Below are 461,373 nucleotides of genomic sequence, written 5' to 3'. Positions count from 1 at the left end.
CTGCTGCTCGCGAGCCTCGTCCCGCAGCGGCGCGTCATGCTGGTGATGCACGACATGCTCGACATCCCGGTCGTGGAGATCGCCCGGGAGCTCCAGATCAACGAGAACACGGCCCAGAACCGCCTCCGGCTGGCCCGGGAGGACTTCCGGGCGGCGGTGAAGCGGCTCGCGCCCGAGCAGCGGAGCGCGCTGCGCCTCGGCGACCGGCCGTTCGCCACCGAGGCGACGGCGCGGCGCCGGCCGGCCCCGCCGCGGCGCGAGTAGCGAGGTGCTCGGGCGCGGCGGCTGCTGGGGTCCCGAGCGAGGCGGAGCCTCGCGAGGTACAACTCCGTCTACCTGCGTGTCGTTCGTCGGTCGTGCTCGTCTCTCGTCACCCGTGCTCGTCTCTAGCGCAGTCCCTCGGTGCGCCTGACGAAGGCGCTCATCAACGCGGCGCATTCGGCCGGATGGGTCTCGAGCAGGAAATGCGGACCGTCGAGGATGTGCGCCTCCATACGCGGGAGCGCCTTCATCCAGGAGAGGGTCTCCTCGAGGCCGAAGAAGACATCGTGCCGGCCCCATATCATCAGCGCCGGGGGCTGCCAGCGAGCGAGATGATCGGCGATCTCCCCGAACCGCGCGAAATGGCTGCGATAGTCGAGTACCAGCGCGCGCTGCGTCTCGAGCCGGCCGGGGAGCGACATGATCCGCCAGTCCTCCTCCCACAGCCGGGCATCGATGCGCTCCGCGATGTCCCGGGGCACGCCGCCCACATATTGGTCGCGCGTCCCTTCGAGGGTCAGGTGCGCGGTCGCCTCAGCTTCCCGCTCCGGCGTGGGATCGTCCCAATAAGCTCTGGTCGGCGACCACTGCGGCCCCATCCCGCTCTCATGGGCATTGGCATTCTGGACGATGAGGCTGCGTATCCTGCGCGGCGCGCGCGTGGCGAGATGAAGCCCTACCGCCGCTCCAAAATCGTGGAGGTAGAGGTGGAAGGACTCGGCTCCGAGCCGCGCGAGCAATCCGTCGATGATGTCGGCGAAACGCGAGAATGAGGGCCGCTCGACCGGCTCGGAGCCTCCGAACCCCGGGAGGTCCGGAGCGATCACGAAGCAGTCCCGCGCGAGGGTGCCGATCACGCTCCGAAACGATTTCGAGGAGCTTGGAAAACCGTGGATCAGAAGAAGCGCCGGTTTCTCCCGATCGCCCGCGAGGCGGACCGCCACTTCGGTACCTTCAACCTCAAACCTCACCAGTTCCGGTTCTCTCATTGCCCCTGGCTCCTCCGGTCCCTTCAGATGCCCGACGCGCTTCACCGGCAGATTGTGACACGGCCTGCCGTGCATCCGCGAGTCGTGCGGCCGTCGCTGGATGCGACCACCAGCTCGATCGTCGACTCACACACGCTTCACCATGGCTCGCTCGCCCACTTCGCGAGACGGACCAACGTCGATGAATCCGTGGCGGATGTACAGCGAGATGGCGCTGAGATTGTGCTCCTTCACGTCGAGGCGGAGCTCGCGTGCGCCCTGCTCGCGTGCCCACCGCAGGATCTCCTCGACCAGCGCGTCTCCGACTCCGCGGCCGCGCACCTCCGGCGCTACCCACATGCTGATCAGCTCGTGGGTGCCTTTGAAAGGCGCGCCTGTCGCCATGCCGACCGGCTCGCCGTCAATGTAGGCCACGAGGTTGTGGGAACCAGGCAGCTCCAGGCGCGCGCGCCAGCGCTCCTCGGAAGCGTTTCCCCATTCCTCGAGCGTCGAGCCGAAAGCATGGGGAGCGTCCGCGAGCGCGCGCAGCCTGACGTCGCGCCAGGTGGCCCAATCGTCAGACGTCAAGGCCCGCAAGTGGATCACGTGAATCCCTCATGTGCTGGTGGCGAGCTGCCCAAGCCGAACAACTCGGCGACTTGCATCGGTCTGTACAACGATTCGTCGATGGGTCAACCGAAGCCGCCGGACCAGGTCGATCAGACCGCCGCATTGTGAGCTACACCACAGATTGGCTCTGCGCCGCAAGGCCCAGATGCTGTCCAGCGCCATAGGGGTCGAGCTCGGCCACCTCGTCGGCGAGCTGGGGTCGCGATGGCACCAGGACGAGGACCGTCGCCAAGGGCCGGCGTCGGGGGAGGCGAAGGGGAGGCGAGCTCGGCGCGGCCGCCGTTCGCTCGAGGCGATGCCGGTGACGAGGGGGCTCGACCAGGGCATCGGCTCCTCGCGACGGTTCTCGTCCCGTTGCCATCGCGACCCCTGATCGCGGCGCGGGCGGCGGGTGACCACGATAGGCTATCCTGGGCGGGATGACGGTCCAGGAGCTCCACGTCGCCGGGTATCGCTCGATCCGCGAGCTGACCCTCCCCCTCGCGCAGGTGAATATCATCGTCGGACCGAACGGCGTCGGCAAGACCAACCTCTATCGCACCATGGTGCTGCTCGGCGCCGCGGCGAGCGGGAGCTTTGCGCGCACCCTGGCCGAGGAGGGGGGGATGCCGTCTGTGCTCTGGGCCGGCCAGCGCAGCAAAGGCCCGGTGCGGATGACGCTGCGGGTGCGGCTGGATCAGCTCGTCTACGAGCTCCAGTGCGGGCTGACGCCGCCGCCTGCGGGGCCGTTCCAGCTCGACCCGGACATCAAGGAAGAGAACCTCTGGCTGCTCGACAAGCGCCGCCGCCTGCCGATGCTGGAGCGGGCCGCGGGCTCGGCCTTCGCGCGCGACGTGGACGGCCACCGCGTGACCTTTCCCTTCTCGCTCTGGGGCTCGGAGTCGGTGCTGTCGCAGGTGGTGGAGCCGCACCGCTTTCCGTTGCTCTCGGTGGTGCGGCAAAAGCTGATGAACTTCCGGTTCTATCACCACTTCCGCACCGACTCCGGCGCCCCGTTGCGGGTCGAGCAGGTCGGGGTGCGGACGCCGGTGCTCAGCACCGATGGCCACGATCTCGCCGCGGCGCTGGCGACGATCCTCGATATCGGCGACAGGGGCGCCTTGCGGGATGCCGTCTCCAGCGCGTTCCCGGGCGCGACGCTCGAGGTCTCGTCGACGCAGGGGCGGTTCCGCGTCGAGCTCGCGTTGCCAGGGATGTCGCGGCCGCTCGACGCCCGCGAGTTCTCGGACGGCACGGCGCGCTATCTCTGTCTCCTGGCGGCGCTCTTGAGCCCGAGGCCTCCGCTGCTCCTGGCGCTGAACGAGCCGGAGACGAGCCTGCATCCGGATCTGCTCGGGCCGCTCGGGGATCTCCTTGTGCACGCGGCATCCCGGAGTCAGCTGTGGATCACGACGCACTCGCGCCCGCTGGCAGAGCGGATCCGGAAGGCGACGCCCTGCCGGGTCATCGAGCTTGGCAAGAGCGGTGGAGAGACGGTGCTGGCAGGCGGCGCGGCGGAGGAGGAATGACGCCCTGCGCCGGGGAGCAGAGCCTGCGGCACATCGGCGGAGGCAGCTGCTCGGCAGCCGTTCGGACAGCCCGACGCAGGTCCCGCGGTCGAGGCTTGACATTTTGAATCAGCTTGGATTTTCTTCCCCTTCGGGTATATTTTGACGTCCAACATTTTGTCCAGACTGCGCCGCGTCTCGCTCGAGCCGACGCGCGTCGGTCTGTAAGCCTGGGAGCATGGATCTATTCCAAGTCTCGGCAGCGTTGCTCTCGCTCACCGCGATCTTCAGCTTCTTCAACCATCGGTTCCTCAGGCTGCCGACCACGATCGGGTTGATGCTGATCGCGATGACGACGTCCCTCGTCATGGTGGCCGTCGGAGAGCTGTTTCCGGCGGTGGAGGCCGAGGCGAAGGAGCACCTCTCGGGCATCGATTTCAACAAGACGTTGATGCAGGGGATGCTCGGCTTCCTGCTGTTTGCCGCCGCGTTGCACGTCAACCTGGCGGATCTGAAGAAGCAGCGGCTCGTCATCGGCGTCCTGGCCACCGGGGGTGTGCTCATGTCCACCGTGCTGGTGGGCGGCATGACCTACGCCCTCATGACGCTGATGGGCGTGCACATCCGGCCGGTTTACTGCTTGCTCTTCGGCGCGCTCATCTCCCCCACCGATCCCATCGCGGTGCTCGGGGTCCTCAAGCACGTGGGGGCGCCGAAGGAGCTCGAGATGAAGATAGCCGGGGAGTCGCTCTTCAACGACGGCGTGGCGGTGGTGGCGTTCATCGGGCTCCTGGAGATCGCGTCGGGGACGTCGGGCCTCGATCTGCAGCGGCTCTCGCTGCTGTTCGTCCAGGAGGCGATCGGCGGCGTGCTGTACGGCCTCGCGCTCGGCTTCGTGACGCTCGCCATGTTGCGAAAGGTCGACGACTACAAGGTCGAGGTCTTGCTCTCGCTGGCGACCGCGGCGGGCGGCTACGCCCTGGCGTACGCGCTCCATGTCTCCGGCCCCATCGCCATGGTGGTGGCCGGGCTCTTCATCGGGAACGAGGCGCGCGCCGGCGCGATGAGCGAGAAGACCCGCGAGCACCTGGACGACTTCTGGGAGCTGATGGACGAGATCCTGAACGCGGTGCTGTTCGTCTTGATCGGCCTCGAGCTCTTGATCGTCGCCTTCGACGCCCAGTCGTTGCTCGCGGGGCTCCTCGCGTTTCCGGTCGTGCTGCTCGCGCGGTTCATCGCGGTCGCGCTGCCGGTGAGCCTCATGAAGAGGCGCAGGGTCTTCACCCCGGGGGCGATCCGCATCCTCACCTGGGGCGGCCTTCGCGGAGGCGTCTCGGTGGCCCTCGCGCTCTCCGTCCCCGGGAAGCTCGCGGATGGCACGCTCGTTCCGGAGCGCGAGATGGTGCTGACCATCACCTATGTCGTGGTCGTCGTCTCCATCGTGGTGCAGGGCCTGACCATCGGCCCCTTGCTGCGCCGGACGATCGCCGCCGCCGCTGCCGCCGAGCCGGAGGAGGCGCCGATCGCCGTCGGCGGTGGCTAGCTCGCCGGCGGATCACGAAGCGCGGAGCGACCCACCGCCGGTGCGTTTACATGGGCCCACGCGCATGGTGTCATGACGGCGACGGGCCGCTCCCCAGGGCGACCCCTGGAAGGAGGCTCTCGTGGCCGAGCTGTTCCCGGGCGGCGGGGCGGAGCGCCGTATGCCCCGCTTCGCAGGGATCTGGACGACGACGTTCGGGACGCTGACCATCACGCAGAGCGGCAGCGCTGTCCGCGGCACGTACACGCACAAGGGCGGCCGCGTCGAGGGCGAGCTCGAGGACGGCGTGGCCCGGGGCCGGTGGTTCGAGCCCGAGCACGGCAAGGAGGGCTCGTTCGAGCTCACCATCGATGACAGCGACAATACGTTCGGTGGCTCGTGGAAATACGCGGGCTCGGCGGGCTGGGACGGGCCATGGAACGGCGTGCGGCTCGAGCTCCCCTCCGAGGCGGAGGGTGGCAATCCGGGCGGATGGAACAGCTATCCGGAAGGCCCGCTCCTCGCGGGCCCGATGGTCGGCGAGGTCTCCGAGACGGAGGCGCGCATCTGGATCCAGGCGAGGGACACCTCTCCGCTCTCGATCTCGTTGTTCTCCGACGACGGCGAGGAGATCGGCGCCGCGCTCTCGCCCGAGCGAGCCGAGTGGCTCTGCGCCGCCTTCCACGTCACGGGCCTGCGCCCTGGCCAGCGCTACCGCTACGAGATCTCGAGCGAGAACGGGCTCACCGATCGCCATGAGCTCCGCACCGCGCCCGAGGCGGGCGCGCGCAGGCTCAAGATCGCCTACGGCTCGTGCTTCTGGGACTATTCGAACGCGCGGCTCACCATCTTCGACGCCATCGCGCGCGAGGGCGCCGACGTCTTCTTGATGATCGGCGACACGTCCTACTGCGCCGATCTCGACGTCCGCTCCGAGCACACGCTGATGCTCACGCACCTCCGGAATCGCAATAGCGATGCGATCCGGAGGCTCTTGGCCGAGGTCCCTGTGCTCGGCATCTGGGACGACCACGACTTCGGCCCGAACGACGCGGACGGCCGCTACGAGGGCAAGGACACCTCGCTGCGCGCGTTTCAGCGCTGCTGGGCGCAGGCCCGCTTCGGGCTGCCCGACGTGCCCGGGGTCTTCTCCTCCGTCCGGATGGGCCCCGCCGAGATCTTCCTCCCAGACTCGCGCTACCACAAGCGCGTCTCCGGGGCGGAGATCCTCGGCCGCGCCCAGCTCGATTGGCTGCTCGCAGGCCTCGGCGAGAGCGCCGCGCCCGTGAAGATCATCGCCTCGCCCACGCAGGTGCTCCCCGAGCATCCCGTCAACAACGGCTGGGACAGCTTCCGCACCGACGCGCCCGGCGAGCTCGAAGAGATCCTCTCTTTCATCGAATCAAACGACATCCAGGGCGTGGTCTTCGTGAGCGGCGACCTCCACATGGCGAACCTCATCCACGTGCCCGGGCGCGACGTCGGCGGGCGCGCGGGGCCCGAGTTCTGGGAGCTCACGTCGAGCCCCCTCGCGAACGCGCCCTGGAACGAACCTCAGGTGGGCAGGGGCATCGATCGCTATCTCATCAGCGAGGTGTTCGACCGCACGAACTACGGCGTCGTAGACATCGATCTCGACCGGACCGGCGAGGAGATCGCGCTTGTCCTGAAGGGCGAGCACGGCGAGACGTTGCTTCGGCAGCCGATTGCGCTCGCGGATCTGCGCGTACGTTGAGCGCGGCCTTGACCCCCGGAGCCGTTCTCCCTCCCAGGGATGGAGCGCAGGGGCGATGAGGGTGACCGACTGGAGAACATCACGCGCCCGCCGCGATCGCATCCTGGAGGCGCGGGAACTCGGGCTTGAAGGGGTGCGGCGCGGTGGCCGTCTCCTTTAGCTCGGATCCCCTGGATTGGGTGTGGGCCTTCCGTCAGGCCCCTCTCACCGCGTGAGCGGCGGCCAGTGTGCGGGAAGTGGGCAGCTCCGCAGAGCGAGCCTCGAGCTAGAACGCTCGGAGGTCCAGAGAGGCGAGCACGGCGACGATCGTGGCGATGGCGAGCGCGAGCGACGCGATGACCGAGAAACAGCTCGCCGCCCAGACGCGCCCGGGGAGCGCTGGGTCCCATTCGCCCCGCGCATCCGGCCGCGGGGCGGAGGCGAAGTCGCAGTTCGCCAGGCCGCCGCCCGTCTCGGGATCGACGAGCACGACGCCGCGGAACGATGGCCCCGTACGCACCGTGACGTGCGTGATGTGTCCGCGCGGGGTCTGCACCGCGAGCGTCGTCGCCGAGCCGAGGCCCGAGTACGGGCGCAGCGTGATGTCCCAGCCGTTCGTCCAGAGCACGGGCCAGTTCCTGAGCCGCACGCCCGAGTACGCTTCGCTCTTCTGGAGCACGGTGCCGACCTCGCCGCGCGCGAGGAGCCGCAATCGCTTCGTCGCGACCGCCAACGACACGCCCCAGAGCGCGACGAGGAACGCAGCCATCGCTGCGGCGCCCGCGAGCGGCCCAGCGTACCACGGGAGGAGCAGGAACGGCGCGATCAGCATCGTGAAGGGAGGAAACAGGGCGATCTTGAAGAAGGACCATGCCCCGCGGGACAGCTCCGCGAAGACGTACGCGGCAGGCACGGCGCGCGGCCCCGGCCGGAGCGGCGCGACAGCGCGAGCGCGCTCGGCAAGCACCGACTCCATCGCGCGGAGGGCCTCGCCGAGACGAGCGGCTTCTCCGGCGTAGTACGCGCGCTGACCCTGGAGGAGATCCACGGAGGCCGGCACCCCCACCGCGGCGGGCGGCGGCGTGTACGTGGCGAGCGGAATCGGAGCCACCCCGCCTTCCACGAGGCGCGCATTGAGGGCCGCGACACGCGCCACAACCTGCACGAGCGCGGCGTAGCTCTCGAGCACCTGCGCCTCGGCCGTTCGCACGAGGACCGCATCGTCGGATGCACGATACATCGTCCAGCTTGAATATCGGGCGGGAGCGCCTGCCGCAAGAGCTCGGTTGGTACCATCGTCCCCGCCACCGGTGCGCGTCTCGCCGTGTCCGGTGCGGAGCGTGTCGCCAGGATGGTCCTCCCCCCGCTTCCGTCGACACCCCCGACGGCACCAGGAGGCAGGGATGGGACGGAGAAAGAGGAGGGCGTTCACGCCCGAGTTCAAGGCGGAGGCGGTACGGCTGGCGAAGGCGAGCGACCGGAGCATCGGCCAGGTGGCGAAGGACCTCGACCTGACCGAGACGGCGCTGCGCGACTGGATCAAGCGCGCGGACACCGACGCGGGCCACGGCCCGCCGGGGGCGCTGACGACGCCGGAGCGTGAGGAACTGCAGCGGCTGCGCCGCGACGTGAAGCGGCTGGAGATGGAGCGCGAGATCTTAAAAAAGCGGCGACCTTCTTCGCGAAGGAAAACGAGTGAGGTTAGAGTTCATCGACGCGGAGAAGGCGCACTACCCGGTGCTGGTGCTGTGCGCGGTGCTGCTGGTTCGCGCAGCGGCTACTACGCGTGGGCCAAGCGTCCGGAGTCCGCGCGGGCCAAGTCCGACGCTCAACTGAGCGTGCAGATCAGGGCCGTGCACCACAAGAGCCGTGGCCGCTACGGCAGTCCGCGCATCCACGCGGAGCTGCGTGCTCGCGGCACGCGTGTCGGCAAGAAACGGGTCGAGCGGCTGATGCGCGCTCAGAGGCTCGCGGCTCGGAGGAAGCGGCGTTTCCGCCGCACCACCGACTCGCGGCACAACGGCCCGATCGCCCCGAATGTGATCGAGCGGCAATTCGATGCTCGAGCGCCCAACCAAGTCTGGGTGACGGACGTGACGTACATTCCCACCGGCGAGGGCTGGCTGTACTTGGCCGTGATCCTGGACCTGTTCTCGCGCCGCGTGGTCGGCTGGGCCGCGAGCGCGTTCGACGATCGCGCCCTGGCGCTCACCGCGCTCGCGTTCGCCTTGGGAACGCGGCGGCCGGCGCCTGGGCTGGTGCACCACTCGGACCGCGGCAGCCCCTACGCCAGCGACGACTACCGGCTCGTGCTCGGGGCCCACGGGCTCATCCCGAGCATGAGCCGCGCCGGCGACTGCTGGGACAACGCCGTGGCCGAGAGCTTCTTCGCGACGCTGAAGACGGAGCTGGTCGAGCACGAGCGCTACCCGACGCGAGCGGCCGCCACCGCCTCTGTCAGAGACTACATCGACAACTTCTACAACCTGAAACGCCGGCACTCACGGCTCGCCTACATGAGCCCGATCGAGTTCGAATTGAAGACCTACGTGACCGCGCGCGCGGCATAGTGAGACTGTCCCCGGAAGCGGGGGAGGACCAGCGGACCCTGGCCGGCCTGGCGCGCGCGATGGCTACGGGCGACCGGTCCGGCCGGACGCTCCGAAGCACAGGCGGCGGTCGCCGCGCAGGCAGCTGCGCGCTGGCGCACGCTCTGGACGGTACGACCTACGCCATCGTGCTGTTCTCTCATAGATTCCGGTTGACGCCTAATCCTACCATCAGAAGGATGGGCCGCATCGCTACGTTGTCCGGGTGTTGCAGAGGGGGCAATGAGACGGTGATAACACTGGCCAGGCGGATCCCATCGGCGGCGCTGGCCGCTCTCGTGCTTGTTCCGACGCAGGTAGAAGCCTCCGAGCTGAGCGCCGGTGTGAGCCTCGGATGGGTCCAGGCCGGTACCGTTCCGCGCCTCGCGGTGGGGCCGCACGCGAGCATAGCGTGGCCCATCCAGCGAGACATCCTGTTCGCGGTGCACGACATGTGCATGATCCTACTCCTGACCCAGGAGGACGGGCCCGGGGTCTACAACCAGACCTCGGTTGACATCGGGTACGCGTGGGAGGACGGCAACGTCAACGCGGGGCCATCGGTCGCGTTCTACGTCTTGCCGGCCTGCGGCATCACCTTGTGCGGCCTCGTCGGTGGCTTGGCCGTAGGCGGCCACGCGCAGACCAACGCGTACGTTGCTGGACCGCTGGGGGTGTCGGTGAACGTCAACGTGGACTGGGTCGGTCGGGGCAGTCTGGTGCTGCCGGGCTACGTGTCCGTCGTCGTTGTTGCTGGTCCTGTGCTTCGATGGAGTGCTAAATGAACGCGAGAAAAGCGCTGTTATTGATCGTGGCCATCTCGGTTTGGTCGCTGGCGGCGTGCAACTGGACGATAGGAGACTGCTATCCTGTCGGGGAAAGAACTTCGGGTGCAGGTGCCGGTCCAGGCTCGGAGCCCCGCCCCATCTACACCTCCGCCGCATCCGGTGACTTCGGGGCGGAGCCGCCGGACGGCCCGTACGACGGCAGCGGGCGCAAGATCGCGTGCAACGAGTCGGACCTCGAAGACGAAGAGGAGAGGCCGAGCGACAGCTCGGAGACCACGACATACAGCCCAGAGAGCCCGCGAGACCCGTGCCCCGGATTCGGCGACGTAGCCGCAGACGGAGCGACCTTCTTGAGCTGTAGCGGTGCATGCAGCTCGAAGTGTCCGAAGCCTGGAATGGCCCACTTTGTATACGTAAATTTTGATCCGTCGGATTTTCCGTTTGTCACCATTGTCAATGATGACGGAAGGGGTAAAGGCGGAGGGTACCAGCAGGCCAAGGCAAACCTGAAATTCGAGCACAGATTTCCAGGCGGCACCACGGAGTGGTACTGCGTTATCACCATCAAAATGCCGCTCCGGACTGAGTTGATGGGGAAAATCGATCCACTCCGTGCGGCCAACCTCAGCGAAGAGATCACGGAGGAGGTCGCACAGCTCATGGACTACAACCTCCCGCCGGGAATCTTTTGCAAAAGGTTTGCCCTCCAGGCGGACGCTACGTTCAAGTCCAAGTATACGGGGCTCGGCGCCTCGGTGACAAGTCCATGAAGATAACTCGCTCCGAGCTGCTCGACGTCGTCTACCGCTTCTATCCGCGGGGGGTAGACAAAATCATGCGCATCTATGTGCCTCCGGGCGAGCCCGTCTACGAGGACACGGAGGAGCACCGCCGCCTGGTGGAAGCCGCAAACCGCGGGCGAGCGGAGTACCCAACGTGGGAATCGATGATCCACCGCATGTACGAACGATACGGCCTTCAAAACGAGTCGCTCAGCCTGGTGGCGGGGGGGAGCGACCCGGCGTACTCGGCCCGCATCTATCGCCCCAAGGACTTGGAGCCCGTCCCCTCGCCCAACAGCAGGGCTTCGCTCAGCTTCCACGTGAGCCTCCTCGGGCCCTACTATGGGATCCACGATACGGGCGAGCCCGACGAGATACCGGCGGCGGTCGCAGAAGAGATCGAGGCCACGTACCCCGGCTACCAGCCGATCCCGCCGGAGCTCGGGAACGAGGTGGTGCCGGATGTGGACATGGATGGGGTGATGATGGGCGAGGCGACGATCTACATGTGCCTCTTCTCGCCCAAGTGGACTTGGGTGGAGCCGTAGCTACTCCCCTGGGCGACCGCAGTCCACGTGGCCGAGCTGGGGCGCTTCGCCGTCGAGGAGTTCGAGGCGAATTCGGCCGCGCCCCATCCGTGGCAGCACGGCCGTGGCGGTACGCGCCGGGGGGGAGCTCGGGCGGATCGCTCCTCGGCAGGGATCATCTCCCCCAGGTAGAAGCGTTCACATCGCCGGCGGGCAATCTGGGCGAGGCCGAAGAGCGCGAGCTCGGCGCGATCGTTGTGCTCGTCACGCGGGCGCGGCCGCGGTTTACACCTCGCCGAGCTCGGGCGCGGCGTCGACGACGAGGACCGCGAGCGCTACTTCGGCCGCCTCCCCGTCGCAGTAAAGGTCTAAGTCCAGAACTATGGGGCGGTCCTAACGGTTGCAGCAGAGCACGTGCGTGTCACCGGGCTCCAGCTCGCCGCTCACAACCGTGGAATCGGTCGAAGGGGTGCAAGTCGGCTCGTCCTTCACGAAGATGGACCGCACCGCGCCGATCTGTCCGTCGATCGTATCCGTGCAGAGCGGCCTATCCAGCCCGGAAATAAGAACGGATCCGAGCTCTTCGGAGCAGTCTGCCTGATAATACAGCGTGGTCTGCACGCGGCACTTGTCGCGGCTCGGCTGGCTACAGGAGCACGGGCTGCACGTACGCGTGTCGTTGTAGAGGGGGAACTCCCGCCGCCTCCGGTAGGAGTCCCAGCATTCTCCGTTCGGCTGCGGGGGGTAACAGTAGAGGAACGACGTGGGGACGAAGTCCAAATCCGGCTCACACGCCCGGATGAAGTCCATGTTCGTTCGCCGCAGCGCAGGCACCGGAGAGACAGGCTCGCAGCGACTTACCGGCGGCGGCTCGATCGTCACAAAAGCGTAGGAATCGCTAGGAACGGGGTGGGTAAGAGGAAAGCATGTCCCATCCCAACTGTTGCCCGCATCGATCGTATCGACGAGGTCGCTACTGGAGCAACTGGACGAGGAGTGTAGGAGCACCCTCCGCGGGAGCACGCAGGAGGAGGGGCTACACTCGCAAGGTTCGCATTCGACCGGTCCAGGCGTCCCCGCCCACCCCTCCCACAAGACCTTGCCCTCGCATCGTGGAGCGTACTCCGGTGGGCCACCGTAGAGCAGGATGAGCTGCGTCGGATCTGGATCTGGCAGGTCGTCGGGCGTCGGCGAAGAGCAGCCGATGAGCACACATATGGCCAGCATGGAGGGTGCAGCCCAGCGCATCGCGGCTGCTACACCACGGCCTTGGTCAATCGTCAGCATTGCCATGAATCACCTCCACCACGTCCGCGCTGGAGCAGCAGAACGTTCGGGTCTCGCCGCTCTCGATCGTGCCGTCCACCACAGATACGGTAGTTGTTGGCGAGCACGTGCCCGGCTCGTCCCGTGCGAACACCACGCGCACGCCTGCCAGAGGCGAATCGGCAGGTGCGCCGTAGCAGATTCCCTCTTCTGTGCCGATTCCGTTGATCGAGATCAGCATGTCCGAGCAGCTCGCGTCGCTGAAAAGCATGACATCCGCCACGCAGTTTCCACCGACAGGGGCGCCGCACTCGCATGGCGTGCAGGTACGAGCGTCTCTGATCTTCTCATGAAACTCGAAGCGCGCGACGAAGCCCGGCCGGCACGAGCCGTCGGATTCGGGTGCGATACACACCAGCCCATCGAAGGAGGCAACGTACTCACCAGTCCACGGGCAAGCTCGTGCAAAGCGCCCGCTGAGGGGCGGCGGAGTGAGCTGCTTCGAGGGTTCGCAGCTGGGAGCCATCGTAGGCGGCTTGATGGTGACCGAGGCGAACGCGTCGCCAGGGACAAGGGGCGAGGGCTTGACGCAGTGCCCCGGCGGGTCGGCTGCACCAGCGAAGTGAACCTTGACCCCTTCGCCAGCGCAGAGAGGCGCCTCGTGCGTCGTCACGCTGTCCGGCAGCACGCACGCGGCAGGGCTGCACGCGCACGTCCCGCATTCGTTCTGGCGCTGAGGATCCGTGCGCAAAGCGGCCCATCCCTCCCAGTAGTCGAGCCGACCCCCAGGACAGATGGGAAAATCCGGCGTGTCGCCGACCCACAACAACACCGGGTTGTCGTCGGTCCGGGGCCTGGGGATGTCGATGTCCTCCCCGCAACCGAGCAGCGCAGCCATGCTGAAGGCAAAACAAGATGTCGACCGCATGGGAACCCCTCGCGCTGCTTAGTAAAAGACGTTCTGACAGGGGAGCAGACCGTCACAGAGATCGAGCTCCTGCGCCGGCGTCTTCCTGGTCTGCCGTGTGGGAGCGGAGGGCCGGCTCGTGCGCTGTCGCGCCGCGACGTGCGGGGGGGCGGCCTCTGGCGGCGGTTCTGGACACCGCTCGATCGGTCGGGCTGAGGGCGGCGGGGTGGCTCGACCCGCCGCGGCCTGGATCGCTGGTCCCAGGCGCGGCGCGGTGTGACGCGGGAGATCCCGCCACAGGACCGCGGCCGCGCTGCCCAGCACGAACGCCAGCGCAAGCACCGCGCCGAACCAGCGCGGGGGGAAACGCCGCCCTGGGGTGCGGCTTGAGCGCGGAGGGGTCGAGGGCACCTGCGGTACCGGCAGCACCGGAGAAGGCGGAGGGGTCGAGGGCACCGGCGGTACCGGCAGCATCGGCTCGAGGTCCGGTAGCTCGGGTGCAGGAGGCGACCGCAGCGCGACCGGAGGCGCGTGGGTGCCGTTGTCCCGCGCGTCACGTGGCGGGATCGCGCTCTTGAGGGTGGCGGGCGTCTCGGAAGGGCGCGGCGTGGCGACCGGAGACGCGTCGGTGAGGCTGTCCGCCGCGTCCCGCGGCGGCACGCTCTTGACCGTGGCGGGCACGTCCGAAGGGCGGGGCGTGGGGAGCTCGCCAGCTCGCCCTCCCTCTTCATCCGAGGCGAACGCGCTCGCCTCGTCCTCCACGCGGGTGGGCGCCGCCTCGTGCGGCTCGCGCCGAGCGCTGGCCGGCCCGGCGAAGATGTCCGCGTGGAGAGGGTCCGGCGGTGCGCCAAGCTCTTCCCACGCGCGGGCAAAGGGAGTCAGGACAGAGAGGATCTCGTCGATGCTCGGCTGCCGTCGATTGGGGTTCTCCTCAAGGGCCCTTTGCATCATCACCTGAAGCATCGGAGGGATCCCGCTGGGAAAGCTCGGGGGACGGGTCCACGGCGAGAGGGCGCGTTTGCACAAGAGCTCGTACATGATCGTACCGAAGCCGTACACGTCCGCGCGAGGTCCCAGCTGACCACCCGAGAAGAGCTCGGGCGGTGCGTACCCATACGGGTCTTGACGAGCGTCCTCCGGGCCGAGCTGAAAGAGACGGGCAAATCCGAATTGGGTGATCGCGTATCGGCCATCGGCCCCGACGAAGACCCGGTCCGGGCTGAGGGCGCCGTGGATGACGGAGCGCTCATGAGCACGCACGAGACAACGGCCGACGTCGATCAGCACCTTGAGATCCACCGGCCCGAGGTCATTCCCGCGCATGGCGTCGATGAGCGGGATCGCGTCGCCGAGCACAGGCGACGCTGCCCACGCGACGTCGCCGTTCACCCCTCCGTAGAGCACGGGGACGACCTCCGGGACCTCGCCTGCGAGGCGCTGCAGGCGCGCGATCTCCTCAGCGAACAGGCCCGCATCGAGGCGCGCGCCATCGCGGAGGTGCAACCAGACCAGCGCTCCCGTGTCGCCGACCTGCCGCGCGAGGAAGTGACGGAGCAAGCCGCGCTCCTCGTTGAGGAGCTCGTGGCCTTCCCAGACGTCGCCGGCGGCTACCATACGAGCTTGATCTCCGCGCCGGCGCCTCTCGTGCGGATCTCGGCCTTCCGCGGCCAGACGACGTACGCGACCGTTGCGGCGCCGAGCGCTGCCCCGACGACGAGCGCAGCCGAGCCGAAGCCATGGAACAGGCCCGCTCGTGTGTTCGTCGCGTGCGCTTCGTCGTAGGTCTTGCGGAATTGCGCGCTGCTCGGGAGCATCGAGCCGTCCGAGAGGCGCGACACCTTGGCGGCCGTTTCGCTCTCCGCGGCGTCGCCGGCCAGGTGAAGGCCGACGCCGGCGCCGAGCAGGGCCGCCGAGGCGGCCGCGCCGGCGCCGATGGTCCACGGGTTGCGCGCTTGTGCTGGAGCGCTGGCGGCCTTCGGGGCCTCGAAGGCGAGGGCGACGCGCCGCGACTGCCCCGCCGTCACCTTGACGAGCGCACGGGCTACCTGCCCCTGCTTGCCGGTCGCCGTGACCTCGTGCTGTCCAGGGGCGACGAAGACGGGGCGGCCCGCGCTCACGTCGCGACCGTCCACCAGGAGCCGCGCCGTGCCCGGCGGGGCGCTCACATGGAGCTCGGCCACGCGTTGCCGAACGGCCGCGAGATCGGCGCGTCGGACGTCGTAGCGGCGGCGCTCGATGTCGTTGGTCGGCGCGGGCATCCGCGCGACGCACGTGGTGAGCTCGGCCGCGGCCTCCTCGAGCCGGTCGAGGCGCAGGTCGAAGACGCCGAGCTGACACACGGCCATCGTCGAGGGCTCGAGCACGTTGACCCGCGCCCAGAGCTCGCGGGCGCGAGCGAGCTCGAGCCGCTTGGCGGCCTTCTCCGCCTCGTCGATGAGCTCTTGCACCTCGCGGGACCGGGGAGGAGGGGGCGCGGCCGCGGCCGCTACGGGGAACGCGGAGGCAAGGACGAGGGCCAGGGCCGCCGCTTGGTGCGGATAGAGCCGTGGAACAGAAGCACGCACGGTTCAGCTCGGGGCAAACGAGGGGGACCACAGCGCCGCGCTGGCCCATCCAGGGCGGCGCGGCTTTTCATACCACCGCGAGGAGGCGGTCGAGCGTGCAGAAGTGCCGCGTGTTCCGTGGAGAGCATTGTGATCGAGCGACGGAATTTCTCGTTTGCGACTTAGAAAAGCGCCGGGACCGGTGAGGACTCTCGCGGCGGTCCACGGTCGCGCGAGGGGCACTGCGCCGGACACGCGCCTCCACGCCGTCCGCCCGCGTCGTCTGGTACGCTCGACGCATGTGTCCCGCCCGCCGCCCCCGCTCCGCCGCGGAGATCCTCCGCTCCGTCCCGACGCAAGACCGCCGCTCAGCGAAGAGCGCCTCCAGCGACGGGCGCTTCCGGGGATTTCACGCGGCAGGCGAGCGACGAGCCCCTTTCCGTGGGGGCTTCACCCGCACCTCCTGCAATGCCTGCGGGGTGACCGCACGCCGGCGGACCGGTCTGCGGGCTGGACAGCGGACGTGCGGGGTGCCCGTCCCGAAGGCGGATCGGTTCCTTGGCCCGCCGGGGGCGTCAGCATACAACGGACATGTCGGACCTCGCCCTATCGGGATTCGGCCACGCCGCCCGGGGTGTCACCGTGTTACCAGTACCTGAGGGATGCGCTTTGTTTGTCCGGCGAGCTTACATGGCTAACGTGAGAAGAGCAATCTGGACCCATGCTCGGCCATGCCCCAATCGCACCGTACGGACTTTTGACAACGAGACGGTCGTCTCGTTGTCAAGCCCCGTGCGACACTTGACCCGATCGAGATTCTACTCCGATGAATGTCACATATCCCGTAGACGTTGCCAGGGCGCTCGCCCGCGAGTTGGGGGACGCTGCGCCACCCCAATTGGAGCGGCTAGTTGAGGTCCTCTTCTTCGCCTCGCTATTGCGCGAAGAGGGCCACGATCTCACATTTAACGTCGTTTATCCGGGCGTCTTTGACCCGACGCATCCCACACCTGATCGTGTCCATGGATGGGAACCGTGGGATGTTGTGGACTTCGAGACACCAGACGAATTCACGTCCGAAAAGGTGGCAAAGTATGCGCCTCTCGCTCAAGGCGACGACGAGTATCTGATCGTACATTGTGCGACTGACCAATTATTGATCACGGGGGTCGGCCACAAGAAAATGGGCTGGCCCGGCGACAAGCTCCTGACCGTTCGCGTGGTCGGGGCGGGTGCTCTTCGTTTCTTCTACCGGAGCGGAGAGATTGCGTCTTACGCGGGCGGAAAGAACGAGCCGCTTGTCAGCTGGCATTCTATGTATTCGGAGCCAGCGATAAATGACATTGTGGAGGCCATGGACAACATGAGCGAAGTTGTCGATGACAAGCGTGCACTCGCAAGCGCTGCGCTAAAAATGCTCATATCGGATGTTGTTCGTCGTAGACATGGAGGGATTATTGCAATTTTGAACAAAGATGACGCGACGTTGAGGCGCATCTTTGATGCTTCGAAGCTCAAGGCGCCGCTCAACTTTGGCAAAATGGTCGCCTCGCGTTGGGAGACATCGATTGTAGAGGGGCGTCGGATGGATCCCAGCGACGACGAGATCGCAGACGCGCAGAACGCGGCCGCCGAGTGCGATCGCGCTCTCAGCGTCATCGGGCGGATGAGCGCCGTCGATGGTGCCGTGATTGCCACGCCGGAACTTGCTATTGTAGGATTCCGAGCAAAGCTCCCAGCGCCGGATTCAACTCCGTTGGTCATGCGGGTCAACGCAGATGGACGGCGCGAAATATTCGATCTGAAGCTAAAAGGAACCCGCCATCGAAGCGCCGCCTGTTTCGTGGCCCAGTCGCCCCGCCGAATCGCCTTGATCGCATCGGCTGACGGTCCAGCGGCCGCGATATTTCAAGACGCCGATGGCTACGTGGTCTATCACCCTGTGCGCGATAGTTACGACGCCTTCGGAGTGTGAGGTCACGAAGACGACCGGACGTGAACCACGACGGGTTCCGTCCGACGAAACAGCGTTTGGCCGGCGGCGAAGCGGCACGCAACCAGCGCAAAAGCGCCGGATAAAAAAGTCCTCGGCATGCCCACGGCGCGGGCTGCGCTCCGGCGCGAGCTCGATCACCTCGCCCGCGTCCGCCTTAGGCATGCTAGACGTGCCGAGCAGGCGCCCGATGTGCGCGTGGGCGCAGCGCCGCCTCGACGTTGCCTGCGGGTAGCGCCGCTCCAGCCGGCGCTACCCGCCGCGACGGCTGCGCTCGACTGCGAGGTCGATGACGGCGCCCGTGTCCGCGCCAGGACCGCCGAGCAGGCGACCGATGGTCCCATGGGCGATGCGTGCCGCCTCCACGTCGCCCGCCGCGAGCGCGGGCCCAGCCGGGCTACCCGCCGCGCCGGGTGCGCTCGGCGGCGAGGTTGATGACGCCGGCCGCGTCGTAAGCGGCCGAGGTGTGGCGCCCCGTTCACGCGTCGCGTCTCGCGCCGCGATTCGGGCGGAAAATCCGCATGGATCGGGGAGGTACGAGCTTTGCTCCCACCGCCGTCATGAGGAACTACTTTCGTTCGCTGGTTCTCGTGGGGGCTCCTTTCATCTTCGTCGCGGGCTGCGGCGGATCGGACGGCGACACGATCGCCGAGCCCACCGCGGCGCCGGCCACCCCGTCGACTCCGGCGGAGGTAGACACCACCTATGAACAGATCGGGCGCGGCTGCGGCGACAACGGTTTCCTCGTTCGCTCGCTGACGCACGTCCCCGCGCTCACCACCAACAACCTCTGGATCGCCCCAAACAACGACGCCGCCGGCCTGGCCGCGTCCAAGAACGACAATGGCTGGGGAGCGAGCGTGGGCGTCTACGAACTCGGGTTCGAGTCGAGCGGGGACAACATGGAGAGCCGCTCCGCCGAGCAGGCCGCACGATGCGACGCGGTCAGCGAGATCTTCGACCCCGCCGGGGACGGCGCGCGGCAACGCTTCCTCAACGTCCTCGTCTACGCCGGCGATCACCCGCACGCCGAGGCGATGCCCGCCGAGGGGCTCCCCGCTGCGGTCGAGGCGCCGGTCCGCCTGAAGGGCTATCTGGACGTGGCCGCGGGCACGCGCGAGGAGATCAAAGACGGCGTCGTATACCGGGACGCGCAGCACCAGTACCTGCCCATCTACGTTCGCTGCGAGAAGCCCATGAAGATCACCTACGAGGAGCGCCTGTTTTCGCGCGAGGAGGTCGAGGCGCTGGAGATCGACACCCGCATCTGTCGCCCCGTCGCCGAGGATGGCTACGGCTGCCTCTTCGAGCGCCCGCAGCCGATCGAGGGTGCGTGCACGTTCGTGGCGGCCGACGCGAAGTACGTGGCGACGAGCGGCGAGGAGCACAACATATCGCTCGGTGGCCGCATCGAGCGCGGCGAACAACTCAGCTACAAGATCACGGTCGACCGCTTCGCCTTCCGCTGAACGAGGGTCCTCGGTCAGGGAGCATGACGTCGGAGCGCGTGCACGTGCACCGGGATGCGCTCGACGGCGCACCGAGCAGGCGCCCGATGGTCTCGTGGGCGATGCGCGCCGCCTCGACGTCGCCCGCGGCGAGCGCCGCCCGAGCCGGAGCTACCCGCCGCGCCGGGTGCGCTCGGCGGCGAGGTCGATGAGGCTGGCCACGTCGGCCCCTGGCGCGCCGAGCAGGCACCCGATGGTCTCGTGGGCGATGCGCGCCGTCTCGACGTATCCGCCCAGCCAACGCCGTCGTGATCGTCGGCCCGGCCCGCGCCCGCCCTACTCGTACTGCACCGATTCCGCCGCGTTGCTCCGCCCCGCGCTCCGCGCCGGATACAGCGACGCGACCAGCGCCACCGCCGTCGCCCCCAGCGCCGTCAGCACCCCGTACTCCGGCGGTATATGGAACTCGACCTCAAAGCTCGACACCGTCCGCAGCGCCCCCAGCGCCGCCGACCCGAGCGGCACCCCCAGCAGCACCGCCAGTGCCCCGCCCAGCGCCCCCACCAGCGCCCCCTCCATCAGCACCATTCGCCGGACCTGCCCCGCCGTCATCCCGAGCACCCGGTGCAGCGCGAGCTCCCGGCGTCGCGCGTGCAGCGCCAGCACCATCTGGTTTGCCACGCCGATCGCCGCGAGCACCGTCGTGAACCCCAAAATCATATCGAAGATCACGAAATCTCGCCCCGTCGCCTTCCGGCGCACCGCCTCGATCTCGACCCCCGTCTGCATCCGCACGTCTCTCGCCCGCGGCACGTCGGCCAGGAGCTCGCCCCAGGGCGGCGTCGCCGCGCCCCCCCGCGCCGCCTCGGCCCCGGTCACCGGATCCGCCAGCGCCACCGTGTGCCCGATCGCGAGCGCGTACGGCGAGATCACCGTGAAGTCCGCCGCCTCGATGACCGCATACGTCCGCAAATTCCGATACGCGCCGGGCGCAGGCACATACCCCAGATCGTCCGTGACCCCGACCACCTCGAACCGCCGCCCGCCCGCGCTGCCGCTCACCTCGAGCAGATCGCCCGCCCCCACGCCGAACCGCCGGGCCATCATCGTGGACACGATCGCCTTGCCCGGCCCGAAGCTTCGGGCGAGCGCGATCGACTCGGGCCGGCCGGTGGCCTCGGCGAGTGCCCGCAGCTCGTCGCCCGGCACCGCATAGACGACGTTGGGCCACGGCGTGCGGCTCGAGAACCGCGCCGCGACCAGGCGCGGCGGCAGGCTCGGCAAGAGCCTCTCGGCGTGCCCGAGCGGCTCGTCCGGATAGAGGAACGCGTACGGCGCGAGCGCCCGCCCGGCCCAGGCCGAGACCTCCTGCTTGAGCGCCGCCGTGGCGATGTGCAGCGCGAGCAGCAGGGCGAAGACCATCATCACGCCGCCGACGCTCCAGGCGAGCTCGTGGCCGCTGTGCTCGACCCGGCGCCGGAGCAGGAGCCGCTCCGCGGCCCAGCGGCGCGGCGCGAGCCGCACGGCGAGCGCGCCGAGCCGCGCGACGAGGTCCGGGACGAACACGATGGCCGCGAGGAACGCCGCGCACACGAGGCCCGCCTCGACGACGAAGAAGGCGAGCATCGGCACCGACTCCCGGAAGAAGGGGCGGAGCAGGCCGTAGACGAGCACCATGAACGGCAGCGCGAGCAGCGTGATCCCGCGCAGGCGGCGCCGCTGCTCGGCCCCGCCCTCGAGGAAGCGCGGGCGCAGCGCGCGCGCGATGTCGACGCGGAGCGCGTCGCGCACCGGGCGGAGCACGCCGAGCAGCGCGGTGAGGGCGCCGGTGCCGCTGACGAGCAGCATCGCGCTCCAGGGCAGGCGGATCGCGTAGAGCGGGATGCGCGCGCGGCCGGTCGTCGTGATGCCCGCCTTCGCCGCGAGGTACGCGAGCGGGATCGACCCGAGCAGGCCGAGCGCCGCGCCGCCCACGCCGAGCAGCAACGCCTCGAGGACGAACACCGCCGCGACCTGCGGGGGCAGCGCCCCGGCGCTGCGCAACAAGGCGATCTCGCGGCGGCGGCGCTCGACGGCGACGTTGAAGGTGAAGAACACGATGAGGGCGCCGACGAGGAACGCGGAGAGCGAGCCGAGGCGGATCGCGGACCGCATGATCTCGTAGTCCTCGTGCGTCTCCTCCTGCGCGTCGGCCGCGGCGATGACCTCGCCGTTCGGGCGGAGGCCGCGCAGGGCGACGGTCTGCTCGGTGAAGACGGGGAGATCCGGGTTTGTGACGAAGCTCCGCGCCTCGACGGCGCGCGTGCCGACGTCGAGGATGAGGACGACGTTGACCGTGGCCGTGCCGAGGGCGACGCCGAGCAGGGCGGCCATCGCGCCGAAGCGATCGGCGCGCAGGTTGCGCAGGGCGAGGATGCGGACGAGCGGCTGGAAGAGGGCGCGGAGGAGGAGGAGCATTCAGATGCCGAGCTCCTTCAGCCGATCGTGGACCGCCGCCGAGGTGACGGCGGGGCCCGCGAGGGCGGCGTCGTGCAAGAGGAGGCCGTCGCGCATGAACACGACGCGGTGCGCGCGGGCGGCGTCCTCGGCGTTGTGCGTGACGAGGAGCATGGCGCTGCCGGCCTCGCGGAGGGCGTCGGCGAGCAGCGCCATGATGCGCCGGCCGGTCGCGACGTTGACGTTGCCGGTCGGCTCGTCGGCCAGCACGAGCGCGGGGCGGCGGACCAGCGCGCGCGCGATCGAGATGAGCTGCATCTCGCCGCCCGACAGCTGCGAGGGCAGGTGCTCGGCGCGGGCGCGCATGCCGACGCGGTCGAGCATGCGCGAGGCGGCGTCGTGGTCCGGCGCGGCGCCGTCGATGAGGTAGGGCAGGACGATGTTCTCGTAACCGGTGAGGGTCGGGACCAGGTTGAAGAACTGGTAGACGATGCCGATGCGGCGGCGGCGCAGGAGGGTCCGCCCGTGCTCGTCGAGGGCCGCCATGTCCTCGCCGAGGACGTGGACCTCGCCGCGATCCGGCGACTCGAGGCCCGCGACGCACGAGAGCAGCGTGCTCTTGCCGACGCCGGAGGGGCCCATGATCGCGCACATCTCGCCGGCGTGGATGTCGAGATCGACGCCCCGGAGCACCTCGATCGGCGTCGCCCCGAGCGCGTGGGACTTGTGGAGGTTGCGGACGCGGAGGACGGGCTGATCGGAGCTCACGGGAGGATCGCTACCTTGTCTACAGCATCTGCGCGCGGCGTTCACCTTGCATCCCGCCACTGGCCGCATTCGCGCCAGCGGGTGACCGTCTTCGGCCATCGGCGTACGGCGCGGATCGATAGTGTCGTTCCCGGAGGAGCAAAGCCGATGGGACGAGACGCTTCACACGCGCTCATGCGCGCGGGATCGATCGCGGCGGTGGCCATTGGGGCCGCGGCGTGCGCGGGCGCCGGCGGAGACGAGGAGACGGGCGGGACGGCGGTGTCGCGGATGTACGAGGATCCGCCCGAGCTACAGCCGGGCGAGGACGGGGCCTACGAGCTCCGCTTCGGCCCGAGCGCGGTGGAGATCGGCGGACGGCGGTTCTGTCTCCGCGCCTACAACGGGATGACGAGCGGGCCCACGATCCGCGTCCCGAAGGGCGAGGACCGCAGGATCCACGTGAACCTCTACAACGACTTCACGAGGAGCGATTTCCGCGAGATCGCGAGCATGATGGGTCACGGGTCGAGATCGCGTCATGACTTCAACCTGACACTGCCACAAGCTGAACCACAAGGACGAGGGGATGATGGAGCTCGTGGAGATCTGCGATCCCGACGATCAGGAGTGCCTGTGTCTCGGGACGGACGCGGACGGCGCGTGCATCCCGCAGGGCGGGTGCCTGCCAGACGACCTGCAGTGCCAGTTCGCGAAGCGCGCCACGGACGCGTACCCGGCCCCGCCGGCGCCGGATCTCGAGCTGTGCGGGCCGTGAGCCGCTGAACGCCGCGTCAACGAAGCGACGCGCCCGGCGTCGCCTCGCTCTCTGCGCTGCCTCCCGTTCGGCGGTGGACGTGTGATCCGGCTTACAAAACTGTCTCCGAGGTGACGGGTGACCCGTCGTTCGGCGTGGAGGGCCGTGTCCGATCCGGCGGGTACGCCGTCGTCCCTTGCAGGAAGGCGATCCCGCAGCAGCTCATCTCGCTGCTCTTTCGGCGCCGCCTTCCCGCTCAGAACACGACCTTGAGGTGCCCGCCCACCGTCGTGAGCACCAGCGTGTACTCCCCGTTGCCGAGGTCGTAGTCCGACTCGGTCACCGTGCGCGGCAAGATGCCTTGCACGCGGACGTCGCCCGAGAGCGATACGCTGTCGCTCACCTTCAAGATGCCGCCCACGTCCCCGATCAGCCGGTGGTTGTCCGGCGACGCCACGTCGATCGTGCTGTCCGGCGAGGCCGGCGACTGATAGCCGACCGACGCGGTCCCGAGGAACGCCTCGCTGAAACGGTACTTGGCGCCAGCCTCCACCCACACCGTGTCGTTCCACCGGCGCGGCAGGGTCACGGCCACGCGATCGGTGATCCCGAGCTTCGGCTGGGCCAGGTCCGGCGAGGAGGCCGTGACAACGAACGCCTCGATGTCCGAATAGAGCACGTACGAGAGGAGACCATCGATGCTGAGCTTGTCGTTGACCCGGTAGCCGACCCCGGCCGTGAGCCGCTTGGGGAGCGTGAACGAGAGCTCCGCGTCGCCCTCCACGAGCGGCTTGTAGCGCAGGCCCTGCTCGGCCAGGTCCTGCGTGAAGAACGGGTGGTTCATGTCGATCGCGAACTTGCCCTTGTACCGCATCGCGGTGCTGTGCTGGTACGTCAGGCCGAAGCGCAGGTCCTTGTTCGGGTTGAACGCGAGCCCGACGTGGAACGAGGCGCCGTGCGAGAGCGCCTGCTTGAGCGCGATGGGGCGCGCGAGGACGTCGAGCTCGCGCAGCTCGGACGGCGTGCTCGGGCCGAAGTCGTTGTCCTGCTTGAGGTAGTCGAGGCCGTCGTGGAACTCCTTGAGGCTGGCGAAGTCCTGGACCTTCGAGAGCTCGGCCAGGCCGCCGACGTACGACAGGCCGGCGCCGAGCGAGAGCTGGTCGGTCAGCCGCAGCCCGGCGGCCGCCGTCAGCGAGCTCGCGACGATGAACGCCTGCTGGAGCTGCCAGCGCTGCGCGCCGTCCGGAAAGCTGAGCGCCGCGGCATACGGCACATACAGGCCGACGCCGACGGTGAGGCGCTTCGGGATGGCCGGGATCGCCAGGAAGGCGTTGCCCGTCGGCGCGACCGGCGTGGTCGAGACCTCCTCGGCCGGGCCGGTCTTGCCGGGGGCGACGTTCGCCGGATCGAGCGGGAGCTTGAACTGCAGGGTGTCCGGCGTCTGGTAGACGCCGCGCCGCTCGCGCTTGTAGGTGGCGCGGCCGACGATGAGGCCGGCGCCGAGGAGGAGCTCCGGCCGCTCGACGTCCGCGAGCGCGGCCGGGTTCCAGTAGACGGCGGCGGCGTCCGCGGTCGTGGGGCCCGAGGCGCCGCTCGTCACCCACGGCGCGTCGATGCCCGAGGCGCGCGCGTCGCCCGCCGTCCGGCAGACGAGGCCTGTCGCGAGCGCCAGCGCGGCGAGTTCACGTCCTGTCCGTCCACGGGCACGCGCGCGGCCGCGGGGCGGCGGGGTCGGCAGAGCTCCTGTCATGACACGGGTCCTCACGGTGGGGGGGCCGATCACTGGATCCGGGTGAGGGTGAGCGAGAGGCGATGGGCGCTCGGCTTGTCGCCGATCCTGATCTCGTAGCGGCGCCCCTCGTCGTCGGCGAAGTACAGCGTATCTCCTTGCTGGACCTCCACCTTCTCGTGGAGCGCGTCGCCGTCGATCGCCTCGGTCGTCGACACCTTCTTCGTGAGCGCGGCGTCGGCGAAGAAGCCCGGGCTCTCGTAAGCATAGTCGCGCACGCGCTCGCCCGCGTCGTCCTTGCGGATGTCGTCGGGCGCGACGAAGTAGAGGTAATCCCGCTGGCCGGCGACGCCGCTCTCGGTGCTCGGCTGGTAGAGGTAGAAGTCCGCGTCGCCAGCGGCGTTGTTGTTGAGCTCGATCGCCATGTCCTTGAGGACCGCCGGATCGTTCGCGAGGTTCTCCTTGATGCTCGCGACGAGATCCTCGGTCTTCACGCCGACCGGGACGTCGCGGAGGGTCACCTCGAGGTTGGCCTTCCCCTCGGCGAGGCCGCCGTCGTGGAGCCGCGCCTGGGCCACCTCGAGGAGGATGTCCCAGAAGTATGACGGCGGGGGCGGCGGGTCTTCGAGGACGATGCTGCTATCGACGCTGATCTCGGTCCATCCGGTGCCGTCGACGCAGACCTTCACCGGCTGGAACTCGCTCGTCGAGGTGCCCTGGGGCCCGTAGCTCGAGCAATGCTCCTCGATCTGCGCTGCCTTGAGCTCGCCGGCGCGGGCGAGGATGTGCTCGAACTCCCAGGGCGGCTGCTCCCACACGGGCGAGTCGCCGCGCGGCGCGGGCTCCCGGCTCGTGCCGCCCGGCAGGTACATCGCGCTCTCGGGGATGGCCAGGGTCAGCTCGCCGATGCTCAGGTTCCTGGCGAGGTTGGCGAGCTCGAGCCAGTCCGGCTCGCTGAAGTCGAACAGGGTGTCGATCTGGCCGGGCGTGCTGTTGATGCTCGCGACGTCGGCCATCGTCGCGTCGACCCCCTTGTAGGGGAGGGCGTTGACGTTGACCCGGACCGTCATCGTGAAGTCGTCGAGGGCCGCCTTCACCCCGGCGGCGGCCTTGATGAAGCCGGGGTGCTTCGCTCCTTCCGGGTCGTCCGGATCGAGCGGCGTCGGGCCGAACTGCTCGGCGAGGCCGGCGAAGTCGGTGACAACGTCGTAGAGCGTGACGGGGATGGAGTGCGGCGCGACGGGGTAGATGCCGTCCGGGTGCTCGTCGTCGGTCGGCCCTTTGCGGCGCTGGGTGTTCGGGTGGGTGCTGACGAGGTTCTCCAGGACGGCCTGCGACGTGATCTGGACGGGGATGAGCCGCTCGTTGCCGGCCACGCCCACGAGGTCCGAGAGGATCTTCGACGTCGGGAGCCCGACGGCGTTGCCGACGCCGAGCAGGCCCTCGAGGCTCGTACCGCGGAGATCGGCGTTCTCCGGCGTCATGTTCAGGAGCCCGACGAGGTTCTTCGACGCGGGCGAGAGCGCGTCGATGTCGGCGGGGGGCATGTACATGACCTTGAGCAGCGCGTTCTCGATGAGGGTCGCGATGTCGAGATCGAGCAGCCAGATCCCCTCGAGCGTGGGCCGCGGGATGGCCTTGAGCTCGTCGAGCGTCAGCGTCTTGGCGAAGCGCTTCGCGTCGAACCGCAGGAACTCGAGGGTGAGGGTGCGGCTCTCGTTCACGCCGAGCGCCGGCGGGGGCGGCGGCTGGTCGACGGTGACGGCGTCGACGCAGCCGGGCAGCGCGGCGGAGAGCGCGGCGGCGGCCAGGGGGCCGAGCCGGGAGGGCCGGCGGCGGGCGGGGGCGGCGGGGGGGGTGCTGTCTCGCGCTACCATGATCAGAGCCTCACCATGATCAGAGCCTCTCCACGTCGGCGGTGATCTGCACGGGATCGTCGCCGTCGGGCACGTGGAAGCGCACCTCGTAGACGGCGCCCTCGTCGTCCTGCATGTACAGCGTGGTATCGCCCGGCGGCAGCCGGTATTTCTCGTGCGCGGTGTCGGCGACACCCTCGAGCTCCTTCTTCGAGACCTTGCTCGCCTCGTCGAGATCCCGGCTCGTGAAGAAGCCGGGCTTTTCGTAGGTGTAGTCGCGCGGGGCCTCCGAGCTTTGATCCGAGGGCCGGAGGTCGTCCTCGGCCACGAAGAACAAGGTCGGGGCGCCGTCGGGCGCGGCGCGGCCGTAGAAGAAGTCGAGCGCGTCGTTGTTGACCCAGTACCGGCCGAGGATGATGTCGGCGATCTTCTTGGCCTGGCTCTGGAGCGTGGGGCGGAGATCGGCGAGGATCTCCTCGCCGGTGAGGCCGATGCCGACGTTGTGGAGCGCGAAGACCGGCTGGGCGGCGCCTTCGGGGATCTCGGGCATGCCGTCGCCGGTGGGGTCGTGGATGGCGACCTGGCCGACCTCGGTGAGCAGCTCCCAGAAGAACTGCGACGGCGGGATTGGGGGCGGTTGGTTGGAAACCAAGTCGGTGAAGGCCGTCCAACCGCGCGGGTCGCCGGCCTGGCCGATGGTCACGCCCACCCGGCATGTCCCGCTCAGGCGGAAGTAGCACCCCGTGAAGGGCACACGCTCGCCATATGTGAGGTAAGCCGCCTTGCCCACGATGTGCTCCATCATGAACGGAGGGGTGGACCATACCGTGCTGGAGCCGACCGGCATGTCTGGACGGTTCTCCTTGCAGGCCGGCGCCACGGCCTCGGTGCACGCCTCCACCTTGGTGGGGAGCTCGCGAAGCGCGATGCGCATATCGATCGTCGGCGTCGGGGCGATGCCGCTGATCTGGAGCTTCTCCGGGTCGGTGAAGTCGAACCGGAGCGGCGCGTCGCCGTCCCGGAGGAACATGTCGCCGCCCCCCTTCGAGAGGTCAATCCCCGTGACCCTGCGCAGGCCCGACTCGGCGACCACGCGCATCTTGAAGTCGGGCAGGAGGACGTTGCTCTTCGTGGTGAACGTGCTGTCGTCAGGGACCAGCACCCCGGGATGATCTCCGGATGGGCCGAGCTTCTCGGAGAGCGGCTGGAGATCGAAAAGGGCCTCGTAGAGGGTGACAGGCAACCTTGCCCCTTCCGGGTCGGAGACGGCCGGGTGCGTGCCGAGCAGCTGCTGCTGGAGGGCGAGGATGAGCTTGGGTATCGGTACGAACGGGGCTGTCCGCTTGTCGCGCGTGGCCGCCGGATCCGGCTGGACCGTCAGATCGAGGCTGATGCTGTCGGAGAGGACGTCGGCGAAGTCGAACGCGAAGGTGCCGGGGTTCTCCTCGAAGATCGCCTGCAGCCCCGCGAGCGATGTCCCTTTCACATTGGCGTTGGCGGGCGTCATGCTGAGCAGGCGCACGAGCGCGAACTCCGGCGACGTCCGCCACTCCTCCCCGAAGCTCCGGCCGAGCTCGGTGAGCGAGCAGTCGTGGCCGGGGTCCGCGCTGTCGTTCTTCCACGAGGTCCCGCACGCGTTCTGAATCTGATCGAGCGCGCTCTGGAGCAGGCCTGTGGTGTCGACGTCGAGGATCGTGATCTGCTTTGCGCCGTCTTCCCCGAAGACCTGGAGCGCCTTCTCCTTGTTGAGCTCCAGCACGACCGACGGGACCTCCGCGTCGTCGATGCGCAGCCGGAACCGGTTCGGCTCCTCGATGACGGGGCCGCCGCCCCCGCCTCCGCCCTCACCGCCGCCCCCGCCGCCGGCGGCCCCGCTGCCGCCGCCGCCTCCGCCGTCGCCGCACGCGGCGAGCGCGGCGAGCAGCAAGAGGGGAACGCGGCCGAAGGGCGCGGCGCCGCGCCGGGAGGGGAGAGCGAACGGGGAGTGCGTCATGAGGGCTCCTCGTCGAGGGACCTGCTCGAGATCCACAGGAAGAGACGCCCGATGCTACCGAACTTCGACGCGCCGGCGCGACAAAGAGATCGCGCCGCGACGACGCGGAGCGCGCGATCCGCGACGACGCCAAGAACGCTGGGACACGTCGTGGTGTCCCTCGGCGCGCTTTCGTCTTTTTCGCCGCCGGCCGCCGCTCCGTCCCGCGCCCTGCGCTACGCGCCCTCGCGATCGCCCGGGGCGTCCGTCGCCGCCACGGACGGCTCGTCCGTCACGGCCGTCGGGACGCTCACCGCCGCCGTGGACGGCTCGCCCGGCTCGCCCGGCGCGACCGCCTGGGCGCTCGCCGCCCCCACGGACGGCTCGCCCGTCGGGGTCGCGGGCGGCGGCCGGTTCGACGGCGGCGCGCCCACGAGCCCGCGCGTCCGGTCGAACAGCGCGCGCAGCAGGGTGAGGCTCGGCTTGCGCTTGCGCGCGGCGATCGCGAGCACCTCCTCGCGGACCGCGGCGTTGATCGGCGTCGGGATGTCGAGCGCCGCGCCGCGCTCGACGACCTCGCCGTTCAGGAAGTCGACCGCCGGCGGGCGGCCGCGCTCGATGGCCGCGAGCATCGAGGAGCGCATGCGGCGGTAGCGCGCGCCGACCGCGAGGAGCAGCGCGTGCTTCGCGAACAGGCCCGGCGAGCCCACCGCGGCGCGCTCGGCGTCCGTGAGCGCGATCCAGTCGAGGTCGAGCGTCCCGGCCACCTTCTCGAGGCGCACGCCGGACGCGCGCGAGACCTGCACGGTCTCGGTCATGACCTCCAGCGCGAGGCGGCGGACGAAGCGGTGCCGGAGGAGCGCGCCGAGGCGGTCGCCGCCGACGGTGCCGAGCGACGAGATGGCGCAGTTGATGGCGAGCTTCGACCAGCGCGCGCCGGCGAGGTTGTCGGTGACGGTGGTCGGGCCGATCGCCTCGAGGATGCGCGCGAGCTCGTCGAGGCGCCCGTCGCGCGCGCCGTCGAGCCGGCCGAGGACGAAGCCGCCGCTCGAGGTGCGGTCGTAGACGCCGGGCTCGACCATCGAGGCGCCCCACGCGACGATCGCGCCGAAGGTTCGCTCCGGGCCGGCGATGCGGGCGACGCGCTCCTCGCAGAGGCCGTTCTGGAGGCAGACCATCGCGCCCGTCGGGGCGAGGTGCGCGACCACGCTGCGCGCGGCCTCCTCGACCTGCGGCGGCTGCGTCGCGAGGAGGACGTAATCGAAGGGGCGGGTGTCCGGGCCGAGCTCGCGCATGGCGCGGCCGCGGACGGTGCCCGGGCTCGCCTCGCCGCGCACGCGGAAGCCGGCGGCGTTGATGGCGTCGGCGATGAGGGGGTTCGTGGTGAAGGCGGTGACGTCGTGGCTCTGCTCGAACAGGTGCGCGGCGGTGATGCCGCCGATGCCGCCGCAGCCGACGACCAGCAGGCGGGGAGCAGAGGAAGCGCGGGCAGCGGACGAGCTCGGGGCAAGCTCGCCGGGTGAATCGGTGAAGCTCATGCGAGATCCCTTACCACCACTGGGGCGCGGGCTCGACGGGCTCGAGGGGAGCGGGATGGGGGGACGGGAGGGTCGGACACGCTGCCGGGAGGGCGACCGCCGGGGGGTGGCAGCAGCGCGATGACGGGGCGCGTCGAATCGTGCCACCGCTGCCGGCGCTCGCGCTGGTGATGTCGCGCCGAGCGGCGTACAAACACGCCATGTCGACCGAGCGATCAGCGCCCGGACTGCGGCTCACGAGGCTGGACGTCCGCAACTTCCGCGGCATCGACGCGATCAGCCTCGATCTGCGCGATGCGCAGGGGACGGCGCTCGATCTCGTCGTGCTCGCCGGGGCCAACGGATCTGGCAAGACCGCGCTGCTGGAGGCGATCCTTCTGCTGCTGCACAGACCCGACAAGCTGCCGCGCGACGTGGCGCCCCTCCGGGAGCAGATCCGGTTCGGGACCGAGGCACTGGAGCTCCGGGGAGAGTTTCGTTTCCCGGACCGCAACGAGGTCGTGGACTTTCATACCGAGCTGCGTGTCGCACACGATACGCCGGCTTCATCGGGGAAATTCTTCAGACCTCGCGGCGACGAACCTCAACAAGAGGCCCTCCCGGGCTTCGGCTGGAGCACGTATGCTCGGCTCGACGCAAATGTGGAGTACTTCTCCGCCCGGCGTGAGCCCGAGGCGCTCGGCGAGATCGTCAACCCGGGCGGCGCGCGCTCCGACGTCGAGGGGCACCGGCTGCGCGAGCTGAAGCGGCGCTTGATCAGCGCATACTACCGCGATCTGCGCGCCCAGGCGCGGCGCGGTAAGCCCGTCGCTGGAGCGCCCGCCAATGGAGAAGCCGGAGCCGCCCTGGGCGACGGACCCTTCGCCCGCCTGCAGCGCCTGTGGGAGCGCTTCAACGGCGCCGGGCAGACGCTCGACGTGATCCCCGTGAGCAATGACCCCGGCTCCGGCGACGAGGTGGTGCTGCGAGACGACCGCCCCATCCCCGAGGACGTGACCAGCCTCGAGATGGCGCGCCGGCTCGCTCCCGCCCGGCCCGATATCCCGCGCATGGTGCCGCTGGATCGCCTGAGCTCCGGCCAAGTGGCCCTGTTCGCGTTCGCCGGTCCGCTCATCTTCCGGGACGCGCCGACCGACGTGATGCTGATCGACGAACCCGAGCAGCACATGCACGTTCAATGGCAGCGCCTCCTCATCCCTGCCTTGCGGGAGCTCTCCCCGACCACGCAGCTCATCGTCGCGACACACTCGGAGGCCATCCTGGACTCGGCCTTGAGCTATGAGCGCTTCATCCTCGTCGAGGACGAGGACCCGCGCGCGCACCTCGATGAGCGCGGGGAGTTGGAGGAAACAGAGCAGCCCGCGGCGAACCCGCCCGCATGAAGACGACCCTGCGCGACCTGTACCGGGGGCCGCTCACCGTCTGGGTGGAAGACCCCGTGACCCACGCGGTCCTCACCGACGTGTGGAGCGACCCGCAGATCAACGTGCTCATCAGCGAGGGCAAATCGGGCGTCATACACATGGTCAATGCGAGCCCGCGCGGGCCGCACGTCTACGGCGTGGTGGACCGCGACTTCGACGATGACAACCTGGTCAGCTGGACATCGCCGGGCTGCCGCGTGCTTCGCTTGCCGGCGCACGAGATCGAGAACCTGCTCCTCGACTTCGAGGTCCTGGCGTCGCTGTCCGGCAGCGAACCAGCCGCGCGCATCCAGGAGCGCGCTCACGACCATGCACAGAAGATGCGGTTCTGGATGGGCTGCTGCTCCGTGCTCTGGGACATGCAGCGGGACCTGGGCAAAGGCTTTCCCGAGCGCCCCGCCAATCCCGCGGGATTGCAGACCCTTGACGAGGTGAAGCGAACCCTGGACAGGAGCGCCTACTGGCCCGAACACGGCGCCGCCTGGCAGCGCTGGAGCCAGAGCAGCGCGCGCGCCCAGCGGATCGAGGCCGCTTGCGAGGTTTTCCAGAAGGAGCTGGAGGGCGATGGCTGGATCCGCTCGTTTTCGGGCAAGGAGATCTTCCGTTTCCTCCGGTCGAATGTCGCCGGCCTCGATCGCACGCCAGCGCGGCCTCCGCGGCCGAGCTCGTCGGAACGCGACCTCAACCTGGCCAAAGAGATCGCCCGCAAGATGCGGGAGCTCGGCCGAATCCCGCCGGTGCTGATCGAGCTCCGGCGCGTGCTGCGCGAGAAGGCCGGCCTTACCTGAGGGGACGTGGGCTCCCGTCCCGATCAACGGGCCTCCGCCCCCCTCAATCCGCCGGCGCCAGCACCTCGATCGCCTTCGGCTCCAGCGTGACCGTGATCGGCAGCCGCCCGAGCGGCTCGCCGTCCACGTCGAGCAGGAACGCGTGCTCCACGTCGCGGTTCAGGAGCGTGAGCTCGATGCGGTCGCACTGGAAGTGGCGGACGTCCGGGTGACGGATGTGCGCGCCCGTGTACATGCCGGTCGACACGGCCGCGAAGCGGACGTGGGGCGCGCCGCCCAGGTCGATGACCTCGAACACGCCGTCGTCGGCCCGCGCCATCGGCGCGACCTGCATCCCCGCGCCGAAGAAGCGGCCGTTGCAGATGGCCACGGTGCGCGTCGCGAGCTCCAGCTCGCGCCGCTCCCCGCGCAGCGTCGCCACGCAGCGCACCCGGCCGACGCGGCTGCGGACGAGGCCCCGGAACGACGCCATCGTGTACGCGAGCGTGTTGCCGAGCACCCGCGTCGTCTCGCTGACGATCTGATCCACGAGCCCGCTCATCCCCGCGGACAGGACGTTGACGAAGAACGCCTCGGCCTGCTTTCCGTCGTGCGTCTCGTACGAGAAGCGGCCCACATCCATGGGGCGCGCGTTGCCGCTCGCGATCGCCGTGCAGTAGTGATCGAGCCGGTGGTTCAGCTTCAGCGTCCTGCAGAGATCGCCGCCCGTGCCCGCGCCGATGATCCCGAGCCGGGTGCCCGAAGCGCCCCGGTCCTTCGCCTGCATGAGGCCGTTCACCACCTCGTTGACGCTGCCGTCCCCGCCGACCGCCACGACCGTCTCGCGGCCGCCGAGCGCGGCCTCGCGCGCGAGGTCGACGGCGTGGCGCGGGCGCTCCGTGCGCACGATGTCGACCTCGCCGAGGATGCGCTGGATGGGCTCCTGCATCCCGTCGAAGAGCTTGGCCGTCTTTCCGCCGCTGGACCGGGGATTCACGATGAGAAGGGGGCGCATGCGGGCCCCGATGCTAGATGCCGGAGGCCGCAGAGCGCGAGGTGTTTTTGTGGAGGGACCGGCGCGGGGCTGCCGGGGGCGCCGCGCGAGGCGCGCTCCTCGTCCGCGGGCCCCGGAGGCTCACCCCGGCTCACGGCTGCTTCCCGCGGCTCACGGCTGCTTCGTGCAGCCGCAGCCGCAATCGTCGCTGAAATAGCTCCAGCCGGGGTCGCAGACGAAGCGCATCCGGGCGCACTGGTCCGGGCTCTGGCCGACGTACTTGAGGAGCGGGCCGTCGGTGCAGCCCTGCTGGCCGCCCGTGTCCGGCGCGCCGCCGGCGCCGACAGCGTCCTCCTCCTGGCCCGCCGCGCCGCCGGGTTCCGCGCTCCTCGTGCCGTCGGCGGGCAGAGGGGTCATGGTCGCGCCGCCCTGGGCGCCCTGGCAGCCCGCGGCGAGCGAGCCGATCAACACGAGCAGCGATGTGGAAGCGAGGATTCTGTGTGACATGAGAGGGCTCCGGTGAACAGGTCAAGCGGATCGGTGCTCTAGGCCCTGCCTCCATGGAGCTCCGAGCGGTTCGAGCGAATGGGGTGGGGGAGCGCGATATCCCCGTCCGCGCTCCTCTCGCGCGGGGGGCGGCCGGCGCTGGCCGGGAGCGCGGACTCCTGCCCCTCCTCCTTCGCGGTCTTGGGCACGTCCACCCCGGTATCGTCCGAGTCCTTGGCGCCGGTGCGCTTCCCGTCCGGCGAGCGGTGCTCGATGATGGCGTTGATCTCGGCCCCGAGGAGCACCGCCATCGAGGAGATCCACATCCAGAGGAGGAGGATGATGACGCCGCCGAGCGCGCCGTAGCTCACCTCGTAGCTGCCGAAGCGGCTGACGTAGAAGGAAAACCCCAGCGAGGCGATCGCCCAGATCACGACCGCCACGACCGATCCGGGGGTGATGAACTTGAACTTCTGCTCGACGTCGGGGAGCACGTAATAGAGGGCCGCCAGGACGGTCATCACGAGGAGCATCGAGACCGGCACGCGCAACCAGAGGATCGGCGTCGCGAGGGGGCCGAGGTGCTCGGTGACCGCCGGCGTGGCCACCGCGAGCGCCGAGGCGACGGTCAGCAGGACGGCGCCGCCGAGCGTGACCAGGAGGGCGATCCCGCGGCGCTTGAGGAACGACCGGCTGTCCTCGACGCCGTAGGCGGCGTTGAGCGCGTCCATGAGCGCGATCACACCGCCCGAGGCGGCCCACACCGCGCCGAGCGCGCCGACCGTCAGGAGCGCCGGGCTCTGTCCCTCGGTGAGCGCCTGGAGGCGCTCGCCCAGGATGTTCGCCACGGCGGGCGGGGCCATCTGGTACAACTCGCCCATCAGCCGCGCGGCCTCGGCCGGATCGATGACCAGGCCGGCGAGGGCGACCGCGAAGAGCAGGAACGGGAAGATCGAGAGGACGCCGAAGAAGGTCAGCGCAGCAGCGACGGTGTCGACCTTGTCTTTGACCCATTCCTGCTTGATGTCGTTCAGAAAATCCTTCCAGGGGATTTCTTTTCCGGGCAGGTACATGACAGACCTTCACTGCAGGGGCGCGCGACGCGCCGTTGCGTTCTTCCTGGGCGGCCTCCGCCGCGGCGGCTGACTGGGAGAGAGCAACGCGAGTGCCAGGCCGGGCGCGGCGGCAGCGGGGCGGACAGGGGGGCTGCCGGCCTGCCCGCGTCGGCGCCGGGGGTCCCGCTCGCGCCGGGCGCTTGCTGGCGCCGTCGTCGCGCGTGGCGCGAATTGCCCCACGCGGCACAAAGGCCACATCACGGCGTGTGCGATCGTGGGCCGGCTGCCGCTCGCCGCTGCCTCGCTGGAATGCGTCGCGACCGGTGGCGCCGGGCGCTCCCGCGCGGTCAGGGGCGCGGCGCCTCTCCTGGTCGCGGAGCGCGGGGAGCGCGGGCATGGGCGCCGAGGGATCAGCTCCCCTGGGGGTCACGCCGGGCGCGCGCAGCCGAGGTGGGGGCAGCGGGCGCGGGCGTTGCGGGGCGCGTGCCTGGCCGGGCGAGGGCGTGGGCGATGCCGCTCTGCAGGGTGCTGCGGGTGGTGATGCCTGCGAGGTCGACCCCCAGCTCCACCAAGGTCTGCGCGGTGTCCGGGTTGATCCCGGTGAGCATGAGCTGGGCGCCCAGGAGGCGCGCGGCGCGCGCGATGCGCAGCAGGGCGTCGGCGGACTCGGCGTCGACGTTCCTGACGCCCGTGACGTCGACGATGGCGGTGTGAAACTGGTGCTGGACGATGCCGTCCAGGAGCTTCTCCATGGCTTGCTGGGCGCGGGCGCTGTCGAGGGTGCCGATGAGGGGCATGGCGACGACGCCCTCGGCCAGCGGGACGAGCGGCGTGGACAGCTCGCGCAGGGCGGCCTGCTGGGCCCGGATCACCTGTTCCTGGGAGTCGCGCAGCTCCGCCTGGGTGTGCGCCAGCTGCCGCTGCGCGGTGATGTCGTGCGCGACCCAGAGGACGGTGTCGTTCGTGAAGGGCTTGCAGGTGGCCTCGCACCACACCTCGTCCTCGCCCACCGTGATGGGGTACTCGACGCGCAGGATCGTTTGGGCCGCGAGCGACTCCTGGATGACCGCGATGCAGCGCTCGAGGTGGTCTTCTCGGACCACCGAGCCCATCCGGGTGTTGCTCCCCTGCCTGGCCATCTCGGCGGTGACGACGACCGTCGGGAGCGCCTCCTGGAGGATCCCGTCGCGATCGATGAAGGCGACGAACATCGGGATCACCGAGCAGAGCGCTTCCAGCTTCGCCCGGGCATCTTCCTGCTCGGCCACGCGCTGGCGCAGGGCCGCGTTCTCGCGTTCGAGCTCCGTCGAGGTCGGTCGTTCGTTCATCGCGTCAACATCGTGTCAAGATTCCAATGCTATTGTACTCCAGGAAGTCGGTCCGAGCGAGCGAAATCCAGCATGGGATCGCGGGATGAACCGATGTTGGGGGGCGTCATCGTAGGCGAAGCGGTCGGCGGGAGGGGAGGGAGCCCGCCGCGCGGCGCGGGGGCCCCGCCGGATACCTACCGACTACCTACCTACCGCGCAGCACCTTAGCTCATCGCCTTGCCGATGAACTCGTGCAGCGCCGGATCCACACCGTGCTGGTTCCTCATCGACGGCTCCTCCTGGTACATCCGGTTCAGCGATCTCTCGATCCCCGGATTCTTCCCCGTGAACGCGTCGATGAGCTCCCGCATGCGCTTCACGATCTGCTGCACCGGCTCGCTCTTCGGATCGGCGCCCTTCTGCATCTCCGCCCGCATGTCCTCGTAGATCTGCTTCCACGCCGACTCGGCCTCGCGCATCTTCTCCGGGCCGATCGCCTCCGCGCGCTGCTTGAGCTCCGCGAGCTGCTCTGGGGTGTAGTACTTCTCGATCATGGTCATCACCTCGATGGTTTGAAGGAGCTGCTCCACAGAGACGTCGTCCCCCGCGCGAAGCACGTTCGCCAGACCCTCGAGCCGCGCGCAGAGCTTCTGCTCCAGCGCGATCTGCTCGCGCAGCCGCGCGAGGTGCAGCTCGATGGTCCCCAGCGGAGAGAACCCCGGCCGGTCCAGACACCCCGTGATCTGCTCCAGGCTGAAGCCGAGCTCGCGCAACGACTTGATCTGCTGGAGCCGGGCGACGTCGCCTGCCGAGTACATCCGGTGCCCCGACGCCGTGCGGTGCGACGGAGACAGCAGCCCGATCTCCTCGTAATAGTGGAGCGTACGGACGGAGAGGCCGGTCTGCTTGGCGAGATCGCCGACTTTCAACGGTGCTGAACGCATGGTGCTTCCCCTGTTTCCAGGGCGGGGGAGGACGTCCATGCCCCGGAGGCTAGGTCCTCACGTAGCGTGAGGATCAAGGCCCGGCCCCCACTTTTTTTTCGCTGCCGCGCCGCACGGGCCGAGGGGCCTCTCCGGCGCGCTCAGGGCCTCAGGCGCTCGCCGTTCTCATCACGAAGGTCCCCCGCCAGGCGCGGGCGCCTCGATGACGCTCGCCCGGAGGAACACGCCCGCGAGCGCCGCCACCGCAGCCGCCGCCCAGAATGGCGCGCCCATGCCGGCCCGCGCGTAAAGCTGGGTGGCGACGAGCGGGACGATCACATAGCCCAGCTCCTGCAGCGCCTGATGGCCGCCTTGTACCTGCCCCTGCGCGGCCGGTCCGGCGGCCCGCGACAGGAGCGCGGAGAAGGAGGCCGTGAGCAGGCCCTCGCCGGCCGCGATCGCCACGATGGCCGCGACGAACGCCGGCGCCGAAGGGTGGGTCGCGACGAGGCCCATGGTCGCGAGGGCGACGACGACGAGGGCGAGGCCGAGCGCCAGCACGCGCGCGTCCCCGATCCGCCTGACCAGCCGCTCCAGCAGCACCCCCTGGACGCACACATCCGTGGCGCCGACCGCGATCACGGCGAAGCTCACCGCGTCGGCGCCCCACCCGAGCCGGTCCTTGGCCAGGAGCGCGAACGTCGCCTGGAGCGAGACGAAGGCCGTCGTGAAGAGCACGCCCACGGTCAGGAGCGGACGGAGGTGCCTCATGCGCAAGAGCCCCGAGAGCTGCGAGAACGGGTTGAGCCTCCGCCACGAAAGCGCGCGGGCCCGGTGCTCGGGGGCGAGGCTCTCCTCGAGGAACAGGTAGCTCCCCGCGGCGTTCAACGCGGTGAGGGCGGCCGCCAGGAAGAAGGGCGCCTTCAGGCCGAGCCTCAGGGCCAGAGCGCCGAGCGCCGGGCCGGCGATGAGCCCCGCCCCGAACATCGCGCCCACCCGCCCGAAGCTCCGGGCGCGCTGCTCGTCGGGCGCCGTGTCGCCCAGATACGCGAACACCGTGGCCACGTTTCCCGCCGTGAGGCCGTCGATCATGCGACCGAGGAGCAGGAGCGGGAGGGCGTCGGCGAGGCCGAACAGCGCGTAGCCGGCCGCGGAGCCCATGAGGCTGAGCAGGAGCACCGGGCGGCGGCCCGTCGCGTCGCTCAGCGCCCCGAGGGCCGGCGCGGAGAAGAAGGCACAGAGCGAATACGAAGCGCTCAGCAGGCCCACCGCCGACGCCGCCTGGGCAGCGTCGCCGGCAAAGCGCGCGGCGAGGAAGGGGACCACTGGGGCGGCCAGCCCGTTGCCGGCCGCGCTCAGGAAGGCCGTCGCCTGGAGGAGCAGGAGCGCCCGAGGGCGCAGGCCCGCGCCGGAGCGGCGCTCGACGGAGCTCGTCATGCGGCGACCGTAACGATCCCCACGCCGCCTCCGATTGAACAAACGCGACATCGGCGCGCGTTCGCGTGCAGCTCAACCGCGCGTGTCTTCTCCTCGATTGACGTCCCGCGCGCCCTCGCCGCGCGGCGAGAGGCTCCGCACCTCGCCGGCGTAGCTGCCGGGGCTCATGCCCGTGAAGGCGCGGAACTCCCGGATGAAGTGCGCCTGATCCGCATAGCCGAGCTCAAAGGCCAGCGCGGTGAGGCTCGCCTCCGGATCGCGCTCGAGCCGCTCGGTGGCCCGGGAGAAGCGAATGAGCCGCGCGAGCGCCTTGGGGGACAGGCCAGCAGCGCGCTTGAACTGCCGCTCGAGCTGCCGGACCGACAGCCCGAGTTGCCCGGCGAGCGCGCCGACGCGGGCGCCGCCGTGGCTCGCGCGCAGCTCGAGGCCCGCCGCCGCCACCGGGCCGGCGGGAGGGCGGGCCACGCGCTGCCGCGCGAGCAGCCACCCCTCGACGAGCCGCATCGCCGCGTCGCAGGCGCCCTGCTCGAGGAGCGGTCCGACGCGCTCGGAGAGCGCCCGCAGCCCAGCGCCCACCGTCGTGCAGGTCCCGCGGAGATCGGCCTCGCGCTCGAGCAAGAAGAGCGCGCTCCACGGGTGGAAGCGGACGCCCAGCACGCGGGCAAGGCCGCGGGACACCATCCGGGCAGGCTCGTCCCGGACGCCGATCACGAAGACGGGCGGCAAGGGGCGCAGGCGGCCATCGCGCCCCTCGATGCGCGCATCGCCGCAGTGGAACACGAGATCGATGTTGGCTTCCGGCAGGAGGCGGTGCTCCTCCGTGCTCACCGTGTGTCGCTCCTCGTACGAGGAGTAGCTCTGCACCGCACCGCCCAAGAGGGGGTGTGGTGCGCGCTCGCGGAAGCGGACGTCCTCGGACGCCATCGGGTCAGTCGACTCTGCAAGACGCAGGCGCAGCGCGCAAGCGCCGCGCTGGTCCTCGACGCCGCCGCGGCCGCCGCGCGCCGCCGCGCCGTCGCCGACGACGGGCGCCGGGTCACCGCATGCGGAGCGTGTACCCCGTGACCGACCGGTACTGAGACGGCCACTCCAGGTCGAACCCCTGCTCCGCGGCGGCGTGCCGCGTCCAGTACGGATCGTAGAGGTGCGCCCGCGCGAGCGCGCACAGGTCCGCCCTGCCGGCCGCGATGATGCTGTTCACGTCCGCGTAGCTCTGGATGTTGCCCACCGCGATCGTCGGCACCTTCGCTTCGAGCCGCACGAGCTCCGCGAGCGGCGTCTGGAACAACCGGCCGTGCTCCGGCTTGCCGGAAGGGTCCGTCTGCCCCGCCGAGACATGGATGATGTCGACGCCGTGCTCCCGCAGCATCGCCGCCAGCGCGACGAGATCGTCCGTCGTGAGCCCGCCAGGCGCCCAGTCGGTCGCCGAGATGCGGACGCTCATCGGCTTCTCCGCCGGCCACGCCGCCCGCACCGCGTCGAACACCTCGAGCGGATAGCGCATCCGGTTCTCGATGGAACCACCGTACGCGTCGTCGCGCCGGTTCGTGAGCGGCGAGATGAAGCTCGCCAGGAGGTAGCCGTGCGCGCAGTGCAGCTCGATGAGGTCGAAGCCGGCCTCGTCCGCCCACCGCGCCGCCTGCACGAAATCCGAGGTCACCTGATCCATGTCCCCGCGATCCATCGCCTTCGGGACCTGGCTCCCCGGGAGGTACGGAATGGCGGAGGCGCTGAGGAGCGGCCACGCGCCGCGCTCGAGCGGCACATCCATGCCCTCCCAGAGCCGCTTCGTCGCGCCCTTGCGCCCCGCGTGCGCGAGCTGGACGCCGATCCTGGCGCGGGAGCGCGCGTGGACGAAGTCGACCACGCGCCGCCACCCCTCGGCGTGGTCGGCGCGGTAGAGCCCGGCGCAGCCCGGCGTGATGCGCGCCTCCGCGCTCACGTCCGTCATCTCGGTGATCACGAGCCCCGCCCCGCCGAGCGCCCGGCTGCCCAGGTGCACGAGGTGCCAGTCGTCGATCCGCCCGTCCTCCGCCGAGTACTGGCACATCGGCGAGACCACGACCCGGTTCTCCAGCACGAGCGACCGCAGCCGGAACGGCGTGAACATCGGCGGCGGCGGGCCGCCGCCCCCGGCAGAGGCCCGCGCGCCCGACTGCGCCTCCGCCTTCCGCGCGACGTGCGCGTCCACCTCGCGCACGAACGCCGGATCGCGCGCCTTCAGCCCCTCGTGCGTCACCCGCAGGCTCCGCGTCAGCAGGCTGAACATGAACTCCACCGGGTCGAGCGCCATGTAGCGCTCGGTGTTCTCGAACCACTGGAGGCTCACCTGCGCGGCCCGCTGGAACGCGAGCACCTTGGGCTTGCGCTCGGCCTCGTAGGCGGCGAGCGCCTCCGGCACGCGCGGGCTCCGCCCCAGGCTGTCGACGAGCGCGATCGCGTCCTCGAGCGCGAGCTTCGTCCCCGAGCCGATCGAGAAATGCGCCGTGTGCGCCGCGTCCCCGAGCAGCACCACGTTCTCGAAGCTCCAGCGCTCGTTGTGCACCGTGGGGAAGCTCCGCCAGACGCTCCTGTTCTTGAGCAGCCGGTGCCCCTTCAGCTTGCCCTCGAAGAGCTCCTCGAAGTACGCGATCGTCTCGTCCTCGCTCGCCCGGTCGAGGCCCGCCCGCCGGAAGGTCTCCTCGCGGCACTCGACGATGAACGTGGAGCGGTCCGGCTCGTAGCGGTACGCGTGCACCCGGAAGAGGCCGTGGCGGTTCTCCTCGAAGTAGAACGTGAAGGCGTCGAAGGGGAACGTCGTGCCGAGCCACACGAACCGGTTGGGGCGCACGTCGATGCGCGGCCCGAACCGGTCGGCGAAGCGCTCGCGGATCCGGCTGTTCACCCCGTCGGCCGCGACGACGAGATCGCTCCCGGCGAGCGCCTCGGCCGGGTCCGTCACCTCCTCGTCGAAGCGCAGGGCGACGCCGAGCTCCCGCGCCCGGTCCTCTAGGATCGCGAGCAGCCTCCGGCGCGACAGGCCGCTGAAGCCGTGCCCCATCGAGACGAGGACGCGCCCGCCGAAGTGCGCGTGGAGCTCGTCCCAGTGGGCGAGGCTGCCCCGGATCGCGTCGTAGGTCGGGCGGTCCGCCTCGGCCAGGTTGTCGAGCGTCGCGTCCGAGAACACGACCCCGAAGCCGAAGGTGTCGTCGGGGCGGTTCCGCTCGATCACGACCACCTCTCGCCGCGGGTCCCGCTGCTTCGCGAGCAGCGCGGCGTAGAGGCCCGCCGGCCCGCCGCCCACGCACGTGATCCTCACCGCCCTGCCCCTCCGCTCCGGCGCCGCTGCATGCGCCGGAGCCTACACGAGAACGCCGGGTGCGGCGCCGCTCCGGAGGACTATAAGGTTGGACATGAGCGAGCAGCGAACCTTCCCGGACTGGCAAGAGCTGTATCGAAACACCCCGGCAGAGAGTCTGCCGTGGTACCACGCGGGCCTGGATCCCGATCTCGCGCAGGCGCTCGAGCGCATGCAGGTCGCGCGGGGGCGGGCGCTCGACCTCGGCACGGGCCCGGCCACGCAGGCGTTCGCGCTGGCCGAGCGCGGGTTCGACGTCACCGGCACCGACCTCTCGCACGCCGCCATCGAGCAGGCGGCGGCGCAGGCGGCGCAGCGGGGCGCCGCCGTGCGCTTCGTGCAGGACGACATCCTGGACAGCCGGCTCGACGGCCGGTTCGACGTCGTCTTCGACCGCGGCTGTTTCCACGTCCTCCCGCCGGACCGGAGGGGCGATTACGTGCGCGCGCTGAAGCGGCTGGTCGCGCCGGGCGGGCTCTTCTTCCTCAAGTGCTTCAGCGTGCGGGAGCCGTGGACCGAGGGCCCGTACCGGTTCACGCCCGAGGAGATCCGCGAGATCTTCGGGGCCGAGTTCGAGCTCCTCTCCAGCGAGGAGACGGTCTATCAGGGGACCCTGAATCCGCTGCCGCGCGCGCTGTTCTCCGTGCTCCGGCCTCGGTGAGGGCGATTCTCCTGGCTCTCGCGCTATACTCCCGCCGTGACGCACGACGCCTCCCTCGATCGGGCGCCGGCCGGCGGGATCGTCCTCCGGTGGCTCGTCGGCCTGCGCTGGGCCGTGTTCGCGCTGCTCGCCGCGACCCTGATCGTCGACGAGGCGCTCTTCGGCTACCACGTCCGGTACGGCGTCGCCGTGCCCATCCTCGCGCTGGCCGGCGGCCTCAATCTCGCCCTCGCCCGGCGGGTGCGGTCCCAGCAGGGCGCGCAGAGCGCCCTCGTCGCCGGCGTCGTCGCGCTCGACCTCGTCGCCATCGCCGGCGTCCTCGCCGCGTCGGGCGGCGCGGGCAACCCGTTCAGCGCCCTCTTCTTCGTGCACGTCGCGCTCGCCGCCGCGCTCCTGCCGGCGCGGACCACCTTCGCGCTCGCGGCGCTCGCGGCGTGCCTGTTCGCGGCGCTCTTCGCCCTCCCCGCCGGCGCGTGCTGCCCGAGCCACCCGGAGCACGGCGCCTTCTCGACCCACCTCTACGGGATGCTCCTCGCCTTCGTGCTGAGCTCGTCGCTCGTCGCCCACGTGCTCCTGAAGGTCCGCCGCGCCCTCGACGAGAGCGCGGCCGAGAACGCGGCGCTCCGCCGGCGCGCCGAGGAGGCCTCGCGCTTCCAGGCCCTCGGCGCGCTCGCCGCCGGCACCGCGCACGAGCTCGGCACCCCGCTCGGGACGATCGCGGTGCTCGCCGGCGAGACCCAGAGCGACCCGGCGGCGACCGACGCCGCGCGCCGCCGCGCCCGGACGATCGCGGAGCAGGTCGAGCGCTGCCGCGTCGTGATCGCGCGCATGCGGGCGGACGTCCGCGCGGACGAGCTGCGCGCCGGGGTCGAGGTCGGCGAGGCGGCCGTGCGCGGCGTGGCGGCGTGGCAGGCGGCGCACCCCGGCGTCGCCGTCGAGGTGCGCGGCGACCTCGCGCCGCGGCGCACGGTGCCGCTCGACGCGGCCGACATCGAGGCGGCGCTGTTCGCGCTGCTCGACAACGCGCTCGCGGCGCTCGGGCCGAGCCCCGCGGCCGCGGGGCCGATCGTGGTCACCGTGGGGGACGAGGGCGGCGCGCCGGTGATCAGCGTCGAGGACGGCGGGGCGGGCGTCCCGGCGGGCCTCACGGGGCGGCTCGGCGAGCCGTTCGTGACGACCAAGGCGCCCGGCGAGGGGATGGGCCTCGGGCTCTACCTCGTGCGGACGCTCATCGAGCAGGTCGGTGGCCGGCTCACGGTGTCGGCGAGGCAGCCGGCCGGCACGCGCGTCGCCCTGCGCCTGGCGCCGGTGGACCCATGAGCGCGGAGCCCACCGGCGAGCCGACGCTGCTCATCGTCGACGACGACGCGACGTTCCGGTCGGCGCTCGGGCAGGCGCTCGGCCAGCGCGGCTTCGCGGTGTTCCTCGCCGGCAGCGCGGAGGAGGCCGCGGCGATGGCGCGCGAGCACGTGTTCGAGTACGCGCTCGTCGACGTCCGGATGCCCGGGCAGAGCGGGATCGAGCTCGTCGGGGCGCTGCGGAGCATGGACGACGGCATCCGCATCGTGGTCTTCACGGGGTACGGCACGATCGCGAACGCGGTGGCGGCGATCCGGGCCGGGGCCGTCGATTACCTGACCAAGCCGGTGGACGCGGCCCGGTGCGCGCGCTCGCTGCTCGGCTTCGCCCCGGCCGCGGGCGGCGACGAGGACCTGCCGTCGCTCGAGCGCGTGGAGTGGGAGTACCTCCAGCGCGTGCTCGCGGACTGCGAGGGCAACATCTCCGAGGCCGCGCGCAAGCTCCGGATGCACCGGCGCTCGCTCCAGCGGAAGCTCTCGCGGCTGCCGCCGAGGTCATGAGGGCAGGCGCCGCGAAAGATCGGCGGGTGAGGTACCTCTCGGCCGGACGGGCGCTATGAACAGGTGATGCCCTACAAGCCCATCGAGTCCTACGGCGTCATCGGCGACATGCACTCCGTGGCGCTGGTCGGGATGGATGGATCCATCGACTGGTGCTGCTTGCCCCACTTCGACTCGCCGAGCGTGTTCGCGGCGATCCTGGACGACAAGCAGGGGGGCCGCTTCGCGCTCGCGGCGGCGCACGCCGCGTCGCGCAAGCAGATGTACATGCCCGACACAAACGTGCTCCTCACGCGCTTCCTCCACGCGGACGGGGTCGGCGAGGTCTGCGACTTCATGCCGATCCACCGGGACCCGTACGGCTCCTACCGCCGCGGGATGCACCAGATCGTCCGCGTCGCGCGCGCCGTCCGCGGCGCGGTGCGCTTCCAGCTCGCCTGCCGCCCCGCGATCGACTTCGCCCGCCGCCCCCACCGCCTCATCCTCGACGACCCGCGCGGCGCCGTCTTCGACTCGGATGGCCTCGATCTCGCGCTGATCAGCCCGGTCCCCCTGTCGAGCGACGGCGCCGGCGGGGTGACCGCCGACTTCGTGCTGCAGCCCGGCGAGTCGGCCACGTTCGCGCTGCGCCAGGTCGAGGACTGGACCGCGAGCGACGGCCTGCTCTCCACGCCGATCAACGGCGAGGACGCCCTCCGGCGCACGGTCGAGTTCTGGCGGAGGTGGCTCGGCAGGTCGCTCTACAAGGGGCGCTGGCGCGAGATGGTCGACCGGTCGGCCCTCGTCCTCAAGCTGCTCACGTTCGAGCCGACCGGCGCGATCGTCGCCGCGGCGACCACCAGCCTGCCCGAGGAGATCGGCGGGGTCCGCAACTGGGACTACCGCTATGTCTGGGTGCGCGACGCCGCGTTCACCCTCTACGCCTTCCTCCGGCTCGGCTACACCGAGGAGGCCGCGCGCTTCATGGAATGGCTGAGCGCCCGCGTCTCCGAGAGGGACGGCCCCACCGGGCCGCTCCAGCTCATGTACGGCATCGAGGGCCGCCACGAGCTGCCCGAGGTCGCGCTGACCCACCTCGACGGCTACCGCGGGTCGCGGCCGGTCCGGGTCGGCAACGGGGCGACGGCGCAGCTCCAGCTCGACATCTACGGCGAGCTCATCGACTCGGTGTACCTGTTCGACAAGTACGGATCGCCCATCCATTACGATTTCTGGCGCGAGCTCCGGCGCATGGCCTACTGGGTGTGCCAGAGCTGGGAGCAGCCGGACGAGAGCATCTGGGAGGTGCGCGGCGGCAAGCGGCAGTTCGTGTATTCGAAGCTCCAGTGCTGGGTCGCCCTCGACCGGACGCTGCGGCTCGCCGACAAGCGCTCGCTGCCGCTCGATCGCCCGCGCATCGCGCGCGCGCGCGACGACATCTACGAGGCGATCATGACGCACGGCTGGGACGCGGAGCGGAGGACGTTCGTGCAGTCCTTCGGCTCGTCGGCGCTCGACGCGAGCAACATGCTCATGTCGCTCATGCGCTTCATCTCCCCCACCGACCCTCGGATCGTCGGCACGATCGACCGCACGCTCGCGGAGCTCGCCAGCGACACGCTCGTCCACCGCTACGAGCTCGGCAAGGGCGCCGGCGACGGCCTGACCGGCAGGGAGGGCACCTTCAGCATCTGCACCTTCTGGCTCGTCGAGGCGCTGGCGCGCGCCGGCCGCCTCGAGGACGCGCGCTTCATCTTCGAGAAGATGCTCACCTACGCCAACCACCTCGGGCTGTACTCCGAGCAGATCGGGGCAAGCGGCGAGCTGCTCGGCAACTTCCCCCAGGCGTTCACGCACCTCGGGCTGGTCAGCGCGGCGTTCTACCTGGATCGCGCCCTCGGTCAGGGCGGCTGAGGGGATCGGGGGCTCGCGCTCCCCACCGGCGGGCGGTGGGGTGGGGCTCCTGCGCGAGCGGTGGAGGGAGAGAGAGGAGCTACCGGCGGCCTGGGAACTCCAACCCCAGGCCGCCGGCGCTCGAGAGCCCCAGCGATCGAGGAGGGCCGGCGCGGCGCCGCGGGATCCGGAGAGGCGGAGCCTCGGGCGCACGCCGGCGAGGTGCGATCAGATCGAGATCACCAGCCCCAGCCGCCGAAGCCGCCGCCGAAGCCGCCGAAGCCGCCGAAGCCGCAGCACGGGTTGATGAAGCCCGGGAAGAGGGTGGTGACCGTCGTCGAGATCGCCGTCAGACCGCAGCCGAAGCCGCCGAAGCCGCCGAAGCCGCCGAAGCCGCCGAAGCCGCCGCCGAAGCAGCGCTCGCCGTCACGTTGCCCGGTCTCCTGCCCCACCAGCGTGCCCGTCTGCCCGACGCCCACCTGGCCGATCTGCGACGGCACGCCGATCTGCGCCTGGCCGATCTGCGACGGCCCGCCGATCTGCGACGGCCCGCCGAGCTGCGACGGCACGCCGAGCTGCGCCGGCCCGCCGAGGCCCGCCTCCTGCCCGACCTGGCCGAGCTGCGCCGGGCCCTGCCCCGTGTACCCGCCCTTGGTCGGGAAGCCCTTGCTCGGGAGGCCGCCCTTGCTCGGGAACTCGCCCTTGCTGGGCAGCATACCCTTGCTGGGCATGAGCTCGCCCTTGCCGGGCAGCACGCCCTTCGAGGGCAGACCCTTGCTCGGGGGCAGACCCTTGCTCGGGGGCAGACCGAGCTTGCTGGGCCCCATCTGGCCGATCTGAGCCTGGGACTGGGCCGCGTACCCGCCGCGCTCCGCCTCTTCCAGCGCCCCGGTCGTCGAGTCGACGCTCTCGTCATCCGCGTCGAAGTCCTCATCCGAGCCGACCGCGCACCCGGCCCCGAGCGCCAGCAACATCGCGAGACCCATCATCTTGCCGTGAATCGAGATCATTGGTCCTCCCCGGTGTCCCTGATAGGCCTTGCGGCCCCCGAACACCTTGGCTCACCCAAGAGCAGGCTGTGTGCCTCGCGCTCCTGTGCAGAGGATGCCGCTTCGAGACCTCGTGAATTCGCGGAGAGCGTCCGCGAATTAGGCGCTCCTCGGATCTGCGCTCCCTTGGTATTTCTCCGCGATTCGATCGCGGTGGATCCGGGCGAGGCGCGGCGCGCGCGCGGCGGCGCCGCTTTCGCGCCGGGGGCGAGGGCCTCTGCCCCTCGCCGGGAGCTTTCGCGCGGCAAGAGCGCCGCGCGCCGAGGCCTCGCGCGCCGCGCGCCGCGCGGGACGCGCCGTGACGCGGTCGCGCGCCGCGGCCGCAGCGAGCAGCGGTGTTCTCACAATAGGTGGAACCTCCCTCAGGACCCAGAGAAACCCCGGCCTCCGCGCAGCGCCGACGCAATCGCTCGCGCCGTCCGAGGGAGACGCGCGCGCTGCGCCCTGCCTGCTCAGCGCCGGACGCTCCGATACGTTTGTGCATTCGCGCGCCCGCGAGAGCATAAATCTCGACTCCGGTCGGAACCGTCCGCCGCCGTCATCCTCGTTGCCTCCGCGACATGATCGCTCGGGCGCTGCGTCGACCCCCTCGGTTCGCGCCGTGCCGCGCGCGGCGCGCGCGACTTCCTCACAACCCCGCAGATAGCCTATGACGCGATGCGTTGCGAGCGCGCCGCCCGCGACGCTTGCGGCGCTGCTCTAGCCATGGCGCCGCTCCCCTCGGCGCGGGCGGAGCCGAAGCGGCCGTCATTCCCACTTGCGCAGGACGTTCTGTAAATGGTCCAGTGCTGGATGTCGGAGACGGGGAGGGAGCATCCGAACTTGTAGTCTGCCGCACGGCCCTTTTCGTTTCGACATCGGATTGTCTCATGTCGTCCGGGACGCTGGCTTGCCAGCGAGCTCGGCGCTGGCCGATCGGCGGGGGCGGAGCGCCGGATCGAGCCGTCTCGACCAGGTTTGCAGGATCGGCGGCCGCCGGCTGCGGGCGCTGAACAGAGCGGAAACATGCCTGAGTGCCGCATTACGGCCGTGGCGACCTATCTCCCCGAGCGCATCGTCACGAACCAGGAGCTCATCGCGAGCTATGGCCTCCCTTACTCCGCAGAGTGGTTGCAGCGGACCACCGGCGTCGTGGAGCGGCGCTTTGCCGACGCGGCGGAGACCACGCTGTCGATGGCCGCGGCGGTGCTGCGCCAGCTCATCGAGGCGGGGCGGCTCCGCGATCCGTTCGTCGATGTCCTCATCATGACGAGCTACGACCGCGGGCGAGGCGACGCCGGCGGGGCGGCGTTCGCCGCGTGCATGGCCGGCCTCTCGCCCGCGCTGACGCTCGATCTCTGGTCGGCTCAGGGCGGCTTCTCTGCGGCCCTCGACGTGGCGACTCGGCACCTCTACCGCGGCGCGCGGCGCGTGCTCGTCGTCGCGAGCGAGGTGCGGTCGTGGCGCCTGCGCGCGGGGCAGCCGTGGGTCGACGACCACATCACCGCGATCCTCGGCGACGGCGCCGCGGGGGTGCTGCTCGAGCGGGGCGACGGCCTCGGGGCCGAGGCGCCCGCGCGCGGCGCCGAGCCGTCCCTGCCTCGCGCCGCGGCCCCCTGCCTGTAGGCGGCTCAGGCGAGCCGCGGATAGACCGCCTCCTCGAACAGCGCCTTCACCTCGTCGAGGGGGGCGTCGGCCACGAAATCCTCGTAGTCCTCGCGCACCGGGACCTTGTATCCGACTCGCCACGGCAGCGCGGCGTTGAGCCACGCCGTGTGGAGGGTGAGCCCCGGCCGGAACGCCGGGTGCCCCAGCTTGCAGAGCGGCCCTCGGGCGAGGTTCGTCGCGTCGAAGATCCAGACCTCCGCGCGGTGCGCGGTCGTGACGAGCGCGACCACGTACCCGTCGGTGTCCGCCCCGCTGCCGCCGCGCCGGGGCACGAACTGCAGCGAGCTGAGCCAGCACCCCACGGCGCGCTGCGGGAACTCGTAGCGATCCTCGATCCGCATGGCGCGGTGGTTGAACCGGAACAGGCTGTCGGGGTGCCCGCCTTCCGCGCGCATCCGCCGGAGCGCCGAGAGGGGCAGCGACCTGTGCGGGTGCGCCGCGTAGAGCCGATCGATGAACTCGGTCGAGAGCTCGTCCCAGATCCCGGCGCCGCGCCAGTAGACGTTCTCGATGCGATCGGGCGGCATCCACGACGGGCCCGCCTCCCGGTGCGCGTAGAGGCCGACGCCGAGCGCCCGCGCCGGGTCGGCGAACACCGCCTGATCCACGACGCGCTCGGCCGCCGCGTCGATCGTATACCGGCCGATGCGGTTCACGTCCGCCTGCCCGAGCGGGGATAGCCCGCGGAGCCGGGCCGGCGCCGACGCCCTGTCGGCCGCGTGCCGATCGTAGGGCCGGAGCCACTCGGCGTGATCCGTGGCGCAGTTGTGCGCCGCATGCACGGTGATGCGGTCGCCCGCGTCCTCGTAATCGACGAGGAAATGGAGCGTCTCCAGGGGCACGACGACCTTCTTCACGACGACGGACCCGCCGCCCGGCCGGAGCGCGTCCCGCCGGACCAGGTAAAACGTCGTGCTCGGCTCGTGCGGCATCGTGAGCAGCGACCGGAGGAGGCGCTCGACCCCCGGGCTCTCCCCGGAGCCCCGGCAGGCCACGCTCTCCAGGCCGATCCGGAAGGCCGTGTCCGCGAGCACGACCCAGCGCCGCGTCAGGCCGAGCTGGTGCACGCTCTGCTCGACGCGCACCGGGGCGCCGCTCGGCAGGAGGAGCGCGTGCCGCTCCGGCTCGTTGTGGCCGTCCCACCGCAGGAGGTGCACGAAGTCGCCCGCCGCCTCGTCGAGCGGGACGCCGCCGAAGCGCGCCGCCTGCCGCGCGAGCAGGTCGCCCGGCCCGGGCGGCGCGCTCGGGCGGAAGCGCGCGGGCAGGCGCTCGAGCGCGCGCTTCGCCAGCAGCTCGAGCCGATCCGCGGTCGGCCGGAGCAGCTGCTGCTCGATCATCGACGCGGCCGCCGACGCGAGCCGGTCCCAGGAGCGCGGGAGGGCGGCGATCTCGTCGAGCCGCGGCAGCGACGCGGCGAACAGGTGGAGGAGCGAGCGGCCGTAGTTGACCGTGAGGAGCTCGCCCCGCTCCGCGTCGAAGCACGGGTGCGCCGTCGCCAGCGTCATGGGGAAGGGGTGGTCGACGGGCGCCGCCGGGTACCACGTGCTGTTGCGCCCGACCGGCGTGACGAGCTGGAGCGTCGCCGGATCGATCTCGTAGGGCCTCCCCGTGTCGCCCGTGACGAGGAGCCGCGCGGGCGCGCGCGGCGCGTGCATCGGCACGAAGGCGTGATTGAGGTGGTCCCGCAGGCCGAGGTGGGGCGAGAAGCGGAGGAGCCCGGCGTCGCGGAAGCCGAGCGCCTCGAAGCGCGTGCCGGGGCGCGAGGCGGCGTCCGCGTGATAACAGGGGGTGCGCGCGAGCCTCGAGGTCAACCGGACCGCGCCGCTGCCGCCGAAATCGAGCCGATAGATCATCCCATTGCCATTGAGGATCGGCGCGCCGTCCGCCCTGGGCAGCCCGCCGTCCACCGAGCCGACCGGGCCGATCGCGAACACATGGCCCGTGAGGTCCTTGGGCACGCCGCCGGAGAGCGAGGATTCCAGGACGGTGAGCTCGACCCTCGTGAGCTCTTCCGTGCTCGCTGCCATCAATGCATCGGGGACGCGCTGGCGCATGACGACCTCGGTCACACCAAGCTACGCCAATCTGCGGCCGGCGGGGGCACCGCGCTGCGCTGCGCGCCTCCGGAACGCGCGTCCTCGCGCCGGTTCCCGCCTAGGACGGACGCGCGCGCTGGGCGCGGGCGCGGGCGCGGGGCTGTGGGCGCCTCCTGCATTGCGCTCTGCATCTGCGCCGCTGCCCTGATTTTCCATGCATTGGCGCCGTCTCGGCGGCTTGCGAAGGTGCTTGTCGGCCCCATCTGTACCAGCGATCAGGAGGCACATGTTCGACCAGGGGCTGACAGTCCTGCGCATCCGAGGAATCCCGATCCGGCTGCACATCACGCTGCTGATTTTCCTGCCGTACCTCGCGTACGCGGCGGCGTCGCAGTTCTCGTTCATCGCGGCCTCGCTCGAGATTCCGCGCGAGGCGCTGCGCTTGCCGCCGCTCGCCTGGGGGGCGATCCTGGCGGTCGGGCTGTTCGTCGCCGTGCTGGCGCACGAGCTGGCCCACGCGCTCGTCGCGCTCAAGAACGGGATCCGGGTGCGCTCGATCACGCTGATGATGCTCGGCGGCGTCTCGCAGATAGAGCGCGACGATCCCGAGCACGAGGCGTGGATGGCGTTCGCCGGGCCGCTGATGAGCTTCGGTATCGCGCTCGGCAGCTACGCCGCCTATCGCCTGTTCCCCGCGCCGGCGGAGGTCGGCGTGGCGCTCCTGGCCTTCGCGATCACGAACGCGATCCTCGGCGCGTTCAACCTGCTCCCGGCGTTCCCCATGGATGGCGGCCGGGTGCTCCGGGGGCTGCTGCACCGCCGCCTCGGGCGGGCGCGCGCGACGCGCGTCGCGACCGCGACCGGCAAGGCGATGGCGGTGGCCTTCGGGCTCTTCGGCCTGCTCTCGTGGAACCTCATCCTGGTGCTGATCGCCGTGTTCGTCCACATGGGCGCCTCGGCCGAGCAGGCGCGCTCGAACACGCAAGATCTGCTCCGCGGCCTCCCGGTCGCGCGCTTGATGACCGATCGGCTCGGCGACGCGTATGCGGACGAGAGCCCTCGCGCGGTGGCCGAGCGGCTCCTCCGCCACAACCTGGTCGGCGCGCGGGTCATCGACGATCCTCGGGGCGGGGAGGGGCGCCGCGAGATCGGCGTCGTGACGGTCTGGGATCTCGCCCGCCAGCTCGCGCGCGGCGCCGAGCCGGCGACGGTCGGCGCGGTGATGCCGGCGGACGTGCCGAGGGCGCGCGCCGGCGACGACGCGTCCCGCTCGCTCGACGCGCTGGCGAGCGGCGAGGCGAGCGCGATCGCTGTGCTCGACGAGGGGGAGCACGTGATCGGCCTGGTGACGTCGGCGGAGATCCAGCGCGCGCTCGCGCTCGCCGGCGCGCTCGGCGCGGCCGGCGCGGGCCGCTGAGCGCCCGGTCACAGGAGATGTCGAGTCGCGCCGCCCCCGCGCTGGCATTCGCGTTGCTGAGCTCCGCTCCGAGGAGCAATGACGTGAAGCAGAGCAACAACGTGACTTCGCGCGAGCGAAGATGGCCCAGGTGTCTCTCGGCGATGAGGTCTGCGCTCGCGGCGGCTGCGCTCGCGGCCGGCGCCTCGCTGCTGGCCGGGTGTCTGGGCACGGTCGGGGCCGAGGGGTATGTCGTGTCCGGCTTCCCGGTGGTGCGCGCCGAGGTCGTCCCGATGGAGCTCGCGGCGTCTCCGCGCGTCTATTTCCACGGCACCTATGCGTACCTGGTCGACGGGCAGTGGTATTACCCGACGAACCGGGGCTGGGTCATCTTCGAGCGGGAGCCCGCGGAGCTCAGGCGTTACCGGCAGACGTACCGTGCGTCGCCGCGGTACGTGCCGGAGCGCGAGCTGAGCTTTCCCCGCGAGCGGGGGCGCGGTTACTACACGCCGCGTTGACAGTGGTGCGGCTGCGAAAGGACGGGTTCAAGGATGAATCAGGAGAAGAGCGTCATTCCCATCTGCGGCCTCGCTCTATCGAGCTTTCTGGCCCTGGGCTGCTTCTTCGAGGTGAAGGACGGCGATCGGCATCGGCCTCGGCCGTCGTCGATGGGGAGCCTGGTGATGGAGTGGACAGTCGACGACCGGCGCGAGTCGCGGGACTGCTCTCGCTTCAGCGGCGGCAGGGCCGATCTCGAGCTGATCGTCTACCGTGGCAGCGTCGAGGTGGCGAGGGAGTATGCGCGTTGCGAGGACTTCATCCTGACGGTGGATCTACCGCCCGACGAGTACAGGGTTATTGCGACGCTCGTGGGGCGCAGCGACGACCGACCTGTCACCACGTCGGCGAACCTCGAGGGGATCGACATCGTGCGTGGCTTCAACCTCCACCGGGAGGTGGATTTCCCGGCGACCTCGTTCCTCTTCTAGACCGCAGATCGCGTTGATCGAGCGAGAGCTCGACCGCCAAGGGCGCCGAGATGGGATTCTCTTCCTGGCGTCCTTAGCGGCTTGGCGGTTCGAGATTCTGCGCTTTTCAGGCGGCTTCAACCCGTCTGTCGCTCCAGACGAGGTCCCCGCGCCGCGCTCGGAACAGCGCCTCTCCGGGCCAGGCGGCCCGGAGCTACCCCGCCCTCGGGATCGTGAGCCGCACCCGCGTCTCCCCCCGCGGCCCGTCCTCGATCGCGATCCCGTAGTTCGTGTGCGCCGCGATCGCGTGCGCCGCGATGAGCGGCAGCGCCGGCGGCCTCCCCTGCGCGACCGCCTCGAAATCGCGGCTCAGCACCACGCTCCGCGCCGCCGCCGGCAGCGGCGGCCCCGCGTCGTCGAACGTGATCTCGACCCCGCCCGGCCCCTCGACGAGCGTCACGACGACCTCGCTGCCCGGCGGGGACGCGCTGATCGCGTGATCGAGCAACGCGTGCAGCAGCACCGTGAGCGCGCCCTGCGGCACCACCTCCTGCGCGGCCTCCGGCGCCTCGACCACCACGCGCACGTCGTGGCGCGCCGCGCGCGCGAGGTCGTCCTTCACGACGTCGCGCAGCACGTCGGCCACGTCGCAGTGGCGCGGGAACTCGTGGAGCGGGCACGCACCCAGCCTCGCGAGATCGCTCACGATTTCCGACGCCGCGGTCACGTGGCGCCCCACCGAGGCCGCCGTCTCCCCGGCGTCGCCGCCGTGCGACCGGAGCGGCGCGATGTCCCGCCCGATGGCCGACAGGATGCCGCGCAGCTGGGTCCCGAGCACCCGCACCGCCGCCACGAGCACCGCGAGGCTGTCGCCGCTCGGCGGCAGGTGCGACACCGGATCGCTGCCGCTCAGCCGCGACACGATGCCGGCCAGCGACCCGCGCTCGCGCTCGCCCTCGACCCGCGAGAAGACCGCGGCGAGCTCGCGCGCGTAGGCCTCGCCCTGCGCCTGCGCCGCGGCCAGCTCTTTCTTCAGGCTCTCGACCTCGAGGCGCTGGAGATCGACCTCGGCGGGCAAGGTCAGCGTCTGCATCAGCCCGTCGAGCTCCAGCCGGCCGCCGTAGCGCAGCGCCATCCGCGACAGCCACACCCGCTCGGTCTCGAAGTTCACCGGCGTCTCCGGCCCGAGGTTGACGCGCACGCTCACCTCGTCGCCGACGCGGTGGATGCTCACGTCGGGCGCCCCGCCCTGGCTCGTGGGATCGCCGCCCTGGGCGATGAGCACCTGGAGCATCCGCCGGAGCTCGGTCTCGTCGCCGAACACCGTCGTCCCTTCGCCCATCTCGATCTGCACGCGCGCCTCGGGGGCGACCTCCCAGAGCAGCGCCGTCAGGTCGACGCGGCCGCGCCGCCCGCGCGGCATGGGCCGGCCGTGGAGCGAGGCGAGCATGCTCACCGCCTCGTCGAGCCGGTTGAGCGTGCTCTCCACGCCGCCCGAGCCGTCGTCCGGCGACGGCACCGGCGGCGGCGTGGTCTCGGTCGCGATCATCCCCACGCCCTGGCGGAGCTTCTGGGCGGCGCTGCGCGCCTCCTGCGCCAGCAGCCACGTCAGCTCGGGTCGGGTCAATCTGTCGCTGGTCACCCTGTTTTTCCCTCTATCCGCCACGCTCCGCGGAATCGCGCGCCATGATGCCAGACGTGGCGGTGCCCTGCTACGCTCATTGCCGCTCACCTCGTTCGATGCGAACTCGCTCTTCTTCCTCCTTGACGCCTCTCGCTCTCCTCTGTGCCGCAGCCGCGACGGCGGCGCTCGCGGGCGCTGCCTGCGGCTCGAGCGCGCCGAGCCCCTTCCCGTCGACGGGCGGAGCAGGCGGGGCCGGCGGCGAAGGCGGCGCGGGCGGCGCAGGGGGCGAGCAGGCTCCGGCGGACCCGACGCTCGGCGGTCCGTGCGTCGACGACGATCAATGTGAGGACGGATTTCCCTGCACCTTCGATGCCTGCGACACAAACGCAGGCCGGTGCCGTTTCACGCCGGACGACAGCGCATGTCAGAACGACGTCTACTGCGACGGGGTCGAGCGGTGCAACCCGCGCCTCGGCTGCGTGCCCGGCGAGCCGATCGCGTGCGGCGACGGGAACACCTGCACGATCGACGCCTGCGACGAGCCGACCAGGACGTGCTCGAGCGTCCCGCGCGACGCCGACCTCGACGGCGATCCCGACGCGCGTTGCGGCGGGGGCGACTGCGACGACGCCGATCCCACGGTGTCGTCGCTGCAGCCCGAGATCTGCGGGAACGACCGGGACGACGACTGCGACGGGCGCACCGATGAGCCCGGCTGCATCTCGCCGGAGCACGACACGTGCGCCGACGCGCTGGAGATCTCGGCGCCGGGCTCGTACGCGATGAACACCGCGGGCGCGGGCTTCCACTACGCGAGCTCGTGCGGCCTGCCCCGCCCGATGAGCACGCGCGACGTGGTGGCCGCGGTGCTCCTGCCGCCAGGGCCGCCGGTCGACGTGCAGGTGACCGCGCGGACGGAGGGCACCGACGTCGCGGTGACGCTCGCCGGCCAGTGCGGCGACGCCGCGACCGAGCTCGCGTGCGGGCGCCCGCACCCCAGCGCGGACGGCGGCAGGCTCGCGAAGCTCCGGGGCCGCGGCCTCGGCGATCCGGAGCGGGCGACGGCGCTGCCGGTCTACGTGACCACCGCGGAGGGCGCGCCGGTCGTCGTCGACGTCGCGTTCCTGCCGCCCTCGCCGGCGCCCGAGAACGAGACGTGCGGCACCGCGGCGCCCCTCGAGCCGGGCGCGCCGGTCCTGGCGACGATCCTCGACGCCGCGCGGGATCTCGGGAGCGCGTGCGAGACCGACCTCGGGGAGCTCGTCTACACGTTCGAGCTCACCGAGCCGCGCGACGTCGACCTCTACGCGATCTCGACCGACGGCGACGGCGAGCCCTCGCTCTCGCTGCGGTCCGAGGGGTGCGCGCTGCCCGAGGACGAGCTCGCCTGCCAGACGGCGGCGGCGCCGCACCTCTTCCGGCGCGCGCTGCCCGCGGGGGTCTACGCCGTCGCCGTCTCTGCGACGGCGCCCACGTCGGTGCTCGTCACGCTGGAGCTCGCGCCGCCGACCGATCCGCCGCCGGACGAGGGCTGCGCCGAGGCGGCGCCGCTCGCGCCGAACCGGACGACCGCTGTCTCGCTGCTCGGCCACCAGGACGACGTCGACCTCGGCTGCGGCCCGCCTTCGGTCGACGCCGTGTACGCGCTCGATCTGGAGGTCGCGTCCGACGTGCTCCTGGTCGAGCGGCTGTCGGCCGGCGACACCGGCTCGATCGCGCTGTCCGCGCCGGCGTGCGCCGGCCCCGACGACCGGCTCGCGTGCGGCGAGGGCGACGTCAGCCCGCTCCGGAGCGCGCGGCGCGGGGTCCCCCCGGGCTCGTACCGCGTGGTGGCCGAGGCGCAGCTCGGCCAGCCCGTGAGCGTGACGGCCTTCGTGCGGCCGGCGGCGCCGCCGACGCTGGTGCCCTTCTCCGACGCGTGCGCGGGCGCGCTCGAGATCCCGGAGACCGGCGGGTTCTTCCAGGGCAACACGACCAACGCCGCCGCGGATTTCGACGCGGGGTGCGATCGCGCCGGCACGCAAGACCGCGGCGCCCGGGACCAGCTCCTGAAGCTCACGCTCACCGCGCGCCGCCGGGTGGTGCTCGACATGGCCGGCTCGGCCTACGAGACGCTCCTCTCGGTCCGACGCGGCCCGGGCTGCCCCGGCACCGAAATGCCGCTTTCCTGCACGATCGGTACGGGCCCCCAGCGCAGCTTCCTCGATCTCGTGCTCGATCCGGGCGTCTACTACGTCCAGATCGACGGCCACGCGATGGCGCACGGCCTGTGGTTCCTCGACGTGCGGGTCGTCGACGCCGTCGACGAGGTCGATCCCTGACCTGCGGCCCTTTGCAAGCGCCCCCCGTCCCTTGCTAACGTCGCCCCGATGTTCGGCCGCATCTCTGCGATCGCCCTCAACACCTACCGGGAATCGCTTCGGGCGCGCATCCTCATCGGCCTTGCGGGCGTGGCCTTCGCGGTCGCTTTCTACTCGATCATCGTCGGCGCCTACACGCTCCGCAACGGGGCGCGCGTGGTCAGCGATCTCGGCGTCGCGTCGATCTCGCTGTTCAGCATCGCGGTCGCGGTCATCATCGGCGCGACGTCGCTGTACCGCGAGCTCGAGCAGAAGACGATCTTCCCGATCCTGGCCCGCCCGGTCCGCCGCGGCGAGTACCTCGTCGGCAAGTACCTCGGCACGCTGCTCACGCTCGCGGTGTTCATCCTGGCCGACACCGGGCTCGTGCTGCTGATCAGCGCCGTCCTGTCCGGCCGCTCGCTCGCGCTCGTCGCTGGCGCCGGCGCCGCCTCGCTCGCGGCGCTCGGCCTCGCCGCGTGGCGCTCTCCGCTGCTGCGCACGTACGGGTTCATCCCGTGGTCGGCGGTCTTCCTGGTGCTCGGCGTCGTCCTCTCGGCCGGCGCCCCCACGGAGCAGCGCGTCGTCCTCGCCGGCAGCGCGCTCGCGTTCCTCGAGGTCGGCATCGTCGCGGCCGTGGCCACGCTGTTCTCCTCGTTCTCGACGCCGTTCCTGTCCGCGTTGCTCACGCTCGGCATCTTCCTCGTCGGGCGCAACGCCGACGCGCTCGCCCAGCTGCCGGTGAAGTACTTCGGCCCCCAGATCAGCGCCGCGGGGCGCGCCCTCTCCCGGGTCGTGCCCAACCTGCAGATTTACGTGCCGCCCCGCCCGCTGCTCGCGGGCGAGGTGGCCGACGCGAACCTCCTGGTCTACCTGGGGTGGGCGTCGATCACGTGCGCCGGCTGGGCGCTCGGGCTCCTTGCGGTGGCGGCGTTCGTCTTCAAGAAGCGCGATTTTCTGTGAAGCTCTCGGTCGTGCTCGGCGTCGTGCGCGGCATCGCGGTCGCCGGCTTCCTCCTCGGCGCGGCGTCGCTGCGCGTGGTGGTCGCCGGCGAGCGGGAGATCGCCGAGAGCACGGCCGCCCTGCTCGCCGGCGATCCGCACGCGGCGGCGCTCCACGCCCGGCGGGCGGCGGGCTGGTACGCTCCCGGCGCCCCGCACGTCCGCGTGGCCTACGAGCGGCTGATCGCGCTCGCGACGGCGGCGGAGGGCCTGGGCCAGGCCGACACGGCGCTCTTCGCCTGGCGCGCGGTGCGCACGGCCGCCCTCGAGACGCGGTGGCTCACGACGCCGCACGCCGAGGATCTGGAGCAGGCCAACGCGGCGATCGCCCGGCTCTCGGCGGCCGCGCCGCGCCCGCCGGGCACCCGGACCGAGCCTGCGGCCGTGGTCGCGCGGGAGCACCTCGCCGCGCTCGCGCGCGACGACGCGCCGCGGGTCGGCTGGGTCGTCGCGCTCGTGGCGGCCTTCGTGGCGTGGGTCGCGGGCGCCGTCTGGGTGGTGCGGCGCGCGGTCACGGTGACGGGCCAGTGGGTGTGGCCGCGCGCCGTGCCGGGGCTCGCGGTGTGCGCGGCCGGTATCGCGGTGTGGCTGCTGGCGATCTGGCAGGCCTGACAACGGAATACGTCTGCATGTGACCCGAGCGAACCCCGCTCCAGGGGATCGCGCGAACGGGGCAAAATGGGCCGATCGCGGCGAAATGGGGCGGCGAAACGGGGCGGCCACAACGGGAATCGACGGGGCATGACGCCTGCTGATCGGCTGGCACGCGGCATTGCAAAGCCGCGGTGCGCGACGCATCGATGATGAGGGAGCAGCGTTTGCAGCGCTCCGTTCCGTGGAGGTGACGAGTTTCATGAAGAATCAGATCAAGACGATCCTGTTGCTCGGCGTCATGTCGGCAATCCTGGTGTCCATCGGTGGGGCGCTCGGACCGGGGTACCTCGTCTTGTTCGGCGTGCTCGCGCTCGCGATGAACCTGGGCGCGTATTTCATGTCGGATCGCATCGTGCTCGCGGTGCACCGGGCCGCCGAGGTCTCGCCCGAGGAGGCGCCCGGCCTGCACCGGATGGTGGAGGAGCTCTCGCGGCGGGCGGAGATCCCGAAGCCGCGGGTCTATGTCATCCCGGACGCGCAGCCGAACGCCTTCGCCACCGGGCGCAACCCGGAGCACGGCGTGGTCGCGGTGACCGAAGGGATCATGCAGCTCCTGACCGAGCGCGAGCTGCGCGGCGTGCTGGCGCACGAGATCGCGCACATCAAGAACCGCGACATCCTGGTGTCGACCATCGCGGCGGCGTTCGCCTCGGGCATCACGTGGATCGCGCACGCCGTGAGCTTCGCCGGGCTGTTCGGCGGCTCATCGGACGACGAGGAGGGGGAGAGCCCGCTCGGCGGGCTGGCGCTCGCGATCGTCGCCCCCATCGCGGCCACGCTCGTTCAGCTCGGCATCTCGCGCTCGCGCGAGTACATGGCGGACGAGACCGGCGCGAAGCTGTGCGGCGACCCGGAGGCGCTCGCCAGCGCGCTCTCCAAGCTGGAGCACGGCGTGGCGCTCATCCCCGCCGAGTCCGCCCGTCCGGCCACGGCCAGCCTCTTCATCGTGAGCCCGCTCGCCGGGGCGAGCTCGGTGCTGAAGTGGTTCTCGACGCACCCGACGACCGAGGAGCGCGTCGACCGGCTGCTGTCGATGGCCGCCAGCGGCGGCCGCATGGCCTCCCCGAGGAGGGCAAGCGCGCTGGCGTGACGGCGGCGCGCCGCCGCGAGGGCGGCGTCGAGGGGAATAGCGTCGCTCGCTCCACGTCCCACGGGGCGAGCGCGCGGCGCCCTCGGCGCCCCGGCTCGTGACGCGACCTCAGTCTCGCACCGCACGGTGTCATCTCGAGAGGCAGGATGATGAACAAGCTCCCTCGCATCGCATCAACGCTCGCCGCGCTCGCCGTCCTCACGGCGGTCGCGGCCCCGGCCGCCGCCGCTGCCGAGGAGACCACCGCCGCGGCCGCAGAGGCGCCGCGCCATGGCCGGGGCAAGGGCGCGGCCCCGTTCCCGCAGGACGCCGCCCGCTTCAGCAAGCGGGTCGACGAGAAGATCGCGAAGCAGCGCGCGAAGGTCGAGGCGAGGATGCAGAAGGGCGGCGTCCCGGAGGCGCGCCGCGCCGAGGTCCGGAAGGTGCTGGACGAGGTCCAGGCCAAGGTCCGGGCGGCGGTCGACACGGCCGCCAGGGACGGGGTGATCACCCAGGAAGAGGCGAAGCAGGTCCGGAAGATCGCGCGCGAGGCGCGCAAGGCGATCGGGCAGCAGCTCGGGCTGGAGCAGAAGCCCGCGAAGAAGCAGAAGCCCGGGAAGGGCGCGAAGCGGATCGTCGTGCCCGAGACCGTGTAGCGCGACGCAGGGCGGGAGAGCCCGACGCCGCCGGCGGCGTCGGGCCGCCGGCCCCGCTCAGACCGCAGCGCGGGGCCGGGCCAGCGCATCCCAGGCGGCCATGGCGCAGTCGACGATCGCCTCCAGCGCCTCGCGCGAGGCGCCGTCGCGGGCCTGGATGGAGAGGCCCTGGAGCACGGTGGTGTAGAAGCCGGCGAGCGCCGCCGTGTCGGTGCCCGCCGGCAGGTCGCCCTCGGCGACGCCGCGATCCAGCCTCCGCTGGAGCTCATCGAGCGCGCCCCGCCGGCACGCGGCGAGGTGGCTGCGCACGCCCTCGCTCTCCGGCGTGCCGAGCGTCGCGGCGAGCACGATCATGCAGCCGCTCGGCTTCCCCGGGCTCGCGTAACCCTCCACGTTGCTGCGCAGCATCGCCTCGACCGCCCTGCGCGCCGTCGGCTCCTCGCGGAGCGCCCGGCTCGCCGCCGCGCCCTCGACCTGGCTGTAGAGCGCCACCGCCTCGCGAAACAGGGCCTCCTTGCAGCCGAACGCGGCGTAGAGGCTCGGCGAGTTGATGCCCATCGCGGCCGTGAGATCGCTGAGCGACGTGCCCTCGTAGCCCCGCTCCCAGAACACCTCCATCGCCCGCCGCAAGGCAGCGGCCCGGTCGAAGCCGCGTGGACGTCCCCGTCCGGCCATCACGACGACCTTTCTGTGCCGATCGGTAAATAAATCGGTTGACCCATCGCCACCCGGCAGAGTATACGTTCTGTGCTGGTCGACACAGAAATGAGGTAGACATGTCGGAGCTTGCTGGCAAGGTGGCGTTGGTGACCGGAGGCAGCCGCGGGATTGGCGCGGCGATCGTCAAGCGGCTGGCGCGGGACGGGGCGGATGTGGCGCTGACGTACGTGAGCGCCCCGGAGAAGGGGCGCGCGGTGGCCGCCGAGGTCGAGGCGGCGGGCCGGCGGGGGCTGGCGATCGCGTCGGACAGCGCGGATCCGGCGCAGGTCGTCGGCGCGGTCGAGCGGACCGTGGCCGAGCTCGGTCGGATCGACATCCTCGTCAACAACGCCGGTATCGCCATCATGGGGCCGCTCGAGGCCCTGACGCTCGAGCAGGTGGACCGGACGCTGGCGATCCACGTGCGGGCCTCGTTCCTCGCCGCCCAGGCCGCGGCGCGGCACATGGGCGCGGGCGGGCGCATCATCAACATCGGCAGCTGCCTCGCCGACCGGGTGCCGGGGCCGGGCATCACCCTGTATTCGATGAGCAAGGCGGCGCTGGCGGGCCTCACCAAGGGCCTCGCCCGCGACCTCGGGCCGCGCGGCATCACCGCCAACCTCGTCCACCCTGGCCCGATCGACACCGACATGAACCCGGCCGGCGGCCCGGGCGCGGCCGAGCAGCGGAGCCAGCTCGCCCTCGGCCACTACGGCACCGGCGACGATATCGCCGCCACGGTCGCTCACCTCGCCGGCGAGAGCGGACGCTTCATCACCGGCGCCTCGATCGTGGTCGACGGCGGTTTCTCGGCTTGAGCGCGCCGTGGCCTGGGCTCCGCGCATCGGCCGGCCTCCATCGTATGGGCCACCGCGCTGAAGTCCGCGGACGGCTTCACGCGGCTGTAGCCCAGCCTAGAACGGTTTTCGTCCGTCTCTGGTAGATGCGTTACAGAGCGGCGGTCACCCGCACAGGAGACGGGTCCAGCTCGGCGTTTTCGGCGCGGAGGCGCACTCCGGTGCGCTGAGCACCGAAAACGTCGAGATGGGCCCGTATCCGAAGCGGGTGCCCGCCGCTCTAGGACGCCGCGCGCGGCGCCTCGCCGAGCAGCTCTAGCCTCGCCAGGCTCGCGCAGGTCTCCGACAGGGCGCGCATCAGCCGCAGGCGGTTGTCGCGCACGGCTGCGTCGTCGGTCATCACGAACACGTCGATGAAGTACTGGTGCAGGAGCGGCGCGAAGTCCGCCACCGCCTTGAAGGCGGAGTCGTACGCGCCGCTCCGGACGTCCGACGCGATCTGCTCGCGCAGCTTGAGGTAGCCCGCGAAGAGCGCCGTCTCGCTCGCGTGCACGTCCTGGCCGAACGGCGCGACCGGCTCGCCGGCCGGCGCCTTGTCGGCGATGTTTGTCGCCCGCTTGAAGACCTCGCCGACCCGGGCGCGGACCTCGGGGCTGAGCGCGTCGATCGCGCGCACGCGGGCCCGGAGATCGAGCGGGCGATCGGCGGCGACGCGGAGGCACGCGAGGACCGCGTCCTGCGGGAGCCGATCCGAGAGCAGGCCGCGCAGCCGCTCGGCGAAGAACTCGCCGAGGCGCGCCGCGAGCTCCTCGCGCGAGGCGTCGAGCTTCACGCCGGCGTAGCCGTCGTACGCGGCGCTGAACGCGGCGCCGAGGCGCAGATCGAGGTCGCGATCCAGGAGCGTGCGCAGCACGCCGAGGCAGGCGCGGCGGAGCCCGTACGGATCGGCCGTGCTCGTGGGGATGAGCCCGATCGCGAAGCAGCCGACGAGCGTGTCGAGCCGATCGGCGATCGCGACCAGCGCGCCGGCGTGCGTCGGCGCGGTCGCGTCCGCGGCGCCCTTCGGCAGGTAGTGATCGCGGATCACGTCGGCGACCTCGGGGCTGACCCCCTGGGCCAGGGCGTAGGCGCGGCCCATCTCGCCCTGGAGCTCGGGGAACTCGCCGACCATCAGCGCGACGAGATCGCACTTCGCGAGGTGCGCCCCCGAGGCGGCCGCCACGAGCGTCGGCTCGGGCAGCATCAGCAGCAGGCCGAGCTCGCGGGCGAGCCGCTCGACGCGCTCGGCCTTCGCGAGCACGCTGCCGAGGCGCTTCTGGAACACGATGCCGCCGAGCTTCTCGCGCCGGCTGGCGAGCGGGAGCTTGACGTCCTCGCGGTAGAAGAACTGCGCGTCCGAGAGGCGCGCGCGCATCGTCTTGTCGTTGCCGCTCTTGATCTTCTCGGGCGCCTCCGCGGTGTTGACGACCGCGAGGTACTTCGGGAGCAGCGCGCCCGTCTTCGCGTCGCGGACGCCGAAGTAGCGCTGGTGCCCGCGCGCGACCTCGAGGATCACCCGCTCGGGCAGCTCGAGGAACCGCTCCTCGAAGCTGCCGACGATGACGTGCGGCTCCTCCACGAGGGACAGGTTCTCGCCGATGAGGAAGTCGTCCTCGATGAGCGCCCCGCCGGCGTCCCGCGCGGCGGCGAGCAGGCGCTCGCGCATCAGGCGCGCGCGCTCGCCCGGGTCGACGATCACGTGCGCCGCGCGCATCGCCTCGACGTAGTCCCTGGCCGCGCCGAGGGCGATCTCGCCCGGCGCGAGGAAGCGGTGGCCGCGGCTCGTGCGGCCGCTGCGGACGCCGGCGATCTCGACGGGGATGACGTCGGCGCCGGAGAGCGCGACGAGCCACTGGATGGGGCGGCCGAACGCGAACTCGCCCTTCCCCCAGCGCATCGACTTGCGGAAGGGGATGGCCGCGACGAGCGAGGCCAGGACCTCCGGGAGGAGCTCGGCCGCGGGCTTGCCGGCCTCGCGCCGCGTGCCCGCGAGGTACTCGCCCTTCGGGCCCTCGACGCGGCGCAGATCGGCGACCGCGCACCCGAGCTTCTGCGCGAACGCCTCGGCCGCCTTGGTGGGCGCGCCGTCCTTGAAGGCCGCCTTGACCGGCGGGCCGGTGACCTCCTCCTCGAGGTCGGGCTGGCGCGCCGCGACCCCGGAGACGAGCAGCGCGAGGCGCCGCGGGGTGCCGAGCGCGCGCATCGCGCCGTGGCGGAGCCTGAGCTCCGCGAGGCGCTTCGTTGCGAGATCCGGGAGCGCGCGGAGCGCGGCCTCGACAAACGACGAGGGGAGCTCCTCGACGCCGATTTCGAGCAGGAGATCGCTCGCTTCGTTGGACATGGGACCGCGGACGCTACCCCAGAACCGCCCGTCCGGCGAGGCGGTCGAGCGACCGGGCAGCGCTGCGCGCCGGGCCAGCCGCCGGCCGCCACCGCCGGCCAGCAGCCTGGCCACGCGCGACCCGCCCCCGCTGCGCGCGACCCGCCCCTGCTGCGCGCGGCCCGCCCCTGCTGCGCGCGGCCCGCCCCTGCTGCGCGCGGCTCAGCGGGCCTGTGCCGCTTGCCGGAGCGCGCGCGAGAGCACCTTCTTGAATGCGCTCGCCTCTCCTCCGTTCGGCTTGCTCTTGCGTCCGTACCAGGTCGCCGCGCCGACGCGCACGACGCATTCGGCTGTCCGCGTGTACCGGCGGGACGCCTTCGCGACGGCCCGATCGTCCGGCGCAGACGCGGACGCGACGGTCGCGCCGAGGTCGTTCAGCGCCTCGTCGAGCGGGAGGCAGCCCTCCGGCGCGCGGGGCAGCGCGAGGGGCGGCGGGGCGTGGCAGCAGCGGGCGCGCAGGGCGGCGAGCGCCGCCATGTCGTACCAGCCGAGCACGCCCCATTCCTTCGTCGCGTCCGAGATCCCCTCGGGCCCGGCGGCCCTGGCGAGGTGGCCCTTGAGCGCCGCGACGCCCTTCATCGGGTCGACCTCGGTGCAGAGGAACGCCAGCTGGCCCGCGGTCGCGGCGTCGACGCCCTTGCCCGGAAAGATCGGCATCGCGCAGGCGGCGAAGTCCGCCGTGGCCGCGGCGTCCGGCGCTGCGCTCGCGGCGCCGGCGTCCACCGGCGCAGCCGCGGCCGCGTCGCCCGTGACGCCGGCGTCGTCGGCGGGCGGGGCGCTCGGCGCCGCGGGGGCGGCGCAGGCGGCGGGAGCGGCGTCCGCGCCGGCAGGCAGGGCGGGGAGGGATGGCGGCGGTGGCGCGGAATCGCGGTGGCGGATCCAGAACCAGGCCGCCGCAGCGGCGCCCGCGAAGACCACGGCGTACAGGGCCAGCAGGGCCACCCGGCGCGCCGCGGAGGGCGCGCCGCGGCGTGCGTCCCGATCGGGCGCCGGGGTGCGCGGCGCATCGGGCACGCCGACGTGCGCGGCGGTGCCCTCGGTCGCCAGCGCGGACGGAGCCGGGGGCAGCTCGCCGTCGATGCGCGCGGGCCGAGCGCGGGGAGGCCGCCGGCTCGCCGGTTCGCTTGCGGGAGCGGGCGGCGCCGGCGCGGGCGGGAGGGGCGGCTGCTCCGCGGGCGCGGGCCAAAGGGGCGGCTGCTCCGCCGGCGTGTGGGCAAGGGGCGGCTCCTCCGCCGCGCTGGGCGGGACCGCCGCGCTGGGCGGGAGGGGCGGCTGCTCCGCCGGTGCGCGGGCAAGGGGCGGCTGCTCCGCCGGTGCGCGGGCAAGGGGCGGCTGCTCCGGCGGCGCGGCCGCAACGGCCGCCCCGGGCGGGCTGCTGGAGGCATCCGCCCTCGGGGCGTCGGCGTGCCCCGGCGGTGCGGCAGGCGAGACCGCCGGCGCCGTCGAGCGGCGCTCTGGCGCCTCGGGGACCGGGGTGGGCGGCGCGCCCGTCGACCGGAGACCAAGGGCCGCGAGCCCGTGGAGCGGCAACGGCGTCCGGCGCGCCGTGGCGCTCGCATTGCCGGGCGGCAGCGAGCTCGTGCGGCCGCGGGGCGGCGAGCTCCCGCCAGGCGGCTGCGAGCTGGAGCTCCCGCGCGGCGGCGAGCTCTCACGGGGCGGCGAGCTCCCGCGCGGCGGCGAGCTCTCACGGGGCGGCGAGCTCCCGCGCGGCGGCGAGCTCTCGCGCGGCGGTGAGCTCTCGCGCGGCGGCGAGCTCCTGCGCGGCGGCGGCTGCGAGCTCGACGCGCCCCGCAGGCCGCCGCTCGACGGGCGCGGCGCCGGCACGGTCCTCGCTGGCTCCACGACCGCGTGCTCGTCGAGCGGCGGCAGCTCCCCCAGGCCGTCGCTCGGCCGCGCCGCTTCCAGCGCGCGACGCAGCGCCGCCACCTCGACGATCCGTCGCTTCGCGTCGCGCGCGAGCGCCTGCTCGAGGACGCGCCACAGCGCGTCGCCCGCCGCCCCCGGCGGCGTCACCCGCGGCGCATCGCCGGCGCTCTGCTTGCGGCGGAGCTCCCCGTCGCTCTCGGCCGGGAAGGGGAGCGCCCCCGAGAGCGCCACGTACAGGGTGACCGCGAGCGCCCACGTGTCGTCCCGGCGCGACGGTCCCTCGCCCGCCGCGCGCTCCGGCGAGCGGTAGCCCACGAAGGCCGGCGTCGCGAGCGGATCGGAGAGCCACCCCTGCGACGTGCACCACTCGTCCTCGATGATCACGCACGCGGCCGACAGGCGGCCGTGCACGGTCCCGCGCCCGTGCAGGCTCTCGATCCGCTTCGCCAGACGGACGACCCAGCCCACCGCGTCCCTGTCCGGCAAAGGACCGGCACGTGCGACCCGCGCAGCGAGCGTCTCCATACGAGCGCGGCAGCCTAGTGCGGCGGCCCGCCGCTGACCACATCGTGCTGTGCGCGCGGCGCGCCGGATCCCGATCGCCGGTCCTTCGCCCGGCGGCGCCGCTCAGCCCCCGATCACGTCGGCCATCGTGTATCGGCCGGGCGGCTTGCCGTGCAGGTGCCACGCCGCGCGCAGCGCGCCGCGCGCGAAGAGATCGCGGCTCGTGGCGCGGTGCGTGAGCTCGAGGCGCTCGCCGGGGCCGAGCAGGTGGACCGTGTGGTCGCCGATGACGTCGCCGCCGCGCACGGCGAAGATCCCGAGCTCGCTCGCCTTGCGAGGGCCGACGTTGCCCTCGCGGCCGTGCACGTCGGCGAGCGCCGCGGCCCCTTCGCCGGCGCCGCCGCGGGCCTCGCGCAGCGCCTCGGCGAGCCGCACGGCCGTGCCGCTCGGGGCGTCCACCTTGGCGCGATGGTGCACCTCGACGATCTCGACGTCGTAGCCGGGCCCGAGCCGGCGCGCCGCGCTCGCCGCGATCTCCGCGAGCACGTGGATGCCGATGCTCGTGTTCGGCGACCAGAGCACCGGGACGTGCTGCGCCGCCTCGTCGAGCAGCCGCTCGCACGTGCCGTCGAGGCGGGTCGTGCCGCTGACCACCGCGACCTTGGCCCGCATCGCGAGGTGCAGGAGCCGGGGGAGCGCCTCGGGCCGCGAGAAATCGATGACCACGTCCGCGCCGAGCAGCCCGGCGCTGGTGTCGTCGCTCATCGCGACGCCGATGGTGCCGGTCCCCGCGAGCTCGCCGACGTCGCGGCCGATGCGGGAGGAGCCGCGCGACACGATCGCGCCCACGATCTGCGCGCGCTCGTTCGCGGCGAGCCGGACGATCGCCTGCCCCATCTTGCCGCTCGCGCCGTGGATCGCGACCTTCAGCAAGCGGGCCTCTTCTCCCTGGCCGGTTCCCAAGAGCGCGCCCATCGGTACGCCTCGATGATCGCCGTTCGACTTCACGCCGCCTCGCGCTTCGCCTCGAGCCGCTTCATCGCCTCGACGATCTGCTGCCGGGTCGCCTCGCCGGCCGGCGAGAGGGGCAGCCGGACGGCGGGGCTCATGCGGCCCAGGGCGGCCAGCGCCGCCTTCGCCGGGGAGGGGTTCGGCTCGACGAACATGAGCCCGTGGATCTCCAGCAGCGCGAGGTGGGCCGCCCGCGCGCCGGCGAGGTCGCCGGCCAAGAACCGCCGGGGCACCGCGCTCGTCTCGCGCGGCAGCACGTTCGACGTGACGCTGATGACGCCCTGCGCGCCGAGCGCCATCATCGCGAGCGTCAGCGCGTCGTCGCCGCACAGGACCGTGAGCCGATCGCCGAGGCGCCGCACCAGCTCCTGGCAGCGGAGCACGTTGCCCGTCGCGTCCTTGATGGCGACGACGTTGGGCGCGGCGGCGCAGATGCGCTCGGTCGTCTCGGCGGAGAGGTCGACCACCGTTCGTCCCGGGACGTTGTAGAGCACGACCGGCCCCGCGACCGCCTTGGCCACGGCGAGCGTGTGCTCGCGGAGCCCGTCCTGCGAGGGCTTGCTGTAGTACGGCATCACGATCATCACGCCCTCCGCGCCCGCCGCGAGCGCCGCGCGCGAGGCGTCGATCGTCTTCTTCGTCGAGAACGAGCCCGTCCCCGCGATCACCGGCACGCGGCCGCGCGCCGCCTCGACGACGCGCCGGATGACCGCGGTCGTCTCCGCTTCGCTCAGGGTCGGTGACTCGCCCGTGGTCCCGCACGGCACGAGCCCGCTGACGCCGCCCGCGACCTGGGCCTCGACGAGCGCGGTGAGCGCTTCGAAATCGACGGCTTCGCCATCAGGGGTGAACGGCGTGACCAGGGCGGTGAACGTTCCCGACAAGGGGAGCTGCGTCATTCGACGACCATGATCGCCACCCGGGGGGCGCGTCAACAGGAGAGGACAGGTCTGCCGCGGACTCCACGCTCTCGGCGGGTTCCCGACCCGCGCGGCGCCGATCGGCCGCAGCCGTGGGCGCCGCGCCGCGCCGGTCCGGCGTGAGCCCGGCGCGGGCGGCGGCGGCCCGGCCGTACGCGCGGACGCAATCGAGGAGGGGTCATCTGCTAGCCTGGTCGGTGTGGCGCCTCGCTCCTTCGGGGGGTATGCCCGAGCGCGTCAGGTCCCGGAGAGGCACCGGCCATGGATCTCGCCCAGTACATCAAGAGCATCTCCAGCGCGGCCAGCACCATCCTCGAAGGGATGGCCGTCACGTTCTCCCATCTGTTCCGGGAGCCCATCACCGTCCAGTATCCCGACAAGACGGACCGACCCGTGAGCGAGATGCTCCCGCCGCGGTACCGCGGCTTCCTCGAGGTGCAGATGGACATCTGCACCGGCTGCAAGCGCTGCGAGCGCGCGTGCCCCATCGAGTGCATCGCCATCGACCTGGAGAAGGATCCGGCGACGAAGAAGCAGGCGATGAGCCGCTTCGACATCGACATGGGCAAGTGCATGTACTGCGGCCTCTGCGTCGAGGCGTGCAAGACCGAGTCGACCGGCGCGATCCGCCACACGCGCGAGTTCGAGGGGGCGGCGCCGACGCTCGACCACCTCACCTTCCGCTTCATCCCGGAGGGGCTGGTCCCGCTGTACAAGGCGCCGAAGGACCTCGGCGAGGTGCCTGTCGGCGAGTACGGGCCTCACGCCCGCGAGGCCCGCGAGCGCGCCATGCGCGACAACCCCGCCGCGCTCGAGGAGCTGCGCGCCATCTGGCGCCGGGAGCACGCCCGGAAGCAGGGCGCCGAGGCCGCTGGAGCGGTGACTGGAGCGGTCGCCGGGGCCGCGGGCGGAGAGGCCGGAGCGGACGCCTGAGCGAGGGCATCGCCCGTCGCGGGGCGTCGCCCTTGATGAGCGATGGGCAGCGGTCTAACGTCGCGGCCCTCACCACATGCCCTCCCTGAGTGCACTCGCCTTCCTGGGGCTCGCCGCGCTGACGCTCGGCTCCGCCGGGCTCGTGGCGTTCTCCAGGAACATCATCCACTCCGCGCTGGCCCTGCTCGGCACGTTCCTCGGCATCGCGGGCCTCTACGTCACGCTGTCGGCCGATTTTCTCGCGGCCACCCAGGTGCTCGTCTACGTGGGCGGCACGCTCGTCCTGATCCTCTTCGCCGTGATGCTCACGAGCCGCATCGCGGAGATGAAGATCTCGAACCCGCGCGGCGGGCCCGCCGTGGCGTTCGTCCTGGTCACGGCGGTGCTCCTCGTGCTCGGCCGGGTGGCGACCCGGACGCCCTGGCCCGCCGAGGCCAAGCCGGCCATGCCGTCCACCGCCAAGCTCGGCCACGCGTTCCTCGGCGAGTACCTGCTCCCGTTCGAGCTCGGCTCGGTCGTCCTGCTCGGCGCCATGATCGGCGCGGTCGTGCTCGCGCGCCGCGCCGTCAGGCGCGCCTGGGAGAGGGAGTAGGCGATGGAGATCGGGCTCATCCATTACCTCAGCGTCGGCGCGGCGCTGTTCGGCCTCGGGCTGTTCACCGTCATGACGCGGAAGAACGCGGTGGGCATCCTCCTCGGCGTCGAGCTCATCCTCAACGCCGCCGCGCTCAACTTCGTCGCGTTCGAGCACTTCGTCGCGGGCGGCGTGTCTGGCCAGGTGTTCACGGTCTTCATCATCGTCCTCGCCGCGAGCGAGGCGGCGATCGCGCTGGCCATCGTGCTCCAGGTCTACCGCCACCACCGCAGCATCATGGCCGACGAGCTGACCTCCCTGAAGAACTGACGCGAGAGCGGTCATCCGTGCGGAGGAGCGCGAGGGACGCGAGGAGCGCGACGGGCGAGACGAGCGCGACGAGGCGCGAGGAACGCGACGGGCGCGACGATCGCAGTGAGCATGGCGTCCGGACCGGCGCGCACCGCGTCGCACGCCGTGCGTCGCACGCCGTGCGTCGCACGCCGTGCGTCGCGCGTCGCGCGTCCGCGGCCCGCGCCGCCGGCGGCGCTTGACGCGCACGCGTTTTGCCGCTTCAGGTGGAGCTCAATCCCACCGACAAGCAGGAAAAACCTGACCTTGCTAAGCCCCTGTGGACGACCCACGTTCGAACCATGCAGAACCTATCCAAGTCGGAGCTGGTGGGGTTCGTGGAGCTCGAGGTCGGCTCGCTTGCTGTGCAGGTGCCGATCCGCGCAGCGGAGGCGGCGAAGGAGCTCCCCCTCGCGTCGTTCGAGGCCGAAGGGGACAATTGCGCCATCCTCGTGCGCGGCGATACGTCCTCCAAGGCGGTTGAGGTCGCGCTGCGACATGCGGCGCAGGAGGCGGTCAAGCACCTGTCGAAGAAATTGCTGAACTAGCGCCATCCAGGAGAGCCGACATCATGCCGACCTCCTGGAACGGGCGGTGACACGCCGCCAATGTCGCTCGAAGCGACGGTGCATCTTGGCGGTCGGCCTGCGATGGGCTTCGCTGCTGGTTCGCCGCTGCGCAGACGTACGGCCTGCGCCTCCAGAGTTGCCGGCAATCGGTTTTATGCCCTTGATTCTGCTCTGCGGGCGCCCGCTCCGGGGCGCTGGCGACCACCAGGAGCCGTCGCGATTCGCTCGGTTCGTCGCCTCAGCGCTTCGTGGGGGCGGGTGGGATCCGGTAGAGATAGATGTGGTTGTTGATCTTCACGTCCGGCTCGCGATCGCGGAGCTTCTTGTAGCATTTCGCGGGCGACGTCTTGAGGGTCAGCGCGTGCAGCGCGACCCATGAGCCGGGTTTGGGCACCGTCTCGCAGCCGAAGCGCTGGTACGGAACGCGGAAGTACTCCCACTCGATCCGGCGCGTCTCGCTCTGGTAGTTGTAATAGAGCGGCTGGATGTCGTGCTCCTTCGCGTACTTCGCCAGCGCGGCGCGATCCTGCCCCCAGTCCTCGCCGTAGATGCTGATCTTGTAGCCGCCGAGCGCGCCGCCGACGAACAGGTTGAAGTAGCCGAGGAAGTGCGGGGCGGCGAGGAGCGCGCTCAGCGCCGTGCTCCCCACGAGGCCCGTGAGCGCGAGCTGGGCGAGGCGGCGCGAGGAGGCGAGCGCCCAGAGCCTGTCGAAGGCGCGCGCAGCGAGCACGGCGAGGAGCGGCATGATCGGCATGGCGTGCCGGATGCCCATGTTGAGGTTGGCCCGCATGAACGAGGCGAGGAGCAGCAGGGCCGTCCCCCCGGTGGCGATCACCTCGACGGGGACGGAGCGCATCGAGAACGCGCGGGCGCGCCGCAGCGCGAGCGCCGCCCCGGCGAGCAGCAGGAGCAACGTGGCGGGCGGGTTCTTGATGAGGAGCATCACCGGGAAATAGGCCCAGTGCCCGATCCGGACGACCTCGCCGAGGAAGTAGGACGTGAACCCGCCGGCGTTGAGCGCGGTCACCGCCGCCGTGCCGAAGAGATACGTGTACGGGAGGGGGATCCGCAGGCCCGCCGGCAGGAACCGGACGAGCGAGTGCTTCTCCATCAGCTGCTGCTTGTACCGCGCCGACACCGGATATTGCGGCTCGGGGGCGGCGAGGATGTCCCGCACCGACATGCCCGTATCGTCAAACTTGTAAACGGCGTTGATGACAAGGAGCAACCCCACGCCCGCCACGAGGACGTGGAGGCCGAGCTCTCCGAAGCGGCGGGCAGCGGGCTTCCCCTCGAACCGACCGCGGCCGGTCGCGGCCAGGAAGACCCCGATCGCGCCGAGGATCGGCACGAGGAGCAGGCCGCTGTACTTGGTGACGGCAGCCGCCCCAATGGCGAGCGTCATGGTGACGAGCGACCACCTGCCGGCTCGCCCGCTCGCATACCGGGCGAACTCGCCCACGGCGAGCATCGTCGCCAGCCCCGCCGGGAGATCGGTGGTGACGTACCGTCCCTGGGCGATGATCGTCGGGTTCAACGCGACGAGGACCAGCGCGACGAGCGCGGCCCGCTCGCCCCAGAACCAGCGGCTCCAGAACCATACGTAGGCGGCGAGGGCCGCGGCCATCAGCATGATCATGCGCCGAGCCCGGAAGAGCTGCTCGCGCGCCCGCGCGTAGTCCTGCTCGATGTAATCGAGGGCCACGCGCCCGATGTTCGCGTCCTTCCAGTGCCGGGACGACGTGACGTGCGCGTTGCCCGGCATGAGCGCGATGGGAATGGCAGCAATGGCGTTCCCGAGCGGCGGGTGGGCGTAGTTGAGCCGCATATCCGAGGTCTGCCACCAGGCGATGCCGCGCGTCGTGTGCGCCCACTCGTCCTCGGTGGGCGAGTCGTCGCGGTAGCCCCACTGGAGCAGGCCGAGCATCGCGATCAGGATGGCGAACGGCGCGAGGCGGGCAGTCCAGCTCGCCACGTTGCGGCGGAAGGCGGCGGGATCAGCGGGCGTTGCGGCGTCTTGCCCAATCATGGCGCGCACCCGTATCACGAAGCCATGGAGGCGTGGCCGCCGAATCCGTGCCGTGGGGGCCGCGCAGCAATGCGTCGCCCAGGCTCGTCCCTGGCCGCGCGGGAGGTCTTGCCGCGAACACCCTCCCTGGGGGCCTATCGTGGGCGCGCGACCACGGGACGAGCTCGTGGGCGGCGGTGCTCGTTCCGTGTGTCAGAAATCCCGCCAGGGATCGCGGCGGCGCGGCGATCCCGGGCCGCGGGAGGCCCGGGCGACCGCGGCCCGCCTCAGGCCGCCGTGCGCCTCGCCACGCAGAAGACCGACAGCCCGAAGCTCGGCCGGCGGCCGCGCGCGATGAGATCGACCTCCGCGCGGAGGACGGCTTCGAGCGCGGACGAAGCGAGGCCGGACTTCGGCGAAGGCTGCTTCATGCTGGTCTTGCCCGGGCGCAGCTTGCGCGCGGCGCTCCAGACGGCGCGCGAGCCGACCGCAGCGGGGAAGAGGAGCTGGTTGAAGTAAGCGCACGCCTCCACGTGGAAGTCGGCCGGCAGCGCGGCGCGGAAGCTGCCGGCGGTGTACCGGCGGAAATGCTGCAGCGCGCGGTCGTGATCGCTGAACAACCACGGATACGCCGGCACCGTGGCGACGAAGATCCCGCCGGGGCTCAGATGGTCGTGGATCCAGCGGAGCGCGGCGCGGTCGTCCTCGATGTGCTCGATGACGTCGAGCGCGCAGATCACGTCGTAGCGCCGGTCGAGCTCGAACGGGAGCGACGCGCTGTAGAGCGTCCTCGCCGTGCCGGCCTTCGCGATGGCCTCCTGGCCGAGGGGGCTCACCTCGTTCGCGTCGACGGCCCCGAACTCCGCGAGGACACCCAGGTTCTGCCCGACCCCGGCGCCGACCTCCAGCAGCTCGAGGGGCCGCCGTCCCGGGCCGAACTCGCGCACCAGGTGGGCCAGCAGTCGAGCCCTTCCCTTTCTCAACCAGTCGCCGGATTCCTCGGAGTACTGCTGGTATGCCGTCGTTTCCATCCGCTCTTCACTCTGCGTGCGGGGCCGGTTCTTCCTGGGGAGGCGACGCCGTTGGGGGCGACTCTCCGTGGGGCGAGGCCGGCTCTTCCCCGGCCGGCTCCGAGGGCGGGGTCGGGATCTCGATCGTCAGGTCGTCCACCTTGGCCGGCTCTTTGCGCTGCCTCTTCGGCGGAGGCGCCGGGCGCCGCTTCCGCGGCGGCGCCGTCGCGGAGGCGCTGGCCGACGGCTGCGCCGCGGGCGCGGCCGTCGGGGGGGCCGACGCCGTGGCGCTGGGCTCGGGCGCGGGCTCCTGCGGCGGCGCAGGCGCAGGCGCGGCGGCGGGCGGCGGGGTCTCGCTCTCGGCCGCCGGCGCGCTCTGCGGCAGGCGCTGCGAGCGGAGGACCTGCCAGGCGACGACGCCGGCGAGGGCCACCAGCGCGAGCGCTGCCCAGCGGACACGCCGGCGCCGGCGCGAGCCGGGGTCGAACTCCAGAAGCTCGCTTTCCTGCGCCAGCCCGCTCACGCTGGACGCCTTCATCCAGTGCTCCGGCGTCTCGCCGGAGGGCACGGCGCGAGCCGGTGGGGCGACGGCTGGCGCGACCGGCGGCTCGAGCGGCCGCGACGCGCGCAGCGAGGCGGGGGGCGGCGCGGCCACGGCCGCCGCGACGGCCGCTCGTCTGACGCTGTCGCGGGGCTCTTCCGGCAGCTCGTGGCTCGGCGGCTCGTCGTGCTCGCGCGCGGTCGCGCGCGGATCGGCCTCGTGCGGCGAGGGCTCGCGCGGCGTCTGCGCCGCGGGCGGCGGCTCGTCCGGCGCGCTCGGCGCGACGGGCGCGCCGCTGCTCGGCGCGACGGGCGCGCCGCTCTGGAGCGCCGGCATCGCGGGCTCGGCCGGCGCAGGACCTGCGGGCTCGGCCGGCGCGTGGGCGGCGGGCTCGCCGGAGGCGGGCGTCGCGTCGGCCCGCGGGGCGAGCGCCGCGGGCGCGGCCGGCGCCGCCCAGGGCTCGTCGACGTCGGTGTCGATCGCGTCGTCGTCGAACTCTTCGATGTCGACGTCGACGAGCGAGGGCGCGCTGTCGGCTTCCTTCCGCGGCGCCTTGCTGCGCGCCAGCGCCAGCGGCTCCGAGCCTGGCGGGGCCTCGACGCCGTCCGCCGTGGGCGACGTGCTGCTCGGCGGCCCGGAGAGCGGCGCCCCGGTGGCGAGCGGCGCACCCGCGGAGGGCGGCGCGCCCGCGGAGGGCGGCGTGCCCGCGGAGGGCGGCGCGCTGGGAGGGAGCGGCGTGCCCGCGGAGGGCGGCGCGCTCGGAGGGAGCGGCGCGCTCGGGGAGCGCGGCGTCCCGGTGGCGAGCGGCGCGCTCGTGGAGCGCGGCGCGCCCGCGGAGGGCGGCGAGCCCGTGGAGGGCGGCGAGCTGGGAGGGAGCGGCGTGCCCGCGGAGAGCGGCGCCCGCTGCGACGCCGACGCGCTGTCGTTGCGCCGCGGCGGGGCCAGCGGCCGATCCCCGAGCCGCGACGACGGCGGCGGACGCTCGCTGAGCGGCGGCCGCTCGATCCGCTGGGACGAGGCCGGCGGCTGCTCGCCGACCTGAGCCAGCGACGCCGCCGGAGGCCGCTCGGCGGCGCGCGGCGGCGCCGGGGGAGGCCGCTCGGTGGCGCGCGGCGGCGCCGGAGGTCGCTCGGTGGCGCGCGGCGGCGTCAGAGGCCGCTCGGTGGCGCGCGGCGGCGCCGGAGGTCGCTCGGTGGCGCGCGGCGGCATCGGAGGCCGCTCGCCGGACCTGGCCGACAGCGGCGAGCGCTCGGTGAGCGGCGGCCGCTCGGTGAGCCGCGGCGGCGCCGGCGGCCGCTCGCTCGGCCGCGCCGGGGCCCTCACGCTCGGCCTGGCCGACAGCGGAGCTGCCGCCGCGTCCGCGGCCTGCTCGCTCGGCCGCCGCTCGGGCGAGCGCGTCGAGATGGCGCCGGCGGGGTCGCCCACCTGGGGCAGCGGCGGCGCCTTGGGGATCGTCGAGCCCATCGCCGGCCGCGGCGGGGCCGCCGGCGGGCGCGTCGGCGCGGGGCGGGGCGGCATCGGCGGCGGCCGCGGCGAGCTCACGCTGCTCGCCGCCGTCTCGGTCGACAGCTCGGCGATGCGGGCGAGCGACTCCGCGAGGTCGCGCGCGCTGCTGAAGCGCTGCTCCGGATCGCGATCGCACGCGCGCGCGAACCACGCGTCGAAGCTCGGCGGCAGCTCCGGGTTCACCCGCGAGGGCACCGGGATCTCGCCGAGCGAGATCTTGATCAGCAGGTCGCCGACCCCCTCGCTGTCGAACGGGAGCTCGCCCGTCACGCACTGGTAGACGATCACGCCGAGCGCCCACAGGTCGGCGCGGAAGTCGACCTCCCGGAGCCCCTTCACCTGCTCCGGGCTCATGTAGTGCGGCGTGCCCATGAGCGTCCCGACCGTCGTGCGCTGGGCGGCCCGCTTCCCGTGGCCCACCTTGGCGATGCCGAAGTCGAGGATCTTGACGACCTCGTCGTCCTCGTTCGCGCAGAGGAAAAAATTCTCGGGCTTGAGGTCGCGATGCACGATGCCGGCCCCGTGCGCGCGGGTGAGCGCGCGCGCGACCTGCGTCACGATCTTCGACGTCTCCTGGAGCGTGAGGCGGCGCCTCCGCGCGAGCCGCTCGAAGAGGTCCTCGCCCTCGAGCAGCTCCATCACGATGAACGGCTGCTCGCCCTCGATGCCGTGATCGAGGATCTGCACGACGTGCGTGCTGCGCAGCTGCGCTGCAGCGGTCGCCTCACGGCGGAACCGCTCGCGGGCGTCCTCCTGCTTCGCGAGCTCGGGATCGATGAGCTTGACGGCGACCTGGGTGCCGAGCGCCAGGTGCTCGGCGACCCACACCGAGGCTTGCGCGCCCTGCCCCACGGGTCGGATGAGGCGGTAGCGCTCGCTCAGCACCTGACCAGCTGCGGTAGACACGGCGGCAAAAGCCTACGTCGAGGGGAACATCTGTGTCGAGTTCCTGCGCACCACCTCAGATCCCCTGACGAACGGTTTCCTTCATCAGCTCGCGCCACTCGTCGCGGGTGAGCTCCGGATAAATGTAGTCGCCCTCGAAATTTGTATGGTGCAGGAGCAGGCGGGCGACACTCACGATGCTCCCCGCGACGTCGTCGGCCTGCGCGACGTTCGCCAGCGCCTCGGTCGCCTCGCGCACGGCGGCGTGCTGCTTCAGCGCGACCTGGACCTCCTCGGCGAGCCCGCGGGCCTGGAAATGAGGAAAGATCGCGGCCTCCTCGTAGCGCATGTGCCGCTCCATCGGGCCGCGGAGGAACGCGAGCAGGCTCCCGCGCTCGGCGATGGCCTCGTCCGCGGAGCGCTGCGCCATCGCTATCAGCTTCCGCGCCATCTCGCGGGCGAGCTCCTCCTCCTCGAAGAGCTCGCTCACCATCCGGTCCAGTTCCATGACGCGCGGGCCGTCGTAGTCCAGATCCCGGACGAGGTCGAGGCCGGCGCGGCGCGATCCCGAGCGCGGGGTCAATCGGCGGAGGCGCGCGCGCGGACGATCGCGGCGAGCCGGCCGACGACGCCGCTCGCGACCATCGAGAGCACCTGCTTCTCCAGCGCCTGCCGCTCGGACGGCCTGCCGCCGAACGAGATGCGCGAGCGGGCGGTGGGGCCGCCGACGACGCGGCCGACGATGGTGCAGGTCACGCGGTGCACGTCGCCCCGCGTGACCGAGGTGAACTCGGCGACGCGCGCGCTCAAGACGACCGATTTCGCCTTGCCGAAATCCGCCTTCTTCGCGGCGCTCTTGAGCAGGCCGCGCAGGGCGCGCGCTCGCTGGGCCTGGCCTTCGCCCGCGGGCACGTCGACGCTCTTCCACTCGACCTTGGTCTCGCGGGCGAAGGTCGACGCTGGCAAGGCCGTGAGGGTGGTCAGGGCCATCACCGCCGAGAGCAACCATCGTGACGCGCGGCGCATGGGAGCAGGCTAGTGGGCCGCGAGCCCGGCGGCCAAATTCGCGCACGGCTTCACGCCGCGGGGCGGCCGCGCCGCGCGACCCGGCGCGATCGCCGCGCTCGCGCCGCGATCGGGCACGCGCTATGCCGTGGCCCGGAAGCGAGGATCGATGGAGCGGAGCTCGCCGGGGGAAGATCGAGGCGATCGACGAGGACGAGATCGGCGCGCGGGGCGCGCGGCGCGCCGGGGCGGATGCCTGGCGGCGCTGCTCGCGATCGCCGTCGCGCCCGCGGCGGGCAACGCGCAGGCGCCGCGCCCGGGCGGCGCCAAGGCGGACGCGGCCGCGCCGGCGGCGGGCGGCGCCGCGGCGGGCGGCGCGCCGGCGCGGCGTCCGAGCGGCGCGAAGGTGGATCCGCGCGCGCCCGCGGCGGGCGGCGCGCCGGCGGCCGAGAAGCGCGCGCATATCGCGATCGCGCCGCGGTGGACCGCCGCGACGCCCGACGACATGCTCGACGCCGCGCTGGCCCGGGCGCGGCGGGGCGGCGACGACGCGCTCGCGGGGCTCGTGATCGCGGCGGCGCTCTCCGATCGCGCCGCGCAGGGCCGCGCGCGCGACGGCCTCGCGCAGATCGCGGCGTCCACCTCGCCGCTCGCCGACGAGGCGCGCTGGCTCGCGGCCTCGCTCGCCCCCGAGCCGCCGGCGGCGACGTGGCCCGGCGCGCGCGCCGCCTCGTACGACGCGCCCCCGGACCCGTCGGGGCTCGTGAAGGCGTTCGCCATCCTCGGGCCGTTCCAGGACAACTCGGGCGGCGGGCTCGCGCGCCGCGAGGGGCCCGAGGCCGAAGGCCAGCGCTTCTCGGACATGAGCGCCCGCTACGCCTGGGGGGTCTACGACGTCGCGTGGCGCCGGGTGCTGCCCGCCGCGGCGACCGCGCGCGGCGTGCCGCTCGACCTCTACATCCATCCCCGCGCCGAGAGCTGCACCTACCTCGCCTCGCGCGTGACCGTCCCCGCCGCGCTCGATCGCAAGCCGATCCTCGCTCACGTCGCCGCGACCGGCGCCGTGCGGCTCGCGTGGGACGGCGCGGACGTCGCCTCCAGCGACGCGGCCCACCAGCGCCTCGCGCTCGATCGCATCGCCGCGCGGATCGAGGCGCCCGCGGGCGATCACCTGCTCGCCCTCAAGGTGTGCACCGGCGCCGTCGCCGACGAGGGGCGCGTCCGCGTGCGCTTCACCGACGAGCAGCGCCGTCCGGTGGCGCTCGCGACCTCGTCGGACCTCACGAGGCTCGCGCTGCCCCCGGCCGCGCCGTCGCGGTCGACCGCCGTCGCGACGGCGCTCGACAGGGCGCTCGGCGCGGGCGCGGCGCAGGCGCCGCAGCAGATCGAGCAGACCCTCACGGCCGTCGTGGCGCGCACGCTCGGCGGCGCGGACGACCAGCGATCGCCCCGCGCCCCCGGCCTGCTCGACCGCGTGACGCGGTCGCCGGGGATCTCCGCGGACGCGCTCGCCCTCGCCGGGTGGGTGTCGCCGTTCGGCGCGAACCGCAGCGGCTGGCTCGAGGCCGCGCGCGCCCGCGGCCTCGCCGAGAAGGACCGGGCCACCGCCTCGTTCGCGCAGCGCAGGCTCGTCGCGGCCCACCTCGCCTCGGACCGCGCCGACTGGGCGGCCGCCGTGCTGCGCGAGGAGCCGCTGCGCTCGGCGCGCGACCCCGAGGCGCGCGTCCTCCGCGGCCTCGTCGAGAAGAAGCTCGGGACCTCGGGGCTCGCGCGCGCCGGGCTCGAGGAGCTGCTCGCGGTCGAGCGCGAGCAGAAGGACCGGACCCCGGTCGTCGTCTGGCAGGAGATCGCGGCCGCGGCCCGGCTCGATCCGGCGCTCGCGCTGCGGGCCGCGCGGAGGCTCGCCGAGATCGCGCCCGAGTCGCGGGGCGCGGACTACGTGCTCGCGTTCGAGCCCGAGGGCGGCGCCGCGCTGGAGGTGGCCGCCGCCGGCGCGCTCGCGCAGCAGACGTCGGCCGAGGACGTCATCCGCATCGGCCGCGCGCTCCACGACGCGGGCCGCGTCGCGTGGGCGCGCGAGGTCCTGTCGTACGCGACGCAGGTCGCGCCGAACCAGCCCGCCGCGTTCCAGGCGCTCGCGGCGGTCCGGCAGGGCCAGGCGAGCGCCGCGGCGGCCGCGCTCGCGAACGGCGCGCTCGCGCGGGCGCGCGACCTCGCGCCGGGCGACCCGTTCCTCAAGGCCGAGCTCGCGCTCCGCCTCGGCGAGGGCGCGGCCGGCGCGCCGGGCCGGCGGCGCATGCGCGACGAGCAGTACCTCGTCGCGCCCGGCGTCTTCCTCGAGCGCGGGCGAAAGGAGCCGGCGAAGAAGGGCGAGGTGGCCGACCGGCAGCTCCACTGGGTGCGCGTCGTGACGTACCACCCGGACAAGCGCGTCTCGCAGCTCATGCACTACGCGCGCGAGATCGTCATCGAGCCGCGCACCGATCAGGACCTCTACGAGCGCGACATCCCCGCCGAGGCCGAGGACACCGAGCTCCTGTTCGCGCGCGTGCACCGCAAGGACGGCACGGTGGCGCCGCCGGACGAGCAGGGCGCGGGCGGGCAGCGGCCGTTCGTGCGCTGGCCCAAGCTCGCGGCCGGCGACGTGGTGGAGGTCGCGGTGCGCGCGTGGACCCCGGGCCCCGTCGGCCGCCGCGGCGACGCGCCGTTCTACTTCATCGACTACGTCGGCTCGACCGACACGCGACCGATCCTCTACAACGAGGTCGTCGTCGACTCGCCGACGAGCGACGGCCTGGCGATCGACGTGCTGAACGGCAAGGCGGAGCGGGTGCTCCGGTCCGAGAAGGACGGCCGCCAGGTGACGCGGTTCATCTGGGACGACCCGCCCGAGGTGCCCGAGGAGCCGCTCGCCCCGCACCTCGCCGAGGTGCTGCCGGTCGTCGTCGGCTCCACGTTCCACGGCTGGCACGACTTCCGGGAGTGGTACCGGGGCGCGGTCGCCGGCTTCACGGAGCCGGACGATCAGGTCCGCCGGCTCGCCGCCGAGCTCACGAAGGGCAAGACCACGCGCGAGGACAAGCTGAGGGCGCTCTTCGACTTCGTCGCCGACGACATCCGGTACGTGAACTTCGTCTCGGGCGAGTGGTGGCTGCCGAACCGCCCGCAGGAGCTCCTCGCGCGGCGCCAGGGCGACTGCGACGACAAGGCGATGCTGCTGATCACGCTGCTCAAGTCGATCGGCATCGACGCGACGGAGGTGCTGGTGCAGACGCGCTACACGGGCCAGCCCTCGCTGCTCCGGAGCGAGGTGGCGGCGATCCCGGTGTTCGATCACGGCATCGCGTACCTCCCGGGCGCGGGCGGCGCGCCGGGCCTGTGGCTCGACGCGACGAGCCCGCAGAGCCGGCTCGGGCCGCTGCCGGCGATGGACGCGCGCACGCTGGCGCTGTTCGTCGACGACGGGCCGCCGAAGATCGTGGAGACGCCGGCGAGCTCGCCGGCCGATCACGGCGTCGATGCCGAGTGGACCATCGCGCTGCAGCCGTCGGGCGCGGGCGAGCTCGCGGCGAGGGAGCGGCACATCGGCGACGCGGCGTTCGAGCTCCGGTCGAACCTGGCGGAGGCCGACGCGCGGGCGCAGTGGGTCGAGCAGTACCTCGCGTACGGCTGGTTCCCGACCGTCGACGTGAAGCCCAAGGTGGCGTTCCAGGCCGATCTGCCGCACGGGGCGGCGACGCTCGAGTTCGAGGCGCGCACCGAGGGGCTCGCGCGCCGCGAGGGCGCGGAGCTCGCGGTGCCGCTCTCGGGCACGTCCACGCTGACGTCGCAGCTCGCGCCGCTCGTGAAGCGCACGCTGCCCGTGGTCCTGCCGCCGAGCCTCGCGCCGCGGCACCACAACCGGACGATCACGATCGTCGCCCCCGCGGGGTACGCGTTCGCGGAGCTCCCGCCGGGCGGCGACGAGAACGGCGGCGACTTCGGCCGCGCGTCGATCTCGTTCGCCAAGGCGCCGGGCAGGAACGCGGTCGTGGTGAAGGAGCGCGTGGTCCTCGACCGGTCGACGATCCCGGTGGCCCAGTACGCCGCCTGGCGCGGCTGGCTGCAGCGGGTCGACGGGCTCCTGCACCGGATGGTGCGGCTCGTGCCCGTCGGGACGGCGGGCAAGCCCGCGGCGCCGGCGAGCGCCCCCGTCACGCCGGCGAGGCAGCAGGCGCGGTGACGGCGAAGGAATGATCGCTACCGGCGCCCCGGCGCGCGGGGAGCGGCGCGGCGACGTCGAAGGACCGCTCCCCGCCCGTCGGAGGAGGGCGCCTCGCCGCGGAAGGACCTGCCCCGGTGCTCCGGGGCGCCGCCGTTGGCGCTCGACCGCTCCTCTGCGCCGCCCGGACCCGCGCGTCGATGTTTCCTCCGATCGGCTCGGCGCGCCGCGGCCGCGGGGGCGAGCCTCGGCGATCGCTCCCCGGAGCGCGGGGGAGCCTCTTGTCGAGTCGGATCTGGCGGCGCGCGGTGCGGGGGAACGGTCGTCGAGCGTCGACGCGGCGTCCCCGGCATGCGGGGGAAGGATTGTCAAGCGTTGCGGCGGGTTCCCGGCGGTAGCGGCGGCGCCGCGCGCTCAGCGGCCGAGCTTGGCGCGCAGGGCGGTGACGCGGGCGGCGAGGGCCTCGGCCGCCTTCTCGGCCTCGGCGAGGGCGGCGGCGTCGGCCTCGCGCTGCGCCTTCTCGCGCGCCGAGACCTCCTCGGCGGCGAGGACCTCGGTGTAGCGCGTCTTCAGCGCGGCGAGCTGCTGCTCGACCTCGGCGATCTTGGCGGTGAGCTCGGCGGCCGTCGCCGGCTCCGGCTCCTCGGCCGCGGTCTTGCGGCGCGGCAGGCGCTTGAAGAAGAGATCGGCGAAGGTGTTGGGAAGGCGCTTGTCCGGGTGCTTGTGCGGCATCTCGGACAGCGCGCCGTAGGTGGACTTGCGCAGGGCGTTCTGAGCGTCGATGAACGCCTTGCGCTCGCCGACGGTGCGGAACTCGCGGTTCTTCTGCTTGGCGGCGGCGAGCGCCGCGGTCGCGGCGTCGGCCTTTTGAATCGCCGCGGCGAGCTGCTCGCCGAGCGCGCGGAGCGCCTGGCTTCCGCCGGTGAGGGAGGGCAGCCACGCGCGCATGGTCTCGAGCTGACCGCCGAGGACAGGCCGCTTGAGGTCGCTGGGGCGCTGGTTGCCGAAATAGAGAGTGTAGAGCGGCGCGCTGCGGTCGTTGCCGGCCTCGGCGAGGATGGTGTTGGCGATGGCATCGACGAGGGCGTCGAGCGCCTCGTCCGCGACGCTGACCTGCGTCGTCGCTTTGAGGATGTCCATCCAGAGGAGGATCTCCTGACGATCGACCGCCATCCACCGTTCTTGCTGCGCCTGGAACGGGGCGGCGAGACCCTGGGTGAAGGGATAGGCGAGCAGCCATGTCAGGGTATGGGTGTTCTGTTCGAGGACGCTCTCCAGCGAGGCGTCTTGTTCGATGATAGGTGCGGGCATGGCCGGACAGGCTATCGGGGCCGTCGCGAGCGCGTCAATGGAGGCTCGACGACGGAATGGTGCTGTCGCGGCGCGCGCCTAAGTCCGCCGCGCATGGAATGCAGCTGCGACGGTCGTGCCACGGCTGCATGAGCCAGCGCGCACGAAGGGCTCAGGGGGTTAGGCGGTCGCGGCCGGTGTCGAAGCGGCCGGCGTGGGGCTATCCTGGGCGGGATGACGGTCCAGGAGCTCCACGTCGCCGGGTATCGCTCGATCCGCGAGCTGACCCTCCCCCTCGCGCAGGTGAATATCATCGTCGGACCGAACGGCGTCGGCAAGACCAATCTCTATCGCACCATGGTGCTGCTCGGCGCCGCGGCGAGCGGGAGCTTCGCGCGCACGCTCGCCGAGGAGGGGGGGATGCCGTCTGTGCTCTGGGCCGGCCAGCGCAGCAAAGGCCCGGTGCGGATGACGCTGCGGGTGCGGCTGGATCAGCTCGTCTACGAGCTTCAGTGCGGGCTGACGCCGCCGCCTGGGGGGCCGTTCGAGCTGGACCCGGACATCAAGGAAGAGAGCCTCTGGCTGCTCGACAAGCGCCGCCGCCTGCCGATGCTGGAGCGGGCCGCGGGCTCCGCCTTCGTGCGTGACGTGGAGGGCCACCGCGTGACCTTCCCCTTCTCGCTCTGGGGCTCGGAGTCGGTGCTGTCGCAGGTGGTGGAGCCGCACCGCTTTCCGTTGCTCTCGGTCGTGCGGCAACAGCTGATGAACTTCCGGTTCTATCACCACTTCCGCACCGACTCCGGCGCGCCGTTGCGGGTCGAGCAGGTCGGGGTGACGCACTCGCGCCCGCTGACGGAGCGGATCCGGAAAGCGACGCCCTGCCGGGTCGTCGAGCTCGACAAGAGCGGTGGAGAGACGGTGCTGGCGGGCGGCGGAGGATGAACGACGTCCGCCCCCGCGTGAGCCCTGCGAGCGGGGCCGGCGCGGGGGAAGGCTGGGACCGTCGCCGGCGAGGTCTCGAGCGCGGGCTCGGCGCCGCGGCCTCGTCAACCGCAACGCGGCCGCGGGTGTCGAGCGCCGGTGTCGAGGAGGATGCCGGCGAGCGCGCGATTGGGCTGGCGTCGACCATGGCGCCGGGGCAGAGAGCGGGGTCGCGGCGTCGAGGAGCACCCCGGCGGGATACGCCCCCTCCGGCGGAGCGGAGGGGGCAGTCGATGGAAGGATGGGTTGCCAGATGAAAAGAACGTTGTCTCCCGGGTGCGGTGCGACGGCGGTCTCCTTTAGCTCGGATCCCTGGGATTGGGTGTGGGTCATCGTGGCCCTGCTCGTGCTCGTCGGCATGGGCGCCGCGCTCGTCCGCGGCATCCGGCGCCGTCGCTGACGTCGGAGGCCGGCTGGGCCTCCCTTGGAGGACTCGCCGCACAGGGCGATCCCGCCCCGACGACCGCCGCCGCCCTGGCTTGGCGTGCCCCAGGTCGCCTCGCCCCCGCGTCGCCCTCCGGTCCGCTCTGGGCGGTAGGACCCACGACCATCGGCGTGTCCCGGCCCCAATTCCGGTTGACGTCCAATTCCACGATCAGAAAGATGACCCGCGTCGCGACGTTGCTCGTCCGTTGCACAGAGGGGAGGAGGGGACGATGGGCACGAGAGGCCGGCGGATCCCCTGGGCGGGTCTGGTCGTCCTCCCAGTCCTCGTCCAGTCCTCGTCGGACCGGCGCAAGCGGGAGCGTCCGAGCTGAGCGCCGGCGTGAGCCTCGGGTGGCTCCAGGCCGGTACCGTGCCGCGCCTCGCGGTGGGGCCGCATGCCGGCATCTCGTGGCTCATCCAACGAGACATCCTGTTCTCGGTGCACGACCTGTGCACGTTCCTACCCCCGACCCAGGCGGACGGGCCCGGGGTCTACAACCAGACCTCGGTCGACCTCGGGTATGCGTGGAAGGACGTCAACGTCAGCGCGGGGCCCTCGGTCGCGCTCTACGTCATGCCGGCGTGCGGCACCACCTTGTGCGGCCGCGTCGGCGGCATGGCCGTGGGCGGCCACGGGCAGGCGAGCGCGTACGTCGTCGGACCGCTGGGGGTGTCCATGAGCGCCAATGTGAATTGGATCGGCGGGGGTAGTCTTGTGCTCCCGGGCTACGTGTCCGTCGTCGTTGTTGCTGGGCCTGTGCTTCGATGGAGTGCGACATGAACGCGAGAAGATTCCTGTTGTTGATCTTGGCCATCTCGGTTTGGACGCTGGCGGCGTGCAACTGGACGATAGGAGACTGCTATCCTGTCGAGGAACGAAGCTCGGGGGTAGGTGCAGGTCCAGGTTATGATCCCGTCCCCGTCTTCACCTCCGCCTCATCGGGGGACTTCGGGGCGGAGCCGCCGGACGGCCCGCACGACGGCAGCGAGCGCAAGATCGCCTGCAACGAGTGGGAGCTCGAAGACGAAGAGGAGAGACCGAGCGACAGCTCGGGGACCCCGACGACCTATAGCCCGGAGAGCCCGCGAGACCCGTGCCCCGGATTCGGAGATGTAGCCGGAGACGGGGCGACCTTCTGGAGCTGTGGCGGTGCATGCAGCTCGAAGTGTCCGAAACCTGGGATGGCAACATTTATATACGTAAATTTTGAACCGTCGGAGTTCCCTTTTGTTACGATTGTCAAGGATGACGGTAAGGGGAGTGCTGGCGGGTACCAACAGGCCAAGGCAAACCTGAGGTTCGAGCACAAATCTCGAGGAGGCATCAGAGAGTGGTACTGTCCTCTCACCATCAAGATGCCGCTCCGGACTGAGTTGATGGGGAAAATCGATCCGCTCCGTGCAGCTAACCTCAGCGAGGAGATCACGGAGGAAGTCGGAGAGCTCATGGACTATAATTGCCGCCGGGGATCTTCTGCGAAAGGTTTCGCAGCGCGGTGGACGCTGCGTTCAAATTCAAGTATAAGGGGCTCGGCGCGTCGGTGACAAAATGAGGGTGACAAACCGCTCGGAGTTGCTCGACGTCGTCTATCGCTTCTACCCGCGGGGCGTGCATAACTTCGACCGCATCCACGTGCCTCCCAACGAGCCTTTCTACGACGACACGGAAGAGCATCGCCGCCTGGTGGAAGCGGCAAACCGCGGGCGAGCGGAGTACCCAACGTGGGAAGTGATGATCTGTCGCATGTACAAACGCTACAGACTTCAAAACGAGTCGCTCAGCCTGGTGGCGGGGGGGAGCGACCCGGCGTACTCGGCCCGCATCTATCGCCCCCAGGACTTGGAGCCTGTTCCCTCGCCCAACAGCAGGGCTTCGCTCAGCTTCCACGTAAGCCTCCTCGGGCCTTATTATGGGATCCACGATACAGGCGGGCCCGACGAACTACCGGCGGCAGTTGCAGAAGAGATCGAGGCCACGTATCCCGGTTACCAGACGATCCCGCCGGAGCTCGGGAACGAGGTGGTTCCGGATGTGGCGATGGACGGGGCGTTGATGGGCGAGGCGACGATCTACGTGTGCCTCTTCTCGAAGGTCTGGACGTGGGTGGATCCGTAGCCGTTCTCCTGGGTGGCCGCTGTCCACTGGGCCGAGCTCGGGCGCGCGAGAAGGTGGAGGCTGTGCCCAAATCCAAGTACCCATGACTCGGCGCCGAGGTGACGAATCCATGGAGATAACTCGCTCCGAGCTTCTCGACGTTGTCTACCGCTTCTACCCTCGGGGTGTGCAGAAAATCATGCGCATTTGTGTGCCGCCGGGCGAGTCCGTCTACGAGGACACGGAGGAGCACCGCCGCTTGGTGGAAGCCGCTAGCCGCGGGCGAGCGGAGTACCCAACGTGGGAGGCCGTGATCGACAGACTGGGAGCTCGATACAGGCTTCAGAACGAGTCGCTTAACCTGTTTGCAGGGGGAATCGACCCGGCGTATCCGGCCCGCATCTGGCTCACCGACGAAACGGCGCTCAGCTTCCACGTGTCGCTGCTCGGGCCGTACTACGGGATCCACCTCCCCGGCATCCCCGAGGAGGAGCCGGTGGCGCTCGAGATCGCTCAGGAGATCGAGGCCACGTACCCAGGCTACCAGCCGATCCCGCCGGAGCTCGGGAACGAGGTGGTGCCAGATGTGGACATGGATGGGGTGTCGATGGGCGAGGCGACGATCTACGTGTGCCTCTTCTCGGTCGTGTGGACGTGGGTCGATCCGTAGCCATTCCCCTGGGCGGCCGCCGTCCACTTGGTGCTCGGCCCGCATCCATCGCCCCCAGGACTCGGGGCCCGTTCCCTCGCTCAGCGACAGGGCGGCACGGCGCCGGCGGCGAGGAGCTCGAGCGCGAGCTCGGCGCTGGCTTTCTCAGGTCGTGGTCAGGTCGGCTTCGGCTGGTAGGTTCTGCGCGAGGCTCGCGTCGTCCCGTGCTCACTCTCCACGCCCCTCGCGCGCGGCCCGTTCGCGTGCGCGGCCTTCGTCGATGCACAACTGGATGAGCAAGGCGATCCAGAGCGGGAACAGGGCGCGGATGACGTTCAGGCTCATCGGTTGCAGCGGCTCGTGATAGCTCGCCACCGTCGGAGCAGCCAGCAGCCCTCCGCACAGCAGAATCCCGAGGACTCTCAGCGGCCTGAGATCGGTCGTCATCGATGCGCCTCAGAAGAACCCGCACAGCACGCCGAGGCCGACGAATCCACCGCCTGTCCAGTAATCGCAGCGCTTCCTGGCTCGCTCCGTCCTCGCACGCGGGCACACACCAAACTGCGCAACGAGAGCTGATGCGCCCACGAAGACACCGCAGCCTATCGAGAACGGCGAGAGCTCCTGCTGCGCCACACCGATCGGCCCGCCGCGCTCAGCGTCGGCGAGCGCCGCGTTGGCCTCCCCGGTTCCCTCGCCGTCGAGCACCGCGGAGCACGTCACGTCCTCGTACGCGCCCAAGGCAAGCGGGTTGAATACGCGGATCAACGCTTCGGGGACCTCGGCACACGCGGCGGCGAGCTGAGGGCGCCCAGCGTTCAGGATCTGCGGGATCGCGTCCTCTGCCGTGATCGTCCGATCCAGGCTGAACACGAAGCTCGGCGGCGCGCCTTCGGCTTCCTCTGCTTCGCGGCCATCCGCTCCCGCTTTGCCAGGTTCCTCCGCCGCTTCGCAGGCCGTCATGCTCATGAGCGCGGCCGTTCCCAGGATGATCCTGCTGCCCATGTGCCCGTCCCCGCGGCGCCGACTCCGGCCCGCGATGACAGGTTTGCGAGCGGCATGCCACGCCTGGTGGGCGTCGTGGGATCGGCTCCCCTGGAGAGGGGGGCGCGGCGGGGGTGGCAGGGCCCTGAGCTCGCCGCCGGCCACCTGGCCGAGCTCGGCACGATGCCGGCGACGACGGGCGGGAGCGCGAGCTCGGCGCGGGCGCCGCTTGGGGGACGCGGGGGCGGAGGTCGAGGGGCACGTCGCCGAGCGCGGCGCGGCCGCCGTCGTGCCCGCCTGCAGCGCCTAGCGATCACAGCACAAAACGTGTGTGATCCCGCGTTCCAGGGAACCGCTCACGATCTTGGAGTCGGTCGACGGGGCGCACGTGCCAGGCTCGTTCACCGTGAACCGCGATCGCATCGACGCAAGCGGCGCATTCGTCGTCCTGGTGCAAATAGGTTCATCTTGATCGGCGATGACCTCCGCTGCGATCTCGCTGACGCAGTACGGATCCTGGTACAGCGTGGTCTTCACCGTGCAGCTTCCGCCGCTCGGCGCGCCGCAAGAGCATGGAGAGCATTTGCGGGTGTCGTTGAGCATGGGAAACTCACGCTTGTGCGTATATCCCTCCCAACACTCGCCGGTTTCCTGGGGAGGGTAGCACGTCGCGCTGAGGGTCGGCGCCCATCCGGGAGGATCGGATTTGCAGGCCCTGACAAACCGTAGACTGCCCATCGACGGCTTCGGTTCCGTCGACACAGGCGCGCACGGGGCGAGGGTCGGCGGCTCGAAGGTCACTGTAGCGAAGGCGTCGCTCGGGATCGGCTCCGCCGCCGCTGTACAGGAACCGTCCCATGATGCGCCTGCTTCGAGCGTGCCGACGGCGTCCTCGCCAGGACAAACCGACGCGTTGGCGGTCACCTTCGACGGCAGCGCGCACTCGGCCGGAGCACACTCGCAGGGCTCACACTCGTTCTCCGCGCTGAACCCCTCTGCTTCGAAGAAGCCTTCCCATGCAAGCTCCTCGTTGAACGCCTCGCATCGCTTGAATGCTCCGGCGCCTTCCATGAGGATAAATAATTGCTCGGCTAGATCGGGCTTCGGTAGCTCTGGTGGAAGATCTATCGAGGAGCACCCGAGCAGTGCGAACACTGCAAGGAGGGATGATGCATTCGACCGCATCGTGGGTACCGCCCTTCAGTTGAAGTTGTTGGAGCAGCAGAAGACGCGCCGTTCTCCGCTGACGAGATCGCCGACTACCTGGGAGACCGGCGACGTCGGCGCGCACGTGCCAGGCCTTTGACGGGTGAGTACCGCACGCATCGCCGCGATCGGAAGGGGATCGATGTCGGTGCACCGACTGTCGTTCTGGTCGACGCCGAACCCTCCTCCGATGATCTTGGTGGTGCAGGTGGTTTCGGCATACACGAGAAATTCAGCCTCGCAGCTCCCACCCACCGGAGCCTCGCAGGAACATGAGGTGCACGTGCGCGCGTCTGCGATTCGCTCCTTGAACTCCCATCGACTGTTGAACCCTGGCGGACACTGGCCGTCATTCTCGGGGGAGATGCACGCTTGCCAGTCACTCGACGCATGAATGCCTGGCCCCATCGGACAGGCCTTTGCAAAGCGCCCCGAGATCGGCGGCGGGTCGAACGACGGCGAGGCAACGCACTCGGCTGCGAGGGCCGGCGGCTCGAAGGTGACCGAGGCGAACACCTCGCTCGGCACAGGAGGGGCAGCCTTGCGGCACACGCCCGAGTGATCCTCGTCCGCATCTGGCTCATCGAAGACGATCTGGGCTCCGTGGTCGCCGCAGCGCAGCGACCTGTGCGCCGTCACGCTCGACGGCAACGTGCAGAGAGCTGGTCCGCACGTACACACGCCGCACTCCTCGAAGGCACCCACGTCACCCCAACCCTCCCAGAAATCCAGCCGGTGACCCGGACACGCCGGCGCATCGGGAATCTCGCCAGTCCAGAGCCACACGGCGTTGTCGTCCGTCCGCGGGGCAGCGACACCGTAGGCCTCGAGCCCGTCCCCACACGCCGTCAGCACGACGGCGACACTTACAAAGCAAGCGCTCGACCTCATGAGAACCCCTCCCGCTGCTCAGTAAATGACCTTCTGACAAGGGACGAAGCCATCGCAGAGATCGCGCCCCTGCGCCGGCGTCTCCATGGCCTGCCGCGGGGGAGCGGCAGGGCGGTTCGCGCGCGGCCGCGCCGCGACGGGCGGCAGGGCGGCGGCCCCCGGGAGCGGCTCAGGGCATCGATCGAGCGGCCGAGCCGATGGCGGCGGGATGGCTCGGACTGCTGCAGCCCGGACGATCGGCCCCAGACTCAGCACGGCCCGATGACGGGGCTCCCACCACAGGACCGCGGCCGCGCCGCCCAGCGCGAACGCCAGCGCGAGCACCGCGCCGAACCGGCGCGCGGAGGAGCGTCGCCCTGGGGGGCCGCTGGGGCGCGGAGGGGGCGGGGGCGCCGGCGCGCCGGGCAGCGCCGGGGAACGTGGAGAGGTCGAGGGCGCCGGCGCGACCGGCAGCATCGGAGCGAGGTCGGGAAGATCGGGGACTGGAGGCGACCGCGGAGCCACCGGAGGCGCGTGGGGGGCGTGGTCCCGCGCGTCCCGCGGCGGCACCGCGCTCTTGAGCGTGTCGGGCGTATCAGGAGGGCGCGGGGGAGCGACCGAAGGCGCGTGGGTGCCGTCGTCCCGCGCGTCCTGCGGCGGTATCACGCTCTCGACCGTGTCGGGCGCTTCGGAAGGGCGCGGCGTGGGGAGCGCGCTGGCGCGTCCCCCCGCTTCAGCCGGCGCGACCGGTTGGGCCTCGTCCTCCACCGGGAGCGGCGCTCCCTCGGCCGGCTTGCACCGAGCGCCGGACGGCTCCGCGAAGATGTTCGCGCAGGGAAGGTCCGGCGGTCGGCCGAGCTCTTCCCACTCGCGCGCAAAGGGAGTCAGGACAGAGAGCACCTTGCCGATGCTCGGCTGCCGCCGCTTGGGGTTCTCCTCAAGGGCCATCTGGATCACGGCCTGAAGCAGCGGAGGGAGCCCGCTGGGAAAGCTCGGCGGCGTGGTCCACGGCGAGAGGGCGCGCTTGCACAAGAGCTCGTACATGAGCGTGCCGAAACCGTAGACGTCCGCGCGAGGTCCCAGCCGACCCCCGGAGAGGAGCTCCGGCGGCGCGTACCCGTACGGGTCGTGACGCGCCTCTTCCGCGCCGAGCTGAAAGAGACGGACAAAGCCGAAGTGCGTGATCGCGGTGCGGCCATCGCTCACGACGAAGACCCGGTCCGGACTGAGGGCGCCGTGGAGGAAAGAGAGCTCATGAGCGCGCACGAGGCAGCGCCCGACGTCGATCAGCACCTGGAGAGCATCCGGCCCGAGCTCGCTCCCGCGCGCAGCGTCGAGGAGCGGGACCGCGTCGCCGAGCACGGGCGACGCTGCCCACGCCACGGAGCCGCTCACCCCGCCGTAGAGCACGGGGACGACCTCCGGGATCTCGCCTGCGAGGCGCTGCAGGCGCGCGATCTCCTCGGCGAACACGTCCTCGTCGAGGCGCGCGCCCTCGCGGAGGTGCAAACGGACGAGCGCCCTCGTGTCGCCGACCTGCCGCGCGAGGAAGTGACGGACCATGCCGCGCTCCTCGTTGAGCAGCTCGTGCCCTTCCCAGACGTCGCCGACGGCTACCATACGAGCCTCACCTCCGCGCCGGCGCCTCGCGGGCGGATCTCGGCCTTCCGTGGCCAGACGACGTAGACGATCGTCGCGGCGCCGAGCGCTGCGCCGGCGACGAGCGCAGCCGAGCCGAAGCCACGGAACAGGCTTGCTCGAGCGTCGGCCGCGTCCGCTTCGTCGTAGATTTGGCGATACTCGGCGCTGCTATGGAGCATCGAGCCGTCGTTCAGGCGGGTCACCTTGGCGACCGTTTCGCGCTCGGCGAAGCCGCCGGCGACGTGAAGCCCGATGCCAGCGCCGAGCAGGGCCGCGGAGACGGCCGCGCCGGCGCCGATGAACGAGGGGTTCGGCCTGGAGTGCGCCGGCGCTGGAGCGACCGGAGCCGGCACAGGGACCTTTGCGGCGGCAGCCTTCGGGACCTCGAAGGCGAGCGAGACGCGCCGCGACTCGCGCGCCGCCACCTTCACGAGCGCATGGGCGACCTGCCCCTGCTTGCCGATCGCCGTGACCTCGTGCTGTCCAGGCGTGACGAAGACCGGGCCGCCCGCGCTCACCTCGCGGCCATCCACGAGGAGCCGCGCCGCGCCCGGCGGGGAGCTGATGTGGAGCTCGGCCACGCGCTGCCGAACGGCCGCCAGAGCGGCATGCCTCACCTCGTAGCGGCGGCGCTCGATGTCGTTGGTCGGCGCGGGCATCTGCTCGACGCACTTCTCGAGCTCGGCCGCGGCCTCCTCGAGGCGGTCGAGGCCGAGATCGAACACGCCGAGCTGGCAGATGGCCATGGTCATGGGCTTGAGCGCGTTGACGCGCGCCCAGAGCTCGCGGGCGCGAGCGAGCTCGAGCCGCTTGGCGGCCTTCTCCGCCTCGTCGATGAGCTCCTGGACCTCGCGGTCCCGCGCAGCGGGGTCCGCGGCCACGGCCTGGAGGGGGACCATGGAGGCAAGGGCGACGGTCACGGCGGCCGCTCGCCGTAGATGGTCCCGTAGAAGAGGAGCACGCACGGTTCACCCGCCGGATCGAGGGGACCACGACGCCGCGCTGGCCCGCCCAGCGCGGCATCGACTTTCGTACCACCGCGACGACGCCGTCAAGCGCGCCGAAGCGCCGCGTGTTCCGTGCTGTGCATTGTGAGCGCGCGTCGAAATTTCTCGTCGGTGGCGGAGAAGATCGCCGTAACGGGTGACGCGCCGGACGGCTAGCGCCGCTCCCGCACCTCTCGAAGGGCACGACGCAGAGCGCGCCGCCGTGCCCAGCCGCGCAGGAGAGCCGCGCCTGCCGGACCGAGGCGACCTTCGCGCCGCCCTCGCGGTTGGTACCGTTCTGGCTAGCCGCTGTTCAACGCGCCAACGCCGCCCAGGGGAGGGATCTCGCCATGCCGCTAGAACAGTACCGACGCCCGCGAATGATCGTTCTGAGCCCGCGCTCGACCGCTTACGACGCGGTGAGGGCGATGGTCGACAACCACGTCGGCGCCGTCCTGGTCCACGACGGCCAGGGCCTCGCCGGCATCGTGACCGACCGCGACATCGCGCTCGAGGTCGTGGCAGGCGATCTCGACGCGCGCAGCACCGCGCTGCGCGACATCATGTCGGACGAGGTCGCGACGCTCGAGATCGACGCGTCGATCGACGACGCCGTGCGCATCATGCGCGATCATGCGTGTCGGCGCGTGCCGCTGACCGAGCAAGGGCGGCCTGTCGGCGTCGTGACCCTGGACGACCTGCTCGCCGACGGCGCCATCGACGCCGAGGCCGCCGGCTCCGTCGTGCGCGCGCAGCTCGAGGTGGCCGCCCGGTTCAAGCCGGGGGGCGCGCTGCACCCGGAGGGGATCGCGCGCCCCGAGCAGCGCTCGCGCGGCCCCGTCCGCGCCCTCACCCGGCGCAAGGCGCGCGCGGACAGCGCCTACGGCCGGCTGCTGCACGCGGTCGAGCGCCACAGCGGCCTCCAGCAGCGCGACCGCGCCGAGCTCGCGCTGCAGATCGTCCTCGGCAACCTCTGCCGCAGGGTGACGCCCCAGGAGGCGCGCCACCTCATCGCGCAGCTCCCCTCCAAGCTCCACCCGTCGCTCGATCCGTTCCTCGACGGGCCCGACAAGCGCATCACGACGGCGACCATCGAGGACGACGTCGCCCGCGAGCTGCGCATGGACCGCGAGGCCGCCGGCTTCGTGCTGCAGGCGATCTGCGAGGCGGTCGCGGACAGCGTGTCCGCCGGCGAGATCGAGGGGTTCCGCGGCCAGCTCCCGCTCGACATGAAGGACCTGTTCCCGCCGACCCCCCTGCGCCGGGCGATCTGAGCCGCCGGGGCGGCGCCTCAGGGCGCCGGCGCGGTCGCGGGCGCCGCGAGCAGCTTGCGGACCGTGCCGAGGAGCTTGTCGGCCGTGAACGGCTTCTTGAGGACGGCCTGCGCCCGGTCGCCGAGCTTCTGCAGCAGCTCGTGGCGCTGCTCCACCGCGCTCATGATGACGATCGGCATGCCGTCGAGCCGCCGCTCCGCGGAGACGGCCTGGACCAGGTCGAAGCCGCTCATGACCGGCATCATCAGGTCGACGAGGGCGAGATCCGGACGCGACCCCCGCAGGGCTTCGAGCGCCTGCTTGCCGTCGGCGCACGTCACGACCGAGTACCCCTCGTCCTCGAGCAGCCCCTCGATGCACGCGAGGAGGTCGAGCTCGTCGTCCACCACCAGCACCGTCGTCACGGCTCCCCCGCTTTCCGCGAAAGCCCGGCGAGGAGCCGGGCCTGCCCCGAGAGGATCTGCTCCGCCGACTCGAACGAGCGCGCCACCTCGATGCCGCGCTCGGAGATGACGAACTCGCGGATCGACCTGTCGTAGACGCTCTCTCGCATCTTCATGACCGAGATGAGCCGGTGGATCTGCGACCGGAGCTCGACGTAGCGGAGCAGGACGACGGTCTCGACCACGTTCCCGAGCTCTGGATTCGGCATCTTGATGAGGGGCGTGAACAGGTCGAGCTCCTCGGTCACCACCGTCGTCACGTCGAGCATCCTGAGCTGGTTGGTGAGCGCCGAGAGGAACCGCGGCATCCGGTCCGGGTAGACCGACGCGGCCCGGAAGCCCTCGATGCCGTCGATGAACAGCCGCCTCCGCGGCGTCGGGTCCTGGCGCAGGAGCTCGAGCAGCTGCTCCGCCAGCGCGTCCATCATGTGCTCCAGCGGCGGCTGCCAGATGAGCCGGATCGTCCCTCTCTTGATGTGGGTGTCGAGATCGATCCCCACCTTCCGGGCCTTCTCGCAGAGCCGCGGCGGAGGCTCGTAGAAGCCGAAGTAGATCCCCGCCTCGCCCCGCCTCGCCCCCTCGGCCAGGAACGAGAGCCCGAGGAGCGTCTTGCCGGTGCCGGGCGCCCCGAGGAGGGCGGTCGTCGAGCCCGAGGGCAAGCCGCCATCGAGCATCGCGTCGAAGCTCTCGATCCCGAAGCCCATCCGGCAGCGCTCCTCGGCCGCGCTCGCCGGCGGGCTGTCGAACTGGATCTCGGTGCGCGGGTGGATGACCATCCCGGACGCGTCGATCTCGACCTCATGCTTGCCGCGCAGGCAATCGCTCCCGCGGAACTTGTGCACCGTGAGCTCCCGGACGGCCCGCGGCCCGATCAGCTGATCGGTGAGCTCGATGACGCCGTCCACGAGCGCGTTCTCGGCGTGCGACGGCCCGCGCGTGCTCGACAGGAGGAACGTCGTGCAGTCGCTCAGGGCCGAGAGCCCCTGGATCTCGTGCACGAACTCGCGGAAGGCCAGCGCGCTCGGCGCGCGCTGCTCGACGCTCTCGATCCCGTCGATCACGAGCACGTCGGTGCCGCGGCGCTCGCGCAGGGTGCGGCGCAAGAGCTCCAGCAGCGCCGGCAGGCCCTGATCGCGGAGCGCCGGATAGCCGCTGATGTAATAGATGCGATCGGGGAGCATCCCCACATCGAAGAACTGCATCCCGCGCAGGTGGCGGATGATCTTGCTGTGCGACTCGACGAGGAGCGTCACATAGACGCACCGCGCGCTCGGGCTCCTCCGGATGTGCTCGAAGCAGAGCTGGTTGCCGAAGATCGTCTTTCCGCTCCCGGGCGGCCCCATCAGGGCGTAGGTGCCGTTCCGGAGGAAGCCGCCCTTCAGGATGTAATCGAGCCTCGGAATGCCGGTCTCCAGCCGCGGGATGTCTGCCCTGGGGCGGTCGCTCTCCCTGTCCTCGGTCGAGGGTGCCTGTGCGTCTCTCGGGTCTTCACGTTCTCGCGTCATAACGGTTTCGCTGCAGTCTCCGACGTCTGCTGCTCGATCGGCAGGCGCACGACGAACGCCGCGCCCCCGCCGTCGGGAGGTTCGATGACGATGCTGCCGCCGTGCGCCTGGACGATCTCGCGCACGATGTAGAGGCCGAGCCCGAGGCTCTGCGCCTTGTAGGTGGAGGCGATCCGCTGAAAGGGCTCGAAGACCCGGTCGCGGTTCTCCGCGGCGACGCCCGGCCCGTGGTCGCGGACCGTGAGCCTGGCCGTCGTCCCCTGGCGCGCGAGCGAGACCTCGACCGGGCCGCCGCCGCCGTACTTCAGCGCGTTCGTGAGCAAGTTCTGCACGACCTGCTCGATGCGCGCGCCGTCCCAGAGCCCGAAAATGGGCTCGCTGGCCACGATCTGGACCGGCGTCCCGGCCGTCCGAGCGTGCTCGGCGATCGCCTCCGCGGCGTCACGCACGATCTGGAGCAGATCCTTCGGCTCGAAATCGAGCTCGAGCCGGTGGGCGCGGATCCGGGTCACGTCGAGGAGGTTCTGGACCAGGCTGGTCAGGCGATCGATCTGGCGCTCCGACATGTCGACGAGCCTGTCGAGCTCGGGGAGCGATCCGTCCGGCGGGATGCGCAGCTTGATGCGATGAATGGTGAGGAGCAGGGCGTTGAGGGGCGACCGGAGCTCGTGCGCCGCGATGGACAGGAACTCGTCGCGGGCGGCGAGCGCGGCGCGCGTGTCTGCCGTCCAGCGCTGGAAGGCGGTCACGTCGATGAAGGTGAGCGCGGCGAGCTTGTCCTCGTGGTCGACGGCGTCGCACCGGACGAGGAGCGCGAAGTCGCCCTCGCGGGTCTTCCAGTGCGTCAGCAGGGGGCCGAACGACTCGCCCCGGAGGGCGCGGGACCGCGGCCGCTCGTCTGGCCCGAGCGGCTTCCCGTCGGCGTCGGTGACTTGCGGGGTGTGCCCGTCCAGGTCCTCGTAGGCAAACGAGATCTCGCGCGCCGACGGGTTGGCGAAGATGACCCGGCCACCCCGTCCGATCGTCATCAACACGAGGCCCGCCTGAATCGCGTCTGCGGCTTTGGGTTCGGTGGATAGATGCGGGTTCACCAAGCTGGCTCTCCTCGCTCTCGCGGAGGTTCCCAGCAGGCTCATCGTGCAAACGGCGGACCGCCCCGGGCTTTCGGCGAGGAGCGGCGCTCGCGCCGGCGCCGGAGGGCGGCTGTGGCGTAACGCCATTGCGCGGGGCAACTTGGCGCGTGCGCGGGTGATGCGGGGCCGCCAGTGACGCTGGCGTGGCGGGCTATTCTTGCCGGTCCAGCGCGCCTCGGCGCGCCGCGCGACCGCCGCCTACGCCGGCGGCCCGGCCGCGCCGCCTACGCCTGCGGCCAGACCACGCCGCGCGCGCGCAGGTCGGCGACGGTGTCCGCCAGCGTCTCGACCGGGTCGCGGGGCGTCCAGCCGAGCTCTCGCCGCGCCTTCGTCGCGTCGAGGTACCAGAAGTGCTGGCCCATCTCGGCCGACACCGGGTCGACCGGCACGTCGAACGGCAGCCGCTTCCGCGCCCGCTCGATGAGGTGCGCGCCCGCCTTGGCGAGCGCGATGCTCCGCGGCAGCCGCAGGGCCGGGGCCGGGACGCCCGAGATCCGCGAGAGGCGGTGGAAGAAGACGTCGAGGCTCATGTTGGCGGCGCCGAGCAGGTAGCGCTCGCCCGGGCGGCCCTTCTCCATCGCCAGCACCATCCCTTGCGCCGCGTCGCGGGCGTCGACGAAGGAGAGGCCACCCGCGGGGATGAAGGGCAGCCGGCGCTCGAGGAAGCTCACGACGTCGCCCGTCGACGCGCCGTGGACGTCGCCCGGGCCGAGCAGGATGCTCGGGTTGACGGCGACGACCTCGAAGCCGGGCCCATTGCGATCGAAGGCCGCGCGCTCGGCGTACAGCTTCGAGCGGTAGTAGGGCCAGCCGGCGATGAGGTCGATCGGCGGCGCCGCCGTCTCGTCGCGGATGTCGCCCGGATCGCGGCTCACCGCCACGACGCCGCTCGTGCTCGCGATCACCGCGCGCTTCACCCCCGCGTCGCGGCAGGCGTCGAGGGTGATCTTGGTCCCCTCGACGTGCGTCCGGTAGAGCGCCTCGGCGTCCTCGCGGCGCCGCGAGACGCGCCCGGCGCAGTGGAAGAGGCCCTCGCAGCCCTCGGCGGCGGCGCGGACCGACGCCGCGTCGAGGACGTCGCCGCGGCGGAGCGCGACGCCTTGCTCGGCGAGCGCGGGCGCCTCCGCCCGGCAGAGCGCCACGACGTCGTGGCCCGCCCCGCGCAGCGCCGAGACGAGGTGCGAGCCCAGAAAACCGGTCGCGCCGGTGACGAGGTAGCGGCTCATGCGAGATCGAAAACCTTCTGGAAGGTCTGGAGGAGGGAGATGTCGTTCGATTTCACGAGGCCCGTCATGAACTCCATCGGGCTCGGCGTGTAGGCCTCGCGCACGATCTTGGTGAAGATCTCCGGCGTCGTCTTGAGGACGCAGTCCGCCTGCTGGCTCGGCTTGCCGATCCGCGCCTCGCAGCTGGCCGGATCGATCCGCAGGGTCCACTTCGCCTCCTCCTCCGCCCCGAGCGTGACGTAGTAGGTGATCGGCTGGGTGACCCGCCCGGCCACGTACTTCGACTCGAGCTCGCGGAACAGGACCGTGAGCGGGTGCTCCTTCGTCGTGGCGGCCTGATCGATGCTCTCGACCCGGCGCAGGTCGAGGGCGCCGCCCTCCTTGAGCTTGATCACGGCGAGCTGCGTGAGCTCCGCGACCTTGCGGCAGGCCATCGCGTACTTCATCCCGGCGGTGAGCCGGCGGAGCTCGGCGATCTCGAGCGGCGGCCCGATGCGCGCCACCAGATCGCGGCGGATCGGGACGCTGCGCCCCTTGGGGAGCGCCTCGAAGGTCCCGCCCAGGTAGAGGGGCAGGATGTCGACGTTGTGCGTGAGCGCGAGGTGCCCGATCGCCGGCTTGAACTCCAGGATGCTGCCGTCGGGGCTGCGCGTGCCCTCGGGGAAGAGCAGCACGGTCCGCCCGCGGTCGAGGATCTCGCCGGTCTGGCGCAGCGCCGTGCGCAGGCCGCCCTTGCGGTCGAAGGGCGCCAGGTTCGTGAGGTTCTCGAAGTAGGCGCGCCGCCAGCGGTTGCCCTCGAAGAAGTAGTCCTGGGCGGCGAGCGAGACGATGCCGTCGCCGTAGCTGCCCAGCGCGAACTTCACGAGCCCCATGTCGAGGTGGCTCGCGTGGTTCGAGACGACGATCGTGTTGCGGTTGTGCGGGATGAACGCGCGCCCGTAGACCTTCGGGCGCATGACGTTCCCGTAGAAGCCGGACTGGACCTTGTTCATCCAGTGCTTCGCGAAGTCGGCCATCGGGCGGGGGACGTGGATCGGCTCCTCGCCCGGCTTGTGCGACGTCGGCTCCGCGGCCGCGGCGCTGGCGTCCGGCGCGAGCGCCGCCGCGCCCGCCTCGGCGGCCGAGGCGGCGAGGCGCTCGACGATCGCCTTCACCTCGGCGCGCTTCACCTGGCCGGACGCGGTGCGCGGCAGGTCGGCGTCGTGGAGGTGCAGGGCCATGGGGTGGCACGGCTTGGGCAGCGCCTGGATCGCCGTGCGGAGCGCGTCGAGCGCGCGCTCGTGCTGCGCCGCCCGCGCGAGCGCCGCGTCGCCGCCCTCGTCCTTCGCGCTCGGCGCCGCGGGGACGGCGAGGCAGGCGACCTGCTCGCCGCCGCGGCCGTTGTCGATCCCGACGATCGCGAGCTCCTTCACGTGCTCGACCTTGCCGAGCTGGCGCTCGACGTCGGCCGGGTACACGTTCTCGCCCTTCGCCGCGGTGATCACCTCGCTCTGCCGGCCGACGAGGACGAGCCGCCCCTGCTTGTCGAGCCTGCCGAGATCGCCCGTGTGGAGCCACCCGTCCGCGTCGAGCGCGGCCTCGGTCGCGCCGGCGCCCTCGGCGTAGCCCTTCATGACGTTGGGGCCGCGCGCGAGCACCTCGCCGACGCCGCTCGCGTCCGGGTTCGCGATCTTGATCTGCACGCCGGGGATCGGCTTGCCCACGTTCCCGGGGCTCACCGTCGGCGACGGCTTGGCGACGGTCAGGAGCGGCGCCGCCTCGGTCAGGCCGTAGCCTTCGGCGAGCGGCAGGCCGAGCCCCTTGAACACGGCGGCGGTGTCCTTGGGGAGCGCCGCGCCGCCGGAGATGAGGAAGCGGACGTTGCCGCCGAGCGCCTCGTGGACGCTCCCGAAGAAGAGCCGCCCCACGTTCAGCCCGAAGCGCTTGCCGAGCATGCGGTTCAGCTCCATCGCCCAGCTGAACGCGGCGGCCGCGGCGGGCCCCTGCTCCTTCACGCGGGCGACGATCTGGCGCTCCAGCATCTGCCAGAGCGCCGGCACGCCGACCATCGCCGTGACGCGGGCCCTCTTCAGCCCGTCGGTCACCCGGTCGGCCGAGACCTCGTCGAGGTAGATGATCCGCGCGCCCTGCGACAGCGGCAGGAGCAGGCCGCAGGTGACCTCGAAGGTCTGGTGGAGCGGCAGCACGCTGAGCACGCGATCGCTCGCCTTGAGCGGGAACAGCGGGGCGAGGGCGGCGAGCAGCGCGGTGAAGTTGCCGTGCGTGAGCAGCACGCCCTTCGGCTCCCCGGTCGTGCCGCTCGTGTAGACGACGCTCGCGACGTCCTCGCCGCCCACGCGCACGTCCGGCGGCGCGAGCCCCTCGCCGGACGCCGGCCCCAGGTCGGCCGCGCGGCCCTCGGCGAAGCCGCAGAGGTCGAAGGCGTACAGGTTCGGCAGCGCCGCGCGCACCTCGGCGCCGATCTTCTCCTCGACGCCGCTGTCCCAGAGCACGACCTTCGCCGTCGACGAGCGGACGATGCCCGCGAACGCCTCCGCGTCGAGCGCGGGATCGATCGGCACGGCGACGGCGCCCGCGCGGAGGATGCCGAAGTAGGCGATGGGCCACGACGGCTGGTTCGCGCCGGAGAGCGCCACGCGATCGCCGCGGCGGACGCCGAGGGCGGCGAGGCGCGCGGCCGTCTGGCAGGCCGCGTCGCGGAGCTCGCGGTAGCTCGTGCGCGAGAGCCCGTCCTGCTCGATCCGCTGGAGGGAGAGCGCGTGATCGAAGCGCTCGGCGACCTCGTCGAGCAGGTCGACCAGGCTGTCGTAGGGCCGGAGCGGCTTGATCTCCCGGCGGAGCATGTCCTCCATGAGCGGGAAGGCCCACTTCTCCAGGCCGGGGAGGTGGACGTTCCAGATGTAGTCGCGCCAGTCGATCGCCTCCGGCGCCCAGACGAAGCGCGCCCGCTCCTCGGGCGGCATGCGGGCCATGGCGGCGCGCGTGTTGGCGCAGGAGTAGACCCAGTCGGCCTCCGCGACGAACGGCATGAAGACCTCGAGGAGGGTGGCCGTCTTCTGCTCGGCCTTGGCGGCGCTCTCCAGCGCGGCGGCCGCCGGCTTGAGCAGGGCCGCGGCGGGGCCGACGCTCGCCGACTTGAGCAGGCCGCCGAGGCCGCGGAGCGCGCCCTCGATGGCGCGCGCGCCGTGCGCGCCGTACTGCTGCCGCGTGAGGCCGCGCGGCTCGAAGCGGGACGACACGACGTCGAAGAGCGCGGTCTTCTTCCCCTCGAAGACCTGCCGTCGCTTGTAGAGCCCGGCGAGCTCCAGGTAGCGCGTGACGCGGCAGCCGTTCGTGTCGGTCGTCCCGTACTGGTACACGGCGGGCGCGCGGCCCTCGATGAGCTCGCAGAGCGAGGCGATCATGCCGCTCGCGGTCATGTCGACCGGGATGAGGTCGAGCCGCACGTCGTGGTCGCCGGGGAACTGCACCTGCCCCTTCGACGCGAGGTAGAGGTAGGGCGCCGAGGTGTTGATCCCCTCGTTCCAGCCGCAGAACGGGAACTCGACGGCGGTCTCGACGACGGCGGGGCGGACGATGGTGAAGGGCAGCCCGGAGCTCGCGAGCACCTGCTCGCCGATGCTCTTCGTGTAGGTGTAGATGTTGGTCCACCCCCAGAAGAGCGCGCGCTCCTTGCCGGCCTCGACGAGCCGGTCCTTGATGAACTTGCGCTTCACCCTGGCGAGCTCGTTGTCGAGCGCGCTGCCGCGGCTCGGCTCGCCGCGGGCGGCCAGGTTGGCCTTGGCCTCGTCGAGGAAGGCGCTCTGCCGGAAGGCGTCCTCGCACCGCTGGCGCGCCTGCTTCACGAGGTCGAGGCACTCGCTGATCTCGCGCTGCGGGTCCCAGTGCGATCGATCGAGGGTGCGCTTCGGGCAGGCGGCGCCGAACCACGTCTCGCCCGCGGCGCGGGGGAAGGGGATCTCGGCCGGGTGGTTCTCCTCGATGAGCCCGGAGCGGTACCCCGCGACGAAGCAGGTGCTCGTGTGCATCACCTTGGCCCCGAGGGCCCGCGCGAGCTCGACCAGGTTGCTGATGCCGAACGCGTTGACCTCGAGCGCCTCGTCGAGCGGGGGGTTGAAGTCGACGACCCCGGCCACGTTCACGACGGCGGCGATCTTGCCCGTGAGCTCCCCCACGCGGCTGCCGAGCCCGAGCATCGGCTGGCCGACGTTGCCGTTCATGGGGGTGATCTTCCGCCGCAGGTACTCCTCGAAGGCGGGCCCCGGGTGCTGCTCGCGGATCGGGTCGAACACGGGCGAGGTCGCGATCTGCGACCAGAAGCGCTCCTCGGGCGACTGGCTCTCCTTGGCGCGGACGAGCAGGTAGATGTGGTCGATCTCCGGGAACCTGGTGAGCAGCATGGCCAGCCAGACCTTGCCGAGGAACCCGGTGCCTCCGACCACCACGAGCCGCTTGCCCGAGAGCACCTGAGACGGCACCAGCGGCGGGGCCGCCGCGGTTTCCTCGCCCTTGGCCGCACCCGGCGACCCCGGCTCCACCCCTCGGGCGCCGGCCCCGTTCGTAACACCCATATGGCTCATCGAGACTCCAGGAAGGCCGCTCAATTCGCGCCTGGGCCGGAACGCGTCAAGGGCGAGGTGCCGCGAACGGAGGTTCGCGCCGCCCCGGCATAGGGTTTGCTCGCGCGTTTGCTCGGGAATCGAGGTCGTCGCGGAGGATCGGACGGCGCGTTCCGGGGGTCGCGGTCGCGCGCGCGTCGCGGCGGCGTGGCAGATCCGTCGTGCTCGGAGGAATGGCTTGCCGGCGCGGGGGACGCGACCCAAGCAGTGCGGCCGATGATCTTCGGGGCACACGAGTCCGTGGCCGGCGGCCTCCACCGCGCGATCGCGCTGGCGGGTGAGGATCGCTGCGAGGCGCTGCAGGTCTTCACCAAGGTCTCGGGCCAGTGGCGGGAGCCTGCGCTGGGCGCGGATCAGATCGCCGCGTTCCGGGCCGCGCGCGCGGCGTGGGCGGGCGCGGGCCCGACGCTCGCGCACGCGAGCTACCTCATCAACCTGTGCGCCGACGACGCCTCGATCCTCGATCGCTCGCGGGAGGCGCTGTTCCAGGAGCTCGCGCGCTGCGACGCGCTCGGGATCGACTTCGTCGTGTTCCACCCGGGCGCGCACCGCGGCCTCGGCGAGGAGGCCGGCCTCGACCGCATCGGCGAGAGCCTCGCGATGGTGCTCTCGCGGGGGCAGGGGCTCCGCGCGCAGCTGTGCATCGAGAACATGGCCGGGCAGGGGTCGACGCTCGGCGATCGCCTCGATCAGATCGCCGCGATGATCGAGCGCGCCGGGCCGGAGGGGGCGCGGCTCGGGGTCTGCATCGACACGCAGCACGCGTTCGCGGCGGGGCACGATCTCCGGAGCGAGGCCGGCTACGCGCGGTTCTTCGGCGATTTCGACCGGCTGCTCGGCATGGATCGGCTGCGGTGCATGCACGTGAACGACTCGAAGGCGGCGCTCGGCCAGCGGGTCGATCGGCACGAGCGCATCGGCGACGGGGAGATGGGGCTCGCGCCGTTCTGGCGCCTCGCGAACGACGCGCGGCTCGCGCGCGTGCCGGCGGTGGTCGAGCTGCCGCCGCTCTCCAAGGAGCGGCGCGGCTACGCGGAGGAGATCGCGCGGCTGCGCGCGCTCCGGGGCGCGCCCGAGCCGGCGGCGCCGCCGCCGCGCGCCGAGGCGCCGCGCACGCCGAAGCGAAGGCCGCGCACCACGCGCGGGTGAGGCTTGCCGACGGCTCGTGAAACCCGCTCGTCGATCGTCGATTCGCCCGAGTTTTCGTCCATCGCTCGGGGCGCTCGGACGCGATGCGCCGGCCAGGACAGCTGGACCGTAAAGGCGATCAACAGCCTGTCCGAGTTGCGCTACGGTGCCGCTCGTGCGCGACCCCGAGGTGGAGCACGTCACCCGCACCCTGATCGCCGGAGGCGAGTCCTACGCCGTCGAGTTCAAGACCGCCTGGGAGTTCGGTCCTGACGGCAAGGTGCCGCGGGCGATCAAATCCGTCGCGAAGGACATCGGCGAGACGCTCGTCGCGTTCGCGAACACGGACGGCGGCGATCTGCTGGTAGGCGTCGAGGATTCCGGGGCTGTCACCGGCGTCCCCTGGACGGGCGACGAGCTCATGTACCTGGTCCAGGCCCCGCGCCATCAGGTGAAGGAGACCGACCTCGGCGTGCGCGTCCACGACGTGGAGCTCGACGGCAACCGCGTCCTGCTCTTCCGCGTCGGCGATCATCCCAGCGCGGTGGTGGTTACCGCCGACGGCCGGTGTCTGTGGCGTCGAGGCGCGCCTGCGCGGACGGAGCCGGTCCCGCCGGGCGAGATCGCGCGCAGGCGCGAGCATCGCCTCGGGGATACCGCCTACGAGGCGCAGCTGGTGCATGGGGCCACGCTGGACGATCTCGAGATTCCGACCGATCTCTTGGCGTCGAAGCCACACCTTGCAGGGCTTGGCGACGTCCGGACGCTCCTCAGGTACTGGAATCTCAGCGAAGGACGGAACGGGAGCCTGGTGATCCGGCGCGCCGCGCTGCTCTTGTTCGCGAAGGAACCGCTCCGGTGGCACCCGAACAACCGGCTGCGCATCCGCCGCGTCCACGGTCTCACCGAGGGGTTTGGACGGCAGCTCGGGACGCGGGAGGTGGAGGTGCCCGGCCCCATCGTCCGGATATTCCCGGAGGCCGCCGCGACGCTGCACTCGAGCCTGGAGGTCGACGCGCGGACGAGCAGCCTGTTCACCACGGCGCAGGTGCTCCCGCCCGAGGCCGTCGACGAGTGCATCGTGAACGCCGTGGCGCACCGCAACTACGCGATCGAGGGGGCTGCGATCGAGGTGCTGCACTTTCCGGATCGGGTCGAGTTCAAGAGCCCAGGCAAGCTGCCCGAGCCGCTCACGCCCGAGGATCTCAGGAAGCAGCAGGGCGCGCATCGCTCCAGGAACCCGCTGATCATGCGGGTGCTGCGCGATCTCGGCTGGTCGCGGGATCAAGGGGAGGGCATGCGCCGCATCTTCGGCTCGATGGCGCAGGTCGAGCTGCACGCGCCGGAGCTGGAGCAGAGCGCTGATACCTTCATCGTCCGGCTGAGCACGCGCTCCCGTTACGACGAGAAGACCCAGGCCACGCTCGCCGCGTACGGTCCCTTCGGCCTCGAGCCGCGCGAGCGCAAGTACATCGTCGCGCTCGCGGGCGCGGGCGGGCGCCTCTCCGTCGACAGGCTCGCCCGGACCCTCGGCGTATCGTTCGACACCGCGAAGAGGTCGCTCTCGACCCTCGATCGAAAGGGGCTCGTCTGGCACGGCGCCAAGAGCCGGACCTACCACCTGGTGTCGCCGCTCTCGGTGCCGCACGAGCGCGCTCTGCGTCGCCTCCGCGAGGCGGGAGCGCAGCTCAACGCGACCGCCCTGATCGATACGCCCACGCTACGATCGATCTTCGGCGCTGAAGCGCTCGACTCGCTCCGCGAGGGCGGGATCGTGACGCCTGCCGGGAAGGGGCAATGGAAGCTCGGAAGCAGCCTCCTGGAGTACGCGCGACAGCGCGACGCTTCGGGGTAGCCTGACGGTCGCCGGCCCGGAGCGCCCGGCTCCTCACCTCGCCCGGTGCGGCACCCGGACGCCCTTCTCGTCGGCCACGCGGATCGCCGTCTCGTAGCCCGCGTCCGCGTGCCGGATGATCCCCATCCCCGGGTCGATGGTGAGCACCCGCTCGAGCCGCCGCCGAGCGGCCTCGGTGCCGTCGGCGACGATCACCATCCCGGCGTGCAGCGAGTTGCCGATCCCGACGCCGCCGCCGTGGTGGAAGCTGACCCACGACGCGCCGCCGGCCGTGTTCGCGAGCGCGTTGAGGATCGCCCAGTCGGCGATCGCGTCCGAGCCGTCCTTCATCGCCTCCGTCTCGCGGAACGGGGACGCGACCGACCCGCAGTCGAGGTGGTCGCGCCCGATCACGAGCGGCGCCTTCACCCGGCCGGTGCGCACGAGCTCGTTGAAGGCGAGCCCGACCTTCGCGCGGTCGCCGTACCCGAGCCAGCAGATGCGCGACGGGAGCCCCTGGAACGCGATCCTCCGCTCCGCGAGCTCGATCCACCGCCGGAGATCCGGGTCGCCCGGGACCGCCTCGAGCACCGCGCGATCGGTGGCGAGGATGTCCTCGGGATCGCCCGAGAGCGCCACCCACCGGAACGGGCCCTTGCCCTGGCAGAACAGCTCGCGCACGTACGCGGGCACGAAGCCGGGGATCGCGAACGCGCCCTCGCAGCCCGCCTCCATCGCGCAGGTGCGGATGTTGTTGCCGTAGTCGAAGACCTCGGCCCCGCGCCGCTGCATCTCGAGCATCGCCTCGACCTCGAGCCGCATCCCCGCCTTCGCGCGCGCGACGTACTCCCCGGGGTCGCGGGCGCGCAGCGCCGCCGCCTGCTCCAGCGTGAGCCCCGGCGGGACATAGCCGACGAGCGGATCGTGGGCCGCGGTCTGCTCGGTGACGAGGTCCGGCGTGACGCCGCGGCGGACGAGCTCCGGGTAGACGTCGGCGGCGTTGCCGCAGAGGGCGATCGAGCGCGGCGCCCCGCGCCGGACGCCGTCGAGGACGGCCTCGAGGGCGCGGTCGAGGTCGTCGATGCGCTCGTCGACGTAGCGGGTGCGGAGCCGCTTCTCGATGCGCGCCGGGTCGATCTCGACGCCGAGGCAGGCCATGCCCGCCATGGTCGCGGCGAGCGGCTGCGCGCCGCCCATGCCGCCGAGCCCCGCGGTGAGCACCCAGCGGCCGCCGCCCGGCGCGCGCGCCGCGTGCGCCTTGCGCGCGGCGACGAACGTCTCGTACGTGCCCTGCACGATGCCCTGCGAGCCGATGTAGATCCACGAGCCCGCGGTCATCTGCCCGTACATGGTCAGGCCCAGCGCCTCGAGGCGCCGGAACTCGTCCCACGTCGCCCAGCGGCCCACGAGGTTCGAGTTCGCGAGGAGCACGCGGGGCGCGTCCGGGTGCGTGCGGAAGCGGCCCACCGCCTTGCCCGACTGCACGAGGAGCGTCTCGTCGTCCTCGAGCTCCCGGAGCTCGCGGACGATCACGTCGAACGCCTCCCACGATCGCGCGGCCTTCCCGGTGCCGCCGTAGACCACGAGGTCGTCGGGCCGCTCCGCGACCTCCGGATCCAGGTTGTTGTGGATCATCCGGAGCGCCGCCTCCTGGATCCACCCCTTGCAGCTCCGCTCGCTCCCGCGCGGCGCGCGCACCACCCGGGCCCCCTGCTCTCCGGTCGCCATGCTGACGTGTACCCCAGCCGATGCGGGCCGACCAGGCGACGCGGCGCGCTCCGTCGCGCGCGGCGCGCGTCGACGCGTGACGTAAGGCTGCTCGGCGCGCCCGGCGCCTCTCCGGGACAGCCGGCTTCTTCCGAACCGGAGTATGCTCGCCCGCGGCGCGAGCAGCGCCCGACCTTGGGAGAATCCATGATCTCGACGATCCGTTCGGCCCTCGCGCGTTGCCCGGTCCGGGCCCTTCCGCTCGCAGCCCTGGCGGTCTCCCTCACGGCCACGGGGTGCGACAAGGTCGGGTGCTTCGAGTGGACCGAGTACGAGGGGGCGTGCCCCTCCCAGGCGGAGGCGCTCGAGTACTTCGGCGGCTCTACCTGCGGCAGCGAGGTCAAGTCGGTCGACAGCGAGCCCGAGTACGACGGCGATTACTGCTGCTACGACATCACCAAGCGCACCGACGACGCTCCCTGCGCCCCCTTCTAGTCTCCCCTAGAGCTCGTCCAGCGCGTTCCTGTCGAGCTCCTGGAGCGCCGCGAGATCCCGCGCCGCGAGCTCCTCCACGCTGCCGTCGGCCTCGCGCGGGTAGGCCAGCGCGACCTCGCCGTCGTGCACGTAGAGGTGCTGGCCGTCGATGCGCCCGTGCGCGCCCCCCGCCGCGTGGAGCGCCGCGATCGCCTCGCCGAGGCGCGCCCGCTGGCCCCTCGTCAGGGCGCGCCCCTCGTCGGCGAGCGCGCGGCCCTGGGGCGGCGCCACCCACACCTCGCCGGCGGCGAGGTCGACCCGCAGGACGCACGGCAGCGCCGCGTGCCCGGCGCGCGCGAACGCCCGGGCCCGGGCGAGGGTCGCGTCGTCGAGCTGCAGCACGAGCACGTCGCGATCGAGCCAGACGTCGTGCCATCGCCCCTCCGTGTCGCGGCCGTCGCCGACCTCCAGCGTCGCCGCGAGCCGCGCCGCCGTGGAGGGCGGCGCCTCGCTCGACCTGGGCCGGGCGCTCGCGCGCGCGCGCCGCGGCCGCGGGCTCTCCGGCCAGGGGAGCGCCGTGATCGCGCGCCGCGCCTCGAACGCGTCGGCCGGCCGCGCGGCGGGGTCCTCGGCGAGCAGCGCCGCCACGACCGCGTCGTGGGCCGCCGTGAGCTCCGGGTGGATCGCGCTCGGCGCAGGATCGAGCTGCCCGCCCATGGCGGGGGCGGGCGCCTCTCCGGTGAGCAGCTCGGCGAGCACCGCGCCGACCCCGTACAGGTCGCTCGCCAGCGTCGCCGGCCGGCCCATGCGCTGCTCCGGCGACATGTACGCGAACGTCCCGATCGCGCCGGCCGTGGCGGTGGTCGAGAGATCGCCGAGGTGCGCCGCGCCGAAGTCCGCGAGGTGCGCCGTCCCGATCTCGTCGAAGAGCACGTTGCTCGGCTTCACGTCGCGGTGGAGGATGCCGAGCCGGTGCGCCTCGCCGAGCGCGGACAGGAGCGCGCACGCGATCTCGACCGCGCGCGCGGGCGCGACCGGCTCCCCCCGGAGCCGCTCGATCAGGGAGCCGCCGGCCATCCAGGCGAGCACCATCGCCGGCCCCTCCGGGTGATAGGCGCGGAGCGCGACGACGTGCGGGTGCCGGAGCTGGGCGAGCGCGCGCGCCTCGCGCTCGAACCGGAGGAGCGCGTCGCGGCCCGCGCCGAACGCCGCGCCCGCGAAGATCTTCACGGCGACGCGCTCCGCCGTGATCCGGTCGCGCGCCTCCACCACGCGCGCGTGGGGGGTGGCCGTGAGCTCGCGCAGGGTCTCGTAACGACCGAAGAGGAGCGGCCCGCCCGGCGCCGAGCCCGGCGCAGCGGGCCCCGCCGCGGGGCCGGCGGCGGGCGACGAGAGCGCCTCCTCGCCGCGCGGGTCGAGCTGCGCGAGCTCCTCGCGCACGGTCCGCGCGGCGTCCTCGAGCCCGAGCGCGCTCAGGCAGCGGCAGAGCAGCGGCAGCGCGCGGGCGCGCTCCGCGGAGGAGGGCGGCAGGTGCTGCAGCGCCCGCACCGCGGCCTCGGTGCGGCCGTGGCGCGCGAGGAGCTCGCCGAGGGCGAGCCACGCCGCCGCGTCGCCCGGGCGGCGGCGGAGCGAGGCCTCGAGCACGCGCGCGCCGTCCGCGGGGCGGCCGGCGAGCTCGAAGCTCTCGGCGGCGCGGCGCGCGTCCTGGGCCGCGGTGAACGCCTCCGCGGCCGCGGCGTGGGCGCCGAGCGCCGCGAACAGCGCGCCGGCGTGGCGGGGGAACCCGCGCGCCGCGAGGTCGGCGGCGACGCGCAGCGCGGCGTCCCGGGGCGCCGCGGTGACGAGCGCGTCGAGCGCCTGGCGCGCCAGCGCGTCGTCGCCGCCGAGCGCGGCCATCAGCGCCGCGCGGGCCGGGTCCTCGGCGGCGAGCGCTTCCCGGGCCGCGCCGGCGAAGTCGCAGACCCGCTCGAGCAGCTCCGACGCGCCCGCGTGATCGCCGGCCGCCACGAGGAGCGCCGCGGCGCGGTCGCGCTGCCCGATCGCGGCGAGCTCGGCCGCGCGCCGTCGCAGGTCCTCGTACGTCACCCCGGCGCTGGTCGCCAACCCGTCGAGCGTCAGTGCGCGGCGATGCGCGCGCGGCCGTTCACGGAGAGGTCGAAGCGCACCTCGCCGGCGTCGATCCCCGCGGCGCTGAACGGCACCTGCCGCGTGCGGTGCACGGCGAGCGTCGCGCTCGCGGGCAGCGGGCCGAGCGTCGAGGGATCGAGCAAGGAGCCCGGGATCACGCCCCGGCCCGTGTCCTTGAAGGCGCACCGCACGGTCGCGCCGTGCGCCGAGGTCACGTCGACGTAGATGGCGTCGCGCGCCCTGCCGGCGTCGCCGCCCTCGTCCGCGCGCCACTGCACCACCGCGCCGACCCCGGCGCCGAGCTCGACGCCGTCGGCCAGGTCGGCGTCGCCCACCCGCACGTCCTCGGGGCCGGCGGGGGCGTCGGCCTCGAAGGCGAACCGATCGAGCTGGCCGGAGCCGGAGCTCTCGAAGACGTACCGCGCCGGCGCCGGCAGGTCGCTCGTGGCGTCGCGCGACGTGTAGAACACGCCGAAGACCAGGGCGCCCACGTCCGGGAATGCGCGGGCGGCGAGCGGCATTTCGGTGCTGTCGGTCCGCATCGTGACGTCGCCCGCGTCGAGGAGCTCGATCGGGCTGAGCGAGCTGAAGCTGCTCGCCGCCTCGTCCTCGGCGGCGGGCGAGAGGACCATGCAGCTGCCGGCGGACGGGAGCACGAACGGCTGGCCGACCGCGCCCTCGGCGAGCTCGGGATCGATCGCGGAGGAGAGGCGCATGAACTTCGCGAGGACGTTGGTGACCGAGCCGGCGCCCTCGTCGGCGGCGCCCTCGGGCGCCGCGTCGTCGAGCTCGATGGGGGCGGCGTCCCGGCTCAGGTTGAGCGCGCGCTCGACGCGAACGACCCCCTGGGTGACCACCCCGTTGACGTCGGCCGCGTCGCCCGCGACAGGCGCCGAACAGCCGATGAGAGCCGCACCGGCGAGGAGGCAAGAGGTGGAGAGGGCGCCGTAGGGACGCATAGAGCCGAGTCTAAGGCGGGTCCTCCGGCCGGGCAAGCGCCTGCGCTGGCCACGGAAACCGCGCGAAAATCCGGATCTTTACAGCTTTACGGTCAGGTCAGAAGGTGACGGTGAGGCCGCCGCCCGGGGCGATCGTGCCCTGGTCGATGGCGACCGGGGTGCCGCCGATCTCGCCCGTGGCGTGGTGGTACGTCGCTGTCGCCTCCAGGGCGACATGCACGTGGCGGAACCCGGCGCGCACGCCCAGCACGAACCCGAGCCGGAGGTGCTGGCCCGACGCGTCGACGAGGGGCCCCCGGGAGGCCGACCCGGCGGGCGGCAGCCGCACCTCGCCGCCGAGGAGCTCGAGCCCGAGCCGCGGGCCGAACCAGAGCGCGTAGAGATCCGCGTCCGACCGGAAGCCGAGCAGGATCGGGACGTCGACCCCGGCGCCGTAAACGTCGCCGACGTCGCCCCCCTCCGCGCTCGGCTCCGCGAGCGGGCCCGGAGCGCCGGCGAAGAGCGCGGAGGCGCCGAGGCCGATGGACAGGGCCGCGTCGCCGAGCGGGAACGCGTGGCGCCCGTCGAGCCGGAGGGCGCGCCCCGTGTACGTCAGCCCTGCCTCGTTCCCGCCCTCGATCCCGACGCGGGCGCTGGCCCACGGCGCGATGCCCGGCGACACGGCGATCTCGGAGAGCTTCCGCTGCGCGGCGCCCTCGGTCGCGGCCGCGTCGCCGGCGGCGCCCGGCGGGGCGACCGTCGCGCCGGCGACGACCATGTCGCCCGACAGGCCGGCGCCGACGCTCACCTTGCCCGGGTGAAGGACGTGGGCCGGATGGAGCAGCGGCCCGCTGCCGTGGCAGCCCGCGCAGGCCCCCGCGAGGAGCGCTGCGGCCCAGCGCCGGATCACGGTGTGACCCGGGCGCCGCGTTGAACCGACGGTGCCGGCGGAGGCATGGGGAGCGCGGCCGAGGGGCGACGCGATGGTGCTCGAGGCGATGCTCTACTTGCGGAAGCGCGAGGGGTAGTCGTTCGCGGCGGCGCGCTTCTGCAGATCGGCATCGTCGGGGTGCAGCTTGATGGCGCGCGCGATGAGCGTCTCCTCGGTCTCCACGATCTGCGGGTTCGGCAGGCAGCACTCGACCGGGCACACGGCCTGGCACGCCTCGTGGTCGTAGAAGCCGACGCACTCCGTGCAGAGCTCCGGATCGATCACGTAGATCTCATCGCCCTCGCTGATGGCTTCGTTCGGGCATTCCGGCTCGCAGGCGCCGCAGTTGATGCAGTCTTCGGTGATGTAAGTCGCCATGGCCTTTGCTTCATTCTCCGGGGTCAACCCCGGTCCGGTCGTTTCTAGAGGCCTGAGGGCAAGGTGTCAATTCGGGCGGAAGGGAGCGCAGGTTCGGCGCGGCGGCGCTGGCGCATGCTTGCGCGCCGGCGCCCCTGCCGGTACTAAGCGGCCCTCCTCGATGCTCCGCCTCACCGGGCCCGCCCTCCTGCTCGTCGTCCTCGGCGCCTCCTCGCTGCTCGCCGGATGCGGCCCGCAGATCGGCGACGCTTGCATCACGTCGCTCGATTGCGCGCAGCAAGAGCAGGAGCTCTTCTGCGACGGCACGCAGCCCGGCGGCTACTGCACGGTCTTCAACTGCAAGCCGGACAGCTGCCAGGGCAGCAGCGTCTGCGTCGCGTTCAACCCGGTGCTCGATCAGGCGTGCGGCGCGCTCGAGAACGTCCGCTGGCCGCGCTTCGAGCGGACGTTCTGCATGGCCACCTGCGACGACGACGACGACTGCCGCAGCGGCTACTCGTGCGTCGCGCTGCGCGACATCCGGAGCGCCGCGGCGATCCCGCCGGGCGAGCGCAACGCCGCGATCGTCGACGCCGAGCCGGAGGGCTCGAAGGCGTGCCTGCCGGATCCGTCCTCTCCCCCGAGCGCGCCCGGCGAGACCTCGGGCGACGCCGACAGCGGGCCCGGGGTCTGCGGGGCCGCGCCCGAGCAGCCCGCGTGGACGCCGTACACGCCGGGCGCGGGCGGCGCCGGCGGCGAGGGTGGCGCCGGCGGCTCGAGAGGCGAGGGCGGCGCCGGCGGCTCGAACGGTGAAGGTGGTGCCGGCGGCGCGGGCGGCTCGGACGGCGAGGGCGGCGGCGCTGGCGGCTCGGGCGGCGCCGGCGGCGCGGGCGGCGGCTGAGCGCCGCGCGGTGCGATCCGGCGCCGCGCGGCGACCGTGCTAGCGTTGGCCGCGTGTTTGGACCGGCCCCCGCGAAGAGGACGCTCGAGGCTGCGCTGCGCGACGTCGCCTCGCAGAAGCCCGCCGTGCGCGTGGAGGCGGTGACCGATCTCGTCCCGTACGCCGCGACGGCGCGGGAGCGGGTCCTGCGCGCGATCGAGGGCGCGCTGCGCTCCGACGCGCACGCGGCCGTGCGCGCGGCGGCGGCCATCGCCCTCGCCGACACGAAGGCCGTCGAGGCGCTGCCCGCGCTGCTCCTCGCCGTCGAGGACGTCGACCCCAACGTCCGGCAGATGGCGATCACCGCGCTCGGCGAGATCGGCGACGTGCGCGCCACGGGCCGGCTCCGGCGCGCCCTCTCGGACGAGCGGCCCGAGGTCCGCTTCCAGGCGGTCATCGCGTTCCCCCGCGTCTGCGCCCAGCCGGCCGACGCGCTCGAGGCCGTCATGCAGGCCACGCACGACGGCGACCCGCTCGTCTGCCACATCGCCCTGCGGATGTTCGAGGAGCTGGGCGAGGCGAACGGCGAGCTCCCCTCGCCGTGCATGGCGCGGGCGCGCGCGCTGCTCGGCCACGCGTCGCCGCTCGTCCGGGCCGCGGCGGCGGTCGTCACCGCGCGCTTCGGCGATCCGGCGGGCCACGCGGTGCTCGTCGAGGTCGTGGAGGGGAAGCTCCGCGGCGTCGATCACGAGGACGAGGCCGCGGCGATCGAGCTCTGCGGCGAGCTCGGCCTCGCCGCCTCGCGGGGCGCGCTCGAGCGGCGCGCCTTCGGCCGCCGGCTCGGCCTCGGCCGGGACCCGCTGCGCTGGCACGCGCGCGTCGCGCTCGCGCGGATGCGCCACGAGCGCGCGATCCGCGAGATCCTGAGCGAGCTCGACGCGTGGGACCGCCACCGGCGCACGCTCGCCGTCGCCGCCGCCGGCCGCGCGCGCCTCGCGGCCGCCCTGCCGGCGATCGCGGCGATGCGCGGCGACGACCGGAAGGCCGATCAGGGGGCCGTCGAGGAGGCGATCGCCGCCATCGGCTCCGAGGTGGATGCATGAACGATGACGCCCAGTTCAGCGAGGCCGACCTCGCCCCGAGCCCCGAAGAGCGCGCCGCGTCGCGCCGCTCCCTGATCGATCGCGTGGCCGCGAGCGTGGCCGCGCTCGCGGCGGGCGCCTGGGCCGGCGGCGTCGTGACGCTGGGCGCCTGCGCCGCGCCGTTCGTCTTCCGGCTCACGCCGGCGCCGTTCTCCGGCGACGCGATGAGCGCGGCCTTCGCCCGCTTCGATCAGCTCGCGCTCGGCGCCGCCGTCATCCTCCTCGGCGCGGAGGTGGCGCGCACCTGGGCGGCGGGCCGCCGGGGCGCGGGCCGCGCGGCCCGCGTGCGCCGGCTCGTCGCCATGGCGATGGCCGGGTGCGCCGCGTACGTCGGCCTCGCGCTCACCCCCCGCATCGCGGCGCTCCACCGCGAGGGCGCGCGGCGCGGCGAGGGGGAGCGCGGCATGGAGCTCGAGCGCGCCCATCGCCGCGCCGAGCTCGTGAGCCGGTCGGAGGTGTTCCTCGGCGCGAGCCTCGTCGCGCTGCACGTCTTCACGCTCGGCGCGCGCCGCCCCGAGGAGGACGACGACGACGAGGACGCGGCCGCGCCGCTGCCGCCCGGCCCGCGGTGAGGGCGCGGGGCGCACGTCACCCGCGCGGGCGCCGGCGCGGGGATCCGACCACCGGCGCGCGCGGCGCCGCCGCGCGGCGCGGCCAGCACAGGGAGAGACCAGATGCCGCGGGACAACAAGCTGTATAGCGGCTTCGTCAACCACGACTACATCCTCACGTTCTCGATCGCCGACGAGGAGAACCGGGCGCGCCTCGTCGCGCTCTGCGCCGGACCGTGGCAGGGCGACGAGGTCACCCCCAACACCTGGGAGGTGTCCAACACGCTGAGCCCGGACGAGATGGAGCGCGCCATCCTCGATCTCATGGGCGACGCGGACCGCGCCGCCTATTACTACCTCTCCGACAGCAAGCGGATGTTCCGCGTCCTCCTCGGCTGAGCGCCTCGCGCCGGCGTGCGGGCCGGTTCGCTCCGGCGGGCGAGCGGGGCGGGCGGTCCCGCGCCGGCGCGCCGAAGGGGCCGCGATCGCCGCCATTTCGCGGTATGGTCCGGTCATGAGCGAGCTGGAAGCCACGCCGCCCGGCGCCTCGACCAGGGCCGAAGGCGCCCCTCCACCTCACGCGCCGCCGCCCCGCGCGGGGGAGGCGGACGACGAGGGCTTGCTCAGCGTCCTCCGCGACGACGGAACGCTCGATCCCGCGACCGATCCCGGCCTGGCCGACGCGCTGCTCCTGCGCGCGTACCGCGAGATCAAGCGCCTCCGGCTGCTCGACGCGCGCATGCTCCTGCTCCAGCGGCAGGGGCGGATCGGCTTCTACGGCGCGTGCACCGGCCAGGAGGCGACGCCGATCGCCGCCGCGCTCGCGCTCGAGCCCACGGACTGGATCTTCCCCGCGCTGCGCGAGAGCGTGATGATGCTGGTGCGCGGCTTCCCGCTGCGCAGCTACGTGGCCCAGGTGTTCGGCAACTCGGGCGACCTCCTCAAGGGGCGCCAGATGCCGTCGCACATGAGCGGCCGGCAGGTGAACCAGGTGTCCTGGTCGAGCTGCATCGGCCCGCAGATCCCCCAGGCGGTCGGCGCCGCGTGGGCCGCGAAGCTGCGGCGCGACCGCACGGTGGTGGTGGGCTTCCTGGGCGACGGCGCGACGAGCGAGCCCGACTTCCACAGCGCGATGAACTTCGCGGGCGTCTTCAAGGCGCCCTGCGTGATGATCTGCCAGAACAACCACTGGGCGATCAGCGTGCCGACCGACCGGCAGACGGCCTCCAGGACGATCGCCATCAAGGGCCGGGCCTACGGCGTCCCGTCGGTGCGGGTCGACGGCAACGACGTCATCGCGGTCTACCGCGCCGTCTCCGAGGCGGTCGCGCGGGCCCGGGCCGGCGGCGGCCCCGGCTTCATCGAGGCGCTCACCTACCGGGTCGGCGCGCACTCCTCGAGCGACGACCCGAGCCGGTACCGGTCGCAGGAGGAGGTCGATCGCTGGACGGCGCGCGACCCGCTGCTGCGCCTCGGGCGCCACCTCGCCGCCCGCGGCCTCCTCGACGACGCGGCGGAGGCCGCCCTCGAGGCGGAGCTCAACGCCGAGATCGCCGCCGCCGTCGCGGAGGTCGAGGGGATGGACCCGCCCGCCCGCGAGACCCTGTTCGACGACGTCTACGCCGAGCTGCCCTGGCACCTGCGCGACCAGCGCGCGGAGCTCCTGCGCTCCCCGAAAGCGCCCGCGCACGGCGGCGGACGCTGACCACGGGAGGGATTTCCCCTCGGTGCGAGGTCGTGTAAGCCCCGGGCACCCCGGGCACGGCTCGCGGTTGCGGGCGCGGCCTCAGGGCTGGTCGGCGAGGGGCTTGCCTGACGGACCCCGGCGCCCCTAATCCCAGTCTCCGAAGCGCACAACAAGGACAAGGATGAAGACCTACGACGCAATCGTGATCGGTGCCGGCCCGGGCGGTTACCCCTGCGCCATCCGGCTGGCTCAGCTCAAGCAGAAGACGCTCTGCATCGAGAAGGAGCAGCCCGGCGGCGTCTGCCTCAACTGGGGGTGTATCCCCTCCAAGGCGCTGATCTCCGCCGCCCACCTCTACGAGAAGTCGCAGGCCGGCGCCTCGATGGGGATCAAGGTCAGCGGCGTCGAGCTCGACGCCAACGCGATGCAGGACTGGAAGGAAGGCATCGTCAAGAAGCTCACCGGCGGCGTCAGGTCGCTGCTCAAGGGCAACGGCGCCGACCTGCTGACCGGCACCGCCACGATCGTCGGGCCGAAGCGCGTGGACGTGACCCTGCCGGACGGCTCGGTGGAGCAGATCGAGGCGACCAAGGGGATCGTCATCGCCACCGGCTCGACCACGATCGAGATCCCGTCGTTCAAGTTCGACGGCCAGTCGATCATCGGCGCGAAGGAGGCGGTGAGCCTGCGCCAGATCCCGAAGCGGCTGCTCGTGATCGGCGGCGGCGTCATCGGCCTCGAGCTCGGCATGGTCTACCAGGCCTTCGGCTCCCAGCTCACCGTGGTCGAGGCGCTGCCGGAGCTGCTCACGGGCGTCGACCCCGACTGCACCAAGATCGTCGAGCGCAAGATCCTGAAGCGCGGCGGCACGATCCACAAGAACGCCAAGGCGATCGGGTACGAGAAGCAGAAGGACGGCTCGGTCGGGGTGAAGATCCAGATCGAGGGCAAGGAGCAGACGATCGTCGTCGACACGGTGCTGGTCGCCGTCGGCATGCGGCCGACCTCCAAGGGGCTCGGCCTCGAGAAGGTCGGCGTGACGGTCGATCAGCGCGGGTTCATCCCGACGGACAAGACGGGCCGCACCAACGTGCCGTCGATCTACGCGGTCGGCGACGTCAGCGGCCCGCCCCTGCTCGCGCACAAGGCGACGAAGGAGGGCGAGATCGTCGCGGAGGTCATCGCGGGTCACAAGGCCGCGAAGGACTGGGTCGCGATCCCGGGCGCGATCTTCACCGATCCGGAGATCGCGACGGTGGGGCTCACCGAGGCGGAGGCGAAGGCGAAGGGCCTCGAGGTCAGCGTCGGCAAGTTCCCGTTCTCGGTGCTCGGCAAGGCCATGGCCATGAACGAGACCGAGGGCTTCGTGAAGATCGTCGCCGACAAGAAGACGAAGCAGGTGCTCGGCGTCCACATCGTCGGCCCGGAGGCGAGCACGATGATCAGCGAGGCGTCCCTCTCGCTCGAGATGGCGGCCTTCCTCGAGGACCTCTCGCTCACGATCCACCCGCACCCGACCCTCGGCGAGTCGCTGATGGAAGCCGCCGCCCACGCCATGGGCGCGGCGATCCACATCGCGAACCGCTGAGCGCCTCGCCGCGCTAGAACGCCCCTCCCGCCGTACCCTTGCGCGCTGGCCTGCGCCCCCCACGGGGGCGCGGCCGCCGGCTGCGCGCGCTGGCCTTCCAGGGGAAGGTTAGAACGCCGATCACGTCGAGATTCGGCGAAAATCGACTCAGAAGAGGACCGCAAGGGCGCAGGGGACGCCAGGGAACGAGAAGAATACAATTCCATCTCTGTCCCGTTGCGCCTCTTGCGCCCTTGCGGTCTCTCCTCTTGCTGCAGCCGTCGGAGAAGCGCGCTCGAATCGACGCGTCAGTCGCGCATGTAATGGCACGTGTACCCGTCCGGGTACTTCACCAGGTACTTCTGGTGGTACTCCTCGGCGCGCGTGAACGGCCCGGCCTCCACGATCTCGGTCACGACCGGCGCGCGCCACTTGCCGCTCCGGTCCACGCGCGCCTTCACCTCCTCGGCGACGCGGCGCTGCTCGGGCGTCGTCACGAAGATGGCCGAGCGGTACTGCGTGCCGACATCGTTGCCCTGGCGGTTGCGCGTCGTCGGATCGTGCATGCGGAAGAACCATTTCTCGAGCAGCTCGGCATACGACACCTTCGCTGGATCGAAGACGATGCGCACCGACTCGGCGTGGCCCGTGTCCCCGGTCTTCACGTCGCGATACGTCGGGTCCTCCGTCCGGCCGCCGGTGTAGCCGACCTCCGTCTCGAGGACGCCCGGGATCTTGCGGAGGAGCTCCTCCATCCCCCAGAAGCAGCCGCCCGCCAGGATGGCCGTCTCCAGCGTGGTCTTGCAGCCGGGGGCCTCCCCCGACGCCGGCACGGCGCAGGCGTTCGCGCCGGCCTGCTCCGCCGGCGCGCGGCTCCGGCCCTCGACCTGGGACCGGTAGGCGCCGTAGCCCTCCGCCTCGAGGCGATCGAGCGGGATGAACCGCAGAGACGCAGAGTTGATGCAGTACCGCAGCCCGCGCGGCGCCGGGCCGTCCTCGAAGACGTGCCCGAGGTGCGAGTCGCCGGCCTTCGAGCGGACCTCCGTCCGGACCATCCCGTGGGTCCGGTCCGAGCGCTCCACGACCCGATTCAGCTCGACCGGGCGCGTGAAGCTCGGCCAACCGGTGCCCGAGTCGAACTTGTCGCGCGAGGAAAAGAGCGGCTCGCCGGTCACGGCATCCACGTAGAGGCCCGCCTCGTGGTTGTTCCAGAAGGCGTTGCGGAACGGCGGCTCGGTCGCGTCGCGCTGGGTCACCTCGTACGCGAGCGGCGTGAGCTGCTTCCGCAGCTCCTCCTCCGACGGTTTGCGATAGGTTCTATCCGACATCGTCACAGCCTCCTTGGACTCCGGGGCAGCCTTGCTCGCCTCCCCCGCAGCGCCCGCGCGCCAGCACGCGACCAGGGCGGCGGACGCGACGAGCAAGAGCGCGAAGAACAGGCGTGCAGCGCGGAGCCAATTCATCATCCACCTGGCCGGTCGAGGGTAGCGCATCCACCCCTCCTACGCCGCGCGCCGCCGGCGGTTTCACCCCGCGGCCGCGGCCCCGCGCGGCGCCGGGCTCGGCGTCATGCGCCGCCGCCCTCGAGCGGGGCCTCGCCCTCGGCGGCGCGCCGCTCGAAGCAGTCGTCGGGGATCTCGCGCGCGCGGCGGACGAGCCGGGTCGCCCCGATGAACGCCGTGGTCACCGGATCGTGGTAGCCGCTCGCCCCGTGCAGCCCCGGGACCGCGCGCTGGTAATGGCGCGCGACCCGCTCCATCAGCGCCTCGCGCATGTACTTGCCCACCATCGACGCCATCGCCACGCAGAGATCCGAGGCGTCGCTGTCGCGGACGAACGCGATCTCGCCGAGCCCGGGGAAGCGGTAGACGCTGCGGGCGCGGCCCTCCTCGAGCGCGAGGTGCAGCCGCCCGGCGAGCGGGCCGAACGCCGACCCGTACTTGCCGAAGCCGCCGACCTTGCCGCACACCGCGAAGACCTCCGCGCCGGCGAGGCCGCCGAGCTCGAGGATGAGCCGCTCCATCGCGTGGAGATCGAGCACGAACCGGTTCTTCCCGGCGCGCACCCCGTCGTTCATCCGCTTCGCGCAGAGCAGCACCGAGCGCACGGCCACGATCTCGACCCCCTTGTCGGCGAGCTTGTCGAGATCGCGGCCGATGGCGCGCATCAGCTTGTCGGGCGCGGTGAACCCCTCGCCCTCCGTCGACCAGCACTGCGCCTCGACGTGGCCCGGGCAGAGCGCGCGCAGCGCGGCGCGGTCCTCGAGCGCGACCGCGTGGATCAGCTCGTCGACCGACGACGGCTCGGCGGCCGCCGCCGCGCGGCCGCAGCCGCGGGCGACCAGCGCGCGGGCCCACGCCTCGCCGAGCGAGACGTCCCCGTGCGCGACGAGCTGCTTCGAGTCGCCGAGCCGCTGCGCCAGGGCGCCGCGCGGCGCGCGGCCGGCCGTCTCCCAGCCGGCCTCGGTGACGCGCGACAGGACGGCCGTCACCACCATCGGACCGAGCCGCGGGCCGAGGCCGTTCTCATCGACGCCGATGCGGTAGCGGACAGAGGGCTCGGCGGACGCCATGCACGGCCCCTCTGCCACACGACCGCGCCCGCGTCACGGCGCGCGGCGGCCCGCCAGCGTCATCCCGCGCGCCGAGTCGATCGAAATCGACGAGCGCACCGCATTACGTCATCTGCCCCGAGTTTTTCACAGGCTCCCGGAGCGGGCCGCACTATATTTCTCGCCCCATGCGCATCCTCCCCGTGCCCTGCCTCAGCGACAACTACGCGTACCTCGCGGCCGCGGACGGGCGGCGCGAGGCGATCGTCATCGACCCGTCGGAGGCCGATCCGGTCGTCGCGGCGCTCGAGCGCGAGCAGCTCCGGCTGGTCGCCATCATCAACACGCACCACCACCACGATCACGTCGGCGGCAACGAGGCGCTCCGCCAGCGCTACGGCGACCTCCCCGTCTACGCCCACGCGAGCGACGTCGGGCGCGTGCCCGCCCAGACCGAGCGGGTCGAGGAGGGCAAGCCGGTCGAGGTCGCCGGCCTCACCTTCCGGCCGCTGCACGTCCCCGGCCACACGATGGGCGCCGTGGCCTATTGCGTCGAGGACGCCGTCTTCACCGGGGACACGCTCTTCATCGGCGGCTGCGGCCGCATGTTCGAGGGCACGCCGGAGGTGATGCACGCCTCGCTCTCCAAGCTCGCCGCCCTCCCGGTGCACACGCGCGTCTTCTGCGGCCACGAGTACACCGTGAACAACCTCCGCTTCGCCGAGACGGTCGAGCCCGAGAGCGAGGCCGTGCGCAGGAAGCTCGCGGCCGCCCGCGCGGCGCGCGAGCGCGGCGAGCCCACGGTCGGGAGCACCATCGCCGAGGAGCTCGCGACGAACCCGTTCCTGCGCTGCGGCGAGGCGTCCGTGCGGGCCCGCTTCCCGGGGCCCACGCTGCCCGACGTGTTCGCCGCCGTGCGGCGCGCGAAGGACGATTACCGCTGAGTCACCGGGTCGCGCGCGGCCGTATTCCGCTCGCGCCCGCCGCCTGTTTTCTATACGACTAGGGCCATGGACTCCCGCGCTCCCATCTTCGGGTTCAACGACGCGCGCGACGAGATCGTGCGCACCGTGGTCGACCGGGTCCTCGGCGCCACGAGGGATCCGCTGCTCGCCATGAACGAGGCGGCGTACCAGGAGGCGAAGCGGCTCGAGGGGTCCCGGAAGCCGCAGGACGTCCGCGAGCTCGGCGAGTGGCAGCGGCTCGCCCGCTCGCTCGGCCGCATGCACGACGCGGAGCGCCGCCGCCGCCTCCGCGAGCTCGCCGAGGAGTACGCCTGGGACATCGCGGGGAACTTCGACCGGCGCGTCTACCAGCTGTCGTCGCGGCTGCTGCCGCCGGTCGTGAGCGCCCTGCTCGCGCCGCGCAAGCTCGTGACCGTGGTCCGCGACCCGCGCAAGCTCGTCAGCCTCGAGCTGCTCGCCGACCGGGTGCTCGTGCAGGGCCCGCTCGCGAAGCTCCGGTCGCTCGTGCAGCGCGGCACCGCGGTCTACGTCCCGACGCACCTCTCGAACATGGACTCGATCGTGTTCGGCTACGCCCTCGAGCGCGCCGGCCTGCCGCCCGCCACCTACGGCGCCGGCAAGAACCTGTTCACGAACCCGGTCCTCTCGTTCTTCATGCACAACCTCGGCGCCTACCGGGTGGATCGGCGCATCCGGCACAACCTCTACAAGGACGTGCTGAAGACGTACTCGAGCGTGCTCCTCGAGCGCGGCTACCACTCGCTGTTCTTCCCCGGGGGCACGCGGTCGCGCTCGGGCGGCATCGAGCGGAGGCTCAAGCTGGGCCTGGTCGGCAGCGCCTTCGAGGCCTACACGCGGACGCTGCTGAGCGGCCGCGAGCGCCGCATCTTCTTCGTCCCGGCCACGATCAACTACCTCATCACGCTCGAGGCCGAGACGCTCATCGCCGATTTCCTCTCCGAGGCCGGCAAGGGCCGCTTCATCATCGAGGACGACGAGTCGAGCCGGATCGGCCGCATCGCCTCGTTCCTCCGCAAGCTGCTCGCGATGAACGCCGCGGTGGTCATCCGCTTCTCGGAGCCGCTCGATCCGTTCGGCAACCGGGTCGACGAGCTCGGCCGCTCGTTCGACGCGCGCGGCCGCGAGGTCGACCCGGCGAGCTACGTGAAGGACCAGGACGGCGTCCCGAACATCGACGCGGCGCGCGACGCCCAGTACGCCCGCGAGCTCGGCGAGGAGATCTGCCGGGCGTACGCGCGCGACACGGTCGTGATGGCGACGCACGTGGTCGCGGCGGCGAGCTTCGCCCGGCTCCGCAGCCACGCGCCGGCCGCGGATCTCTTCACGGTGCTCCGCCAGCGCGACGTGCTCACGGTGCCGCGCGACGACCTCGCGGCCGACGTGGTGGCGCTGTGCGATCGGCTGCGCGCGCTGGAGCAGCAGGGGTGCATCGTGCTGGGCGAGGACGTCCGGCTCGGCTCGGGCGGGGACATCGTCGAGCGCGCGCTGCGCGCCTTCGCCGGCTACCACTCGTCGCCGGTGCTCGACTCGCGGCCGGAGGGCATCGCCATCTGCGACACGAACCTGCTCTTTTACTACCAGAACCGCCTCGCCGCGCACGGCGCCGCGTGGGACGTGATCGCGCCGCCCGGCGTTCCTTCTGGCCTGCAGGTCCAGCCGCCGCTCCCGCCGCTCGCGCCGTCCTCGCCGCCTCCGTCGTCATTCGACGAGCAGCAGCCGCGGGGCGCGGCCTCGGCGCGCGGTGACGCCGCGGGCGCGCGCGCGGGCTCGATGAACGGCGCCGGAGGTGGCCGGTGAGCGCGCGTCCGGCGGTCGGGGTCATCGGCGGCGGCTTCTGGGGCGTGGCGCTCGCGCTCGCGGCGAGCCGCACGGGGGCCGAGGTGCTCCTGTACTCGCGCCGCGAGCACCCGCAGATCAACGACGGCCCGCGGATCGTGCGGGACCACGCGGAGGTCGCGCGGGCGCGGCTGCTCGTGATCGCGGTGCCGTCGAACGCGGCCCGGACGGCGCTGCGCGCGCTCGGCGATCACATGGACGGCGCGCACCTCGTGATCCACGGCGTGCGCGGCCTCGAGGGCGAGGCGCTGAAGACCGTCTCGGATCTCGTGCGCGAGGAGACGCCGGCGCGCCGGGTGGGCGCGCTGGGCGGCCCGGTGCAGGAGGACGAGCTGCGGGAGGGCCGCCCCTCGGCGATGGTGTGCGGCTCGCGGTTCCCCGAGGTGCACGCCGCGGTGACCGCGGCGTTCCAGTCGCCCGCGCTCCACGTCTACACGACGCCGGATCTCCAGGGCCTGGAGTGGGCCTCGGCGCTGGTGGGGTGCCTGGCGGTCGGCGTCGGCTTCGCCGAGCAGGCGGGCGCCGGGCCCGGGCTGCTCGCCGCGCTCATCTCGAGGGCGGTCGACAGCGCGGCGCGCATCGCCGCCGCGGCGGGCGCGGAGGAGCGGACGATGCTGGGGCTCGGCGGTTATGGCGATCTGCTCGCGTCGATCCGGCTCGCGGGCCGCCCCGAGGTGATCCTCGGCAAGGCGCTCGCGCGCGGGCGGACGCTCGACGAGGCGGTCGCGGAGGCCCGGCTGCGCGTGGAGGCGATCCCGCTGATCCCGCGCATCGTGGCGTTCGCGAAGGCGCGGCGGGTGGACGGCGGGGTGTTCGAGGCGCTCGAGGCGATCCTGCAGGGCGGCGAGCCGAGGGCGGTCCTCGACCGGATGTTCGCGGCGTGAGGAGCGGCGGTCACCCGCTTCGGATACGGGCCCATCTCGGCGTTTTCGGTGCTCAGCGCACAGGAGTGCGCTTGCGCGCCGAAAACGCCGATCTGGACCCGTCTCCTGTGCGGGTGACCGCCGCTCTGCGACGCTCGTACCAGAGACGGATCAGAACCGCTCTAGACTAGAGCGGCCGTCGGGCTGAGCCGCTCCGGGCAAGGAGCGCTCAGGTCGGACGCGGGGCCAGCGGGCTGCCGGCGGCGGCGGCGGCGATGCGGCGCGCGAGCGCCTCGAAGTCGCGCCGGCAGTCCTGCACGGCGACGGCGTTGCTGCCGATGGCGCCGTCGGCGGGCGTGAGCAGGAACATCGGCTTCCGCGACTCCTGCGCCATGGGCATGAGGCCGCGGTAGTACCGCAGGGTCGCGAGGTGGTGCGGATCCGGGCTGGGCGCGTCCCCGTCCTCGCCGAGGAGCGCCTGGCGATAGGCCTTTGGGATCTTGGGGATCCATCGCTGGTAGGCCCTCGCGGGATACGCCTCACGCGCGGCGTGCTGCAGGATGACGTACCCGAGGGGGCCTGCCTGTGCTGGTCGTCGCCCATGGATCGAGCATGCCACGCCTGCCCCAGGTCGAGCGGCGACGATGGATCGCCGCGTGAAGGAGGTACGGGGAAGCGCGCCGCGCGAGCCGAGCACAGGGTCGCTCGTGGCGTTCTTGCGTCCTGTAAACTGGGTATTGGAGATAGGGCAGAGCGGCAAATTGGCTGGTGTGCGAGTCATCCGCTCCTCGCCGTAGCGCGGACGCGTCGAGCTCATCGAGTAAGCTCGGGGGGCCGATCTCGACAGCGACGGGGCGGTCGGACCGCTCTCTGAACGGTCCTCTCGACAGCGGGAGGGCGGTCGGACCGCCCTTCCGGCATCGATCTCGACAGCGAGAGGGCGGTTGGACCGCCCATCCGGCATCGATCTCGACAGCGGGGAGGCGGTCGGACCGCCTGCTGGACAACGATCCTGGCAGCAGAGCGGCGGTCGGACCGCCCCCGCCGGGGTCGCGCTGTCCCCAACGGGGCGGTCCGACCGCTCGAAGAGCGTGCTTCCAGCGGGATTGGGCCGGTCGGACCGGTCATCGCGGACGCCGTGTGCGCGGCACACCGAGCCGGAGGCCGGCGAGGCCGACGGGGCCGGTCGTTCAGCGCCGCCCCGCCGCCGTCCGTTGCTCCGGCCTCGAGGCGGAGCCTCGCCGCCCCCGCCTCCCGCCCTTCCGCCGCGCTATTCCTCAGGCGCCTCGCCGTCCCCTAGCCCCAGCCCGCGTTCTCCCGCGGGCTCTCCCTCCGCGCCCTCGTCCGTCGCCTCATCCTTCGCCGGCGCCCCGCGCCGCGCTCCGCCGCGCCCCGCGAACAGCGACGGCGCGATCGCGTCGTAGTCCCCCTCGACCCAGCGCAGGTACGTCACGCCGCGGCGGCACTGGTCGTACGCCCGCACGAGCAGCGTGAACGCCCGCGCGCGCCGATCCGCCGGATCGGCCGCCTTGGGCGCCGGCACCCCCGGCTGGTTGCGCGCGCCGAGGGCCACGAGCAGCTCCGGACCGAGCTTCGACGCGCGCTCCACGTCCGGCCACTCCACCGTCGTCTTGTGCTTCACCGCGCCCCACGACTCCCCGAAGAGCGCGGCCAGCGCGACCAGATCGTTGGCCGTGTCGAGGTGGCCGTTGCCGCTCCGGATCTCCGCGACGCGGCCCGCGTCCACGAAGCCCTTGTGCGCGAGGGCCTCCGCCGCCACGAGCAGGTCGGCGCGCAGCGCGGACGCCTCCTCGACGAGCGGCTTCAGCCCGCCCTGGCCCGGGCCGGCGGGCAGCGCCAAGAGGTGCGCGTACCAGGCGCCGAGCGCGTAGCTCATCAGCTTGTCCAGCGCCTCGATCGGGAACCTGGGCAGCTCTTCCAGGAAGCGCGCGCGCAGCGCCTTGAGGTGCGGAACGGCGCCCACGGCGACGGCGACCGCGCGCGGGATATCGACGTTGATGGGAACGACCTTCTCGATGCGATCGAGCTCGGGCTCGATCTGCGCAAACGCCTCGGCAGCTTCATCGGGCGCGCTCGGCCTGGCCGGCGCTGACTTCTTCTTCGTTCTCGCTGTTGCCACGATTCCTCCCTTGCGGCCGCGAAGGCTGTTCGCTCAGCAGGGACATGGGTTGTCCAAGCAAACCGCCCTGCGGCAGGTTGTTCATCGGGCATCCTATCCGGAGCCGCCTTCAGCCCGTCAACAACCAGGCACGGGTGCCGCGCGACGGATTCTTGCCTTGGCGTCTTGGTACGCGCTTCGAGAGAAGCGTTGTGTCCAGCGAGGCGTCTCGTCGAGGGATCGGATCTGGCATCTCCGCTCCGAGCCGCGCGTCGCAGCCTGCCGCGCCGTCAGCCGCCGTCCCGCTGGATCGCGCCTGCCGGCGCCGGCGCCGCCGGCAGCTCGGCGTCATCGCAGCACCGGAATCCCGTCGAGTAGTCGTGATAGGCCGGCTCGTGGGCGATCGTGGTGAAGGTGCAGCCCGGGCCGAGCTCGCTGGTCGTGCTGAAGAAGCCGCCCATGAACACGCCGTTGCCCTCGTGCCAGGGCTGGTCGCGGCGCTCCACGCCCTCGGTCTGCATGCGCATCACGAGCTCGCGATCGACCATGTCGCTGACCCACTCGTGGAGGTTGCCGATCATGTCAACAACGCCGAGCTCGCTGGCGCAGCCGGCGTAATCGCCGCTCCTCGCCAGGAAGCCCGGCTTCTGGTTGAGCTCTGGGCTGTTGAAGTGGCGCTCGTAGCTCCACCCGCCCGGCGGGTGCTCGCCGAAGACCTCTCTCAGGAGGTGGGCTTTGCTCGTGTTGCACCGCCCGCGCTCGCCGCGGGGGCCGTAAGGGTAGCGGTGGACGCCGTTGCCGCGGCAGGCGCGCTGCCACTCGCGCCGCGTGCAGAGGCGCTTGCCGGCGGCGGCGCACGCGGCCTTGGCCTCGACGCGGCTGATGTACGCCTGCGGGAAGACGCCGGCCTCGCTGCGCGCGACGTAGCGGACGCCCGGCTCGGGCCGCTTGAAGTGCGGGTGCACGGCGAGCTCCCCGCCGGCGTCGGTGACCAGGTGCGCCTCGTAGCGGTCGATGCAGAAGCCGCCGACGAGGACCATGTCGGCGGGGCAGGACCCGAGCGAGAGCGGGATCCCGAGCGGCTGCGGGGGGAAGACGGAGAGCGCGGCGCCGGCCGAGCCGGGCGGAGGCGGCTCGACCGGGGCGGCGCTCGCGCCGGCGGCGCTCGGCGCGGGCTCGGCGGATGCGCCGCCCGGGATGGCGGCGCCGGCGTGCGCGCTGCCGGCGGGCGCGGCGGGCGCCGGAGCCGCCGCGAGCGCGGAAGCGGTGGCGGCCGCCGCGAGCGCGGAAGCCGCGGCGGGCGCCGTCCCTTCGGCCGCGTGCGCCACGTGGGCCTGGCCGGGGGCGTCCGCCTTCGCGGCCGGGCTGCCGCCGGCGTCGCTCGGACCGGTGCACGCCGTGAGCCACGCCAGGACGGCGAGCAAGCCCGGCGTCGCGCATCGTGAAAGGCGGCGCCGGGGGAGCGAGGAACTCGAAGGACGGCGGGCACAGAGGCGAGACAGGCGAGCCCGGAGGCAATCGCGGCGCGGCGCGGACGACACGAGGCGGAGTGTACACGCGCCCGGCGCGCGGCTGCGTGGGATCGCGGCGCGCTCAGCCGCTCGCCGCGACGGCGCCGCCGCGCCGCTCTTCTGAGCTCACGTTGATGTAAGTGGGATCACGTCGAGCTGAAGGGGGCGCCTCGGTGACCTGATGAAAGGCGCGCAACGTCGGCCACGCCGGCGCGCCCCGAGAGCGCTGTATTCACGGCTGGTTGCACGGATCTACAACAGCGCCGCAGGTGTCGCTGCAATCCGTGCAGGTGCAGGCATACACGGCGTTGAACAGCTCTTCCGCGTCAGGGTGCGCCGCGTTGCAATCGCTGAAGCACTGCGGCTGAGGGTCGCTCTCCATGCATGCTTGTGCGCACTCGAGCCAAGGCCGGCAGTCCGCGTTGAGCGCGCAGGCGGTCAGACAGCCGCTCTGCCCTGAGCAGCTCAGGCACTCCACGCCGCTGCCTCCTTCCGTCCCCTGGCACTCGCTCAGGCAGCCGGCGAGCTCTGGATCCACGGCATCCCCTGTGAGCGACTGGAGCTGCTCGCACGTCGCGTCGCGCACGCACCGAGCGCCGCACTCCGCCGCCGGCTCTGCGCAGTCGAACGTGAAGAGGTCGCACACGGGAACCCTGCATTCCTCGGCCTTGTCGCACGCCTGATCGCACACGGTGCCGCCCCCGGCGCCGCCCGCTCCGGTCGACGTCGCCGTCGTGGACGCGGCCGTCGTCGAGCTGCTGCTGCTGCTCGCCCCCGTCGTGCTCGACGTCGTGCTGCTCGTGGTTCCCCCGCTGCCGCTCCCGCCGCTCCCGCCGCTCCCGCCGGGGTTCTCCGTCGTCTCGCCCGAGCAGGCCGCGAGCGTTCCGCCCGCAACGAAACAGAAGACGAACACAAGAGAAGAAGTCCTGCCGCGCATCGCCGTCCTCCTTGGGCGCGCCGCGGGCCTTCCATGTGATTACCCCCAGCGCCGCGCGATCGTTCGCCTGCTGCATTCCCCCGGCAAGACTTTTTTGCCAGCTCGATGTCCCCGCGCGAGCGTTTCCGCGCCAGCGTCCGCCGACCGCCCGCTCCGGCCGCGCCGGCGCTCTTGCCGCCGGCGCTCTTGCCGCCGGCGGCGCCCTCAGGCGGTCGTGCCCCCGCGCCCCCTCAGCCCGGCCCCGGCGACAGCGCCCCGAGATCCGCGCCGCCGCGCTTCTCGCCGAGCAGATCCAGCGCCGGCACCTCGCGCGCGTCGCCCTGCCCGAGCAGCATCTTGGACGACCGCTTCGGCCTGAAATCCGGCCGGTTCGGGTTGAGCTTCCACCAGCCCCCCTCCACGACCACCCACGGCTCGTCGCCCGCGCGCACCACCTCCGCCGCGAGCCGCGCGCGCGTGATGCCCGTGATCGCACGCGTCTCCGGCAGCGCCGCCGCCAGGCGCTTCAGCCCGTCGGGCATCCCGCCGTAGCTCACCTGGGTCACCACGTTGTGGCCCGCGTCGAACCGGTAGATGCTCGTGCTCAGCACCTCGATCGACGGCGAGTCGTCGCTGACGAGGATGTTGTTCCGCAGCCGGCAACCCCAGCTCCCGTTGCCGCACTGGAGCGCGGGCCGGCCCCGGGTGCTCATGACCACGGTGTTGTTGCGGATCAGGTTGTTGCGGCAGCCCCAGAGCGGCAGCGCGTCAGGGCCGCTCACCTGCTCCGGAGAGCGCGGGCCCGGCTCCACATAGGCCTGGTCGAACGGGTTCCCGTTGTCCCACTGCGCGATCCCGCTGCCGAGGTTGCCGTAAATGAGGTTGTTCTGGATGACGGAGTCCGACACCCCCGCGAGGTTGATCGCCCCGCCGCCGAGGCGCCCGTTGCCGTTGATGACGTTCCGCTCGATGATGAAGCTCACGCCCCGGCCGTCCGGAAACCCGTGCTCGCCGAACCGGTCGGTCGCGAGCTTCATCAGCCCCGTGGCCCAGGCGCGGGTCGGCTCCCTGCGCGGATAGCCCCGGAACGACGGGTGCTCCAGCACCGCGTCGAGCGAGGCCTCCGGATCGAGGTTCGCCTGGAACCCGCTCGCGCTGTTGCCGAAGAACACGTTGCGACGAACCACGTAGTTGTCCGAGCCGTCGGACACGTAGGCGCCGTGCTCGGCCGCAGAGAAGGCGAACAGGTTGTCCTGCAAGAGGACGGTGTGGCTGTCGGTGGAGTGAAACCCCCAGGTCCGATGGTGATGAGAGAAGTTGCCGACGATCGCGATGTGGTGCGCCAGCCTGCCGGTCTCGCCGAACGCGCCGTCGATCATGATCCCCGCCTTCGGCGTGCCCGCGCTCTGCCTGTCGGGCCCGCTGCTGCCGGCGAGGCGGAACCCCTCGATCACCACGTGGTGCGCCCCCTTCAGGTAGATCATCCAGTTCGGGTCGGCGGCGGCCCCCCGGTGGATCACGACCTCGCCCGGGCGCCCCATGGCCTTGAAATGGATGTACCGCTCCTGAGCGGCGCTCGGCTTCTCGCCGAGCGAGAACCCCGCGTACGCGCCGGGCAGCACCGCGATGAGATCGCCGCCGCGGGCCGCGTCGGCGGCGTCCTGGAGCGTCGCGAACGCGCGCGCGACCGGCAGATCCTGCGGCTCGGCCGCGGCGCCCGGCGCGTTCAGATCGAGCGCGGCGACGCGGATCGTGGCGGGCGCCGGCGCGCCCACGACGAGCGCGCGCTCGTACCGCCGCTGCAGCTTCAAGGTCTGGCTCACCCACGCGTCGGAGTCGCGCGTCTTCACGAACGGCTCGACGGCCGCGGGCGAGGGCGGCTCCGCGGGCGCGGCGGGCTCGGCCGGCGCGGGGGCCTTCTTCTGCGGCGCCGTCGGCTGCGCCTGCCCCTCGGGCGGCGGCCCAGCGACGTGGATCGTGGCGCTGCAGGCGAGCGCGGCGGCCGCGACGAGCGCGCCGCCGATGCGCGCGCAGCCACGGGCCAGCTGGATGACGCTTGTCGGTCCTCTCATCTCGACGCTCCCGGGAAGGCCGCCCCCGCCGCGGCGCGCGGGCTCATGCGGCGCCGGCTCTGTTTACCCCGAAGCGCGCGCCTCAGCCAGACGAGCTCGCATCGCGGGAGCGGGCTCGCGTCCCGGCGCGGGCTCGCGTCGCGGGAGCGGGGGCTCACGTCGCGGCGCGGGCTCGCATCGCAGGAGCGGGGAGCTCATGTCGCGGCGCGGGCTCGCGTCGCGGGCGCGCGGCGATGGCTCGCGTCCGGCGCCGCTGCGCGCTCCGCTCCGCGCGCGGCGCGCCGCGCGAGGTGCGACATCGCCATCCAGGGGCGGCCGCCGTGACCCGGCCCCGTGGCCGTTCGCTTCCTTCGCTGCCGTTCCTTTGATACGAAGAGCCCATGAAAGCGCTCCCCTCGCTCGTGAGTGTCGCTCTCGCTTCGGTCACCCTCCTCACGCTCGCGCCCGAAGCGCAGGCGAACATCAAGAATCCGAACGATCACCCCGACTACGTGGCCGAGCTCGAGCCGCACGCGAACTTCGTCTTCCTGCACCGCGACTACGGCCTGCGGCGGCGCGGGTACAGGTACTACGAGGGCTTCGGCGACCCGGAGTTCGGCCTCGGCTTCCGGGCCACGATCGAGCTCGCCGACCCGGCGTTCATCCCCAGGCTCAACAACACTGTCGGCATCTCGTTCGGCCTGGATTTCACCAACTGCACGTACTGCCGCCGCGACTTCACCATCTGGAGTCCGGTCACCATGCAGTGGAACTTCTTCTTCAACGACAAGTGGAGCGCCTTCGCCGATCTCGGCGCCGTCCTCCGCACCGACGGGTTCTACGACAGGGTGTGGTTCGATTTCGTCACCATGGTCGGCGGCCGGTACCACTTCAACGACGACATCTCGCTGACCATGCGGATCGGCTATCCCTTCTTCAGCATCGGCGCGTCGTTCTTCACCGGCTGAGCTGCGCCGCGCCGCCTCTTCGGCGGGCTGGACCGCCCGGAGCGCTGCCCTGCTGCGGCGGGGGCTGGGGGGATAGCGCCCGGCCTCCGCCGTGGGCGGCGGGCTCTTGCCGGGGCAGGCGTACGGGGCGGACATCGGGCGCGTGCGGATGCGCCCCACCCTGGTTAGACTAGCCGGAGATGGTCGGCTGGTATTTCGTAGGCATCCTCGGGCTCGCCCTGCTGATGGTGGTCCATGAGGGAGGGCACTACCTCGCCGCGCGCGCCTACGGCATGCGCGTCCTGAAGTTCTCGATCGGCTTCGGTCCCACCTTCTTCAAGGTGGTCCCGAAGGACGGGTACTTCTGGTTCACGACCGCGGCGGACAAGGTCCGCGTGCGGCTCTGGCGTCACGACCCGGTGAAGCACGGCCCCACCGTGTTCCAGGTCGCGATGATCCCGTTCCTCGCGTACGTGCAGATCGCGGGGATGAACCCGCTCGAGGAGGTCGACCCCGAGGACAAGGGCAGCTACGCGAACGCGAGCCTGATGGGCCGGATCGCCGCGATCTTCGCCGGTCCGCTCGCCAACTACCTGTTCGCGTCGGTGCTCTTCTTCGCCAGCCTGATGACGGGCGGCAAGCCCTACCGCCTGACGGACATCGGCGTGGTCGCCGGGATGCCGGCCGCGGCGGCCAACCTCAAGGACGGCGACCGCATCGTCGAGATCGACGGGGCCCCGGTCCAGGACTGGGAGAAGATGGCGGAGATCATCTCCCGCAACCCCGGCCGTCCGCTCGACATCGTGGTGGAGCGCGCCGGCGAGCGCGTCCAGGCCCAGGTCACCCCGGTGAACGAGAACGGCGCGGGCAAGATCGGCGTGATGGCCATCGGGCCGATCCAGTCGGCGCCGGTGACCGCGAAGGAGGCCGCGGTGCTCGCCGTGACGAAGCCGCCGAAGGTCGTGCAGAGCCTGGTCGTCGGGCTCGGCCAGTACCTGACGGGCAAGGTCGAGGGCGAGCTCGGGGGCCCGAAGCGGATGATCGAGGAGACGGCGCACGCGGCCAAGCGCGGGTGGGCCGAGGGGCTCGAGTTCCTCGGCCTGCTCTCGGCCTACCTCGGCGCGTTCAACCTGATCCCGTTCCCGGCCCTGGACGGCGGCCGCCTGATGTTCCTGTTCTACGAGGCCGCCACGCGGCGCAGACCGAACGCCCGCATCGAGGCGCACATCCATCTGGTCGGCGTGTTCATGCTGATCGGGCTGATGCTCTACGTCACCGCGAACGATTTCGGCCTCGGGTCGAAGTAGCGCCGAGCCCGCGCCTCCCCGTGGCATGAGGTTCCCCGCGCGGGCTCCGGCGCCGGCCGGGCGGCTCGCCCGCGCGGCGGCGTGCCTCTCGGTCCTCGCGCTCGCCGGCGAGACGGGGGCCGCGCTGGCCGCGCCGCCGGGGCCGGGCGCGTGGTCCGACGAGGAAGAGCAGGCCGTCTTCGACGTCCCCGCGCCCCCGACGCTCCCAGGGCTCACGCTGCGCGATCCGACCTTCACGTTCGAGTACACGGCGGCCGCGATCGAGCCCGAGGCGACCAGCCAGGCGGGCGGCAGGACGGCCTACGCCTGGTACTCGCACGGCGAGATGGAGGTGCCGCTCGTGCCCCGCAAGTGGTTCGTCGGCGCGGTGCACGACAGCGCCGCGGCGAGCGTGCCGGGGGTCGGTCGGTCGATGCTGCTCGGGAGCCCCGAGCTCTACGGGCGGGGCGTCTGGTCGAGCGTGCGCGGGCTCGCGTCCGGCGGAGGCTTCGGCATCGTCCTCCCGGTCCCGCGCGACGTCTCGCCGGCCGAGGCCGAGGTGCTGCGGACCGCGCGCGTGGTGCGGCCGTGGGACGAGACGCGCTTCCGGGAGCTCACGCTCACGTTCCGCCCCTGGTTCGACATGCGGCACATCACCGGGCCGTTCATCTTCCAGCTCCGGCAGGGCATCGACTGGTCGCTGGTCGTGCGCGGCCTCCGGCCCAACGAGCGCCGCACCGACATCTCGGCGTACACCGCGTTCTACTTCGGCTACCGGCTCGCCCCGCCGGTCGGCGTGGGCCTGGAGCTGTGGGAAGTGTACCAGCTGACGCAGGACCTGCCGGACGACAAGCGCGCGACGTTCGCGATCTCGCCGAGCGTCCGCTTCATCCTGGCGAACGTGCAGCCGGCGCTGAGCGTGCTCTTGCCGGTCGCGACCCCGCTGCGCGGCGACGTCGCCTGGTACTACGCCGCGCGGCTCAGCGTCGGGTTCACCTTCCCGACGGGGCGTCCGCGGGCGCCCCGGTGAGCGGGCGGCGCGCTCGCCGGGCCCGCGCTCGCCACGCGCGCGGGTAGGTAGGAGGATCGGAGGATCGGGCGCCCCGCCGCCGCGCCGGCCCGGCGCACCCCGGTGAGCGCGCTCCCGCGGGCGAAGGTGAGGGGATCTCGTTCGAGCGCGTGCATCCGGCGTGGCCGCTGGGTACCCTGGCGGCGTGGTCACTGCGGCATGGCTCCGGCGCGGTCTGGCTCTCGCGGCGCTCCTCGCGTCGACCGGCTGTGCGACCCAGCTCGTCAGCCTGAACGAGGGGCCCCGCGAGTACGTCGCGACGGACTACGAGAACGTGCTGCGCGCGTGGACGCGCACGGAGCACCTGTTCGCGCTCTCGGAGCTCGACAACTTCCTCACCGCCACCGCGACGTTCGAGTCGTGGGACTTCCGCTGGGCCTACGTGGCCCGCTACGCGCAGGACTACCGGCTCACGATCGAGCAGCGGCAGAAGCTGCTCGAGAAGACGCTCGAGGAGACGCGCCAGCGCCACCAGTTCTTCGTCGCGATCTTCGGCGGCGAGCGCAAGTACAACGACCTCTCGACGCCGAACAGCGCGTGGATCGTCCGGCTGATCGACGACACGGGGAACGAGACGGCGCCCGAGGAGATCGTCGCGATCCCGAAGCCGAACGCGCTCGAGCGGACCTACTTCCCGTACAACACGGTGTGGCGGCAGGCGTTCCGCATCCGCTTCCCGCGCGCGACCGCGGAGGGCAGGCCGACGATCTCGCCGAACGCGAAGTGGTTCGGGCTCCGCTTCGCCGGGGCGCAGGGCAACAGCGAGCTCGTCTGGCAGCTCAACGACGACGAGGAGCCCACCGAGGCCGTCGAGCTGGAGCAGGAGGCCGCGCGACCGCGCCGCCCGGCGAAGCCGCGGTTCTAAGCGACCCGCGCCGGCGATCCCGCGCGGGTCCTCGGATGCGCGGCGCTCGTAACGAGAGGGCGATGTGGCTGGCCGCCCTGCGCGCGGCCAGCCTTTCGTTCAGCTGCGCTGGGCGTCCAGCGAGACGGACTGCGCGAGGATGGAGAGCAGCTCCGGCGTGCTCTCGAACAGCTCGCGCAGCACGGGGTGGTCGGCGATGAGCACGAGCGCGCCGCTCCCGGCCGCGCGCGCGATCGCCGGCGCCGGCTCGCCGCCGAGCAGCTCGGAGGCGAACAGCAGCTCGCCGGGCCTGGTGGCGCCGGCGAGCTCCTGCGTCCGCTCCGCGACCAGCTCCACCGTGCCGGCGCCGACGATCACGAGGCCGGGCATCGGATTGCCGGCGTGGATCAGCGGCTCGCCGGGCTCCAGGCTGCGCAGGCGGAGCCGGCCGAGGACCCGGCGCAGCAGCGTCTCCTCGAGCTCGCCGAGCGGCCCCATGGTGACGCCGGCGAGCGACTGGAGCCGGTCTGCGACGGCGCGCAGCTCGTCGATCACCCAGGGGCAGGTGCGGAGCGCGTTGTCGATGGTCGCCTGGTCCCAGATCGCCACCCGCGCGCCGCCAGCGCCGGCGACGACGCGCAGCGGGATGCCTTCCTCGAGCGTCCCGCGGGACGGCACGAGCGTCCTGATGGCGGCGTGCTCGGCGGGCGCGTCGACGATGGTCGCGCACACGGCGGCGCTGCCGCTGAGCACCAGCGCTGCCCCGTAGACGGCGAGCTCCTCGTCGGGCGCGAGGTCTTGCACGTGCGCCGCGAGCGCGAGCTCGTCGTGCATCTCCTCGGGCAGGTCGGCGAACGCCTCGATGCGCTCGAGGTCGCGGCCCGTGAGGGCCGCGGCGCCGGCGGCGGACGGCGAGGCGCTGGCCGCTTCCGGCTGCGGCAGATCCGGCGACACCTCCGGTTCGAGGTCGAGGGTCGCGATCGGTCCCCCTCCCAGGGGCGAGCCGGGCGGCGGGTCGATCACGATGGCGGTGAGGTCGATGGTCTCGCCCGCGTCCGGTCCGGGCTGCTCGACCGCGAGCGCTCCGGGCTGCGCCGCGTCGGTCGCGAGGGGCTGCGCCGCATCGGGTGCGAGGGACGCGTCGCCCGCCGTCGGCGCGCGGGCGTCGGCGGGCGTCGGCAGCGGCTCGACCGCGGTCGCCTGGGTCGCGGGCTCCTCCACGACCGCGATGTCCGCGTCGTCGAGCAGCTCTTCTTCCGGCGCGGGCTCGGCGGTCGCTGCACCGAGCTCGAGCGGCGGCTGCGCCGGGTCCGCGGCGCCGCCGGAGGCGGGCTCGCCGAGCGGCGGCCCGGCCTTCGCCTGCAGGTCGTCGCCTTGCGCCGACGCATGCGGCGCGGGGAAGGGGCTGTCGAGCCGCGACGACGTCGGGGCGTCGAGATCGCTGTCGGAGAGCTCGATGACGACGGTCCCATCGGGCGTCGAGATCGGGGAGGGCTCTTCCGTGCTCGCGGGAGGCTCGATCGCCGTCGCAGCGATGGCTGCTGCGCCGGCGCCCTTCGAGACGACGTCGTCGACGGAGGCCCCGAGGTGCCCGGGCGGCTCGCTTGCGGCGGGCGTTGCTGCGCGGGCGCGCGGCGCCGCGGGCGCCGGCGGCGCGGGGGGGCGCGCGGAGATCGGCTTCCGCTTGAGCGCGAGGTCGAGCGGCGCTGCCGAGGTGACGACCTCGTCCTCGTCGCCCGCCTGCGGCGTCGAGGGGGGCCGGCGAGCCACGAGGTACGTGTCGCCGCTCGGCGTTATCGTCTCCTGAGGGGGCCGAGGCGGCGCGGCGATCTCCGCGTCGTCGGACCAGGGATCGAGGATCGGCTCGCGAGGTCTCCTTCTCGCGCCAGCCGTTGCGACCGTCGGAGCGGCCGTCTCTGTGCGGGCCGGGGCGGGCGTCGGGATCGGAGCCTCGACGAGGATCTCGCCGACGATGTCGTCGTCCGGCGTGCGCACCTCGGCGAGCGCTGCGGGGCTCGGGGCATACGGCGGCGTCGAGGGCGGCAGCGGCGCGGCGGAGGCGAGGGGCGCGCCGGGCGGCGCGGCCGGCGGCGGCGCGGAAGGAGAGGGCGCTGCGGGCGGCGGCGGTGGTGGCGGCGCAGCGAGCGGCGCAGGCGGCGGCGCGGCGAGTGGCGGCGCCGACAGCGGCGGCGCGGAAGGGGACGGCGCAGCGGATAGCGGAGGCGCAGCAGGCGGCAGCGGCGCGACGAGCGGCGGCGTCGACAGCGGCGGTGCAGCGGACAGCGGCGGCGCAGCAGGCGGCGGCGGCAGCGGCGTGACGAGCGGCGGCGCGGTCAGTGGCGGCGCGGAAGGCGACGGCGCAGCGGATGGCGGAGGCGCGGCAGGCGGAGGCGCAACAGGCGGCGGTGCGGCCAACGGCGACGGCGCAGCAGGCGGCGGAGGTGCAGCGAGCGGCGGAAGCGGCGCGACGGGCGGCGGCAGCGGCGCAGCGTGTGACGGAGGCGCGGCGGAGGCTAGCGTCGGTACTGGCGGCGGCGCCAGCGGAGGCAGCGTCGGCGGATGCGGCGGCGCGACGGGCGGCGGCAGCGGCGCAGCGGAAGGGGCCGACGACAGCGGCGGCGGCGCCAGCGGAGGCAGCGTCGGCGGATGCAGCGGCGCGACGGGCGGCGGCGGCAGCGGCGCAGCGGATGGAGCCGCCGAAAGCGGCGGCGGCGCCGGCGGAGGCAACGTCGGTGGGCGCGGCGGCGCGGCCGGCGGCGGCGGCAGCGGCGCAGCGGATGGAGCCGCCGAAAGCGACGTAGCGGAAGGGGCCGCGGACAGCGGCGGCGGCGCCGGCGGAGGCAACGTCGGTGGGCGCGGTGGCGCGACGGGCGGCGGCAGCGGCGCAGCGGATGGAGCCGCCGAAAGCGACGCAGCGGAAGGGGCCGCGGACAGCGGCGGCGCCGGCGGAGGCAGCGGCGCGACGTGCGGCGGCGGCAGCGGCGCAGCGGATGGAGCCGCCGAAAGCGGCGGCGGCGCCGGCGGAGGCAACGTCGGTGGGCGCGGCGGCGCGGCCGGCGGCGGCGGCAGCGGCGCAGCGGAAGGGGCCGCGGACAGCGGCGGCGGCGCCGGCGGAGGCAACGTCGGTGGGCGCGGCGGCGCGACGGGCGGCGGCAGCGGCGGCGCGACCGACTGCGCCGACGCCGGCGCGGCCAGTCCCTGCGGGGGTGGCGGCGCCGCAGGTGACGGCGCGGGTGCTTGCGCGGCGGATGGAGGCGCCGGCTGCGGGCGTGGGGGCGCGAACGACGGCGGGTGCGGCGCCGGCGGCGGCTGCGGGCGCGGGGGCGCGAACGGCGGCGGCTGCGGCGCCGACGGAGGCCCGATCGGCGGTGCCGGCGGCGGCCCGAAGGACGGCGGCTGGGGCGGTGCCGGCGGCGGCCCGAAGGACGGCGGCTGGGGCGGTGCCGGCGGCGGCCCGAAGGACGGCGGCTGCGGCGGCGTCGACGCGGGCGCGGCGATCCCTGGTGCGGGCGGTGAATGCGCATCCGCGACGAGGCGCGGTGGCGCACCGAGGGTCGCTGCCGGAAGCGGGGAGGACGTTGGCGAAGGCAGCGGCACCGCAGGCGGCGGTTCGCTCGTGGGGGGCGCCGCGGCGGGGCGCGGGGGGCCCATCGTGGCGTCGGCCCGGCCGCGATCCGGCAACGAAGCCAGGGTGGACGGCGGCTCCGGGAGTCCCGGCGCCGGGGAAATGCGGGGCGGGGCCGATGACGGCCTGGGCGAAGCTGCCCGGGGCACGGCCGGCGGCGGCAACGGGGCGGGTGGCTGAGCGCTCTGCGTCCTGGTTTGTGCCGGGAGCGAGTGCGGGTCCGGGCTGCTCTGCGGCCTGAACGACGGAGACCCTGGCGGTGGAGGCGGCGGCGGGACAGCGCTCGCCGCCGGAGGGGCGGCCAGCGGAGGCGCCGGTGGTGGTTGGCTCCGATAAAGCGCGCCGGTCTGGGCGTTGGGCGCCGGTGGGGGTGTCGAGGGGGCCACCCGCGCAGGCGGCTGTGTGTGCGGCGGGTCGAGCCGTTGTTGCGGGTACGTGGCGGCCGGCGGCTGCGGATACGGCGCAGCCGGCGGTTGCGGATACGGCGCAGCCGGCGGCTGCGGATACGGCGCAGCGGTCGGCTGCGGATACGGCGCAGCCGGCGGCGGCGGATACGGCGCAGCCGGCGGCTGCGAGCGCGACGTCGCCGGCGCGAAGGCGGGCGGCTGCTGCGCGGGCGGCGCAGGCGGCGGGAGCGCGCCGCCAGGAGCCTGCTGCGCCGGCCGCTGCGTCATCGGCGGCGGGGGAGGCGGCGGTTGCGGTGGCTGCGGCGCGCTGCCCTGCGAAAACCCGGCAGGCGCGGGAGAAAACGGCGCGATCGGCCGGCCCGCTGCGGCCGGCCCCTCCGCTGCGCCCGGGGGGAGCCTCGGCGACGGCACCTCCAGGCGCTCCGCCTCGGCGGCCAGCTCCGGCTCCGAGAGCGGCTCGAACAGGTCGATCTCGATCGAGGGCATCGAGGCGCGCAGCTCTGCAGCGAGCGAGATGCGGCGGCGCCAGGTCTGCTCGTCGGACGGCGGCGCTTCGTCCTCGTCGTCGGCGGGCGGGGGCGGCGCGTCGTCCTCGCCGGCGATCGTCTCCAGGAGATCGGGATCGCTCGGCTGCCCGACCTCCGAGGCCATCACCTCCTCGAGCGCCGTCGCGCACAGCCCGAGCTCCGAGGCGCGGAACGGCTGCCCGGCCGCCCCCGCCGCCTCGGCCGCGCGTCGCAGCCACACGATGGCGTCGCGCCGCTCGCCGCGCGCCCACAGCGCGCTGGCCGTGGAGATCCCCCACACGACATCTTCATCGTCATTCGGGTGCGGTTCGGGGAGGGCGACCACGCGGTTCGCCATGAGCAACACCACCTATCACAGGCCCCACTGCGGCCGTTTACCCATGATACCGAGCGAGCCGACGTCCCGGTTCGAGCGTCGCGCGAGCCCCGCGGCGCGGAAAGCCGCGCCACCAAGAAGCTTAGCCGCGCTCGATACGGCACGTACAAATTACGATACTGATGTCGCTTTCGGCCGCCTCGTCGCCGCGCGGGGCCGGCGCGACGCCCCCATGGAAGGAGGCGAGCGCCGCGCGCTCGCCTCCTTCCATGGGGGCGCGCGGCCAGCTCGCCGGCCGCCGCCTCGGGCCGGCGCTGGGGGTGCATCGCCGCGCATGGCAGCGTCGCGCGTCGCCCGCGCAGCGCCGCTCGCTAGGTGGACCGCCGCCCGCCCACGCGCCGCGGCGGGCAGCTCAGGACCGCCGCGCGACGGCGCATTTCGTCGACGCCGTCCCGCGAAGCCGCCTCTCCGGGCATGCGTCTCGCAAGCCAACCGATGAGCGTCAGCCCCGCTGCGCGGGCGTCTGCGGGCATCGTCCCTTCTTTCAGGAGGCTCGCGATCTGAGCGATCAGACGCGTGCGCGTTTCCTCAGGCGCCATCCTGCGTGCTCCATGAAGCATTCGAACGGGAAAGTCAAAAGAACCACGATGCTAGCGCGCGACCTCGGCGGCGGAAAGGTCGGCGCTGTGCTCTCCTCCACATCCGATCGGGGGCGCGCGTCCCGGTCGACGGCGTGCCAACACGCGTTGCGAAGCGGCGTCAACGCAAATGTGCGCGCGGGTCAGATCGGCGCGATGAGCACCTCGCGATCCTTGGCGCCGTTCGCGGGCCCGACGAGCCCGCGCTTCTCCATGGCCTCGACCAGCTTGGCCGCGCGGTTGTAGCCGACGCCGAGCTTGCGCTGCAGCCACGAGGTCGAGCAGCGCCGGGTGTCGGCCACGATCCTCACGGCGGCGTCGTACATGGGATCGGCCTCGGCGTCGGAGGTGTCGGGCTCCTCGCCCTCGTCGTCCCGGGGCCGGAGGATCGCCTCGTCGTAGACCGGCTCGCCCTGGAGCCGGAGGAAGTCGGTGATCTTCTGGACCTCCTCCTCCGAGCAGAACGGGCACTGGACGCGCCGCGTCTCGTTCGAGCCGTTCATCTTGATCAGCATGTCGCCGCGGCCGAGCAGGTGCTCGGCGCCCTGCTCGTCGAGGATCGTGCGGCTGTCCACCTTCTGCGCGACGCGGAAGGCGATGCGCGTGGGGAAGTTCGCCTTGATCATGCCGGTGATCACGTCGACGCTCGGCCGCTGCGTCGCGAGGATGACGTGCATGCCGGCGGCGCGCGCCTTCTGCGCCAGCCGCGCCACGCTCGCCTCCACGTCCTTGCCCTGCTGCATCATCAGGTCGGCGAACTCGTCGACCACGATCACGATGAACGGGATCTTCTCCGGCAGCGCCGCGTCGGAGCCGTCCTTCGCCGCGTCGACCTCCACCTCGAGCCCGTCCGCGCCGATCGCGCTCACCTTGGGCGGCGGCTTCGGCGGGCGCGCCTCGCCGCGGTGCACGCGCTCGACCCACGCGTTGTACGTCGTGATGTTCTTCGTCCCCGCGTTCGCGAAGAGCTGGTAGCGCCGCTCCATCTCGTCGACGGCCCACTTGAGCGCGTTCGCCGCCTGCTTCATGTCCGTCACGACCGGCAGGAGCAGGTGCGGGATGCGGTCGAAGGGCGCGAGCTCGACGACCTTGGGATCGATCATCAGGAGCCGGAGCTCGTCCGGAGTCTTGCGGAAGAGCAGGCTCACGAGCATCACGTTGAGCCCGACGCTCTTGCCGGCGCCGGTCGCGCCCGCGACGATGACGTGCGGCATCGACGCGAGGTCGGCGAAGTACGGCGTCCCGATGATGTCGCGGCCGAGCACGCACGGCAGCGGCGCCTTCATCTCGACGAAGCGGCGATCCTCGACGAGCTCGCGCAGGTTGACGGGCAAGCGGTGCTCGTTCGGGATCTCGAAGCCGATCCGGTTCTTCCCGGGGATGGGGGCGACGATGCGGACCTTGCGCGACAGGCCGAGCGCGAGGTCGTCCGCGAGGCCCGCCACCTTCGAGACCTTGGTGCCGGCGGCGGGCGAGACCTCGAACGTCGTGACCGTGGGCCCGGGGTGGATCTCCTCGACCTTGCCGCTGACGCCGTAGTCGGCGAGCGTCTTCTCGAGGAGCTGCGCCGTGGCCTTGAGCTGATCCGCGTCGAGCTGGAGGCGTCCGCCCGCGGGCACGTCGAGCATGTCGGTCGACGGCAGGCGGAAGCCCTCGCCGGTGGCCGGCACGACCTTGACCACCGCAGGCTTCTCGCTGACGAGCGCGCGGCTCGTGTCGACGATCGTCGGCGCGCGCGGCGCGGCGCCCTGAGGCCGCTCCGGGCCGCCGGCGGGAGGAGGCTCGCGGTGGGCCGCCCGGGCATCCGGCTCGCGCGGCTCGCGGACGGGCAGGTCGCGCGGCTCGCGAGCGGACAGGTCGCGCGGCTCGCGAGCGGACAGGTCGCGCGGCTCGCGAGCGGACAGGTCGCGCGGCTCGCGAGCGGGCAGGTCGCGCGGCTCGCGAGCGGGCAGGTCGCGCGGCTCGCGAGCGGGCAGGCCGCGGTGGGCGTCCGGCTCCCGCGCTGGCAGCTCGCGCACCGGCAGGATGGGCGACGGCGTGGGCACGTCGAGCGCTTCCGGCTCCGCGAACGCGGCCGCGCTGTCGTCGTCGTCCGCCTCGAACGCCACGGGCTCGACCGCGTCGTCCTCGTCGAGCTCCACCTCCCGCTCGACGATCCTCTCGACCAGGTGCGCCTCGCCCGCGAACGGCGACTCGTCGCCGTCCTCCAGGGCAGCGGCGTCGCGCGACCCCGCGAGGGCCGCGGCGCGGCGCCGCGCAGGCCGGCGCGGCTCGGCGGCGCGCTGCGCCCTCTCGCGCGGCTCGGCGGCGCGCTGCGCTCGTTCGCGCGGCTCGGCGCGCTGCGCTCCTTCGCGCTCCGCTTCCTCGGTCAGCTCGACGAACCGCTGCGCGCCCTCGCGCGGCCCGGCGCCGTGCAGCGCCGCCTCGCGCGGCGCATCGCTCTCGGGCGCCTCCTCGTCCGGCTCGGCGCCGTGGACCACCACCTCGTGCGCCTCGCCGCCGTGGATCACCACCTCGTGCGCCTCGCCGCCGCGGGTCATCACCTCGTGCGCCTCGCCGCCGCGGGTCATCACCTCGTGCGCCTCGCCGCCGTGGATCACCACCTCGCGCGGCTCGCCGCCGTGGATCACCACCTCGCGCGGCTCGCCGCCGTGGATCACCACCTCGTGCGCCTCGCCGCCGCGGACCACCGGCTCGCGCGCCTCGCTCCCCTGCGGCGCCGCCTCGCGCGGCTCCTTGGCCTGCGCCTTCCTCCCGCGCCGCGGCTTCGGCGGGGCCGCAGGCTCCTCGGCGGCGGCGCTCAGCGGCGCGCTCTTCCAGAGATCGAGCGCCGGCGCCTCGGCGTGGGCCGGCTCGACGGGCGTGCTCCTCGCGGCGGGGTCGGAGAGCGGCTCGTCCGCGTCGTCGGCCAGCGCGGCGATGATCGCGTCGGGGCTCGAGTTGCGCGCGATGATCGGCGGCGCCTCCTGCGCCGAGGCGCCCTCCCGCCGCTCCAGATCGCGCGCCGCGGCCCACGCCCCGAAGAGCGCGCGCGCCCAGCCGGCGACGCGCGCGGCGATCGCCACGGCGAGCTGCTCGGCCCGGTGCGCCAGCTCGATGAACGAGAACGTCGCCCGGCCCATCAGGATGAGCGCGACGATGGTGAGCCCGATGATGTACGACCCGATGTTCGAGAAGAGCGCGCGCAGCACCTCCCCGAACAGCTCGCCCACGGCCCCGCCGAGCGGCATCGCGCCGAACGCGACCGCCCGCGGGAACGCCACGTGCGCGAGCGCCGCGAGCACGATGACCACCACGAGGTCGCCGCTCAGCCGGAACAGGCTCGCGATCGAGCGCTTCGCCCCGAGCAGCGGCATCGCGAGCAGCGCGAGCTCCAGCGGGACGAACCACGCGATGACCCCGACCGCCTGGACCGACGCCCCCGCGAGCGCCGCGCCCACGGGCCCCACCCAGTCGTCGCCCGAGATCTCCGGGCGCAGCGGATCCGCGCGAAACGACGCGAGCGCGAGGGCGCTGTACAGGGCGGACACCAGGAGGACGAGCGCCGCCGCATCGCGGGCGTAGCTGTGTGCCGGCGGCGCGGCAGGACTCGAGACCCCCGCCGGGCTGGTCCGTGCGGCGCCGCGCGCCCCGGACCGCAGGGGCTCGCCAAGGCCGGCGGCGGGCTGGGCACGGCGAGGAGCGAACAAGGGGACGTTCATGCCTACCTAAACCTACCTTGCTCACATATGCGCACTCTACCCCGGGGGCAAGAAGTCTGGGAGGCCTGAGAAGGAGGGGAAAGCAACGGACGGAAACAGAAAATCGCGGGGCAGCGGAAGTGAACGGGAAACAACGGGAGGAGACGGGCGCTTTCGCGCGCTCCCGTGCACCGTCACGCACGCCTGAGCCCGCCAGGAGCACGGGGACGCGAGCGACCTCCGGGCCTCAGCGGGCGGGAGAGGCATGGGAGGGGGGCATGGCATGGGGCGGGGGCACGGCAAGGGGATGCATCGGAGGGCATCGCCGCGCTGGAGTTCCGGCCGGATTTCGCGCAATCTTTGTCCTGGTTCCCCTCTTCCCGCCCTTGAAATTCTTTCAAACAGAGCGCCGCGGGCGGTACCATCCCGGCCCTCCTGGGACGCGCATGGAAACTGTCGAACGAGCAGGGCGGCGCGCCGGCGCTGCGGGCCTTCTTGTGCTGTGCCTCGCGACCGCTGGCGTGGGGCTCGCGACGAGCGGGTGCCGCGTCAACGAGAACGACATCCACCGGTGGGAGACCACGGCGCACGGGCCCGACAAGCTCAGGGCCGTGTTGTTTCACGACAAGTACGACAACTCGCTCCGCATCGAGGCGGCCACGTCGCTCATCCGCATGAAGCCGCGGCAGGGCCGGCGCGTGGGCATCGGCATCATGGTCGAGACCCTCGCGACCATGGCGCCGGAGGCCCGGCAGTCGATCGTGGCCGCGCTCGTGCCGTCCATCATCGCCGAGCTGAGGAAGCCGCCGCCCGTCGCGCCGCCCGGGCAGCCCCGCCCGGTCGACACCTCGTTCCCCTACAAGGACGCCGCGTACGCGATGCTCACGTCCGATCGGACCGTGATCATCGCGGACGAGGGGCTGAAGGAGGGGCTCAAGGCCGCCCTCATCGACTGGGCGATGGCGGACTTCGAGCACCGGCTCGAGGACCGCTCGCAGGCCTACGGGATGGAGCAGCTCCTGCGCTTCATCGGCTCGCCCGCGGTGGCCGGCCTGCCGAAGCTCATGACGCGCGAGGCGAAGCGGCTCGACCAGATGGCGTCGCTCGTGGCCGAGTACGGCGACCCACAGGCGAAGGAAGCCGCCTCGGCGAACCTCGTCGCCATCGCGAAGTTCGTCACCTCCAGCGAGTGGGTCGACGCCAAGAAGCCCGAGCTCCAGGCGGCGAACGCCGCGTCGAAGATCACGCCCACCGAGAAGCAGTTCGAGGCGCAGCTCGCGCAGTACCAGGAGGAGGAGCTCTTCCGGGTCTTCGGCTCGATGAAGAAGCTCGGCGGCAGGCCGTCGGTCGACTTCCTCCTCGGGTTCGCGGCGGACAAGGACCAGCCCGAGAAGCGCCGCCAGGCCGCCCTCGCCGCGCTCGAGGGCCGGCTCGACCGCAACAACCCGAGCGACATCCAGCGCATCCTCGAGATCGCGACCGCGGACGCGCCCGACGCGGTGCTCGACCAGGCCTTCCGCCGCGTCGGCGAGATGCCGCGCGAGCTCGTCGTCGAGAAGCTCTACGGCCTGTTCAAGACCGACAAGTGGAAGATCCGCCGCGCCGCCGCCGCGACCATCCTGAAGATGTCGACGGTGAAGCACATCGACGAGTTCATGAGCAGGCTCCCCGACAGCAAGGGGTTCGCCATGCCCGAGGCGCTCACGTACGGCGCGTCGTTCGGCGACCTGAAGGAGGGCTCGCCCCTCGAGGCCCTGAAGAAGCACTTCACCGAGGGCCCGGCGCCGGTGCGCACGAGCGCGATCGCCTACTACTTCACCTTCGGCACGGCCGCCGATCTCCCGGCGGTGAAGCCGCTCGAGGGCGACACCACCCGCGCGCCGGTCTGCGACGCCGATCCGGACTGCAAGTGGGCGTGCGAGGTGCAGAAAGAGGGGTCGAACGAGCGCGAGCTCAGGGACGTGAAGACCGTCGGCGAGTTCGTCCAGTACTGCATCGAGCCGGCCATGCAGGAGAGGAAGCCGGAGATCGAGAAGGGCGAGAAGAAGTGACTCGAGCGCCGGCGCAGCACGCGGGAGCCTCGAGCGATCCCGCCGCCAGGCAGGAGCGCGGCGGGGGCGCGCGCTTCGCGGCGGACCGCGCGCGCGCTCCGCGGATCTCGCGCGGCCATGTTTGCGATCGCAGCGCGCCTTCGGCGCGGCCCAGGGCCATCAGGTGCTTGCAGGGAAGAGGCCGGGAGGAGGCTTCCCAGCGCAATTCATCCTCCGTTATCGTTGGGTAGAGATGAGCGCGGATCCGAACAAGAAAAGCGCACGGACGTTCCAGTGTCGCGATGTCCTTTGGGAGACGTTCGAGCAGATGGCGCGCGAGCTCGAGTGCTCCATCGACTACCTCATCAATGAGTCGATGAAGCAGTACGCGCGGCAGCGAAGCTACAGCCCGCGCACGCCCTTTCCTCCGCCCGCGAGGGTCGACGCGGCGCCCGGCTCCGGACACCAGCCGGTCCCGCACGCTCATCAGCCCAGCGCGGTGCCCCCGGCCGCGACGCCCCCGCCGCCCGGGCTGATGACGCCCGGCTCGCCGCCGCCCTTCGGACCGCCGGGCGGGCCGCCGATGGTCGCCCTGCAGCAGCAGCCGACGCCCGCGGGGGCCTACGGCGCGCCGGCCGGCGCGCCCGCCTATGGCGCGCCCTCGCCGCCGTACGGCGTGTCCCCCGTGGGGCCCGTGCCGACGCCGGTGCCGGCGCTCACGCCGCCGCCGCCGGGGCAGGTCCGGCCGGGCGCGCCGCCGCCGCCGCCGCCGCCTCCGGGCAGCAGCAGCGCGGGCGGGAAGCGGCCCAGCCTGCCCGTCCCGCCGCCCATCCCGGGCCGCGTCGGCGGCCCGCCGCCGCCGCCGACCAGCGTGACCCGCCTCGGCGTGCCGCCGCCGCTCCCGTCGCAGGCCACGAACCCCGGCGGGCGCCAGAGCATGCCCGGCGCCGCGGCGAGCCGCTCGGGGCCGCCGCCGCCGCTGAGCAGCGGCGCCGGGTACGCCTCGCCCATCGCGCCGCCGATGGCGCCGCCGCCGATGGCGCCGCCGGGGTACGGCGTGCCGCCGCAGGCGGCGTCCAGCGTGCCGGGTCCGCCGCCGATGAACATGGCGATGCCGAACCAGGTCCCCGCGGGCCCGGCGCTCGCCGCGTTCTACGCGGGGCAGCGGTTCGTGGTGAACAAGGACCGGTTCATCATCGGGCGCGGCAAGCAGTCGAGCGATCTGACGATCAAGGACCCGAACGTGTCGCGCCAGCACGCCATGGTCGAGTTCCTGAACGGCCAGTACTACATGGTCGACATGGGCTCGACGAACGGCGTCGAGTACAACGGCCAGCGCATCGCCCGGAAGGCCATCGTCGAGGGCGATCTCTTCCGGATCTGCGATCACGAAGTGCGCTTCTCCTACCGCTGATCGCGGCGGTCCCGCCCCTTCCGCCGGAGTTCGCACGATGACGAAGCGTGGTGGCGCCGCCGCGGGCCCCTCGGAGCTGCCCCGCGGGGCGGCGCTGCGGCGCGCGCGGCGCGGCGCGCTGAGGGCCGGCGCTGCGGCGGTCGCCCTCGGCGCGGCGATCTGGGGCGGCGCGGTCCTCGCGTCGCAGCTGCCGCCGTGGGTCGCGGAGGGCGACGCTCCGCTGCCGGCGTGGGTCAGGAGCGCGCGCGTGCTCAAGCGCGACCAGCCGCTGTTCGAGGCGCCGGGCGACAACCCGCGCCGGCGCGGCTCCGTCGATCGCAACGTGCAGCTGCCCATCTTCGCGGCCCGGCGCGGAGGCGGCTGCCTCGGGCGCTGGCTCGAGGTGGGCGCCGCGGCCTGGGTCTGCGACGACGCCGTCGAGCTCTCCGCCGCGGGTCCGATCAGCCCGCTCGTGCGCACGTGGCGCGAGATGCCCGACGGGCTCCCGTACCGCTACTACTTCGTCGGCCCCGACGGGTCGTTCGGCTATCGCCGGGCCGAGGCGGCCGACATCGACGCGCCGGACGCGCAGCTCGAGCCCGGCTTCGCGGTGGCGATCGTCGAGGAGCGGGCGCTCGGCGGGTCGCGCTACGGCCGCACGAACAGCGGCTTCTGGGTGCCGATGCGCGATCTCGGCCCGGTGCGCGCGTTCGCCTTCCACGGAGAGACCGTCCCTCCGGGCGCCGCGGAGATCGGGATCGCGTGGGTCGTGTCCGAGAGGGCGCCGCTCTTCACGCGCACGGCGGCGGGCTTCGCGCGGACCGACGAGAGCAAGGCGCGGTTCGAGGTCGTCTCCACGCTCGAGGAGGCGCAGGGCGCCTCGGGCAAGCTCGCGCGCATCGCGGACGGCGACGCGGCGGCGTGGATCTCGCTCCGCGATCTCCGGCGCCCGTCGGTGGCGCCGCCGCCGCCCGAGGTCGACGTCGAGGCGGGCGAGCGGTGGATCGACGTCGAGCGTTCGACGCAGACGCTCGTGGCCTACGAGGGGCGTCGACCGGTGTTCGCGACGCTTGTCTCGACCGGCAAGGGCGCGCCCGGGTCGTCGCGCGCGACGCCCGCCGGCACGTTCCGCATCTGGGCCAAGCTGCTCACCTCGGACATGGACAACCTCGAGGACGAGGGCGCCGACCGCTATTACCGGATGGAGGACGTCCCCTACGTGCAGTACTTCTCCAAGGGGGTCGGGCTGCACGGCGCGTTCTGGCATCGCTCGTTCGGCCAGGTGCGGAGCCACGGGTGCGTGAACCTGGCCCCGCTCGACGCGCAGCGGCTGTTCTGGTGGACGTCGCCGCGGCTCCCCGCCGGCTGGACGGCGGTCCTCCCCACGGCGCACGAGCCGGGCACCGTGGTGCGCGTGCGCTAGCGCAGGGCGCGAACCGCGGCGCGCGACGGGTCACGCCAGCCGCGGCGCGCGCGAGCCGTCGCGCAGGGCCGCGGCTGCGATGGGTCTATGCGCAGGCGGAGAGAGAGCGCGCGCGGGCGAGGTCCATCGAAGGGGCGCTCGGCCGGCGCAGCGGGCGGGGGAAAGGAGCAGCGGAGCCGGGCCTGGTGGGCGCGGCCGGCGCTGGCTCAGAGGGCGATCTTGCCCTGGAGGAAGAAGGCGATGACCCAGGAGAGGAGCACGAGCGACTCGATGAGCGCCAGGCCGAGGATCATCGGGGTCTGGATCCGGGCCGCGGCGCCCGGGTTCCGGGAGATACCCTCGAGGGCGGCCGCAGCGGCGCGACCCTGGCCCATGGTGCCGCCGAGGGCAGCGATGCCGATCGCGAATCCGGCAGCGACGGCGAGCCACGAGTTCGCGTCGTACTTGTTCGACGCCGCGCCATCCTGCGCCAGCGCCATAGCGGGAACCAGTACCAGCGCAGTGCCGACAACGGCGGACAGCGACAGCTTGCTCTTCAGCGACATCCGAATCTGCTCCTTTCAAGCCACACAGCCCGCGGGGCTGCATGCGTACATCTGCGTGGGTCGGGGGCCGCGCGGGCGGCACCCCCTCGAGAACCGGGGATCGCTCCCGGGACCTCTTCGACTGCTCGGTAGGGGACGCGCTCGTGCAGTCCACCCACCGCTCTGGGGCAACCCATCGACAGCGGGGCCCCTCTAATCCGATTTTCGAGGGCTGGCTAGCCTTCTCTTCACCTCCAGCGCCGTTCTCCTCGGCGCCGGGTGATGCCTGACCGAGCGGTCAGGCGAAGCGATCAGTGATGGTGGTCCGCCTTCTCCGTCGCGAGCCCGATGTAGATGCAGCTCAGCAGGCAGAACACCAGCGTCTGCACGACGATGACGATGATCGCCAGGAACATCAGCGGCACCGGGACGAACAGCGCGACCAGCCCGAGGAAGATGCTCGCCACGAGGTGGTCGACCCCGATGTTGAGCATGAGCCGGATCGAGAGCGTGACCGGACGGACGCAGGTGGAGATGACCTCGATGGGGAAGATGAGCGGCGCCAGGTACCACTTCGGCCCGGCGAGGTGGGCGATGTAGCCCCAGCCGTTCTCCTTCAGCCCGTAGTAGTTGAAAAGGACGAACACCACGACCGCGCACCCGATCGTGACGTTCAGGTTCGAGGTCGGCGGGTTCACGCCCGGGATGAGCGCCGACGCGTTCGAGAAGAAGATGAACGCCGCCGAGCCCCCGACGAGCGGGAAGTACCGCTTCGCGTTCTCGGGCCCCATCACGTCCCGAGCCATGCCGTAGAAGTAGCCGAAGAACGCCTCGAAGAACGTGCGCAGCGTGAGCTTGTCCTCCGGGACCACGGACTCGTTCAGGCGCCGGTACTGCCCGCGCACCTCGCTCGCGAGCAGCACGAACAGCACCATGATGAGGAGGCTCATGAAGATCGGCTCGGTCCCGCGGTAGTCGACCGTGTGGTGACCGATGAACGTCTTGCCGATGTTGCGAGCGTTCTCCCGGAGTCCGGGGAGCTGCGCCAGGAGGTACGTGAGGAACCCTGTATGCTCAGGCATGGCTTTCGTCGTCGATGCGCCGCGCCGACGGCCGCGCGGCTGTGCCGGTACGGCCGCGCGCGCCGGCGCGCCTTGGGGGAGTTCGCCCTCGGTCGAGGGGCCTCGCCTCTACCACAACTCCTTTACGGTGGGCACCCTGGAGCGCGCCGACGCGGTGCCGCGTCGCGCGGGGCGCTCGCGGCGGCGCCGGCCGGCGCGGGAGCTCAGCCGCGAGCGCCAGGGGGGGCTCCGTCGTCCGGCGGCTTCGGCCCGAACAGCGTCCCCAGGCTGATGCCGACCACGAGCGAGGCGTAGCCGACCATCAGGGCGACCCCCGAGACGAGCTCGGTCTTCAGGACGAGCCAGACGCCACCCATCAGGCCGAGGAGCTTGATGATCGCGATCAGCGTCCACGACACGGTGTGGCCCCTGCGCGAGAGGAACGCGTCGACGATGCGCGCGAAGACGTACAGGTTCGCGGTGGCGATGGCGCCCCCGATGCCGACGCCGAGCGCCGCGCGCGCGCCGTACGCGAGCAGCGCGGCCACGGACAGGACCGCGGCGGTGCCGGCGACCCAGCGGAGCACGGCCCGCATGGTCGCGTCGCCGACGCCGGGCTCTCCGTCCGCGTCGGGCTCCTCGTGCGGCGGGCCGCCGCCGCGCGTCCCGGGGCTTCGCTCAGCGCTCATCGTGCTCCTTCGCGGGCTGCCGCTCGTCGGGGTAGGGGACGACGTCGCTCGAGTCCGCCCGGCGATCGCCGTTCGCGGCGCGCTCGTCCGCGCGCGCCTTGCGGTCGTCGAACATCGGCGCGGGGTTCCCCTGCTCGCGCTCCTCGCGCGCGGCCGCCGCCTGCATCTCCCTCCACGCCCGGTGGACCGCCTTGCCGGCGGCGCCGAGGCCGAAGAAGAACCAGAGCACCGCGAGGTACGGCTCGGTCCCGAGCTTCGCGTCGAGCCAGCGGCCGATGAACAGGCCGACCAGGATGCAGAGCACCACCTCGAGACCGACGGTCCCGTAGCTTCCGACGGCCTTCCAGTCCTGCTTCATCAGGGGATCCGATCACCAGGCAGTACTTGGGTGCCTTGGGTCGCGATTACAAGCGGTCCCGGACGGGGTCAACGCCGTCGGGGCGTCCCGACGGCGTCGCGCCGGCCTACCGCCGCGCGATCAGCGCCTCCAGCGCGGAGCGCATCGCCTGCGCCGCCTCGCCGCGGTGGCTCACGCGGTTCTTCTCGGCCTCGCCGAGCTCGGCCATCGTCCGTCCGTACGCTTCCACGACGAACAGCGGGTCGTAGCCGAAGCCGCCCGAGCCCGTGGGCTGCCTGGCGATCCACCCCTCGCAGCGCCCTTCGGTGACGACGGGTTGCTCCGCGGACCGCGGATCGAGCAGGACCATCACGCAGCGGAAGCGCGCTCGACGCTGGCCGTCCGGCACGTCCGCGAGCGCCGCGAGCAGCGCCGCGTTGTTCTCCGCGTCGGTCGCGTGCTCGCCGGCGAAGCGGGCGGACCGCACGCCCGGCCGGCCGCCGAGCGCGTCCACCTCGAGCCCCGAGTCCTCGGCGAGCGTCACCAGGCTCGACCGGAGCGCCCCGGCGCGCACCTTGAGGAGCGCGTTCTCCAGGAACGTCGCGCCGTCCTCGACCACCGGCGGCGCGTCCGGCAGCACCTCGGCCAGCGAGCGCACCTCGATCGGGAGATCGGCGAGCAGCGATCGCAGCTCCGCGAGCTTGCCCCGGTTCGAGGTCGCGGCGAGCAGGCAGAGCGGCTCCCGGCTCACGCGACCCTCCAGTGATCGGTCTGGAACAGCGCCGCGAGGTCGACGCCGGCGTCGCTCAGCGCGCGGTGCTGCGCGCTCGCGAGCGACGCAACGCCCGCGAGCGCGAGGTCGATCATGCGGTCGAGCTCCGTCCGGGGGATGGCCTCGTCCTCGGCGGTCGCCTGGACCTCGACGATCGCGCCGACCGCGGTCGCCACGACGTTCATGTCGACGCGCGCCGCGCTGTCCTCCGTGTAGACGAGGTCCAGGGCGAGCCCGCCCGGGAGGTGGCCCACGCTGATCGCCGCCACCTGATCGCGGAGCGCCGGCCCCTTGAGCGACCCGGCCGCGCGCATCCGGTCGAGCGCCAGCGCGAGCGCCACGAACCCGGCGGTGATCGACGCGGTCCGCGTGCCCCCGTCCGCCTCGAGGATGTCGCAGTCGATCGCGATCGTCTGCTCGCCGAGCTGCTTCATGTCGATCGCCGCGCGGAGCGCGCGCCCGATGAGCCGCTGGATCTCCTGCGTGCGCCCGCTCGGGGCCTTGCCCCGCCCGTCGCGCGGCTCCCTCCGGGTCGGGCTCGAGCGCGGGTGCATCTGGTACTCGGCCGTGAGCCAGCCCGCCCCCTTGCCGATCATCCACGCGGGCACGGTGGGCTCGACCGACGCCGTGCAGAGCACGACCGTCCTCCCGGCGCGGTAGAGGACGGACCCCTCCGCGTTGCGGTGGAACCCGAGGATCATCTCCACCGGGCGGTGGACGTCGAGGGCGCGGCCGTCAGGGCGATTCACGAGGGCCGCCTTAGCACAACTCGGGCGACGCACGGGCGCCTCGCGGCGGGCGAGGCGCCCTGCGGTCCTACGGTCCTGCGCGCTACATCCCGAACCAGGGGCCCGGGTCGATCACCTCGGCGCCGCGCCGGAGCTCGAAGTAGAGCTTCGCGCCGTCCGGCCCGCTCCCGACCGTGCCCACCCGCGCCCCGCCTGCGACCTGATCGCCGGCGCGCACGTCGGCGGCGCCGAGGTTCGCGTACACCGAGTAGTGCCGCTCGCCGTGATCGACGATCACGGTGAGCCCGTAATCCGCGTAGGTGTCGGCGAAGGCGACCCGCCCCGCGGCCACGCTGCGGACCGGCGCGCCGGAGAGCGCGGTGAGCTCGACGCCGGGCCCGCCGGCGCCGCGGCGCGACACCTTGCGCACCTCGGCGCGGCCGGCGATGGGGAAGGGGAGCCGCCCGAGGAGCGAGCGGAAGCCGGCGCGCCGATCGAGCTCGGCGGGGCCGGTGTCGGCGCCGTAGATCGCGAGGTAGTCGGGGCGCACGCTCGTCTCGAACGCGCGCGAGAACGCGGCGCGGCGCTCCTCCTCCTGGGCCAGCGCGACCCGCGCGCGGTTCATCGCCTCGCGGTGCACCTCGAGCGGCGCGCGCTCCGCGCCGAGGTGCGTGAGCCGATCCGCGAGCTCGGCGCTGCGCCGGGTCAGCTCGGCCTCGCGGGCGAGATCGCGCTCGAGCGCGAGCCGGGTGCGCTCCACGCGGGCGGCGTGGTCGACCAGCGCGTCGAACCCGCCGCCCACCGGGAGGAAGCCGGCGCGGACGTGGCGGTAGTACGCACGGCCGCGCGCGACCATCCGGCGGCGGGTGAGCTCGAGCGCGGGGCCGATGGAGTCGAGCTCCGCGCGCAGCGCCTTCTCCTCGGCGTCGAGCTTCGCGAGCAGCCGATCGAGATCGTTCTCCGCCAGCGCGGAGCTCGGGCGCGCCGCCGGCGCCGCCTGGGACGCCCGGGGCGACGACGGGGCGTCGGCCGCCGGGACCGCGGCGCCGCTGGTCGCCGCGCCGGTCAAGAGCGCCAGCGCGATCGGCGCGAGCCGGGCGCGGCGCCTCACACCGCCACCATCTTGCGCAGCGTGAGCAGCGCGGTGGCGGCGCCGAGGGCGGCGCCGAGGGCGACCATGCCGAGCACGACCTCCCAGGGCAGGAACGACGGCGAGACGCCGAGCAGGTTGGCGAGCTCGTGATCGAAGCGGCCCCGCACCATCAGGAACAGCGCGCCGAGCATGAGGAGCGCGCCGGCCGCGCCGGCCGCGCCCTGCGTCGCGCCCTCGACGATGAACGGCCGGCGCACGAAGCCGTCGGTCGCGCCGACCAGCTTCAGCACCTCCACCTCGATCTTCCGGCGGTGCAAGAGGAGGCGCATCGTCGAGCCGATGACGCTGACGACGGCGCAGAGGACGATCGCCGCGAGGCAGGTGCTCGCGGCCACGCCGCCGCCGAGGAGCGACGAGAGCCGCTCCGTCCAGCGCTGGTAGGTCTCCACCGTGTCCACGGCCGGCAGGGCGCGCAGCTTCACGGTCATCGACGCGAGCGCCTCGTCGGAGATCTCCTCGGTGAAGCCGACCTCGAGGGACGCGGGGAACGCGCTCGGCGGCAGCGCGGCGAGCGCCTTGTCGCCGTCGTCGTGCACCACCTCGCGGCGCGCCTCGGCGCTCGTCACCAGGCGGACCTTCTTGACCCCCTCCGTGCCCTCGAGCGCGCGGGTGAGCTCCGCGGTCTCCGCGTCGGTCGCGCTGTCGCGCAGGTAGATCGTGGCGCGGCCCGCGCGCGACCAGCGATCGCGCACGGCCATGAGGTTCGTGACCACGAGGAGGGCCGACGCGAGGCAGACGAACGCGACCGCGAGCGAGAAGATCGACAGCGCCTGCAGGCGCCAGTCGCTCCTCCCGGCCCGCCAGGTGCGAAGCCATCTCCGCCGATCGTCACGCTCGCTCGTCTGCATCCCGTTCCCTCTTCCATCCCCGGAGCCTGAGCCGGAGCCCTCGGCGCTACGCCGCGCCGCGCACGCCGCTGTCCATCTCGTCCTCGCCGCCGTCGCCGTCGTCGCCGACGAGCTCGCCGCCGGAGCCGAGGCCTTGCGGCACGTCCGTCGCCTTGCCGTCGTCGAGCACCACCACGCGCCGCGGGCGCACGTCGAGCAGCGTCCGATCGTGCGTCGCGAACAGGACCGTCGTGCCGGTCTCGTGGATGTCCTCGAACAGCCCGAGCAGATCGATGGCGAGCTGCGGGTCGAGGTTGCCCGTCGGCTCGTCTGCCAGGATCAGCGTCGGCTCCCCGACGATCGCGCGCGCGATCGAGACGCGCTGCTGCTCGCCGCCGCTCAGCACCTGCGCCCGGTCGCCGCCGCGCCCCGACAGGCCGACGCGCTCGAGCGCCTCGCCGACCCGGGTCCGGAGCAGGCGCGACGGCAGGCCGAGGACCTCGAGCGTGATCGCGACGTTGTCGAACACCGTCCAGCTCGGGACCAGCTTGAAATCCTGGAACACGAAGCCGATGTTGCGCCGGAGCGCGGGGATCGACGCGTCGGTCAGGCGCGCGATGTCCCGGCCGAGGAACAGGATCCGGCCGTCGTCGACGCGCTCGGTGCGGTGCACGAGCCGGAGGAGCGTGCTCTTGCCCGAGCCGCTCGGGCCGGTGATGAACACGAACTCGCCCCGCTCGATCGCGAGCGACATCCCCCGGAGCACCGGCTGATCCGCGCGGTACGACTTATATACGTCCTCGAAGACGAGGATCGGTCGGCGCGCGGCGGACGCGTCGTAGCGGTGGCCGGGCCGGAGCGCCGGACGAAATGAGCCTTGCGGAGGGGGCGCCGCCATCGGACCCTTCACCTATCAGCCTGCTCGGACACGGAAAACTTTTCGGCCGACGCCCGGGCGAGCGCCCCCTCCGGGTCGCCTTTTTCGGCCTCCCGCTGGCCGCGCTGCTGCTCCACGGCGACGGCCACGACATCGCGCTCGCCGCGATCAGCCGCGCGGACGCGGTGGGGCTCCGCCGCGCCCGCCGCCTCTTCGGCGAGCGCCTCCTCCTGCGCCCCGCCGTCGAGCGGCCCGAGCTCAGGTCGCGCGTCGAGGCGCTCGCGCCCGACCTCCTGGTCAGCTGGTTCTGGACCACGCGCCTGCCGATGTCGCTCGTGCGGGCGGCGCGGCTCGGCGGGATCGGCGTGCACCCCTCGCTGCTCCCGCGCCATCGCGGGCCGGATCCCACCTACTGGGCGATCGCCTCGGGCGACGCCGAGAGCGGCGTCACGGCGCACCGGATCGAGGCGGAGTACGACACCGGCGACATCCTCGACCAGGAGCGGCTCCCGATCGACCCGGCGTGGACCGCGTGGCAGCTCGCCCGCGCGCTGGACCGGCCGAGCCTGCGCGTGCTGCGACGCACGGTCGCCCGGTTCGCGGCCGGCGAGGCGGTGGCGGGCGTCGCCCAGGATCCGGCGCTCGCGACGCAGGCGCCCGCGCCGGACGACGAGGCGTGCGCGATCTGCTGGTCGTGGCCGACGGAGCGCGTGCTCCGGCACATCCGCGCCCTCGCGCCGGCGCCGGGGGCGTGGACCGAGATCGAGGGCGCCTGCGTCATCGTCCTGCGGGCCGCGCCGGCGCCGATCTTCCCGGGGGCGCTCGCGCCGGGCGAGGCGGTGGCGCAGGGCGGGGTGGTCCTCGTGAGGACCGGCGACACGGCCGTCGCGCTGCTGGAGGGGGAGATCGACGGCGAGCCGGCATCGGCGGGCGAGCTCGCGGCGCTCGTGGCGTCGGGCGCACCGAGCGGGTGACGGCCGGCCCGGGCGCGCTCTTCGGCCGGCCGCGGCGCCGGCGGGGTCGCCTGGCCGGCGCGCGGGCCATCGAATCCTGAGCCTACGCGCGCGCGACCGCGTAGGATGCGCCCTTCGGAGGATTCATGTCGGAACCCGCGCAGCTTGCGAAAAGCGCCCGCGAACTGCTCGCAGCGGCGCTCAATGCGCTCCAGTCGAACGGCGTGTCGCCGGAGGTCGAGGCGCTCGCCGAGCCGATCGCGCAGGCGATGGGCATCATGCACCGCATCGAGCGCTCCGGGGGACAGACCCTCGATGGCAGCGAGATCGCGCTCGGCCACGTGCGCGACGTCTTGAACCGCCTGCAGAGGATCACGGTGGCCGATCCGGTGATCGACGTCTTGATGGAGCACGTCGCCTCCTCGCTGAGCAAGGTGCACGCGCTGAGCAGGGCACAGGCCGCGGCAACCGCGCAGCCGGCGGCGCCCGCGGCGGCGGCGCCTGCGCCCGTCGCGGCGGCGCCTGCGCCCGTCGCGGTTGCGCCTGCGCCCGTCGCGGTTGCGCCTGCGCCCGTCGCGGTTGCGCCTTCGCCCGTCGCGGTTGCGCCTGCGCCCGTCGCGGTTGCGCCTGCGCCCGTCGCGGTTGCGCCTGCGCCCGTCCCGGTCCCGGCAGCTGCGCCTGCACCCGTCGCAGCGGCCCGTGCGCCCGTCCCGGTCGCTGCGCCGCCGCCGGTCGCGGTGGCCGCCCCTGCGCCCGTCGCGGCGGCCGCTTCTCCGCACCTCCAGCAGACGCTGCCCTCGCCGCAGCCGTCGCGGCATGCGCCGGCCCCGCACGCGTACCCCGCCGCGCCTCAGCCGGCTGCGGACGCGCGCCGAGCGCCGCCGCCCCAGGCCGCACAGCCGTCGGCCGACAACCGCGCGCCCGCCGCCGTCGTCGACGTCGAGCTAGGCGCTCTGACCCCGTCGAACTTTTACAAGGGGCTCGCTGGCAACGACGTCATCGAGCACGGGGGCATCTTCGTCGCGACCTACAAGATCCCGCCGATCGGCGCCGTCGTGACCTTGCGTGTCCGCCTGCCGGGCGACTACGAGTTCACCGCGCTGGCCGCGGTCCGGTGGACGCGCGAGGCCGGCGGCTCGAAGGACTCGGCCGAGCCGGGCTTCGGCGCCCGGATCACGCAGATCTCGGCGGAGGGCCGCCAGCTCGTTTCCCGGTTCACGCGCAACAGGGAGCCGCTCTTCTACGACGACCTCTGACGCCGCCACGCCGCCTCGATCCTGGTGAACCGTTTCTTCTCGCGCTCCGGCTCGCGGGCGAGCCGGCCGCTCCACCGCGCCGCCTCCGTCCTCTCCGCCGTCGCCCTCGCGGCGCTGCTGCTCCTCGCGCCGCGGCCCGCCCGGGCGACCGGCGACCCTGATATCGCGTTCTGGACCTACGAGACCGACCACTTCCGGGTGCACCACCCGCAGGGCCTCGAGCCCATCGCGGCGCGCATCGCCTCGCTCGCCGAGACGATCTACGGGCGCGTCGAGGGCGCGCTCGGCTACGCCCCGCGGGGCCGCACCGAGATCGTGATCACCGACGACTCGGAGATCGCGAACGGATCGGCCGGCACGCTCCCGTACAACGCGATCCACCTCCTCGCGTCGGGGCCCGAGGACATGTCGACGCTCGGCGACTACGACGACTGGTACCTCGACCTGCTCACGCACGAGTTCACGCACATCGCGCACATCGACAACACCTCGGGCATCCCCGCGATCCTGAACGCGATCGTGGGCAAGTCGTTCTCGCCGAACCAGGTGCAGCCGCGGTGGATCATCGAGGGGCTCGCCGTCGTGAGCGAGAGCAACCACACGAGCGGCGGCCGGATGCGCTCGACCATGTTCGACATGTACCTGCGCGCCGACGTGCTCGAGGACAACATCGCGGGGCTCGATCAGATCTCGAGCTCCCCGTTCCGCTGGCCGCAGGGCACCCTCTGGTACCTCTACGGATCGAGGTTCTTAGGCTGGATCCTCGACGTCTACGGGCCGAACACGATGCGCGCCGTCTCCGCCGACTACGGCGCGTCGCTCGTCCCGTGGGGGATCAACCGCGCCATCCGCCGCGTCACCGGCAAGACCTACGTCGAGCTGTACGAGGGCTGGAAGGACCACCTCCGCCGGCTCTACCGGGAGCAGGTGGCGGCCGTCGAGGCGCGCGGCCTCCGCGAAGGCGCGCGGCTCACGCACCACGGCCGCACCGTTTATTACCCGCGGTTCGTTCCGCCCGTCGGGCGTCGGACGTCCGCGGACGAGATCGTCTACTTCCGCGACGACGGCCGCGAGCGCCCCGGCATCTACCGCCTCTCGCTCGCCGCGCCCGCGCCCGGGACCGAGCGCAAGGAAGCGCTGGTCGCGCGCACCAACACGGCCTCGCGACCGGCGTTCACGCCGGCCGGCGACATGATCTTCGCGGCGCGCATGCCGTGGCGCAATCAGTACTACCGGGACGACCTGGTCTTCCTCCCGCGCGGCGAGGAGGCGCCCGACGGCGACGAGCCCTCGCGCCGCCCGCTGACGCGCGGCCTCCGATCCTCGGCCCCGGACGTGAGCCCGACCGGCGATCTCGTCGCCTTCTCGCTCAACAGCAAGGGCACCCGCTACCTCGAGATCGCGCGGCTCTCGCGGGACGGCGCCCTCTCGGAGCGGCGCGATCTCGTGCCGAGCGCCCGCTTCGAGCAGGCCTACTCCCCGTCGTTCTCTCCCGACGGCAAGCGCCTCGCCTACAGCGCCTGGACCGCCGGCGGCTACCGCGACATCCGCGTGGTCGACGTCGCCACCGGCAGCTTCCGTGAGGTGACGCGCGATCGCGCGACCGACATGAGCCCCGTCTGGTCGCCCGACGGCGAGACGCTCTATTTCACCTCGGACCGCACCGGCATCCACAACGTCTACGCGTACGCGCTCTCGACCGGCACACTGCGGCAGGTCACCAACGTGAGACTCGGGGCCTTCCATCCGGCGATCAGCCCCGACGGCAAGACGCTTGTCTATGTCGGATATACGTCCCGCGGCCACGACCTCTTCGTCATGCCGCTCGATCCGGCGCGCTTCCTCCCGGCGCCGCCGCCCCCGACCGATCGCCCCGATCCCCCGACCGCGCCCGCGGCGGTGCGGCTCGAGCGCTCCCCGTACAACCCGCTTCCGACGCTCGCGCCGCGCGCGATCACGCTCGACTACGCGCCCGGGAGCTACGGGTCGAACGCGCTGACGGTGAGCGTGACCGGCTCGGACATCGTCGGTCGTCACTCGGTCTTCGGCGAGCTCACCGTGCAGCCGGACGCGCCGGCCCCGACCGTCCTCGTCGGGTACACCTACGGGCGGCTGCCCATCGACCTCGGCGTCCGCGCGTACTACGCCATGACGCCGCGCAGCGGCTACCGCATCAACGGCCGCTACGTCGCCTACGACGAGCGATCGATCGGCGTCGTCTCGGGCGTCAGCTACCCGATCCGCGGCGAGTTCTCACGGCAGAACCTGAGCGCGTCGTTCAGCAGCGTCGCCTTCAAGGGGCAGCTCCCCATCGGCAGCAAGCTCGACCCGTACGCGCCGCGGACCATCCTCCCGCCGCAGGGCACGCTGAACCTCGCGCACGTCGGCTATGCGTTCTCGAACGCCGAGGGCTCGATCGAGGCGTCCGGCGCGCCGCGCGGGATCTCGCTCAACGCGGGCCTCGATTACGCCGGCCCGGAGACGGGCAGCAGCTATACGACCTACGCGTTCTCGACCTCGCTCAGCGCCTACGTCGCGATGCCCTGGCCTGGCGACCACACCCTCGCCTTCCGCGTCGCCGGGGCGGTCTCCGGCGGCAACTTCCCTCGGGGCGCCGCCTACGCGGTCGGCGGGTACGATCTCGAGAACCTCACGCTCATCGACACGCTGCTCACCGGGGTCACGAATAGCTCGTTCACGCTCCGCGGCTACGCGCCGGGCGTGATGGCCGGCCGCGCGTATTTCTCGCAGACGCTCGAGTACCGCGTGCCCGTCCTCGAGCCCGATCGCGGCCTCTCGACGCTGCCGCTCTACCTGCGCCGCATCGACGCGAGCCTCTTCCTCGACCACGGCGGCGCATTCAACCGCTTCGAGACGGACGACCTCGCGCTCTTCACGCAGGGGAGCCTGCTCTACTCGCCCCAGCTGCACACCTCGATCGGCGGCGAGGTGTGGCTGAGCCTGACGACCGGGTACGTCCTCTCTTCGCAGCTGCGCTTCGGGTACGCGGTCGGCCTGAGCCCGCTCGCGATCCCGGGCGGCCAGCTCTACTTCGTCGCGACGAACTCGTTCTGAGCGCCCCGCGCCGCCGGAAACTTTGCCCGCGCCGGCCCCTTCGCCCACGGTGGTCGGCCATGCGCGCCCTCCTCGCCCTGAGCGTCGCCGTCCTCGCCGGCTGCGGCATCGCCCCGAGCAACTCCCAGCGCCTCACCGAAGCGGCGCTCGAGATGAACACGGCGGCCCGGTTCGGCCGCATGGATGTCGCGCTCGAGCGCGTCGGATCGAGGGCGCGGGAGGACTTCATGCGCCGGCACGCCGATTGGGGCCCCCGCCTCCGGGTCGTCGACGTGGAGTTCGGCGGCTTCGAGATGACCCAGCGCGACGAGGCCGAGGTCTACCTCGAGGTCCTCTGGCTGCGGCACGACGAGGCCACGGTCCGCACCACCCGGATCGCGCAGCGCTGGCGCGACGAGCGAGGCCACTGGGAGCTGGTCGGCGAGGAGCGAAGAGACGGCGACACTGGCCTGCTCGGCGAGCCCCCGCCCAAGGAGAAGCCGGCCGGCGAGGCGGCGAGCGCGAGCGACCCGGGCCGGCGACCCGGCCTGAGCCTTCACACGCGCGTCATTCGTGACGAGTGAACGCCGCCGCTGAACCGGGCGGCGCGAGGCTACGCAGCGGACCGCGCCAGCGCCCTCACGGCGCCGGCGGGCGCGATCGCGGCGATCGCGTCGGTCGCCGCGATCGCGCCGGCGCCATCACGCGCCGGCAGGTGCGATCTCGGGGAATGTCGTGACCGTTTCGCGGGATGGAGCCAGCGCGCGGCCGGCGGACCGGCCGTGCACCGTCAGGAAGCCGGGGCAGGGGTCGCGGGAGCGGCGGCGCTCTTGGGGGCGCGGGGCTTCTTCGCCTTGCCGGCGACCTCCGTCGTGGCCCGCGACAGCTTGCTGCGCTTGGCGCGCTCCTTCTTTGCAGCCTGCGCCTTGCGGCGCCTCATCTTCATCGACTGGCGACGATCGCGCTTGCCCATGGCTTCAATCTCCTCACGGTCGGGGGCACGGGCGCGGCATCGTGACGACAGCTCGCCAGGCGAGCCCCATCCTGCACCGGTGGATGGCCTACCGCGGGGCCCCTCAAAGGGAGCGGGACTCTGCCCAAGAGCGCATGGAAGCGCAAGGGGCAATGCGCTCCGAAACGCAGTTCTCGCGCTAGACGCGCGTACAGTGCGACGCCCGGCCAGGCCGCCCGCTTGCGGGCCACCGCCTGCGGGATCTGCGCGATTTGTTGGGGAATTGCGCGTTGTTACGTCAGCACGTCGGCACGTCGTGCACGTCAGGCGCGGGAGCCGCGCGGCCCGGCAGCGCTCAGCCGCCGACCGCGCCGTCCAGCGCGACCTCGCGGCCGCGGACCTCGAGGCGGTACCGGGAGTTCACGGTCTCTATGTAGAAGACCTCCCGCCCGGCGAGACGCAACACGCGCTTGACTGGCGTCGTCACGTATTCATGCATTCCGTCGGAGAACTCGATGACGATGACCGAGCCTTTCCGTGGTGCACGGACGAGCCGGCCAACGACTGCGCGCGATCCCCGGCCGAGCTTGCGGAGCACAACCTGCACAACAGAGATGCTAGCACGCAGATCTCGGCCGAGCACAAGCTGCACAAGCAGCACCTCTCGCAACTAGGTCCCACCCTGGCCCAGGGTGTCCGGTTGCATCGGAGCGGCCCGGACCTGCGCGCCGCGGACGGCGAGCAGGTGGTAGCGGGGCCGGCCCCGGCGGAAAAGTTCTATAAATCGATCGCTGCCGCGGGCGTACAATGGTCCTGCAAACCTGGCAGCCGTCGAGCAGGCCCATCGCTCGCGCGCGTCATCATCGCCGGACCGTTGGATCGCGGCCAGGGCGGAATCCTGACGAACGCGCTCGGTGACGCGGCGGGGTTACGCAGCCTACGCGTGGTCTGCCTGACGCGCGGCCCGGCTCGGCCAGCGTTTCCGGCCGAGTCGGCTCGGTCCGGACGCTTCCGCCATGCCCGTACGCTGCTGCGCCGAGCCGCGCGACGCCGCGCAGCGCGTCGCACCCGGGCCTTTCGCGCCGCGGCTCGGCGGCCGGCCCGGGCGTGCGTCATCGCCGAGCGGTCGAGCCGGTCCGGTTGTTCGGATCGGTCACGCCGGGCGCGCCCTTGTCCGCGAAGTAGGTGCGGAGCATGTCGCACGCGACGTTGGTCGCTTTCACGCGCCATTTCGCGCCGTTGGCGACCATCACCGAGATCGCGACCTCCGGCTTGCGGCTCGGGGCGAAGCCGACGAACCAGGTGTAGAAGGGCCCTTCGGGCGTCGGCTTCGTGAGCGTCCCCGTCTTGCCAGCGACGCGGATATCCGGGAGGTAGGCGCGGCCGTTGCGGTCGTGGAACGAGCGGTAGCTCGTCCCGTTATCCACCGTCGCCTCCATCATCGTGGTCACCGCGCTCGCCGTGCTCTCGTCCATCACGCGCTTGAGCACCTGCCGCTCGCTCACGCCCTGGTAGATCTCGCCGACCTCGTCCTTGACGCTCGACACGACGTGGAGCCGGATCATCTCGCCCCCGTTGGCGAGGGTGGTCGCCAGGTTCGCCCCCTGGAACGGCGACAGCGTCGTGTTCCAGAAGCCCGCCGCCGTGCGCGCGAAGCCGAGCTCGTCCTCCGGCAGCGAGATCGTGCTCGTCGCGACGTTCACGTCGAACGGCATATCCTGCCCCCAGCCGAGCTTCGCGGCCACGGCGCCGAGCTTCTCGTGATCGAGGTTCTTGGCGGCGAGCCGCGCGAACACCGTGTTGATGCTGCGGCCCATCGCCTGCGCGAGCGTCGCGCAGTACTTGTCGCGCCGCTTGTTGTCGATCATGTCGGCCGGCCGGATCGAGTGCTCGCCGCCCGAGTAACACTGCTTCGTGTTCGGGCTCAGGCCGGCCTCGACGAGGGCGGTGCCCGTCACGATCTTGAAGACGCTCGCCGACGGCGCGGTGGCCTCCGCGGCGACGTCGTGCAGCGCGCCTTCGTGCACGTAGCTCGCCCAGACGAGCACCTTCCCGGTGCGGATATCGGTCATCACGACCGCGCCCTCCGGGACCTGGCCGGCCCGCAGGAAGCCGATCGCCGCGCGCTGGTACATCGGATCGAGGGTCAGCTCCGCGACGCGGCCGCCGTGCGCCGGCGCCGTCGGCGGGCTCCGCCGGTCGTCGATGCGCGTGAGGTCGAGGTCCGTGAGCGGCGGCGGCGTCACGGTCCGCGTGATCTTCGGCCCGCCGGCGGTCGTCTTCTTGGCGAGCAGCCCTCCGAGCTGGACGTCGTGCTCGCGCAGCATGGGGAGGGTCACCGCCACGAGCCCCACGGCTGCACCGACGGCGATCCACTGACGCATCTCGCGCATGGCCCGACGGGTACCCCGCCGGGGTGTCCTGGGCCAAAATTGAGGCGCGCCATTTGGCCGGCGCAGCGCGGCCCGCGCTGCGCCGCGCCGCGCAGGGAGCCCCGCCGGCGCGCTTCGTTGGAGGGCAAACGAACGAGCGAGGAGCGCGGCCGGCACGCCGGCCGCGGCGGGACACGCGCGACGCGCGTCTAGAAGGACAGGCTGAGCCGGGCGCTGAGCTCGTGCAGCGCGTGCGCATCCGGATCGGGCTCGCTCAGGGTATTGCCCGGCACCCGGAGGAGGTTCTCGCTCGAGCCGCTGCCCGGCGTCAGGTAGGCGCTGTAATTCACGCCGAGCCGCACGTTCTTCGTATGCCAGTAGTTCGCGGCGAGGCCGATCTGCATGACGTTGAGGTCGGTGCCCGGCCCGTTCTCGGCGCCCGGCGTCCTCTCGTCGTACGCGCCCTCGCGGGACGCGCCGTCGTACGTCGCGTTGATCCCAGCGAGGAGCGCGGCGACCTCGAGGCCCGACTTCGGCTTCTCGAGCTCCTTCGAGAGGTCGATCTTGGTCGGGCGCGGGCTGAACCCAGGATCGCCGCTGACGAAGGCGTCGCCCACCGGCCACGCCGAGAGCTGCACGTACCACCCGAGCCCCCGCACCTGCCCGAGCCGCTCGGTGTTGGTGAGCTGATAGCCCTCCACGGCCTCGCGCGTGTTGTTCGCGACGTAGTAGGCCTCGGCCCGGAGCTCGACCATCTTGATGGGCAGCCGGAGCTCGCCGCCGATCGCGTTCTGCGCGCCCGACGGGATGACGTGGATCGGGCGCTTCAGCGAGTCCGTGTAGCCGCCGCCCCAGAGCGTGTAGCCCTGCCCCGTCCTGATGGGCGCGTAGTCGTAGCCCACGAACTCCTGGTCTCGCTCGCCGTGGCGCGCGCTGATGCCGATCTGCGCCTTCGCGAGCAACGCCTTCTTGTCGCCGCCGAACGGGCGCGCGAAGACGCGGGCGACGAAATCGGGCGGGGCGTCGACGCCGGGCCGGTTTTGCCCGTCGCCGCCGAGCACGCTGACGCCGTAGACGAGCATCCTGTCGGCGACGTCGCCCCAGATGGTCAGGCCGATGTCCTTGCCCTCCGGGTAGGCGAAGCTCCGGGTCCCGATGTTGCGCTCCAGGAACGTCGAGCTGTTGTCGCTCGTCTGGTTATCCATCGAGAAGAACGTCGTGTACTGCCCGAACATGAAGTTCAGCGCCGGCATGACCGAGTAGTTGATCCAGACGTCGGCGAGCACCGCGTTCGAGGTCGTGCCCTCGACGGGGGCGAAGCGCGCGGTCTCGGCGGTCGGCGTCTGGCCGGGAGCCGCGGCGGCGTTCTCGGTCCTGCCGTTCGTGTTCGCGAGCCCCTGGCCGCCGAAATCGACGTCGACGTCGAAGGACCACTTCTTCAGGAACTCGCCGGCCAGCTCCAGCCGCGCGCGGCGGACGAAGAAGCGCGGCTTGAGCGCGGCCCCGCCGCTCGTCGCGGTCACGTCCGACACGCCGCCGCCGAAGCTGCTGTAGAAGTCGAGGTTCATCCTCCCCTTCGGGTACAGCCGGAAGGTGTCGTTGGCGTCCCGAAGGAAGAAGCCGCCGTGCCAGCCGGCGAGCGGCTGCTGCTCCTTCACGACCGCGGCCTCGGCGGTCGGCGCGAACACCTCCGGCGGCGGCGGCGGCGGTGCGGCGGTCGCCGGCGCGCCCGGAGGAGGCGGCGGCGGAAGCTGCTCTGCCGGCGGCGGCACCGGCTCCGGCGGCGGCGCCGGTGCGGCGGCGGCAGGCGGTGGCGCCGGCGCGGCGGCGCCGGTGGGCGGCACCGCGCCGGCGGGCGGCACCGCGCTGGCGGGCGGCACCGCGCCGGCGGGCGGCGCCGCGCTGGCGGGCGGCACCGCGCCGGCGGGCGGCGCGGGTGCTGCGGCCGGAGGTGGCGCCGGCGCCGGTTGCGCCGGGCCCTGGGGCCCAGGCTGTGCTAGCGCCGAAAGGCCCGACAGCGTAACAGTCATGCCCAGCAGCGCCGATGTAGCTAACCTCATGCAGTTCTCCCTGTGTGCGGCTCGCCCGCGTGCCCGAAACTCCACGCATTATCAACGCTGGATTATGACCAGGACGTTACGATTCCGTGTAGGGCACGGGACGAGCGGGCGGGACAGTCGCGTGACAGGTGGGTGCAGTCAAGGGTCCGTTCAAGGGAGGACGGCGCGTGCCGGCGGCGGAGCGCCGGAGCAAAGGCGGGGAAGGATCACTCGATGACGACCAGCGTGCGGATCACGGCGGATGTCGAGGTGCTCGACAACAGCACCTTGGTGGCCCTCGCCGGGCCAGGGAACGAGAATCTCAAGCTCATCGCGCGCACTCTCGGCATCGAGTCGGGCGTCCGAGGCAACACGATCCGGCTCGCCGGGGACGCCGACAAGGTCGCGCTCGCCGAGCGGTGCCTGGCGGAGGCCGCGCAGATGTTGAGGAGCGGCGTGGTGCTCGACCCGCAGGACTACGTCCGCGGGGTCCAGGCGCTCCGGGACGACCCTGGGATGACCCTGCGCGAGCTGTTCGAGGACGTCGTGCTCATCTCGGCGCGCCGCCGGCCGATCTCGGCGAAGGGGCTGGCGCAGAAGCGCTATATCCAGGCGATCCGATCGCACGACATGACGTTCGGCATCGGGCCGGCGGGGACGGGCAAGACGTACCTCGCGATGGCCATGGCGGTCCACGCGCTGCTCGAGCGCCGCGTGAAGCGGATCATCCTCACCCGGCCGGCGGTCGAGGCGGGGGAGCGGCTCGGCTTCCTGCCCGGCGATCTCGCCGAGAAGGTGAATCCCTACCTGCGCCCGCTCTACGACGCGCTCCACGACATGATGGACGCGGACAAGGCGCAAGGCCTCGTGACGCGCGGCCAGATCGAGGTCGCCCCGCTGGCCTTCATGCGCGGCCGCACGCTCAACGATTGCTTCGTCATCCTCGACGAGGCGCAGAACGCGACGAGCGATCAGATGCGCATGTTCCTCACGCGCCTCGGCTACGCCTCTCGCGCCGTGGTGACGGGCGACGTCACGCAGGTCGATCTCCCGCACGGCGCGCGCAGCGGCCTCGCCGAGGCGCGCGAGCTGCTCGCGGGGATCGAGGGGATCGCGATCTGCTCGTTCACCGAGGTCGACGTCGTGCGCCACCCGCTCGTGCAGCGGATCATCGTGGCGTACGAGCAGCGGGACGCCGAGATCGCTCGCCAGCGCGAGGAGCGGCGGAGCGAGGCGGGCCGCGGCGGCGGTCGCGGCGGCGCGGCCGGCGATGTCGGCGCTGCGCCGCCGGGCAGAGCGGCGGGCGAGCCGGGCGGGGCCGGGGCGGCGAGCTGACGCGCGACGCCGGTGGACGAGACGACGTCGTCTCGTCCACCGGCGCTGCTCATTTCTTCTTCAGCTCCACGGGTGACTCGCGCACGAGCATGGCGTCGGGCCCGGTCACCCGGATCCTGCCCGCGATGACGTTCTCCTTCAGCTCGCCGACGAGGATGCCGGTCATCGCGCTCGGCGCGCGCGGATCTTCGGGGAAGACCGAGGCGCGGACCACGCCGTCCTCGACCTTTCCGACGAGGGTCGCGTCGCCGAGCGCGCCTTTCGCCGTGCCCTTCAGCTCACCGCTCGGCTCGATGGTCAGCGTCACCGTTCCTGGGCCGGTGGCCTGCTTGCCGTCGTCCTTCTGGCGCACGGCGTCCTTCACCTTGGGGGGCAGCACGACGCTGCCTTTCTTGGCGTCGTAGCGCCCTTCCCACGTCCCCTGCCACGCGGGCGTGCCCGTGGGAGCGCCCACGTCTCCCGGCGCGCCTGCGTCCGGCGGCTCGGCGGCTGCCGAGCTGGCCGCGGGCGGCGCGCTCGCCGCGGGCGGCGCGCTCGCCGCGGGCGACGTAGGCGGCGGGGGCGCGGGCCGCTCCGGTTCGCCCGGGCGCGGCGGGCTCTCCTCGCAGGCGGCGAGGAGGGCGATGGCGAGGGACAGGAGGAGCGCGGGGGCACCGCCGCGCGCCCGGCGGGCTCGTGTTCCGGTGGCGTTCACGCGGACGCTTTTATTACGTGCCGGGCTGGTCGTCGCGTCGATTTGACGGGCCGGCGTCGCGAGGCGGGGCGCCTCCGGATCAGGCGGCCTTGCGGAACGCCAGGGTCCAGCGCCGGTCGCTCGTCGCCTGCGCGCATTCGGGGGGGATCCCGAGCGAGCGCAGGATGTCCCGCACCTCCTCGACCGCGAGCGCGGCGCGCAGCGACGCATCGAAGAGGGCGCGCTGGTACGGCGTATCGTTCGCTGCATACGTGGCGACGAGGGCCGCCACCGACGCCTCGTCCTTCGGACGGAGCAGATCTCGGATGAACAGGAGCCCGCCGGGCCGGAGGACGCGAAACATCTCGCGCATGACCTGCATCGGCTCCGGGATGTGGTGGATGATGCTGTTCGAGAGGACGGCTGAGAACGTCTCGTCCGGCTCGGGCAGCGCCTTGGCGTCCACGAGGGCGAGCGTGATGGCGCCGGTGAGCCCCGCCTGCTCGACGCGGCGGCGCCCGAGGTCGAGCATCGACGCGGAGAGATCGATCGCCTTGATCCGCGCTGTCGGTACGCGCCGGCAAAGCTCGATGGGCAACAGGCACGTCCCCGTACCGACGTCGAGGGCGTATGCGAGATCCGGATCGAGGCAGAGGAGCGCGTCGCAGAACGCCGCGTTCACGGCGGCGAGATCCATGGTGTGTCGTAGGCCCGCGCCTCCTCGTCGGTATCCATGACCTCGGGCTCGAGCACGCGGGCCAGCGACATGCGCGCATCGTTCTCCCCGACGGACGCATGTCAACTCCCCGACGGACGCGCATGTCAACGGATTGTGGGCGGCTGATCGATCTCGTCCGATCGCCGGGCCAGCGTCGACCTCGGCCCGCGCGGATTCCGGGTCGCCGTGGATATGGACAGGAGGGCGTTCGAAGAAGTCGAGGTGGAGCGGGCCTGGCCGCCGCCGTTGCTCCTCCTCTCATTGGAGCAGGCGCCAATGTCGTAGAGCCCGTGCATCCGGAGCGCGAACCGCGCGCCGCACTCGAGCCGGGCCGAAGGCTGAGCTGACTTGGGAGCGCTCGATCGGACAGGCCGAGCACGGCGATGAGCTCTCCTCGGCGCTCCTCTCTTCTATATAATGAGAGGTCCTGCTGGATCGCCGCGCGCCCGCGCGCCGGTCCGGCGGGCACGACAGGCTCCAGCCGGCCGCGTTGCCCGCGGGTGAGAGGTGCGCGCGTGATGTCGAGATCGGCGCTGAGCGAAGAGAGGGCGTGCCTCGGAGGGCGGCGCCCCCGCTGGCGTCCACTCATCGGTCCGAAGAGCTCGGCGGGTTGGCTTTTGACCGAGCCGCGGCCGAGCGCGCGAGCCCGCACAATCCCGCGGAGATGAGCGCATGTCGTGCGGAGCGCTCGCTCAGCGCAGCGGCTCGCGGCGAGCCAGCCGGCGACTCGCGCCGGCGCAGCGGGGCTCAAGCAGGCGCGCGGACATAGACGCCGGCGTCGCGCCGCGGGCGGACGGGAGGCTTCGCTCGGCGAGAGGCCGTGGCGCGGCGGACCCGGGGGCGAGGCGCTCGCGCGGTCGGCCCTGATTCCTTGCCCCTCCGGCGCGATTGCGAAGCTCCCCGGCGGCGCCCCTCCCGGGGCGGCATCGTATCATCATGCGCCCGCATAGGTCAGTCGTGCGCCCAGGGCGTGCAATGTAGCCATGCGCTGGCCGCCTGTGTGTGGTCGCCAGGCGCTCGCATCCGGCGCGGGGCGCTTCAATGATTGGGGGCGGGAGGCCCAGGCCGGGGTCGATGCGCCTCGCAGTTGTGCGCGAGCCCGCATTGCCGCCCGTGACGGGCCTGATCGAGGGAGCGGGGTTGCTCGGTTCTCATACAGTTCTTACCTGACCTGCCGCGAGCACCCGAGACACGCAATGCCGCGGTGCAGCGTGAGGGGCCTGAGAGGGTTGTCGCGGCTCGGGCCGTCCTGCGCGGGGGAGGGGTCTCGGCTATCAATCGACGCGCGTGGGGGCGCTTCATCGCTCGGCTCGTGTCGAGCAAAGCAGCCCAGCCGTTCGTGGCCGTCCAATGAGCTCTCCGATTGAGCCCGCCCGCAGCGCCTATTGAAAGAAAAGACGGCCGGCTATCCTCAATTCGCTTGACCAGGCAAGTGGCAACGGCATAGTCGTATCCAACCGCCGAGCTGGATTCGGCGACGAGGGAGAGCACATGGCGACCGATGCCTTTTCACAGCAGATTGTAAACCTCGTGCGGAAAATGCCGGACGAGGCGATCCTCGCGCTCGTCAAGAATCAGCTGGGCGCCGTGACAGGGGCGGCGCCGTTGGTTCCTCCGCCGGCGCCGCGCCGCAGCCGTACGCGCGCCCGCGCTGGAGCGGTCCAGTCCAAACCTTCTTCCGTCGCGGCCAAGCGTGGCGCCGCGCCGAAGCGTCGGCCCGGCCGCCCGCGCAAGTCGCCGGCCGCCTCGGCGGAGCGTCAGGAGACGCTCGACGCGGTCGAGCGTGTCGTCAAGGCGAGCTCTGGCGTCAGCGCGAGCGAGGTGGCGAAGCAGGCGGGTATCCCGCAGACGCGCGCCGCTGCAGCGCTGAAGGAGCTCAAGCTGGAGAAGCGGATTTTCCAGGGGGGTGACCGCCGCTTCGCCCGCTATGCAGGCGACGCGAAGACGGCCGAGCAGGCGAGCGCGAACGCGCGCAAGACCGCGGCGGGACCTGCGCCTGCTGCGAAGAAGCCGAGCGCCAAGGGGCGCAAGCGCGTCGCTCAGGCTGCCGCGCCAGCGAAGTAGGTCGCGCGACCACCGCGCACGCCAGGGTCAGATGGGATGGAGGCTTTGCTGACGCGTCGCGTTCAGAATGGCTGTCCCGTTCGAGACGGAGCTCAGGGCGGGCTCCAGGTGAGCCCGCTGTCCTCAGAGGCCATGACGTACCAGCCGCGACGCGATGTCCCGGTGACGTCGGCCTGGAGGAGCATCAAAAGCCGATTTCCGAAGGAGAGGAGCGCTCCGAGCTCGATACGGCCGCGTTCGCCCGAGTCTTCGCCGATTACCCTGGGGACGTCGTAGATCTTACCTGCTTCCGGGGATTGCGCGATATAGAGCCCCCATCGCGTCGCGGTGCGGGACGTCAGCACGGCGGCGACCCCTTGGCGTGTGGGCGCCAGGGCGATAAACCGCTCGTGCGGCTCCAGCCAGGGGCGAAAGGGCGGTTTCTCGGCGAGCACGCAGGCGCCGTCGAGGGTGCACGTCGCGAGCGTGCGCTCTCCAGTTGTGGGAGCGATAACCTCGACCATGATCCGGTCGGCTGCGCAGCCGATCGCGGCATCGGGGGCGGCTTTCGCGGGGAGCTTCAGCACGGCTGTCTGCGCCGCGGAGACGGCGAGCACCGCCGTCTTGTCGGGCGGTTGAGGCACGAGCTGGATCGACCATCCGGCGAAGTCGCACGCGGGGGGCGCAGAGAGCGCGGCCGTCGCCGCTGGGCTCATCGCGAGCCCCTCGATGATCCGGGGTGCGTCGAGCGGCTTGCCCGGCTCGGGGACGGGCCGCGCGAGGAGGTTGCGCCCGCGCACCGACAGGATCGCCGGCGGGCGGCCATACGGCACGGGCAGCGCCTGTTCTTGCGCGGGGAGCTGGAGCGGCGGCACCGGCGTGGCGCCGGGCGGCCCCGCATGGACGAGGGTCGCGCGCCGGGGTCTCGGCTCGACGAGCAGCGCGGCGCTCTCGGCCGACAGCACTGCAGGTATGGAGTTCGCGAGCGGCCGCGCCCCGCGGCCCAGCTCTGGCAGCGCGAGGGGCGAGGGCGCCGAGAGCTCGCTCGCCTCGAACGGAGCGAAGGAGAGGCTGGGCGGGTCCACCGCGGGCGGCGCCCCTCGAGCTCCGTGCGCGTCCTTCGCGGGCGCCGGGCCGCGCGGGCCGGCGGTGAGCACGATGGCGCCGTCGGCGCCGACCGACCAGGTGGACCATCCCTCGCGGAGGCGCCGCAGCGAGCGCCACGTCCTGCCGGCGGTCTCGGTCACGAGCGCGATCGCCTCGTTCTCGACCTCGCCTGTCACCACCGCGCGCTTGTCGTCGAGCACGAACACCCGTCGCCATCGGGTCGACGACGGGGCGAGCGCCGAGGCGATGCCTCGCGCCTGGCCAATGGCGGTGGTGAGCTCATCCTGCGACGCCGCGCCCGGCGGCGGGACGGTGATGGGCTCTGCCTTCTCCTTCTTCCGGCACCCGAGCGCCAGGAGAGCGGTCAGGGCGGCGAGGGCAGTCGCGACGGCGCGGCGCCGCGCCGCCGCGCTCACTCCGGAGTCGAGCATCGGCATTCTCTTCGCTGGTGTCGTCTTGGATCCCTGCGCCGCATCGCCGGGCTGTCGCCGACTGGCACGCTCGGCCGCGCCGCGCGGGAGCGGTCGATCCGGAGCGCCGGCCACCGCGCCGCCGCGGCGCGCTCGCCTGATTCCTCGCCGCATCGCCTCGAGCTCCGCGCCCGCCTCGCGGCCGCTCTACCGCCGGCCGCGCGCTGTGCGGCCAGCACTAGTCGGCCTGCTCCGGATCCATGCAGCACCGGAAGCCCGTCGAGTAGTCGTGGTAGCCGAAGGAGTGCGCGGTCGTCGCGTACTTGCACCCCTCGCCGTTGCGCGTCGTGTCCATGAAATAGCCGCCCCGGAAGGTGCCGCTCGGATCGTCGACCCACTCGTGCAGGTTGCCGACCATGTCGAACACGCCGTAGCCGTTGGTGCACCCCGCGCGCTCGCCCGTCGGGAGCAGCGCGTTGGACAGCTGGTTGATGAGCGGGTTGTTCATCGCGGTCGTCCAGTGCTCCTCGGACTTGATGCCGAGCAGCGCCGCGATCTCGGCGACCGGGTGAACCGGTCGCTCGTCGTCGTTGCACACCCCGTGCTGGCGGCTCGCGCCGTAGGGGAAGAGCGTGTCCTCGGGCCCTCGGCAGGCGCTCACCCACTCGTCCGAGGTGCACAGGCGCTTGCCTGACGCCGCGCACGCCCGCTTGGCCTGCAGCCCGCTGATGTAGCCCTGCGGGATGACGCCCGGCCAGGACACGGCGCGGACGCGGCGCTCGATGCCGTCGATCGGATCGAAGGGCGACCACGGGCGCTCGCCGCCGGCCGTCAGCTCGACCAGGGAGCCCTCCCAGCGGTCGACGCACACGCGATCTTCGACGAGGGCCATCTCGGCCGGACAGCGCGCGCTGCTCGTCGACGAGGACACCGAGGCGGCGCTGGTCTCGGGCTCCATCACGGACGCGATCGCGGTGCTGTCCTTGACGGTCGAGAGCGCGCTCTCCTTCGCCTTGAGGGGCCGGTCCACGACGATGGCGGCGGCGCCCTCGAACGACGCTCGCGCCACCACGCGCGGCGTGATCTGCTCGGCGGTCGTCGACCCCGGCGCGCAGCCGGCCGATGCGACGACCAGCCCAAGCAGGACACCGCCGCGGTATGGACGCGCCCCCGACGAACGCGGAAGGGAAGTTGCCAGACGCGGGCGGGAGAGATCCTTGGCCACGGCGGAGCCGAGGATCCCTTCCCGCCATCTTTTTTGCAACCGAATACCGCCCTCGGGGGACCCCCGAAGGCGCGTACGGGAGAGGGTGCGCGCGCCGGGGCGCTAGGGTGGGCGCAGGCTGGGAACGGGCCCGGAGGTCATCGCATGTGCGTTGAACGGTGGGGGAAAAGAACCGCGAGAGCAGAGAGGGCGCTGCGCGCGCCCTCGGCCCCGCCTTTGCGCGGGGACCTGTTCAGAAGCTCATGACGGTCTCGTAGCAGTCGCGGTAGGCCGCGCCGCAGGTGAGGTTCTCATCCGCCTCGTTGATGCACTCGACGAGCTCGTCCACGCCGGCAGCGCTGAAGGGGTTCAGATCGGCAGCGCACTGCCCCTCGTTGAACGACTCATCGCATTGGTCGGCGATCCCGTCGCAGATCGTGAGCGCCTGGTTGGGGCAGGCGTTCTCGTACATCTCGGTGAGGCAATCCTGAGCGGGCTCGAGATCGCACGCGTACTGCACGCCGATGTCCCCCAGGCAGTCGGCCAGATCCGCCGCGTGGCTCCGGGCGAACAGGAGGAAGGCGCGCTTGCAGAGCCTGTAGCCGATGGGCTCCTCGTCGCGGTCGTCGCCGCACTGGCTCGTCGCCCCCTGCGCCGGCGCGATGTTCAGCCGCTCACATGCGTCCGCCGTGACGGCGCTGTTCCCGGCCTCGATGCACGCCGCTCCGCCGCCCTCGCCGCCCTCGCCGCCCTGACCGCCTTCTCCTCCGTCGCCTCCCTGGCCGCCTTCGCCCCAGTCGCCGCCCTCGCCGCCCTCGCCGCCGTCGCCCCCGCCGGTCGAGGAGCCGGTGGTGACGCCGGCGCCGGTCGTCTGGTCCGGGTCGTTGTCCGTGTCCGCCGAGGTCACGACGCAGCCGCCGTGGACGGCGGGCAAGATCAAGGTAAGCGCGAAGAAAGAATGGCGATGACGAGCAAGCATGGTCACGTTGCCTCCTACAATGTCGGGGAAGAGTTCCACTACCTGGTACGTTCGACTCAGCCTGGGGCTCTCCTATTCCCCTCGCAATCCCGTTCTTCGCCCCGGTCGAGCCGGACGAGGCCGATGCGCCGCGGACGCACCCGGTGCCGTCCCGATCAGGCCGCCGGACAGCCTGTTTCAGAAGTGTTTCGCGTGTGTCAAGAGCAATTTTCGAGATCGTGAGCGACCGAGCGCCTCCCGGAGGCCGGCCGGCCGGCGAGGGCGGCGGCCGGACGCCGGCGGTGAGGTGCTCCTGACGCCCGTTCAGGAAAGTCTGAAAAGTTGCTCAGGTCGCCCGGGCGCGAGAAACAAACTGAAAGGACGCGGAAGGATCGCGCTTGCGTACGGCGCTTCCCGCTGGTAATCACCGCGCTCCGTTTTCCCGGGCGATCGGGTGTCCTCCCGGTCTCCCAGTAGAAGAGCCGTAACGGCGCTTCGATCTCAGCTCTGCTCCTTCGGCCGCCGCGGGAACCCCCCCGGTGACGCGAAGGGGGTCCGCGTTCATGGACGCCGGACTGAGACCGGAAGCGTACGACGGTGCAACCGGTTCGCAGCGAACCGAAACCCGGTACGGAGTCACTCCGCCCGCCGGTGTCGCGAGGTGTCTCGAATGGTAAGCAAAGCCAGTGCGATGTTTTCGCGGATCGCCCCGCGCAAGGCACGCATGATCGCCGATCTCGTCCGAGGTCGCGACGCGGACGAGGCGATCCAGCTGCTCTCGTTCACGCAGAAGAGCGGCGCCCCCGTCCTGCGGAAGATCATCGAGAGCGCGGTCGCGAACGCCCAGCAGGCGGGCGCCGACATCGACGCGCTCTTCATCAGCAAGGCCACCGTCGACAAGGGGCCGAACAAGTTCAACCGCCGCTGGCGGCCGCGCGCGATGGGTCGTGCGACCCGGATCACCAAGGGCGTGTCGCACATCGTCATCGAAGTCGACGAGAGAAAGTAAGTAGAGGACCTGCCGATATGGGACAGAAGACCCATCCGTATGGCTTCCGCGTCGGTGTCATCAAGACGTGGAGCAGCAAGTGGTACGAGGACGGCGCCGCGTATCAGAAGTGGCTCCACCAGGACATCCGCATCAAGCGCGCGATCAAGCAGTACCTCTACAACGCGAACATCGCCGGCGTGGAGATCGAGCGCGCCGCGAACCGCGCGAAGGTGATCGTCTTCACCGCCCGCCCCGGCATGGTGATCGGCAAGGGCGGCAAGGGGATCGAGACGCTGAAGAGCGGCAACGTCGGCACCGCGTCGAAGGGCGAGACCCTCTTCCCCGGCGTGTCCTCGTTCACCGACAACGAGGTGTTCATCGACGTGCAGGAGGTCCGGAAGGCCGAGACCAACGCGCAGCTCGTCGCCGAGAACATCGCGACGCAGCTCGAGCGCCGGATCGCGTTCCGCCGGGCGATGAAGAAGGCGGTCGCCACCGCGATGAAGTTCGGCGCGAAGGGCATCCGCGTGCGCTGCGCCGGCAGGCTCGGCGGCAGCGAGATGAGCCGCGTCGAGACCTACCGCGAGGGCCGGGTGCCGCTGCACACGCTCCGCGCCGACATCGAGTTCGGCCTCGCCGAGGCGAAGACGAAGGTCGGCATCATCGGCGTGAAGGTCTGGATGTTCAAGGGCGAGGTCCTGCAGCGTAAGGCGCGCCGGATCCAGTAGAGGGATTGCAGAATGCTGTCTCCGAAGCGAACCAAGTTCCGCAAGATGCAGAAGGGGAACAACCGCGGCCTCGCCATGACGGGCAGCGATGTCTCCTTCGGCGACTTTGCGCTCCAGTGCGTCGAGCCTGCCCGCGTCACCTCGCGGCAGATCGAGGCGGCCCGTATGGCGATCCAGCGGCACGTGAAGCGCGCGGGCAAGCTGTGGATCCGCATCTTCCCGGACCGCCCGGTGACGAAGAAGCCGCTCGAGGTCCGCATGGGTGGGGGCAAGGGCGCGCCCGAGGAGTGGTGCGCCGTCGTGAAGCCGGGCCGCGTGATGTACGAGATCAGCGGCGTGAGCGAGGAGATCGCGAAGGAGGCCTTCCGCCTCGCGTCGCACAAGCTCCCGATGCAGTGCAAGTTCCTCGTCCGCGGGCTGACGTGAGGGAAGCGATGAAGGCGAAGGATTTGCGTGAACGCACCACCGAGCACCTGCGCGAGCTCGAGAAGTCGCTGGCGGCGGGCCTGTTCGAGGCGCGGTTCAAGAATTTCACGAATCGGCTGAACGACACGGCGACGATCCGCAAGGCGAAGCGGGATCTCGCGCGGGTGAAGACGATCCTCACGCAGCGCGCGCGTGCCGAGGAGAAGGCGTAGCCATGGCGACGAAGAAGAAGGCAGAGAACCAGCAGCCGGTCGCTGCGGCGCCCGAGCTGGCAGCCGCCGCGCCTGCGCAGGCCGAGACCGAGGCGAAGGCGCACGGCTTCCGGCGCAAGCTGGTCGGCAAGGTGACCAGCGACAAGATGGACAAGACGGTCACCGTCGAGGTCATCCGGAACGCGCTCGACCCTGTGTACAAGAAGTACGTCCGTCAGCGGGAGCGCTACAAGGCGCACGACGAGACGAACCAGTACAAGGTGGGCGACCGCGTCGAGATCACGGAGCACAGGCCGATCTCCCGCGACAAGCGGTGGCTCGTGACCAAGCTCGTTGCCAGGCCGGTGGAGGAGTAGCGCCATGATCCAGGTGTCGACGCATCTCGAGGTCGCGGACAACTCCGGCGCCCGAATCGTGAAGTGCATCAAGGTGCTCGGCGGCTCGCGCCGCAAGTACGCCGCGCTCGGCGACGTCATCGTCGTGTCGATCAAGGAGGCGCTGCCGGGGACCAAGGTGAAGAAGGGGGACACGGCGCGCGCCGTCGTCGTCCGCACCGCCCGGGAGTACCTCCGCTCGGACGGCAGCTACATCAAGTTCGATGGGAACAGCGCGGTCCTCATCAACAAGGAGAAGGAGCCGATCGGCACCCGCATCTTCGGGCCGGTCGCTCGCGAGCTGCGCGCGAAGAAGTTCATGAAGATCATCTCGCTCGCGCCGGAGGTCCTCTGATGAAGCGCCTCAGGGTCGGTGACCTCGTGCAGGTCATCAGCGGCAAGGAGCAGGGGAAGCAGGGCCGCATCACCAAGATCCTCGCCGACGAGGATCGCGTGGTGGTGGAGGGCCTGAACACGGTGACCCGCCACCAGCGGCCCACGCCGCGCAACCAAGAGGGCGGGAAGATCACCAAGGAGGCGCCGATTCACGCCTCCAAGGTCATGCCGGTCGATCCGGCGACGGGCAAGCCGACGCGCGTGAAGATCCGCGTCGGTGAGGACGGCAAGAAGACGCGCGTCGGCAAGAGCGGCAGCGCGATCGGTGTGGGCTAGCCATGGCGGACAAGAAGGACAAGGACAAGGCGGCCAAGGACGGCGGCAAGGGCAAGGACAAGCCCAAGCCGCAGCAGGCCAAGCCGCAGGCGCCCGCCAAGAGCAAGGAAGCCAAGGGCGCGAAGGGCAAGGGCGCGGAGGTCGAGGCCGCCGAGCCGGCCGAGGCGCGCCCGCGCGACCCGAACTACACCCCGCGGCTGCGCACGCACTACCAGAAGTCCGTGACCGCCGCGCTCTCGAAGCGGTTCGGCTACAAGAACCCGATGATGGTGCCCCGCCTGCAGAAGGTGGTGATCAACATGGGGCTCGGCGCCGCGGTGCAGAACCCGAAGATCATCGACTCGGCGGTCGAGGACATGCGGGCGATCTCCGGCCAGAAGCCGGTGGTGACCCGGGCTCGAAAGTCGATCGCGACCTTCAAGCTGCGCGAGAACCTGCCCATCGGGGTGATGGTGACCCTGCGCGCCGAGCGGATGTGGGAGTTCGTGGATCGCCTGATCTCGTTCTCGCTGCCGCGCGTCCGCGACTTCAAGGGCGTCAGCCCGAAGGGGTTCGACGGCAAGGGCAACTTCACGATGGGCCTGCGCGAGCAGATCATCTTCCCCGAGATCGACTACGACAAGATCGACGTCGTGAAGGGGCTCAACATCTCGTTCGTGACCACGGCGAAGACGGACGAGGAAGGACGCGCGCTCCTCACCGAGCTTGGCATCCCGTTCCGGCATTGAGGGATTTTCGATGGCCCGTGCAAAAGAGTTTGCGAAGCTGAACCGTCCGCCGAAGTTTTCTACGCGGCACAAGAACCGTTGCAAGGTGTGCGGGCGCTCGCGCGCTTACTACCGCGACTTCGAGCTCTGCCGTGTCTGCCTTCGGTTGTTCGCGCTCCGTGGTGAGCTCCCTGGTGTGATCAAGGCCAGCTGGTGATTCTATGATGACCGATCCCATCGCCGACATGCTGACCCGCATTCGCAACGCGGCGCTCGCGCGGCACGACCGGACCGAGGTCCCCGCGAGCCGCATCAAAGCCGCGGTCGCGGAGATCCTCAAGTCCGAGGGCTTCATCGCCGACGTGCGCGAGACCGAGGGCGAAGGTCCCAAGAAGCTGACGATCGTGCTCAAGTACGGGCGCGACCGCCAGAGCGCGATCGACGGCGTGCGCCGCGTCTCCCGCCCCGGGCGCCGCGTGTACGTGCGCCACGACAGGATCCCGCGCGTGTTCAGCGGGCTCGGGATCTCGATCCTGAGCACGTCCCGCGGGCTCATGAGCGACAGGGATGCGCGCCGCCTGAAGGTGGGCGGCGAGCTGCTCTGCGAGGTGTGGTGATGGAAGCTCAGGCGAACACAGCCCAGCCTGCGAAGGGCAACGCGAACGGTGACAGCCGGCTCGCGACCAAGACGTCGCGCGTCGGCAAGCGTCCGATTGATCTGCCGAAGGGGGTCACCGCGACCGTCAACGGCCGGAAGATCGACGTCAAGGGCCCGAAGGGGCAGCTCTCCCGCGCGATCACCGACAAGGTGGACATCAAGCTCGAGGGGAGCAGGCTGCACGTGAGCTCGGTGGCGCCTGGGCGCGACGGGTCGCGCCTCCAGGGGCTCACGCGGGCGCTCGTGGCCGCGATGGTGAAGGGCGTCGCCGAGGGTTACGAGCGGACGCTCGAGCTCAAGGGGACCGGCTACCGCGTCGAGCTCAAGGGCACGACGCTGAACTTCGCCCTCGGCTTCTCCCACCCCGTGACGTTCGCGGTGCCGACGGGCCTGACCGCGACGATCCCGGCGGACTCGAAGGGCACGATCCTCGTCCTGACGGGCGCGGACAAGGAGCTCATCGGGCAGACGGCCGCGACGATCCGCGGCTTCAGGCCGCCGGAGCCGTACGGCGGCAAGGGCGTGCGGTACCGCGGCGAGCGCGTGCGGGAGAAGGCTGGCAAGGCCGGCAAGGGCGGCAAGAAGTAAAGGCGAGCAGCGGCGGCGACGCCGCTGCACCGAGGGACGAGACGGTCATGGGCATGAAAATCGTCGGTCGGGAGCGCCGGAAGCTCCGCATCCGCAAGAAGGTCGAGGGGACGCCGGAGCGCCCGCGCCTCAGCGTCTTCCGCAGCTCGAAGCACATCTACGCGCAGGTCATCGACGACGTGAGCGGCAAGACCCTCGCCCACGCTTCGACGCTGTCGAAGGATCTGAAGGGCTCGCTCGACGAGGACAACAAGGTCGAGGCGGCGAAGAAGGTCGGGGCGCTGATCGCGAAGATCTGCAAGGAGAAGCAGATCGACAAGGTGGTCTTCGACCGCAACGGCTATCTGTACCACGGGCGCGTCAGCGCCCTCGCCCAGGCGGCGCGCGAGGCAGGTCTCGATTTCTGACTCCCACAGCCGCTGCCCTGATGGTGAGGGCGGCGGGCGCGGTCAACTGCCGCGGCGGAGAACGTGATAGAGGACGGTTATGGCGTTCGATCATGTCGACGAAGAGAAGCTGAAAGAGCGAGTCATCCACATCAACCGCGTCGCCAAGGTCGTCAAGGGCGGCCGGCGTTTCAGCTTCTCGGCGCTGGTCGTGGTGGGCGACGAAGCGGGGCACGTGGGCGTCGGCCTGGGCAAGGCCAACGAGGTGCCGGAGGCCATCCGCAAGGGGAACGACCAGGCTCGCAAGAACCTGTTCCGCATCCCGCTCGACGGTGTGACTATCCCGCACGACTCGTTCGGCCACGTCGGGGCGGGTAAGGTCCTGCTGAAGCCGGCCAGCCCTGGGACGGGCGTCATCGCCGGCGGCGCGGTGCGCGCCGTCGTCGAGTCGGCGGGGATCCACGACGTGCTGTCGAAGTCGCTCGGCACGAGCAACCCGCACAACGTCGTGCACGCGACCGTCGCGGCGCTCCGCGGGCTGAAGAGCCCGGAGAGCGTCGCCGGGAAGCGGTCGATGCAGCTCGACTCGCTCGACTACCAGCGCCGCGGCGGCACTGGTACCGCGGGCCGGCGTCGCGCGAGCGTGGCGCCCCCCGGGCCGGGCGGCGCGCAGGGCGGCGGCGCTGAAGGAGGCTCGCAGTGAAGCTCCGCGTACGTCAGAAGATCAGCAACATCGGCCAGGTCGAGCACACCCGGAGGGTCATCAAGGGGCTCGGCCTGCGCGGGCCGGGGTCCGAGGTGGTCGTCGCGAACACGCCCTCGTTCCGTGGCATGGTGAAGAAGATCCTCCACCTGGTCGAGGTGGAGGAGGTCGCCGACGAGGCAACCTCCCTGAAGTCCTGAGAAGCGAGATCGTCATCCCCGCGGAGTTGCCGCGTACGGAAGTGTGAAACATGGACATCCTCTCTAAGCTCCAAGCCCCTGAAGGCGCCGTAACCAAGAGGCTCCGCGTTGGCCGCGGCGTGGGGTCGGGCGTCGGCAAGACGGCTGGCCGCGGACAAAAAGGGCAGAAGGCGCGGGCGGGCGGCAACATCAACAAGAAGCACTTCCAGGGCGGGCAGACGCCGATCCAGCGCCGCCTCCCGAAGCGTGGCTTCCGGAACCCGCTCGCGGACATCGTCGCCAACGTCAACGTCGGCGCCCTCGAGGCGTTCGACGACGGCGCCCAGGTCGACGTGGCCGCGCTCCAGGCGAGCCGCCTCGTGCAGGGCCGGTTCGACGTCCTGAAGATCCTCGGCAGCGGCGAGCTCACGAAGAAGCTCACGGTGAGCGCGCATCGCTTCTCCAAGGGAGCGATCGAGAAGATCGAGAAGGCGGGAGGCAAGGCGGTCGTGCTCGCGTCGCCCGCCTCTCAGGACAACTCGACGGGCGCCTCGTCCTCGTAGCCAGCGCGCACGCGCCCCCACCAAGCCGGAGTCCAGGATCGCCTATGGCCAGCCTCGCGGGAATCACCAACTTCCACAAGATCCCCGAGCTCCGGCGACGCGTGATCTTCACCCTGGTGATGCTCGCGGTCTACCGGGTCGGCGTGTTCGTGACGACCCCGGGCGTGGACCGGAATGCGATGCGGCAGTACGTCGCGAAGCAGTCCGGGGGGCTCATCGGCTTCTTCAACATGTTCTCCGGCGGAGCGCTGGAGAACCTGTCGATCTTCGCGCTCGGGATCATGCCGTACATCTCGGCATCGATCATCATGCAGCTCATGGGCATGGTGTACAAGCCCATCGACGAGCTGCGAAAAGAGGGCGAACAGGGGCGTCGCCGGCTCGATCAGTACACGCGGTACGGCACGGTCGCGCTCTCGCTGTTCCAGGCCTTCTCGATCGCGAAGATGCTGGAGGGCCTGTCGAGCAGCGAGACGGGGGCCGGCATCGTGAACCACCCCGGCATCGGCTTCCAGCTGATGACGGTCATCACGCTGACGACCGGGACCGCGTTCCTGATGTGGATCGGCGAGCAGATCACCGAGCGCGGGGTCTCGAACGGCGTCTCGCTCCTGATCTTCGCGAGCATCATCACGAGCATCCCCCAGCAGATCGGCAACTACTTCGCCCAGAACGCCGGCGATCTCCAGCCGCTGACGATGGCCGCGGTCGTCGCGTTCATCGTGTTCGTCATCGGGATCATCGCGTTCTTCGAGAACGGCAGGCGCCAGATCCCGATCGTGTACTCGCGGCGCCAGGTCGGCCGCCGCGTGTACGGCGGGCAGACGGCGCACCTGCCGCTCAAGGTGAACACCGCGGGCACCATCCCCCCCATCTTCGCGTCGTCGCTGCTGATGTTCCCGCAGACGCTCGCGAACATGAACGTGCCCGGGGCCAACGCGCTCCAGGCGATCATCAACCGGGGAGACTGGGTCTTCAACACCGGCTACGCGCTGCTCATCATCTTCTTCTGCTTCTTCTACACGAACGTCACGTTCCAGCCGGTGGACGTCGCCGAGAACCTGAAGAAGCAGCAGGCAAACATCCCCGGGATCCGGCCAGGCAAGCAGACGGCGGACTACATCCACCGGGTGATCCAGCGGATCACCGTGGGCGGCGCGCTCTACGTCGCCGCGGTGTGCGTGGTCCCCTCGATCGTCGGCAACCTGCTGCGTGTCCCCTTCGGCTTCGGCGGGACGTCGCTCATGATTGTCGTGGGCGTCGCGCTCGACACGGTGAACCAGCTGGAGGCGCACCTGATCACGCGGAGCTACGAGGGGCTGACGGGCCCCGGTGCCACCCGCATCCGCGGCCGCAGGCTGCCGGAAGCGTGACGGAGGGCAAATGATCTTGGTTCTGGTGGGGCCTCCTGGAGCTGGGAAGGGTACGCAAGCGAAGCTGCTGTGCTCGCGCTTCGGCGTCCCGCAGATCTCGACCGGCGACATGCTGCGCGAGGCGAAGCGGGCAGGCACGCTGGAGAAGCGTTACCTGGACATCATGGACTCGGGCGGGCTCCTGCCCGATGAGGCCGTCATCGGCCTCATCGCTCAGCGAACGGCCGAGCCCGACTGTGGCAACGGTTTCCTCCTGGACGGATTTCCCAGGACGGTGCCCCAGGCGACCGCGCTCGACGAGCTCCTCGCCAGCCAGGGCGGCAAGCGGATTGATGCGGTGCTCCAGCTGGACGTTCCGCGCCCCCTGCTCGAGGAACGCTTGATCCATCGTCGGACCGACAAACGCAGTGGACAGATATATCATCTCGTCTATAATCCGCCGCCCCCCGGTGCGGAGCTAGAGCATCGGGCCGATGATCGGCCCGAGGCTGTTGCCAAGCGGCTCGATGCCTACGAGGCGATGACGGCTGCCCTTCTCCCGTTTTACGAGCAGAAGCAGCTGCTGCATCGCGTCGACGGGGTCGGGAAGCCAGAAGAAGTTACGCACAGGGTGCTGTCGGCTCTCGGCCGATCGGGCTCGGGTGGAGAATGAGGCGTACGAAACAAGCCAGACCGCCGAAGGAACCGAAGGGCGACAAGCTCGAGTTCGACGGCGTGGTTCAAGAGGCCCTGCCGAACGCCATGTTTCGCGTGAAGGCGGACAACGGCCTGGGCGTCCTCGCGACCATCAGCGGCCGGATGCGGCAGTACTACATCAAGATCCTGCCGGGCGACCGCGTGACCGTCGAGGTCTCGCCGTACGACCCGAGCCGTGGCCGGATCACGTACCGGCACAAGTAACGTAGTTTTTTGAGGAATCTGGAGGCTCCCCGTGAAGGTGCGCCCGAGCGTCAAGAAGATTTGCGACAAGTGCAAGGTGGTGCGGCGGCGTGGTGTCGTCCGGATCATCTGCGAGAACCCCCGCCACAAGCAGCGCCAGGGGAACTAGCTCTTTCGGCGGAAGCCCGCCCTCGTTTCGGTTTGGAGTAACCATGGCTCGTATCGCTGGTGTCGATCTCCCGCGTCGGAAGCATGTCGCCTACGCCCTGCCGTACCTCTACGGCATCGGGCGGACTCTCGCGTTGCAGATCTGCGAGAAGACCAACATCGCGCCGAACAGGCGCGTCGAGGAGCTCAGCGACGCCGAGGTGAAGGCGATCCGCGACCTGCTCGACGCCGAGTACAAGGTCGAGGGCGACCTGCGGCGCGAGGTGCAGCTCAACATCAAGCGGCTCATGGACCTCGGCTGCTACCGCGGGCTCCGCCACCGGCGTGGCCTCCCGGCGAACGGGCAGAGGACGCACACGAACGCGCGCACCCGGAAGGGGCCGCGCAAGGGCATGTTGCAGCGGCGTCCGGCCGCTACGAAGTGACGAGCGGGGATTAGGACGCCATGGCGCAAGCGAAGACGGCTGCCACCACCACCAAGGCCAAGCAGAAGAAGAAGGTCAAGAAGAATGTCGCCGCGGGCATCGCGCACATTCAGTCGACCTTCAACAACACGGTCGTGACGATCACGGACATCAACGGCAACGCGATTGCGTGGTCGTCCGCTGGCGCTCGCGGCTTCAAGGGATCGCGAAAGTCGACGCCGTTCGCCGCGCAGCTCGCGGCGGAAGAGGCCGCGCGGCGGGCGCAGGAGCACGGGATGCGTTCGGTCGCCGTGTTCGTGAAGGGCCCGGGGGCCGGCCGCGAGAGCGCGCTTCGCGCGCTCCAGACCGCAGGCTTCAAGGTGACGCTCATCCGCGACGTCACGCCGATCCCCCACAACGGTTGCCGGCCGCCGAAGCGGCGCAGGGTTTGAGGTAATTCACGATGGCTCGCTACATTGGTCCGGTCTGCAAGCTCTGCCGCCGCGAGGGGATGAAGCTCTACCTCAAGGGAGAGCGGTGCTACTCCGAGAAGTGCGCGTACACGCGGCGCCCGTATCCGCCCGGCCAGCACGGCCAGGGGCGCATCAAGCTGAGCGAGTACGCGGTGCGCCTGCGCGAGAAGCAAAAGGTGCGGCGCATCTACGGCGTGCTCGAGCGGCAGTTCAGCGGGTACTTCCAGGAGGCCAACCGGCGCAAGGGCCGGACGGGCGAGGAGATGCTCGCGCTCCTGGAGCGGCGCCTCGACAACGTGGTGCACCGGATGGGCTTCGGCTCGTCGCGCGCCGAGGCGCGCCAGCTCGTGCGGCACGGGCACGTTCACGTGAACGGCAAGCGGCTGGACATCCCGAGCTACGTGGTGCGGGCCGGCGATCGGATCGAGCTCACCGAGGGGGCGCGCAAGTTCAAGAGCGTCCTCGCGTCGGTCGGGGGCGCGGACAAGCGCCCGGTCGCGAGCTGGATCGACGTGGATCGCGGGGCGTTCACCGGCGCGATCAAGGGCGCTCCGATCCGCGAGGATCTGAACGAGCCCGAGATCCGCGAGCAGCTCGTCGTCGAGTACTACTCGCGCTGAGCGCGAGGGCGGCGCGGAGGAGGGCAGCGCCACGAGCGCACCTTGCGGGGTGCGCTCGTTCGCTGCCGGCTCCCCTCCGCGTCGTCGTCCTGCGCGCGGGCGCGCAGGCGCATGGAGCCAAGGATGCGGGCAGGAGGCGGCGCCGACCGGTCGAGTGCGGCCGCGGCGTGAGACCTCCGCGCAAACCTCATGAAGGAAGGAGATCGCCATGACGATGAACAACCCGAACCTCACGATGATCGCCCGGAACTGGCGCGATCTGATCCGGCCCAAGGGCATCTCGATCGACGCGGAGAGCGGGACCCAGTTCTACGCCAAGTTCACGTGTGAGCCCCTGGAGCGCGGCTTCGGGATCACGATCGGCAACTCGCTGCGGCGGGTGCTGCTCTCCTCCCTCCAGGGGGCGGCGGCGACGGCCATCCGCATCGAGGGCGCGCTGCACGAGTTCACCACCGTGCCGGACGTGGTCGAGGACGTCAGCGACATCATCCTCAACGTCAAGGAGGTCGTCTTCAAGGCGGCGACCCCGAAGACGTACTCGGTGCGGATCGACCGCGAGGGGCCCGGGCCCGTGTACGCGCGCGACATCCAGCTGGTGGACGGGCTGTCGGTGCTCAACCCCGACCACCTCATCGCCGTGCTCGACAAGAAGGGGCCGCTCTCGATGGAGCTCACGGTGAACGTGGGCCGCGGCTACGTGCCCGCCGAGCGGAACAAGACGCCGACCATGCCCATCGGGACGATCCCGATCGACGCGCTGTTCTCGCCCATCCGCAAGGTGAACTACACCGTGCAGAACGCCCGCGTCGGGCAGGTGACCGACTACGACAAGCTCACGCTCGAGGTCTGGACGAACGGCTCGGTCTCGCCGGCGGATGCGGTCGCCTTCGCCGCGAAGATCCTGAAGGAGCAGCTCTCCATCTGGGTCAACTTCGAGGAGAGCGAGGAGACGAGCTACCAGGCGGTGATGAGCGACGACGAGCCGCTCAACGAGAACCTGTTCCGCTCCGTCGAGGAGCTCGAGCTGAGCGTCCGCTCCGCGAACTGCTTGCAGAACGCGAACATCACGCTCATCGGCGAGCTGGTGCAGCGGACCGAGCAGGACATGCTCAAGACCAAGAACTTCGGTCGCAAGTCGCTGAAGGAAATCAAAGAGATCCTCGCGAACATGGGGCTCTCGCTCGGGATGAAGATCGACAACTGGCCGCAGCTCCTCGAGCGCTGGAAGGCGCAGCAGGCGCAGGCGTGAGTCGGTACTGAGGGAACGTCATGCGTCACAAGAAAGCGGGCAGGCAGTTTGGTCGGGACACCTCCAGCCGCAGGGCGATGCTTCGCAACCTGACGGCGAACCTGATCACCCACGAGCGGATCGAGACGACCGACGCCAAGGCGAAGGAGCTGCGGCGCGTGGCCGAGCGGCTCATCACCAAGGCGACTCGGCTCGGCAAGGTCGCGTACACCGCGCACGCGGAGCTCAGCCCTGGCGACAGGGCGCGCCGGCTGCACGCCGAGCGGCTCGTGGGCAGCTACATCCCTCGCTGGGGGGTCGCGACCGATGGCAAGAAGGTCGACATCATCGCGAAGGTGATGATCGATCTCTCGAAGCGGTTCGAGGGGCGGCCGGGTGGCTACACCCGGATCATCAAGCTCGGGCCGCGCCGCGGTGACAGCGCGCCGATGAGCCTCATCGAGTTCATCGACGCGCCGCCGGTGGCGGACGCGCCCGCGCAGGCGGCCGAGCCGGTCGCCGCGGCGGAGCCGGCCGCCCCGGCGACGACCGCCGGCTGAGCCGGAAGCAGGCCGGCGCCCGGCGGCGCCGGCGCAGCTGCAGCGAGAACGCCGGGAGAGCCATGGGCTCGCCCGGCGTTTTTGCGTTGTGCGCCCGGCGCGCGCGGCGGCCGTTGTGTCGCGAGCTCACCGCGGATGATCAGGTGGGGCGTGGACGCGCGCACCTGAATTGTAAAATTCTGCTGTTGGTGCGCAATCGGGCGTGGCCGTGGGTCAGCGGTCGAGCGTTCCGGCGTCAGGTGCGCCGTCGTCTCGCGGTTCCGCCGGCTCGATCTGCTGGACCGGAAGGGCAGGGCTTGCCCCCGACGCGGAGACTGACAGCGCCGGGTCGGACGACGCCGCGGCCTGCCGAGGAGGAGCGCTGTCCTGTCCCGGAGCGAGCGCCGGATCGGACGACGCCGTGGCCTGCCGAGGAGGAGCGCTGTCCTGTCCCGGAGCGAGCGCCGGATCGGACGACGCCGTGGCCTGCCGAGGAGGAGCGCTGTCCTGCCTCGAGGACGGCGCGGGCGCGGGAGGCGCGGGCGGCTGCGGCGCGGCGCTGGCCTGCGGCTCCGGACCGAGAGACGCCGGCGCCGGCGGCGGAGCGGCGCTGGGCTGCTTCGCGGACGGCGCCGGATCGCTCCGGCGGCGGGCGATGAAGAACATCGCGAGCAGGGCGGCGAAGCCCACGGCGCCGGCGGCGATGTAGCGGTTCTTCTGACTCTTCCGCTCGGCGACCTTGTCCCCGAGGGACGCGAGCGCCGCCCTCGCCCCGGCGTGGTCCGGATCCAGCTCGATCGCCCGCTCGAGCACGAACTTGTCCGGCGTGCCGCGATCGATGAGGAGCACGCCCTCGAGGTAGGCGATCTCCGCCTCGACCTTCCGCGCGTGCTCGCCGGTCGGGTCGAGCCGCAGCGCCTTGCGCAGCATCGCGAGCGCGTCCTCGCGCCGATCGGCCGGCATCGACCTCGCGCGCTCGACGTAGGGCCCCACCATCTCCTTGCGGCGCTCGAAGAGCGGCGCGCGGGCGAGCACCCTGTCGAACGCGTCCGTCGCCTCGGCGAGCTTGTTCGCGCTCGCGGCGGCGACGCCCTCGTCCATCAGCTTGTACACCTCGGCGAGCCGCGCGCGATCGTACGTCGCGAAGAGCTCGCGCGCGATCCGGTCCCACGACCACTCGCGCGGCGGCTTCTCGCCGGTGAGGTTCAGGTACGCGTCGCGGAGCTGCCAGACGCCGGGCTCGCCGATCGCGGCGATCGCCTCGCGGGCGGCGTCGCGCAGCCGCGCGCGATCGCTGTTGCAGAAGCTCAGGATCACGCGCATGGCGTCCACGTCCCGGACGCGGCCGTAGGCGCGGAGCACGTCGGCGAGGATCTGCGTGTCGTTCGACGCGATCGCCTCGCCGGGGATCGCCCGGCCGAGCAGATCGAGCTGCTTGTTGGCCCACCGCTGGACGATCTTGGCGTCGTGCTGGCGCGCCTCGATCAGCGCGGGGACCGCCTTGTCGCGCAGCTTGGCGACCTGCCGCTGAAGATCGATGCGGAGCAGCTCGCCGAAGTAGGCGTGCAGCGCGATGAGCTCGCGGATCGCCGGCGTCGTGCCGTCGGCGGCGAGCATCCGCACCATCGCGAGCAGCTTCACGACGTCGCGCCACGCGCTGTCGCGCGGCCGCGGCGTGGCGAGCATGAAGTCCAGCCAGTCGCCCTCGGCGTCGTCCTTCTCGTCGCCGGTGCTCTTCTTCGCGCCCTTGTCGTCCTTCTTGGCGTCCTTCTCGTCGCCGGCGCCCTTCTTCGCGCCCTTGTCGTCCTTGGCGCCCTTCTTGTCGTCCTTGGCGCCCTTCTTGTCGTCCTTGGCGCCCTTCTTGTCGTCCTTGGCGCCCTTCTTCGCGCCCTTGTCGTCCTTCGCCTCCGCGCCCTTCTTCTTGCCGTCGGGCGCGTCGTCGCCGCCCTTGTCGCCCTTCAGCGCCTTGCGCCCCTCCCTGCGAGCCTCGGCGAGCACGCGGGGCGCCGCGTCGCGATCGATCGAGCCGCGGATGTCCTGCACGCGGAGCCGCACCGCGTCGACGATGCCGGGGATGGGCTCGTCGACGGCCGCGCGGGCGTTCTCCCGCGCGCGGGCGTCCTGCGACGTGATCTGGTCGAGCACGCGATCGAGCTCGCGGATCGCGGTGATGTCGGGCTCAGGGCGGGCGATCGGGGCGAGGCGCGGGAGCTCCGGGAGCGCCGACGAGGCCGGCGCGGCGGCGCCGGCGTCGCGATCCACGGCGGCGTGCGCCAGGGGCGGCGCGAGCGGCGCAGCCGCGACCAGGCTGAGCAGGACGAGCCACGCGCACGGCGGGCTGCGCCGCGGCGACCGCCGCGCGCCCGCGCTCCTCGGATCCGACGCGCCGCGTGTCAAGCGCCTCAATCCGTGATGCGAAAGTCGAAGAAGTCGCCCGAGAAGCCGCGCCACCGGACGTCGACGCGCTCGACGCGCGCCGCGCTCGGGCCGCGGTTCGCCCAGGCGATGAGCTCCTTGAGCTCGTCCTCCTCCCCCTCGGCGAGCACCTCGACGCTGCCATCGGAGCGGTTTTTCACCCAGCCGGTGAGGCCGAGCCGCTTGGCCTCGCGCTGCGTGGAGGCACGAAAGAAGACGCCCTGGACGCGACCGCGGACGAACAGCTGAACCTGTTTGAGCCCCATGGAACCAGCTTGACTTAGCCGCGCGTTCCGGGGGAGGCAACTTCGGGGAGCGCCGGGGCGGCACGGGCAGTTCGCCCCCGCCGTTCCGCGCGAGCGCGGCGCGGTCGACCCCGCGGCCGTGCCTCCCGGCGCGCATTGACAGAGCAGACGCGCTTGATAGAGTCGCCGCCCGATCGGCAAGCGCAGCCCGCCGATCGAGCGACATGAACGTGAGGGCGCCGGTTGCGTGGCGAGCCCTCTTCCCCCTGGCGACCCGCCGACATCGACGACATGCTCGGCCCCGCCTCGGGCTCGACCCGCTAGACCCCCCCAACCAAAAACCATCGACCGACGGCCTCCACGCCCTTGACAGGGCGCGCGCTGTCGCATCCTGGAGCTTTCCGACTCATGCACCTCAGGGAACTGAAGCAGAAACCGATGGCCGAGCTCGTCCAGATGGCGAAGGGGCTCAACATCGAGGGCGCTGCCGGGCTGCGCAAGCAGGAGGTCATCTTCGCGCTCCTGCAGGCCCACGCGGCGCAGGACCAGCCGGTCTACGGCGAGGGCGTGCTCGAATGCCTGCCCGACGGCTTCGGCTTCCTCCGGGCGCCGGACTACAACTACCTGCCGGGCCCGGACGACATCTACGTCTCGCCGTCCCAGATCCGGCGCTTCAACCTCCGCACCGGCGACAGCGTGAGCGGCTCGATCCGGCCGCCCAAGGAGCGCGAGGCGTACTTCGCGCTGCTCAAGGTCGACAAGATCAACGGCGAGCCCCCCGAGGTCGCCCGCGACAAGATCCTGTTCGACAACCTGACGCCGCTCTACCCGCAGCAGAAGTTCAACATCGAGAACGGGACGAAGAGCTTCTCGACCCGCATCATCGACATGCTCTGCCCGATCGGCAAAGGGCAGCGCTGCCTCATCGTCTCGCCGCCCCGCGCCGGCAAGACGGTCCTGCTCCAGCAGATCGCCAACGCGATCTCCTCGAACCACCCGGACACCACGCTGATCGTGCTGCTCATCGACGAGCGCCCGGAAGAGGTGACCGACATGCAGCGCACCGTGAAGGGCGAGGTGATCAGCTCGACCTTCGACGAGCCGCCGACGCGGCACGTGCAGGTGGCCGAGATGGTGATCGAGAAGGCGAAGCGCCTCGTCGAGCACAAGCACGACGTCGTGATCCTCCTCGACTCGATCACCCGCCTGGCGCGCGCCTACAACACGGTCGTCCCGCCGAGCGGCAAGATCCTCTCCGGCGGCGTCGACTCGAACGCGCTGCACAAGCCGAAGCGGTTCTTCGGCGCCGCGCGCAACGTCGAGGAGGGCGGGTCGCTGACCATCGTCGCCACCGCGCTCGTCGACACGGGCTCGCGCATGGACGAGGTCATCTTCGAGGAGTTCAAGGGGACCGGCAACAGCGAGATCCACCTCGATCGCAAGCTGATGGAGAAGCGGATCTTCCCCTGCCTCGACATCAACAAGAGCGCCACCCGCAAGGAAGAGCTGCTCCTGCCGGAGTGGATCCTCCAGCGCGTGTGGCTGCTCCGCCAGCTCCTGCATCCCCTGAACGTCATCGACTCGATGGAATTCCTCCTGGACAAGGTGAGCCGCACCGAAACCAATCAGGAATTCCTCGAGAGCATGAACCAGTAGCGGCGCGTCCTAGGGGCGCTCCCGGCGGACGTAGGGAGCGCTCTCTTCTGGGCGAACGCGTCGCGCAGGGGACCGCGCGCGCGCTCCTCCGGGCGAAGTCGTGTTAGCGTCTGCTGGTGACCGCGAAGGCGGAACAACGCACGAAAGCGCTTCAGGCTCGGATACAGGAGCTCGAGGCGCGCCTTGCCCAAGCTGACAAGACCGTGCAGGCGCTCCGGGACGTCGGGCTCGCGCTCGGCAGCACCCTGGATCTCGACCAGCTCCTCGCGCTCATCCTGAACAAGATCACCGAGCTGCTCGACGCGGACAGGGCGACCCTGTACCTGCTCGACGAGCAGCGCCAGCGGTTGTACTCGCGCATCGTCATCGGCGAGGAGGCGCGCGCGATCGAGCTGCCCGTCGGCGCCGGGATCGCCGGCCACGTCGCCAAGATCGGGCGCACCGTCCGCGTGAAGGACGCCTACCGCGATCGCCGGTTCCAGCGCGACTGGGACGAGGTGACCGGGTACCGCACCCGCTCGATCCTCGCCGCGCCGATGAAGAACCACGTCGGCCGGACCATCGGGGTCATCCAGGTGCTGAACAAGCACGAGGGCGGGGAGTTCTCGGTCCACGACGAGGAGCTCCTGAGCGCCCTGGCGACGCAGGCGGCGGTCTCGATCGACAACTCGCGGCTGTTCCTCTCGGTGATCCAGAAGAACACGCAGCTCGTCGAGACGAAGGAGCAGCTCGAGCACCGCGTGAGCGACCTCAAGCTGCTCTTCGAGCTCGAGAGCGCGATGGGCCGCGCGACCAACATGGAGGACCTCGCGCGCGCGGTCATCACGTCGGCCGGCAGGGCGTGCGAGGCGCGCGCGGGCGGCATGCTCGTCGACGAGATCGAGGGCGGGCTGGTCCTCTACTTCTTCGAGCTCGACGCGCTCGAGGACGGCGGCCCGCCGCCCCGCGCGCCCGCGCCCGGCGACGAGCCGGAGGGCGTCGTGGTCGCCGCCGCCCCGAGGCCGGCGGCGAAGCGCATCGCGATGCGCCGCGGCGAGGGGTTGGTCGGGCGCGCCATGGTGCACAACGAGGCCGTGTTCTTCTCGAGCGATGGCGGGGGCGACGAGCTCGACGACATGGACATGACGGTCTCGCACCGGCTCGCCCAGATGCTCGGCGGGGAGCTGAAGTCGGCGATCGCCGTGCCGCTCGAGGGCGAGGACGCGGTGCCGATCGGCGCCATGGCGCTCTACAACTCCAGGAAGCCCCACGGCTTCTCGAAGGACGATCGGGCGCTCTTGCGGCTCGTGTCGGCGAACGCGTCGACCGCGCTGCGGCTGTTCCGCTCGCGCCTCGAGCGGGAGCAGAGCGAGCGGCTCAGCACGATCGGGCGCCTGCTCTCGGGGGTGATGCACGACGTGCGCACGCCGCTCACGGTGATCAGCGGCTACGTCCAGCTCATGGCCAGCGCCCCCGACGCGGCGACGAGGGAGGAGCACGCGCGGCTGATCCTGAAGCAGTTCGACGTGATCAGCGCGATGCAGCGCGAGGTGCTGGAGTTCGCGCGCGGCGAGCGGAGCATCCTCGTGCGCAAGGTCTACCTGACCAAGTTCTTCGGCGACATCGAGAAGCAGCTGGAGCACGAGCTCGCCGGGACCGGCGTGGCGCTCTGCCTGGAGCTCGAGGACCGCGGGACGGCGCGGTTCGACGAGGCGAAGATGACGCGCCTCCTGCACAACCTCGTCCGCAACGCGGTCGAGGCGATGCGGCCACGCGGGGGGACGGTGACCATCCGCGCCTACCGCGACGGGGGGGATCTCGCGATCAGCGTCGCCGACACCGGCAAGGGGATCCCGAAGGAGGTCCAGGGCCGGCTCTTCCAGTCGTTCGTCACGTCGGGCAAGCGCGGCGGCACCGGGCTCGGGCTCGCGATCGTGAAGAAGATCGTCGACGAGCACGCCGGGACGATCGCGGTCGAGTCGTCCAACAAGGGCGCGAAGTTCACGATCCGCCTGCCCCAGGAGAGCGCGTCGCGGCCTCCGGCGCCGGCGGAGGGGCAGCCCAAGCTGCCGCAGGCCGACGGCGGCCCGGCGCTCAAGGCGGGGGTGGAGGCCGCGCCGGTGGTCCACGAGGGCCTCCCTCGCCGCAGGCCGACAGGCTCATCGACCCCGGTGAACGAGCGCGGCAGGCGCTCGTCGAGCAACGGCTCGGACGCGTGACGCGCCGCCGCCGCTTGCGCGAAGCACGCCCGATGGAGAGACTCAAGCGGTGTCCCAGCTCCGCCTGAAGCTCCTCGAGCCGCACCGGACGTCGCTCGAGAAGTGCGTCTACTGCCCCAAGCTCTCCCGCGCCGCCTGCCCCGTGTCGAACGTCGAGGCGAACGAGACGGTCACGCCCTGGGGCAAGATGTCGATGGCGTACTTCGCCGCGCGCGGCGACGTGCCGCTCGACGCGCCCCACGCGGACCCCGCCTGGGCGTGCTCGGCCTGCTACGCGTGCCGCGAGCGCTGCGATCACAAGAACGAGGTGGCCACGGTGCTGACCGACGCGCGCGCCGAGCTCTTCGCGCGCGGCCTCGAGCCGGAGGGGGCGAGGCGCGTCGCGGCGCGCTTCCGGGCCCGCGAGGACGGCCGCGCCGGCGAGCGCGACGGGCGGATCCAGCCGGATCCGGCCGCGGTCCACGTGCTGGTCGGCTGCGGCTACGAGCGCCACGCGCCGGACGTCGCCCGCGACGCGCTCGAGGCGACCGAGGCGCTGACCGGCGCTCCGGTCCGCCCGGTGCGCGCGTGCTGCGGGCTGCCGCTCCTCTACGCCGGCGATCGGCCGGGCTTCGAGGCCGCCGCGCGGCGGCTCGCCGCCGAGGTCGCGGCGGGGGAGCGCTTCGTCGCGGTGGACCCCGGGTGCGCGCGCGCCGTCCGCGTCGAGTACGCGCGCGTGGGCGTGAGCGTGAAGAGCCCGGAGCTGTTCGTCGATCTCGCGCGGGCGTCGCTCGACCGGCTGCAGCGGTCGACGTCGGAGCGGCGGGTGCGCTACCACGACCCCTGCCAGCTCGGGCGCGGCCTCGACCGCTACGACGCGCCCCGGGAGATCCTCGCCCGCATCACGGGGCGGCCGCCGGAGGAGTTCATCCATCGCCGCGAGCACGCCGACTGCAGCGGCGGCGGCGGCCTCGTGCCCGCCACGCGCCCCGCCTCGTCCGCCGCCATCGCCGACGGCAGGATCGCGGAGCACCGCGCGCTCGGCGGCGGGCTGCTCGTGACCCACTGCGCGCAGAGCCTCCGGCGGTTCAGGACCCGGGGCGAGCCGGCGGAGGACCTCGCGAGCCTGGTCGCGCGGGCCGTCGCGCCGCGATGACCGCGCCGGCGCCTGCCGTGGACGAGGCGCGCGGCGGCGCCGCGGGCCAGGAGGGGCCGGCGCCGCGCAAGCGGCGCACGGTCGCGGGGAGGCTCCTCGCGAGCTACCTCGTGGTGCTCGCCGCGTTCGCGCTGACCGTCGGCTGGAGCGTCCAGGCGCTGCGGGCGGCGTCGCGCGACGCCCAGCTGCTGCGCGCCGGGTACGTCCCGCTGCTGCTCCGCATCGGCGAGGTCCTGGCCGAGCAGAACGTCTTCAACGCCCAGCTCAACCACATCACGGCGGCGAAGAACCCCGGCGACGTGCGCGAGTGGCTCGAGACCGCCCGGCGGACCCGGCCGCTCGCCTTCTCGATCGTCAGGGACGCCGCCAGGGCGCTCGCCGGCGCCGACGAGGTGGTGGGCGGCGGAGGCGCCGGCGTCGGGCAGGCGGCCGCCTCGTCGGGCGTGCGCCGGTTCAGCGACGAGATCGCGGCCGAGGTGACCGCCATCGAGCGGCTCGTGGGCGCCAGCCCGGAGCGGTTCTCCCAGCTGTTCCAGGCGCTCGCCGTCGGCAACCGCGAGCTCGCCGAGCGCACGCGCGACGAGCTGGTCAAGCGCGAGGTCGAGGGCGCGCAGCGGCTCCGGGCCATCAAGAGCCGCGTCGAGGAGCAGATGGAGAGCCTCACCGTCGAGGCGAGGCGGCGGGAGGAGCGCTCGATGCACCTGCTGCTCGGGCTGGGCGTGCTGACGCTGCTCGTCGGCGCGGTGATGTCGCTGTACGCGCGGCGCGTGCTCGCCCCGCTCACCGCGGTCACCGAGCGGGCGAACGCGGTCGCGCGCGGCGACCTCACCCCGAAGCAAGTGCTCGCGACGAACGACGAGATCGGCGAGCTCGCGACGACGTTCGAGGGCATGGTCGCCGCCATCCGCCGCGCGCGCGCCGAGCTCGTGAACGCCGAGCGGCTCGCGGCGATCGGCAAGATGGCGGCGCACGTCACGCACGAGATCAGGAACCCGCTGTCGTCGATCGGGCTGAACCTCGAGCTGCTCGAGGAGGAGGTGGCGCGCGCCTCCGCCGCGGACATGCCCGACGCGGAGCTCAGGCCCGTGATGAAGGAGTCGGCGCAGCTCGTCGCCGCCATCCGGGCCGAGGTGGATCGCCTGTCGCGCATCGCGGAGCAGTACCTCAGCGTCGCCCGCCGCCCTCGCCCGCAGCTCGTGCCGGAGCGGGTGGACGACCTGGTGCAGGAGCTCGTGGCGTTCGTGCGGCCCGAGCTCGACCGCGCCGGCGTCGCGGTCCGCGTCGAGGTGGAGGAGGGGCCCGAGATCCTCCTCGACGAGTCGCAGCTCCGGCAGGCGCTGCTGAACCTGCTCCGCAACGCGCGCGAGGCGATGCCCAAGGGCGGCGAGATCGTGGTGAGCGTCGGCTTCTCGGGCGGGGCCGCGACCATCGCGGTCGACGACACGGGCCCCGGCGTGCCGGAGGAGCTGCGGGCGTCGATCTTCGACCCCTTCTTCACGACCAAGCAGCGCGGGACGGGGCTCGGGCTCGCGGTGACGCGGGACATCGTCGAGGCGCACGGCGGCGCGATCTCGTGCGAGCCGCGCGAGGCAGGGGGCACGCGGTTCCGGATCGTCCTGCCCGCCGGCGGCGCGCCGGCCCAGGGCCGCGCCGCGGAGGCGCACGCGGCGCTCTGAGCCGCGCCTGCCGCGCGCGGCGACGGCGGCCGCGGGGGCCGGGCGGCGCGCAGGCCCGGCGCTGCGGCTACTTGGGCAGGTGCTCGAGGATGAGCCCCATGGCGAGGAAGCCCACGACGGCGAACACGAGCGCCGCCAGCACGTAGAAGAGGGTCCGGAACGTCCGCGCCGGGCGCGGCTGCTCGAGCGGCTCCGGCTCGCCGGGGACAGGCAGCCCCGAGCTGACCGAGCCCAGGGTCGGCCGCGTGGGTTTGTAGACGAGCGTCGGACCCTGGCCGGTCGACCCGGGCGAGCTGTCCTCGGAGAAATCCGGGAGCGTCCGCGGCGACACGGGGGGCGACACGATCGGGGGCGCGAGCTCCATGGCCGCGTTGTTCAGCACCATGGTGCCGTTCGGGCCGGTCCATGGCATGGGCTGGTGCATGGGCTGGACCGCCGGCAGCCCGCCCGCCGCGTGAGAGGGACGCTGCCCCTCGCCCAGCGCGGGCGCCGGGTTGCCGAGGAAGTGGTGGGCCGCGAGCGCAGGGTCGCTGGGCTGGCGCGCTGCGGCCTCGACCGGCGGATGCGCCCCTGGATCGGTGGCCGTGCGGATCAGGATGGGATCGGGCGGCGGCACCGGGAGCTTGAGCGCGCCCGAGGACGGGGGCTTGTAGCTCGGGTGCGGCGGCAGGGGCGTGCCGGGCGCGTTGCCCAGCGCGCCGCTGCCGGGCACTCTGGAGCTGCGCGGGCTGAGCGCCGGCTGGCTCGAGCTCTTCGCGGGCCGCAGCTCGCGCCACGCGGTGAGCCCCTCGAGCGCGCTCTGGAAGCGGTCTGCAGGCTCCCGCGCCAGCCCCTTCGCGAGGAACGCCTCGAGCCGCGGATCGATCGGCCCGTCCATCGCGTCCGCGAGCTTCCGCGCGTCGGTCTTCTGCTTCATCTCGACCATGATGAGCAGGTTGCGCGCCTGGTAAGGCAGCTGACCGCTCATCGACTGGTAGATCATCGTGGCGCAGGCGTAGATGTCCGCGCGGTGGTCGACCGTCTTCGCCTTGCCGATCTGCTCGGGCGGCATGAACGAGAACGTGCCGAGGCTCTGCCCCATCTCGGTGAGGGTCTCTCCGCCCATCTCCTTCGGCAGCTTGGAGATGCCGAAGTCGAGGATCTTGACCCGCGTGGACCCGTCGGGGCGCGCCTCGAGGTACACGTTCGACGGCTTCAGATCGCGGTGGATGATCCCGGCGCGGTGCGCGTCGGCGAGGCCCATCCAGACCTGCTCGATGATCGAGTGCAGCTCGTCGAACGCGATCGGCCCCGTCCGCTTCAGCCGATCGATCAGCGACTCGCCTTCGAGCAGCTCGAAGACGAGCACGATGCCGAGCTCGGGGTCCTCCTCGACGTCGAGGATCTCGGTGACGTGATCGCTGTTGATGGAGCCCGCGGCGCGCGCCTCGCGCCGGAACCGCTCGACGGCGGACGACTTCGCCTTCGAGTCGGCGCGAAGGAGCTTGATCGCCACCTGGCGGCCGGTGCGGATGTTCTCCGCGGCGAACACCTCACCCATCCCGCCACGGCCGAGCTGGCGGATGATGCGGTACCGGTTCGCAACGACGGTTCCAGGTTCGAGCTCCAAAAGCGCCTCGCCACAGATTATCCCCCGCGCCGATGCAGGCGATCAAATTCTCCGGCGCGAACGGGGTAAGTCGACCATGGGCGATGGGCCGCCGGCCGAGGGCCGTCGTCGCCTCGCCCCGGCCGAGGACGGCGAAAGAGCCGCAGAATCGAGCTCTTCCGTGGGGCCTCCGCCCCTCGGGTGATGCGCCGGCGCTTCCCCCCTCACGCGCGGCATCTCGCGCCGGTCGCGGGGGCACGGTCGCGCCCCCGCGCCGCCGCGGCGCTCACTCGTCTTCCTGCTTCCGGAGCTTCGCCACGACGCTCAGGTCCTCGAGCGTCGACGTGTCGCCGGTCATCTCGCGGCCGGCGGCGACGTCCTTCAGCAGCCGGCGCATGATCTTGCCGCTGCGGGTCTTCGGCAGCGCGTCCGCGAAGCGGATGGCGTCGGGGCGCGCGAACTTGCCGATCTCCTTGGCGACGTGCTCGGCGAGCTTCGCCTGGAGCTCCGGCCCGGCCGCGAACCCCGGCCGGAGCGAGACGAACACAACGAGCGCCTGCCCCTTGAGCTCGTCCGGTCGGCCGACCGCGGCCGCCTCGGCGACGGCGGGGTGAGAGACGAGCGCGCTCTCGATCTCGGCCGTCCCGATGCGGTGGCCGGCCACGTTCAGCACGTCGTCGATGCGGCCGACCACCCAGTAATAGCCGTCCTCGTCGCGGCGAGCGCCGTCGCCGGTGAAGTAGCAGCCCTCGACGTCGCTGAAGTACTGCTTGCGGAAGCGCTCGTCGTCGCCCCACACGGTGCGCAGCATCGACGGCCACGGCTTCTTCAGGACGAGCAGCCCGCCCTCGCCCGCGGGGACCGGCTTGCCGTCCTTCGTGACGACCTCGGGCACGACGCCGAACATCGGCAGCCCGGTCGACCCCGGCTTCGAGGGCGACGCGCCGGGCAGCGTGGTCATCATGATCGCCCCCGTCTCGGTCTGCCACCAGGTGTCCACGACGGGGCAGCGGCCGCCGCCGATGGTCCGGTGGTACCAGATCCACGCCTCGGGGTTGATCGGCTCGCCGACCGAGCCGAGGAGCCGGAGGCTCGACAGGTCGCTCTTCGCGGGCCACTCGTCGCCCTGCCGCATGAAGGCGCGGATGGCCGTGGGGGCGGTGTAGAGGATGGTGACGCCGTGCTTCTCGATGAGCCGCCAGAAGCGGCCCCAGTCGGGGAAGTTCGGCGCGCCCTCGTACATGAGGCACGTCGCGCCGCTCGAGAGCGGGCCGTACACGATGTAGCTGTGGCCCGTCACCCAGCCGACGTCGGCGGTGCACCAGTAGACGTCGTCGTCGCGCAGATCGAAGACGTACTTCGTCGTGACGTGCACGCCCACCAGGTAGCCGGCGGTCGTGTGGAGCACCCCCTTGGGCTTGCCGGTCGAGCCGCTCGTGTAGAGGATGAACAGCGGGTGCTCGGCGTCGACGATGGTGGGCTCGCAGGAGGGCGCGGCCTGGGCGAGCAGGTCGTGCCAGAAGACGTCGCGGCCCTCGGTCATCTGCACCTCACAGCGCTCGCTGCCGAGGTGCTGGTACACGATGACGCGCGTCGCGCTCTTCGCCTCCGGCTGCGCGAGCGCCTTGTCGACGGTCGCCTTCAGCGGCACGACCTGCCCGCGCCGGTACGCGCCGTCCTGGGTGATGACGAGCTTGGCCTGGCTGTCGTGGATGCGGTCGCGGAGCGCGTCCGCGGCGAAGCCGCCGAAGACCACCGTGTGCACCGCGCCGAGCCGCGCGCAGGCGAGCATCGCGACGGCGACCTCGGGGACCATGCCCATGTAGATCGCGACCCGATCCCCCTTCTCGATGCCCAGCTTCTTGAGCGCGTTCGCGAGCAGCAGCGTCTCGCGGTGGAGCTGGGCGTAGGTCAGCGTGCGCGTGGCGCCGTGCTCGCCCTCCCAGATGATCGCGGCCTTGTTCTTTGTGGCGGTCGTCAGGTGCCGGTCGAGGCAGCTCTCGGTCACGTTGAGGGTCGCGCCGACGAACCACTTGGCGTGCGGCAGGGACCAGTCGCTGGTCGTGGTCCACGGCGTGCGGAACACGAGATCGCCCGTCTCCCGGCGCCAGAACGCGTCCGGCTGCTCGATGCTCTCGCGGTAGAGCGCCTCGTAGGCCTCCTGCGCGCCGACGCGCGCACGACGCGAGAACTCGGCCGGCGGCTCGAACCGGCGCGTCTCCTTCAGCAACGACGTGATGGCATCCTGCGACATGGTCACCCCTGCGTTGGAGGGGACGGCGGGGGCCGGTCCCCGATCGCTGTTCCCCCGCTGGAGAGGACGGCGAACCATCTCCGACTCACCGCGAGGGCGTGCGAGGATACATCCGCCGAGCAGCAGAACAAGGACGGAACGGGCGGGCGCCCTGGCCCAGCCCGCTCACCAGAACGCGTAGCCGGCGTGCAGGCTGCCTCCCAGCTGCAGCAGCACGGATGAGTAGAGGGGAATGTCGTCGTCGCCGTCCTTGTAGCTGATGCCGCGCGACGACTGGAAATAGCTGTCCAGCGAGAACCCGAGGAGCACACCGCTGAGGTCCAGCTCGACGCCGACCTCGGAGAACACGAACGCGTTCACCCCCCAGGCGTGCTTGCACCGGCCGTCGCACAGGTCCCCGCCGGGCGTCTTGATGCTGTCGAAGCTCACGTCGTCGTAGGTGAGGCCGCCGCCGATCGAGCCCACGAACCGCCAGGTCTGCCCTGGGGTCATCAGGCGGACGTTGAGCCCGACGCGCGTCGACCCGAGCGTGTAGCTGGCGTTCGGGTAACTGGGGTGGTCCGATCCGGTGGCGATGTTCGCGTACTGGAACATCACGTCGAACGCCGCGGGGGTGTTCACGCGATAACCCACCCGGATCGAGCCGGCGCCGCCGCTGTTCGCCTCCGGCCGCTGGAACGCGCGCGGGTGGCCGAGCGGCCAGAGCAGCGACGCCGCGCCGATGACGTAGTATCCCTGCGGCGCGAGCGAGAGGGGCACCGGCCGCGGCGGGGGCGGCGGGGGCGGCGGGGGCGTGTACGGCTGCGGCGCCGCGGCCACGGGGGGCTTCTCCGGGGCCAGCGTCAGCTTCACCTTCTTGTCGCGCTCGCCGCTCACCACGGTGACGCTCTGCTCTGCGCTCACGTGGCCATCGGCCCGCGCGCCGATGCGGTGCACCCCCGGCCCGAGCTCCACGACCCGCGCCCCCGACGACGCGGGCGGCTGCTCCTCCCCGTCGATGAGCAGCGTGGCGTCCGGCGGGCTGAGCTCGATCGTGAGGCGGGCGAGCAGCGCGCGCATCTCCTCGATGGCGCTGCGCGCCGTCCGCTCGTCGCCCTCATCCATCGTGTCGCGGTGCTGCGCGAGCGCGCGCTCGAGCGCCGCGATGGCCCGCGGGTAGTTGAAGAGGGCCTTCTCGGCGAGCGCGATGTTGAAGAGCGGGCTGGCCTTCGGCTTCTCCTTGTAGGCCGCCTCGAACTCGACGATCGCCGCCGGGTAGTTCCGGTCCTGGAACAGCTTGATGCCGTTCTCCATGTGCTGCCGGTACGGCTCGACCTGCGCGAGCGCCGGCGAGAGCTGCGCGGCCAGGCCGAGGAGCGCCGCGCAGAGCGCGACCTGGAGTCGTCCGTGCGATCTGCCCAAGCCCGCCTCAGTCGACCTTGAGCTGCAGGCCAGCCGCGACCCCCGCCGGCTTCGACGCCGCGACGTCCGGGGCGACCGGACCCGGCGCGGCGGCCTTTGCGCCGGCGCCCGTCGCCCTGGGGCGCGCCGCGAAGGGGAGCGTCGCCGCCTTCTTCCCGCTCGGCGCGGCCTTGGGCGCCGGGGGCAGCGCGGCCTTGGGCGCCGGGGGCGGCGCGGCGGGCGCCGTTTCCGCGGTGGGCGTCGGCTCCGTGGTGGGCGCCGGCTCCGCGGTCGCGGCGGGCGCCGGCTCGAATGCCGCCGGCAGCGGGTGGAGCAGGACCTCGATGGGGGCCCTGCCAGCCTGGAGCGTCACTTCCTTGTCCACGGTCGTGTATCCGGAGGCCTCGATCCGCACCCGCTTCGTCTCTCCCGTGCGGCCGCGCAGCGTGCGGTCGGCCAGCGCCACGCCGTCGACCGTGAACCGCGCGCCTTCGGCGTTCGTCCGGAGCTCGACGGAGACCTGGACGGGCGGCGCAGGCGCGGCGGCCTCGGTGCTCGCCGCCGGCGAGCGGCGCGCGTGGAAGGCCGCGCCGGCGAGCCCGCCGGCCAGCGCGACGAGCGCCGCCCCGGCCAGCGCGAGCCGCCGCGGCCCGCGCGCGCCCGCGCGCCCGTTGCTCGACCAGCCCACCTTCGAGCCGGTGCCGGGCACCTCGAGCGTCGGATCCATCGCGATGTTCGGGTCGCCCGGCGTGAGCTTCACCGGCGTCTGCCCCGGCACCCCAGGCGCGCTCGTCGTGTGCGCCCCGAGCTCGTCGCTCGAGCTGCGCCGCGCGCCGAGGAGCCCGCCGGCCCCGGCGATCAGCGCGTCCAGGAAATCCCGCGCGGACGAGAACCTCGCGTCCCTGTCCCGCGTGAGCGCCTTGGCGATGACGCGCGCGATCGGCTCGGGGACGGCCGGGTTGCTCATCCGCACGTCCTGGGCGTCCTTCATGCAGATGTTGACGATCACCTGCTCGTACGAGCTGCCGCTGTGCGGCGGCTGCCCGGCGAGGCACTCGTAGAGGATGGCGCCGACCGCCCAGAGATCGGTCCTGCCGTCCACGTCGGGCATCGCCTGCGCCTGCTCGGGCGACATGTAGAACGGCGTGCCGAGCACCGTGCCCTGCCGGGTCAACGTGTGCGCCGGGGCGCCGTCGGTGCGGCGCACCTTCGAGATGCCGAAGTCGAGGATCTTCGCGAAGTTCGGGTCGTCGTCGCGGTCGACCAGGAAGATGTTGTCCGGCTTTAGATCGCGGTGGACGATGCCCGCCTCGTGCGCGCGGTGGAGGCCGCGGAGGATCTGCGCGGTGACGTGGAGCGCCTCGCCGAGCTCCAGCCTGCCGCAGCGCCGGATGCGGTGGCCCAGGTCCTCGCCGCGGAGCAGCTCCATCACCAGGAACGGGACGTCGTCGGCGAAGCCGGCGTCGAAGATCTCGACGATGTGCGCGCTCTCGACGGCGCTCGCCGCCTGCGCCTCGCGGTGGAACCGGGCGACGGCGTCCTTGTTCCGCGCGAGCTCGGCGTCGACGAACTTCATCGCGACGCGCTTGCCGATGGCGGTGTTGACCGCCTCGTAGACCACGCCCATCCCGCCACGCCCGATCGTCCGTACGATCTCGTACTTCTGGACCCGCTTTCCGACGAGCGCGCCCTCGACCGGCTGAGTCGCTGCGGCAGTTGTGTCGGTGCTGCTAGGCATGGCGGTTGCGACTCGGGAGGGGCGGAGCGGGCGAAGCGCTAGGAGGCCCGATGGACGAACCGTATCAAAGAAAGCTGCGCCCCTTCCCTGCGCGGCAGCTTATCACCTACCCCCGCCAGGGTGCACCTTCGCCGGCGGGGGCGGCCAGGGGTGCGCCGGGCGAGGGGCTCCGTCGCACATCGGCCGCCCCTCTCTCAGCGCGGCAGGGCGGCGGCGTCCGGGCTCGGCGCCTCGGCGAGGCGCGGATCGAGCTGGCCCTGCTTCTCCAGGGCGGACAGCTCGCTGAACCCGCCGACGCTGACGCCGTTGATGAAGATCTGGGGGACCGTGCGCTGCCCGGAGGCCTTGACCAGCCAGGCGCGGAGGTCGTCCCGGCCCTCCACGTTGATCTGCGTGAACTGCACCTGCTTCTGGCTCAGCAGGCGCTTCGCCATGGCGCAGTATCCGCAGTACTCGGTGACGTAGATGGTGACGTCGGCTGCTTGCATGGGCATCTCGTCCTCTTTCCTTTCCCGGGACGGCCAAAGATGCAAGCGCACAGGGCTCCACCTTGCGGTAGGCTGCGCGCATGGCCGAGAAAGAGGGGACGATTCACCTCGATCGCTACACCAGCGACGCGAAGCAGGTCGTCGCCGGCGCCCAGCAGATCGCGGACGAGCGTCAGCACGCCGAGGTCACGCCGCTGCACCTGCTGATGAGGCTGCTGGAGCGTGACCGGGGGGTATCCGAGGTGTTTCGGCGGGCCGGGGCCGATCCGAACGAGGTGCTCCAGCTCGCCGAGAACGCGCTGAAGAAGCTGTCCAAGGCGGGCAGCGGGGTCGCGTACGTCAGCCCGCGCCTGCTCGACCTCCTCGGGCGCGCCGAGCGGGAGGCGACGCGGGACAAATCGGCGAGCGTGGGCATCGAGCACCTGCTCCACGCGCTCGCGCAGGAGATCCGCGGGCCTGCGGGGGAGATCCTCTCCTCGTTCGGCATCGGCCCCGGCGCGTTCCGGCCCCACCTCGGCGCGCTCGAGGCGGCCTCGCGCGAGCCCTCGCCCGCGGCGTCCAGCGCGTCGGAGCCCGGTCAGCCCGCGCCCTACACCCGGGACCTCGTCGCCGACGCCCGCGAAGGGCGGTTCGATCCGGTCATCGGGCGCGACGTCGAGGCGCGCCGCCTGCTGCAGATCCTCGAGCGGCGGTTCAAGAACCACCCGCTCATCGTCGGCGAGCCCGGCGTGGGCAAGACCGCGCTCATCCGGGGTCTGGCCGACCGGATCGCCCACGGCGACGTGCCCACCAACCTCGCGGGCGCCCACCTCTACGAGCTCGACACCGGCGCGCTCGTCGCCGGGGCGAAGCTCCGCGGCGAGATCGAGCAGCGCCTCAAGGTCCTGGTCGACCGCCTGCGCGGCGCGCAGGACGCCGAGAGCATCCTCGTCGTCGAGGACCTCGACGCGCTCTTCGGGCAGGGGGTGCAGGGCGCCGGCGTCGGCGAGCTCCTGAAGCCGCTCCTGTCGCGCGGGGAGATCCGGATCATCGCCACCACGACGCCGGAGGGCGTGCGCAAGATCAACGAGCGCGACCCCGGGATCATCCGCCGGTTCTCGACGATCACGCTGGAGGCGCCGAGCATCGATCAGGCGACGGAGATCCTGCGCGGGATCGCGACGAAGTACGAGGCCCACCACCGCGTCCGCGTGGGGGAGAGCGCCATCGCCTCGGCGGTCGCGCTGGCCAAGCGGTACATCTCGGATCGCGCGCTCCCCGACACGGCCGTGGACCTGCTCGACGAGACGTCGGCCCGCAAGCGGGTGGAGGTCGACGGCGTGCCGGCCGAGCTCGACGCCTTGAGCCGGCGCGTCGACGCGCTCCGCGCCCAGATCGCCGCGCTCGCCGACGACGACGACAAGCTCAGCGTCCAGACCCGCGCGCGCCTGGAGGCGGAGCTCGCGGAGATCGAGCCGAAGGCGTCGGCGATGCGCAGCCGCAACGAGTCGCGCCGCGGCGTCATCGCCGCGTGCCAGGCCATCCGCCGGGAGCTCGTCGCCGCGACCGACGCGCTGAAGGTGGCCCAGCGCGACAAGGCGTTCGCCAAGATCGGCGAGCTCGAGCACGTGACCATCCCGGAGATCAAGCGGCGGCTCCAGGCCGCCGAGGAGGCCGCGCAGCGGGAGGGGGTCGCGCCGACCTCGAACGTCGTCAGCGAGTCGGACGTGGCGGCGACGCTCAACGACTGGACCGGCATCCCGGTGGCCAAGATGCTCGAGGGCGAGGCCGAGAAGCTCCTCAAGATGGAGGAGCGGCTCGCGCAGCGGGTGGTGGGCCAGGACGAGGCGGTGCGCGCGATCGCGAAGGCGGTGCGCCGCGGGCGCGTGGGCCTGCGCGATCCGGGCAAGCCGATCGGCTCGTTCCTGTTCCTCGGGCCGAGCGGAGTCGGCAAGACGGAGCTCGCGAAGGCGCTCGCCGAGTTCCTGTTCGACGACGAGCAGGCGCTGACGCGCATGGACATGAGCGAGTTCATGGAGCGCCACATGGCCCAGCGCCTGATCGGGGCGCCCCCGGGCTACGCGGACAGCGAGCAGGGCGGCTTCCTCACCGAGGCGGCCCGGCGCCGGCCGTACAGCGTGCTCCTGTTCGACGAGGTCGAGAAGGCGCACGCGGACGTGTTCAACCTGCTGCTCCAGATCCTCGACGACGGCCGGCTCACGGACGGCCGCGGGCGGCTCGCCGACTTCTCGAACACGGTCGTCATCATGACCTCGAACATCGGGTCGAAGCGCGTGCTCGAGACCGACGCCAAGCTGTGGACCACGGAGGACGGCCGCGAGGCGATCCGCGACGTCCTGCTCGAGGAGCTGCGCGGGTTCTTCCGCCCGGAGTTCCTGAACCGGATCGACGACATCGTCGTGTTCAAGGCGCTCAGCAAGGACGACCTCCGGGGCATCGTGGACATCCAGCTCCGCCGCCTCGAGCAGCTGCTCACCGACAAGGACATCCGCCTCTCGCTCACGGACGCCGCGAAGGCGCGGCTCGTCGAGCTCGGCTACGAGCCCAGCCTCGGCGCGCGCCCGCTGAAGCGGGCGATCCTGCGCGAGCTCCAGAACCCGCTCGCCGAGACCATCCTGGCCGGCGGATACCAGCCCGGCCAGACGATGCGGGTCGACGTGAGCGACGAGAAGTTCGTCTTCACCAAGGCGTGAGGGGAGCGCGCCAGGCCCGAGCGGGCCGCGCGGCGAACGCGACCGCGGCCGGCGCCGCAGGGGCGGGGAGCTGCGCGCCCGCGGCCGGACGCGCGGCACGATCGCGGCCGGCGCTCGGGCTGAGCCGCGGAGGCGGGCGATTTTCGGGCTCTACAGCGCCGGTGCGCGCGGCCGGCTCTCCGGGCGAAGAACCTGGGCGGACCGCGCTGCGAACCTCTTGCCAAGCGAAGCAAGGTCCGTATACTGCCGCTCCCTCGCTCACCGGGCCCTCGGCTCGAGGGCCAATGCGTGGCGTAAGGTGAGGGATCGCGGTCCCAAGGTTGAGGAAGACGCACCATGTACGCGGTCATCAAGACGGGCGGCAAGCAGTATCGGGTCGCCGAAGGTCAGAAGCTCCGGGTCGAGAAGCTTGCCGGCAATGCCGGTGACAAGGTCACCTTCAGCGAGGTGCTCCTCGTCGGCGGCGACTCTCCCAAGATTGGCAAGCCCCTCGTGAGCGGCGCCTCCGTCGCGGCCGAGATCACCGGGCAGGACCGCGGCAAGAAGATCGTGGTCTTCAAGTTCAAGCGCCGGAAGAACTACCGCCGCAAGAACGGCCACCGTCAGCCGTACACCGAGCTCAAGATCACCGGCATCACCGCCTAGCAGGAGAAGTAGACATGGCTCACAAAAAAGGCGGCGGCTCCTCCAGGAACGGCCGCGACTCGAACGCGCAGCGCCGTGGGGTGAAGGTGTATGCCGGCTCGCCCGTGCGCGCTGGCAACATCCTGGTCCGGCAGGTCGGCTCCTCGATCCACGCCGGCCACAACGTCGGCACCGGCCGCGACTTCACGCTCTTCGCCCTCGTCGATGGCGTCGTGACGTACGAGTGGAAGTCCAACACCAAGAAGCAGGTGTCGGTCTACCCGGCGTCCTGAGCTCCCGGCTCCGGGCGGCCTCATGAGCCGCCCTCTCGCGTCCCGCCTGTTGCGCTCCGCGCGCTCACGTTTCACCCAAACGCGGTGACGACCTACAAGCTCCTCGCCCTCGACGTCGACGGGACCCTCGTCCGGCGCGATGGCTCCATCCACGACGAAGATCTCCTCGCCATCCAGCGGCTGCAGAGCGCCGGCATCCCGGTCTCGATCGCGACCGGGCGCCTGTACTCCGGGACGCGCGAGGTCGCGCGGCGGATCGGCGTGCTCGGTCCCATCGCGTGCGTCGACGGCAGCCACATCGTGCACACCGAGGGCGACGCGCACCTGTACTCGCGCACGATCTCCGGCGCCCACGCGGCCCTGCTGCGCTCGATCACCGAGCGGCACGCGACGGCGTCGTTCCTCTTCGCGCAGGACAGCATCGTCCACGACGCGACCGGCGCGCCGCACGTCCACTACGTCCGCGGCTGGTCGCACGCGATCGCCGAGGTCGAGCGCGTCTCGTCGCACCCGTACTGGGAGCACGAGCACGGGCTGCTCGCGCTGGTGGCGATCGGGACCGAGCTCCAGGTCACGGCCGCCGTCGAGGAGGTCCGGTCCGAGCTCGGTGAGGCGGCCTTCGTCGTCTCGTTCCCGTTCCTGCGCGACGGTCACACGAGCATCTGGGCCATGATGGTCCGCGCGTCCGGGTCGACGAAGGGGACGGCGATCGCGTGGCTCGCGGAGCACTACGGCTGCGCGACGTCGGACGTGGTCGTCGTCGGCGACTGGCTCAACGATCTGCCGATGTTCGAGGTCGCGGGGCGATCGTTCGCGATGGCGCAGGCGCCCGAGGACGTGAAGCAGGCGGCGACCGACCGCCTGGAGGCCGACGGCCTGCGCGGCGGCGGTATCGCCGAGGCGATCCGCCGCGCCTTCGGTCGCTGAGCCGAGGGCGGCGGCGAGCGCCGGCGGGCGGCGGGGGAGCGCTGCTCGGCGCTCCCCGCGCGGAGCTCTGTGTCAGGCCTTGCGCTGCGCCGGCTGGGCCGCGGCGGCGAGCTGCTGCTGCTGCTGCTGCAGGTACTGCGCGACGGCGCGCGAGCGCTCGATGGCGAACTGCTTGACCTCCTTGTTCGGAGAGCCCGCGAGCGCGTTCAGCAGCTTGGTCACCTTCTCGAGCTGGCGCGACTGGAACAGCGCCTCGAAGTAGTTGTTGGCCAGGCGCACGTCGCGGCTCATCTTCGCCTCGTGCGGCTGGAGCAGGCGGACCACCGCCTCGAGGTCGTTCTTCTGCCCGTACAGCGCCGAGAGACAGAGCAGCGCCAGCGGGTTGTCCGGGTTGAGCGCGACCGCCTTCTTGGCGTACTCGACCGCCTTGTCCCGCGTCTCCTCGTTGGCCGCGTAGAAGCCCTGGATCGCGATGTACGGCGCCGGCGTCTTCTTGTCGGCCGAGAACTTCTCGATCTCGGCGACCGCGCTCGCCTCGTCGCCGCGCTGCTTCAGGTACTGGAAGAGGTAGGCCCACGCGTCGATGCACTCGACGTCGATCGCGATCGCCTTCTCGATGAACTCGCGCTCCTTCTCGTCTTCCTTGCGCGCCTGGTAGAGCTTCGCGAGGTGCAGCGAGGGGTAGGGGTTGTCCTTGAGCAGGTTCTGCGCGCCCTTCAGCGTCCCCTCGGCCTTGTCGTGCTTGTCCTGCGAGAGCTGCGCGATGCCGAGCGCGAGCCAGTCGTCGCCCGTGCCGCCCTTCGCGACCACCTTCGAGAGCACCTGCTCGGCGCGCTGCAGCCGGTTGTGCTTGAGGAGCTCCTGCGCGTAGATGCGCCCGCGGTTCAGATCGTCGGGCTGCTCGGTCCAGTGCTTCTCGAGGCCGGCGAGCAGGTCCTCCAGGCCGATCGCGATCGGGCGCCCCTGATCGTCCTGCACCTGCACCGCCGGCCCGTTGAAGCCGAGGAGCTGCCACATCTGATCGAGGGTCACCGCCGCGGGGCCCTTCTCGATCAGACCCTTCAGCTCATCGGTCGGCTTGTTCACCGGGATGACGATGAGCGCGTTCCCCGGCACGCCGTTCGGGAATGCGCTCACGGGCGCGACGATCGCTGCCCCTCCCGCGATATTGAGCCCAGCCGCCTGCTGCTGTCCGTTCGTCGTCATCGTCGATGCTCCGAGATCTCTTCCCCACGCGCGCCGAGGCGCAGGCATCACCCAGCCTCGCCCCGGTACCCTGCGCGCCAAATTGATGGGGGCCGTAGTTCGTGTAGAAGGGGCGCGAACGCTAGCAGGGAGGGCCCACCCGGGCAACGGGGGAGCTCGGAGAGCACGACCCCGCGCCGCGCTCGGTCCGCTCGTGTTTCCACCCGAGATCCCGGCGTTAATTCCAGTGAATCTGGCCGCGCTCCCCGCGCCCGGGGCCAGCCGGGCTGCGGCTTGCGTCGCCGCTGCCGTCGCTGCGCCGCGCGGCTCGCCGTCGCTCGTGGGATCGCTGTCGTGCTCGCTGTCGCTCTCGCCGTCACGGACGCTCATGTCGCTCGCCCTCTCCCTGCTCCGCGCGCCGTCCTAGTCGAGTCCCGGGTCCGCGGCGAGGGCCGGCTTGAGCTCGCGCGCCGGCCCGGAGCGCGCCGGCGCCGCGCTGCGCAACCGCTCCGCCAGGTGGGTGCGGCGCTCCTCCTTCCGGGTCTCCGCCAGCGCCAGCGACACGGCCCGCGGATCCGCGACGAGCACCACCAGCCGCTTGCCGCGCGTCACCGCCGTGTAGATCAGGTTCCGCGAGAGCATCACGAAATGCTGGGTGAGGATCGGCACGATCACCGCCGGATACTCGCTCCCCTGGCTCTTGTGGATGCTCGTCGCGTAGGCGAGCGTCAGCTCGTCGAGCTCCGCTTCCTCGTAGCTGATCTCGCGATCGTCGAAGCGCACCTGGAGCTTCCGCTCCTCGGCGTTCACCTCCGTGATGAACCCCACGTCGCCGTTGTAGACCTCGCGGTCGTAGTCGTTGCGGAGCTGCATCACCTTGTCGCCGAGCCGCAGCGTCCGCGCGCCGCGCGTGACGGTCGGGCCCTCGGGGTTCAGCGCCGCCTGCAGCCGCGCGTTCAGGGCGATCGCGCCGGCCTCGCCCTTGTGCATCGGCGTCAGCACCTGCACGTCCCGCCGCGGGTCCAGCCCGAACCCCTTGCCGATGCGCTCGGTCATGAGGTGGAGGATCAGCTCCGCCGCCGCCTCGGCCTCGGTCCGCTCGATGACGTAGAACTCGCCGCCGGGCCCGCGCGCGCCCTCCGGCGGCTCGCCGTCGTGGATCCGGTGCGCGTTCCGGACGATGAGGCTGCCCTCGGCCTGCCGGAAGATCTGCGTGAGCCGCACCGTGGGCACCTCGCCGGAGGCGATCACGTCCCGCAGCACCGCGCCCGGCCCGACCGACGGCAGCTGGTCGACGTCGCCCACCAGCACGAGCCGCGCCGCGTCGGACGTGGCCTGGAGGAGCGCGTCGGCGAGCGCCAGATCGAGCATCGACGCCTCGTCGACCACGATCGCCGCCGCCTCGATCGGGCGGCCCCGCTGGCGCCCGAACTTGCGCTGCTTCGGATCGAACTCCAGGAGGCGGTGGAGCGTGACCGCCTCGCGCCCGGTCGCCTCGCTCATCCGCTTGGCGGCGCGGCCCGTGGGCGCGGCGAGCCGCACCGGCAGCCGGGCGCGGTCGAAGAGCGCCAGGACGGCCCGGACGATGGTCGTCTTGCCGACGCCGGGGCCGCCCGTGATGACCAGCACCTTGTTCCGCGCCGCCTGCTCCACGGCGCTGCGCTGCGCGGGCGCCAGCGAGACCTTCGTCTTCTCCTCGAACGCGGCGATCGCCGCGTCGACGCCCTCCGCGAGGCGCGCGTCGCCGGCCGCGCCGTCCTCGTCGCCCCCGAGCAGCGAGCGCATCCGGCGCGCGAGCCGCACCTCGGCCTCGTAGAGGTCCTTCGGGTAGACGGCCACCTCGCCGGTCGACAGCGCCTCGACGCGCACGTGGCCGCTCGCCGCGAGCGCGTCGATCGCGCCGTCGACCTCGGCGGCGTCGCGCTCGAGCATCGCCGCGGCGAGCTCCGCGAGCTCCGGCCGCTCCGCCAGCGTGTGCCCGCGGGTCGACAGGTCGACCAGCGTCTGCAGCACGCCCGCCTGCGCCCGCTCGGGCGAGTCGGCCCGGACGCCGATCGAGCGCGCGATCCGGTCGGCGGTCTTGAAGCCGATGCCCCACACGTCGAGCGCGAGCCGGTACGGCGAGCGGGAGACGATGTCGATCGCGTGGGGGCCGAACCGCTTGTAGATGCGGCTCGCCAGCGCCGGGGAGGCGCCGTGCGCCTGGAGGAAGATCATGATGGCCCCGATCGCCCGCTGCGCCGCCCACGCCTTCGCGACGGCCTGCGCCCGGCGCTGGCCGAGCCCGGGGACCTCGGCGAGCCGCTCCGGCGACCGGTCGAGGATCTCCAGCGTCTCGGCGCCGAACGCCTCCACGATCCGCTTCGCGTACGCCGGCCCGATGCCCTGCACCATGCCCGACCCGAGGTAGCGCTCGAGCCCATCGAGCGTGGCGGGGGCGATCGGCAGCAGGGTCTCGACCTTGAGCTGCTCGCCGTGCTTCGGATCGCGCTCGTAGCGCCCCGTCGCGCGTACGCGCGTGCCGGGGACGACCTGCGGGAACACCCCGACCCAGACCTCCGGGGCGGCGCCGGGGGCGACCTCCACCCGCAGCACCCGGAAGCCGCTCGACTCGTTCTCGTAGGTGACGCGGGCGACCTCGCCCTCGACCGTCGCGGGCCCGTTGCCCGCCGCCTCCCTGGCCGAGAAGAGCCGCTGCTGGCCCCCGCCGCCCGCCGGGCGCTCGCCGGCCCCGCCGGGGCGCTCGCCGCGCTCGTGCGGGCGCGGCGCGCCGTCCGCCGGCGGCGCCGGCGCGGCTGCCCCCCGGGCTGCCCGATCGGGGCGGCCGCTCCGCTGGGACCCTTGCACGAGGGCAGCATGTAGCCGCCGGCCCGTCCGCGGCAACGCCCTCGTGCGCCGCGGCGCGTGATACGCCTCGCGGGTGCCGGAGCTCCCCGAGGTCGAGCACGCCGCCGCCTCGCTGCGCCGCTTCCTGGCGGGCGACCGGATCGCGTCCGCCGAGGGCGACCGCACCCGCGTGTTCCGCGGTTCGAGCCGCGACGCTTTCGAGCGCGATCTCCCGGGCCGCGCGCTCGAGCGCCTCACGCGCTTCGGCAAGTACCTCGCGCTGGAGCTCGACGCCGGTGTGGTGCTGCTCAGCCACCTCGGGATGACCGGCAAGTGGGTGCGCCGCTCGCCGGGCGAGCCCGCGCCGGCGCACAGCCGCGCCCGGCTGCTGCTCGCCTCGGGGAGCGTGCTCCACTACAGCGATCCGCGGCTCCTCGGCCGCCTCGCGGTCCTGCGCGGCGTCTCGCCGGGGGAGATCCCCGAGATCGCCGCGCTCGGCCCGGATCCGCTGCGCGACGGGATCGACGTGGACGACCTGGCGCGGCGCGCGCGGGCGAGCGCGCGCGCCGTGAAGGTGATCCTCATGGACCAGGCGGTGATCGCCGGCCTCGGCAACATCCAGGCGACCGAGGCGCTCTTCCGGGCCGGCGTGCACCCGGCGCGGCCGGGCCGATCCCTCGCGCGCGCGGAGGTGGCCGCGATCGCCGCGGGCGCCCTGGACTCGATCGCGCACACGCTCGGGGCGATCGGCGCGGGGGAGATCGCTTACCTGTCCGAGTCCGGCGCGACGCCGAACCCGTTCCTTGTCTACGCGCGCGCCGGCGAGCCGTGCCCACGCTGCGGCGCGGCGTTGGAGACGCGCGCCATCGGCGGCCGCTCCAGCGCCTTCTGCCCGCGTTGCCAGCCGGAGCGCGGCCGCGCGCGGGCGCGGGCAGGGCCGCGCGGGGCGCCTCGGCGCTGAACACCCGTCGCGCGAAGGGATTTGCGCCGCGGGGCCGCGGTTGGCGTGACATCTTCGTGCCGGTATAGTGGCCCCGCGATGGGCCGCAGCACCTTGCTTTCCGTCCTCTGCGCCCTCGTTCTCGCGGGCTGTGCCGGGAGCGCGCCGGAGGCGGCGCGGTCCAAGGACCGCCTGCTGCGCGCGACCGCCTCGGTCTCCGTGGAGCCGGGCGCCGGCGCGCCGGCGCCCGGGGCAGCGGCGGAGGAGGCCGCGGACGCGCACGAGCACGAAGACGAGGTGGACGAGGACGGCGCCGAGGTCGGCGACGGCCTGGATCCGACGGTGGATCCGGCCGCCGGCACGCGCGCGCACTCGCCGCTCGCGGCGATGACCGAGGCCCAGATCGAGGAGCTGCTCGCGAAGGACCCGGCGGCGCTGGGGCCGATGTCGGTGGGGGCCACCAACGCGGGCGCGCTGTTCAACGGCGTCCGGATGCCCGAGAGCGACCGGTGGGAGCTCGTCGATCCGGGCCACGCCTGGGGGACGCGCGAGACGGTCGACGCGCTCGACCGGGCGATCGCGGAGGTGCACCGGCAGTTCCCGGGGAGCCCGAAGCTCTACATCGGGCACATCAGCGCCAGGGACGGCGGCCGGCTCTCTCCGCACAAGAGCCATCAGGCCGGGCGCGACGTCGACATCAGCTATTTCCTCGACGCGCGGCACCGCTGGTATCAGCGGGCCACGGCGGCGAACCTCGATCGAGAGCGCACCTGGGCCTTCGTCCGGGCGCTCATCACCGAGACCGACGTGGAGCTCATCCTCATCGACAGCAGCGTGCAGCGGCTGCTCAAGGAGCACGCGCTGAAGATCGGCGAGGACAGGGACTGGCTCGACGAGGTCTTCCAGTACGGGTCGAGGAAGCCGCGCGCGCTCATCCGCCATGCCCGGGGGCACGCGAACCACATCCACATCCGGTTCTACAGCCCGGTCGCGCAGGAGTCGGCCGTGCGCGCGTACCCGCTGCTCGTGAAGCGCGGGGCGATCAAGCCGACGGCGCAGTACGTGCGGCACACCGCGAAGAAGGGGCAAACGCTGGGCTCGCTGGCCCGGCAGTACGGCACCACGGTGGAGGCGATCAAGCGGGCCAACGGCCTGCGCTCCACGGCGATCCAGGCGAAGCGCGTCTACAACATCCCGCGGCCGTCGAGCGGCCCCGCCGCCCCGCCGAAGCACGTCGTCGTGCCGCCGCGCCGGCTGCCCCCGCCGCGGGCCGCGGAGGCGTCTCGGCCGGTGCGCCACGAGGAAGCCGGGCCGTCGCTGGGCGGCTGAGCTGCGGGAGGGGCTCCGCTGCCGGCCCTCCGGGGCGCGGCCGGCCCGCGGGCGCGGCCTCCGCCCCGCTCAGTGCTTCACGTCGACGACGAGCCGCGCCGGCTTGGTGAGCTCGAGGACGCGGTACTTGTTCGGCGAGGAGACCCCGAGCACCCACGTCACCTCGGCCTCGAAGTCGCACGTCCGCTCGAGCTCCAGCGCCACGCCGAGCGCGAGCTTCCGCTCGCGGAACGGGATCGTGGCCTTCCCCTCGTCCGTGTGCGCGGCGGCGGGGGTCATGCGCACGGCGAGCCACCCGTCGCCGGCGATCTCGGTCGCCTCGCCCGAGCCGCACTGCCGCACCGGCTTGTCGATGTAGTCGACGTGGTAGCCCGGCACCGCGTCCCCCTCGAACTCGAACACGACGCGGTCGTAGTGCTCGTGCCGGGCCGCGCGCACGTCGCGCAGGATCGCGACCTTCGCGCCGGCGCGCGGCTTGTCGGTGGCGCCCGCGGTGCCCTCGAACGTGTCGGTGCTCGTGGGATCCGCCGCCTTCGGAGGCCGCGGCGTGGGCGGCTCGTCGTCCACGGCCGGCCCTTCGGGGCGCGTGTCGATCGGCGTCACCTGCGGGATGGGCTGAGCAGGCTCGTTGCCGGCGCCGCCGCGGCAGCCCGCGGCGAGCGACACGGTTGCGGCGGCGAGCAGGAGGTCGGCGGTCCTCATGAGGGGCTTTCATGGCGCCGCGGCCGCCGAACGTCCACCGCGACGAGACGGCGCGCGGCGCCGCGGGTATCTCGAGCGATGGCGGGGCCGGCGCGCGCCGTCGAGGATCACCGCGAGGGCGCCTGCGCCCTGGCCAGGATCGCCGCGAGCCGGGGCACGATCTCGTCCACCGCGCGCTCGCCCTTCACCGACCCCTCGATGCGGAAGGGTGTCCCCCGGCCGTCCTCGCCGGGCACGACGAACAGCGGGATCATCTTCGACGCGTAACCGGCCTCGGCGAGCCGATCCCGGTCGCGGTCGAGGTCGAACTCGAGCAGGCGCAGCGCCGGGAACGCCGCGTCGAGCCGGCCCGCCTTCACGGCGTCGTGGAACCTCGTGCACGGCTCGCACCACGGCGCGCCCACGTAGACGACGAGCTCGCGCCCCTCCCGCCGGGCGCGCTCCCGCGCCGCTTGCACCAGCGCCGGCACCTCGCCGCCGTCCGGCGCGAGCTCGACCTCGGCCCGCAGCGCCGCCGGCCGCGCGACGCCGCTCCCTGCGGCCGGCGAGGAGCTCTCCTCCCGCGAGCAGCCGAGGAGCGCCGCGAGACAGAGCACCAGCCCGGCGCCAGCCAACCCCTTCCGGCCATGACCGTTCACGTCGTCGCCTCCCTTTCGGCCACGGTCTTGCTCACGGCGGCCGCTTGCGCCAGCGCCTCAGGGGAGCACGAGCTTGAGCGAGAACACGTAGTCGACGTTGACCGGCCGGCCCTGATAAGTGACCGGCTTGTAGCGGCTCGCCGCGAGCGCCTCGAGGACCGCCTCGTTCATGTGGGGCACGCCCTTGACGATCCGGCAGCCGGTGAGGCTGCCGGCCGTCGTCACCACGCACTTCGCGAGGACCGTCCCCTCGACCCGCGCCTGCCGCGCCTGCCGCGTGTAGACGACCGCGGGCGCGACGATCGGCACGGGGCGCGTCATCCCCTCCTGGAAAGGCAGGATCTCGGGCGCGGCTGGCCCCGGCGCGGCCGGCGCCGCGGCGCCCCCGGCCACCGGAGGCTCCGGCGGGGCGATCGCGGCCGGCTGGGCGACGCTCGGCCCGGCAGCGACGGGCCCGGCGCTCGGCGACGGACCGTCGCTCGGCGGAACGGCGCTCGGCGGCTCCGTCGGCGGCGCCGGGAGCGCGCTCGCCGCGGCCTGCGGGCTCGGCGCCGGTGCCGCCGCGGCGAGCGCCTCGAGCTCCGCCGCCGCGGTCTCGTCCTCGGGGCGGACGACCAGCACGGCCGACTTGTAGCCGGGCTTGGTCAGGGTGAGCCGGTACTCGGCCGTGGTCCCGGCGCCCTGCAGCACGAGCCGGCACGGCGTCGCCAGGCAGACCTCCGTCCCCCGGTCGGACACGCGCGCCCCGGGCGGAGCGCTCTCGATCCTCACGATCCTGAACTCGGCCGCCGCGCTGGGCTCATGGCCCGCCGAGGCCTCGGCCGGCATGGCGAGCGGCACCGGGGCGGGCTGGACGGCGGCCGGGGCGCTCGCGGCGTCCGGAGCGCGCCAGCGCACGTGCCCGGTGACCGCCAGCACGATGCCCCCGCCGACGAGCGCCGCGACGAGCGCCACGATGTAGACGGACACCGGCGCATGACGAGCAGGGCCGACGGAGCCGCTGACGGTCGGCGGCGCCTGGGCCGGAGAGAGCGAGTCGCCCTGCGGCTGGCGGATCGGCGCGGCGGGCTCGCTCGCCCCGGCGCGGGGCGGCGCGCCCGGTTCGTTCGGCGACGGCGAGGAGGCCGAGAGGCGCGGCCCCGAGCTCGACGGCGCGGAGGGCAGCGCGCCGCCGAGCTGCGCCACGGACAGGCGCTCGGGCGCCGAGGCACGCGTGAGATCGATCGGCTCGCCGGCCGCGCTCTTCAGCGCGATGAGACACTCCTTCATCGACTGGAAGCGCCTGTCCGGGTCCTTCGCGAGACACCGCATCACGATGGCTTCCATCGCCGGCGACACGAGCGCGCCCTGAGCGCTCCCCGCGAGCGGCGGCGGCGGCTCGCTGACGTGGGCCATGAGGGTCGCGGTGGGCACCTTCTTGTCGAACGGCACCTTGCCCGAGAGCATCTCGTAGAGCAGGACGCCGAGCGCGTAGATGTCCGCGCGCGGCGAGAGATCGTGGCCCATCGCCTGCTCCGGCGCGGTGTACTTGGGAGAGCCGATGAACAGGCCCTTCTGGGTCAGATCGTCCAGGTCCTGCCCCGAGACGTCCTTGACCAGGCCGAAGTCGAGCACCTTGACGAAGTCCTTCTCGTCTCCCTGGTCGACGAGGAGCACATTGCTCGGCTTGAGATCCCGGTGCACGAGGCCGAGGCCGTGCGCCTCGATGAGCGCGCGGCAGATCTGCCGCGCGATCCGGCTCGCGCGCGCCTCGGGGAGCGCGCCCTCGTCGTGGAGCACCCGGTGCAGCGTACGGCCAGCGATGTATTCCATCGCGATGAAATAAATGCCGCGCGGATCGTCCCTGCCGTAATCGAAGACGGTGACGGAGTTCGGGTGGGTGAGCCGCGCCGCGGTCGCGGCCTCGCGTGAAAAGCGCCGGAAGAACTCCGGATCTTGCTCGCGGCGCTCGTCGGGCACGAGGAGCTTGAGGGCGCAGATCCGTCCCAGGGCCGATTGCTCTGCCCTGTACACCTTGCCCATACCCCCGCGCGCGATGAGCGATACGATCCGATATCGACCGGCGATCGTGGCGCCGATGAGCGGGTCTTGACCGCTGCTCCTGGTCGCACCCATGCCGTTCATCATACGCACGACGGCGGGGGCGCGGCTACCCCAACGCCCGTGTCTTGCGCGTCTCGTCGTCTCGTCGTCTCGTCGCCTCGTCGCCTCGTCGCCTCGTCAGATTGCGCACCTCGCGATCCCCGCGCGGCTCCGCTCGTTCGGCGGCGCGGAGCGGTTGTGTCTGCTGCGCTGTCGGCGGTGCGCTCGATCGCGTCTTCACGCTGCTCGGCGCCGGCGAGCGCGGCGCGGTTCATCGGAGAGCACCGGAAGTTTACGGCTGTGTTTCGTGACGACTCCATGTCTGTTGGCCAACCTCGCGCGAGCGCGCATCGCATCGAGGGTCGCCTTCGCACACACACCGGGGCTCGGGCGTCGGCGCCTGCCCCTCCGAGGTGGCGCGCTCCGCGAGGGCAGGGGGCACGCCGCCGCGCCGAGCGGCGTGGCGGCGGGCCGGCAATCTGGGATTCGTTCAACGCCCCGGGCGCGATCGCGCCGCTGAAATCGCGTCGCGGGTCCGGAACCTGGCGCTGGGTGCGCTGTCGATCCCGGGCGTGGACGCGGCGCTCCGCGGCGCACGCAGAGAGCGGTGAAGCTCGCCGCGCGTGCGCCGGGGAACGCCAGAGCGCGGGCCCTCGCGGGCTCGCTCCATTCAGACCGCTCGCAGCGCGATCCACGCCGCGCGCGCGCAGGGAAAGGCCTGGCTTCCGATGGATACGTTCAAGTTGGCTCCGAGCATGGCATCCCCGAATCCGTTTCTCGGCAACCTGCCCTTCAGCGCGTCTCCGGCCTGCGATCCCGAGGTGGCCGCGGACGCGCCGGAGGGCTCGTACACGTACGCGCTGGTCAAGAGCGCGCCCGAGGTGCCCGTCGCGGAGTGCGAGACCGAGGCGCTGTCCGTCGAGGTGCTGATCCGCTGGGGGAGCAACCTGATCCACGTGGCGCACCTGACCCCGCCGCGCTCCTTCCACGTGGGCGAGCGGGACGGCGCAGAGGGCGCGTGCGACTTCTTCCTTCCGGCGGAGCGGCTGGGCGCGGCGAGGGCGCCGCTCGTGCTCGTCGGCGACGACGGCGAGGTGAGCGCCGTGATCCCGCCGGGCGCGTCGGGGATGATCGAGATCGGGAGCTGCAAGATGACGGTCGCGCAGGCGATCGCGACGGGCCGCGCCGCGCCGGACGCCGCGCTCGGCGGGGCGCGGCGGATCGCGCTGCCGCTCGGCGCGCGCGCGCGGCTCGACCTCGGCGACTTCGGCTTCGAGGTCGCCGTGGGCAACGCGGGCCGCCGCGTCGCGGGCAAGGTGAGCCTCGACCGCCGGAGCCTGCCGTTCACCGCGCTCTCGACGCTGGTCCACGTCGGCCTGCTCGGGGCCATGGCCGCGTTCATGCCCCCGCTGGCGATGGCCGACGACGGCGGCGTGAGCGCGGAGCAGGCGTACCTCATGGCGCAGGCGCTCGCGGCGACCGCGGAGCGGGAGCTGCCCGAGGCGAACGAGGGCGCGGAGGCGACCCGCCCGAACGACACGGAGGGCGGCTCGGGCGCGGCCGCGATCGGCGAGTCGGGCAAGGCCGGGAGCGCGACGAGCCGGAAGACGAACGGGCGCCTCGAGATCGCGGGGCCGAAGGACAACGCCGACGTGCGGATCTCGCGGGCGCAGGCGCTCGACGACGCGGCGCGCTTCGGCATGATCAACGTGCTCCAGGCCGGCCTCGGCGATCCGAACGCGCCCTCGGCCCCCTGGGGCGGCGTCGACACGCTCGGCAACGGGGCGAAGAGCGCGATCGGCAACCTGTGGGGCGAGACGATCGACGAGTCGGGCGGCGCCGGGGGCCTCGGGCTGACCGGCATCGGCGAGGGCGGCGGCGGGCGCTTCACGGGCATCGGGATGGGCCCCCTCGGCACCATCGGCCACGGCAACGGCCTCGGCGACGGACAGGGCTTCGGCCCGGGCGGCGGCGCGTCGCGCTTCATCCATGGCCCTGGCCACAAGGTGAGCGCGCCGCGGATGGGGGTCGGGTCGACCTCGGTGTCGGGCCGGATCCCGCCCGAGGTCATCCAGCGCATCGTGCGGCAGAACTTCGGTCGATTCCGGCTCTGCTACGAGAACGGGCTGCGCAATAGCCCGAACCTCACCGGGCGCGTCGCGGTGGGCTTCACGATCGGCCGTGACGGCGCGGTCTCCAGCGTCCAGAACGGCGGCTCCGACCTGCCGGACGCCGGCGTGGTCGCCTGCGTGGTGCGCTCGTTTTACGGGCTGTCGTTCCCGCCGCCGGACGCGGGCATCGTGACCGTGACCTATCCTATCCTCTTCAGCCCCTCCGGCGGCTGACTCGCCGCCTTCCGGCGGCTGACCTTCGGTGTCGCCCCGGCGCGCGACATCCTCTATCGTCGGTGCGTGATCGCCCTGTCCCGAATCCTGAGCGCGCTCGGGCGCCCGCAGCGCGCGCCCGACAAGATCCTTCGCAACCCCTTCCTCGAAGGGAATTACGCCCCCTTCCGGAGCGAGACGGAGCACGCCTCGCTCGAGCTCGCGGCGGGAGAGGTGCCGGCGGCGCTCGCCGGCACGCTCTACCGGATCGGACCGGCGCCGCGGTTCGAGCCGATCGATCCGGTCCTCTATCACTGGTTCGAGGGCGACGGCATGGTGGACGCCTTCCGCTTCGACGGCGGGCGCGTGGCGCACCGCCGTCGCTGGGTCCGCACGGACAAGCTCCGCTGGGAGGAGCAGGCGGGCCGGGCGCTCTTCGGCGGCCTCCGCGGCTTCGGCCGGCGCACCTCGGTCGAGGGCTGGAAGGCGCTCGGCTTCACGCCCTCCGAGCTCATCGAGCTCCGCGTGCGCGGGCTGCTCGGGCTGCCGCCGCGCGAGGATCAGGTGCGGCGGATCATGCGGGCGCAAGACCGGAGCAACACGAACGTGCTCAGGCTCGCCGGCAGGCTGCTCACGCTCGTCGAGAGCTCGGCCGCGCACGAGATCGACCCCGAGACGCTCGCCACGCGCGGGCGCTTCACGTTCGGCGGCGTGCTGGAGGCGCGCCGCATGGTCGCGCACCCCAAGGTCGATCCGGAGACGGGCGACATCTACACCTTCGGCGCCTCGCCGCGGCCGCCGCACCTCACCTATTACGCCTTCTCCGCGGACGGCGCGCTCCGCTTCTCGCGCGACATCGACGTGCCGTTCCCGGCGATGATGCACGACTTCGGCGTCACGGCGACGCGGGCGATCTTCTATCACCTGCCCGCGACCATGCGGTACGAGAACTTGAAGTCCTCGAACCCCGTCCGGTGGGAGCCCTCGGAGGGCGCGCGCCTCATCGTGATCCCGCGGGACGAGCCGGGCGCGCCCGCGCGCACTGTCGATCTCCCCGCCTGCTTCGTCTTCCACACGATGAACGCCTTCGACGACGGCGGCTCCGTCGTGCTCGACGTGGTGCGGTACGGGCGCCTCCCGCTCTTCGATCTCGGCGGGGAGAACCCGAACCCGCCGCTCACGGAGAACCCGGAAGGGCGGCTCACCCGCCTCCGGATCGATCCCGACAAGGGCGCCGTCAGCGAGACCCTGCTGGACGAGGCGCCGGCGGAGTTTCCGATCGTCGATCCGCGGTTCACGGCGCGGCCGTACCGCTACGGCTGGATGGTGTGCAGGCGCGGGGACAGCGACGGACGGGGGCACCACAACGCCATCGCCCTGGTCGACCACCTCGAGCGGCGCGCGCGCTATCGCGAGCTCGGTCGGTCGAGCTTCACGTCCGAGCCGGTGTTCGTGCCCCGCGGCGAGGGAGCGCCGGAGGGGGAGGGGTGGCTGCTCGCCGTGGTGTACCGCGCCGAGACGGACCAAAGCGACCTCCTCGTCCTCGACGCGCTCGACATCGAGCGCGAGCCGGTCGCGGTGCTGCGCTGCCCGCACCGGATCCCGTATGGCTTTCACGGCTCGTGGGTGGCGCGCGGCTGACCGCCGCGCCCCCGACTGCGCGGCTGACCGCCGCGCCCCCGACTGCGCGCCTCCGGGTCGCTACCGACCGCCGCCCGCGCCGACCTGGCCGACGGCGCGCTCCGCCTCGGCGATCTCCTGCGCTCGCTGCTGGATCATCACCCCTTGCGGCGGGCCCCGGAAGCGGCGGCGCTCCAGCGCGAACCAGACGATCGCCGTCAGCGCGAACACGAGGAGCGTGATGACAAGGGCCTTGTCGTTCGGGGGCTGGACGCTCACCACGATCAGCATCAGGCACGCGAGGACGCTGATGATCGCGAGCGGCCGGTACAGCGGGCCGAGGTCCCACGGCCCCATCGTCACCCACGTGCGGCCGTAGGCGCGCACGCCCGCCATCGTGGGCATGACATAGGAGATGTAGAGGAAGATCACGCACACGGCCGTGATCGTCGAGTAGACCGGCGTGTACACGGTGAAGGCGATCGTCAGCGCGCTGACGACCCAGATCGCGGTCGCCGGGGTGCGGAACTTCGGGCTCACCTTGCGGAGCTGCTCCGAGAGCGGCAGCCCCCCGTCGCGGGCGAACGCGAAGGTCATGCGCGAGGCGGACGTCACCGTGGCCAGCCCGCAGAGGTACTGGGCGATCGAGATGCCGGCGTAGAGCGCGATCCGGAGCTTCTCCGGGATGACGCTCTCCATGATCCAGAAGAAGACCCCGCCGCCCTTCGACGCGGCCTGGTCCATGTCGGGGATCGCGAGCACGATCGCGCTCAGCATGAGCCAGCCGAAGACGCCGGAGACGAGCACCGCGCGGACGATGCCCCGCGGGACGGTCTGCGCCGCGCCGATCGTCTCCTCCGAGGTGTGCGCCGACGCGTCGTATCCGGTGATCGTGTACGCGGGCAGGAGGAAGCTCAGGAGGAACAGCATCGTCATGCTGTTCGTCTCCGGCCACACGTCGCCCCCCTTCGCGCCGCTGTAGTTCGTGAACGTGACGAGCCGCCCGAGGTCGATCTGGGGCGCGTGGAGGAGCATCGCGAGCGTGAGGATCACCGAGACGACGAGGATGAGGTATCCGCTGAAGTCGGTGAGCAGGGTGGTGACGCGGATCCCCAGGTGGTTGAAGAGCGCCTGAGTCCCCGTGATGAGCGTGACCCCGACGATCTGCGTCGAGAGGGCCTGATCCGGGGTCATTTGCGCGATGTCGACGCCGAACAGCGGGCCGAGCGAGCTCATGATGAACAGGTAGGCGCCGACGTTGATCGCCGCGAGGACGGTGACGAGGCCGATCAGGTTGAACCACGCGGTGGCCCAGCCGAAGCCCCGGCCGCCGAGGATCGAGGCCCAGTGGTACAGCCCGCCCGCGGTCGGGAATGCGGACGCGACCTGTCCCATCGTGAGCGCTGTGCAGAGCGAGAGCGCGCTGCAGACCGGCCAGCCGATGCCGATGCCGGCCCCGCCGACGCTGCAAAGCCCCATCTGGAACGAGGTGATGCCGCCCGCGATGATGCAGATGATCGAGAACGAGATCGCGAAGTTGGAAAAGCCCCCCATCCGGCGCAGGAGCTCCTGCGCATAGCCCATGCTGTGGAGCGTTTTTACGTCCTCGGCGATCACGCCCTCGACGCTGTGTGGTTTGTCGCCGGAGCGCGGCCCGACGTCCCCCTTCGTCTCACGGCTCATGAGCGGTCCCCCTTCCTCGACGGTCTTGCGCTCGTGACCGACGGAGTCCGTCGGGATCGGCGCGCCTCGCGGGTGAGCGCCCCTCTCGGGGAGCTCACCCGCGCAGACGAGCGTACATGGGGGCGCCGGCGAGTGCCTAGAACACCGATCACGTTAAAATTCAGAGAAAAATCAGCAGATTGGAAGAGGACCGCAACGGCGCAAGGGACGCAAGGGGAAGAGGGAACAATTTTATCTCTGCTCCCTTGCGTCCCTCGCGCCCTTGCGGTCTCTCTCCTTACCCGCACTCCGTGTCCTGCCCGCTTTCTCCGCGGCGTGTCCGGCGGGTGGCGCATCCTATCGAATTCAGGCGAGTTTTAACCTGTTCGGCACGCTAGCGCGTGAGCCGGAACCACGACAAGCACGGTGCGTGCGACCGCCGGAGGTGGCCGCCTGGCCCCGCTGCTACCCTCGCCGCGCATGGCCACCACGACGACTCCCCCGCTCTCGCGCCGGCGCGCGCTGCTCGGCCTCGCCGCGCTCGCCGCGCCCTCGTGCCGGCGCGAGAGCTCGCCGACCCCGCCGGGGCCCGCGGCGGCAGAGGCGGCCCCCTCCCGCTGGAAGGAGCTCGCCTTCGAGCCGGCCGGAGAGGGCGAAGGCCCGCAGCGCGCGCTGCTGCTCGCGCCCGAGGCCGCGGCGCCGCTGCCGCTGCTCGTCGCGCTGCACGGGCGCGGGGAGGCGGTGCGCGGCACCGAGGCCGGCGCGCGCGGGTGGCGCGACGACTACCGCCTCGACGCGACCCTCCAGCGGATCCTCGCGCCGCCGCTCACGCCGGACGACCTCGGGCAGATGGTCACGCGCGAGCGGCTCGCCCAGCTCAACGCCTCGCTCGGCGAGCACCCCTACCGCGGGCTGTGCATCGCCACGCCGTTCACGCCCGACCTCCGCGACCGCTCCGTCGAGGGGGCCGCGGCGTTCGGGCGGTTCGTCGTCGAGCGGCTCCTGCCGCGGGCGCGCGCCGAGAGCGGCTGCCTCACGGCGCCCGAGGCGACCGGGATCGACGGCGTGAGCCTCGGCGGCCGCCTCGCGCTGCTCGTCGGCCTGTCGCACCCCGAGGCCTTCGGCGCGGTCGGCGCCCTCCAGCCGGCGGTGCGGGCGAGCGAGGCGGAGATGTTCTCCGCCCTCGCGCGCCGGGCCATGGAGCGCCGCGCGCTCGCGCTGCGGCTCGTGTCGAGCGAGGCCGACCCCTTCCTGCCCGCCATCCAGGCGATCAGCGATCGGCTGCGGCAGGACGGCGTCGCCCACGATCTGCTCATTGTGCCCGGACCGCACGACTATGCCTGGAACCGCGGGCCCGGAGGCGTGGAAATGGTGCTCTGGCACGAGCGCGTCCAGCGCGGGTTGCGCGCGCCGTGATCGCGGCGGCCCGGGCGTCACAAGCCCCTGACCAGGCCGCCGAACCGTGTTACTTCCTCGGCAACGACGTGGCCGACCCGACACGCATCGCCCGCGCCGAGAGCGCGACCGACCCGCCCTCCGTGCGCGAGTGGCTGAAGCCGCTCGAGAGCGCCGGCCAGCGCCGCAGCACGAGCGCCAAGCGCGTCGGCGGCAAGGCGGCCTCGCTCGGCCGCCTGCTGCGCGACGGCTTCCCGGTGCCGCGCGGCTGGGTGCTCGACGCGCGGTGCTTCACGGAGCTCGTCGACCGGCAGCTGCCGCGGGGGCACGACCTCGCCACGCTGATCCGGCTCTCGGGCACGAAGGTCGGCGTCGACCGGGCGGCGCGGGCGCGCGACCGCATCCTGAGCGAGCCGCTGCCCGAGGCGCTCTCGGCCGCGCTGCAGGCGCTCTGGCAGGCCGTCGCGCCGGAGGCGCCGTGGGGGCTCGCGGTGCGGTCCAGCGCCACCTGCGAGGACAGCGACGAGACGTCGATGGCGGGGCTCGCGACGTCCGTGCTCGGCGTGCGCGGCGACGCCGAGCTCGACGCCGCGATCCGGCAGGTCTGGGCGAGCGCCTTCCTGCCGCGCGCGCTCGCGTACCTCGCGCACGCCGGCGTCCGCGACGTCGCGATGGGGGTCGTGCTGCAGGTGATGGTGCGCGCCGAGGCCGCGGGCGTGCTCTTCACCGCGCCCCCGGCCGGGCTCGAGGGCGAGCACTGGCGCGCCGGCGAGCGGCTCGTGAACGCCACGCTCGGGCTGGGCGCGCCGGTCGTCGACGGCGCCGTGGCGGCCGACACCCTCCGGATCGCGCGGGGCGGCGGCAAGGTCGTCGCGGCGGCGGTGGCGCAGAAGCGGCGCGCGCTCGTCGTGGGCGCGGCGGGGCTCGAGGAGGTCGCGGTGCCCGCGGCGCGCGCCGAGCAGCCGGCGCTCGGCGAGGCCGCGCTGCGGCAGCTCGCCGAGCTCGCCGAGCGGCTCGAGCAGGGCGGCAAGGGCCCGTTCGACGTGGAGTTCGCGGTCGAGGGGGAGGAGCCCGGCCGCGTCGCGGAGGACGGCGCAGCGGAGGGCGCGCCGGCGGAGGACGGCGCGGCGGAGGGCGCGCCGGCGGAGGACGCGCCGGCGGAGGGCGCGCCGGCGGAGGGCGCGCCAGCGGAGGGCGCGCCGGCGGAGGGCGCGCCGGCGGAGGGCGCGCCAGCGGAGGGCGCGCCGGCGGAGGGCGCGCCGGCGGAGGGCGCGCCGACGGAGGGCGCGCCGCAGGCGCCGCGGGTGTGGCTGCTCCAGGTGCGTCCGGTGAGCGGCGGCGGCTTCCCCGAGGGGGGCGGCGCCGACACGATCTGGTCGCGCGCGAACGTGGGCGAGGCGCTGCCCGGCGCGGCGACGCCGCTCACCTGGTCGGTGGCGCGCGCGTTCTCCGACCGCGGCTTCCGCGAGGCGTTCGCCGCGCTCGGCTGCCGCGTGCCGCGCGGCGCGCGCCTCGTCGCCAACGTGCACGGGCGCTTCTACCTCAACCTGACCGCCTTCATGCAGATCGCGGCGCAGGTCCCGGGGCTCTCGCCGCGGGCGCTGCTCGGCATGAGCGGCGGGGCGAGCGACCAGCTCATCGCGCGGCTCGCCGAGCAGAGCGCGGGCGTCTCGCGGCGCCGCTTCTACGCGCGGCTGCCGCTCACCGGGCCGCGGCTCCTCCTCCGGCAGGCGCGGCTCGAGCGCGAGGTCGCGGCCTACGAGGGCGAGGCGCTCTGGGCCCAGCGCGCGCTCTCCGAGCTCGACATGACGCTCCTGCCGGACGACGCCATCGGCACCACGCTGCGGAGCGTCTTCCTGCTGCTCGAGCGGACCGGCACGCTGATGCTGCACTGCGCGTCCGCCTCGCTCGCGAGCCACCTCGCGCTGTGCAAGGCGCTCGAGCGCGTCGCGGGCCGCCGCGCCTCGGCGCGCTCGGCCTCCGGCGAGGCGCCCCTCGACGGCCCGGCCGGGCGCGCGGAGACCAACGTCGAGCACCTCGCGCAGGTGCTCGCGGGCGGCGTGCGCGAGCTCGACAGCGCGGGGCCGGGGGTCGAGCTCGCCCGGGTGGCCGAGCTCGTCATGCTGGATCGCGCGTCGCGCGAGCGGCTGCTCGCCGGCGAGGTGAGGGGGCCGCGCGATCTGCCCGAGGGGCCGGCGCGCGACGCGCTCGCGCGGTTCCTCGATGCGTACGGCGATCGCGCCGTGCGCGAGGCGGAGCTCGCGACGCCGCGCTGGCGGGAGGACCCGGCGCCGGTCATCGCGATGCTCACCGCGTCGCTGCGCGGCGCGCCCGGCGATCCGGAGCGCGCCCTGGCGCGCGCGCGGGCGCTCGCCGACCGGGAGATGGCGATGCTCGAGACCCGCGTCTCGCGGGTGGAGCTCGCGCTCCTCCGCGCGCTGGTCGGCCGCGCGCAGCGCTACGTGCGCCTGCGGGAGCGCATGCGCACGTGGGTGACCCGCGTGCTCGGCATGCTGCGGAAGGTCGCGCTCGACATCGACCGGCGCCTGCTCCGCATCGAGCCCTCGCTGCTCCCCGGGAGCGTGTTCTTCTGCACCTACGAGGAGCTCGTGACGGCGCTCTCCAGCGGCCGCGCCGACGTGGGCCACGTCGTGCGGCTGCGCCGCGCCGAGCACCTGCGCGACGCCGCCCGCCCCGATCCTCCGGCCACGTTCATCGGTCGGCCGCCGCCGGTCGTGCTGCCGCCCGCGTCGGGGGTCCGTCTGCTCGGGCTGCCGGCGAGCCCTGGCGTGGTCGAGGGTCGGGCGCGCGTGCTCGATCCGGGCGCGCCCTCGCTCGACGCGGTGGAGCCGGGCGAGGTGCTCGTCGCGCGCACGACCGACATCGGCCTCTCGCCGCTGTTCCTCGTGGCGGCCGCGGTCGTCACCGAGCTCGGCGGCCCCATGTCGCACGCCTCGATCGTCGCGCGCGAGTACGGCATCCCCGCGGTGGTGAACGTGCCCGGCGCGACGCTGGCGATCAAGACGGGCGACCGGCTGCGGGTCGACGGCGATCGCGGCGTGGTCGAGCGGCTGAACGATCGCGACGAGCGCGCCGCGCCGCCGGCGCCGAACGGCGCTGCCGGCGGCGCGCAGGGCGACGGCGCTGCGCCGCTCGCTGCGCCGCCCGCATGACCGCCGCGCGCTTCCGGGTCGGCCCGTCCGACGGCCCCACGGTGGCGGACGTCCTCGAGCGCCTGGGCGGCGCGTCGCGGGGCTTCGCGGGCGCGGCGGCGGAGGGGCGCGCCTTCCTGAACGCGCGGCGGGCGCGGCCGGACGACGCCGTGGCCCCCGGCGACGAGCTCGCCGTGTGGCCGGCGCGGCGCGACGCGCCGGGGGCGCCGCCGGTGGAGGTGATCGCGCGCTGGGGGGAGATCCTCGTCGCGTCGAAGCCGGCGGCGTTGCCGACGGAGCCGGAGCGCCGGGGCACGCGATCGCTGATCACCGAGGTCGCGGAGCTGCTCGGCCTGCGCGCGCCGCCGCACGCGGCCTCGCGGCTCGACGTCGGCGTGAGCGGCGTGGTGCTGTGCGCGACGGGCCCGCGGGGCCAGCGGCACCTCGCGGCGATGCGCGAGGCGGGGCGCATCGCGCGGGTGTACGTCGGCATCGCCGGCGGTCGGATCGAGGGGGCGGGCACGTGGGACGCGCCCATCGGCGCGGCGCGGTCGCGCGGGCGCAGCCTGCCGGCGGTGGGCGGGGCCGGCGCGAAGGAGGCGGCGACGCGGTACCGCGCGGTCGCCTCGGCCGGCGGCGGTGCGGCGGCGGCCACGCTGCTCCGTCTCGATCCGGTGACGGGCCGCATGCACCAGCTCCGGGTGCATGCGGCGCATGCGGGGGCGCCCCTCCTCGGCGACCGCGACCATGGCGGTGCGCGGTCTTTGACCACGGCGAGGGGCCGTGTGCTCCCGCTGTCGCGCGTCGCGCTGCACGCCTTGCGCGTCGCGGTGCCGGACGAGGCCGGCGAGGAGCGCGCGGCGCTCGCGCCGGTCCCGGACGAGCTGCGGGATCTCTGGGGGGCGCTCGACGGCGACGGCTCCGCGTGGGAAGAGGTGCTGACTGGGACGCCCGAGGCGGCTCTGCCGCTGGGGGCTCCTTCCGGTGCCCGATGACCTCGCCTCGCCCTCTCGTTCGTGCCGCCCTGGCGACCCTTGCCGGCCTTGCGCTGGCTGCTGCCGGCGTGATCGCCCTCGCGGAGCCTCCGGCTCCGCCGTCCCGCGCCGGGTATGCGCCCGACCCAGCCGTGCGGCCCAGCGTGAAGCAGTGGGTCTTCGATGTGCAGTACGCGAAGGGGAGGGGCTCGGTCGCGCGCGTCCGCTCGGTGACGCTCGCCCGGCCGGCGGCGACGGCGCGCGTGATGGGCCGGTTCGCGATCGAGCTGTACGTCGGCCAGGAGCTGCTCGATCGGGTCCGGTTCGACGTGCCGCTCACGGGCGACGCGCCCGAGCGATCGACGAACGTCCTCTATCGCCGGCCGACGTTCGACGAGGGGGTGACGGCGCGGCTTCGCGTGCAGATGGCGGACAACCCGCGCGCGAGCTGGGCCAAGCTGGTCGACCGGAAGACGGGCGCGGAGGAGCGTTTCCTCTGGCCGCCGGAGCCGGACGGCCGGCTCGTGTCGCTGGGCGCGCAGGGCCCGGCGGCGGTCGACGGCGGCCTGCCGGCGGACGGGGGGAGGCTGCCGGCGGACGCGGGCCGACCGGATGGCGGGTGGCCGCCGGCGGATGCGGGGCCGCCGGATGGCGGGTGGCCGCCGACGGACGCGGGGCCGCCGGATGGCGGGTGGCCTCCGGTGGATGCGGGCCGACCGGATGGCGGGTGGCCGCCGACGGACGCGGGGTTGCCGGATGGGGGATGGCCGCCGGTGGACGCCGGGCGCCCGGATGCTGGGCAGCCGCCGGACCCGTTCAGGGCTCCGCGGAGGTAGCCTGCCGGGACATCGGGGCCGCGCCTGCCGGCTCGAGGTCCGCGGCGCGCCTGGTCGGGCGCCGTCGCGCGCCATCCTCCGGGCGGCGGGGACCGTCGCGCGTCGGTGCAGCAAGGATTCCCCTTCGGGCCGCGGCTGCGGTACCTTGGCGGGCATGCAGGACCGCTCGCTTGCCGTCATCGCGTCGCTTGCTCTCGCTGCCCTCGTCGCTGCGGCGCCCTCATCCGCCCAGCAGACGCCGCCCGCGGCGCCGGCCGCGCCGGCCGCTGCCGCTTCGCCGCGCAAGGATCCCAACGGGCATACCGGCATCAGCCCCTACATGGAGCAGATCCTGAAGGGCCAGGCGTCGTTCGTGGCGCGCGACATCCCCGGCGCGATCTCGGCGTTCCAGGACGCGATCAAGCAGGATCCCTCGAAGATGCTCGGCTTCTACCGGCTCGGCGAGGCGATGCTCGAGTCGGGCAACGCGGCGGAGGCCGAGACGGCCTGGACGACGGCGCTCGGCAAGAAGGGCTCGGAGGAGCTTCAGGCCAAGGTGCTCTTCTGCCTCGCGGATCTTCGCGAGCGCCAGAAGAACTGGCAGGCGGCGCGGGAGGCGTGGGGCGCCTACGGCGCGTTCCTGACCAGCAACCCCAAGGCGGGCGGTTACCCGGCGACGGCGACCGAGCGGCAGAAGCAGATCGATCGGCGGGTGAAGGACGAGAAGGACTACGCCGCGGTCAAGGAGCGCATCGTCCAGCGCGAGGCCGAGCGCCAGAAAGAGGCCGAAGAGAACGCCAAGAAGGACAAGCTGAACCGGTAACCGGTCAGCGCGTCCGTCGCTGCGCGGAGGCGTCCGTGGGAGGCGGCTCCGCAGGGGTCGTGCGGCGCTTGAGGAACTGCCAAGGCGCCAGGGACGCCAAGAAATCTCAACAAATTGGCGTCCGTCGCGGGAACGAAGGCTTTCGTTGCGGGAACGAAGGCTTCCGACGCGGGAACGAAGGCTTCCGACGCGGGAACGAAGGCTTTCGTCGCGGGAACGAAGGCTTCCCGCGCACGCCGGAAGCTTCCGCCGCGGGGCGGGACGCGAAATTCGCCGGAAATTCGACATCCGGCGGACGCCGGACGGCGCCGGGAGCAGGGCCGGCGCTCCTAAGTACGCGAAATGTCGTGCTCCGGAGCGCGCCGAAGGGCTTCATTTCGGCGACGGAAGCTTCCGGAGCGCGTCGGAAGGTCTCGGACGCGCGCCGGGAGCGCTTGTTGGTGTGCTGGATTACTCCAGATCGGTCGCGTCGGCGTCGTCGAGCGCGTCGACGGGCTCGGCGGGGGTCTTGCGCTGGGGCGCCTTGCGGTTCGCGAGGCCGAGCCGGATGAGGTAGCCCCGCTTCTTGACGACCGCGCGTGCCGTGGTGGACCACTCGTCGAACCAGCCGCGCAGTTTGACGAGCGCCTCGCGCCGGCGCGCGGTCTCCGGGAGCTCGGTCTGCTCGGGCAGAGGCGACGTCGGGCCGAGCGCGATGTCGACGAGTCCCTGGAGGCGCTTGCGTTCTGCCTTGTCGAGGCCGCGGAGGCCGAGGAAGGCGACTGCCCTCTTGTCGCTCTGCTTGGTCCCGGCGCGATCCGGGTCGGCGCCGCTCTCGAGGGCGTCGAGCCGCGCGAGGAAGGTGGCGACTCCCTGGACCGCGGCGGTGCCCGTGGAGGCCGAGAGGTCCTTGAAGACGTAGGCGTGCACGTCGGGGAATCGCCGGCGGAGCGCGGCGCCATAACGAGCGAAGTTGGGCTCATCCCACTGGTCGAGCTCCGTGGTCGCGGCGCGCTGCGCCCTGGCATCCGCGGTATCGGGCGCCGCGCCGCCCTTCCGGGGCGCGGCGAGGACGTCGAGGAGGAGCGTGCGGCCCTCCACGATGTCGTCATCGGTCATCCCCGCCTCGGCCATCAACGTGCGAATCGCGGCGACGGCGCCAATTCCCAACAGGAACTTGGTGACGCGCTCGGGCGTGGCCTCGAGGACCTCATTCGAATAGTCCATGTCGATTCCTCCCTGCCGGCCGGCAAAGCCAGACGGCGGCAATGAATCGGGAAGATACAATGGGAATCGGGGCAGTTGAACGCTCGCGCCGCCGTCGGGTTTTTGCTGCGTCGACCTTGACGAGGCCCGTGTTCGGGGGCTGGCAGCGGGGCATCCGTCTTCCGTCCCCGTCTCCCGTGCTCCTCTTCGTGCGCGTGCGCGCCTGAGGATTCATCTCATTCCCCCTCAGTCTCTCGACAGTTTGCAGCTGTGGCGTTCCACCCTGCTTCCAGCGTGAGCAAGGTCTGCAAGCCCGGCGCAAGCGTCTGCCCCGCGGGTTCGGTCCTCCCCGCGCGCTCCCGGCGCCTACGCTACGCCCGGCGCCTACGCTACCCCCGCCGCCAGCCGCCGCCCTCGATGGGCTGGGCCCCCGCCTCCGTCCACCGATAGAACCCTTCCCCCGTCTTCTTCCCGAGCCTCCCCGCCCGCACCATCTGCCGCAGGATCACCGGCGGCCGGAACTGCTCCCCGACCTCGCGGTGGAGGTGCTCCAGGATCGCGAGCCGCACGTCCAGCCCCACGAGGTCCGTCAGCTTCAGCGGCCCCATCGGGTGCCGGTACCCGAGCTCCATCGCCCGATCGATGTCCACCGCCGACGCCACCCCGGACTCCAGCATCCGCATCGCCTCGGCGCCGAGCGCCACGCCCAGCCGGCTCGTCGCGAAGCCGGGCGTGTCGTTCACCACGATCGGCGCCTTGCCCAGGCGCCTCGCCACCGAGAGCGCCGCCGTCACCGTCGACTCCTCGGTCTCGAGCCCCCGCACCACCTCGAGCAGCTCCATCACCGGCGGCGGGTTGAAGAAGTGAAGGCCGATCGTGCGCGCCCCCGCCCCGAGACGGCGGCCGAGCTCCGTGATGCTCAGGCTCGACGTGTTCGACGCGAGCAGCGCCCCCGCCGGCGCCGCCGCCTTCGCCCGACCGAGCACCTCCACCTTGAGGTCCATCTGCTCGGGCACCGCCTCGATCACGAGATCGGCGTCCGCCGCCGCGCGCGCGAGATCCGGCGACGCGACGAGCATCCCGATCATCTCGCTGCGCGCCTCGTTGAGCATCTTGCCCTTCTGCACGAGGCGATCGGTCGAGCGCTTGATGTCCTCGATCGCCGCGCCGACGCGCGCTGCGTCGACGTCGTGGAGGCGCGTCACGTAGCCGGCGACCGCCGTGACCTGCGCGATCCCCTGGCCCATCGTGCCCGCGCCGAGCACGAGCACCGTGCGCATCCGCGCGGCGGCGTTGTCCACCACCGTCGCGCTCACTTCGGCGGCGCTGGCGGCGGCGCGTTCGAGGCGCCCTTCTGCCGCCCCTCGATGCGCTTGCGCACCGCCTCCACCTCCTGGGGCGTCAGCTTGCGCAGGTTCGCCGGGCTCGGCGCGGCAGCGCCGTCCGCGCGACCTTGCCCCGCGCGCTCGGCCGCCCCGCGCAGGGCCTCCGCGGCCGGCCCCGACCCGGGCCCGGTCGGCGCGACCGGGCGCGCTCCAGCCGGGCGCGCGTCGGCGCCGGGAGCGGGCCTCGCCGCCGCCGGTCGAGCGTCGGCCGGGACCGGGCGCGCGCCGGCCGGCGCGGCCTGATCCGCGGCGTCGCCGTCGCTGCTCATCGCGAGGAACAGGACGCCCGCCACCGCGAAGACCGCGAGCCCCAGCGCAGGCACCCAGTTCGGGGTGGGCGGCTCGTCGGCCGGCAGCGCGCGGGCGGGCTCCCCGTCGAAGCCGTGGTGGTCGCTCACGTCGTGCGCCGCGGCCGCGTGAGCCTCTTGATGGGCCGTGCTCATGCGCGGACAGTTGCCGCACTTCGCAAGCGGCGTCGAGGGGGTTCCACGATCCGACCGAAAGGGCGGCCGGCCGCGCTCAGCCCGCGAGCCTCCGGTGGCTGTCGAGCGCCGCGCGCTGATCCTCGAGATCGTCGCCGTACACCGCCTCGATCGCCTCGGCCGCGAGCCGGTGCTGCCGCTCCGCCGCCGCCTTCGGCTGCATCCCGTACGCCGCGTCGCGGATCAGCACCGTGCAGAACTCGAAGCGGTGCTCCCCCATCCGCGACCAGATCCGCTGCGCCTCGCCGAAGCGCAGGTGATCCACGAGGACCGACGCGTCCGGGATCATCCGGGCGAGCACGCGCGTGTCGAACTCGCGCCCGAGCACCGCCGCGGAGATCACCGTCTGCCGCGTCCGCGGCTCCAGCCGCTCGAGCCGCGCGACGAGCAGGCTGTTCACGGTCCGCGGCGGCATGAACCGGCTCGAGGGCGCGGCCTCGTGGGTCGACCCGTACCGGCCGTCCTCCAGCCAGTACGCGAGGATCTCCTGCGCGAAGAACGGGTTGCCGCCCGCGGTCTGGCCGAGCAGCGACTCGAGCATCGTCGGGATCGGGCCGCCGAAGAACGGCTCCGCCAGCGCGAGCAGCCGCTCCTGGGGCAGCGGCGCGAGCTCGATGACCTGCGACGGGATGCCGGCCTCGAGCGGGATGCGCGCGTCCGCCCCCTCGCCCGCGGCCGCGGGCCGCGCCGAGCAGATCACCGCGAGCGGCAGATCCCGGCAGGCGGCCGTGATCGCGCGCACCGCCTCGAGCGAGGTCGGGTCGGCCCACTGCGCGTCGTCGAGGTGCACCACCACCGGCTGCAGCGAGCTCTCGGCGACGAGCAGCGCGGAGAGCGCCGCGAGCGCCTCCTCGCGCCGCCCCGCCTCGGCCTCCGGCGTCGCCGGCTCCTCGCCCCGCAGCCGGAGCAGCCGCGCGAGCGCCTCGCGCGAGGCGTCGATCCCCCGCCGCACCTCGGTCCAGCTCTCGGGCAGCCGCTCCAGGAGGAGCTGGAGCGCGAGGTCGAGCCCCGCCTGCTTGGCGTGCTGGCCGATCTCCGACGAGATCCCGAGGTACTCCTTGAGCGCGAACTCGAAGGCGTAGAGCGGGGTCTTCAGCGTCTGGTCGCAGCGGGCCTCGATCCACAGGAGCGGGCGCATGTCCATGAGCTGCGCGCGCTGGTGGCGGTAGCTGTGCACGAGGTAGCTCTTGCCGATGCCCGCCTCGCCGAGGATGTACACGACCCCGGCGGAGCGCCCGGCGAAGAGGGGCTCGAGCGCGCGCGTGAGCCCCTCGAGCTCGGCCTCGCGGCCGATCGGGCCGAGGTCGTAGAACTCCTCCTGCACGGCGATGCGGCGCCGCTCGAGCGAGTAGACGAGGATCGGCAGGTCGAACCCGTCGAACCGGAAGATGTTCTCGGTCGACCACTGGTGGCTCGCCTCGCCCGCGAGGAACGCGCGCTCGTCCGCCCAGATCGACGACGGCGCGGCCTTGCGCGCGATCTGCGCGGCGAGGTGGACGGCGCGGCCGAGGCAGGCGAACTCGCGGCGGCCCCCGGCGCCGAAGAAGCCGGCCAGGCAGCGCGCGCGGGTGATGCCCACCGCGAGCCGGGGCACGCCGAGGCCGTTGCTCTTCAGCTCGAGCGCGAAGTCGAGGGCGCGATCGTGGTCGCTCTCGTGCGCGATCGGCACGCCGAAGTAGAACAGCGCGCCGAAGCCGCGCTCGGTCACGTTCATGCCGGCGAACGTGGCGCCGAACATCGCCGCGATCTCGTGCAGCTGCTGGATGAGCTCCGTCGGGCTCGCCACCCGATCGAGCGAGAGCGCGACCGTCGTCACCTCGCGGATCTCGCCCTCCGGCGCGAGATCGCCCGCGCCCGGCGGCAGGAACGCCTCGGCGTCCGCGTCCGTCGGGGTCGCCGTGACCGTCAGCGAGGGCGGACCGGTCAGGAGATCCGCCTCGTCGAGCTCCGCCACGCTCTCCCGGGCGCTGGCCGCGGGCAGCCGCTCGCGGAAGCTGCGATCGAGGTGCAGCTCGCTGTCGTCCGCCCCGCGATCGGTCGCCTGGCAGGCCTCGATCGCGGGGCCGTAGAGCAGGGAGTAGGCGCGATCCTGGGCGATCCGCACGATCGTCCAGTGGACCGAGCCCCACGCGAGCCCGATCCTGAACGGCATCGGCGCGCCGCCGGCGCCGAGCGCGCGCCGCGCGGCGAGCTCGAGGAGGCTGCGCCGCATCGCCAGGGCCGCGCTGCGCGCGAGCCGGGTGACGTTCCGCCCCGGCCGATCGGGGAAGAGCGCGGTGAACCCGCCGCCGGGCGAGAACGCCGCGACGAACCCGCCCGACTGGTGCACGGCCTCGAAGAGCGGCTCGAAGAGCGACCGCAGCGCGTCCGGATCGAGCGCCTGACGAGCGATCATCTGCTCGGCGAGCTCCACGACGGCCGGGAGCGAGACATGCAGGACGGCCGCGTCGACCGCCCCCGCGTATTGCCCTTCGGCGTCCTGTTCGAGGATGAAGTCCGGGACGAGCGGATTCATGTCGAAACTGTATCGGGGATCTCCTCCCGACACGAGCGCGGCGCGGGGCCTCCTCGAACCCCGGGCGAGCGCGCTCGTGGGTGCGCGGAAAAGGCCGCTCCGGCGGTGCGCCGGGCGGGCTGCTCAGGGCGAGGGGGGCAGCGCGTAGGTGGGGGGTCAGTCCCGGATGAACGGCGGGGGTGACGGGACGTCGTCGACCGGCACCAGGCGGGAGGTGAAGAAGACGCGCACCGTGCCGAGCTCGAGGCGCGCGCCCTCGAGCGTGAACGGCACCTTGCGGGTCTCCCCCGCGAGGCGCAGGGTCAGCTCGCCGCGCACGGGGCCCGGCGCGCCGGAGAGCGCGGGCGGCGAGGCGCCGTCCCCGGCCGACGCGCGCGCGATCTCGACGACGTAGCTCCCCTTGGGGAGGTTCCGCAGCGCGAGCGACTCGGCGCGCGCGCTCGTCGCGTCGCGCGAGCGGACGCCCACCGGCCCGAGGGTCGCGCCCATCCAGGAGAGGCGCCGCCCCCGCGCGTCGATGAGGGCGAGGTCGAGGTCGGCGCCGCCGGTCCACTCGGCGCTGAGCCGCACGTCGCCCGGCAGATCCGCGGAGGGCGGCGCGTCGGGCTGCGCGAGCAGCCGGTCGACCGTCGCCCGCACGGCGGACGTCAGATCGAGGCGGAGCTGGCCCGCGAGCTCGCTCATGCCGCCGTCGCCGGCGCATCGGATCGCGGCGGCGGCGAGCTTCGCGTCGGCGGGCGCGAGCTCGGCGAGCGTCACCCGGTGCTGGCATGCGTACGCGGGCCGGCCCGCCGCGTCCCAGAGCTCGGCGAGGCGCGCCTGGACGGCCCGGTCGCCGGGGCGCACGTCGGCGAGGCCGCCGAGGATGCGCACCGCGCGGTCGCGATCGCCCTGCCGGGCAGCGAGGTCGGCGCGGGCGATGAGCGCGTCGGGGTCGAGCGCGTCGCGGCCGCTCCAGCGCGCGGTCAGCTCCTGGGCCTCGCCGAGGCGGCCGGTCGTGGCGTAGAGCGCGTAGAGGCCCACGGTCCGATCGCGGCTGTCCGGGGCCGCGGCGAGCGCCGCCTCGGCCTCCGCGGTCCTCGCCGCGCTCTCGGGCGCGAGCGTGTTCGTCGCGTCGAAGCTCACCTTGCGGTCGAACACCCGGCGCATCGGGATCATCCGCCGCGGCCGGGGGCGGGGCCACGGCTCGTCGACGGCGCCATCGGGCCAGGGCCGCTGGGCGCGGTCGTCGCTCTTGGGCTCCGGCCGCGGCGCCGCGGGCGCGGCGGTCGTCGGCGCCGGCGCCGGCCTGTCGGCGTCGACCAGGTTGGCGGGCATCTCGGGAGCGGGCCTGGCGGCCGGCGCCGGCGGGGGGAGGGGTGCCGACGCCGATTTGCGACGCGGCGCCGCCTCCGCGGAGGCCCACCCGCGGCCGCCGCCGCCCAAGCCGCTGCCCGACACGCCGAGGCCCTCCGCGGGCCCCATCCCCTTCGCTTCCTCCTTCGCCGCGCCCTCGTCCGCCGCGTCGTCGGGCTGCTCCCCCTCGGCGCTCGCGCTCACGCCTTGCGCCTGCTCCTCGCCCGTGAAGGCGGACGCGATGCCGTCCCGCTCGAGGCCGAACGCCTTGAACATCGCCTCGCTCTCCAGCACGAGCAGCGACGTGAACCGGCTCGCCACGGAGAAGCGCCGCGACAGCTCGATGATCGCGGGCTTCTGCGCCTCGCCGCCGGTCTCCTCGAGCTCGGCGATCTTCGCCGCGGCGTAGAGGCGCGGGACGAAGGCGTTGCCCGCGCCCGAGCCGGCGACGATGCTCACGGGGTAGGTCTGCTCGAAGCGCTCGCCCGAGACGCGGCCGCGGAGGCGGATCGCGCCGGTGACGTCGGCGCCGGAGCTCATCCGCGCCACGACGATCGCCTCGCCGCCGGCGCGGATCGGGTCGAGCCGCGCCGGCGTGACCTGGGTGAGGCCGGGCGGCAGCTCGAGCTCGGGATCGCGCAGCGCGAGGCCGTAGGCGGCGCCGAGGACCGACTGCGCCGCGCTCGCGACCTTCTGGCCGGGCACGTAGGGGACCATCACCCCGCCGCCGCCCCGCGCGAGCGCGCGGAGCGACGTCGTGTCCGCGTCGCTCCCGAGCGCGACCGCGATCACGGCGGCGCCGTCCGCGGGGACGGCGCCGCGCACCGCGGCCTCGATGTGGGCGGGGCGGGTCGGGCCGACCGAGGGCGTGCCGTCGCCGAGGTAGAGGATCCGGAGCTCCTTGCCGTCGAGCGGGCCGGCGGCGGCGCGCGCCGCGATCATCGCCGCGGCGAGATCGCTGCCGCCGTCGGGCTCGATGCCGCCGAGGAAGCGCTCGACCTCGCCGGCCGACGCGGCGCCGGGCGCCATGGGCCGCGCGGCGCCGCCCTGGGCGCCCTCGCCGAGGGAGCGGCAGAGGGTGTCGCACGCGAGCACGACGACCTCGTCGCGGCGGTCCATCTCGCGGACGATCGACGAGGCGAGCCGCGTCGCGCGGGCGAAGCGCTCGCCGACCATGGACCGGCTCGCGTCGACGACGATCGCGTGGCGCCGCGAGGTCGACTCCTCCCAGCGGGGGAGCCGGGGCCTTATCGCGATCGCGACGTAGGGCGACGCGTCGCTCGCGATGGCCCGCGCCGCGGCGAGCGACGCCTCGTGCTCCGCGCCGTCGCGCTTCGACGCGCCCGCGCCGCCGCTCGTCGGCGCGCTCGCGGCGCGGGGCCCGGCCGGCCCCGCGGGCGGCTGCGGCGATGCGGCGGGGGGCGTCCGGTAGGCCCACGCGGTGACCGGCCGATCGCGATCGGGGAGCGCGTACTCGACCGTGAGGTCGCCGGCCGGCGTGAACCCCTGGGCGTGCAGCGTGCGCCGATCGGCCGCGCCCTCGGCGGGCGCGGCGGCGAGCTCGTAGCCGCGCGTCTCGACGCCGAACGCCCGGTCGTGGCCGAGCACCTGGAGGTCGAGCGAGAAGTCGCCGATGCTCGTCGTGCCGCTCTGGTCGTGCGCGAGCGGGTAGGTGAAGCGACGGACGCCGCCCGACTGCTCGACGAGCTGCGTGTAGGTGAGCACGACGCGGCGCGAGCCGCGCTTCGGGATGGGGAAGATGCGGAGCTCGAACCGGCCGCCGCGCTGCCACTCGAGCAGCGCGGGGTCGCGCCACGGGCCGGGGACCCAGATGATCTCCTCGCGCGGCTTGGGCGCCTTGGGGGCGGCGTTCTGGAGGACGCCGCGCCAGATCGCGGCCCCGCGGTCGCGGTCGACGAACGCGCCCTCGATCAGCTTGCCGTCCACCTCGAGCGCGAGCCGCTCGATCTGGGCGCCCGGCGGGAGCGGGAAGCGGAAGATGCCCTCGAGCTCCTCGTCGGTGTCGTTGGCGAACGTCTCGTCGATCTCCGTCCGGGCGACGACGTCGACGATCCGCACCTTGACGGCGTGCTTCGCGAGCCGCACGGCCCGCTCTTTCTCCTGGGTCGCGCCGGGCTTGCGCGCCCTGAGCTCGCCGAGGCCGCGGAGCGCCGGCGCGTCGGCCTCCTCGGCGGAGCGGTCGCTCCACGAGAGCGCGTCGGCGAGCGAGGTCGCGCTCGCGACGTTCGGCGCGGCGCCCTGCGCGAGCGTCGCCTCCTCGCCGGCGCGCACCTCGACGGGCTCGCCCCGCTCGCCTTTGACGCGCACGGCGCCGCGCGCGACCTCGACCGAGGCGCGCCCCGGGCTCGCGGTGATGGCGAGCTTCGTGCCGAGCACCTCGATCTCGCCGTGCGGCACCTCGATGCGCGCGGGCGGCGCGCCGGGGGCCGGGGCGACGTCGAGGACGACGGCGCCCGCCTCGACGCGCGCCGCGCGGGCGTCGCCGGCGATCCACACGCGCGAGCCGCGGTCGATCGCGAGCGCGGAGCCGTCCGCGAGCGCGAGGTGCGCGCGCGTCCGCGTGTCGGTGCGCAGGGTCGCGCCCTCGGGGAGCGCCGCGCCCGCGGCGAGCGGCGCGCAGGCGCCCGAGGCGTCGCACGCCTCGAGGCCCCCCGACCGGTCGGCCGAGGCGCGCGAGACCGAGGCGACCTTGCCGGACCAGGGCGCGCCGGCAGTCACGGAGGCGGCCGGCTGCTCCGTGTCGCCGCGCCGCAGGGCGATCCCGGCCGTCACCGCCGCCGCGGCGGCCAGGGCGGCGGCGGCCATGACCGAGCGCCGCCCGTAGGCCGCGCCTCGCGCGCGGCGCGGCGCCGGCGCGGCCCGCTCCGGGCTGGAGGAGCGCGCCTCGCCGGCGTGCGCGCCGGCGGCCGCGCTGCCGGTGTTCGCGTCGGTCGCGGCGCCGCCGGTCGTGTCGCCGGTGCGCGCGTCGGTCGCGGCGCCGCCGATCATGTCGCAGGCGCGCGCGTCGGTCGTGTCGCCGGTGCGCGCGCCTACCACCACCTCGCTCGCGCCCATCTCGCCCGCGCGCTCTTCGCCCGCGCGCTCTTCGCTCGCGCGCTCTTCGCCCGCGCGCTCTTCGCCCGCGCGCTCTTCGCTCGCGCGCGCCTCGGGCACCGCCTTGAGCACCGCGCCGCTCGTCGCGCCCTCCGAGGGGCGGGCCGCCTCGAGCCGCCGGAGCAGCGCCTCGGCGAAGTCGCCCGCCGGCCGGAAGTCCGCGCCCGCGGCCGCCGCGATCTCCGCGGCCCGCGCCGCGTCGTGGCGGAGGTCGCGGCACGCGTCGCAGCCGGCGATGTGCTCGTACAGCGCCGGCCGCGCCGTCCCGTCGAGCACCTCCGCGAGCTGCTCCTCGACCTCGCCGCACAGCCCCGCCGAACCCGTTTCCGTCGCGCTCATCGCCCTACTCCTCGCCCAGATCGGCCCTGAGCCGCGCCAGCGCGCGGCTGACGCGCTTGCGCGCCGCCGCCTCGTCGATCCCGCACGCGATGGCCACCTCCTTGAAGGAGAGCCCCGCCTCGAAGCGCAGCACCACCGCCTCGCGCTCGCTCGGCTTGAGCCGCGCGAGCGCGGCGCGGGCGCGCTCGGCCCGCTCGCGCTCCAGCGCGAGCTCGCTCGCGTCCGGCCGCGGCCGGGTGTCGTGCACGAGCCGCAGCCGCGCCTCCCGCCGCGCCCGGAGCTCCGTGTGCCGCCCGCAGATGCGCCGCGCGATCCCGAAGAGCCAGGCCCGCACGCTCCCCTCGGCGCGGTACTGCGGGAAGGCGTCGAACGCCGCGAGCAGCGTCTCCTGCACCAGCTCCTCGCTCTCGGCCTGCGATCCGGTGAACGCCATGCACAGCCGCCCGAGCGGCATGGCGTACGCCCTCGCACACCGCGACAGCGCTTCCCGGAAGTCGCCTGCCCCGATCAGCCCCTCGATCGCCCGAGCTTCGTCCGCCCGCGCGTCGCCCTCCGAGCCCACGAGCGCTAACCCAGCTGCCATCGCTGCCTCATCGCCGGCCATGTGCCCCCGTCCCCCGCGTTCGTGACCGGTTTTTTTTGCCCCCCGCCCCGGCGGGCTCCGGTGCCCGATCCCACCGTACAGGGCGGTCCGGCCTTTGCCTTTTGCAATACGATCCCAGCCGCAGCAGAATCGGCAGTCGCCTCAGGAGCCGCGCTTATGAATGAGACAAGCCCGTCTGTTTCCGCGAAGGCCGCGTCGCCCGGGGGGGCCGGGCCGAGCGCTCCCGTTGACACCTCGCCTGTGAAGCGATGGCGACGGTCGCTGGCCATCGCCCTCGCCGCGTCGCTCGCCGGCGCCCTCGCCGCGCCCGCGGCGCTCGCGCAGGGCGCGCCGGACGAGGAGCAAGCTCAGGAGGACGTCGAGGGAGAGGCCCCGCCGCCGGCCCAGAAGGCGCGCAAGCGGGGGGTGCTCCCGGCCCGGGCCGACGTCGGCGTGAAGGAGAGGAAGGCGGCCCCCGCCGACCCGAAGCGGGTCCCGGCCGAGAAGGACAAGGACCGGGACAAGGCGGAGCCCCCGGTCGAGGAGCGCGCCGCGCGCGGCGTGGCGATCGTCGAGCGGGGCGGGCAGGTCCTCGGCCTCGGCGCGGTGCTCGCCGGCGACGGGCGCATCCTGACGGCGCTCTCGCCGCTCGGCGCGGGCAACGACCTCACGGCGCGCCTCGCCGACGGGACCACCGTGCGGGTGAAGCTCGGCCACCACGACCGCGTGTGGGATCTCGCGCTGCTCGTGCCGCAGACCGGCAGGTGGACCGAGGGGCTCACGGCCTCGTCGCGCGATCCGGTCCGGCAGGACGCGCAGATCCGCTCGTTCTCGGCGGCGCGCGGCAAGGTCGCGGCCGTCCCGATCGTGCTGCGATCGCACCGGACGCTGCTCGGCGGCGACGACCGGCAGCTCGACGACGCGATCGAGCTCGGGTCGCGCGTCTCGCCGCTCGACCTGGGCGCGCCCCTCATCGACGAGGACGGCCGCGTCGTCGCGATCCTCGGCCGCGGCTGCGCCCCGAACGAGGGCAAGCCGTGCACGCCGGTCGCGTTCGGCGCGCCGATCAGCGCGATCCGGGGGTTCCTCCGCGCCGTGCCGCCGACGGCGGTCCAGCCGGCGGGGTGGCTCGGGATCCAGGGGGTCGGCGAGGCGGCGCCGGTCGCCAAGGGGGTCCGGGTCACGGAGGTCCACCCCGGGAGCCCCGCCGACGAGGCCCGCCTGAAGGGCGGCGATCGCGCGACGAGCGACATGATCCTCGCCGTGGACGGCGTGCCCGTCACGAGCCCCGAGGCGCTCGCCGACGCGATCCGCATGCACGCCGTCGGCGAGAAGGTCCCCCTGACCTTGCTGAGCGGCGGGAAGTACCGGCAGGTCACGGTCGTGCTCCGCGCCGCCCCGGATCCGAAGGCGGCCGCGGCGAAGCGGCCCGAGGCCGAGCTCCCGCCGCCGAGCTCGAGCGGCAAAGCCACCGAAGAGTACCGCAAGTAAGCGAAAAATGATGGGGGTCCGCGCCGGGATTCTATAAGCTCGGCGCTCGGGCGCGATCCGGTTGACACTGCGTCAACCGAACCTCCAGGATCGGGCCTGAGCGGCTCGATCGGGGCGCTCGCGGTTCTCATTCGGCCCCGCGCCTGGCGCGGGGCCTTCGATCGGGTGATCCGTGTCCCAAACGTTTCGAATCGAAGTGGCCGGCGAGACGAACGTCGGGCGCAAGCGCAACCACAACGAGGACAACTTCGGCATCATGGTGGAGTACGGCCTCTTCATGGTCGCCGATGGGATGGGGGGGCATGCGTCGGGCGAGGTCGCGTCGAAGATGGCTGTCGACGCGATGCAGGATTTCTTCGCCCAGACGCAGGACGATCCGGAGCGGACCTGGCCCTACAAGATGGACCGGTCCAAGGGGTATGAAGAGAACCGCCTGATCACGGGCATCAAGCTCGCCAACCTGCGTATCTACGAGACGGCGCAGCGCGAGGCGAAGAAGCGGGGAATGGGGACGACGTTCGTCGGCATCTTCACGGCGAACGACGGCGTCTACGTCGCCCACGTCGGCGACAGCCGGGTCTACCGCTTCCGCGAGGGCAGGCTCGAGATGCTCACCGAGGATCACTCGCTCCTCAACGACTACATCAAGATGAAGCGCCTCACGCCGGAGGAGATCGCGAACTTCCCGCACAAGAACGTGATCGTGCGCGCGCTCGGGATGAAGGACACGGTCAAGGTCGACACCCGGTTCGAGGTGCCGCAGCTGAACGACCTGTACGTCCTCTGCTCCGACGGCCTCTCCGGCCCGGTGAGCGACTCCGAGATGGCGCAGATCCTGACGGACCACCAGGACATCCAGGTCGCGACCTCGAAGCTGATCGAGCGCGCGAACGAGAACGGCGGCCCGGACAACGTGACCTGCGTCCTCGTCCGCTGGACCCAGTGAGCGGCGGGCACCCGCTTCGGATACGGGCCCACCTCGACGTTTTCGGTGCTCGGCGTGCTGGAGCACGCCTGCGCGCCGAAAACGCCGATCTGGGCCCGTCTCCTGTGCGGGTGACCGACGCTCGGCGACCGCCGCTCCGGGGGGAGCGCCGCTCCGCGGGAGCGCGGCTCAGGGGAGGACGCCGCCGCTCCAGGGGACGAGAATGAGGAAGACGAAGGCGATGAGGGCGAGCATGAAAAGGCTCGTCATCAGGTAGGTCGAGCGCGGGGAGCGCGCGGTGCTCCAGCCGTCCCCGTAGAACTTGCCGCGGGAGCGCACGCGGATCCGACGCTGCACGCCGCTGAGCAGGCTGGGCGGCGCCGCCGGGGGCGCGCGCATGGCGCCGCGGACCAGCTCGCGCAGATCGACCTCGTCGACGAGCGGCAGATCGCCGTCGTCCGGCAGATCGCCGTCGTCGGGCAGATCGCCGTCGTCGGGTAGATCGCGCGGCGGTGCCGCGTCGCGCGGCGGTGCCGCGTCGCCGCGCGATCGCTCCGCGGGGGGCGTCGTGGGACGGCTGCCGCTCTCCACGCCCGAAGCGGCCGGCTCCTCGGGCTGCCCCGCGCGCCTGGGGTCGTCCGCTCCGCTCATTTCCCGCCTCTCACCTTCTCGCCCATCACCTTCTCGACCAGCGCGCGGAGCTGCCCGCGCGCGCGATGGATCCGGCTCTTCACGGTCCCGTCCGGTAAACCCGTCACCGAGGCGATCTCTTCGTAGGACATGTCCTCGACGTCGCGAAGGATGAGCGCCTCCCGGAACTCGGGATCGAGCTGGCCGATGGCGTGCTTCACCACCGCCTCGAGCTGCATCCCCTCGACGAGCTCGTCGGGGCGGCTCACGTCGCCGACGCTCACGCCCTTGGCAGCGGACAGCGGCACCCGCTCGACCATGGCGTCGACGTCGTCCTGGGCGCCGGCGTGCCGCCGCGAGAGGTACTTCGTCCGGTTCTTACAGAGGTTCACGGCGATGCGGTAGATCCAGGTCGAGAGCTTCGATTCGCCGCGGAACTGATCGATCGCCTTGAAGACCTGCACGAAGACTTCCTGCGACAGATCCTCGGCCTCGTCGCGCCGGCCGAGCATGCGGTAGACCAGCGCGAACACGCGGCGCTCGTACATGATCACGAGCTCGTTGAACGCGCTCTCGTCGCGCGCGACGAGCCGCGCGATGAACTGGGCCTCGCTCACCTCGAGCTGCGCCGCGGGCTCCACGCCCGCATGGATCGTGGCGCCGCGCGTGCGATCCGCATCTGCGCGGATCGTGGCGCCGCGCGTGCGATCCGCATCTGCGTGGGTCGGGGATCCGCGCCCGCGGTCCGCATCTGCGCGGCTCGCAGCGCCGCGCCCGCGGTCCGCATCTGCATGGGTCGGGGATCCGCCTACGCGGTCCCCTTCATCGCTCGCCACGCCGTCCGGTCCTCCAGGATCCAGGATCTCGCCCCCGCCCCGCGGCAGGCGCAGAGCCTTCGGTGAGACCACGGTAAACAACCCCGGCTCGACCGCGCCAGACAATAGCGAGCAGGCAGCGGCCCCGGACGCGCCCGCGACGCCGTGCGACCGCGCCCGAGGCGCTCCCGTCAGCCCGATGGAGATCGCCCGCCACGATCCCCCTCAGAGGGCGCGGGCGCTCGATTGGTTCCGGCGCGTGGATTCGAACCACGATTAGGGGATTCAAAGTCCCCCGTCCTGCCCTTGAACGACGCCGGAGTGCAGCGGGGCCGGAGCCGGCCGCCGCGCGGCGCGCACCTTAGCGCGAGTCGCGCAAGATGGCACCCGTCCCGACCGACGGGCCGGCTCCGCGGCCCGGATGGGCGATGCCGCGCGCGCCGTCCGGCTCGTACCGCCCTCGCCGCAGGCGGACCTGCCCACGCTCACGCCGACCCAGGGGCGCCGGCTTCGCGCCCGCCGCCGGAGCCTTCCCCGCCTGCTGCGGCCGCAGCTCGGGCGCGCCGGCGCCCTCGGCCGGGTCCGCGCCGGCGCCCTCGGCCAGCGCCGCGCCGGCGCCCTCGGCCAGCGCCGCGCCGGCGCCCTTGGCGAGCGCCGGGGTCGGCGCGAGCGCCGGGGCCGGCCTGGGGGCCGCGGCGGGAAGGGCCGCGGCGCCGGCCGCCCCGGCGAGCGCCGGGGCGGGCGCGACGACCAGGGCGCCGGCCGCTGCGACGCCCTGGGCGACCCCGAGGCGCGCCGCCGGCGTCACCGCGGCCGCCGAGGGCGCTCCCGCAGGGGCGAGCGCGCTCAGCACCGACAGGCCGAGCGCCAGCACGATCGCCGCGCTGCCCGCCGCGAGCGAGACCGCGCTGCGCGAGGCGCGGGCGCGCCGCGCGAGCCGCGCGAGCCGCCCGAGCCGCGACCAGGTGCCCGACGCGCGCCCGCGCGGCGCCTGGTCCGTGTCGCGCGCGCCGCGTGCCGGCCCGGATCCCGGCTTCGCGGCGCCGGCCCTCGCGGTCCCGGCGCTCGGCAGCGTGTCGGGCGGCGACGAGGGGACCGCCGGGAAACACGACGGGATCTCGAGGGAGATCGGCGGCGAGGGCGTCTCGCGCCGCGCCGCCGCCTCGGCCGGCGGGAACGGGTCGAGGAGGAACGAGCCCGCGCGCTCGTCGCGGGCCCCCGCGAGGCCGCCCTGGTGCGGGCGCGGCGCGACGGGCCGGAGGTGGTCGGGGGTCAGCGCGAAGCTGAGCGGGCCGGTGGACTCGGGCCCCTCACCCGCGGCGGAGAGGGCGGGCGCCTCGTCGGGCGGGGGCGGCTGGGAGATGGTCCAGCCGAGCGCCTTCACCTCGCCGGCGGCCGTCCAGCACTCGAGGCCCTCGCGCCACACGCGCGTGCTGTGCGGAAGCTCCCCCAGCTCCAGCGCGCGCCACAGCTCTACCGTGCTCATCGCCTCGAGCCAGTCGCCGTGGTCGACGCACCAGGGCTTCGATTCCGTCGGTTCCTCGGCGCCGCTCGCGTGCGAGCTGAACGGCATCGTGGGGGCGCTGCAGAGGCTCAGCTGCCCCTGCCTGCGCCCCTCCACGCCGCTCGGCGCCGGCACCCCGTCGCAAAGCCCCTCCACCTTGTACGCCGCGCTCGGGCCCATCGCTGTCTCCCTAGCGAGCTGCGGCGATCCACCCGATGCTTCCGGGTCCATCTCCGCTGCTCTCGTGCGTCGGTAGCGGATGCTGGCGCGGTGGGCCAAGAAAGTGCCGGGTCGGCCCGGGCGCCCGGGACCGCCGCGCCGTGCGGGAGCGCGCGGGGCACGTGCTGCGCGGGAGGGCGCGCGCGGGGCATGCGCTGCGCGGGAGGGCGCCGTCAGAGATCCGTGTAGTTGTCGGAGAACATCGCGCGCTGGCCGAGGAAGCTGATCTCGAGCATGCCGCCGACGTCCGTCTCGCCGGTCGAGCGCCGGTCGATGCTGAGCGCCGGCATCAGCCGGATGAGCCCGCGGTACTTCGCCCCTTCCGGCGCGCGCGCCAGCGTCACGTAGACCGGGGCGCGCAGGCTGATGCGGACGTCGTCCGGCGCCTCGTCGTTGAGCGCGACCGCGACGCGCGCGCCGAACGCCGCGCGGAACGTGGCGCTCGCGACCTTGTCGACGATCCCGGCGTGCGCCGTGATGGTGAGCTCCCGGCTCTGCCTCGGCGCGCCGAGCACCTCGCGCTTGCAGCGTGAGGCCGAGGCGAAGGTGGTCGACTGGGTGACCGGATCGACGCCGGCGACGACGTCGCCCGCGGGCTCGCACCACTCGAGCGTGTCGGTCGATGCGGTCCAGCGCGAGTCGAACGCGATCTGCCCTTCGATGGTCGGCGCGAGCTTCTTCCCGCCTTCGCCGACGTAGACGGCCGCGGCGCCGGCGCTCCAGGGCACGGCGATGAGCTCGCGCGGCGCGTAGGTCGGCGGCAGGCTCGTGTCGCGCCGCCCGGGGCCGGGGCCGAGATAGTTGAACCGGGTGCGCCCGACCGCGCCGCCGACGTAGAGGATCAGCGGCGGATACGCCGAGCTGCCCGCGCCCTCGAAGTCGAGGCGCGCGAACGAGGCCGACAGGCGCAGGCTCCCGATGGGCGCCTGGGCCGCCTCGTCGGCGCTCGAGAGGCCGATCAGCGTGGCCAGGCCGTTCTTGGTCGCCACCTCGGCCTCGAGCACGGTGCTCACGTCCCAGGCCGTCGGATCGGTCACCTCGCCGAAGCCGGCCAGCACCCCGAAGCCGACGCGCGCGAGCGCCGCGCCCCCCGAGGTGCCGGTGACCTCGGCCGGCACCAGGTAGACGAGCTCGCGGCCCGTGCCGGCCGGCGCGATGGCGGCGCCGTCCGCGGGCGAGGCGGGGGCGACCGGCGCGATGGGGGCGCCGGCGGCGGGCGAGGCGGGGGCGACCGGCGCGATGGGGGCGCCCGGCTGCGCGGGCGAGGCGGGGGCGACCGGCGCAGCCGCGGCGCCCGGCTGCGCGGGCGCCGCGGCTGCGCCGGCGTCCGGCGGGGCGGCGGGCGCGCTCGCGCTCGGCGGGGCGGGCGGCGCGGGCTCCGACGGCGGCGCCACGCCCTGGGCGCGCGCGGGCGCCGCCAGCGAGAGCGAGATCGACAGCAGCGCAGCGGTGTGCAGGAGCAGCAGGGATGTCCTCATTGCGCCACCGTGAACTTGAAGGTGAGGTTCTCGGCGCCGTTCGACGTGTCGTAATCGGCGCGGGTGCTCTGGTTCGTCTTGGGGTCGAAGGCGAAGATCTGGAACTTGCCGCTGCCGTTCCGGACCCTGAAGCGGAATACGTAGCTGCCGGGCTCCAGGTCGAACTCGGGGAAGACCGTGTTGCGGATCGAGAACGGCTTCACCCCGGCCGGATCCCCGGCGGGGGCGGGGTCCTCGAACAGGTAGCCGACGGCGCTGAGGTGGTACTCGTCGCTGTGGAGCTTGAGCTTGATCCTCTTCATGGGGAGAGCGATCCTCTCACATGGCCGCGGCACGGTACAGCGGCTGCCGGCCGCGCGACGTCTCGCGAAGATCACGGGATCGAGGGGTGCTCCTGGGAGGGCCCGGCGGTCTGGCCACCGTCGCGCGGCGTCGCTGGCGATGTCAGCCTGCGGGCGTCTCCCGAGGGCGGGCACATGCCCGGCCGGCCCCGCCGAGCGGACAAAGCGAGGACCGGCCGCGAGGCGGCCCGGCAGTCCGGCCGGGACGCTGGTGCCGCTGGCTCCGAGATCGTCGCTGGTTCCGTGATGGGAAGGATTTGAACCATAGAGGGCACAGAGAGCACAGAGGGAGAGAAAAGAGATGAATTATCTCTCTCTTCTTCTCTCCTCTGTGCCCTCTGTACCTCTGTGGTTCCTCATCTCATCATTCAGGGATGAGTCTTGACGACGCGATATCAGCAGCGGCCGCAGGTGTCGTTGCAGAACCCTTGCTCCAGAGTTCGTTGCACTTGCCCCGACCTGCCTTGCCAAGGAGCGAGCGGCAGACCACGGCACCGTCGGGGCCGGTTGTCGGCGCGCCCGCTGGCTGCGCGCATGGCCGCGCGCACGAGCGGCCCCCGAATTCCCCGCGAGCCCCTTGCCCTCCGGCGCGGCGACCGCCAGGCTCGCTCCATGAGCCGCCGCTTCAATACGGCCGGTCCCTGCAGCCCCGACCTGCACTACATGCTCCCTGCGGCCGAGCGCCTGCCGGAGGCCCCGGCCCTCATCGAGCAGGCGAGCTATTTCGTCGTGCACGCGCCCCGTCAGACCGGCAAGACCACGACGCTGCGCGCGCTCGCCGAGGAGCTCACCGCGTCCGGCCGCCAGGCGGCGCTCCACTTCTCGTGCGAGACCGGGGAGACGGCCGGCGACGACTACGCGGCGGCCCAGCGCGCCATCCTCGACACCATCCGCCAGCGCGCCGAGCAGGCGCTGCCCGCCGAGCTCCGCCCGCCGCCGTTCCCGCCGGCGTCGGACACCGGCCTGCTCGTGGCGGCGCTCCGCGCGTGGGCGGAGGCGTGCCCGCGCCCGCTGGCGCTCTTCTTCGACGAGATCGACGCGCTCCGCGGTCAAGGCCTCCTCAGCGTGCTGCGCCAGCTCAGGTCGGGCTTCCCCGAGCGGCCGGATCACTTCCCCGCCTCCGTCGTCCTCTGCGGCCTCAGGGACGTGCGGGACTACAAGGCCCGGAGCGGCGGAGACCCGTCGCGGCTCGGGACCAGCAGCCCGTTCAACGTCAAGGTCGAGTCCATCCGCCTCGGCGACTTCACGCGGGACGAGGTGCGCGAGCTCTACGGGCAGCACGCCGAGGAGACCGGCCAGCCGTTCACCGACGCGGCGATCGACCGCGCCGCGCAGCTCACCGGCGGCCAGCCGTGGCTCGTCAACGCGATGGGCCGCGAGATCGTCGAGAAGATGCGGGTGCCTCCCGCCGAGGCGATCACGGCGGCGCACGTCGAGGAAGCGAAGGAGCGCCTCATCCTCGCCCGCGCGACCCACCTCGACTCCCTGGTGGCGCGCCTGATGGAGCCGCGCGTGCGCCGCGTCCTCGAGCCGCTGCTGGAGGGAGGCTTCGCGGGCGGCGACACGTACGACGACGACGCGAGCTACGTGCGCGACCTCGGCCTGGTCGCGCCGGACAGGCCGCTCCGGATCGCCAACCCGATCTACCGCGAGGTGATCGTCCGCGTCCTCGCGAGCCCCGCCGAGGACGCCATCGCCGTCGAGCCGCGCGCGTTCGTCCGGCCCGACGGGCGCTTCGACGTCGCGCGCCTGCTGCGCGAGTTCGCCGCGTTCTGGCGCGAGCACGGCGCGGTGCTCGCCGGCCGCATGCCCTACCACGAGGTGGCACCGCAGCTCGTGCTCATGGCGTACCTGCAGCGCGTGGTGAACGGCGGCGGCCACGTGGACCGGGAGTACGGCGTCGGCCGCGGCCGCATCGACCTGCTCGTGCGCTGGCCCCACACCGGGGAAGACGGCAAGCGCGCCTGGCAGCGGGAGGCGATCGAGCTCAAGGTCTGGCGCGCCGGCGAGAAAGACCCGCTGCCGAAGGCGCTCACGCAGATCGACGCCTATCTCGACGGGCTGTCCCTCGACACCGGCGTCGTGGTGATCTTCGACCGCCGGCCCGGGGCAGACCCCGAGTCGGGCACCCGCTTCGAGGAGGCGCTCACCCCGTCGGGACGCCGGGTCACGGTCCTCCGCGCCTGACCGAAAGGCCCGACCGAAGGCGCTCCCCGCCGCGTCGACCGGCCGTGAAGGCGATGGTCGCGCGCGCGCCGTCACGAGGGCGACGGGCGCGAGCGCGCCGTCACCGCCGCCGCACGACGAACATCGCCGCGAAGTACCCGTCCGTGCCGTGCACCTGCGGCAGCAGCCGGAACGCGTCCCCGCCCCCCGCGAGCTCCCGCGCGAGCTCCGCGTCGAACGGCGCCGGCTCGAGCCGGACGCCGAGGTCGTCGTCCGCCGGGGCCGCGAGCCGCGCCGCCACGGCCTCGCACTCCTCGCGGAGCACGCTGCACACCGCGAACACGAGCCGGCCGCCGTCCCGGGCGCGCGTCGCCGCGCGGCGCGCGATCGCGACCTGCAGATCGGCGAGGCGCGGGAGGTCGTCCGCCGCGCGCCGGAGCGCGATCTCCGGGCGCCGCCGCAGCGTGCCCACCCCGGAGCAGGGGGCGTCCACGAGCACCCGGTCGTAGCCCTCAGGGACGTCGCCCGCGCCCACCGTCCAGTCCACGGCGTACGTCTCGCGGACGAACGCCGCGGCCCGCTCCAGCCCGCCGCGCGCGCCTGCGCCCCCGCCGCGCGCGCCTGCGCCCTCGCCGCGCGCGCCTGCGCCCTCGCCGCCCCCGCCCTCCGCGCCTGCGCCCTCCGAGCTCGCCGGGGGCGCGCTCAGCGTCGCGCGCAGCTGCGAGAGCTTCGCGGGATACAGGTCCGCCGCGTCCACCGCGCCCCCGGGGAGCACCGCGCGCGACAGGAGCCACGACTTGTTGCCCCGGCCCGCGCAAGCGTCGAGCACGCGCTCGCCAGGCCGCGCGCCGAGCGCGAACGCGAGCGCCTGCGCCCCCTCCTCCTGGCCGATCCACGCCGCGCCGAAGCCAGGGAGCCGCCGCAGATCGCCCGCCCCACGCGCGACGATCGCGGCCGGCGAGACGCGCCCCGCCTCGAACGTCGCGGCGGGCGCGGCGCCCCGCAGCGCCGCGAGCCACGCGTCGCGGTCCTCGCCGGGCGAAAGGCAGAGGCCGGTCGGCGGCGGCACCGGGCCGGCCGACAGGAACGCCTCGGCCGCGGCGCGGCCGAGCGAGCGGCGCAGCGCCCCCCGCAGCCACCCCGGCGCCGACGCGACCACCGCGTCGGCGAGCAGCGGGCGACCGCCGGCCTCCACGGCCGCCGCGACCTTGCGCAGCACGGCGTTCGCGAACGCGCCCACGCGCGGCCCGCCGGCCGCCTGGGCGCCGTCCACCGCCTCGGAGACGGCCGCGAACGAGGGGACGCGATCGAGGAAGCACAGCGAGTACGCGCCCATCAGCACGTGCGCGCGCACCAGCGGATCCGCCGTCCAGCGGCCCTTCGCGGCGAGCTCGGCGATCCGCGCCTCGAGCGCCGCCTGCGCGCGCAGGACGCCGTAGACGAGCTCGGTCGCGAGGCCCACGTCCCGCGGGTCGAGCGCCGGGGCGCGGCGCAGCTCGGCGTCGAGGGCCGCCGAGGCGAACGCGTCGGAGCCCCACACCCGCGCGAGCACGCGCGCGGCCACCACGCGCGCGGCGCTCTCCCCGGAGCGCGCCGCGGCGCCGCCGCCGCCGCGCCCGCCGCGTTGTGCCCGGTCAGCCAACGAGCTCCTTGAACTGCCCCTGGATCACGTCCCAGCGGCGCTCGACGTCGTTCTTGAACGCGATGCCCATCAGGCCGATGAGCACCATGAGCCCGACCAGGCTCGCGATCTCGCGGACGCGCAGCGGCAGCGGGCGCCGCAGCACGGCCTCGAACGTGAAGAACAGGAGGTGGCCGCCGTCGAGCACGGGGATGGGCAGGAGGTTGATGAGCCCAAGGTTGATCGAGATGACCGCCATCGCCCAGACGAAATAGCTCACCCCCTTCGCGCCCTCCTCGCCGATCACGTCGTACACCGTGATGGGGCCGCCCAGCGTGGAGATGCTGACCTTGCCCTCCATGATGCGGACGATCCCGACCACGATGAACCGGATGACGTCGTACGTCTCGTCGACGGCGCTCTCCAGGGCGAACTGGAACGCGGACGGGCTCTCGACGTAGGGCTCGGCCACCATCGGCGACCAGTTCGACGCGCGCAGGTAGAAGCGCGGGCGGTGCTGGCCGTACTCGTCGACCCAGTCCTCGCGCCGGAGCTCGATCGTGCCGCTCTTGCGCTGGCCCGAGCGCTGCCAGGTGATCACGTGCGGCCGGTCGGGCGCCGCGAACAGCCGCTCGACGAACGTCGACCAGGCGGTGACCTCGACCCCGTCGACCTCGGTGATGCGATCGCCCGGCCGGAGCTCGGCGTCCCACTCGGCCGAGCCCACGGGCACCTCGGCGACGTAGAGATCGGCCGGCTCGATGCCGGTCCGCGCGAGCAGATCGCCGTGGCCGCTCTCCGGGGTCAGCGCGGCGACGCCCGACTCGTAGACCGCGAGCTCGGCCAGCCCGCCGAGCGCGCGCGGCACCGGCATCGGGCGCAGGTACGTGACCGGCACCGTGGCGCCGCGGCTCTCCTCGAGCGCGAGCTCCAGGTCGGCGAACGTCTTCACCGGCGTGCCGCGCACCTCGGTCACGACGTCGAAGGTGCGGAGCCCGGCGCGGAACGCCGGCGAGTCGGGCCGCGAGACGCCGACCACGGCGGCAGGGCGGCTCGGCTTGATGCCGATCTCGCCCACCCGATCGACGATCTCGAGCGGCTTCTGGACGACCTTCTCCTCCGGGACGACCGTGACCTCGACGTGATCCTTGTTGCGGAACACCTTGAGCCGGAGCTCCTGGTTCGGGCTCTTGGCGACGATGCGGTGGAGCTCGGCGAAGGTGCTGACGCGCTCGCCGTCCACCTCGAGGATCCGATCGCCCGGGAACAGCCGGCCCTCGGCCGGGTGCCCCGGCAGGACCACGCCGACCGTCGGCGGGACGAAGCGGGTCTCCCCGACGAAGACGGCGAAATAGAGGAGCACCGGGAAGAGCACGTTCATCGCCGGGCCGGCCATGACGATGATCACGCGCTTCCAGAGCGCCTGGGACTCGAAGGTGCGCTTGCGATCCTCGGGGAGCACCGCCTCCTGCCGGTTCTCCTCGAGCATCTTCACGAAGCCGCCGAGGGGCAGGAGCGCGATGCAGTACTCCGTCTCCCGGCCCCGCAGGCGCAGCACCCGGGGGCCGAAGCCGATCGAGAAGGTGAGGACCTTCACGCCGAAGATCTTCGCGCACACGAAGTGGCCGAGCTCGTGCACGAAGATGAGCACGGAGCAGAGCAGCGCGAAATACAGGAGGTCCACGGCGGCGGCTCTCTTTACGCGAGGCCGGGCGCGGTGACCACTGGGGAGCGACGGCTCAGCGGGGCGGCGGCCTCGGCAGGTCGCCGTCGGCGCCGCTCGCGCCGTTCGCGCGGGCGCGCGCTCCGAGCACCCTGCGCCGGGCGCGGCGGAGCGTGAGCTCGGCGGCCTCCTCGTCGGTCCGGAAGCGGTCCTCGAGCGCCGCGAGCAGCTCGTCCGACCAGGGCTTGCCCTCGGTCGCCTCGATCGCCTCGAGGAGCAGGCGCGCCCGCGCGCGCCGCTCGATGTCGGCGCGGTAGCGCTTGCGCTGCACGAGCAGCATCGTCACCCAGACCGCGAGCGCGACCGCGGCCGCGCCGAGCAGCCAGGTGATCGTGCTGACGAGCTGCGCGCCCTGGTCGGCGAGGTGGCCGATGCGCGAGAGCATCGAGTCGTCCCGCCGCTCGCCCCGCTGCTGCGCCTCGATCAGCGCGTCGTTCGCGCCGGCGACCATCTCGCGGGCGACGACGCGCGCCGTCTTGCCCAGCGCGCGCTGGAACTCCTCGCCGCCGAGCAGCGACGTCACCCCGGGGCCGAGGTCCTCGGCGATGACCGCCCGGAGCGCCGGGCCGAGCTGCTCGCGCATCGCCGCCGCCACGGACGGGCCGAGATCGGCCTCGTCGAGGCTCTCCTTGAGCTGCCGGACGCTCGCCTCCACCAGCGAGCCCGCCGCGCGCTGGAGCTCGCGCCGCCCGTCCTCGTCGAGCGCCCCGCGCATCGCGCTCCGCACGACCCCCCGCGCGTACTGCGCGGTGAGCTCGTCGACGCGCGCGGCCCGGTCCTCCTCGCTCAGCGAGGCGAGCGTGCCGTCGATCAGCCCGGCGACGAGCTGCCGCTGCGCCGCCCTGATCTCCGGGCTCGCCATCATCCGCGCGACGCGCCGCTGGGTCTCCGCCTCCTCCAGCTTGCGGAGCCCCTCGTCGATCGCCGCCGGCGTCTGGACCCGGGCCACCTCCGCGTCCACCGAGGTGATCCGCGTGGGGAGGGCGCACCCGCCGGCGCCGAGCACCAGACAGAGCGCGGTGAGGAGCCCTCCTCGTAGACCGCCGGATCGAGCGCCTCGCGCACGCATGAGAGGGCGCTTTGCATCGCCGGTGCCCGCCGCCGGTCCGTCGCGCCGCGCGCGCCGAAGCCCGCCGCGCACGCGCGCGAGCCCACAAAGACCTGCAATTCCGCCTCGTGGCGAAATGCCACAGAGCACAGAAGTGAGCCAATCGCGCGCCGGAGGGCCGCGAGCTCCGCGCATCCGTGATATCTCACCGATGGAAATCGGCCGGGCGCAGCGCCCGCGAGCGGACGCCCCCGGCGGACGGCCCCCGGGCCGATTCTCGCGATGTGCCCCCCAACGAACTGCGAGGTCCCATCATGAAGCACACGATTGAGCACGACCTGAACGACAGCGAGGCGAAGGTGGCCACCGAACGAGCGATCGCGCAGTACCGAGAGCGGTACGCGGAGTACGAGCCGTTCCTCGTGTGGCGCGACGAGAAGCGCGCCGAGCTCGGCTTCTCGGTGAAGGGGGTCAAGCTGAAAGGCAGCATGGAGCTGCGCCCCGGCGCCGTGGACGTCGATCTCGACGTGCCGTTCCTCCTGCGCCCCTTCAAGGGAGTGGCGATCGCCGCCATCGATAAAGAGGTTCGCCACTTCATCGAAGAGGCGCACAAGGAACGGGCGCAGGGCGGGGGCAAGACCGCCTGAGCGAGCGGCCTGATCCGCCGTGGACATGAGCGTGCGCCGGCGCTATGTTGGTGCGACAGAATTCACTTCGCCGGCCGAAGCACGCCTCGCAACATGACTCACTCCAGTGCTCGGCCGGCAGGGGCTGTCTCCTCGCCGCGTGCCATCAATCTCGCCGCGGCGCTCACGGCGCGATGGCCCTGACGGCCGTCAGCTTCTGCGAGGCGAGCACGATGTGGATGGCCGTGATGCGGCCGCGCGCGTCGACGTCGCAGCGGATGACGTACCGGGGCGCCAGCCTGTCGGCGGGGGCCCCGCGCTCGACGACGAGGCCGGGGAGGCCGTTGAGCAGGCGGACGTCGTAGCGGAGGTCTCCGTCGCCCTCGTGCCTCAGCAGGCCGACGAAGAGCCGCGCGACCCGGCTCGGGCCGACGACGATCCGGCGCGCGGCCCTGTACTCGCCGTCCGCGTCGCTGACGACGCGGACGCCCTCGCTGAGGAGGGCCTCGATGGCGGCGACGTCCTGCGTGGCCAGGGTCTCCAGGAAGCGCGCGAGCGCCGCGCCCGACCGCTCGACGAGCTCGGGCGAGGGGCGGCAGCGCTCGCGCTCGTACGGCTCGAGGGCGCGGCGGGCGCGGTGGTGCGTCGTCTTCACGCTCGCCTCCGACAGGCCGAGCGCGTCGGCGGTCTCCTGCACCGAGTAGTCGAAGACGTCGCGGAGCAGGAGCACGGCGCGCTGCCGCGCGGTGAGCGCCTCGAGCGCGATCAGGAAGGCGAAGGACGCGCTCTCGAGCAGATCGTAGCGGCCCTCGGTGCCGTCCTTGCCCGGGATCTCGAACGACGGCGGCTCGGGCTCCGCCTCGATGGGCGAGGGGAGCCACGGGCCGTCGTAGGCGCGGCGCTTGCGGCGCCGCAGGGCGTCCCGGCCGAGGTTGAGCGCGACGCGCGCGAGCCACGGCCGGACGGGCTCTTCCGTCCTCGCGGGCGGGCGCTCCAGCGCGCGGACGAACGTCTCCTGCACGATGTCGTCCGCGTCGGCGGCGCTGCCGGTGAGCCGGTAGCAGAGCGCCCAGAGGAAGCGCTCGTGCTCGCGGTAGCTCGCGGCGACGAAGCTCGGCGGCGGGGCGAGCGCCGCGCGGGGAGCGGAGGAGGCCGTGGAGCTGCTCATGGATCGCCCGGGTAACCCCGTCACGCCGCGCGGTCGAGCGTCCATCGCGCGCGCGCGAGGACGGCCGCGGCGGCGTCCCGCGCGCTGCCGAGGCTCGCGTCGGCGAGCATGCCCGCCGGCCCGACCCAGTCGCCCGCGAGGTAGAGCCCGTCGACACCGGGGACGCGGACGCCGGGGCGCCCCGCGTAGCCGCCCCCCTCCGCGGCGACCACGGCGTTGGAGACGACGAGCGAGGGCAGGAAGCGGCGCTCGACGAGCGCGTCGCGGTAGCCCGGCTGCGCGCGCTCGAGGAGGTCCTCGAGCTCGCGCTCGGCGTCGCGGCCGGCGAGCTCGGGGCCGTACTGGACGGCGTGGAACAGGGCGCCGCCCGCGGGGGCGAGGCGCGCGACCTCGGAGTGGAGCGACAGGTAGAGGGGGCGGTCGACGCCGAGCACGACGCGGCAGCGCGGGCGGGGCAGCCGGGACAGCGCGACGTCGAGGCACGCGGCGCGGACCGGGACGGCGCGCTCGGCGTACGCGGCGAGCGCCGGGACGTCGGGCGCGAGCGCGGCGGCGGCGCGCGGGCTCGCGGCGACGAGCGCGGCGCCGGCGCGGAGGCGGTCGCCGTTCGCGAGCTCCACGAAGGCGACGGCGCCGCCCTCGGCGGCGACGCGCGTCGCCCGCGCGCCCGTGAGGATCTCCACGCCGGCCGCCGCCGCGGCGGCGCGCAGGCCGTCGACGAGCGTCTGCCAGCCGCCGTCGAGGTAGAGCACGCCCTGGCTCAGGGCGTGCTGCACCTGGGCGAGCGCGGCGCCGGCGCTCTGGCGATCGGCGTCGGCGCAGTAGGTCGTCAGCCGGACGAGCATGCCGACGAAGCGGCGCACCTCGGGCGTCCGGAAGGCGTCGCGGAGCCAGGTCGAGACCGGGACCGCGTCGAGCGGGGCGGGGCGCATCGCGGCGAGGCCGCCGAGGACGCGGCCCACCTCGAGCTTCGCGGCGAGGCCGAAGAGGCCCGTCGTGAGGAGCGACAGGGCGCCGGACGGCAGGGTGTGGAGGGCGCCGCGGTCGAGCGCGAGCGCGCCCGACCCGGGCGGCGGCGCGCCCGTGTACCGGACCCCGAGCTCGCGGAGCACCTCCTGCGCCGGCCCGCCGCGGTAGAGCGCGTGGGCGCCGAGGTTCAGCGAGAAGCCGTGGCCCTCCTGCGTGACGGCGCGGCCGCCCGGCGCGTGCGCCTTCTCGATCACGGCGACCGACCGGCCCGCCCGCCCCAGGTACGCCGCCGCGGCGAGGCCCGCGAGCCCGCCGCCGACCACCACCACATCCTTTGTGCGTTCCATCACGGTTTCCCTTTCCTGGCGGTACCACGATCGGGGGTTCGGAAAGGTTACGCGCGCCCGGTCGATTTTCGGGGCGGACCCGGAGGGGGAGGGGAGGCGGGCCGGGGCTCAGGTGGCGCGGACGAGGGGCGTGTCGACGAGGTGCTCGGAGAGGAACCACACGTGCATCTCGTTCGTGCGCAGGACGTCGCCCATGAGCAGGTCGGCGGTGCCGGCGTCGTCGCTCTGCGCCGTCACCTTCAACGCCTCGCGCGTGTCCGCGATGACCACCTCGTGGGCGTCGAGCAGGCGCGAGATCTGCACCGGCACCTGCTCGCGGCCGCGGGCCGGCCGCTCGATCCTCGTCATCTCCACGACGTCGTGCGCCATGGCGACGGCGATGCCGCCCAGCGTCTGCACCCGCTCTCCGAGCATGTCGATGAGCGCGCTCTGCTCCTTGAAGTGCTTATCGAACAGGAGGTGGAGCTGGTAGAAGGTCGGTCCGGACACCTGCCAGTGGTGCTTCTTGTAGAGATCGCGGAGGACGAGCGTGTCTGTCAGGATCTGATTCAACGCGCCGACGCTCAGCGCGCGAGCCTTTGAGCTCAGCACCAGCTGATAATCCACGACGGTCCCGAAAGGCTGGATCTCGGTGCTCCGCTGCCGGAGCAGAGGCTGGGCCTCGAAAGCTCGCGTCTGTCCGCCCTTGCCACGTTGTTGCCGGATCTTCGACGACATGATTCACCCCCCCCGTGTGATCGGTCCACCCGGTACCTAGGGCGGCTGCCCGCTATGTCCAAGGCCAGCGGGCTCCGCGCGGGGCGGCGGGCAGCGGCGCGCTCGCCGGGGCGCATCGGCGCTCGCCTCCGGCCGGGATCTCGTGCAAAGTCCGGCGCAGCATGAAGAGGCTCCTGCTCACCAGCGCGCTCCCGTACGCCAACGGGCACATCCATATCGGCCACCTCGTCGAGTACACGCAGACGGACATCTTCGCGCGCTACTGGCGCATGGCCGGGCGGCGGTGCGTTTACCTGTGCGCCGACGACACCCACGGCACGGCCATCATGATCCGCGCGCGGCAGGAGGGGCGGAGCGAGGCCGACGTCATCGCCGACATGAGCGCGGCGCACCAGCGCGATTTCGCGGCGTTCCAGATCCGGTTCGACCATTACGGCAGCACGAACTCGCCCGCGAACCGGGCGCTGTGCGAGCAGATCTGGGCGTCGTTGCGCGAGCGCGGCATGGTGACCACGAAGGACGTCACGCAGCTCTTCGACCCGAAGGAGGGCATGTTCTTGGCGGATCGGTTCGTCAAGGGCACTTGCCCGAAGTGCGGGGCCGAGGACCAGTACGGCGACAGCTGCGACCGGTGCGGCTCGACCTACGCCGCCACGGATCTGGTCGAGCCGAGGAGCGCGCTCACGGGCGCGCGGCCCGAGGTGCGGAGCGCGCAGCACCTCATGGTGGCCATCGAGCCGGAGCGGCCGTTCCTCTCGACGTGGACGCAGGGCGAGGGGCGGATGCCGAAGGAGATCGCGAACTACCTGGCGGGCCACTTCCTGTCGGAGCCCCTCCGCGACTGGGACGTGTCGCGCCCGGCGCCGTACTTCGGGTTCGAGATCCCCGACGCGCCCGGGAACTACTGGTACGTCTGGTTCGACGCGCCGATCGGGTACATGGCCGCGAGCAAGGAGTGGTGCGACCGGGAAGGCGAGGCGTTCGACGACTGGTGGCGATCCGAGGAGACGGAGATCGTCCACGTCATCGGGAAGGATATCGTCTATTTCCACACGCTCTTCTGGCCGGCGATGCTGCGGGCCGCGCGCTTCTCGCTGCCTTCCCGCGTGCAGGTGCACGGGTTCCTCACGGTGAACGGGGAGAAGATGTCGAAGAGCAAAGGCACGTTCGTGCTGGCCTCGACGTACCTGAAGCACCTCGACCCGGCGTACCTCCGCTATTACTACGCGAGCAAGCTGAGCTCGAAGGTCGACGACATCGATCTGAACCTGGAAGAGCTCGTGAACAAGGTGAACGCCGAGCTCGTGAACAAGGTGGTGAACCTGGCGAGCCGGTCGTCGCGCTTCGTGGCCCAGACGGGCCTGTCGGCGGCCTACCCGGACGACGGGGGGCTGTTCGCGGCGGCCGCGGCGGAGGCGGACGCGATCGGGGCGGCGTACGCGGCGTTCGATTACGCGCGGGCGACGAGGATCGTCGTGTCGCTGGCGGATCGGGCGAACGAGTATGTCGACCGGATGCAGCCGTGGGCGCTCGCGAAGCAGCCGGAGAAGAAGGCCGAGGTGCAGGCCGTGTGCACCGTGGCGCTCAACCTGTTCCGGCAGATCGTGATCTACCTGGCGCCCGTGCTGCCGAAGCTCGCCGACGACGTGGCGCGGCTGCTCGGGTGCCCCATGGACCGGTGGGAGCTCGCGAAGACGCCGCTTGTGGGGACGCCGGTGGCCGCGTATGAGCACCTCATGAAGCGGGTCGATCCGGGTGCGGTGGAGAAGATGATCGCGGAGGGCCGCCCGGCCGAGGCGGCGGCGGAGGCCCCGGCGGCGGGAGCGGCGGTGGCGGGAGCGCCGGCGGCGGGCGGGGGCGCGGCCGCCGAGGACGACGGCGCGGCGCTCGCCAAGGAGCCGCTCGCGCCGGAGTGCACGATCGACGACTTCACCAAGGTCGACCTGCGCGTGGCGCGCATCGTCGCGGCGGAGCACGTGCCCGAGGCGAAGAAGCTGCTCAAGCTGACCGTCTCGCTCGGCGGCGAGGCGCGGCGCACGGTGTTCGCCGGGATCAAGGCGTATTACAAGCCCGAGGACCTCATCGGGAGGCTCGTCATCGTGTGCGCCAACCTGGCGCCGCGGAAGATGAAGTTCGGCCTCAGCGAGGGAATGGTGCTCGCGGCGGGCGACGAGACGGTGCACCTCCTGGCGCCCGACTCGGGGGCGAAGCCGGGGATGCGGGTGCACTGAGGCGAGTCCCTCGCTTCCCCGCTGTCTCCAGCGTTATCGTGCCGGCCTCCACGCCGCCGAGGCCCCATGAGACCGCTGGTCGCTCTCGCGTATTACCCGCTCTGGGCCGTGGCCGTGACCGTCGGCGTCACCGCGCTGCGCCTCGGTCGCAACGTGGGCCGCGGCCTCGTCGCCCTCTGCTTCTTCCTCGCCTTCTGGGTCACGGGGCTCATCCTGCTCGAGACCGACGGCACGGTCGCCCTCGCCGAGCGCGTCCTCCCGAGCGGGATCATCGTCGCCGCCGGCCTCGCCCACGCCTACGCCGACGTCGCCGGCGCCTCGCGCCGCCCCGTCGTCGTGACCTACGCCGTCAGCGCCGCGGTGGCGCTGCTCGGGGCCGTCTCCCCGCGCCTGCTCTACGGCCCCGCCGCCCGCTCGCCGGGCCCGCTGTTCCTCCCGCTCGCCGCCGTCATGGGCGCCGCCGCGGTCGCGCTCGAGGCCCAGGTCGGGCGCGCCGCGCTCGCGGCCCGGGGGCTCCAGCGGCGGCGCATCGCCGCGCTCTTCTTCGGCAGCGTGCTCGCGACGCTCGGGGGCGGCTTCCTCGTGGTGCTCCGCGTGCATGGGCTCGGGGACGTGCTCCTCGGCGCGCCGGTCCTGCTCCTCGCCATCCTGCTCGTGGCCTACGCCGCGCTCATCGGCGAGCTGGGGCGCTCCCGCCGCGTCTTCGCGCAGGGGCTCGCCTACGCCGGCCTCACGGCGCTCGTCTCGTCGCTCGGGCTCATGGTCTTCTTCAAGGTCCTGCCCGCGCTCGCGCCCGGCGGCGGCGCGTCGCTCCCCTGGCTCGTCTTCGTGATCTTCCTCGTCGCGCTCCCGTCCGATCCGCTGCGCCTGCTCGTCGTGGAGCACCTCGGGCGCCGGCTGTTCGAGCGGCCGATCGGCGTCCGCGACCTCGCCGAGGAGATCGAGCGCGTCGAGGTGCGCGCCGACCAGGCCGAGCGGCTCGCCGAGCTCGGGCGCCTCGCGAGCGCGGTGGCGCACGAGATCCGCAATCCGCTCGGGGTCATCGCCGCGCAGACGAAGCTGCTCGAGCGGCAGGGCGCGAGGCCCGAGACCGTGGCCTCGCTGCGCGGCCAGGTCGACCGGGCGAGGCGGTTCCTCGACGACCTGCTCCGCTACAGCCGCCCGCGGCCGCTCGAGGTGAGCGAGGTCGACGCGCTCTCCACGCTGCGGCTCGCGGCGAGCCACGTCCGGCAGATCGTCGGCGAGGGCGCGCCGCCCATCGAGATCGCGCCCGAGGCGGGCGGGCCGATCTTCGTGGAGGCCGACCGCGGCGCCTTCCTCGACGTCGCGACGGCGCTGCTGCAGAACGCGGCCATCGCGCTCGACGGGGTCGCCGAGGGGCGGATCCGGGCGGTGGTCGCGCGCGAGGGCGGCTCGGTGATCGTGCGCGTGGAGGACAACGGCCCGGGGGTGCCGGCCGAGATCGAGGGGATGCTGTTCCAGCCGTTCGTGACGGGGCGGGGGCGCGACGCGAAGCACCCGGGCACGGGGCTCGGCCTGGCCGTGGCGGCGCGCTGGCTGGAGCGGCACGGCGGCGCGCTGCGCTACGAGCGCGCCCCGGGCGGCGGGGCGCGCTTCGAGGCGCGGTGGCCCGAGAGGGCGGCGGAGGCGGCGGGGTGAGGCCTGGTCGGTGACCGGTACGCGGTCAGCGACCAGGTCAGTGCGCGCCGTTGGCCCGCGTGAACGGCACGGTCACACCGTTGAGGATCCGCGTCGTCTCGCAGACCCGGCGCCACGGCTCGTGGTACGAGAACATGGCGCCCGTGCCCGCGGGATCCGGCACGGTGAGCTCGGTGCCCGGGGCGGGCAGGCCGACGGGCCCGCCGGCGGGGATGGGCGGTGACGAAAGGAACGGCGAGAGGCCGGACTGCGCGCCCGGCGGGCGCGGGTCGATGTGCGTGAACGGCGTCGCCAGCTCGGTCGGGCTGTGGCAGCCGTTGCACGTGGCGAGCGCGAAATGGTGGCGCTCGATGGCCTGGAGCGGCGTCGTCGGGGTGTGATCCCAGAACGGCCCCGGCGCGGGCGGGGGCGAGGTCGATTCGCCGCCGAGCAGCGAGGCCGGGACCGGCGTCTGGGTGAAGTCGATCAGGTTGGGCGAGCCGGTCCAGAGCGCGTTGGCGTCGAGGTAGCCGTCGAGCGCGACCGACGCGTTCAGGCTGTCGTCCGGCGTCTGCTTGGTCGTGTCCGGCCGGAGCAGCGCGGCGTTCGGCCCGAGGCCGACCTGCTGGAGCGTGCTCTCGCGGAGCTTCCAGTCGGGCCCGAAGATGATCTCGTTGGTGCGCACCTGGGCGATGGCGCTGCCGTGATTGAGCGCGCCGGGCTCTGCCCCCGGCGAGGTGATGTCGGTGAGCAGCGACTCGAGGTGGGCGAGGTACGCGGGCGAGCCGATCGGCCCGAGGGACGGGTCGCTCAGCTTGTGAAAGGCGTTGGCCCAGTCGAAGGTCGTGGCCGGAGCCCCGCCGCGCTGCGACGGGAGGCCGTACTCGAGGATGACCGTGGCCGGGAGCGGGCCGCCGCTCGGCAGATCGAAGATGCCGAAGACGAAGCGCACCTCGCCGGCGCTCGGAGGGCCGCCGTAGAGCGGCGAGGGGTCCTGCAGATCGGCGCGGTTGAGGATCGCGAGGAGGCGGAAGGGCGCCTGCGTGATGTCGAGCGGACAGGCGCCCGGGCCGACGATGGGCGCCCCCGGGGCGCAGCCGCTGGCGATGAGCCACGGGTCGATGAGCGTGGGCCGGATGCCCGGCCGCGCCGGCATGGCGAAGCCGTTGACGACGTTCGGCACCTCCCACGCGTGCAGCCACTCGGCCACGAACTCGTGGACGGGCGTCGCGCCGGCCATCTGGCGCATGAGCATGCCGAAGGTCCACGCGGCCGGGGTGCCGCCGGAGGGGCAGGAGCCAGACCAGGTGGTGCGGCAGACGTCGTCGACGACGGCGACATCGCGGATGAGCAGCTCGCGGTCGAAGTCGACAGGCAGCGGGAGCGGCGGCCAGAGCGTCGGATTCAAGTAATCGCAATCGGTGACGAGCGACTGCGCCGCCTCGCCGAGCGGACCGTCATCCCCGGCCCCCGAGGTCCCGGTGTCGAGGGTGCAAGCCCCGATCGCGAGGCTGGCCAGTGCGCACAGGATCGATGTTCTTTGCATGGATAAGGAGGCACCTTTCTCGCGTGGCGCGGCTCCATGCCCGCTGGAGCGCGCGGCACGAACGCCCTGGCTGGAGCTCCGGGCGTGGGCACCTGTTCTAAATAAGGAATATCGGTATGTAAAGCGGCTCGGATCACGCGATCGTGGAGTCTCTGTGACTATCCCTGAGTGTCGGGGTGCGATGGAGTGTGAACGTGTATGGTTGTTGTGCGGCGAACGCCTTTATGTGTGGGGGTGGGCGCGCGATTCGGGCCCTGGCTGACCCCGAATTCACCCGGCACGGGGCTCGGTCTGGCTGTCGGGGCGCGCTGGCAGGAGCGGCACGGGGGGGCGGCGCGCGCTTCGGGCCGCGAAGGGACAATGCTCCCCCCACGGCGCGCGGGCCGCCGGCCCCTCATTGCTCGCGGAACGTGGCGTCGGCCTGCTGGGCGCTGCCGGACACCGCGCCGACGATCATCAGAAAGCCGGAGTGCCGCATGTACTGCCCGGGAGCGCTGTAGGACTCGAAGGACGACCAGCCGCTGTTCGCCAGGCCGGGGCGGCGATGCCAGGTGGCGTCGCCCCGGAAGCCGGACGACCCGTCGTTCGTGTCCAGCCAGATCTCGCCGCCGCGATGCCGGAGGAAGCGGCCGGGGAAGTTCACCGACTCGAACGAGACGGCGCTCGCGTTGGCGAGCCCAGGCACCACGCGGAACTGCGCGTCCTGGATCGGCGACACCGCCTCATCGATCCGGGCGCGGAAGGCCTGGTGGCGCAGGTACCGGCTCTGGAAGTTGTAGGATTGCAGCTGGCGGATGGTGCCGACCGGCGTCGTGGTCGAGCCGGCCGCGTAGTTGCGGATGACGCCGAGATCCCAGGGGAGCTGCTGGTACGGGGGGCCCGACAGGTTGAGGTTCCCCTGGATGAGGAAGTCGACGCGGTTGATGTCGTTGATCTCGAGCTTCTGGTTGACGCCAGCGCGGATGAGCTCGCCGTGGGAGACGCTCGTGGTCCACCGATCTGCGTTATACACGAGATTGCCGCGCCAGGCCCATTTCTCGGAGATCTGCCGCCACGGCCCGCCGGCGCTCGCCGACGTCCACAGCTCGTAATACCGGTTGTCCTTGAGGTCTTCGACGATGAGGTAGTACTGGCCGTCGGCGAGCGACTTGTAGACGTGCGCGCCTTCGAACGTATCGGTGATGGCCACCGAAGGTGATCCCCAGCCGCCCGGGAAGCTCCCCCGCGCCGTCTTGCGCACGTAGAGCCTGCGCGAGCCGTCGTCAGGGGTGTTGTACAGGTAGCAGCTGGCATCGTCGCAGATCACGTAGTAATCCCAGCCCATGTTGCCGGAGGCGCCCAGCGATTTCGGGCCGGACCACGAATTGGGGTCGGCGATGTTCGAGGTCGTGGCATAGGCCGCGCCGTGTTTCCCGTCCTGGTAGACCAGGTACCACAGGTTGTGCGGCTCGAAGTAGAACACCTGCGGTGCGCAGAAGTAGCTCTCGCCGATCCTGCTCAAGTAGATGTGCGGGGCGGTCCGGAAGCCCTCCATCGTCGTCGCGGACGAATACAGCATCTGCCATCCGCCGCTGGCGTTGGCGCCGGTGTAGAACATGTGATATTTGCCGCCTGAATACACGATGGTCGGATCTTTGACGGCGTAGTGGTCGTAAGGCTCCGCTTTGCCTTTGTACAGGATCGGCGCGTCCACATACCAGGTCGGGTTGGCGACGGCGGCGGCGCCCTCGAGCGAGCCGGCCTCCTCGCTCTCGCCCTCGATCTCCTCCGGGCCGACGACACACGACACGGCGATGGCGCCGGTCGCGGCGGCGAGCAAGGCGTGTCTGGATACGAACCTCATGTCGTTCTCCTCGTCCTTCCAAGGTTGCGCTGCGTGAATCTGTCGACGGCTCGACGCTGCGACGGCGAGCGAAGAGAGCGCAGAGGCATCGGTCGTCGATGCGCTCTGCGCCCTCTGTCGCGTCGTCAGCTCGATGTCTCGACGCGCTGCCGGTGCAGCGGTCGCTCCCCACGGACCGTCAGCGGCCGAGGAAGCCCATGAGCCAGCTCATGGCCGGCCGCATGGTGCCGTTCGAATGCTGGAGGCCGGTGTTGTCCCTCCAGGTGGCGCCGACGATGTAACCCCAGAGGGTGATGCCGGGGACGGCGGGGTGGTTCCAGAACATCTTGAACTGCTCCTCCATCACCTGCCTCTGCCGGTTGTCGTCCGCGATGCCGATGTCGTACTCGGTGATGTACACGGGCTTGCCGAGCGAGGCGAGCTTGTCGATGTACCCCTTCACGGTGTTCGTGTTGAGCTTGTAGGCGTCGTGGGCCTGCGCGCCGAGCGCGTCGACCGGGGCGCCCGCGTTGATCACCGCCCGCGCGATCCGCATGAAGTTCTGGTGATCGCCCTCGTACTCGATGTTGTTGTAGTCGTTGAGGATCAGGACCGCGTTCGGGCAGAACTCGCGGGCCCACTTGAAGGAGTTGACGATCCAGTCGTAGCCGCTGGCGCCGTCGCCGCCGATGCCGTTCTTGTAGGACGGCGTGGTGTGGGGCGGCGGCTCGTTGACGACGTCGATGTACTTCGTGTCGGGGTAACGCGCGCAGAACGCCCTCATCCAGTCGCGCACGGCCGCCTGCTGCTCCGAGCCGGAGAGCCCCCCGATCCAGCTGGGTTGCTGGGCACCCCATACGAAGGTGTGCTGCTTGAACGCGATGTTGTTCGTCTTCGCGTAGTTGTAGATCCTGTCGAGCGCGCTCCAGTCTCGCACGCCGCGGCTCCGCTCGACGGAGCCCCACTTGCCCTCGTTCTCGGGCGTGATCTGGTTCCAGTACCTCGCGAAGCCGTCGCGCACGGCACCGTTGGTCGTGATGTTGCCCACGAACTTCGCCCCGGTGGCGCCGCCGCCACCGCCGCCACCGCCGCCCGCGCCGCCCGCGCCGCCGGAGCCGCCGGAGCCGCCCGCGCCCGAGCTGCTGGAGCTGCTGGAGCTGCTGCTCGAGGCACCCCCGCCGCCGGTCCGGAGCGAGAACTTCTGGTTGTCGCCGTTCGCCCAGCCCCACTGCTGGAGGGCTGCGCCGTCCGCGCTGCCGCCAACGTCCAGGGACTTGCCGCTGTGGCGCGCCGTGAGACGCACGCCGCCGGTGACGTCCGTGAACGACCACTGCTGGTTTTGTCCGTTCCAGCAGGAGTATTGCTGGACGCGGGCGCCGTCGCTGGTGGAGGCGTTCGCGACGTCCAGGCAACGGTTGCTGGCCACGTTGCGGATGCGGTAGTAGCCGCCGTCTGCCGACTCCACGCGGAACTGTTGCCGCGTCGAGCCGTTGCAGCTGGCGATCTGCAAGCCCGCTCCGTCAGCGGTGCTGCCTCCTGCCACCTCGACGCACTTTCCGCTCTGCACGCCGACGATCGTGTAGACCGCGCCCGTATCGATCGTGATGGCGCCGTCGAGCGACCCCCCCTCCTCGGTCTCGGCGTCGTACGCCTCCTCGGGGTCGATGACGCACGAGACGGCGAGGATACCCGTCGCCGCCGCAAGCAAGGCCTGCATCGTTCCAAATCTCATCTTGTTCTCCTCTTCCTGTTAAGTAAGTGAAACTAGAATCTTCCCACTGCTCGACGCTGCCCTCGCGTGGGTCGGGGTCGCTCGCCGCGCGCTGAAGGCCCCCGAGGGGCCGCCGCGCTGGCCATTGCCGCTGCGCTGGCCATTGCCGCTGCGGATGAACCTCGCGCGAGATGCGCGCGGAGCGGATAAGTTCGTTCGATGCGCGTCAGGCAGCGCGTCGGGGGTATTTCTTGCTCTCGACTGGCATGTTCGTCAAGTCGATTGTGCATCGCGAGCGGGCATGAGCCTCATGAAGGTGCGATATGCACAGATGCGAAGTTACGATGGTGGTTTGACCCCGACATGGATCGAGGCATCGACCGCGATCGCCAGGCGCGCATGGCGCGCGAAGAGCACCGTAGATCGCCCGTGATCCGCGGGCCGCGCCGGCCGCGCTCGGCAGGAGAGCGCGCTCGAAGAGCTGGAGTGAGATCAAGGAAAGGCCGCGCGCCAGGAGGGCCGCACAAGGCTCCTCCTGGCGTGAAGCGACTCGAGCCGATCGAAGCGGCGCGGACGGTCGAGCGCTGCACAGCGGCCCTGTCGTGGGCGCCTGCGCTCCCTCTGCCGCGTCACCGTCTCGGCCGGTGCGCGCCGCCCTGGGCATCGCGCAGCGATGGCTCCCCGGGGTCGTCAGCGCCCGTCAGCGGCCGAGCGAAGCTATGGTACGGCGGGTCGTAAGAGCGTGAAAATCTCGGGTTTCATCGTAATCACCTTCGCGAGAGGGTGATGGCCGACAGACCGACCGGCATGGGGCGACAACCCTCGATCGCTCCGAGGCGCGATCGGGCTGGGCGGCGCGCAGGCCGAGGCCCCGCGTTCCGTCGAGCGGATGCCGGCGGAGCCGGTGGGCGTGCGGGTCGCGGAACGACCTTGCGCCCGGCGCGGGTAGGGCGCGACCGCCGCCCCCGCAAGCGCGCCATCGCACGCGCCCGCGGCGATCGAACGAACGGAGCCGGTGCCGGGATCGATCCCGGTGACGAAGAGAGCGGTGCGCATGAGACAACCCCCACGCAGGGCAAAGCCGAAGAATGAGACGATTGTGAGCGCTAACATCTCAGATGTCAATTCCGATCCGCCCTCCCACGGCGTCACGCCTGCGGCATGGCGCGCGCGTAGCTCTCGCGGAGGTGATCCACCAGCGCGAAGGCAAGGTGGTGGCCGCGGAACACACATCCTGCGCCACGACAGCCCGCGCAGGCAGCGCACGGACACGGCCGCAGGCCCTCTGTTATTCTGCAAAGCCTCCGAGGAGGCTCTGCTCATATGACCCCTGAGACCGTCGACATCCTCGATCCGGACCTTTACCTCGCGGGCGCGCCGCACGATCGCTTCGAGATCCTCCGCCGGGAGGCGCCCGTCTACTGGCACCCCGAGCCGGCGGGCCGGGGGTTCTGGGCGATCACGCGGCACGACGACGTCGCCCGCATCTCGCGCGACCCGGCCGCGTTCTGCTCGGGGCGCGGCCTCTTCATCGAGGATTTCGCGCCCGGGGACATGCGCGACAACCCCGATGTCATGATCATGATGGACCCGCCCAGGCACGGCCGCTTCCGGGCGCTGGTCAGCAAGGGGTTCACGCCCCGTGTCATCCAGCGCCTCGAGGCGCACGTGCGGGAGCACGTGACGCGGCTCATCGACGAGGCCTGCGCGCGCGGCGGGTGCGACTTCGCCAGCGACATCGCGGGCAGGCTGCCCCTGACCGTGATCCTCGAGATGCTCGGCGTCCCCCGCGAGGACCAGGAGCAGATGCTCGACTGGACGATGCGGTTCTTCGGGGCCAGCGACCCCGATTACCGCATCTCGCCCGAGGAGCTGAACACCGTGCTCCGCAACATGAACGCCTACGCCCACGGGCTCGCGGAGGAGCGGCGGAGGTCGCCCAAGGACGACATGCTGAGCCTGCTCATGGCCGCCGAGGTGGACGGCGAGAAGCTCTCCTACACGGAGTTCGGCGGCTTCTTCAATCTGCTGCTGACGGCCGGACACGACACCACGAAGAACCTCATCTCCAACGGGATGCTCGCGCTGATCGAGCACCCCGACCAGCGCCGGCGCCTGCTCGACGACCCGTCGCTCCTCCCGACCGCCATCGAGGAGATGCTGCGCTTCTCGCCGCCGGTCTATTATTTCCGGCGCTCGGCGGTGCGGGACACCGAGATTCGCGGGCAGCGGATCGCGGCCGGGGACAAGGTGGTCCTGTGGTACGTCTCGGCCAACCGCGACGAGGACGTCTTCCGGGATCCGCACACGTTCGATGTCGGCCGGACGCCCAACGAGCACCTCTCCTTCGGCATCGGCCCCCACGTGTGCCTGGGCCTCGCGCTCGCGCGCCTGGAGGCGCGGGTCGCCTTCGAGGAGCTCCTGCGCAGGCTCCCCGATCTCGAGCTCGCCGGGCCGGTCGTGCGGCTCCGCTCGAACTGGGTGAGCGGCGTGAAATCGATGCCGGTCCGGTGCGCGCGCCCTGCCGGGTAGCGCGCGCCGGCCGCTCATGATCCGGTCTTCTCGCTGAAGCGGTACACGACCGTCCCGAAGGCGTGCACGATCCGGGAGGCGCCGCCGGCGACGGTGACGTCGGTCCAGCAGATCCGCGCGTCGCGCGCGCGGACGACGGCGCGCGCGACGAGCCCGTCTCCGGGCAACGCCCCGAGGAACTGCGCGCTCAGGGCGATGGTCGCGCCCGATGCCCCCGGCGACGGCGGGACGGCCGTCCATGGGCAGGTGGCGCCCGCGGCGTCGATGAGCGTCAGGACGGCCCCTTCGTGCATGGCGCCGTCGCCGTCGAGGTTCGCCGCGGCGGCGTCCATCGCCATCTCGAGCGCCCCGCGGCGCATGCCCAGGAGGCGCAGCTGCCTTCGCGACAGGAACGGACTGCCCGCCATCGCCGCGCGGATCGCCCCCGCGACGCCGCTCGTCGCCTCGTCCGCGGGCGCGACGAAGTCCCGCCCTTCCTCGGCGAGATCGGAGAGGGGAGGGGAGCCCGCCGGCACGCCGTCCGGCCCGGCCTCGCTCACGGTCGACGACGCGTGCGCGACCGCATTCCCGTCCGCGTCCCTGATGAGCGCCTCGAAGAAGCCCAGCTCGCGCACGCGGCGCACGGCGCGCGCCTCGACCGTCAGCGCCTTGCGCGCCGCGCGCACGTAGCCCACGTGCATCGAGACGGTGCGGAGCGGCGGCGCGACCGCGCGGGCGGGCTCGCGCGCGATGGCGTGCGCGGCGATCGGCACGAGCGACGCGAGCGCGCCGCCGTGGACCAGCCCGAACATGGTATTCCGCTCGTCGAAGGGCAGAGCCAGGCGCGATTGCGCGTCGTCGGCGGCCTCGATCTTCACCCCGAGGTCGGCCGGATAGGAGCCGTCCTCGAACCGCGTCCTCATGCTCTCGGTCATGCCGTAGTCTCCAGAGATCGCCCGGAGTCGTCCAGCCTCGCGCGCCGGGCGCGGCTCCCTCCGGCCGCGCGCCGTCGCGGGCGGCGCTGCTCGGTGGAGCGGGGGAGAGCGCCGCGCGCCGCGCCCCCGACAGGCCTGGATCGGCGCCCGGCCGCCGCGGTACGGTCACCTGTGACCGAGACTGTCCTGCTCATCGACGACGATCCGGGGTTCCGCGACGCCTACCGCGAGCTGCTCGCGCTGGAGGGGTATGCGGTCGCGGAGGCCGGGGCCGCCCCGAAGGCGCTCGCGGAGCTCCGCCGCACGAGCGCGCGCCTCGTCGTGCTCGACCTGATGCTGCCGCCGTCGGGCCGCCCCGAGGAGGGCGCCGCGCTCGCCGACAAGATCCTCGCCGAGCGGCCCGCGGCCAAGGTGATCGTGGTCTCCGGCGCGGGCGAGACGCCGCTCGCCCTGCGCCTCGTCGAGCGCGGCGCGTACGACTTCCTGGCCAAGCCGGTCGATCCGGACGTGCTGCTCGCCGTGGTCGCGCGCGCGGCGGCGCGCCTCGCGCTGGAGGACCGGGTGACGGAGCTCGAGCGCTCGCTCACGGCCCGCGAGGGCGACGCCTCGGCGCTGCTCGGGCAGTCGCCGGCCTTCCTCGAGGCGAAGACGCTCTGCGAGCGCGCGGCGCCGACCGACGTGCCGGTGCTCATCACGGGCGAGTCGGGGACGGGCAAGGAGGTGTTCGCCCGTTACCTGCACGCGAGGAGCCGTCGGAAGGACAAGCCGTTCATCGCGGTCAACTGCGGCGCGCTCGCGCCGACGCTCCTGGAGTCGACGCTGTTCGGCCACAAGAAAGGCGCGTTCACGAGCGCGATCAAGGACGCTCCTGGCCTGTTCGTCGAGGTCGACGGAGGGACGCTCTTCCTCGACGAGATCGGCGACATGGATCCGGCGCTGCAGGTGAAGCTGCTGCGGGCGCTCGAGACGGGCGAGATCCTGCCCGTCGGCGCGGCGCGCCCGCTGACGGTGGACGTGCGCATCGTGTCGGCCACGCACAGGTCGCTGGAGTCGATGGTCGTGAACAAGACGTTCCGCGACGACCTCTACTGGCGCGTGCGCGGGATCGAGGTCGCGTTGCCGCGCCTGGCCGACCGCGTGGGCGATCTGCCGCTGCTCGCGCAGCACTTCCTGAACATGTCGCGGGCGCTCGTGCCGCGCTCGCCGGCGACCACGATTTCGCCCGGCGCGATGCGGCGGCTCGAGGCCTGCGACTGGCCCGGCAACCTGCGCGAGCTCCGGCACGAGATGCAGCGCGCGCTCGTGATGGCCGGGGGCCGGGGAGAGATCCTCGAGGAGGACCTCTCCCCGGCGCGGCGAGGCGGCGCGCCCGCGGCGTCGGCGGGCGACGAGCCGGCCGAGGGGGCGACGCTGGAAGAGAAGATCGCGGCGCTGGAGCGGCGGGAGATCGCCGCCGCGCTGCGGGCGACCCAGGGGAACAAGAGCCAGGCGGCGGCGCGGCTCGGGCTGTCGCGCCAGGGGCTGCTCAACAAGATGGATCGTCACGGACTGAAGTGAGCTGTCCGTTCATGCAGTGGTGAAGAACAATTCCGACCCATAGGGAACGACCTCGGTATCTGCAGGCGACCGAAAAAACATGAGCCGCGCCGCGCTCGGGCCGGCACTGAAGGACCGGAGAGCGCGGCTCGCCATGATCCATCGCTCGTACTGCGCCGCCCAGGGGCGTCCCTGGTCTCACGAGAGAGGGAGCCACAGAGGCACAGAGAGCACAGAGGGAAGAGAAGAAGAGAGCGATAGGATCGACTCTCTACCTCGGTGCCCTCTGTGAGTCTGTGGTTCTGTTTCTCCCCATCGCGGACCAGGGACGAACCTGGCACGAGGTACCAGCTCAGGCCGATCGAGGCCGTGTCCCCGTCATCACGGAGCCACGGTGCCTCTCGATCGGCGCGACGCCGGCCGCTCTGCACGCGCGATATCGGTCGCTCGCTCCTCTCCGGGGGCGAGCGCTGCGGATGAGCAATTTCAGGAGGAGTCATGACGCTTGGCAGGATGGTGGTTGTGGGGTGTCTGTCGCTGGTGGGTTCCGCCCTCGCCGCGTGCGCGAACAGCGGTGCGGAGCGGCTCGGCGAGGGGAACGGCAACGTGGACGTGAGCCCGTCGACGTGGGAGGAGGGCGGCTGCACGCTCACCCAGGGCTACTGGAAGAACCACGAGCCGAACTGGCCGGTGTGGTCGCTCACCATCGGCGGCGTGACGTACTCCCATGAGGAGCTGCTCGAGCTCTTCCGGACGCCCCCGCGCGGCGACGCCAGCCTGATCCTGGGCCACCAGCTCATCGCGGCGCTGCTCAACGTGGCGACCGGCGCGAGCGACGCCGCCCTCGACGGGGCGCTCGCGAAAGCCGACGCGTGGATGGCCGCCAACAAGGACGCCGACGGCCGGCTCCCGTACGGCGTGAAGCGCGGCAGCGCGGCCGACGAGGCCGTGTCGCTCTCGGGCACGCTCGCGTCCTTCAACGAGGGCGGCATCGGCCCCGGCCACTGCGACGACGGCCCCAGCAGCGGGTCCGGCAGCACGGGCAGCGGGTCCGGCAGCACGGGCAGCGGCGAGTGGGGCGAAGGCGGCAGCGCCGGCGGCGAAGGCGGCAGCCACGGCGGCGAGTGGGGCGAGGGCGGCAGCGCCGGCGGCGAAGGCGGCAGCGACGGCGGCGAGTGGGGCGAAGGCGGCAGCAGCGGCGACCCCGGCGACGGCGAAGGCGGGTCCGGGTCGGAAGGCCCGGTGTGCTCGGATCCGTGCAGCGACGGCTGCGGCGACGGCTCCGTCTGCATCCTCGGCTGCTGCGCGTTCGTTCCCAACTGAACCGCCTTCCAACGGGCGCACCGAACGCGGCTCGCGCCCGCCGGCGATCCTCGCGCGACGGCGGCGCCAGAACCACCTCTCATCCCCATCACGCATCACGCCGCCCCGTCGCGCCGCCGCGTCGGCCCGCCCGACGAGCGTAAAGCCGATCAGCGCACCGACGGCTGCGCCGCGGTCGAAGCGCACCGACGGCTGCGCCGCGGTCGAGGCCGAGCTGGTCCTGCGCAAGAGCACCGCCCAGGTCTCCCGGAACCACGAGCTCGCACGCGCCGGACAGCTCGCGCGTGCGCCGCGGCTGTTCGCCGCTGCGGCCCCGTCGCAAGCGAGGACGGCCGCGCGCCGGTCCATTTTGATTGACGCCGGACATGTGAGCGCTAACATTTATCTCCGGCTACTTTTTTGTTTTGCCCTGGATAAGCGCATCATGCGCACCGGGCGCCGTGTCGCGCTGTCTGCCTTTCTTGCTGAAAGATTACATCGGCATGCGCTTGGACGACCGCGGACGCAGGGCCGCAGCGTTGGGCGCGATGCAGGTGAGTGATGCCAATCGACTGAGCTCATCGCGGGGTCGCCATGGGGCGAGTGCCGAAAGGCGATTCGCGCGATCACGATGGGGTCCAGACCATGCTGAGACTAGCTGCTCGTTCCTCTTTTCCCGCTGTCGCTTTGATGTTTCTCGCTTGCTCGTCCGAGACGGGCTCTCCCGGTACGGGAGGTGACGGAGCCGGTCAGGCCACGGGCGGCGCAGGCGGGGCCGGCGCTTCTACGACCAGCGGGGAAGCCACCTCGACAAGCTCCGCGAGCGCTGGCGGCGGCGCCGCCAGCAGCGGGTCGACCGGGGGCGAATCGTCGGCGGGGGGCGGCGGGATGGGGGCCGGCGGCGCCGAACCGACCGCGGGCAACCCGAGCCCAGGCTGCGGCAAGGCGGGGAGACCCGCGAACGGAACCGTGAAGGTCGACAACGATCACATCTACACGTTCCCGGACAGCTACGACGGCAGCACCCCTCTCCCGCTCTTGATGGGCTTCCACGCCTGCGGCAACCCGATCGACCAGTTCATCAACCTCACGCGGGGGTCCGCCTTCGAGACCGAGTACGTGCGCGCCGTGGGGAGGTCGTCGGACGCGGGGGGATGCTGGAACTACAACAACGACATCGCCAAGGTCCTTCGAATCTACGACGACCTGATGGACAACTACTGCATCGACATGGACCGTGTGTTCGCCACCGGCCACAGCTCCGGTGCCCAGATGATCGTGCAGATCTTGGCGCACAGGTCCGACGCCGAGCACATGAATTTCAAGGCGGTCGCGCCCGTCGCGGCCTCCGACTACGGCGCGCTGCAGGTGTCCATGCCCGTGATGTACATCCAGGGCAAGAACGACACCGTTCGCGGGGGGGACGGGGCGAGCACGGTCGCCAGGTTCCGCGCCGCCAACATGTGCCAGACGAGCTCGACGCCCTACTCCGAGGTCATGGGCTGCCAGAGCAGCGGCAAGGCGGTGAACCCCGGCTGCGTCTCCTACAGCGGCTGTTCGGAGCCGACGATCTGGTGCTCGCACGACGACCCCGCGTACAGCAATACGAGCCACGGCGTGCCGTGCTTCGCCATCAAGGCGATGTACGACTTCTTCACAGGCATGCCGTAAAGAAGCGCGCGAGCCCGCGGCGACGTTGCGTCGCCACGGGCTCGATGGGGGGCTCTCACGGGCATGCCGTAAAGAAGCACGCGAGCCCGCGGCGACGTTGCGTCGCCACGGGCTCGATGGGGGGCTCCAGCGGGGAGCCCGCCTCGAGGGGACCGGAGCTACTTCTCGAGCGTGAGCAGCCCGAGCCTGTAGGGCAAGCGGCCGTACTCCCCCCCGACGCTCGGATCCCTCCCCTGGTAGAGGAACCGCAGGTCGCACGGGTTGAGGGTCATGCGCTCGTCGTGCCCGGAGCGGACCAGCTCGCCGTGGCTGATGTCGTCGCTCCAGTCCCCGCCCTCGAACGTCACGTTCGCGGGGCCGGCGAAGGGCTTCGCCTTTGTGTCGGCCAGGGGCGCCCAGGGCCCATCGAGGCTCTCGGAGGTCCAGGACCTGAAGAAGCGAGGGCTGTTGTCGAACGCCTCCACCAGGAGCAGGTACTTGTTCGACCCGTCGATCTTGTAGACGTTGCTGGCCTCGAACAAGAGCCCCGAGCTGGGAGCCGTCATGACGACCTCATAGCCCTCGAAGTTCGGGAACTTGTCGATGCTGACCTTGGAGCGGTAGAGCTTCCCGTCGTCCCGCGAGAAGAAGAGATGGCAGTTGGCGTCGTCGCAGATGTTCCAGAAGTCCAGCGCGCCGAGGACGTTCCCCATGGCGCCCGGCTCGCCCTTGAGCAGCGGCTGCGGGCGGCTCCAGCCGTTCATGTTGTTGATGTCGTCGTTGGTCGAGTACCTGCCGTTCCACTGGTAGATGAGGTACCACTTGTTGTGCGGCCGGAAATAGAAGACCTGGGGCGCGACCGTGCTGCCGGTGGGCCAGCTCCCCATGAAGTGCTGCTCAGCGGCGTTCGCCTGAGGGAAGTCCGTGAAGCTCGTGTAGATCGACTGCCAGTTGTTGCTCGGAGCGGTCTCGAACACGGTGGCAAAGACGTGGTACTTGTTGTTGAAGAACACGATGGTCGGGTCCTTGACCGAGGCCCAGGTGCGGCCACCAGGCGGCTTGGGGCTGATCACCGGTTGGCTCGACTTCCACTTGAACGTGGTGGGCAGGTCGCAGGTCACCGGCGGGCTGCCTCCTTCGCCGCCGCTGCCCCCTTCCCCTGCGGAGCCGCCGCTCCCCGCGGCCGACGTGCTGCTGCTCGCGCTCGTGACGCCTCCCCCGCTCCCGGCGGCAGGCGACCCGCCGGTGCCCCCTCCACCCGATCCCGCCGTGGTGCTGGCGCTCGTCGTCGTGCTCGCCGAGCTGCTCGTCCCATCAGCGGGCTCCTGCCCGTCGTCCGGATCGCTGCCGCAACCGGCGAGCGCCGCGAGCACACAGCCGAGGGCAGAGAGACGAAGGGTGGAGCGGTGGTGAGTCAGGGGTTGGTGGGGCAGAGCGAGGTGAGTGGTCATGCTAGTCTCCAGAGGGATGCCCGACAGGGCCAGCGAGCTCCTCAGAGCCCGACCGTCGAGGTTGAAGCGGATGAGGACGAAGGGCCCGGTGCACAGGACGGCCCATCCAGGGCAAAGCTAAAGGATCCCCGGAGTCCTGATTGTGAGCGTTAACATGGCCGGCGTCAATCAGAAACCGGCGCGCGGGTATCCGCGATCCCGACGGTTGCGGAGCGGCGGCCCGCGGCGATGCTCGCGTGGGCTACCCCACGAGGAAGAGGGCGCCCGCCGCCCTGGCAGGCTCGTCTGCGCCCCGCGGTGCTGCTGCGGCAGGCTACACCGCATCTCCGAGCGCGTCGCGGCGCGGGACGGTGCTACTGGAAAGGTGCGAGCTGGACTACCCGGGGGGCCAGAGCGCTCGAGCCAGCGGTGACGTTGTCGAGCGGGGTCCCCGCGCTCATTCGCTCAGCAACGGAGCGAGCCAGGGCACGACCGGCAGATCGTTGTCGGTTTGGACCTTCGTCTTCCATTCCTCGTCGGTGAGGCGCACCAGGCCGTCTTCAAGGACTTCGTGGTAGGCGGAGACGACGCCCGCGTACGCGCGGGGACCCTGGCAGGAGTCGACGGTCACCACCATCAGGCGCGGCACGCCGGTGCCCACGTGAAGCACGCTGGGCTTACGAGGGACCGGCAAGTCGCCGCCGATGTCGGTGTGCACGTCGGTGATGGTGGGATCCATCTCCACGGCCTGCAGCGGGTCGAAGTGGAGCTCGCTGTACCAGCCGGAGTGGCCGAGGACGGTCCCGTCGCAGTTCACGCTGGCCGTGACGGCCCGGTTGATGAACGCGAGGTGCTCCGCGTTGTGCGGCTGGCCGCTGCGCTGGGCGCGCGCCATCTCGGCGAGCGTGAGGTTGATGCGCGCGACGCGCGCGAAGTAATCCTCGATCTGGCCGCCGAAGCTCGGATCGAGCTCGAGCGTGGCGGTGAGCTCCTGCGCGCGCTCGGCGAAGCGGACCACGGCCTCGAAGAACTCGGGGTAGGGGTCGACGTAGGCGTCGGGATACTCGCACGACGCGTTCGACGTATACGACTGCTTCACGTAAAGCACGTTGTTGTGGCGGAGCTGCGCCCACGAGCTGAGCTGGGTGTTGAGCAGCCGGCGGCCCCAGGCTTCGCTGCGGGCCACCGCGGGCAGGTCCGAAGGCGGGGCGCCCGCCGCGGGCGACAGCGTGCGGAGCGCGCCGAGCCAGCTCGTGTACAGGCTGCCCTCCCAGTATGGCTCGGGGTGCTCGTCGACCAGCAGGCGCAGCGCGGAGAGCTCACCGGGATAGCCGGCCTCGACGTCGAGCTCGTCGCCGAGCAGGCCGAGCGCCTGGTCGTTGCCCAGCGCGGCGAAGGCCACGTCGAGCGGGTCGGGCACGACGCGCGTGGGCAGGCGGTCGTAGACCAGGTTCGAGAAGACGTGGCTGTCGACGGTGTAGCGCTGGCCGAACAGCGCGAAGCTCAGGTTCAAGGGGAAGGTGCTCGCGCCGCCGGCCTGTCGCTTCATCACGTGGCTGGCGATCCGCTGCTCGCCGAACTGACCTTGGACGAGCGCGCCGGCGAGGGTCGCGTCGTCGAGGGCGGTGATCCCGTCGGGAGCGTCGAGCGCGGTGAGCAGCTCGTCCACTTCCGGCAGCGTCATGTAGTCGTGCTCGCCCACGAACGCGCTGATGGTCCCGTCGATCGACTTGTATTCCGCGAACGTGCGTTCGTCGAGGAGCCGGCGCAGCGCGATGACGCTCTCGACCTGCCTGCGCCGCAAGATCTGCTTGCCGTCCTCCTGCGTCTCGAGCAGACGAAAGTCGATGCGGCCGAGCCACATCATGCTGCGGAAGTAGCTCTCGAGCTCCGGGTCGCCGTCGTAGTGCCCGCGCGGCTTGAACTGCGAGAAGTCGATGTTCCGCTTCACGCCGAACAGCACGCGTTCCTGGATCCCCGCGGCCCGCCTGGCGGCGTCGACGAAGCTCTGTACCCCTGAAGGCTCGCGGGGGTCGACCTTGCCGTTCAAGAGCGACACGGCCACGCCCAGGTAGAAGTTCAGATCGGACGCCACCTCCGGCTCCAGCGTGTCGGCCGCGTCGATGAGCGAGCCGCGAATCTCGGTCAGCAAGCGCTTGAGCCGGGGCCGCAGCGCCTTCTTCTCGAGCTGCTGGAGGATCTTGTCGTGCGAGCGGTAAATGGCCTCCAGCACCATGTCGCTGCTGATGAACACCGGCAGATCCGCCATGTAAATCTCGGAATAGCCGAGGGCGAAAGACGGGAATCGGTGGTTCGCGTCGATGGCGAAGCCCATTTGCGACAGGCGCTCTTTCGGAGCGTCGGGAGCCGAGAAGAAGGCGGCCAGGATCTGGTCGAGGTTCGTCGCGGCGAGCGGGTCGTAACCGAGGTTCGGCTCGAACTCGACGGCGTGGCTCGCTCGCAGCTCGTCCGCGGTCGAAAGCCGTGCCTCCTCGAGCTCCTGGAGCAGCGGGTCGACGCTGGCCGGCGGAGAGACCGTGATCTCCGCGCCAGGGTCGATCTCGCTTGGCACATCGGCGATCGCGCTGGGATCGGGGCCGACGGGTCCACACGAGCAGGCGCAGAGCAGCGCCAGCAGCGGCAAGGTCACTCTGGTCCCGCGCCCGAGCCAGGTCATCGTCGTTCGCATCATGCCATTCATGTCATGCCTCCCGCTCTCCCGGTCAAAATGTGCCACTCGATGGGGGAGAGCCGAGGCTCGCGAACCGCAACCGGCGTGCCAGGCGTAGCGACACCCCCTCTGGAGCGAACGGCCTGCGACCAAGCGTGGATTTCGTGCTGAGGATGCCGAGCCGCGGAGCGCGGTGCTCTGGCCGAACGCGCGGAACTCTGGGTCAGGCCGCCGCGCCGGCCACGCCCGCGAGCAGCGACGGCCAGCTCCGGGGCGGCTTGAACCGGTGGGTCGGCGCGGGGCCATCGACGATGTGCTCGACCTCGTCGAGGCGGCCGCCGGGGAGCAACACCCCGCCCAGCGACGCGCGCACGAGCGGTATCCGCGCCGGATCGAAGCCCATCACCCGCGACGCGATCGCGTCGACGACGCTCGGGTCGAACCCGCCGATCAAGAGCCCCGCGGGCACCGGCGTCGCGCCGAGCGGCCCCTCGCCCTCGCCCGCGACGATGCCGTCCACGATCGTCAGGTACCGCCGCTGCGGCTCGCCGCGCAGCGCGCCGCCGCGGTCGGCGAAGAACAGGATGCGGTTGAGATCCAGGATGGTCCGCCAGAGCGTGTCGTTCCCCTCCCAGCTCCCGTCGATGACCTTCGGCGGCGCCCCGAGCCGCGGCGCGCGCGCCACGAGCGAGTGCTCGCCCGGGAGCGGGAACCGGCTCAGCTTGTTCTCCACCGCCTCGCCGAGGCCCTGGGGACGATCGAACTCGTCGCCGCCCACCGACGGATCCCCCTCGGTGAAGTGCGGGAGCCAGTACTTCTCGTTCGTCAACCCGATCACGCTCTTCAGCGAGAGCGTGACCCCGGTCTTCTTGTGCGTCTTCAGCTTGGGCAGGTTGATGACGACATCCGCGTCGAGGAGCGTCTGCGGAATGCTGTACTCGTGCCGCTCCCCGGTGTGGTGCGGCACCGGCGTCGCGTAATGGCTGCGGTGGAAGCGGAGCGCGCCGGGGCGCGGGGCGCCCGCGCCGGCGAAGAAGCTGTCCCGGCCGAGATCGACCACACGGTAGCCCCGGGGATCGCCGGGCAGCGGGCGGCGGAGGAGCAGCCCGAGGTTCCACGAGCGGCCGAAGCGGCGCACGTCGTCGAGCGCGAACACGGGCGCGACCCGGAAATAACGCAGGTCGATGAAATCGACGTCATGACCCTGGGCCTTCAGGTGATCGATGACGTCGAAGATGCCGAGAGGGCCGGCGACCTTCTCGATCTCGCAGCCCTCGACCGGCGAGTCGACCACGCGCACCCGCCCGCGCGGGCTGGCGGCGCGGAGCGCATAGTCGAGCACCGGCCGGAGGAGCGAGCCGTGCGTGCTCGAGGCGGCGAGCCGCTCGCCCGTGATCTTCTGGTGCAGGTTCTTCGACGAGACGAGGTTCGGCTTGATGATGACCCGGTCGCCCGGCGCGATCAGGTCGCCGAGCGGGTTCCACGCGGGCGTGCCGGCGCGCGCCGCGTCGAGGCCGAGCCCCCGGAAGAGCGCCTCGACGGCCTCGTAGACCGGGCCCGGCGCGCCGTACGGCGCGCGATCGGCGTAGCCGAGGCCCGGCCTCGATACCGTCACCACGCGGCTCATCACCGTTGCCATCCGGAGCGCCCCTCTCAACCGCCCGCGCCGTTCGCGCCGGACGACAGGATCTCCGCCGGCGCGGCGCGCTGGAAATCGACGTTCAGGCGCGAGACGCTCGCGAGGTGCTTGCCCGTGCGGACGAGCGCGATGTCGTCCGCGAACTCGACCTGGATGCGCATCCGCTCGCCGAGGAAGCGGCGGAACGTGGACAGCACCTCGTCCAGCACCTGCTGCGAGAACCGCCCGCCCTTGACCACGCGGAACGTGATGGCGTCGCGCTCCTCCTGAACCACCTGAAAGCGCTTGATCGCGTAATCGAACTCCTTGAGGTAGTGCGCGAAGAACGTGCCGGGCAGATAACGCCCGTCCGTCCCCCGGATGATCGACTGGACCCGCCCCTCGATGCGGCCGACGCGCGGCGCCCCGCGGCCGCAAGGGCACGGCACGGCCGGATGCATCGCCTCGGCGAGATCGCCGATGCGGTAGCGGACGAAGGGCATGCAGAAGTTGTTGAGGTCGGTGATCACCACCTCTCCGATCTCCCCGGGCTCCGCCGGGCGCCCGTCGCGGAGGATCTCGACGATGTACCCCTCGGCCACGACGTGGTGGCCCTCGTGCGCCTCGCACTCGTAGGCGATGCCCGAGAACTCGCGGCTGCCGTACTTGTCGAAGACCTCGCAGCCGAACGCCTCCTCGATGAGGCGGCGGCTCGGCAGCGGCAGCGTCTGCGCGCTCGACATGATCGCGCGCGGCCGGGCCGCGACCTTGCCGGTGCCCTTCACGTAGTGCGCCAGGAAGTCGAGCGCCTCGGCGTAGCCGTCCATGAGCACCGGCTGCACCTCGGCGATCCGCGCGATCATCTTGCCCAGGTTGTCGTCGGACAGCTCGAAGATGGGGATGAACGTCCGGTTCGACAGGATGGCGTCCGCGCGCTCGCGGGCCGCCTGCCACCGGGTCATGCCGATGGTCTGGTGCCACAGCCGCACCGTCGGGTCGCCGAAGCGGTAGCCCGTCCACTCCTGCGCCCGGAGCGTCGCCGCCCAGCGGAACTCGAGCTGCGCCCGGTCGGCGTAGCAGACGAAGGGCTCGCCCGTGGAGCCGCTCGTCGTGATCTTGAGGACCTGCGACTTGTCGTGGTTCTCCGACATGATGTCGAAGTAGAGGTGGCGCCGGATATCCGCCTTGGTGAGGAACGGCAGCTTGTGGAGGTCCTCCTGGCCGCGGATGTCCTCGGGCCGCAGCTTGAGCTCCTGCATGCGGGCGCGGTAATAGGGCACGTTGCGGTAGCAGTGGCGGAGCAGCCGCCGCAGCTTCTCGTCCTGGAGCTCGTGGGTCTGCTCCGGCGTGAGCCACTGCGTCTTGCGCAGCGTCTCGTAGTAATGCTCGACGTCGCGCGTGATCATCCAGTGGGTGTGGTTGAACGCGGCGAGGTACGCGCGCCACTTCGCCGTGATGAGCGGATCGCGCTCCGGCGAGCGATCGAGCACCGGGTGGCGGCGGAGGTACTGCGTGGCCACGTCCGCCGGGGGCCGGCCCACGCGGTACTCCCACATCGCCTTGCCGAGGTCGTAGAACGACTTCACCACGGCGCCGGCCGCCCCCTTGTCGAGGAAGGAGACGCCCTGCCGGCGCTGCTCGAAGAGCGTCTCGACCTCCTTGTACGAGTAGCCCTTGGCGTGGGCGGCGACCAGGATGAACGATTGCCAGTAGAAATAGCTGCCCTTGTACGTCAAGAGGTCCTGGAACACCTCGCGCGCGCACATCACGAAGCCGCTCTTGTTGTCCTGGAGCGACATCCCGAAGGTGGTGTTCAGCAGGGAGTTGAACCCGCGGCTCAGGTGGTAACGGCGGTCCTTGCGCCGGCCGACGGCGCTCCTCCAGCCCTGGATGACATCGACGCTGTGCTCGTAGAGCTCGCGCCGGAGGCGCAGCAGGTCCTCGGGCTGGTACTGGAGATCGGCGTCGATGATGGCGACGAGCTTGCCGCGCGCGGCGGCCGCGCCGGTGCGCCACGCCGCGCTGATGCCGCGGTTCTGCGGGTGGAAGCACCCCACGACGAGCCCGCGGTGCGCGGCCACGAGCGCGCGGATCGTGGTGGCGGTGCCGTCGGCCGAGCCGTCGTCGACGAGGATGAGCTCCCCCGCGAGGGCGCCCTCGCGGAAGACGCCGAGGACGCGCTCGGTGAGCTCGGGGATGTTCAGCTCTTCGTTCAGACACGGCACGATGACGGAGAGCTCGATCGGGGTCTCCGGAGCAGGCTCGGACTGGGGTTCGGACATGGTGGTTCGCCTATCTTGCCTGGAAGGGGAGCCCGCGGCGGGGCGACGGGCGCTCGGGGCGGTCCGGGTGCACGGCGGGGGTCACCGGGGGACGCAGCGGAAGCAGGCGCGGATCGGCAGGGCGCCGTGGGGCGCGGCGCGGCGCTCGGTCACGCGGAAGTGGCGCTCGAGGAGGCGGCCGAACTCGTCCGGCGTCCACTGGTGCAGGTGGTAGACGTCGCCGCCCCACTGGATGCGGTCGCGCAGGAGGTAGCCGACGGGCGTGCGGCGGACGAGGCCCTTCAGCCGCGCGATGAGCGGGTCGTTCGGGACCGTGATCGCGGCGACGCCGGCGGGGCGCAGGAGGCGGGCGATGGCCGCGAGGACGGCGGAGGGTTCGACCGTGTGCTCCAGGACCTCGGTGCAGATGATGCGATCGAAGCTCGCGGCGGGGAGGTCGAGCCCGTCGACCTCGCCCTTGAGGAAGCGGGCGTCGTAGCCCGCGAGGTTCTTGCGGGCGGTGTCGAGGAAGACGTCGGAGACGTCGATCGCCGTGATGCGCGCCCGCGGGAACATGCGCAGCACGTGGCCGCCGCCGGAGCCGACCTCGGCGAGGTCGAGGCCCGCGCAGTCGCCGAGCATGTCGCGGATGATGGCGAGCCGCTCGCGTTCGATGAGCCGGATCGGCAGCGGGGCGCGGTCGTAGTAGTCGTCGATCGGGTGCTCCCGGGCGAGGCGGTCGTTGAGCGCCTCCACGTCGATGTCGCCGGCGGCGTTCGGCATGGCAGCCCCCATAGCACGGGGGCGGCGGAGCCTCACCCGGGCCGCGCGGCCGGGCTGAGCCGGGAGCGCGGATCGGCGCCCTCGTCGACGACCACCCTTCGCTCCCTGATCGATATCGCTCGTCGTGACCCAGTACCTGCTGGACATCGCCGGGGCGCCGACGTTCATCGCGCGGGAGATCAACCGGGTCCTGTCCTCAGGAGGCGTATGGCTCAATCTCGGCTTGCCCTTCCGCCGCTCCTCGGATCCACCGGATGCCGGGCCCCTGACGTGCGACGACATGCCGGCATTTCTCGATGACCTCGCGTTCGACGCGCTGGAGATCCGCCGGAGGAGGGCCATGTTCCACGACCTCTCGGCGCTCGACGAGTGGCTCCCTGCGTCGGTTCACTCCACCATCTTCTTCGCCGCCAAGAAGCGCGGAGACCTCGCGCCCGATCCCGTCGCGCGCGCCTTCGAGGACCACGCCGCCCGGCGCGGGACCGCGATCCTGGACATGATCCCGCGGCTCATCGCGGGCCGACGCATCCATCTGCTCGAGGGGTGGTCCTTCGGCCCCGGGGGCGCGAAGCCTCGTGTGGAGCTGATCGCCGCGAGCGGCAAATCGATGTCGATCCCGGGCCCGCTCGGCGCTTTTCTGCGCAGGCTCCTGTCGTCCATCGACGGCGAGCGGACGGCTCGCGAGGTCCTGGCCGCCGTCGGTTCGGCGTCCGACGACGCGCTCACCGAGGACGACTTCGTCGTCCTGCTGCGGACCCTGATGCTCCGGGGCTGGCTCGAGATCGGACAGACGAGGCCATCCGCCCAGAGACAGCCCTGAAGGCGTGCGCCGCTTCCGCGAGCAGACCACGGCTGCCCGGCGTCGGACAGCTGTGTCCAGGGACGCCAGCAGCGGAGAGACTAGAACCCGCAGGTCGACAGGCGGTCATCGCCGACCGCGATCGTGACCCCCCAGTTCTCGCCGTTCGAGTAGCTCCAGTTGAGGTAGCTCTCGCCGTTGGTCACGGTGTGATAGGGCATCACGGCCCAGCGGTTGCCCCCCAGGTCCCACTCGGCGCACCACGAGTACGGGCTCTCGTCGCAGCTCGCTGCGTAGCTGTTCGAGTACTGCCCCGTGTCCGGGCCGGACCAGGGGCCGTCGAGCACGCGCCAGTACTTGTTCCAGGGGCCCGAATAGAAGGTGCCGCCGCCCTCGTTCGTCTGCGTGACGTAGGTGTCGACGTAGAAGGCGGCGTTCTCGGAGCACCAGGCGGTCGCGCCCTCGCTCGTGACGATCTCGAACAGGATGTACTGGCTCGAGCTCACGCTGCCGAGGCTCGAGAAGAAGTCGTAGAGCGATTTGATGCCCACGTCGTCCGCCGGCGTGTCGACGTAGCTGAAGACCGAGACGCCGCCGCACGGCGCGCACGGGCCCCCGCAGTCGACGCCGGTCTCGCCCTGGTTCAGGATGCCGTCGCTGCAGGTCCCCCCGCCGCAGTCCGCGGCCGACACGTGCAGGGGGAACGAGAGCCGGCTGCTCCCGCCAAGCACATCGGTGACCGTCACCTGGACCGTGGCGACGCCCGGGCCCGCCGGGGTGAACGTCGCGGCGCTGCCGGCGCCCGCGAGCTCGCCCGCGCCGCCCGTGAGCTCCCAGGCGACCGAGAGCGCGTCGCCGTCGGGATCCGACGCCGTCACCGCGATCGTGGCGGTCTCGCACTGCGTGATGAACTTGCTCGGGGCGATGTCGATGTCCTCGATCGCCGGCGGGTCGTTCAGGGCGGCGATGACGTCGAGCCCGCCGTTCGGCGCCCCGGCGCACTGGGATACGAGGGTGATCTCGGACGTCCCCTCGGGGAAGACCGAGGCCGTCGCCTCGGCGGGGGCGCACTCCACCGAAGGGCCGGCGCTGCTCAGCGGCGTCGCGCAGACGCGGTAGACGCCGGGCGGCACCACGAACAGGCCGTCGGCCCCCGCGTGGACCCTGGACCCGGGAGGCAGCGCGCGCTCGGGGAGCGCCTCCTCTTCCAGCGCGCTCGTCGTCTCGGCGATGGCCGCATCACCGCAGGTGCCGTCCAGGGCGACGACCTTGTAGTGGACCGCGACGACGTCGTGACGCAAGCCTCCGACCGTGAGCGCCGCATGAATGACCCCTGTCTCCGCGGCCTCCTTCGCCGCGGCGCCCTCCGCGTCCCGGTCGCACGCCGGCGTCGCGGCGACGAGCGCGATGACCATCGTTCTACTCGCGCGAGAGTGGAATACGCTTCGCATGGTGCACCTTCTCCCTGGTGACGTTCGGCAACATCATCGCGGGCGCGGCGAGCTCTGCGGACAGCCGCTCTGCTGACGGCAGAATCTCCGGGGCGGCCCCATCGCCCCTTGCGCGCCGGGCTCCGCTTGCAGCATCGCGCATGCCGCGGTGGGGCCGGCGGAAGGCGTCGGGATTTTGCGGTTCAGCGGCGCCGGAGGTACTCTGTCGGATCAGGACGTCTGCGGGCCCTTGCGCCATCCCGCAACCGTTCGCGGGCTCCGGCAGCGCCTTGCGCAACACGACGGTTGAGCTCGGTCACGCTCGGCGCTGCGCAGCAACGGGGGCGGTCGCCGGCGGTCAGGGCTCGACGCGGCACGCCGCGCTGCACCCGTCGCCGGCCGCCGTGTTGCCGTCATCGCACGTCTCGAGCCCCCCGACGTCGCCGTCGCCGCACGCGATCGCGGGATCGATCAGGGCGCGGCGCAGCTTCAGGTCGTCCCGGAGCGCGCTCGCGTTCGCGTTGAACTCGATCAGATCGTCCCGGGTCGCCTCGCCGGCGCTGGCCGTGTTGATCACCTGCGCCGCCCGCTCGATGGCCGCGAGCGCGGCGCCCTCGTCCCACGCCGCGCGCGCGATGCGGTCGAGCTCGGCGCGGAACCGCGCGTCGAGCGCCGGGATCTCGCGGATCCGGCGCGGGAGCACGGCGACCGGCGCGGTCTCGGTGTCGAAGCGCGGGTCTTCCAGGATGCGGTCCATCCCGTGGGGAAGGAACACGAAGCGCCCGTCGACCGGGTTCTTGTACAGGTAATAGTTGTTCGCGCGGTACGCGTAGCCGTCCCAGTGACCGAGGAGCGCCTCGAGGGCGAAGCTCGTGATGAAGCGATCGAGGTCGAGGTGCTCGCCGACCTTCGCCGCGAGCGCCTCGTCCGGCGTGTCCCGGATGGCCTCGGCGAGCGCGCGGAGCGCGGCCGCGCCCTTGTCTTCCCCGCCGTCGAGCTCCGCGGCGCCGAGATCGTCGACGAAGTCGCCGCAGCACGGCCCCTCGTAGAGCGCCCCTTCGTCGTTCTTCTCGCCGAAATGGCGCCTCAGGAACCGCTTGTCGATGGCCTCGGTGACGACGTAGATGCCCTTGTCGACGCCGTTCAGGCTCACCACCGCGTGCGCGGTGCGCGCGGCGGGCACCCCGGCGCGCTCGTGCATGTCCCCCCCGAGCTGCTCGCGCAAGAAGCTCGAGTCCTGCTTGGCGCTGTTCAACAAGAGCTTCTTGACCCCGTCGAGCTCCGCCCGCTCGTCGAACTCGTCGATCTTGACGCTGAAGCTCGGCTTCTTCTCGAGCTCCTTGATGTCATTGCCCTTCTGCCGGATCCCGGCGCCGCGGACGACCTCGCCGTCGTAGGTCAGCGTGCACGGCACGCGGTTGTCGAGATCCGTGGCGAGCTGTTCCAGGTGGGCCTCGTCGACGGTGATCGCGATCGTGTGCAGCTTCGTCCGATCGAAGACCGCTTCGCCGGTCTCCTCGTGCACCGGACAGCCGCTCTGGCTCGCCACCACGAGGAGGAGGGCGAGGGCGGCGGAAGCGTGGCTGGTTCTCATCGTTCCCGGTTTCCAGTGGAGCATCTCTCTGGATACCGCCTCTCCTCCGCGTCCGCCCGCGCGGACTGGGGCCGGTCGACCGCGCCGCGGCGCGGCGCGAGCGGGGCGCCGCGGCCCGCGCTCACGGGCGCCACGGGAGCTCCTGGAACGAGGGCGCGGCGCTGCCGGCGTCGAACACGATCATCAGCGCGCCCGGCGCGAGCGAGGGGGTGAGCCCCTCGGGCTTGAGCCCCGGGAACCGCTGGACGAGGCGCGGCGAGAGGACGCCGGCCTCGGGGCGATCGACCCGCCACAGCGCGCCGGCATCGCCGTCCGCGGTCGAGGGCGTGGACGCGATCGCGAGCGAGCCGTCCGGCATGAAGGCGAGCTCCGAGATGCCGCCCGGCGTGGGCCGCCCGTCGACCTCCACGTCGACGCGCGCGCGCGCCCACAGCGAGACGCCGGCCGCCTCGAAGCGCCTCGCCTCGTCCGCGGCCCGGCCGCCCTTCGCCCGCGCGGCCTGGACCGGGGAGGCGCCCTCGCCGCCGAAGAGCGCGAGCGGGGCGGCGACCCGCCAGATCATCGCGTTGCCCTGCGGATCGAGGGGCGCCTTCAGCCCGAGGTACAGCGCGCCCTGCCGGAAGGCGAGGCCCTCGATGTCGAGCGCCCGCGTCCCGTCCGGGAGGCCGAGCGCCGCGGCGCGCGCGGGGGCCGCGTCGAGCAGCTCCGCCAGGTGGATCTCGCCGTCGACGCGGAAGCCGCCGCCCTCCGGGCGGAGGCGGAGGAGCGCGGTCCGCGCGGGCTTGCGCTTCCCCTTCTTGCTGTAGCTCTGCGACGAGAGGAGGTAGACCTCGCCCGCGTCGCCGGCGGCGATCCCCTCGACGTCGCTCAGCTCGTCGACGCCGCTCACGGGCACCGGATCCGGCGCGACGGCGCCGCCCGCGGACATCGCGAAGAGCCACGGCGCGCCCTCATTGCGCTCGTGGCCGGTGTCGTCGCTGACGATGAGGTACCGCGACTCGCCGGGGCGGGCGAGGACGCCGGACGGCTCGAGGCGCGAGCGGCCGGCCAGCGCCGGCGGCACCTTCATGGGGAGCTGCGACGAGGCCGCGGCGGCCTGCGGCGCGGCGGCGGCGCCGGGCGCGGCGGGGGTGGGGGCGGGCTTGGGCGGCGCCGGGGCGGGCCTGGGCGGCGCGGCCGCCCGCGCGCCGCCGAAGGTGATGTCGAAGGCCTGGCCGGGGACGAGCGCGGCCGGCGCGTCGAGCGCGATGGTGACCACGCGGCCCCACGCGGGCACCTGCGGCGCCGGCCAGCAGCGCGGGGGGAGCTCCGAGACGAGCGGACCCACCGCGGCGACCGTGCCCGGCAGCGCGTCGCCGAGCTGGCCCCGGATCCAGAGCTCGGCGCCGTCGCCCTCGTGGACGCCGAGCGCGAGTCGCTCGGGGACGCAGGCGATCGCGCGCGCGCCCGAGCGCGCGCTCACGAGCTGCGCCACGGGCTCGCCGGCCGGGACCACGTCGCCGGGCTGCCGGTCGATCGAGGCCACGCGCCCCGCGCTCGCCGCGCGCAGCGCGTACCCCGCGCGCCGCTGCTCGAGCATCGCGATGCGCTCGGACGCGACGCGCGCGTCGGCGTCGAGCTTCGCCGCGAGCCCCGACGTCTGATCCCGGAGCTCGCTCCGGCGCCGATCGGCCGCCTCGAGCTGCGCCGTGAGCAGGCTCAGGGTGCGCGGCTTCTCGCTGGCGATCGCCGTCACCGTCGCGCGCTGCAGATCGAGCTTCGCCAGCTGGTCGACGGCCGTCAGGTGGCCCTCGACGAGCTGCCTCATCCTCGCGATCTCGCCGTCCAGCACCTTCGCCTCGGCCACCGCCCGGCGCTGCTCCTCGCGCTGCTCGGCGAGGTGGCGCTCGACCGACGCGCGATCCACGTCGAGCTTCTGCTCGACGAGGGCGAGCTCCATCCGGAGATCGGCCTCGACCTGCGCCTTCTCCGCCTTCGCGACGCTGATCTCGGCGTCGATCGCCGAGGCGTCCAGCGTCGCGATGACCTGCCCGGCCGAGACCTCCTGGCCGACGGCCACCTCGATGGAGGCGACGCGGGCGGTCTCGATCGGCGAGATCGCCTCGGGCAGCGCCTCCGCGAAGCCGAAGACCTGCCCGCGAGGGCCGCCGCCGTCCAGGTGGAGCCACAGCGCGGCGCCGAGCGTGAGCACGAGGGTGATCGCGGGGCCGGCGTCCTTGAGCGCCGAGCGGAGTCGCAGGTAGCTGTGCATCGGTGATCCTTGCGCGGTGATGACGACGGCGGTCGCGTCGACGGGTCGAGCGCGCCCGCGGGGCGAGCGAGGCGGGCCCCTCGACGAGGGGCCTCGGCCGCTAGAGATCCAGCGTCGGTTCCTGGAGCATGAGCGAGACGTCCTGCACGCCCGGGATGGCCTGCAGCCTCGAGACGAGCGACGCGCGGAGCTCGGGCGCGCGGACGCTGATCTGGTAGGCGTGCTCCATGAGGGTCCCCTGCGCGGCCTCCCGGAGGGTCACGAGGGAGAAGGTCTGGCAGTGCGCGCGGAGGATCTTCGCGAGCGCCTCCTCCGCGTCGGGCATCGAGGGCGCGGTGAAGCGGAGCAGGCCGTCCGGCTGCCGCCGCGCGCCGTAGCCGGTGACGTGGAGGAGCAAGGTCCCGCCCCCGAAGATCGCCGTCCCGGCGAGCGCCGCGCCGAACGCCTGGAGCCCGCAGGCGATGCCGACGCCGAGCGCCGCGAAGACGAACATGACGTCGCGCGGATCGCGGAGCGTCGTGCGGAAGCGGACCGCGCTCAGGCCCACGGCGACGCCGATGCCGGCGGCGAGGCTGCTGCCCACGGCGAGCATCAGCATGCACGTGATGACGCTGCCCATGGCCATGCTGTGCACGGCGGAGCGGGCGTAGGAGAGGCCGCGGAAGGTGGCCATGTAGACGAGCGCGACCACCTGCCCCAGCCCGAACGCGAGCAGGAGCGCCACGAGGGCCCTGCGGAGGTCCACGGCGCTCCCCTGGGTGAGCCATCCGAGCCAGTCGATCATGACGGTCCGTTCTCGCCTGCGGCGACCGCGGGGCGCGGCCCCCCCGGGCCCGCGGTCGGCCGCCTCACGGCGCCCCGGCGGCAGCCCCGCGGCCGGGGTAGGGGCGCGCTTGCTTGATGTAGAGCGTCGGCGGCTCGTTCGGGCTCGCGTCGTCGTCGAACTTGAACTCCACGTCCATCGCGTACCAGCCCGTGTTGCCCGCCGCGGGGCCGTACGCGGGGGAGAACCGGGTGTGGATGGCGTCGAGCGCCTTGCCGAGCGCGTGCACCTGCGCCGCCGTGAGGACCGTCTGGCCCTCGGGCACGAGGGTCGAGTGCGTCAGGTAGGTGACCGGCTGGTTCGGCTGGTTGAAGAAGTAGAGGAACTCGTCGTTCGTCACGCCCGCCGGCGGGGCCACGACCTCCACGTCGCCGCCCGCCTGCACGTTGACGTAGAACGCGGGCTGGACGCCGGCCGTGTCGAACGGGTTGTTGGTGATGGCCACGCCGTTCGCCTCCTCGTCGGGGAAATTGTGGTGCACGAGCAGGGCCATCCCGATCGACCGGTGATCGATGCCGTAATAGGTGCGCTCATCGAAGGTGCGGAGCTTCCAGGCGCTCGCGTACGTCTTGCGGATGGCGTCGAGGACGTCCTCCCAGTCGGTCGGATCGCCGGTGTGCGAGTCGTAGCAGCCGGCGCACGGGAACCCGTCGAGATCCTCGCTGTTCGTGCTGGTGCGGAACCGCATCGCGTGCCCGGGGTACTCCGCCGCGATCTTCTCCTTGAGGAGCGCCTGGAGGTCGGCGTCGACGGGGGCCGCCTTCATGGCGTCGCGGAGCGCCTTCAGCTGCTCGTCGCGGGCCGCCGGGTCGGTGTTGAACTTCGGGTCGTCGAGCATCGCCTCGATCTGCTCGTAGAAGCCGTTCTGCTTCATGAACTGGTCGTAGTAGTAGACCGGGATCGCGAACGCCTTCTGGACCGGGACGTCGGGGATCCTCGACAGGATGGAGTAGTGGGCCGCCTTGCCGCCGAAGGCGAGGACGGCCTGCTTGATCGCGTCCCGGAGCGGCTCGCCTTGCGGCGGATCGGGGGTCACCTCCGCGATGTCGCGCAGATCGGTGACCGAGAGGTCCAGCTCGGGGAGCGTGACGGGCTTGGGCTTGTGCGCCTCCCAGAACGCCTCGGCCTCGGCCTCGGTGACCTCGCGGACGCTCCAGGACGACGGCCCCGCGGTGAGCTCGACCAGCTTGTCCTTCAGCGCGAGCAGCTCGGGGTGGCTCATCGCGTTGCGCAGCCCCATGTTGGGCGTGCGCCGGTTCTGGGAGAGCACGTTGACGTGCGACAGCGGCGTCTGGAACTCCTCGGTGATGATCCCCTGGACGACCGAGATGTCGTTGGGCGCCTCGTCGAGCACCACGATGTCCTGATGGGACAGGTACTCGTCGTCGAGATCCGCCGCCTTCGCGAAGTGGAGGCGCCCCATGGCCGTGCCGAGCGAGAGCGGCTGGTAGTCGATCCCGGCGTAGAGATCGCCGGTGCTGACCACGGGGACGTCGGCGGGCAGCTTCTTCGCCTCGACCGCGACGGCCTCCGACGTGGGGTGGAAGGCGAGCTTCGCGCCGAAGAAGGAGGCCCCCTTCACCGCCCGGAACAGGGTGGCGATCATGTCCGCGGACGCGGTGTCGTACGGAGACAGCTCGAGCGCCCACGCGTCGGGGCCCTCGTAATGCGTCACCGCGCCGAGGACGAAGCGGCGATCCGGCGTGAAGTACTCGGTCGCGTTGAAATCGGCGAGGGGGGGGACATAGGGCAGCCCCTCGCCGGACAGGTGCGAAGATACGAAGTCGTAATGGATCTGGTAGAGAACGCTGTTCTGGAAATACAGCGCGTTCTGATCGGCCTGATCCAGGACGACCTTGACCGAGCGCGCGCCGGGCAAGCTCGCGTCGACGGGCGCCGACGCGAGCGCCTCGAAGTCCTCGGCGCACCCGACGCGCTTGAGGAACTCCGTCGATCCGTCGTCGCCCTTGCGCTCGCAGACCTCCGGAGCCGCGCCGACGTCGTCCGGTGCGCCGCCGCCGCCGCCGCACGCGCCCGGCAGCACCGCGGAGAGCAGGGCGAGCGCGACGATCGACGTGATGCGATTGCCTTGAACCATGAGTCCTCCTGAGACAAGTAAGTTGATCGAGGGGCGGCGCGCCGGCGCGCCTGCGTCAGGGCGTCAGCGCGAAGCAGTAGATCCCGCCGTAGCCACCGCCCGAGCCGACGGTCGACTCGTTGGGCAGCGGTCCCCCGGTCTCCAGGAGGTTGATGCCAGGCGCACACCCCGACTCGTCGAGGGACGACATCCAGTTGGCCATGTTGAGGTTCCCGCCGGGGCCGCCGGGGTCCCCCCCGCCGGTGGGGAAGCCCCCGCCGGTGGGGAAGCCCCCGCCGGTGGGGAAGCCCCCGCCGAAGTTCCTCGGCCACGAGTGCCCGACGCGCGGCCTCCCCTCCGCGTTCTTGTCGCCCGCCGCGGCCGTCCAGTCCTTGCACGTGGCCGTCGCGCTGTAGAGCTTGCCCTGGTCGTTGGTCCCCGTCAGGATGTCGTGGTTATCGACCTCGGGCTGGCTCGGATCGGGCTGGTGGTTGGGGACGCCGTCCTCGTTCGGCAGATCATCGATGATCGCCTCGTCGGCCGCGATGGGTCGATCGTTGAGCAGCTCCGCCTTGTTGTTGGCGACAAGCCGGCCGAGCCGGTCGTACCAGGGCCCCTCGCCGATCCGGTCGATCGCGTCGACCTGCTTGCCGTCCTCTCCGGCGACGGCGCTCAGGAACGCGCGCCACTGCTTGCTCCCCGCGCCCGGGAGGCTCCTCTCGGCGATCGTCGCGCAGATCTTGTCCGCGCCGCGGAGGCCGGCGCCCGGGCCCGTCTCCCCGAAGCGGAGATCGCCCCCGAAGCCGTCCTGCGAGCCCGACAGCTCCTGCATGGCGACGAGGCTGGTCACGAAGAAGCTGAATTTCTCGGTCGTCCCGCCGCCGGTGCCGGTGGTGGCGCCGCCGGTGGTGGCGCCGCCGGTCGTGGCGCCGGTGGTGGCGCCGCCGGTGGTGGCGCCGCCGGTGGTGGCGCCGCCGGTGGTCGCGCCGCCAGAGGTGGCGCCCCCAGAGCTCGACGACGTGCTGGTCGTCCCGTCGCCCGGCGCCTCCGCGTCCGAGCCGGAGCAGCCTACGGCGGTGGAGAGCAGCGCGACGGCGAGGGGCAGCAGCAAGGGGCGATAAGTGATGGTCATGGGATCTGTTTCCTTTGTCTTGGTTAAGCTGGGCTGTGCGCCGCGCCGGCCGCCGGCGAGGCTCATTGGCAGGTGAGATCGCTCTGGCAGGTCTGGCCCTCGGGGCACTGCGAGCTGTCGTTGCACGAGGTGATCCCCGCGATCTCGACCGACTTCTCGATCTGCGACGAGATGACGAGATCGACCCGGCCGGACGCGATCGTCGCGGAGCCCACGGACCTGCGCGTGACGATGATGGTCGGGAAGCCGGCCGCGCCGAGATCGAGGAGCTGCGTGACGAGCGACCCCGGCATGTCGAGCGAGCCCGTGTCCTCGGCGGAGCACTCGATCATGCCCTTCGTGCCGCCGTGATGGCTGATGTCGAGCTTCACGTAGATCTCCGAGGCGCCGGCCTGCCCCGGCGGCGTCCACGCGAGCTGCACGTCTTGATCGGGATCGAGGCGGATCGTGTCGTTCAGGAGCTCGAGCGGGCGCACGCCCTTGGCCTCCACCGCGAAGGCGTCGAAGTAATCGCCGCTGGCCTCGAAGCGGACCGTCTGGCCCTCGTCGGCGGGCGGATAGCGGAGCTTCGCGCCGGCGGGAGGCTGGTAGTTGTTCGCCACGGGGTTCATGACGAGGGACGCCTCGCCCGACTCGAGGTTCAGGCCGGTCACCGTCACGGCGCCGGCGCTGTGCGCGGCCGGGTAGGGCTGGCACGTGTCGTCCTCGACGCAGACGGCGCTGCCCCCGCAGGGCTCGTTACAGAACGGGACGCGCGGCGTGAGGAGCCGGCAGCTGCCCTCCTCGGCCGCCATCTCCCAGATGATCTGCGACGGCGTGGGCCCGTCGTAGATCTTCCCGACGACCGACGTGCTGCCGGACGGCGCGTCGCCCGCCGGCGTGTCGGGGAGCGAGCGCACCTGGAAGGCGCCGATGAGGCGCGTGGGGTCGCCGGGCGGCCCGCCGGGACCGGTGGAGCCGCCGGAGCCGCCGGAGCCCCCGGCGCCCGGCGTGTCGCCCGTGCCCGACGACGAGCAGTGAAGAGAAAGAAGGCTCACGAGCCCGAGGAGGACGCCGGCGCGCCCTCCGGTCCGGTGAGGGAATTTTACAATTTTGCGAATTTTTCGCGACATCTCGATGACAGGGTGGAGATGTCGCAGGTTCGGGGGTCAATCTTTTTTGCGGAGGCCGCGCGAGCGCCGGCGCTCACGTGCCGCCGAGCTCGGACAGGCGCGCGCGCAGCCGCGGGGCGTGGACGCTCTGGCCGTGGCGGGAGAGGAAGTCGGCGATGGCCGCGCGCTCGTCGGCCGTTCGCCCGAGCCGGCGCAGGCACTGCACCCGCCCGACCCGGGCCTCGGCCGCGAGGGGGCCGCCGGGGCCGGCGAGGTAGCGCTCGAAGTGGCCGAGCGCCTCGGCCGGCTTGCCCTGGCGGAGCGCGATCTGGCCGAGCGACACGAGCGCCGCCCGCGCCTCGGGGCTGGACGGGTGCTGCGCGAGCAGGGCGCGGTACGCGGCGCTCGCCTCGGCGGTCTTCCCCTCCCCGAGCCGGGCCTGCGCGCGCAGGAGCAGCGCCTCGGGGCCGATCGGGACCTCCTCCGCGCGCGGCCTGGGCGGCTGCGGGGCGCGATTCCGGGCGTCGGCCGCGCCGGTGGCCGCGGTCTCGCTCGCCGCCGAGCCCGCGCGGGGCGACGGCTCGCTCGGGGGAGCGGCCGCGCCTGCGCCCGGCGAGGGCGCGCCCGGCGCCGCGGCTGCGCCCGGCGTCGCAGCTGCGCCCGGCGCCGCAGCTGCGCCCGGCGGCTCGCCCGGCGCCGTGCCCGCGCCCGGCGGCTCGCCCGGCGCCGTGCCCGCGCCCGGCGCCGCGCCTGCGCCCGGCGGCTCGCCCGGCGCTGCGCCCGCGCCCGGCGAGGGCGCGCCCGGCGCCGCGGGCGCGGGGGCGGGCGGCGCGCCGCTCGGAGCGAGCGCCTCGCTCGTGCTCGGCGCGGGCGGGGGCGCCTGCGCGGGCCCGTCGATCAGCTCCGCCGCGAGCGCGCCCAGGAGGGTCGCCGCGGCGGCCACGCCCGCGAGCGTCCCCGCGACCCCGCGCCGCAGCGCCGGCCGCGGCGCCGCGCGCGGCCGCGCCGCGCTCCTCGGCGCGGGCTCGACGTGGGCGCGCGCGAGCACCCGCTCCAGCATGGCGGCGTCGCTGAGCTCGAGGCCGGCGCCGCGCTCGTCGCCGAGCCTCCCGATCGCGGCCCAGAGCTGCGCCTCGCCGCGGAGCTCGGGGTCCTCCTGCTCGGCGCGGCGGAGGAGCGCCGCGTCCTCCGGGCGGACCGGCTCGCCACGCGCCTCGGCGGCGAAGATGGCGGGCAGGCGGTCCAGATCGATCTCGGGCTTCTGGGTCGCTGTCATGATGCCCTCTTGCGGCCGATCGCGATGTCCTGGCGCACCTGCTTGCGGAGCGCGCCGATCCCGAGGCGCAGCCTGCTCTTCACGGTGTCGGGGCTGACCTCGGTCATTCCGGCGATCTCCTCGATCGAGTAATCGAGCGCATGGTGCAGCAGGATCACGTTGCGTTGCGCCTCCGGCAGCGCGTCGAGGTACGCCCGCGCCTCGCGCGGGAGCGCCTCGAACGGGGGTTGATGCGGCGCCTGGGCGACCTCCTCGTCGATCGCGCTCTCCGGCGCGACCGGCGCGCCGTCCCGGCGCTGCTGCTTGACGTAGCGGAGGATCGTCCGGACGGCGATGCGCTTGGCCCAGGCCTCGACGGCGGCCTCGCCGCGGTAGGTCGAGGCGCTCTCGAGGATCGCGAGCAGGGCGAGCTGCGCGGCGTCGTCGGCGTCGGCGGAGCTGCGGAGGAACGCCCGCGCGATCCGGCGGACCCGGGGGATGACGTGCGTCATGAGCCAGGCCTGCGCCTCTGGATCGCCCGCGCCGGCGCGGCGCATCCGCTCGAGATCGAGCGGCAGGGGCGCGGCGGGCGGCGGTGTGGGAGGGGGGCGGGTCATGGCGCTGGCCGGGCACGGCTCGGGAAACGGTCCGAGGCTCGTGCGAAGAGCTCGTGTGTGCGCAGCGTCCATCGCCGCGACCTGGTGCGGCGCCCGGCCCGACCCGGGTCAATTTTCTTTCCGAGCCGGGTCACGGGGCGGGGGTGGTCATCGCCGGACCGCGCCCTCCGTCGCCGGCGAAGCCGGCAAGGAGAGGCCAAGCTCCAGCCCGAGCCCGGCGAGGAACCGCACCGGGTGGGGCTGGAGCGCGAGGGCCGGGTGCACCGAGGCGTCCGGCTGCGTCAGGAGGACGTCCGCGCCCAGCATCGCCTTGAGGCGAAGCCACCCGGTGATCGGGTACCCGAGCTCCGCGACCGGCGCGGCGCTGACGATCACATCGGTCCGTGCCTCGGGCGGGGGCAGCTGCCGCGGGATCATCCGCGGCCACCGCCAGGGGGGAAGGAAGCCCGGCGGCGGCGGCTGGCCCCGCGGCGGCGGCCAGGCCGGCAGCGGCCACGCGGGCGGCGGCGGCCACGCGGGCGACGACGGGGTGGGCTGCGCGGAAGGCTGGGGGATGCGCTCGACGACATCGACGCAGGCGCGCGCGCCGAGCTGCAGGTCGAAGCCGAGCGGGAGCCGGAGCCGGAGCTGGCCGGTCGCGCTCACGGGGTGACGCACCAGCTCGAACGGCGACCGGTCGTCGCCGAGCGTGGCCGGAGGGACCAGATCGTACCCTAGGCCGAGGACGGCTTGATCGATCGGCGCCCACGAGGCGCGGAGCGCGGCGGCGCTCTGCCAGGGCACCTCGTCGCTGAGGTTCGCGCCGGTGTAGCCGACCTGCACGGCCAGCGTGGGCAGCCTGGGCGCCTCGGGGCGGGCGCGCCGCTCGACCGCGGGCGGCGGCGGGCCCGGCGCCGCGCCCGCGGCCGCCGCGGGGGGCGCCGCGGGCGCAGGGGCGGCGGGCTCGGGGGGAGCCGCCGGCGGGGCTGCGGCCGCGGCGACATCCACCTCGGCCAGGCCGGCGATGCGCCCCTCGCGGAGCTCCTCGGCGACCGCGCCGGCGATGTTGGCGAGCGCCTCGAGGGCCGCGGTGGTCTGTCCGGGCGGGACCGGGATGCGGCGGCCGTAGACCTGATCGCCGCCGCGCTCGACCGCGTACAAGGCCAGCTCGTCGGCCGAGCCGGCGTCGATCCAGAGCACGCCCCGCGCGTCCCAGGCGTCGGCGAGGGCGCGCGCGTCGGGGAGGAGGGTGTGCAGCGCGGGCCTCGACGCGCCGGAGCGGACGACCTGGAGGCGGACGCCGAGGGGGCGGACATGGGCCGCGACGAGGTCGATGGCCCGCTCGTCGATGCGGCCGGCGCCGGGGAAGGCCGCGAGGACGAGCACCGGCGCGCGGGCGGCGCTGGGCGCCTCGCGGGCGGCGCGGGGCGCTTCGGCGGCGGCCGGGAGGGCGACGAGCGTGCAGACCACCGCGCTGGCGGCCGTTCGGGCAGCGCGGAGGGCGAGCGCGAGCGACGCAGCCGGCACGGGCTGCGGAAAATATCATCCTTCCCTCCGGGGCACCATCCCCGGCGGGCCGGCTCGAGCCGCGGAGTTCGTGCGATCACCGCGGGGCGGCGGCGCCGGAACTAGCGGCCTCAGCGCGCTCGGGCCGACCGCGGGTAGCTGCCGAGCACCTTCACCATCTCGCAGCGGGCGCGCAGCCGCTCGATCGCCTCGGCGACGCGCGGATCGCTCCGGTGGCCCTCCAGGTCGACGAGGAAGACGTAGTCCCAGTGCTTTTGCCGGCTCGGGCGCGACTCGATCCTCGTCAGGTTGATGGCGGCGTCGTCGAAGATGGCGAGCACCCGGCGGAGCGCGCCGGGCTCCTCCTGCACGGAGAAGACGATCGATGTCTTGTCCGCGCCCGTGGGCGGCGCGTCGGCCCGGGCGATGACGATGAAGCGGGTCGCGTTCTCGGGGCGGTCGTGGATGCGCTCGCGGAGGAGCGGCAGCCCGTAGAGCTCGCCCGCGCCGCGGTTGCCGACCGCCGCCGCGGCGGGATCGCCGAGGACCTCGTGCGCCGCCGCGGCGACGGAGGCGGTCTGGACGATCTGCGCGCCGGGGAGGTGCTTGGCGAGCCAGAGGCGGCACTGCGAGAGCGCGTGCGAGTGCCCGAGGACGCGGGTGATGCCGCTCAGCCCCTCGGCCTTGCTGAACAGGCAATACGCCACGTCGAGCACGAGCTCCTGCCGGATCTGGAGGTCGCTCTCGATGAGGGCGTCGGCGGTGAGGGTCACCGAGCCGTCCGTGGAGCTCTCGACGGGGACGACGCCGCAGGCCGCCTCGCCCGCGCGCACGGCGTCGAAGACGCCCTCGATGGTGCCGGTCTCCCGGTAGCGCGCGGCCAGCCCGAAGAGGTGGCGCGCGGCGACCTCGGCGAAGGCGCCCTCGGTCCCGGGAAAGGCCACCTTCATGGGCTCCTCGAGCGCCAGACAGGCGCTCATCACCTCCCGGAAGACGACCCGGATGGCGTCGCGCGGGAAGCGGCCGGCGCCCTTCGTCTGGAGGCGGTCGAGCACGCGCCGTTCGCGCTCCGGGTCATGGAACTGCGTGGCGTTGGCGGCGCGCTTCGCGTGCGCGACCTCGACGGCCACCTCGGCCCGTTCGGCGAGGAGCTCGAGGATACGGTCGTCGATGCTGTCGATGCGCACGCGGAGCTCGCCCAGGGTCGTCATGTACAATTCACCTCGGAGGGGACCGGCGGCCATCAAAGCGCAGGGGGCGCCGCCGCGCAAGGCTCGCCTCGGCGGGGGGAACGCCCGTGAAACGCGCGCGACGGAGGCGCGCGTCGGGGGCGAAGCGGCATCCGTGCGGGCTCGACGCGTGGACCCCGCTGGGAGAGAGGAGACCGGCGAAGGCGAAGAGCGAGCGCCTGACGAGGGAGCGGGAAGGGCGGGAGCGATAGGGGCGGGGGCGGGAGCGACAGGGGGCGGGGGCGGGAGCGGCAGGGGCGGGCGCAGGCGTGAGAGGATCGGGGGCGAGCGTGAGAGGATTGGGGGGAGGGCGCGATACGATGCCAGACGTGCGGTACGGCCGCCTCCTGGTTGAGCGTAACGGGGGATGGCCGCTCATGGGGAGGAGCTGTCAATCAGAGTGGCCGATGCGGAAGAGGAGTTTGTCTCCTTCCTGTGCCGCAGCATCGATGTCAAGGGTCAGGCTGCCTGAACGATTGAGGTGCGCACGAGGACTGATGGTCCGTCGCGCAAGAGGATGGCGCACGCGCCGTGTCAGCGCGACGCATGCGCCCATCGGTCCATGCCTCCGTCTGGACGATCGCCGATCGACGTCAACTACTCTGACTCTCCCGCACCCTTGCTGAAGGAGTGGGGCGAGCTCTTCCGGAACGACTGCCGTCGAGCACTCGTGCCCCTCGCCTACGGCGGCGAGGTCCACGGCACCGTCTACGTGGAGTACGGGACCCGCGGCGCCGGGGACGAGGCGCTCCGCTTCGTCGCCGAGCTCGCCGACCTCGCGGGGCTCTTCCTGAAGCGGGCGATCGAGCGCGGGGCGCTCCGCCGCCGCACCCAACAGCAAGGATTCGTCGCGCTGGAGCTCCGGCCCGGACGCGACGCCTCACTCGCCCTGTCTCCGTGGAGGAGACACCTGGTCCTGCGCTCAGCGGGCGCTTACGGCGAAGATGTGCTCGATGGCGTCCACGCACATCTGTTCCGCCACCTCCTGGGTGATCCGGGACAGCACCCGAAACCGCGTGAGCTCGGTCAGGGTCTGGTAAACGTTGACCTCGGCGATCACCTCTCCATCGCCCTCGGCCTCGGCGTTGTAGAAGAGGCGGATCAGGTTGTTGGCGTCCGCCGGCACGCCCCGGAGGAGGACGTGGAGCTCGATGCTCGGGGTCTGTTCGCCCACGTCGTGCTCGATCCGGCAGGCGTGGCCCGACGCGGCGAGCTCACCGCCGATGGCCTTGAACGTGGGCACGAAGATGTCGGCCAGGATCCGCCGGAAATCACCCTTGAAACGCTCGCGCCGGTCGGCCGCGCCAGCGCCGCTCTCGCCCTGGGTCAGGCGCTTGCCGTATTTTTGTTGAATGATCGCCAGGCGGATGCGGGCGTGCTCGTTGATGGCCATGCTTGTGTCCCTCATCGGGCAGAACAGCGCAGGGGCTCGGGTCGGTCTCGCGGACGACCGGGCGGGCGTCAGAGCAGCAGGACCTTGACCTGACTCGGGGCGATGGTCGTCCCGTTCACGTTGATCTGGTTCTGGATGCCCGTGGCGCCGAGCCGCACCGCCGGCTTGTTCTGCAAGAGCAGCTTGGGATAGGGGACGAGGCGCCGCGAGGGGCCCATGTTGCGACGGGAGATCACGCCGCCGAGAATCCCAGGGTTGTCTCCCATGGAGATGGGAATGACGGTCGCCAGCGTATGGGCGGGGCCGCGCCCCAGAATCACCTTGTACGCGACGGACGTCGCCATGGTTCGAGACGCGATGTTCGGGTACGGGACGGGCCCCGGCAAGCAGACGTCCGGCATGCCAAAATCGAGCCCACCGCCCGAGGTGCTAGCAAACATATCGGATCACCCTACCTGGATCTGGTCGCCGTCGATCTTCACGAGGTGCGACGCCGTGATCTTGGCGTTCTCGCTGTGGATGGCGAGGTTGCCCTTGGCCGCGTAGTCGATGCGGTCGGCGCGCACGTGGTCGGCCTCCTCCACGATGCGGTAGGAGCGCTTCACCCTCTGCATCAGCCGCTCGAGGTGCGCGTCGAGGCTCCGGCCGACGAGCTTGGCCCGGTCGACCTCGCCGCGGACCAGCTTGCTGACGAACGAGAACAGCCCCAGCGCGACGTGCCCCTCCTTGGCCTGGAGACGGAAGGTCGACGCGACCATCGAGAGGTCCTTGCCGGAGTGCACGTGCACGCCGTCCGGCGCCGAGAGGCCCAGCGCGCCGCGCTGCAGGCGGATCTGGAGATCCCCCTCGGCGACGAGGCGCGAGGGCGCGCCCTCCTCCCGCTCGAGGACGGCGAGGATGTAGCGCGCGCCGTTCACGACGGCCAGGAGCACCAGGTCTCCGGTGGCGGGCTCCAGCAGACAGCTCGTCGCGCGCTTCGCGCGGACCTCGCCGTCCTCGGTCTCGACGATGTACGCGGAGCCATCGAGCCGGAGCACGGCGCCGTGCTCGCCGTGGGCCTCCCGCTCGTACCGTCTCGTCCTTGCTACGCTCTGCATGGTGTTCTCATGAGTGAGGGGTGCGTTGACCGCCGGCAGGCTTCCCGAGAACGTTGGCCTGCCAGTCTTCTGCTTCCTTGAGCTCCTGGTCGTCGCCGTGCGCCAGCGCCTTGCTCAGCGGCCAGACGGTGCCCTTGTCCGTCACGCGATGCAGCCGCGCGCGCGACAGCGTCGCGTCGGAGAAGTCGGCGAACGACACGTCGGCGTGGGAGAGGTCTGCATGGCTCAGGTCGGCCCCGCAGAAGCGGGCGCCCGGGCAGCTCGCCCGGTGCCAGACGCTCATCTCGAGCCGCGCGCCCGAGAAGCTCGCGGCGTCCACGCGCGCATCGACGAAGAGCGTCTGGGTCAGGTCGGCCTTGGTGAGGCTCGCGTTCATCACGGCCGCCTCGACGAAGACCGCCGCATGGGCGATGGCTCCGTCCAGCCGAGCCCCGGTCAGATTGGCGCCCTTGAAGCTGCATTGCGTCAGGTTGGCCCCGGAGAAATCGCAGCCGTGCAGGTCGGCGTTCGTGAGCTGCGCCCCGCTGAGGTCCATCCCCCGGAGGTCCTTGGGCCCCATCCGCACCTCGACCAGGATCGCTTCCACGAGGGTGATGCCCGTGAGGATGGCCTGGGACAGGTCCTGACGGAACAGGACCGCCTTGGTCAGGTTCGCCTGGGAGAAGTCCGCGCCCGCCGTCTCGGCCTGAAACAGGGCTGCGTCGGTCAGGTTGGCGCGGACGAGCCGGGCGTTCTCGAGGCTGGATCGCGCGATCTCGGTCAACGAGAGATCGGCTCCGGTCAGATCGGCCGACTCGAGGTCCACGTCCGAGAAGCTCGCTCCGACCAGCGAGGCGTCCGCGAGCGCGGCCCCCGCGAGCGCGCAGTCCACGGCGCTGCCGAGGTGAAAATCGAGCCCCTTCAGGTTGGCTCCCGAAAAGTCGCAGCGGTGAAAGATCGCCTCGCGCGCCTTGGCGCCCTCGAGGTTGGCGCTCGCGAAGCGGACGTCCTCGAAGATCCCGCCCGAGAGGTCGATCCCCGAGAGATCGCGGCCCGACAGGTCCAGCTCCGAGACGACCTCTCCTTGCTCGATCAGCGCGCGCAGCGCTCCCCTATCCATGCTGCCTCTCGGCCGGTATCATCCGGAGTCGCTTGAGGTTGGCGCCGGCGAAGCTCGTGTCGTCGTCTCCGACCATCCGGTCGGCGCACACGCCGAACAGGTTGGCCTTCTCGAAGCTGGCGCCGCGGACGCAGGCGTGGTTCAGGACGCTCTCCCTCAGGTCGGCCGCGTGGAGCGACGCCCTGGTGAGGTCGGCTCGCATCAGCATGGCCTCCACGAGGTTCGCGCGATCCAGCTTCGCCTCGGTCAGGTCGGCCTCGTTGAGCAGCGCGCCGCGCAGGTCGGCATCGGCGAAGTTGCTGCCGTGGAGGCGCGTCCCCATCAGGTTCGCGCCGGCGAGCGTCGCTCCGCCGAAGTCCGCGCCCGCGAAGGACGAGCCCTTCACGATCGCGAGGTCCTTCGCCATGGCGTTCCGGAAGATGGCGCCGTCGCCCTCGGCGGCGATGAACGTGGCGGAGCTCAGGTCGACGCCGGTGAAATCGACGTCGGTGACGTTCACCTCGTTGAACGTGCTCCCCGAGAGCCGCGCGCCCGCGAGGCGCGCCTCCGTGAGGTCCACGTTCTGGAACGTCGCCTTCTCTGCGACGACGTTCTCCAGGTTCGCGTCGCAGAAGTTCGCCTCGGAGAGGTCGGCACGCGAGAGATTGGCGCCGGACAGGTCCGCTCCCCAGAGGTCGGCCTGGACGAGCACAGACCCGCGGAAATCGACGCCTCCACCAGCCTTCACGTCCCGCAGGCACGCCGACCCGAGGTTGGCCCCATCGAGCCTGGCCCCCGAGAGATCCGCGCCCACCAGGTTCGCGTGCGCCAGGACGGCTCCCGTGAGGTTCGCCTTTCGCAGGATGCTCCCGGTGAGGAAGGCCGACTCGAGGATGGCGCCCGAGAGGTCGATCCCCTCGAGGTCGAGGTGGGAGAGATCGGCGCCCGTGAGGTCGCACCCCGCGAAGCTCCGCCCCTCCTTGTGCCCGGCCTCCACGTCGCGGCGAAGTCGCAGAGATTCTTCGCCGTCGAGGGCCGCGGAGGCCGGCAGGAGGTGCGCGATCCGCGGCCCGTCTTCGCCCCACCCGGCGGAAGCGGGCGCCTTCTGGTCCAGCCCCTCGGCAAACTCGAAGTCCTCGTCTTCCGCAGCGTCACCGCCCCAGCCCTCGTCGTCTGGCAGGGGGTCACCGTCTGGCTCCTCGTGCAGGGCGTGGGCGTCGTCGGGGATGTCGTCGTCGCCGTCGAGGTCGGCGTCGTCGTCGGCCCGGGTACCTTCCTCGAGCGCTCGCCAGTCCAGCCCCGACAGCAGCTCTTCGGTCTTCTCTGGCGTGACGCCCTCGCTCTCCAGCGTCTGCCGCGCGCGCTCGCGGACCTGCGACACCGTGACCTCGCTCGGGCGCTCGGAGGCGTGCTGACGCGCTTTCGCGAGCATCGCGCCGACGTCGACCCCGTGCATGTGCACCGCAGCGCGGGCCTTGCCTTCGACCAGGCTGACCAGGGCCTCCTCGGACTCATCGAGGGGCTCGGGGGCCTCGGAGGGGCCTTGCTGGGAGAAATCTGCCTCTGATTCCAAGCCATGGTCCCGCAGCCGCCTCTTGGCCCATTCCGCGAGCGTCGCCTCCTGGCGAAGCGCTTCGGCGTCCTCGGCGTCGTCATCCGCGTCGGGGGCCCTCGTCGCGGCCGCCGGCTCGATCGGCTCCGGGTCCGCCTCGCGGTTTACCCCCGTGTCCGCCTCGAGCTCGGACCACGCGAGGCTCTCGTCTTCCTCGTCGGATTCCTCGTCGGACTCGGTCCACGCGAGGCTCTCCTCTTCCCCCTCGCCGTCGGAGAAGTCCATGGCCGGCTCCGCCTCGTCCTCGCCGGCCGCGGCATCCAGATGCTCGGGGTCGATCCCCATCTCGGCGAGGTCGTCGTCGGGCTCCTCGATGTCGGGGTCCCCCTCTGCTCCGGCTTCGTTCGCACCGGTGGCGACGACACCAGCCCCGGCCGCGGCCGCGGCCGCGCGCCTGACGGCTCGATCCGGCGTACCTCCCAGGAACCCCTGCCGACGGAGCCTCGACGCGAGCCCGGAGAGCCTGTCATCGGGCAGCGGCGGCGCCTCCGGATCCTCGGGCTCGGGCATGAGCACGTCATCCTCGTCGTCCGGGAGATCGGGGTTCCGGGGGCCGAGCCGGGGGGTCAGGTACTCATGGTAGTACGCGGCGGGCCTCGGAGCGCCCATGGCCTCGCAGGCGACCAGCACGGCCACCACGTCCTTCGCGTCGTCCTCGGCGATCTCGACGCCGCCGCGAAAGAGGACGACCCCCCGCTCGCGGTGCGGGAACAGGCGCACCGTGTCGAGCTTCATGGCGGGCTCGCGGACCTCCACCCCGTCGCGCGTCTTGAGGCAGACGAAGCATCGGCTGGCGACCCCGGGGAGCGCGCCTTCGATCCGGGGCTTGTCGGGGTGCATGTTCTCGACCACGAAGGCCTCGTCGCCCCGGAAGAACCCGTCGATCTGCTGGTCGTCCGGGGCCATGTTGAACATCGTCGGGTCCAGATCCCGCGCAAAGCCCGGGAAGCACTCGTTGCGCCACGCCGCGTCGTGGGTGCCGATCTTGGAGAACCTCTGGGGCCAGGTCACGTCGTACCCGTCGAGGCCGGCGGGCGCAGGACGGTCGCCGCGGGCGTGGATCAGGTGCTTGGGCGACTCGATGTTGGGGAGCGCCGCGCTCTTGTCGCCATGGCCCTTGCCCAGCGGGTTCTTGGCGAAGCCGTCCCCGCCGAACGCGTTCCGCCAGGTGACAGGCATCTCGGTGAACGGCGCCGGGTCCGACATGCCGAGCATCCCCCACGTCCGGTCGCCGACGACGTAGAGGCCCTTGTCGATGGATCCGAGCTGGACGCGGACCGAGCTCGCGGGGCGAGCGACGCGCCCCGGCGGATAGCAGCGTCCGGTGACAAGGAGCTCGCCCCGCGTCTTCGGATTGAACTCGTCGAGGACGCCATCGTTGCCGAGCTCCTCCGTGGCCATCGTCCAGACCGTCGGCTCGTAGAGCAGCCGGGCCGGCCTCTCGTAGGAGAAGCCGACGAAGGCGGTGACCAGGAGGTGCGGGGTGCGCTGGTTCATGAAGACCCGCGGCACCACCCCGAGACGCATGGGTTTGACGATTTTCATCCGACGGAATCCAGGGTAGCGGGCCTCGAGGGATCGTCCGGCTCAGCGTCGAGCGCGAGCCTCTTCCAGACGCGGCAGGCAGATCACTTCACGATGTGCAGCTCCGACTGCAAGAGGTCGAGCTGGGACGAGATGCGATATATCTGGGCCTTGGCGTTGAAACCTTTTGTCTTGAGCTCCGACATGCTCAACTGCTTCACCTCGAGAGGGGCACGTTTGTATGCCAGCCCGTCGATCCTCTCGGTCTTTGTGCCATGGATCCTCTCGACCCGTGTCCCGATGTCGGTCTTGTAAAGACCAGTCACCGTGCTGGAGGCAGGGCCCACGACAGTGCTCTTTCTCCACCCCCTGACCGTCGTGCGGCTCCCGCCCTTGATCTTCGTGACGCTCTGACCCGTGATGTCCGTGAAGCTGCCCACCGCGTGAACGGTGGTCTTTCGCCCTGCGCGGAAATCGCTGGTGTCGAGGCCGACGATCTCGGTCTTGCGCGTGCCCGTGACACGGGTCTCGTTCTTGCCGTTGATCGTCGTTTTGTTCTGAACGAAGACCGTCGTCTCTCGGCCGTTGTCGAAGACGCCCTTGTCGTGGCCTCGGATATGAGTGTCGCGCTTCCCGAAGATGGTCAAATCACTGTAGCCCCTGACGGTGAGCTCACGGTTGGACATGAGCAAGGTCGTGCTGTCGCCGCCGATGGTCGTCTTCCGGGTCCCCTTGATGCGGGTCTTTCGATTGCCGTAGACGTTCGTGGACTCGTTGCCGAGGATGCGCGTGTCGCGGTAGCCCAGGATCACGTTCTGCGCGTAGCCGGCGACGAAGCTCCCGGAGTATCCGCCGACCATGCTCAAGGCGAAGCCTCCCACGATGCTCTCGGAGATCCCCGCGGTGATCGCCGTCCGGTTGCCGCCCACGATGTTCTCGGAGGAGCCGCCGATCCACGTGAACGCGTGGCCGTTCGTCTTGACCTCGTAGGTCGAGCCGGCGTTGGGCGCCCCCATCCGGATGTAGGTGTTCGCGTGCGGCGTCGACAGGGTGATCCGCTCTTGACCGGCCTGGTCTTCGATCTCGAGCCGGTTCCGCCCGCCCGTCTGGATCACGTTCCGCGTGTTGTTCCCCGAGGTGACCGGGCTCGGCGTCAGCGCGTTGGGCGCGACCCCGACGACGGCCGGCCGGTCGGGGTCGCCCCCCTCGAAGGCGCACATGACCTCGGTGCCGGCGCGCAGCGGGAAGTGGAAGCCCTCGATGCCGCCGCCGTGGGGCTGGAGCATCCGGACCCAGGTCGACGCCTTCCCCCCGGTCAGGTCGCTCTCGTCGAAGTGGAACTTGATCCGGTAGCGGCCATGGGTGTCGATCTGCGCGTACTCGCTGACCGCCGCGCCGTCGACGACCGCGGGCTCGGTGCCGTAGATGCGCGGCCACGCGGTGACCTGCGGCGCGCGGAACTGCACCGTCGCGGGGATGGCCTTGGCCTCGATGCGATAGTTTTCACTCCACGACACGAACTCTCGAAGCTCGGGCATGTCCGGGGTCTGGCTGCACCAGTGCTCGGCCTCGATGGCCAGATACTTCGCGTTGAACGCGGCCCGCGGATGCTCGTCGAGCTCGAAGGTAAACCCAGGGAGCAGCGTCGCCGCGTTGCCCATCACCTGGTAGACGACGCCGGTCGCGGCGAGGCTCTCGGCCTTGATCCGCGCCAGCCGCGCCCCGTCGCCCGCCGAGAAGAAGCGCGCGCCGAACAGGCTGACCTCGCCGAAGCCGTTGGGGGAGACCACCGCCTGCCCGGTGACCGGTACGGCCGGATTGGCGTAGTTATGGTCCTTGAGGCGGACCGCGCTGGGCACGGCTTCATGCCGGCAGGTGAAGGCGTAGACGGAGTCCTTCGCGGTGTTGGCGCCGCCGGGCTGCGGGTAGTAACGAACGGGCCTGCCGCCATACGGCTGATGAACCGATTCGTCGTCGGTCAGCACCAGCGTCTCGCCGCCCTCGCCATGCTCGAAATAGTAATAGATGCCCTCGCGCTCCATCCACCGGGTGATGAAGGCGTAGTCGCTCTCGCGGTACTGGCAGACATGCTCTTCGGCGACGTAGGCGCCCTGGAGCTGGAGGGTGCAGTCCGCGACGCCGCCCTTTTGAAGCACGGCCTGGATGATCTCCGGGATGGCCTTCTCGGTGAAGATGCGGCTGTGAAACGCCATGGTCAGCAAGGCGAGGCGCGGGACCAGGGTGGCCCGGAAGACGCACCGGCCTTCGAAGTCGTTGATCAGCTCGATGCTGCCCAGGACGCCGCTTCGAACGAAGGGTGAGTCGCCGCTGTTCTCGCTGTCGCTCCGCTGCAGAGAGAGGGTCAGCGGCTGGCCCACGGCCGCGGCCATATCGAAGGCATGGCCGATGTCGTTGGTCATCACCAGGTAGAGCTCGAAGCGATAGAGCTTCGAGATGCCCTCGGTGCCATGAAAGGCGACGAGCCTGGTGGAAGAGGGCAGGGCGCTCGATTGAACGACGAATTGGTCGGGCATGGGGAGCCTTCGAGGGTGAGGTGCGGCGGCAAGGACAAGAACGCGCCGTGGAGCGTAGAGGGGCTCTGTGGCGATCGTGTGTCGGGACGCCTCCTAGTTGCTGTCGTCCAGGACGGCGCTCGCAGCTGAAGCGGTTATTTCCGCTCGGATCCGCTCGTGGCGCGGCGGGAGCCCGCGCGGTCGCCGGCGCGCTGGATGACCGCGCCGCCGGGGCCGGGGCGGCGGCGGCGCGCGGGGCGGCTCAGCGGCCCTGGCCGGCCGCGTGGGCGTCGCCGACCAGATCGTCGATGTCGCCGGGCGCGAACCCGACCAGATCGGGCTCCGGCGTGAGCGCCACGCCGAACCGATCGAGCACCCCGCGCCGCACGCGCCGCGCGAGATCGAGGAGCTCCGCCGCGGTGGCGCCGCCGCGGTTCACCAGCGCGAGCGTGTGGCGCGTCGAGATGCCCGCGGCGCCGTGGCGCGTCCCCTTCGCGAACCCCGCGCGCTCGATGAGCCACGCGGCCGACAGCTTCACCCGCCCCTCGCCCGCCGGATATTGCGGGATCGCCTCGCCGGGCGCGAGCACGCCCGCGGCCTCGATGCGCGCGAGGGCGCCCGCCGCCGCGCCGGCCTCGAGCGTCGGGTTCATGAAGAACGACCCCGCGCTCCGGCCGTTCTCGTCCGCCGGATCGAGCACCATCGACTTGCCGCGGCGGAGCGCGATCACCGCGCGGCGCACCTCGGCGAGCGGCGGCGGCGCTCCTCCCGGAGGCGCGGCGAGCGCCCGCTGGAGCTCGGGGTAGCGGACCGTCGCGGCGCCGCCGGGGCGCAGCGCGAACGTGACCGCCGTGATGACGTACCGCCCGCGCCACGCGCGCTTGAACCGGCTGTCGCGGTACCCGAAGCCGCAGTCCGCCCCGGCGAGGGTGACGGCCGCCCCGGTCGCGCGGTCGATCGCCCGGACCTCGGCGATCGTCTCCGCGACCTCCTGGCCGTACGCGCCCACGTTCTGGATCGGCGTCGCGCCGACGTCGCCCGGAATGCCCGACAGGCACTCGACCCCGGCCCAGCCCTCGGCGACCGCCCGCGCCACGAGGTCGTCCCAGCCCGCGCCGGCGCCCGCGCGCACGAGGACGCGCGGGCCCCGCCCGCCGTCGCCCGCGGCGTCCCCCCCGCCCGCGAGCTCGACCCCGCGGACGCGCACGCGCAAGACCAGCGCGTCGACCCCGCGGTCGGCGACGAGCAGGTTCGAGCCGCCGCCCAGCACGAACAGCGGCACCCCGCGGGCCTCGGCGAAGCGGAGCGCCTCGAGCACCGCGGCCTCGTCGGCCGCCTCGGCGAAGAAGCGCGCCGGGCCGCCCACGCCGAGCGTCGTGAGCGGGGCCAGCGGGACCGACGCGCGGACGTCGAGGCTCAGGGCTTCTTCTCCGCGCCCTGCGGCCGCGCCGCGCCGCGCCCCGCCGCCTTCGGCGCGCCGCCTTCCGGCGCCGGCCGCGCCACCCGGATGCCCGCCATGAAGCCGCTGTCGACCGCCTGCACCCGCGCGACGAACGCCTTGTACTCGTCGGCCGACACCGTGCCCGTCGGCAGGCTCAGCGCGAAATCCTCCTCGATCGCCGCGCCGTAGCTGCCCTTGCGCGACGCCTCGAGGCCCGCGTGCTCGACCCGCACGCCCTCGGGCGCGCGCTGGACCGCGTACCCCTCCGGCAGCTCGATCCGGCGGCGCACGTGGTACTGGAGCGCGGTCTCGATCGCGAGCGCGCTCTTGCGCGCCCCGCGCGAGGCGTACGTGGCGCCGAGCGTGCCCGCGAACGCGCGCGGGAACGCGAGGTGCACCGGCTCCAGCCCTGGCAGCGTCCACGCCGCGGCGTCCTTGCCCTCCGGCCGCGCGAAGCCGTGGATCGTCACGGCCGCGCGGAGCGCGACCTCCCACGAGCCCTCCGTCGACGAGACCACGACGTCCTCGACGTCGGCCCACGGCAGCCAGCCGAGCACGACGCTCCGGAGCATCTCGCGCCGCGCCGTGCCGACCACCGTCTCGAACGCCTCCGAGAGCGCCTGCGCCGACCGGCCGTGCAGCAAGATCGTGAACGATCCCGAGGCGTTGCCCTGCGCGTCGACCGCGAGCCGGAGGTCGACCTCGTCGCCGGTCTCGCCGCTCGTGCCGGCGACCGTGACGAGCTCGCCGCCCGGCAGCATGGCGGCGCGGCCGCGCAGCTCGGGGCTGATGCGCCCGGGCGGGAGCGGCGGGCCCTCGACGTCGGCGTCGATCCACACGTCGCCGCCCGGCAGGCGCGCGATGACGAGCGGGTGGCGGAAGCGCCCCGCGTGCGGCGGGAAGTCGGCCGACGAGCTGAACGGCTCGGTCTCGGCGATGGCGAGGTCGGCGCGCACGCCGAGCTCGCGCAGCGCGCGGTAGACGACCCACGACCGGCTGCCCTGGCCGAGCTCGATCATCGCGCGCGCCGTCGTGCGCTGCGGGCCGCCGGCCATGAGCGCCGCGAAATCCGAGAGCTCGGCGCCGCCGGCGACCTTCAGCGCCTTGCCGGCGGCCGCGACGACGCGCTCGAGCAGCGCGGGCGACGGGGCCCGCTCCGGGCCCGCCGCCTCCCGCGCCCAGCGGGTCATGTACGGGTCGCGGTCCGAGAGCGCGCGGAGGTTCTCGTCGATCGCCGCGGCCACGTGGCTCCAGGTCTGCGTCCCCAGGCTGACCCCCACGCCCATCTCCGTGCGCGGCACGCCGTCTTCCATGCGCCGCGGCGGCTGGTCCTTGATGCGCCAGACGCTGACCGTGGCGGCGCCCTCGACGCGCTCCTCCGCGGCGCCGAGCAGCGGGTGCGACCAGACCGCGAGCGGGAGCGACGACGGGCGGCGGACCTCGATCGTCGCCTCGCGGACGCTCGTCCGCTCGGGGAGCAGATCCCAGGTGTCGATGACGAGCTGGCCGCTGTCGCCCGGCAGGGCGTAGCCCTCGGTGACCTGCTCGATGTAGTCGCCCTGCTCGAGCTGCGAGAGGTCGCTGTGCTCCTGCGCGGCGTTCGACGCGGCGTCGGGCGCGAGGATGCGGCCGTCGCGCTTGTGGATGCGGCGGCGCAGGAGGCGCGGCATGCCGCGGCCCTCGATGAGCGGGCCGAAGGCGACCGCGCCCTGGGCGACGTCCGTGGTGCCGGAGACGCGGCGGAGGTCGTAGGTCACGTAGTGGACGAGCCCGTCGGGCGCGATCGTGAACCGCTCGACGTGGCGGAGCACCGCGACCGCGGCGCCGGGCAGGAACGCCTTGGCCTGGTCCTCCAGCACGAGCTTGCGCCCCTCGGCCTCGAGCGGCGGCGCCGGGTCCGGCGTGAGGCCGAGCGCGCGGGAGATGGGGCCGAGCGCGGCGGGGGCGTCGCGCGCGGTCGCGCGGTCGCGGGCGAGGCGGCCCCGCGCCGCGCGGACGTCGCCGCGGCCGGCGGCGAGGCCGAGCGCCTCCAGCATCACGCGCTCGCCCGGCGGCATGGCGTCGTACACGGCGAGCGCGCCGCGCAGGTCGCCGCGGGCGACCCGCTCGCGGAGCTCGACGCCGCGCAGGGCGTCCGGCGCGCGGCGGAGCCGGCGCAGCCGCTGGATCTCGGCGAGGACCGCGGCGCGGTCGCCGCTCGCGCCGAGGAGCGCGGCGAGGCACGCGTTGCCCGAGCGATCGAGCCCGCCGCCGCAGGCGGCCTTCACCGCGTCGACCCCGGCGCGGCCGTGGACGCGGTCGTCCACCGCGGCGAGCAGCGCCGAGCCCGGCGCGGCCGCGGCGAGCCTCGCGTACGCGGCCTCGGCGACGTCGGTGACGCCGGCGCGGCGGGCGACCATCGCGAGCTCGGCGAGGACCATCCGGTCGGCGTCGGGGACCGCGGGCGCGCTCGGTCCGGCCGGCCCTGGCGGGGCGACCTTGACCCCGAGCTCGCGGAGCGCGTCCATCGTGCCCTCGCCCTGGCCGCCGCGGCGCTCGGCGAGCTCCGCCCGGTAGAGGCGCGCCTCCCACGACGCGGGCCAGGCGGCGAGCGCGCGATCGACCGCGGCGCGGGTGCGCTCGACGACCTTGGTCTCGGGCAGATCGCCCACGCGGCGGACGGCCCGCGCGTAGAGCAGGTCGAGGCGCGGCGAGCGCGGCGCGGCGCGGGGCGACGACCCCGGCGCGGACGCCGGCGCGGGCGCGCCGCCCTGGTCGAGGCGGCCGTCGCCCTCCGGGTCGAGGAGGCGCTCGGCCGCGCGCGCGTCGCCGAGCGCGAGCAGCGCGGCGGCCGCGACCTCGACGGCGGCGGGGCCGAGCCGCTCGCCCGGGGCGCGCGGCGCCGGGACCACGCTGACCGCGGCGGGCCGCGCCGCGGTCGCGGACGCGGCGGCGCCGGGGCGCGGCGCGCGGGCGCGGAGCGGGAGGCCGTTCTCGCCGAAGGCGCTGAGCTCGATGGCGCCGCCGTCGCCCTTCTGCGCCACGCGCACGACGACGCGCAGCGTCCCCGGCTGGGCCTCCACGGTCGCGAAGCGCGTGACCTGCGCGCCGCCGGCCGCGTAGTCGCGCTGGAGGGCGGGCACGCCGCCCACCTCGAGCGCGGCGGCGGACGACGAGGCGAGCGCGAGGCTCACCCGCTGGGCGACCGGGTTGTGGAGGTCGACGACCACGGCGCGCGTGCCCTGGAGGGCGCTCACCGCGTCGACGTCGATGGCGCAGGCGTCGGCGCGGACCACGATGGGCGAGACGGCCCTCGCGAACGGCGCGATGCCGGGGTACGAGCGCGCGAGCGGCGCGCCCGGCGCGGAGCTCACCGGCGAGGGGCGGTCGAGGCTCTGGAGCGGGGCCGCGTCGAGCGGGCCGACGAGGGCGGCCTCGTTCGCGCAGCCGCGGCGCGCGCTCCACGTCGCGGCCGCGGCCTCGTCGCCGACGTGGAGGGCGATGCGGTGGAGGGCGCTCGCGAGCGCGCCGCGCAGGAACGGCATCTCCGGCGCGCCGCGGCCGGAGACGTCGGCGAACGCCCAGGCGCGCTGGAGGCGGCGGGCGACCTCGGGGAGCGCCTCGCGCGAGCGGAAGGCGATCGCCGAGGCGTCGGGGGCGGAGCCGCCCGCGGTGCCGGCGCCGAAGACGAGCGCGTCGAGCGACGCGATCGCGGTGGCGAGCGCGCCCTCGTCGCCCGGCGCGTCGACGGCGGCCTCGATGGCGGCGAGGTACGGCGCCGCCGCGGCGGAGCTCGCGATCTCCGCCTCGAGCGCGGCGCCGAACGCGGCGGGCAGGGGCGCCTCGACGACGGACGGGGCCGCGGCCCCCCGCGGCGCGCACGCGGCGGGCGCGGCGCCGGCGAGCGCGAGGGCGAGCCCGAGGGCGGCGCGGCGCGCGAGGGCGCGCCCTGCGCGGCGCGGGCTCCCGGGGCGCTGGCCGACGTTCCTGGGGCTCTGGGGCGGGGTTGTCACGATCGGCGTCTCCCGGCGCCGCGCGGGGCGCCTGTCCGCCGTTCCTTACGGGGCTGAGATTGCCGAAGCAAACGCGAACTTCGGGCGGCGGGGCGATCCGGCCGACCCGCGAGGCCGGATCCATGGCCTCCGGCTCAGCCGGAGCCGCCTCCCGGGAGCCTCGGCGGGGCGCCTCGTTCGGGCGCGCGGGGCGAAGTCGCGCCGGGCGACGCCGCGCCGCGCGCCGCCGCGGCGCTCGCCGCCAGGCGCTGCATGCAGAGCTTGAGGCCTGCGCGGAGGTTTCCCACGGTCGCGATGCCCGACAGGTCGAGCCCGAGGGAGACCATGGTCTGCGCCACGTTCGGCCGGATGCCCGTGATGACCCCCTCGGCGCCGAGGAGCCGGATGGCGCGGACGAGCTCGATGAGATAGCTCGCGGTCTTCGTGTCGACGACCTCGACGCCGGTGAGGTCGAGGATCGCGAAGCGGGCTTGCTTGTCCGCGATGGCGGCCAGGAGGTCGTCCATCACGTCGGCGGCCCTCTTGCTGTCGACGACGCCCACCATGGGGAGGGTCAGCACGCTGTCCCAGACCTCGATGATGGGCGTCGACAGGTCGCGGATCACCTGCTGCTGGCGCTCGATCAGCTCGAGCCGCGATTTCAGCTCGTCTTCCCTGAGCTTCGCCTCCGTGGCGTCGACCGTGAAGCTGACGGCGCCGTCGGGCTCCCCGCGGGCGTCGCGGATCGGGATGATGCACGTCTCCCAGGCCATCCCGAACGCCTCGACGCGGGTGCGGACGAGCTCGCCCCGGACCGCTCGTCGCATCGGCTCCATGTCCATGGGCGCGGGAGGTTCGTCGAACACGTTCATTCCGACGAACTGGCCCGGCGTCAGGCCGAGGGACTTCAGGTTCTTGCCCTCGTGGAAGGTGCAGAATCCGTCGCGATCCATCCGGGTCACGGCCGTGTCCACGTTGTCGAGGATGGCCCGGAGGATGACGTCGCACTCCCTCAGCCGCTCGACGGCCTTCTCTTGCTCCGTGACCTCCAGCCCGAAGCAGAGCAGCCGAATCGCCTCGCCGCCGTCGTCGAGCACGGGCGCGAGTCGCCACTCGCACACGACGGCGCGCCCGTCCTTGCGGGTGTGGGCGCAGCGGATCGGGGCGCCCGGCTGCGCGAGCGAGCGACGAAAGGCCTCGGCGTCCGGTCCGGTCAAGATCGTGTCCGTGAGGCGGCGGCCCACCGCCTCGTCAGCGGTAACTCCAAAGATGCGTTCCGCCTCGCCGTTCCACTCGGCGACGGCGAGATCGCCGAGGTCCCCCGCGCACTCGATCACCGCGAAAGACGTGCTGCGGACTGCCCTCATGGTGCTCGCGGGGAGCTCCGGGGAGCGGGGAGCGGTGGGTGTGCTCGTCATCGTTGGTCCTCAAGCTAACGTGGGCCGGCGGCCGGTGTCGAGGGCGACCGACGAGCGGCCCGCGAGGGACGAGAGGGGTGAGCCGCGCGTGTGAGGTGAGGTTCGATCGCGCCGCCGGGCCGCTGGGATCCGGCGTGCTGTTCACCGCCGCGCGGAGAGCTCCCTTACGCTCGCCGAGGGGCTGGGCGGGCTCAGCTTGGCGAGAGGACCCCCGGCGCGGTGGTGGGCTGCGAGGGAGCGGATTTTTCGGCGAAGGTTCTGCCGGGGATTCGTCACCGGCGTGTACCGCCGGAGGTAAAGGCTGCTACGGGCGCTTGGAGCCCTGCGGGAGCTTGGCGCCGTCGAGCTTGGCGCCGTCGAGCGTGGCGCCAGCGAGCTTCGCGTACCGCAGGTCCGCGTCGCGGAAGTCGGCGCCGCGGAGGTCGGCGCCGTCGAACTCGGCGCCGGTGAACTCGGCGCCGGCCAACTTCGCTTCGCGGAGGTCGGCGTTCGAGAAGACGACGCGGCCGCAGCGAGCGCCTTCGAGATCCGCCCCGCGGAGGTCGGCGCGGCGGAAGACGCAGTCGTAGAGATCGACCCCCTTGAGGCGCGCGTTCGAGAGCTTCGCCTCTTCGAACGGGATCACCATGAGGTCTGCCTTTCGCAGGTCGGCCCCCGTGAGATCGATGCCCGGGAGCTGCACGAACCCGCCGCTCAACGTGCGCCAGCGTGACCGCCAGCGGTTCCAACGCTCGATGCCGTCTTTGACCTCACCTCGCAGCATCGCGCGCGACTCTTCGAACGTAGGGAGCAGCATCTCGATGAGCTTCTTCTCGCTCAGCTTGATGACTTTGTCGCCCTTGGCGATGCGCGCGTCGATCTCGGTCTCCGCCTTCGACGGGACGTGCGTCACGTACGGAATACGCGCGCCGACGAAGTGCGTCGCGTCCTTCACCTTCTTCGCGACCGTGCCGCCGAGCTCGAGCAGCATGTCTTCGCGGAACTCGCGCGACGTGCGCACATCCATCGCCGACCTCTGGAATTTGCCCGCGTAGAGAACGCATATCCCGGCGAGGCGCTCCTCGAACATGCCCTGCGGCTTCTTCTCCGCCAGCGGGGTGAAGCCGAGATCGAAGGGAGTGACACGCTTCTTCGTGCCTTCGAACGCGCGGATGGCGAGGTTGCCGTGCCCGTCGATGTACGCGATCTCGGTCCCGTCCTCGGAGGCGGTGAGCGGGAGGATCTCGAAGCCGTGGAACTCGATGTCTTCCGGAGCCTCGGGCTCGTCGAGCCATTGGCCCTTCTCGGCGTCGGCCGTCCTCGTACGGCCCGCGGAGTCGACGACGACCGCGCGGGCATCGTCGAGGAACGCGACCTGCCCGAGGCGCTTGTCTGGATGTGAGAGGGTAGCTGTCACCTCACCCGAACGCGGATCGATGAAGACGAGCGCGCTGTTCGACGAATGATTGCTGATGTCACGATCGATGCTGACGGCGATCCATCCGACGCGCGAGACGGCGACGCCGCCGCAGTGCTCGGGCGCGCCGCTCTCCAGCTCGATCGTATGGACGGGTGTCTCCGGATCGTCGAGCCGCCAGATTCGGACCGCGTCGGACACCGAAACGGCCCAGGTGTCGTCGGACCCGAACGTGCAGGCCGACACCTCGGCGTCGTGCGAGAGCGTCGCGGTGCGGACGCCGCGCGCACGGTCCCAGAGCTCGACGTTCGACGCGATGGGGAGCATCACCGTCTTTCCGTCGCGCGAGACCGCCACCACGCCCTGGGGAGAGGTCGCGTCGTTCGCGAAGATCGCCTTGCCCTTGTCGGTGATCTCGCGCACCACGACGGCGTTTTGGGGCTCGACGATGAGCAGCTCTCCCTGCGGGAGGTTCGCGAGCGCCGCGGGGCCGCTCGCGCGCCGCTCGCTGACCGTGCCGTCGGTCCTTCGCCAAGACCAGATCCCCGACGAGCCGGCGACGACGACGCGTTCGCGGCTCAGCGCGATCGCGTGTGGCGCGTCGATCCCGAGCTCGCTCGAAGCCGGCTCGCCATCCGAGGTCCAGATGCCGATGCCAGACGCCGTCGAGCCTGCGGCGAGCCACTTCCCGTCGCGCGAGAGCGCCATCGCGGGGCCTTGGCCGTACGCGTGGTGGCGAGGCGTGCGGACGCGACGGATCTCCGCGCCGCTGCGCTTCCACCAGCGAAAGTAGCGATCGTTGCCTTGCGAGACCACCGTCTTGCCGTCGGCCAGGAACGCGAGCCAGCGACAACCGGCCGGCCCCCCGTCCTGCTCGCCCGAGCCGTAATCTTCCTGGAAGCGATGCGAGCCCAGGAGGCGGACGGGCTCGAGCGATGCGCCGTCCCAGAGGTGGACGTCGCCTTGTCCGTGGCCGCCGGCGAGCACGCTGCCCTCGGGTGAGAACGCGAGTACGAGGATCTTGGAGCTCTTTCGTCGGGCGAGCTCCTTCTTCGACTTGCGATCGAAGACGCGGACGATGCCCTTCTGTCCGCCGGTCGCGAACGTCGCTCCGTCGGGTGAGAAGGCGAACGCGAAGATCTCGCCTGCGGGCTCGCTCAGGTCGTGAAGTCGTTCGCCGGTACGCGCGTCGAAGACGTTGGCGACGGAGTCTCCGCCGTAGGTCGCGACGGCCGCACCGTCGGCGCTCACGGTCGCGAAGGCGAACTCCTTCGTCGCCTGCTCTCCGAGCTTCCACGAGAGCTCGCCGTCTTGACCGAGGCGCGCGATGGATCCACGCGCCCACAGGAGAAGGTCGCCGTCAGGCAACGCGAAGACGCCAGTGAAGCAACCGGTGACCGTCTGCTCGTCGAGGGCACGACCGTCGTCGACGGCGAAGCGATGCACCTTCGTGCGCTTCTCGCCGGTCACGAGCGCCACGAGCGTTTTGGAGTCCGGAGAAAAATCGAGACCAGTGAAGTTGCCGGGCGCGTTGAAGCGGGTGGCGCCGAAGACCTGTCGGATCATCGAACCGATCTTATTCGGATCCGTTGCCTTTCAGCGCTCCATCGGTCGTCATTTTCGGACGTGCGAGCCGGCGCGCGCACATGTGGTGACCATCGGGGCTCGACAGGCGCTGACGTCGCCGCCGAGCCCACCGGGATCGAGGACGAAGCGGCGCCGTTCCCGGCCGGGGCGCTGTGGGGCCGCCTGGTAAAGCTGAACTGCTCGCGTCGCGCTGCCGAAGGGCCATCGCCTCGCGAAGCGAAGGGCGCTGCGCATCGCCGACCTCGAGAACGAACGCTTCTTTTGGACGCGTCGCCTGGTCAGCCCGCCCCTGTACGACGCCGTCGTGTCCGCGTTCGGCGCTCGAGGGCGGTCGCTGGTGATCCACGAAGAGGACGACGTCGAACCGTTGCTCACGCTCGTCGCGAGCGGCGAGGGCCTCACCTTCTTCTCCGAGAGAGCGGCTCAGGGTGCTGGCGCGCGGCGCGCGCACGCGAGCCGGTTCGGGGCCCCGAGGCACGAGACCGTCGTGGCCGGCGCCGCGACGCGATGCGCCGAGCATGAACGCGCAGCATCGTCCCTGGTGACGCGGCGCCAATTTTCTGCTCGAATGAAGGCATACCACGTTCATGGCATCAGGTCCGCCGCGCCGCCGAGGACGTCGGGGCGGGCGCGCCTCGGTGACGTTCAGGCTCGTGGGTTGTACTTGTCTTGCGGAGGTAACCTATGAGGTTTGCGCGACACAGCAGCGGACGGTCTTTCCGCACGACGCCGAGCGCGGGTTCGACACGACCGGGCAGCAGGTCTTCTTCGAGACCACGCCGCCGAGCTCGAGCGTCTCGTTCGTCTCGGTCGCGGTGGGCGACGTGAACCACGACGGACGCCAGGACGTCGCCGCCGTCACGCACGAGCACACCGACGGGCCGATGCGGGTCTGGATCCTGCGTTTCGGCGTCGGCGTCACCGATTTCGACTGTAACGGGTGCCCTGACGTCGTGGGCGCCCAGCGCGACGGTCTGGTCGTCTTTCGCGGTCGCGGCTGCGCGACGGCGCCTTGAAGGCTCCACCATGATTCTCCCCAAGAAACGTGATCCACGGTTCATCACCATCCGCCGCGGAGGGCTCCTGGACGACGGCACCCATCACGCGCTGGCGATCTGGGCCGCGGATTGCGCGCAGCACGTCGTGAGGTTCTTCGATGAATACAGGCCAGACGACGACCGGCCGCGCAGGGCGATCGCGCTCGTGCGGGCGTGGACCCGGGGCGAGGCCACGATGAGAGAGTGTCACAACGCGGCGTTCGCCTCCAACGCCGCGGGCCGCGAGGCGCCCCCCGCCGCCAAACTGGCCGCCCTCTCGGCGGGTCAGGCCGTGGCGGTGGCGCATGTAGCCGCCCACGAGCTAGGGGCTGCGGCGTACGCCATCAGGGCCGCCAGGGAAGCCGCACCACCGGGCCAAGGGGACGCGGCCGCGCGAGCCGAACGCCAGTGGCAGTGGGAACAGCTGCCCGACGCGATACGAGCGCTCGTCCTCGACGACCAAAAACTGCGAAACGCGCTCTGTTGGAACGTGTTCGTCGACTGAGCCGACGGCGCTGCCTCTATCGTACCCCCGGTCCATCGTCCACGGCGAACCACGTCTGGACGACCGATCGCCCCATCGACGAGGTCGCGGCGGGGGTCCAGGGGCGCAGCGCACCCGGCCCTCGGACAGCGTCGCGACGCACGTCGTCGAGGACGTCGAAGGGACGCGCTCACTGAGCCTGCACGTAGAGCGAGAACGGGAAATTGCCTTGCCCGTCGACGAAGGTCGCGTCAGGGACGTCGATCACGAATTCGTGCATGCCGGCGCTCGCGGCCCCCCACGGGACGATCCGCGTGTCGATCGCGTCGCCAGGGCACCAATTGCTGAACGACTGCCACTCTTCGTCCGACCGCGGGGACCGCCCGTAGATGCCATTGCTCTGGGTATTGTACTTGCGAAACGGCTCGCACGACGTGCGTCCGGGCCTGTACTGCAAGGCGAGCTTGCCGTCGATGTACACGTGATGCTCGCGGCGAATATACTCCTCGCCGCCCTGGTTGGCGCCGTGATTCGACGTGATCAGCACGAGCTGCGCATTCTGTGTAGCTGCCGGCAGCTCGAAGCGGACGGTCTTGCGGGTCGTGCCGACCTTGTCGCTGGCGCCCATGGCGTAATTGTTGAATTCCTCGCCGATCGCCAGCGGCAGCAGGACGCTGAAGTCCTGGGCCTCCTGCGTGCTGTCGGTATATAACAGCAGCGATCCGAGCTGCGTGTCATTGCGACCAGCGCAGCCGGCGACCTCGTCGTTCGCGGCGTAAGGCACGCCGAAGATGCTCAACTCGAACCAAAAATCGTGCGCGGCCAGGAGGTCGGGGTCTTTCAAGATCGGTACGAGGTTGCTGGCCTCCCATTCGTAGGGGACCGTCGTCGGCTGCTTGTTCATGTCCATGAAGGGCGTGACGAACCGCGCGACCTCGATCCGGTCGACCTCGGCGGGAACGTAGGTCTGGGCACCCTTGGGGACCAGCGCCAGGTTGACCGAGCCGAGTCGATCGTAGTTGTCGCACCGCGCTCCCACGACCACGCGGACCTTCAGGGTGGTTTGGACCTTGGCGAGCAGCTCGTCGGTCAACCTGGTCGCAACCAGCGAGTTGTCGTGGCGGATCACGCCGTCCGGGATCGGTTCGTCGACCGTCGCGGCGTAGCCGTCGTAGAACACGATGTTCTCCAGCACCGGGAGCTCCTCGGGATCCCGGGGCGGCACGTCGCCGCCGCCGCCGCTGGCGTCACTGCCGCCGCTGGCGTCACTGCCGCCAGTGCCCGCGCTGGTCCCGGTCGCTGCGCTCGTGCTCCCGGTGCCCTCGGCGGCCCCGGTGCCTCCGCCAGTACCCACGTCGGAGGGCTGTTCCTTCGTGCACGCGGCGAGCAGGGCCAAGAGACAGAAGTATGGGATCGCGCGACGCTGGCTCATTCGCCAAACTTATCAGATCGCCGCTTCGACGTCGCCCTGGGCGGTCGGGTCGGTCGAACGGGAGCTCTTCGAGGGGCGCGGCGACGAGCACGACCAGGAGCGGCGCGGCGACGAGCACGACCAGCGCCGGGACGACGAGCGCCCGGCGTATTTTTCGCACGGTGCTGGTGACGCTCGTCGCAGCGGAATACAGAGGACCGATCTCCGGGTGGAGCCGGCAGGGAGCCCCATGACGGCCTTTAGATCGTCGTCTGGGTACGACCCGGAATCACCAGGCAGACGATCTCCGATCTCCAGGCATACGACGTCCTCCGTCGACCGGTTCACCAGATGATGCCCGTCGGGATCTCCCCCCGGGAACCCCATGCACATGCCGAGGTGGAGCGTTGTCTCTCCGGCATCGGTGATGAGCGTGGGATGACCTGAAAGGATGTAGATGTGCTCGTCCTGGACCGACGTGCTTTCATGCGCGCACTGCCGTGGAGATCCGAAGCAGCCACGCCCTACGTCGGCGCCAGCCGCTTGTCAGACTGTATCCTCGGGCTCGCTCTCATAGTCCAGAGGCTCCTCCTGAACATGACGTAGCCATTGAGCGAGCTGGGGCGCGTAGTGCGTGTAGCCGAGATCGCCGCATACTACACCCGTTGCCGCCATCGGCAACGTCTCCTCCAGCCACGTTTGGAGCGCCGCCACGGAAGGCATCCGCGGTGAGCGTGCGTGCTTGGTGTAACCCTCGACGTCGCCGTACAACGAGAAATAGACATCGTGGACGGCATACTCGACGGTCCCGTCACTTCTCGCATGCCGCATCACACGGGGCTGGTAGTACTGGCCGGAAGCCTCGATGCGCAGCTCGGCAGCACGGCTCCGCGCCACGGACGCGGCGGCATGGTGTGCTGCCGACGCTCGCACTTCGGCCAGTCGTTCACACCATGCGGCGCCCCGCTCGAGCGTACCTCGTGACGACTCGCGCCAAAGACTCAGCGCCTCCTCGAGCAGCTTCGCGGCAGATTCAAGACCGCCGGCGCTCGCCTCGATCTCGGCACAGCGCGCGAGCCGTGCTGCAAGCTCATCCGGTGAAACGTGATTCTTTCGCAGCAGGTCGATCAGACGACCGTAGAGCGTGGACGCCTCTACCCACCGCTCTCGGTCGCAGAGGTAGTCGGCGATCGACTCGAAGGCGTGCACGCGCTCCGCTCCTTCGGTCTCCGCCTCCGCGCAACGGATGGCCTGTCGAACGAGCTCGTCAGCACGTGTCGGGTCGCCTCGGTGGTTCCATCGTGCATCATCCAGCAGAGCCTTCCACGCCATGGTTTCACCAAATCACCGGCACCAGTCCAACGTGCCCGTAAGAACGCGGCGCGCGCTAGGCTCGTCGCGCATTGGACACCCATGCCTCCAGCTGCGTCCGCTTTCGTGGAGCCATGCTTAGAGCGGGGTTCGCGAGCGCTTCGCGAACCAGGGGCCCCACCGCTGCTGCAACATCGTATATCCACGTGCTTCCGCCGCCGTCGGCATCACGAAGTGCCGCCGAAACAACCTCGGTGGCGAGCCGCAGGCGCTCGATCCCGCCCGAGCGGAACAGCTCACACAGACGCGACGGAGCGATGGGAATATCAGCGAGGACGTTCGCGGCGACGTGCCAACGAATGCGCCCAGCGCTGGCTGCCTCGAGAAGAGCGGCCTCCGCGCTCGGCGACCTGAAGCGCGCGAGCCCGTAGGCGGCACCTTCGCGAGACGCCTGCTTCGGGGCGTCGCGGAGGAGCATGCAGAGGTCCGAGAGGGCATGTTCGCCAAGAATCTTCGCAAGCGCGGGACCAGCGTAGCTCTCGGCGAGCATCCCGGGGGCGCTCAACAGAATCTCGCGAACCAAGGCGTAGCCAACCTCGTGGCCGATGCAGCCGAGGAGATGCGCAACCAACCAGGGTGGGGCCTCTCCGGCGCGATAGGCGTCCACGAGAGCGCCGGCAGCGTCGGCGTCGGGCGCACGCCGCCCAAGCTCTGCCGCGACGTGCTTGAACCTCGCATGATCCGCGAGCGCGGCGGCGACGAGCTTGGTGGACGTGTCTGACATCATGGATTCACCCTCGTCTGCTTGCTCCTGCGCCATGCCTGTACAACGAATTCCGAGTCGAGCCGCGAGCGGGTATGGCCCGCCCGCCGGATCAGGTTCGATGTCCGGCGGCTCTTTCACGCCGCCGAATCTTGAAGCGCTTGCTCGTAGATCCCTCGCAGGTGCGGAGATGGCCATTTGTGGTTGTATTCGTCCAAATACATGAGCAGCTCCCTCTCTGCGCCGTCGTGCCAGCGGCAAAGGAGGTCCGGGATCTCGTGTATGGCTTCCCAGAGGTCATTGATCTGTCGCCGGGAGACCTCCTCGTGAAGCGTCCAGTTGCGCGTCGTGTACGATGCCACGTGGAGAACGCGTAGGGCTGCGCGCAGGGTTGGCTCCGGTGCCATCCTTCTAATCATGCGCCCGCCTGCATCCTCTCGAGAGGATCCGTCGTGCTCGCTCCGGATTGAAGCGGCCGCTTGGATGAACTGCTGGTCCCATTGGATGCCTTCTGTGACCGATGCCAACTCGTCGAGATGGCAACCGGAATGTGAGGCTGATCGCCACCCGGCGCGCCCCGAGCCAGCCGTCGATGTCGTGGAGGTTGTGCGCCATACGGCTCTCCGCTTTATCTTAGCCTCAAAACGGCAGATGGCGGATGGCTCGCGCGGATGGCCGACCGCGATGGAGATCGCCTTCGCGCGCCGGCCGCTCGGCGCCGGCAAGGGGCGCGCGCTCCGTCCACGCTCCACGCTCCACGCTCGCGCGAGATCCCCGTCGGCCAGGGACCTCCAGAAATTGGGCGGCGCCGCGAAAATTCTGCTAGGGGGGGCTCATGATCATCGCGCTCACCGGACAGAAGGGTGGGATCGGCAAGAGCACCACGGCCGTGAGCCTCGCCGTGGCCGCGCTGGCGAAGGGCCGGCGCGTGCTCCTCGTCGACGCCGATCCCCAGGGGACCGTCCGTACGTGGGGCGACGTGGCCGCCGAGGCGGGGCACGAGACCCCGACCGTCATGGCCATGGGCGCCTCGATGCACAAGCCGGGGCAGCTGCCGGACGTCGCCGCCGCGTACGACCTCACGGTCATCGATTGCCCCCCGCGTCACGGCGAGATCGCGCGGTCGGCCCTGATGGTCGCCGACGTCGCCGTCTATCCTTGCGGCCCCACGGCCGCGGACGCCTGGGCCCTCACCGCCGCGATCGAGGTGTTCCGCGAGGCCGCGGCGCTGCGGAGCGCGCTCAAGGGCTGCATCCTCATCACGCGCAAGCAGGGCCGCACGGCCCTCGGCAAATCGGCGCGCGCGGTGCTCGAGACGTCGGGCCTGCCGGTGCTCGCCACGGAGCTCGGCTATCGCATCGCCTACCAGGAGTCCCTCGCCTGCGGGCAAGGGGTGACGGGCTACGCGCCGCGGGACGCCGCGGCCAAAGAGATCACCCACCTTCTCGAAGAACTGGAGAAGCTTCATCATGGCGAAAAAGCAAGTCGCGGTCTCGCTAAGAAAGCCGCCGTCGCCTGAAAAGGTCGACGCGTTCGTCGCGGGCGGCGAGGGCGGCGCGCCGGCCCACGACGCGGTGAAGTCGAGGCCCGCCGCCGACAGGCGAGCGCACGACGACAAGACGGCCGAGGCGAAGCAGGAGCGAGCGCCGGAAGCGCGAGCGCCCGAAGCGCGGGCGCCCGAGGCGCCGCCGAGCGCCGAGCCGCCGCCGTCCGTCGCGCCGCCGCCGCCGCCGCCGCAGGCCAGCGCGGCCGCCGAGCCCCAGGCGCTCGCCACAACCGCGGAGCCGCCGGCCGTCCCGCCGATGCTCGTCGGCAACGACGGCCGCTCGCGGCGCGCGGTCACGGTCTACCTCCCCGACCCGCTCGCGGACCGGCTGCTGCTCCACTGCATCGAGCACGACCGCGACGTGAGCAACCTGGTCGGCGAGGCGGTCGAGGTGCACCTCGACAGGCGCCTCGGGCCGGCGCCGGTCTCCGCGGCCCCCGCCGGCGGCGGCGCGGCCGCCGCGCACGATGCCGCGCCGCCGGGCCCGAGCTACCGCGCCGAGCCGTTCCGCGCCGAGCCGTTCCGCGCCGAGCCGTTCCGCGCCGCGGACACCCGCCCGAAGGGGCGCGTCGGCCGGATGGTCCAGGTCGGGCGGGTGCTGATGACCCTGTGGCGACAGCGGCCCAGGGCGAGCTGACGCGAGCGCCCGGACGCGCGGCGCGACTCCCCCTCTCGAACCCGAACGAACCCCGGCGCCGACCCTGAACGAACCCCGGCGCGGACCGCCGCTCCGGGGTGGCCGGACAGCCGTTGACGGCGCGCGGGGTTAAATAAACAAGGATTTTCCTGTCTAGCCCCTATCTCGACGCGGCGGTGAGCCTCTCCGGTCCAAACAGGCCATCCGCCGTTCTGCCGAGTTTCAGCGCGCAGCCCGCGTCCAGCATCCAGACGGCATGACGCGCGTCGCCGCGGGCGCGGTCACACAGGCCGCTCCGCGGGGGCGCCCGCGCGGCCGCGGACAGGCGCTCTGTCGCGCTCGCGCCGGTCGCTCGCGGCCAGACGCGGTGAGCGCAATCACCGCGCTGTCGTGAGCGCGGGCCGCGCCCGCCGGGCCGACGCCGCGCCTTCCGGGGGGGACGTTGACATTCATGGGGTGACCGGGCAGGCTCTGAGTCGCCGCGACGCCGCGCGAGAAGCGCACTGCTCCCGCCGCCGAGCGCGCCGTGGCTCCAGCGTCACGGGGCCGTTCGCCGCGGCGGCGACTGACCACCAGGACGAGCGATGACCCAGCATGTTCGGGACGAGGGGACGACCGCGCGTGGGCTCAACCAGAAGGAGGCGCACGTGGCGAAGGAGGCGCAGGTCTCGTCCGACGCCGGTCGCTCCGTCCACGCGATGTTCCTGGAGGCGCCCATCGCCATCGCGGTGTTCCGTGGCCCCGACTGGGTGATCGATTTCACGAACCGGCTCGCGCAGCGGCTCTTCCGCGACCGCACCACCGTGGGCAGGCGCCTCTTCCAGTGCGCCCCGGAGCTCGCCGGCTCCCAGCTGGCCGAGCTGCTCGAGCGGGCCTACGGCTCGGGCCAGCCCGCCGCCGCGTGCGAGCTCCTGATCCTGCTCGACCGCGGCGCCGGTGACGGGGCGCTGGCCGAGGGCTATTTCAACGTGACGCTGCAGCCCATCCCGGCCGGCGCCGGCGGGGCGCACAGCGTGGTGCTCTTCGCGGTCGAGGTCACCGACCAGGTGCTCGCGCGGCGCCGCATCGAGCAGCTCGCCGAGCAGCTCGAGCACGAGCGCCACAAGCTGGAGCAGATCATCCAGCAGATGCCCCACGCGGTGTACATCGCGGAGGCCCCCTCGGGGCACCTCGTGATGGGCAACGCCCAGGGCGCCGCGCAGCTGGGCCGCCCCTTCGTCGCGTCGGAGGACGTCGAGGCGTACAGCGCGGCCTACCGCGGCTTCCACGGGGACGGCCGCCCCTACGCGCCGCACGAGTGGCCGCTCGCGCGCGCGGTCCTGAGCGGCGAGCTCGTCCGGGCCGAGCCGGTGGAGATGCTGCGCACCGACGGCACCCGCGCCATCATCGAGTACAGCGCCGCGCCCATCCGCGACGCCTCGGGGCAGATCGTGGCCGGCGTCGTGGTGGGCGTCGACGCGACGGAGCGGATCCGCGCCCTGCGCGAGGAGCGGCGCCGCAGCGAGCAGCTCAAGGGGCTCGCCGAGGCGTCGCTCGCCGTCAACTCGGCGACGTCGCTCGACCGGATGCTCGCGGAGATCACCGAGCGGGCGCGCGCGCTCATCGGGGCGCACCAGTCGGTCATCAGCATGACCGACGACCAGAACTGGGCGCACGCCATCAACGCCGTCAGCCTGTCGGACAAGTACGCCGCGTACCGCGGCTACGACGCGAAGAGCGACGGGAGCGGGATTTACACGCTGGTCTGCGAGACCAACAAGCCGCTCCGCATGACGCAGGCCGAGCTCGAGGCGCACCCGGCGTGGCGGGGCTTCGGCGGCGAGGCGGCGCGCCACCCGCCGATGCGCGGCTGGCTCGCGGCGCCGCTCATCGGGCGCGACGGCAGGAACCTCGGGCTCATCCAGCTCTCGGACAAGGAGGAGGGGGAGTTCACCGGCGACGACGAGTCGATCCTGGTGCAGCTCGCGCAGCTCGCCAGCGTGGCCATCGAGAACGCGCGGCTGCGCGAGGAGGCGCTCGCCGCCGAGAAGCGCTTCCGCTCCATGGTCGAGGCGACCGCGGTCGTCGTCTGGCGGACCGATCCGCGCGGCCACGTGGTGGAGGACTCCCCGTCCTGGCGCGGCTTCACCGGGCAGCGCCACGAGGAGTGGGTGGGCTACGGCTGGCTCGACGCCGTCCACCCCGACGACCGCGAGCGGGCGAGCGACGCGTGGCGAGGGGCCGTCGCGTCGAGGGCGCGGTACGAGGTGGAGTACCGGCTGCGCCGGCGCGACGGCTCGTGGGCCCACACCGTCGCGCGCGGCGTCCCGCTCATCGCGGACGACGGCTCGATCGACGAGTGGGTCGGCTGCAACGTCGACGTGAGCGACATCCGGCGCGCCGAGGAGGCGTTCCGGGTCCAGCACCGGCTCGTGCGCACCATCGCCGAGAACGCGACGCTCGGCCTGTTCATGATGGATGCGCACCAGCGCTGCACCTTCATGAACCCGGCGGCCGAGAAGATCACCGGCTTCACGTTCGACGAGATCCGGGCGCTCGATCGCCCCCTGCACGAGATCGTGCACCACACGCGGCCGGACGGCAGCCGCTATCCCATGGAGGAGTGCCCGATCGACCGGGCGCTGCCGCGCAAGAGCCAGGAGCAGGGAGAGGACGTCTTCGTCCGCAAGGACGGCTCCTTCTACCACGTGGCCTTCACCGCGAGCCCGATCCTCGACGGCGACGTCCCCGTGGGCACGGTCATCGAGATCCGCGACATCACCGAGCAGAAGCGCGCCGAGGCGGAGCGCGAGCGCCTCATCGCCGCGCTGGAGCGGAGCAACAAGGAGCTCGACCAGTTCGCGTACGTGGCCAGCCACGACCTGAAGGCGCCCCTCCGTGGCATCGCGAACCTGACGCAGTGGATCGAGGAGGACCTCTCGGGGACGCTCCAGGGCGAGTCGCGCGAGCACATGAGCCTGCTGCGCGGCCGCGTCCGCCGGATGGAGGCGCTCATCGACGGGATCCTCGACTACAGCCGCGCCGGTCGGGTGCGGCACGCGGCGGAGCCGGTCGACGTGGGCCAGATCCTCGCGGACGTCGTCGAGCTGATCGCGCCGCCGCCCGAGGCGAGCGTCGAGGTCGCGCCGGGGCTGCCGGTGCTGCGGACCGAGCGGATCCCGCTGCAGCAGGTGTTCATGAACCTCGTCAGCAACGCGCTCAAGCACGCGCGGCGCGCCGACGCGCGCGTGCGGATCGGGCACCGCGACGCCGGCCTGCTCCACGAGTTCTTCGTCGAGGACAACGGGCCAGGCATCGCCCCGGAGTTTCACGAGCGCGTCTGGGGCCTCTTCCAGACGCTCGAGGCGCGCGACAAGGTCGAGGGCACGGGAATCGGGCTGTCCGTGGTGAAGAAGATCGTCGAGAGCCGCGGCGGACGCATCTGGATCGAATCGTCCCCAGGACAGGGCGCGATCTTCCGCTTCACCTGGCAGAAGCGCGATCCGAGCGATCCCTGAAACGTGGCGCTCGCGCCGCGGAGAGCGAAAGTGGCAGGCTCAGCAGCTGTGCGAGAGCTCGTCATTGGAGTTGAACCCGACGGACCGGTGGTCCAAGCTCGAACGATGAGACGCCTCGAGAGAGCCTGCGCGGGTAGGGGCAGGTCGGAGTGCGTCCAGGCTCACCGGCGGCCGCGAGACCTCCGCGGCGGTCGCCGTGCTGCACTGGGAATTGCCGCGGCGGCGATCGCGCGGAGGTTGACGTTCACGTCCTCCTCGCCAAGGAGATCCAGGAGACCATGAGCGTCGAAGAAAAACTCCTCAACATCCTCCTCGTCGAGGACGACGAGGTCGATGTGATGAACGTCCGACGGGCGTTCAAGCGCAACAACATCTCGAACCCCCTCTGGGTCGCCGGCAACGGCGTGGAAGCGCTGGAGATGCTGCGCAGCGGCGCCATCCCCGTGGAGCGCCGGCTGATCCTGCTCGACCTGAACATGCCGAAGATGAACGGCATCGAGTTCCTTCGCGAGCTGCGGGCCGATCCGGATCTCGTGGCCACGTCGGTTGTCGTGCTGACCACGTCGAACGACGATCGCGACAAGGTGGGGGCCTTCAACCTCAACGTGGCCGGTTATCTCCTCAAGCCCGTCACATTCCTCAGCTTCGTTGAGCTCATGGCAGCGCTCAACAAGTACTGGAGACTCGTCGAGCTACCTTAGCGAAACTCGCCGGCTTTCTGCCCCTCTCGCGAGGGGCGGTGAGGCGGCGATACGCGCGGCGCCCCGCGTTATCGCGCGTATCGCGATAACGCGGCGCTGGCTACTTGCTCCGCTTGACCACGCCGAGCGCCTTCTGCGCCGCCTTGATGGCCGCCTGCGCCTCCTTGCCCTCCGCCCCCGCGAGCGCCGCCGCGATCGCGGTCGCGACCTCGCGCCGGCTGTGCGGGTGCACGTCGGCGAGCTTCAGGTAGAGCTGCGCCTTCTCGGCGAAATCGGCGTCGCCGCGCCGCGCCTCGATCCGCTCGAGCAGGCAACCCGCCACCGCGGTGTCGTCCATCTTCTTCAGCGCGTCGAGCGCCGCCGCCCGCTTCGCGAGCTCCGGCCGCGCCTCGATGAGGTCCACGAGCGGCGCGAGCGCGACGGGGCCGAACGCGCGGATCGCGTCCGCCACGATGCCGGGCTTGTACCCCTCGGCGTACGCCGACAGCAGCTCGCTCAGCCCGCGGACGTCGCCCAGGTAGCCGAGCGCGTACGCGGCGATCTTCGCCTCCCGCTCGTCCTCGCCGCGGCTCGCCAGCATCCGCGCGAAGGTCTCGACCATCTCGACGTCGCCGAGCTGGGCGAGCGCGTACGCGGCCTCCTCGCGCACGCCGCGCGCGGCGTCCGCGTAGAAGGCGCGGCGGAGCGCGGGGAGCGCGGCGAGGTCGCCCAGCTCGGCGAGCGCCTTGAGCGCCTCGAGCCGCTCCTCCTTGGTCGGCGCCGCGCCGAGCGCCTTCGCGAGCTCCTGCACCCGCTCCATCCGGGCGGCGCGGCGCGCGCGCACCGCGGCCCCGCCCGGCCCGGCCGCGTCGGCGACGTCGAGCGCGTCGCGGGCGAGCGCCCGCAGGCCGGCGTCCTTGGCGTGCTCCGCGACCCGGCCGAGCATCGCCGCGGCCTCGGCGCGGGCCGGGCCGCCGTGCTGCACGACCGCCTGCAGCACCCGCACCGCGGTCAGCTTGGCCACGCGGCCGGCCTTCACCGTGAGCGCCTTCTCCGCGGCCGCGAGCGCCTCGGCCCCGAGCGGCGCGAACGTCCGCGCGATGGTCGGCGTCGCGGTGCCGTCCGCCCAGATCGGGAAGATGCTCCGGACGAGCTCGCCCGGCGGCAGCGACGCGTAGTAGCGCGCGTGGTGGACCGCGGCGACGTAGCGGCTCATGGCGCCGGCGGCCCGGCGCCGCGCGACCTCGTCCGGGGGTAGCGTCTCGTCGGGCCGCGCCACGGCGACGCTCTCGTAGGTCGGCACGCGCTCGATCGCCCCGCCGGCGCGATCGATGTGCGTCGCGCCGGCGAGGCGCACGAGCGCCATCTCGAGCACCTGGTAGAGCTTGATGAAGTCGTCGAGCCGGTCCGCTGGATCGGGCCGCTGCGGCAGGGCCTGGAGCAGCGCGGCCTGCTTCTCGAGGCGGAGATCGCGGAGCCGCTCGGCGAGCGGGTCGATCGCGCGGGCGCTGAGCCCGGTCAGCCCGGTGGCGAGCGCCTCGGCGAGCTCCTCGCGCACCTCGCCGAGCGCGATGGCCGCGGGCGAGGCGCCCGCCTCGCGGGCGGCGGCGTTCCACGCGGAGCCCTCGAGCGGCCCGCTCCGCGCGGCGGCCCCCTGCTCGACGACCGGGAGCAGCGAGAGGCCGAGCGGGCCCTCGACGATGGCGGCGAGCGGCCACAGGTTGGGCAGCGCGGCGTCGATCCCGACGTCGCCGAGCAGCGCGCGCAGCCGGGCGTCGCGGAGCGAGCCGGCGAGCCGCTCCTCGAGCGCCGGGTCGTCGGGCAGGTGGAGGGCCTCGCCCTTGTCGTCGACCGCCGAGAGCCGCGCGCCGCGCGCGAAGAGCGTGTCGATGCGCACGGCCACGGGCACGAGGTCGGGCGCGAAGACGTCCTTGCGGTGCTCCTGGAGCGCCGCGAGCGCGGCGCCGACGTCGGGCAGCGCCCGCGCGAGCACGGCGTCGAGGGCGCCGGCGTCGAGCGGGCGCTTGTCGCCGAGGTCGGTGAAATCGAGCCGGAGCGGCGGGTAGCCGGGGTAGGTCGTCGCCCGCGCCCCGGCGAGCACCTCGCCGGCGAAGCTCCGCTTCGGGTCGCCCCGCTTCGCCATGAACGCCGGGACGATCTGCTTTTCGCTGAAGTGCCGGCCGGACTCGAGGTCGAAGAAGCGGCTCTCCCGGATGACGAAATCGTCGCTCGTGGTCCGCGTCGAGAAGGCGTACTCGACGAGCGTGAGCCCGTCCGCGGGCTTGCGGTCGGACGCCTTCCACGTCTTGCCGACGAGCTCCTCGACGTGGCGGTCGTCGAGCGGCTCGCCCGCGAGGTGCTTCTCGAGCTTGCGGGCGGTGAGCAGGAGGTCGGCGATCAGGTTCGCGTAGGCGACCGCCGGGAGCGCGCCGCGGCGAGCGCCCGCCTGAGGACCGCCCGCGGCCTGCGGACCCCGCGCGGCTTTATCAACGACGCGCGCGCCCGCGGCCTGCCCCCGCAGCAGCGCGGCGAGGTCGAGCGTCCGGGCCGAGAGCCGCCGGAGGCGGTTTTCCCGGAGCCCCTCGGCGAGCTTCTCCATCTGCTCGATGCGGTCGGCCCCGATCGTCGCGACGCCGGCCACGCCGAGCTCGCGCACGAGCGTGCTGACCTGCTCGACGCCCGATTTCATCAGCGCCTCTGGCTTCGCGGCGCCCTTCTTCACGCTCTTCCGCGCGGTCTCCCCGCCCGGCGCGCCGGGCGGCGCCGCGTCGCTCACGGCGAACGACTCGGGCGCGCGCGCCCAGGCGACGAGCAGCGCCGCCGCGTGCTTGCAGAACGCGGTGTTGAAGGTGCGCGCCGGGCAGGTGCAGCGCCCCTTGAACCCGGGCGCCGGCGCGTCGCTGTAGACGAGCGTCACCTTGTAGGGCGACGCCCCCGAGCCCCGGGCCTCGCAGAACAGCTTGTTCTCGTAGCGCGCGAGGTTCAGGAGCTGCCCGCCGTCGTACAGCAGCGTGCCCTTCTTGAGCTCCCCCGCGTCCTGGATGAACGCCCGGAGCTCGGCGGCCCCGATGCGCTGCACCTCGCCCGGCGGCGCGCTCACCGCGCCTCCGCGGGCGAGCGCGCCGCGCCCGGCGCCGGGGGAAGTCCATCGTTCGGGAGCGGGGGAGCGGCGGCCGACATCGGCCTCTGAGCCTATCATGGGCCGCGGCGCCGGGGCTCCTGGCCCAGGCGCCCGGCCGGGGCCGCGGATCCCGGGCTCAGGCCATCACGCCCTCGGGTCAGAGCGCGGCGCTGGCGGCCTGCGCCTCGCCGAGGTGCGGGTAATCGACGAAGCCGCGCGGGCCGTCGGAGTAGAAGGTCGCGACGTCGGGCGCGTTGAGCGGCGCCCCGCGCCGCAGGCGCTCGGGCAGATCGGGGTTGGCCAGGAACGGCGCGCCGAAGGAGACGAGGTCCGCCGCGCCGCTCCGCAGCGCCCGCTCCGCGGTCTCCCGCGTGTAGCCGCCGTTCGCCATGAACGCGCCGCGGAACCGGTCGCGCAGGAGGGGCGACACCCGCTCCGGGGCGTCCGGCGGCTCCGCGGAGATCGGCTCGACGACGTGCAGATAGCCGATCTTGCGCGCGGAGAGCTCGGCGGCGACGTGGCCGAAGAGCGCCTTCGGATCGGAGTCGCTCATGTCGTTGAAATCGGCCCGCGGCGAGACCCGCACGCCGACCCGGTCGGCGCCGAACACGGCGGTCACGGCGTCGGTGATCTCGAGCAGGAACCGCGCCCGGTTCTGGACCGAGCCGCCGTACCGGTCCGTCCTCCGGTTCACGCCGTCGCGGAGGAACTGGTCGATGATGTACCCGTTCGCCGCGTGGAGCTCGACTCCATCGAAGCCGGCGGCCTTGGCCTGCCGCGCCCCGTGCTCGAACTGCGCGACGACGCCCGGGATCTCGTCGATCTCGAGGGCGCGCGGGGTGCTGTACGGCTGCGGGCCCTCGGGCGTGTGCGCGTGGCCCTTGCGGATGGCGACGGCCGAGGACGAGACGGGCGCCTGCCGGTTCGGCTGGAACGAGACGTGCGACGCCCGCCCGACGTGCCAGAGCTGCGCGAAGATGCGCCCGCCCGCCCGGTGGACCGCGTCGGTCACGAGCCGCCACCCCTCGACCTGCGCGTCGGTGTGGATGCCCGGCGTGCGCAGGTAACCGATGCCCTGCGGGCTGACCTGCGTGGCCTCGGTGATGATGAGGCCGGCCGAGGCGCGCTGCTCGTAATACCGCGCATGCAGCTCCGTCGGCACGTGACCCTCCGCGCGGCAGCGCGTCATCGGCGCCATGACGAGGCGGTTCGGCAGCGACAGGGGACCGAGCGCGAGCGGGCTGAACAGCAGGTCAGAGGCGGTGGTCACGATCGATTCTCCTTGCAAAAGAGACGTAGCTTCCGAAAGGGAAGTAGCATCCGTCGGACGAGCATCATGCGTCGTAGCTACCTCGTGTCAAGGCACTTCCTTTTTGGTAGTGACGAGGTCATGCTGCGCACGGGGACGAAGAATGAAGCACTCTTGCCAGCACCTCTGCGACAGGTTCCAGACGGCGATGAGCGTGCTCGCCAAGCCGTGGAACGGCCTGATCATCGCGACGCTTGAGGAGGGGGCGCTGCGCTTCGGCGAGATCGGCGAGCGGCTCGACGCGATCAGCGATCGGATGCTCTCCAGCCGGCTGAAGGAGCTCGAGGCGCTCGGCCTCGTGGAGCGGCGGGTGCTGCCCGGCCCCCCCGTCCGCGTCGAGTACGAGCTGACCGCCGCCGGGCGGGGGTTCGGCGAGGTGGCGCAGGCGATCTCGCGGTGGGGGGAGCTGCTCGCGGAGAGCGCGACGCGCGCCGGCGGGGCGAAGGGCGGCCCGCGCGCGGCCCGGCCCGGCCCGCGCGCGGCCAGGCCGCCCGGCCCGGCGGCGAAGCGCGCTCGGCCGCGCGCCGCTCAGCCACGCAAGGGCCCGTGACGGATGCCACGAGGGGTCCGCCAGATCCCGAATGTCACTCAGGGATAGCCTGATGCCGAGCCCTCGTGTGGCGAGGTAGCGAGATGAATGCCTCTACCGAGCTCGTGGAAGGCCTTGCCGCTCGGGGGAAATGATGATGTGATTCGAGGGCTTCGCACGATCGGAAGCCGCCGATGATGCGAGGCGTCAACGCGATGGCGTCCTCCGGGCGCCGCGGTGGATCGTCGTATGGCCCCGAAGCACCAGCGCCGACCCGCGGGGATGAGGCTCGCGCACCAGTTCTGGCTGTCGCTCGTTGTCCCGATCGCGATGGCGATCGCGGTGTATGGGCTGTTTTCCTCGGCGCACCGCAAACAGGTGCTGCGTCAGGAGGCCACGGCGGAGCTCCGGAATTACGCCACGCTGCTTCAGGCGTTCGTCGAGAGCGCGCTGCAGCGCAGGGACATCGCGCTCGTCCGGCGGCGCGCGGAGCACTTCGCGAGCGCCGAGCGCATCCAAGGCGTCGCCGCGTTCACCCGGGAGGGCGAGGCGGTCTTCATCACGGAGGGGGTCAAGGGGGAGCAGGAGCGCCTCGAGGCGCTCGCCCGCCGGGCGTTCATCGAGGGAGGGGACATCGAGGAGCGCACGAGCCTGGTCGGGCAGCCGGTGCTCGTCCGCACGGTCGCCATCCATCCGAGCAGCGCCAATCCACCGCTGGTGGCCGTCCTGGTGCGCGACCGGCATTATATCGAAGTGCTGGAGAGCTCGTTGAATCGGGGCCTGGCGGCGACCGGCGTCGTGCTGCTGCTGGTCAGCGCGGTCGTCGCCGGGGTCGTGGGTCGCTTCACCGTCGCGCTCCCTGCGAGGGCGATCCTCTCCGGGGCCGAGCGCGTGGCGAGCGGCGATCTCGACGCGGCCGTGCCCGAGAAGGGCGCGGAGGAGCTGTCGCGCCTGGCCCACGCGTTCAACACGATGACCTGGTCGCTCCGGGAGGCCCGGGCGCGTGCCGAGCGGGAGGAGATGGCGCGGGTGAACGTGGAGCGCAGGCTGCAGCAGGCGCAGGCGCTCGCCGCCGCGGGGCAGGTGGCGACCTCGCTCGGCCACGAGATCGGCTCGCCGCTGAACGTGATCCAGGGCCGCGCGCGCCGGGCGGCCGACCTGCCCGGCTGCCCGGAGCACCTGCGCGCCGAGCTGGAGACGATCGCGCGGCAGTCCGAGCGGATCACGCGGGTCGTCTCCCGCCTCGTCTCCCTCGCTCGGCCGTCGCGGCCGCAGCAGGGGGACGGCGATCTGCGGCGCGCCATCGACGATGTGGTCGCCTTCCTCGGCCCGGAGTGCAAGAAGCGCGACATCGAGACGAGCGTCGAGTGCCCGCGGGACAGCGGGTCGTGGGCGCGCGTCGCCCTCGACTCCGATCGCCTGTTTCAGGTGGTGTTCAATCTGTGCCTGAACGCCATCGAGGCCCAGGACGGCGGGGGCGAGCTCGTGGTGCGCGTCCTGCCCGAGTACGATGGTCCGGCGGGCTCCCGCGCGGTGTGCTTCGAGGTCGAGGACGCGGGGCCCGGGGTGCGCGCCGAGGACATGCACCAGATCTTCGAGCCGTTCTTCACGACGAAGTCGACCCGCGGTGGGAGCGGCCTCGGCCTCGCGATCGTCCAGGGGATCGTCCAGGAGGCGGGCGGCTCGGTCGAGGTCGCCTCCTCGCCGACCGGCGGGGCGCGCTTCCGGGTCACCCTGCCCACGGTCGCGTCCGCCTCGCCGTCGAGCCGGGACGCGAGCTCATCCGTGGGCATGCAGGCGAGCCCGGAGGCGAGCTCGGCAGTCGACGCGGAGGCGCGCCTGGCCATGGGCCCGGAGGCGAGGACAACAGGGGGCACGGAGGAAGGACAGAAGGGATGAGTTCGAGCTCACCGAACGTGTTGATTGTCGAGGACGACGACGACCTTGGCCGGTTCGTCGTTGACATCGCAACGGACCACGGCTATCAGGCGACGCACGTTGCCGATGCCCTGTCGGGCCTCCGCCTGCTCCCATCGGGCAAATTCGAGCTGCTGATCACGGACATCCGCATGCCGGGCATGGACGGCATCGAGCTGATCGCCCGGGCCAAGCAGCACGACCCGTCCCTGGCGGTCATCGCCATCACCGCGTTCGGCTCCGTCGAAACGGGGATGCGTGCCCTGCGCGTCGGCGCCTCCGATTACCTCTCGAAACCTTTCCGTTCCGATGAGCTAAGCTCTCGCATGCGGCGCGCGCTCGAGCGGCGCGCCCGCGAGATCGAGCACGCTCGTCTCCAGCGACAAGTCGAAGAAGTTCTGCGCCGCGGCAAGTCGTGAGACGGCGGCGCACCCGGGGCCCCGTGACGCCGACCTCCCCCGGCGCCGCGCGGGCCTGAACAGCCTCCAGCGCGATCGAGATTTCCAGGCGCGCACTCGTCGTCAGGAAGGTATCCATGCAACCGAACAACATCGCGGCGACCAAGGACAAGAACGGGCACGGCGCCAGCAAGAAGAAGCCGCCGTCCCGCAGGCGCGGCGCCGACGGGACCCACCTGGATGTGCGAGAGATGCAGCTCCAGGCGATCCTGGAGGTGCTCAAGGCGGTGAAGGCGGGCAACTTCTCCGCGCGCGTCGGCATCGGCGAGGTGCCGGGGACGATCGGTCAGATCGCCGACGAGGTGAACGACGTCGTCCAGCAGCTGCAGACGGTCGGCTCGGAGATCACCCGCGTCGCGCGCGAGGTAGGCACCGAGGGTAAGCTCGGGGCGCAGGCCGAGGTCCAGGGCGTCAGCGGGACGTGGAAGGACCTGACGGACAACGTCAACGTGCTCGCGGGCAACCTGACCAACCAGGTGCGGAACATCGCGGTCGTGACGACGGCGGTGGCGAACGGCGACCTGTCGAAGCAGATCACGGTCGAGGCGAAGGGGGAGATCCTCGAGCTGAAGAACACCATCAACAAGATGGTGGAGCAGCTGCGGGCGTTCGCGTCGGAGGTGACGCGCGTGGCGCGCGAGGTAGGCACCGAGGGCAAGCTCGGCGCGCAGGCCGAGGTGCGGGGCGTCAGCGGGACGTGGAAGGACCTGACGGACAACGTCAACGTGCTCGCGGGCAACCTGACCAACCAGGTGCGGAACATCGCGGTCGTGACGACGGCGGTGGCGAACGGCGACCTGTCGAAGCAGATCACGGTCGAGGCGAAGGGGGAGATCCTCGAGCTGAAGAACACCATCAACAAGATGGTGGAGCAGCTGCGGGCGTTCGCGTCGGAGGTGACGCGCGTGGCGCGCGAGGTAGGCACCGAGGGCAAGCTCGGTGCGCAGGCCGAGGTGCGGGGCGTCAGCGGGACGTGGAAGGACCTGACGGACAACGTCAACGTGCTCGCGGGCAACCTGACCAACCAGGTGCGGAACATCGCGGTCGTGACGACGGCGGTGGCGAACGGCGACCTGTCGAAGCAGATCACGGTCGAGGCGAAGGGGGAGATCCTCGAGCTGAAGAACACCATCAACAAGATGGTGGAGCAGCTCCGGACCTTCGCCGCGGAGGTGACGCGCGTGGCGCGCGAGGTAGGCACCGACGGCAAGCTCGGCGGTCAGGCGCAGGTGCCCGGGGTCGCCGGCACGTGGAAGGACCTGACCGACAACGTGAACCAGCTCGCGGGCAACCTGACCAACCAGGTGCGCAACATCGCCCTGGTGACGACGGCGGTCGCCAAGGGCGATCTCTCGCAGAAGATCACCGCCGAGGCGCGGGGCGAGATCCTCGAGCTGAAGGACACCATCAACAAGATGGTGGAGCAGCTGCGGGCGTTCGCGTCGGAGGTGACGCGCGTGGCGCGCGAGGTAGGCACCGAGGGCAAGCTCGGCGCGCAGGCCGAGGTGCGGGGCGTCAGCGGGACGTGGAAGGACCTGACGGACAACGTCAACGTGCTCGCGGGCAACCTGACCAACCAGGTGCGCAACATCGCCCTCGTCACGAAGGCGGTCGCGAGCGGCGACCTGTCCCAGAAGATCGCGGTCGAGGCGAAGGGGGAGATCCTCGAGCTGAAGGACACCATCAACAAGATGGTCGACCAGCTGCGCGCGTTCGCCGCGGAGGTGACCCGGGTGGCGCGCGAAGTAGGCACCGACGGCAAGCTCGGCGGCCAGGCGCAGGTGCCCGGGGTCGCCGGCACGTGGAAGGACCTGACCGACAACGTGAACCAGCTCGCGGGCAACCTGACCAACCAGGTGCGCAACATCGCCCTCGTCACGAAGGCGGTCGCGAGCGGCGACCTGTCCCAGAAGATCACGGTCGAGGCGAAGGGGGAGATCCTCGAGCTGAAGGACACCATCAACAAGATGGTCGATCAGCTGCGCGCGTTCGCCGCGGAGGTGACCCGCGTGGCGCGCGAGGTAGGCACCGAGGGCAAGCTCGGCGGCCAGGCGCAGGTGCCCGGGGTCTCCGGCACCTGGAAGGACCTGACGGAGAACGTCAACGTCATGGCCTCGAACCTCACCTCGCAGGTGCGCGGCATCGCCAAGGTCGTGACCGCGGTCGCGAACGGCGACCTCCGCCAGAAGCTGGCCCTGGAGGCCAAGGGCGAGATCGCCTCGCTGGCCGACACCATCAACGACATGACCTACACGCTCCGCGTGTTCGCCGAGCAGGTGACGACGGTGGCGCGCGAGGTCGGTATCGAGGGCAAGCTCGGCGGCCAGGCCAAGGTGCCCGGCGCGGCCGGCACGTGGAGAGACCTCACCGACAACGTGAACCAGCTCGCCGGCAACCTCACCACGCAGGTGCGCGCCATCGCCGAGGTCGCGACCGCCGTGACCAAGGGCGACCTGACCCGGGCCATCTCGGTCGAGGCGCAGGGCGAGGTCCTTCAGCTGAAGGACAACATCAACCAGATGATCTCGAACCTGCGGGACACGACGCGCGCCAACCAGGAGCAGGACTGGCTGAAGACCAACCTGGCGCGCTTCTCCGGGATGATGGCCGGGCAGCGGACCATCGAGGCGCTCTCCCGCCTCATCATGTCCGAGGTCACCCCGCTCGTCTCGGCGCAGCACGGGGCCTTCTACGTGCTGGAGTCCGAGGACAAGCACCCGACGCTCAAGCTCACGTCGAGCTACGCGTTCCAGAAGCGCAAGGGCATCTCCAACCGGTTCGCGCTCGGCGAGGGGCTCGTCGGGCAGTGCGGCCTCGAGAAGAAGAGCATCGTCGTCACGGACCTACCGGACGACTACATCCGGGTGAGCTCGGGCCTCGGCGAGGCGCCGCCGCGCAACATCTGCGTCCTGCCGGTGCTCTTCGAGGGCGGCCTCAAGGCGGTGATCGAGCTGGCGAGCTTCCAGAACTTCACGCCCATCCACCTCACGTTCCTCGAGCAGCTCACGCAGTCGATCGGCGTCGTGTTCAACATGATCGGCGCCAGCATGAGGACGGAGGAGCTGCTCCAGGAGCTCCAGAGGTCGAACACCGAGCTCGGCTCGCGCTCGCAGGAGCTGGAGGAGAAGGCGTCGGAGCTCGAGATCAAGAACCGCGAGATCGCCCGCGCCAGCGCCTCCCTGGAGGAGAAAGCCAGGGAGCTGTCGCGCACCTCGAAGTACAAGTCCGAGTTCCTCGCGAACATGTCGCACGAGCTGCGCACGCCGCTCAACAGCCTGCTCATCCTCGCCAGGATCCTCGCGGACAACGAGGAGCACACGCTCACGCCGAAGCAGGTCGAGTACGCGAAGACGATCGCCGCCGCGGGGCAGGACCTCCTCCAGCTCATCAACGAGATCCTCGACCTCTCCAAGATCGAGGCCGGCAAGATCGACGTGAAGACCCAGCGGGTGTCGCTGTCCGAGCTCGCGGAGTACGTCGAGCGGAGCTTCCGGCAGATCGCCGAGCAGAAGGAGCTCGAGTTCTGGGTCCGGGTCGGGACCGGCGTGCCCTCGACGATCATGACGGACTTGCAGCGGTTGCAGCAGATCCTGAAGAACCTGCTGTCGAACGCCTTCAAGTTCACGTCGTCCGGGCGGATCTCGCTCGAGATCGAGGTGGCCAGCCGGGGGCTCGGGTTCAAGCGGGACACGCTCGTCAAGGCGAAGACCGTCCTGGCGTTCGCGGTCACCGACACGGGCATCGGCATCCCGCCGGAGAAGCAGACGCTCATCTTCGACGCGTTCCAGCAGGCCGACGCCTCCACCAGCCGCACCTACGGCGGCACGGGCCTCGGCCTGACCATCAGCCGGGAGCTGGCCAGCCTGCTCGGCGGCGAGATCTCGCTGAACAGCACGCCCGGGCTCGGCAGCAAGTTCACCCTCTACCTGCCGGCGGAGCGGCCCGAGCAGAAGGCCGCGCGGCCGGCGCGCGCCGAGCTGCCCGAGCCGATCGCGCCGCTGCTCACGAACGGCTCCGCCGGGGTCGCGCTCACGGGGCGGAACGTGCTCGTCATCGACGACGACGCGCGCAACGTCTTCGCCATCACGAGCCTGCTCGAGCGGCGCGGGGCGCAGGTGCTCCTCGCCGAGAACGCGCGGCACGGCATCGAGATCCTGCGCGAGTCCGACGCGAGCATCGATATCGTGCTCATGGACATCATGATGCCCGAGCTCGACGGTTACGAGGCGACGCGCGAGATCCGGAGCGATCCCCGCTTCAGCGAGCTGCCGATCATCGCGGTGACGGCGAAGGCGATGCCGGAAGACAGGCAGAAGTGCCTGGACGCCGGCCTGAACGACTTCGTGGCCAAGCCCGTCGACGAGGGGCGGCTGATGTCGGTCATGCTGCACTGGCTGCGGCACGACTGAGCCACGGAGCCGCCCGGTGTCCACCGCTCCCGCGACCAGCATCCTCCTTGTCGACGACCAGCCCGAGAACCTGGCCGCGCTCAAGGCGATTTTGGTCGACGAGAGCTACCGCCTCGTGACCGCCGCGAGCGGGAAGGACGCGCTCCTCAGGATCCTGTCCGAGGACTTCGCGGTCATCCTGCTCGACGTGCGGCTGCCGGACATCGACGGCTTCGAGGTGGCCTCGCTCGTCAAGCAGCGGGAGCGGTCGCGCCACACGCCGATCATCTTCCTGACCGCGGCGACGGACGATCTCTCGGCCATCTACAGGGCGTACGCGGTCGGCGGCGTCGACTACCTCTTGAAGCCGCTCGAGCCGGAGGTCGTGCAGGCGAAGGTCGCGGTCTTCGTCGAGCTCCACCGGCGCGGCGAGCAGATCAAGGAGCAGGCCGAGCTCCTGCGCAAGGCCGAGGAGCGGCGGCGCGACGCCGAGGTCGAGGACCTGCGGCGCGCCGCCCAGGCGAGGTACCAGAACCTGGCCGACGCCATCCCGCAGTGCGTCTTCACGGCGAAGCTCGACGGCAGCGTCGATTACGTGAGCTCGCGCTGGCTGGAGTACACGGGGCTCGCCTTCGACGCGCTCCGCGGCTGGGGCTGGCAGGCCGCGGTGCACCCGAACGACCTGAACCAGTTCGTCAGCAAATGGCGCCGCTGCGTCGAGTCCGGCGAGCCCCTCCAGGGCGAGTGTCGCCTCAGGTCCCGTCACGGGGTCTACCGCTGGCACCTCTGCCAGGCGGTCCCGGAGCGGGACGTGTGGAAGCGCGTGGTCGGCTGGCTCGGCAGCTTCACCGACATCGACGACAGCAAGCGCCACGAGCAGGAGCGCATCCACCTCCTGACGCGCGAGCGGGCGGCCCGCGCCGAGGCCGAGGCCGCGGTGCGCCGCTCGGAGCTCCTCGCGGAGGCGTCGAGCTCGTTCTCGGCGTCGCTCGACGAGGCCAGCGTCGCGGCCGCCCTGGTGCGGATCGCGGCGGAGCGCATCTGCACCTGGTGCGTGCTCGACCTGCGCAAGGAGGGCGGCGCGTGCAGGGTCGCCGCCGCGCATCGGGCGCGCGGCGCGGCGCGGTTCGCGGAGCGGTTCGGCCCGCGGGAGCTCCCGCTCACCGAGGGCGGCGTGGGCGCGGTGCTGACGAGCGGCCGCCCCGACCTGCGCGTCGAGTGCGCCCCGCGCGACGTGGCGAGGGCGCTCGACATCGACGATCCGGCCGAGATCCAGCAGATCGGGGCGAGCAGCTACCTGTGCGTGCCGCTCGTCACGCGCGGCAACGTGCTCGGCGCGCTCAGCATGATCTGGGTGGAGCCGGGCGAGCGCTTCGAGCCCCCGGATTTCGCGGTCGCCCTCGACGTCGCGCAGCGGGCGGCGCTCTGCCTCGAGAACGCCCGCCTGCTGCGGCTCACGCGCGAGGCCGTGCAGATCCGCGAGGATTTCGTGGCGGTCGCCTCGCACGAGCTGAGGACGCCGCTGAGCGCGCTGGTCTTGCAGATCCAGGGCCTCACCCGCGCGATCGGCCGCTCGGACGGCGGGCTGCCGGCCGCGCAGGTGCTCGCGAAGCTCGCCCAGGCGGAGGCGCAGATCGAGCGGCTCACGCGGCTCATCGACACGCTGCTCGACGTGACGCGCATCAACAGCGGCCAGCTTGAGCTCAGCCTCGAGGACGTGGACCTGTGCGACGTGGCGCGCGAGGTGGCGGGCCGCCTCGAATCCGAGCTGGAGCGGGCCGGCTGCTCGCTCGACCTGGACGTGCCGGAGTCGGCGATCGGCCGGTGGGACCGGCTGCGCATCGATCAGGTGATCACCAACCTGCTCATGAACGCCATCAAATACGGGCGCGGCAAGCCGATCCAGATGCGGATCTCGGTCGACGGCAGGTCCGCGGTGCTCCAGGTGATGGATCAGGGCATCGGGATCGCGCAGGAGTACATCGCCCGGATCTTCGGGCGCTTCGAGCGGGCGGCGCCGACGAGCTCCTATGGGGGCCTCGGCGTCGGCCTGTACATCGTGGATCAGATCCTCCGGGCCCACGGCGGGAGCATCCAGGTCGAGAGCGCGCCGGGCATGGGGGCGAGGTTTCAAGTGGCGTTGCCGCTCCCGCCCCGAGCGGCTGGATCCTCGGGGCCGCTGGGCGAGCGCCCTGGATCTCCGTTGACCGGTCCTGCCGGCTGAGATCCACCCCCCCGAGCTCGTTGGGCGCTCCCGGAGGTGCGGGCGCCGCTGCGTTGCGCCACGGTTGCAACCGGTGGTTTCAACCATGAAAGGCGGCCCACGCCCATCCCGGGAAAACGGGCGATGCCGGCATCCAGCCATCGTTGGCCTGCAACGTGCAACATGATCGTAACAGAGCGCCCGGTGCAACCACCGGGGGCAGTCCCTCGCCGATCACCACGGAGACACGGAGGCACGGAGCGAACCCAGACCCGTGCCTTCGTGCCTCCGTGGTGCGCGCGTGCATCCGCCGTGAGAGGCGGAAAGGCGAGTGGATCTCCCGGGTGGACATGTTCACGTCCGGACGGGCGCTCCAGGGCTCGTGATCTCCGCATTGCGACGCTGCGTAAACGATCGAAACAGTTTATAGGTTGACGAGCCCTCCGCTGAGCGACGTGATCGGTCCGCCACCCAATCGGTAGTTCAAGTGAAACTTTCTATCAGCCTAGTCGGCCCCTCGATCAGCACTGATGCGCTGATGGCCCAGCCCCCCTCGCTGGAGGCGGTGGGTCGCGCGGCCGGCACCCGCCGGCGGGTCTCCGCGAGCGCTGCCCGGGGCGCCACGTCGCGCAAGCGCGCCGCCGCGCGGCGGACGGACGAGCGCGCCGCGAAGGCGATCCGTCGCGCGCGATAACGCGGCGCGGATGTCGAGGGCGCGCGCTCGCTGACGAAGGCGACGGCCCCGGGCGCGCCGATCGGGCTCAGGCCCCGCGATGCGGGGCCACGGAGGCACAGACGACGCAGAGGAAAGAGAAGAGCCTCTGTGTCCTCTGTGCCTCCGTGGTTTTACCGCGCCTCGGCCTCGAGCAGCGGGCCGAGGTCCTGTCCTTTCATCAGCCGCTCCACCACCTTGACGAGGAGCTTTGGCGTGCAGCCGAAGCAAGGGGTCCCGAGGGCGGCGAGCTTCTGCGCCATCTCGTGGTCGTAGGAGGGCTTGCCGCTGTCGGACAGCGCGAGCAGGCAGATCGACTTCACCTTGCTGTCGGCGAGCTGGCGCATCCGGGCGACGAGCTCCTCCGAGTTGCCGCCCTCGAAGAGGTCGGTGATCAGGATGAGCAGCGTCTTCTCGGGGCGCTCGATGAAGTTGGCCTGAGCGTAGGCCACGGCGCGGTTGATGTCGGTGCCGCCGCCGAGCTGCGCCGTGAACAGCACGTCGACCGGATCGACGAGCATGGGTGTCACGTCGACGACCTCGGTGTCGAAGAAGAGGAGCCGCGTGCGGAGGACATCGAGCGACGCGAAGATCGCGGCCATGATGGAGCTGTAGACGACGCTCTCACCCATGGAGCCCGACTGGTCGACGAGGATGGCGACGTCCCACTCGTGCCGTCGCGTCTGGTTCGCCCAGAAATAGAGTTTGTCGGGCACGATGCGGCGCCGGTCCGCGTCCCATCCTTTGAGGTTCTTGCGGATGGTGCGCTTCCAGTCGAGGTTCCTGAGGACGCGCAGTGGGCTCGTCGTGTTCCGCCGCAGCGCGCCGAGGACGGCGGTGCGGACCTCGGACTCCAGCGCGCGCCGCACCTCGTCGACGACCTCGCGCACGATCTGCCGCGCGGCCTCCCGCGCGGCGTCGGGGATGAGGCCTCGCGCGCTCATGAGGGTGGCGACGAGCTCGACGTTCTTCTCGAGGAAGGGCAGCGTCTCGGGCTCGAAGAGGAGCTGAGTCAGCCCCTTTCTCTCGATGGCGTCCTTCTGGACGAGCGCGACGATGTCGTGGCTGAAGAACTCGCGCACGGCGGACAGCCACTCGGGCACGTACGGCCGCGAGCCGCCGAGGTTCCCGGCGCGCTCGTCGTAGATGAACGAGAGGGCCTTGTCGAGGTCGCCGAGCCGCCGCGGGTCGACGTGGAGGGCGGGCGCTGCGCCGCCGAGGCCGCCGAGGGAGAGGCGCGGGTCGACCCGCTCGGCCTCCGGGCCGAGCGCGAGCCGCCAGCGCAAGAGCGCGTCGCGGTCGGCGTCGGAGAGGTCGTCCGGCGCGGCGGCGGGGGAGGGGGGCGGAGGGGCTTTTCCGGGCTTGCGGGCGCTCATCGCGGCGGGGGGTCGAGGGGATGGCGAGCTGTCCAGAGGACCTGTCTGGCGGACGCCCGGTGAGCCGTCCAGAGGCGCATGCGACGAGCCGTCGAACGCGCTGCGCGAGCGCTGTGCGCGCGCGCTGCACAGAGGCAGAATAGGGGGCGCAGCGGACGGGCACAAGGAGAACGGGCGCGCGCGACGCTGACGAGCGCGCGCGTTCGTCAGCGTCGCGCGCGTCGCGCGCGTCGCGCGCGGTCGCCGGAGCGAGCGGCCGGGTGGGGCGGGCGCGAGGCGGAGGAGGGCGAGGGACGATGCGGGCGCGGACGGGGACGCGGGGCATGCGGTCGGGCGGGGGCGCCGCGGGACGCCGTCGCGGCGGGGCGCTCCGCCGTGCGGCCGCGGTGGCGCTCGCGGCGGCGCCGGTCGCGGTCGCGGCGGCGTGCCTCGAGGGCGGGGTCCCGTGCGGCGACGGCTTTTGCGCCGTCGATCACGAGTGCGTGTTGACCAGGGAGGCGACGCACCTGTGCCTCGCCCCCGGCAAGCGCGACCTCTGCGGCAACGGGGTCGTCGAGGGCGGCGAGATCTGCGACGACGGGAACACGGCGGACGGCGACGGCTGCAGCGCCGACTGCCGGTCCGACGAGGAGTGCGGCGACGGGGTCGTCGATCCCGCGCTGGAGGAGGTCTGCGACGACGGCAACGCGAGGGACGGCGACGGCTGCAGCGCCGACTGCCGGTCCGACGAGCGGTGCGGCAACGGGGTGGTCGACAGGGTGCGCGGGGAGACGTGCGATTGCGGCGCGGGCGGCGTGCTGCCCGCCGAGGCGCAGTGCCGCGGGGCGCAGAACGCGGCGTCCGGCGGGTACTGCCGCGACGACTGCCAGGTCCACTGCGGCGACGGGCGGGTGGCCGAGGAGGAGGCGTGTGATCCGGGGTCGCTCATCACCACGCCCTGCGCGGCGCTGCGCTATGATTTCGGCCGGCCCGGCTGCACGAGCGCGTGCGATGGGCTCTCGACGGCGTCGTGCGGGGACTGGAACTGGCGCCTCCAGGAGCCCGGCACGACGGCGCCGCTGCTCGCCGTGTGGGGACACGGGCCGAACGACGTCTTCGCCGTCGGCGATTCCGGCGCGATCGTGCATTACGACGGCCAGCGCTGGGAGCCCATGGACTCGGCGTCTACGATGTGGCTCGGCGGCGTGTGGGGGAGCGGGCCGAGCGACGTGTTCGCCGTCGGCAATCGCGGCACGATCGTGCATTACGACGGCCAGCGCTGGGAGCCCATGGACTCGTCCACGACGGCCGTCTTGCTCCGCGTCTGGGGGAGCGGGCCAGAGGACGTGTTCGCCGTCGGCCTGGCAGGCACGATCCTGCACTACGAGGGCGAGCGCTGGGCGGCCATGACGTCGCCGGCGTCCGCGGCCCTGTACGGCGTGTGGGGGAGCGGGCCGCGCGACGTGTTCGCCGTCGGCGATCGCGGCGAGATCGTGCGCTATGATGGCGACCGCTGGCAGCTCATGGATTCGCACACACCAGCGGCGCTGCTCGGCGTGTGGGGGAGCGACTCCAACGATGTCTTCGCCGTCGGTGAGGACGGCGAGATCGTGCACTACGACGGCGAGCGCTGGGAGCCCATGGCGTCGCCGGCGTCCGTGGCCCTGTACGGCGTGTGGGGGAGCGGGCCGCGGGACGTCTTTGCCGTGGGCCTGGCAGGCACGATCCTGCGTTATGACGGCGAGCGCTGGGAGCCCATGGTGGTCCCCTCGAAGCTGCTGTACGGCGTGTGGGGGAGCGGCCCGAGCGACGTGTTCGCGGTCAGCATCGACAGCGCGATCGTGCATCACGACGGCCAGAGCTGGCAGCCCATGGAATCGCCCACGCAAGAGGCGCTGGTCAGCGTGTGGGGGAGCGGGCCGAGGGACGTCTTCGCCATCGACGACGACGGCAGGATCGTGCATTACGACGGCGAGCGCTGGGCGTTCATGGATACGCCCCAGTCGTCCGGTTTGTCCGGCGTGTGGGGGAGCGGGCCGGCGGACGTCTTTGTCGTCGGCGAGAGCGGAGCGATCTTGCACTACGACGGTGAGCGCTGGGACGTCATGGAGTCGTCCACGCTCGACCTCTTGTTCGGCGTGTGGGGGAGCGGGCCAGACGACGTGTTCGCGGTCGGCGTGGCGGGCACGATCCTGCACTATGACGGCGAGCGCTGGCAGCCCATGGCGACGCCCGTGCAGGTGAACCTGGGGCCCGTGTGGGGGCGCGGGCCGAAGGACGTCTTTGCCGTCGGCGAGCGGGGCACGCTCCTGCACTACGACGGCATCTCCTGGTTGAAGCTCAATTCCACGACGGACCTTCACCTCCTCGACGTGTGGGGCGACGGCGGCACCTCGTTCATCGTCGGCGAGGGCGGCGTCATCTACCGTCATATCCGGATGGCGCCGCCGTGAAGGCCGCGCAGGCTCCCTCCTTCCAGAGAGCGCGCCGCCGCGCGACGTCGCTCGTGTCGCTCGCGCTGCTGGCCGCGGTCGCGGCGCCCGCGCGCGCCCAGGCGCCGCCCGCCCTGCCGCCGTGGCACCAGGGCGTCTCCGAGGAGCGGAAGCAGAGGGCACACGCGCTCTTCAAGGAGGCGAGGGACCTGCACCGGCGGATGATGCTGGCGGAGGCGCGGGAGAAATACCAGGAGGCGCTCGCCTCATGGGAGCACCCCGAGCTCCGGCTCTACCTGGCGCGGGTGCTCCGGAGCATCGGGCTGCCGCTCCTCGCCCACGAGAGCCTGCGCCTGTCGCTGCAATGGGGGCCTGGCTCGCTCACCCCCGAGCAGGAGCGGGAGGCGCGCTCGACCCTGCGGGCGCTCGCGCAGCGCGAGCTCGCCGCGGTCGAGATCCGCTGTGATGAGCGGGGGGCGCGCGTGCTGCTCGACGGCAAGCCGTGGTTCATCGGCCCGGGCGTCGCGCGCCGGATGGTCACGCCCGGAGAGCACGTGATCACGGCGAGGAAGGAGGGGTATTTCACCGTCGTGAAGCCCGTCCTGGTGCTCGCCGGCAAGGAGGCCTCGGGGCGCGTCACGCTGAGCGTCGACGCCGTCATCGCCGAGCGGCGGTGGGCTCCGTGGGTCCCCTGGGCGACGCTCGGGGCCGGCGCGGCCCTGGGCGTCGCGGGCGCCGGCCTGTGGTGGCGGGCCGACGTGCACCACCGGGACGCCGACCGGCGCCTCGGGGGCGGGTGCGATCCGTGGTGCACGCCGTCGGCCCGCGACGCGTACGACCTCAGCGTCGTCGAGAACCGGCTGGCGATCGGCGCGTTCGTCGCGGGTGGGGCCGCGATGATCACGGGGACGGTGCTGCTCCTCATGAACGGGCCCCAGTCCCACCGCACCGAGGATCGGGGCGGTGTTCGGATCGAGCTCTTGCCCGTGCTGCCGGGCGACGTGGCCGGCCTGTCGGCTCGGCTCGCCCTCTGATCCAGCGGGGGCGCGGCGGGCAGGGTGGAGCGCCGTCGGGCGCCGGCGCGCCGCGCTCCCGCGGCGCAGGTGCCCAACCCCCTGCGCGCCGGCGCTACGCCTTCGGAGCCCCGGCGGTGAACTCCCAGACGAATTTGCCCTTTCCTTGCTTCTCATCCGGCGGGGCGAGGACGAGCCCGTCGATCGCCTTCACGACGCAGCTCGCCACCTCGTCCGACGCGGTGGTGCCAGCGGGGTCGACGGCGACGTTCGTGATGCGGCCGCTGTCTTCGAGCACCGTGAAATCGACGGCGACCTTGCCCTGCGCGCCGGGATTCCGGGCGAGCTCTGCGTCATAGCATGCCCTGATCTCGTCGCGCCTCGTGTCGAGCAGCGCGGCCGTATCGTCGCGGTACATCTCGGCGTTCCGCACGGCGAAGGAGCAGCCTGCGGACGCGCTCGCCAGAACCATCATGGTAAGACCCGGCAACAACTGCTTCATGCTCGCCTCCTCGCGGGGAGCGCCGATCGTGGCTCGGCCTCGGATCATCGTTCACTGCCCGGCGTTCGCGGTCTTCGCCGCGGTGTCCTGCTCTACGATGTTGAACTCGACTCGGCGGTTCTTCTCGCGGCCCTCCGCCGTGTCGTTGTCCGCGATGGGCCTCGACGTGCCGAGGCCCCGGGCGGTGAGCATGCCCGCAGGGATCCCGTGGTCGACGAGGTACTTCATCACGGCCTTCGCGCGGCGATCCGAGAGCTTCAAGTTGTGGTCGTCCGAGCCCTCGGCGCTCGCGTGACCCTCGATGGCGATCTTCTTGATGTGCTTGTGCGCCTTGATCGTGTCGACGACCTCGTTCAGCAAGCTGTGGGACTCCGTCCGGATCGTCGCCTTGTCGTACTCGAACTGGATCTTCTCGTTGATGACGATCTTGTCGTCGGTCACGACGACGCGCTCCGCCGGGGGCGGCGGGGGCGGCGCGGGCGGGCGGCCCACGACGCTGAACGCCCTATCCCCTTCGAACGCGGTGACGCCGCCGCAGGCGCTCGAGCCCAGGCCCATGCCCGTCAGCAAGGCACCGACGACCCAGGGCCGGAGGCCCATGGCGCGCCGCGGGCCGCGCCGTGCGACGAGCCAACGGCGAGGGCTCGGGCAGATCATCACATCTTGTTTGTCATGGATACTCTTCATGATCGCGTCTCCATCGCCCGCCGTCACGGGCCCAGGCCATCGGGTCGCTCTGCGTCTCTCCTCGACGAAACCACGGGAGCGTGAGGGCCGGAGCGTGTCGCGCGCAGGAACTCCGCGAGCGCCGTGAGCGTATGGAGATCGCCGGGCGCGAGGTCGCTCGCCATCGCGTGGAGCTGCCGGCGAGCCGAGTCGACGGCGCGAGATCGCATCGACTCAGCGCCGGCGCCGGGCAAGGCGCGCTCGAAAGAAGCGGGTATGAGGCCGCGGGCGTCGAACCAGTCGAGGATGGCAGCACGGATCCGCTCCGTCCGGAAGACGCGCCAGCGGCGGAGCTGGTCCGGCCTGCCAGAGAGCACGGCCTTGAACCGCCGAAATGACCCCGGCCCCTGGAGGCACTGCAGGAGCAGCACCTGGAGCTCGATGTCGTCGACCGTCGGGATGAACGCCTGCAGCCATCGATACTGATCGCGCGCAGCGATGGCCTCGACGCGCACGCAGGCCGGATCCGCCTCGACGCGCACGCGCGTGTCCGGATCGGCGAGCCCGTCGACCAGCCGGATCAGGGCGCCTGTCTCGAGGTGGAGAAAATAGCGGATGTGCTGAGCGGTGTTATCGAAGGCGCTCGCGAGCGCGCTCCAGTCGACAGGGACTCTCCGACCCGCAGCAGCGGACTCTGTCGTGGTCGTGCTCATGTTCGCGCCCGGTCCGCAGGCAGCTCTCATGCCACCCACGCAAGAGGCGCGCGCCCACGCTGCGCAGCGCGCCCGAGGGTCATCCGTCCTGCGCTGGCCGCCGTGGGTGTTGCGTTGTGCAACACGTCGACGAGGGGCGGAGTCGCGCGCCTCGCGGCGCCTTCAGCGACCGCCGCTCACGTCGGGCACGGCGCGGCGCGGGCGCGCTCGGCGGCAGGGCGGCCGGACGGTCACGGCTTCGGATCGCTCGAGCGTCCGCCGCGCATGCCGTACCGCTCGAGCTTTCGATACAAGGTCGCCCGGTCGAAGCCCAGGATCTGCGCTGCCTGGCTCTTGTTCCCGCCGACCACCTCCAGGACGCGCAAGATGTAGCGTCGCTCGACCTCCTCCATCGGGACGAGCTCGGTCGGATCGTCGCTCGAGACGAGGACATGGGAGCGCGCGTAGGTCCGGATCTTCTCGGGCAGATCGTCGACGGTGATGTGATCGTACCGTGCGAGCGCGACCGCCCTCTCGATGCAGTTCTGGAGCTCGCGCACGTTGCCGGGCCACGCGTAGGCCATGAGCTTCTCCGCCGCGGGCGCCGAGAGCCCCTTGATCGGCCTCGCCTTCACGGCCGCGAAGTGCTCGAGAAAGTGCTGCGCGAGCAGCAGCACGTCGCCGCCGCGGGAGCGGAGCGGCGGCAGGTCGACGTGGACCACGTTGATCCGGTAATAGAGATCCTCGCGGAAGCGGCGCTCTTCGATCGCCGTCTCGAGGTCGCGGTTCGTCGCCGCGATGAGCCGTACGTCCACCGGGATCTCCTCGTCGGCGCCGACGGGCCGGACGACGCGCTCCTGGACGGCGCGCAGCAGCTTCGGCTGGAGCCCGATCGGCAGCTCGCCGATCTCGTCGAGGAACAAGGTCCCGCCGCGAGCTCGCGCGAACAGGCCGCTCCTCGCGCCCTTGGCGTCGGTGAACGCGCCTCGCGCGTGGCCGAAGAGCTCGCTCTCGAGGAGGGCGTCCGGGACCGCCGCGCAGTTCACCGCCACGAACGCGCCCTCGCTCCGCCGGCTGCGCTGGTGGACGGCGCGGGCGACGAGCTCTTTGCCGGTCCCGCTCTCTCCCGTGATGAGGATCGATGTGTCCGAGTCGGCGACCCGATCGAGCAGATCGAACACGCTCCTCATCACCGGGCTGCTGCTGAGGATCTGCTCGTACCCGCGGGCGTCGGCCACGGCGCGCCGCAGGCGGCGGACCTCCTCGCGGAGGGCGCGGTGGCGCAGGGCGCGCTCGACGGTCAGCCGGAGCGCGTCGAGCTCGAACGGCTTGGTCACGAAATCGTACGCGCCGGCGCGGATCGCCGACGTGGCCGTGTCGAGGCTGCCGAACGCGGTGATGACGATGACCGGCAGATCGGGCCGATTCTGGACGATCCGCTCGCAGAGCTCGAGGCCGTTCATGCCGCGCATGGTCATGTCGGTGACCACGACGTCGAAGTCCTCGACGCCCAGGAGCTCGAACGCGTCGGCGGCCGATGTCCGCCACGCCGTCCGGAATCCACGCTTCTTGAGCCCGGCGTCGAGGAGCTCGCAGACGCCGCGCTCGTCGTCGACGATCAGGACGCGCCCCGTCATGGCTTCCACTGTGGCAGGAACATCGTGAAGCAGCTCCCCGAGCCCACTCGGCTGTCGACATGGATCCAGCCGCCGTGCTCCTTGACGATCCCGTAGGTGACCGACAGGCCGAGCCCCGTCCCCTCGCCGACGGGTTTCGTCGTGAAGAACGGCTCGAAGATGTGCTCGAGGATGTCGGCCGGCATGCCTTCTCCCTCGTCACGAACGGACAGCGCGACGTAATCCCCCGCTGCCCCACCTCCCTGGTCGGCGGGGGGACTGGCGCGTTCTGCCCGGACTCCGACCATCAGCGTGCCGCCGGCCGGCATGGCCTGGATGGCGTTGACCACCACGTTCGTGAGCGCCTGCTGGAGCTGGTCGGCATCCGCGTGGACGAACAGCTCCGACGTGTCTCCTTCCCGAACGATCGTGACGCCCTGCTTCTCCGCCAGTGGCCTCAGCATCGTGAAGGTGCTGCGGAGCACGCTCCCCAGCGAGGTCTCCTGCTTCTCCGCGCTGCGGCGCCGGGCGAAATCGAGCAGCTGGCGGATGATCTGGGTCATCCGCTGCGCCTGCTCGAGGATGACCTGTCCGTTGGTCGGCACCTCGTCTCCCGTGACGTCACCGTCCACCAGCATGCGTGCGCGCCCCGCGACGACCTGGAGAGGCGCGCCGAGCTCGTGTGCGATCCCGGAGGCGAGCTTGCCGACCGTGGCGAGCCGCTCGGCGTGGCGGAGCTGCTGGAGCGCGGCGAGCCGCGCGACCGCCTCGGACTCGAGCTTCTGGTTCGCCGCAGCGAGGCGATCGCACATCGCGTTCATCTCCCGCCCGAGCTCGCCGATCTCATCCTTCTGGTGCAGCGACAGACGCCGGGAGAGGTCACCCGCGCCGATCCGCCGCGCCTGATCGATCAGCGTTCGCATGGGACGTCCCACCAGCCCGACTCCGAGGGACGTGGTTAGCAACCCGCATACCAGCGTCAGCGCGGCTGTGGTGAGGGTCGTGCTCAGGATCATGCTCCGGATGGTCCGGCGCGCGCCCGCCAGCGATTCGGAGAGCTGCAGCGCGCCGACGCGGCCGCCGGGCACCGGCACGGGCATGCAGGTGACGAGCACGTCCGCGTCCTCGCGGGGGATCCTGTGCACGACCGTTTGCCCCATCGAGACGGGGACGAGCAGCGCCGGCGCCAGTCCTGACTGATGCGCCTCGCTCGCCTGCTCGTCGAGCCAGACCCACCGGATGTCCACCTGTCGCTCGCGTTCGTTGGCGTCGTCGACCAGGCGCAGCGCGCGAGCCTGCCCTTCGGAGCGCCACACCTCCGTCACGGCGGTGGCCAGCACGCGGCCCATCGCGTGGTGGTCCCGCTGCACGTCGTTCTCGAAGATCCTGGCCTCTCTGCGGATCTGGACGTAGGCGCTCAGCGCGAGCACGAGGAAGACCCCGAACACGAGGGCGAGCGTCAGCTTGCGCGCGAGCTTCATGCCGACGGCGTAGCGCAGGTGGTGCGCGGCGGGCTACCCGCACGAGGCCGCCGCAAAGTACGACATGCCGCATTTTGCAACACCAGGGAGCCGCGGTGGACGGCTCTGGTGTGTGACCTCACCTCGGCTTCTCAGGTACCTTTTCCGGGCAGCAGAACAGGTGATCGGGCACCAGCATGGCGCAGCCGTCTTTCCAGGGGTCGTCGGGCGCGTAGTCCGTCCGGTTCTCCGCGGGATAGAAGTACGCCCTGGGCTTCTCCGGATCCGTGCAGGCGCTGTCGCGCTCCGGCGCTGCCTCGCGGCGCTTCGGCGCGCCGGCGCCCCTGGAGCAGGCCGCGAGCGCGACGGCGGCCACGAGGAGCGCGAGGAGCGCCGCGCCGGGGCCGCGGGCCCAGGGCGACGCGCGCCTGGGCTGTCGTCGCGGGGATGGTTGTCGGTGAGGGCTGAGTGCGTTCGGGGTTTCCGGGGGCGTGGAGATCATCGTTCATGTCCTTCCCGCGTCCGGCGTGCCGGCCAGGCGTCGCTCTCGCTTGGTGAACCTGGACAGACGTACCGCTTCCCTCTCAGCGCAGCCTTGCATGTCGCCTCTGCTCGCGCGCTCTCCGGCGCCGCCGTGCGGCAATTCTCCCTTCAAGGATTGCATCGGGCCTGCAGCGGGATGGACTTCAAGCGCATGCAGGTCCGCGAAGAGCAGCCGAGACCCGCGCAGGCCGCTTCGAAGCTCGGATAACAGCAGCCGTCGGCGAAGACCTCGTTGGCGCCGCAGTCGTCGAAGATCTGAGCGGGATGGGCCGGAGCGGCGCATCGCGCGGGCTTGCTGGGCGGTTTGGGATGCGCGCTGGGCGCATGACCGGAAGCAGGGCTCCGGTCGGGCTCGGATGCCGGCGCGCTGCTGGCCGCGGACTCGGTGCCGGGCGCCGGCCCGTGGTCGGACGTGGGTGCCGGTGTTGGCTCGGGGCCGTCCGCCGGCACGGGCCCGTCCGCCGGCACGGGCCCGTGCGTCGGCTCATGGCCGGGCTCTCGCTCGGCATTCGAAGCATGCTCTCGACCGGTCGGCGCGGCGCTGGGCTCTCGCCCGGCGTTCGAATCAGGCGCTCGACCGGTCGGAGCGCCCGGGGCTGCGGCCGAGGGGGTCGGGCTCGGCGTGCTCGTGCAGTGGACGAGGAGCAGGAGCAGCGAGAGGGAGCGTCCGAGATCGAGCGTCCGGATCGATGCGATTTTCCGCGTCACCCTGGGAGCATCGCACGATGGCCCGCGCGAAGCCAGGAGGGCTCCCATCGCACGCGCGTTCGATCAGCCGCTGGCGCCGCCCCCCGCGCCCGCGATGTCGGTCGAGGCGTAGTGTCTCATCTCCTGGATGCGCTCATAGAACGGTTTCACCTTGGCGAAGAAGGACGGGAACGACGCCGCCTTGCGAAACCCCTGGAGGTGGCCCTCCAGCGAGTCCCAGCGGATGCGGACGACGAAGCTCGCCGGATCCTCGATGCACCGGGAGATCTCGTAGTCGAGGCAATGCTCGGAGCCGCGCAGCTCCGCGGCTGCGTCGCGATAAGCGGACAGGAACGCCTGCTCTTGGTCCGCGGGGATGGCGTAGCGAATGTACTCGATGATCATGGCAGCTCTCTGGGTCGGGTGGCCGGGGGCGCCCCGTGCGGCGGCGCGCGCCGTCCGGAGAGCAGGGATACGCGACCGCGGCCCTGCCGTCGAATCGACAGTCGGAGCGGCCAGCCATCGATGGTGTCTATGGACCGGCGTGCTATCCATCGAGCATGCGCCTGCAGTCGGTGGACACCCACCTCGTCGTCGCCTTGCATGCTCTGCTCCAGGAGAAGAGCGTCACGCGCGCCGCGCGCCGCGTCGGCGTGACGCAGCCCTCGATGAGCCACGCGCTCTCACGGCTTCGCGCCCATTTCGGGGACCCGTTGCTCGTCCAGGTCGGCAGGCGGATGACGTTGAGCGAGCGAGCGCGGGACCTCTTGCCGAGAGCGGCGGAGGCCGTCGAGCGTCTCGAGCAGGTCTTCAGCCCGGCCGAGCGGTTCGATCCGCGGCGCTCCAGGCGCACGTTCCGGCTCGTCGCGACCGACAACCTCGAGCTGCTCGTGCTGCCGGCCTTGGCCCGGCTCCTCGCCGCCGAGGCGCCGCAGGTCGACGTGCGGTGCCGCAACATCCCGGCGGATTTCGCCGAGCTCCTGCGCGCCGGTGAGCTCGACGGCAAGCTGGGGCGGGGCGGGCCGGTGCCCGACGGGTGTCGGTCCACGATGCTCGCGGCCGAGCGGCTCGTCTGCGTGATGCGGCGAGGCCACCCGGCGTCCCGGAAGCCGCTCACGGCGGCGCGCTACGCTGCCTGTGAGCACCTGATGGTCTCGCCGCATGGGGAGGATCACGGGGTCATCGATGGTGAGCTGGCAGCGCGGGGGCTGCGCCGGCGGGTGACCCTGACGGTGTCTCATTTCCTCGTCGCTCCGTTCATCATCTCCGGCTCCGACCTGCTGCTCACCGTGTCCGCGCGGGTCGCCGAAGCCGTGGCCTCGAAGCTCGACCTGGTGGTGCGGCCGTGTCCGGTCGAGACTGCGGGCTACGCGCTGACGCTCGTCTGGGCGGAGCGCTCCGAGCGCGATGAAGGGCACCGCTGGCTTCGCGCCGCCATTGCGAGGGCAGTCGCCTGCGAGCCGGTCGCGGGCCCGGGCGCGTCCGGCTGAGGATCGGCGCGAGCTGCGCCGGGCGCTGGTCCAGGTCGGGGCGTGATGGGGCCGGCCTGCCACGCGGCGTGGGCCTGTGATGACACGTGCCTCGGGCGCGGCGCGGGGTTTTCGGGTCGTGCTCTGCGGCACGCGCCGTGCTCCTCCGGGCCGGCATGCCGTGCACGCGAGCCGCTGCGCTGATCGCCCTGGTGACGCTGACTTCCGGCTGTGCCGCCCGGTCGCGGCCCGGTTCTCCCGTTCCGATCGAGATCCCGGTCGCGCCTGCCCAGCGCACGGCCGAAGCCCAGGCGGCCGGGAACGCGGCGCCCGGCGGGGTGGTCCTGGTCTGGGGCAGCGCGGGCGACGGAGCGCCGCGGACGTGGCATATCGCCGAGGGCGGCGCGGTGATCCGCGAGGAGCCTGGGATCGTCGTGGCGACCCGGCGAGGGGAGTGGCGCTGGGAAACGCGCGAGGAGCAGGTGGCGACGTCGGCCTGCGAGATGGGGCTCGGGGAGATGCGCGAGCCGGGCGAGGGCACGGCGATCCGCGCGGCGCTCGTGCTCCGCGGGAAGGGCGAGCGCCAGGAGGTGATCTCGCCGCCCGATGGGGACGAGAGCAACGAGATCCACCACACGGCCGCGCTGATCGGGAGCGTGGGGCCGTATCTGTTCATCGAGGAGCGGACGTACACCGACCTCTGCGGGGCGCACGGCTTCGAGGGCGCGGCGTTCGTGGCGTGGGACGCGGAGCGGCGCGCGGCCGTCGATCTGCTCGCCGAGGTGCGCGGCGTGTCCGCGCTGCAGAGCGCGGCCGAGGCGCTGCTCGACGAGGGCGAGGACGGCGCAGGGGCCGCAGGGCAGGAGCGGGATGCACCGGAGCTCGTGCAGATCGCGCCAGCCTACGACGAGCGGGGGGCGCTCGGGCTGACGGCGCAGCTCGCGCGATCCGCCTGCTACGCGTGCAGCGATGGGGCGTGGAGCTCGTACTCGCGCTCGGCGGTGGTGCCGGTCGAGAGGACGCCGGCGCGCCTCGCGGCGTGGGCGTCGCCGCCGCCCGACGTGCGGGCGTTTCTGGAGCAGACGCCGGGGGTCAGGCTCGGTGGATGGTCGCGGGCCGGCCGAGAGGAGTGAGCTGGGACTACCCGACCGGACTGACTACCCACCCCTGACTACCCACCCAGGTTGGACTACGACGAACCACCCGACCCAGGTTGAGGACTACCCACCCTGGAGGACTACCCACCCAGGTTGGCGCTGGCGAACCACCCGACCCAGGTTGAGGACTACCCACCCAGGTTGGCGCTGGCGAACCACCCGACCCAGGTTGGCGCAGCCCCCACAGGTTGGCGCAGCCCCCATGGGTTGGGCTATGTCGCGCGCCGACTCAGAGTGGCGGAAACTGGCGGAAAACCGCTGCCGCCACCCATGCAGCGGTGCAAGTCCTCGAAATGATTCATGCCCACTCATGGCGCGGCGTTTGTATCTGCGCTCGGCCATGAGCCAGCCTCGCCAAATCGCTCCAGGGGCGACCTACCTACTCACCCGCCGGGTCATGCGTCGGCACTTCCTGTTGCGCCCCGATGCGGCCATCAACCAGCTGTTAGTCTACGCCCTCGCGGTATCGGCTCGCCGCTACGGCATCGAGGTTCATGCCCTTTGCGCGATGTCAACACATCTGCACTTGGTCGTGACCGATGTGCAGGGCGTGCTGCCGCGCTTCTTGCAATTTTACCATCGGCTGGTCGCACTGGGCACCAAGGTGCTGCGGCAATGGGAAGGGCCGGTATGGGACCATGAGGCCACGAGCGTAGTACAGCTCGTGACGCAGGCCGCCGTGGTAGAGAAGATCGCCTACGTGCTCGCGAACCCTGTGGCTGCTGGCCTGGTTCGGCACGCGAGCGAATGGCCGGGCGTCAAGGTGGATGTGGGTGACCTCGGTCGTGGTGTGCTGCACGCGCTGCGCCCGTCCGCATATCTCGATCCAAAGAATCCGCAGTGGGTCGAGCAAGCGACACTCCCGCTCGCGCTGCCGCCTACCATCGAGCAGGAGAACGCGGAGGCCTTTCGCCAGCAGGTCGCGGCCGAGCTTGAGCGCCAGGAAGCTCAGGCCCATGCAGAGGCGGAGCAACAAGGCCGCCGTTTTGGAGGCGCCGAGCAAGCCAGCGAGATCTCCCCGTACGAGCGAGCCACGAGCTTCGAGGAGCGCGGTGCACGCAATCCAACGTTCGCCGTGGGCCGCAACCAGGGCGACGCTTGGCGAACCGCTACGGCCGCCATACGTGCGTTCCGCGTATCCTACCGCACGGCGCTTAGACAGTGGTGTGCTGGCGTGCGCAATGTCCTATTCCCGGTGGGGACGTGGTGGATGCGCACGTTCCACGGTGCCCGGGTGAACGACGTGGCGCTTGCGGCGTAGAACGGCGACCGGGAGCAACAGCGAGACGGGCAGGGACGGCGTTGCGTTGACGCGTTGTGGTGCGGCCATGCCCCTGTCGGTGAGGCGGGGGTTGGTCCTCCCCCGGTTCCGCGGACAGTCTCACTATGCCGCGCGCGCGGTCACGTAGGTCTTCAATTCGAACTCGATCGGGCTCATGTAGGCGAGCCGTGAGTGCCGTCGTTTCAGGTTGTAGAAGTTCTCGATGTAGTCTCCGATCGATGCGATGGCGGCCGCTCGCGTCGGGTAGCGCTCGTGCTCGACCAGCTCCGCCTTCAGCGTCGCGAAGAAGCTCTCGGCCACGGCGTTGTCCCAGCAGTCGCCGGCGCGGCTCATGCTCGGGATGAGCCCGTGGGCCCCGAGCACGAGCCGGTAGTCGTCGCTGGCGTAGGGGCTGCCGCGATCCGAGTGGTGCACCAGCCCAGGCGCCGGCCGCCGCGTTCCCAAGGCGAACGCGAGCGCGGTGAGCGCCAGGGCGCGATCGTTGAACGCGCTCGCGGCCCAGCCGACCACGCGGCGCGAGAACAGGTCCAGGATCACGGCCAAGTACAGCCAGCCCTCGCCGGTGGGAATGTACGTCACGTCCGTCACCCAGACTTGGTTGGGCGCTCGAGCATCGAATTGCCGCTCGATCACATTCGGGGCGATCGGGCCGTTGTGCCGCGAGTCGGTGGTGCGGCGGAAGCGCCGCTTCCTCCGAGCCGCGAGCCTCTGAGCGCGCATCAGCCGCTCGACCCGTTTCTTGCCGACACGCATGCCGCGAGCACGCAGCTCCGCGTGGATGCGCGGACTGCCGTAGCGGCCACGGCTCTTGTGGTGCACGGCCCTGATCTGCACGCTCAGTTGAGCGTCGGACTTGGCCCGCGCGGACTCCGAGCGCTTGGCCCACCCGTAGTAGCCGCTGCGCGAGACCAGCAGCACCGCGCACAGCACCAGCACCGGGTAGTGCGCCTTCTCCGCGTCGATGAACTCGAACCTCACTCGTTTTCCTTCGCGAAGAAGGCCGCCGCTTTTTTTAAGATCTCGCGCTCCATCTCCAGCCGCTTCACGTCGCGGCGCAGCCGCTGCAGTTCCTCACGCTCCGGCGTCGTCAGCGCCCCCGGCGGGCCGTGGCCCGCGTCGGTGTCCGCGCGCTTGATCCAGTCGCGCAGCGCCGTCTCGGTCAGGTCGAGGTCCTTCGCCACCTGGCCGATGCTCCGGTCGCTCGCCTTCGCCAGCCGTACCGCCTCCGCCTTGAACTCGGGCGTGAACGCCCTCCTCTTTCTCCGTCCCATCCCTGCCTCCTGGTGCCGTCGGGGGTGTCGACGGAAGCGGGGGAGGACCAGGTGGCCGGCGGATGCTCTGCGCGCATCACGCGCCTGGCGTGCACATGTTATACCGGGCAGCAACCCGCAGCCTGGGTCGGAGGTCGCCGCAGATCGCCGCAACCCGCGCAGATCGCACACACAGCTCGCAACCTGGGTCAGGTTGCCCAATCCGGGTCAGGTTGCTCAACAGGTCGTAACCCGGGTCAGGTTGCCCAATCCGGGTCAGGTTGCTGCCGCGCAACCCGAGTCAGCTTGGCAGTCAGGTTGCCGCGCAACCCGGGTCAGGTTGCCCCGCGCAACCCGGGTCAGGTTGCCCTGCCGCCCTCCGTTAGAGCAGGTCGTCCAGTTCGTCCATCGCCTGGGAGAGGTCCTCGCTCATCTCCTTCAGCCTCTCGCGGTCCTTCTCCAGAAGCACGGCCTGTGCGGCGCGCGCCTTGTCTCCGAGCTTGCGCGCCGCGAGCACGTTTTCGAGCAGATACCGCCGCTCAGTCGCGCCGAGCGTCGCGAACGCGCGCCGCAGGATCGGCAACGTGTCTTTGAAGCGCTCCGGCGCGATCCCCCCGAGGAAGGCGTCGAGCGCCTCAACCACGGTCCGGCTCTTGACGAGCACCAGCGCGTTCACCTCGAGGAAGCCGGCCAGGAACGACGCCGCCGGCTCGGGCGGAGCCGCGCCCCCGAGCCGCAGACCGACCACCCGCGCCACCTCCGTGTCGTCGATCGCCTGCGCCAGGTAGAGCAGCCCGCAGGCGAAGCCGGACGCCGTCGGGTTCACCGCGTCGCTGTCCACGAGCCCCCGCGCCGCGGCGAGCCACGCCGCGCGGTCGACGATCGGCTGCGACAGCGCCACGTCGTGCAGCGTGCGCAGCGCCTCCTTGGCCGTGGCGACCGCCTCGTCGCTGCCCGTGCAACCCCCGTGCACGCGCAGCACCGCGCGCGCGAACGTCTTCTCGAGCATCGGCGCGATCACCCCGTCGCCGAGCGACGACAGCGACCGGGACGACCCGAACGACGCGAGCCCCGCGAAGGCGCGGCACGCCCGGGCGAGCGACGGCAGATCGCTGTCGCCCGCGGCGAACTGGTCGCACGCCCTGAGCGCTGCGGCCACCGCGCGGGCGCTCGACGCCAGCACCCCGTTCAGCAGCACGTCGGCGGCCTCGCCGGTCGTGTGGCACGCCGCGAGGTCCTCCTCGAGCAGCCGCGTCGCCACCTGCTCCAGCGTGTCGCCGAGGACGATCTTCTCGACCAGCGCAACGTCGGTGGCCGGCGTCCACTGCGCCTCCCACGTCTCGCTGAGCTGCCCGAGCAGCTCGTCGGGCGGCGTCTCCTGGGTTGCCTGGCCGCCGCGCCGCCTCGCCCCGCCGCCGGCGCGCCGCGCCCCGGCGTAGGCCGCGTAGGGGATCTTGGCGATGCGGAGCCGGTGCAGGAGCACGCTCGTGCCGACCTCAACCTGGTTGGTGAGCGACAGCCGGAACGACTCGGGCGCGTCCGTGGCGGGGAGCCTGCGCTCGCGCACCTCGCGCCAGAACTCCTCCTGGAGCGAGTTCTTCCCGATGCCGCTGCCGACGCGACCCACGTTGCGCCCGATGACCGCCGGCCAGAGAAATCCGTCCACGTGCGTCGCGTCGCCGCGGCACATCGTCGCGATCGTCGCCTCGCGCACCTCGTCGAGGCCCGGCTCCGGCTTGCCGCGGAGCTCGGCGAGCGTGACCGCGAGGCGGAACGCCTCGATCGTGTCGGCGAGCGAGGCCATGAATCCGCGGAGGCGGAGGTGCTCGGTGAAATCGATCAGCACCTCGAGCGTCGCGCGCCGGAAGTCGCCGCCCGCGTCGTGCGCGCGCTGGTAGTACTGCGGCGCCCTGTTGCCCGCGCCGTAGCCGAGCTGCTCGGAGAGCCGCGGGAAGCTGAAGGGGATGAGCGTCACGGCGCACGGCACAGGCGCCGGCAGCCGCGCCTCCAGCGCGGGATCCACGTCGCGCGCCGCGAACGCCGCCGCGTGCGCCGCGCCGAGCACGGCAGCGACCTCGTGCGGGGCGAGGTCCGGCCCCATGCGCTCGAGCAGGCACCGCGCCATGTACGCGTCGCGCGCCCGGTGGACCAGCCGGTCCCCGTCGCCGCGCGCGAGGTCCGCGTACGCGAGGAGCGCCTCGCGGAACGACCTCGGGTCGTAGCGGGGCGCCTCGAACGAGGCCTCCCAGAACTCCTCGAACGTGCGGAAGCCCCGGGCCCGCGCGCACGCGTCGTAGATGCTCTCCTGCTCCCCTTCCGCGGACGCCGGCGCATCGCCGCCGTCCTCGCCGTCCTCGCCGCCGCCGCCGTCGTCCGCGCGCCCGCCGCCCTCCGCGTCGCTCTCCCGCTCGTGGCCGCCGGGATCCTCGACGTCGTCGTGGCCGACCATGGCGCCCTCGAACGGCGCGAGCGTCATGCCGACGGGGACGTCGATCAGCTCGACGCGCACGCCGTGCTCGAAGGCCCATTTCACCGCGACGTACTCGGGCGAGTAGGCGGCGAACGGCCACAGCGACGACGCGGGCGTCCCGTCGGTGCGGTACCCGAGGATCGCGACGGGCGGGACGGTCTTCGGGTCGACGAGCGCCTCGAGCAGCGGCGTCGCGTCGCTCGGGCCCTCGACGAAGATCGCCTTCGGGCGCACCTCGTCGAGGTAGGCGCGCAGCGTCGCGCTGGAGCGCGGCGAGTGGTGGCGCACCGGGAAGAGGTGGACGGCGGCGAGCCGGGCCAGGTCCATCGGGGCTCCTTCAGGGCGCGAGGCGCTTTTTGGCGGAGGCGTAGAACTCCTTCCAGAGCCCGGTGCGCCCCTTGGCGACGGTCTCGCAGTACTCGCGCACCGCCTTGAGGTCGTCGCCGCCCTCCTTGCTCACGGCGCCGAGCAGCGACCGCGACAGGTCGTCGGCGGTCACCTTCCCGGTGCCGAAGTGCTGCGCGAGGATGCCGCTGTTGAAGAGCACGCTGATGGCCTCGGCGGTCGACAGGACGGACCCTGGCGTCTTCACCTTGGTCTTGCCGTCCTTGGTGACGCCGGCGCGGAGCTCCTGGAACAGCGTCACGAGCAGCTTCGCCAGCTCGGCCGGCGGCTCGACGCCGACCTGGTAATCGCCGCGGAGCTCGGCCTCGCGCTTCTGCACGATGCGGATCTCCTGCTCGAGGTCGTCGACGACCGGGACGGTGATGAAGTTGAAGCGGCGCTTGAGCGCGGCGCTCATCTCGTTGACGCCGCGGTCGCGGGTGTTCGCGGTGGCGATGAGGTTGAAGCCGCGCTGGGCGGGGACCACCTGGTCGAGCTCCGGGACGGCGATCTGCTTCTCGGACAGGATGGAGATCAGCGCGTCCTGGATCTCGGACGAGGTGCGGGTGATCTCCTCGAAGCGCGCGAACCGCCCGTCGCGCATGGCGCGGAGGATGGGCGACGGCACGAGCGCCTTCTGCGACGGCCCTTCGGCGAGGAGCAGCGCGTAGTTCCAGCCGTATTTGACGTGCTCCTCGCTGGTGCCTGCGGTCCCCTGGACGACGAGCGCGCTCGTCCCGCTGATGGCCGCCGAGAGGTGCTCGGAGAGCCAGCTCTTCGCGGTGCCCGGCTCGCCGACCAGCATGAGGGCGCGGTCGGAGGCGAGCGTCGCGAGGGCGACCTGCACGAGGGCGCGATCGCCGATGTACTTGGGGGTGATCGCGACGCCGCCGACGGGCTTGTCGCTCCCGAGGATGTAGGTCTCCACGGCCCTCGGCGAGAGGCGCCACCCGGGCGGCCTCGGCGCCGTGTCCTCGGCGGCGAGGGCGGCGAGCTCGTGGGCGTACTTGGTCTCGGCGGGCTGGCGGAGGTCGCTCATGGGGCGGGGGAGAGGCTACCGCAGAACGGGGCGGAGAGAGAGAACGACACGAGCGGGTTCGCTCTCCTGGCGGGCCGGCGGGGCCCGGCGGGCTTCCAGGGCGGGCGGTGCTCTCGATGACTCCGGTTCAGCCGACCGCGCCTCGCTGAGGGCTGCCGTGCGCGCCTCTGGCCAGTCAATGCGACGACACGGAGCCGCGGGACGCACGGAGAAGGTGCTGTGGAGCGGATCGCGAGCTGCACGGCGAGGCGCTCCGCGTCCCGGAGACGATAACGTGCTTGCCATGAGCGCGACTTGACGCCGCGTCTGCTCGTACGGGATCTTGCCTTTACCCGGCGAAGGTTGCACCGACGGTGGCGCAACGATGGGAGGGCCGGCGGGAGGCAGCGGAACATGAGGCGCAAGCGCCGTGGACGAGGCACGTGGGTCGAGGTGAGCGTCGCGGTCGTCCTCGCCGGCGGTTGCGCAGCTGCCTGCGGCGCCGATCCGGGACACGACCCTCCCGGCAAGGGCGGAGGCGGCGCCGGCGGGGCAGATACGGGCGGCGGAGGCGGCGCCGGCGCGGATGCGACGGGAGGCGGTGGGGCCGGCGTGGATGCGACGGGCGGTGGTGGGGCCGGCGTGGACGCCACGGGAGGAGGTGGGGCCGGCACGGGCGGTGCGGGCGTCGGGACGCTGGCTGCACCTCGGAGCTGCGGCTCAGGAGAGCTGGCGATGGAGGCGCTGTGTGGAGACGAGCGCATCAGCTGCTGCGACAGCAGGTTTGTTCCGGGCGGCACGGTCCGGCAGAGAACGGTGAGCAGCTTTCTCCTGGACACGTATGAGGTGACGGTGGGGCGGTTTCGCGCGTTCGTCGAGGCGGGACAGGGGACGCGGGCGAGCGCACCCGAGGTCGACGCGGGGCAGCACCCGAAGATCCCGGGGAGCGGCTGGTCTGCCGACTGGAACGGCTGGTTCAAAGAGGACACCGCGGCGCTCAAGGCCGCGCTCCGCTGCGGTTCGGAGTCTGGCGTGGAGTCTGCGCAGGCGACGTGGACCGATGCGGTCGGGCCCAACGAGGACCTGCCGATGAACTGCATCACGTGGCCAGAGGCATTCGCGTTCTGCGTGTGGGACGGGGGGCGTCTCCCCACGACCGCGGAGCTGATCTATGCGGCCGTCGGCGGCGACGAGGAGCGGGAATACCCGTGGGGCCAGGGGCTGGATCCGAGCTACGCGAGCTACGACTGCCTCGGGGATGGGAGCCCCGCGCGCGAGTGCGCGTTGAGCGACATCCTCCCTGTCGGATCGAAGCCGGCGGGAGCGGGGCGATGGGGACACCAGGATCTCAGCGGAGGCCTGGCGGAATTCACGCGGGACTGGTCGGGCGAGCTCCCGGTTCCGTGCGTCGACTGTGCCATTCTGGAGAGGCCGTCGACGGGCGCTTACCTGATAACCCACGGCGGGAACTATCAGCAGAGCGAGGTATTCCAGCGGGCGGCGTGGACCGGTGTCTACCGAAGCCCGGGTCGCGAATCCGGGTTCGGGGTCCGGTGCGCGAGGACCCCGCCACCTGCGGAGTGAGAGAGCAGATGTGGAGCGCTCAGGCGCGCCGCTCGAAGGCGAGCTTGACCCCCATGCCGACCATCATCGCGCCGCTCGTCCGGTACACGCCGGTGAGCGCCCGCGTGCGCGCGGACACGGCGCCGGCGCAGTAGCCGACCAGACCGCAGCCGATGATGTAGAGCGTCGCGAGCGCAAGGGCGCCGCAGGTCGCGCAAAAGCCACGTCGGTACATGAGTCGAGTCAACACCCGGGCGGCAGACGCTGGCCCCTCTGGCCCGCCTCTCGTGCGCGGTGGTGCGGTGTCGCACCGATGGCCAGCTCTGCGCGTGCTCGACGCCGCCCTCCAGAGCGCCCGCCGCCCCTGCGGCCCCGTGACGACCCACCGTGACATGTCACGGATCGGCGTGCCATGCGACCGTGACAAGTCACGGATCAGCGTGACGACTCCCCTCTCGTAACGGAGGAAGCTCGGCGCCATTAGTGTGCTGTGGCACACAAAGCTCGCCGACACGCTGCTGCGGCGCGCAGCGACGCTGGCGTGTGCGCGCTGCCCACGAATCCGCGCTCAAAGCGCAGTTGCATCGCGGCCCACGGTCCCTCGGGCGGACCATGAACATCTCGCTTGGCGACCGTCGGCGCGAAGCGCCGGATCTCCGCGCACCTCCGACGGAAGCGTTGGCACGGCGTTTGATTGTACGTCCTCGCATCACCCGCGAGACGGTCGACAGGACGCTCACGCGCCTGCTTAGACACCTCGCGCCGTGCATCAAGCGCCCGAGATCACGCGAGCGGCAGGTCGAACCTGCCATTGCCATTTCACTTCATCGAAAAGGACTTATCCATGCTCAAAGCCAATCGCGCGTTCACCGCCTTGCCGCTCATCGTCGCCGCATGCATGGCGCCCGCGTGTGCCGCGGATGTCGCGTACGACGAGAGCGAAGCCGACGAGTCGTCGACCCTCGATCCGATCGGAAGCTCGAGCGAGGCGCTCGTGCGCATCGGTGGCGATCGATTCTGGTATGAAGGCAAGGTCTTCTATCGCTTCGACTCCAGCATGGACAGCCCCGCGAAAACTGCGGTGCTGGCCGCCCTCGACAAGATGAGCAAGCGATTGCCCATCGTCTTCCTTCCGTGGACGGATCCAGGGGGCGTGTACAACTACATCAACTTCCGCCGAGATACCGGCAGCACTGGGGGTAGCTCCGAAGAGGTCGGCATGGATGGCGGCTCGCAGGACGTCACGTTCTTCAGCACGCCGAGCGAGACTACCGTGACCCACGAGGTCCTGCACGCGATCGGCCTGCACCACGAGCAGCAGCGCGTGGATCGCAACACGTACGTCACCGTCCGCGGCGCGTGCATCGACGGAGACCACTGGTACCCAGACTACGCCATCATCGGCAACGACGACTCCATCACGTCGGGCGTCTACGATTTCGAGAGCATCATGCATTACACCACGGGGACGTGGTGCGCCAGCAATGCGCCGAGCTCGTGCACGATACCGAACCCCTCCGGCGGCACCCTTTGCGCCACGGTGACGAGGAAGAACGGTGCTCCGATCTTCGGCGGCGGCATAATGTCTCGCGAGGACGTCAATTCAATTTACTACATGTACTCCAAGCCGTTTGACGCGGCGCTCGTCACGGACACCGTGGGTGCGTCGGTCGCCGTCGGCGATTTCGACGGCGACGGCTACTCCGACGTCGCGGTCGGCGTGCCGAGCAGGACACCGGGAAGCGTCTCATACACGGGCGAAGTCCGTATCTACAAGGGCACGAGCCGGGGACTTTATGCCTGGCAGACCATCACCCAGGCCGACGTCGGCTGGAGCTCCACGTCATTCGATCTCTTCGGGTGGTCGCTGGCTGCGGCGAACATCGACGGTGACAGCATGAACACGGCGGAGCTCGTCATCGGTGCGCCTTACCATGACACCGATGGCGTTGTGGACTCGGGAGCGGTCGCCGTGGTGCGCTCCGATGGGTTCGGCAAGCTGAAAGCCTGGCGCACGTACACCCAGAAGACCCAAGGCGCCGACGTCGTGCGCGCCAACGCCCGGTTCGGCGAGTCCGTCGCTCTGGGCCGCATCGCCAGGCCGCTCGACTCGGCGGGCAACCCCGAGCCGGACTGGGGCCTGACCGTGGCCATCGGCGCGCCGGGCACGGACTCGAACCGCGGGGCCGTGTTCTTGTACGGCCAGCAGGGCGACACGTCTCGGCGCTGGACGCACAAAATCGCAGGATCGGCCGTCGGAGACAAGTTCGGCAGCGCGCTCGCCATGGGAAGCCTCGAGACGAGCGCCAGGGTCGATCTCGTCGTCGGCTCGCCCGCCGCCAACACCGATCGCGGCAAGGTCGATATCTTCTTCGCCAACCCCCCGGGCGTGTTCAGCTCCGCATCGGCGCCGATGGTCAGCCTCTCGCAAAGTCTGGCCGCCCCCACCACCGACACGCGCGCCTTCGGCGCGTCGCTCGCCATCGGCAATCTCCGCGGAGACCCGACCACCGGCGACGATGGCATCAACATCGTCATCGGCGCGCCGAAGACGCGGAGCAGCGCCGGCGAGGTGTACATCTACCAGCAACAGGCGTTCGCGAGCGATCCGCATGCCTTCTACCGCTCGCAGACGATCCAGCAGAACGAGACGCCCGAGGCGGGCGACGAATTCGGCTTCGCGCTGGCGGTGGCCAACGTGGACCCGTCGACGCCGCACGACGAGCTCATGATCGGCGCCCCCGGGGAGAACAGCGATGAGGGGAGCATCTCGGTCTTCCGCCGCTCGGGCGTCAGCCTCCAGCCGTTCCAGTTCTTGCGGCAGAGCAACATCCCGGACGAGACCAACAAAGCCAACAGCAACTTCGGCTACGCGCTCGCCGCAGGCAGCATCAACGGCCTCGGCGACAGCCTCGTGACCAGCGATGATTTCAAGAACAACCCGGCCGGGCACATCCCCGACGTGGTGGTCGGCAGCCCAGGGTCGCAAGGCCGGGGCATCAGCCTCTTCTTCGGCAAGAACACCGTTGGGCTCGAGGGCAAAGACAAGTACTGATGACATGCGCTGGCCGTAAGGTCTGACACACGCGGCCTCGCGACGCGGTTGATGGATCGTCCCCGTCATCCGCGAGCCGCGAGGCCGCTTCTCGCCAGAGGACCGCGACCGAAGCGGAAGGGTGCTCCTCGACCAGGCTGCACCGCGCACGAAGACGAGCGCGACGGCGCCACCGACCTGCACCAACGACATCACGGCGCCACCTCCCGCGGCGACCTGGGACCCTCCGGCGAGCGCGCGCACGAGCCTCGGCGACGGCATCGTCCTGCCCGTCTACGCACGCATCGACTGGGCTTCCCTCCTCCGCCGCGTCTCTTTGGACGATGTGCTCGCGTGGCCGTGCGGTAGGCGCCGGCGGGTCGCCGCCGACATCTCCGAGCGCGAAGCCATCGTGTCGATCGTGATCCGGCCGGCTCGTCTTGGCCTCTCTGCCGCTCTCACCTCGCCATCCGCCATCGCGATCACGAGCGCGAGCTGCACCAGCCGCTTGCGCCGGTGCGGTCACTTCCGCGCGCCGGTGACCTGGATCTCGCGGAGGCGCGCCCGCGCCGCCGCGTAGTGCGGCTCGATCTCCTTCGCCGCCGGCGTCCCCCAGAGGTTCTTCCGCTCCTCCGGGTCGTCCGCCAGGTCGTACAGCTCGAACCGGGCGCCGCCCGAGATCGTCAGCTTCAGGTCGCCGCGGATGAACGACCGCCGCGCGTCGTTGTAAGGCCCGGCCGGCATGTCGATCAGCACGTCGCGCGCCGCGGCCTGACCGCCGGGCGCGAGGAACACGTCGGGCAGGAGCGACACGCCCGACAGGAAGTCGGTCGTGGGCGCGCCCTCGCCCGGCCCGGGGACCCGCATCAGGTCGAGCAGCGTCGGCGCGAGGTCGACCAGGCTCCGCCGCGCCGAGACGCGCGACGGCGCCGCGCCCGGCACATGGACGAGCAGCGGCACGCGCACGAGCTCCTCCCAGAGCTCGAAGCCGTGGCGGAACATCTTGTGCTCGCCGAACGCCTCGCCGTGATCGCTCGTCACCACGATCGCCGTGCGCCCGCCGTACGGCGCCGCAGCGATCGCGTCGAGCAGCCGGCCGATGTGCTTGTCCGTGAAGGCCACCTCGCCGTCGTACAGGTCCCGCTGCGACGACGCGCCGAAGCCCGGCACGTCGTCGTGCCGGAGGTAGTCGGCGTGCGGATCGAGGTAGTGGACCCACAGGAAGAAGCGCCCGCCCGTGTTCTCGGGCGACCCGAGCAGCCGCAGCGCGGCGTCGGTCAGCGCGGGGCTCGTCGCCTTGTTGTCGACGTCCCACGGCGCGCCCTCGGGCGGCGCCGCGGACATGTCCACCACGTCGAACCCGCGGTCGAGCCCGCCGAAGCTGCCGAAATAGCGGTGCCCGTGCGCGCTCATCGTGCGCACCCCCGCCGCCTTCAGGCGCTCCGCGACGAACGTGTCCTCCTCGCCGAACTTGTTGAAATGACCCCAGTTTCTGTGGGTCTCGCTCCCGTACTTGCCGATGAGCATCGGGCCGATGCTCTTGCCCGTGTAGGACGCGAGCGCGTACGCGCGCTCGAACACCGTGGAGCGGGCCGCGAGCGCGTCGAGGTTCGGCGACACGGGCCGCGCGTTGCCCGCGTAGCCGAGGTCCCAGCGGAGCGTGTCGATCGTGATGAGGACGACGTTCAGGTCCGGAGGCAGGCGCGCCGCGGGCGCTTCGGCGGGCGCGGCCGCCGTCGGGGCCGGGGCGAGCGCGGCCAGCGCCGCGGCGGTCAGGTCGCCGCCGGAGCAGTCGTCGTCGACGCCGTTGTCGAGGATCTCCTCGGCCAGCGGGTGGACGCGCGGGTCGCGATCGTCGCAGTCGCCGCCGCCGAACAGCCCGGACGCGCGGTCGCCGTCGCGGTCGGTGAGGCGGCGCAGGACCGCGAGGCTCTTGCCGCCCACGGGCGCGCCGCGCTCGAGCGCCTGGCCCACCGCCGGCGCCGCGTTGAGCGCCGTGGCCGCGCGCGCGGTGAGCGCGAGCGGCAGGAGAGCGACGAGGAGCGCGACCGGGGAGCGCACCGTCCGGACGGCGGCCGGCGCGAGGAAGGCGGCGAGCGCGACCACGAGCAGGAGCGCCGGCGCGCGCAGGTCGAGCTCGGGGCGCTTGAAGATGCCGTAGATGCCGAGGAAGCCGCCCTCGCCGGAGACGCCGCCCGTGGCGACGCCGATCGCGAACAGGGCCGCGGCGATCCCGAGCGCGACGCCGCCCGTGACCGCCGGGTCGACGCAGGCCGGGCGCCCGTCGCTCGCGGTGGCGAGCGCGCGCCGGAGCGGCGGCGTCAGGGCGAGGACGGCGAGCCCCGCGATGAGGCCGAGGCCGAGCGAGCCCGCGGCGACGGCGGTGCCGACGAGCAGGGGCGCGGCCTCGAGCCCGAGCAGCGCGCGGGCGAGGTGCGCGCACAGGGTCATCCAGAGGAAGGCCGCGAGCACCGCGAGCGGCACGAACGCCGCGATGTCGGCGGGCCGGCCGATCGCCCGCACGCGGAGCGAGGCGACGAGCGTGGCCGGCGACGGCGGGCGCGACGGGTCGACCACGATCGCGCCGAGGCCGGCGAGCAGGCCGACGGCGAGCGCGACCGGCGCGAACACGCCGATGTCGGCGAGGTAGGTCGCGAGCTGGAAGGCGGGGTCGTCGCCGGCGAAGGCCGCGGCCCAGCCGGCGTCGAGCGACGCGGCCACGACGCCGAGGACGCTGGCGCCGAGGGCGCTCCTGGCGAGCCGCCCTGCCCACGCGCGGGCCAGCGTCGGGACCGCGGGCCCCGGTGAGCTGGGGGTGCGCTTCACGCCGGGCTCCGCTTCCGCGCCATGGGGTGGGCGCTCCGCGCCATGGGGTGGGCGGCGTCGTAGACCTTGAGCAGGTGGTCGATCGACACGTGCGTGTACCGCTGCGTGGTGGCGAGCGACGCGTGCCCGAGCAGCTTCTGGATGGCGCGGAGGTCGGCGCCGCCGTCGAGCAGGTGGGTCGCGCACGTGTGCCGGAGCGCGTGCGGGTGCAGGTCGGACCGGCCGGCGCCGAGCGCGCCGTAGCGCTGGACGAGGGCCTGGACGCGGCGCACGCCGATGCGCGCGCCGCGGCGGGACAGGAAGAGCGCGCGCGGGTCGCGGGCGCCGGTGGTCGGGTCGGCGAGCTCGTCGCGCCGCTCGAGGTAGCGCTCGATGGCGGCGACGGCGTGGGAGCCCAGCGGGACGATCCGCTCCTTGTCGCCCTTGCCGATGACGCGCACCGAGGCCCTGTCGGCGGGCCGCCGGTCGACGTGGGCGAGGTCGAGCCCGCAGAGCTCGGAGACGCGCAGGCCGGCGCCGTAGAGGGTCTCCAGGATGGCGCGGTCGCGGAGCCCCTCGGCCGTGTCGGCGCCGGGGATCTCCATGACCTCGGCGGCGGCGTCGACGTCGAGGAAGGTCGGCAGGGGGCGCCGGACCTTGGGCAGGGCGAGCTGGGCGGCCGCGTTCTTGTCGACCTCGCCGCGCCGCTCGAGGTAGCGGAGCAGGGCGCGGGCGGCGCCCACCTTGCGCGCGATCGAGGCGGGGGCGTGGGTGCGCGCGAGCGAGCCCAGCCAGCTGCGCAGGAGGAGCACGTCGAGGCCGGTCACGGCCGTGTCCTCCACCGCGCCCGTGTCCTCGCCCGCGGCCGGGGCCTTGCCGGCGGCCGGGACCTTGCCGGCGGCCGGGACCTTGGCGCGGGTCGCCTTGGCGCGCGTCGCCGTGGAACGGTGGTCGGCGTTCGCGGCCGCCTTCTCGCGGGCGAAGCGCGCGAGCTGCTCGAGATCGCGCCGGTACGCGGCCACGGTGTGGCGCGACGCCCGCCGCTCGGCCGTGAGATAGGTGAGGAAGCGCGCGATCGCCTGCTCCAGCGTGGTCTCGCCGGATCGATCGCCGCCTCGCCGCACGTGCATCACCGGTTTGCCCTACCACCAGGACGCGCCGGCAGGCAAAGACTCGCCGGCGGCCCGCTGGGTCGCCGGGCTCCCGCCGCGCGGGCGCGCCGGGAGGCGACCCGCCGGCCGGGTGGAGGCGGCGGCTCCCCGACTCGGGCACCGTGGAGGTCGCGGCGCGCGCTGCGCAGGGCCGGAGCGCCGCTCGCCGCGACCTGCGCGGCGTACGGCCCACGGGGTGCGCGGACGCGTCCGGCGAGCGTCCCTGCTGTTCAGGCTGCCCGGTGATCGTCGCTGTCGATTCGTGGCTTGCGTTACCGAACCGCGCGTCGAACACGGGCTGTTTCGCTGCGGCGCGGTGGACATGGGCCTGTTTCGCTGCGCGAAGATCGACGGCTGCGCGTTTGCGCGCGGGCGCCGCTCAATCGGCGTTGCCCGTGGCGGGCTGCCGGCCGGATTCCGGAGCTGACGGGAAAGATGAAGAGGAAAGGCCGAGGTTCTTCCCGTCTTCCGCCCTCGTGCGCCCCTCTCCTGGGCAGCTCGGCTGCCGCCGGCGACGGATGTCCGCGGATCGCGCTCGTGATCCCGATATGTGCGCTGCTTTCGGTGTGGTACGAGGGCGGGCGCGCTGGCGACGACGCGCGGGTGGCGTGAGGAGTATGAAATGACGAATGCAGTCGTGAGCGAGCCGGCCACCGAGGTCCCGCCGAAGCTCTCCTTTGCTCAGACCATGAGGAGCCTGCCGCGCTCCTTCTGGATGGGCTGCATCATGGAAATGTGGGAGCGGCTCGCTTACTACGGCGTGCGCGTCGTCATGCCCATCTACATCGCCCAGGCCGACGAGCCTGGGGGGCTCCACTTCAGCCAGCAGGACAAGGGCACCATTTACATGGTCTGGGCCCTCATCCAGTCGCTGCTCCCGATGATCACCGGCGGTTACGCGGACCGGTACGGCTACAAGCGCACCATCTTCGTCACGGTCTGGCTGAAGATCATCGGCTATCTGCTGATGGCGACGCAGCGGAGCTTCACCGGCTTTCTGCTCGGCGTGGTCGTCCTCGCGACGGGCACGGCCCTCTTCAAGCCCGGGATCCAGGGCACGCTCGCCCAGTCGATGGATAAATCGAACTCGTCGGTCGGCTGGGGGCTCTTCTACTGGCTCGTGAACGTGGGCGCGGCCGTCGGCCCGCCGCTCGCCGGCTATCTCCACGGCAACGGCTGGCCGTGGGTGTTCTACGGCTGCGCCGGCATCATCTCCCTGAATTTCCTGATGCTCTTCACCTACCGGGAGGTCGACTCCGGCGCCGACAAGACCGCCGATGCGTGGAAGGTCTTCAAGGACACGATCAAGAACATCTGGGACGCGCGGCTCATCACCGTGATCCTGCTGCTCTCGGGGTTCTGGCTGATGATGTACCAGCTCTGGGACCTGATGCCGAACTTCTACACGGACTGGATCAGCAGCACCTCGTTCGTGCAGAACAACCCCTGGCTCCCGGCCTCGTGGCTCGACGTCAAGGACCCGCGCGGGGTCCAGCTGAAGCAGGAGAACGTGCTCAACCTGAACGCGGTGTGCATCGTCCTCTTCCTCGTGCCGTTCTCGTACCTGGTGGCGAGGATGAAGGTGCTCTCGGCGATGACGCTGGGCATCCTCGTCGCCACCTTTGGCATCATCGTCTCCGGGACCACGACGTCGCTCTACGTCCTCTTCGCGGGCATCCTGCTCTTCTCCCTCGGCGAGATGCTGACCGGCCCGAAGAAGAGCGAGTATTTCGCGCTCATCGCGCCGAAGGGGAAGAAGGCGCTCTACCTCGGCTACATCAACATCCCGGCGGCGATCGGCCCGGCGATCGGCGCGCAGATGGCGGGGATCCTGTATGGCACGCGCGGCGAGAAGGCCACGCTGGCCCTGCGCTACCTGGCCGAGAAGACCGACGTCGCCAAGGGGAAGGCCTGGAACGGCGACGTGGCGTCGCTCCCGGAGCTCCTCGGGGTGTCGCGCCAGGAGGCCTTTCGGAGGCTCCAGGACGTGCTGCAGATCGACGCGACCCAGGCCACGCGCCTGCTCTGGGACACCTATCGACCGTACGAGATCTGGTACTCGTTCGCGGCGGTCGGGGTCGCGTCGCTCGTGGGGATGCTGCTCTTCTCCCAGCGATCGAAGCGGTGGAAGGATCTCGACGTGTAGGCTCTGTCTGCCGAGCTGCTGCGCGGCCCTCTTTCAGACCGCTCACTCCACCGCTGGATTCGCAGCGCGACGGCCTACTCGCACGCCTCGCCGAGGATGTACCCGTGCTTGCAGATGCAGCGGCACTCGACCTCGAACTCGGGCTCGTTGCACGCCGGCCGGACCTGCCTCGTGTGGCTCGCCGTCCGGCCCTCCCTGTCCTTCACCTGCACCACGATCTCGTAGTCCTGATCGAAGATGTCGAGGCTCGACCAGTTGTTCGGACAGACGCCCACGTTCGCGAACGTCGAGATGTCGACGTCGACGCTCGCGCCCCAGCCGTCGCCGGTCGGCTTCAGGTTGACCGTCCTCGACTCGGACATCACCCGCCCGGACCCGGGGTCGCGCAGCGCGCCGGAGAGCTGGACGCCGCACGCGCCCAGGTTCGTCGCGCGGACGCCCAGGAAGACCACCCGCCCACCCTGCGGCGGCATGATGATGTCGACCGCGTCACCGTCGCTCACCGGGCGCGATACGCCGCTCGAGTCGAGCGCGATGACCTCGATCTGGATGGGCGCGCCCTCCTCGCCCAGGTATCCGAGCTTGCACATGTCCTCGACGATCGGCGGAGGAGGCTGCTCGTCGTCGCCGCACGCCGGCGCGACGAGCAGCAGCGCCGCGAGCGCCCGCCTCGTCGCAGCGCGCGAGGCCGTCATCGATCCCGCCGGTCCGGCGCCGGCGGAAGGCCCTCGTCGTCCTCCGGCTCCTCCCGGGGGATGGGCGCGCGCGGCGGGCGCCTCGTGGTGCCGAAGGAGCTCGAGCTGACCGGCGGCGCCGCGCGCGAGTCGGGCGCCGCAGGCTGGGTCGTCGCGCCGCCGCGCCACGGGCCGCTCGCCTCCGGCTCGGCCGGCCCCGGCGGCCCCCCGGACGCCGCGCTCCCCTCGAGCAGCCCCGCCTGCGGGAACGGCGTGCGCTCGGCCAGGTAGGCCGCGAGCAGCCGATCGCGCTCCAGCTCCTCCGTGCTCGGCGGCGGCGGAGGGTCGAGCGTCGGCAGCTCGTCGGTCCAGGTCAGGTCCGCCTCCTCCAGGCTCGGGACGGAGCTGGCGCTGCTGGAGAACCTCCGCGGCGCGTTCCGCTCGGTCGGGACAGGCTCCGGCGCGTAGCTGGGAGCAGCACGATCCAGCGCATGGCTGGACGGACGGTCGGGCGCGTACCCGGGCGCGCGGTCGAGCGTGTGGCTCGACGCGCGGTCCGAGGTGTACCCGGGCGCACGGTCGAGCGTGTGGCTCGACGCGCGCTCCAGCGCATGGCTGGACGTGCGCTCCAGCGCGTGGCTGGACGCGCGGCCCGGCGCGTTGCTCGGCGCGCGGCTCGGCGCGTTGCTGGGCGCGCGGCTCGGCGCGTTGCTGGGCGCGCGGCTCGGCGCGTTGCTGGGCGCGCGGCTCGGCGCGTTGCTGGGCGCGCGGCCCGGCGCGTTGCTGGGCGCGCGGCCCGGCGCGTTGCTCGGCGCGCGGCCCGGCGCGTTGCTCGGCGCGACGCTGGGCGCGCGCTCGGGCGCGACGCTGGGCATGGGCTCGGGCGGGAAGGAGGGGCTCCGCGACGTCGGCGGCGGCGGCGGGGGCGGCGGATCGATGGTCGGCAGCTCGTCGTCCCAGTCCCAATCCTCCGGATCCACTCGGGAATCCGACCGGCGCGACGGCGGGCCGAGCCGCAGATCGGCCGACCTCCGCGATATCGGAAACCCGGCCGGCGGGCCGATCGTCGGCAGCTGGCCCACGCCCGGATCTCGCGAGGGCGCGTCCTCCCGGCGCTCGAGCCGCCGCGACGGGCGCGTCGGCTCGGGCACCGGTACGGAGTACCTCGTCGACGCGACCTGCCCGAACGGCCGCGAGTCCCGCGGCAGCCGCGGCGGCGGCGGGACCGCCATGGCCGCGCGCGCCGCCGCCGTCGAGGGAGGCGGCTGCGTCGAGATGAGGTTCTCGTCGCGACCCCGCTCGGCCGACGCCGGGCGATCCGCCGACGCAGGCTGCCGGGGCTGCACGCTGGTCGGCGACGACGCGGCCTGCGCCGAGCCAGCGAGCGGCCGGCCGAGCCACGCGGCGTCCTTGCGCCCCTGCGACGAGCGCGCGCCCTCCTCCGCCGGCCGCACCGCGCGCGGCGCGAGCGTGTCGCCCGGCTCGGTCGCCGGGACCTCGTCGCCGAAGAGGAGCGGCGCGGCCCCGGCCCCGCGCGACTCCACGCCCGCAGCGCCCCGCCCGGAGCGGAAGCCGAACGCGGCGCGGATCGCCCGGTCGTGGTGCGGCTCCACCTCGACGGGCCGGACGATGAAGCACGGCTCCGCGCCCGGCGCCCGCAGCGACAGATCGACGTCGAACGGCGCGCTGACGAGGTGACCCTGCTCGTCGAACAGGATGCGCACCGGCGGCTGCGCGAAATGCGCGGGCGACGACGGCGTCGCGAGGACGACCCCGAGCTCGCCGGTGCTCAGCTGCACGAACGTCCCCGTCGGGATGATGCCGAGCGCGCCGACGAGGAGCTTGCCGATCGCCCGGTCGGTCGCGCTCTCGGCGCCCGAGACCATGCGCTGGAGCACGGCGTCGAGCGACGCGCCGCCGCCCGACGCCCCCTCGAGCGACGGGAACGGCGCGGCCCGGAGCTCGGTGAACTGGCGGGCGGCCGCGAGGATCCGCGCGAGCACCGTGGGGCTGCGCCGGCCGCCGTAGAGCGGGCCCTGCCGGCCACCGGGCCGCAGCGCCAGCGCCTCGTAGGCGATCACCGTGCGCGTGATCGACGGCGCGTGCAGCTTGCCGAGCGTGGTCAGCATGACCGCCGCGCTCGAGGGCAGCCGCTCCTTCTCGTCGTCGCTCAGGCTGCGCTCGAGCAGCGAGCGGCCGGCCAGCTCCTCGTCGCCGGCCGAGCCCGCGAGCGCCCCCGTGAGCCGCAGCCTGCCGACGTCGTAGAGGAGCGCCGCCGTGACGAGGCTCCCGAGCATCCGCCGGTCCGTCGTGAGCTGGCGCGCGATCCCCAGCGCGACGATCGCCGTGGACACGCAGAGGCCCGCCTCGTCCGGGTCGGCGACCTTGCCCGCGGCGACCGAGAGCAAGAGGCGCGCGTCCTCCTCGGCCGCGGCGACGAGCTTCTGCGCGACCCGCTTCACCCGCTGCGGCAGCGTCGGCTCGGACGAGCGCAGGGCCGCGTAGAACCCGCGCATCACGAGGATCGCCGCGGCGTAGGTGCGGCTGATGCGGCCGATGCGGGTGCCGTCGCCCTCGATGGCCCCGGCGGGGAACGGGTTCGTGAGCTTGCGGACCCGGACGCCGCGCAGGCTCGACTGGAGCAGCCGCGCGGCGATGCCGCGGTCGCGCTGCGCGTCGGCGAGGAGCCGGGCGAAGGCGGCGAGCTCGGCGCGGCGGACCGTCTTGTCGAGCACCAGCTCCGAGACGTCGCAGGCCTCGAAGAAGCTGCCGAGCTCCAGGGCGACCTCGTACGTCTCGCGCGAGGCGCGGAGCATCTGGCCGTTGATGAAGAGCGTGTTGCCCGCGAACACCAGCGTCGCGGCCTCGCTCCCCGACAGCTCGCAGAACTGGACGATGCTGTCGATCGCCGACGGGACGAGCGACAGCACCGCCTGGTTCGAGTCGCTGTGCAGGAGGCACGCCTTCGCGAGCCGGTAGATCATCTGCACCAGGCCGAGCGCCGCGCGGCGCCGCCCGTCGGCCTTCACGCCCGAGATCGCCATGTCGCCGGTGCTCTCGTGGAGGTTGGCCTTCTCCTCGCTCACGGCTTCCTCCCGCCCCGGGGCGACGGCGACGGCGCCGGCTTCGTCGACGGCACCGCGCTCATCGGCGCGGGCTCGATCGCCGGCGCCGGCCGGGCCGACGGGCCGAGCGGGAACGACGCGGGGCCCTGCCGCACGCTGTACGGCGGGGCGCCGGCGCCTGACGGCGGGGCGGGGGACCGCGGCGGCACCGCCGGGCGCGGCATGGACGGCGGCATCGGGGGCGGCGCGGCGGTCGGGGTGGACGCCGCGGCGGCGGAGGACGGCGGCGGGCCGCGCCGGCTGAACGGCACCGAGTTGGGGGGCGCCGAGGCGGCGCTGGTCGAGGAGGGCACCGGCGAGACCATCGGCGGCCGGTAGGCGGGCCGGCCGGCGTCGCCGCTGCTGTGCGGGCCGACGGAGCTCGGGCGCGGGGTGCTCCACGGCTCGAGCTGGTCTGGAAGGCTGAGCGGGACGCCCGGGCTCACGCGCCGGACCGAGACCGGCGAGTACGAGCGCGCGGCGCGGGAGGGCGGCGCGCTCGCCTCGGGGACGGGCGGCGACGGCAGCGACGCCTGCACCGGCGGGCGCTCGCTCGGGCGGGTCGGCGCGACGAGGCGCGCGGCGATCGCGACCGCGGCGCGGGCGGCGGCGTCGCGCACCGGCGGGGTGTTCCACCAGCGCGGCTTGGTGGCCTCCTTGACCGCGCGGAGCGCCTCGTAGCTCCGCGCCTGGCAGAGGAAATGCGCGGCCAGCTCGCGGGTCTGCTCGATCGCCTCGGACGGGATGAGCTGGCGCTTCTCGAGCAGCTCGATCGCGAGCTTCTCGGCCCGCGCGGGGTTCAGCTGCGCGACGGTCTCGAGCCACTGCCGCCGCTCCGAACCCGGCAGGTCGTGGAACGACGGCGCGATGATCCGCCGCACGAGCGTCGGGCCCGCGGCGAGGACGCCGAGCTTGCCGATGAGGCGCAGCGCCTCGCGGCGCACCGGCGGCGCCGGATCGTCGAGCAGCTTCTGGAGCTCCTCCCGGACGCGCTCGGCGGCGGAGCCCGGGCCGTTCGCGCCGTCGCTGCCCGCGGCGTCGGGGAGCTCGGCGAGCGCGCTGATGCGCACCTCGACGTGCGGGCTCGCGAAGCCGGCCTCCAGCGCGGCGAGCGCCTCGGGCGTCTTGAGCTGCGCGAGCAGCTGGACGGTCGTGAGGGCGAGGGGGGCCGGCGCGCGCGAGAGCAGGTCGCCGAGCTCGGCCTCCCGGCCCGGCGCCCACCGCCGCATGTACGCGAACAGGACCTCGCGCAGGCGCTCGGACTGCGCGGCGCCGTGGCACTGGCACGCCGCGCTGAAGAGCGCGCCGTCCTCGAGCGCGTCGAGCGCGTGGGCCAGCCCCTCGACGATCGCCGGGTCGAGCGGCACGAGGCTCCGGCCCGCGCCGGGCTGCGCCGCGCCCCGCCCCGCGCCGGGCTGCGCCGCGCCCCGCCCCACGCCGGGCTGCGCCGCGCCCCGCCCCGCGCCGGGCTGCGCGGCGACGCTGGCGCCGGCGGCCGCGGACGCGCCGTGGGCCGCGCCGGCGGTCGCCGCGACGCCGAGGCTGGCGCCGGCGCGGGGGGCCGCCGGCGCCAGCGTGACGGCGCCGGTCGTCGCCGGCTCCTCCGGGTGGGTCGTCGCGAGGTCGTCGAGGATCGCCTTCAGCGCCTCGACCGGGAACATCGACTGCGCGAGCGCCCGGTCGATCGCGCGCGGCGAGAGCTGCGGCGTCGCGGCGAGCTGCCGGCTGCTCGCCGCGACGGCCGCGCCGCGCTGGACGCCCTCGAGCCGCGTGGAGAACGCGCGCCGGAGCATCGTCTGCACCTCGAAGGCGAGCTCGTAGCTGTGCAGGACGATCTGGTCGGCGGTCCACGCGGTGAGCGCCCCGGTCATGCGATCGGCGTCGCCGTGCCTCACGGCGTCGACGTAGCCGTCGACGAACGCCTCCATGTACCGCTCGGTCCACTGCTCCGACGGCAGCGCGATCTGGGCGCCGAGGGTGCTGCGGGTGAGCGGGTCGACGGCGAGCGCCGAGGCCGCCGCGCCCGTCTCGGCGAGCGCGGCCTCGACGTTCCGCTGGAGCGCCCTGCCCGCGAGCGAGCTCTCGTCCCAGAGGCTCTCGATCTGCGCGAGCGCGCGCGCCCCGATCGCGATCTCGCGGCAATGCTCCTCGAAATCCTCGGGGTCGGCGTCGCCCTCGGCGAACTGATCGATCGCCATGTAGGCGATGTGCTCGAAGCGGCGGTCCCAGAGCGCCGTCACCGCGTCGTCGTCCTCGCCGATGCCGAAGCTCTGGTCGCGGAGCAGGATGGCGGCGAAGTCGCGGAGCTCGCCCTCGGTGATGCCGGCCTTGATCTGGATCTTCCGGACGCCGTCGGCGAAGAGCTGGTAAGGGATGCGATCGAACGGCGGCCTGTCGGGCAGCCAGATCGGCTGGCCGCCCGAGGTGAACGCGTTCGGGGTGACCTCCCAGCGGACGCCGAGCGGGTTCTGCGCCAGCGTGCGCGTGATCTCGTCGAACGCGAAGTGGATCCCCTTGTTCACATGCGGGTGGTTCCACCCGTACTGGCGGATGTTGCTGAGCACCAGCGCGAGCTGCTTCCAGACGCCGACGAGCCGCTGGCAGGTCTGCTCGACGAGGGACGAAGGCTGCGGCTCCTGGTCCTCGTCGATGGCGTCGTTGCCGCGGACGAGCACGCGCGGCGCCTTCTTCTCGCGCGAGGGGGTCAGCTGGCCGGCGGCGTTCGCGGCGGTCAGCCGGCGGAGCTCGGCGCGCATCGCGCCGGCGCTCTGGAAGCGGCTCCCGCGCTCGAACGCGAGCGCCTTGTCGACGAACGCGACGATCTCGACCGGCAGGTCGGGGACCTCGGTCGCGATCGACGGCGCGGTCTGCGTCGCCGCGAGGAAATACGACTCGGACTCGCTCCGGCCGCGGTTGAGCCGCTTGCCCGACAGCAGGGTGAACAGGCACGCGCCGACCGACCAGAGATCCGACCGGCCGTCGATGCCGGACACCCCCATCGCCTGCTCGGGCGACATGAACGCCGGCGTGCCGAACGTGAGCCCCGCGCGCGTCGCCTGCCGCTCGGGGTCGCGCATCCGGGCGATGCCGAAATCGAGGACCTTCACGTGGCCGGCGCTCGTGACGAAGATGTTCGCCGGCTTGATGTCGCGGTGGACGATGCCGATGGAGTGGCACTTGTCGAGCAGGTCGAGCACGACGTCGAACACGGGCAGCACCTGCGCGAGGGGCAGGGTGCCGCCGTGGTTGCTCGCGAGCCGCTGGAGGGTGGTGCCCGCGAGCAGCTCCATGACGAGGAACGGCTCCCCGCGATCGCTGAGGTCGTCCTCGATCACGGCCACGCGCGCGGGGTGGTCGACCCGGTTCGCGATCTTGCCCTCGCGCAGGAAGCGGTCGCGCAGCTCGGCGTTGCGAGCGAACTCGATGTGAAGGACCTTCACCGCGGCGCGCGAGCCCCGGCGGTGGGTCGCCGCGAACACCGCGCCCATGCCGCCGACGCCGAGCAGATCGTCGAGCCGCCACTTGGCGTTCAGGGCCGTCCCGATCCGCGCAGCGGCGGTATCTACGAGGTTCGGCTCCTCGGCGTGCGGGTCGAGCGGGGCCATAGACCGGGCGGCGGACAGGGGCCGCGCCGTGCGCGGCAGAGGGCGAGTAAACCAGGCCGAGCATACATCGTTCCCGGTGAAGCGCGAACCAGGACAAGGTCATCCGCCCCCACCGAACAAAGGTGGGAGAGGCGTTCGCAAAGTGGCAGCGAGGCTGCGTGTGACGCACGCGCGCGACCCACGACGGACGCTATGGGCCGACGCCGGACAGCGCCGGACAGCGACCGACGATCGCCGCTTCAGCGCACGCTCGGGCGCGGCGCGGCGCCGGCGTCCGGCTCGGGCGCGCCCGGCCACTCGGGGCAGGTGGCGCGGTAGGCGATGTCGGGCATGAGCAGCGCCCACTCCTCGCGCGTGAAATTGCGCCCGGCGTAGGCGCACGCGCGGGTCATCAGCGGCTCGGCCGCGATCGTGAACACGCGCGCCGCGCCGTCGTTGGCGGCGGTCACGACGCGGGTGGCGTCGGGGCTGAACACCGCGTCCGTCAGCGTGACCCCCTCGGCCCGGAGCGTGATCGGCTCGCCCTGCCCGTCGACGGGGAGCACCCGCGCGATGCCGTCGCTCGACACGGCCACCACGCGCGCGCTGTCGCTGCTGAACGACACGGTCCGGACGGAGGTGCCAAGGCCGCTCAGGACGAGCGGCTGGCCCTCGCCGTCGGCGCGGAGCAGCCGCACGGCGTCGTCGAGGGCCGCGATCGCGATGCGGCTCCCGTCCGGGCTCACCGCCAGCGCCGCGATCGCGCGGTCCTCGTACCCCGACGCGAGGACGCGCGGCGCCCCGCGGCCGTCCGCGGGCCACACCTTCACGTTGGGCCCCGACGTCGCCACGATGCTCTTGCCGTCCGGGCTGAACGCCGCCTTGAGCAGCCCCGCGCGCTCGTCGCGCAGCACGACCGGCTCGCCCGGGACCCCGTCCTCGAACACGCGCAGGATGCCGTTCCACGAGGTCGTGACGATCCTGGTGCCGTCCGGGCTGAACGCGACGCCCACCACCCGATCGTCGTGGGCGCCGAGCACGACGGGCGCGCCCTTGCCGTCGGTGCGCCACACCCGCGCCGTCCGATCGGCCGAGCCGGTGACCAGGCGGCTGCCGTCGGGGCTGAAGTCGACGCTGAGCAGGTGGTCCTCGTGCCCGCGCAGCACGACGGGTTCGCCCGAGCCGTCGGCGCGGAAGATGCGAACCGTTTTGTCCGTCCCTGCGGTAGCGATCTTGCTGCCGTCGTGGCTCACGGCGATGCTGGTCAGCGGCCCTGTGTGGCCGTGGAGGAGCAGCGGCTCGCCGGGCGCCTCGAGGCGCCACACCCGCGCGGTGCCGTCCTCCGAGGCGGTGACGACGCTCGCGCCGTCGCGGCTGAAGGCGGCGCTGTTCACCGCCCCCTCGTGGCCCACGAGGACCGTCGGCGCGCCCTTGCCGTCGCAGCGGAAGATGCGGGCCGTCCCGTCCGCGGACGCCGTGACGACCGCCGTGCCGTCGGCGCTGAAGGCGGCGCTGCGCACGGAGCCCTGGTGCCCGCGGAGGACGATGGGCTCGCGGCGGCCGGGCCCGAGGATGCGCGCCGTCCCGTCGCCCGCGGCGAGGGCGATGCGGTCGTCCACGGGGCTGTAGCTCGCGCCCTCGACGCCCTGCCCGAGCCCCTTCAGCGCTTCGGGGGCGCCGTGCCCGTCGGCGCGGACGACGTAGACCGTCCCGCTGATGGCCGTGACGAGGATCCAGGTGCCGTCGTGGTCGAAGACCGCGCGCCGGATGAGCCGCTCGCCCAGCGGGACGACGAGCGGCGGCTCGTCCCCCATGCCGGGGCGCCACACGTAGATCGCGCCGTTCGTGGTCCCCGCGACGACGAGGCTGCCGTCCGGGCTGAACGCCACGCTGGACGGCGCGGCGTCCCGCGTGTGGAGCGCCCCGTCCTCGCGGCCGTCCGGGCGCCACAGGCGCACCGTGCCGTCGGTCGATGCGGTCGCCACGCGGCTGCCGTCGTGGTTGAAGGCGACGGCGACGACCCCGCCGGGGTCGTGGGCGCGCAGCAGGACCGGCGCGTCGCGCGCGCCGAGGCGGAAGAGCCGCGCGGCCCCGTCGGCCGAGGCGGTGGCCACGAAGCGGCCGTCGGGGCTGAAGGCCGCGTCGTGGACCGCGCCGCCGTGGCCGGCGAGCACCTCCTGGCCGACGGCGGCGCCCCGGACGGCGTCGCCGAGCGCCTGCACCACGGTGGCGGCCGCGGGGCGGCCGCTCGCCGTGGCGGCGAGGCCCGCCTCCACGGCGAGGAGGCGCGCGCGCTGCAGCAGGCCGTCGGACAGATCCTTCGCCGACTGGGCCGCGAGCCGCCGGGCGTCCTTCTCGCGCGCCTCCTGCTGCGCCCGGACGAGCGCCTGCTCCTCCTTGCCCATCTGCCAGAGGAGCACGAGGACCATGCCGCCGAGCAGCGTGACGGCGACGGCGAGCACGGTGAGGAGCCGCCGCATCGACCGCCGCTGGCCCTCGGCCCGCGCGCAGGCGGTCAAGAACGCCCGCTCCTCGGCCGAGAGGTCGCCCCGCCCGTCGCACCACGACGTGAGCTCCGCGAGCGCCGCGCCGCCCACGAGGAAGTCGTCCTTCCGCCCGTTCGAGAGCCAGCGCAGGAGCGGCTCCGTGACGGCGCGCTCCACCTCGCGCGACCCGGCCCACGTCCGGTCGAAGGCGCGGCGGAAGATGCGGTTTCGCACGTCGAGGCACGGCGCGCCCGCGGCCGTCGCCCGCTCGGCGCAGAGCCCCGAGAGCCGCAGCAAGAGCTGGATCGGATCGCCGCTGTCCGCCGGCACCGGGTGGCCGTCGAGCAGCCGCGTGTACAGCCGGAGGAGCTTCGGCGCGTGGGCGAGGTGGGGCCCGTGCGGCTCGAGGCACCGCTCCGCGTAGCGCAGGTTCGGGTCCTCGGCCCGCCCCTGGCCCAGGAAGCGCCGCTCCACGGCCTCGTCGACGCTGAGGCCGCGCCGCTCTCCGACGAGATCCGCGCAGAGCCGCTGGGTCATGTAGGGGTGCCCCGAGGTCCACGCGAAGATCGCGTCGAGCGCCGCGTCGGGGTCGGCCACGAGCCCGTCCAGGCCGGCGCGGAACCCCCGCACCTCGGCGCGGGTGAAGTCGTCGAGCCGGATCGCGCGGCCGATGTTGAACGGCGTCCGCGTCGGATCCGAGACGAGCTCCGACGGCGCCGCCACCCCGAGCAGGCAGAAGGTCAGCCGGGCGTTGGCCGGGCGCTCCGCGCGCCGGTTCACGAAGGCGCGGATGGCCGCGAAGAAGTCGTCCCGCGAGAACGGCAGAGACAGGGTGGCGTCGACCTCGTCGATGAACAGGACGATCCCGGAGGAGATCTCCACGAGCACGACGTCCTCGAGCCAGCGCAGCCAGCAGTGCACCGGCCCGAGGTGCCAGTGCGCGTCCCAGAACTCGTCCGGCGGCTCCAGGCCGAGCTGCTCGGCGATCTCGGACGCGATCCCGAGGTACCAGCCCACCGGCGTGGCGGTGTCGGTGCCGAGCGCCCCGAGGTCGACGCTCGCGCACTCGAGCTGCTCGGCGCGGAGCCGCATCGAGACCCGGAGTCGCAGGCTGGACTTGCCGATCTGCCGGGTCGACAGCACATAGCAGAGCTCACCGCCGAGCAGCGCCTCGAAGAGCTCCGTGTCCGCGGAGCGCTCGATATAGATGGCGCCGTCGCCCACGGTCCCGCCCGCCTGGAACCGGCGCCTGTGATCACCGGCGCTGGCCTTCGCCTGATCGAGGTCGGGAGGCGCCGAGAAGGTCACGAATCAGACGGTGCCATGCAGCGCCGTGACCGTCAACGGAACGACATCCCGCGTCGCTAGCGTCCGCGGTGGAACAACGGGTCTCGCAACGGCGCGTGAACTTCACGAGAGCGTCACGCGGGGAGGGCCGGGGGAGGGGCTGGAGCAGGGCTGGAGCAGGGCTGGAGCAGGGCTGGAGCAGGGCTGGAGCAGGGCTGGAGCAGGGCTGGAGCAGGGCTGGAGCGCGCGCGCTCGCGCGCTCGCGCGCGGCCGCCGGCTTCTGTCGGCGCCGCGTCGCGCGGCGCGGCCGCGGCCGCGCGCCTCCGCTCCTCCCTTCCTTCGCCGTGCGGCGATCGCGTATGCGACCGTTGCGCTGCGCCTCGAAACCCACTTGCCACGTCCAGAAATCGTGGACCGGCCCACTCAGGCTGGTGTAGCGTTCGCGCCGTGCGAGGGGCGTTGAAGGCGAGGGAGCATGGCGTCGTGGCCGCGCTGGCGGCCCTGTCGCCGCTCGGCTTCGCATGGCGCTCTGCGGCTCAGCAGATTCCTGCGGAGACTACGGCTTTGCCCGATACTCCTGAAGCTCCTTCCGGAGACATGCAGAGTCTGCCGTCGACTGCAGAGGCGGCCCTTGCGCCGGCGGCCGCCCGGCCCGAGCTGCCCGGCGAGGCCGCGGCCGCCTCGTCGCGCGGGGCGGCCCTCTGCCGGGCGGCCGGGGCGGTCCTCCTCGCGCTCCCCGCGGCGGGGTGCATGCAGCGCGACGACGGGCTCGCGCAGGAGGCCGCGCTCGCGCAGGAGGCCGCGCTCGCGGCGCACGTGAGCGACTGGCGGGAGGAGATCATCTATCAGGTGCTGATAGACCGCTTCGCCGACGGCGACGCGAGCAACAACTACCGGGTCTCCTCCGGGCTCGGCAGCTGGCACGGCGGCGACTGGAAGGGGCTCGAGGACCGGCTGCCCTACCTCGAGGAGCTCGGCGTCACCGCGCTCTGGATCTCGCCGATCGTCAAGAACGTCGAGACCGACGCCGGCTTCGACGGATACCACGGCTACTGGACGCAGGACTTCACCGCGCTGAACCCCCATTTCGGCGATCTCGCGTCGCTGCGCCGGCTCGTCGCGTCGGCCCACGGCCGCGGGATGAAGGTGATCCTCGACATCGTGACGAACCACGTCGGCCAGCTGTTCTTTTACGACATCAACCAGAACGGGCAGCCCGACGACGCCGTTTACGGCGGCCGCAAGGGCGCCCATCCCCAGAGCGAATACGATCCCGATTTCGACCCCCGCGGCGTCCAGGCGCGGACGTGGCTCGGCGCGTCGGGCCCGGCGCCGATCGTCTTCCGTCACGATCCCGCGACAAACCACCTCCCGCCCAAGCCCGCGCTCTTCCAGAGTCCCGAGGTTTACAATCGCAAGGGCCGCGCCTTCGATTTCGACGATATCGATCAGCTCGTGCACGGCGATTTCCCGGGCGGGCTCAAGGACATCGACACCGCCCGCTGCGACGTGAAGCGGACGATGGTCGACGTGTTCGTGCGCTGGGTCGAGCTCACCGACGTCGACGGGTTCCGCATCGACACGGTGAAGCACGTCGAGCACGAGTTCTGGCGCTATTTCGCGCAGAACGTCCGGCTGCGGCTGAAGGAGAAGGGCAAGACCAACTTCTTCATGTTCGGCGAGGTCCTCGACGGCAGGGACGATCTCATCGGCAGCTTCACGCGGCACGACGTCCCGGCCCACCCGCACGACGCGGCGCTCGGCGGCGATCTGGAGCGCGAGAACGCGAGCGAGGCGGAGGGGGGCTGTCCGGGCGCCGCGCCGGTCACGGGGGACTCGCTCGACGGCGTCTTCTATTTCTCCCAGTACTACCAGGCTTTCCGCGACGTCTTCCGCGACGCGCAGGACACGCGGCGGATCGAGGAGCTCTGGGCGGCGCGGGAGGCCAACTACGGCACGGAGCCGAACGCGAACGGCACGGGCCTGCCGCCGGTGAAGACGCTGGTCAACTTCATCGACAACCACGATGTCCCGCGCTTCCTCTACGACGGCCCGGGCGTCTCGCCGTTCAAGGCCGATCCCGAGGCGGCGCTCAGGAACGCGCTCCTGTTCCTCTTCACCGAGGACGGCATCCCCTGCCTCTACTACGGCACCGAGCAGGGCTTCAGCGGCGGCGGCGACCCGGCGAACCGCGAGGACCTCTGGGCGAGCGGCTACGACACCCAGCGTCCGCTCTTCCAGTGGGTCAAGCGGCTCACGGCGCTGCGCCGGGGCTACCGGGCGCTCACGGTCGGCGAGCAGAGGGTGCGCTGGTCGACGGAGCGGACCGGCGACGAGGACGAGGACGCGGGGATCTTCGCCTTCGAGCGGGGCGAGCCGGACGGCGACTACGCGCTCGTCGTGCTCAACACGCACCCCGCGAAGCGCAGCGCCACGCGCTTCGGGGGGGCGGTCATGACGACGGAGCTCCGGCCGGGGACCGTGCTCGTCGACGTGCTCTCTCCCGGGAAAACGACGTATACCGTGGGCGCGAACGGCGCCGTCAGCGTCGAGCTGCCCCCCGTGAGCGGGGCGCTGCTCATCCCGGAAGACCAGGTCATCCAGGGTCTTTGATCCCCACGAGCCCTCCTCCCCTCCGAGAACCTTGATTATGGCCTCTGTCAAAGTGCGCGGACTCAACAAGCGATTCGGCCAGACGCACGTGCTGCGCGGCATCTCCGTCGACGTGCCCGACGGCTCGTTCGCCGTCCTCGTCGGCCCGAGCGGCTGCGGCAAGTCGACCCTGCTCCGGCTGCTCGCCGGCCTCGAGGAGGCCGACGAGGGCACGATCGCGCTCGGCGGGCGCGACGTCACCCGGCTGGAGCCGCGCGATCGCGACATCGCCATGGTGTTCCAGTCGTACGCCCTCTACCCGCACCTCACGGTGCGCGACAACCTCGCGTTCGGCCTGAAGCTCCGGAAGACGCCGCCGGCCGAGATCGAGGCGCGCGTGAAGGAGGCGTCGGAGATGCTCGGGCTCGGCCCGCTCCTCGACCGGCACCCCCGGGCGCTGTCCGGCGGCCAGCGGCAGCGCGTCGCCATGGGCAGGGCCATCGTGCGGCGGGCGCAGCTCTTCCTGTTCGACGAGCCGCTGTCGAACCTCGACGCGGCGCTGCGCGCGCAGGTGCGGGTCGACATCCGCAAGCTGCACGACCGGCTCGGCGCCACCAGCGTCTACGTCACCCACGACCAGGTCGAGGCCATGACGCTCGCCGACGAGATCTTCGTGCTCAACAAGGGCGTCGTCGAGCAGTCGGGGCCGCCGCTCGAGGTGTTCGCCCGGCCGCGCACCCAGTTCGTGGCGAGCTTCCTCGGCAGCCCGGCGATGAACTTCGTCGAGGCGCGCGTGGAGAACCGCGGCGGCCGCTGGGTCGCGGCCCAGGGCGAGCTCTCGGTCGAGGTCGACGCGGCCGAGTTCCCGGGCGCGCTCTCGTCCGGCCGGCGGGTGATGATCGGCGTGCGCCCGCACGAGGTGGATCTCGCCTCGGGCGAGGGCGGCGCCCCGTTCCAGGTGGCGATCGTCGAGGCGCTCGGGGCCGAGTCGTACGCCCACGGCACGGTCGCGGGGGCGCCGTTCGTGGCGCGCCTCGACCCCTCGGCGCGCGTGGCGAAGGGGGACACCGTGACGCTCGCGCTCCGCAACGTGCACCTGTTCGACGCCGACTCGGGGCTGACCCTGCGGGAGGCGTGAGGCGCGCCATGCCGAGCCGCCGCCCCGCGCCCGCGCTCGCCGCGCTCGCCCTCGTCCTGCTCCTGCCCGGGCTCGCGGTCGCGGCGCCGATCCGGCTCTGGCACGCGTACCGCGACGACGAGGCCAGGGCGCTCGGCGCCATCGTGGCGGCCTTCCAGGGGGCGGAGGTCGAGCTCCTCGCCGTCCCGTTCGACGCCTACGCCTCGAAGCTCCAGGCGGCGGTCCCGATGGGCGAGGGGCCCGACCTGTTCATCGACGCCCACGAGCGGCTCGGCGACTACCGCGCGCGCAAGCTCGTCGCGCCCGTGGGCGACGCGCTCGAGCCGGGCGGTGAGGCGGTGTTCCAGGGGCCGGCGCTCGCGGCCGTCCGGCTGGGCGGCGAGATCTTCGGGCTGCCGATCAGCCAGAAGTGCATGGCGCTCTACATGAACACCGCGCTCGTCCAGGAGGCGCCGGCCTTCCTCGAGGACATCGCGGCGCTCGCCGGCGCGCTGCCGCAGGGCGTCTATCCGCTCGCGTACGAGGCGTCGAACGCCTACGCGCACATGCCGATCCTCGCCGCGTTCGGCGGCGCGATGCTGGACGAGAACGACCAGTTCGGCTTCTTCGGCCCGGGGCCCGAGCGCTCGCTCGAGCTCGTCCGCTCGCTGATCGCGCGGCGGGTCGTCCCGGAGGACGCGAACGGCGCGCTGGTGACCGACCTGTTCAACGCGGGCCGCGCGGCGTTCGCGATCAGCGGGCCGTGGTTCGTGGGCGGCCTCAAGGACGAGGCGAAGCGGCGCGCGCGCGTCGTCCCGCTCCCGAAGGTGCGCGAGACCGGCCAGCCGATGCGGCCTTTCATGACCGTGGAGGCGGTCATGCTCTCGCCCCAGGGCGCGCAGCGGGCCGAGGCGCGGGCGCTCGCGCGCCACCTCGCCGGGGCCGCGGCCGCGGCCACGCGGATCGAGATCGCGCGCACGCCGCCGGTGCGGAGCGACGTGGCCGTCTCGGCCGGCGACGCCTTCATCGCGGCCTTCGCCGAGCAGGCCAAGGTGGCCATCCCGATGCCGACGTCGCCGGCGATGCGCTCGACCTGGGAGCCGGCCGCGCGCGCGATCCGCAAGGTGCTGCGGGGCGACGCGCCCCCGGACGTCGCGCTCGCCGAGGCGAAGCACCGCTTCGACGACGTGCGCCGGCCGCTGCCCCCGCGCGCCTCGCCGGCGCCGCTCCTCGTCGGGCTCGGCGCGCTCGCGCTCGTCCTCGCCCTCCGGTGGGCCTCCGCCGCGAAGGGCGCGGTCCGCGGCCCCGCGCTCCGGCGATCGCTCGAACGCTCGATTCAACGCTCGATTCAACGCTCGATTCAACGCTCGATTCAACGCTCGATTCCGGCCTACAAGTACGTCGCGCACGCCGTCGTCGCGATCGGCGTGCTCGTGATCGTGCCGCTCGTCATCGGCGCGGCGACGTCGCTCTTCGCCGGCAGCGGCGAGAGCCTCCGGTACGTCGGCCTCGCCAACTTCATCAGCATCCTCACGGCGCGCGGCGAGCCGCTCTTCTCGAGCGGCTCGTTCTACCTGGTGCTCGCGGTGACCGTGCTCTGGACGGCGGTGAACGTCGTCTGCCACCTCGTCCTCGGCGTCTCGCTGGCGCTGCTCCTGCACCGCCCGACGCTGCGCCTCCGCGCGCTCTACCGGGTGCTCCTCATCGTGCCCTGGGCCGTGCCGAGCTACGTGACCGCGCTGTCCTGGAAGGGCATGTTCCACCGGCAGTACGGGGCCGTGACCGGCCTCATCGAGGCGGTGAACGCCGCCTTCGGGACGAGCATCGAGCCGATCGCCTGGTTCTCGAGCTTCACCACCGCGTTCACGGCCAACGTGGCGACAAACGTCTGGCTCGGCTTCCCGTTCATGATGGTGGTCACCCTCGGCGCGCTCACCGCCGTGCCCGGCGAAGTGCTCGAGGCGGCCGAGGTCGACGGCGCCTCGCGCTGGCAGCGTCTCTGGAAAATTACGTTGCCGCTGATTCGACCGGTGCTCGCGCCGGCGGTGACCCTGGGCGCGATCTGGACGTTCAACATGTTCAACGTGGTGTTCCTCGTGTCCGGCGGCGATCCGGACGGCACCACGGACATCCTCGTGTCCGAGGCGTACCGGTGGGCGTTCACCCGAGAGGCGCAGTACGGCTACGCCGCGGCGTACTCGGTGCTGATCTTCCTGCTGCTCACCCTTGCCACGCGGGATTGGCGGTGGCGGCGGCGGACGCCCGGGTCGTTCATCCCGCAGGGCGGCGGGGCGGCGGACGGGTCGGCGCCCGCGCCGGTGGCGGCGACGGAGGCCGTATGACGCGGCAGCCTTCTCCGGTCGAGTCGATCGCGGTGCACGTCGCGCTGCTCGCGGCGGTCGCGTTCGCGCTGTACCCGGTGCTCTGGGTCGTCTCGATCGCCTTCTCGGGGGCGCGCCCGCCGGTGCCGGAGGTGCTGCCGATCCCGAACCAGCCGACGCTCGCGCACCTCGAGGCGGTGGTCACCACGTCGCAGAAGGTCGGGGGCGAGACGATCTGGCTGTTTCCCCGCCAGCTCGCCAACTCGGTCGCCGTGGCGCTCGCGACCGCGGCCGTCGGCGTCACCATCGCGGTCCCGGCGGCGTACGCGCTCGCGCGCTTCGAGTTCGTCGGCAAGCGCCGCGGCCTGCGGGCGCTGCTCGCGACGCAGATGTTCCCGACGGTGGCGAGCGCGATCCCGCTATACCTCCTGCTCGACGCGCTGGGCCTGCTCAACTCGCGGACGGGGCTCGTGCTCTGTTATGCGTCCACCGCGGTGCCGTTCTCGATCTTCCAGCTCCGCGCGGCGTTCGAGGCGATCCCGGTCGACCTGGAGGAGGCGGCGATGGTCGACGGGGCGACGCGCTTCGAGGCCTTCGTCCGGGTGGTGCTCCCGGCGGCGCGGCCGGCGATCGCGGTGACGGCGCTGTTCGCGATCATGACGGCGTACAACGAGTTCATCCTCGCGGCGACGCTGCTCTCCAAGGAGGAGATGTTCACGCTGCCGGTGGTGCTGCAGCGGTACATCGGCGAGCACGACGCGCAGTGGGAGCGGTTCGCGGCGGGGGCGCTCCTCGTGTCGCTGCCGGTCATGGCGGCGTTCTATCTGGTGCAGCGTCACCTCGTGGCGGGGTTGACGACGGGCGGAGTGAAGGGGTGAGGGCGCGGCGCCCCTGGCCTGCCCCCCGGCCGCCCCGGCGGCACCCGTCCGCCTGACCCCACCTCGCGGCCATGGACGCCCGATCGCGACCCCGCTATCTCCATAAAGCCATGCCGAAGGCCGAGGGTCCCCTGCCAGCCGCTGCGCCGGGGACCGCCCACGCGGAGCCCCGTCCGCCGCTGAGCGGCGAGGGCCGGCCCTCGTTGAACGGCGACGGCCGCCCGTCGCTGGGCGGCGAGGCCCGCCCGTCGCTGAACGGCGACGGCCGCCCGTCGCTGGGCGGCGACCCCCGCCTCTCCCTCGTCGGCGACCCCCGCCTCTCGCTCGGCGGCGACCTCGACGGCCGCGGCACCTTCCTGCCGGCCGGGGCCGTGCCGCAGCGGCGCCACAGCCGGACCTCGTGGGAGAAGCTCTGGCTCCTCCCGCTGCTCGGGCCCCTGCTCGCGCTGCTCGTCATCGGCGCGGTCGCCTCGCTCGAGGCCGCGTTCGACTGGAACATCCCGAACCCGCCGGCGATCCTCTCGATGATCATCGTCTTCGCGGCGTTCAGCGGCGGCCTGTGGAGCGGCATCGTCACCGCGCTCATCTCGTGCGTCTACTTCGCGCTCTACTTCTCCGAGACCGGCGTGCCGTTCTCGTACAAGGAAGACAACCTGCTGCGCGTCATCGTCTTCGCCGTCACCACCCCCGCCATGGCGGTGATGGCGAGCATCGCGAAGCGGCGCGCGGACGCCATGGGCGCCGCCTCGCTCGAGAACGAGCGCGAGCACTCGGCGAGCCTGCGCGCCCTGCTCATGCAGCGCCAGGCCGTCGAGGCCGAGCTCCAGCAGGCCAAGGAGGCCGCCGAGGCGGCGAGCCGCGCCAAGAGCGAGTTCCTCGCCAGCGTGAGCCACGAGATCCGCACCCCGATGAACGGCATCATCGGCATGACGTCGCTCGCGCTCCAGACCGAGCTCACCCAGGAGCAGCGCGAGTACCTCGAGATGGTCAAGATCTCGGCCGACGCGCTCCTCGCCATCATCAACGACGTCCTCGACTTCTCGAAGATCGAGGCCGGCAAGCTCGGGATCGAGCCCGTCGTCTTCGACCCGAGCGAGATCATCGGCGACGCCGTGAAGACGCTGGCGCTCCGCGCGCACGAGAAGCGGCTCGAGCTCGCCTACGACGTGGGCCCCGACGTGCCCGAGGCGCTCGTCGGCGACCCGCTGCGCCTGCGCCAGGTCCTCGTGAACCTCGTCAGCAACGCGGTGAAGTTCACCGACGCCGGCGAGATCGTCGTCCGCGCCGAGGTCGACTCGCGCGCGCCCCTCACGCCCGAGGAGGAGGCCAGCGCCGACCGCCAGAGCGCGCCCAGCCTCTACGCGGGCGAGGCGCTCGGCGACAACGTGGTGCTCCACGTGCGCGTGATCGACACGGGCATCGGGATCGCCCCCGACAAGCAGCGGCTCGTCTTCGACGCGTTCGCGCAGGCGGACGGCTCGACCACCCGCAAGTACGGCGGCACGGGGCTCGGCCTCACCATCTGCGCCCGCCTCGTCGAGATGATGGGCGGCAAGATCTGGATCGAGAGCGAGCTCGGCAAGGGCAGCACGTTCCACTTCACCCTCCAGCTCCGGGCGCTCGAGGGCGCCGCCCGGTCGCGCCGCCTGCAGATGCCGCGGGACCTGCTCGGCACGCGGGTCCTCATCGCCGACGACAACGCGACCGCGCGGCGGATCCTCGCCGAGACCGTCGAGGGCTGGGGGATGAAGGCGGTCCCGGTCGACTCGGGGGCGGCGGCGATCGCGGCGCTCTCGGAGGACTCGGGCACGTGGGCGCTGCCCTGGGGCAAGCCGGGGGGCAACGCGGTCGGGCCGACCTCCTCGTTCGGCCTCGCCATCGTCGACGCCCGCATGCCCAAGGTCGACGGCTTCGCCGTGGTCGAGCACTGCCGGCGGCGCGAGATCCTGAAGGGGCGCACCATCATGATGCTCAGCTCCACCTCGGCGCAGGCGGACGCCGCGCGCTGCCGCGATCTCGGCGTCTTCGGGATGGTCACGAAGCCCGTGAAGACGTCGCACCTCCAGGAGGCCGTGTTCCACGCCTTCGGCATCCCGACGCGCAGCGCGCTCCGGTCGGCCGACGTGCGCCGCGCCGTGCCCGGGCCGCGCGCCCGCGGCCTGCGGGTCCTCGTGGCCGAGGACAACGCCATCAACCAGAAGCTGATGCGCCGCTGGCTGGAGCGGCAGGACCACCACGTGCACATCGTCGAGAACGGCCGGCTCGCCGTCGAGAAGATCGCGACCGGCCAGTACGACGTGGCCCTGCTCGACGTGGAGATGCCCGAGATGGACGGCCTCCAGGCCGCGCGGGCGATCCGCGCGCGCGAGCGGCGCGAGGGCGGGCACATGCCGCTCATCGTCGTGACCGCGTACGCGATGAAGGGCGACCGAGAGCGCTGCCTCCGGGCGGGCTTCGACGGCTACGTGTCGAAGCCGGTGCAGGTCGAGGAGCTCTACGACATGATCGACCGGCTCGCCGCCGGGCCCTCCTCCCTGGAGATCGAGGACCCGGCGCGCCTGTCGCTCGGCGCGCCGAACTCGTACCCGTCGGTGCCCTCGTCGCCGCTCGACAACGGGCCGCCGAGCACCCGATCGCCGGACGAGCGGCCGCAGGGCTCGCCGTCGTCGATCGCGAGCCGTCCGATGTTCGACCGCACGAGGGCGCTGGAGCGGACGGGCGGCGACGCCGACCTCCTGCGCGAGCTCGTCGAGGTCTTCCTGGAGGAGTGCCCGCGGTGGATGGCCGACATCGACGAGGCGGTGACCGTCGGCGACGCCCGCAAGCTCCAGCGGGCCGCGCACAGCCTGAAGGGCGGGGTCGACAGCCTCGGCGCGCGGGGCGCGTTCGAGGCGGCCTTCGCGCTGGAGAAGATGGCGCGCTCGAACGAGCTCGGGAGCCTGGCCGAGGCGCAGTTCGCGCTGCGGGCGCAGATCGATCGCCTGCTCCCCGAGCTCGCCGCGTTCGTGCGCGAGGGCTCGCCGGCGGACGCCCCGCCGCCGGGCGAGCGGCGCTCTGAGGATCTCTGAGGATGACGAGGAGGAGGGGTGACGCGATGGTGAGGGTGCTCGTGGTGGACGACTCCCCGATGGATCGGCGCCTCTCCGGGAGCCTGCTCAAGAAGCGCGCCGGCATGGAGCCGATGTACGCCGAGAACGGCGTCGAGGCGCTCCAGACGATCGCGAAGACGATGCCCGAGATCGTGCTGACCGATCTCCAGATGCCGGAGATGGACGGCCTGGAGCTGGTCGAGGCGATCCGCCGCGAGCACCCGTACCTGCCGGTGATCCTGATGACGGCGCACGGCAGCGAGGAGATCGCGGTGCAGGCGCTCCGGCGCGGCGCCGCGAGCTACGTCGCGAAGCGGAGCCTCGCGGCGGAGCTCGTGAGCACGGTCGAGAACGTCCTCGCGGTGGCGCGGCTCGATCGGCGGGAGCAGCAGCTGCTCGCGTGCCTGACGGCGACCGAGTCCCATTTCGAGCTCGACAACGACGTGGCCAAGGTGCCCGCGCTGGTGGGCCACATCGAGCAGAGCCTGGGCCGGATGCGGCTGTGCGACGAGACGGGCCGGATCCAGGTCGCGGTGGCGCTGCGCGAGGCGCTTGTGAACGCGATCGTGCACGGCAACCTCGAGGTGAGCTCGTCGCTGCTCGACGAGGATCCGAGCGCCTTCTCGGCGCTCGTCGAGCGGCGCCGGACCGAGAGCCCCTACCGGGACCGGCGTGTGGTCGTCGTGGCGCGGGAGACGCGGACGGAGGCGACCTACGTGGTGCGCGACGAGGGCCCCGGCTTCGACCCGCGCGACCTGCCCGACCCGACCGACCTCGCCAACCTGGACAAGCCGAGCGGCCGCGGACTGATGCTGATCCGCACCTTCATGGACGAGGTGTGGCACAACGAGAAGGGCAACGAGATCCACATGATCATGCGGTGTCGCTCGCCGGAGTCCGACCACGAGCCGAGCGATCCTGGCGGCTGAGGCGGCCTCGATCGGGTCGGCTTCGAGCGCCGACGCGATGCATTCAGCCATCGGCCCATCGCCTCGGCGCTGCTCGGGGGCGCGTCGCGGGACGTGAATATCCCGGCCACGCCGGGCAACGAAGCCGCCATGACCAGAGACGACGAGTCGATTGCTCGAGCGCGCACTCGGGCGAGCCGGGGTGGAACGGCCGCCTTGGCCATCGCAGCTGTCCTCGTGTCCACGGCGTGCGATCTCGACGTGCGCGGGGGCACGGATGGTGACGGTGGCGGCGCCGGAACGGACAGCGGTGCCACGACCAGCGCTCATGGCGGCGGCAGCGGCGGCGACGGGGGCAGCGGGCTGGCCAGCAGCAGCGGCGGCGAGGGCGGCAGCGGCGCGGCCAGCAACGGCGCCGGGGGCAGCGGCGGCGCGGCCAGCAACGGCGCCGGGGGCAGCGGCGGCGCCGGGGGCAGCGGCGGCGCCGGGGGCAGCGGCGGCGCCGGGGGCAGCGGCGGCGCCGGGGGCAGCGGCGGCGCCGGGGGCAGCGGCGCGGCCAGCAGCGGCGCTGGGGGCAGCGGCGCCGGGGGCAGCGGCGTGGCCAGCAGCGGCGCCAGCGGCGGCGAGGGCGGCAGCGGCGGCGAGGGCGGCGTCGGCGGCAGCGGCGTCGGCGGCAGCGGCGTCGGCGGCGTCGGCGGCAGCGGCGCCGGCGGCAGCGGCGCCGGCGGCAGCGGCGGCGAGGGCGGCGCGTCAGGCACGCCAGGCACGTGCGTGCCGGGCACGGTGCTCACCTGCTACACGGGCCCCACCGGGACCATCGGCATCGGGCCGTGCGTCACCGGGACGCAGACGTGTCGCTCCGATGGGCTCGGCTACGGCCCGTGTGCAGGTGCGGTGGCGCCGGCCGCAGAGATCTGCGCCACGCCGGTGGACGAGAGCTGCGACGGCGAGCCCAGGTGCCCCCTCCAGCCGCCGTGGGCGCGAGGATACGGCGGCGCCGGCGACGACAGCGGCCTGTCCATCGTGAGCGACGCGTCGGGCAACTACTACGTCTCCGGCGCCTTCGAGGGGACGGTGGACTTCGGCGCCGGTCCTCTCACCAGCGCAGGGGGCTCCGACGTCTTCCTCCTCAAGCTCGACCCCTCCGGCTCGGCGATCTGGAGCAGGCGCTTCGGTGCCGAGTACGACGATGAGAGCGTCAACGTGGCCATCGGCGAGGGCGGAAGCATCTTCGTCGCCGGAGTCTATAACGCTGGTCCAGCCCACGTTCCCGTGCCGGGCCCCGACTTTGGCGGGGGCCCCCTCGCGCCCACCGAACGGTCCACGCTCTTCGTGGCCAGGCTCGACCCCGAGGGCAACCACATCCAGAGCAAGGGCTTTCCGAGTTATCCGTTGGACCGCGTGGATATCAAGCGAGTTGCCGTCGATGACGTCGGCGATGGGTACGTGCTTTATGATGCTGGCGGTGTACTGTTTCTCACGAGGTTGCGCGCCGGACCCACCCTCACCTGGTTCGATTTCGTCCTTCCGTATACCGACGGTCGCACGGGAGCGGATCTTGCTATCGATGGCGCAGGAAACGCGATCGTGGTGAGTGCAGGACGGTACCACATCCACCTGTCCAAGTATGGACCTAATGGTTGGTTGTGGGGACGAGAGTTCATCACCGAATCCTTCGATGTATCGGCCTCCTCGGTGGCGGTGAACGCGGCGGACGAGATCTTCGTGACGGCCTTCACGGACGGAACCATCGATTTCGGCGGCGGCGTGCTCCCTCGTGGGCCGATGCTCATGAAGGTGGATGCTGCAGGCCAGCATCTCTTCAGCCGCTCGGTTCGCTTCGGCGGCGACATCGCCTTGGACCCGACCGGCGGCATCGTCATCGCCGGGGGTGGCCTGGCCGGGCTTGACGCGAGCGGGACAGAGACATGGTCGACCGACGCCGATGCGATCTTCGAGGACATCGCCCTTGCTCCGAATCGCACGATTGCAGCCACCGGGCGCGTGCTTGCGCCGGTGGACTTCGGGACGGGTCCGATCGCCTACGCGGCGGGCAGCGACATCTTCGTCGCCACGTTCAATCCCTTGGACGACGGCGGCGAGGGCGGCGGGGGGAGCGGCGGCGAGGGCGGCAGTGGCAGCGGCGGCGAGGGCGGCAGCGGCGCGGCCAGCAGCGGCGGTGGGGGCAGCGGCGGCGAGGGCGGCAGCGGCGGCGAGGGCGGCGGCACGCCAGGCACGTGCGTGCCGGGCACGGTGCTCACCTGCTACACGGGCCCCACCGGGACCGTGGGCATCGGGCCGTGCACCACCGGGACGCAGACGTGTCGCTCCGATGGGCTCGGCTATGGCCCGTGTGCAGGTGCGGTGGCGCCGGCCGCGGAGCTCTGCGCCAGCCCGGTGGACGAGGACTGCGACGGCGATCCCCAGTGCCCCCGCCTCCCGCCGTGGGCGCGGGCATACGGCGGCCCCGGCGAGCAGGGCGCCACGTCCATCGTGAGCGACGCGTGGGGCAACTACTACGTCTCCGGCGTCTTCAAAGGGACGGTGGACTTCGGCGACGGCCCTCTCACCAGCGCAGGAGAATACGACGTCTTCCTCCTCAAGCTCGACCCCTCCGGCTCGCTCATCTGGAGCAGGCGCTTCGGGTCCAAGCACTACGAGTGGGCCCCCAGCCTGGCCATCGACGGAAGCGGAAACATCTACTTTGCCGGAAGCTATGATGGGGAGGGGCCGTTCTTTTATGAAAGCCCAGATTTTGGTGGGGGTCCCATCCCGCCCGCCGATTATTCTGCTAACGCGCTATTTTTGGTCAAGTTCGACCCCGAGGGCAACCACATCTGGAGCAATGGCTTCCCGCGGCCTGGGATCGACTTCGGAGGTGTGGTGGAGATGGCCGTCGATGGCGTCGGCAATGTGTTCGTCCTCCGCGTGGCTGGTGGCTGGGATTCTGTGTCCTATCATGTGGTAAAGGTGAGCGCCGGAGGTGAGGACGTCCTCTGGGAGGAGTATCTGCCAGGATCCGAGATTCCAGGATCCTCGAGCGGGTCGGGAGGTCTCGCGGTCGACAGCGACGGTAACGTGCTCGTGGCGAACGCGGACCAGGATTATATCTACTCCCCCGGTGCGGATTTCAACGTCATCAAGCTGTCGACGACGGGTGCTCTGCTCTGGCAACGGCAGTTCCGCTCCAAGGCGCACGTGGATCCCAGGGCGTCAGCCACCTCGGTGGCCGTCAACGCCGCGGGCGAGGTCCTGGTGACGGGCTACACGGATGGCACCGTCGACTTCGGCGGTGGCGCGCCAGGAGCTGGCGACGAGCTGTTCGCCGTGCTGGTCAAGCTGGACGCCGCAGGGGAGGTCATCACCTCCAGCACGATTCCCTACCCCGGGGGTCTAATCCTGGATCCTGCTGGTGGGATGTTCCTCACCGGGGGCTCGACGGTTACCAAGCTCGACGACAGCGGGACCACGCTCTGGTCCGCCTACTTCGACGTCCCCACGGGTTATCGAGGCGGCGGGGCGGACATGACCATCTCTCCGAATGGCACGCTTGCAATCGCCGGTTTCATCTACCCGTCGATGGACACCGACCCTCGCCCCCCCACAGCGCGTTACGAGACCTTCGTCGCCACGTTGAATCCTTGAGGAGGCTCGCCACGGCTCCGGGCTCCCCGTGACCGCGCCGCGCGTGGCGCTGCCGGACCTCGCCGACCTCTCCCTGCGTCGAGCGGCCAAGGCGTTTTTTTGCGCCTCGAGGTGTGAGCGGAGGTCGTCGAAAGCGACCCGGAGCGGGGGCCCCCCGGACATGGCGCTGCCGGTGAGGTAACGCGTCGGCGGGGCGCTCCCAGCAGCCAGTTCCGGCTTTGGCCGCGGCGGGAATGCGGCTAGGCTCGCCGCCATGAGGGATGTCGTTCGGCTGGTGATCGGCGCCGCGGTCGGGGCCGCGGCGGGGGCGCCCCTGGGGCTGCTCCTGGGGGCGCTGTTCGGGGGCAACCTCGCGAGCGGGTTCGAACACGGCGGTCTTCGGGGCTACGAGGCGACAGGCCGGCTGGGCTTGCTGCTCGGTGCGGCGATCGGTGCGGCGATCGGCGCAGCTGTGGCCCGGACACGACGCGCGAACGCGCAACCCTAGGCGCCCGACGGCATGACATGACCTCGGCGGGCTGCCGGTCCAGCAGCCCGCCGAGAGGAAGTCACTTGTCCGCGGGATCCGTGCACACGCTCTCGGCGCTGCACTCGTCCAGCGCGGCGATCGCGTCGAAGACGCCCTGTGAGCAGGCGACCGCCTTCGCGCGCTCTTCGCACACGTCGTAGCGGCTATCGTTGATCTGTCCCGATCCGCACTCGCTCGCGGGCCAGAGCTCGGCCGCGCGGTCCTCGAAATCGCGCTGGCAGTCCTCTTCCGTTTCATAGGTCTGGTCGTCCCCGGTGCCGTAACCAGGGCAGCCCGCCTCGGTGTCGGCGTACCGGTCGCACGCCGCCTCGGCGATCTGTGTGATGCGCGCCTCGCGCGACTCCTCGCCGGGCAGCACGTCGTTCACCGTGTCCGCGGCGTCGTCACAGCCCGCGGCTCCGACCAGGACGATCGTCGTAGCCAAAGAAACCCAGAGACACTTTTGCATCGTTGTTTCCTCTCTCGCAGCTCGCCAGAATGTCTGATGGCGGCCTCACGCGTAGCCCGCTTCGCAGCCATGCGCCGCGGACTCGCTATCACGCACAACCACTCAAGCACCGTCCATGCCAGGTCGCCCTCCGCCGCTTCCGCGGACGCTCGGAGGCGCTCTGCGCCGAGGATCGCACGTGTCTCCTCCGGCGCGCGGCGATGCGCCAGGCGCACGCTTGTGGCAGATTGCGACGCCGCGTGCGCGCTCGCGGCAGGCGGCCGGCCGGCGTCCGAGCTTTCTGCACTTGCCGCGCTTGTCCGCCTGGCCGCGCGCTGCGGTCAGCGATCAGCCTGATCATCGAGCACGTGACGCTCGCCCGCAGCGCCGAGGCTGCCGTTTCATCGCCGAGCACGCCGCGACGCGCTCGAGCTCGCCAGCGCCGCTGCTGCTGCGGGTGGTGGCCTAATTTGAACATGAAGGCGGGAAGGCGGGAAGAAAGCTCAATGATCTTCCCGTCTTCCCGCCTTCATGTGAATCACTCCGGGGCAAATTAGGCCACCACCCTGCTGCGGCCACGCTCCGGCCGGCCTGCGCGACACGAGGGAGGTACCGGACGCGAAAGCCCGCGAACGCGCGAAACCTGGCTGGTCGCAACGTCGATCCGGCGGTAACCTCGAAGGTCCCTTCTCTCCTCCGGGGTGTCGTGGGAATGAGCATCACGCCGCCCGCTGGGGCGACCGGAGAGGGGCCATTGCCAGGAGCGGAGACATGCTGAAGGTGGCGATCATCCTGGGGAGCACGCGGCCGGGCCGGAACGGCGAGGCCGTCGCGAAGTGGGTGCACGGCGTGGCGACGAAGAAGGGCGGCGCCGACTACGAGCTCGTCGATATCAAGGATTTCGATCTGCCGCTCCTCGACGAGCCGGCGCCGCCGTCGATGGGGCAGTACACAAAGCCTCACACAAAGGCGTGGGCGGCAAAGATCGACGCGTTCGACGCCTTCGTGTTCGTCACGCCGGAGTACAACCACGGCACCTCGGGGGCGCTCAAGAACGCGATCGATTACCTGTACAAGGAGTGGAACAACAAGGCGGCTGGCTTCGTGAGCTACGGCAGCGCGGGGGGCGTCCGCGCCGTCGAGCACCTCCGGCTGGTGATGGCCGAGCTTCAGGTCGCCGACGTGCGCGCGCAGGTCACGCTCTCTCTGTACGACGACTTCGAGAATTTCAGCGTGTTCAAGCCCCGCTCCCGCCACGAGGCGTCCGTCGGCACCCTGCTCGACCAGCTGCTCGCGTGGGCCGGCGCGCTGAAGACCCTTCGCAACAAGTGAGCGACACGCCCGCGCTGCAAGGTCGACGAGGTGGCGGGCGTTGTCTAGAGTCGAGGTGAGCGGCGCGCGCTGCCCGGGTGGTACGTCACGCCAGCTCGGCGACCAGCACGCGATGACCCAGGTCGAGCGACTCCAGCCGCCGCAGCTCTCCGTACTTGCGATCCCACTCCCCCGACGCGAGGTCCGCCTTCAGACGCGCGAGCCCTTCCGCCAGGTTGCCCTCCTCCGCGAGCGCGAAATTCGAGATGTTCCGCCGGACCTCGCCGTCCAGGTACATCTCGGGCCGCCCCCAGTACGCAACGAACAAGCCGTCGGCGCAATCGCGAGGCAACGCGAAAGGCAGCGCTTTGACGGACGGGAGCTCTTCTCCGATCGCGTCGGCGACGGCGGAGTACTTGCGTGACGGGTCGAGCGAGGGGAGATAATCCTCGGTCAGCCAGAAAGGTTGACCGCGCCTCGGATCGCGCATGAAGATGACGATTCGCTTGCGCGCGACCCTGCGGAGCTCGCGCAGGCCTGCCCGCAGGTCGGTCCAGTGATGGAGCGTGTTGACGGCCAACGCGGCGTCGAAGCTCTGGTCGGGCAGGGGCAGGCTCTCGGCCCTGGCCTGGAGGGCTGGCGCCGAGCCGCGCCGCCTCTGCGCGATCATGGTCGCCGAGGGCTCGACCGCGAGCACCTCGCGGTCGGTCGGCTCGTACGCGCCGGTGCCCGCGCCGACGTTGACCACCGAGCGGGCATCGCCGAGGGCGTCCTTGATCAGCGCCTCGATACGGGGATCCGCCCCTCGCGTTGCGGAATAGGACGCGCCGATGCGGTCGTAGAGCGCGCTCATGGCCTTCGGTCCTCTCGCTGGCGTTGTATCACGATTGCCGCGCGGGGGGAGCCCGAGGCCCTCATGCGCAGAAGGGGAGCTGGATGGCCTACCCGAGCGACACGCCCCCTTCGACGTCCAGCGCGGTCCCGGTGACGAACGACGCGTCCGCGCTCGCCAGGAACACGGCCGCGCTGGCGATCTCGTCGGGGGACGCGACGCGCTTCATTGCGTGGAGCTGGGCCGCGAAGGCGCGCTTCTCGTCGGTGTCGTTCCAGAGCCGGAACATGGGCGTGTCGGCGCCGCCCGAGATGAGCACGTTGGCGCGGATGCCCTGCGTCGCGTACTCGGCGGCGACGGTGCGCGTGAGGCCGATGAGCCCAGCGAGGCGGTCCGCTCGCAGGCGCTCTCTCTGGAGCGTGCCGCGCGTGATCGCGTCACGAGGGAAGCTAGCGACCGCTGGGGCGGGCCGCGCTCCGGATCTTGCCCTCGAATCGACATGGCGTCTCCCGTCTCTCGTCTCCCGTCTCTCGTCTCCTGTCTCTCGTCTCTCGTCTCTCGTCTCTCGTCTCTCGTCTCTCGTCTCTCGTCTCTCGTCTCTCGTCTCTCGTCTCTCGTCTCTCGTCTCTCGTCTCTCGTCTCTCGTCTCTCGTCTCTCGTCTCCCCTCCGGCGTGCGCGTGCGCGTGCGCGATTCCCCGGAGTCCGCGCGCACGCGCACGAAAGACGAAAACGGGGGCGCAGCGGGGCTCAGAGGCAGGAGTACACCGCGTCGATCAGCGCCGACCACCGCGGGTCGCCGCCCTCGCCGCTCGCGATGGGCTGGTTCGGGGTGTAGCCGAAGCCGAGCCCCGCGTCGGGATCGGCGAAGCCGAGCGCGCCGCCCGCGCCGGGATGGCCGAACGTCCGCGGGCCGCGGCCGAAGGGGCGCAGCGCGCTCGGGAGCATGAAGCCGAGCGAGAACCGGCTCTCCGCGAGGAGCACGGCGTCGGGGCCGCGCGACCGCTCCGCCAGCGCGGCCTCGACGGCCTCCGGCGAGAGCACGCGCGCGGCGTCCGCGAGGGCCCCGCCGTTCGCGAGCGCGCCGTACATCCGCGCGAGGGCGCGCGCGTTCGCGTGGCCGTTCAGCGCCGGGATCTCCGCGCGCCGGGCGCGGGCGGTGTTGACCAGGCCCGGCGACACGAGATCGCGCGGCCGGGTGAAGGCCATCGAGGTGAGCGACGCCGGGTCGCGGAAGCTCGCGGCGAACGCGCCGCCCAGGCCCGAAGGGCTCGCGATCGTCGGCGGCACCTCGGCGATCCGCCCGTCGTGCTCGGCGCCGGTGCCGATGTGGAAGTCGAGGTCGAGCGGCCCCGCGACCGCCTCCCGGAGGAACGCGCCCACCCGCCGGCCGCTGGCGCGCCGGATCACCTCGCCCACGAGGAAGCCGAAGGTGACCGCGTGGTAGCCGTGCCGGGCGCCCGGCTCCCAGAACGGCGCCTCCGCGGCGAGGGCCGTGGTCATCGCCTGCCAGTCGTAGAGCGCGCCCTCCGCCGGCTCGGCGCGGAGCGCGGGCAGGCCGGCGCTGTGGTCGAGCAACTGGCCCACGAGGACGCGCTCCTTGCCGGCCGCGGCGAACTCCGGCCAGGAGGCGGCGACCGGCGCGTCCACGTCGAGCGCGCGCCGCTCCGCGAGCGCGTGGGCGCACAGCGCGACCGCGCCCTTCGTCGCCGAGAAGACGTTCACGATCGTGTCGCCGCCCCACGGCGCGGCCCTCGCCGCGTCCCGGAAGCCGGCCCAGAGGTCGACCACCACGCGGCCGCGCACGGCGACGCTCACGGCGGCCCCGAGCTCGGGGAACCGCTCGAAATTCGAGGCGAACGCCGCGCGCACGGGCGCGAACGCGGGGTCGCAGGAGCCTTGGATCGCGAGGCGCATCGCTCGTCCCTTCGTCCCTTCCTCGGGGCCGCACGGACGGGGCGCGCCGGCGGATCCGCCCGGCGCTCGACCCCGAACACCGACCCCGGAAATGCGCAACATCGATTGCGCAACCGTGGTTGATGAATAGGGCCGCCGCCCGAGACCGTCAACTCCATTTGCGCAACCTTGGTTGCGGGATACAGGCTCCCGCCGTGAAGCCTGCGCCGCCGGACGAGGACCTCGTGCTGCTCTTCGCCGCCCTCGCGGCCGCGACCAGCGACGAGGTGATGCGCCGCGTGGAGAGGGCCGGCCACGGCGATCTCCGCCCGAGCCACGGGTACGTGTTCCAGCACCTCATCCCGGGCCCGGTGAAGGTGAGGGAGCTCGCGGAGCGGCTCGGCATCACGGCGCAGGGGGCGTCCAAGGCGGTGGCGGAGCTCGAGGAGCTCGGCTACGTGCGCCGGCGCGTCGCCGAGGACGATCAGCGCAACCGGCTCGTCGAGCTCACCGACCGCGGGTGGGCCGCGGTCGAGGCGGGGCGCGCCGCGCGGGCCGCGGTGAACCGGCGGCTCCGGGCGCTGCTCGGCGAGGAGCAGGCCGCCGCGCTGCTCGCGTCGCTCCAGCGCATCGCGGCGCGCACCGGCGGCCTCGCGCTCCTGTCCTCGCGGCGGCTCCGCCAGCCGTAGGCTCCGCGAGGGTCCCTTCCCGGATGCCGTGCCACCACATCGACAGGTCGGGGTGGGGGCTCACGCCGGCTCACCGCGGACGTGCCCGCGCGCGTCGCGCGCTGTTCAGGAACTGGAGCTGCTCTTCGAGAGCGTCCCACACGGCGGCGATGCGCGGCACGTGGCGCAGGCTGCGCGGCGTGACGAGCCAGAGCTCGAGCACCGGACCTGCGGGGAGACCGAGATCGAGCTCCACCAGGCCGTCGTCCAGGTCGAGCACGCTGCGCGGCAAGACGGCGGCGCCGAGGCCCGCTCGCACGGCCTCGAGCTGAGCGATATAGCTGCTCACGACGAGCCTTGGTGCCTTCCGCACGTGCCGCTTCTGGTAGTCCTCCTCGACCGTGGGGACGCGGCCCAGATCGACGCCGATCCAGTCGAGCTCGTCGCGGCTCTTCTTCGAGTGCTTGCGGTGGGCGACAGGCACCGTGGGCAAGGTGACGATGCGCGCGGCCACCAGATCGCCGCTCCTCGGTCGGAAGAAGCGCACGGCGATCTCGGCTTCACGATGGCCCAGATCCGCCGCCTCGTAGCTGGTCAGCAGGTGGAGCGACACGCGCGGGTGCCGCTCGGCGAGCACCGGGAGCACGCGCGGAATGACGCCGTGCACGGCGATCGACTCGGTGAGCGCCAGGCGAACCAGGCCCTCGACCTCTCTCTCGTGGCCATTGGCCTCGCGCACGAGCTGGTCGGCGCCGGCCTCCATCGACTCGACGTGGCGCCGGAGCTGCTCGCCGAGCGGGGTGAGCATGGAGCCTCCCGGGAGCCGATCGAACACGGCCACCCGGAGCGTTCGTTCGAAGCTCGCCATGCGCCGGCTCACCGTCGATTGCTCGATCCCGAGCTTGCGGGCGGCGGCCGAGAAGCTGCCGGCGCGCGCCACCTCCAGGAAGAGGCGCAGATCGGCCCAATCCACGTCCGAGGGCGGCCTGCCAGCGGGCGCGGAAGAGGGGGAGCGTGCCATGCATCCACGCATGGCACGCCTGCCCAGGTCCGTCTACCCAGAGGCTGCTGCATGTCCAAGATCGACGCATGCACCTCGTCATCCACGGTCACCCAGCTCCCGATAGCCTGAGCGACTCGCTCGCTCAGGCCTACGCCAGCGGCCTCCAGAGGGGCGGAGCCAGCGTCGAGCACCTGGCCCTACGCTCGCTCGCCTTCGATCCGCACTTGCGCGCCGGCTTCAGCGGTCGACAAGAGCTCGAGCCCGATCTCCTCGAGGCCCGGACCGCCATCGAGCGCTCCAGCCACGTGACCTGGTTCTTTCCCACGTGGTGGGCGGGGCCGCCTGCGCTCGTCAAGGGCTTCATCGATCGCACCTTCTTGCCCGGCTGGTCGTTCGCCTATCGAAAGCGCAGCCCGCTGCCCGAGGGGCTGCTCGCCGGCCGCAGCGCGCGCGTCGTGACCACGATGGATAGCCCGAGCTGGTGGTACCGCTTCTGGCACCGGCGCTCCGTCCATGCCTCGTTCGTCAACGCGACGTTGCGCTTCGTGGGCTTCGGGCCCGTCCGCGAGACCACCTTGTTCAATCAGAACACCCGGACCCCCGAGCAACGCGCGACCTGGCTCCAGGACATGGAGCGCATCGGCGAGCGGGACGCGCGGCGGTTCAGCGCCGGGCGATGACGCCGGCGCCGCCCGCGCCGCGGGGGCTCACGTCACGCGCCCCGGCGCGATCCGGAGCAGGTCGAACTCCGCGACGAAGCCCTCGCCCACCGGGCTGCAGGCGTAGAGGCCGCACTCGACCTCGCGCGCGCCGTCGTCCTCGTGCAGGTGCGCCATGCGGATCTGCGTCCAGGCCCCGCCGTCGTCCGAGCTCTCGACGAGGTAATCCGACCCTTCCCGCCGCACGCGCAGCCAGATCTCGCGGCGATCCGAGGGGAACGGCTGGGTCGACCAGTCGCTGTAGCCCGCGTTCGTCACCACGGCGCCGAGCCGGCTCGGGCCGTGCGGCTCGAACTCCACCGACGTCTTCAGCCAGCACGACTCCGCGATTCGCACCATGAGCCCCGCCTGATCGTACTGGTGCGCGGGCCGGAACCGCACATGGCAGGTCACCACGAAATCGCCGCCGGCGCGGGTGAAGAGGAAAGGCCCGTTGTCGGTGCGGAAGCCGTAGTGCGTCCGCTGCCAGTAGTCCGTCTTCGCGCCGGGCTCGACCACGAGCACGCCCCGCTCCGGCTCCACCGCCCAGCGCGAAGGCGGGTTGCGCCACGTGAGGCGCGGGTCGATCCCGAGCCTGGTAAAGCCCTCTTCCAGAAGCTGCCCTGTCATGATGCCGGCCTCCACACGTTGCGCCTCGCGCGATCCGCCCGCGCGGGCGCGGGCCGGGAAGCTACCACGGAGCGCCTCGCTACTGCGGCCGCCCCTGCGCGATCCAGCTCTCGACGAGCTGGATCTCCTCCGGGCCGAGCGCGGGCAGCCCGAGCGGCATCCCGCGCACCGCCGGATCCGCGCGGCCCGCCTCCTCCGCTTGCCGCGCCACGAGCGCCGCGACGAGGCGCGGCGCTCCGTCCGGCCCGCGGGCGAAGACGCTCCGCCGCTCGCCCTGATCGTCGACGTAGCCCGCGGCGATCCCCTCGTACGTCGCGAGGTTCAGCCCGCGCGGCTTGAACCCGAACCCGCCCGTGTTCCCGGGCCCGCCGTCGCCGAGCGCGTAATCGGGCTCAGAATGGCAATGCCTGCACGTGACGCGAAACACCCTGCGATCCACCTCGGCGTAGGTCACCCGACGCGAGAGGAGCGGCAGCCGCTCGGGCGCGCTCGCCGGCGCCGGCGGCGAGAGCGCCGTGGTCGCGACGAACGCCGCGATGTCCCGCGCCTCGGCGGGCGACATCGGCACCTGGGGCATCGGCGTGCCCGGCTTGATCGCGCCGGGATCGAGCACCCACGCGGCGAGGTCCGCGGGCTCCATCCGGTCGCGCGCGTGCCGCAGATCCGGCGCCAGGGCGACCGCGGCGCGCGTCTCCTTCTGCATCGCCTTCACCGGCGCGACCGCCGTCAGCCCGGCCACCCCGGTGAAGGCGTGGCAGGTGCCGCACCCCTTGGCCTCGTAGAGCTCGCGCCCCCGGTCCGCGCTCGCGCCCGCGAGCGCCTCGCGCGGCCGCTCGCGGCGATCCCGGGTGAGGTAGGCCGCGATGTCGCTCGCCTGCTCGGGCCCGATCGCGAGCCGCGGCATTGTCGCGTGCAGGCGCGGGCGGAGGTCGTGCGGCGCGAGCAAAAAACCGCGGATCCAGTCGCGCCGGAGCCGGTCGCCGGCGGCGGCGAGCGACGGGACGTCGCGCAGCTGGACCAGGTTCTCGTTCCACCGCTTCATCGCCGCGGCCGGCGCCTGGAACCGCCCGGCCGCGATGTCCTGGTGGCACTGCACGCAGTGCGCGTCGCGCGGCGCGGGCGCCTGCCCGGTCCCGTCGTGGCAGCGGTTGCACTGAAGCTCGGCGACGAGCCGCTGCCCGCGCGCCGGATCGCCGGCCGTCGCCGCGGCGGCGGCCAGTGCGGACGCGGCGGCCAGTGCGGACGCGGCGGCCGGTGCGGGCGCGGCGGCCTCCGCGGCGCCGCCGCCCGCGGAGAGCGGCGCGGCGGCCTCGGGCCCCCGCGCGTCCTCGGAGGTGCACGCGGCGGCGCCCGAGGCGAGCGCGACAAGCGCGGCGAGCAGCGGACGGGCGCGCATCGGCGTCAGCTCTGCGGGCGCGGGTCGACCGCGCGGCTCGTCCGACACAGCGCCGCGTCCTTCGCCATCGCCTCGCAGCGGCTCGCCGCGGCGTCGTGCCCCGCGGCGTCCCCCGACAGCGCGCGCAGCCGCGCCAGCGCCGCGTACGCCTCGGGGCTCGCCAGGAGGTCCTTCTCCGCCAGGCCGCCGAGCAGCTGCAGCGCCTCGCCGCGGTGCTCCGGCGACCGGGCGAGCGCCTCGCCGAGGTCGGTCTGCAGCGCGGGATCGCCCTTTCGGTGCTCGTTCAGCCGGCGCAGCGCGCGGATCGACCAGTCGACGTTCGCCTTGCGCTCCTCGGCCGACGCCCCGCCCCACGTCTCGAGCAGCTCGCGCGGCACCTCCGGCCGGACGTCGAGCGCGCCGCCCGCGCGCGCGGTGGCCACCGCGAGGACGCGGAAGGCCCGGTTGAGCAGCGGATCCTTGTCGTGGGAGATCCGCCGGATCTCGGGGAACATGCGGATCACGCTCCCCGCGGCCGCGGTGATCCGGCCGTCGCGCAGGGCCTGCTCGGCCTGGGCGACCCCCATCACGCGGTGATCGATCGCGGGCAGGATCTCCACACCACCGCAGGCCGACGCGTCCCCCGAAGGAACCAGGGCGGACGCGACGAGAGCACAAACAAGCGTGAGTCGAACGGCGGGACCATTCATGGGAAGGACCTCCTCGGGCAGGCTGCGCCGGCGCGCCCCATCGCTCATCGGGCGCTGCCGATCGACTGTGACAACGCCTCAGAAAAAAAAGTTGCTCCGCGATCGCGACACCTTCGCCGCGCGACCGCACGGTCCGGCCGCCCGATGTAGGCAAAAGTGCGTGGATGCGAACGCTGGGTTGCCTTGGTGCGCTGCCCGGTGTCCAATGCGGGCCTTCCAAGGAGATCCGGCATGTTGAAGAAGCGGCGCCTCGCGATCGCGGTCCTGCTGGCCCTCGCCAGCGCGCTCCCGGCGTGCACCCGCAACAAGAAGGCGGACTGCGCGAGCCCCGAGGTGTTCTGCGTGGGCCTCGTGACCGACATGGGCAAGATCGACGACAAGTCGTTCAACCAGTCGGCCTGGGAGGCGATCCAGCGGGCGCAGAAGGAGCTCGGCGCCACGACGCAGTACATCGAGACGACGGATCCCAAGGATTACCCCAAGAACATCGCGACCTTCGCCGAGGAGCAGTACGACGTGGTGGTCACGTCGGGCTTCGGGCTCACCGAGGCGACGCACGCCGCGGCCGATCGGTTCAAGGGCGTCAAGTTCATCGGCATCGACCAGTTCCAGGCCGACACGAAGCCGAACGTGGTGGGCCTGGTCTTCCCCGAGGACCACGGCGGCTTCCTGGTCGGCGCGCTGGCCGCGCTGATGACCAAGACCGGCAAGATCGGCGCGGTGCTCGCCACCGACGCCGTCCCGCCGGTCTACCGCTTCGGCGAGGGCTTCCGCGCCGGGGCGCGCCACGTCAAGCCGGACATCGAGCTCAGCGTCGTTTACCACAACGACGTTGGCTTCGATAAGACGTTCACCGATCCCGAGTGGGGGAAGACGACCGCCGTCTCGATGATCGACAAGGGCGTCGACATCGTCTTCGGCGGCGGCGGCAAGACGGGCAACGGCGCGCTGCTCGGCGCGGCCACGAAGGGCGTCTACGCCATCGGCGTCGACACCGACCAGTACTACACGGTGCCCGAGGCCCAGAAGGTCCTGCTCTCCAGCGCCGTCAAGCTCATCACCGAGGGCGCCTTCGACCTCATCAAGATGGCCAAGGAAGGCAAGCTGCCGTCCGGGAACTTCCAGGGCAAGTCGGGCTATGCGCCGTATCACGATCTCGAGGGCAAGGTCCCGGCCGAGGTGAAGGCGAAGATGGAGGAGCTCCGGAGAGGGCTCCTCGACGGGACGCTCAAGACGACGGTGCCGCCCGCCAAGGACGCCAAGTAGCCGCCGTGATCTCCTCGGGCTCCCGCGGATGCGACAGAAGCTGATCCGGCTCCTCGAGCCGCTGCTCCTGCCGGCCCTCTCGGTGTTCACCGCGATGGTCCTGGGCGGCGTGCTCATCGCCCTGGCCGGGGGCAACCCGCTCGAGGCGTACGCGGGCATGCTCGAGGGCGCGTTCGGGTCGCCGCGGGCGGTGAGCGAGACGCTCGTGTGGGCGACGCCGTACATCCTGGCCGGCCTGTCGGTCTCGCTGGCCTTCAAGGGGGGGCTGTTCAACATCGGGGCCGAGGGGCAGCTCGCGCTCGGCGCGCTGTCCGCGGCCTGGGCCGGCCACTGGCTGCCGCGGCTCGTGGGCGGCGGCCTGCCCGCGGCGCTGCACGTGCCCCTGACGCTGCTCCTCGGCGCGCTGGCCGGCGGGCTGTGGGCCGCGGTGCCCGGGTGGATCAAGGCGCGCGCCGGCGGACACGAGGTGATCAGCACGATCATGCTCAACTACGTGGCCCTCAACGCGGTGAGCTTCCTCCTGAACGGCCCGATGAAGGATCCCGCGGCGTCCAACGTGCTGTCCCGCACGCCCCTCATCGACGAGAGCGCGCGCGTCCCCGAGCTCGTGGAGGGCTACCGGCTGCACTGGGGCTTCCCGCTCGCCCTGCTCGCGGCGGCGCTCGTGGGCTGGGTGCTGCAGCGGACGGCGTTCGGCTTCGAGATCCGCACCGCGGGGCAGAGCCCCGACGCCGCGCGCTACGCCGGGGTGCGCGTGGGCCGCACCGTGATCGTGACCATGGCGCTTTCGGGCGCCCTCGCCGGCGTGGCCGGCGCCATCGAGGTGAGCGCGCTCCACCACCGGCACGAGCTCGGGTTCTCGCAGGGCTACGGCTTCGACGCGATCGCCATCGCCCTCCTCGGCAAGGCGCACCCCGGCGGCACGGTGCTCGCGGCCCTGCTGTTCAGCGCGATGCGCAGCGGCGCGACCCGGATGCAGTACCTCACGCAGATCCCCATCGACGTGATCTCCGTCATCCAGGCGCTGATCCTGCTGTTCGTCGCGGCGGACACCCTGGTCCGCCGCATCTACCGGGTCCGCGGCGAGCGCGAGCGGCTCGTGCTCACGCGCGGGTGGGGCGGCTAGGGGGCGGCGATGGGCCATCGACGCTACGCCTTCATCGCGGTGGTCGTGACGGTGCTGGTCGGCGTCGTGGCGCTCGTCGGCGCCTCGCAGGTGCCGCCGCTGACGATCGTGGCCAGCATGGCGGCCACGACCCTCGCGGTGGCCACCCCGCTCACGCTGGGGGCGCTCTCCGGCGTCTTCTGCGAGCGCTCCGGGGTCGTGAACCTCGGCATCGAGGGGATGATGCTCGCGGCCGCGTTCTCGGGCTGGTTCGGGTCGATCTACGCGAGCGCGGTCCTCGGCGTCCCCCCGCTGCCGAGCCTGCTGCTCGGCGTCGCGATCGCGGTCGCGACCGGCGCGCTCCTCGGCCTCTTGCTCGCCGTGCTTGCGGTGACCTTCTCCGTGGACCAGATCCTCGCGGGGACGGTGATCAACTTGCTGGCCGTGGGGCTCACCGGCTTCTTCAACCGACAGCTCTTCTTCGGGCCCGGGAGCGCGTTCGGCGGCCAGGTGCCCCACGCGCCCGGCGTGCTGCCGCGCCTGCACGTCCCGCTCCTCGCGGACGCCCCGATCGTGGGCCCCGTGTTCGAGCAGCAGCCGATCGCCGTCGCCGCCGTCGCGCTGGTCGGGCTGACGCACCTCGTGCTGTTCCGCACGCGGTGGGGCCTGCGCGCGCGCGCCGTGGGCGAGCACCCGCGCGCCGCCGCCACGGTCGGGATCGACGTGGCCCGCGTGCGCACCGTGAACGTCGTGATCGGCGGCGCGATCGCGGGGCTCGGCGGGGCGTACTTCACCCTGGAGTCGGTGCCGTCCTTCGAGCCGATGATGACGAACGGGCGCGGCTTCATCGCCCTCGCGGCGATGATCTTCGGCGACTGGACGCCCTTCGGCGCGTGGGCCGCGGCGCTCGTCTTCGGCGCGGCGCAGGCGTTCCAGATCAACCTCCAGCTCTTCCGCGACCAGATCCCGCCGTCGTGGTCGTTCCTGCAGCAATCGTCGGTCGTCGGCCTCGTGCCGTACCTCCTGACGCTGCTCATCCTCACCGGCGTCATCGGCAAGACCACGCCGCCGGCCGCCGACGGCCAGCCTTACGAGCCGGAGGGCCGGCGGTGACGGCCGTCCTGGAGGCCCGGGGGATCACCAAGCGGTTCTCCGGCGTCCTGGCGAACGACGGGGTCGATCTCGACCTCCGCGAGGGCGAGATCCACGCCCTGCTCGGGGAGAACGGGGCCGGCAAATCGACCCTGATGAACATCCTTTACGGGCTCCTGCGCCCGGACGGGGGCGAGCTCCGCCGCGGCGGGCGCCCCGTCTCCCTGCGGTCGCCGAGCGACGCGATCGCGCTCGGGATCGGCATGGTGCACCAGCACTTCATGCTCATCCCGGTGTTCACGGTCGCCGAGAACGTCGTTCTCGGCGCCGAGCTCGTGCGCGGCGGCCTGCTCGACCGCCGGCGCGCGAGCGCCGAGGTCCGCGCGCTCTCGGCGCGCCACGGGCTCGACGTCGACCCCGACGCCCGCGTGGAGGACCTCCCGGTCGGCGTGCAGCAGCGCGTGGAGATCCTCAAGGCGCTCTACCGCAAGGCGGAGATCCTGATCCTCGACGAGCCCACGGCCGTGCTCACGCCGCAGGAGGCGGACGAGCTGTTCCGCGTGCTGCGGGGGCTGACGGCGCGGGGGGTCTCGGTCCTGTTCATCACGCACAAGCTCCGGGAGGTGCTCGCGGTCGCGGACCGGGTGACGGTGATGCGCGCGGGCAAGGTGGTGGGCGCCGCGATCCCGGCCGAGACCGACGAGCGCGGCCTGGCGGCGACGATGGTCGGCCGCGAGGTGGCGCTCCAGGTGAGCAAGGCCCCGGCGAGCCCCGGGGCGGTCGTGCTCGAGGTCGAGCGCCTCAGCGTCGCGGGCCGGCGCGGGGCGGGCGCCGACGTGGTCCGCGAGGTCAGCTTCTCGGTGCGCGCCGGCGAGATCCTCGGGATCGCCGGCGTGCAGGGCAACGGCCAGACCGAGCTCGTCGAGGCCGTCACCGGCCTCACGCCGCCGCGCGCCGGGCGCGTGCTCCTCCGGGGCCGCGACGTCACCGGCGCGCCGCCCCGCGACCTCATCGAGCGCGGCGTCTCGCACGTGCCCGAGGACCGCCAGCGCCACGGGCTCGTGCTCTCGTACGCGATCGCGGACAACCTCGTGCTCTGCACCTACCACGAGGCCCCGTTCGCCGTGCGCGGCGTGCTCCGCGACGACGCCCGCGAGGAGAACGCGCGGCGGTTGATAAAGACCTTTGACATCCGCGCGCCCGGCCCGGCGACGCCGGTCTCGGCGCTCTCGGGCGGCAACCAGCAGAAGGTGATCCTCGCCCGCGAGATGAGCCGCCCCGTGGAGCTGCTCGTGGCGAGCCAGCCGACGCGCGGCGTGGACGTGGGCTCGATCGAGCACATCCACCGCGAGATCGTGGCGGCGCGCGACGCGGGGGCGGCGGTGCTGCTCGTGTCGGCGGAGCTCGACGAGATCCTCGCGCTGTCGGACCGGATCGCGGTGATGTACCGGGGCGGGATCGTGGCGATGCGCGACGCGGGCGCGGTCTCGCGGACGGAGCTCGGGATGCTGATGGCCGGGGTGCTCCCCGGCGAGGCGGCGCCGGCGCGCGACGGCGAGGCGGCGCCGGCGCGCGACGCGGGCGAGGCGGGCGCATGAGGGGGCTCGGCGCGGTGGCCGCGGCGGCGCTCCTCGCGGCGGCGGCCGCGGCCCTGTTCGCGCCGCCGTCCGCGGCCGCCCCGACGCTGGAGCAGTACCGGTATTTCCGCGCGCTCTCCCTCGACCTGAACGGTCGGCTCCCGACGCGCGAGGAGCTCGCCGAGATGGAGTCGCCGGGCTTCGACCTCGACGCCTGGATCGAGCGCAACCTCGACGGCCAGGGGTACGTCGAGCGGCTGACGCGCATTTACATGGATGTCCTGCGGCTGGAGCTCGGCCCGGTGGGGCTGTTCGCGCCGCCGGAGACGACGCTCCGGAGGGCCGAGGTGCTCGGCCCGGACGGCCAGCCGCTCTACGTCTATTTCCGCTACAACCAGCGCCGCCTGAACCCGGTGATCGACGGCGAGTTTTGCTTCTCCGAGGCCGAGAGCGGGCTCCGCGGGAGCTTCCACGCCCTGACGGGGACGCCCAAGGCCATCTCCCAGAAGCTGCTCGACGAGCGGACCACGGTGGTGCGCCCGTTCTGGCTTTACCGCGATTACCTGTCGATCTCGCCGACGCAGCGTTATGGCGCCGGGTGGAAGGACCCTGACAGCGCCTATGTCCCGCTGCCGCAGCTCCTGGTCGAGCCCGACCGCAAGACGCCGACGGTCGAGGTCCGGGTCTGCAAGGAGGAGGCGCAGACCGCCGAGGTCGGCCACATCTACGCGAGCGGCATCCCCCCGTTGCCCGCGGGGGCTCCGCTGCCTGCGGGGCGCGTTCGCCCGCCGATGCCCGAGGATCGCTATGCCATGGAGCACCGGGGCGAGCCGATCTCGTGCCGGAGCGCGCTCGCCTTCGCGATGAGCGTCGATTGCGGCTGCGGCATCGGCCTCGAGCATTGCTTGCCGGGCGACAACTCCGGCAGGGATCCTCCCGCGTTCGTGCTGCCCGCCCACGTCCCGCTCGGCATCGAGAGCCCGATCGGCGCCGCGCCGCGCACGATCTCCGGCTGGAACAAGTTCTGGTGGTCGCAGGAGGCGATTCACCTCATGCAGCACGTCTTCCGGGCCGACCGCGATTTCCGGGAGATCCTCACCGGGCGTTACACGTTCATCAACGGTCCGCTCGCGCAGTTCTATCGATCGAGCGCGCCGGCGGCGTGCTGCTCGCTGCACAAGTCGTTCGGGATGCGCGAGGACGAGGCGCCGCTGTTCTTGCCGGGCGCGGTGCCGCCGGTCGTCGCGCCGCACGACGTCTCGGCGTGGACGTTCATCCCCGATCGCGGGCCGCGCGCGGCGGGGATCGTCACGACGCCGGTGTTCCTGACGAAGTATTCCTCGCGCCGCGCGCGCGGGGCCGCGCTCTACAGCGCGTTCTTGTGCAAGAGCTTCGCGGCCGAGCACGCGGAGCTGCCGCCGTCGGACGAGCCCGATCTCATGGTCCGGCCGGGCTGCTCCAGCTGTCATGCGACGCTGGAGCCGCTCGCCGCGTATTTCACGCGGGTCGAGGAGACGACGTGGACCTATCTGCCTGCCTCGCGGTTTCCGATCGAGAACCCGGTGTGCAAGCTGGACGCGGGGGGCAAGACGGGCGGGTCGTGCCGGCGCTTCTACGACCCTGATTTCTCGAGCAAGGAGCGCGGCGTGCTCCGGGGCGCCTATGCCTCGCCGGATCACGCCGACCGCGGCCCGGCCGGCGCCGCGGCCGATCTCACGCGCAGGCCGGAGTTCGCGTCGTGCGCGGTCGCGCGCGTCACCGAGTCGTTTCTCGGGCGGCCGCTGCGCGACGAGGACGAGGCCCTGCTCCGCGCGCTGCGCGAGCGGTTCGTGTCGCGCGGCTACCGGATGCGGCCCCTGGTCGATGCGATCGTGCGGTCGCCGGCCTACGCGCGCGCGAGCAACGTGCGGCCAGCGCTGGAGCGCGGCGGCGGGGGAGCGCGGTGATGCGCGGCGGGGGAGCGCGGTGATGCGCGGCGGGGGAGCGCGGTTGATGCGCGGCGGGGGAGCGCGGTGATGCGCGGCGGGGTGAGGGCGTTCGCCCTTGCCGGGATGGCGGCGGTGGCGGGCGCGTGCGCCCCGCCGGAGGCGGTCGCGCCGCGGCCTGCGGCGCCGCTCCGGGAGACGGGGCGCGTCGCGCAGAGCCGGACGCCGAAGCAGGATCTGCGGCTCATCCCGGCCGAGGCGTACCTGAGGACGTATCTCCGGCTCTTCGGCGGCCTCTCGCCGGCGGAGGTCGAGCGCCGCGCGCGGGGGGACGACAAGGCGGCGCTCTTCGACGCCTGGGAGGACTACCTCACGGCGCTCGGGCTGCCCGATCACGGCCTGGATCTCCCGCGCGGCACGCAGACCAACGCGCTCATGATGGCGGCGTTCGAGCGGCTCGGGATCGCGCTGTGCGACCGCGCCCTGGAGCACGACCTCAAGGCGAGCGCGCCGGTCCCGATCGAGCGCCGGCTGATCTTCGCCTTCGACCTCCCCGCGGAGGACCTCGACGCGGCGGCGTTCGCCCCGCGGTTCGACGTGCTGCACCGGACGTTCCTGAGCTACCCGGCGCGCCTCGCGCCGCCGGACCGGGAGGCGAAGTTCTTCGCGCTCTACCAGGGGACGGTCGCGCGGCACCGGGCGAAGGGCGCGCCGAAGTCGCGGTTCTCGCCGGGCGAGGCGGGGTGGGCGGCGGTGTGTTACGGGCTGGTGAGGCACCCGGAGTTTCATCTGTATTAGAGCGGTCTTCAGCTGGAATTCGTATACCGGCTCTCGTCTTCGTCCCCCGTCTTCCGTCTTCCGTCTCTCGTGCGCGTGCGCGTGCGCGCTGACCCCGGGGAATCGCGCACGTGCACGCGCGCGAAGGACGAGCACGGAAGACGAAGGACGAGCACGGAAGACGAAACGGCTGCATGAAACCCGCGCGAAAATCGCTCTGGAGGGCTGCTGGCGTGACCACCTTGGTTCTTCACGAAGTCGTTGCGCGTGGTCACCCTGATGAGGCAGCCGTCAATGACGTCCCAGCGCACGTTCGGGCTCGCCAGCCGCCCAGCACCGGCAGGGAGCGTATCCAGCAACTCGGGGAACGCGTCCAGCAGCGCCGACGAGCGCACCCAGCAGTCCCGAGGAGCGTACCCAGCAACTCCGGGAAGCGTACCCAGCAACTCCGGGAAGCGTACCCAGCAACTCCGGGAAGCGTACCCAGCAGCTCCGAGGAGCGCACCCAGCAACTCCGGGAAGCGTACCCAGCAGCTCCGAGGAGCGCACCCAGCAACTCCGGGAAGGTGCCCAGCAGCTCCGGGGAGCGCACCCAGCGACCGCTGGCGCGCGCGCCCGGTCCGCTGGCCGGCGTCCGGGATGGGCTGGCACGCTCCCGAACGCTGCTGTCCTGGTTGCGGCGCCGCGGCGGAACGCGCCACCCTCCGCCCCGAGCCGCCGGTCTCGCGTGACTCCCCGGGCCCCCATGGCAGGATGGCGGCGCGATGGCGCGCTTCTTCAACACCGCCGGCCCGTGCAGACCCGACCTGCACTACATGGTCGACCCCCTCCGGCGCATCGAGCGGCTGCGCCGGCTGATCGACCGACAGAGCTACTTCGTCGTGCACGGTCCGCGGCAGACGGGCAAGACCATGTCGCTCCTGTCCCTGGCCGCCGCGCTCGTGCAGGAAGGTCGCTACGCCGCGGCGCTCCTGTCGCTCGAGGTCGGCCGCGCCTTCCCGGAGGACGTCGGCGCCGCGGAGTCCGCGATCCTCCAATCCTTCCGTGACGATGCGCCTTCCAGCTCCCGCCCGACCAGCGCCCGCCGCCCTGGCCTGACGGGCCGCCGGGCCACCGCCTCGCCGACGCGCTCGCTGCCTGGGCGCAGGCCTGTCCGCGCCCGCTCGTGCTCTTTCTCGACGAGATCGACGCGCTCACCGGCCCCACGCTGCTCTCCGCGCTGAGCCAGCTCCGCGGAGGCCACCGCCGCAGGCCGCAGGGCTTCCCGTGGGCCATCGCTCTCATCGGGATGCGCGACGTCCGGGACTACAAGGTCACCGCGGGCGACGAGGGCCAGCTCGGCGGCGCCTCGCCGTTCAACGTGAAGGAGGAGTCGGTGCTCCTGCGCGACTTCACCCGCGAGGAGGTGGCCGGGCTTTACGCGCAGCACACGGCCGACACCGGGCAGGTCTTCGCGCCCGAGGCGGTCGATCTCGCGTTCCAGCTCACCTGCGGGCAGCCCTGGCCGGTCAACGCCCTGGCCCGGGAGATGGTGGACGAGCTCGTGCCCGACCGCAGCATGGCGCTCCTGCCCGCGCACGTGCGCGCCGCCCGCGATGCCATCGTCCTCCGGCAGGACACGCACCTCGACAGCCTCGCCGAGCGCCTGCAGGAAGGCCGGGTGCGCGCGGTGCTCGAGCCGATCCTCGCCGGCTCCGCGCTGGGCGCGGTCCCGGAGGACGATCAGCGTTACGCGATGGACCTCGGGCTGGTCCGGCAGGCGGCGGACGGAGCGCTGGAGATCGCCAACCCGATCTATGAAGAGATCCTTCCCCGCGCGCTGTCCGCGACCGCGCGACGCTCGATGCCGGTGATCGCGCCGACCTGGCTGCAGCGGGACGGGCGGCTCGATCCGGAGCGCCTGCTGGAGGCGTTCGTGGCGTTCTGGCGCCAGCATGCCGAGGCGTTGCTCGCCAGCACGCCGTACGCGGAGATCGCGCCGCATCTCGTGCTCATGGCCTTCCTGCACCGGGTGGTGAACGGCCGCGGGCGCGTCGAGCGGGAGGTCGCGATCGGCAGCGGCCGGATGGATCTGCTGATGGAGTACGGACAGGACCGGCTGGCGATGGAGCTCAAGGTGTGGCGTCCCGGTGACCCCGATCCGAAGAGGGAAGCGCTCGCTCAGCTCGATGGATACCTGGACGGGCTGGGGCTCGATCGGGGCTGGCTCTTGATCTTCGATCGCCGCCCGGGGATCGCGCGGCTGCGGGATCGCACCACGACCGAGGCGGCGCGGACCCCGGGCGGGCGGGAGGTCACCGTGATCCGGGCTTGAACGCGGTGAAGCTCACCGCCCGATCCCCGCCGCCTCGCACGGCCACCTGCTGGCCGTTGAACGCTGCGGCGGGCGCGTGCACCCGAGACCTATAGGCAGCGGCCCCGTCCGACGCGGATTTCGCTCCACCGCCGGCTTGCGGTTCCCTGGCCGCCGGGGATAGTTGACGGACAGCGCCGCGCCTTCGCCATGAGCCTGTCCCTCCCCCTCGGCATCTCCAATTTCCGTCAGCTCCGCGAGCTCGGGCTGACCTACGTCGACAAGACCGGGCTCATCTGCGATCTCCTCGATCGCCCCGGCGCCCAGGTCGTCCTGCTCCCGCGACCTCGGCGCTACGGCAAGACGCTGAACCTCTCGATGCTGCGCATCTTCTTCGAGCGCCGGGGAGAGGACCTCTCCGCTCTGTTCGAAGGGCTCTTCGTATGGAGCGCCGGCGCTGCCTACCGCGAGCACTTCCAGCGTTACCCGGTCATCGACCTGACGTTCAAGGAGATCAAGGCCTCCTCCTGGGAGCACGCACTCGACGGCATCCGCCGCAAGATTCAAGCGCTTTTCCTGGAGCACCGCGAGCTGCTCGACAGCGGCGCTCTGAGCGCATGGGAGACGCAGCGCTATGAGGCGATCCTCGACGGCTCCGCCGATCTCGCGCTGTACGAGCGGGCGCTCCTGGACCTCTCAGCGTACCTGCACAGCCGGCACGGCGAGCGCGTGATCATCCTCGTCGACGAGTACGATCAGCCGCTCCACGCCGGTTACGTGAGCGGTTATCTCCGCGAGATCCTGGATTTCACCCGGGTCTTCCTGGGCGCCGGGCTCAAGGACAACCCGCACCTCCAGCGGGCCGTGCTGACTGGCACCCTCCGGATCGCGCGGGAGAGCATCTTCTCCGGGCTGAATCATCTGGCGGTCTACAGCCTGCTCCGCCGCGAATTCCGGACGGCCTTCGGGTTCACCGAGGCAGAGGTGGAGGCGCTGCTGGAGCGAGCAGGACGCCGCGGGGAGCTGCCGACGGTGCGCTCCTGGTACAACGGGTACGTCTTCGGAGGCGAGGTCGTCTACAATCCGTGGTCGGTCATCAGCTACCTGGCCAGCGAGGACCGGCGCGCCAGGCCGTACTGGGTGTCGACCAGCACGAACGAGCTGATCCAAGAGCTCCTGGAGCACCATGCGTTCGCGGTTCAGGCGGAGATGGAGGCGCTGCTCGCGGGCGGCGCGATCGAGCAGCGGCTCGACGAGAACGTCGTGCTCTGGGACCTCCGCGAGCGGCCGTCGGCGCTCTGGCCTCTGCTCGTGTTCTCCGGTTACCTCAAGGCCGAGGAATCGCCGGGGTGGCCGGAGGACGAGGAGCCGCCTTATCTGCTGTCCATCCCCAACCGCGAGGTGCGGCAGGTGTATACCGCGACCTTCTCGCGCTGGTTGGAGACACGGCTGCGGCGGCAGGGCGGGAGCCTGGACCGGCTGCTCGCGAGCTTGTTCGCCGGCGACGCCGATGGCTTCGCCAGGGAGCTCCAAGCATTCGTGATCGAGGTCCTCTCGTACCACGATCTCGGCGGGCCGACGCCGGAGCGCATCTATCAAGTCTTCCTCGTGGGGCTGCTCTCGGCGCTCGCGCCCTCGCACCAGGTGCGATCGAACCGCGAGTCGGGGCTGGGGCGCCCAGACGTGCTCATCCGCCCGCTGCTCCCGGGGCGGCCGGGGGTGATCCTGGAGCTGAAGGTGGCGGGACAGCGGACGCTGGAGGAGGCGCTCGACGAGGGGCTGTCGCAGATCGCGTCGCGCGACTACGCCGCGGAGCTGCGCGCCGCGGGGGCCGCGCCGGTGCACGCGCTGGCCGTCGCGTTCGACGGCAAGATCGTGCGGGCGCGGGCGGCACCAGAAGGTACCTTGAAGCCCACCCGCGATGCCTCGTCCTGACCCCTGTCCCCGCTGCCCTGCGCTCCCGCGCCGCGCGCTGCTCCAGGCCGCCGCGGGCGCGGCGCTCTCCGGCGTGCTCGGCCTGCCGGCGCGCGCGCTCGCCGCGCACGGCGAGGCGGCGGAGGACGAGTTCTTCCTCTTCATCCACGCGTCCGGCGGCTGGGACGTGACGCTCTGGGCCGACCCGCGGAACGAGAGCAAGGGGCTCGTGACCCCGGCGACGACCGACAACACCGACACGGCGCCGCTCCGCCTCTGGGTCGACGCGCCCGCGGCCGGCGGCGCGAAGAGCTTCGCACCCGTCACGCCGAAGGGATCGAGCCTCACGTTCGGCCCGGGCATCGGCGCCCTCGCGGACCTGCACGACCGGCTATGCATCGTCAACGGCCTGGCCATGAACACCGTGAGCCACCCCGACGGCACCGCCTTCGCGACCACCGGGCGGCACCTGAGCGGCGGCCGCGTCCTGGCCTCCAGCCTCGACGCCATCTGCGCCAGCGAGCTCGGCGCGAGCCAGACCTTCCCCGCCGTCTCCGTGCAGTTCCCCTCGGCGTTCGTGGGCGACCGCCTCGACCGGCGCGCCGTCCCGCTCACGGTCGGCGACATCGGCACGATCAGCCGCTCCCTCGCCCGCGCGCGGCACTACGACACCGACGAGGACCGCGCCGCCGTGACCGCGCTCCTCTCCGAGGAGGCCAGGTCCCTCGCCGCGCGATCACGCTACACCGACGCCCTGAACGGCTTCGCGATCCAGTCGGAAGCGCTGGGCAAGATGCTGAACGCCGGGCTCCAGGACGTGTTCTCCAGGGGCAAGCTCATCCAGGCGCACCCGGAGCTCGACCACAAGGCCCGCTTCGCCCGCCAGGCGGCCGTCAACGCGGCGTTCGCGATCGAGGCCATGCGGCGGAACGTGGTCCGCTGCGTGAGCTTCGCGAGCGACGGGTTCGACACGCACACGAGCAACTACCGCCAGCACGCGGCCACGCAGCAGGAGCTCTTCGACCTGATCGCCGCCCTCCTCGGCTCGCTCGACAAGGCCCCGCACCCGACCCGGGCCGGCAAGAAGCTCTCGGATCACACGCACATCCTCGTGACGAGCGACTTCTGCCGCACGCCGCAGCTCAACACGGCGATGGGCCGCGACCACTACCCCAACAACTCGGCGATGGTGATCTCGCCCCGCTTCCGCGGGGGCATCTCGTTCGGCAAGACCGACCCGGAGCAGCTCCTGCCGGCCCCGGCGAAGACGTTCCAGGGCGGGCCGCGGCCGATCGCCCCGCCGGACCTGCTCGCCACCTTCCTGTTCGCCTTCGGCATCCCCCCGCTCGAGCACCTGCGCGACGGCGAGGTGGTGCCGGAGCTGCTCCAGCGGCCGTGACGCCCGTGCGCCGAGCGACGCCCCTGGCCGCGCTCGCGCCCGCCCGCCTCGCCGCGCTCGCGCTCGCCTGCCTCGCCGCGCTCGCGCTCGCCGGCTGCGCCTCGCCGGCCGCGTCCCCGCGCCCGCCGCTCGCCGTGCGCCCGGTCGCCTGGCCCGCCCCGGGGGAGCTCGGCCCGGTCCGCGCGGTCGCCGACGACGGCGACCGCGTCGTCCTGTTCCACGACGGCGCCGCGGCGGTCTTCGTGAACGGCGCGCTCGCCCGGGTGGAGCGCGCGCCCCACCGCTGGGTGAGCGCCGCGGTGGTGCCCGCGCCCGACGGCTACGGCACGTGGATCGTCGGCGTCGACGCCGAGGGCCGGCTGCTCAGGCTGCCGAGCCGGGGGGCGTTCGAGCCTGTCGCCGATCTCTACGGCCTCGAGCGCGCCGCGGTCCGGGCAGCGGCCGGCCTCGGCCTCGACGGCGGCGCCGCCTTCGCGCTGGACGGCGAGATCGCGGTGGCGGACGGCGAGCGCGTCACGCGCTACGCGGCCGGGCCGCTCGCGGCGTTCGCGGCGGGCGGAGGGCGCGTGGCGTTCGCGCTCGGCGGCGAGGAGGTCCTCGCCCTCGACGTGGCCCCGAGGGCGCTGCGATCGTACCCGCTCGAGGCCGACGGCCCCGCGCCGCTCCTCGCCGTGACGGGCGCGGGCGCGCTGCTCGCGGCGACGCCGGCGGCGCTCTACGCCGAGGACGGCGCCGGCGTGCTGCGCCTCCGGCTGCGGGCGAGCGCGGCGCTCCACGGGCTCGCCGTCTCCGGCGAGCGCGTGTGGTTCGCCGACGGCGGCGAGCTCGGCGTGCTCGACGCGGCGGGCGCGCGCGCGACCCGCGGCGCGCGCCTCCCGGAGGCCGGCCGGCTCATCGGATCGCCGAGCGGCGACGTCTGGCTGCTCGCGGCGGGCGCCCTCCGGCGCTTCGCCGCGGACGACGCCGGCGCCGGGCCCGCCTGGGACGACATCGCGCCGGTGTTCGACCGGGCGTGCGCGCGCTGCCACCGCCCGCGCGGCGAGGGCGGCGTCGACCTCTCGACCCGCGCGGCGTGGGCGTCGCTCCGGGAGGCCATCGCGCGCCGGGTCGTCGAGGAGCGGACCATGCCGCCCCCGGGGCACGCGCTGTCCGAGGCCGATCGGGCGCGGATCCGCGATTTCGTCGAGCGCCTCGCGCCGCCCGCGCGTCCGGGCGGCGCGCGCCCGTCGGCGCGGCCGTGACGCGCTGACCGGCGCGGTCGTGACGCGCCCGCCCGTGCCGCCGTGACGCGCGCGGCTGCAGGCGCGGCGCGCCCGTCTTGCGCTACCCTGGGGCCTCACCGCCAGAGGAGAGCTGCCTGATGATGACGTTCAGCCCTGATCCACGCGTCGCTGAGCAGCAGATGCACGCCATCATCTACTATCTCACCGGGTTCGGGTACATCGACGGCGAGCTCGATCCGACCGAGAAATCGTTCATCCGCGGCCACATCCAGGAGCTCGTCCAGCAGCGCGCGCGCGACGCCCTCGGCGACGACGCCCAGGCGAACCAGGACGTCATCGCGCGGTGGACCAAGCACTTCCACGAGGTGTTCGCCGAGATCGACCACCAGATCCAGGGCCTCTTCACCGAGAGCGTCTCTGACGGCGAGGACCCCAAGGACTTCGTCCTCGCGAAGATCAAGCTCCGCTGCTTCGAGCTCCTCGACGGCTTCGACGACGACAACCGCGAGGCGCTGCTCGCCACCGTCGACGGGCTCATGCTCGCCGACGGCGTCATCCACCCGAGCGAGCAGAATTTCCGCGACGAGCTCTCCGCGCTGCTCGCGATCGCGGCCGAGATCGACGACCTGGAGATCGAGACCATCGAGCAGGGCGCGGTGGTGATCGATCCGGCCACGCGCAAGCAGGCGCGCGAGCTCGATCACCCGTTTTTCAAGGCGTTCGAGTGGGACTACGCGACCGATCCGGCCACGTTCGCGGAGCAGGCCAAGGTCGATCTCGACCTGATGCGCCGGTTCGAGGAGAAGCTCGCCGAGCAGCGCGCGCGCGGCGCGGGCCGGCTCGACGGCGCGGCGGACCTCGCGAGCTTCGCCGGGCAGGCGCCGTTCCTCGACGGCCACGTCTACGTCGCCTCGCCCGATCCCGCCCAGGAGGTCGAGCTCCTCGTCGTCGGGGATCTGCACGGCTGCTACTCGTGCCTCAAGGCGGCGCTGATGCAGGCGGATTTCTTCGCCAAGCTGCAGGCGTACCGCGACGACCCCGCGCACAACCCGCGGATCATGCTGGTGTTCCTGGGCGACTACATCGATCGCGGCCGGTTCAGCTACAACGGCATCCTGCGCACGGTGATGCAGCTCTTCCTCGCCGCGCCCGACAACGTCTTCGTCCTGCGCGGCAACCACGAGTACTACGTCGAGCTGAACGGCCGCGTGCTCGCGCCGGTGCGGCCCTCCGAGGCGATGAGCTCGCTCGCGGCCATCGCCCCGAACGAGGTGTTCGCCGCGTACATGCGCCTCTTCGAGGCGCTGCCCAACATGCTGGTCTTCGACCGCATCCTCTTCGTCCACGCGGGCATCCCCCGCGACGACACCCTCGCCGCCCGGTGGCAGTCGGTGTCCTCGCTCAACGACCCCGAGATCCGGTTCCAGATGCTCTGGAGCGACCCGAGCGAGGTCGACGCCATCCCCGCGGAGCTCCAGAAGTCCACCGCCCGCTTCCCCTTCGGCAAGCGGCAGTTCAAGAGCTTCATGCAGAAGCTCGGCTGCACCACGCTGATCCGCGGCCACGAGCGCATCCCGGAGGGCTTCCGCGTGGTCTACGACGACCCCGACGGCGTGCTCCTCACGCTGTTCTCCGCGGGCGGGAGGACCAACGACGACCTGCCGCTGACCAGCAACTACCGCGAGGTCACCCCGATGGCCCTCACCATCCGTTACAAGGGGGGAGTCAGTCAGCTCACGCCCTTCGTGATCGAATACGAGCGGTACAACGACCCGAAGTACAACGCGTTCTTCCGGGAGCAGCTCCCGTCGCTCGAGCTCAGCGTCTGACGAGCGATGCGGCCGCCGCATGACGGGCGCGTCGCGCCTGGCACACCTTGCCCAGGCGCCCCCCTTCGCCCCGGGGCGCGTCAATCGCGGTCCGAGCGGCCGGCAGCCCACGGCACATCGGTTGCAGCTCCGCTGGCATGCTCCGGTGCTCCTCCATCGCGGTTGCTCTTGGTTTGCTCTCCTCCCTGCTGCTCGCGGCAGGTTGCTTCGTCACGGTGAACCCGGGCGGCGGAGACCCAGGCGGAGGCGACGGCGGATTGCCCGCCCTGTGCTCGCTGCCCCAGGAGGTCGGCCCGTGTGAGGCGGCGATCCCGAGCTACTGGCACGACCCGGACACGGGCGTGTGCAAGCGGTTCTCCTACGGCGGCTGCGATGGCAATGCGAACCGCTTCGATTCCTTCGAGGCGTGCCAGGAGGCCTGTCACGGCGGGAGCCCGGACATGGACGCGTGCGAGGCGCCGGGCGACTGCGTCCTCGCGGCCGCGGGCAATTGCCCTCCCTGCGACAGCGCCGGGGCCGGCTCGCTCGTTGCGGTCAACCGCGCGATGAAGGACGAGTACGACAGGGTGAACCCCGTATCGAGCGTCGTGTGCGAAGCTTGCCCCGACGTCAGCGAGCCCGAGCGCAGGTTGCAGTACTTCGCCGCCACGTGCGAGAGCGGGCGCTGCGTCGTGCGCGACGTGCGCGAGTCGCCGCTGACCGAGTGCACGGAAGACGCGGAGTGCGCGCTGCGCGACGGCGTCGGCTGCTGCGAGGGGTGCGACGGGACTGGCATCGTCGCGCTGAACCAGAGCGCGGACCTCCGGAGCCTGGTTTGCCCCGCCGACGCGGGCGCGTGCCCTCCGTGCGCGCCCGTCTATCCGGAGGGGATGACGGCGGTGTGCTCGGCGGGCCGGTGCCAGCCCAAGCTCCCCGCGGCGCCGTGAACGGCGATCGCGCGCCGGCGAGGGGCGCGCCGCGCCTCGACGATGCCGTCGACGATGTCGTCGCGGCGTGCCGCGTCGCCTGGCACTCCGCGGCCTGGCATGCCATCGCATGCGTATGAATACCCTACGATCGATTGCCTTCTCCTCGGGCGGTCGAGGGCGCGCCGGTGGCAATGTCTCTGGATTGCGACGGCGCTCCTCCCTCGGCCTCGGTTTGCTTGCCTCTCTCCTGCTCGGCGCGGGCTGCACCGGCGCGGACGACGGCGGCGCGGGCGGCGACGGCGGCGCGGGCGGCGGCAGCCCGGTCGCCGGCAGCGGCGGCGGCGGCCCGGTCGCCGGCAGCGGCGGCGGCGGCCCGGTCACGAGCAGCGGCGCCGGCGGCGAATTGCCGAACCGCTGTTCGCTGCCGCAGGACCCCGGGCCCTGCGATGCGGCGATGCCGCGCTACTGGCACGACCCCAGCTCGGGCGTGTGCGTTCCGTTCACCTATGGCGGGTGCGACGGCAACGAGAACCGCTTCGAGTCGCTCGAGGCGTGCCAGGAGGCCTGTCAGGGCAACGTTCCGGACATGGCTGCCTGCGCCGCGCCGGGCGATTGCGTCCTCGCCTCGCCGCGCTGCTGCGCCGCCTGCAACCCGAACGACGCCCACGATTTCGTCGCCGTCCACCGCGACTCGGCGACGGATTTCTGGAACACCCTCGGGTGCGGCGGGGGCGTGGCGTGCGCGCCGTGCCAGGAGGTCAGCGAGGCCGAGAGCACCGGCCAGTACTTCGCCGCCGCGTGCGAGGCCGGGCGCTGCGTCGTCCTCGACGTGCGCGAATCCCCGCTGACGGAGTGCGCGCAAGACGCGGACTGCGCGCTGCGCGACGGCGTCGGGTGCTGCGAGGAGTGCAGCGGGAAAGGCATCGTCGCCCTCAACCAGAGCGCGGACATCGAATCCATCGTCTGTCCCGAGGGCTTCGGCGCGTGCCCCCCCTGCGCGCCCGTGTACCCGGAGGGCATGACCGCGGTGTGCCTGGAGGGCAGGTGTCAGCCGAAGCTGTCCTCGCCGTGAAGGCCGGCGCCTCCGCCCTGCGCCATCAGGCGCAGTTTCATGCATCGTAGCGTCGGCTCTCCCCGGCACCCACCACGGCGCCTCCCGCGCGCAGCGCGTCATGAGCGCGCCGGGCTTTCGCGCGGAACGAAATCCAGAAAGATGCACGGGAAATGCCGTTCCCGCGGTGGCCGCGCGTTGACGCTGGACGGCTGCGCCCGATAGCCTGGGCCTTGAAGCTCTTGTAGATTCTTACATCTTCGACCTCTTCACGAAGGGAGCTGCCCGTGAATCGAAGCACCCCGAGGATGCTGCTCGTGGCCCTCGCGCTCTCCAGCGCGGCCGCGTGCTCGGGACCGACTGGAGATGGCGGAATCGGCGCGGGAGCGGGAGGTGGCGGAACCGGCGCGGGCGATGGCGGAAGCGGCGCCGGCGTCCAGTGCGCGCCGGGCGTCACCGCGCCCGGGCCGACCCCGCGGCTGACGCGGCTGACGCACGCGCAGTACGACAACTCGATCCGGGATCTCTTCGGCAAGGACATGAGGGCCTCGGCGTCGTTCCTCGCGGATCCGGCGTTCGAGGGGTTCGACAACAACGCCAAGGGGCTCGTCGTATCCGACCGGCTCGCGCGCGATTACCGGCGCGCCGCCGAGGCCATCGCGGCGGACGTCGTGGCCGACCAGGCCGTGCTCGGCAAGATCCTGCCGTGCGCCCCGGAGGGCGACGGCGCCGCGTGCGCCCGGCAGCTCATCCGGGAGCTCGGCAAGCGCGTCTACCGGAGGCCGCTCTCGGCGGAGCAGGAGGCGGCGTACGCCGCGGCCTACGCGCGCGGCGATGGCCTGTTCGAGTCGGGCACGCCGTTCGAGCAGGGCGTCCGCCATGTCGTCGAGGCGATGCTCCAGTCGCCGCATTTCCTCTACCGCGTCGAGCTCAGCGAGGAGCTCGACGGAGAGCGGATCATCCCGCTCGACGGCTACGAGGTCGCGACCCGGCTCTCGTACCTGCTCTGGAACAGCCTGCCCGACGACGCGCTCCTCGCGGCGGCGGAGCGCGGCGCGCTGGGCGCGCCCGAGGGGATCGAGGCCCAGGCGCGGCGCATGGTCGACGACCCCAAGGCGGTGAGCGCGCTCGACGACTTCCACCGCCAGTGGCTGCACATGAGCCGTTACGCGGATCTCTCGAAGGATCCGGCGCTCTACGAGGGCTTCGACGCCAGCGTGTCCTCGGCGATGCTGGCCGAGACGCAAGCGTTCATCCGGCACGTCATCCTGGAGATGGAGGGCGACTACCGTACGCTGATGACCGCGCCCGTCGGGTTCGTGAACGACAAGCTCGCCCCGATCTACGGCGTGGAGGGGTCGTTCACGAGCGAGCTCGTGGAGACGCCGCTCGACCCGGCGGCGCGCGCGGGGCTCCTCACGCAGGCCGGCTTCCTGGCCTCGCACGCGTTCGCGAGCAAGACCTCGCCGATCCACCGCGGCGTGTTCATCCAGCGCCAGATCCTCTGCGCGGATCTGCCGGACCCGCCGGCGAACATCAACACGGAGCTGCCGCCCATCCGGGGCGAGATCCGGACGACGCGGGATCAGGTGGAGGCGCACACGTCGCCCGAGGCGTGCAGCTCGTGCCACGGGTTGATCAACCCGCCGGGCTTCGCGTTCGAGCACTACGACGCGGTCGGGCGGTACCGCGAGGACGAGGGCGGCGAGCCCATCGACGCGAGCGGCACGATGAGGGTCGGGGAGGCCGAGATCCGCTTCGACGGCGCCGTCGATCTCGCGAAGCAGCTCGCGGAGAGCCCTGTCGCGCAGCGGTGTTATCTGACGAACTGGTACCGTTACGGCAACGCCCGCCAGCTCTCGCGCGAGGACGCGTGCGCGATCGACGACCTCGACGCGAAGCTCAGCGCGTCCGGCTACAACATCAAGGAGCTGCTGGTCGCGCTCACCCAGACGAAGACGTTCAGGTACCGGGCCGTGGAAGAGGTGGACCAATGAATCGCAGAACGTTCTTGCGGGGCGCGTGCGGGGTGATGCTCGGCCTGCCGTTCCTCGAGTCGCTGCGCGCCCGCGACGCCAACGCCGGTCCGGAGGCCGCGCCGCGCCGGTTCATCGCGTTCTTCATGTGCAACGGCGTGAACATGGCCCGGTTCTTCCCGAGCACGCGGTACGGCGCGCTGACGGACGCCTCGTTCGGCGCGGATCGCGCGATAGCGCCGCTCGCCTCGTACCGGGACAAGCTCCTGATCCCGCGGGGCATTCACATGGCGCCGCGCGGCTTCGGGTGGGATCCGAGCGCCGGCGACGATCACGCGAAGGGGATCGGCTGCAAGCTGACGGCGCAGCCGCTCGTCCAGGGCAGCCAGTACGCCGCGGGGATCTCGCTCGATCAGTTCATCGCGAACAAGCTCAACCCGCCGGGCACGCCCGCGCTCACGCTGATGGTCGGGGCGCGGGTCCCCAACGTGCGCGGGCACATCTCGTACAGCGGCAGCGAGCAGCCCGTCTCCGGCGAGAACAACCCGTGGCTCGCGTACCAGGACCTGATCGGCGTGACGAACGTCGAGGACGAGGCGCTCGAGCGGCTGACAAAGCGGCGCCAGAGCGTGCTCGACCTGGTCGGGGCCGAGTACGAGGGCCTGCTCAAGAAGAAGCTCAGCAAGGCGGACCGCGACAAGCTCGAGATGCACTTCCAGACGGTGCGCGACCTCGAGGTGGGCATGGGCAACGCCGGGCTCATCCCGCGCGAGCTCCCGGCGGAGCGGGCGGCGGAGATCGAGGGGATCGACCCGGGCACGGTGTCGTTCGACGCCGAGTTCAAGAAGATCGGCCGGATGCAGATGGACATCCTCGCGCTGGCGATCGCGACCCGCGCGACGCGCTCGGCGACGCTGCAGTGGGGCTCGGGCGCGTACGGGCCCATCTTCAAGTGGGATGGGATGAACCACGAGTACAACCACCACAAGCTCTCTCACGGCAACACGAAGGACGACGACAGCGGGAGCGCCGTGGACGGCTACGAGGAGATGCTCTTCGACATCGATCGCTGGTTCATCGGCGAGTATGCCTATCTGCTCGACCGGCTCGCGGGGTACGACGAGGGCGGGGCCTCCGTGCTCGACAACAGCGCCGTCGTGTTCATGAACGAGCTCTCCAACGGCAAGATCCACGATTTCCGCGACCTCCCGTACATCATCGCGGGGAGCTGCGGCGGCTACTTCAAGACGGGGCAGTACATCAAGGTGACGCGGCAGCAGAACACGCTGCAGGACAAGGACGCGCCTCACAACAAGCTGCTCACGACGCTCGCGAACGCGGTCGGCTGCACCGAGGAGGGCGGCGGGCCGATCGAGAACTTCGGCGCCTTCGGCGAGCCGGGCGAGTTCGACGAGCTGAAGGCCTGATCCGCGAGGCCAGGGCGCGGCGCGCTCACGTTCACGCGCGCCGCGCCGCGTGGCACACGCCCTGCACACGGGCTTCGTCTTCAAAAGGAGCGCTGCCTTTTATGACGAAGCGACCGTCTCGACGGGCATTTGTGCAGACCGTGGGCGTGGGCCTCGCGCTCAGCGCCTGTGGAGGAAGCGCGCAGGTGGGGCAAAACGCCGCATCCGCGGGCGGGAGCTCTCAGGAGCCCCCGCAGGGGCCGGCGCCCGGCGCGCCCGGGGAGAAGGACGTCGAGCTGCCGGCCGGCGGGGTGATGCCGACGAGGCCCCTCGGGCGGACCGGCGTGAGCGTCAGCCTCCTCGGCCTGGGCGGATACCACATGGCGATCCCGGACGATGAGCAGGAGAGCCTCCGGATCGTCCGCTTCGCGATCGATCACGGGGTCACCTTCCTCGACAACTGCTGGGATTACCACGACGGCAAGAGCGAGGAGCGGATGGGCAAGGCGCTCCAGGATGGATATCGACAGAAGGTCTTCTTGATGACCAAGCTCGACGGCCGGGACCGCGCCTCCGCCGAGGCGCAGCTCGAGCAGTCGCTCCGCCGGCTGCGCACCGACGTCATCGATCTCGTGCAGATGCACGAGATCATCCGGATGAGCGATCCCGAGAAGATCTTCGGGCCGGGCGGCGCGATGGAGGCGCTCGTGGCCGCGAAGAAGGCCGGCAAGATCCGGTTCATCGGCTTCACGGGTCACAAGGACCCGGACATCCACCTCGCCATGCTGAAGATGGCGGAGCGGCAGGGCGTCCCGCTCGACACCGTGCAGATGCCGCTCAACGTGATGGATCCGCATTACCGGAGCTTCGAGAAGAATGTCCTCCCGGCGCTGACGCAGCAGGGCATCGGGGTGCTGGGGATGAAGCCGTTCGCCAGCGGGGAGATCGCGAAGACCGGGGTGGTCTCGCCGATGGACTGCCTGCATTATCCCATGAGCCTGCCGACGTCGGTGGTGATCACCGGCTGCGACTCGATGGGCATCCTCAAGCAGGCGATCAAGGCGGCGTACACGTTCCAGCCGCTCAGCGGTCAGCGCGTCTCGGAGATCCTCGCGCGCACCGCGCCGCTCGGGGCGAAGGGGGAGCACGAGCAGTTCAAGACGACGGAGCGATTCGATGGGACGACCAAGAACCCCCACTGGATGACGTCGGCGAAGATCTGAGCGGCGCGGGGGGCTGGCACCCGCGTCGCCGAGGTCGGGGTCTCCTTCGCTGGTTGCGCGAGAGGACTCGTCGAGTCGTCCGGCCGCCGAATGCGCTGCTGACGCAATACGTCAGATCGAGCTATCGGTCGGATCCCTGTGAGGTGTCGTCAGCGCTGCCCGTTCACGACGAGGGCTCCGGTCTGGACATAGCGGTCATAGACGGCACGCAGCTCCGTGTCGTTGAGCCCCCGCTCGAAGCCGTCGATGATGGTGAGCCCGCGCTCCTGGTCGCGGTGGGCGTTCGCCTTGAACTCCTCCCAGCTCATGTCGGTGTTTTCGCTCGGCGTGGATTCGTCATCCTCGGATGAAGAGGAGGGCTCCTCGCCGCCGCAGCCGGCGAGCGCGAGCGCCATCAGCGGCGCACAGAGGAGGACAGACAGGGAGCGCCCGATGCGGCTCCTGGATAGACGCCCCGAAGACGAGCCTCGATTCATTGGAACACCTTTCTCGGTCAGGTCACACGTTGTTCGCGATCAGGAGAATCTTGCCAGCGGCGATTCGACATCCAGCGCGGCCAGCATTGGGCATGATGACACAGGAATCGAGGAACATGGAAGTCCCATGCGGGAGCTGCGGTGCAGCTTGGCCGCCGCGTCGCCGCCGGCGGGGGTTGCGGTCGTGGCGGCGACTGCGCATTGCGAGCCGGGAGGATAACGAAAAGCTCGCGCCGCACGTGCTACGTGTCGTGCGGAGCGAACGAACCCGGCGCGTCGGGACTACCTCGGCGCCATCACCGCGAGCGGCGGAGCGCGCCGCGCTGCTGCGCTGCTTGCCGGAAGCCCGCGCGGTGATGGCGTGCGGCGAAGCGCGGGCTCGGGCGCTCAGTAACCCCCCTGCTTGTCCACCACGTTCACGAGCGGCTCGCCCCGCACATAGCGCTGCAGGTTAGAGAGGAAGAGCTCCCCGAGGTGCTGGAAATAGCCCGGATGGGCGCCGGAGTAGTGCGGCGTGATGATCACGTTGGGGAGCTTCCAGAGCGGATGCTCGGCGGGCAGCGGCTCCGGGTCCGTCACGTCGAGCCCCGCCCCCGCCAGGTGACCCGAGCGCAGCGCCTCGACCAGCGCGTCGGTCTGCACCGTCGCGCCGCGACCGACGTTGACGAGGAATGCGCCGCGCGGAAGCGTCGCGAGCTCGCGCCGCCCGATCCAGCCGCGCGTCTTCGCCGTCAGGGGAAGAATGTTCACCAGCAGCTCGGACTGGGCGAGGAACGTCTCCAGGTCGTCCGGGCCGTACACCTCGGCGACGTGCTCGACGCGCTCCTTCGTGCGCTTCAGGCCGATGACCCGCACGCCGAAGGCGGGCCCGATGCTCGCGATGCGCTGACCGATGGCGCCGAGGCCCAGCACCCCGAGGGTCTTCCCCCGCAGGCTCCTGAGCGTCTCCCGGTACGTCTGGCTCTGCCAGACGCCCTCGTGCTGTCGAGCCGCGGCCAGGTGCAGGTTGCGCGAAAACATGAGCAAGAAGCCCCAGACGTGCTCGGCGATCGGCTGCGCATGCACCCCGCTCGCGTTGGTGATCACGAGCTCGGAGCGCGCCACGACCTCCGGAGAGAGCAGGCGCTCCACGCCGGCCCCGACGGTCTGCACCCAGCGCAGCTTCCGGGCCTCCCGCAGGTGCTCCTGCTCGAGCCAGCCCGTGATCAGCGCCACCTCGGCCTCCCGATAGCCGGAGGGATCGCGCTCGAGCTCGGCAGCGGTCCACAGCTCGACGCCTGGCGATACCTTCCGCGCCCGTTCGACGATTTCCGGCGGTAGCTCGACGCCGAGCGCGATCGTGAGAGATGCAGACATGATCAGGCCTCCAAGAGGCTGGCGAAGCGCGGCCGCTCGCGCGGCCGGCGCTGGCAAGGGCAGGAGCATCCCTGAGGATCGGCTGTTTGTCTACTATAACGGATTAGTATCTGTTATGTGAGACGAACGGCGGGAACGGAGACCTCGTTCAACCCCGATGCGCGCGCTCGTGCCTGGCGAGATCCTCGTCGTGGGCACGATCGACCGGGAGCAGGGGTGCGCGTGGCTGTGCGCGTGGAGATCGAGCCGCGGGGAGAGGGGAGCGAGCGCGGTGCGTGGGGCCCTCCGTCTCGCGTCGTTCAGAAGCCGAAGGTCGGATCCTTCTCGGAAGCACCCTTGCTGGAGGGCGCAGCTGGAGAGGGCCGCTTGGCGGGCGGGCGCGCCGGCTTGACGGGGGTCTTCGCGGCGCCGGGCGGGGGGGCGGCGGGGGAGGGAGGGGCGGCGGCGGAGGCGGAGTCTGCGGCGGCCGGGGAGGAGTCCGCAGCGACCGGAGACGATGACGCCGCAGCGGCGGGAAGAGCGCTCGCGGTCGGGGGCGGCGGGGCGGGCTCTTCCGGCACGAGGTCGGGAGGCGCGGCGGCTGCCGTGGCGCCGAGCGGGGGCGCGGCTGCCGGCGTGGCGGGCTCGTTTGGAGCAGGGGAGCGGAGCAGGACGACGGCGGCGATCCCCAGGCCGACGGTGAGCACGCTGGCGGCCACGGCGAGCAGCGTCCGCGATGACGAGGGGCGGCGGTCTGGCTGCGGGGGCAGAGCGCCTCCCACGGCCTCCAGCGTGCCGCTCGCCGTCAGCGTGCCGCCCGGGCCTGGGATGCCACCGGGAACCCGCATGCGGTCCGCGACCACCGTCCCGCCTGCCACCAGCGTGCCGCCGGGGACCATGGCGTCATCGAGGGCCACCGTGCCGCCCGAGCCGGGGGCGCCGCCCGAGCCCGGCGCGCTGCCGTAGGCCGGCGGGCCGCCCTGAGCCGCCGCGCCGCCGTAAGCCGGCGCGCCGCCCTGGGCCAGGAGGCCGCCCGGAGCCGGCGCGCCCCCGAAAGCCGGCGCACCGCCCTGGGGCAGCAGGCCGCCGTGAGCCGGCGCGCCAGCCTGAGCCGGCGCGCCGCCGTGAGCCGGCGCGCCAGCCTGAGCCGGCGCGCCAGCCTGAGCCGGCGCGCCACCCTGAGCCAGCGCCTCGGTGGAGTCCAGCGAGTCGCGCGAATCCGGGACCGCCGCGCGCTGCACGGCCGAGGCGAACGCGCGCGCGAGCTCGCTCGCGCTCTGGAAGCGCTCGGCGGGCTCGCGCTTGAGCGCGCGCTCCAGGAAGCGATCCAGCTCGGGCCAGAGATCCGGCGCGAGCTGCGAGGCGACCGGGATGTCGCCCGTGCAGATCTCCACGAGCACGTCGCCGAGCTCCTCGCCGGGGAAGGGCAGCTGGCCCGTGAGGCATTGAAAGATGATCACCCCGAGCGACCAGAGATCGCTGCGGTAGTCGACCGTCTTGCTCCGGCGCACCTGCTCCGGGCTCATGTAGTGCGGCGAGCCGATGAGGGTGCCGGTCTTCGTCGCGTCGGCGGCCAGCCCGGTGCCGATCGCCTTGGCGACCCCGAAGTCGAGGATCTTGACGATCTCCTCGCCCTGGCGCGCGAGGAAGATGTTCGCCGGCTTGAGATCGCGGTGGATGAGGCCCACCTCGTGCGCGCGGCGGAGGGCCTTGCAGACCTGGCTCACGATGCCGAGCAGCTCGGCCGGCGCGAGGCGCCCGCGGCGCACGAGGTACGCGGCGAGGTCCTCGCCCTCGAGGAGCTCCATCGCGAGGTAGGGCGTGTCGCCCTCGAGCCCATAGTCGTAGACGTGGACCACGTTGGGCGTCCGCAGCTGGGCGGACGCCTTCGCCTCGCGCTCGAACCGCGCGCGCGCGACGGGGGAGTCGGCGTGCTGCGGCATCATGAACTTGATCGCGACCTCGACCTCCAGCTGGAGGTGCCGGGCCACCCAGAGCAGGCCCATGGCGCCGCCCGCCAGCGGCCGCTCCAGCCGATACTTCCCGCCGACGACGCTCCCCGCTTCAAGCGACAGCATGCGTTCGAGCCTTCTGCGTCCCCGTGTCCTTGCGCTCGGGCCTTCGGGCTCTAGCAGAGGCGGGGCCCACTGTCGCGGTTCTTACAGCTGCCGGCATCTCGAGCCATCATGCCACGGGCGCGGCGACGGGACGAAGACCGAGCGCGAGCGGTCCGCTGTCGCATCTTCTCCTCCCCGGATTCGCGGCTCCCCGGACCCGCGGGCGCTCCGCGGCGTCGATGCGAGGAGGCTCGATGGCGAACGGTCCTCACGCTGCTCGCGCCAGGTGCCGATGTGCATGCCCCCGAAAATCTAGTGTCGGTGTAGAATTTTCTTGTGTTCGAGCGAGCAGCTCGATGGCCGCCCAGGTGGACGCCGCCCGAGGTCGGATCGTCCCGCTGGGGTGGCGTCGCCTGCCGCGTCTGGATAGCCTTCTCAGGTGGCCCGAACTGCACCCTTCCCGAATATGCCAGCGATTCCTGGCATGAACCCCGGCGTGTTCGTCATGGGTGGAGGGGCCGGCGGCGGCGGCCCCGGCGGGCCGAACGGAGGAGCGGCGAAGAACGGACACGGCGCCAACGGGCAGCGTGGTGGCAACGACGGTCAAGGCGGCGGTCGCGGCGCGAACGGCTGCGGCCAAGGCAGCGGCGCGGGCTGCCCGAACCCGGCCCACGGGGGCGGCGGAGGCACTGCCGCGGGCGACCCGGTCGATGTCGCTGACGGGCGAGTCTTCACAGTCCCGCAGCTCGATCTGGTCCTGCCAGGCCCACTGCTCTTGCTGATGCATCGGTCGTACTCGACATCGGCCCGCGAACGCGACGTTGGCCTCGGCCCCGGATGGTCCCACTCCCTCTCCCATGAGATCGAGGTGCGCCGGAGGACAATCGCTGTCTTTCGACCGAACGGGACCGTCGCCGTTCGGCCCCGCCCGGATGTCGGCACCGAGGTGGATCTCGGCGGCGGTGTTCGCCTCAGGCGCGATCCGGAAGCGTATGTGCTGGTGGACCCGGACGGGCTCGTCCACCTGTTCGAACGGGTTCCAGGCGGCGAAGAGCGATGGATCGTCGGCGCCATCGCCGACCTCAGCGGAAACCGGATCGTGCTCGCATACCGCGGGCGCGACCTCGTCTCGATCACCGACAGCGTCGGCAGGATCGTGCACGTACGGCGCGATGCGCGCGGGCATATCATCGCCTTCGATATCGATGCCGGCGGCAGGAGAACTGTCCGGCATCGGACATATCAGTACGACTCCGCCGGCGACCTCGCGGTCGTGTACGATGGCGATGGTCATGCAGTCCGCTTCACCTATGACGAGCACCGGCTCACGCGCGCCGCATACCCGGGCGGGATGCAGGTCCACTATCGGTATGATGAGCGAGGGCGATGCGTCGAAACATGGTGCGATTACCCGGACGGGGCCGACCCAGCGCTGGCCGATGATGTGCCAGAGTACCTCGCCGATGGCAGGACCCGGGCGAAGGGAGTCCTGCACTGCCGGTTCGACTATGCGGACGGCTATACCGAGGTCATCAATTCGCTGCAGGTGCGCCGATACGAGATCAACCCTCTCGGCAAGGTCGACAAGGCGACGAACGGGCGCGGCGTGGCCACGGTCGCGTACGACGAGCATGGGCACCTGAAACAGTACGCGGACGAGAACGCTGCATCGACGACATATCATCGGGACGCCGAGGGGCGCCTCATCGGCACCACCGATCCCATGGGAGCGATGACCCGCTTCTCCTACAATCAGCGTGGTAACCTCGATGAGATCGTCGACGCGCTCGGCCAGTTCTCGCGTTACCGTTACGATGCTTACTCGCGTCTCATCGAAACGGCCGACGAGCTCGGTAGCGTTATTCGCTTCGACTACGACAATCGAGGCCAGCGCGTTCGCGCCACGATGCCAGATGGCGCCGAGACGGTATTCCGGTACGACGCCCATGGCAACCTTGTCGAGCTCATCGAGCCGCACGGAAAACCGCGAAGGCTGTTTTATGACGAGGTGGGTCGAGTCGTGTCGTTCGTGAACGAGGAGGGACACGCCACCGAGTTCTTCTACGACGGCCGCGGTCTGCTCACCACCGTCCGGATGCCCAACGGCGGCATCCAGCGCGTCGATCATGACGCGGACGGCCGTCCTGTCCGGATTTGCGGCGCCGACGGCGGGGTCTATCAGCTCTCGTGGGGCGGCTACGGCCTCGTGCACGAGGTCCGCAAACCTACAGGTGAGTCCGTCCGTTTTCGCTATGACCGCGAGTGCAACCTCGTGCAGGTAATCAACGAGCGCGGTGAGGTACATCGGATCGTACGCGACGTGGCCGGGAGGGTGGTCGCGGAGCGCACGTTCGACGGTAGGCACTACGAGTATCGTCTCGACCATGCGGGGAACCTCGTCGGCACCCGGAGCGACGGCGGGATGACGGTCGAGATAACGCGTGATGCGTGCGGGCGCGTCGCGGAGCGCCGGTATGCGGATGAGACCGCCGACAGGTTCGAGTACGATCCGCTGGGTCGTTTGATTGCCGCCGAGACGGAGCACGTCCGGTGCGAGTTCACGTACGATGCGCGCGGCCGTCTAGTCCGGGAGAAGCAAACGTACGATGGGCAGACGCATGCGGTCGAGAGCGAGTATTCGCCTGCTGGGCACCGCCGGGCGCTGCGCACTTCCCTCTGCCTCGCAGCGAGATTCGAGCCGAACGGTATGGGGCTTCCTGCACGGGCGCTCCTTGGCGGGGACGCCGCGGTCGCGTTCGAATGGGACGCGCTCGACTCCGAAACGGCGCGCATCCTTCCCGCGGGAGGGACTGTGCGGAGCCGCTTCGACGCCATGGGCTACTTGACCGAGCGTCAGGTGGTCGCTCCCGGCGCGCGTGCGGTCGCTCCTCAGGAGCCGCGGTGGGTCGGCCGTATGCCGCCCGGCACGACGTTCGCGGCTGCCTACGCCTATTCTCCTGGCGGTGACGTGATCGCGGAGCACCGGGCGGATATAGGCCGACGCGATTTCTCATACGATCCGATGGGGCGCATCCTGGCGAGCGTCACCGCGCATGCGAGCGCGGATACTTATGTTTATGATGAGGCCGGCGCAGTGTACGAGACGTCGCCCGGCGCACCAGGTCGCTCGTATGGACCGGGCGGTGCGCTCGCGCGGCAGGGCACGGCGGAGTACCTGTACGATAGGGAGTTGCGCTGCATAGAGAAGCGGGAGCCTTCGCGGGCAGCCACGCGATACGAGTGGAACGCTCGCGGCATGCTCGCCGCGGTCGTCCGATCGGACGGGACGCGGGTGGAGAACGTCTACGATCCCTTCGCCCGGCGGATCGCCAAGCGGGTCCTGATGCCCGACGGAAAGGTCATGTCGACGCGATTCGTGTGGGACCGAGATGTCCTTGTCCATGAGATAAAGGAGTCGGACGCAGCCGATGGAAAGCTATCCTATCGCACCTACGTTCATCGGGCGGAGGGGCCCTATCCGCTCGCTCACCGGGACACCGAGGTGATCGGCGGCGAGCGGCGGGATTCGGAGTGGGTCCATTACATCCAAGGGCACGGCGAGCATCCAGCGGTGCTCGTCTCGGGCAGGGGAGAGGTCCTGGCAGACCTCCGCCCAACGATCTGGGGCCACCTCGACCCAACCGCGAGCGCGCGTGCGGATACACCCTTCCGTTATCCCGGGCAGTACTTCGACCAGGAGACCGGGCTCTGCTACAATCGCTATCGCTTCTACGACCCGCGGGTCGGCCGGTACGTGAGCCCTGATCCGATCGGCCTGCTCGGTGGCCTGGACCCGTTCGCCTATTGCTACCAGCAACCTTTCCGGTTTCACGATCCCCTCGGGCTCGCCCCGCCCGTCACCACTGAGGTCACGGGCAGCGCCGGGAGCTTCCGCCAGGATAGCGGCGGTCAGCCGGGCAGGGTACATCCGGTGGTGGAGTCGGCGTTCCCTCCACGCGCGCCGGACAACAATGGCATCTACCCGGGCCACCGCAGTGGTGGCATTCCACCGGGTCAGTCGCCCACCGCGTGCGGTGAACCGCGTGCGCTGAGCAGGTACATCGAGGCGTGGGAAGGGCAGCACCGCAGGGATCCTACGACCGGGCAGGTACGACCGCTGGATCCGTCGAACCCGAGCGACCACGCGGACATCCAACGCTGCTTGCAATCCATCGATGGCATCAGCTCGACCCAGCCTCGGAGCGACCGCACGGTCGGCAGCCGGGCGCCGTGCCCTAACTGCAGCCAGCTCCTCGCGAACCTGCACCAGCAATACGGCCAACCCAACCCCTCGGTCATCCGGCCCGGCGCGACGTCGAGGGATGGAACGGACAGCACGAACTTCTCGACACCCAGCATGGACTGGGTTGCCGCCCAGCAAGCGGCCATCGCGGCTGGACGCGGACGGAGCGGACCCCAGCCATCTGTCACGCACGCGCGCGCCCCAGACGGAAGCCTCGTGCCGAGCGCGGTGCCGGCACCCACCGGGCCCGCGTACCCTCCGCACTCTGGTTACGGTACGGTCTACCGGTGAGGCAGCGGAGATGTCTGAACGCAGCGTAGATCCGTCCGAGCGACCGAGGGCGAGCCTGTCGTTGCTCGATGTGCTGAGCGAGCACGCCGTGGCTGTGCTCGATCGTCTGGACATCCGGCGCGATCTGTCCGAGACCTGCCCTCCGCACGAGCTCGCCAGCATGCTCGTCGAGCGCCGATTGCCCATTTACGGGCCCGTGCTGGAGCTGGAGGCGCGCGCGGGTGGCGTCGTCATCGGCGACAAGACACAGCTTGCCACGTTTCGTGCACTGAAGAGCCGCCCCGATTTTGGACGTTCGGAAGCGCTCGTGTGCAGAGGGGAGGTGCTCGTGCCCATCCACGGCTCCGAGCTGATGGAGTTCTGGATGGACGGCGAGGGCACGATCTATCGAGGCTGGCCAGCGAGCCCTCCGTGGGATCCGGAGGATTCCGGATTCTGCGCGCCTGTCTATGCATCCTATGTCACCATGTTCGAGCGTTACGCTTTCCAGCGTGAGCCGTGGTGGAGCGCGACGGGGGCAGCCGACGACGGATACCGTTGCTCGTTGACGATCCACGGGCACCTGATGGGCGACGCGATGGCGCAGGCGCTTTCCGTGCAGGCCTTCAATCCGGCGTGGGATCGGTACGCGCGGATCTGGCATGGCAATGCAGCGCACATCGAGGAGGCGAACATACCCGGATACCATGTGCACACCCGGGCTGAGCTCCGGTCCGTCGACCAGCTGGTGCGGGCTCTCGAGACGAGCTCCCCCATCATGGATCGGGCGCCGCTCGAGATTGGCCTCTCCGAGCGCTCCGTCGTGCAACCCGGCGAGCGTGCTACCCGACATTTCCGCGGTCTGCAGCCGGGCGACCGCCCCATGGACATCCTGGTCTACGGCGGACCGGGCAGCTACCGCATCCAGGTCCGCCGGAGCTGAGAGCTGGCGGGCGTGTCCCGCGGCACCTCGGGCTCGCCGCCTGGCCGTCGCGGATCCCTCGCAGCTGCTGACTTCCCGTCCCTCGGCGCCCTGGTGAGCCGCGAACCTGCACGGCCTCTGCTGGGGCGCGCGCTCCGCGCGCACCCCGCCGCACGCGCACCCCGCCGCACGCGCTCCGCCGCCGCGTGCGCTCCGCGCCGCACCCCGCGGACGAGCCCGTCCAGTCGAGACCACCGGCGCGCCCCCTCGCTCCCCCGCGGGGGCGTCTTTCCGGCATCCGGTACTAAGCTGCGCGCGGCATGGTCGACGCTTCCCCGATCACCGCCGTGCTGGGCCCGACCAACACCGGCAAGACCCACCGCGCCATCGAGCGCATGCTCGCGCACGACTCGGGCATGATCGGCCTGCCGCTGCGGCTGCTCGCGCGCGAGGTCTACGACCGGGTGACCACCCGGGTCGGCGAGGCCCGCGTCGCGCTCGTCACCGGCGAGGAGAAGCGCGTCCCGAGGCGCCCGGACTACTGGGTGTGCACCGTCGAGGCGATGCCGATCGACCTCGAGGTCGACTTCCTCGCCATCGACGAGATCCAGCTCGCCGCGCACGACCAGCGCGGCCACGTGTTCACCGAGCGGCTGCTCCTCTCGCGCGGCCGGCGCGAGACCTGGTTCCTCGGCGCCGACACGATGCGGCCCCTCATGGCCGAGCTCGTGCCCACCGCCAAGCTCGTCCAGCACCCGCGGCTCTCGCGGCTCGCCAGCGCCGGCGCCGGCAAGCTCTCGCGGCTGCCCCCGCGCAGCGCCGTGGTCGCGTTCTCGACCCCCCAGGTCTACGAGATCGCCGAGCGGCTGCGCGCGCAGCGCGGCGGCGCCGCGGTCGTGCTCGGCGCGCTCTCGCCCCGCACCCGCAACGCGCAGGTCGCCCTCTTCCAGTCCGGCGAGGTCGACTACCTCGTCGCCACCGACGCGATCGGCATGGGCCTCAACCTCGACGTGCGCCACGTGGCGTTCGCGGCGCTGCGCAAGTTCGACGGCCGCGCCGTGCGCGACCTCGACCCCGCCGAGCTCGCGCAGATCGCCGGCCGCGCGGGCAGGCACCTCGCCGACGGCACCTTCGGCACGGTCGCGCCGCTGTCGCTCCCCGACGGCGTCGCGGCCGCCATCGAGGCGCACCGCTTCCCCCCGGTGCGGCGGCTGCTCTGGCGCAACAGCGAGCTCGACTGGAGCTCGATCGACGCGCTCCTCGCGTCGCTGCGGGAGCGCCCGCGCTCCCGCAGCCTGAAGCTCGTCGACGACGCCGAGGACACCGCCGCCCTGGTGCGGCTCGCCGAGGACCCGGAGGTGCGAGCGCGCGCGCGGGGTCGCGAGGCGGTGGCGCTGCTCTGGGAGGTCTGCCGCATCCCGGACTTCCGCAAGCTCCTGTTCGAGTCGCACGTCGCGCTCCTCGCCGAGATCTACGGCCAGCTCTCGGGCCCGAGCGCGGCGCTCGACACCGACTGGATGGCCGCCCGGGTGGCCGAGATCGACGACGTGGGCGGCGACATCGACACGCTGATCACGCGGATCGCGTCGATCAGGACGTGGACCTACATCTCGAACCACGGCCGCTGGGTCCGCGACGCGGCGGCGTGGCAGGACCGGACGCGGGCGATCGAGGACCGGCTCAGCGACGCGCTCCACGAGCGGCTCGTGCAGCGCTTCGTCGAGCGGGGCGGCGGCGCGGGGCGCGGCGCGCGGGCGTCGCCGGGCGCGCGCGCGGTCGCCCGTGGGGGCCCGCGCCGGGCCGAGGCCGAGCCGGAGGCGGTGGCCGCGGGGCACCCGTTCGCGCGGATCGCGGCGCTCCGGGCCCTGCTCGCGCCCGGGCCCGCGGCGCCGGCGCCCGAGGACGACCGGGCGCGCTGGGTCGAGGCGATCGTGGGGGCGCCGCACGAGCGCTTCTCCGTGGACGCGGCCGGGCGGATCGCCCACGGCGAGCGGCCGCTCGGGCAGCTCGCGCGCGGCCCGACGCTGCTCCTGCCCGACGTGCGGCTCGCGGAGCTCGAGGACCTCGGCGCCGGCGCGCGGTCGCGCGTCCTCCGGCGGCTCGTGGCGTTCGCGCGCGATCTCGTCGAGGAGCTCCTCGCGCCGCTGCGCTCGCCCGAGGTGCGCGCGCTGCAGGGCGCGGCGCGCGGGATCGTCTACCAGCTGGAGCAGGGGCTCGGGACCGCGGCGGCGCGCGACGCGGAGGAGCAGATCGCGGAGCTCGCGCCGGACGACCGCGCGCTGCTGACGGCGCACGGCATCGAGGTGGGCGAGCGCGTGATCTACGTGCAGCAGCTGCTCCGGCGCGGCGCGCTGGAGCGCCGCCTTTCGCTGTGCGCGGCCTGGTTCGGCCGGGCCCGCGTGCCCGCGTGCCCGGCGCCCGGCGCCGTGTCGGTGCCGGTCGCCCGGGGCGTGGATCCCAGGGCCTACGCGGCGATCGGCTACCCGGTGTTCGGGACACGGGCGCTCCGCGCGGACGTGGCGGAGCGGGTGCACCGCGCCCTCGCGAGCGGCGAGCCGGCGGCGCGGCTCTCGAGCTGGATGGGGTGCCCGGCGCGGGAGGCGCCGCAGGTCGCGGCGTCGCTGCTCGGGTAGCCGTCGCGTCGTCGCTGCTCCGGTCTTTCACCCACCAGGAGTCCGGCCAGGGATCCGGAGAGAGAGCTCAACGCAAAGGCGAGCGCCTACCGGCGCCGACGCCGAAGGACGAGCGCAGAAGCGACCAGCGAGAGAGCGGCGGCGAGTCCGCCGTCCCGGGTGCTCGCGCCCGTCCGGCAGGAGCACGAGCCGCCTGAATCGGCCTCGTCCGCGCCGTTCCCACCCGAGCCACTGGCAGCTTGCGCGCTGTCCGCGCCGCCACCAGTGCCGGCGTTGCCACCGCTGCCTGTCCCACCGGAGGGGTCGGCGTTGCCGCCGCTGCCCGAGCCAGCGGTGCCGGTCGTTCCTCCGGTGGCCGAGCCGCCGCTGCCCGAGGCCGAGCCCCCGGCGCCGCCGCCGCCGCCGGCACCGCCTCCGCCGTCCCCGCCATCCGGCATGGTGGGTCCGGTAAACCGCCACCAGTTGAACTTGAAGAGATCGCCGTTGCCACCGACGAACTTCAGGAACAAGTCGTGTTTCCCGCTGCCCCCGCTGACCGCACAGGTCTTGGTGGTCCAGGACGACGCGCCCGAGACGTCACACGTCCCGAGCAGCGTGCCGGTCTGACTGTCGAGGCGGAGCTCGATCTTCGCGTCGCCGGCTGCGGACGATACCCGAGCCTCGAAGGAGGTCACGCCGTCCAGGAAATCGACGTTCTTTACCTTGATATAGTCGCCGTTGCTGATGGACGTGACGTTCATGCCGCCGCCGGTGTCGGTGCACACCTCGGTCTTGAGCCCGGACGAGAAGGCGATGGTCTCGGCCTCGACTTGACTGAACGGATTCAGCGTGTCGACGGCGGACGGCCCGCTCGTGGACATCGTGATCTTCGGAATGCTGCCGTCGGCCCCGTACGTGAACTCCTCCACGCAGACCGAGCGCTTGTAGTTATTGCCGCCCGGCAATGCGCTGTTGTGATAGAAAAAGTACGAGTGCCCCTTGTAGTCGACGATGCCGGCGTGATTGGTGAAGGTGCGCCCGGCGTCCATGATGTCGCCGCGGATGTTCCAGGGCCCGGTCGGACTGTTGCTGGTCGCGTAGCTGATCTTCTCGCTCCCGGCGATGGCGGCGTAGACGAGGTAGTACAGCGACCCTCGCTTGTAGAACCACGGACCCTCGGTGAAGCCGTTCAACGGCACCTCGGTGATGCTTCCCGAGGTGCTGATCATGTCCGAGTTCAGCTTCACGTGCCGGAGCTTGGCATTCCCCCAGTACATGTGGGCCTGTCCATCGTCGTCGACGAACACCGTCGGGTCGATGTTGCCGCCTCCGGGCGCCACGGCCAGCTCCCTTCCCAGCGGGTCCATGAACGGGCCTGCCACATCGTCCGATACGCCAACGCCGATCTTCGCGCCGGTGTTGTTGTTCAGCGGTACGTACAGATAGTACTTGCCGTTCCTGGCGATACCCTGCGGCGCCCACGCATTGTCGGTCCCCCAGCGGAAGCTCTTGTAGCCCGCGGGCGAGCCGTGGTCCGTCCAGTTGACCATGTCGACGGTGGAGTACAACCTCCAGTCGTTCATGGTGTAGAAGTCCTTCACCGTCACGTCCTCGTCGTGGGACGTGTAGAGGTACAACCTGCCTTCGTGCACCATGGGAGCGGGGTCGGCCGTGTAGAAGGTCTGCACGATCGGGTTGTCCGCCCGAGCGAGGGACGGAATCGCGGCGACGATGGCCAGCGCCATCCCCGACAGGGTCATTCTTCTTGCTCGGTACCACGTTGTGTTCAGGCGCACGTTCAAACCTCTCGCGAGCGGAATTGCTGGCGCCCCGCACCCCTGGTGCTGACTCGACGGAGGCGCCATAAGATGAGAGGACAGCCCGCGCAAAGGCACGCAGGACGGCCCACTCAGGGCAAAGCACAAGTATACCCCTTTCGAAATGTGAACGATCACATTCCTGGTGTCAAACCCAATCGACCGGCCCGGGCGGGATCCTCGATCCCGAAGGGAGGACGACGCTGGCGGGCTCGTCCGGAGCGCCGCGTCACCCGGGGGGGCGGGCGTCGGACCGCGGTGATCGCCGGCCCGATGCGCTCGATGTCGGCCTGCGCACGGACGGCTGGCGCTCGATGCCGCAGGCGGCCGGCGCTCTGGGGATCGCCTCTCGTGCGCGGCGACTCGAGCGCGCGCTCCGGCCAAGAGCGCGCCCCATCATCGGCCGATTTGGGCTGGCGTCGACGATGTTAACGGTCACATTTCCGAGCTGCGATGGGGGTTGAGCTCGCCCTTCACCGAGGCGATCGGTCAGCTGCTCGGGCTGCCGGTGGCACCGGAGGGGTGAGCGAGCTTGGGCCGAACGTCGAGCCCGGCGCTCGCGTCGACTCGCTGCCGGAGCCTTGCCGCTCGCCAGTGCCCGCAGGCTCTACTGGGATCGCCCGCGCGCGGCGGTTGCGTGCCGAAGCGCCCCGGAGGCATCCGGAAAGTGATGCCAGCAAGCGTGAGGCCTGTGCCGGGAGGCAAGCGCGGCGGCGTGCGCAGGCGACGACCCTCTCGCCGCGATGCTGCATCGGGGTGCTGACCCGCCTCTTCGTCGAGAGCGTGGAGCGGGTCTACGAAGAGCGCGCCGCGCGCCGACGCGCGTGCGGCGCGGTCAAGAGCGGCGCGGTGACCGTCGTGCAACGCACGTCCGGCGACATGCGGCTCAATCCGCATCTGCACGTGGTCTTCCTCGACGGGGCTTATCACGAAGACGGCGCCGAGCTCGTGTGGAACGAACTCGGTCACCTGCGAACGCGCGAGGTCGGTCAGGTCATAGAGCACGCCGTCGGGCGGATGCTCCGAACGATACGGTCGCGGCCGGTATGGTGACGCGTCAATTTTGAGCTGTTGCTTCACAATTGAACCGGCGCGCCCCAATCCATTGCTGGTCGGGAGGCCATGAGCTAGGGTCGAGTCCCAGTCGCGCCCTTCGCGCGCACGGAGTTGCCGATGACAAGCGCCCGTTGCTCCTCCCTGGTCCTCGCCCTGTTCTCACTCTCGGGTGTTGCTTGTTCGTCGAGCAGCACCCCTCCGTCGGAAGAACCGGGGGTCGCAGGCGCGGGCGGCCAAGCGCAGGCGGGCGCCGGTGGTAACGCCGCGAGCGCGGGCAGCACCCCGGGCGGTGGCCAGCCCGGCTCCGCGGGCGCGGGCGGAGCGGGCGCGGGCGGCGCCGGCGCTGCGTCGGGTGGCTCCGATTCCGGCGGCGCGGGCGGCAGCGGCGGCAGCGGCGGCGCAGGTGGCGCGACCGGGACGGACGCGGTCAAGAGCGCTGGCTGCGGCAAAGCGAAGACTCTGCAAAACGGCACGATCGATATCTCGTTCGGCGGCGCCTCTCGCAAGTACATCCTTCGCGTGCCGAGCGATTACGACAAGGACAAGCCGTATCGGCTCGTGTTCGCCTTCGCGGAGTCCGGCTCCTCCGCCATGTCGGTGGCGAACCGGAACTACTTCACGATGGCGACGCTCGACACTGGAGCTACCACCATCTTCGTCGCGCCGGACGCCGCGAACGGCGCCGGTTCCTGGAGCAAGTCGGACGTGGAGCTGACGGACGCGATCCTGGAGGAGCTCGAGGGAGATCTCTGCATCGACAAAACTCGGATCTTCGCCACCGGCTTCAGCTTCGGGGGAGCGATGTCGTTGGCTCTCGCCTGCACCCGCGCGGACGTGTTCCGAGGCGTCGCCTTCTTTTCGGGGGCAGATCTCACGGGCTCCTGCACGGCGACGTTGACCAAGCCGATCGCCTACTACGCGTCGCAAGCCAGCGGTGACAGCAGCGGCCCCCCCATGCCGACCAGCGGTCGCGTCAAACAAGCCGAATTCGCGAAGGTCAACGGCTGCATGGAGGAGCCGTCGGCGACCACCTTCCCGGCAGCTGGCCAGCCCCACACGTGTACCGAGTACAAGGGCTGCTCCGCAGGTCACCCCACCAAGTACTGCGTGTTCGACGGCCCGCACGGCTGGGAGCCGAAGGACCCCGGGCAATCGACGAGCTGGAACGCCCCCGAGGCGTGGAAATTCATCACGCAATTCTGATTTCGAGTCGAGGACTGCGTCGGGCGCAACGACGATGGGGAGGCGGTCGCCGGGCGACGCCGTAAAAGCTCGCAGTTGGCGGCGGAGTCGGCGGCCTCTACGAGGCACACGTCGCCGGCGCCCCAATGCGTCCGTTGGGAGAGCGAAGCTGCAGTTCTCGATGCCGGGCACCGGATGGGCGACCGTCGTCGCGCCGTGAAATTGCCATAGGCTGCCCGATCGTCGATTCCGACTGCCGTCGTTTCAGTTGACAACGCCGTAGTTTTCGGCGGTACCATCCTCCGGCATGAAGCCGATCACATCTTGGCCGGTCGTGGCCGGGCTCGTCGTCATCGCCCTCGGCTGCAGCGGCGGCAGCGCGGGCGCCGGCGGAGCGGGCGCAGCGGGCGCCGACGGAGCGGGCGCAGCGGGCGCCGGCGGCGGCGCAGGCGGAACGAGCGACGGCGGCGGCACGGACGGCGCTGTCGCGGGCACCGGCGGAACGACCTCTGCGGCCGGCACCGGTGGATCGCTCGCGGGAACGGGCGGTGGCGGGGATGGCGGCGGCGCGGCGGCCGGCGGTAGCGGCGGCGACTCGGGCGCGCAGGGTGGCGCCGGCGGCAGCGCGGGCTCGACCTATCGGCCCTGCCCGACCGACGGTACGGCATGCAAGATCATGCCGTTCGGCGACTCTATCACCGACGGATACAACGGGGACACGCCGGGCGGCTATCGCGTCGAGCTGTTCCGGCTCGCGCACGCGGCGGGCAAGAACATCACGTTCGTCGGTTCGGGATCGAACGGACCGAACACCGTTGGCGGCGTGGCGTTCCCGCGCAACCACGAGGGCCACAGCGGCTGGACGATCGCCCCCGCCGGCGGAAGGAGCGGCATCTCGACGCTGGTGTCGACCGTCATGCCGCAATACAAGCCCGACATCGTGCTCTTGATGATTGGAACCAACGACGCAATCGACAATTACGACATGCCCAACGCCCCCAAACGTCTGGGCGCGTTGATTGACAGCATCTACGCGCAGCTCCCCGATGTTCTCATCGTGGTGGCCGCGCCCGTCCCGTCGCGCGGCGACGCGAGCAAGGGCGACGACACCGCGCTCAGCGCGCGCATCAAGACCTACGACGACGCCATTCCGGCGGTGGTGAAGGCCCGCGCGGACGCAGGCCGACACATCATCTCCGTCGACATGTACACGCCCTTCAATCCGAACAAGACCACGTTGCTCGAAGATCAGTGGCACCCCAACCTCCAGGGCTACGTGCTGCTGGGCGAGCAGTGGTACGCGGCGTTGCAGCCTCTGCTCTGACGGCGCGGTCGCTCGAGGGAGGCGCGCGGAGCCTGACGCCCGGCGCGGGATGTGCAGGCTCGATGTCCTCGAGTGCCCAACTCGCAAGGGGCGGATGAAGCTCGTCGCCCTGGTGACCGAGCCAAGGAACATCGCCCGCTTTCTCTCCGCGCTCGGCGAGCCGACCGATGTTCCTGCACGCTCTCCCAACCGAGGGCGGCCGTACTGGAAGAGCACCGTTCTGCGCCGCAAGGCGCCCGGTGACGCCGCATAGCGTCTCGCGACGCGCCTCCCGGGCCAGACCAACGCCCGGACGGACACGTGTGCCCACGGCACGCCGATGCGCCCGTAGCGCGCTCGGCGCCGCCCGGACCACGCTCTTTCGACCCACTGGCTCGCAATTTCGAGCGTGCCCGCGCCGCCGGACCGGCAGCCTTCTACCCGTGCGGGAAAATGACGGCCACACGCGCCCGCACCGCGCTGCGCGACCGAGAGAATCGGGAGATCCGGCTCGTCCACCGCGTGGCGGCGGCGGTGATCTGGTAACGTTTCGAGCATGCGGCTCACGGCGTGGATCGGTTGCGCCTGGTGGGCGCTCGGGTGCGTGGCGTGCGGCGGCTCGTCGAGCGACGGCGGCCCCCCGGGCGCTGGCGGCGGAGCAGCCACGGGCACTGCGACTACCGGGACCGGCGGCGCCGCCGCGACCTCCGGAGTCGGTGACTCTGCGGGCGGCGCGAACGGCGCGGGCGGCGCGGGCGGCGCGGGCGGCGCGGGCGGCGCGGGCGGCGCGGGCGGCGCGCCGCGCGAGTTGCACGTGGACACGAGCTCGCCCGAGCTCAGCGAGATCCGGTTCAAGCCCAGCGAGCTCGATCCAGAGGTCTCCGACCGCGACCTGGAGCAGGTGGCCCTCCTCGACACTCGGGTCGCGCGGTTCGCGGGCAAGCTCGTCGTCACGCTGTCGGGGAGCAGCCAGCCTCCCGGCCCGCTCGACCTCACCCGCTTCGTCGCCGCGCGCGGCTTTCACGCGTTCGCGGTCGCCTACAAGAACGACTACAACATCGTTCAAAATGATCCGGATACGTTCGGCGACGCGCGGCTTGAGGCGTTCGACGGTCAGGACCACACCGCGCTCATCGAGGTGGCAAGGGCCGACAGCATCGAAGCGCGGCTGGCGAGGGCGCTCGCGCACCTGAAAGAGGTCCACCCGCGAGGCGACTGGGGCTACTTCCTCGAAGACGACGGGAGCCCGCGCTGGTCGGTCATCATCTTCAGCGGCCACTCGCACGGCGCGAGCTCGGCCGCCCGCATCGGCAAGGTCGTCCGGCTCGACCGGGTGGTGTCGCTGGCCGGGCCGCGCGACACGAACCCGGTGAGCGCCACCTGGCTCTCGGAGCCGTCGGCGACGCCCGTGGATCGCATGTTCGGATTGACCGGCGAGCGCGATGAGCAGCACCCGGATCACCTCAAGGCGTTCGACCTCATCGGCCTGCCCGGCGAGCTCGTCGAGGTGGACGTCCCGGGCGCGGCGCCGCCGTACGGCGGGTCGCACCGGCTCGCGCTCAAGGACGGCGACCACGGAGCCGCCGGCAATTGCGGCGCGCACGTCGCCGTCTGCGAGGCGATGTTCGGCTTGCCGCTGCCGTGATGTCGCGCTCCCCGTCGAGTGATGCTGCCGCGAGGACCCGTTAGCGCTCGCCGGCCCATGCACTCCGCTGCTCAGTCAAGAGCCGCGCGGCGCCGACGATCCCGACGCTACGCGCGCGTCAGCGCGACGACGAACTCCAAGAAGGCGCGGACCTTGGCCGACATGAGCTGTGCGGCATGATGGTACGCGTAGAGGGGATACGTCTCCTCGGCCCACTCCGGCAGCGCTTCGCCTGGCTCGCGCGCTTCTTTGCGCTCGACAACCTGGCCTCGACTACGTGACGGACGCGTGTGAAGCCGTGCCGCGTCGTCTCAGGAGTCCTCATGGGATTTCTGACCCGCGGTACCAGCCGGGGAAGGCTCACGCCCGGCCCGGAGCGTCGCTCGAGCCCTCCGCCTGCGCGCCGGGCTCGGCGCCGGCGAGGCCGGTCCACCAGCCGCTTGCGAGGGCGAGCGCGATCCAGCCCTGCAGGTTGGCGCGCAGCTGCGCTGCCTCCGCGGCCGTGCAGCCCTGCTCGACGGCGGCGAGGGCCTGCCCGAACGGCAGCTCCCGGCAGCGCTCGAGCAGCCGGGCGAACAGCGGATCCACGGAGGTCGTGGTCGTGCCGGCGGCGCTCCGGGCGAAGACCCAGGTCCGGGTCGACGGGTGGCGACGGATCGGCTCCGGCGCGCCCTCGTCCCGATCGGCCCCCGCGAGCCGCGAGAAGCGGGCGAGGTCCCAGTCCTCCTCGGCCAGCGAGCAGGACACCGCGAAGCGCAGCCGCGATCCGGCCAGCCGGGCGAGCTCGTCATGCGCCGGCCGCCACAGCCCCTCGAAGGGCGACTCGTAGGCGCGGCGCTCGGCCTCGTCCATGCGGAGCGCCTGGCGGACCAGGGCCAGCGGAGCCCTGGAGAGCTCGATCCGCCGGCACCACGCGTCGCCGTGCGGCGGGCGCTCCGGCGGGCGGCGGGCCGCCTCGTCGAGGCGCTGGAGGGCGCGGTGGAGCCGCTCCGCGAAGCCGCGGGCCGCCTCGTCGAGGTCGGCGTGGCGGGGCGGGCGCTCGGCGAGGTGCAGCGCGGCGAGGTGGTTGAAGTGCCAGTGGCTCACCGCCCGCGCCACGCGGGGAAAGCTCGTCTGGAGCGCGGTGAACAGCCGCATCCAGTACTGGCGATGATAGACCGCGAGCCGCTCCGCCGGCGCGGGGCCCCCCGGGCCGCCCTTCAGCTGCGCCACGAGCCGCGCGGGATACCGCTCCTGCCGCTCGCGGAAGCGCCCGGCGCCCGGGTCGAGCGGCGCGCGGAGGACCGCGGTGAAGTCGCGCTGGAGCTCTCGCAGCCAGCGCGGAGGATCTCCACCCCTCGGGCTCATGCCGATCGCACCCGCCGCGCCTTGTCGAGCTCCGAGAGCGCCACGGGCAGGGGCGGGATCTCCGCGTCCCACTCGAGGAGCGTCGGAAAAGGGCCGCCCCGGCGCCACGCCTCCTCGTAGAGCGACCAGACCTCGTCGCATACCGGACGATCGTGCGTGTCGTGCCGCAGGCCCGAGGGCAACACCTGGTGTCCGGCCAGGTGGACCTGCAAGACCCGGCTCCACGGCACGCCGTCGAGGTACTCGCGCGGATCGAATCCGTGGTTGTCGCTGGAGACGAAGATGTTGTTGAGATCCAGCATGGCCCAGCAGCCGGACTCCTCCACCACGCGGCGGTAGAACACCCACTCCGGCATCGTGTCGCGCTCCCAGGCGACGTACGACGACAGGTTCTCGATCCCGAAGGGGACGCCGAGGGCCTCCTGGACCTCGGACGCCCGAGCGGCGGCGTAGGGGATCAGCTCCGGATCGTACGGCGCCGGCAGCAGATCGTGGTGCGTCATGCCCTCGAACGCCGTCCAGCAGAGGTGATCCGTGAAATAGGGAATGCGAAACTCCTGGATCAGATCCCGGAGCCGGGACAGGTGATCCCGGTCGAGGGGGGCTTCGCCCAGCAGGTTCAGGGAGACGCCGTGGGCGACGATCGGGTAGCGCTCGGCGATGCGCCGGAGCCGCTCCCGGGGCAAGGGCGACGCGCCGAGGTAGTTCTCCGCGATGATCTCGAAGAAGCCCAGCCGCGGCCGGAGCCGCTCGATCGCCTCGTAGTGCGGCGGGCGCAGCCCGAGGCCGAGCGCGTCGCGCGGGAGAGCGCGCGCGTCGGGCGCTCGGTCGTCGTCGTCGGCTCGCGGCGCGCTCATCGGCCGGCTAGGGGCCCGGGTCGATCGGATCTGCCGCCGGCAGCTGCTCGAAGGCGTGGCCCTCCGGCGTCAGCGTGCGCAGGTAGGCGATCAGCCCGTCGATCTCGGACCGCGAGAGCAGGTGATAGGCGCCGGGCATGTTCGAGTAGGCGATGCCCCCGGCGGCGACGCCGTCGATCCCGAACGCGATGATGGATTGCAGGTACGTGTCCGAGCGGCGCTCCCAGAAGTCGGCGACGAAGGCGTCCACGTCCTCGCCGGGCGGCACCTTCACGCCGAACGTGCCCGCCGGGCCGGAGTGGCAGTGGGTACACCCCCCGGCCCCGAACGCCGCGGGGCCGTCGCGCTCCTGGTCCTCGGCGGTCTCCACGCAGCTCCAGCCCTTGCAGCTGTTCATGGCGCGGCAGGCGTGCTCGTAGAGCTCGTTCCAGGTCTGATAGACCATGCCGCGGCAGCTGTTCGTGCCGGCGCAGGACGCGTGGACCTGCACCAGGCCGGGGCGCGCGGTGCCCGACAGCATGGCGGACTCGGCGCACGCCGCGGAGAACTCCTCGAGGGAGATCTGGCCATCGCCGTCCTCGTCCATGACGTCGATCGCGTCCACCAGATCGGGCTCCGGGCCGGCGTTCCACACGAGCGTGCTGACCGGCGCGTCGGACTCGTCGCAATTCGAGTCGACGTTATCGAGATTCCGCTCCTCGGCGTCGGGGTGAACGGTGTTGTTGAAGTCGTCGCAGTCGCCCTCGCGCGGGGTGAAGCCGTCCCTGTCGTGGTCGCTGTCCTCGTCATCCACGGGCTCGCCGCCGCCGCCCGTGTCGGATCCGCCGGTCCCGGCGGGGGACTCGCCGCCGGAGCCGCCCGGCCCAGCATCGGACCCGCCGGTCCCCGCGGTGGCATCGGCGCAGGGGGTGGAGTCGTCATCGCCGCCGCAGGCCGGCGCGAATGCGGCAAAGCTGGCGAGCGCCAGCGCAAGCAAGGTGGATCCCGGTGATTGGGTCATGGTGGTCGTCCTGCCTCCGAAGGAGCGCGCTGCGCGCGCTTGCCGGCTGCCCGGCGCAGGGCATATAGGCACGGCTGGCGCGCGCGGAATATGTGGCAAGTTGTCGCAGGCCTACCGTCCCGGTCGTGGGTACATCGCGTTCGAGGAGCGGCGGCTGCGCGGCCCGGTTCGCGCCGCGTTCGAGACCTACGCTCGGTCTCGACGCGGCGCTGGTGTTGACGGCGCGCGCCGCGCGCCGCCGGAGGAGCCGTCCTCGTCGCTCGCGCGGGCGCGGGGCCGGATTTGCGTGCAGCGGCCGAGCGAAAGGAAGTACAAGGGCTGCGAGCGTCGAAGAGAGAAGAGGAACGCCGGATGACAGGCATGCTTCGCGGGGGGCTGCGGCTCGGTTGTGCAGCGGCCGTGGTGTTCGCGGCGGGACCGGCCGCCGCCATGCAGCCGGCGTCCGGTTCCGCGCCCCGGGTCTCGCCAGCGCCTGCGGCGTCGCAGCCAGCGCCTGTCGTGCCGCAAGGCGGCCCACCCGGCGCGGCGCCGGCGGGCGCGCCGCCGGCGCCGGGCGGCGCGGCGGACATGCCCCTTGCGACGACGCCGCCGTCGCCGGCGCCGGGCCTGCCTCCTCCGCAGCCTGCTCCGGGCGACGGCGGCGCGCCACCGTCGGGCGCGCCACCGACCGGGGTTGCGCCGCCGGGAGCTCCCCAGGCGCTCCCGGCGTGGGCGACGAGCCCGAGCCCCTGGCTGCCCGAGGGCGAGCAGCCCAGCCCGAAGCGCGTCTGGTACGGCTGGGAGCACCTCCTCGTGCTCGGCGGGGCTGCCATCCTCGCGCCCATCGCCGTCGGCACGGAAAACGAGGTGCTCGCCTGGTGGTCCTTCAGCACCTTCGCGCTCGGGGGTCCGGTCACCCACTGGGCCAACGGCAACCTCGGCAAGGGCTTCGCCAGCCTCGGCCTCAACGCCGGCTGCACGCTCGGTGGCGGCATGGTCGGCCTGCTCGTCGGCAGAGCTTCGGACTCCCGCCGGTGGGAGGAGCTGGCTGGCATCATGATCGGCAGCAGCGCCGGCCTGCTCACGGCCAACATCATCGACATCGCGGTCCTCGAGCGCGAGGAGCGCTCGACCGCCGACAGCTACGAGTACATCCGTCTCCGTCCGCCTCGCCTCCGGCTCGCGCCGCACGTCGCCCTGGCGCCGGACCGCGCCACGCTCGGCCTCGGCGGCGCCTTCTGAGGGGGCTGCGGGGGCCGGGGGCGCGCCGGGCCGGGGGCGCGCCGGGCCGGGGGCGCGCCGGCGAGAGGGCGCGCCGGCGGGTAGTGGTCAACTTTGCCCAGAGAGAGTCCACATGAAGGCGGGAAGGCGGGAAGATCATTAAGGTTTTCTTCCCGCCTTCCCACCTTCATGTTCAAATTTGACCACTACCCGCCGGCGAGGGGGCGCGCCGGCGAGGTGCCGCGCCGTCGCGACGGCGCGC

Annotated in this window: 349 protein-coding genes, 1 tRNA gene and 3 pseudogenes (1 of these 353 cut by a window edge); 173 read left to right on the top strand and 180 right to left on the bottom strand. The window is 72.1% G+C overall.

The window, feature by feature from the left end:
• A protein-coding gene (locus WMF20_RS44935) for an RNA polymerase sigma factor (RefSeq protein WP_437607926.1) crosses the window boundary here: on the top strand, positions 1 to 264 show its final stretch. Its footprint begins 486 nt before the window's first position; 264 of the gene's 750 nt are visible here — the last part of the coding sequence; the start codon falls outside the window, past its left edge; it ends in the stop codon at positions 262 to 264.
• A gap of 122 nt (positions 265 to 386) precedes the next feature.
• Here the strand turns inward: WMF20_RS44935 and WMF20_RS44930 are convergent, their stop codons facing one another.
• Positions 387 to 1,250: an alpha/beta fold hydrolase gene (locus WMF20_RS44930; protein ID WP_437607925.1), complete on the bottom strand. Its 864-nt coding sequence runs from the start codon at positions 1,248 to 1,250 to the stop codon at positions 387 to 389.
• 126 nt (positions 1,251 to 1,376) lie between these two features.
• On the bottom strand, positions 1,377 to 1,835 hold the full coding sequence (locus WMF20_RS44925) for an N-acetyltransferase family protein (protein ID WP_437607924.1): 459 nt from the start codon (positions 1,833 to 1,835) through the stop codon (positions 1,377 to 1,379).
• Positions 1,836 to 2,278: 443 nt separating this feature from the next.
• Here WMF20_RS44925 and WMF20_RS44920 point away from each other — a divergent pair, with 443 nt between their 5' ends.
• The 3 genes from WMF20_RS44920 (at position 2,279) to WMF20_RS44910 (ending at position 6,603) form a co-directional block, all read left to right on the top strand.
• On the top strand, positions 2,279 to 3,367 hold the full coding sequence (locus WMF20_RS44920) for an AAA family ATPase (protein WP_437607923.1): 1,089 nt from the start codon (positions 2,279 to 2,281) through the stop codon (positions 3,365 to 3,367).
• Between the two features lie 217 nt (positions 3,368 to 3,584).
• Positions 3,585 to 4,889, top strand: a complete 1,305-nt coding sequence (locus WMF20_RS44915; RefSeq protein ID WP_437607922.1) for a cation:proton antiporter — start codon at positions 3,585 to 3,587, stop codon at positions 4,887 to 4,889.
• Between the two features lie 121 nt (positions 4,890 to 5,010).
• Positions 5,011 to 6,603, top strand: coding sequence for an alkaline phosphatase D family protein (locus WMF20_RS44910; protein ID WP_437607921.1), 1,593 nt, complete (start codon positions 5,011 to 5,013; stop codon positions 6,601 to 6,603).
• A gap of 265 nt (positions 6,604 to 6,868) precedes the next feature.
• Here WMF20_RS44910 and WMF20_RS44905 read toward each other — a convergent pair whose 3' ends face one another.
• Entirely contained in the window at positions 6,869 to 7,792 is a 924-nt protein-coding gene (locus WMF20_RS44905) for a hypothetical protein (RefSeq protein WP_437607920.1), read from the bottom strand.
• 193 nt (positions 7,793 to 7,985) lie between these two features.
• On the opposite strand from WMF20_RS44905, the gene WMF20_RS44900 reads away from it, so the two are divergent.
• The 4 genes from WMF20_RS44900 to WMF20_RS44885 all read left to right on the top strand — a co-directional run bounded on the left by WMF20_RS44900 (position 7,986) and on the right by WMF20_RS44885 (position 11,288).
• Positions 7,986 to 9,152, top strand: a complete 1,167-nt coding sequence (locus WMF20_RS44900; protein WP_437607919.1) for an IS3 family transposase — start codon at positions 7,986 to 7,988, stop codon at positions 9,150 to 9,152.
• A gap of 218 nt (positions 9,153 to 9,370) precedes the next feature.
• Positions 9,371 to 9,955: a hypothetical protein gene (locus tag WMF20_RS44895; RefSeq protein ID WP_437607918.1), complete on the top strand. Its 585-nt coding sequence runs from the start codon at positions 9,371 to 9,373 to the stop codon at positions 9,953 to 9,955.
• Positions 9,952 to 10,728: a hypothetical protein gene (locus WMF20_RS44890; RefSeq protein ID WP_437607917.1), complete on the top strand. Its 777-nt coding sequence runs from the start codon at positions 9,952 to 9,954 to the stop codon at positions 10,726 to 10,728. The genes WMF20_RS44895 and WMF20_RS44890 overlap by 4 nt, the downstream gene beginning before the upstream one ends.
• Complete coding sequence (locus WMF20_RS44885) at positions 10,725 to 11,288, top strand: hypothetical protein (protein WP_437607916.1); 564 nt, start codon at positions 10,725 to 10,727, stop codon at positions 11,286 to 11,288. The genes WMF20_RS44890 and WMF20_RS44885 overlap by 4 nt, the downstream gene beginning before the upstream one ends.
• 372 nt (positions 11,289 to 11,660) lie before the next feature.
• Here WMF20_RS44885 and WMF20_RS44880 read toward each other — a convergent pair whose 3' ends face one another.
• The 4 genes from WMF20_RS44880 to WMF20_RS44865 form a co-directional block, all read right to left on the bottom strand.
• A complete protein-coding gene (locus tag WMF20_RS44880; RefSeq protein ID WP_437607915.1) occupies positions 11,661 to 11,888 on the bottom strand; it encodes a hypothetical protein in 228 nt (75 codons plus the stop codon).
• A 652-nt stretch (positions 11,889 to 12,540) separates the two neighbouring features.
• A complete protein-coding gene (locus WMF20_RS44875) occupies positions 12,541 to 13,431 on the bottom strand; it encodes a hypothetical protein (protein WP_437607914.1) in 891 nt (296 codons plus the stop codon).
• Between the two features lie 48 nt (positions 13,432 to 13,479).
• Positions 13,480 to 15,054 (bottom strand): serine/threonine protein kinase, encoded by a 1,575-nt coding sequence (locus WMF20_RS44870; RefSeq protein WP_437607913.1) that lies wholly within the window; start codon positions 15,052 to 15,054, stop codon positions 13,480 to 13,482.
• The gene (locus tag WMF20_RS44865) at positions 15,048 to 15,887 is read right to left on the bottom strand and encodes a hypothetical protein (protein WP_437607912.1); all 840 of its coding nucleotides are present in this window, start codon (positions 15,885 to 15,887) and stop codon (positions 15,048 to 15,050) included. The genes WMF20_RS44870 and WMF20_RS44865 overlap by 7 nt, the downstream gene beginning before the upstream one ends.
• Before the next feature lie 922 nt (positions 15,888 to 16,809).
• Between WMF20_RS44865 and WMF20_RS44860 the strand changes: the two genes are divergently transcribed.
• Together WMF20_RS44860 and WMF20_RS44855 are read left to right on the top strand one after the other, a co-directional pair.
• On the top strand, positions 16,810 to 17,958 hold the full coding sequence (locus WMF20_RS44860; RefSeq protein ID WP_437607911.1) for a putative sensor domain DACNV-containing protein: 1,149 nt from the start codon (positions 16,810 to 16,812) through the stop codon (positions 17,956 to 17,958).
• 539 nt (positions 17,959 to 18,497) lie between these two features.
• A complete protein-coding gene (locus WMF20_RS44855; protein WP_437607910.1) occupies positions 18,498 to 19,445 on the top strand; it encodes a hypothetical protein in 948 nt (315 codons plus the stop codon).
• Between the two features lie 315 nt (positions 19,446 to 19,760).
• Here the strand turns inward: WMF20_RS44855 and WMF20_RS44850 are convergent, their stop codons facing one another.
• Both WMF20_RS44850 and WMF20_RS44845 read right to left on the bottom strand, forming a co-directional pair.
• Entirely contained in the window at positions 19,761 to 21,881 is a 2,121-nt protein-coding gene (locus tag WMF20_RS44850; RefSeq protein WP_437607909.1) for an FtsX-like permease family protein, read from the bottom strand.
• A complete protein-coding gene (locus WMF20_RS44845) occupies positions 21,882 to 22,628 on the bottom strand; it encodes an ABC transporter ATP-binding protein (protein WP_437607908.1) in 747 nt (248 codons plus the stop codon).
• Positions 22,629 to 23,196: 568 nt separating this feature from the next.
• Between WMF20_RS44845 and WMF20_RS44840 the strand changes: the two genes are divergently transcribed.
• Positions 23,197 to 23,385, top strand: a complete 189-nt coding sequence (locus WMF20_RS44840) for a hypothetical protein (protein WP_437607907.1) — start codon at positions 23,197 to 23,199, stop codon at positions 23,383 to 23,385.
• Positions 23,386 to 23,620: 235 nt separating this feature from the next.
• Here the strand turns inward: WMF20_RS44840 and WMF20_RS44835 are convergent, their stop codons facing one another.
• From WMF20_RS44835 to WMF20_RS44820, 4 genes are all read right to left on the bottom strand, one after another.
• Positions 23,621 to 25,114, bottom strand: coding sequence for an outer membrane protein transport protein (locus tag WMF20_RS44835; protein ID WP_437607906.1), 1,494 nt, complete (start codon positions 25,112 to 25,114; stop codon positions 23,621 to 23,623).
• A 29-nt stretch (positions 25,115 to 25,143) separates the two neighbouring features.
• Positions 25,144 to 26,970, bottom strand: a complete 1,827-nt coding sequence (locus WMF20_RS44830; protein WP_437607905.1) for an acetyltransferase — start codon at positions 26,968 to 26,970, stop codon at positions 25,144 to 25,146.
• 19 nt (positions 26,971 to 26,989) lie between these two features.
• Positions 26,990 to 28,942, bottom strand: coding sequence for a hypothetical protein (locus WMF20_RS44825; protein ID WP_437607904.1), 1,953 nt, complete (start codon positions 28,940 to 28,942; stop codon positions 26,990 to 26,992).
• A gap of 215 nt (positions 28,943 to 29,157) precedes the next feature.
• Positions 29,158 to 30,459 carry a 2-dehydropantoate 2-reductase gene (locus tag WMF20_RS44820; protein ID WP_437607903.1) on the bottom strand — a complete coding sequence of 434 codons (1,302 nt, stop codon included), beginning with the start codon at positions 30,457 to 30,459 and terminating at the stop codon, positions 29,158 to 29,160.
• Between the two features lie 170 nt (positions 30,460 to 30,629).
• On the opposite strand from WMF20_RS44820, the gene WMF20_RS44815 reads away from it, so the two are divergent.
• Both WMF20_RS44815 and WMF20_RS44810 read left to right on the top strand, forming a co-directional pair.
• Positions 30,630 to 31,841: an AAA family ATPase gene (locus WMF20_RS44815; RefSeq protein WP_437617224.1), complete on the top strand. Its 1,212-nt coding sequence runs from the start codon at positions 30,630 to 30,632 to the stop codon at positions 31,839 to 31,841.
• A complete protein-coding gene (locus WMF20_RS44810; protein ID WP_437607902.1) occupies positions 31,838 to 32,671 on the top strand; it encodes a DUF4435 domain-containing protein in 834 nt (277 codons plus the stop codon). Before WMF20_RS44815 ends, WMF20_RS44810 begins: the two co-directional genes overlap by 4 nt.
• A 43-nt stretch (positions 32,672 to 32,714) precedes the next feature.
• Here WMF20_RS44810 and WMF20_RS44805 read toward each other — a convergent pair whose 3' ends face one another.
• From WMF20_RS44805 to WMF20_RS44770, 8 genes are all read right to left on the bottom strand, one after another.
• Positions 32,715 to 33,665: a diacylglycerol/lipid kinase family protein gene (locus WMF20_RS44805; protein WP_437607901.1), complete on the bottom strand. Its 951-nt coding sequence runs from the start codon at positions 33,663 to 33,665 to the stop codon at positions 32,715 to 32,717.
• 150 nt (positions 33,666 to 33,815) lie between these two features.
• Positions 33,816 to 34,151, bottom strand: coding sequence for a hypothetical protein (locus tag WMF20_RS44800; RefSeq protein WP_437607900.1), 336 nt, complete (start codon positions 34,149 to 34,151; stop codon positions 33,816 to 33,818).
• 38 nt (positions 34,152 to 34,189) lie between these two features.
• A complete protein-coding gene (locus WMF20_RS44795) occupies positions 34,190 to 35,203 on the bottom strand; it encodes a YihY/virulence factor BrkB family protein (protein ID WP_437607899.1) in 1,014 nt (337 codons plus the stop codon).
• A 392-nt stretch (positions 35,204 to 35,595) separates the two neighbouring features.
• Entirely contained in the window at positions 35,596 to 36,513 is a 918-nt protein-coding gene (locus WMF20_RS44790) for an STAS domain-containing protein (RefSeq protein ID WP_437607898.1), read from the bottom strand.
• A 206-nt stretch (positions 36,514 to 36,719) separates the two neighbouring features.
• The gene (locus WMF20_RS44785; protein ID WP_437607897.1) at positions 36,720 to 37,439 is read right to left on the bottom strand and encodes a MerR family transcriptional regulator; all 720 of its coding nucleotides are present in this window, start codon (positions 37,437 to 37,439) and stop codon (positions 36,720 to 36,722) included.
• Positions 37,440 to 37,607: 168 nt separating this feature from the next.
• Positions 37,608 to 38,855, bottom strand: a complete 1,248-nt coding sequence (locus WMF20_RS44780) for an MFS transporter (protein ID WP_437607896.1) — start codon at positions 38,853 to 38,855, stop codon at positions 37,608 to 37,610.
• Positions 38,856 to 38,927: 72 nt separating this feature from the next.
• Positions 38,928 to 39,779 (bottom strand): helix-turn-helix domain-containing protein, encoded by an 852-nt coding sequence (locus tag WMF20_RS44775; RefSeq protein WP_437607895.1) that lies wholly within the window; start codon positions 39,777 to 39,779, stop codon positions 38,928 to 38,930.
• A 112-nt stretch (positions 39,780 to 39,891) separates the two neighbouring features.
• Positions 39,892 to 42,138, bottom strand: a complete 2,247-nt coding sequence (locus tag WMF20_RS44770; RefSeq protein ID WP_437617223.1) for a bifunctional salicylyl-CoA 5-hydroxylase/oxidoreductase — start codon at positions 42,136 to 42,138, stop codon at positions 39,892 to 39,894.
• A gap of 109 nt (positions 42,139 to 42,247) precedes the next feature.
• On the opposite strand from WMF20_RS44770, the gene WMF20_RS44765 reads away from it, so the two are divergent.
• The 4 genes from WMF20_RS44765 to WMF20_RS44750 all read left to right on the top strand — a co-directional run bounded on the left by WMF20_RS44765 (position 42,248) and on the right by WMF20_RS44750 (position 46,605).
• Positions 42,248 to 42,853 carry a class I SAM-dependent methyltransferase gene (locus WMF20_RS44765; protein ID WP_437607894.1) on the top strand — a complete coding sequence of 202 codons (606 nt, stop codon included), beginning with the start codon at positions 42,248 to 42,250 and terminating at the stop codon, positions 42,851 to 42,853.
• 36 nt (positions 42,854 to 42,889) lie between these two features.
• Entirely contained in the window at positions 42,890 to 44,173 is a 1,284-nt protein-coding gene (locus WMF20_RS44760) for an ATP-binding protein (protein WP_437607893.1), read from the top strand.
• Positions 44,170 to 44,712: a response regulator transcription factor gene (locus WMF20_RS44755; RefSeq protein ID WP_437316044.1), complete on the top strand. Its 543-nt coding sequence runs from the start codon at positions 44,170 to 44,172 to the stop codon at positions 44,710 to 44,712. The genes WMF20_RS44760 and WMF20_RS44755 overlap by 4 nt, the downstream gene beginning before the upstream one ends.
• 66 nt (positions 44,713 to 44,778) lie before the next feature.
• Positions 44,779 to 46,605 (top strand): glycoside hydrolase family 15 protein, encoded by a 1,827-nt coding sequence (locus WMF20_RS44750; protein ID WP_437607892.1) that lies wholly within the window; start codon positions 44,779 to 44,781, stop codon positions 46,603 to 46,605.
• A 218-nt stretch (positions 46,606 to 46,823) separates the two neighbouring features.
• Here the strand turns inward: WMF20_RS44750 and WMF20_RS44745 are convergent, their stop codons facing one another.
• Positions 46,824 to 47,594: a hypothetical protein gene (locus tag WMF20_RS44745; protein WP_437607891.1), complete on the bottom strand. Its 771-nt coding sequence runs from the start codon at positions 47,592 to 47,594 to the stop codon at positions 46,824 to 46,826.
• A 1,044-nt stretch (positions 47,595 to 48,638) separates the two neighbouring features.
• Between WMF20_RS44745 and WMF20_RS44740 the strand changes: the two genes are divergently transcribed.
• Positions 48,639 to 49,238, top strand: coding sequence for a hypothetical protein (locus tag WMF20_RS44740; protein ID WP_437607890.1), 600 nt, complete (start codon positions 48,639 to 48,641; stop codon positions 49,236 to 49,238).
• 5 nt (positions 49,239 to 49,243) lie between these two features.
• Here WMF20_RS44740 and WMF20_RS44735 read toward each other — a convergent pair whose 3' ends face one another.
• Positions 49,244 to 51,307: a carotenoid oxygenase family protein gene (locus tag WMF20_RS44735; RefSeq protein ID WP_437607889.1), complete on the bottom strand. Its 2,064-nt coding sequence runs from the start codon at positions 51,305 to 51,307 to the stop codon at positions 49,244 to 49,246.
• 295 nt (positions 51,308 to 51,602) lie between these two features.
• Here WMF20_RS44735 and WMF20_RS44730 point away from each other — a divergent pair, with 295 nt between their 5' ends.
• From WMF20_RS44730 to WMF20_RS44720, 3 genes are all read left to right on the top strand, one after another.
• Positions 51,603 to 52,733 carry a site-2 protease family protein gene (locus tag WMF20_RS44730; protein ID WP_437607888.1) on the top strand — a complete coding sequence of 377 codons (1,131 nt, stop codon included), beginning with the start codon at positions 51,603 to 51,605 and terminating at the stop codon, positions 52,731 to 52,733.
• 143 nt (positions 52,734 to 52,876) lie between these two features.
• On the top strand, positions 52,877 to 53,230 hold the full coding sequence (locus WMF20_RS44725; RefSeq protein ID WP_129579966.1) for a hypothetical protein: 354 nt from the start codon (positions 52,877 to 52,879) through the stop codon (positions 53,228 to 53,230).
• Positions 53,231 to 53,263: 33 nt separating this feature from the next.
• Positions 53,264 to 53,701 carry a hypothetical protein gene (locus WMF20_RS44720; RefSeq protein WP_437607887.1) on the top strand — a complete coding sequence of 146 codons (438 nt, stop codon included), beginning with the start codon at positions 53,264 to 53,266 and terminating at the stop codon, positions 53,699 to 53,701.
• 193 nt (positions 53,702 to 53,894) lie between these two features.
• Here WMF20_RS44720 and WMF20_RS44715 read toward each other — a convergent pair whose 3' ends face one another.
• Positions 53,895 to 55,307 carry a sensor histidine kinase gene (locus tag WMF20_RS44715; RefSeq protein WP_437607886.1) on the bottom strand — a complete coding sequence of 471 codons (1,413 nt, stop codon included), beginning with the start codon at positions 55,305 to 55,307 and terminating at the stop codon, positions 53,895 to 53,897.
• Positions 55,308 to 55,444: 137 nt separating this feature from the next.
• On the opposite strand from WMF20_RS44715, the gene WMF20_RS44710 reads away from it, so the two are divergent.
• From WMF20_RS44710 to WMF20_RS44690, 5 genes are all read left to right on the top strand, one after another.
• On the top strand, positions 55,445 to 57,625 hold the full coding sequence (locus WMF20_RS44710; protein WP_437607885.1) for a putative metal-binding motif-containing protein: 2,181 nt from the start codon (positions 55,445 to 55,447) through the stop codon (positions 57,623 to 57,625).
• A 48-nt stretch (positions 57,626 to 57,673) separates the two neighbouring features.
• The gene (locus WMF20_RS44705) at positions 57,674 to 58,606 is read left to right on the top strand and encodes an ABC transporter permease (RefSeq protein WP_129579962.1); all 933 of its coding nucleotides are present in this window, start codon (positions 57,674 to 57,676) and stop codon (positions 58,604 to 58,606) included.
• On the top strand, positions 58,603 to 59,256 hold the full coding sequence (locus WMF20_RS44700) for a hypothetical protein (protein ID WP_437607884.1): 654 nt from the start codon (positions 58,603 to 58,605) through the stop codon (positions 59,254 to 59,256). Before WMF20_RS44705 ends, WMF20_RS44700 begins: the two co-directional genes overlap by 4 nt.
• Positions 59,257 to 59,497: 241 nt before the next feature.
• Entirely contained in the window at positions 59,498 to 60,388 is an 891-nt protein-coding gene (locus WMF20_RS44695; RefSeq protein ID WP_437607883.1) for a zinc metalloprotease HtpX, read from the top strand.
• A 149-nt stretch (positions 60,389 to 60,537) separates the two neighbouring features.
• Entirely contained in the window at positions 60,538 to 61,023 is a 486-nt protein-coding gene (locus WMF20_RS44690) for a hypothetical protein (protein WP_129579959.1), read from the top strand.
• A gap of 57 nt (positions 61,024 to 61,080) precedes the next feature.
• On the opposite strand, the gene WMF20_RS44685 is transcribed toward WMF20_RS44690, so the two are convergent.
• The gene (locus WMF20_RS44685; protein WP_437607882.1) at positions 61,081 to 61,698 is read right to left on the bottom strand and encodes a TetR/AcrR family transcriptional regulator; all 618 of its coding nucleotides are present in this window, start codon (positions 61,696 to 61,698) and stop codon (positions 61,081 to 61,083) included.
• 101 nt (positions 61,699 to 61,799) lie between these two features.
• On the opposite strand from WMF20_RS44685, the gene WMF20_RS44680 reads away from it, so the two are divergent.
• Positions 61,800 to 62,540 carry an SDR family NAD(P)-dependent oxidoreductase gene (locus WMF20_RS44680; protein ID WP_437607880.1) on the top strand — a complete coding sequence of 247 codons (741 nt, stop codon included), beginning with the start codon at positions 61,800 to 61,802 and terminating at the stop codon, positions 62,538 to 62,540.
• Between the two features lie 259 nt (positions 62,541 to 62,799).
• Here WMF20_RS44680 and glyS read toward each other — a convergent pair whose 3' ends face one another.
• The 4 genes from glyS to dapA form a co-directional block, all read right to left on the bottom strand.
• Entirely contained in the window at positions 62,800 to 64,899 is a 2,100-nt protein-coding gene (gene glyS, locus WMF20_RS44675; RefSeq protein WP_437607879.1) for a glycine--tRNA ligase subunit beta, read from the bottom strand.
• 201 nt (positions 64,900 to 65,100) lie between these two features.
• Positions 65,101 to 67,329 (bottom strand): hypothetical protein, encoded by a 2,229-nt coding sequence (locus tag WMF20_RS44670; protein ID WP_437607878.1) that lies wholly within the window; start codon positions 67,327 to 67,329, stop codon positions 65,101 to 65,103.
• A 102-nt stretch (positions 67,330 to 67,431) separates the two neighbouring features.
• Entirely contained in the window at positions 67,432 to 68,241 is an 810-nt protein-coding gene (gene dapB, locus WMF20_RS44665; RefSeq protein WP_165374505.1) for a 4-hydroxy-tetrahydrodipicolinate reductase, read from the bottom strand.
• Between the two features lie 71 nt (positions 68,242 to 68,312).
• Entirely contained in the window at positions 68,313 to 69,218 is a 906-nt protein-coding gene (dapA, locus tag WMF20_RS44660; protein ID WP_437607877.1) for a 4-hydroxy-tetrahydrodipicolinate synthase, read from the bottom strand.
• A 282-nt stretch (positions 69,219 to 69,500) separates the two neighbouring features.
• Between dapA and WMF20_RS44655 the strand changes: the two genes are divergently transcribed.
• The 4 genes from WMF20_RS44655 (at position 69,501) to WMF20_RS44640 (ending at position 71,645) form a co-directional block, all read left to right on the top strand.
• Positions 69,501 to 70,172, top strand: a complete 672-nt coding sequence (locus WMF20_RS44655) for a NuoI/complex I 23 kDa subunit family protein (protein ID WP_129579953.1) — start codon at positions 69,501 to 69,503, stop codon at positions 70,170 to 70,172.
• 76 nt (positions 70,173 to 70,248) lie between these two features.
• Positions 70,249 to 70,764, top strand: a complete 516-nt coding sequence (locus WMF20_RS44650) for an NADH-quinone oxidoreductase subunit J family protein (protein ID WP_129579952.1) — start codon at positions 70,249 to 70,251, stop codon at positions 70,762 to 70,764.
• Between the two features lie 3 nt (positions 70,765 to 70,767).
• A complete protein-coding gene (nuoK, locus tag WMF20_RS44645) occupies positions 70,768 to 71,076 on the top strand; it encodes an NADH-quinone oxidoreductase subunit NuoK (RefSeq protein WP_437607875.1) in 309 nt (102 codons plus the stop codon).
• Between the two features lie 248 nt (positions 71,077 to 71,324).
• On the top strand, positions 71,325 to 71,645 hold the full coding sequence (locus WMF20_RS44640) for a hypothetical protein (protein WP_129579950.1): 321 nt from the start codon (positions 71,325 to 71,327) through the stop codon (positions 71,643 to 71,645).
• A 259-nt stretch (positions 71,646 to 71,904) separates the two neighbouring features.
• Here WMF20_RS44640 and WMF20_RS44635 read toward each other — a convergent pair whose 3' ends face one another.
• From WMF20_RS44635 to WMF20_RS44615, 5 genes are all read right to left on the bottom strand, one after another.
• Positions 71,905 to 73,695, bottom strand: a complete 1,791-nt coding sequence (locus WMF20_RS44635) for a phospholipid carrier-dependent glycosyltransferase (protein ID WP_437607874.1) — start codon at positions 73,693 to 73,695, stop codon at positions 71,905 to 71,907.
• Positions 73,696 to 73,961: 266 nt separating this feature from the next.
• The gene (locus WMF20_RS44630; protein WP_063823641.1) at positions 73,962 to 74,705 is read right to left on the bottom strand and encodes a class I SAM-dependent methyltransferase; all 744 of its coding nucleotides are present in this window, start codon (positions 74,703 to 74,705) and stop codon (positions 73,962 to 73,964) included.
• Between the two features lie 7 nt (positions 74,706 to 74,712).
• A complete protein-coding gene (locus WMF20_RS44625) occupies positions 74,713 to 77,637 on the bottom strand; it encodes a protein kinase domain-containing protein (RefSeq protein WP_437607873.1) in 2,925 nt (974 codons plus the stop codon).
• Positions 77,638 to 77,692: 55 nt separating this feature from the next.
• Complete coding sequence (locus WMF20_RS44620; protein ID WP_437607871.1) at positions 77,693 to 78,199, bottom strand: hemerythrin domain-containing protein; 507 nt, start codon at positions 78,197 to 78,199, stop codon at positions 77,693 to 77,695.
• A complete protein-coding gene (locus WMF20_RS44615; RefSeq protein ID WP_129579946.1) occupies positions 78,196 to 78,642 on the bottom strand; it encodes a hypothetical protein in 447 nt (148 codons plus the stop codon). Before WMF20_RS44615 ends, WMF20_RS44620 begins: the two co-directional genes overlap by 4 nt.
• A gap of 148 nt (positions 78,643 to 78,790) precedes the next feature.
• Here WMF20_RS44615 and WMF20_RS44610 point away from each other — a divergent pair, with 148 nt between their 5' ends.
• On the top strand, positions 78,791 to 82,843 hold the full coding sequence (locus WMF20_RS44610; protein ID WP_437607870.1) for a transglutaminase domain-containing protein: 4,053 nt from the start codon (positions 78,791 to 78,793) through the stop codon (positions 82,841 to 82,843).
• Between the two features lie 393 nt (positions 82,844 to 83,236).
• Here WMF20_RS44610 and WMF20_RS44605 read toward each other — a convergent pair whose 3' ends face one another.
• On the bottom strand, positions 83,237 to 84,133 hold the full coding sequence (locus WMF20_RS44605) for a hypothetical protein (RefSeq protein ID WP_129579944.1): 897 nt from the start codon (positions 84,131 to 84,133) through the stop codon (positions 83,237 to 83,239).
• Between the two features lie 213 nt (positions 84,134 to 84,346).
• Here WMF20_RS44605 and WMF20_RS44600 point away from each other — a divergent pair, with 213 nt between their 5' ends.
• From WMF20_RS44600 to WMF20_RS44575, 6 genes are all read left to right on the top strand, one after another.
• The gene (locus WMF20_RS44600; RefSeq protein ID WP_437607869.1) at positions 84,347 to 85,054 is read left to right on the top strand and encodes an AAA family ATPase; all 708 of its coding nucleotides are present in this window, start codon (positions 84,347 to 84,349) and stop codon (positions 85,052 to 85,054) included.
• A gap of 292 nt (positions 85,055 to 85,346) precedes the next feature.
• Positions 85,347 to 85,493: a hypothetical protein gene (locus tag WMF20_RS44595; protein WP_437607868.1), complete on the top strand. Its 147-nt coding sequence runs from the start codon at positions 85,347 to 85,349 to the stop codon at positions 85,491 to 85,493.
• A gap of 366 nt (positions 85,494 to 85,859) precedes the next feature.
• Positions 85,860 to 86,300, top strand: a complete 441-nt coding sequence (locus WMF20_RS44590; RefSeq protein WP_437607867.1) for a hypothetical protein — start codon at positions 85,860 to 85,862, stop codon at positions 86,298 to 86,300.
• A complete protein-coding gene (locus WMF20_RS44585; protein WP_437607866.1) occupies positions 86,297 to 87,064 on the top strand; it encodes a hypothetical protein in 768 nt (255 codons plus the stop codon). Before WMF20_RS44590 ends, WMF20_RS44585 begins: the two co-directional genes overlap by 4 nt.
• 4 nt (positions 87,065 to 87,068) lie before the next feature.
• The gene (locus tag WMF20_RS44580; RefSeq protein ID WP_437607865.1) at positions 87,069 to 87,635 is read left to right on the top strand and encodes a hypothetical protein; all 567 of its coding nucleotides are present in this window, start codon (positions 87,069 to 87,071) and stop codon (positions 87,633 to 87,635) included.
• A 289-nt stretch (positions 87,636 to 87,924) separates the two neighbouring features.
• Positions 87,925 to 88,284 (top strand): hypothetical protein, encoded by a 360-nt coding sequence (locus WMF20_RS44575; RefSeq protein ID WP_437607864.1) that lies wholly within the window; start codon positions 87,925 to 87,927, stop codon positions 88,282 to 88,284.
• Between the two features lie 207 nt (positions 88,285 to 88,491).
• Here WMF20_RS44575 and WMF20_RS44570 read toward each other — a convergent pair whose 3' ends face one another.
• From WMF20_RS44570 to WMF20_RS44545, 6 genes are all read right to left on the bottom strand, one after another.
• Positions 88,492 to 88,710: a hypothetical protein gene (locus WMF20_RS44570; protein ID WP_437607863.1), complete on the bottom strand. Its 219-nt coding sequence runs from the start codon at positions 88,708 to 88,710 to the stop codon at positions 88,492 to 88,494.
• 9 nt (positions 88,711 to 88,719) lie between these two features.
• Positions 88,720 to 89,268, bottom strand: coding sequence for a hypothetical protein (locus tag WMF20_RS44565; protein WP_437607862.1), 549 nt, complete (start codon positions 89,266 to 89,268; stop codon positions 88,720 to 88,722).
• Positions 89,269 to 89,553: 285 nt separating this feature from the next.
• Positions 89,554 to 90,318 (bottom strand): hypothetical protein, encoded by a 765-nt coding sequence (locus WMF20_RS44560; RefSeq protein WP_437607861.1) that lies wholly within the window; start codon positions 90,316 to 90,318, stop codon positions 89,554 to 89,556.
• Positions 90,319 to 90,447: 129 nt separating this feature from the next.
• Positions 90,448 to 91,239 carry a hypothetical protein gene (locus tag WMF20_RS44555; protein WP_437607860.1) on the bottom strand — a complete coding sequence of 264 codons (792 nt, stop codon included), beginning with the start codon at positions 91,237 to 91,239 and terminating at the stop codon, positions 90,448 to 90,450.
• A gap of 123 nt (positions 91,240 to 91,362) precedes the next feature.
• A complete protein-coding gene (locus tag WMF20_RS44550; protein ID WP_437607859.1) occupies positions 91,363 to 92,943 on the bottom strand; it encodes a protein kinase domain-containing protein in 1,581 nt (526 codons plus the stop codon).
• A complete protein-coding gene (locus WMF20_RS44545; RefSeq protein ID WP_437607858.1) occupies positions 92,937 to 93,884 on the bottom strand; it encodes a hypothetical protein in 948 nt (315 codons plus the stop codon). The genes WMF20_RS44550 and WMF20_RS44545 overlap by 7 nt, the downstream gene beginning before the upstream one ends.
• 446 nt (positions 93,885 to 94,330) lie before the next feature.
• Here WMF20_RS44545 and WMF20_RS44540 point away from each other — a divergent pair, with 446 nt between their 5' ends.
• Positions 94,331 to 95,224: a DUF2267 domain-containing protein gene (locus WMF20_RS44540; RefSeq protein WP_437607857.1), complete on the top strand. Its 894-nt coding sequence runs from the start codon at positions 94,331 to 94,333 to the stop codon at positions 95,222 to 95,224.
• 17 nt (positions 95,225 to 95,241) lie between these two features.
• Here the strand turns inward: WMF20_RS44540 and WMF20_RS44535 are convergent, their stop codons facing one another.
• The 5 genes from WMF20_RS44535 to WMF20_RS44515 all read right to left on the bottom strand — a co-directional run bounded on the left by WMF20_RS44535 (position 95,242) and on the right by WMF20_RS44515 (position 104,102).
• On the bottom strand, positions 95,242 to 95,628 hold the full coding sequence (locus WMF20_RS44535) for a response regulator (protein WP_437607856.1): 387 nt from the start codon (positions 95,626 to 95,628) through the stop codon (positions 95,242 to 95,244).
• The gene (locus tag WMF20_RS44530; RefSeq protein ID WP_437607855.1) at positions 95,625 to 97,172 is read right to left on the bottom strand and encodes an RAD55 family ATPase; all 1,548 of its coding nucleotides are present in this window, start codon (positions 97,170 to 97,172) and stop codon (positions 95,625 to 95,627) included. The genes WMF20_RS44535 and WMF20_RS44530 overlap by 4 nt, the downstream gene beginning before the upstream one ends.
• Positions 97,169 to 98,200, bottom strand: coding sequence for a sensor histidine kinase (locus WMF20_RS44525; RefSeq protein WP_437607854.1), 1,032 nt, complete (start codon positions 98,198 to 98,200; stop codon positions 97,169 to 97,171). The genes WMF20_RS44530 and WMF20_RS44525 overlap by 4 nt, the downstream gene beginning before the upstream one ends.
• A 329-nt stretch (positions 98,201 to 98,529) precedes the next feature.
• Positions 98,530 to 99,531, bottom strand: a complete 1,002-nt coding sequence (locus WMF20_RS44520; RefSeq protein ID WP_437607853.1) for an NAD-dependent epimerase/dehydratase family protein — start codon at positions 99,529 to 99,531, stop codon at positions 98,530 to 98,532.
• On the bottom strand, positions 99,528 to 104,102 hold the full coding sequence (locus WMF20_RS44515; protein WP_437607852.1) for an AMP-binding protein: 4,575 nt from the start codon (positions 104,100 to 104,102) through the stop codon (positions 99,528 to 99,530). The genes WMF20_RS44520 and WMF20_RS44515 overlap by 4 nt, the downstream gene beginning before the upstream one ends.
• A 264-nt stretch (positions 104,103 to 104,366) precedes the next feature.
• Here WMF20_RS44515 and WMF20_RS44510 point away from each other — a divergent pair, with 264 nt between their 5' ends.
• Positions 104,367 to 105,299, top strand: coding sequence for a deoxyribonuclease IV (locus WMF20_RS44510; protein ID WP_437607851.1), 933 nt, complete (start codon positions 104,367 to 104,369; stop codon positions 105,297 to 105,299).
• Positions 105,300 to 105,453: 154 nt separating this feature from the next.
• On the top strand, positions 105,454 to 107,133 hold the full coding sequence (locus tag WMF20_RS44505; RefSeq protein WP_437607850.1) for an ATP-binding protein: 1,680 nt from the start codon (positions 105,454 to 105,456) through the stop codon (positions 107,131 to 107,133).
• A gap of 33 nt (positions 107,134 to 107,166) precedes the next feature.
• Here WMF20_RS44505 and hutU read toward each other — a convergent pair whose 3' ends face one another.
• Positions 107,167 to 108,840, bottom strand: coding sequence for a urocanate hydratase (gene hutU / locus WMF20_RS44500; RefSeq protein WP_437607849.1), 1,674 nt, complete (start codon positions 108,838 to 108,840; stop codon positions 107,167 to 107,169).
• A 186-nt stretch (positions 108,841 to 109,026) separates the two neighbouring features.
• On the opposite strand from hutU, the gene WMF20_RS44495 reads away from it, so the two are divergent.
• Positions 109,027 to 109,314 (top strand): hypothetical protein, encoded by a 288-nt coding sequence (locus tag WMF20_RS44495; RefSeq protein WP_129579923.1) that lies wholly within the window; start codon positions 109,027 to 109,029, stop codon positions 109,312 to 109,314.
• A gap of 6 nt (positions 109,315 to 109,320) precedes the next feature.
• On the opposite strand, the gene WMF20_RS44490 is transcribed toward WMF20_RS44495, so the two are convergent.
• The 4 genes from WMF20_RS44490 to WMF20_RS44475 form a co-directional block, all read right to left on the bottom strand.
• Positions 109,321 to 111,396 (bottom strand): protein kinase domain-containing protein, encoded by a 2,076-nt coding sequence (locus WMF20_RS44490; RefSeq protein ID WP_437607847.1) that lies wholly within the window; start codon positions 111,394 to 111,396, stop codon positions 109,321 to 109,323.
• A gap of 11 nt (positions 111,397 to 111,407) precedes the next feature.
• The gene (locus tag WMF20_RS44485; RefSeq protein WP_129579921.1) at positions 111,408 to 112,379 is read right to left on the bottom strand and encodes a hypothetical protein; all 972 of its coding nucleotides are present in this window, start codon (positions 112,377 to 112,379) and stop codon (positions 111,408 to 111,410) included.
• A gap of 97 nt (positions 112,380 to 112,476) precedes the next feature.
• Entirely contained in the window at positions 112,477 to 113,268 is a 792-nt protein-coding gene (locus WMF20_RS44480; protein WP_437607845.1) for a hypothetical protein, read from the bottom strand.
• 93 nt (positions 113,269 to 113,361) lie between these two features.
• Positions 113,362 to 113,667 carry a YfhL family 4Fe-4S dicluster ferredoxin gene (locus tag WMF20_RS44475; protein ID WP_061621589.1) on the bottom strand — a complete coding sequence of 102 codons (306 nt, stop codon included), beginning with the start codon at positions 113,665 to 113,667 and terminating at the stop codon, positions 113,362 to 113,364.
• Positions 113,668 to 113,827: 160 nt separating this feature from the next.
• Here WMF20_RS44475 and WMF20_RS44470 point away from each other — a divergent pair, with 160 nt between their 5' ends.
• From WMF20_RS44470 to lpdA, 6 genes are all read left to right on the top strand, one after another.
• Positions 113,828 to 114,547, top strand: a complete 720-nt coding sequence (locus WMF20_RS44470) for a hypothetical protein (RefSeq protein WP_437607844.1) — start codon at positions 113,828 to 113,830, stop codon at positions 114,545 to 114,547.
• A gap of 53 nt (positions 114,548 to 114,600) precedes the next feature.
• The gene (locus tag WMF20_RS44465) at positions 114,601 to 115,629 is read left to right on the top strand and encodes a HEAT repeat domain-containing protein (RefSeq protein WP_129579919.1); all 1,029 of its coding nucleotides are present in this window, start codon (positions 114,601 to 114,603) and stop codon (positions 115,627 to 115,629) included.
• The gene (locus WMF20_RS44460; RefSeq protein ID WP_129579918.1) at positions 115,626 to 116,240 is read left to right on the top strand and encodes a DUF4149 domain-containing protein; all 615 of its coding nucleotides are present in this window, start codon (positions 115,626 to 115,628) and stop codon (positions 116,238 to 116,240) included. Before WMF20_RS44465 ends, WMF20_RS44460 begins: the two co-directional genes overlap by 4 nt.
• A 102-nt stretch (positions 116,241 to 116,342) precedes the next feature.
• Positions 116,343 to 116,618 carry a hypothetical protein gene (locus tag WMF20_RS44455; RefSeq protein WP_129579917.1) on the top strand — a complete coding sequence of 92 codons (276 nt, stop codon included), beginning with the start codon at positions 116,343 to 116,345 and terminating at the stop codon, positions 116,616 to 116,618.
• A 115-nt stretch (positions 116,619 to 116,733) separates the two neighbouring features.
• Positions 116,734 to 117,924 carry a thiamine pyrophosphate-dependent dehydrogenase E1 component subunit alpha gene (locus WMF20_RS44450; protein WP_129579916.1) on the top strand — a complete coding sequence of 397 codons (1,191 nt, stop codon included), beginning with the start codon at positions 116,734 to 116,736 and terminating at the stop codon, positions 117,922 to 117,924.
• A 163-nt stretch (positions 117,925 to 118,087) separates the two neighbouring features.
• Positions 118,088 to 119,494 carry a dihydrolipoyl dehydrogenase gene (gene lpdA, locus WMF20_RS44445; protein ID WP_129579915.1) on the top strand — a complete coding sequence of 469 codons (1,407 nt, stop codon included), beginning with the start codon at positions 118,088 to 118,090 and terminating at the stop codon, positions 119,492 to 119,494.
• A gap of 287 nt (positions 119,495 to 119,781) precedes the next feature.
• Here lpdA and WMF20_RS44440 read toward each other — a convergent pair whose 3' ends face one another.
• Positions 119,782 to 120,966: a bifunctional methionine sulfoxide reductase B/A protein gene (locus tag WMF20_RS44440; protein ID WP_437607841.1), complete on the bottom strand. Its 1,185-nt coding sequence runs from the start codon at positions 120,964 to 120,966 to the stop codon at positions 119,782 to 119,784.
• Positions 120,967 to 121,040: 74 nt separating this feature from the next.
• Positions 121,041 to 122,045, bottom strand: coding sequence for a hypothetical protein (locus WMF20_RS44435; RefSeq protein WP_437607839.1), 1,005 nt, complete (start codon positions 122,043 to 122,045; stop codon positions 121,041 to 121,043).
• Between the two features lie 167 nt (positions 122,046 to 122,212).
• On the opposite strand from WMF20_RS44435, the gene gloB reads away from it, so the two are divergent.
• From gloB to WMF20_RS44420, 3 genes are all read left to right on the top strand, one after another.
• Positions 122,213 to 122,968 carry a hydroxyacylglutathione hydrolase gene (gloB, locus tag WMF20_RS44430; RefSeq protein ID WP_129579913.1) on the top strand — a complete coding sequence of 252 codons (756 nt, stop codon included), beginning with the start codon at positions 122,213 to 122,215 and terminating at the stop codon, positions 122,966 to 122,968.
• A gap of 66 nt (positions 122,969 to 123,034) precedes the next feature.
• The gene (locus WMF20_RS44425) at positions 123,035 to 124,807 is read left to right on the top strand and encodes a 1-acyl-sn-glycerol-3-phosphate acyltransferase (RefSeq protein ID WP_437607838.1); all 1,773 of its coding nucleotides are present in this window, start codon (positions 123,035 to 123,037) and stop codon (positions 124,805 to 124,807) included.
• Positions 124,804 to 125,730: an NAD(P)-binding domain-containing protein gene (locus tag WMF20_RS44420; protein ID WP_129579911.1), complete on the top strand. Its 927-nt coding sequence runs from the start codon at positions 124,804 to 124,806 to the stop codon at positions 125,728 to 125,730. The genes WMF20_RS44425 and WMF20_RS44420 overlap by 4 nt, the downstream gene beginning before the upstream one ends.
• 208 nt (positions 125,731 to 125,938) lie before the next feature.
• Here WMF20_RS44420 and WMF20_RS44415 read toward each other — a convergent pair whose 3' ends face one another.
• The 5 genes from WMF20_RS44415 to WMF20_RS44395 all read right to left on the bottom strand — a co-directional run bounded on the left by WMF20_RS44415 (position 125,939) and on the right by WMF20_RS44395 (position 132,327).
• Positions 125,939 to 126,328 carry a hypothetical protein gene (locus tag WMF20_RS44415; protein WP_437607836.1) on the bottom strand — a complete coding sequence of 130 codons (390 nt, stop codon included), beginning with the start codon at positions 126,326 to 126,328 and terminating at the stop codon, positions 125,939 to 125,941.
• Between the two features lie 651 nt (positions 126,329 to 126,979).
• Positions 126,980 to 127,849 (bottom strand): hypothetical protein, encoded by an 870-nt coding sequence (locus WMF20_RS44410; protein ID WP_437607834.1) that lies wholly within the window; start codon positions 127,847 to 127,849, stop codon positions 126,980 to 126,982.
• A gap of 269 nt (positions 127,850 to 128,118) precedes the next feature.
• Positions 128,119 to 129,252, bottom strand: a complete 1,134-nt coding sequence (locus WMF20_RS44405) for an SUMF1/EgtB/PvdO family nonheme iron enzyme (RefSeq protein WP_437607833.1) — start codon at positions 129,250 to 129,252, stop codon at positions 128,119 to 128,121.
• Between the two features lie 319 nt (positions 129,253 to 129,571).
• The gene (locus WMF20_RS44400; protein ID WP_437607831.1) at positions 129,572 to 130,276 is read right to left on the bottom strand and encodes a hypothetical protein; all 705 of its coding nucleotides are present in this window, start codon (positions 130,274 to 130,276) and stop codon (positions 129,572 to 129,574) included.
• A gap of 230 nt (positions 130,277 to 130,506) precedes the next feature.
• Positions 130,507 to 132,327, bottom strand: coding sequence for a right-handed parallel beta-helix repeat-containing protein (locus WMF20_RS44395; protein ID WP_437607829.1), 1,821 nt, complete (start codon positions 132,325 to 132,327; stop codon positions 130,507 to 130,509).
• Between the two features lie 380 nt (positions 132,328 to 132,707).
• Between WMF20_RS44395 and WMF20_RS44390 the strand changes: the two genes are divergently transcribed.
• From WMF20_RS44390 to WMF20_RS44375, 4 genes are all read left to right on the top strand, one after another.
• Positions 132,708 to 133,274, top strand: a complete 567-nt coding sequence (locus WMF20_RS44390; protein ID WP_129579904.1) for a hypothetical protein — start codon at positions 132,708 to 132,710, stop codon at positions 133,272 to 133,274.
• A 179-nt stretch (positions 133,275 to 133,453) separates the two neighbouring features.
• Entirely contained in the window at positions 133,454 to 134,560 is a 1,107-nt protein-coding gene (locus WMF20_RS44385; RefSeq protein ID WP_129579903.1) for a M50 family metallopeptidase, read from the top strand.
• A gap of 25 nt (positions 134,561 to 134,585) precedes the next feature.
• Complete coding sequence (locus WMF20_RS44380) at positions 134,586 to 135,569, top strand: hypothetical protein (RefSeq protein WP_437607827.1); 984 nt, start codon at positions 134,586 to 134,588, stop codon at positions 135,567 to 135,569.
• Positions 135,570 to 135,753: 184 nt separating this feature from the next.
• The gene (locus tag WMF20_RS44375) at positions 135,754 to 136,473 is read left to right on the top strand and encodes a hypothetical protein (protein WP_437607825.1); all 720 of its coding nucleotides are present in this window, start codon (positions 135,754 to 135,756) and stop codon (positions 136,471 to 136,473) included.
• Positions 136,474 to 136,572: 99 nt separating this feature from the next.
• Here the strand turns inward: WMF20_RS44375 and WMF20_RS44370 are convergent, their stop codons facing one another.
• Positions 136,573 to 138,222, bottom strand: coding sequence for a cyclic nucleotide-binding domain-containing protein (locus tag WMF20_RS44370; protein ID WP_437607824.1), 1,650 nt, complete (start codon positions 138,220 to 138,222; stop codon positions 136,573 to 136,575).
• Between the two features lie 202 nt (positions 138,223 to 138,424).
• Between WMF20_RS44370 and WMF20_RS44365 the strand changes: the two genes are divergently transcribed.
• Positions 138,425 to 140,257, top strand: coding sequence for a hypothetical protein (locus WMF20_RS44365; RefSeq protein WP_437607822.1), 1,833 nt, complete (start codon positions 138,425 to 138,427; stop codon positions 140,255 to 140,257).
• A gap of 1,851 nt (positions 140,258 to 142,108) precedes the next feature.
• Here the strand turns inward: WMF20_RS44365 and WMF20_RS44360 are convergent.
• Positions 142,109 to 145,666 carry a DNA translocase FtsK 4TM domain-containing protein gene (locus tag WMF20_RS44360; RefSeq protein WP_437607820.1) on the bottom strand — a complete coding sequence of 1,186 codons (3,558 nt, stop codon included), beginning with the start codon at positions 145,664 to 145,666 and terminating at the stop codon, positions 142,109 to 142,111.
• A 425-nt stretch (positions 145,667 to 146,091) separates the two neighbouring features.
• On the opposite strand from WMF20_RS44360, the gene WMF20_RS44355 reads away from it, so the two are divergent.
• From WMF20_RS44355 to WMF20_RS44345, 3 genes are all read left to right on the top strand, one after another.
• Positions 146,092 to 147,696, top strand: coding sequence for a hypothetical protein (locus WMF20_RS44355; RefSeq protein WP_437607818.1), 1,605 nt, complete (start codon positions 146,092 to 146,094; stop codon positions 147,694 to 147,696).
• Between the two features lie 232 nt (positions 147,697 to 147,928).
• Positions 147,929 to 149,089, top strand: a complete 1,161-nt coding sequence (locus tag WMF20_RS44350) for an FHA domain-containing protein (protein WP_437607817.1) — start codon at positions 147,929 to 147,931, stop codon at positions 149,087 to 149,089.
• A 37-nt stretch (positions 149,090 to 149,126) separates the two neighbouring features.
• Complete coding sequence (locus tag WMF20_RS44345) at positions 149,127 to 150,491, top strand: L,D-transpeptidase (RefSeq protein WP_437607816.1); 1,365 nt, start codon at positions 149,127 to 149,129, stop codon at positions 150,489 to 150,491.
• Between the two features lie 206 nt (positions 150,492 to 150,697).
• Here the strand turns inward: WMF20_RS44345 and WMF20_RS44340 are convergent, their stop codons facing one another.
• From WMF20_RS44340 to WMF20_RS44300, 9 genes are all read right to left on the bottom strand, one after another.
• A complete protein-coding gene (locus WMF20_RS44340; protein WP_061622327.1) occupies positions 150,698 to 151,036 on the bottom strand; it encodes an ATP synthase F0 subunit C in 339 nt (112 codons plus the stop codon).
• Between the two features lie 290 nt (positions 151,037 to 151,326).
• Positions 151,327 to 152,097, bottom strand: a complete 771-nt coding sequence (gene atpB / locus WMF20_RS44335) for a F0F1 ATP synthase subunit A (protein WP_129579894.1) — start codon at positions 152,095 to 152,097, stop codon at positions 151,327 to 151,329.
• Between the two features lie 203 nt (positions 152,098 to 152,300).
• Complete coding sequence (locus WMF20_RS44330; protein WP_437607815.1) at positions 152,301 to 152,765, bottom strand: ATP synthase subunit I; 465 nt, start codon at positions 152,763 to 152,765, stop codon at positions 152,301 to 152,303.
• Positions 152,755 to 153,123: an AtpZ/AtpI family protein gene (locus WMF20_RS44325; RefSeq protein ID WP_437607814.1), complete on the bottom strand. Its 369-nt coding sequence runs from the start codon at positions 153,121 to 153,123 to the stop codon at positions 152,755 to 152,757. The genes WMF20_RS44330 and WMF20_RS44325 overlap by 11 nt, the downstream gene beginning before the upstream one ends.
• 106 nt (positions 153,124 to 153,229) lie before the next feature.
• Complete coding sequence (gene rdgB / locus WMF20_RS44320; RefSeq protein ID WP_129579891.1) at positions 153,230 to 153,853, bottom strand: RdgB/HAM1 family non-canonical purine NTP pyrophosphatase; 624 nt, start codon at positions 153,851 to 153,853, stop codon at positions 153,230 to 153,232.
• Positions 153,850 to 154,623 (bottom strand): ribonuclease PH, encoded by a 774-nt coding sequence (gene rph, locus WMF20_RS44315; RefSeq protein ID WP_061622322.1) that lies wholly within the window; start codon positions 154,621 to 154,623, stop codon positions 153,850 to 153,852. The genes rdgB and rph overlap by 4 nt, the downstream gene beginning before the upstream one ends.
• 82 nt (positions 154,624 to 154,705) lie before the next feature.
• On the bottom strand, positions 154,706 to 155,713 hold the full coding sequence (locus WMF20_RS44310) for a murein hydrolase activator EnvC family protein (RefSeq protein WP_437607811.1): 1,008 nt from the start codon (positions 155,711 to 155,713) through the stop codon (positions 154,706 to 154,708).
• Positions 155,710 to 156,603: a cell division protein FtsX gene (locus tag WMF20_RS44305; protein WP_129579889.1), complete on the bottom strand. Its 894-nt coding sequence runs from the start codon at positions 156,601 to 156,603 to the stop codon at positions 155,710 to 155,712. Before WMF20_RS44305 ends, WMF20_RS44310 begins: the two co-directional genes overlap by 4 nt.
• A gap of 46 nt (positions 156,604 to 156,649) precedes the next feature.
• On the bottom strand, positions 156,650 to 157,480 hold the full coding sequence (locus WMF20_RS44300) for a cell division ATP-binding protein FtsE (RefSeq protein WP_437607809.1): 831 nt from the start codon (positions 157,478 to 157,480) through the stop codon (positions 156,650 to 156,652).
• Between WMF20_RS44300 and WMF20_RS44295 the strand changes: the two genes are divergently transcribed.
• The 4 genes from WMF20_RS44295 (at position 157,453) to WMF20_RS44280 (ending at position 163,306) form a co-directional block, all read left to right on the top strand.
• Positions 157,453 to 158,433: a methionyl-tRNA formyltransferase gene (locus WMF20_RS44295; RefSeq protein WP_437607808.1), complete on the top strand. Its 981-nt coding sequence runs from the start codon at positions 157,453 to 157,455 to the stop codon at positions 158,431 to 158,433. The two genes, WMF20_RS44300 and WMF20_RS44295, sit on opposite strands and share 28 nt — an antisense overlap.
• A gap of 125 nt (positions 158,434 to 158,558) precedes the next feature.
• Entirely contained in the window at positions 158,559 to 159,668 is a 1,110-nt protein-coding gene (locus tag WMF20_RS44290; protein ID WP_437607806.1) for a hypothetical protein, read from the top strand.
• A 24-nt stretch (positions 159,669 to 159,692) separates the two neighbouring features.
• Positions 159,693 to 162,743 (top strand): BamA/TamA family outer membrane protein, encoded by a 3,051-nt coding sequence (locus WMF20_RS44285; RefSeq protein WP_437607804.1) that lies wholly within the window; start codon positions 159,693 to 159,695, stop codon positions 162,741 to 162,743.
• A 59-nt stretch (positions 162,744 to 162,802) separates the two neighbouring features.
• Complete coding sequence (locus WMF20_RS44280; RefSeq protein ID WP_437607803.1) at positions 162,803 to 163,306, top strand: hypothetical protein; 504 nt, start codon at positions 162,803 to 162,805, stop codon at positions 163,304 to 163,306.
• Between the two features lie 206 nt (positions 163,307 to 163,512).
• On the opposite strand, the gene WMF20_RS44275 is transcribed toward WMF20_RS44280, so the two are convergent.
• The 4 genes from WMF20_RS44275 to WMF20_RS44260 form a co-directional block, all read right to left on the bottom strand.
• Positions 163,513 to 163,695 carry a hypothetical protein gene (locus tag WMF20_RS44275; RefSeq protein WP_020740990.1) on the bottom strand — a complete coding sequence of 61 codons (183 nt, stop codon included), beginning with the start codon at positions 163,693 to 163,695 and terminating at the stop codon, positions 163,513 to 163,515.
• A gap of 334 nt (positions 163,696 to 164,029) precedes the next feature.
• Positions 164,030 to 164,326, bottom strand: a complete 297-nt coding sequence (locus WMF20_RS44270) for a hypothetical protein (protein ID WP_148314458.1) — start codon at positions 164,324 to 164,326, stop codon at positions 164,030 to 164,032.
• 460 nt (positions 164,327 to 164,786) lie between these two features.
• Entirely contained in the window at positions 164,787 to 166,067 is a 1,281-nt protein-coding gene (locus WMF20_RS44265; protein ID WP_437607802.1) for a penicillin-binding transpeptidase domain-containing protein, read from the bottom strand.
• A 188-nt stretch (positions 166,068 to 166,255) separates the two neighbouring features.
• Positions 166,256 to 167,962 (bottom strand): porin, encoded by a 1,707-nt coding sequence (locus tag WMF20_RS44260; protein ID WP_437607801.1) that lies wholly within the window; start codon positions 167,960 to 167,962, stop codon positions 166,256 to 166,258.
• 357 nt (positions 167,963 to 168,319) lie between these two features.
• On the opposite strand from WMF20_RS44260, the gene WMF20_RS44255 reads away from it, so the two are divergent.
• A complete protein-coding gene (locus WMF20_RS44255) occupies positions 168,320 to 169,420 on the top strand; it encodes a PhoH family protein (protein ID WP_129579882.1) in 1,101 nt (366 codons plus the stop codon).
• 49 nt (positions 169,421 to 169,469) lie between these two features.
• Here the strand turns inward: WMF20_RS44255 and WMF20_RS44250 are convergent, their stop codons facing one another.
• A complete protein-coding gene (locus tag WMF20_RS44250) occupies positions 169,470 to 170,114 on the bottom strand; it encodes a hypothetical protein (RefSeq protein WP_437607799.1) in 645 nt (214 codons plus the stop codon).
• Between the two features lie 79 nt (positions 170,115 to 170,193).
• Positions 170,194 to 170,790 (bottom strand): class I SAM-dependent methyltransferase, encoded by a 597-nt coding sequence (locus WMF20_RS44245; protein WP_437607798.1) that lies wholly within the window; start codon positions 170,788 to 170,790, stop codon positions 170,194 to 170,196.
• Positions 170,791 to 172,302: 1,512 nt separating this feature from the next.
• Here WMF20_RS44245 and WMF20_RS44240 point away from each other — a divergent pair.
• Positions 172,303 to 172,875 (top strand): hypothetical protein, encoded by a 573-nt coding sequence (locus WMF20_RS44240; protein WP_129579879.1) that lies wholly within the window; start codon positions 172,303 to 172,305, stop codon positions 172,873 to 172,875.
• 92 nt (positions 172,876 to 172,967) lie between these two features.
• Here WMF20_RS44240 and WMF20_RS44235 read toward each other — a convergent pair whose 3' ends face one another.
• From WMF20_RS44235 to WMF20_RS44225, 3 genes are all read right to left on the bottom strand, one after another.
• Positions 172,968 to 174,392 carry a hypothetical protein gene (locus tag WMF20_RS44235; RefSeq protein ID WP_437607797.1) on the bottom strand — a complete coding sequence of 475 codons (1,425 nt, stop codon included), beginning with the start codon at positions 174,390 to 174,392 and terminating at the stop codon, positions 172,968 to 172,970.
• A 217-nt stretch (positions 174,393 to 174,609) separates the two neighbouring features.
• Entirely contained in the window at positions 174,610 to 175,443 is an 834-nt protein-coding gene (locus WMF20_RS44230) for an SUMF1/EgtB/PvdO family nonheme iron enzyme (RefSeq protein WP_437607796.1), read from the bottom strand.
• Between the two features lie 385 nt (positions 175,444 to 175,828).
• Entirely contained in the window at positions 175,829 to 176,554 is a 726-nt protein-coding gene (locus WMF20_RS44225; protein ID WP_437617222.1) for a hypothetical protein, read from the bottom strand.
• 649 nt (positions 176,555 to 177,203) lie between these two features.
• Between WMF20_RS44225 and rplV the strand changes: the two genes are divergently transcribed.
• The 24 genes from rplV to rplQ all read left to right on the top strand — a co-directional run bounded on the left by rplV (position 177,204) and on the right by rplQ (position 189,425).
• Positions 177,204 to 177,542, top strand: coding sequence for a 50S ribosomal protein L22 (rplV, locus tag WMF20_RS44220; protein WP_012240567.1), 339 nt, complete (start codon positions 177,204 to 177,206; stop codon positions 177,540 to 177,542).
• Positions 177,543 to 177,559: 17 nt separating this feature from the next.
• Positions 177,560 to 178,252, top strand: a complete 693-nt coding sequence (gene rpsC / locus WMF20_RS44215; protein WP_061609597.1) for a 30S ribosomal protein S3 — start codon at positions 177,560 to 177,562, stop codon at positions 178,250 to 178,252.
• A 12-nt stretch (positions 178,253 to 178,264) separates the two neighbouring features.
• Positions 178,265 to 178,678 carry a 50S ribosomal protein L16 gene (rplP, locus tag WMF20_RS44210; protein WP_020740979.1) on the top strand — a complete coding sequence of 138 codons (414 nt, stop codon included), beginning with the start codon at positions 178,265 to 178,267 and terminating at the stop codon, positions 178,676 to 178,678.
• A gap of 8 nt (positions 178,679 to 178,686) precedes the next feature.
• Positions 178,687 to 178,890 carry a 50S ribosomal protein L29 gene (rpmC, locus tag WMF20_RS44205; protein WP_012240564.1) on the top strand — a complete coding sequence of 68 codons (204 nt, stop codon included), beginning with the start codon at positions 178,687 to 178,689 and terminating at the stop codon, positions 178,888 to 178,890.
• A gap of 56 nt (positions 178,891 to 178,946) precedes the next feature.
• Complete coding sequence (gene rpsQ, locus WMF20_RS44200) at positions 178,947 to 179,246, top strand: 30S ribosomal protein S17 (protein ID WP_061628603.1); 300 nt, start codon at positions 178,947 to 178,949, stop codon at positions 179,244 to 179,246.
• A gap of 4 nt (positions 179,247 to 179,250) precedes the next feature.
• Positions 179,251 to 179,619: a 50S ribosomal protein L14 gene (gene rplN, locus WMF20_RS44195; protein ID WP_020740977.1), complete on the top strand. Its 369-nt coding sequence runs from the start codon at positions 179,251 to 179,253 to the stop codon at positions 179,617 to 179,619.
• A complete protein-coding gene (gene rplX / locus WMF20_RS44190) occupies positions 179,619 to 179,936 on the top strand; it encodes a 50S ribosomal protein L24 (RefSeq protein WP_129579877.1) in 318 nt (105 codons plus the stop codon). Before rplN ends, rplX begins: the two co-directional genes overlap by 1 nt.
• 2 nt (positions 179,937 to 179,938) lie before the next feature.
• On the top strand, positions 179,939 to 180,664 hold the full coding sequence (rplE, locus tag WMF20_RS44185; protein WP_408022405.1) for a 50S ribosomal protein L5: 726 nt from the start codon (positions 179,939 to 179,941) through the stop codon (positions 180,662 to 180,664).
• Between the two features lie 10 nt (positions 180,665 to 180,674).
• Positions 180,675 to 180,860 carry a type Z 30S ribosomal protein S14 gene (locus tag WMF20_RS44180; protein ID WP_080682593.1) on the top strand — a complete coding sequence of 62 codons (186 nt, stop codon included), beginning with the start codon at positions 180,675 to 180,677 and terminating at the stop codon, positions 180,858 to 180,860.
• Positions 180,861 to 180,864: 4 nt separating this feature from the next.
• The gene (gene rpsH, locus WMF20_RS44175; protein WP_061609602.1) at positions 180,865 to 181,260 is read left to right on the top strand and encodes a 30S ribosomal protein S8; all 396 of its coding nucleotides are present in this window, start codon (positions 180,865 to 180,867) and stop codon (positions 181,258 to 181,260) included.
• Positions 181,260 to 181,889 carry a 50S ribosomal protein L6 gene (gene rplF, locus WMF20_RS44170; protein ID WP_129579876.1) on the top strand — a complete coding sequence of 210 codons (630 nt, stop codon included), beginning with the start codon at positions 181,260 to 181,262 and terminating at the stop codon, positions 181,887 to 181,889. Before rpsH ends, rplF begins: the two co-directional genes overlap by 1 nt.
• A 47-nt stretch (positions 181,890 to 181,936) precedes the next feature.
• A complete protein-coding gene (gene rplR, locus WMF20_RS44165) occupies positions 181,937 to 182,296 on the top strand; it encodes a 50S ribosomal protein L18 (RefSeq protein WP_129579875.1) in 360 nt (119 codons plus the stop codon).
• 79 nt (positions 182,297 to 182,375) lie between these two features.
• Entirely contained in the window at positions 182,376 to 182,978 is a 603-nt protein-coding gene (rpsE, locus tag WMF20_RS44160) for a 30S ribosomal protein S5 (RefSeq protein ID WP_129579874.1), read from the top strand.
• On the top strand, positions 182,975 to 183,178 hold the full coding sequence (gene rpmD / locus WMF20_RS44155) for a 50S ribosomal protein L30 (RefSeq protein ID WP_129579873.1): 204 nt from the start codon (positions 182,975 to 182,977) through the stop codon (positions 183,176 to 183,178). The genes rpsE and rpmD overlap by 4 nt, the downstream gene beginning before the upstream one ends.
• A 50-nt stretch (positions 183,179 to 183,228) precedes the next feature.
• Positions 183,229 to 183,720 (top strand): 50S ribosomal protein L15, encoded by a 492-nt coding sequence (gene rplO, locus WMF20_RS44150; protein ID WP_129579872.1) that lies wholly within the window; start codon positions 183,229 to 183,231, stop codon positions 183,718 to 183,720.
• Between the two features lie 44 nt (positions 183,721 to 183,764).
• Positions 183,765 to 185,093 carry a preprotein translocase subunit SecY gene (secY, locus tag WMF20_RS44145; protein WP_437607795.1) on the top strand — a complete coding sequence of 443 codons (1,329 nt, stop codon included), beginning with the start codon at positions 183,765 to 183,767 and terminating at the stop codon, positions 185,091 to 185,093.
• Positions 185,094 to 185,103: 10 nt separating this feature from the next.
• On the top strand, positions 185,104 to 185,745 hold the full coding sequence (locus tag WMF20_RS44140) for an adenylate kinase (RefSeq protein ID WP_437607794.1): 642 nt from the start codon (positions 185,104 to 185,106) through the stop codon (positions 185,743 to 185,745).
• Positions 185,742 to 185,993, top strand: coding sequence for a translation initiation factor IF-1 (gene infA, locus WMF20_RS44135; RefSeq protein ID WP_129579869.1), 252 nt, complete (start codon positions 185,742 to 185,744; stop codon positions 185,991 to 185,993). The genes WMF20_RS44140 and infA overlap by 4 nt, the downstream gene beginning before the upstream one ends.
• Before the next feature lie 31 nt (positions 185,994 to 186,024).
• Positions 186,025 to 186,141, top strand: a complete 117-nt coding sequence (gene rpmJ, locus WMF20_RS44130; protein ID WP_012240549.1) for a 50S ribosomal protein L36 — start codon at positions 186,025 to 186,027, stop codon at positions 186,139 to 186,141.
• A 43-nt stretch (positions 186,142 to 186,184) separates the two neighbouring features.
• Entirely contained in the window at positions 186,185 to 186,565 is a 381-nt protein-coding gene (gene rpsM / locus WMF20_RS44125; RefSeq protein WP_129579868.1) for a 30S ribosomal protein S13, read from the top strand.
• A gap of 20 nt (positions 186,566 to 186,585) precedes the next feature.
• The gene (gene rpsK, locus WMF20_RS44120; protein WP_020740964.1) at positions 186,586 to 186,996 is read left to right on the top strand and encodes a 30S ribosomal protein S11; all 411 of its coding nucleotides are present in this window, start codon (positions 186,586 to 186,588) and stop codon (positions 186,994 to 186,996) included.
• An 11-nt stretch (positions 186,997 to 187,007) separates the two neighbouring features.
• Complete coding sequence (rpsD, locus tag WMF20_RS44115; protein ID WP_129579867.1) at positions 187,008 to 187,637, top strand: 30S ribosomal protein S4; 630 nt, start codon at positions 187,008 to 187,010, stop codon at positions 187,635 to 187,637.
• 208 nt (positions 187,638 to 187,845) lie between these two features.
• Positions 187,846 to 188,886, top strand: a complete 1,041-nt coding sequence (locus WMF20_RS44110) for a DNA-directed RNA polymerase subunit alpha (protein ID WP_020740962.1) — start codon at positions 187,846 to 187,848, stop codon at positions 188,884 to 188,886.
• A 20-nt stretch (positions 188,887 to 188,906) separates the two neighbouring features.
• On the top strand, positions 188,907 to 189,425 hold the full coding sequence (rplQ, locus tag WMF20_RS44105; RefSeq protein ID WP_129579866.1) for a 50S ribosomal protein L17: 519 nt from the start codon (positions 188,907 to 188,909) through the stop codon (positions 189,423 to 189,425).
• Between the two features lie 213 nt (positions 189,426 to 189,638).
• Here rplQ and WMF20_RS44100 read toward each other — a convergent pair whose 3' ends face one another.
• Positions 189,639 to 191,801 (bottom strand): hypothetical protein, encoded by a 2,163-nt coding sequence (locus tag WMF20_RS44100; protein ID WP_437607792.1) that lies wholly within the window; start codon positions 191,799 to 191,801, stop codon positions 189,639 to 189,641.
• A gap of 5 nt (positions 191,802 to 191,806) precedes the next feature.
• Positions 191,807 to 192,085 (bottom strand): acylphosphatase, encoded by a 279-nt coding sequence (gene yccX / locus WMF20_RS44095; RefSeq protein WP_012240542.1) that lies wholly within the window; start codon positions 192,083 to 192,085, stop codon positions 191,807 to 191,809.
• A 387-nt stretch (positions 192,086 to 192,472) separates the two neighbouring features.
• On the opposite strand from yccX, the gene rho reads away from it, so the two are divergent.
• The 4 genes from rho (at position 192,473) to WMF20_RS44075 (ending at position 198,729) form a co-directional block, all read left to right on the top strand.
• The gene (rho, locus tag WMF20_RS44090) at positions 192,473 to 193,720 is read left to right on the top strand and encodes a transcription termination factor Rho (RefSeq protein ID WP_044986941.1); all 1,248 of its coding nucleotides are present in this window, start codon (positions 192,473 to 192,475) and stop codon (positions 193,718 to 193,720) included.
• 203 nt (positions 193,721 to 193,923) lie between these two features.
• Entirely contained in the window at positions 193,924 to 195,918 is a 1,995-nt protein-coding gene (locus tag WMF20_RS44085; RefSeq protein WP_437607791.1) for a GAF domain-containing protein, read from the top strand.
• Between the two features lie 49 nt (positions 195,919 to 195,967).
• The gene (locus tag WMF20_RS44080) at positions 195,968 to 197,053 is read left to right on the top strand and encodes a (Fe-S)-binding protein (protein WP_129579863.1); all 1,086 of its coding nucleotides are present in this window, start codon (positions 195,968 to 195,970) and stop codon (positions 197,051 to 197,053) included.
• Complete coding sequence (locus WMF20_RS44075) at positions 197,050 to 198,729, top strand: ATP-binding protein (protein ID WP_437607790.1); 1,680 nt, start codon at positions 197,050 to 197,052, stop codon at positions 198,727 to 198,729. The genes WMF20_RS44080 and WMF20_RS44075 overlap by 4 nt, the downstream gene beginning before the upstream one ends.
• A gap of 67 nt (positions 198,730 to 198,796) precedes the next feature.
• On the opposite strand, the gene WMF20_RS44070 is transcribed toward WMF20_RS44075, so the two are convergent.
• The 5 genes from WMF20_RS44070 to grxC all read right to left on the bottom strand — a co-directional run bounded on the left by WMF20_RS44070 (position 198,797) and on the right by grxC (position 206,183).
• Positions 198,797 to 200,338: a serine/threonine protein kinase gene (locus WMF20_RS44070; RefSeq protein ID WP_437607788.1), complete on the bottom strand. Its 1,542-nt coding sequence runs from the start codon at positions 200,336 to 200,338 to the stop codon at positions 198,797 to 198,799.
• A gap of 265 nt (positions 200,339 to 200,603) precedes the next feature.
• The gene (acs, locus tag WMF20_RS44065) at positions 200,604 to 202,571 is read right to left on the bottom strand and encodes an acetate--CoA ligase (protein ID WP_437607787.1); all 1,968 of its coding nucleotides are present in this window, start codon (positions 202,569 to 202,571) and stop codon (positions 200,604 to 200,606) included.
• A gap of 165 nt (positions 202,572 to 202,736) precedes the next feature.
• Positions 202,737 to 203,972, bottom strand: a complete 1,236-nt coding sequence (locus tag WMF20_RS44060) for a tetratricopeptide repeat protein (protein ID WP_437607785.1) — start codon at positions 203,970 to 203,972, stop codon at positions 202,737 to 202,739.
• A gap of 7 nt (positions 203,973 to 203,979) precedes the next feature.
• Positions 203,980 to 205,689, bottom strand: a complete 1,710-nt coding sequence (locus WMF20_RS44055) for a serine/threonine-protein kinase (RefSeq protein WP_437607784.1) — start codon at positions 205,687 to 205,689, stop codon at positions 203,980 to 203,982.
• 194 nt (positions 205,690 to 205,883) lie between these two features.
• Positions 205,884 to 206,183: a glutaredoxin 3 gene (grxC, locus tag WMF20_RS44050; RefSeq protein WP_437607783.1), complete on the bottom strand. Its 300-nt coding sequence runs from the start codon at positions 206,181 to 206,183 to the stop codon at positions 205,884 to 205,886.
• A gap of 74 nt (positions 206,184 to 206,257) precedes the next feature.
• Between grxC and WMF20_RS44045 the strand changes: the two genes are divergently transcribed.
• The 4 genes from WMF20_RS44045 (at position 206,258) to WMF20_RS44030 (ending at position 210,714) form a co-directional block, all read left to right on the top strand.
• Complete coding sequence (locus WMF20_RS44045) at positions 206,258 to 208,870, top strand: ATP-dependent Clp protease ATP-binding subunit (RefSeq protein WP_129579856.1); 2,613 nt, start codon at positions 206,258 to 206,260, stop codon at positions 208,868 to 208,870.
• Positions 208,871 to 209,206: 336 nt separating this feature from the next.
• Positions 209,207 to 209,515, top strand: coding sequence for a 50S ribosomal protein L21 (rplU, locus tag WMF20_RS44040; protein ID WP_020740951.1), 309 nt, complete (start codon positions 209,207 to 209,209; stop codon positions 209,513 to 209,515).
• Positions 209,516 to 209,529: 14 nt separating this feature from the next.
• Positions 209,530 to 209,787 carry a 50S ribosomal protein L27 gene (rpmA, locus tag WMF20_RS44035; protein ID WP_129579855.1) on the top strand — a complete coding sequence of 86 codons (258 nt, stop codon included), beginning with the start codon at positions 209,530 to 209,532 and terminating at the stop codon, positions 209,785 to 209,787.
• Positions 209,788 to 209,871: 84 nt separating this feature from the next.
• The gene (locus WMF20_RS44030; RefSeq protein ID WP_437607782.1) at positions 209,872 to 210,714 is read left to right on the top strand and encodes an HAD family hydrolase; all 843 of its coding nucleotides are present in this window, start codon (positions 209,872 to 209,874) and stop codon (positions 210,712 to 210,714) included.
• A gap of 72 nt (positions 210,715 to 210,786) precedes the next feature.
• Here WMF20_RS44030 and WMF20_RS44025 read toward each other — a convergent pair whose 3' ends face one another.
• Together WMF20_RS44025 and recD2 are read right to left on the bottom strand one after the other, a co-directional pair.
• A complete protein-coding gene (locus WMF20_RS44025) occupies positions 210,787 to 211,920 on the bottom strand; it encodes a tetratricopeptide repeat protein (protein WP_129579853.1) in 1,134 nt (377 codons plus the stop codon).
• A gap of 402 nt (positions 211,921 to 212,322) precedes the next feature.
• Positions 212,323 to 214,746: an SF1B family DNA helicase RecD2 gene (gene recD2 / locus WMF20_RS44020; RefSeq protein WP_437607781.1), complete on the bottom strand. Its 2,424-nt coding sequence runs from the start codon at positions 214,744 to 214,746 to the stop codon at positions 212,323 to 212,325.
• Between the two features lie 73 nt (positions 214,747 to 214,819).
• Here recD2 and mutM point away from each other — a divergent pair, with 73 nt between their 5' ends.
• Together mutM and WMF20_RS44010 are read left to right on the top strand one after the other, a co-directional pair.
• Complete coding sequence (mutM, locus tag WMF20_RS44015; protein ID WP_437607780.1) at positions 214,820 to 215,686, top strand: bifunctional DNA-formamidopyrimidine glycosylase/DNA-(apurinic or apyrimidinic site) lyase; 867 nt, start codon at positions 214,820 to 214,822, stop codon at positions 215,684 to 215,686.
• 93 nt (positions 215,687 to 215,779) lie between these two features.
• On the top strand, positions 215,780 to 216,994 hold the full coding sequence (locus WMF20_RS44010; protein WP_437607779.1) for a LysM peptidoglycan-binding domain-containing protein: 1,215 nt from the start codon (positions 215,780 to 215,782) through the stop codon (positions 216,992 to 216,994).
• A 69-nt stretch (positions 216,995 to 217,063) separates the two neighbouring features.
• Here WMF20_RS44010 and WMF20_RS44005 read toward each other — a convergent pair whose 3' ends face one another.
• The 3 genes from WMF20_RS44005 to WMF20_RS43995 form a co-directional block, all read right to left on the bottom strand.
• A complete protein-coding gene (locus WMF20_RS44005; protein ID WP_437607778.1) occupies positions 217,064 to 217,696 on the bottom strand; it encodes an AMIN-like domain-containing (lipo)protein in 633 nt (210 codons plus the stop codon).
• A 107-nt stretch (positions 217,697 to 217,803) separates the two neighbouring features.
• Positions 217,804 to 218,334, bottom strand: a complete 531-nt coding sequence (locus WMF20_RS44000) for a TlpA family protein disulfide reductase (RefSeq protein WP_437607777.1) — start codon at positions 218,332 to 218,334, stop codon at positions 217,804 to 217,806.
• A gap of 57 nt (positions 218,335 to 218,391) precedes the next feature.
• On the bottom strand, positions 218,392 to 220,449 hold the full coding sequence (locus WMF20_RS43995) for a TonB family protein (protein WP_437607775.1): 2,058 nt from the start codon (positions 220,447 to 220,449) through the stop codon (positions 218,392 to 218,394).
• 722 nt (positions 220,450 to 221,171) lie between these two features.
• On the opposite strand from WMF20_RS43995, the gene WMF20_RS43990 reads away from it, so the two are divergent.
• Positions 221,172 to 222,761: an AgmX/PglI C-terminal domain-containing protein gene (locus WMF20_RS43990; protein ID WP_437607774.1), complete on the top strand. Its 1,590-nt coding sequence runs from the start codon at positions 221,172 to 221,174 to the stop codon at positions 222,759 to 222,761.
• 66 nt (positions 222,762 to 222,827) lie between these two features.
• Positions 222,828 to 224,381 carry a carotenoid oxygenase family protein gene (locus WMF20_RS43985; RefSeq protein ID WP_437607773.1) on the top strand — a complete coding sequence of 518 codons (1,554 nt, stop codon included), beginning with the start codon at positions 222,828 to 222,830 and terminating at the stop codon, positions 224,379 to 224,381.
• Between the two features lie 60 nt (positions 224,382 to 224,441).
• Here WMF20_RS43985 and WMF20_RS43980 read toward each other — a convergent pair whose 3' ends face one another.
• Positions 224,442 to 226,043, bottom strand: a complete 1,602-nt coding sequence (locus tag WMF20_RS43980) for an amino acid permease (RefSeq protein ID WP_437607771.1) — start codon at positions 226,041 to 226,043, stop codon at positions 224,442 to 224,444.
• A gap of 459 nt (positions 226,044 to 226,502) precedes the next feature.
• Between WMF20_RS43980 and WMF20_RS43975 the strand changes: the two genes are divergently transcribed.
• The 5 genes from WMF20_RS43975 (at position 226,503) to WMF20_RS43955 (ending at position 233,181) form a co-directional block, all read left to right on the top strand.
• The gene (locus WMF20_RS43975; RefSeq protein ID WP_437607769.1) at positions 226,503 to 227,438 is read left to right on the top strand and encodes an alpha/beta hydrolase; all 936 of its coding nucleotides are present in this window, start codon (positions 226,503 to 226,505) and stop codon (positions 227,436 to 227,438) included.
• A 68-nt stretch (positions 227,439 to 227,506) separates the two neighbouring features.
• Entirely contained in the window at positions 227,507 to 230,590 is a 3,084-nt protein-coding gene (locus WMF20_RS43970; RefSeq protein WP_437607768.1) for a PEP/pyruvate-binding domain-containing protein, read from the top strand.
• Complete coding sequence (locus WMF20_RS43965) at positions 230,587 to 231,564, top strand: RluA family pseudouridine synthase (protein WP_129579842.1); 978 nt, start codon at positions 230,587 to 230,589, stop codon at positions 231,562 to 231,564. The genes WMF20_RS43970 and WMF20_RS43965 overlap by 4 nt, the downstream gene beginning before the upstream one ends.
• 143 nt (positions 231,565 to 231,707) lie before the next feature.
• The gene (locus WMF20_RS43960; protein ID WP_437607765.1) at positions 231,708 to 232,379 is read left to right on the top strand and encodes a hypothetical protein; all 672 of its coding nucleotides are present in this window, start codon (positions 231,708 to 231,710) and stop codon (positions 232,377 to 232,379) included.
• Between the two features lie 154 nt (positions 232,380 to 232,533).
• The gene (locus WMF20_RS43955; RefSeq protein ID WP_437607764.1) at positions 232,534 to 233,181 is read left to right on the top strand and encodes a tetratricopeptide repeat protein; all 648 of its coding nucleotides are present in this window, start codon (positions 232,534 to 232,536) and stop codon (positions 233,179 to 233,181) included.
• A 450-nt stretch (positions 233,182 to 233,631) separates the two neighbouring features.
• On the opposite strand, the gene WMF20_RS43950 is transcribed toward WMF20_RS43955, so the two are convergent.
• From WMF20_RS43950 to WMF20_RS43925, 6 genes are all read right to left on the bottom strand, one after another.
• On the bottom strand, positions 233,632 to 234,387 hold the full coding sequence (locus WMF20_RS43950; RefSeq protein WP_437607761.1) for a hypothetical protein: 756 nt from the start codon (positions 234,385 to 234,387) through the stop codon (positions 233,632 to 233,634).
• 368 nt (positions 234,388 to 234,755) lie between these two features.
• Positions 234,756 to 235,682, bottom strand: coding sequence for a 3-hydroxyacyl-CoA dehydrogenase family protein (locus tag WMF20_RS43945; RefSeq protein WP_437607760.1), 927 nt, complete (start codon positions 235,680 to 235,682; stop codon positions 234,756 to 234,758).
• Complete coding sequence (locus WMF20_RS43940) at positions 235,679 to 236,194, bottom strand: hypothetical protein (protein WP_437607758.1); 516 nt, start codon at positions 236,192 to 236,194, stop codon at positions 235,679 to 235,681. The genes WMF20_RS43945 and WMF20_RS43940 overlap by 4 nt, the downstream gene beginning before the upstream one ends.
• A 76-nt stretch (positions 236,195 to 236,270) precedes the next feature.
• On the bottom strand, positions 236,271 to 238,748 hold the full coding sequence (locus WMF20_RS43935) for an AAA family ATPase (RefSeq protein ID WP_437607756.1): 2,478 nt from the start codon (positions 238,746 to 238,748) through the stop codon (positions 236,271 to 236,273).
• 156 nt (positions 238,749 to 238,904) lie between these two features.
• Positions 238,905 to 243,536, bottom strand: coding sequence for a VIT domain-containing protein (locus WMF20_RS43930; RefSeq protein WP_437607754.1), 4,632 nt, complete (start codon positions 243,534 to 243,536; stop codon positions 238,905 to 238,907).
• A 4-nt stretch (positions 243,537 to 243,540) separates the two neighbouring features.
• Positions 243,541 to 244,119, bottom strand: coding sequence for an RNA polymerase sigma factor (locus tag WMF20_RS43925; RefSeq protein ID WP_044989539.1), 579 nt, complete (start codon positions 244,117 to 244,119; stop codon positions 243,541 to 243,543).
• A 261-nt stretch (positions 244,120 to 244,380) separates the two neighbouring features.
• Here WMF20_RS43925 and WMF20_RS43920 point away from each other — a divergent pair, with 261 nt between their 5' ends.
• A complete protein-coding gene (locus tag WMF20_RS43920; protein WP_437607753.1) occupies positions 244,381 to 245,610 on the top strand; it encodes a S1C family serine protease in 1,230 nt (409 codons plus the stop codon).
• Positions 245,611 to 245,782: 172 nt separating this feature from the next.
• Complete coding sequence (locus tag WMF20_RS43915) at positions 245,783 to 246,556, top strand: Stp1/IreP family PP2C-type Ser/Thr phosphatase (RefSeq protein WP_020740919.1); 774 nt, start codon at positions 245,783 to 245,785, stop codon at positions 246,554 to 246,556.
• A 168-nt stretch (positions 246,557 to 246,724) separates the two neighbouring features.
• Here the strand turns inward: WMF20_RS43915 and WMF20_RS43910 are convergent, their stop codons facing one another.
• The 6 genes from WMF20_RS43910 to WMF20_RS43885 form a co-directional block, all read right to left on the bottom strand.
• Positions 246,725 to 247,186 (bottom strand): hypothetical protein, encoded by a 462-nt coding sequence (locus WMF20_RS43910; protein WP_129579834.1) that lies wholly within the window; start codon positions 247,184 to 247,186, stop codon positions 246,725 to 246,727.
• A complete protein-coding gene (locus WMF20_RS43905) occupies positions 247,183 to 247,806 on the bottom strand; it encodes a sigma-70 family RNA polymerase sigma factor (RefSeq protein ID WP_237244655.1) in 624 nt (207 codons plus the stop codon). Before WMF20_RS43905 ends, WMF20_RS43910 begins: the two co-directional genes overlap by 4 nt.
• A 421-nt stretch (positions 247,807 to 248,227) precedes the next feature.
• A tRNA-Gln gene (locus WMF20_RS43900) sits at positions 248,228 to 248,301 on the bottom strand.
• A 40-nt stretch (positions 248,302 to 248,341) separates the two neighbouring features.
• Positions 248,342 to 249,664 (bottom strand): hypothetical protein, encoded by a 1,323-nt coding sequence (locus tag WMF20_RS43895; RefSeq protein WP_437607751.1) that lies wholly within the window; start codon positions 249,662 to 249,664, stop codon positions 248,342 to 248,344.
• 212 nt (positions 249,665 to 249,876) lie between these two features.
• Positions 249,877 to 251,181 carry a hypothetical protein gene (locus WMF20_RS43890; protein WP_437607750.1) on the bottom strand — a complete coding sequence of 435 codons (1,305 nt, stop codon included), beginning with the start codon at positions 251,179 to 251,181 and terminating at the stop codon, positions 249,877 to 249,879.
• On the bottom strand, positions 251,178 to 251,483 hold the full coding sequence (locus WMF20_RS43885) for a hypothetical protein (protein ID WP_129579831.1): 306 nt from the start codon (positions 251,481 to 251,483) through the stop codon (positions 251,178 to 251,180). Before WMF20_RS43885 ends, WMF20_RS43890 begins: the two co-directional genes overlap by 4 nt.
• Positions 251,484 to 252,134: 651 nt before the next feature.
• Between WMF20_RS43885 and WMF20_RS43880 the strand changes: the two genes are divergently transcribed.
• Positions 252,135 to 253,709, top strand: coding sequence for an AAA family ATPase (locus WMF20_RS43880; protein ID WP_437607748.1), 1,575 nt, complete (start codon positions 252,135 to 252,137; stop codon positions 253,707 to 253,709).
• 100 nt (positions 253,710 to 253,809) lie between these two features.
• Here WMF20_RS43880 and WMF20_RS43875 read toward each other — a convergent pair whose 3' ends face one another.
• Genes WMF20_RS43875 through WMF20_RS43865 form a run of 3 tightly spaced genes read right to left on the bottom strand, consistent with a single transcriptional unit; the run spans position 253,810 to position 258,101 of the window.
• Complete coding sequence (locus WMF20_RS43875; protein WP_437607747.1) at positions 253,810 to 255,330, bottom strand: RsmB/NOP family class I SAM-dependent RNA methyltransferase; 1,521 nt, start codon at positions 255,328 to 255,330, stop codon at positions 253,810 to 253,812.
• A complete protein-coding gene (rseP, locus tag WMF20_RS43870) occupies positions 255,323 to 256,993 on the bottom strand; it encodes an RIP metalloprotease RseP (RefSeq protein WP_129579829.1) in 1,671 nt (556 codons plus the stop codon). Before rseP ends, WMF20_RS43875 begins: the two co-directional genes overlap by 8 nt.
• 55 nt (positions 256,994 to 257,048) lie before the next feature.
• Complete coding sequence (locus tag WMF20_RS43865) at positions 257,049 to 258,101, bottom strand: hypothetical protein (RefSeq protein ID WP_437607744.1); 1,053 nt, start codon at positions 258,099 to 258,101, stop codon at positions 257,049 to 257,051.
• Between the two features lie 293 nt (positions 258,102 to 258,394).
• Here WMF20_RS43865 and WMF20_RS43860 point away from each other — a divergent pair, with 293 nt between their 5' ends.
• Positions 258,395 to 258,727 (top strand): polyhydroxyalkanoic acid system family protein, encoded by a 333-nt coding sequence (locus tag WMF20_RS43860; RefSeq protein ID WP_129579827.1) that lies wholly within the window; start codon positions 258,395 to 258,397, stop codon positions 258,725 to 258,727.
• A 163-nt stretch (positions 258,728 to 258,890) separates the two neighbouring features.
• On the opposite strand, the gene WMF20_RS43855 is transcribed toward WMF20_RS43860, so the two are convergent.
• The 3 genes from WMF20_RS43855 to WMF20_RS43845 all read right to left on the bottom strand — a co-directional run bounded on the left by WMF20_RS43855 (position 258,891) and on the right by WMF20_RS43845 (position 261,781).
• The gene (locus tag WMF20_RS43855; RefSeq protein ID WP_437607742.1) at positions 258,891 to 259,874 is read right to left on the bottom strand and encodes a sigma-70 family RNA polymerase sigma factor; all 984 of its coding nucleotides are present in this window, start codon (positions 259,872 to 259,874) and stop codon (positions 258,891 to 258,893) included.
• A 20-nt stretch (positions 259,875 to 259,894) separates the two neighbouring features.
• Positions 259,895 to 261,190: a phytoene desaturase family protein gene (locus WMF20_RS43850; RefSeq protein ID WP_437607739.1), complete on the bottom strand. Its 1,296-nt coding sequence runs from the start codon at positions 261,188 to 261,190 to the stop codon at positions 259,895 to 259,897.
• 108 nt (positions 261,191 to 261,298) lie between these two features.
• Positions 261,299 to 261,781: a Dps family protein gene (locus WMF20_RS43845; RefSeq protein ID WP_272826937.1), complete on the bottom strand. Its 483-nt coding sequence runs from the start codon at positions 261,779 to 261,781 to the stop codon at positions 261,299 to 261,301.
• A gap of 287 nt (positions 261,782 to 262,068) precedes the next feature.
• On the opposite strand from WMF20_RS43845, the gene metG reads away from it, so the two are divergent.
• Positions 262,069 to 264,138: a methionine--tRNA ligase gene (metG, locus tag WMF20_RS43840; RefSeq protein WP_437607737.1), complete on the top strand. Its 2,070-nt coding sequence runs from the start codon at positions 262,069 to 262,071 to the stop codon at positions 264,136 to 264,138.
• A 66-nt stretch (positions 264,139 to 264,204) separates the two neighbouring features.
• Positions 264,205 to 265,797 (top strand): sensor histidine kinase, encoded by a 1,593-nt coding sequence (locus tag WMF20_RS43835; RefSeq protein ID WP_129579822.1) that lies wholly within the window; start codon positions 264,205 to 264,207, stop codon positions 265,795 to 265,797.
• A gap of 37 nt (positions 265,798 to 265,834) precedes the next feature.
• On the opposite strand, the gene WMF20_RS43830 is transcribed toward WMF20_RS43835, so the two are convergent.
• From WMF20_RS43830 to WMF20_RS43820, 3 genes are all read right to left on the bottom strand, one after another.
• A complete protein-coding gene (locus WMF20_RS43830; protein ID WP_437607735.1) occupies positions 265,835 to 267,322 on the bottom strand; it encodes a hypothetical protein in 1,488 nt (495 codons plus the stop codon).
• A gap of 394 nt (positions 267,323 to 267,716) precedes the next feature.
• Positions 267,717 to 269,165 (bottom strand): non-reducing end alpha-L-arabinofuranosidase family hydrolase, encoded by a 1,449-nt coding sequence (locus tag WMF20_RS43825; RefSeq protein ID WP_437607733.1) that lies wholly within the window; start codon positions 269,163 to 269,165, stop codon positions 267,717 to 267,719.
• A 178-nt stretch (positions 269,166 to 269,343) separates the two neighbouring features.
• Positions 269,344 to 270,876: an RICIN domain-containing protein gene (locus tag WMF20_RS43820; RefSeq protein WP_165374492.1), complete on the bottom strand. Its 1,533-nt coding sequence runs from the start codon at positions 270,874 to 270,876 to the stop codon at positions 269,344 to 269,346.
• A 1,302-nt stretch (positions 270,877 to 272,178) separates the two neighbouring features.
• On the opposite strand from WMF20_RS43820, the gene WMF20_RS43815 reads away from it, so the two are divergent.
• Entirely contained in the window at positions 272,179 to 273,387 is a 1,209-nt protein-coding gene (locus WMF20_RS43815) for a cytochrome P450 (protein ID WP_437607731.1), read from the top strand.
• A 14-nt stretch (positions 273,388 to 273,401) separates the two neighbouring features.
• Here the strand turns inward: WMF20_RS43815 and WMF20_RS43810 are convergent, their stop codons facing one another.
• Positions 273,402 to 274,301, bottom strand: a complete 900-nt coding sequence (locus tag WMF20_RS43810; protein ID WP_437607729.1) for a PaaI family thioesterase — start codon at positions 274,299 to 274,301, stop codon at positions 273,402 to 273,404.
• Between the two features lie 171 nt (positions 274,302 to 274,472).
• Here WMF20_RS43810 and WMF20_RS43805 point away from each other — a divergent pair, with 171 nt between their 5' ends.
• The 3 genes from WMF20_RS43805 (at position 274,473) to WMF20_RS43795 (ending at position 278,810) form a co-directional block, all read left to right on the top strand.
• Entirely contained in the window at positions 274,473 to 275,858 is a 1,386-nt protein-coding gene (locus tag WMF20_RS43805) for a sigma-54-dependent transcriptional regulator (RefSeq protein ID WP_437607728.1), read from the top strand.
• 477 nt (positions 275,859 to 276,335) lie between these two features.
• Positions 276,336 to 277,160, top strand: a complete 825-nt coding sequence (locus tag WMF20_RS43800; RefSeq protein WP_437607726.1) for a hypothetical protein — start codon at positions 276,336 to 276,338, stop codon at positions 277,158 to 277,160.
• Between the two features lie 948 nt (positions 277,161 to 278,108).
• Positions 278,109 to 278,810, top strand: coding sequence for an alpha/beta hydrolase family esterase (locus tag WMF20_RS43795; RefSeq protein ID WP_437607725.1), 702 nt, complete (start codon positions 278,109 to 278,111; stop codon positions 278,808 to 278,810).
• Positions 278,811 to 278,968: 158 nt separating this feature from the next.
• Here the strand turns inward: WMF20_RS43795 and WMF20_RS43790 are convergent, their stop codons facing one another.
• From WMF20_RS43790 to WMF20_RS43770, 5 genes are all read right to left on the bottom strand, one after another.
• Entirely contained in the window at positions 278,969 to 280,240 is a 1,272-nt protein-coding gene (locus WMF20_RS43790) for a non-reducing end alpha-L-arabinofuranosidase family hydrolase (protein WP_437607722.1), read from the bottom strand.
• Between the two features lie 436 nt (positions 280,241 to 280,676).
• Positions 280,677 to 282,911: a DUF3160 domain-containing protein gene (locus WMF20_RS43785; protein ID WP_437607721.1), complete on the bottom strand. Its 2,235-nt coding sequence runs from the start codon at positions 282,909 to 282,911 to the stop codon at positions 280,677 to 280,679.
• A gap of 202 nt (positions 282,912 to 283,113) precedes the next feature.
• The gene (locus WMF20_RS43780) at positions 283,114 to 284,505 is read right to left on the bottom strand and encodes a DUF362 domain-containing protein (protein ID WP_437607719.1); all 1,392 of its coding nucleotides are present in this window, start codon (positions 284,503 to 284,505) and stop codon (positions 283,114 to 283,116) included.
• Positions 284,506 to 284,543: 38 nt separating this feature from the next.
• Positions 284,544 to 286,790 carry a glycosyltransferase gene (locus WMF20_RS43775; RefSeq protein WP_437607717.1) on the bottom strand — a complete coding sequence of 749 codons (2,247 nt, stop codon included), beginning with the start codon at positions 286,788 to 286,790 and terminating at the stop codon, positions 284,544 to 284,546.
• Between the two features lie 81 nt (positions 286,791 to 286,871).
• A complete protein-coding gene (locus tag WMF20_RS43770) occupies positions 286,872 to 287,552 on the bottom strand; it encodes a methyltransferase domain-containing protein (protein ID WP_437607716.1) in 681 nt (226 codons plus the stop codon).
• Positions 287,553 to 287,676: 124 nt separating this feature from the next.
• On the opposite strand from WMF20_RS43770, the gene WMF20_RS43765 reads away from it, so the two are divergent.
• A complete protein-coding gene (locus WMF20_RS43765) occupies positions 287,677 to 288,372 on the top strand; it encodes a hypothetical protein (protein ID WP_437607713.1) in 696 nt (231 codons plus the stop codon).
• Between the two features lie 80 nt (positions 288,373 to 288,452).
• Here WMF20_RS43765 and WMF20_RS43760 read toward each other — a convergent pair whose 3' ends face one another.
• From WMF20_RS43760 to WMF20_RS43660, 21 genes are all read right to left on the bottom strand, one after another.
• Positions 288,453 to 289,766, bottom strand: a complete 1,314-nt coding sequence (locus tag WMF20_RS43760; protein WP_437607711.1) for an Ig-like domain-containing protein — start codon at positions 289,764 to 289,766, stop codon at positions 288,453 to 288,455.
• Positions 289,767 to 290,139: 373 nt separating this feature from the next.
• Entirely contained in the window at positions 290,140 to 291,375 is a 1,236-nt protein-coding gene (locus WMF20_RS43755; RefSeq protein ID WP_437607709.1) for a CotH kinase family protein, read from the bottom strand.
• 121 nt (positions 291,376 to 291,496) lie between these two features.
• Entirely contained in the window at positions 291,497 to 293,626 is a 2,130-nt protein-coding gene (locus WMF20_RS43750; RefSeq protein WP_437607708.1) for an HlyD family secretion protein, read from the bottom strand.
• 100 nt (positions 293,627 to 293,726) lie between these two features.
• On the bottom strand, positions 293,727 to 294,410 hold the full coding sequence (locus WMF20_RS43745) for a DUF4956 domain-containing protein (protein WP_437607706.1): 684 nt from the start codon (positions 294,408 to 294,410) through the stop codon (positions 293,727 to 293,729).
• 64 nt (positions 294,411 to 294,474) lie between these two features.
• Complete coding sequence (locus WMF20_RS43740; protein WP_437607704.1) at positions 294,475 to 296,547, bottom strand: PEP/pyruvate-binding domain-containing protein; 2,073 nt, start codon at positions 296,545 to 296,547, stop codon at positions 294,475 to 294,477.
• A gap of 55 nt (positions 296,548 to 296,602) precedes the next feature.
• On the bottom strand, positions 296,603 to 297,658 hold the full coding sequence (locus WMF20_RS43735) for a hypothetical protein (protein WP_437607702.1): 1,056 nt from the start codon (positions 297,656 to 297,658) through the stop codon (positions 296,603 to 296,605).
• 62 nt (positions 297,659 to 297,720) lie between these two features.
• Complete coding sequence (locus WMF20_RS43730; protein WP_437607700.1) at positions 297,721 to 298,770, bottom strand: hypothetical protein; 1,050 nt, start codon at positions 298,768 to 298,770, stop codon at positions 297,721 to 297,723.
• A 73-nt stretch (positions 298,771 to 298,843) separates the two neighbouring features.
• Positions 298,844 to 300,025 carry a tetratricopeptide repeat protein gene (locus tag WMF20_RS43725; RefSeq protein WP_437607698.1) on the bottom strand — a complete coding sequence of 394 codons (1,182 nt, stop codon included), beginning with the start codon at positions 300,023 to 300,025 and terminating at the stop codon, positions 298,844 to 298,846.
• Positions 300,022 to 300,621: an RNA polymerase sigma factor gene (locus WMF20_RS43720; RefSeq protein WP_237244648.1), complete on the bottom strand. Its 600-nt coding sequence runs from the start codon at positions 300,619 to 300,621 to the stop codon at positions 300,022 to 300,024. Before WMF20_RS43720 ends, WMF20_RS43725 begins: the two co-directional genes overlap by 4 nt.
• A gap of 147 nt (positions 300,622 to 300,768) precedes the next feature.
• A complete protein-coding gene (locus WMF20_RS43715) occupies positions 300,769 to 302,127 on the bottom strand; it encodes a hypothetical protein (RefSeq protein ID WP_437607695.1) in 1,359 nt (452 codons plus the stop codon).
• A 110-nt stretch (positions 302,128 to 302,237) separates the two neighbouring features.
• Positions 302,238 to 303,317: a prephenate dehydratase gene (pheA, locus tag WMF20_RS43710; RefSeq protein ID WP_437607694.1), complete on the bottom strand. Its 1,080-nt coding sequence runs from the start codon at positions 303,315 to 303,317 to the stop codon at positions 302,238 to 302,240.
• A 940-nt stretch (positions 303,318 to 304,257) separates the two neighbouring features.
• Positions 304,258 to 304,728: a hypothetical protein gene (locus WMF20_RS43705; RefSeq protein ID WP_437607692.1), complete on the bottom strand. Its 471-nt coding sequence runs from the start codon at positions 304,726 to 304,728 to the stop codon at positions 304,258 to 304,260.
• 68 nt (positions 304,729 to 304,796) lie between these two features.
• Entirely contained in the window at positions 304,797 to 305,168 is a 372-nt protein-coding gene (locus WMF20_RS43700; RefSeq protein WP_129579801.1) for a DUF4150 domain-containing protein, read from the bottom strand.
• A gap of 6 nt (positions 305,169 to 305,174) precedes the next feature.
• Complete coding sequence (locus tag WMF20_RS43695; protein ID WP_437607690.1) at positions 305,175 to 305,825, bottom strand: DUF3540 domain-containing protein; 651 nt, start codon at positions 305,823 to 305,825, stop codon at positions 305,175 to 305,177.
• 7 nt (positions 305,826 to 305,832) lie between these two features.
• On the bottom strand, positions 305,833 to 306,924 hold the full coding sequence (locus WMF20_RS43690) for a pentapeptide repeat-containing protein (RefSeq protein ID WP_437607688.1): 1,092 nt from the start codon (positions 306,922 to 306,924) through the stop codon (positions 305,833 to 305,835).
• The gene (locus tag WMF20_RS43685) at positions 306,917 to 310,060 is read right to left on the bottom strand and encodes a DUF2169 family type VI secretion system accessory protein (RefSeq protein WP_437607687.1); all 3,144 of its coding nucleotides are present in this window, start codon (positions 310,058 to 310,060) and stop codon (positions 306,917 to 306,919) included. Before WMF20_RS43685 ends, WMF20_RS43690 begins: the two co-directional genes overlap by 8 nt.
• A gap of 83 nt (positions 310,061 to 310,143) precedes the next feature.
• Complete coding sequence (locus WMF20_RS43680) at positions 310,144 to 312,573, bottom strand: type VI secretion system Vgr family protein (protein ID WP_437607685.1); 2,430 nt, start codon at positions 312,571 to 312,573, stop codon at positions 310,144 to 310,146.
• A 241-nt stretch (positions 312,574 to 312,814) separates the two neighbouring features.
• On the bottom strand, positions 312,815 to 313,972 hold the full coding sequence (locus tag WMF20_RS43675; RefSeq protein ID WP_437617221.1) for a UDP-N-acetylmuramate dehydrogenase: 1,158 nt from the start codon (positions 313,970 to 313,972) through the stop codon (positions 312,815 to 312,817).
• Entirely contained in the window at positions 313,969 to 317,985 is a 4,017-nt protein-coding gene (locus WMF20_RS43670) for a hypothetical protein (protein WP_437607684.1), read from the bottom strand. Before WMF20_RS43670 ends, WMF20_RS43675 begins: the two co-directional genes overlap by 4 nt.
• Before the next feature lie 134 nt (positions 317,986 to 318,119).
• The gene (locus WMF20_RS43665) at positions 318,120 to 319,382 is read right to left on the bottom strand and encodes a PAS domain-containing protein (RefSeq protein WP_437607682.1); all 1,263 of its coding nucleotides are present in this window, start codon (positions 319,380 to 319,382) and stop codon (positions 318,120 to 318,122) included.
• Positions 319,383 to 319,686: 304 nt separating this feature from the next.
• Positions 319,687 to 322,344: a pentapeptide repeat-containing protein gene (locus WMF20_RS43660; RefSeq protein ID WP_437607680.1), complete on the bottom strand. Its 2,658-nt coding sequence runs from the start codon at positions 322,342 to 322,344 to the stop codon at positions 319,687 to 319,689.
• A gap of 211 nt (positions 322,345 to 322,555) precedes the next feature.
• On the opposite strand from WMF20_RS43660, the gene WMF20_RS43655 reads away from it, so the two are divergent.
• The 3 genes from WMF20_RS43655 to WMF20_RS43645 are packed head-to-tail and all read left to right on the top strand — an operon-like array spanning position 322,556 to position 323,907.
• Entirely contained in the window at positions 322,556 to 323,053 is a 498-nt protein-coding gene (locus tag WMF20_RS43655) for a LysR substrate-binding domain-containing protein (protein ID WP_437617220.1), read from the top strand.
• Positions 323,019 to 323,381 (top strand): hypothetical protein, encoded by a 363-nt coding sequence (locus tag WMF20_RS43650; RefSeq protein WP_437607678.1) that lies wholly within the window; start codon positions 323,019 to 323,021, stop codon positions 323,379 to 323,381. The genes WMF20_RS43655 and WMF20_RS43650 overlap by 35 nt, the downstream gene beginning before the upstream one ends.
• Positions 323,382 to 323,391: 10 nt before the next feature.
• Positions 323,392 to 323,907, top strand: a complete 516-nt coding sequence (locus tag WMF20_RS43645; protein ID WP_437607676.1) for a putative immunity protein — start codon at positions 323,392 to 323,394, stop codon at positions 323,905 to 323,907.
• A gap of 169 nt (positions 323,908 to 324,076) precedes the next feature.
• Here WMF20_RS43645 and WMF20_RS43640 read toward each other — a convergent pair whose 3' ends face one another.
• From WMF20_RS43640 to WMF20_RS43625, 4 genes and pseudogenes are all read right to left on the bottom strand, one after another.
• Positions 324,077 to 325,318 carry a peptide-N-glycosidase F-related protein gene (locus WMF20_RS43640; RefSeq protein ID WP_437607674.1) on the bottom strand — a complete coding sequence of 414 codons (1,242 nt, stop codon included), beginning with the start codon at positions 325,316 to 325,318 and terminating at the stop codon, positions 324,077 to 324,079.
• A gap of 228 nt (positions 325,319 to 325,546) precedes the next feature.
• Positions 325,547 to 325,768 (bottom strand): annotated as a pseudogene (locus WMF20_RS43635) (cupin domain-containing protein); the annotation flags it as partial.
• Between the two features lie 75 nt (positions 325,769 to 325,843).
• Positions 325,844 to 326,506: a hypothetical protein gene (locus tag WMF20_RS43630; protein WP_437607672.1), complete on the bottom strand. Its 663-nt coding sequence runs from the start codon at positions 326,504 to 326,506 to the stop codon at positions 325,844 to 325,846.
• Positions 326,507 to 326,684: 178 nt separating this feature from the next.
• Complete coding sequence (locus WMF20_RS43625) at positions 326,685 to 327,512, bottom strand: hypothetical protein (RefSeq protein ID WP_437607670.1); 828 nt, start codon at positions 327,510 to 327,512, stop codon at positions 326,685 to 326,687.
• Positions 327,513 to 328,206: 694 nt separating this feature from the next.
• Here WMF20_RS43625 and parA point away from each other — a divergent pair.
• The 4 genes from parA (at position 328,207) to WMF20_RS43605 (ending at position 333,752) form a co-directional block, all read left to right on the top strand.
• Positions 328,207 to 328,890, top strand: a complete 684-nt coding sequence (gene parA, locus WMF20_RS43620; protein WP_437607668.1) for a ParA family partition ATPase — start codon at positions 328,207 to 328,209, stop codon at positions 328,888 to 328,890.
• Positions 328,841 to 329,554 carry a hypothetical protein gene (locus WMF20_RS43615; protein WP_437607666.1) on the top strand — a complete coding sequence of 238 codons (714 nt, stop codon included), beginning with the start codon at positions 328,841 to 328,843 and terminating at the stop codon, positions 329,552 to 329,554. The genes parA and WMF20_RS43615 overlap by 50 nt, the downstream gene beginning before the upstream one ends.
• A gap of 584 nt (positions 329,555 to 330,138) precedes the next feature.
• Complete coding sequence (locus WMF20_RS43610; protein ID WP_437607665.1) at positions 330,139 to 333,051, top strand: PAS domain S-box protein; 2,913 nt, start codon at positions 330,139 to 330,141, stop codon at positions 333,049 to 333,051.
• Between the two features lie 278 nt (positions 333,052 to 333,329).
• Positions 333,330 to 333,752, top strand: coding sequence for a response regulator (locus tag WMF20_RS43605; RefSeq protein ID WP_129579780.1), 423 nt, complete (start codon positions 333,330 to 333,332; stop codon positions 333,750 to 333,752).
• A 100-nt stretch (positions 333,753 to 333,852) separates the two neighbouring features.
• Here WMF20_RS43605 and WMF20_RS43600 read toward each other — a convergent pair whose 3' ends face one another.
• Positions 333,853 to 336,831 carry a HEAT repeat domain-containing protein gene (locus WMF20_RS43600; RefSeq protein WP_437607663.1) on the bottom strand — a complete coding sequence of 993 codons (2,979 nt, stop codon included), beginning with the start codon at positions 336,829 to 336,831 and terminating at the stop codon, positions 333,853 to 333,855.
• Between the two features lie 178 nt (positions 336,832 to 337,009).
• Complete coding sequence (locus tag WMF20_RS43595) at positions 337,010 to 338,122, bottom strand: alkene reductase (RefSeq protein WP_437607661.1); 1,113 nt, start codon at positions 338,120 to 338,122, stop codon at positions 337,010 to 337,012.
• A gap of 142 nt (positions 338,123 to 338,264) precedes the next feature.
• On the opposite strand from WMF20_RS43595, the gene WMF20_RS43590 reads away from it, so the two are divergent.
• From WMF20_RS43590 to WMF20_RS43570, 5 genes are all read left to right on the top strand, one after another.
• Positions 338,265 to 338,711 carry a winged helix-turn-helix transcriptional regulator gene (locus WMF20_RS43590; RefSeq protein ID WP_437607659.1) on the top strand — a complete coding sequence of 149 codons (447 nt, stop codon included), beginning with the start codon at positions 338,265 to 338,267 and terminating at the stop codon, positions 338,709 to 338,711.
• Positions 338,712 to 338,939: 228 nt separating this feature from the next.
• The gene (locus WMF20_RS43585; protein ID WP_437607657.1) at positions 338,940 to 340,589 is read left to right on the top strand and encodes an ATP-binding protein; all 1,650 of its coding nucleotides are present in this window, start codon (positions 338,940 to 338,942) and stop codon (positions 340,587 to 340,589) included.
• Positions 340,586 to 341,026: a response regulator gene (locus WMF20_RS43580; protein WP_044986901.1), complete on the top strand. Its 441-nt coding sequence runs from the start codon at positions 340,586 to 340,588 to the stop codon at positions 341,024 to 341,026. The genes WMF20_RS43585 and WMF20_RS43580 overlap by 4 nt, the downstream gene beginning before the upstream one ends.
• A 116-nt stretch (positions 341,027 to 341,142) precedes the next feature.
• Positions 341,143 to 345,474 carry a HAMP domain-containing protein gene (locus tag WMF20_RS43575; protein ID WP_437607656.1) on the top strand — a complete coding sequence of 1,444 codons (4,332 nt, stop codon included), beginning with the start codon at positions 341,143 to 341,145 and terminating at the stop codon, positions 345,472 to 345,474.
• A 16-nt stretch (positions 345,475 to 345,490) separates the two neighbouring features.
• Positions 345,491 to 347,677: an ATP-binding protein gene (locus WMF20_RS43570; RefSeq protein ID WP_437607653.1), complete on the top strand. Its 2,187-nt coding sequence runs from the start codon at positions 345,491 to 345,493 to the stop codon at positions 347,675 to 347,677.
• A gap of 825 nt (positions 347,678 to 348,502) precedes the next feature.
• Here the strand turns inward: WMF20_RS43570 and WMF20_RS43565 are convergent.
• Positions 348,503 to 349,744 (bottom strand): VWA domain-containing protein, encoded by a 1,242-nt coding sequence (locus WMF20_RS43565; RefSeq protein WP_437607651.1) that lies wholly within the window; start codon positions 349,742 to 349,744, stop codon positions 348,503 to 348,505.
• Between the two features lie 296 nt (positions 349,745 to 350,040).
• Between WMF20_RS43565 and WMF20_RS43560 the strand changes: the two genes are divergently transcribed.
• Together WMF20_RS43560 and WMF20_RS43555 are read left to right on the top strand one after the other, a co-directional pair.
• Positions 350,041 to 352,176: a DUF4215 domain-containing protein gene (locus WMF20_RS43560; RefSeq protein WP_437607649.1), complete on the top strand. Its 2,136-nt coding sequence runs from the start codon at positions 350,041 to 350,043 to the stop codon at positions 352,174 to 352,176.
• Positions 352,173 to 353,189 (top strand): hypothetical protein, encoded by a 1,017-nt coding sequence (locus WMF20_RS43555; RefSeq protein WP_437607648.1) that lies wholly within the window; start codon positions 352,173 to 352,175, stop codon positions 353,187 to 353,189. The genes WMF20_RS43560 and WMF20_RS43555 overlap by 4 nt, the downstream gene beginning before the upstream one ends.
• A 94-nt stretch (positions 353,190 to 353,283) precedes the next feature.
• On the opposite strand, the gene WMF20_RS43550 is transcribed toward WMF20_RS43555, so the two are convergent.
• The 7 genes from WMF20_RS43550 to WMF20_RS43520 form a co-directional block, all read right to left on the bottom strand.
• Positions 353,284 to 353,670 carry an AgmX/PglI C-terminal domain-containing protein gene (locus tag WMF20_RS43550; RefSeq protein ID WP_437607645.1) on the bottom strand — a complete coding sequence of 129 codons (387 nt, stop codon included), beginning with the start codon at positions 353,668 to 353,670 and terminating at the stop codon, positions 353,284 to 353,286.
• A 51-nt stretch (positions 353,671 to 353,721) separates the two neighbouring features.
• Positions 353,722 to 354,357, bottom strand: coding sequence for an OmpA family protein (locus WMF20_RS43545; RefSeq protein ID WP_437607643.1), 636 nt, complete (start codon positions 354,355 to 354,357; stop codon positions 353,722 to 353,724).
• 23 nt (positions 354,358 to 354,380) lie between these two features.
• A complete protein-coding gene (locus WMF20_RS43540; RefSeq protein ID WP_437607641.1) occupies positions 354,381 to 355,049 on the bottom strand; it encodes a UPF0158 family protein in 669 nt (222 codons plus the stop codon).
• Positions 355,050 to 355,279: 230 nt separating this feature from the next.
• Entirely contained in the window at positions 355,280 to 356,665 is a 1,386-nt protein-coding gene (locus WMF20_RS43535; RefSeq protein WP_437607639.1) for a sigma-54-dependent transcriptional regulator, read from the bottom strand.
• Complete coding sequence (locus WMF20_RS43530; RefSeq protein ID WP_437607637.1) at positions 356,662 to 358,125, bottom strand: sensor histidine kinase; 1,464 nt, start codon at positions 358,123 to 358,125, stop codon at positions 356,662 to 356,664. Before WMF20_RS43530 ends, WMF20_RS43535 begins: the two co-directional genes overlap by 4 nt.
• Positions 358,126 to 358,243: 118 nt before the next feature.
• Positions 358,244 to 358,606, bottom strand: a complete 363-nt coding sequence (locus WMF20_RS43525) for a hypothetical protein (protein WP_437607635.1) — start codon at positions 358,604 to 358,606, stop codon at positions 358,244 to 358,246.
• An 812-nt stretch (positions 358,607 to 359,418) separates the two neighbouring features.
• Positions 359,419 to 359,739 carry a putative quinol monooxygenase gene (locus tag WMF20_RS43520; protein ID WP_129579766.1) on the bottom strand — a complete coding sequence of 107 codons (321 nt, stop codon included), beginning with the start codon at positions 359,737 to 359,739 and terminating at the stop codon, positions 359,419 to 359,421.
• A 155-nt stretch (positions 359,740 to 359,894) separates the two neighbouring features.
• Between WMF20_RS43520 and WMF20_RS43515 the strand changes: the two genes are divergently transcribed.
• The 3 genes from WMF20_RS43515 to WMF20_RS43505 all read left to right on the top strand — a co-directional run bounded on the left by WMF20_RS43515 (position 359,895) and on the right by WMF20_RS43505 (position 363,221).
• Positions 359,895 to 360,824, top strand: coding sequence for a LysR family transcriptional regulator (locus tag WMF20_RS43515; RefSeq protein ID WP_437607633.1), 930 nt, complete (start codon positions 359,895 to 359,897; stop codon positions 360,822 to 360,824).
• Positions 360,825 to 361,015: 191 nt separating this feature from the next.
• Positions 361,016 to 361,936 carry a hypothetical protein gene (locus tag WMF20_RS43510; RefSeq protein WP_437607632.1) on the top strand — a complete coding sequence of 307 codons (921 nt, stop codon included), beginning with the start codon at positions 361,016 to 361,018 and terminating at the stop codon, positions 361,934 to 361,936.
• Positions 361,937 to 362,300: 364 nt separating this feature from the next.
• The gene (locus WMF20_RS43505; protein WP_129581964.1) at positions 362,301 to 363,221 is read left to right on the top strand and encodes a transposase; all 921 of its coding nucleotides are present in this window, start codon (positions 362,301 to 362,303) and stop codon (positions 363,219 to 363,221) included.
• A 123-nt stretch (positions 363,222 to 363,344) separates the two neighbouring features.
• Here the strand turns inward: WMF20_RS43505 and WMF20_RS43500 are convergent.
• From WMF20_RS43500 to WMF20_RS43490, 3 genes are all read right to left on the bottom strand, one after another.
• Positions 363,345 to 364,513, bottom strand: a protein-coding gene (locus tag WMF20_RS43500; protein ID WP_437606080.1) for an IS3 family transposase whose coding sequence is annotated in 2 segments (ribosomal slippage) — positions 363,345 to 364,261 and positions 364,261 to 364,513 — 1,170 coding nt in all. Because the reading frame shifts where the segments join, the coding sequence is not laid out codon by codon here.
• Positions 364,514 to 364,874: 361 nt separating this feature from the next.
• Positions 364,875 to 367,289, bottom strand: a complete 2,415-nt coding sequence (locus WMF20_RS43495) for a DUF5682 family protein (RefSeq protein ID WP_437607630.1) — start codon at positions 367,287 to 367,289, stop codon at positions 364,875 to 364,877.
• A gap of 10 nt (positions 367,290 to 367,299) precedes the next feature.
• The gene (locus tag WMF20_RS43490; protein ID WP_437607628.1) at positions 367,300 to 368,385 is read right to left on the bottom strand and encodes an ATP-binding protein; all 1,086 of its coding nucleotides are present in this window, start codon (positions 368,383 to 368,385) and stop codon (positions 367,300 to 367,302) included.
• A gap of 393 nt (positions 368,386 to 368,778) precedes the next feature.
• Here WMF20_RS43490 and WMF20_RS43485 point away from each other — a divergent pair, with 393 nt between their 5' ends.
• Positions 368,779 to 369,948, top strand: coding sequence for a formylglycine-generating enzyme family protein (locus WMF20_RS43485; protein WP_437607626.1), 1,170 nt, complete (start codon positions 368,779 to 368,781; stop codon positions 369,946 to 369,948).
• Between the two features lie 19 nt (positions 369,949 to 369,967).
• Here WMF20_RS43485 and WMF20_RS43480 read toward each other — a convergent pair whose 3' ends face one another.
• Positions 369,968 to 370,162: a hypothetical protein gene (locus WMF20_RS43480; RefSeq protein WP_437607624.1), complete on the bottom strand. Its 195-nt coding sequence runs from the start codon at positions 370,160 to 370,162 to the stop codon at positions 369,968 to 369,970.
• Between the two features lie 576 nt (positions 370,163 to 370,738).
• Between WMF20_RS43480 and WMF20_RS43475 the strand changes: the two genes are divergently transcribed.
• Positions 370,739 to 372,982, top strand: a complete 2,244-nt coding sequence (locus WMF20_RS43475) for a M12 family metallopeptidase (protein WP_437607622.1) — start codon at positions 370,739 to 370,741, stop codon at positions 372,980 to 372,982.
• A 501-nt stretch (positions 372,983 to 373,483) separates the two neighbouring features.
• On the opposite strand, the gene WMF20_RS43470 is transcribed toward WMF20_RS43475, so the two are convergent.
• Both WMF20_RS43470 and WMF20_RS43465 read right to left on the bottom strand, forming a co-directional pair.
• Positions 373,484 to 375,787 carry a sulfatase-like hydrolase/transferase gene (locus WMF20_RS43470; protein WP_437607620.1) on the bottom strand — a complete coding sequence of 768 codons (2,304 nt, stop codon included), beginning with the start codon at positions 375,785 to 375,787 and terminating at the stop codon, positions 373,484 to 373,486.
• Entirely contained in the window at positions 375,784 to 376,896 is a 1,113-nt protein-coding gene (locus tag WMF20_RS43465) for a tyrosine recombinase XerC (protein ID WP_437607618.1), read from the bottom strand. Before WMF20_RS43465 ends, WMF20_RS43470 begins: the two co-directional genes overlap by 4 nt.
• 643 nt (positions 376,897 to 377,539) lie before the next feature.
• On the opposite strand from WMF20_RS43465, the gene WMF20_RS43460 reads away from it, so the two are divergent.
• Positions 377,540 to 379,063, top strand: coding sequence for an MFS transporter (locus tag WMF20_RS43460; RefSeq protein WP_437607616.1), 1,524 nt, complete (start codon positions 377,540 to 377,542; stop codon positions 379,061 to 379,063).
• A 74-nt stretch (positions 379,064 to 379,137) separates the two neighbouring features.
• Here the strand turns inward: WMF20_RS43460 and WMF20_RS43455 are convergent, their stop codons facing one another.
• The 4 genes from WMF20_RS43455 to WMF20_RS43440 all read right to left on the bottom strand — a co-directional run bounded on the left by WMF20_RS43455 (position 379,138) and on the right by WMF20_RS43440 (position 390,219).
• Entirely contained in the window at positions 379,138 to 379,758 is a 621-nt protein-coding gene (locus WMF20_RS43455; protein ID WP_437607614.1) for a hypothetical protein, read from the bottom strand.
• Positions 379,755 to 382,823 (bottom strand): hypothetical protein, encoded by a 3,069-nt coding sequence (locus WMF20_RS43450; RefSeq protein ID WP_437607612.1) that lies wholly within the window; start codon positions 382,821 to 382,823, stop codon positions 379,755 to 379,757. The genes WMF20_RS43455 and WMF20_RS43450 overlap by 4 nt, the downstream gene beginning before the upstream one ends.
• Complete coding sequence (locus tag WMF20_RS43445; protein WP_437607610.1) at positions 382,820 to 386,446, bottom strand: protein kinase domain-containing protein; 3,627 nt, start codon at positions 386,444 to 386,446, stop codon at positions 382,820 to 382,822. Before WMF20_RS43445 ends, WMF20_RS43450 begins: the two co-directional genes overlap by 4 nt.
• 239 nt (positions 386,447 to 386,685) lie before the next feature.
• Positions 386,686 to 390,219: an AAA-like domain-containing protein gene (locus tag WMF20_RS43440; protein ID WP_437607608.1), complete on the bottom strand. Its 3,534-nt coding sequence runs from the start codon at positions 390,217 to 390,219 to the stop codon at positions 386,686 to 386,688.
• 576 nt (positions 390,220 to 390,795) lie between these two features.
• Between WMF20_RS43440 and WMF20_RS43435 the strand changes: the two genes are divergently transcribed.
• From WMF20_RS43435 to WMF20_RS43410, 6 genes are all read left to right on the top strand, one after another.
• Positions 390,796 to 392,811, top strand: a complete 2,016-nt coding sequence (locus tag WMF20_RS43435; protein ID WP_437607606.1) for an alpha-amylase family glycosyl hydrolase — start codon at positions 390,796 to 390,798, stop codon at positions 392,809 to 392,811.
• Between the two features lie 37 nt (positions 392,812 to 392,848).
• Positions 392,849 to 393,928 (top strand): ABC transporter ATP-binding protein, encoded by a 1,080-nt coding sequence (locus WMF20_RS43430; RefSeq protein WP_437607604.1) that lies wholly within the window; start codon positions 392,849 to 392,851, stop codon positions 393,926 to 393,928.
• An 8-nt stretch (positions 393,929 to 393,936) separates the two neighbouring features.
• A complete protein-coding gene (locus tag WMF20_RS43425) occupies positions 393,937 to 396,249 on the top strand; it encodes an extracellular solute-binding protein (protein WP_437607603.1) in 2,313 nt (770 codons plus the stop codon).
• A complete protein-coding gene (locus WMF20_RS43420) occupies positions 396,246 to 397,106 on the top strand; it encodes a sugar ABC transporter permease (protein WP_165374485.1) in 861 nt (286 codons plus the stop codon). Before WMF20_RS43425 ends, WMF20_RS43420 begins: the two co-directional genes overlap by 4 nt.
• A 110-nt stretch (positions 397,107 to 397,216) precedes the next feature.
• Positions 397,217 to 400,174: a response regulator gene (locus WMF20_RS43415; protein WP_437607602.1), complete on the top strand. Its 2,958-nt coding sequence runs from the start codon at positions 397,217 to 397,219 to the stop codon at positions 400,172 to 400,174.
• Between the two features lie 2 nt (positions 400,175 to 400,176).
• A complete protein-coding gene (locus WMF20_RS43410) occupies positions 400,177 to 401,124 on the top strand; it encodes an ATP-binding response regulator (RefSeq protein WP_237244639.1) in 948 nt (315 codons plus the stop codon).
• Between the two features lie 305 nt (positions 401,125 to 401,429).
• On the opposite strand, the gene WMF20_RS43405 is transcribed toward WMF20_RS43410, so the two are convergent.
• Positions 401,430 to 401,885, bottom strand: coding sequence for a hypothetical protein (locus tag WMF20_RS43405; protein ID WP_437607601.1), 456 nt, complete (start codon positions 401,883 to 401,885; stop codon positions 401,430 to 401,432).
• Between WMF20_RS43405 and WMF20_RS43400 the strand changes: the two genes are divergently transcribed.
• Positions 401,875 to 404,748 (top strand): hypothetical protein, encoded by a 2,874-nt coding sequence (locus tag WMF20_RS43400; RefSeq protein WP_437607599.1) that lies wholly within the window; start codon positions 401,875 to 401,877, stop codon positions 404,746 to 404,748. The two genes, WMF20_RS43405 and WMF20_RS43400, sit on opposite strands and share 11 nt — an antisense overlap.
• Before the next feature lie 253 nt (positions 404,749 to 405,001).
• Entirely contained in the window at positions 405,002 to 405,235 is a 234-nt protein-coding gene (locus WMF20_RS43395; protein ID WP_129579748.1) for a hypothetical protein, read from the top strand.
• A 61-nt stretch (positions 405,236 to 405,296) separates the two neighbouring features.
• Here the strand turns inward: WMF20_RS43395 and WMF20_RS43390 are convergent, their stop codons facing one another.
• On the bottom strand, positions 405,297 to 405,725 hold the full coding sequence (locus tag WMF20_RS43390) for a DUF6184 family natural product biosynthesis lipoprotein (RefSeq protein ID WP_129579747.1): 429 nt from the start codon (positions 405,723 to 405,725) through the stop codon (positions 405,297 to 405,299).
• A 750-nt stretch (positions 405,726 to 406,475) separates the two neighbouring features.
• Between WMF20_RS43390 and WMF20_RS43385 the strand changes: the two genes are divergently transcribed.
• Positions 406,476 to 407,036 carry an NADPH-dependent FMN reductase gene (locus WMF20_RS43385; RefSeq protein ID WP_129579746.1) on the top strand — a complete coding sequence of 187 codons (561 nt, stop codon included), beginning with the start codon at positions 406,476 to 406,478 and terminating at the stop codon, positions 407,034 to 407,036.
• An 85-nt stretch (positions 407,037 to 407,121) separates the two neighbouring features.
• On the opposite strand, the gene WMF20_RS43380 is transcribed toward WMF20_RS43385, so the two are convergent.
• From WMF20_RS43380 to WMF20_RS43370, 3 genes are all read right to left on the bottom strand, one after another.
• A complete protein-coding gene (locus tag WMF20_RS43380) occupies positions 407,122 to 407,868 on the bottom strand; it encodes a class I SAM-dependent methyltransferase (protein ID WP_437607597.1) in 747 nt (248 codons plus the stop codon).
• An 88-nt stretch (positions 407,869 to 407,956) separates the two neighbouring features.
• Positions 407,957 to 408,223, bottom strand: coding sequence for an SDR family oxidoreductase (locus WMF20_RS43375; protein WP_437617219.1), 267 nt, complete (start codon positions 408,221 to 408,223; stop codon positions 407,957 to 407,959).
• Positions 408,224 to 408,595: 372 nt separating this feature from the next.
• Positions 408,596 to 409,762, bottom strand: a complete 1,167-nt coding sequence (locus WMF20_RS43370; RefSeq protein ID WP_437607596.1) for a serine hydrolase domain-containing protein — start codon at positions 409,760 to 409,762, stop codon at positions 408,596 to 408,598.
• Positions 409,763 to 409,956: 194 nt separating this feature from the next.
• Here WMF20_RS43370 and WMF20_RS43365 point away from each other — a divergent pair, with 194 nt between their 5' ends.
• A complete protein-coding gene (locus WMF20_RS43365) occupies positions 409,957 to 410,430 on the top strand; it encodes a MarR family winged helix-turn-helix transcriptional regulator (RefSeq protein ID WP_237244638.1) in 474 nt (157 codons plus the stop codon).
• 70 nt (positions 410,431 to 410,500) lie between these two features.
• Here WMF20_RS43365 and WMF20_RS43360 read toward each other — a convergent pair whose 3' ends face one another.
• Positions 410,501 to 411,430: a LysR family transcriptional regulator gene (locus WMF20_RS43360; protein WP_129579742.1), complete on the bottom strand. Its 930-nt coding sequence runs from the start codon at positions 411,428 to 411,430 to the stop codon at positions 410,501 to 410,503.
• A 68-nt stretch (positions 411,431 to 411,498) separates the two neighbouring features.
• On the opposite strand from WMF20_RS43360, the gene WMF20_RS43355 reads away from it, so the two are divergent.
• Positions 411,499 to 412,092 carry an NAD(P)H-dependent oxidoreductase gene (locus tag WMF20_RS43355; RefSeq protein ID WP_437607595.1) on the top strand — a complete coding sequence of 198 codons (594 nt, stop codon included), beginning with the start codon at positions 411,499 to 411,501 and terminating at the stop codon, positions 412,090 to 412,092.
• A 27-nt stretch (positions 412,093 to 412,119) separates the two neighbouring features.
• On the opposite strand, the gene WMF20_RS43350 is transcribed toward WMF20_RS43355, so the two are convergent.
• The 3 genes from WMF20_RS43350 to WMF20_RS43340 all read right to left on the bottom strand — a co-directional run bounded on the left by WMF20_RS43350 (position 412,120) and on the right by WMF20_RS43340 (position 414,825).
• Positions 412,120 to 412,740 carry a DUF1349 domain-containing protein gene (locus WMF20_RS43350; protein ID WP_437607593.1) on the bottom strand — a complete coding sequence of 207 codons (621 nt, stop codon included), beginning with the start codon at positions 412,738 to 412,740 and terminating at the stop codon, positions 412,120 to 412,122.
• A gap of 79 nt (positions 412,741 to 412,819) precedes the next feature.
• Positions 412,820 to 414,136 carry a c-type cytochrome gene (locus WMF20_RS43345; protein ID WP_437607592.1) on the bottom strand — a complete coding sequence of 439 codons (1,317 nt, stop codon included), beginning with the start codon at positions 414,134 to 414,136 and terminating at the stop codon, positions 412,820 to 412,822.
• 5 nt (positions 414,137 to 414,141) lie between these two features.
• Entirely contained in the window at positions 414,142 to 414,825 is a 684-nt protein-coding gene (locus WMF20_RS43340) for a hypothetical protein (protein ID WP_237244636.1), read from the bottom strand.
• A 231-nt stretch (positions 414,826 to 415,056) separates the two neighbouring features.
• Between WMF20_RS43340 and WMF20_RS43335 the strand changes: the two genes are divergently transcribed.
• From WMF20_RS43335 to WMF20_RS43260, 16 genes and pseudogenes are all read left to right on the top strand, one after another.
• A complete protein-coding gene (locus WMF20_RS43335; RefSeq protein ID WP_437607591.1) occupies positions 415,057 to 416,091 on the top strand; it encodes a BMP family lipoprotein in 1,035 nt (344 codons plus the stop codon).
• Between the two features lie 28 nt (positions 416,092 to 416,119).
• Positions 416,120 to 417,217 carry an ABC transporter permease gene (locus WMF20_RS43330; RefSeq protein WP_437607590.1) on the top strand — a complete coding sequence of 366 codons (1,098 nt, stop codon included), beginning with the start codon at positions 416,120 to 416,122 and terminating at the stop codon, positions 417,215 to 417,217.
• 9 nt (positions 417,218 to 417,226) lie between these two features.
• Positions 417,227 to 418,309, top strand: a complete 1,083-nt coding sequence (locus WMF20_RS43325) for an ABC transporter permease (RefSeq protein WP_129579736.1) — start codon at positions 417,227 to 417,229, stop codon at positions 418,307 to 418,309.
• On the top strand, positions 418,306 to 419,886 hold the full coding sequence (locus tag WMF20_RS43320; RefSeq protein WP_437607589.1) for an ABC transporter ATP-binding protein: 1,581 nt from the start codon (positions 418,306 to 418,308) through the stop codon (positions 419,884 to 419,886). The genes WMF20_RS43325 and WMF20_RS43320 overlap by 4 nt, the downstream gene beginning before the upstream one ends.
• Positions 419,883 to 421,811, top strand: coding sequence for a DUF1585 domain-containing protein (locus WMF20_RS43315; protein WP_437607588.1), 1,929 nt, complete (start codon positions 419,883 to 419,885; stop codon positions 421,809 to 421,811). Before WMF20_RS43320 ends, WMF20_RS43315 begins: the two co-directional genes overlap by 4 nt.
• Before the next feature lie 81 nt (positions 421,812 to 421,892).
• Entirely contained in the window at positions 421,893 to 422,588 is a 696-nt protein-coding gene (locus tag WMF20_RS43310) for a hypothetical protein (protein ID WP_437569272.1), read from the top strand.
• 743 nt (positions 422,589 to 423,331) lie between these two features.
• A pseudogene (locus WMF20_RS43305) lies at positions 423,332 to 424,881 on the top strand (AAA family ATPase).
• Positions 424,882 to 425,070: 189 nt separating this feature from the next.
• On the top strand, positions 425,071 to 426,795 hold the full coding sequence (locus WMF20_RS43300; protein WP_437607587.1) for an AAA family ATPase: 1,725 nt from the start codon (positions 425,071 to 425,073) through the stop codon (positions 426,793 to 426,795).
• The gene (locus WMF20_RS43295) at positions 426,782 to 428,173 is read left to right on the top strand and encodes a DUF1501 domain-containing protein (protein WP_437607585.1); all 1,392 of its coding nucleotides are present in this window, start codon (positions 426,782 to 426,784) and stop codon (positions 428,171 to 428,173) included. Before WMF20_RS43300 ends, WMF20_RS43295 begins: the two co-directional genes overlap by 14 nt.
• A 5-nt stretch (positions 428,174 to 428,178) precedes the next feature.
• Entirely contained in the window at positions 428,179 to 429,414 is a 1,236-nt protein-coding gene (locus WMF20_RS43290; protein WP_437607584.1) for a c-type cytochrome, read from the top strand.
• Between the two features lie 119 nt (positions 429,415 to 429,533).
• Complete coding sequence (locus tag WMF20_RS43285; protein ID WP_437607583.1) at positions 429,534 to 431,225, top strand: metallophosphoesterase family protein; 1,692 nt, start codon at positions 429,534 to 429,536, stop codon at positions 431,223 to 431,225.
• A 173-nt stretch (positions 431,226 to 431,398) separates the two neighbouring features.
• Positions 431,399 to 432,151, top strand: coding sequence for a BPTI/Kunitz domain-containing protein (locus WMF20_RS43280; protein ID WP_237244634.1), 753 nt, complete (start codon positions 431,399 to 431,401; stop codon positions 432,149 to 432,151).
• A gap of 214 nt (positions 432,152 to 432,365) precedes the next feature.
• Positions 432,366 to 433,205, top strand: a complete 840-nt coding sequence (locus WMF20_RS43275; RefSeq protein WP_437607581.1) for a BPTI/Kunitz domain-containing protein — start codon at positions 432,366 to 432,368, stop codon at positions 433,203 to 433,205.
• Between the two features lie 266 nt (positions 433,206 to 433,471).
• Positions 433,472 to 435,181 carry a DUF1592 domain-containing protein gene (locus WMF20_RS43270; protein WP_437607580.1) on the top strand — a complete coding sequence of 570 codons (1,710 nt, stop codon included), beginning with the start codon at positions 433,472 to 433,474 and terminating at the stop codon, positions 435,179 to 435,181.
• Positions 435,178 to 436,587, top strand: a complete 1,410-nt coding sequence (locus tag WMF20_RS43265) for a DUF1552 domain-containing protein (protein ID WP_437607579.1) — start codon at positions 435,178 to 435,180, stop codon at positions 436,585 to 436,587. The genes WMF20_RS43270 and WMF20_RS43265 overlap by 4 nt, the downstream gene beginning before the upstream one ends.
• 101 nt (positions 436,588 to 436,688) lie before the next feature.
• On the top strand, positions 436,689 to 437,789 hold the full coding sequence (locus tag WMF20_RS43260; RefSeq protein WP_437607578.1) for an aldo/keto reductase: 1,101 nt from the start codon (positions 436,689 to 436,691) through the stop codon (positions 437,787 to 437,789).
• 149 nt (positions 437,790 to 437,938) lie between these two features.
• Here WMF20_RS43260 and WMF20_RS43255 read toward each other — a convergent pair whose 3' ends face one another.
• The 3 genes from WMF20_RS43255 to WMF20_RS43245 all read right to left on the bottom strand — a co-directional run bounded on the left by WMF20_RS43255 (position 437,939) and on the right by WMF20_RS43245 (position 441,678).
• Positions 437,939 to 438,184 carry a hypothetical protein gene (locus WMF20_RS43255; protein ID WP_437607577.1) on the bottom strand — a complete coding sequence of 82 codons (246 nt, stop codon included), beginning with the start codon at positions 438,182 to 438,184 and terminating at the stop codon, positions 437,939 to 437,941.
• 468 nt (positions 438,185 to 438,652) lie between these two features.
• A complete protein-coding gene (locus WMF20_RS43250) occupies positions 438,653 to 439,621 on the bottom strand; it encodes a D-2-hydroxyacid dehydrogenase (RefSeq protein ID WP_437607576.1) in 969 nt (322 codons plus the stop codon).
• A gap of 299 nt (positions 439,622 to 439,920) precedes the next feature.
• Complete coding sequence (locus WMF20_RS43245; RefSeq protein WP_437607575.1) at positions 439,921 to 441,678, bottom strand: serine/threonine-protein kinase; 1,758 nt, start codon at positions 441,676 to 441,678, stop codon at positions 439,921 to 439,923.
• Between the two features lie 463 nt (positions 441,679 to 442,141).
• On the opposite strand from WMF20_RS43245, the gene WMF20_RS43240 reads away from it, so the two are divergent.
• From WMF20_RS43240 to WMF20_RS43230, 3 genes are all read left to right on the top strand, one after another.
• Complete coding sequence (locus WMF20_RS43240; RefSeq protein WP_437607574.1) at positions 442,142 to 446,191, top strand: RHS repeat-associated core domain-containing protein; 4,050 nt, start codon at positions 442,142 to 442,144, stop codon at positions 446,189 to 446,191.
• Positions 446,192 to 446,201: 10 nt separating this feature from the next.
• Entirely contained in the window at positions 446,202 to 447,113 is a 912-nt protein-coding gene (locus tag WMF20_RS43235) for a hypothetical protein (protein ID WP_437607573.1), read from the top strand.
• A 299-nt stretch (positions 447,114 to 447,412) separates the two neighbouring features.
• On the top strand, positions 447,413 to 449,725 hold the full coding sequence (locus WMF20_RS43230) for a helicase-related protein (protein WP_437607571.1): 2,313 nt from the start codon (positions 447,413 to 447,415) through the stop codon (positions 449,723 to 449,725).
• 86 nt (positions 449,726 to 449,811) lie between these two features.
• Here WMF20_RS43230 and WMF20_RS43225 read toward each other — a convergent pair whose 3' ends face one another.
• Positions 449,812 to 451,464 carry a glycoside hydrolase family 43 protein gene (locus WMF20_RS43225; protein WP_437607570.1) on the bottom strand — a complete coding sequence of 551 codons (1,653 nt, stop codon included), beginning with the start codon at positions 451,462 to 451,464 and terminating at the stop codon, positions 449,812 to 449,814.
• Positions 451,465 to 452,277: 813 nt separating this feature from the next.
• Here WMF20_RS43225 and WMF20_RS43220 point away from each other — a divergent pair.
• The 5 genes from WMF20_RS43220 to WMF20_RS43200 all read left to right on the top strand — a co-directional run bounded on the left by WMF20_RS43220 (position 452,278) and on the right by WMF20_RS43200 (position 456,707).
• The gene (locus WMF20_RS43220; RefSeq protein ID WP_437607569.1) at positions 452,278 to 452,574 is read left to right on the top strand and encodes a transposase; all 297 of its coding nucleotides are present in this window, start codon (positions 452,278 to 452,280) and stop codon (positions 452,572 to 452,574) included.
• Positions 452,575 to 452,694: 120 nt separating this feature from the next.
• Positions 452,695 to 453,780 carry an alpha/beta hydrolase family esterase gene (locus WMF20_RS43215; protein ID WP_437607568.1) on the top strand — a complete coding sequence of 362 codons (1,086 nt, stop codon included), beginning with the start codon at positions 452,695 to 452,697 and terminating at the stop codon, positions 453,778 to 453,780.
• A 286-nt stretch (positions 453,781 to 454,066) separates the two neighbouring features.
• On the top strand, positions 454,067 to 455,083 hold the full coding sequence (locus WMF20_RS43210; protein WP_437607567.1) for an SGNH/GDSL hydrolase family protein: 1,017 nt from the start codon (positions 454,067 to 454,069) through the stop codon (positions 455,081 to 455,083).
• Between the two features lie 94 nt (positions 455,084 to 455,177).
• On the top strand, positions 455,178 to 455,336 hold the full coding sequence (locus WMF20_RS43205; protein WP_437561478.1) for a hypothetical protein: 159 nt from the start codon (positions 455,178 to 455,180) through the stop codon (positions 455,334 to 455,336).
• 282 nt (positions 455,337 to 455,618) lie between these two features.
• Positions 455,619 to 456,707, top strand: a complete 1,089-nt coding sequence (locus WMF20_RS43200; RefSeq protein ID WP_437607566.1) for a BPSS1187 family protein — start codon at positions 455,619 to 455,621, stop codon at positions 456,705 to 456,707.
• Between the two features lie 107 nt (positions 456,708 to 456,814).
• On the opposite strand, the pseudogene WMF20_RS43195 reads toward WMF20_RS43200, so the two are convergent.
• The 4 genes and pseudogenes from WMF20_RS43195 to WMF20_RS43180 form a co-directional block, all read right to left on the bottom strand.
• A pseudogene (locus WMF20_RS43195) lies at positions 456,815 to 456,937 on the bottom strand (LysR family transcriptional regulator); the annotation flags it as partial.
• Positions 456,938 to 457,067: 130 nt separating this feature from the next.
• Entirely contained in the window at positions 457,068 to 458,054 is a 987-nt protein-coding gene (locus WMF20_RS43190; protein ID WP_437607565.1) for an HvfC/BufC N-terminal domain-containing protein, read from the bottom strand.
• A complete protein-coding gene (locus WMF20_RS43185; RefSeq protein WP_437607564.1) occupies positions 458,051 to 458,911 on the bottom strand; it encodes a DUF692 domain-containing protein in 861 nt (286 codons plus the stop codon). The genes WMF20_RS43190 and WMF20_RS43185 overlap by 4 nt, the downstream gene beginning before the upstream one ends.
• Before the next feature lie 7 nt (positions 458,912 to 458,918).
• On the bottom strand, positions 458,919 to 459,911 hold the full coding sequence (locus WMF20_RS43180) for a c-type cytochrome (protein WP_437607563.1): 993 nt from the start codon (positions 459,909 to 459,911) through the stop codon (positions 458,919 to 458,921).
• A 351-nt stretch (positions 459,912 to 460,262) separates the two neighbouring features.
• Between WMF20_RS43180 and WMF20_RS43175 the strand changes: the two genes are divergently transcribed.
• Entirely contained in the window at positions 460,263 to 461,132 is an 870-nt protein-coding gene (locus tag WMF20_RS43175) for a hypothetical protein (RefSeq protein WP_437607562.1), read from the top strand.
• Positions 461,133 to 461,373 lie beyond the last annotated feature (241 nt).

The organism is Sorangium sp. So ce834, assembly GCF_051521425.1.
GTDB classification, from domain to species: domain Bacteria; phylum Myxococcota_A; class Polyangia; order Polyangiales; family Polyangiaceae; genus Sorangium; species Sorangium cellulosum_D.
Note: the sequence above shows the minus strand (reverse complement) of the source record. Positions and strands in the feature narration are given on the sequence as shown.

Excerpts from the sequence above, each read along its gene's own strand:
- yccX (WP_012240542.1), bottom strand. The coding sequence starts at position 192,085 with ATGGGGCTCAAACAGGTTCAGCTGTTCGTCCGCGGTCGCGTCCAGGGC.
- WMF20_RS44525 (WP_437607854.1), bottom strand. The coding sequence starts at position 98,200 with ATGACGATCGGACGGGGTGGCCGGGTCATCTTCGCCAACCCGTCGGCG.
- WMF20_RS44530 (WP_437607855.1), bottom strand. The coding sequence starts at position 97,172 with ATGACGCGAGAACGTGAAGACCCGAGAGACGCACAGGCACCCTCGACC.
- WMF20_RS43455 (WP_437607614.1), bottom strand. The coding sequence starts at position 379,758 with ATGACGGCCTCGCGCGCTGCGACGAGGCGGGCGCTCGCGGCGCTGCTG.
- WMF20_RS43355 (WP_437607595.1), top strand. The coding sequence starts at position 411,499 with ATGCACCTCGTCATCCACGGTCACCCAGCTCCCGATAGCCTGAGCGAC.
- WMF20_RS44815 (WP_437617224.1), top strand. The coding sequence starts at position 30,630 with ATGTCGCGCCGAGCGGCGTACAAACACGCCATGTCGACCGAGCGATCA.
- WMF20_RS43770 (WP_437607716.1), bottom strand. The coding sequence starts at position 287,552 with ATGCCGAACGCCGCCGGCGACATCGACGTGGAGGCGCTCAACGACCGC.
- rplX (WP_129579877.1), top strand. The coding sequence starts at position 179,619 with ATGAAGCGCCTCAGGGTCGGTGACCTCGTGCAGGTCATCAGCGGCAAG.
- WMF20_RS43215 (WP_437607568.1), top strand. The coding sequence starts at position 452,695 with ATGACAAGCGCCCGTTGCTCCTCCCTGGTCCTCGCCCTGTTCTCACTC.
- WMF20_RS43605 (WP_129579780.1), top strand. The coding sequence starts at position 333,330 with ATGAGCGTCGAAGAAAAACTCCTCAACATCCTCCTCGTCGAGGACGAC.
- WMF20_RS44900 (WP_437607919.1), top strand. The coding sequence starts at position 7,986 with ATGGGACGGAGAAAGAGGAGGGCGTTCACGCCCGAGTTCAAGGCGGAG.
- WMF20_RS44790 (WP_437607898.1), bottom strand. The coding sequence starts at position 36,513 with ATGAACGAACGACCGACCTCGACGGAGCTCGAACGCGAGAACGCGGCC.
- WMF20_RS43975 (WP_437607769.1), top strand. The coding sequence starts at position 226,503 with ATGGCCACCACGACGACTCCCCCGCTCTCGCGCCGGCGCGCGCTGCTC.
- WMF20_RS43720 (WP_237244648.1), bottom strand. The coding sequence starts at position 300,621 with ATGACCCGCCCCCCTCCCACACCGCCGCCCGCCGCGCCCCTGCCGCTC.
- dapA (WP_437607877.1), bottom strand. The coding sequence starts at position 69,218 with ATGACGCAGCTCCCCTTGTCGGGAACGTTCACCGCCCTGGTCACGCCG.
- rho (WP_044986941.1), top strand. The coding sequence starts at position 192,473 with ATGCACCTCAGGGAACTGAAGCAGAAACCGATGGCCGAGCTCGTCCAG.
- WMF20_RS44685 (WP_437607882.1), bottom strand. The coding sequence starts at position 61,698 with ATGGCCGGACGGGGACGTCCACGCGGCTTCGACCGGGCCGCTGCCTTG.
- WMF20_RS43955 (WP_437607764.1), top strand. The coding sequence starts at position 232,534 with ATGCAGGACCGCTCGCTTGCCGTCATCGCGTCGCTTGCTCTCGCTGCC.
- WMF20_RS44390 (WP_129579904.1), top strand. The coding sequence starts at position 132,708 with ATGAAAGCGCTCCCCTCGCTCGTGAGTGTCGCTCTCGCTTCGGTCACC.
- WMF20_RS43260 (WP_437607578.1), top strand. The coding sequence starts at position 436,689 with ATGACGAAGCGACCGTCTCGACGGGCATTTGTGCAGACCGTGGGCGTG.
- WMF20_RS43785 (WP_437607721.1), bottom strand. The coding sequence starts at position 282,911 with ATGATGCGAACGACGATGACCTGGCTCGGGCGCGGGACCAGAGTGACC.
- WMF20_RS43285 (WP_437607583.1), top strand. The coding sequence starts at position 429,534 with ATGATGACGTTCAGCCCTGATCCACGCGTCGCTGAGCAGCAGATGCAC.
- rpsE (WP_129579874.1), top strand. The coding sequence starts at position 182,376 with ATGGCGTTCGATCATGTCGACGAAGAGAAGCTGAAAGAGCGAGTCATC.
- rplE (WP_408022405.1), top strand. The coding sequence starts at position 179,939 with ATGGCGGACAAGAAGGACAAGGACAAGGCGGCCAAGGACGGCGGCAAG.
- WMF20_RS43685 (WP_437607687.1), bottom strand. The coding sequence starts at position 310,060 with ATGAAAATCGTCAAACCCATGCGTCTCGGGGTGGTGCCGCGGGTCTTC.
- WMF20_RS43480 (WP_437607624.1), bottom strand. The coding sequence starts at position 370,162 with ATGTACCGACGTGGCTTTTGCGCGACCTGCGGCGCCCTTGCGCTCGCG.
- WMF20_RS43295 (WP_437607585.1), top strand. The coding sequence starts at position 426,782 with ATGCCTCGTCCTGACCCCTGTCCCCGCTGCCCTGCGCTCCCGCGCCGC.
- WMF20_RS44655 (WP_129579953.1), top strand. The coding sequence starts at position 69,501 with ATGGATCTCGCCCAGTACATCAAGAGCATCTCCAGCGCGGCCAGCACC.
- WMF20_RS43230 (WP_437607571.1), top strand. The coding sequence starts at position 447,413 with ATGGTCGACGCTTCCCCGATCACCGCCGTGCTGGGCCCGACCAACACC.
- WMF20_RS44275 (WP_020740990.1), bottom strand. The coding sequence starts at position 163,695 with ATGGGCAAGCGCGATCGTCGCCAGTCGATGAAGATGAGGCGCCGCAAG.
- WMF20_RS43200 (WP_437607566.1), top strand. The coding sequence starts at position 455,619 with ATGCGGCTCACGGCGTGGATCGGTTGCGCCTGGTGGGCGCTCGGGTGC.
- WMF20_RS44785 (WP_437607897.1), bottom strand. The coding sequence starts at position 37,439 with ATGCGTTCAGCACCGTTGAAAGTCGGCGATCTCGCCAAGCAGACCGGC.
- WMF20_RS44055 (WP_437607784.1), bottom strand. The coding sequence starts at position 205,689 with ATGCCTAGCAGCACCGACACAACTGCCGCAGCGACTCAGCCGGTCGAG.
- WMF20_RS44755 (WP_437316044.1), top strand. The coding sequence starts at position 44,170 with ATGAGCGCGGAGCCCACCGGCGAGCCGACGCTGCTCATCGTCGACGAC.
- WMF20_RS44780 (WP_437607896.1), bottom strand. The coding sequence starts at position 38,855 with ATGACGAGCTCCGTCGAGCGCCGCTCCGGCGCGGGCCTGCGCCCTCGG.
- WMF20_RS44860 (WP_437607911.1), top strand. The coding sequence starts at position 16,810 with ATGAATGTCACATATCCCGTAGACGTTGCCAGGGCGCTCGCCCGCGAG.
- WMF20_RS44735 (WP_437607889.1), bottom strand. The coding sequence starts at position 51,307 with ATGGCAGCGAGCACGGAAGAGCTCACGAGGGTCGAGCTCACCGTCCTG.
- WMF20_RS44075 (WP_437607790.1), top strand. The coding sequence starts at position 197,050 with ATGACCGCGCCGGCGCCTGCCGTGGACGAGGCGCGCGGCGGCGCCGCG.
- WMF20_RS44400 (WP_437607831.1), bottom strand. The coding sequence starts at position 130,276 with ATGCGCGGCAGGACTTCTTCTCTTGTGTTCGTCTTCTGTTTCGTTGCG.
- WMF20_RS43340 (WP_237244636.1), bottom strand. The coding sequence starts at position 414,825 with ATGAATGGTCCCGCCGTTCGACTCACGCTTGTTTGTGCTCTCGTCGCG.
- WMF20_RS43735 (WP_437607702.1), bottom strand. The coding sequence starts at position 297,658 with ATGACCATCACTTATCGCCCCTTGCTGCTGCCCCTCGCCGTCGCGCTG.
- WMF20_RS43240 (WP_437607574.1), top strand. The coding sequence starts at position 442,142 with ATGAACCCCGGCGTGTTCGTCATGGGTGGAGGGGCCGGCGGCGGCGGC.
- WMF20_RS43585 (WP_437607657.1), top strand. The coding sequence starts at position 338,940 with ATGGCCCCGAAGCACCAGCGCCGACCCGCGGGGATGAGGCTCGCGCAC.
- WMF20_RS44740 (WP_437607890.1), top strand. The coding sequence starts at position 48,639 with ATGCCTGAGTGCCGCATTACGGCCGTGGCGACCTATCTCCCCGAGCGC.
- rpsK (WP_020740964.1), top strand. The coding sequence starts at position 186,586 with ATGGCGCAAGCGAAGACGGCTGCCACCACCACCAAGGCCAAGCAGAAG.
- WMF20_RS44800 (WP_437607900.1), bottom strand. The coding sequence starts at position 34,151 with ATGTCACACAGAATCCTCGCTTCCACATCGCTGCTCGTGTTGATCGGC.
- WMF20_RS44240 (WP_129579879.1), top strand. The coding sequence starts at position 172,303 with ATGGCGACCGATGCCTTTTCACAGCAGATTGTAAACCTCGTGCGGAAA.
- WMF20_RS44495 (WP_129579923.1), top strand. The coding sequence starts at position 109,027 with ATGATCTCGACGATCCGTTCGGCCCTCGCGCGTTGCCCGGTCCGGGCC.
- WMF20_RS44830 (WP_437607905.1), bottom strand. The coding sequence starts at position 26,970 with ATGGTAGCGCGAGACAGCACCCCCCCCGCCGCCCCCGCCCGCCGCCGG.
- WMF20_RS44265 (WP_437607802.1), bottom strand. The coding sequence starts at position 166,067 with ATGCGCGAGATGCGTCAGTGGATCGCCGTCGGTGCAGCCGTGGGGCTC.
- WMF20_RS43175 (WP_437607562.1), top strand. The coding sequence starts at position 460,263 with ATGACAGGCATGCTTCGCGGGGGGCTGCGGCTCGGTTGTGCAGCGGCC.
- WMF20_RS43660 (WP_437607680.1), bottom strand. The coding sequence starts at position 322,344 with ATGATCCGACAGGTCTTCGGCGCCACCCGCTTCAACGCGCCCGGCAAC.
- WMF20_RS43865 (WP_437607744.1), bottom strand. The coding sequence starts at position 258,101 with ATGCGTGCGCGAGGCGCTCGATCCGGCGGTCTACGAGGAGGGCTCCTC.
- rplO (WP_129579872.1), top strand. The coding sequence starts at position 183,229 with ATGGACATCCTCTCTAAGCTCCAAGCCCCTGAAGGCGCCGTAACCAAG.
- WMF20_RS44350 (WP_437607817.1), top strand. The coding sequence starts at position 147,929 with ATGAGCGCGGATCCGAACAAGAAAAGCGCACGGACGTTCCAGTGTCGC.
- WMF20_RS44895 (WP_437607918.1), top strand. The coding sequence starts at position 9,371 with ATGGGCCGCATCGCTACGTTGTCCGGGTGTTGCAGAGGGGGCAATGAG.
- WMF20_RS43885 (WP_129579831.1), bottom strand. The coding sequence starts at position 251,483 with ATGAAGAGGATCAAGCTCAAGCTCCACAGCGACGAGTACCACCTCAGC.
- gloB (WP_129579913.1), top strand. The coding sequence starts at position 122,213 with ATGCGCATCCTCCCCGTGCCCTGCCTCAGCGACAACTACGCGTACCTC.
- WMF20_RS43820 (WP_165374492.1), bottom strand. The coding sequence starts at position 270,876 with ATGAGATTTGGAACGATGCAGGCCTTGCTTGCGGCGGCGACGGGTATC.
- WMF20_RS44325 (WP_437607814.1), bottom strand. The coding sequence starts at position 153,123 with ATGAAGCAGGACTGGAAGGCCGTCGGAAGCTACGGGACCGTCGGTCTC.
- WMF20_RS44455 (WP_129579917.1), top strand. The coding sequence starts at position 116,343 with ATGCCGCGGGACAACAAGCTGTATAGCGGCTTCGTCAACCACGACTAC.
- WMF20_RS44550 (WP_437607859.1), bottom strand. The coding sequence starts at position 92,943 with ATGGTAGCCGTCGGCGACGTCTGGGAAGGGCACGAGCTGCTCAACGAG.
- WMF20_RS43350 (WP_437607593.1), bottom strand. The coding sequence starts at position 412,740 with ATGACAGGGCAGCTTCTGGAAGAGGGCTTTACCAGGCTCGGGATCGAC.
- WMF20_RS43345 (WP_437607592.1), bottom strand. The coding sequence starts at position 414,136 with ATGCGCGCCCGTCCGCTGCTCGCCGCGCTTGTCGCGCTCGCCTCGGGC.
- WMF20_RS44690 (WP_129579959.1), top strand. The coding sequence starts at position 60,538 with ATGAACAAGCTCCCTCGCATCGCATCAACGCTCGCCGCGCTCGCCGTC.
- rplP (WP_020740979.1), top strand. The coding sequence starts at position 178,265 with ATGCTGTCTCCGAAGCGAACCAAGTTCCGCAAGATGCAGAAGGGGAAC.
- WMF20_RS44290 (WP_437607806.1), top strand. The coding sequence starts at position 158,559 with ATGTCGGAACCCGCGCAGCTTGCGAAAAGCGCCCGCGAACTGCTCGCA.
- WMF20_RS44875 (WP_437607914.1), bottom strand. The coding sequence starts at position 13,431 with ATGGCTGCGCTGCTCGGTTGCGGGGAGGACATCGACATCCCCAGGCCC.
- WMF20_RS43380 (WP_437607597.1), bottom strand. The coding sequence starts at position 407,868 with ATGAGCGCGCTCTACGACCGCATCGGCGCGTCCTATTCCGCAACGCGA.
- WMF20_RS43830 (WP_437607735.1), bottom strand. The coding sequence starts at position 267,322 with ATGCAAAGAACATCGATCCTGTGCGCACTGGCCAGCCTCGCGATCGGG.
- WMF20_RS44435 (WP_437607839.1), bottom strand. The coding sequence starts at position 122,045 with ATGGCGTCCGCCGAGCCCTCTGTCCGCTACCGCATCGGCGTCGATGAG.
- WMF20_RS43700 (WP_129579801.1), bottom strand. The coding sequence starts at position 305,168 with ATGTTTGCTAGCACCTCGGGCGGTGGGCTCGATTTTGGCATGCCGGAC.
- WMF20_RS44470 (WP_437607844.1), top strand. The coding sequence starts at position 113,828 with ATGCTCCGCCTCACCGGGCCCGCCCTCCTGCTCGTCGTCCTCGGCGCC.
- rplR (WP_129579875.1), top strand. The coding sequence starts at position 181,937 with ATGGGCATGAAAATCGTCGGTCGGGAGCGCCGGAAGCTCCGCATCCGC.
- WMF20_RS44670 (WP_437607878.1), bottom strand. The coding sequence starts at position 67,329 with ATGGAGACGCTCGCTGCGCGGGTCGCACGTGCCGGTCCTTTGCCGGAC.
- WMF20_RS43935 (WP_437607756.1), bottom strand. The coding sequence starts at position 238,748 with ATGAATCCGCTCGTCCCGGACTTCATCCTCGAACAGGACGCCGAAGGG.
- WMF20_RS43855 (WP_437607742.1), bottom strand. The coding sequence starts at position 259,874 with ATGAGCAGCTCCACGGCCTCCTCCGCTCCCCGCGCGGCGCTCGCCCCG.
- rplF (WP_129579876.1), top strand. The coding sequence starts at position 181,260 with ATGGAAGCTCAGGCGAACACAGCCCAGCCTGCGAAGGGCAACGCGAAC.
- WMF20_RS44280 (WP_437607803.1), top strand. The coding sequence starts at position 162,803 with ATGCGCGCCCTCCTCGCCCTGAGCGTCGCCGTCCTCGCCGGCTGCGGC.
- WMF20_RS43750 (WP_437607708.1), bottom strand. The coding sequence starts at position 293,626 with ATGCACAGCTACCTGCGACTCCGCTCGGCGCTCAAGGACGCCGGCCCC.
- grxC (WP_437607783.1), bottom strand. The coding sequence starts at position 206,183 with ATGCCCATGCAAGCAGCCGACGTCACCATCTACGTCACCGAGTACTGC.
- WMF20_RS44805 (WP_437607901.1), bottom strand. The coding sequence starts at position 33,665 with ATGCGCCCCCTTCTCATCGTGAATCCCCGGTCCAGCGGCGGAAAGACG.
- WMF20_RS44915 (WP_437607922.1), top strand. The coding sequence starts at position 3,585 with ATGGATCTATTCCAAGTCTCGGCAGCGTTGCTCTCGCTCACCGCGATC.
- WMF20_RS44330 (WP_437607815.1), bottom strand. The coding sequence starts at position 152,765 with ATGAGCGCTGAGCGAAGCCCCGGGACGCGCGGCGGCGGCCCGCCGCAC.
- WMF20_RS44180 (WP_080682593.1), top strand. The coding sequence starts at position 180,675 with ATGGCCCGTGCAAAAGAGTTTGCGAAGCTGAACCGTCCGCCGAAGTTT.
- WMF20_RS43790 (WP_437607722.1), bottom strand. The coding sequence starts at position 280,240 with ATGACCACTCACCTCGCTCTGCCCCACCAACCCCTGACTCACCACCGC.
- WMF20_RS43690 (WP_437607688.1), bottom strand. The coding sequence starts at position 306,924 with ATGGATAGGGGAGCGCTGCGCGCGCTGATCGAGCAAGGAGAGGTCGTC.
- lpdA (WP_129579915.1), top strand. The coding sequence starts at position 118,088 with ATGAAGACCTACGACGCAATCGTGATCGGTGCCGGCCCGGGCGGTTAC.
- WMF20_RS43810 (WP_437607729.1), bottom strand. The coding sequence starts at position 274,301 with ATGACCGAGAGCATGAGGACGCGGTTCGAGGACGGCTCCTATCCGGCC.
- WMF20_RS44345 (WP_437607816.1), top strand. The coding sequence starts at position 149,127 with ATGACGAAGCGTGGTGGCGCCGCCGCGGGCCCCTCGGAGCTGCCCCGC.
- WMF20_RS44610 (WP_437607870.1), top strand. The coding sequence starts at position 78,791 with ATGGAGCGGAGCTCGCCGGGGGAAGATCGAGGCGATCGACGAGGACGA.
- WMF20_RS44810 (WP_437607902.1), top strand. The coding sequence starts at position 31,838 with ATGAAGACGACCCTGCGCGACCTGTACCGGGGGCCGCTCACCGTCTGG.
- WMF20_RS44930 (WP_437607925.1), bottom strand. The coding sequence starts at position 1,250 with ATGAGAGAACCGGAACTGGTGAGGTTTGAGGTTGAAGGTACCGAAGTG.
- WMF20_RS44705 (WP_129579962.1), top strand. The coding sequence starts at position 57,674 with ATGTTCGGCCGCATCTCTGCGATCGCCCTCAACACCTACCGGGAATCG.
- WMF20_RS43325 (WP_129579736.1), top strand. The coding sequence starts at position 417,227 with ATGGGCCATCGACGCTACGCCTTCATCGCGGTGGTCGTGACGGTGCTG.
- WMF20_RS43880 (WP_437607748.1), top strand. The coding sequence starts at position 252,135 with ATGAGCCGCCGCTTCAATACGGCCGGTCCCTGCAGCCCCGACCTGCAC.
- WMF20_RS43490 (WP_437607628.1), bottom strand. The coding sequence starts at position 368,385 with ATGAGCGACCTCCGCCAGCCCGCCGAGACCAAGTACGCCCACGAGCTC.
- glyS (WP_437607879.1), bottom strand. The coding sequence starts at position 64,899 with ATGTCCAACGAAGCGAGCGATCTCCTGCTCGAAATCGGCGTCGAGGAG.
- WMF20_RS43890 (WP_437607750.1), bottom strand. The coding sequence starts at position 251,181 with ATGAGGACATCCCTGCTGCTCCTGCACACCGCTGCGCTGCTGTCGATC.
- WMF20_RS44750 (WP_437607892.1), top strand. The coding sequence starts at position 44,779 with ATGCCCTACAAGCCCATCGAGTCCTACGGCGTCATCGGCGACATGCAC.
- WMF20_RS44855 (WP_437607910.1), top strand. The coding sequence starts at position 18,498 with ATGGATCGGGGAGGTACGAGCTTTGCTCCCACCGCCGTCATGAGGAAC.
- WMF20_RS43615 (WP_437607666.1), top strand. The coding sequence starts at position 328,841 with ATGGCGAAAAAGCAAGTCGCGGTCTCGCTAAGAAAGCCGCCGTCGCCT.
- WMF20_RS43755 (WP_437607709.1), bottom strand. The coding sequence starts at position 291,375 with ATGAGAACCAGCCACGCTTCCGCCGCCCTCGCCCTCCTCCTCGTGGTG.
- WMF20_RS43980 (WP_437607771.1), bottom strand. The coding sequence starts at position 226,043 with ATGAGCCGTGAGACGAAGGGGGACGTCGGGCCGCGCTCCGGCGACAAA.
- WMF20_RS44820 (WP_437607903.1), bottom strand. The coding sequence starts at position 30,459 with ATGAGCTTCACCGATTCACCCGGCGAGCTTGCCCCGAGCTCGTCCGCT.
- WMF20_RS44835 (WP_437607906.1), bottom strand. The coding sequence starts at position 25,114 with ATGACAGGAGCTCTGCCGACCCCGCCGCCCCGCGGCCGCGCGCGTGCC.
- metG (WP_437607737.1), top strand. The coding sequence starts at position 262,069 with ATGAAGAGGCTCCTGCTCACCAGCGCGCTCCCGTACGCCAACGGGCAC.
- WMF20_RS44255 (WP_129579882.1), top strand. The coding sequence starts at position 168,320 with ATGACGACCAGCGTGCGGATCACGGCGGATGTCGAGGTGCTCGACAAC.
- WMF20_RS44720 (WP_437607887.1), top strand. The coding sequence starts at position 53,264 with ATGAATCAGGAGAAGAGCGTCATTCCCATCTGCGGCCTCGCTCTATCG.
- WMF20_RS43930 (WP_437607754.1), bottom strand. The coding sequence starts at position 243,536 with ATGAGCGCGACGGAAACGGGTTCGGCGGGGCTGTGCGGCGAGGTCGAG.
- WMF20_RS43535 (WP_437607639.1), bottom strand. The coding sequence starts at position 356,665 with ATGACGGGGCGCGTCCTGATCGTCGACGACGAGCGCGGCGTCTGCGAG.
- WMF20_RS43640 (WP_437607674.1), bottom strand. The coding sequence starts at position 325,318 with ATGAGCCAGCGTCGCGCGATCCCATACTTCTGTCTCTTGGCCCTGCTC.
- WMF20_RS44235 (WP_437607797.1), bottom strand. The coding sequence starts at position 174,392 with ATGCTCGACTCCGGAGTGAGCGCGGCGGCGCGGCGCCGCGCCGTCGCG.
- rpsD (WP_129579867.1), top strand. The coding sequence starts at position 187,008 with ATGGCTCGCTACATTGGTCCGGTCTGCAAGCTCTGCCGCCGCGAGGGG.
- WMF20_RS44460 (WP_129579918.1), top strand. The coding sequence starts at position 115,626 with ATGAACGATGACGCCCAGTTCAGCGAGGCCGACCTCGCCCCGAGCCCC.
- WMF20_RS44295 (WP_437607808.1), top strand. The coding sequence starts at position 157,453 with ATGAGCCTTGCGGAGGGGGCGCCGCCATCGGACCCTTCACCTATCAGC.
- WMF20_RS44635 (WP_437607874.1), bottom strand. The coding sequence starts at position 73,695 with ATGATTGGGCAAGACGCCGCAACGCCCGCTGATCCCGCCGCCTTCCGC.
- WMF20_RS44775 (WP_437607895.1), bottom strand. The coding sequence starts at position 39,779 with ATGGCGTCCGAGGACGTCCGCTTCCGCGAGCGCGCACCACACCCCCTC.
- secY (WP_437607795.1), top strand. The coding sequence starts at position 183,765 with ATGGCCAGCCTCGCGGGAATCACCAACTTCCACAAGATCCCCGAGCTC.
- WMF20_RS43485 (WP_437607626.1), top strand. The coding sequence starts at position 368,779 with ATGAGGCGCAAGCGCCGTGGACGAGGCACGTGGGTCGAGGTGAGCGTC.
- rplV (WP_012240567.1), top strand. The coding sequence starts at position 177,204 with ATGGTAAGCAAAGCCAGTGCGATGTTTTCGCGGATCGCCCCGCGCAAG.
- WMF20_RS43530 (WP_437607637.1), bottom strand. The coding sequence starts at position 358,125 with ATGAAGCTCGCGCGCAAGCTGACGCTCGCCCTCGTGTTCGGGGTCTTC.
- WMF20_RS43545 (WP_437607643.1), bottom strand. The coding sequence starts at position 354,357 with ATGAAGAGTATCCATGACAAACAAGATGTGATGATCTGCCCGAGCCCT.
- WMF20_RS43370 (WP_437607596.1), bottom strand. The coding sequence starts at position 409,762 with ATGCGCCTCGCGATCCAAGGCTCCTGCGACCCCGCGTTCGCGCCCGTG.
- WMF20_RS44520 (WP_437607853.1), bottom strand. The coding sequence starts at position 99,531 with ATGAGCCGCTACCTCGTCACCGGCGCGACCGGTTTTCTGGGCTCGCAC.
- WMF20_RS44885 (WP_437607916.1), top strand. The coding sequence starts at position 10,725 with ATGAAGATAACTCGCTCCGAGCTGCTCGACGTCGTCTACCGCTTCTAT.
- WMF20_RS43515 (WP_437607633.1), top strand. The coding sequence starts at position 359,895 with ATGCGCCTGCAGTCGGTGGACACCCACCTCGTCGTCGCCTTGCATGCT.
- WMF20_RS43395 (WP_129579748.1), top strand. The coding sequence starts at position 405,002 with ATGAGGGATGTCGTTCGGCTGGTGATCGGCGCCGCGGTCGGGGCCGCG.
- WMF20_RS44305 (WP_129579889.1), bottom strand. The coding sequence starts at position 156,603 with ATGCAGACGAGCGAGCGTGACGATCGGCGGAGATGGCTTCGCACCTGG.
- WMF20_RS43910 (WP_129579834.1), bottom strand. The coding sequence starts at position 247,186 with ATGAGCGGAGCGGACGACCCCAGGCGCGCGGGGCAGCCCGAGGAGCCG.
- WMF20_RS44795 (WP_437607899.1), bottom strand. The coding sequence starts at position 35,203 with ATGTACCTGCCCGGAAAAGAAATCCCCTGGAAGGATTTTCTGAACGAC.
- WMF20_RS43495 (WP_437607630.1), bottom strand. The coding sequence starts at position 367,289 with ATGGACCTGGCCCGGCTCGCCGCCGTCCACCTCTTCCCGGTGCGCCAC.
- WMF20_RS43665 (WP_437607682.1), bottom strand. The coding sequence starts at position 319,382 with ATGACGAGCACACCCACCGCTCCCCGCTCCCCGGAGCTCCCCGCGAGC.
- WMF20_RS43725 (WP_437607698.1), bottom strand. The coding sequence starts at position 300,025 with ATGACAGCGACCCAGAAGCCCGAGATCGATCTGGACCGCCTGCCCGCC.
- WMF20_RS43250 (WP_437607576.1), bottom strand. The coding sequence starts at position 439,621 with ATGTCTGCATCTCTCACGATCGCGCTCGGCGTCGAGCTACCGCCGGAA.
- WMF20_RS44515 (WP_437607852.1), bottom strand. The coding sequence starts at position 104,102 with ATGGGTGTTACGAACGGGGCCGGCGCCCGAGGGGTGGAGCCGGGGTCG.
- WMF20_RS44585 (WP_437607866.1), top strand. The coding sequence starts at position 86,297 with ATGAACGCGAGAAGATTCCTGTTGTTGATCTTGGCCATCTCGGTTTGG.
- WMF20_RS44045 (WP_129579856.1), top strand. The coding sequence starts at position 206,258 with ATGGCCGAGAAAGAGGGGACGATTCACCTCGATCGCTACACCAGCGAC.
- WMF20_RS43825 (WP_437607733.1), bottom strand. The coding sequence starts at position 269,165 with ATGAGGTTCGTATCCAGACACGCCTTGCTCGCCGCCGCGACCGGCGCC.
- WMF20_RS43225 (WP_437607570.1), bottom strand. The coding sequence starts at position 451,464 with ATGACCCTGTCGGGGATGGCGCTGGCCATCGTCGCCGCGATTCCGTCC.
- WMF20_RS44005 (WP_437607778.1), bottom strand. The coding sequence starts at position 217,696 with ATGAGGACCGCCGACCTCCTGCTCGCCGCCGCAACCGTGTCGCTCGCC.
- WMF20_RS44025 (WP_129579853.1), bottom strand. The coding sequence starts at position 211,920 with ATGACGACGAACGGACAGCAGCAGGCGGCTGGGCTCAATATCGCGGGA.
- infA (WP_129579869.1), top strand. The coding sequence starts at position 185,742 with ATGAGGCGTACGAAACAAGCCAGACCGCCGAAGGAACCGAAGGGCGAC.
- WMF20_RS44680 (WP_437607880.1), top strand. The coding sequence starts at position 61,800 with ATGTCGGAGCTTGCTGGCAAGGTGGCGTTGGTGACCGGAGGCAGCCGC.
- WMF20_RS43950 (WP_437607761.1), bottom strand. The coding sequence starts at position 234,387 with ATGGACTATTCGAATGAGGTCCTCGAGGCCACGCCCGAGCGCGTCACC.
- WMF20_RS44825 (WP_437607904.1), bottom strand. The coding sequence starts at position 28,942 with ATGACGCACTCCCCGTTCGCTCTCCCCTCCCGGCGCGGCGCCGCGCCC.
- WMF20_RS44650 (WP_129579952.1), top strand. The coding sequence starts at position 70,249 with ATGCCCTCCCTGAGTGCACTCGCCTTCCTGGGGCTCGCCGCGCTGACG.
- WMF20_RS43335 (WP_437607591.1), top strand. The coding sequence starts at position 415,057 with ATGTTGAAGAAGCGGCGCCTCGCGATCGCGGTCCTGCTGGCCCTCGCC.
- WMF20_RS44385 (WP_129579903.1), top strand. The coding sequence starts at position 133,454 with ATGGTCGGCTGGTATTTCGTAGGCATCCTCGGGCTCGCCCTGCTGATG.
- WMF20_RS44360 (WP_437607820.1), bottom strand. The coding sequence starts at position 145,666 with ATGAACGTCCCCTTGTTCGCTCCTCGCCGTGCCCAGCCCGCCGCCGGC.
- WMF20_RS43860 (WP_129579827.1), top strand. The coding sequence starts at position 258,395 with ATGAAGCACACGATTGAGCACGACCTGAACGACAGCGAGGCGAAGGTG.
- WMF20_RS44730 (WP_437607888.1), top strand. The coding sequence starts at position 51,603 with ATGTTCGACCAGGGGCTGACAGTCCTGCGCATCCGAGGAATCCCGATC.
- WMF20_RS44725 (WP_129579966.1), top strand. The coding sequence starts at position 52,877 with ATGAGGTCTGCGCTCGCGGCGGCTGCGCTCGCGGCCGGCGCCTCGCTG.
- WMF20_RS43265 (WP_437607579.1), top strand. The coding sequence starts at position 435,178 with ATGAATCGCAGAACGTTCTTGCGGGGCGCGTGCGGGGTGATGCTCGGC.
- WMF20_RS43425 (WP_437607603.1), top strand. The coding sequence starts at position 393,937 with ATGCCGAGCCGCCGCCCCGCGCCCGCGCTCGCCGCGCTCGCCCTCGTC.
- WMF20_RS43255 (WP_437607577.1), bottom strand. The coding sequence starts at position 438,184 with ATGGCGCTCGCGCTCGCCGGCTGCGGCGGCGAGGAGCCCTCCTCTTCA.
- WMF20_RS43245 (WP_437607575.1), bottom strand. The coding sequence starts at position 441,678 with ATGCTGTCGCTTGAAGCGGGGAGCGTCGTCGGCGGGAAGTATCGGCTG.
- WMF20_RS44450 (WP_129579916.1), top strand. The coding sequence starts at position 116,734 with ATGAGCGAGCTGGAAGCCACGCCGCCCGGCGCCTCGACCAGGGCCGAA.
- WMF20_RS43540 (WP_437607641.1), bottom strand. The coding sequence starts at position 355,049 with ATGAGCACGACCACGACAGAGTCCGCTGCTGCGGGTCGGAGAGTCCCT.
- WMF20_RS44600 (WP_437607869.1), top strand. The coding sequence starts at position 84,347 with ATGACGGTCCAGGAGCTCCACGTCGCCGGGTATCGCTCGATCCGCGAG.
- pheA (WP_437607694.1), bottom strand. The coding sequence starts at position 303,317 with ATGACGACCCTGGGCGAGCTCCGCGTGCGCATCGACAGCATCGACGAC.
- WMF20_RS43745 (WP_437607706.1), bottom strand. The coding sequence starts at position 294,410 with ATGATCGACTGGCTCGGATGGCTCACCCAGGGGAGCGCCGTGGACCTC.
- WMF20_RS44745 (WP_437607891.1), bottom strand. The coding sequence starts at position 47,594 with ATGATCTCGATTCACGGCAAGATGATGGGTCTCGCGATGTTGCTGGCG.
- WMF20_RS44580 (WP_437607865.1), top strand. The coding sequence starts at position 87,069 with ATGAGGGTGACAAACCGCTCGGAGTTGCTCGACGTCGTCTATCGCTTC.
- WMF20_RS43525 (WP_437607635.1), bottom strand. The coding sequence starts at position 358,606 with ATGATCTCCACGCCCCCGGAAACCCCGAACGCACTCAGCCCTCACCGA.
- WMF20_RS43740 (WP_437607704.1), bottom strand. The coding sequence starts at position 296,547 with ATGGTTCAAGGCAATCGCATCACGTCGATCGTCGCGCTCGCCCTGCTC.
- WMF20_RS43505 (WP_129581964.1), top strand. The coding sequence starts at position 362,301 with ATGAGCCAGCCTCGCCAAATCGCTCCAGGGGCGACCTACCTACTCACC.
- atpB (WP_129579894.1), bottom strand. The coding sequence starts at position 152,097 with ATGCCTGAGCATACAGGGTTCCTCACGTACCTCCTGGCGCAGCTCCCC.
- WMF20_RS44615 (WP_129579946.1), bottom strand. The coding sequence starts at position 78,642 with ATGCGCCGCGCGTCACGATGGTTGCTCTCGGCGGTGATGGCCCTGACC.
- WMF20_RS43775 (WP_437607717.1), bottom strand. The coding sequence starts at position 286,790 with ATGTCCGAACCCCAGTCCGAGCCTGCTCCGGAGACCCCGATCGAGCTC.
- WMF20_RS44475 (WP_061621589.1), bottom strand. The coding sequence starts at position 113,667 with ATGGCGACTTACATCACCGAAGACTGCATCAACTGCGGCGCCTGCGAG.
- WMF20_RS43410 (WP_237244639.1), top strand. The coding sequence starts at position 400,177 with ATGACGAGGAGGAGGGGTGACGCGATGGTGAGGGTGCTCGTGGTGGAC.
- WMF20_RS44695 (WP_437607883.1), top strand. The coding sequence starts at position 59,498 with ATGAAGAATCAGATCAAGACGATCCTGTTGCTCGGCGTCATGTCGGCA.
- WMF20_RS43205 (WP_437561478.1), top strand. The coding sequence starts at position 455,178 with ATGAAGCTCGTCGCCCTGGTGACCGAGCCAAGGAACATCGCCCGCTTT.
- rplU (WP_020740951.1), top strand. The coding sequence starts at position 209,207 with ATGTACGCGGTCATCAAGACGGGCGGCAAGCAGTATCGGGTCGCCGAA.
- WMF20_RS43190 (WP_437607565.1), bottom strand. The coding sequence starts at position 458,054 with ATGAGCCCGAGGGGTGGAGATCCTCCGCGCTGGCTGCGAGAGCTCCAG.
- WMF20_RS44570 (WP_437607863.1), bottom strand. The coding sequence starts at position 88,710 with ATGACGACCGATCTCAGGCCGCTGAGAGTCCTCGGGATTCTGCTGTGC.
- WMF20_RS44425 (WP_437607838.1), top strand. The coding sequence starts at position 123,035 with ATGGACTCCCGCGCTCCCATCTTCGGGTTCAACGACGCGCGCGACGAG.
- WMF20_RS43430 (WP_437607604.1), top strand. The coding sequence starts at position 392,849 with ATGGCCTCTGTCAAAGTGCGCGGACTCAACAAGCGATTCGGCCAGACG.
- WMF20_RS43435 (WP_437607606.1), top strand. The coding sequence starts at position 390,796 with ATGCAGAGTCTGCCGTCGACTGCAGAGGCGGCCCTTGCGCCGGCGGCC.
- WMF20_RS43835 (WP_129579822.1), top strand. The coding sequence starts at position 264,205 with ATGAGACCGCTGGTCGCTCTCGCGTATTACCCGCTCTGGGCCGTGGCC.
- WMF20_RS44355 (WP_437607818.1), top strand. The coding sequence starts at position 146,092 with ATGGAAACTGTCGAACGAGCAGGGCGGCGCGCCGGCGCTGCGGGCCTT.
- WMF20_RS43420 (WP_165374485.1), top strand. The coding sequence starts at position 396,246 with ATGACGCGGCAGCCTTCTCCGGTCGAGTCGATCGCGGTGCACGTCGCG.
- rpsH (WP_061609602.1), top strand. The coding sequence starts at position 180,865 with ATGATGACCGATCCCATCGCCGACATGCTGACCCGCATTCGCAACGCG.
- WMF20_RS43415 (WP_437607602.1), top strand. The coding sequence starts at position 397,217 with ATGCCGAAGGCCGAGGGTCCCCTGCCAGCCGCTGCGCCGGGGACCGCC.
- WMF20_RS43330 (WP_437607590.1), top strand. The coding sequence starts at position 416,120 with ATGCGACAGAAGCTGATCCGGCTCCTCGAGCCGCTGCTCCTGCCGGCC.
- WMF20_RS44225 (WP_437617222.1), bottom strand. The coding sequence starts at position 176,554 with ATGCTTGCTCGTCATCGCCATTCTTTCTTCGCGCTTACCTTGATCTTG.
- rpmC (WP_012240564.1), top strand. The coding sequence starts at position 178,687 with ATGAAGGCGAAGGATTTGCGTGAACGCACCACCGAGCACCTGCGCGAG.
- WMF20_RS43180 (WP_437607563.1), bottom strand. The coding sequence starts at position 459,911 with ATGACCCAATCACCGGGATCCACCTTGCTTGCGCTGGCGCTCGCCAGC.
- WMF20_RS43800 (WP_437607726.1), top strand. The coding sequence starts at position 276,336 with ATGACGCTTGGCAGGATGGTGGTTGTGGGGTGTCTGTCGCTGGTGGGT.
- WMF20_RS43185 (WP_437607564.1), bottom strand. The coding sequence starts at position 458,911 with ATGAGCGCGCCGCGAGCCGACGACGACGACCGAGCGCCCGACGCGCGC.
- WMF20_RS43445 (WP_437607610.1), bottom strand. The coding sequence starts at position 386,446 with ATGGCCCCGCTCGACCCGCACGCCGAGGAGCCGAACCTCGTAGATACC.
- WMF20_RS44595 (WP_437607868.1), top strand. The coding sequence starts at position 85,347 with ATGAAAAGAACGTTGTCTCCCGGGTGCGGTGCGACGGCGGTCTCCTTT.
- WMF20_RS43705 (WP_437607692.1), bottom strand. The coding sequence starts at position 304,728 with ATGGCCATCAACGAGCACGCCCGCATCCGCCTGGCGATCATTCAACAA.
- WMF20_RS44440 (WP_437607841.1), bottom strand. The coding sequence starts at position 120,966 with ATGCGCTACCCTCGACCGGCCAGGTGGATGATGAATTGGCTCCGCGCT.
- WMF20_RS43360 (WP_129579742.1), bottom strand. The coding sequence starts at position 411,430 with ATGGCACGCTCCCCCTCTTCCGCGCCCGCTGGCAGGCCGCCCTCGGAC.
- WMF20_RS43460 (WP_437607616.1), top strand. The coding sequence starts at position 377,540 with ATGACGAATGCAGTCGTGAGCGAGCCGGCCACCGAGGTCCCGCCGAAG.
- WMF20_RS43520 (WP_129579766.1), bottom strand. The coding sequence starts at position 359,739 with ATGATCATCGAGTACATTCGCTACGCCATCCCCGCGGACCAAGAGCAG.
- WMF20_RS43760 (WP_437607711.1), bottom strand. The coding sequence starts at position 289,766 with ATGGTCATCGCGCTCGTCGCCGCGACGCCGGCGTGCGACCGGGACGCG.
- WMF20_RS44560 (WP_437607861.1), bottom strand. The coding sequence starts at position 90,318 with ATGGAAGGCGCCGGAGCATTCAAGCGATGCGAGGCGTTCAACGAGGAG.
- hutU (WP_437607849.1), bottom strand. The coding sequence starts at position 108,840 with ATGGCGACCGGAGAGCAGGGGGCCCGGGTGGTGCGCGCGCCGCGCGGG.
- WMF20_RS43390 (WP_129579747.1), bottom strand. The coding sequence starts at position 405,725 with ATGCAAAAGTGTCTCTGGGTTTCTTTGGCTACGACGATCGTCCTGGTC.
- acs (WP_437607787.1), bottom strand. The coding sequence starts at position 202,571 with ATGTCGCAGGATGCCATCACGTCGTTGCTGAAGGAGACGCGCCGGTTC.
- rpsM (WP_129579868.1), top strand. The coding sequence starts at position 186,185 with ATGGCTCGTATCGCTGGTGTCGATCTCCCGCGTCGGAAGCATGTCGCC.
- WMF20_RS43590 (WP_437607659.1), top strand. The coding sequence starts at position 338,265 with ATGAAGCACTCTTGCCAGCACCTCTGCGACAGGTTCCAGACGGCGATG.
- WMF20_RS44380 (WP_437607827.1), top strand. The coding sequence starts at position 134,586 with ATGAGGTTCCCCGCGCGGGCTCCGGCGCCGGCCGGGCGGCTCGCCCGC.
- WMF20_RS43730 (WP_437607700.1), bottom strand. The coding sequence starts at position 298,770 with ATGTCGCGAAAAATTCGCAAAATTGTAAAATTCCCTCACCGGACCGGA.
- WMF20_RS44140 (WP_437607794.1), top strand. The coding sequence starts at position 185,104 with ATGATCTTGGTTCTGGTGGGGCCTCCTGGAGCTGGGAAGGGTACGCAA.
- WMF20_RS44920 (WP_437607923.1), top strand. The coding sequence starts at position 2,279 with ATGACGGTCCAGGAGCTCCACGTCGCCGGGTATCGCTCGATCCGCGAG.
- WMF20_RS43210 (WP_437607567.1), top strand. The coding sequence starts at position 454,067 with ATGAAGCCGATCACATCTTGGCCGGTCGTGGCCGGGCTCGTCGTCATC.
- WMF20_RS44840 (WP_437607907.1), top strand. The coding sequence starts at position 23,197 with ATGATGGAGCTCGTGGAGATCTGCGATCCCGACGATCAGGAGTGCCTG.
- WMF20_RS44245 (WP_437607798.1), bottom strand. The coding sequence starts at position 170,790 with ATGGATCTCGCCGCCGTGAACGCGGCGTTCTGCGACGCGCTCCTCTGC.
- WMF20_RS43940 (WP_437607758.1), bottom strand. The coding sequence starts at position 236,194 with ATGAGCACGGCCCATCAAGAGGCTCACGCGGCCGCGGCGCACGACGTG.
- WMF20_RS43565 (WP_437607651.1), bottom strand. The coding sequence starts at position 349,744 with ATGAGCGCCCGCAAGCCCGGAAAAGCCCCTCCGCCCCCCTCCCCCGCC.
- WMF20_RS43465 (WP_437607618.1), bottom strand. The coding sequence starts at position 376,896 with ATGCACGTGCGGCGAGGCGGCGATCGATCCGGCGAGACCACGCTGGAG.
- WMF20_RS43895 (WP_437607751.1), bottom strand. The coding sequence starts at position 249,664 with ATGGGCCCGAGCGCGGCGTACAAGGTGGAGGGGCTTTGCGACGGGGTG.
- rplN (WP_020740977.1), top strand. The coding sequence starts at position 179,251 with ATGATCCAGGTGTCGACGCATCTCGAGGTCGCGGACAACTCCGGCGCC.
- WMF20_RS44300 (WP_437607809.1), bottom strand. The coding sequence starts at position 157,480 with ATGGCGGCGCCCCCTCCGCAAGGCTCATTTCGTCCGGCGCTCCGGCCC.
- WMF20_RS43995 (WP_437607775.1), bottom strand. The coding sequence starts at position 220,449 with ATGGGTGCGACCAGGAGCAGCGGTCAAGACCCGCTCATCGGCGCCACG.
- WMF20_RS43680 (WP_437607685.1), bottom strand. The coding sequence starts at position 312,573 with ATGCCCGACCAATTCGTCGTTCAATCGAGCGCCCTGCCCTCTTCCACC.
- WMF20_RS44510 (WP_437607851.1), top strand. The coding sequence starts at position 104,367 with ATGATCTTCGGGGCACACGAGTCCGTGGCCGGCGGCCTCCACCGCGCG.
- WMF20_RS44890 (WP_437607917.1), top strand. The coding sequence starts at position 9,952 with ATGAACGCGAGAAAAGCGCTGTTATTGATCGTGGCCATCTCGGTTTGG.
- WMF20_RS43575 (WP_437607656.1), top strand. The coding sequence starts at position 341,143 with ATGCAACCGAACAACATCGCGGCGACCAAGGACAAGAACGGGCACGGC.
- WMF20_RS44630 (WP_063823641.1), bottom strand. The coding sequence starts at position 74,705 with ATGGAAACGACGGCATACCAGCAGTACTCCGAGGAATCCGGCGACTGG.
- WMF20_RS44485 (WP_129579921.1), bottom strand. The coding sequence starts at position 112,379 with ATGCGTCCCTACGGCGCCCTCTCCACCTCTTGCCTCCTCGCCGGTGCG.
- WMF20_RS43850 (WP_437607739.1), bottom strand. The coding sequence starts at position 261,190 with ATGGAACGCACAAAGGATGTGGTGGTGGTCGGCGGCGGGCTCGCGGGC.
- WMF20_RS44110 (WP_020740962.1), top strand. The coding sequence starts at position 187,846 with ATGACGATGAACAACCCGAACCTCACGATGATCGCCCGGAACTGGCGC.
- WMF20_RS43925 (WP_044989539.1), bottom strand. The coding sequence starts at position 244,119 with ATGGCAGCTGGGTTAGCGCTCGTGGGCTCGGAGGGCGACGCGCGGGCG.
- WMF20_RS43815 (WP_437607731.1), top strand. The coding sequence starts at position 272,179 with ATGACCCCTGAGACCGTCGACATCCTCGATCCGGACCTTTACCTCGCG.
- WMF20_RS44850 (WP_437607909.1), bottom strand. The coding sequence starts at position 21,881 with ATGCTCCTCCTCCTCCGCGCCCTCTTCCAGCCGCTCGTCCGCATCCTC.
- WMF20_RS43560 (WP_437607649.1), top strand. The coding sequence starts at position 350,041 with ATGCGGGCGCGGACGGGGACGCGGGGCATGCGGTCGGGCGGGGGCGCC.
- WMF20_RS43580 (WP_044986901.1), top strand. The coding sequence starts at position 340,586 with ATGAGTTCGAGCTCACCGAACGTGTTGATTGTCGAGGACGACGACGAC.
- WMF20_RS44540 (WP_437607857.1), top strand. The coding sequence starts at position 94,331 with ATGATCGTTCTGAGCCCGCGCTCGACCGCTTACGACGCGGTGAGGGCG.
- WMF20_RS44565 (WP_437607862.1), bottom strand. The coding sequence starts at position 89,268 with ATGGGCAGCAGGATCATCCTGGGAACGGCCGCGCTCATGAGCATGACG.
- WMF20_RS44605 (WP_129579944.1), bottom strand. The coding sequence starts at position 84,133 with ATGCCCGCACCTATCATCGAACAAGACGCCTCGCTGGAGAGCGTCCTC.
- WMF20_RS44395 (WP_437607829.1), bottom strand. The coding sequence starts at position 132,327 with ATGAGAGGACCGACAAGCGTCATCCAGCTGGCCCGTGGCTGCGCGCGC.
- rplQ (WP_129579866.1), top strand. The coding sequence starts at position 188,907 with ATGCGTCACAAGAAAGCGGGCAGGCAGTTTGGTCGGGACACCTCCAGC.
- WMF20_RS43610 (WP_437607665.1), top strand. The coding sequence starts at position 330,139 with ATGACCCAGCATGTTCGGGACGAGGGGACGACCGCGCGTGGGCTCAAC.
- WMF20_RS43300 (WP_437607587.1), top strand. The coding sequence starts at position 425,071 with ATGAGCCTGTCCCTCCCCCTCGGCATCTCCAATTTCCGTCAGCTCCGC.
- WMF20_RS44765 (WP_437607894.1), top strand. The coding sequence starts at position 42,248 with ATGAGCGAGCAGCGAACCTTCCCGGACTGGCAAGAGCTGTATCGAAAC.
- WMF20_RS43990 (WP_437607774.1), top strand. The coding sequence starts at position 221,172 with ATGGCATCCCCGAATCCGTTTCTCGGCAACCTGCCCTTCAGCGCGTCT.
- nuoK (WP_437607875.1), top strand. The coding sequence starts at position 70,768 with ATGGAGATCGGGCTCATCCATTACCTCAGCGTCGGCGCGGCGCTGTTC.
- WMF20_RS44365 (WP_437607822.1), top strand. The coding sequence starts at position 138,425 with ATGTCGTCGTCCGGCGTGCGCACCTCGGCGAGCGCTGCGGGGCTCGGG.
- rpmA (WP_129579855.1), top strand. The coding sequence starts at position 209,530 with ATGGCTCACAAAAAAGGCGGCGGCTCCTCCAGGAACGGCCGCGACTCG.
- WMF20_RS43235 (WP_437607573.1), top strand. The coding sequence starts at position 446,202 with ATGTCTGAACGCAGCGTAGATCCGTCCGAGCGACCGAGGGCGAGCCTG.
- WMF20_RS43550 (WP_437607645.1), bottom strand. The coding sequence starts at position 353,670 with ATGAAGCAGTTGTTGCCGGGTCTTACCATGATGGTTCTGGCGAGCGCG.
- WMF20_RS44870 (WP_437607913.1), bottom strand. The coding sequence starts at position 15,054 with ATGGTAGCCGCCGGCGACGTCTGGGAAGGCCACGAGCTCCTCAACGAG.
- WMF20_RS43695 (WP_437607690.1), bottom strand. The coding sequence starts at position 305,825 with ATGCAGAGCGTAGCAAGGACGAGACGGTACGAGCGGGAGGCCCACGGC.
- WMF20_RS43965 (WP_129579842.1), top strand. The coding sequence starts at position 230,587 with ATGACCGCCGCGCGCTTCCGGGTCGGCCCGTCCGACGGCCCCACGGTG.
- WMF20_RS43315 (WP_437607588.1), top strand. The coding sequence starts at position 419,883 with ATGAGGGGGCTCGGCGCGGTGGCCGCGGCGGCGCTCCTCGCGGCGGCG.
- WMF20_RS43385 (WP_129579746.1), top strand. The coding sequence starts at position 406,476 with ATGCTGAAGGTGGCGATCATCCTGGGGAGCACGCGGCCGGGCCGGAAC.
- rpsC (WP_061609597.1), top strand. The coding sequence starts at position 177,560 with ATGGGACAGAAGACCCATCCGTATGGCTTCCGCGTCGGTGTCATCAAG.
- WMF20_RS43645 (WP_437607676.1), top strand. The coding sequence starts at position 323,392 with ATGATTCTCCCCAAGAAACGTGATCCACGGTTCATCACCATCCGCCGC.
- parA (WP_437607668.1), top strand. The coding sequence starts at position 328,207 with ATGATCATCGCGCTCACCGGACAGAAGGGTGGGATCGGCAAGAGCACC.
- WMF20_RS44340 (WP_061622327.1), bottom strand. The coding sequence starts at position 151,036 with ATGTCGCTGAAGAGCAAGCTGTCGCTGTCCGCCGTTGTCGGCACTGCG.